Source organism: Paenibacillus sp. Paensp38 (assembly GCF_059491915.1).
Map to the genome: position 1 here is coordinate 5155343 of NZ_CP168516.1, position 461373 is coordinate 5616715.

The following is a 461373-nucleotide window of genomic DNA, read 5'->3' on the forward strand; positions in this document are numbered from 1 at the left end:
CAGAAGATCATTCACCTTCGCAAACATGTAGGTGTTACTCGCTTTATGTTGTATGTTCCGTTAAGCACGATGCCGCATGCCGAAGTGATGAGAGCCATTGAGCTGCTAGGAACAGAGGTAGCACCCCGAGTTCGGAAGGAAATAGCCAAGTGGGAAGCGGAGACGGAGAAAAGATTGTAAAAACCAAACATAGGAGTGATTTGCATGGATTTTGAAAATCGTTTATTACCAGAATTAAGGGCAGTAATCGCACAATTTTCTGGTTTTCAACTGGAAGAGAATTTAGAGCTGAGCAGAAGCTATTTGTCTAGTCCTCCTATTGAGCAGTCGGAGCACGTACGCACGACAAGCCGGATGATTCCGAGTGTAGCAGGCGAGATATTAGTCAAAATCTACGAACCTGCTCAGCGAACTGACGTTAGGCTTCCGGCCATGCTGTGGATTCACGGGGGAGGCTATGTGATGGGCCATCCTGATATGGACGATGCTTTGTGCGAACGCTTCGTGCAGGCGGCCAAATGCGTCGTCGTATCGGTCGATTACCGACTTGCTCCTGAGCATCCCTACCCGGCTGCCATCGATGACTGTTATGCCGCTTTGACGTGGATGACCGACGAAGCGGAGCTGCTGGGCATTGACTTAGATCGGGTCGCCATTGCAGGAGCAAGTGGGGGCGGCGGGCTGACCGCAGCACTTGCTTTAATGGCTCGTGACAAAGGTGGGCCAGCCCTCATTTTCCAAATGCCGCTGTATCCGATGATCGATGACCGCAGTATTACGGCGTCAAGTCATGAAATTACGGCCGATAACGCACCATGGAACCGGAAGAACAACTTGGCGGCCTGGAACATGTACTTAGGCAATCGTACCGAAGATAGCGAGGTGTCCCCATATGCGGTGCCGTCGAGAGCAGAAAGCTTGGCTGGCCTGCCGCCGGCTTATACGTGCGTAGGCCAGCTCGATCTATTCCGAGATGAGACGATCGAATATGTGGGACGCCTTGCCCAAGCGGGGGTGGACGTCGAATTCCATCTGTATCCCGGCACATTCCACAATTTTGAGGGAATAGTTCCACAAGCAGAAGTAAGCCAACGTGCTAGCCAAAGTTATGTAGACGCAATTGCAAGAGCCCTTAATCCTTAAACTATTAAATAGGCAGTCTCCAAAGTGATATGTTCCCAAAAGAGTAGGCAGGTTAAAACTTGCTACTGTAAGGGGAGCATATCACTTTTTGCATCAACCTTTTTTTGTCATTTCGGAGTTGTTTGGGATAAAGGAGCACCAGGTTTTCAGTCGCCCCGCAATGATGTAAAGTTTTTCGGGTAAAATCTTTACTTTTACATGTAGCAGATAATAACCTTACATTCTTATAATTGGTAATGTAAGCGATTTATTTAAGAGTAGGAATATTAAAAAACTATACGTATGAGGAGGAGATTGTATGTCGAAATTTAAAGTGGGCAAGTTGGTAAGCAGCTTGGCGTTGGCGGGTGTGTTGTTATCATCAGTTCTGATAAACCCGGCTAGTGCCAGTATGGCGAACGGTGGCAAATTCCTGGGGAATGTCATTGCGGGCAGTGTCCCTCCTAGTTACGGGACATACTGGAATCAAGTGACGCCGGAAAACTCGACTAAGTGGGAATCGGTTGAAGGCAACCGTAACAACATGAACTGGTCACAGGCCGATACCGCCTACAATTATGCCCGTAGCAATGGCTTCCCGTTCAAGTTCCATACGTTGGTATGGGGTGCCCAGGAGCCAGGTTGGGTTAGGGGGCTGTCGGCTGCTGATCAGAAAGCGGAAGTGACTCAGTGGATTAAAGCAGCAGGTCAACGCTATCCGAATGCGGAGTTTGTAGATGTGGTGAATGAGCCGCTGCATCAGAAGCCGTCCTATCGCAATGCCATTGGTGGTGACGGGTCGACCGGATGGGATTGGGTCATATGGTCGTTCCAACAGGCCAGACAAGCCTTCCCCAATGCTAAGCTGCTGATCAATGAATATGGAATTATCAATGATCCTTCGTTAACCGACCAATATGTCAATATTATTAATCAGCTCAAGAGCAGAGGCCTGATTGACGGAATTGGTATCCAATGCCACCAGTTTAGCATGGACACTGTTTCAGTTAACACGATGAACACTGTACTGAACAAGCTGGCGGCAACAGGATTGCCAATCTATGTGTCGGAGCTGGATATAACTGGCGACGACAACACCCAGCTTGCCAGATACAAGGAGAAATTTCCGGTATTATGGAAGCATTCTGCGGTGAAGGGAGTTACGCTCTGGGGGTATATCCAGGGACAAACTTGGAAGCCGAACACACATCTGCTGAACTCTAACGGCACGGAACGTCCCGCGCTCCAATGGCTGAGACAATATCTGCAAAGATAAGCTATGGGTGGCACTTAAACCCCAACAGATGCGAACTTTTGCCAAATGTCTGGGCTGGGTAGATGTTTATTTGAAGAAGTCTTGGCTGAAATGTTATACGCCCAAGGCTTCTTTTTATTTAGCTTAAACGAGGAGTGCCCTAATGAAGGGAAGGAACCACTTCATTAGGGCACTGGAGATTTACTACCACTATCGATCACTGCCAGTTTGTATGAAAGGACCCTGCTGCATCACTTCGTTCATAAGTATGGGCACCAAAATAATCCCTTTGTGCTTGCAAAAGGTTAGCATTTGAAATGCCTGTCCGGTAACTATCGAAATAAGTAAGTGAAGCACTTAAACATGGAAACGAAATAGCAGAATTAATACCCTCACAGACTACTTTTCGCAATCCCAATTGATATTCTTTAACTTTTTCAGCAAAATACGGGGCGATTAATAGATTAGCCAAATTCGGTTGTTCTTGATATGTTTCGCTTATTACGTTTAAGAATTCTGCACGAATGATGCAACCACCACGGAAAATAAGGGCAATATCCTGTAAAGGTAAATTCCATCCGTAAAGCTCAGAAGTCATTTTATATTGTATAAATCCTTGCGCGTAGGCACAAATTTTACCCATATAAAAAGCTTGTCTAATGTACTCAATCCACACAGCTTTATCTAAACTTCGCTGATCAATCTCTGGGCCTGTCAGGATATTTCCTGCATAAACTCGTTCTTCTTTTAAAGAGGAGATGTAACGGGCAAACAATGACTCTGTAATAATGGATGATGGGATTCCATGATCAATTGCTTGAATACTTGTCCATTTACCTGTGCCCTTTTGCCCTGTTTTATCCAGAATCACATCGATCAGAGGTAAGCCTGTTATTTCATCTTTTTTTCGTAAAATCTCTGCGGTAATTTCGATTAAATAACTTTTCAGTTCCCCTTGATTCCATGTTTCAAAGATGTCGGCAATTTCATTAACAGATAAACATAGCCTCTTTCTTAAAAATGTATAGACTTCTGCGATTAATTGCATATCTGCATATTCAATTCCGTTATGTACCATTTTTACAAAGTGACCGGATCCTTTTGGACCCATATAAACACAGCAAGGATCTCCGCCCACTTGGTCTGCTATTTTTGTTAGAATAGGAGCTGCTTTTTCATATACGTCTTTATCTCCACCAGGCATGATTGAAGGTCCATGTAAAGCCCCAACTTCGCCGCCGGAAATACCGATTCCTAAATAACCGATTCCTTTTGACTTCAATTCATCATATCTACGTTCCGTATCTTTGTAATGGGAGTTACCACCGTCCATGATCACATCGCCTGCTTCAAGGAAGGGTACTAATGTACCTATTACCGAATCAACCGGTTTGCCCGCTGTTACCATAAGGAAAATTTTCCTTGGAGTTTTTAAGGAGCAGACAAAATCTTGAATTTCGTAGTAGGGATGGATGGAGTGACCTTCACTTTTTTTGACAAGATCGTCCGTTAAATCCCTCGTATAATTATAGACAGCGACTTGCTCGCCTTTACCAGCCATGTTTAAGGCGATATTACGGCCCATTACCCCTAAACCAATGACACCAATTGTGTTGGACATTTTTTCTGCTCCTTTTGTTTGAAATGAATAGGCCGTAGATCCTCACTTATAAACTTAGAAGATTCTAAGAAAAATAAGTGGGGGATCTACCGCCCGGGAATCGTGGTTTATACGAATAAACTTAGTACTAAAATAAATCCTAATCCGGCTACCGAAATGATGGTCTCAAGCAATGTCCATGTTGCAAATGTTTCTTTCATGCTTAAACCAAAATACTCTTTAAACATCCAGAAACCAGCATCGTTAACATGTGAAGCTATTAAACTACCCGCTCCCGTGGCGAGCACAACTAAAGCAAGATTAACGTCGGATTGTCCTAACATCGGTATAACTAAACCAGCGGTTGTTAAAGCTGCAACAGTTGCAGAACCTAAGGAAATACGTAAGATTGCAGCGATGATCCAGGCAAGTAAAATGGGTGATAATGTAGTTCCATTGAATAATTCAGCTACATAGTCGCCTACGCCGCCATTAATCAGTACTTGTTTGAAGGCTCCGCCGCCCCCAATGATTAAGAGCATCATCCCAATATGAGTAATAGCCGTTGTACAAGATGCCATTACATTTTTGATTGGGATTTTTCTTGCTATTCCCATGGTGTAGACAGCTACCAGTAAGGAAATTAACATGGAAGTTGATGCATCACCAATAAAACGGATCGCTGCTAGTAAACTATTATCTTCAAATCCCATTGTTTTTTGAAGCAAAGTTATAATCGTAGCAATAGACATTAAAATGACAGGAAGCATTGCAGTAAATACACTGATTCCAAATCCAGGAGTTTCCTCGGACTTAAATACTTTTTGTTCACCTAAAGAGGCAATATTACCAGTTTTCGTAAATGATGCAGGTACGAGTTTTTTGGCAAGCTTCGTAAATACAGGTCCAGCTAAGATAACGGTTGGAATGGCAATAATGAAACCGTAAAGTAAAACCTCACCAAGGTTCGCGCCATATTCACGGGCAATAACTGTCGGCCCTGGGTGTGGAGGTAAGAAACCGTGTGTTACGGATAAAGCTGCAATCATCGGAATACCGAGATGTAAGATAGAAACCTTTAATTGTTTTGAAATGGCAAATACGATTGGAATTAATAATACTAATCCTACTTCAAAAAATAGCGCTACACCGATAATGAATGAAGCAGCTACGACCGCCCATTGAATATTTTTTTCACCAAATTTGTCTACGAGGGTCATGGCAATTCGTTGAGCACCACCAGAATCAGCGATCAACTTACCTAACATCGCTCCAAGTCCAAAGATTAACGCTAAGTGACCAAGGGTTCCGCCTAATCCGGCTTCGATGGTTTTGACAATTTCCTCTAATGGCATTCCAAGTGCTAGAGCGACACCGAACGATACAATGATTAATGAAATAAAGGTGTTCAATTTGAAGCCCATGATTAAAACGAGTAATGCTAAAATTCCAATCGCTACGATAACTAATGGCATTGTAATTACCCCCTGCTTTTTATCTTTTTAGTGTTTAATTAAGCTTCTTTGATAATTGGAAATCCGTGTATAATCGTCTTCTAATACTCTGGATAGGTTAATGAAAATCGGCAGCAATTTCCTGTATTCCTTGGTTGCTTCTTCTTTTGGTGTATGTTTGTTGGTACTGCCAACCATTTCAGAGACGACTTCAAAGGACTGGATTTTTCCGGTGGCATACAAGCCTAAAATACAAGCTCCTAGACAAGAACTTTCGTAGCTTTCTGGAACGACGACTTCAGATGCGAATATATCGGACATCATTTGCCGCCAAACTTCTGACCTCGCGAAGCCTCCAGTAGCTTGAATTCGGGTCACGGGACCGTCCATGCATTCAGTTAATGCCAAAAATACGGTGTACAAATTGTAAATGACTCCTTCTAGGGCTGCGCGAATCATATGTTCTTTCTTGTGTGACATCGTCAAACCGAAGAATGAGCCACGTACATCTGGATTCCATAATGGCGCACGTTCACCAGCCAGGTATGGATGGAATAACAATCCGTCAGATCCTGGTCTTACACGTTCAGCAATCTTGGTTAGTACATCATATGGATCAATTCCTAGTCTTTTCGCTGTTTCTACTTCTGATGAGGCAAGTTCGTCACGGATCCAGCGAAGGACCATCCCGCCATTGTTCACCGGCCCCCCAATAACCCAGTGCTTTTCTGTTAAGGCATAACAAAATATTCTTCCCTTTTCGTCTGTTTGAGGCTTGTCTATAATGGTTCGAATGGCACCGCTTGTCCCAATTGTGACGGCAACCTCGCCTTTTCGTATCGCATTTACACCTAGATTAGAAAGGACTCCATCGCTAGCTCCAATAACAAACGATGTTTGTGGATCGATCCCCATCTTTTTTGCTAAATCTGAATCACAGTTGGTAAATATCTGGGTTGTTGGCACGAGCTCAGATAATTGAGAAGGGGTTATACCCGCAATTTTTAATGCTTCTTCATCCCAATCTAATTTTTCTAGATTCATCATGCCCATGGCAGAAGCTAGGGAATAATCCACTACATATTGATCAAAGAACTTTTTGAAAATATATTCTTTAATTCCGATATACTTTTTAACCCTGACAGCGGTTTCAGAAAGATCATTCACAATCCAAGCTATTTTTGTTAAGGGTGACATGGGGTGAATGGGTGTTCCTGTTCGTTTATAGACTTCATGGCCATTCAGCTCATCTTTTATTTTATGTGCCCATGCTTCACTTCGATTATCTGCCCAAGTAATACAAGACGTAAGCGGGCGGTCATGTTCATCCATCGCAATGACACTATGCATGGCACTGCTAAATGAAACAAACGATAGCTTTTTTTGTGAGTGATATTTCATGATATTCGAAATGGCCTGTAGGACAGCCTGAAATATCTCTTCTGGATTTTGTTCAGCTGTCGCTATGTCCGGTGTATAAAGCGGGTATCCAATATTCTCTTGTTGGATGACTTCGCCCTTTTCGCTAAATAGAACGGCTTTCGTACTTGTGGTCCCGATATCTACACCCAACATATAGTTAGTCATTTGGTTGCACGACTCCTTTAGATAGCATTTGTTGTGACATCCATAGGTCTTCTACTTTACCTTGAACATCATCAAAGTTTTCATGTAAAGACTTGATCATGAGGTCTCTATCTTTTGCTTTGATTGCTTCAATATAAAGTTCGTGATTGTTTATAATCCGTGTAAAATCTTCATACTTTTCTTTGAAACGCATACGCATCGACAAAAGAATGAGACTTTCCATAACAGGCTTTAGATTATTCCAAATCATCAGAATATGAGAATGATTGACTGCACGAATAATCGTTTCATGGAATAAGACATCTTGATATGAAAACTCATCAGCATCACCATATTTAATGGCGACTTTCATCATTTCGAGTATTTTACTAAGTTCCTTCGCCAAATCATCAGTGTCCATCTTTACAAGACGTTCAAATACGAAGGATTCTATGAGCAGACGGACATCATAAATTTCTTCTATTTCTTTTTCTGATAAACCAATAACAACGGCTCCCATTCTTTCTAATCGAATGATATTTTCGGATGCCAGTATTTTTAACGCTTCACGAATGGGTGAGCGACTTACAGTGAAATCAGCAGCTAGTTTATTTTCAGATAATATGGTACCGCTTTCAATCCCGCCAGAAATAATGCGCATTCTAAGCTCGGAAGTTACGCGATCACCAGCTGAGGCTTTTAAAAGCCATTTGGAGGGATATAGGAATTCTGATTCGACCATCATTTCACCTTCTCAATTAATCAAGTATACTTGTATACAGGTATTATAATCTTAAATTTTAAATTTGCAAGCGTATTCATTAAATTTGTTTTGTAAGCCTGTTCGGACTTTTTTGTGCAAATGCACAATCAATTTCGTCTGTTCTTCAATATTTTTCACATACAGCAATCGATATAATGAAAGCGTAATCAAAAATTGCCCGGGGGGTTAGACAGATGGAAGGATTGACGATCAGTTGGATAGGGGCTCTGGCAGGGCTGGCTATTGCAATTATTCTGATATTAAGAAAGCTGAATCCGGTTTATGCTTTATTTTTGGGAGCTATTGTAGGCGCTTTATTGGGCGGAGCCAATCTGGAGCAGACGATCAGCGTGTTAATAAGCGGTACGCAAAGTGTGATGGGGACGGTCATTCGTGTGCTTGCCGCAGGTGTATTGGCAGGCGTAATGATGGAATCCGGGGCGGCGGAGACGATTGCGCAGGCTATTGTAAAGAAATTTGGCGGTAGTAAAGCGATACTCGCACTAGCCTTAGCGACGATGATTATTACGGCGGTAGGTGTATTTATTCCCGTTGCCGTGCTGATTGTGGCACCTATTGCATTGTCGGTCGGTAACAAAATGGGGATTTCCAAGCTGGCGCTCCTGTTGGCTTTGTCTGGAGGCGGAAAAGCGGGGAACATCATCTCTCCCAATCCTAATACGATTGCGGCGGCGCGCGGATTTAATCTGGATTTAAGCCACGTGATGTTGGCGGGCGTGGTTCCTGCGATATGCGGTTTAATCATGACTGTATTGGTGGCATCTATGTTGAAAACCAAAGGTGTGAAGGTGTCCGACCAGGATATTATGGACAGTGATGTCGATACATCGAAATATCCAGCGTTGGGACGGGCGATTGTAGCCCCGCTGGTAGCTGTTATTTTGCTGATGATTAACCCGATTGGTTCCATCTCCGGCATTGAAGCACTTTCGAGTTTCAAGGTGGATGCGATGTACATTTTGCCGATCGCCGGGATTGTGGGTATGCTGGCCATGGGACAAGGGCGCAATATCCTGAAGTATTCGGCCTCCGGTTTAAATAAAATGACAGCGACTGTGCTGATTTTGATCGGTGCAGGCGGGATTGCCGGTCTGATCTCTGCCTCCAACTTGTCTGCACAGGTGGTTGGCCTGATTGAAGCTTCGGGAGTTTCCGGTACATTTTTGGCACCGCTTGCAGGTATTCTGATGGCAGCCGCCACGGCGTCCACCTCGACGGGAGTTATTTTGGCGACAGGCTCGTTTGGGGAAGCCATTCTGAACATGGGGACGGCCCCGCTCGCCGCAGCTGTGATGGTGCATACAGGAGCTACAGTCATTGATTCCTTGCCGCAGGGCAACTATTTTCACGTCACGGCAGACAGCATGAAAATGAGCATTAAACAACGGATGGGATTGATTCCTTACGAAGCTATTGTGGGTGGGACGATGGCAATTGTAGCGACACTCATGTATGGATTTTTACTTTAATATTTACAATGGGGTGAGAAGATGAGAGAGAAAACATTTGTGCTGGCACCAGATTCTTTTAAAGAAAGCATGACGGCTAAAGAAGTGTGTATCGCGATGGAGAAAGGACTGCGCAAGGTCTATCCAGCAGCGAATTACGTCCACGTACCGATGGCGGACGGCGGTGAAGGAACGGTGCAGTCACTGGTGGATGCGACAGGCGGACAGGTTCGTTATATTGAGGTGACAGGACCACTTGGAGAACCTGTAACTGCTGCATACGGCTTGCTGGGAGACGGCACCACGGCGGCAATCGAGATGGCATCCGCCAGTGGAATCCATCTGGTTAACAAGGATAACAAGAACCCGTTAAAGACAACCACCTACGGTACAGGGGAGTTAATCCGTGAATGTCTGAACCAGGGAATTCGAAAAATTATCATCGGCATTGGCGGAAGCGCGACGAATGATGGCGGTACAGGCATGGCGGAAGCACTGGGCGCCAGATTTCTGGATGCAACAGGCAATACTCTTCCGCGCGGTGGCGGTAGTCTGGGCGAGCTGGCCAGTGTCGATATTTCATCACTGGATGGCCGGTTGCAGCAGGTACAACTGATTGTAGCCTGTGATGTGACAAATCCGCTGTGCGGAGAGCATGGGGCCTCTCAAGTATTCGGGCCACAAAAAGGGGCAACCCCGGAGATGGTGCAGCAATTGGATGCCAATCTTGCCCATTACGCCGATGTGGTGAAGCAGCAACTAGGCAAGGATGTGCGCGATCTCCCAGGCGCAGGCGCAGCAGGTGGATTGGGTGCGGGCTTATTGATTTTCACTCAAGCGGCGCTGCAAAAAGGCATTGAAATTGTGATTGAATACACCGGTTTAAAACAAAAGCTTGCCACGGCCGATATCGTTTTGACGGGGGAAGGCGGTATTGATTTTCAGACTAAATTCGGTAAAACTCCTTATGGAGTAGCTCAGGCGGCCAAACAGTCTGGCAAAAAGGTTATTGCGGTTGCAGGTTATATCGGGGAAGGGATCGACACGTTGTACAAGGAAGGAATAGATGCGGTGTTCGGCATCGTACCGGGAGCCTCGGAGCTCGGTAAGCTGCTGGCCGAAGGGCCGCAAAACGTAGAGCGTACGTGCGAGAATATCGCAAGAGTACTTCAATTCAGCGAGAAGTGAACCGAATAATACGAGCGCTCGCCTGTAATCCCGAGCTTAGCTAAAGCCGGATTGACTGAGAAATTGGGAGTGCGGCGAGCGGATACATGATATTTCTGGCGTATGGTCAGGGGCGTGAAACAGCTGTTCATTGATACAGTGCCAATAAGCCGTGCGTAAGCTCAAAAAGCTGAAGGAGATTCCGGGGATCTTTACCAGTTAAGGTATGGATGCGCTTCAGGCGGTATTGCAGCGTATTTCGGTGAATGTTTAATTCATCTGCCGTAAAGGAGACACTGCCGTTATGGTTAATAAAGCTTCGCAGCGTATCCAGCAAATCCACGGTATCCTCCAGCTTGCTCACCAGATAGATCGTGTTCGTCAGGTTCGTTTGACTCAATTTGACCAGAAATTCGACTTCCGCAAAAGAAATTTTTTGCACAGGCGGGCGCAAAGCCAGTAAAACATTCATAGCTGACTTGGCTTGCATATAAACATCCGCAATGTTGTGCTCTTGTCTGCTGACCGTAATCAGCACATCGGGATGGCTGCGCACAAGTGGCTCTAGCAGTTTGTCTGTCGGTTCCTGATTTTGTATTAGGACGAGATAACAATCTTCCTCCATACGAAAGGAGGGATGCTGCATGAATATATTGGACAACTCGGCTAAATGAGCTGGATCAGCAGGCAGATACTTTACATATACAGCCGAAGTTTTTAGAAGCAAATCAATGTGATATTGAGCTGCTTCTTTTTTTATTTTTTGCGTGTAGGCTCCCTGATGATTCAATAACATTTCCAGCACAGATTTTTTGCGATTGGCTTCATAGGCCAGATGCTCCAATGAGATGCGCTGTTCGATCAGGAGAGATACTGTAGTTTTAACAATATTGCAAAAAGGACGCACTTCATCAGGATTGCCTGAAATACCAATCACGCCAACTAACTCATGATGAATGACAATCGGTTCGTTGGTTCCCTTTTTCTCATAGTGGCCGTCCTGCCACACTTCAATCATTTTCCCGGTTTCGAGCGCCTGAACAGCGCCTTGGTGAATGGTTCCGATTCGTTCACTCTCGCCGCTGCCAATGATGATGCCTCGTTCATTCATTATATTGATATTGTATGGAATATCCTTCATCATTTTGTCTACGATGTCTTGGGCTTGTTTTTCGGAGAGCTGAAACAAATCCGGATTCCTCCTTTATCTATCGTGATATAGTGTACCTTAATGTACTACCTTTATGAAAGGGTTTCCAATTTATTGTGCATCTGAACAATATGATAAGGCAGGTCGCCGAGCATGTCAGTCCATTTTATCATAGATGTGAAGAATCGTTGTACGCAAAAAAACAGGGCTCTAAGGAGCACCTGCTTTTTGTGTCTATCCTTTTTATTGCCAGCCACGCTGACTAATGACGAACCTCGCGGAAGCTATAGATAATGTCGTGCAGTTCTTTCTTTAAACGGCCGTCTTTAGACGCTGGGGCATATCCTAGCACCTGGTAGTAATCCTTTTCGGTCTCTATAATCGCTACGTGGGTGATATATTTATCCACATCTTTTTTACCTTTAATCGCGAACTCAAGGGCAGGATATCCATGAATGGTTGTATTAGAGACAGGTCCTACACTGGACAGGTTCCACTCTTTGGTTAAGTTATTTTCAGCTTTCTTACCATACTGTTGGAGAGTTATATTGCCCAATTGCTTTTTCGAGTGGGATAGTACCACAACGGACTTTTGAATGTACGGATTAAATATCGCAATCTCTGCTTTTCCTTCACGGTCCGGATCTGTTGACCAGTCCAGTGGGGCTGTGATTTGAAATCGTCCATCTTTACTCACATAGCTTTGCTCTTTCTTGCTCACTGGAGCTTCAGGAGGCACGTAACTATTTGCCAGTATAAAAATAGCATTTACAAACGAGGCTCCCAAGATCACTATGGCGGTAAAAAATATAAACAGCGAACGTTTCATTGTCTTTTTGCTAATCGGCTCTAAATCCCGTACCTTTACAACATATGTACCTGCAGCTAAATCACCAATTCGTTGTCTAGATGCAGTTACTAACACGCTGATACCAGCAGGTATCCCACCCATTAGCAACGGATTGGTATCGATTAGCCTGAGCAGCGTACGAATGAGTGATTTAAGAAAACCAGGAGGCTTACCTTCCCCGTTAACCACCTTAATACGAAAGACGAACTTACCCAGCGTATAGCCTGTGTAACCTTCCAAAAGCAAATAATAGCTGAAGAAAGCAATAAGCAGAATACAACGGGATGCAATCGCTAAAGGCCAAAACCATCTATCCGTTATTTGAATGACAGAAATAAAGAAACAAATATACCCAAGATAAAAAAATATGCAATCAAAAACTGTTGCTCCCCACCGTCTAAACAGAGTAGAGTTCCCGTATGTTTTTGATAACGCCGCCATCCTGTTTGGATCTACCCCATAATTTTGACCATGCCGAATGTACATCTGTCTTGAAGATTCCTGCGGGTTGTGTGGTACGTGCTGTTCGTCCAAAAAATACACCTCTTCTTAATAATTAAAAACACACTCCTTATATTAACGGTCATTTTACAATCCATGTTTAGGAAAACATTCTATAAACAAAGAAATTATTATAAATATCCCTTCCTCTCATTTACTCTATAATTGGAAGAAGAAAGTAACGATAGACTCGGGAGGTATGGGTATGCAAGAAGAGCTGGCAAAAGCGAACAAGGCAGCAAGAGGTGAGAATGTGAAAGGTGAGTTTCCGGTTATAACGACCGAACGTCTCGTATTACGAAAAATGGTAGCGACGGACAGCAAGGACATGTTGGAATACTTTTCAGATGAGCAGGTTATGAAGTTTTATGGACTGAGCCCGTTTGAGTCTGAACAGGATGTACTGGATGAGATCAGTTGGTATGATCGGATTTTTGAGACAGATCAGGGAATACGCTGGGCTCTTCAAACGAATGAAGGTAAAATCATCGGTTCTTGCGGGTTTCATAACTGGGACCAACGTCATCACCGGGCAGAAATGGGCTATGAATTGTCCAGAGACTATTGGGGCCAAGGGTTAATGTTGGAGGTACTTGTAGCTGTAATCGACTATGGGTTTAATACCCTCTCATTGAACCGCATTCAGGCGCTAGTAGAGCCAGAGAATGCACAATCCTTGCGTTTGCTCGAAAAAGCAGGCTTTCGGCAGGAAGGGCTCCTCTCCCAATATGAATTTACGTCCGGGAAATATGATGATCTTTACATGTGCGCGTTGGTCAAATCAGAGTATATCAATCGTTCTCAGTAATGATAGATGTAGGTGAATCAAGCAGGGGAGCATGGATAGGAAGAAGGTTGATCATTGTACAACATGATCGACCTTCTTTTTGGATAAAGCAATAAAAAACCCCTTAAAGAAGGGGATTGGTGCTGGGTGTTGTAGGGTTACAATTCGTGTCGCTAAGATCAGGATTGGTAGAGAGGTCGCGATAATGGCTGAGCTTATATTTAATAATTTTTTGGGTCTCCATAAGTCTGGAGATTTCTTGTTGAATCTTCTGATTATGTTTTTCAAGTAAGGAGTGTCTAATCGGAATGGTGCTGTTGCCTTGCATCGAAAGTTCTCGATAATGCTTCATTTCCTCTATGGTCATTCCAGTGGCTTTTAATCGGGTTAGAAAGATAATCCCCAGAATCTGATCTCTACTGTAGAACCTGTGTCCGTTAGCCTTTCGTTCTGCATAAGGCAGCAAGCCAATTCGCTCGTAATAGCGTATGGTATCCTCTGTTAAACCTGTTAGTTCTGCAGCTTGACGAATAGAGGTTATCGTCTCCGGAATTTCCTGCAAAGTACCCCACTCCTTCACTGTAACGATTACCAAGGCACTTCTCCATTCGAGTCGAAAAATCCTCCTGACGGCCCGTCATTATTTAAAGCGGCTAAACGTACAACGACAGCAGCAGCCTGTTGTACCGAACCCGGTCCTGTAAAGCCGTTTAAGTCAGTGGCGGTAAAGCCAGGGTCAGCCGAATTAATTTTGAGAGGTGAGTCTTTGAATTCTTTGGCAAGGGTGACGGTGAACATATTAACCGCTGCTTTGCTGCTATTGTAGGCAAGCAAATTAAATTGTGCATGCTCATGTTCAGGATCGCTATTATAGGTTAATGAACCGAGGCCACTCGACAAGTTAACGATTCTACCGCATGGAGATTCTTGCAATAAAGGCAGCATGGCTTGCGTCACGGCGACCAAACCGAAAAAGTTTGTTTCATACGTTTCTCTTAAATCGTCCAAAGAAAACTGACTTGGAGGAGTGGCTCCTCCCAAAGATATACCGGCATTGTTGATGAGTACATCAAGGGAACCGAATTCTTGTTTGATCTGTTGGACTGCGGAATCAATCGTACTGTGATTCGTCACGTCTAACAAAATCAATCGGGCTTTTACTCCCTCATTAGCCAACTTAGCCACCGCTTCCCGGCCGCTCTGCTCATTCCGTGAGCCAATCAGGATTGTATAACCCATACCCCCCAATTGTCTGGCTGTTTCATACCCGATGCCTTTGTTGGCCCCAGTAATAAGAACTGTTTTTCCAATGGTCATGAGTGATTCCTCTTTTCATTATTCTTGAATTTGGCGGCCACCATGCTTTAAATGTACTACTTGGAGTATACTTAAAGTCAACACAAAACCAGCAAAAATATAGCTCGAAATGCCGTGGACATTCTTTAACTTGGAAGATGGGAGAATGGAATGAATAAAAGGCAAATGGAAATTTTACGCATGTTGTTAACTGAACCGGACCGGTTGTGGTTAGCGCAGGATCTGGCGGATCTGACCGACTGCTCTGAAAAGACGATCCGCAACGATCTGAAAGTAATTGAAGATTATATCGTCAAGCATTCTGATGCCAATCTGGTGAGAAGGCCGGGACGCGGCATTTATCTGGAGATGGGTGAAGCGGATCAGAATGAATTGTTCCATCGACTGTATGCGGACGAGAGTACGGCCCAACATGAGTCGGATGAGGAAAGGGTACTGCATCTCGCCTATCGGCTCTTGATGAATGCCAAGCCTGTGACCATCCAGGATCTAGCTTCACAGTATTATGTGAACAAGACGGTAATTCGTAGAGATATGGAGAAGATTGATGGCTGGCTACACAGCTTTGATCTGGCCTTAATTACCAAGCAGCGCGTAGGCTTGACCATCCTAGGCTCTGAGAAAAATAAGCGCATCGCTTTGGCGCGGATGAACCAGCTGATTGACAGTCCTGAGTTAACAGGACAGTTGATGCGCAAACAGTTTGAATCGCACGAGATTACAACCATAAATCATGAATTAAAAGCATTGCAAAAACGCAATGAGCTCAGCTTTACTGACGAAGCTTTCGAAGCTCTAATGCTGCATATCCTCTTAATGGTCAAACGAACCAAGATGGGACAACCCATTTCCCTCTCCAAGCAGGACATTGCCTTTTTGCAGGAGAGACGCGAATTTACATGGGCTATGTCTTTTTTGCAGCAGTTGCAAAAGTTGTTTGCCGTGCCTTTTTCCAAGGAAGAGACAGCGTATTTAACTCTGCACCTGCTTAGCGGGAAGTTCCGTTACCAGCAGGAGGAAAGAACAGGAAAACAAGGTGAGCTGGCAGATAGCCACCCGCTTTTGCCTGAGTTGATTGAGCAGTTAGTCCGGCGGATGTCCGAGCTGAATATGATTGCCTTTTCCAAGGACAAGATGTTGCTGAAAGGGTTGAATGTCCATTTATATACGACCCTGAACCGTCTTCAATATGGGTTGACCGTGTCCAATCCTATGCTGGCCGAGATCAAGAAGATGTACCCCTACATGTTCGACCGAGTTATTATTACGCTGGAAGAGGTGGGGAGATGGGTCCGGCTATCATTCCCCGAGGAGGAAGCGGCGTATTTAACGCTGCATTTTCAGGCTTCTGTGGAGCGATTGCACCGGAAAGAGAGTCATCCCCAGAGAGCCATTATCGTGTGTCACATGGGCATCGGTATGTCCCAACTGCTGCGCACCAAGGTGGAACGTAAATTTCCGGCTGTACATGTGGAGACCACCCTTTCCAAAGCAGAAGTCCAGGACTATCTGGCAGCCCAGGAGGTGGATCTCGTCATTACCACTGTAGATCTCCCAGAGATGAACATTCCGCACATTCTCGTCTCTCCCTTGCTGGATGCCAAGGACGAACGTCGACTGGAGCAAGTGATCCGACGACTGGATGAGCCGGAACATAGGGCAGCAGAAGAATCGGTATTTTTTAAATATACAACACCTTTTTTGGTCTTTCCCCAGCAGGAAGTGCAGCATCCGGAACAATTGATCTCCAAGCTGGCGCAAATACTGGAGGACAAAGGATATGTGGAGCCCGGTTATGTGGACAGCGTACTGGCGCGTGAGAAAATGTCGGCTACGACGATTGGAGGAGGCATAGCTATCCCGCATGGCGGTTCTGAATGGATAAGGCAGTCCTCTATTGTAATCGCTACCTTGAAGCAGCCGCTTACCTGGGGGACCGAGAAAGTAGAGCTTGTGTTCTTGCTTGCGGTTAAACAGGATGGGCGGGAAGAGATGCGCCAGTTATTCAAGGAATTGTCCCTGATCAGTGAGCAACCTGCTTTAGTTCATGCCTTATCTAAGGAGACCGATGCGATGAGATTATTAGGGAGAATGAAGGGATAAACTAAAATCAAAAAGCTGTGCTCTGGAGCAGGACTTATAGTTAAGTCCTGTTTTTTGTCGGTATAATTCCGTTTTTCCGAAAGTTCCGGTAAAAAGTTCGTCCGATAACAGCAAGATAGGCGTTTATACTATCAATGTAAGCGGAAACAACAGAGAGAAGGGGAATGACTATGAAGATATTAGCGATTACCTCATGTCCTAACGGAATTGCACATACGTATATGGCAGCTGAGAATCTGCAAAAGGCAGCAGCAAAGCTGGGCATCGAAATGAAGGTCGAGACGCAAGGCTCCATTGGAGTTGAAAATCAACTGACCGAGCAGGATATCCGTGAGGCAGATGGCATTATTATTGCAGCGGATAAAACGGTGGTTAAAGACCGCTTCGTCGGTAAGAAACTGCTGGTCGTTGGCGTACAGGATGGCATTCGCCGTCCAGAAGAATTGATCCAGCGGGTGATGAAGGGGAATGTACCTGTGCACCAAGCAGAGTCACGTACTGCCGAAGGTAGCTCACAGGAGAACAAACCGAAACAAAATCCCATCTACCGACACTTGATGAACGGTGTGTCCTATATGGTACCCTTCATCGTCATTGGGGGATTGCTCATTGCCATTGCGTTGACGATTGGCGGTGAGAAGACACCAGGCGGTCTGGTTATACCGGACGGTTCATTTTGGAAGACGGTTCAGGATATCGGCTCAGCTTCGTTTACCTTTATGATACCGATCCTCGCCGGATTTATCGCAATGAGTATTGCGGATAGACCGGGGCTTGCACCGGGTATGGTTGGCGGATTCATTGCTGCGAACGGCAGTTTTTATGGAAGTGAGGCGGGGGCCGGATTTATCGGCGGGATTATCGCTGGTTTTCTGGCGGGTTATGTTGCACTGGGTATTCGGAAAATGAAGGTTGGGCGAGCGTTACAGCCGATCATGCCTATTATTATTATCCCTGTATTGGCATCGTTAATTGTTGGATTAATCTTTGTCTTTGTGATTGGTGCTCCAGTCGCACAATTGTTTGAAGCTTTAACGGGCTGGCTTGCAGGTATGCAAGGTACAAGTTCAATTCTACTAGCATTGATTCTAGGTGCGATGATCTCCTTTGATATGGGCGGCCCTGTGAACAAAGTTGCTTTCTTATTCGGTTCGGCCATGATCGGCGAAGGGAATTATGAAATTATGGGGCCAATCGCCGTTGCGATTTGTATTCCGCCGATTGGGATGGGACTTGCAGCGATGATCAACAAACGTAAATTTGCACCTGCGGAACGCGAGGCCGGGAAGGCAACATTCACGATGGGGTTGTTCGGGATTACCGAAGGTGCGATTCCATTCGCGGCGCAAGATCCACTGCGTGTTATTCCCAGTATTATGGTAGGGTCCATGGTCGGTTCTGTCATCGCCATGTTGGGAAATGTAGGTGATAAGGTAGCTCACGGTGGACCGATTGTAGCTGTACTTGGTGCAGTGGACCATGTGCTTATGTTCTTCATTGCCGTTATTGTCGGCGTAGCCGTATCGGTTGTCCTGGTGAGCTTGCTGAAAAAAGATATTGCAGCAACTGTAACTCCGGATGCTGCTGGGGAAGCGATGCCTGGACATTCTACCGCAGGAGCTGGACAATCTGCGATTACTACAACGGCCGTTGCGGAGTCATCAGTTTCAACAACTGTCACAAGTAACGGGCCAGCCGTGTCTTCGCAAGGCATTCACATTGAGAAACTGACGGATATTGTAACGATGGATCTGATTAATTTGGATCTGGAAGGAACGACACGAGATGCTGTGGTTGATGAAATGATCGGAGCACTTGAGAGAACTGGAGCTGTAAGCTCTGCCAGTGATTTCAAACAGGCGATATTAGCCAGAGAGGAAGAAGGATCAACAGGCATTGGAATGAATATTGCCATTCCTCATGGCAAATCGGAAGCTGTCCTGAAGCCAAGCGTGGTATTTGGCATCAAGCAAGGCGGTGTTGACTGGAATAGTGCAGACGGAAGTGAAGCAAAACTGATCTTTATGATTGCCGTACCGCGCAACAGCAAGGAAAATGCGCATCTGAAAGTGCTGCAAATGTTATCGCGTAAGCTGATGGACGATCATTTCAGAGAGGCGCTTCTGGCAGTTACTACGAAGGAAGAAGCATATCAATTGCTGGATCAGGTGCATTAATTCAATGCGATAAGAACCTAAAATAAAGAAAAGAGGCTCCCGAAGTTTCAGCCGGGAGCCTTTTTTTTGAGAAGGTCTTTGCGTGAGTCAGCGGCGTTCACCGCGTGATATAAGTATGATGCCGAGAAATACAAAGCCTGCACCAGCCAGATGAGCAAATGAGAAGGATTCACGGAGGATGATATAGGACAGCAGCAGTGTGCTGACGGGAATACAACCCGTGTATACAGCTGCTGTACTAGCCGGTACTCTTGATACACCCCTAAACCATAATACGTAGCCTAATGCGGTGACAAAGATACCATAATATAAGACTAGCCCAATCTCCCCTACACCAACGTGGTTAAAGTTGAACTGTTGGGCCTCCACAAAGGAACAAGCCAGGAACATGAGGAATGAAAAGAGTGTTATATACATGGTTCCAAGCAGGGAAGAGACATGGCTGGATAGCATCTTGCGTAACACTGTCAGTGCCGCTTCTCCGAACACAGCAGACAGAACAAGCAGCAGGCCAATGAACGAGGTTGCGTTAGGAGCATTGAACCAGAGCGCCGATATGTGAGGTGCTTGTAGTGCCAAAACACCGAGCAGTGAACAGGCAATCCCTAGTCCGGGGCGGAGCGTAATCTTTTCTCTCAGCAGCACATACGAAAGAAGTACAACAATAGCTGGGGTTAAGCTAGTTAAAATTCCGCTTTCGGAAGCAGAGGCGTAGGCCAGCCCGTACAGCATTAGGACACGGAAGAGAAACATGCCGACCAGTGCTTGAATGAACAGGATTAAGGCATCCCGTTTGCTGATCCTTAATGAATACTTCTTGATGAATACAATGGGTACCAAGAACAGAAGGGCAACAGCCAGACTGGCAGATTGCGATAAAAAAACAGGCAGCTGCATCACGACCAGTTTGCCGACTACCACAGAACTGCCGACAATGGAAGTGGCGATCACTAACTCCATGTAAGTCGAAAAGGTTGGTTTGTTCATTTTATCTCACCTCTTGTACAGATATTGATATATACTGTAGCAATAGAAACTGGGCACTTGTAGATCCAGTTGAAGAGGTTTTCGACAGTACCGCTTGGGGGGTAGCTATGTGGTTATCTATCGATAAGAATGTGACAGTTCCGATGCTGCGTCAGGTATATCAAGCAATACGGGACCGTATTTTAGCTGGAGAACTGAATGCAGGGTATAAACTTCCTTCGACCCGGGTGCTGGCCTTACAGTTGAACGTTTCCCGGAATGTTATCCTCGAAGCTTATGAAATGCTGCTAGCCGAAGGCTTAGCCATTGCGCGCTCAGGTTCAGGAACTTATGTAGCCGAAGGGGCCGTCCTTCCAGGTTATGTATCCGCACCGCCTATCGAGGCGTCTGCGTCTGCAGTGGAATCTGCATATTCAAATGAGATGTCAGTAATTTCCTTCCGGACAGGCCTTCCTGCATTGGAATTATTTCCGCGCAAATCATGGGCTGACTTGCTTCAGAGCGTATGCAAAGAGGCTCCTGATCTGGCACTAGGTTATGGCGATCCTGCTGGAGAGCCTGAGTTACGCAGGGAGCTAGCCGACTATTTGAGTCACACCAGAGGAGTGAAAGTCAGCCCGGAACATATTGTAATCACTAGCGGAGCAGTACAAGCGATTCAGCTTGTCACCCGTCTGTTACTGTCAGCTGGAGATGAAGCCCTGGTAGAGGAACCGACAAATGAAGATTTAAAAAGCATTCTGGCGGCCACAGGAGCCACACTGCGGAGTATGACTGTTGATGATTCGGGAGTTATAACAGCCGATCTGCCGCAAAAGAAACACCCCAAACTGGCATATCTGACACCCTCGCACCAGTTCCCGCTGGGGGGTATCTTGCCGATCCAAAGGCGGATCGAGCTAATTCAGTATGCAGCCCGGACAGGATGTCTTCTGCTCGAAGATGATTATGACAGTGAGTTCCGGTATGACGGGGCGCCCGTCCACTCCTTGCAGAGTCTGGACCCAGAACGGGTGCTATATGTCGGGACGTTTAGCAAAATATTATTCCCCGCGCTGAGGATCGGCTATATTGTTCTTCCCTCGTCACGAGTCGCTGATTTTATCCGTTTAAAGCAACTGGCGGATTACCAGACGGCGAGCCTGGAGCAAATTGTGTTGAGTCGGTTTATCAGGAAGCGACTCCTTCATAAACATGTACATAAGATGAAGAAAGTGTATGCCAAGCGTCGTCAAGTCCTGCTTGATAGCCTTGAGCAGCATTTTACAGGGCAATATCGGGTGTGTGGCCGATCGGCGGGTTTACATTTGGTAGCAGAGTTTCAGTTCCCGTTCCGAGAGGATTTGCCGAAATGTCTCCATAGTCAAAATGTATTTGCGGCACAGCTTGAAGGGAACCGGCTGCTCATGGGCTATGGGCATCTAAAGGAAAATGAAATTCGTGAAGGGGTTCGCAGAATCAGGAACGCACTGCAACGGTAGTAAACGCGAAAGCAGCCTATCCTTAGGTGAGGATAGGCTGCCCTTTTCATAGCAAGATATTGTGTTCCATCATCACTATTCATACGAGGTTTGAGCCACGCGTACTAGCATATGGGCAAGCGCATGCTGCTGCTCCTTGTCCCCCGCTTTCCACAGCTCCTGGAGGAGCTTCTCCTCGCGATTTCGCGGTTCTTCTTTGGCTGCCAGATATCCAGCTATCTTCTCAGCTGCTTTTGCGATCAATTCTTCATTCAAACCAATATTTTGAGCCATTTCAATCTTGTCGCTCAAATAACTTTTGAATGAATCAAAGCTGCCCAGAATGTCATCCTTTTTGCTGTCGTCTATCCGATTTAATACGTCATCTACCTTGTTCAAGGCCACTTCGCCTTCCTTATTCACAGCATGATTATGCTCTGCCATTTCTAACGCCTCCTCAAGATCGTTTTCTAGGATAAGGACTGCTTACGGTACGGTAGTACTTACCCCGGCTAACCAAAATGAAACCGATGAGAAGCGGAGTATTGCGGAGGTAATCGCTACATAAAGTCAAAAAAATAACGGATCACGTGAAAAAAAACGGGCGAGGTGTAGGTCAAGCTATCCACCCGACTTAAGTAGCTTTTTTTCAAAGCATCGAACTTGTCATCATCGCCGATTAATAAATCCCGCTTTAGCACGGAAACCGTTAAGCTGCCGAAGAAACCGCTCAAGCTGATCAGCATGCCGAAAATAATTCCAAATTTCAGGTCAAACGGCGTCAGATAGGGATAGATGAAATAGGAAGCCGCTATAGTTACGGGAAAAGCGAGTGCAAAGCCTTCCCAAGTTATATTGGGATTGGACGTCGGGACGATTTTCCGCTTTCCGAAATAAAGTGATGCAAGATAGTGTACGACATCATTGAGCTGCGTTAGTACCACTAGAAAAAGTACAAGTTTCGCTCCGTATTGCGGCGTAGCAAACTGAAAATAGGCCAGATGACTCAACCCGAAAACCATTAGCATGAGTCCCCACTGGGTCGAGCTGACACTGCGCAGAAATCCAACCGTTCCTTTGTTGATCAATCGTGGGAGCGGTAGCAGTAAGAATACATAGATAGGAATAAAGACAATAAACATTCCGTACCACCCGATATAAATCCAGTAAAATTGTACGGGAATCGCCAAGTACGCCCATAGAAACAATCTGCGATCAGCTTTTCTGGATCTAATCATGGAAAAGTATTCTTTTAGCGCAAAAAAGGTGAGTGCCATCAGGGAAAGCAGTGAAACGATCGGATTGAAAAGAGTTGCCAAGCAAAAGATAAAGAACATACCCCACCATGTCTTGATGCGAAGCCCAATAGCTGCATAGTCTTTGTCTGGCTGTGTTTTGACTACTACTATGTAAATCAGATGGATGACCAATAAGGCTGTAAAAATAAGGATTAACGTAAATAGCGAACTGTCCATTACCACTCACCAACTTATCACGAAATAGGGTTCCATTAGGGTTCCTATGTTATTATGAAGGAATAATTCAAACTTGATAAGGGGAAATTTCGTAAATGGTAGCAGATCAATCCGTCTTTATCTTGCTTACGAATACGGGAACGTTTCTTACGAGAGTCATTAAAAGCTATACGAGAGCGCCATATAATCACGCCTCCATTTCCTTCAACCGGGAACTTTCGGAGTTATACAGCTTCGGGAGAAAGACCCCTAATAACCCTCTGGATGGTGGTTTCGTGAAAGAGGATATTAAGACAGGTACATACAGCAGATTTCCGAATACAACATGTGTTATCTACGAGCTTCAAGTAACCGACCGTGAAGTTGAAAAAATGAAGCGAGTTTTACATGTATTTATCCGAAGTCGTCAAAAATATATGTATAACTTACTGGGTTTGATTGGTATTGCACTCAAAGAACCAGTCGAGTTCAGCAATTCTTATTTTTGTTCGCAATTCGTTGCGGAAATTTTACAGCGATCCGGCATAAAAATATGGAACAAGCTGCCCGCTCTTGTTACGCCAGACGATTTTCGGCAAAGTGATCGATTCCATTTGATCTACGAGGGGAAATTGAGCGAGTATGATCCTCAAGCTTGAGGATCAGCACCGCATAACTTAGACCTATTCCGGCACAATTACCTCAATATGACGCGGTAAAATACCAAGGTCGATAGGCAAAGACGGCCCTTCCTCGCCATCTACATTCGTACTGATCGGTTCTGCGGAGCTGACACTTACATGCTTTGCGGTAAAGTAAATAATATCACTATGATCCTTCAGGTTACCTAAAAATAAGGATATGCTGGCCGTCACGGTGTTCAATATATTAAGGTTTTTGAAAATAAAGCAGTGAAGCAGACCATCGTCAACAGCCGCATCGGGCGCCAGTTTCTCGAAACCGCCGACTGAATTGGTTAAAGCAGCCAAAAAGAGTGGGGATTCACCTTCCCAGGTTTTGTCATCATAGCGGACGATAAGTGAGTGGGCAGGATGGCCGATAAGCTCTTTCATGCCTTCTTTGAAGTAGGCAAATGTGCCAAACATGGACTTATCGTCTGATGATACAGCTGATAGTGATTCAGCAAGCGAACCTGTGGCAACAACATTGGCAAACATTCGGCCGTTTAAGAGGCCCATATCTACGTTTTTCACGCGGGCAGAAGTCAGTATACGGATCGCCAGCTCGGGACTTAGCGGAATTTGCAAGGCACGGGCAAAATCATTGACTGTCCCAAGGGGGATGATCCCCAGTCTTGGGCGATGGTCTTGATCAATGAAACCGTTGATGGTTTCGTGAAGTGTGCCATCCCCGCCGATGGAAACGACTAGGTCACAAGCTTCCTCACACGCATTAACGCAAAAACGGGTGGCGTCCAGTTCCTTTGCCGTTTCTTTAACCGTAACAACGTATCCTTGATCACGTAGAATTTCTTCTACGTTTCTGACATGTTGGAGAGATTCCTCTTTGCCGGAAGAGGGATTTACAATGACCATAGCTTTTTTCATATACATGTTCCTTTCTCTGGGGAGAGTTTGTTGTACCAACTCTTACCCGAAAAGCAGACCTTTAGACTCTAGATTAGACATGCGTTATATTTTAGTTACTATATAAAAGTAAATACAATCTGAATGGAGGATTTCAAATGAAAATCGCATTAACAGGAGCAACGGGGCAATTGGGTTCCATCGTGGTAGATACGTTGCTTACATCTGTCTCCACAAACGATCTTATTGTTAGTGTAAGAAATCCAGAAAAAGCAGAGAACTTACGGTCTCGTGGCGTTGATGTTCGTCATGGCGACTTTGATAAACCGGAGACGCTGGATCAGGCGTTTGCTGGAGTAGACCGATTGCTGATTATATCCGCAGACGGGGATAATGATACTAGAATCCGTCAGCATAAAGCGGCTGTTGATGCTGCTGTACGTGCTGGAGTAGGCTTCATCGCCTATACTAGCGCCGCCAATGCCGCTGACAGTACTCTATTCCTTGCACCCGTACATCGCATCACGGAGGAGTTCATTCGCGAGTCAGGTATTCCTTACTCCTTCTTGCGTAATAATTGGTACCTGGAGAATGAGGCAGGCACGATCCAATCCGTACTCGCGGGGGCTCCTTGGCTTACCTCGGCAGGGACCGGTAAAGTAGGTTGGGCTACCCGCGCAGATTATGCGCAAGCAGCTGCAACCGTTTTGTCTGGCGAAGGGCATGAGAATACAATATATGAGCTCTCCGGTAAGCCGATTACCCAAGAAGAGTTTGCAGCGATACTGGCTGAGGTTCTAGGCAAAGATGTTCCTGTACAGCAGGTGGATGATGCTACGTATGCCGAGGTTATGCTCGGTGCGGGAGTCCCGGAAGGTGCAATCCCTATTGTGGTCGGTATTCAACAAGCGATTCGTGAAGGAGCCTTGGATGTCGTAAGCAGCGATTTTGAAAAGCTGTTGAAACGCTCCCTTACACCGCTTAGCCAAGGAATTAGTGAACTAATCAAGCAAATCCAAGCATAATAAACGTGCCGTAAAACGGATGCTGCCTACCTAGGCAACATCCGTTTTTAGTTATATGTTCACCTATGGACATTTTCAGCAGACAGAACGCTTACATATGAGGTGCAACAATACTCAGATTAGTTTCATCCATGAGTGGAATCGTGACGGATTATCCAATATACTTGTAGGGAACTCCAAGGAAGACTTGGAGCAAGCTTGGTCTATCCAGGGAAGCTTAGCACAGCAGTAGAATTTGAAAATGAATGGAGTACATAATACCATGTCTAATTTACCAAATTGTCCTGAATGTAATTCAGAGTACACTTATGAGGATCGCAGTCTTTTCATTTGTCCGGAATGCGCTCATGAGTGGTCTACCGAGTCAGAAGCGGTAAGCAGTGAAGACATTAAGATCGTCAAAGATGCGAATGGTAACATTCTGCAGGATGGTGACTCTGTAACTGTCATTAAAGACCTTAAAGTGAAGGGAAGCTCATCCGTCTTAAAAATCGGCACCAAAGTAAAAAACATCCGTCTGGTGGATGGCGATCACGATATTGACTGCAAAATTGATGGTTTTGGAGCAATGAAGCTAAAATCGGAGTTTGTAAAAAAGAATTAAAATGTAAGAAAGGAGAAGCCGAGGGCTTCTCCTTTTTTTGTTTATAAGGGCGCTAACCATACGGTGCCTGTTCCCCTGTACACATTTACCAGCCCTTCGCCGGAAGCAGCCGAGCCCATTTTGGTTTTTCCAGATTTTTCGACGGTGAACTGTAAGGTATTGGACCACATGAGGGCAAAGTTACCATCCACCTTCAGCACATCATTTTGCAATTCTATAACGACCGCTTCCTCGGAAGGGATTGGCGCTTGAAGTGCCAGAACTCCTTTTCCGCGGGCGCTTAAATTAAATAACCCTTCTCCACCCAGTGCGGCAGAGGAAAGATTACTACGTGCAACGACGGATATGTCCAGCGTCGTGTCACAAGCCAAAAACAAGCCGTCTTCGATGGCAATATCATCATTGTCGACATCAATAAGCCAAATATATTGGTAGGTAGGCTCCAGCATAATGGTACCCGTGCCTTTATAGTGCGGTTTAATGGCACCTGTCCCTGTTACAGCGCCGGACACCAAGTTTCGCATTAAGCCTCCCACGCCTTTTACACCGGTAGTCATTTCCATGCTACCCACAGTATATTGCATGGCTCCCGCCTTCATCATAATCTCACTATTGTTGATTTCGATCATGAGTTGCTTGCGGCGCATGTTACTTTTGCTCATATAGTAATTGTCTTGCGCAGCCGCAACCGAGGTGCAGCTCAAATCTGTTATGTATTCCAGTACCGTAAATCCGCCTAATTGGTCAGTGATAGCAACATTGCTGTTATCCTTTAAATTATTAATAACAAAAGCCATAAATGTAAGTGCCTCCTTGTTGTATTCATGGTGTGGGGATGGGAAACTTCTTTGTTCCATACAATATTCGACAAAGAGACTTCTTTTCCTGCGGCGAATCTTGACACTTCCCTTGGCTGATTTTCAGACTCAGAAAAGGAGAGCTTGAAAAAGATGCGAAAAAAGTTCAATATAAAGATATCGGTTTTTAAAATGATTGGCTTCGAAAGCAGCCGAATGAGAATGAAACATGAAAATAGGGGGTAGAGCAAGTGGAGATAGGGATAAGCACGTTTGTAGAAACAACGCCGGATCCCCAAACGGGGGAGGTTATCAGTCACGCACAACGAATACGTGAAGTGGTCGAGGAGATTGTGCTTGCAGATCAGGTAGGGCTGGATGTGTACGGCGTCGGGGAGCATCATCGTAAAGATTATGCGGCATCTGCACCTGCTGTTATCCTCGCTGCTGCTGCTGCACAGACCCAGCGGATTCGATTAACCAGTGCAGTTACGGTACTTTCATCGGATGATCCCGTACGTGTGTTTCAGGATTTTGCTACACTGGACGGCATTTCGAATGGACGAGCTGAGATTATGGCAGGCCGGGGCTCTTTTATCGAATCGTTCCCGTTATTTGGGTATGATTTGGATAACTACGATGAGTTATTTGATGAAAAACTGGAGCTGTTATTGAAAATCCGAGAATCCGAGAAAGTCACCTGGAAGGGCGGACATCGGCCTGCAATTCACAATTTGGGCGTGTATCCGCGTCCAGTTCAAAATCCGTTGCCCGTATGGATTGGGAGTGGGGGGAATCAGGAATCTGTGGTTCGTGCAGGATTGCTCGGTTTGCCATTGGTTCTGGCGATTATCGGGGGTAGCCCTGTACAGTTTGCCCCGTTGGTGGAACTATATAAAAAAGCCGCGAGGCATGCCGGTCATGATGCATCGCTGCTTCCGGTTGCATCACACTCACATGGTTTTATCGCAGAGACTACTGAGCTGGCAGCGGATAAGTTCTTCCCTTCCACTCAGCAGAGCATGAATGTGCTTGGGCGTGAACGCGGTTGGGGCCCTTACACTCGCTCCAGCTTCGATGCCGCACGCAGCTTTGAAGGAGCGTTATATGTAGGTGATTCAGACACGGTTGCCAAGAAAATCATTCATCTCCGTAAACAGGTAGGCATTACACGTTTTCTGTTGCACGTGCCCGTCGGTACGATGCCGCATGACGATGTCATGAGAGCTATTGAGCTATTGGGAACAGAGGTAGCACCACGGGTTCGTGAAGAGATATCCAAGTGGGAATCCGAGAGTAAATAGGTGGATTGATCTCAGTAGACAAAGGAGAAAGGGGCAGACCATGAGCGATATGGCCGCTCCTTTCTTAACTCTAAAATAATCTATATATGAGCTGATCAGATCATTTTTTATTTTGTCCGTTTTTTATGCGTGATGCGCTTTTGCAACAGGGTTTTACCTTGTTTTAGTCTCTTAGGTTTAGCAGGGACTCTGCGCAGGATAGGTTTCTCTTGGATTGCCTTGGAAGGCAATGTCATGCGGAGTGTGGATGATGCAGGTTTTCTTTGACTGCTGCTCGTTACAAAGTTGATGGTGTAGTCCAAGACGAACGGACTAACTGCGATTCTCCGCAGTCCCACGCTTCTACAAGTGGTACAGCCTGTATCCCAGCACCAATTGAAGGCATTCTCAGGAACTTGAGTGAAATATGAACCCCGCCATTCGCGTCCAAAATCATCTTCAGCGTAATAAAAGAACGTATTCCCTCCTGCGAAGCCGCTCCAAACCTGAATAGTCTGTCCAGGGTTAACACGGTACCAGCCTGCTTTAGAATAGTTAACAGGAGTACAGCTGAAGTCCGGATAGGCAAAGACCACAAAGATAGCCGCATTGGTACTGTTGCGAAAATTGAGACCCATTTGTCGTCACTTCTTTCCTCATATAGTAATCCTACAGAGTATTCTATGAGAGTTTTGAAAGAAGGGAACGGACACGAGTCTCTTAATCGCTAAAATTGAACCATTTGCTGATGTCTATTTTGTTATGTTCATTTATAGATCTCCATTCGTTTGATTCTGGTTGATAGGTATAATCTTTTTGCCAGGTCACGATGTTTTCCACGATTGCCCGTATGGAAGAGGCGATATAGGAGACTTCCTGATTCGTCATCATGGGATGGAGCGACAGACGCACCCAGCCCGGTTTTCGAGATAAGTCTCCCGCATGGATCAGGTCTGTCATTTGTTTGGATGTTTGTGGGTCAATGCCCAGCAAATAATGTCCGTAGGGGCCTGCACAAGAGCAGCCGCCCCGGACCTGAATGCCAAACCGATCATTCAATAGTTTTACGATCAGGTTATAGTGAATAGGACCGACAACGAAAGAAACGATTCCCATTCGTTCTTGGCTGCTTCCTCCTAAAATGTGTAGTCCTGGTATGGTACTCAAGCTTTTTAGTAATAATGATGTCAGTTCCTTTTTTCGCTCCAACATGCGGTTGTATCCCATTTGTTCTTTCAGCCGAATGCAGAGCGCCGTTCGAACGGCCTGTAGAAAGGCAGGGGTTCCTCCATCCTCACGGGCTTCAGTATTATCCTTATACTCGTATCCACCCCAAGGATTGGTCCAGCTAACTGTACCCCCTCCGGGCTGATCCGGAGCACAACTAAGGCATAGTCTCGAATCCATAATTAAAACGCCGCTTGTACCGGGACCCCCAAGAAATTTGTGGGGTGAAAATACAATCCCGTCCAGTTTCTCGAGAGGATCTGTGGGGTGCATGTTAATCTCGGCATAAGGTGCGCTTGCTGAAAAATCAATGAAACAAACGCCGCCATGTTCGTGCATTTTGCGAGATAGCTGGTAAATCGGTACTTCGAACCCTGTAACATTAGAGCAGGCGGTAAAGGCGCCGATTTTGATAGGGCGATGCCGGAATTGAAGCAGCAGTCGTTCGAGATGAGTTGGATCGACAATCCCGCCGGGACCCGGAGGAAGACATACAACGTCTCCAACGGTTTCTGCCCAGGAAATATGATTGGAATGATGCTCCATATGTGTAACGAAAATAACGGGGCGCTCTTTTTTGGCGATGGGGTAGAGGGGCTTTAATTTTTCATGTATTTTCAATCCTAACAGTCGCTGAAGCTTGTTCACTGCACCTGTCATACCTGACCCGGCGAACAGGATGATATCACGTTCATTGGCATGAACGTGGCTCTTAATGATTTGTTTCGCTTCTTCATAGGCTTGGGTCATCAGAGTTCCTGTCAAATTAGACTCCGTATGCGTATTCGCCACAAAAGGGCCTAATTCATGAGCTATTTTCGACTCGATGGGTCCATACAGACGGCCACTGGCTGCCCAATCCGCATAAATCAGCTTTTTTTGCCCATATGGAGATTCAAAGGTCTGGTGATATCCGATTGTACTTTCGCGATACCTTTGGAAATAAGCCTCGTTAGAAGGCTGATACCTACAATTACTGCTTCCAATTCGAGCCATGAGCATACGGCGCCTCCCAAGTCGTTCTGTCTTCTTAGGGTACGTAAGTAGGTCCGAATGGGTTAAAAAAAATAGGCGAGTGTCATCATTTAGTCACAATAAAAGCCTCATCCAACAGCCGGATAAGGCGCAAGTCTATCCTATATAAACAACTGCATATCGGATTCGAGCGCATCTTTTAGATACGTTTTGGCCTCGATAATTTCCAGTTCAGGTATAAATTCTTCCGGTTTAAAACCCATAATATCCACCGATAGCTTACAGGCATAAAATTTGACGTTTTTCTTCCGGGCACCTTTTAGGAAGTGGATCAGCTTTGGGGCTTCATTGTCTTCCAACATTTCCGTTAGCATCAGTTTTCCCAGACCACTAAAATTCATATGGGACAGCGGTAAGGATTCAGGCCCTTTGGGCGTCATCAAGTCCATGAGTTTCTCGTAAATCGTCTTATCCTCAAGCGTCATCTTCTCGGGATCACGAACCAGTGATAATCCCCAGAACGCAAAAAACATCGTCACATCCACATCCAATTCCCGCGCTGTATTTGCCAGAATCAGTCCAGCCATTGCCTTATCATAATCGCCGCTGAACATAAGCAGATTCATTCTTTTATCCACAATTCCCGCCTCCATTACCAACAAATATATTCAGTATGGATTTGGAAATGAAAACTATGCATGGTTCACATATTGATCACAATTACAGAGAATAAGTTGTAAACATGTGGTAATTAAAAAAATCTTGTTGCTAACTAACCAGCGTTAGTGTGCCCATCTCTCGTCAACAGACGGATGATCTGCGGGAGGAATGAGAATAATTTAAAGGCAACATCGTTTTAAAACCTAAATGACTATAAAGATTTTATTCAATATACAGTCCGACTTTAAAAAAAACAAAAAAAATCATTTCCTTAAGTCCGAATTTCGATTAAAATATAGGTATTCTTCATACCTATGAATCGGAGCGATGGATATGGATAAATTCAAATTTAATTCCGAACACAACAAAATGATTGTTGATGCTATCGTAGATGGATATCGCGATTATATTGAGCATCGTAAAGATCGAAAAGCAAAAATGAAGATCAGTTCAGCATTTGCCTGGACCAAGGGTAACTTTATCGAAAGTAAGATCGCAGAAGAATGCGTTGATTACGGTTTTACATATAAAAAATCGAAAGCTGGATTAACGTGGGACTATCTCCAATTTATCCATGGAGACTCTAAAATTCTTTTTCTTATTAAGAACGCGGCCTATTTCAATGAGAAATGTTTTTCACAGGCAAAGCTACCTAGTAATTACGGAGGGAAAGGTCCACGCCGTACCTATCTTCATGAACTTTCAAAAATTAACAAAGATTTATTGTTTTCTCCTACTCAGCAATCCTCGAAGATAAGGGGGGTACCTGAACAACTTTCTTTTCTAATTTTAGAGAGTCAGGTAAAAGATGAACTCGAAAGCTTTAAATCATCCTACAATGAGTTCCATATACTTACATATGCACTTGATGAGGCATATCAGATATCTGAAATAATGCATTATTTGCCTAATCCTGAGGATAATATTGCTTACCTGATAGAAGACCTCTCAAGTCTTATTTCTGGAGCTGATTTAACGGAGGAAGATCGCGAAGTAGTCGCGCCAGAGATGAGTGAAGATATTATGGACCCAGCAGCTTTCGATATTGGGATCCTGGAAGAAGAGCAACACAACTAGACAAACAAGACGGGTTAGTCCAATAAGGAGGGAGCAGCATGTTCATAGGTGAAAATTTGACCAATCTACGGATCATGCATGGATATTCAAGAAAACAGCTCTCCGAAATGTTAGGTGTTACAGAACAAGCAGTCTGGCAGTACGAGAATGCGTATACATCTCCTAAAATGCAAATCGTGAATGAGTTAAAGCGGATTTTTAACGTGAAAAGTAAATACTTCTATACTAAAGACATGCTTGCACGGAATATGACACCTGCCAACGTAAACGTAATGAACATCGCTTATCGTTCAAAAGTTTTGAATGTTATCTCGAAGACGCAGGCGGAAGCGAAGCATGTTGAATATTTAGATGCTTTTATTAACTATATCACAGCCAGAGTTAGCCTCCCTACCCTCAAAATTATCAGCTTAAGGGATGAAGTTATCGAATATCTAAACCATTCAGATGACGATAGATCCACTCAAATTGATAAAGTTGCTCATTTGGCACGAAAAAGACTGGGACTAGCGCAAGATACAAACGACGATCTTATGTTTCTAGTTGAAAAAAGTGGAGTATTCGCCTTTGAGAAGGCAATGGGCGACGAGATTGATGCTTATAGTCTCTGGACTCGAAACGATCGGCCTTATATCATATTAGGGAATATGAAACGATCAGCCGTTCGGAGAAACTTTGATATAGCACATGAACTGGGACATCTATTGCTTCATTATCGCCTTGAATTTGCCAATCTAGATCGAAAAGAACACAAAATTATTGAAAATGAAGCAAATATGTTTGCGGGAGCATTCTTATTACCTGAAGACGAATTTACACTTGATATGAAAAATGTGGTTCATATCACAAATCCAGATAATTACTTGGATTTGAAAAAGAAATGGAAGACTTCGCTGCAAGTGTTGGGATACAGGGCGGCCCATTTGGGAAATCTTAAACCAAAAGATCATCGGAACTTCTATGCAGCTTTACATCGAAAAGGTTATTTGAAAATTGAACCACTCGATGAATTAATTACAATTCAGAAACCAACAAAAATCAAGACAATCATCGACCTTGTTTCTAAAAAGGGCCTCGTAAACATCCATCAAATGGTTGAGAATGATTGGAAAACAGAAGTATCCTTCTTTTATCATATGACCGGAATTGTCCCTGACTTTTTTAATAAATATTTGGCGAAAAGTCTTGATTTTAGTCTGCAAAATGTCACGGATATATCCAAGCATATCTCTGATGTAGCTAAGCAAGTGTAACTATAACTTTTTAAAACATATATTTAAGGCTTTAAGACTGTCGAGAAACCTACCTTTTTAGATGCAGGTTTCTTTTTGTTTAATTCAAATTTTAGAATTCCATTTTCGCCGTTACCAATGTCATATCTACAAACCGCTCCTATTCTGTATAATTTCAGGGGAATTCAAGACACAAGCCTGAGATCGGGAGGATCATGAGAAAGTGAGTATAGAGAACAAATATAAAGCACTTGAACTGGAAAAGCCGGGCATCTACGAGCTGGAGGGACTGGAAGTCGGGGTCACCTCTAATTGCAACTTCAAGTGTGATTACTGCTGCGCATATCAGCGGAACGATGGGCAATGCATTAGCAGCAAAGAGGTCATTGATATTATTGATGACATTCCAACGTTAAAACGTGTGCGACTGTCCGGGGGAGAAGTGACCCTGAAGTATGAGGATTGTCTGGGCATTGTGGCTCACTGTTCGAGCAAAGGAATCGCTACCCAGCTCAACACCAATGCCAGCTTGCTCAGCCCTGAACGAATTGAGAAACTGCGTGATGCAGGTCTTTCCAACATTCATATCTCCTTCAACTTCACGGATGCTGATAAATATGCAGCATATTATCATGTTCATCCTCGCATGTATGAGAAAATTGTTCAAAATATCCGGTTATGTACCGAGACCAAGCTGGAAACGGTGTTGGAGACGTTGCTGTTTGCGGAGACACAAAACAACATGCCAGCTATTAGCGAAATGGTATATGATCTCGGTGTGCGCATCCATGAAATCCAAAACAGCATTGTGATGGATCATACCAACTGGAACGCTATTTCCACCAAGGAAGCGCTCGTCCGTTCCGTTCATGACCTGATTGCACATAAAAAAGATGATACTGTATTGTATTTCACCTGTATGGACCGTTTCGCAGAAGCACTGGGTTTCAAGGAACAGCCGGGTGTGTATTTTTCCAATTGTGTTGATGGTAAAAAACAGCTCCATCTGCACGGGAACGGGGACATTCTGATCTGTGAGCTATGCCATCCTGTGGTCATCGGCAATATTTATGATGGAACATCCTTAAAGGATATTTACAAAAATAAACCGAAGCAGCTTCAGGAGTTTCTCGACAAACTGCCTTGTCCTGCATATGATGCGCTTTTTCCTGTAGGAAGCAAGTAGACATGATTTGAAATTGTGAAACTAAAGCATCTACCACCCTAACAGTCAGGGTGGTAGATATCCTTCATGTAACTCCATGAATCCTTTATCAATGATTTTAATGAAAGGGTTTACATGTTAAAATATAAAAATATAATTCTCTTATGAAAGAAGGAGTAGATATGAAATATAGAAATGTAGGCAACAGTGGTCTTAAAATTAGTGAAATCGGCTTGGGGAGCTGGTTGACGTACGGTACAGCCGCCGAGCAGGAAGCAACTCATACCTGTATTGCCAAAGCCTTTGAACTCGGGATTAATTTCTTTGATACCGCGAACGCGTATAACCGGGGAGAAGGCGAAAAGGCTATGGGAGCTGCCTTGAAGTCTTATCGAAGAGATAGCTATGTATTATCTACTAAGGTGTACTTCCCTATGGATTCCGGTCCCAATGACAGGGGACTGTCACGCAAGCACATTATGGAGCAATGTGAAGCGAGTCTGAAGCGTCTGGGTACGGATTATATCGACATGTACTTTTGTCATCGTTATGATCCGGACACTCCTTTGGAAGAGACGCTGCGAGCGCTCGATGACCTTCAGGCTCAGGGTAAGATTCTGTACGCTGCTGTCAGCGAATGGAGTGCTGCCCAGCTCATGGATGCTTATGGGATTGGAAAAAGGCTGAATCTGCGCCCGCTGATTGCCAATCAGCCGATCTATAATATGTTCGAACGTTACATCGAGCATGAGGTACTTCCGGTATCCGGGCAGGTAGGCATCGGCCAAATTGTATTTTCGCCTCTGGCCCAAGGGGTCCTCACGGGGAAATACAAGCCTGGACAACCTTTACCGACGGGTAGCCGCGGGGCTGATGCCTCTGTCAATAATGTCATCAGCAGTTACATGAACGATACCGTTCTGAACTGTGTCCAGGAGCTGGATAAGCTGGCGAAGAATTTGGGTGTTACCCTGTCACAGCTCGCGCTTGCTTGGATTCTGAGAGAACCGGGTATCAGCGCTGCACTTATTGGGGCTACTAAACCGGCACAAATTGAGGAAAATGTAAAAGCAGTCGAAGTGACGCTGCAACCGGAGACATGCGCGGAAATTGAGCGGATTCTTAAGCAAGCAGAGGGTTTTGAACCTTTGCGTTAAGCATTCACACGAGCCTCTGTAGAGGCGAACCATTAACTAGCTCCAAGTATGGCATAAATTCCTGAACCCACACTAAATACAATCCCGCTCACTAGAACGAGGATTTGCTTCTTACTGAGATCCAGCGGATCAAAAAAGATGGGTAATAGCCATTTTAGGGTGATGACAGACCATAAGCCCTCCAGTAACCCTAGCATCAACACCTTTTGTCCCCAGTGAAACTTCATTTGCGGTGTTAGCGGACCTGCTAGCATCAAATCACCTGAGGCACGGATATTCCAGAAAACGATAACCATGAATACAACAAGGGTTAACAATGTGGACATAATATAGGCGATATCTTTTTTAGCCTTTTTCGTAAGTTTCGGCGATTTTTTAAACTCAGGCAAGCCAATCAGGAAAAAAACGATTCCCATAAAAATAGCTGCGCCTATAAAGGAACCGAGTATGATATTGGCCACGATGCCGATGCCATTGATGATTAATAATAAAATAAGCTCTCCCCCTTTGGGGTTACGATGATAGTTATTTTATTGTACATGTAGGAACGAAAATGCTCAAATATTTGGAAAAGCCCCAGCACTTTCGCCTGGGGCTTTTTTGCTTTTTGCCGATTATAATGCTGATTTAATGACCTTTTTATAATACAGTATGGATAGTATCCCGAAAATGGAATATAAGGCGGTGTACAGCACCATAACGATAATCATAGGCATCCAAATTTCGGTTCCAAACAAGAACCAGCCGGATTGAACGGCGAAATAGCTGTGTGATAGGCCAATCACTAATGGAATGCCGAAGTTAAAGAGTTGTTTTATTTTAATACCTCGAAGCAGGTCACTTTGGGTGAACCCTAACTTTCTTAACACCGTATAATTGGCTTTTTCATCTTCGCTCTCATCCATTTGCTTAAAGTAAAGGATACAGCCTGATGTAATGAGAAAGGTGAGTCCCAAAAAGCCAACTACAAACATGATCACTCCCATGTTCCGCTTCTGATTGCTGCTCATTTCAAGGCGGGATGTTTGTTGATCATTAAAATTCGCAGCTGCAAAGAGACGATTGGCTTCTTCAATCTGTTCTGCATTTATCATATCAATTCCAATATATAAGGATGATTTCTTTTGAATCTCAGGATTTACATCTTTCTTTAACCGCTCAAAGATGGTTTCGTCTACAATGACAGTGGGTACTCCCCCGGCTGCAAAATAGTAGGGAATGACATAATCCTTTTTTAGACCCACATATTGTTGAGGTATGACTTCTGTTTTCCCCTTCAAATCCAAGGGGCCAAAGTCTTTCAAGGACATGAATTTCTGTAACATATCATTATAGCCCGTTAAAACCGTTTGGCCTGGAGTTACATCCGTACCCTCCACAGATTGGTCGCTTACGACAGGCAGTGTCATGGAATCCGTACCATCATTTAATTGTTCCATAGGAGTCTCCATAATTTGCGCTGTCTTCACACTGACTTGAATCACTTCAATTTTCTTTTCACGATACTTTATATCATGCTCATGAAGTAACGCTTTGAATTTCTCCGCATCCGGTACATTCGTCATGGCAAAATGGGAAGGTACATTGTCCTCAGCTGCTTGATCCGCAGAATAATAGGCGATATAGCTTAAGGATAGTAAACCGATGGCAAGTGCCGATACTGTCGTAATAATGGTCAACAACAAAGCATTGGACTTCATGCGGAACATAATGGACGAGAGGGACAGCACCTCATGGATGTTTAAATATCCGCCTTTACTCTTTCTGATGATATTGGAAATAAAGCGGATAGATCCTTTGTAAAAAAGGAGTGTTCCGATGATGACAGAGCCCAAAATAAACACCATAGCCATAAACAATTCATTTATGGATGTAAAGTCTCCACCAAATAATTTGGAGGAAACATAGTAACCTAAAGCGATGAGAGAGATGCCAATGATCCCGATGATCATCTCAAAGATCGATATTTTCTTGATTTTCCCTTCGGTGGTTGAGGTCACTCTGAACAAGGACAAAATACTTTGTCTTTTGATAAAAGAATAATTCATGAGCATGATCAGCAGGTAGATGACAACAAAAACGATGAGTGTTTGAGTCAGTGCTTGGTTAGAGAAATATAGAGTGGCAATGGCTTCGACGCCCGTCGTCTTAAATAAAATCATAATCACTAATTTGGAAAAGGAGAATCCAACCCCAATCCCAATGAAGAGGGAACTAAAGTATAAAATTAGGTTTTCAGCACTCAGGATGCGAAAAATTTTACTTTTAGTCATTCCGATCAATTGAAATAGGCCAATTTCTTTGCTTCGTCTTTTTATAAAAATATTATTGGCATACATAAGAAAAATGCAGACAATAGCGACCAGTAAAATGGAAGCTGTCCGTATGGAAGCTGCACCTTTAACAGACCCCTTCACTTCGTCCATGGAGGGATCGTACTGTAGTGTGACAAAAGCGAAATAGAGTGCAACACTGAAAATGAGGGCAAAAACATAAAGGTAATAATTTTTCAGGTTTTTTTTCAAATTTTTTAGAATGAGCAGATTAATGTTCATATTGGACCCCGCCTAAGACCCCTTGGGTTTTCATGATATCCTGGAAGAAGCTTTGTCTTTCCTGCTCGCCTTTGTGAAGCTGCGTATACATTTGCCCATCCTTAATAAAAATAACCCGACTGCAATGGCTGGCAGCGACAGGATCATGCGTGACCATAATAATGGTTGCTTTGCGTTTTTGGTTCAACTGGCCCAGCTTGTTTAATAAATCGGAAGCCGACTTGGAATCCAGTGCACCCGTAGGTTCATCGGCAAAAATAATACTGGGCTCATGAATAAACGCTCTGGCCGCTGATGTACGCTGTTTCTGTCCACCCGAAATTTCATTGGGATACTTATCTTTCAACTCATAAATCCCCAATTCTGTAGCCACTTCCTGAAATCTTCGGTTGGCTTCTTTCTTAGGCGTTTTGGTGATGGATAACGGTAAGAGGATGTTCTCCTTCACCGTTAGCGTATCCAGCAGATTATACTCCTGAAAAATAAAGCCTAAATGCTCTTTTCGAAATTCAGCCAGTTGCTTTTCTTTCATTTTCGTCATTTCGATATCATTGATTCTAATGGAACCTTGGCTCACTTTATCAATAGAGGAAAGAACATTCAGCAATGTGGTTTTACCTGAACCGGAGGCTCCCATAATACTGACAAATTCCCCTTCTTCAATAAGGATATCTATTCCCTTCAAAACCTCCTGCATATTGAACTTATTACCGTAGCTTTTACGGATTTTATGAGCTTCTAAAATGTTCACTTCGATGCACTCCTTATTGTTCTTGTAGCCTTATTATAAAAATAGAGCCGATGTTTTTCCTTTGATTGGGCGAACAATACATAAAAGCATGTGACATCTCTGTCACATGCTTACCACACTCACGAAATCATTTCGTTTGGGAAAAATTAAAGTGAAGGTTGTACCTACGTTCGGTTTGGAGTGCACATCTATATGTATGAGCAAGGTTTGTGCTGCCTTTTTCGTTAAATATAACCCCATACCCGTTGAAGTGTGATCAGAATGTTGGGTTGTGGAGGTAAAACCTTTCTCGAAGATACGCGGTATATCCTTCGGATCAATACCGCGTCCAAAGTCTTGAACCTCAAGCTGTATTCGATCCCTTTGTTCATAGCTGTGAATGATAATATCACTGGCATCGCTATATTTGATGGCATTGGTTAAGAGCTGTCTGATGATAAAAGCCAGCCATTTGGCATCACTCAGCACTTCCATGTGCTCAAGTTGGATGTCAAAACCGATCCCCTTTTGGATGCACCATGACTGTAATGCTTTGATCTCTTTAAAAACCAGAGATTTTAAATCCACTTGCTCGACATACAGATCATTTTCAATAAAAGATATTCGTTTGTGATGGAGCTGCTGATCCAGCAGTAAGTGAATTCGTAGCCATTCATAGGTTAACTGAGCTTTTAGGGACTTGTCGTCCAACCGCTCAATCATCAAATGCATGGTGGTCAAAGGTGTTTTTACCTCATGAATCCAGGATAATAGTTCATCTTTTTCATGTTCAAGTGTCAATTGATTTTGCGAGATGATCTGTTGTAACCGTTCGTTCTGGCCCGTGATTTTTTGTTCAATGATTTGCTCAAACGGACTCTCCGGTTCGCCTATACCCGTTAGTTCAAGAGAACTCTCCCATTTTTCTAGTGTGGTATAGAACTTGGTTTCCTTGGGATAACGAATGATTAAAAAAACCAAGAAAATCATCATAGATAAGAAGACGATATAAAGAATCGGCATTAACGGAATTGCTGCATCCACATAAGCAATGAACAGGATCAGGAATTGCTGACACACAAACAGTAGAATCCAGCTCCGCCTCTCTATAAGGTATTTTTTAATCATAGGCAGGTGCCTCTTCTGTAGCCATGTAGCCTTGCCCGACTTTCGTTTCAATGAAACGGCCCAAATCCAGCTCGTCCAATTTTTTGCGCAGGCGGTTCAAGTTGACGGTCAGGGTATTGTCGCTGACAAAACGTTCATCATCCCAGAGGCTTTTAATTAATTCCTCACGTGCAACAATTTTATTTTTTTGTTCGATCAGCAGCTTCAAAATAAAAATCTCGTTCTTGGTTAATTCGATGGAGCCAGTCTCATTGGCTACTACATTTTTTTCATAGTCGACCGTTGCGCCACACCATGTTTTAAGGGAGACAGGTTCTGTATTGTAATTATATACGCGGCGGAGTGTCGCCTGTAATTTGGCAATGAGTACATCAAAATGAAACGGTTTTTGGATAAAATCATCCGCTCCAAGCTGCATCGACATCACCATATCCGTAGGATGATCCCGTGAAGATAAGAAGAGGATGGGGACGTTAGAGTGGGATCGAATCATTCGACACCAATGAAACCCATCAAATTTCGGCAATTGAATATCTATCACGACCAGATCAGGCTTTATCGTTGTGAATTCCTGAATGACTTTATTAAAGTCCTGGATGCCATACACATCATAGTTCCATTGAGTTAACCGATCCTTCATTTCATGGAACAAAGTTTCATCATCTTCAATTAATAAGATTTTGAACAACGAATTCACCACTTTATATTTTTTTCAGGATTTTGCAAATTCCTCTTTTATAAAGTGTATAGCAAAAATTGTGTATATGCTACATGTGTGAATTCCACTTGATATTGCGATAATCTGCTGTTAATAGTTGAGGTTTATAGTGGGATTTAGATTGACTATCTCATATATATATTAAAGGATGGATGCAATGATGGGGATTCACACGTATTTTCGGTCGCTAAATGAGCTGGAAAGAATCATCCGTTGTCCGGGTAAGTTTAAATTCGAGGAACACAGCGTATCGGCACATTCTTGGAAAGTCGTACAATACGCCAAAACGCTGGCTGATATTGAAGAGAGAAATGGTGTCCGTATTGACTGGAAAAAGCTATACGAGATTACGAGCAGTCACGATTACGGGGAGATTTTTATTGGAGACATCAAAACGCCAGTTAAGCACTCCTCTAAGGAACTACGATTATTAATCCAACAGGTCGAAGAGGGTATGATTGAGTATTTTATTGAAGAGAATATTCCCGAGGATTTTAAGGCTATTTTTCGCAAACAGCTAAGGGAAGGTAAAGATGATTCTGTAGAAGGTTTAATCCTTGAAGTTGCGGACAAGATGGATCAGGTATACGAAGCATTTGCAGAACTTCAGCGGGGAAATACGGAAAAAGAATTTATAGTCATGTACCGTAATGCACTTGTAAAAATCAAGAATATTCAATTACACTGCGTTGAGTATTTTTTGGAAAATATCCTGCCCGATATGGTCAAGGAAGAAACGCCTTCATCCATTGATATCAAGAAGATTACGGAAGAGGCTTTAGCTCTGTAAGTGAATCTCCCTACCGTCCAGAAGCTACCGACCGCTTCTGTTCATACATAATAATTCTCGTTTCAAAACGAGACAATGCTTGACTTCAAGTTAACTTTAAGTAGTAACATACGGAATGTGACGTGGTGCTTAGGAAATACGATGACTATTCTGACAATTTAGGAGTGATAGAAATTGAAAAAGAAACAACTGGGTAACAGTGACCTTCAAGTATCTGCACTGGGTCTGGGCTGCATGGGAATGTCCGAATATTACGGTGAGTTGAATGAGCAGGAGTCGATCAAAACACTTCATCGTGCGCTGGAGCTAGGGATAAACTTTTGGGATACTGCCGATGTCTATGGTGTGGGGGAAAATGAAAAACTGATTAGCCAAGTCCTGCGGAGCCGCCGCGACGAAGTCGTATTAGCCACTAAATTTTCCATTATGCGTGGGGAAGATGGCGCATTTATGGGTGTAAGTGGCCGTCCCGAATACGTAAAAGAGGCATGTGATCGCAGCCTGCAAAGACTGGGTGTAGATGTGATTGATCTGTACTACCAGCATCGTGTTGATCCGAATGTGCCTATCGAGGAAACAGTTGGTGCGATGAGTGACTTGGTTCAAGCGGGAAAAGTCCGCTATTTGGGGCTGTCCGAAGCTTCTCCTGGGCTCATTCGACGCGCTCACAAGGTACATCCGATTACAGCGCTGCAAACGGAATACTCCTTATGGAGCCGAGAAGCAGAAGATGAAGTTATACCGGCGTGTAAGGAACTAGGCATCGAGTTTGTGGCCTACAGTCCACTTGGACGCGGCTTTTTGAGCGGACAAATTCAGAAGTTTGATGATTTTGCAGAAGATGATTTCCGTCGCTCTGTGCCACGTTTTCAACCTGAGAATTTCCAGAAAAATCTGGATCTCGTGCAGCATGTTAAGGACCTTGCCGCCCAAAAAGGGGTCAAACCTTCTCAACTGGCGTTGGCATGGCTGCTTGCGCAAGAGGGAATTGTACCGATTCCAGGAACCAAGCGGGTTACGTATTTAGAGGAAAATGCAGGATCCGTCGATGTTGTTTTATCCGCACAGGAAATGGAAGCTATTAACGCAATTATTCCAAAAGGAATGGCAGCGGGTCTTCGTTATCCTGCAGAACGGATGCCGAATTGGCAAGCCGAATAATTAAGATAACATGTTAATCCCAAAAGCCGCCCTTAACGCGTATCGACGTGAAAGGCGGCTTTGTGGGTTTACATATACTGCTAAGGATGTGCTTTTAAAATTCCCAAGGGACGTCCTACGGTCAGGAATGTACGACCGAAGTGAGCGTCCTATCTTTATAAAACAGGGGCTTGCAATGCAGTATTGATATTTTGTAGATCCATCGTAAGCTGCTCTTTTACGTTCCATGGGTGATACCAGCCACGTTCGATCATGTATGTTGAAATCTGCTCATGCATATCAATAGCCTCATCCAGTTGCTTCGTAAGAATTGCCTTAATTTCTGGAGTTCCCGCTTCTGTTACGGCCATAGCGTAATTTCTCACACCGCTTTTGGCCGCGTTCAGAAAATCGGCTGCAATGACTTGGTCCGTTAAGGTATGCAGTCCGGTCAAATGCTCCAACAGTGTATTCATGGCTTAACCTCCTGTGAGATGGCTTGATCTAAGAGGGTACCGAGTTCTTGTAATTGGCGGGTCGATAAGTCAACATCCTGCTGTAATATAGCTTTGAGAGTTGGATCAGAGATTAATGCTTGCATGGTTTTAGACTTGGTAAGACACACTGTTTTGAACGCTGACAATTCATGGACTTCAAGTGTTTCGTGCAGGCCATACACCATATGACGTTTACCTCCAATGCTCCAATATATAGTTAAGGTTTAAGTACAACTTTGATGCAATTGTCCTGTCTGGTATCAAAAATTTCATATCCACGTTTGGCGTCGCTTAACGGAATGACGTGTGTAACAACGTCTCCTGGGTCCACCTTTCCCGTATCAATCAGCTCATACATATATGGCATATAGTGAATAACGGGAGCCTGTCCCGTACGTAAATTAACATTTCGCTGAAAAATGTCTCCCAAAGGAAAACCGTTATATCGTCCGCCGTAGACTCCGGTAACTTGAATGGTGCCACCTTTGCGCACAGCCTGTGTAGCTATGACTAGTCCTCCTAAAGCTCCGCCGTGAAGCTTGAGACCGGAAGCGAGAGATTCCAGCGGAGACATTTTACCGCTCATGCCGGAGCAGTCAATAACTACATCCGCACCTCCTTTGGTCATCTCCTTCAGGTAGTTGCCGATGTTTTCTTGCGATTCCACATTAACAATTTCCACATGATTTGTACGCTTCGCATGTTGCAGACGATAATCCAGGTAGTCTGCCGCAATGACTCGTTTTGCCCCTTTGAACCAGGCGAACTTCTGGGCTAGCAGACCTACCGGTCCACAGCCAATAACAATGACAGTATCCCCCTTCTTTACTCCGGCATTATCGACGCTCCAAAATGCAGTAGTCATGGCATCAGCAATCAGGCAAAGCTTCTCGTCAGGATGTTCACAACTCTCCGGAATTTTGAAGTGAGTGAAGTTGGCAAAAGGCACACGTAAATATTCAGCTTGTCCACCCGGATATCCACCAGTTGTTCCTGAATAGCCGAAAAAACCGCCCATTTCTCCATGCTCATTAGAATGATCACATTGACTTTCCAATTGGTTTTTACAATAAAAGCATTCACCGCACGCTATGTTGAACGGAATGATCACGCGGTCTCCCTTTTTTAAGTTGGTTACGCCGCTGCCAACTTCCTCTACAACCCCCATCGGCTCATGACCAATTACATAATCTTCCTGTAGATTCGGAATCATTCCATGAATGAGATGCAGATCTGAACCACAAATAGCGGTTGTCGTCAGTCTGACAATCGCATCGTCGGCTTTTTGAATACTTGGGTCCGGAACCTCTTTAACCACAACGTTTTTGATACCTTGGTAGGTCACTGCTTTCATGCCTGGTTTCCTCCCATATGTTCGTCCGGCGTGCGATCAAACATACCCTTGCGGGTGGTATCGTCTGGGAACAGTTTCATTTTACTGATGTCCACCGTCTTGTTGGCTGATAGTTGATCCAATTGATACTGCTTTTGCAGATCATAGGGATGAAACCATTTTTTTCGTACCATAAGATCAGTAATTTCCTGATGAAGAGCGATGCCTTGATGCAGTTGATTGCGCAACAGAGTTCTGGCATCTGGAGAGACGGTTTCCGTCAAGGCTACGGCTGTATTTCGAACTCCTTCCTTGACGCGAATCAGAAAATCCATCGCTAAGGTCGTGTCTGCCATTTCTGGCATGTTTAATGAGTTTTTTGGATCCACATAATCCATTTTAGCGGACTGGGTCTGATCTAATGTCACATCATTCACCTCAATTTAAGATTGGTGTTGGTCGGAATTCTGGAACAGGTGCCTGAAACGGTGCTTTAACATACAATGCTTGCAAATCGGCAATAGCTTGTATAGATTGCTGAACATCTTTTTCCATTAAATCCTTTAGCTCTTGATCGAATACCAAGCCCTGCATTAATTTGGACTTGGCTAAGCATAACGTTTTAAAATTAAGCGCTTCGTGGATTTCTAAGGACTCATGCGCCGCTAATGTAGACTGTTGGTTTATCATCGGATCACCTTTCTTTTATGTTTCTCAAAGGTATGTTATCCAGCCTAACTAGGTTTATTCGAAAGGATCGTGCTATTCGGCTTCAACCTTGCCAAGTGCTTTTTTGGCCGGTCCTTCAATGACTTCGCCTTGATATGAAAAGCGAGAGCCATGACAAGGGCAATCCCATGTTCTTTCCGCTTCATTCCACTCGACTTCGCAACCCATATGGGTGCATGTCGTGTCCACTAGGTGCAATGCTCCTTGTGGGTCTCGGTATGCGCCTGCTCTTTTGCCGTTTACCCGGATGACCGACCCTTCGTCGTGTTCCAGTTCTTCGGCTTTTTTGTAGCTGATGTCTAACTTTCCAGCAATCAAATGTTTAGCCACATTTGCATTTTGAGTTACAAATGTTTTAATGTCGGGGTCCATATGAAACCTTGAAGGGGAGAAAAGATCCTGGTAGGGGCTTTCCTCTCTGGTAATCAGATTCGTATTTAATAAGGCTGCCGCTACACTTGTGGTCATCCCCCATTTTCTATAACCCGTAGCAACGAGGATGTTAGAGGTGTTGGATAGTTCCTGCCCAATATAAGGGAGCTTGTCTAGCGTATACAAGTCTTGGGCCGACCAGCGATAAACGATCTCCTTTAATCCAAATGTTTGCTCCGCGAACTTTTGTAAAGCTTCATAGTACTGGAAAGTACAGATTCCTTGTCCTGTTTTGTGACCTTCCCCACCGACGATAACCATTGGTTCTCCGTTTACCATTACGGAGCGAAGTGAACGTTTTGGGGTTTCTGCACTTAGATACATACCACCTGGATAGATTTTATCGGTTTTGACCGCGAGTACATAAGACCGCTCGGCATGCAATCGCGCAAAATAAAGACCGTTGGGATCATTGAATGGAAAATGTGAGGAGGATACGACATGGTTGCAGGTAATTTTCTTTCCGTCGCTGGTTGTAATGATGGCAGGGTTTCCTTTTTCCACATCTACAACGGTGGTTTGCTCATAAATTTCCCCGCCCTGACGGATGACTTGGTTTGCCAAATATCTTAAGAAAGGTACAGGATTAAACTGGGCCTGGTTTTTCATCTTAATAGCTGCTTTAGTTGAAAACGGCAGAGGCGTTTGTTCGACATAACTTCCCGGGATGCCAAGTTGCTCGTAAGCTTTATATTCGTCGTCGATTTTTCCAACGTACGTATCTTCACATGTATAAACGTAGGCATCTTCTTCTGTAAATTGACAATCAATATTAAACTCTTCTACCGTTTGTTTGATAAATTGAAGAGCGTTGTGGTTGGCTTCGTAATAGAGCCGGGTTTTTTCCTTGCCAAAATGGGAAATAAACTCGCTGTAGATCAAATCATGCTGTGCGGTAATTTTGGCGGTAGTATGACCGGTTGTCCCATGAAGTATCCGCCCTGCGTCGACGACGGCGACGTTTAATCCTTTTTTAGAAAGTAAATAAGCAGTGGTAATACCGGTAATCCCCGCACCTACAATGGCAACATCCACCTGAATATCCTCACTAAGTTTGGGGAAGTTAGGGATGTCAGTGGAAGCTAACCAATACGATTCGGGAAATTGCGGAAATGCGATACGAGATTTGCTTTGTGTCATTTTTACAAAAACCCCTTTGAATACAATTTATGTATATTGTTATCATTGTGGGGTTTTATATTCACTAAACGACTCTCTTTAGTATTTTTTTGATACAGGGGGGAGTGATGGAAAGGAAACAAAGCCGTCCTTAACGCGGATCGGCGCGAAAGGAGGCTTTGTGGGTTTAAATATGCAGCTAAGGACGTGGTTTAAAAATGCCGAAAGGACGTCCTACGGGCAGAAATGTTCGGCCAAAATGTGCATTCAGAACGGCAGCTCCTGTACCGTACAGCGAGAGTAGACCAATGCCCATTTCAGCATAAGCGGCGATGGTATGGAACACCTCTGGGGCGATGCCGAATGCATCGAAGCTAAGGCCGAGGAATAGAAAATCAATCAACACGAAAATAAAAAATAGGACCTTGTGCGTCTCCATGGCTCCAATGGTCATGAAGAGCGTGAAGATGAGATAGCCGGCAAAGGCAAAGCCGAGCTGTTTGCCATCTACAGCAGATGCTAGCTCTGAGCCGAATACGCCCATTTTAATCATCCAGCTACTAGCTACGGCTAACCAGAAGAAGGCGTAAGCACCAAATGCCGTCATGCCAAAGGTATTGTTATGCTTTGCATCCTGAATGCAGGCAAACAGCTGTGCAAAGGCACCAAGGAAAATAGCCCAAGGGATAATAAAGCTCAAGCCTTCAGTGAGACCAAGCTTTTGGGATGAAGCTACAAGTGTTACAATAGCCAAGCCAAACAGGCCGATCGCACTCGGATCGGCCGTTATGATTTTTACGTTAGCATGAGATTCATTTTGCATGAAAAAATAGAAGCCTCCAATAATGTTCAAATACGCGTCAATCTGCCGATGCCAGAATCACACTGACATATTGTAACGGAAACCGGCGTGCTCGCATAGTAGGGAATTCATAGATTTCTATCTATTACGGTGCCTGTATTAACGTTATTACGACCATCCTCGATACTGACTGAGGTAAAAGGAATACTTTCAGCTTGCTTTAATCTTGTTTTAAGCTTGACCAGGTACACTCAAGGCAATTTTCCTAGGAAGGATGTATAACAAATGAAGACGAAAAGGGCCGTTTGGATTCCAGCTATGATTGCAGTTACGGTAGCAGTTCTACTCGTCATCTACTATTACTACATGTCATCGCTCTCCGGCGGTGGACCTGGCCCACGGCTATCAGAAGGTGGGTCTACAGGGCCTGTGGGCGTACATCCTCGTGGAGAAGGGCGTGGGGGCAACGGGGAAATATTCAAGACTTTGGGTACGATTTCCGTATTTCTTGGTGCGGCCGCTTTCTCTTGGTTCTGGTTTAAGAAGAAGCTAAGATCGCCATCAATGTTGGTTAGAAGAGCCGGGCGGTTGTTACATTCCCTCCATAAACTTCTGGGTTGGGCGACCTTGATCCTGATTGCCGCTCATGGTATTTATTTTTTGATAACCAAGCTTCAAGATAACAAAACCTATACCGGGATTGCGGGATTTGTCATTCTGCTGGCGATCGCCGGGTATGGCTTCTTCATTAACAAAGTTCGTAACAAGTGGATGCGGACCGTACACCGTTTGCTCGGATTGCTTTGGGTTCCCGTGTTGCTGCTACATGCTGGCGGATCGGCGATTATGGCGGTCATCGCCAGCCTTGCAGTGGGGGTACTTGTCTGGGTACTGGAAAGAATCGTTGAGAAAACGACGAAGCCTGTTCCAGGGGACACTCCCTGATTATCTTGAATGGTGTTACCGCAGGATTTGTGATAATATTTACACCTATATAGAATGAGGAAGTGACATAGTGATTAATATAACAATTCCAACTCCGGATATCACGATTACCAAACAGGTTAACCCTGAGCTCAGCCATATTTACGGGTTTACCGACTTTCACCTGATCCCTAGAGATAAGGCTGGCGTCTTTATGTTCTACAATGCGCAGGAGGAATTGCTGTTCGTTGGTAAAGCGAGAAAGTTAAGACCAAGAATCAAAAAGCATTTTGAAGATAACGTATCGCCGATCAAGGACAAGCGGAATGAAGTTGCGATTATCGAGATTTGTATTGTAGAAGATGCGGTAGAGCGAGAAATTTATGAAACCTACATTATCAATTCACAAAAGGCTAAATATAACGTTGAAAAAGTATTTTTTAAGTAATGGAGTAACTTCCGTATGAAAAAAAGAGCAATAAGTCGCAGTGACTGTACTGCCCTTATTGCTTTTTTGTATTTCTGCATTTTAGATCCTTCCAGAGAGGGGCCATGGTATGAACAAAACAGATCGTTTGCTAGCAATCTTGCTAGAGTTACAGCGTAAGGATATTTTACGAGCCGAGGATTTGGCGGCTATATTCGAAACGAGTGTGAGAACCATCTATCGGGATATTCAGGCTCTAAGCGAATCGGGCGTACCGATTGTAGGAGCACCGGGCATTGGATATTCCTTGATGGAGGGGTATTTCCTGCCCCCAGTGAGCTTTACTGCAGAAGAGGCTGTGGCGTTGCTAATCGGGACGGATTTTATCGAACAAAAGTTTGATACAGACTACGGTATCAAGGCGCAAACCTCCCGCAGGAAGATTGAAGCCATTTTACCAGAGAGCGTCCGCAGGGAAGTTTCCCGGGTGCGTACAACCATGAGATTGCTCGCTGTGGGTGAAGGGGCAAACCATAGAGAGAAAACCTACTTGGAAACGCTGCGTCTTGCTGTATTGGAAAAACGAATGGTACGGTTTGGTTACTCCAAAAGAATGCCAGAGGCTGACGGGAATCGTCAAAGTGTGCGTGTGGTCGCTCCCTATGGTCTGGTATTGCTTCGTGGTTCGTGGGTATTAATCGGGCAATGTGAATTGCGGCAGCAGCTTCGCCATTTCCGTCTGTCACGTATGGACGAGCTTATGGTACTGGAGGACAGGTTTCATTTGCCTGTCGATTTTCATTTGCAGGATTATAAGCAAACCGATGACCGTCATGTGACTGTTCGCATACTAGCACGTTCCGATATCGCAGATAAGGTGAAGGAAGCGAACAACTTTTATATGGAGGCTATAGAGGAGCGTGCAGATGGATTGCATATACTTTTCCGCGTTAGACAGCCGGAGGAATTACTGCAATGGATACTTGGATGGGGCGCGGATATGGTTGTGCTGGAGCCTGAGTCGCTCCGGGAGCTGATACGTGCGGAAGTGGAAAAAATGTTGAAATGCTACTGACATAATGCTGTCAGTAGCATTTTTGTATAGTAAAGCTACTTTAATAGAGAGGGGCAGTCACTAATATATGAATACAACCGAAACATTGCAGCGTTTTGAAGAAACGGCACAACACTATCTTCTTGAATTGGACAGCTTTAGCTTGGAGCAATTGCAGTACACACCGCAGGAGGACCAATGGTCGCTTGGACAAATGTATCTTCATTTGGTGAACTCTGCTCTGTATATGCACCTGAAGAACATTGATGTTTGTCTACAGCCTAATGGGGAGACAGGGGTTAAAACGGAGGCGGGTACGGCCGTTTTTAATCTAGGAGGGTTTCCGCCCATACGTATCCAAGTTCCACCATCTCCGCAGTATACTCCCCCACAACCGACGAGCAAAGAAGAAATTGTGGAGGGTTTAAATGCTGTGATCCGTAAAATGAGAGAGATTGAGCCGATCGTTGGGAAATCAACAGGGCTTTCTACCGTCTCTCATCCCAGATTCGGCGCGTTGAATGCTGGAGAGTGGTTTTCGCTCATCGAGATGCATTATCGTCATCATCTTTTGCAGAAGGAGCGCTTGAAGCACGCAATAGCCGATTAATCGTCTCCCGGCGTAGCCCGATAAACTGGCCGATTTCCTCCTGCGTCAGCACGTCCGTTAACGTGGCGGGTGCGATGTAGGAGTGGAACCAGCGTTGAAGCTTCCGAAGCTTTTCGGCAGGTGACACCTCGGTGAGCTGGTCAATTCGTTGCTGCATCATGCGCAACTTATCCTGTAGCTGTAAAGCGATAGCCCGACATTGAGTCGGGTCTTGCTCCAGCGCCTGATACCATTCTTTTTGTGACAGAACCTCAACCTCAGAGGTTACCAGCGCGACTGCTGTACCATAATAAGGATTGGGGCTGATCAGGGAGTGGTGCGGGATGATTTCATCGGGCACAATCACATTAACTAAAATTTGCGAGCCGTCTTCATGGACTCGGACAATTTTTAACAAGCCGCTCTTGAGGTGATATAAAGGGCCAGATTCTCCTTGTCGAAATAAGGTCTCACCTTTGTGTAACATCATGAACGTAATAACCTCCATTCCATGTATTCCAGCTTTTTAGATGAACCCGCCATTGACGCGGATTGTCTGCCCGGTAACCCACTGTGATTTGGCGCTGACCAGAAACTCAATCACATCAGCGATATCTTCCGGTTCGCCGAGCCGACCCATAGCATTCATTTTTTTCATGCCTTCGATTTGCTGCTCGGTTTTTCCAGCTTGGAAAAGCTCGGTGTTCACAGGACCGGGAGCCACGGCGTTGATCGTAATTTGTTTGCTTCCGAATTCCTTGGCTAGCTGACGGGTAAATTGCTCCACTGCGCCCTTGGTACCTGCGTATACGCTATAGGTCGGGAACATTTGTCCGATCACGGATGTAGACAGGTTCACGATTCTTCCGTAGTTCTCCATATATTTCATGGCTTGCTGACAGGCAAAGAAGGTGCCCTTTACATTCAGTGCGAATTGTTTGTCAAAATCAGCTTCGGTTACCTCAGCCAGAGGTTGGGTGATCATCAGCCCAGCGTTGTTAACCAGAATATCCACTTTACCGAATTCAGCAATCGTATTTGTAAATAATGCTTCAATATCACTCATTTTGCCCAGATCAGCGTGAAGTGCTATGGCTTTGCCGCCTTTTTGAATAATCCTCTCCACGACTTTTTGAGCTTTGTCCGGACTGCTGGCATAATTGATGACTACATTAGCGCCCAGATCAGCCAGTTGCTCGGCAATGGCACGTCCAATTCCTCTAGAGGACCCGGTGATAATTGCTGTTTTTCCGTCCAAATGCTTCATATGTGTTTGGACCTTCCTTCCATATCTATTTTAAGTGATTCCTTTTTCTAAAAGCATCCACACATCCGAAAACTCCCGATTAATCACGGGATTCTTCCATTCGTAAGCATGAGCGGGATGATGAAAACGGGCTGTGGCATAGAAAAGGGTACGCGCCAGTTGGGCTGGCTGATCCGATGTGATGTCTCCGCGTATAATGATATCAGCGAGCTGATCCACAATGTGGGCGATATGCTGATCGATTAAATCAGCCGCTTGCTCGGTGACCCTCGTATACATCTCAAACATTTCCTCGTCGTCGCGGGCATAATACTGCTTAAGTTCGACCAAGGTCTGTATATATCGTTTTAAATGTGGCGTTCCCAGTATAGATGAATTCTGACAGACCTCCGTTAATGGGCCGATAATCTTTTCATTCAGCCATTTTTCGGTCACACCTTCAAGAAGCTCGGCTTTACTTTTAAAGTGTCGGTAAATGGTGCCATGACTTACTCCCAATACTTTGGCAACATCGGTCACGGAGGTTTTGGCTATACCAAAACGCCTAAGTGTGTCTTCTGTAGCGATAAGAATCTGTTCCTTGGTTAGCACATCTGAGGGTTTTTCCATAGGGACACGGTCAAGTGCCGTGTGAGTCACCTCCTTAAAGTCAGGATAACATAAAGGGTATCAAATGACAAATATACGTTTTTGTCATTTGATACCCTTTTTTTAAAGAATCCAAAGAAGTGAACAGAAATACTACAATAACGATTCGATGACGGGATCAATGGCCCAGGGCTCCGTTGTTACTTCAAATCTCCCTTGCACATGGCCATCGCGATCGACCAAGAATTTAGAAAAATTCCACTTGATACCGTCGCCAGCGTATATATCCGGATACTTATCCCGCAGGAAATCCTCCATCCATTGACCGTCTTTGGTCTGGATATCGAAGCCTTGAAACGGTGCCTGTTGGGTCAGATATTGAAATAAAGGATGAAGAGATAAGCCTCTTACATCCGTCTTCTCAAATAGTGGGAAGGTTACTCCATGGTTAATTTGGCAAATTCCCTGAACCTCCGAATTGCTACCCGGCTCTTTTTTATTGAATTGGTTACAAGGAAATGCAAGGATTTCAAAACCTTGTTCCCTCCGTTTTTCGTAGAGCTTTTGCAGATCAGTGAATTGACTGGAGAAGCTACACATGCTGGCAGTGTTTACAATAAGGAGAATCTTACCTCTATAGTCTGAGAGTTCAATCGGTTCCCCATTAATTGAGGTTGCTTGAAAATCATAAATAGACATGTTAACGTTCCTCCTCACGTTATTTTTTAATACATCATATATCCAGAATTGTTATTGGTCTAATATATTATTGGAATCAACCTTATAGGTATTTGCAATAATCTTGTCATGTAAAGACACATTGTCCATCTCTCTCTTGAAACCAAAGAAGACTCGACTTGAGAAAGTGGGAGATTTGCCTCTTCATAGCAAACTGTGGCATTCGCCGTTACCAAGATAGAATATAGATGCATATTCATGTAGTGTGTGCAAAAACCCAACAGAATTGAGGGATATTCGTGCCCATTGGAAAGATGATTCAATACAAGGAAATGCGACAACATCCCATTTTACGTTCTCACTTGCCCGAAACCCGCTGGATCAGTAATGCAAGGACTTTACGGATGCTGGATACCTATCGCACAGTCTTCATCAAGCCTAATTATGGGAGTGGAGGGACTGGCATCATACGTGCGAAAAAGCTGGGGAGGAAATATGAGGTTCGTTGTGGCTCCAGTCGCAGAATCGTTAGATCTCACGCCGTAAGAAGAGCAATTAGAACCTATCGAAGACCTCATCGTCGTTATTTGGTACAGCAAGGACTTAAGTTAGCCAAGTACAAAGGTTCGATTTTTGATGCCAGAGTGTATATGCAGAAGCCGGAATCGGAATGGGTCATTTCAGGAATAACCGGCCGTGTCGCTGCACCTCGAAAAGTCGTTACCAACTATCGGAAGGGAGGACATGCGGCGCCGTTGTCCAAAGTGCTTTTAAGGGTCTTTAAAAATGACAGAACAAAAATGAAAGAGATTCTGGACCAGGTCACCGAGCTTTCTAGAATCATTGCCGACACGATAGATAAAAATCATCCGGTTCGCGAGTTGGGCATCGATCTTGCTATTGAGAAGAGCGGCCAAATTTGGATTATCGAGGCCAATCCGCATCCCGGACATATGTTGTTCAGGCAGCTCCCCAATCACAAGATGATTCGCAACATCTTGAGAAACAAACGTCGTATACATCATTAGGATAAAGTTTGTGAAATCATTCATGGATAAGAAAAGGAGGAGAACGCCCAAGCCAAGGTGCGGGAGCGTTCTCCGTTTTTTTTGGTAAATGACTGACAGATTTAGGACGAAGCTTTTATGTTAAAATGTGTCCGCCATCCACATGAAGGACTGTTCCGGTCACAAACTGATTTTGAATCAAATAAAGTACGCCTCGTGCAACATCCTCCGCAAGTCCAACTCGCTTCACAGGGAGCTTATGCGCGACCGTATCATAGAATTGATTGCGTGTATTTTCAGGCATTTTGCTACGGGAAGGTGTGTCAATAATGCCGGGTGAGACGACATTCACGCGGATGGGAGCAAGCTCTAACGCCAAGGTTTGACCAAGATTCGCAACGGCTGCATTCACAGCACCGAGCGCAGAGGAGCCGATCATCGGCTTGTAAGCCACCACTCCTGAAAATAAGGTAATGGAACCCTCGGCTGAGAGTTGGGAAGCCCCGTATTTAGCTGCATAATACTGTCCCCAAAATTTGTTTTCGAATAGCTTGCGGGCTTGATCTGTCTCCGACTGAAGGAATGACCCACCTGATGTTTCTGCCGCGCTAACGATAAGATGATCATAGGGGCCGACTTTTTCGAAGAAAGATTTTACCTGCTGCTCATCTGACGTGTCCAGCACATGTATTACAGCACGAGGGCCCAGCATTTCCTTGGCCTTGTGCAATTTATCCTCCGAGCGGCTGGCGATTACCACTTCCGCTCCAAGCGAAATGACTTGCTTAGCTGTTTCTAAACCAATACCTGAGCTTCCACCAATAATGACAATCTTTTGGTTTTGCAAATGGATTCCCTCCTAGTATTCATCTGGATTTGTTAATCATGTAATACGGCTTGTAGATGTGTATCAAGATCAGCAATAAATTTGGGTATATTTGGATTTTTAATAACATCGTAGCATGCAAAGCTTTTCAAGGGCTTCATACCGAGAAATGTATGCGCAGAATGCAAATGACGGAGTGCAGCTTCTAGACTAGCCCCATTAAAAAATTGAGTTGGATCATTAAAGGCTTTTTCCGGAGCATTCCAAGTTGTGGAGAACATATATTTCTTGTCGGTTAATAAACCTCCGCTCCCATATTCATGAGCACCCGTGAAGAATATACCGTAAGCATAGACTTCATCCATATAAGTCTTTAATAATCCAGGAACGCTGAACCAGTAGATGGGGGTTTGGTAAATGACTACATCCGCCCATAAAAATTTTTCTTGTTCTTCGCTGAGGGTATAGCCGTCTTGAACAGACGTTATTTTGATTTTGTTCTCTTCACTTAAGAGACGCACCATATTGTCTATCAATGTTTGGTTCAATTTCCCTTCAGACGAATCATATTTTTGATGACCGTTAATGATTAGTATATTTTTCATCTCTTCACCTCCTTGTATTAGAGAAAACGTTAGTTGCTACAGCGATATTGTATATGTAGTAGGTTTATTTAGGGAAGTAGTGATATTTAATTCATATAGTTTCCCTAAAGGAACTATTGTGATATCATTGGATTTAACAGATAATTTTTGGGGGAGTTCCTATGCACGACCAAGAACCTATTGAATTGACCAAAGGAATACCCGGCAAGCCGTGCCCTATTGCCCAAACACTTGATTTGATCGGAACGAAATGGACTTTTTTAATCATCCGTGACCTGCTTATCGAAGGAACACTGAGATTCAGCCAACTTCAGAAGTCCATGAAGGGGATTAGTCCCAAAACGCTTTCCCTACGCCTGAAAGAGCTTGAAGATAACGGTCTGTTAGAGAGAAAGGTATATGCCGAGGTTCCCCCGCGTGTTGAATATTCGTTAACGGAAAAAGGGAAGCGACTTGAAGGTGTTTTTATTGAGCTGAAGAGATTTGGCTTAGATTTAAAAGCAGATCGTTGAGGGATATGAACTGCAACATTCCAAGGTATCGTTGAGCTGAACGATGCCTATTTCTTATATTCTAAAAAAGAAAACGTTTGCCAAAAAGTTCACAGAAAGTTCACTTATGTGGAGGTTTCGACTATTTATATAATTACCAAGGTACACAGAAGGGATGATGGAATTGCCAACGACGAAGAAAGAAGATTTTTACTTTGGTTTCATGATGTGCTTGGGGATGGTCGTATTCATGACATTTTATAATCTATATACAAATGACTTGATTGGCACAATCTCTCTAAAAGTAATGGTTTTTCAATTTATTTTATGTTTTATCATTGCTTTCGTATTGGAACTATTTATTGTCGGTCCATTAGCAAAGAAAATAGCCTTCTCATTACCATACGATAAATCCAAAAAGGTATTTGTGATTCTGTCCCTTTCATGCTGTATGGTCATTGGAATGGTTCTCTGTATGTCACTTTATGGATTGGGGACAGCTTACTTTTTTAATGGTCTTTCGGGAGATTCATTATTTAAAAATTACTTATCTTTAGTTTTTAATAATTTTATTTTTGCTTTCCCTCTGCAGCTCTTAATTGTAGGGCCGCTTGTTCGGTACTTATTTGCTAAATTCGTGAAAGGTACACGAATTGCGGTATCTTTAAGCTAAAACGTAGTTTAACGACGGTATACGATAGCTCAAAAGCCGCCTTCTGTCTGAGAAGGCGGCTTGTTTTTACTCAGAATTCCCAGTATCTTTACAGCGTTTGTCCGCTGTCTACCGTAATAATCTGGCCTGTCATGGCTTCCTGTTCCAAAGCAGAGCAGATCATGCTGGCGATATCTTCGGGCGTGGAAATGCGCTGTAGGAGTAAATGAGGAGCCAATGTTTTCATTTGCTCTTCCCTGCCTGACCACCATCTTGTCGCTACAGCTCCCGGCACGATGCAATTGACGCGAATATCCGGCGCAAGTGCCCGTGCTAAAGATTTGGTCAGCCCGTGGACGGCCGCTTTGGATACCGCATAGGGAAGCGAAGAACCTAGCCCTGTTTGCCCTGCTATACTTCCCAGATTGACGATAGCTCCTTGTTTACTACGCTTCATAAAAGGAGCTACGGCTCTGGCACAGTAAAACATGCCTTTTACATTTACATCAAATAGATCATCCCATACCTCTTCCGTGGCTGCCTCCAGATCATCCATCGGAATGTGATGTGTAATGCTAGCGTTATTCACGAGTATATTAATCGTACCGAATTGCTGGACAATCTGGTCAACCATAGTTCGAACTTCCTGATCTCGGGAAACATCTGCCTGTAATGCGATAGCACGTCCGCCCTTTTCAAGGATCATACGTACAGTTTCCTCTGCATCGTTTTTAGAGCGGGAATAGTTTACGACTACCGTAGCTTTTCGATCTGCCAAGGCCATACACACGGCTCTCCCAATTCCTGTACCTCCACCTGTAACCAATGCTACTTTTTGATGTAAATCCATGTAAATTCGCTCCTTCTCCATCCAGTTCATTTGCGTCTGAAAAATAATAAGATCTGATATGTATCATTGTAGAGGAGGTATTGTATTCTGTATAATTGAATTAAATGAATTTACAATTCAATAAAATTGAATCAATTGTTTATACAGGAGTCTGATAATGGACATTAAAACACTCAAAACATTTCAAATGATTGTGAATTACGGAAGTTTTATGCGTGCAGCGGAAGAGTTGAATTATGCACAATCTACCGTGACGATGCAAATACAGAAGCTGGAGTCCGATATGGGAATTCAACTGATCGAACGGGGCAAGAAAATAAAGTTAACTGAAGCGGGCAGGATGTTTTACGAGCAAAGTCTACATATTGTAAAGGATATGGAGCAATTGCAGGAAAATATGGACAATCTGCAAAGAGGGACCGCAGGCGACATTCGTATAGGAGTGACCGAACCGACTGCCAGTTATCGACTACCAGGAATTCTAAAGCGTTTCTTAACCCATTATCCGAACATTCGGGTTTCTGTTGAGTTTGGAAATACCCCTACCTTAAGCGAGCGTATTCTCAAGGGGGATATTGACTTAGCGCTGTGTTCCACACCAGATTTGGGCACAGAGCTATATTTTGAGCCTTTATTTAGGGAGAAATTTGTAGTTTTAATGCCTGAAAATCACTCGCTTGCGGAAAAAGAAAACATTGGGCCGGAGGATTTACAGGGGCAGCGGTTGCTTATTACGTCGGCTACCTGTCCCTATCGTCGCAAACTTGAAATGGTCATGAAGGAATATGGAATAACCACGTTAAATACGATGGAAATTGGCAGCATGACGGCTCTGAAATTTTATGTGGAAAGCGATTTAGGGATTGCACTTGTGCCACAAATTCTGGTCAGTTCTGTCCCGGCAGGAACAACGGTGAGGGAATTAAGCGGCAGCCTGATTGATATGACCTTCGGACTTCTCTGCAAAGCAACAGACTATCCGCTAAAGTCGACAGGTTCAAGGCTATATTCTGTGTTGAAGCAGGAGCTTGGGGGATTGCATGCGACCATTAAGCTAGAGTAACGAGTATCAGGGAATTGTGTTTTCTGTCACCATATGATGTAAATGCAGTACAGCAGAAAACCGACTGCTGTGGGCAATCGGTTCATTGGTTTACTTTTTATTAATCGGAACCCATACCTCGCACCGGTAGTCTTCAGCATGTGAATCTCCCATAGTATACACTTCCAGTTCCGGGCCGCCTGAATGCTCATAATTGCTGGCAGGGAACCATTCTTGGAAAATTCTTTGCCATACCTTTTGGATCGAGTGAGGCATAGGGCCGATGGATGTAAACACTGCCCAGGTTGAAGCCGGAATGGTTCTGGATTCCAGCCCATTCGCGGTCGCTACGTCTTCGCTGCCTTCTGCGGCGATTAAGTAGCTAAGCGTCTCCTCTCCATGTTTCATGTCCAAACATATACCGAGTATATCATCGCCTGTTCCCAAGGCATGAATCCGATCCGATGTACCATCCGCATTTAGTTCGTTCCAGAATTTTGGGATTTCTCGAAGATTATCGCCGTTCTTAGTGGTGACTTGAATGGACTTGCCAATGACCGTAAAGGCCGCTTTCTCTACAATTTTGTAATCCATTTCCTGATCTCCCTTCAACGATAGATGGAAGGTGATGCGTGGAAAGGCTTTCAGGTTCACCCCAGGGCTTCTGGCCTCAGAGGGAGAAATACCGTGTATCTTTCGGAACGCTTTAGAAAAAGATTCGGGGGAATCATATCCGTATTTGAACGCTACATCCAGCACCTTGGCGGAAGAAAGACTCAATTCCTGAGCAGCCAAGGTCAATCGACGTTTGCGCACATATTCTGCTACCGTGAAGCCAGTTAGCATATGAAACATTCGCTGAAAATGAAAAGGAGACGAATAGGCTGCCTTTGCAATTTCATCGATATCGAGTGGCTGCTGCATTCTCTCTTCCATCAGATCCAGTGCGTTCTTGATCCGAAGCAACCATTCCAACCGCATCACCTCCTTGGTTGTAATCATATCATTAGGAGTATCTGTAATCCTGTCTTTGCGTGCTCTTGTTGAACAGGAAAAACAATGTGCCTGCCCCCTTGTGTTCATAATTAAAATTTGGGACAATGAAAGAGGCGTTTAAATAGCGCAGATTGCTTAAACATGCTATGATGCAATGATCGTTGAGACGAGTCGTGATGGCTAGGGTTTATATATAGAAATACGAATTTGATTGTTTTGAAAAGAGGATCGAACATGAAAAAAGAATCCATTTATGGATTAACGCTAGATCAATTGACAGCATGGCTCATCGAGCATGGGCATAAGAAATCCCGGGCATTGCAGGTATGGGACGCATTGTACCGGAAGCGGGTTACTGATTTTGCAGCGATGGCAGAGGTTCATGAGGATTGTACACGCCTGTTGGCAGAGCACTTTTCCATTGAAACACTTGAAGAACACGTGAAGCAACAGTCGGCAGACGGGACGGTCAAGTTCTTGTTCCGGCTTCAGGATGGTAATTTGATTGAGACGGTATTGATGCGGCATAAGTTTGGCTTATCCGTATGTGTGACTACACAGGTAGGATGTAATATTGGATGTAGCTTCTGTGCGAGCGGATTGTTGAAGAAGAGCCGCGACCTATCCAGTGGTGAGATTGTAGAGCAAATTATGAAGGTCCAGCTGTATCTGGATCAGGAACGCCCGGGCGACCAGGTCAGTCATGTTGTTGTGATGGGAATTGGCGAACCGTTTGATAACTTCGTGAACCTGTCCGATTTCATTCGGGTGATTAAGGATCACAAAGGGCTAGCGATTGGGCCGCGGCATATTACCGTTTCCACAAGCGGATTGGCTGATAAAATCATTGAATTTGCAGATTCAGACCTGCATGTCAATCTGGCGATCTCCCTCCACGCCCCGAATAATGAGATTCGTACTCGCATTATGAAGATCAACCGGGCGATTCCGATTGAGAAACTCATGCAGGCGATTGATTATTATTTGGACAAAACAAATCGTCGAATTACGCTGGAGTACATCTTGCTGAAGGATGTTAATGACGGTAAGGAGCATGCGCTCGAACTGGCTGAGCTGGTGGGCCATCGTCGTAATCTGGCCAATGTCAACCTCATTCCGTACAATCCAGTAGATGAGCATAGCCAATACCAGCGGAGTGAGTCGGAGTCGATTACGGGCTTCTATGATGTGCTGAAAAAACAAGGTATTAGCTGTAGTGTTCGGCTGGAGCATGGAGTCGATATTGACGCAGCCTGCGGACAGCTACGCAGCAAACAAATCCGCAAGGATGTCAAGGGTAGCCGCGATGCAGAGCGCGAAGCCATTAGTTAAATACACAAGCGTACTCTCTAACAGGAGTACGCTTTTTTATATCACGAGCCGTAGGGCGAAACGTTACCCAGAAATGTGAAAATAGTCACGTAATAGTTGCTGCTTTTACGTTATAGTGAGTGGTTAGTGGAGGGGTTATATGGCTAACGTAATTTCGAATGTGGCGCTCGTTCCGGGCATTTATGTGATGAAAATAGAGGGAAAGTTTAAAGGGAACATGGGGCAGTTCTACATGCTGCGCAGCGGGACAGGTTACCCACTGCTACCCAGACCCATCAGCATTTATGATATCGGGGAAGAGAGTATTTCCTTTTTGTATCGGGTTGTTGGAGAGGGGACAAATTTGTTTTCCCAATTACAGCCTGGTCAGGAAATTCAGTTAGAAGGACCTTTCGGAAACGGTTTTCCGCAGGTAGAGGGCAGTTTGGCTTTAATCGGCGGTGGCATGGGTACAGCTCCGTTGCTGTTGGCTGCAAAGTATTACCCGCATGCGCATGTTTATCTAGGGTTTGCACAGCAAGCCTTCGGGGTTGAAGCGTTCGAAGCTGTGGCGGCATCTGTACAGGTCAAGGTAGGGGGAAGCATCGTCGAACAGGTCGATCCGACGCTTTATGCAAATATGTTCTCCTGCGGGCCAACTCCGATGTTGCAAGCACTCGCTATAAAAACGGTGGATACGTCGTCCCGTTTATATATTTCAACTGAAAGACACATGGCCTGTGGTATTGGCGCATGTTTGGGCTGTACGATGCGTACCCGTGGAGGCAATCGGAGGGTATGTAAAGAAGGGCCTGTATTCCCGGTGGAGGAGGTGGAGTTCGATGATCTCCATGGCGTGTAATATTGCGGGTGTACCGTTCAAGAACCCGATCATCATGGCTTCCGGTACGTTTGGATTCGGACGGGAGTATGCGGAATTTTATTCTCCTGAATTATTGGGCGGCATCGTCGGCAAGGGACTAACCCTGCATCCGAAGGCTGGTAATACGGGATCACGAATACATGAGACAGCATCCGGCATGCTCAATAGTGTGGGGCTGGAGAATCCGGGTGTTGCCGCCTTTTTGAAGGATGAACTGGATGACATGACTCACTGGAACACGGCTGTTATTGCCAACGTGGGCGGTTCCAATCTGGAGGAATATGTTCAGGCCGTAGCGATGATTACGGAAAATGCACAAAAGCGTCGCACGATGAACCGCAGAGGCGTTGATATGCTGGAATTGAACATTTCATGTCCCAACGTGAAGCAGGGTGGAATGCAATTTGGTATCCAGACGGAGGTAGCGCGGGAGGTTGTGCGTCAGGTGCGCAATGTGACGGCACTTCCGTTGGTTGTCAAGCTGTCTCCCAACGCAGAGAATATCACGCAGATGGCGGTTATGTGCGAGGAAGAAGGCGCAGACGGAGTTTCGTTGATCAATACATTTTCTGCGATGAAAATTGATATACGTCGGCGTCGTAGTGTTTTTGCCAATACGTATGCGGGTCTTTCCGGCCCGGCAATTAAGCCGATTGCTTTGCGTATGGTTCACCAGGTGGCACAGGCGGTGTCGATTCCGGTGATCGGGATGGGCGGGATTAGCTCAGTGGAAGATATTATTGAATTCACCATGGCAGGGGCCGCTGCCATTCAGGTAGGAACGTACAATTTTGTCCATTTACATGCAGGGGCCGAGCTGGTACATGGCCTTGAACAATGGATGCAGCGGGAAAAGGTGCAGTCATTGGATGAGATACGGGGAATTTTGTAAATTTGGAACCATTTTGCATACACTAATTCATATGAGGATTTTGCAAAATCCTGATATAAAGCCGGCTTGTCTTTTAAAGACAAGTCGGTTTTGTTTTTTATTTGACCAAACAGCAAACGCCACTAGTGGTTAATATCGCATTTGTTCAGTATGAACGAAATTTGATTTTCCAGCCGATGAATGGCTTCCTTGGATGCCTGGTCGTTGGCCCCTTGTGCCTGGAGCGCGGCAAGCTCCTGTTTGAGCTGATGAAGGTCTTGTCCTGCGTGAGCGCAGTCGTAATTGCTTTCGAGATTGTCAATCATCCGTGATCCTCCCTTTCGTTAGGTATACGTCCTTATTATGGAGATTTGATCTTTCCTTATTCAGCATAAAGTTTTATTTCAGGTAAAGGATCATGAGGCGCGTAAAGCTTGCAAAATAAGAAGGAAATTGCCAAACAATGTCGAATAAAAAGGAATTATAGGGGAATAGATAGGCTCTTCTTCCCAATGGAGAGCTTGATATAGAAATTGGGTGATGGGGTTGCGGTCAAAAAGTAAGTCGAAACCGAGACGACAATTCAAAGTTTCGCTACAATTCATGATTATTATTTTGGTTGTTTTAGTTATCATTATTTCCTTAATTATATCCTTGCTTCTCATTCGTAATTTTGTGATTAACAAGCATTTTGATAATACGAAGGAAAAACTTTCGGGTGTTGCCAAGATGGTTGCCAGTGACAACGATGTTATTCGTAATGTCGAGCAGGGAATTCCTGTGAAGCAGATTCAAGACTACTCGCTTGGAGTCATGCATAACGTTAATGTGGATTTTGTTGTCATTCTGAACCACGATTTAATTCGGCTATCTCATCCGAATGCAACGATGGTTGGCAAACCGTTCTCTGATTTGAATGATGCCAGAAGAGCGCTATCGGGTCAGGGACATTTTTCTGAGAATATAGGTATTTTGGGCAAAGGTTACCGATATTTTACGCCGATATTTAATCAACAGCATGAGGTCATTGGCATTGTATGTGTAGGGCTGACCATGAGAACCCTAAATCATGATTTGATGCAGGCGCAGTATACCATTTTTGGGGGGCTGATGCTGGGGCTCTTTAGTGGAGTTCTGGGCGCGATCATTCTGGCTCAGAAAATCAAAACCATTTTATTTGGGCTTGAGCCGCAAGAGATAGCAACACGATTGCGCGAAAAAGAAATTATTGAAAATGAGGTCGCTGAAGGAATTATAGCCATTTCGGCTGACAAGAAAATTATGCTTATGAACAAAGAAGCTCAGGCCAAGTATCAACTGGCAAACCAAGAAATGAAGGCCCCGATTGGCGAGCAGCTAGATACCAACTTTTATAACGTGCTTTTCAAGAGAGTGTTCGATGATAAAAGGAAAATCAAGGATCGCTCATTTTATGTGAATGGTATAGAGGTCATTGCGACAGTAACCCCTATATATATTGAAAATGAGTTTTTTGGGGCAGTTGCAACGCTGCGCGACCAATCCGAGATGATCCATCTCAGCAACCAGTTAAGTGGTACAAAATATTATATTAACTCCCTTCGCGGACAGACCCATGAATTTATGAACAAAATGCACGTAATATCCGGGTTGATTGAGATGAGGAAATATGCGGAGGTCAGTCAATATATTCAGCAGCTAAATCACCGGTATCAAGATGAGGTAGGCTTTCTGACTGAGAGAATTAAAGTTCCGGCATTAGCAGGTTTTATTATGGGTAAAATCAACGAAGCACGCGAACAGAATATTTCGGTTCTTCTTGCAGAAAGCTCGGATGTCTCTAATGTGGAGATGCAGGATATCGTTCATGATGTCATACACATCCTGGGCAATTTTTTTGACAACGCCATAGATTCCATCTTACAAAAAAAAGAACCCGGCAAAATTGAACTGAAATTGAACTATGAGAGTGAGGGAAATGTATTCATTTTGGAAGTGAAAGATAATGGGCTGGGGATTGATTTTGAGATGCAAAAGAGAATATTCGAGCATGGTTTTTCAACCAAAGGAGAAGACAGAGGCTACGGCTTGAATCTGGTTAAAACCATGGTGGAAAATCATCAAGGAATCATTGAGCTTGATAGCCAACCGGGTCTGGGAACAAGTATATATGTAGAGTTGCCCTGTACATTGGAGGTGACAAATGAATGAAAGTTCTAATTGTTGAGGATGATCCGATGGTTGCTGAGCTCAATCAACAGTTTATCGAGCGCATGGACAATTTGGATGTTGTATGTAAGGCAGATACCGTCAAGAAAGCACAGGACTGTCTTCAAAAATGGTCACCGGATCTGGTATTACTGGACGTTTATTTACCTGGAAAAAGCGGATTAACTTTATTATCTCATATGCAGGAGCATCAATATCATGCTTCAGTTATTTTAATTACGGCTGCAAAAGATATTCAGACGGTGAAGGAAGCTGTTTTTTATGGTGTTGCAGACTATTTAATTAAACCCTTTACATTCGAACGCTTTAGACTGGCTGTTGAGAAAATCCAGCGTCTGGCCACAGTGATGGAGGAAGGGAACGGAATTAATCAAGCTGTTATTGACCATTATTTTAATAAAGAAGAGCATACGGGTGTGGAAAAGAAAAAACCTGTTGAACATCCACCGCATAATGTATCGAAAAACCTGTCTAAAAATTTGTCCAAACTGACCATGACCACAATACTGAAGAGTATTCAAGAGCTGGACGGACCCTTCTCAGTTGAAACGTTAGCTAGAGAAGTGGACTTGTCCCGTATCACGGTCAAAAAATATATTCAGTTCCTGGTGGACGATGGATTTCTCGTTGAATCGATAGAATACCACAAGGTTGGCAGACCGCTAATGCTCTATCAGTTGAATCCTGATATAAAAGAACCGCCATTTCCATTGTAATCTGGAAATAGCGGTTCTTTTTTTGTTCAACAAGAGTACCGAGCTTCCTAATTATTTCATAGAGAGGACAGGAAGTGGGACCAGGTTATCCGAAGAATGAGTTGTAACGATATCATGGAAGTTGTCGTAGCTAGTTTCAATCATGTTGGATAACGCCGTAACGGTATTCGAGCCAGCATGAGGCGTTACCAAAACTCTTGGATACAGCTCCACAAGCTTCTGGATCGTTGGGTCCGGGAGCATTTGCCATGGTTCAAACGCTTTGAAAAATAGTTCTTCCTCTTTAGGGAAGACATCTGTCCCAAATCCCTCCAAATGATTACTGAGTAAAGCGTCTAGAATGGCTTGATTATCTTGTAATTCTCCACGTGAGGTATTGATGAGGATAGATCCCTTTTTCATTTTTGCTAAAAAGCCAGCATTAATCATTTGGTCGTTCTGTCCCGGCAGATAAGGAACATGCACACTAACAACATCGCTCTCTGCCAGTAGCTCATCCAAGGTTGTGAATGGAATGACTTCCTTGGCTGCGTCGGATTGGTATACATCAAAGCCGATAACAGAAGCTCCTAATCCTTTAAACAATTTAGCCTCTGTCAGACCAATGCGTCCAACCCCGATAATCCCAACTTTACAGTTATGGATCTCTTTGCTGAATGTATGCTCATCCACAATAAAATTTTTGAAAGAGCTTTTGGTAGTCATATAAGCGGTGTGGCGGAACAGCATCATAGCCAAAGTTAAGGAGAGCTCGGCGATGGCATTCGGAGAGTAGGATGGCACGCGTGCCACCTTCATTCCGAATTCGCTGCAGGCATCCAAATCAATGTGGTTGATTCCGACTGTTCTGGTGAAAACATATCGAATGCCGTATTCATTGAATTTTGTGATATTTTCCCGATTGGCAGCACAGTTTCCTCTTAGCAAAACGGCATCGTGATGCTGTGCCAATTCTGCATTGCTGGTGGTTAACAACTCTTCTACCAGCGTTAGTTGGAAGTTATATTTATTGAGATCCTGGAAATAGGGTTTCTCATAAGAACGGACACCATAGCAAATGATTTTTAACATGTTGTTTTCCCCCTGATTTAGAAAATTCCAATTTTATCAATGACATTGAGCGTAACGATCCACACTGGAATCATGACGACAGAAGTAATAGTTGATAGAAGCGATGCATTGGAGGTCAATATGGCTTCCTTATCAAAACTGATGGCATAGGCTGCGGCTACGGTAGCTGTAGGAGTAGCCATCATGATGACAATAGTAGCTAAAGCGACCGAATCGACTGACAGAATATGAGATACAGTCAACAAAGCCAGCAAGACGATGTTAACAATAGGTACAAGCCAAACCTTAACGATGCTGTAATACCAAGAGGTCTTATCCGTAGCTGCCGTCTTGAAGCTGATCTCCCCTAATGTCGAGCCAATCGATAACCAGGCTAACGGAGAAGCTAGTCCAGCAAGGTAGGTCATGGGCTTGAACAGCCAGACAGCGGTTTGATCAATTCTTAGAAAGGCGAACTGCTGAATGGCCCCATCCTCTGTAGCTACACTCATCTGTGGCAAATAACCTTGAAATAACCAAACAAACAGGCCTAGAAACGTGGCGATAACGATGGGATTCATAAACATGGTTTTGAGATTTTTAAGCTCCATTTTTAAGCCGCTCATTTTGATATAGCCGTAGGAGTATAAGAAAATGCGGTACCCTATATTAAAAATGGAACTGTACATCACTCCGGTAGGACCATAAATGGCTCCTACAATTGGAATTCCGAAGAAAGTAGTAGAACCGAAAATGGTTAACACCCGCAAAACATCCTGTTTATCCTTGTTGTAGCTGAGGAAGAACGGTTTAGAAATAAAGATGAGAATAATATAAATTAGAACTCCCCATATTAAAACATTCATTCCTTGTTTTAACATTGTAGGATTAATATCCTGCATGAAAGAATTAAAGGCTAGTGCTGGTAGAGCGACGGTTAGAACAACCTTGGATAACATCTTTCCTACTGCTGCGTTAAAAATCCCCTTTTTGCGGCAAAAGAAACCAAGAAGAATAATAAAAACGGTGGAAGCGATAGAGCTGACAATTTTGTTATCTGTTAAGGTCGCGGTAATCATTTCTAGTAAAGACATAAATAAAACCCTCTCTTGTACCTTTTTTCACATATATGACGATGCAGAATGTGACGATGCAATGCCATGATCTTTTGGCCAAAGTGTTGGTTTGCACCTTTATAGTAAAATGACTTTGTGAAAAAAAGAACAATATCTAATTAATTTAACTTATGAAACTAATTTAAAAAATTTATACGTTACATCAGATAGCAAATGAAACGAGAGGGGGCGTCTTCACTTCACAAAATGATTATTTCTTGGCTTTGTGAATGCTCATCAACATCCGTGCTATAATGTAAATCATTAAACCCTACTTGATTGGTGGGTTAAATAGAAAAGACGAGCAGGAGGGGCCGCATGAATCCGATACAACATATACTGAACGAATTTCAGCTGATCGTGCTGGATGGCGCAATGGCGACCGAGCTGGAGCGTCATGGACATGATCTGAACGATAGCTTATGGTCAGCTAAAATCCTCCATGAGCATCCGGAGTCGATCAAGCGTGTACATAGGGATTATTTTGAGGCTGGGGCAGACTGTGCGATTACTGCGAGCTATCAGGCTACCGTTGAAGGCTATGTTAAACGAGGCTTAAGCGAAGCTGAGGCGCTGGAACTGATTCAATTATCGGTGCGGATTGCTGTGCAGGCACGAGATGAGTTTTGGGCTGACGTGACGGCTACTGCAAGTCAGCGACATCGTCCCAAGCCGCTAGTTGCGGCCTCCGTCGGCCCTTACGGGGCGTTTTTGGCAGATGGATCAGAGTATCGCGGCGATTACAAGCTGAGCGAGGAACAGCTTGTGGAGTTTCACAGGCCGCGTATGAAAGCTCTGATTGAGGCGGGTGCAGATATTTTAGCTTGTGAAACGATACCCTGTCTGGTTGAAGCCAAGGCCATCGCCCGATTGCTGAAGGAATTCCCTGGTACGTATGCCTGGATCAGCTTTAGCGCAAAGGATGGGCAGCATATCAGCAATGGTGAGTCTGCCGCTGCATGTGCTGAGTGGCTGAATGGGCATGAGCAAGTGGCTGCTGTAGGAATCAATTGCACTTTGCCGAAATTCGTTCCATCGCTTATTCACGAAATACGCAGCCACACGGATAAGCCTGTGGTGGTATATCCCAATCTGGGAGAGGAATATGACCCGGTCACCAAGACATGGCACGGTAGCACTTGTACAGAGACGTTCGGACAAAGTGCCCGCCAATGGTATGAAGCGGGAGCTCGTCTGATTGGTGGTTGTTGCCGGACTCAGCCGCAGGATATTGAGGAAATAGCTTCATGGACGAGAGATGTATAAACGGGGATAAGCGTTAAGCGTAGTGTAGGGATAAAGGTTATCTATAAGAGGGTAACTCGATGGTCCGAAAAAACAAGCAGGCTGAACCAAGTTGTGCTCCAGTAATGGAGCAACTTGGTTCAGCCTGCTTCGTTAACTATCTGCGCCGATCTGGTCAGTTTTCTGCCAAACGTTCCAGCAGTGCGTCTCCATTGCGGCTCACCCGAATATGGGCAAAATGTGCGTTCTGTTCTACAGTACGTCCGGTTCCCTCAGGGATGAAATAATTCTCAATACCGTACACAATACGAGAACCATACCACTGTCCATTTAGAATGACCTCATGACTGGCAAGTTTTTCGCCATCTTGATAGAGGCGGTCTGCGACGTATACTCCTTGGTTATCTGGTGTGAGAACGACTTTGACCTTGCCTCGGCTCCATTCTTCCTCCTGAAGAGGGGTCTTGGAAGGAGGGGTAGATATGTCGTAATTCAGTGCCACATAATCGCCTTGTAGCAGGGAGCGCGGGTCTATAGGAGCCAGTTTGAGCTTAATGGAAGCCCCTGTGGCGAGCAGGGTTTCGCTTCTCACCGTCTGATACCCGATGATCCCCAGCTGTAGCACGATGACAATGGCAATGAGTAACGGGCTTAAGCGCATAAAGCTAAAGCTGCGGTGATCGGCATCGAATGCTGCTTTTCCGCTATGGGCCATTCGCCGATCCGCCCACCAGGTAATTCCGAGCGCAATGATCCCCAGTAACGCCAGCGTAAAAGATTTATACAGTAGCGTCCACAATAAATCATAGTATTTGAAGCCGATAAAAATAAACCAGAAGACAACGCCCATGATGGCCTCCGATTTTTGTTTCACACGGGCAAAGGCAAAGACCATCCCGGTAACGATAACAAAATAAAAAATGTTAATGAACATATAAGAGTGTGGAACGACATCCTCGAAAAACGTCGCCCAAAACAGGAACAGCAAGCTGAAAAATAATGAGCTATTCCGCAGATGTTCTTTTAACTCCGTCTTGGATATAAAGTAACTTACCCCATATAACATGGCATTGACGATGAAAAGAGAGAAGATGATGAACTTATAGGTCCAGTTCCAACCATCCCACTCCTGATACTGCTGAAATAAAATGGTCGCCAGATTCAGGTTTACAAAGGTGTAGGCAAAAAACAACTGCCTTTTCCCCTTGGAGCGAAACCATCCAGCGATGGAAACGATCAGAAATAATACCGAAAGCAGCGACTGATCTGACCATAGAATGGCCGCCAAGCCTGTAATATAGCTGATGGTTAGCAGGGTATAACGTATGACTGAATCCAGCTTGGATTCCGGTATGACAATCATCAAAATCATAAGTAGCAACGACACAACCAACAGTACATATTCGGTGTGGTTTACATTCGTGCTAATCATAATCAATCCGATGAGAGATATACTTCCGATCAGCACCCCAACCACTTTGATTACACGGGATACGGTTTTGCTGATCCATTCACTGCCACGTTCCTCGGGAACGATTGTTTCCACATCGGTTTTCGCGATATCCCCGTTTTCCCCATTGAATATCTCCCCTGTTTCCGGCGGTGTTTTCCCCAAACGATTCAAATAACGGAAAAACCACACGTTACCGGTCAGCAGCAGCGCCACAAAAATCAAACCAAAAACAAAAAACAGAGATGAGTAGTAAGCCTCTGCTAGCTCTATAAATTTAAAGACAGCAAACGCTGAGAGCGCCAATGCATTCAAGGTCAGTAGTGTTTTATTCAGCCGTACCTTGATAAATATATAAAATCCTAAAGCAATCACAGCGATATGCGGTATATTCATGACCAGGCCATACCCATCAAATGCAAAAGAGTTGGTCATCGCCAACATCGCTATATGAAAAACAGTAAAGCTCATATATTGTAGTGGAGCAGAATGTATACGATGAAGGAACGCCAATAGGAACAACAACAGATTGACCAGTGCGAACACTCCGGCAATGGACAACGATTCCAGCTCGCTATAAGATGCACTTTGCATCGTAGGGTAAAAATAAAGCCACAAACCGAGGTGAATTAGTACATACGACAGCATATAAAAAGGATTGTAGCGAGTAATCCAGCTAAGCAGTAGAGCTGGCACCGACCAAATGAAAAACAACCCGTAGCTGTCCGCATGGGAATTGTAAATTTGACCGAGCAATGCCACAGAAACGCCAAAGGCTATACAGCCAGCCACCAAAAACATATTTGACAGAAAAGCTTGTTGACCGGGAACAGCACGTATCCGTGCAAATACAAAAGACAAGCCATAGAACAGAACAATAAGCGCAGCAGCCAGTACAATTTTGACTGTCCGATCCAGTCCGCCCCAATTGGAGGCGAAAAAATAAATAATCGCGGCAAGTACCAGTGAGATGCCCAGCAGATAGCCCGTACGTATCGCATTGAATCGCAGCATGGATTTCACGTACCTTTCCTGTTGGTTTGATGCTTATTATAACGTTGAAAGGTCTCAGAACCAAGTACTAATTAGGATCAGGTCATAAAAAAAGAGAGCCACCGTATACGGCGGCTCTCTTGAACGTTACTGGATTCCAGCTAGGCATTGACGGTACGAATCTCTTGCCGGGACTGATGTCGGAAGCGATACTCACGCGGTGGAATCCCTGCTGTTTTCTTAAATGCTTTGGAAAAGGTGGACATATCGGTATAGCCGATGGACTGGGCTATGATCGACAAATTGTAAGTTGTCTGCTCCAGTAATCTTTTGGCTTCGTTAATCTTAAGGTTTTGCAAATACTTGGCGGGAGAGATGAGGAAGGTGGAATGGAACTTACGTGAAAAGTGGGCACGATCCACACCTACATGCTCGGCAATTTGCTCAATCGTAACACGGTCACAATAATGCATTTCAATGTAGTCTTTCCCCTGCTGGAGCCAATAATCAGAGCATACAAAGTTGCGCAGTACGTCAGATGTGTTGCGGGACAACTCCTCGAAGATCTGGTGCAGTATAATCAAGCGGGCCAGATCGCTGCCCTGTCTGTTGTTGTCGTGTACGATGGAAAACAGGTTAGAGATAAGTTCGAGGATTTCCTCGCTCACGGCGTTAGCCATAAATGGCGTAGAGGGATTAATTCCGATCCGCTCCAGCAATGCGAGGGACTTGGGTCCCTCAAAGGCAATCCATACCTTTCGCAACGGGTGCTCCTGATCGGTGTAATATTCATGGGCAAGATGCGGAAAAAAACAGAATAAATCAGACTTTTGGACACGGTACTTCTGTTGCTTATAAATAAACTCAGCCTGACCTTCAAGTACAAAAATCAAATAAAGATAGGGAACAGCCTTGGGACCGACATGGCAGCTTGTTTTCGAAATATCCATACCTAGTCTGACAGGCCAAACGGCGCTGGATTTTTCCAATTCGGTGGCTGTGAAATAGTGGTCTTCCACGATGTCGAAGTGATCTTCATTTTTTGCTCTTTTCATAACTTGTCACCTCTCCTTTGGTGGAGATAAGGGAATTTTGATTTTATTGTATATAAAGGAAAGCACAATTACAAGTTAATTCATTGGAATTGAGGGTTATATAATTAAAACTGCGTATGCCAAAGGCTCCATGGCCGGTTTGAGATGACCCGTGGAGCCTTTTAAGTTCTGTATTATGAGATGGGGATTAGCCTATATTTATACGTTCAAGATTCCTTCTTTTGGAGTAACGTTGAAGGCTTTGGCTAGATCGGCCAATTCCTGATCTGTAATCCGTTGCTGGATATCATGGTGAGCAATGAGCATGTAAATTTGCGCCGCTTTTTCAATCGTCTCAATGAGACCAAACGCTTCATCAATGGAGCTGCCCGTTCCGAAAATGCCATGATGAGGCCATAATACAGCGTGATGATCCTTCATTTTTTTAGCCGTTTCGCGGCCGATTTCGCTGGAACCCGGTACCATCCAAGGGATTACACCGATACCGTCTGGAAAGACGACAATACATTCGGTACACATTTCCCACAGCGTTTTGGTGAATTGGTTTTCGTCCAGACTATGAATGAAGGTCATGGCAATAACATGGGTGGCATGATTATGAATCACCACACGATGGTTAGGATCGATCTTCAAGCGCTCAATGTGGCTCATAAAATGAGAAGGCAACTCACTGGTAGGCACTGCGCCATGTTTGAGGCCCCACAAGACTTCCAATTGCTCGCCATCCTGGGAGACACGAAGGACCCCTAAGTTTGCTTCTGGATCTGCGATTACGTTTTTAAAATATTTACCTGATCCGGTGACGATAAAATATTTGCCAGCCAGTTCATTCACCGGGAAAGCAGGTTTAATCGTCCGAATGACCTGATGAATATCTATATATTTTGCAACCTCAGCTTCATCCAGAATATAGCTTACATTACCTCCATTGCGTTCATCCCAGCCGAATTTCCACATGTTTTGTGTAATTTCCGCCATCTCGCGGACAAATGGGATATCCAGTCCCGATTTGCGTTCTTTTTGATTCCCCAGTACAGTAGTCATGGATAATCTCTCCCTTTGGATGATATGAATATAAGCATTATCAGTGCAGTAGTTACCGTTTCAGCAGTTATCGTTTCAACAGTACTTGTTGTTCATAGTTTTTTACTTCGGCCAGCCATTCCTCACGAACGGGAACGCTGTTTTGAGCGCAATAGTAATCCCATATCGCACCAAACGGATACGATTTGAATTCTTCGACTAGAGCAAGACGAGTGGTGAAGTCCCGATCCTCTTCCGCCTGCCTTAATGCTTCAATCGGTTCGAGCATAGCGCGAAGCAGCGCTTTAATCGTGTTGCGTGTTCCGATGACCCATGCTGCCACATGGTTGATACTGCCATCAAAGAAATCAAGACCGATATGGGTTCGGGAAAGCAATTCACCGCGAACCAGCTCACGGGCAATGTCCAGCAATTCGTCGTCCATTGTCACGACATGATCACTGTCCCAGCGAACCGGTCTGCTGACATGGAGCAATAATTGGTCGATGAACATCAGCACAGAGGACAGTTTGTTCGAAATGACTTCGGTTGGATGGAAGTGACCCGCATCGAGACAGATAGATTTACCGCGTGTCAGGGCGTAACCCATATAGAATTCATGTGAGCCCACGACATAGCTTTCCGAGCCAATGCCAAACAGCTTGCTTTCAACCGCATCGATGTTGTATTCCTCGCTGATTTCCTCGCTGAAAATGTCGTCCAGCGCATCACGCAGACGTTCTCTTGGAGCCAACCGATCAACCGGAGTATCTTTATAGCCGTCTGGCATCCAGTGGTTTGTGACACAGGGCTGACCGAGTTCTTTGCCAAAATACTCGGCAATCCTACGTGATTTTTTGCAGTGTGTGATCCAGAAATCACGGATTTCCGAATCCTTGTGACTCAGTGTGAAGCCGTCTTCCGCTTTAGGATGGGAGAACAGAGTTGGATTAAAATCAAGCCCGAGCCCTTGCTGTTTGGCCCAGTCTACCCAATTCTGAAAATGGCGTGGCTCCAGTTGATCGAGATCCACTTGTTCAGTGGTGTCCGCATAGATGGCGTGCAGATTGACCTTGTGTTTACCCGGAATGAGTGATAGAGCTTTTTCTAAATCCTGACGTAACTCATGCGGCGTGCCGGCTCTGCCCGGGTAGCTGCCCGTTACGGCAATCCCCCCGCTAAGCTGTTTGTCTTTGAACAGGAATCCCTGAACATCATCTCCCTGCCAGCAGTGCAGTGATATTTTGATTTGTGAAAGCTTCCGTAAAATGTCGTCAACTTGAATACCGTGGCGGGCATACAGCTTTTTCGCTTCGTTATAACTGGCTTCAATGGCTTCGTTCATGGCTTTACTCCTTTATTGAGATATGTGAATAGAGGATGTTGCTTGTATCTTAAGCTGCTCCCAGCGATCCAAAAGTTCTTGCACGCCTTCCACCGATTGTGGCTCATATAGCCGAGTCGGAAAGGAGCGGGCGATGGTTCGGCCCGCAGCCTTGAGATTCTCAAGAACACCAGAGCTAATTAATTGCACGACAATATTGCCGATGGCCGTAGATTCGGAAGGACCTGCCTGAACCTCAATTCCCAAGAGATCGGCGGTTAGCTGACATAGTAATTCGTTGTTAGCGCCTCCGCCGACAATGTGCAATCTGGTAATCGTTTCGTCTGTTAGACGTTGCAGTTCGTGTAAGGCATCGTGGTAGCTTAAGGCCAGACTGTCAAAAATACAGCGGGCGAGTGAGCCCGGCGTCCTGGGGATGGGCTGGCCTGTTTCTTCACAGAATCGCTGGATTTCAAGGGTCATACTATCCGGGTTTAAGAAGGATGAATGGTTACAGAGGACAAGACTGACAAACGGTGCCTCTGCTGAGGCCAGTTGGGCCAATTCGGCAAAGCTATGTGCACAGCCCCCTTCTCTTCTGACCTCCTGAATCATCCACAATCCCATAATATTTTTCAGAAAACGGTACGTACCGTAAGCGCCCCACTCATTGGTGTAGTTCGCCTGCATGGCTGCCTTGGTATTCAAGGCTTCGGATCGTTCCATTCCCAGTAGTGACCACGTGCCGCTGCTAATATAAGCCCAAGATTCTTCCCGCTGTGACGGAACACCTGCAACGGCCGATGCAGTATCGTGAGTAGGCGCAAGGATGATCTGACAGTCCGGAAGATCGTATTTTTGAACAAGCTCCGGCAAAAGAGAACCCAGAACCCGCCCAGGCTCGGCAAGCTCTGAAAACTGATTGCGCCGCAGTTGGAGCAGGGACAGTAGGTCTTCATCAAACTCTCGGGTGTTCACGTTGAGAAGCTGCATCGTGGACGCATTCGTGATTTCATTGATCATGATGCCTGTCAGGCGATAGTACAGATAATCAGGGACCATCAATATTTTATCCGCCTGGGCAAGCTGTTCCCGATCATGGACGAACAGCTGATACAGGGTATTAAAGTTTAGTTCCTGAATGCCTGTTTTCTCATACACAGCCTCTCGACTGATGAGCTGGTGCAGCCTGTCAGGCGCATGGAGGGTACGTGCATCCCGGTAAGCGTATACCTCATGAATGCGGTTACCTTTCTTATTAAGTAACACGTAATCTACAGCCCATGTATCAATGCCGAGCGTACAGGATTCAATTCCATTTTGCTTAGCCTTTTGCAGTCCTTGAATGATCTCATCAAATAAATTGTCTATGTTCCAGTAATTGTGCCCGTGCCTCTCAGTAAAGGAGTTGTTGAAACGGTGAAGCTCTTGCAAGTGAATTTGTTCACCTTGTAGAGTTGCACTCACGAGTCTTCCGCTTGAAGCTCCAATATCAACAGCAAGATAGTTGTTCATATCTAATCTCCTTGCATGGTGAAGTCCTGGCAGCCCCAAAGTCTGCCTTTTGTTTCTTAACTAATTCCATACTACTTCCGTTTGTCTGTGCAGTCAACATAAACGGAAGTGAAATTTGTGGATTTATTTTTGTTTTTTAAAACTATAATTAAAATTGAATGTTGTTTTGTATGTATTTTTGTTTTTTAACATCTGTTTTCTACTATATATATACCTTCAACAAAGGTCGATTTGATTTTACAATATTCCAATTGTGGAAGGTTCTCCAAATGCTGCTGTCTGTATGAAAAATAGTCTTGAAACCGCCCGCCAGAGGGTGTAGTATACAAGATATCAATTTCATATGACTCGTATAATATTGGGGATATGGCCCAAAAGTTTCTACCGGACGACCACTGTAATCGTCCGACTATGAGTGATAGCGCATCGGCTTTGGATGAATGCGGGCATTTATTTGTGCGCTAATCCGTCAGGGATTACAACCCCAAGGACAGGCTTCACTTGAGAAACAACTCAAGGGAGCCTGTCCTTTTTTGGTTTTGGCAGGTTTTACTGTTCAGGATTTTGCAAAATCCTCACTATTTTAAAGTACAGAAGGAGCGATACTCGCATAATGAAAGTTTTGGAAGAACGTATTCGTCAAGAGGGACAAATTTTATCTGACACCGTATTAAAGGTAGATTCATTTTTGAATCATCAGGTAGATACAGCATTAGCATTAGAGATTGGTAAGGAGTTTGCACGCCTGTTCGGCAGTGCTCCGATCACCAAGGTGCTTACCATTGAAGCTAGTGGTATTCAATTTGCAATGGCTACTGCTATTGCCTTGGGGGTCCCGTTCATTTATGCGAAGAAAAAGAAGGCCATCACGCTGAATGAGCAGGTATACTTCGCAGAGGTTCATTCGTTCACTCGGCAGGAAACCTATCAGGTGAGTATCTCCCAAAAATACCTTGATGCCAGCGACCATGTGCTGATCGTAGATGATTTTTTGGCAACTGGTGCAGCATTGGTCGGACTTACGGATATTGTAAAGGAAGCAGGAGCGGAGCTGGCCGGGGTTGGCTGTGTGATTGAGAAGAGCTTCCAGGAAGGCCGTGGACTGTTGGAGCAAAGAGGCATCGCCGTACGTTCGCTTGCGCGTATCGCTTCCATGGCACCAGGCGAGGTCGATTTTATAGAGGAAGCTGGCGTAGTAATTGCTCCTGTTAAGGAGAATGTGGGATGTTAAGTAAACAAAAGTTATTCGCACTGGGCTTCCAGCATGTCATGGCGATGTACGCTGGAGCCATTGCTGTACCTCTAATTGTAGGGGGAGCATTGCACCTGACTCCAGCCCAGATGGCTTATTTGGTGGCTGCCGATCTGTTCACTTGCGGGATTGCTACGTTATTACAAATTATGGGCACACGCTTTTTCGGTAGTAGACTGCCTGTCATTTTAGGCTGTACGTTTACGGCAGTAGGGCCTATCATCGCGATTGCTTCGACCTCAAATTTGGCGACAGCGTACGGTGCCATTATTTTGTCTGGTATATTCGTGGTGCTTGCGGCACCGCTGTATGGCAAGCTGCTACGCTTTTTCCCGACGGTCGTTACGGGTTCGGTCGTTACAATTATCGGTCTATCCCTTATTCCGGTGGCGATGAACAATGTAGCAGGGGGCCAGGGCAGCGCGGATTTTGGACAGCCGCGTAATTTGCTGCTGGCGCTGGTTACATTATTGGTTATTCTGCTTGTGAATCGGTTGGCAAAGGGCTTTATGCGCTCGATTTCCGTGCTCATCGGTCTGTTTGCAGGCACGGTGGTTGCTTATGCGATGGGAATGGTGCATTTTGCTCCCGTGGCAGATGCGTCATGGGTGAGTGTTGCGCAGCCATTTTATTTTGGTAAGCCAGAGTTTAGCATTATGGCAGTTTGTACGATGATTATCGTCAATATTGTCAGCATGGTCGAGTCTACGGGTGTTTATCTGGCAGTAGGCAAGGCGATTGATCAAAAGGTAGAGCAAAAGCAGATCGTCAATGGACTCCGTTCGGAAGGACTTGCGATTATGCTTGGGGGTATTTTTAACGCGTTTCCTTATACAGCCTTCTCGCAAAATGTGGGTCTGATCTCGCTCACACGCGTCAAATCGCGGAACGTTATTTTTGCTGCGGGCGGTATCATGGTTGTTCTCGGTTTGCTGCCTAAGCTGGCTGCTTTAACGACAGTGATTCCTAACGCTGTGCTGGGCGGGGCGATGATCGTCATGTTTGGCTCGGTCGCTGCATCAGGCATGTCTATTTTGTCAGAAGTGGATCTGCGAAAGGAAAGCAATCTGCTGATCGCAGCATGCAGTATTGCTGTGGGCCTAGGTTCTGCCGTTCTGCCACAAATGTTCGACCAGCTGCCGAGCTTTGCCAAAATGTTGTTGCAAAATGGTATTGTTTCGGGCTCGATTACAGCGATTGTCTTGAACATCGTCTTGACGAGAAAACAAGGGGAATCGGTCAAAAGCGTGACGATTCAGGAGGTTCCACAGAAGGTTTAAGGATTGGAATCAGATAAAGAAAGCCGGAGAGAAAGCGTAAGCTTCTTTCCGGCTTTTTGGCATGGAGTTACCCAGAATGGGTTATTTATTAAGCAGCATGAAGTTATTGATGAAACCCTCTTCCTGTATAAAGATCGGGGTTTGGATTTTCGAAGTAAAGTCATAATAGTACACGCCGCGTCCTTCCTCCTGATTTTTCTGAGAGGCGCTGCCTAAATAGTAGATCCCCTTGCCGTCTGGGGACATATAGATAAAGCTGCGGGATGAAATGGGTAGCTCTAATTTGGTGCGTTTTCCAGTCGCAATATCAACAAGGCTATACTCGGGGTTGCCGTGATTAATGAAACGGGCAGTTACTAGGAGCAACTGATCATTACTGCTGGACATTGATAAGATTTGTTCGTTCTTTAGTGTAATGACAGACCGCTCTTGTTTAGTGGCGTTGTTGATCTCTGTAACCTTGTAGCTTGCTGGCATAGTAAAAGTATTGTTTTTTGACGCAATATCTGACCGTTTATCTTGCTCTTTCTCTGAAAACTGTGTAGTATAAATTGTTTTTTTTGCCGGATTATAGGCTATAGACCAGGTGTGTTTATCTTGGTTTTCATCATGTAAGAACTGCATTGTATGAGTCGATTTATTGTAGAAAATTGTTTTAAGTGTACGCTCTCCTTTTTTGACTGCAGCTAGTATAAGTGGACCTTCTGGAGTAGTTGGCACTATACGATTAATGGCAAATAAATTATCGGATAATTGTTCAGTTTTTTTTGAATTTAAGTCGTACGAAAATAGTTGGTCTCCCTTATCATCCACATCGGCAGAGTAATAAATTTTGTGATCAGGTAAGGACACCAGGGAAAGCGGGTATTGAGAGGTATAAGGAACATCGGCCAGTTTGGTCATTTTTTTACTGCTTAAGTCATATGTCATGACTCGCATAACCATACCTTTATCTGTATTTTTCCCATTCACATATTCTGTATAGGTCATGGATAGATATTGGCCTTGTTCTGAAGGAACTGTTTTTTTTCCTGATAGAACTTCTTTATATGGGACTGATTGCGTTGATGGAGCAGAAGATGGTGAGCAGGCAGACAATAGAGTTGGAACGAGCAAGTAAATTATAATGAAGCGAAAGCTGCTTGTTTTCAAAAGCGAACATCCTTTCTAAAGATGAGAAATTTACTAAATCGATTATGTTAAGAAAAAAGGGAAAAGGACAGGGTGTAGGCCCTATCCTTGTTTCACATGAAGAAATTAGAACGTATAAAAATATCGCCCCGAAAATGAGAGAGACGAACTCCATGTCAAGCCCAAATCCTGTACACCTGTTTTCCAAATATCAACAACAGCATCTGGCAGACTCCCATTGTCAGCCTTAGTGAAATCATGGACATTATTGTTGTCAATATTTCTTACGGAGATTTTTGTTCCAAACTCAGGGTTATCAATAGCCCCTTTTGTTGCACAGTCGCCTCTTTTTAGTGAATTGGAATTCTCACCAGTTGAGTCCGTAAAATTTGTCCCTCTACCTGTGCCTTGAACCTTGCCATTCGAAGTTCCGGTAATGACAATTTCATTATTATGCGCTCCGTATGTATAAGTCCCAGGTGCTTTGCGTGTACCGCGTGGTAATGCCTGAAGTGAAACACTATTAGTTGTAATCGCATTTTCCTTTTGATCAGGTAAGATAATATCTTTGATGTAACCTTCACCATCATAAATTACTTTTAAACCAGGCTGAGGTTCAGGGTTGTCAATATGATATACCGGCAGTGATTTGGCTTCTTCTTTGATTTCCTTAATTAGTGCCTCTTCTTTTTGTAGCTCAATTTGTTGTTCAGCAGTAAGTGGAGCAACAGCAGCTAGAGATTTTTGTGGTTCAGGTACAGGAGTTCCTTTTTCCAATACAACCATGTTATTGTTCTCGTCATATTGGATGATTGTACCCGCCAACATTTGGTCAGGGATTTTTTCCCCTTTCTCAGCATGAGAGATTGCTGGACTGACGACTCCCCAAGAAATGAGTAGCGTTACAGCTAGAAAAGCTTGTGGTAGATACTTTACTTTCATACAAAGCGCCTCCTTGAAAAATTTGTAAATCCATAGATAGCATAAATGAGCTCACATACTATGTCAACCTTTTAATGGAATATATGAATATATTTATCTATATTTTTATAAGCAAGAGTTCATTAACCTGACATATACGACATTTAATGACAGTTTTATAACAGCAGATTTGATAGTCCAGTAGGAGTAAGAAGCTAAAGGAGTTCTCCAAATGAACATTAGGAGCTTATTAATCTACTAGAACAATTTGCTAGAGTGATGGGTGATATCATGGTATAATTTACCTTATGGATTTTGAATAGTGGTGGATGTTTTCGGACCACGGTGCAGCTTCCCGAAAGGGGGTGAAGCCGATGGTCAACCTTGTGTCGTGCTACGATGTGTTGCGTTGGATGGTTACGTTACTAAGCCTGGCGTTTAGTATTCGTAAACTTTATCGCTGGCTACGTCGAAAATTTCGGAACAAGCGAAAACCCACCGCGTAATTAGGTTGGCCCCTAACGGTGGGTTTCGTTTGCATTGACATTTAGTTATGCAGCGCGCCGTGGTGGTGATCCACAGCCTTTCAAGTCCTAAGAGTCTTTGCCGTTGGCGCGGCGAAGACTCTTTTTAGTATACGGACACGGTGGTTTACTCTATACCTAATTTTAACACTTCAATTGCGTGCACGCAATTGGAGGTTATGTCTTGTTTCTACCTTATCGTTCAAATTTAAATTATTGTGCAGCCTTTATTGACAAGCCTGTGACAACAAAATAAGATCGTAATGAAAAGAAATAAAGGAAGAAAACAGGTGTGAGCCGGACAACTCTATGTATGGGGTTTCGTAGAGACGATGTACATAGTTGTTGAGCATGTTCACTTAAAAGGGAAGTTCGGTTGATTCCGACACGGGCCCGCCACTGTATACAGGCATCAGCAGGATACTGCTGGAGCTTTCAGAACAGCCACTGGAATTGTGAAGAACCGGGAAGGCCTGAAAGATACGCCTGGAGTCAGGAGACCTGCCTGTTTTGACATCACTGTCAGACCCACGGGATGCTGGGGAGGTGGTTAGGCGTGCTGCATACGGAATGTCTGAAACCGATCTGATCCCTTCTATGTTTTTGGAGTTGGCTTCGAGGTGAGTTCTGACATTTTATATTGAAGGCATTTCTGACTGCTAATTAAGTGGTCTGGAATGCTTTTTTCGCGTTTTGCGTTAGGTTTATGCGATTTTACAAGATAGAGGGGGATTCATCGAATGATAAGCAGTCGTAGTAGGCGTTCATGGTTGATATGTACAGGGGTGATGCTGCTGCTGGCAGTTATGGCTCTTTCGGGATGTGCCAGCAATAGGACGTCGGATAGCTCCGGCAAGGGTGAAAACGCGTCAGCACAACAAACAGCGACAGATAAAAAGCTGGTAATGGCGTATACATGGAAACCGTCAGGCGTTGACCCGCATGGAGATAATAGCTGGGATGTGATGCGATCCGGTGCAGGTGAGACACTGGTACGTTTGAATGAAAAGCTGGAGCCTGTGGCTTGGCTGGCAAAGGAGTGGAAGCAGGATAGCCCTACAGTTTGGACGTTCAGCTTGCAGGATAAAGTCACTTTTCATAATGGAAAAAGTATGGATGCAGCAAGTGTAAAAGCGTCTTTGTTACGCTCTATTGAGAAAAGCCATCTGGCGAAGGATTTACTGAATGTGAAGTCCATTGATGTAAGCGGCCCGCTGGCCTTGAAGATCACGACAAACCAGCCGAATGCGGCGTTGGTGTCTAATCTAGCTGATCCATCGACGATTGTACTGGATGTGGCATCGATGAAAGATGAACAGAGTTACCCAGCGATGACAGGCGCCTTTAAAATCAAAGCGTTCAACAAGGACCAATCGTTGGTCGTAGAGCGTTATGACGGATACTGGGGCGAGAAGGCACGACTGGCTGAAGCGACGATGAAGTTCATTACGGACGGGAATTCGCGCCTGATGGCACTGCAATCCGGTGAGGTGGACGTAGCGACGGATATTCCGGTTGATAACGCAGAGGTACTGAAAAAGAACGACAGGCTACAAGTGCTGTCGGCTCCGTCCTTGCGCACCCATATGATCGTGTACAATATGGAATCGCCAGTATTCAAGGATGCGGCGAACCGTAAGGTGGTGGACAGCCTGATTCCACGCGCATCGATTGTGAGCGCCGTCATGAGGGGCTTCGGTACGGAGGCAAGCAGCCCGTTCCCGAGCATTCTTCCCTTCGGTAAAGTTGAGCGTAAAGCGCTGGACGGAACGGCAGAGCAACTGTTGACGAAGGATGGCTGGCAGAAGGACGCCCAAGGGACATGGACTAAGCAAGGCAAGCCGTTCGAGGTTACGCTGCTGACTTTCCCTCAGCGTCCGGAGCTCTCTGTGATGTCTGAGGTCATCCAAAGCCAATTGCTGAAAGAGGGAATCCAGGTCAAGATTCGCAAGGTGGAAAATATTGACGAGGCGTTGACCAAAAACGATTGGGATTTTGCTATGTACAGTATGCTTACTGCTCATACAGGAGAGCCGCAATATTTTATGGACATGTTTTATTCTTCGAAAAGCGAAGCCAATGTAAGCCGTTATAGTTCCAAACCGCTAGAGAGTATTCTTAACAGCTTGAAGCTGGCGAAGGATACAGCGCAGCGTAATGCTGTGACACTACAAGCGCTGGATATCATCAATACGGATTTGCCACAGTCGTTCATTGTGCATCCTGATAATGTGTTTGGCGTGAAAAAAGGGGTGGAGGGTTTTACACCCCATCCGATCGAGTATTACTACATTACAGCGCAATCCGATATTGCGGAATAACGAGCTGCGTATCCTATGATTCGTTTTATACTGGAACGTGTGGCGCAGCTGCTCATTATTGTATTCGTTGTATCCACGCTGACTTTTGTACTGATGCGGCTGGCCCCTGGAGACCCTGCTACCATTTTGCTCACCGCGCATAATATCCCTGCCTCTGAGGAGGCGTTGACGACGCTACGAAAGGAACTGGGCTTAAACGAACCGCTTCATATTCAATATGTGAACTGGCTGCGGGATGTGTTCACAGGGCATTGGGGCACTTCGTATGTATCCAAGGAGTCGGTGCTAGCCGAACTGTGGAACAGACTTCCTGCTACTGTGGAGCTAGCTGCTGCGGGCTTCGCCGTCATGACTGTGCTTACGCTGGGGCTGGGGCTGGCTGCCTCGCTAAAAATCAGCGGCCCACTGGATCGTCTGGGCAGGCTGTTCGCCCTGCTGGGATCGTCGATCCCCTCTTTTTGGTTTGGTTTTCTGTTGATCTATCTATTCTCCGTTCGCTTGGGCTGGCTCCCATCCATGGGAAGGGAGGGCTGGACACATCTAGTGCTCCCAGCGCTGACTCTTGGCGCAGGTTTGGGAGCTGTGCAAGCACGCGTACTGCGCGCTCAAATGCTGGAGCTGGGTGACCGGAATTTTGTGAAAGCAGCGAAGGCTCGAGGCTTTTCACGTTTGCATATCCTGTTTTTTGAGATATTTAGGCATGCGGTTCTGCCTATAATTACACTGCTAGGTACCAATCTATCATTTATGCTGGCAGGTAATGTGATTGTAGAGACCATTTTTTCATGGCCGGGGTTGGGCAAGTATTTTATAGATGCGATTACACAGCGAGATTATCCGGTGATTCAGGGGTATGTTATTTTTGCCGTATTTTTAATTGTAGGAGTTCAGTGTTTGGTGGATGTGGTCCAGACGGCGATAGATCCGAGGCTGCGTTTGCGTTAAGGAGGAAGCTGAAAATGAAAAAGATACGGCTTTCCTTTCAAGGGAGTTTGCTGGCAGGAGGCGTACTGTTTGGTCTGATCGTGCTGCTTGGGTTATTGGCTCCATGGGTCGCTCCTCATGATCCTCTCCAAGTGGACCTTTTGAACCGTCTGGCACCACCCAGCCGGAAATATCCTTTCGGTACGGATCATCTGGGCCGGGATGTGCTATCACGGCTAATTTACGGGATTCGGATGAGCGTGCTAATCGCATGTGCGATTACTGTAGCTACGTTGTGCTTCAGTCTGCCTATAGGGTTGCTTATTGGTTATGTGCGCGGACGCGTGGACCAGCTGGTTATGCGAGGAATCGACGGGGTACTGGCTTTTCCTGATATTATTTTAACGGTGGCGATTGTCGGTATTTTGGGTCCGGGTTTTGTTAACATGACCCTTGCCATTATTGCGGTACGGTGGGCGGGCTATGTCCGATATATCCGTAGTCTGGTTCAAAAAGCCTGTCAGGAGGACTACGTTCGGTATGCCCGTTTATCCGGCAATTCACACGTACGTATACTGAGCCGTTATGTATTGCCACAAGCGTTGCCGCAGTTGTTGGTTTATGCGATATGGGATATCGGACGCGTGGTGCTGATGATCGCTGGGCTGTCCTTTCTTGGACTGGGTGTACAGCCGCCCAGGCCAGAATGGGGCGTGATGCTGCATGATGCCACCTCATATTTTCAGGTGGCTCCGCATGTCATAATTTTCCCAGGCTTGGCGATTATGCTATTCGTACTTGCCTGCCAGCTTTTGGGCGACCGTTTTTCGGAAAAGGAGGCGGCCAAATAGTGGAGGATCAAACAGCCCTTGGGGGCAAGGATACGATAGAACAAGTGGCAGGTCGAAAACCGTTGTTACACGTGGAACATTTGGAAATCTGCCGCACAGGCGCAGGAGCAAGCAGAAGTGGGAGCAAACCACTGCTGCGTGATGTGAGCTTTTCCATATATTCAGGGGAGATTGTGGCCCTGACCGGACCGAGCGGATGCGGCAAGAGCCTGACCGCACACGCAATCGCAGGCATGCTGGAGCCAGGTATCGGTGTTACGCATGGGCGTATCTACTATAACGGGGAAGACATTCTCCCGTTCCAGGAACGGCGCTGGCAAAGGCTGCGACGAGAGGATATTGCCCTGCTCATTCAACAATCGCTGAGCGGGTTAAACCCAATCCGGACTGTCCGCGCCCAGCTGATGGATACGCTTAGACTGCACGGGCGGCGTTGGATGCCGCATGACCAGATGGAGCCGGAGCACGCTGGTGCTGCATTATCCCACAATGCACCGCAGCAAGTCCACCCACTGGGCGTGCTGCCACGGATACGGCAGATGCTGAGCCGTGTCTCGGAGATAGCCAGAGGAGGCGCTAATCCAGTGCGGGAGGCCTATTTGCGCTCTCTGCTCTGCAAGGTAGGGTTTGAAGATCCTGAGCATATTTTGTCGTCGTATCCTTTTGAACTAAGCGGAGGCATGTGTCAAAGGGTGCTGCTGGCTGCCATGCTAAGCTCCGGTCCGAGCCTCTTTATTGCCGACGAGCCTACTACGGCGCTGGATGTGATCAACCGCGACAAGGTCTTGGCATTGCTGCGACAGTTGAGAGAAGACTTTGATCTCACCATATTGTTGATCTCACATGATCGCCAGGGTATGAGTCGCATAGCAGATCGAGTGTTGGAGATGAGCCCGGAAGGAAGGATGCACCAGTGATGCTGGAATTGAAGAATGTGACCAAAGCATACCCTGTCCGCAAACGGAGAAAAGGTTGGTTCAGCACGCAAGATAGCGAACAGGCCGTGAAGAAGGTGAGTCTGGAGATACGACAAGGAGAATGTCTTGGACTGGTTGGAGAAAGTGGAAGTGGCAAAAGCACGCTGGCACAATGTATTCTGGGGCTGGAGTCGTTGACCTCAGGAGAGATTTGGCTGGATGAACAGCCCATTCACACCGGAAAGATGAAGGATGTTCAGCTGTACAAGCGAATCCAGTTGGTTGCACAGGATTCGTCCTCCTCGCTACATCCCCGTATGACCATTCGAGATATTTTAATGGAGCCAATCCACAACTATTTCCCTGAGCGAAAAGCGCAGGCGCTGGATATTTGTCTGTCTCTATTGGAATCGGTAGGATTAGAGGCTGACAGTCTGGAAAAATACCCAGCTCAGCTGAGTGGCGGGCAAAAGCAGCGGGTATGTATTGCCCGAGCTTTGGCGGTGGAGCCAAATATTATCTTGTTCGATGAATCGATCGCCAATCTGGATACGACAACGCAGTCTTCTGTACTGGACATGCTCAAGAGAATGCAGGTGGAACGTCAGTTGTCCTACCTATTTATCACTCACGATCTCCCATCTACTCGTCAGTTTTGTGACCGGGTTGCCGTCATGGTTCAGGGGGAGATTGTGGAAATATTTAGGGAATGGGATGAAGACTTGTTACAGCATGAGTACACGCGTACTCTATTTCAAACGTTGGCGAATTAAGCCATAAGTTTAGGATTTTTCAAAATCCTCATTCTACAAATTCAAAAGAAATAAGAGGGTTGCTTGTCGAATAGTGTTGACAAAATTGAGCGTGATACCTATTCTAAATATGATTATGATAATCATTATCACATATATAGAAAAGGGGAAATACATTGATGTCCGTTCGACACCGCAAGACTGCTACCCTTATGTTGGTGGCGCTCCTCTTATTATCTGTTGTTTTGGGCTGCGCAAAGCAGGAGAACACACCTGCTTCCACCTCTACTGACGGAGCTGCCAATGAAAAGTCGATCACGCTATCGTGGCCGCGTGACATTGGCACGATGAATCCTCATGTATACAATCCTTCCCAACTTTTTGCACAATCCATGGTTTATGAGCCGTTAGTCAGCTACAAGCAAGGAGGCAGGCTGGAGCCTGCTTTGGCTGAATCCTGGACTATTTCCAAGGACGGAAAAATATATACGTTTAAGCTGCGCAAAGGTGTGAAATTTTCGGATGGAACGCTATTTAATGCGGCCATTGTCAAAAAGAACTTTGACGCTATCATGAAAAATGAGAAAACACACAGCTGGCTTGGTATAGTAGGCGTTCTCGACAAAACTGAAGCTGTAGATGACAGCACTTTCCGAATGACGCTCAAAGAGCCATACTACCCAGTGCTTCAGGATTTGTCTGTTGTTCGTCCGTTCCGTTTTCTGGGTGAAGCCGGGTTCCCGGATGATGGAGATACGTCCAAAGGAATCAAGAAACCTGTAGGTACAGGACCTTGGATGCTGGATGAATACAAGCAAGATGAGTATGCAACCTTTAAGCGTAATCCGAACTATTGGGGTACTGCACCGAAGGTGGATAAAATTACGGTAAAAATCATTCCCGATGGCGAAACCCGTGTGATGGCCTTTGAAAAAGGCGACCTGGATCTGATCTATGGAGAGGGTGTCATTAGTCTGGATGCCTTCAAACAGCTTCGTGACACGAATCAGTATGTTACCACGCTGTCCGAGCCTGTCGGAACAAGAAGTCTGTTGCTCAACTCGTCCAATCCCAAGCTGGCAGACCTTCGGGTACGTCTGGCACTCCAGCATGGCTTTAACAAGCAGGCAATGGTGGAAGGTGTGACTTCAGGGCTGGAGGAAAAAGCGGATACGGTTTTATCCAAAAACTATCCGTATACGAATGTAAACCTACAGCCTGTTGGCTATGATGTGGAAAAATCCAAAGCGTTGCTGGATGAGGCTGGCTGGAAGCTGCCCGCAGGCGGTACAGTACGGGAAAAAGACGGACAACAGCTGGATTTTGAGCTGATTTTTGATAAAACCGATCCGATCCAAAAGGCGATGGCTGAAACCATTCAGGCCGAATGGGGAGAACTGGGTGTCAAAGTGAACCTGACTGGACTGGAGCTGACGGTTCAAGTTAAGCGCCTTAGATCCAACCAGTTTGATCTGTACTTCTGGTATAACTACGGTGCGCCTTATGATCCGCATTCCTTTATTAACGTCATTGCCAAGAAGAGCTTCGGAATTTCCGAGACGCTGAGCGCCCTTCCGATGAAGAAAGATCTGGATCAGCAGGTACACGAAGCACTTTCATCGACAGATGAAACCAAGCGTCAAGAGCTGTATGCTTCGATTCTGAAGACCCTTCAGGAGCAATCTGCCATTGTGCCTATTTCGTATATTAAGAAAACGGCAGTGTATCAGAAAAAGATTACGAACTTTGTATTCCCGGCCAATCGGGATGAAAATCCGTTTGGTGGGATTGAAATCGGGAAGTAGTTAAAACCGAAGGGTAACGTTCGTTTACAGGATAGGAGGACAACTCATGATCAGCTATATCGGGAAGCGAATGGTAGCGGTCATTCCTATTGTTCTCTTTGCCACCCTCGTTACCTTTGCACTGATTCATATTTCACCAGTTGATCCGGCCGAGGCCTATTTGACGGCTGCTCATATTTATCCTACTCCAGAGATTCTGGAGCAGAAAAGACATGAGTTCGGGCTGGATCAGCCTTTGCTGACGCAGTATATGCATACACTTCAAGGAATCAGTCAATTGGACTTTGGTACTTCGTATCTGACCAACAAGCCGGTATGGGATGAGGTCAAGGTTCGGCTGCCCGCCACTTTTGAATTGGCTGTGAGCAGTATGGTGCTATCTATTGTGGTGAGTATTCCGCTGGGCGTGCTGGCGGCGATGCGTAAAAATGGCTGGATCGACATGCTTAGTCGAGGGATTTCATATTTTGGGGCGTCTATTCCCCAGTTCTGGCTGGGATATTTGTTAATCTTCTTTTTCTCTGTCCGATTGGATTGGCTCCCTGTAGAGGGGCGAGGAACGTGGCAGCATCTGGTGCTGCCCACGTTGACTCTGTCGCTGGTTCTGATTGCTTTATATACGCGCCTGCTGCGTTCCAGTGTGTTGGAGCAGCTTCAGGAAACGTATGTGCAGTATGCCAGAACTAGAGGAATCCGTGAGCGGGTGATCATGCTCAAGCATGTACTGAAAATTGCCATTGCTCCACTGATAACAAGTATGGGTATGAATCTGGGCAAGCTTCTGACCGGAACAATTATTGTGGAGCAGGTGTTTTCATGGCCCGGGTTTGGCCGGTATTTTGTGGAGGCGATTTTTAACCGGGATATTCCCGTCATACAATGCTATGTGTTTTTGGCGGCATGCCTGTTCATCGTATGCAATTTGCTCGTTGATCTGGTGCATTTGTATATGGACCCCCGAATTTCATCGAAGGGACGAGCAGAGCAGTGATGATAAGGTTGCGTACAATGTTCAAAGGTCAAAAGGTAATCGTGGTCTGCTCTGTCGTACTGGCTGCTCTTTTTATCATTATGGCGCTAGCTCCTTGGCTGGCTCCCCATGATCCGGTTAAAGTCAATTTACTGCACAAGCTGGAGGGACCTTCCAAAGAATACTGGCTGGGAACCGATCATTTGGGTCGGTGCAATTTATCCCGATTGCTGTATGGAGCGCGGATTTCGCTAGGATTTGCAACATTAATTTTCCTGTCCTCGCTTAGCATCGGCGTTGTGGTCGGGTCGCTTGCGGGTTATGTGGGCGGCTGGGTCGATAGTGTGCTGATGCGGTTTTGTGAAGGTATTATGGCGTTTCCGAATTTGGTGCTTGTGCTGGGCATTGTCGGTATTTTTGGACCGGGCCTCATGCAGGTACTGCTTGCCTTGATGATGGTGCAGTGGGTGTATTATGCCAGAATGTGCCGTAATATGGTCGTCAGTCTGAAAGAACGAAATTTTATAGCTGCCGCAAGGATTAGCGGGTCCTCCTCAGGGGCCATTATCCGGCGGCATATTATTCCGAACGTGCTGCGGCCGATTGTGGTCATTGGTACGCTGGAAATGGGCTGGGCGATCATGGATATTTCCGCGTTGTCATTCCTTGGTCTAGGCATTCAGCCGCCGACCCCCGAATGGGGAGCGATGATTCATGAGGGAACGGGATACATCCGCAGTCATCCGGAATTAATGATCTATCCGGGGGTCACGATTCTGGTGGTGGTGATGGCCTTCAATATATTGGGGGAGGCGCTGTCCGACCGATACGGAATTGCCAAACGTCAGTAAAACAGGAGTGAGTTACAACGATGGACGACAGGGCGAAATCCAATGTTCTGGAGGTCAGCGGCTTACAGGTGAAGCTCAAAACCGATGCAGGGACGGTGTCTCTGCTGGAGCCGACTCATTTTGAGCTGAGAAGGGGACAAGTTCTGGGTCTTGTCGGCGAGAGTGGAAGCGGCAAAACCGTGACTTGTAAAGCGTTGCTCCAATTGCTGGATCGCCAGACGATGGATATAGAAGGAAGTGTCCGTCTAAACGGGCGTGAGCTGAACGGAATGGCGGCCGAGGAGATGCGCCGTATTCGAGGCAAGGAAATCGCGTTTATTATGCAAAATCCGATGAGTGCCTTTACGCCAGTGTATACGATTGGAGCTCAGTTTATGGAAACGGTCCGTACGCACACCGGATTAACCAAACGACAGGCCCGTGAACTTGCCATAACGGCTCTGGAAAATATGAATCTGCCCGATCCAGCCAAGCTGATGAAGCGTTATTCGTTTCAGTTGAGCGGCGGGATGCTGCAACGAGTCATGATCGCCATCTCCATGTGTCTGCGGCCAGCAGTGGTTATTGCCGATGAACCAACGACGGCGCTTGATGTCGTTAATCAGCTACAGGTGCTAAGAGAGCTGGATCGCTTGCGTACGGAATACAATACGTCCATTTTGCTGATCTCGCATGATTTGGGCGTCATTTCCCAATTGGCGGATGAAGTGGCTGTCATGCAGCAGGGTCGTATTGTTGAGCAGGCTGAGGTCCATCAGTTGTTCGATCACCCGCAGGATGAATATACGAAAATGCTGCTGCATGTCAGGCCCAAGTTGTCTATTCGGAGCATGAATCAGGTAGGTGGTTAGTCGCTTGTTCGATAGTTACACTTTCAAAAGGGGAGCGAATGCGCATGCTACAAGTGAAGAAAGTAACTCATAGCTATGGAAGGCGCAAATGGCTGGGCCGCTCTGAACCACGCCCCCCTGTGTTGGCTAACGTTTCGCTTACTATAGAGAGTGGGTTTTGCCTAGGCTTACTTGGAACCAGTGGAGCCGGTAAAAGCACGCTGGGCAAGGTTATTCTGGGGTTGGAGAAGCCACAGGAGGGTCAGGTGCTGTTCCAGGGACAGGACATTTATAATGCGAGCCCCCAAGTCCGCAGGGGACTGCGACGGGATATGCAGGTCGTATTTCAGGACTGCTACTCTGCTGTAAACCCCCGAATGACCGCCGGGCAGATTATTGGGGAGCCTTTGGACAATTACGAACGGTTATCGGTGCAGGAACAAAAAAGAACGGTCGAAAGTCTGCTGGAACGGGTTGGTCTCAAGCCAGAGGATCGGATTAAATATCCGCATCAATTCAGCGGGGGACAATTGCAGCGGATTAATATTGCACGGGCGATTGCGCTCAAACCAAAGCTGATCGTGCTGGATGAGTCCGTCAGCAGCCTCGATATGGTTCACCAGATGCACATTTTATCCCTGCTGGGAGAACTGAAATCTTCGTTTGGATTGTCATATCTGTTCATCACGCATGATATTCGGGCGGCATACGCCGTCTGCGATGGCCTTGCTGTGATGGAGCAGGGGAGATTGATCGAGCGCTGTGATGAGAAGGATCATATTTTTGAATCTGATCATCCGGCTGTACGACGGTTGATCTCGTCCATTTTGCCGGAACATCCAGCAGAGCGTTTTTCGCTTCATGGATAACAGTGGACCCGCAAGGGTCCTTTTTTTGTGCAACATATAGCTAAATAATCAATATGAAATTTACTTGTTGTATTATTTGAATAACCCGTTATAATATAAAATCATAGTAAATTACTTGGATATTAAAAAGGGGATGTCATAATATGAAGAAATCTGCTTTGGTAGCAGCGATTAGCCTATCTCTTGTGTTATTAACGGGTGCCTTGAGTGGATGTTCCTCGAAGGATGCGGCATCGGGGGATAAGGTCATCTATGTCGGCACACAAAATGACTACCCGCCGTTTGCTTTTACGAATGATAAAAACGAGCTGACCGGATACGATGTGGAAGTAGTCAAGGAGATCGACAAGAAGCTGGACGGCTATAAGATTGAATTTGTACCTTCGGGCTGGGATGCGATATTCCTTGCACTGGATTCAAATAAAGTTCAGATGATCGCAGATGAAGTTGCCAAAAATCCTGACCGTGAGAAAAAGTATTTGTTCTCGGATGAGTCCTATTTCTCGGCTCAGTCGGTTATTATTGTGAAAAAGGGTAGAACGGATATTCATTCCCTCAAGGATTTGGAAGGCAAGAAGGTAGCAGCCTCGGTAGGCGACTCCTACACACAGTTGCTGGAACAGTATAATGCGGAGAACGGGAATAAAATTATTTTGAAGTACAATGATACAGGTACTTCGTCCGATAACCTTCAAGACGTGCAAAATGGTCGAGTGGACGCTTATGTGAATGATCCAGTTATGGCGGCAGCAACGATCAAGAAGGAAGGCTTGCAGGTGGAAGCTGTGGGCGAGCCGGTGCAAAGCGATAACATTAACCTGGTGTTCAAAAAGGATAAGCAGGGCGAAGAGCTGAAAGCTAAAATCGACCCGATTATTAAAGAGCTGAAAACGGACGGAACACTGAAAAAATTGTCTGAACAGTGGACAGGCGGGGAATTTATTCCTCAGTAATAACAATGTAAAGGATAAAGTGGGGTTCCTATGGAAAAGCTGTTTGATCTTGATTATATGCTGAAAAGCCTTCCCCAGATCGTCGAGTATCTCCCCGTGACCTTATGGATTGCGTTTGTGTCCATGCTGCTGGGTGGGATCATCGGGTTAGCTACGGCCTTAATCCGGATATACAAGGTGCCTGTCTTGGCACCGTTATCTACGTTGTATGTCTCGTACATTCGGGGAACACCGCTCATTGTGCAGCTGTTTCTCGTATATTACGGAATACCCAAGTTTTTGTATTATTTTCAGAGCGAATATGGATTCTTACAGCAGTTCAATGTCTATGTCATTCCGCCCGAGCTGTTTGCGTTGCTCTCATTTTCATTGAACCTCGGGGGATACCTGTCGGAGACATTTCGGGCGGCGATTCATTCGGTCGATCGGGGACAATTTGAGGCTGCTAATTCCATTGGTATGAGCCAAACACAAATTATGCTCAAAATTGTACTGCCGCAGGCGTTGACGGTGGCTTTGCCCAATTTGGGAAACACGCTGATCAGTACGGTGAAGGATACGTCTTTTATTTTTATGATTGGTGTCGTCGATATGATGGGACAGGCTAAAATTATGGGCGCGCGGGCGTTGGCTTTTTTTGAGGTATATGTTGCGGTGTCTCTGATTTACTGGTTGGTGTGTATTATTATTGAGCGCGGGCTTGTCGTGCTGGAGAAGCGTATTCGAATTTACGAAAGAAGTGAGTAAGGGTATGATTCAACTTCATCAAATTCATAAGCATTTTGGACAGCATCACGTGTTGAAGGGCATAGACCTAACGGTAGGCAAGGGAGAAGTCGTGGTGATCCTGGGCCCAAGCGGATCGGGGAAGTCCACGCTGCTGCGCAGCATTAATTTTTTGGAACAGCCGACCAGTGGTGTCATTGAAATCGACGGTGTAAAGGTAGACGCGGCCAAGGCGGGAAAAAAGGACATTCTCGGACTACGGATGGCAACGGCCATGGTATTTCAGCAATATCAGTTGTTTAAAAATTTGAATGCACTCCACAATGTGATGATTGGTCTGACCAGTGTGAAAAAGCTGGATCGTAAGCAGGCGAGGGAGATCAGTGAAGGCATTCTGGAAAAGGTCGGGTTAAAGGATCGTATGACTTACTATCCTGCCCAGCTTTCGGGTGGACAGCAGCAGCGAGTTGCGATTGCCCGTGCTTTGGCACTAAATCCGCAGGTGTTGTTGTTCGATGAACCGACATCTTCACTTGATCCTGAACTGGTGGATGAAGTGCTGTCCGTGATTCAAAAGGTGGCGAGTGAAGGCAATACGATGATTATTGTCACGCATGAGCTTGGTTTTGCGAGAGATGTAGCGGATCGGGTTGTGCTGATGGAGCATGGCGTGATCGTGGAGCAGGGACCCGTGGAGCAGTTTTTCACCAATCCGAAGGAAGAACGGACACGGCAGTTTCTGGGCAAAGCGTTGGTACAGAGAGCGCCACAGGAGCAGCCTGTATCCCCATAAGAAGTACGTGGATGGCTTATAGGTATGTGCAGCGGCGCTGTAGACTTATTGCACCTATGTAAAAAGCACGTTAGACAAGTCGCAGGAGGAAGGAAAGCCCGCGCTTGTTTGTCGTGCTTTTTTGGCCCCTCATATCTCCAATTATTTTCCATTGCAAAGTAGCTTATCACACTTATTCATGATAAATTCTAAGAACAATACAGTGAAGATGTAATCGGGAAGGAACATTGGATATGAAAAAGGTTTTGTTCATTAATACCGGAGGGACCATTTCTTCCTCCTATCAGGAAAACGGCCTGACACCGACCCAATCGGCTGAAAATATTTTGGCGGAAATTCCGGAACTGAAGGAGATTTGCGAGATTGATGCCCATAATCTGATGAGCATTGATAGCACAAATACACAACCTGAGGATTGGGCTTCCATCGCCCGGATGGTACATCGTTCGCTCGATCAATACGACGGTATTGTCATTGCACACGGCACGGACACGATGGCTTATACAGCATCAGCCTTGAGCTTCATGTTGGGAACTGTAGACAAACCCGTCGTCGTGACAGGTTCGCAGGTTTCTATTTTGGCGGAGCACAGCGATTCCAAAAAGAATGTAATCGACTCATTCCTGACCGCATGTGGCGAGGTGGCCGGGGTTTTTGTCGTGTTTAACGGCAAAATTATCAACGGTAGCCGCAGTTCAAAAATCAGAACACGCAGCTATAATGCTTTTGAGAGTATTAACTATCCGTATATCGGACTCGTGGAGAACGGTAAGGTGATCTATACGGAGGGCGTATTTGCAAATCGCGGTACCGCTCGTCACCCATACAACGACGGGTATGCTTCGGAGGTATTTCTGCTCAGGCTGATTCCGGGTACGAATCCGGCGATCTTCGATGCCATTCAGGGCTTGGGCTATAAAGGTATCGTCATTGAGGGCTTTGGTATGGGCGGCGTTCCTTTTAAAGAAAGAAGCCTGATCAGCAAAATAGAGGAGCTGATGAAGGACGGTATGAGTATTGTCGTGACTACTCAATGTCCTTATGAGGGCGGGGATTTGACGATTTACGAAGTGGGGCAAAAGGTACTGGAGAAGGGTGTTATTCCAGGGTATGACATGACAACGGAAGCGCTGGTGACGAAAATGATGTGGGCGTTGGGGCAGACGGACGACCCGGCAGGGGTAGCCAAGATTATGGCAACGAACTACGCGGACGAAGTTTCCTTGCCTGCGGATACAGCTTCCTTATAGGAAGCTGATTTCCGTAGATGAGGATTTTGCAAAAATACCGGGTTAACGCTGGGCTTGCCCCAGTCTGCTTTTAATCTCAATAGCCACTTTCAGCGCTTGTACAGCTGACTCCAGTGGAATCAGGCTTTCCGGATGTCCACCAAAGCATTCAAGTGCATGGTCCAAACTTTTTTCGTATGGATTGGCAGATTCGAGGTTGATTTTTTGCTGTCCTGATGCGGTATATTCATATAATGCGGTAGGTATAAGATCGTTTTCGTCGCTTTCATGAAATACCAGCTTGGCCTTTTCAAAATAAGCCTCATAGGCCACTGTGAATGGGTAGCTTCCCGGCAAGTGGGATGAGGCCATGACTTCTGTGAATGTATCCCGATGCTGAAAGTAAGCCCGAATCTGTGCTTGTTCAGGATGAGTAACTTCTGTACCCCAGACTGTACAAGGATCACAGGGGCCTAATAGCCAGGTCAATAAATCCAGTTCATGAATCATGAACTGAGTAGGAATGGAGCTTAGTCCAAGATCCCCCCACAGAGGAGGCGTTTCTCTTTTCAAAGATAAGGAGATGAGCTTCCCGTATTTCTGTTGGCGGTATGCCTCATACAGATAGGTATAGGCGGGATCAAACTTAATGAACTGGTTGACCAGAATCTTTTTGCCATATTGCTTCTCAGCCTGTTGCATAAGGAGAGCGTCTTCGAGATTAAAGCAAACCGGCGTTTCACAAAATACATGCTTACCGTGCTTCAGCGAATCCACCGCATATGACCTATGTAGGTGGGAAGGTAGGCATAGATCGACGATATCCACATCTGGATCCAGCAGAATATCCTCTATATTTTGTGTGACTTCTACGTTTAGCTCCTCTTTCAGCTTTTGCAGCTTGGTTTCGTTCCTTCCAAATACCATGATTCTGTTTACCTTGGGATGGTTGTTTAACAGTGAGGCATGATACGCGCCGAATCCCGTCCCCAATATTCCAATATTCATCATCCATCACACCCCTTTACTTCTATGATACACACCTATTACTGCCAACAGGGTGTCAACAATCTTTGCATTATCTTTTCAATTCGGGTTAACCATCTATTGTGGAGGTATGATTGTGAGACTGCATCGTTTAATCGCGATTTTATTATGTATCGAATCTAGAGGGAGAATGAAAGCCAAGGAATTGGCGTTGGCACTGGAAACCTCTGTACGCTCCATCTACAGGGATATCGACCTCCTGGCTGAAGCCGGCGTTCCGATTGTTACCGCTTCCGGCCCGAAGGGCGGAATTTATTTAATGGAGGGTTATACGGCGAACCTGAAACAGTTGAATGGCGGGGATGTCATTCAGTTGTATTTAACAGGGATGGGCATTTATACAGGCGGGCCCACGGAATCGGGTTTGAAGTTAAAGAATGCTCTGCTCAAACTGGAACAGACGATGCCAGACTCGTATCAGTCCGATATTAAGAAAGCCAAAGCGCGGTTTTATTTTGATGATACGCCGTGGTGGACGGAACGTATAGCCATTCCTTGTCTTGAGTCCGTAAGAGCTGCGGTGTGGGGGGCCCATAAAATAAACATTCAATATGAAAAAGCTGACGGAATCTGTTCTTCCCGTCATGTGCATCCCTACGGACTTGTGGTGAAAAAAGGAGATTGGTACCTCATTGCCTTCTGTGAAGTTGGGCGGGAGGTTCGGACCTTTAAGTGTGAGCGAATCAAGGAGGTTCAGCCGTCTGCGGAAGTCTTTGAGGTTCCGGAGGATTTTTCGCTGGAGCATCATTGGATGAGACAAGAAACCGCGTTTAAGCAGCTTTGTGCAGAGAAAGAATACTATCCCGTTCTGATCCGAACGAATAAGAAGCAAGCGGAAATCATAGCGAAAAGGATGGAAATCATCCAGTCTGTACAGGAAGGCACTCATTTCATTCTAACGGTCAACATGTATAGTTATGAAGCGGCCTGCCGCGATGCTATGGATTGGATTGGCAGGGTTGAAGTTGTGGAGCCTGTAATACTCCGACAGTTTGTGAAGGAAGAAATTAACCGACTTCAGAGGATATATGGATAAATCATTAAAAAAGCACCTGCCTAGGGCAGATGCTTTTGCTTGTTAAGTCCAGGCCCAGAGAAATCCGTCACGATCCCAGGCGATTCTGCCACCATGAAGCTTGCGAAATGCTTTTTTGATTTCTTTTTCCAGAGATACATGACCATGCTCGCTTATAAACACATACTGCTCTCCATACTTAGAGCGTACATATGCAATTGCATCTTCTTGTTTCAGGGTGCCCACTTCACGGATCTGCGCGACCATCCATTGTGCAATTTCTTGTTCTGCTGTAGGGGTGTTGTCCATTTGTCGTATCCTTTCCTGCGTACCGATTGGGTGTAGCTGCTCGGCTCACCTCCCCGTAGTATACGGCAATTCGGAGAATTATTGAATTTTTTGATATAAATTTACTGGAGCGGTTGGCTAAGCGAGCTTTCTTTTGTATAATTAAGGGAATATTCACGGGAATTTTCTTTTTTTGTATTGTAATCATGCAAGTAATCCCTGGGGGTGCCTGGTTTGAAGGAAACAACCACAATTCGCGCAGAGCTGGAACAGTACATCAGACGAGAAGGAATTACGATTAGTAAGTTTGGGGAGAACACAGGTATTAATGCAGGAACGATCAGTGCCATTATTAACGGTAATCGTCCGATTGCGATGCTGCTGTTGGATAGGATTGGTGCAGGCATGGGGCTTGAAGAAGGGAGCCTCTATGAGTTATACATTGATGAATTTATACGGAATACGGCACCGAATTGGCGACGGGTTCGTCCCTTTTTGCATCGCTGTGCAGAGCTGAACAAACTGGATTGTATTAAGCAAGTCGTGGAGTTTATGATGGACTATCTCATATACGCCCCAGCTTTGTTTGAGACAGCAGAAGAATTATTCAGCGAAGGTAAGCTCGAGGCTGCTGCAATTATTTATAAAAATGTTTCGGAAAGTGAGAAGTACCAACATTCAGAGCGTCTGGCGCTCTGCCAATACCGTTTATTTACGATTGCCGTTGGTGATGACCAGGACGAAAATTTATGGGCAGCCACACATTTCGAAAGCTTTGTGGACCGACTGGGTGAAGCAGACCAACTGGATGCCTTAAGAGACTTGGCTAATACCTATGCCTCCTTGCGGCGTTGGGATAAAGTAGAATGGTATGCTGAAAAAATGGCTCAAAAAGCCAAGGTACAATACGAGCAAAAATACGGAAATACCAGAAGACCGGAGCGTGGCAAGGAACCTAAGGGTCCTTTGTTTATGTATATTGTATATTCTTACGTGCTGCGTGCCGGGGTGTGGGATGAGCGCGGGGATTATCAGAAGGCACTGGAATTTGTATCCCTATACTCTGATTTGAGCTGGGTGCAAGAGGATACGGAAGAAGCTCGGCGTTTGAAGGCCCTTTGTAGCAACTGGGCTGAGGCCAACGGGTATTTATACCAGTTGATGTCCGGCAGTCTGGATGTGATTCCACAGTATGTAGATTATTTGGAAAAAAACGAAGGCGAAATTCTCGTGGGGTTACATAAAATTATGGTAGCGGCCAACCGTTATGATTTTAATGTAGACCATGTACTGCAACGTTTTGAAAAACAAATTGAGGCATTTGCAGATCAGCATGTTAAGGTAGGCACTTATACGGAGCAAATGTCAGCAGATCTCTATGCACGATTTTTGGCAGAGATGGCTTGTTATGATCTCAACAAACACCGTTATACCAAAGGTATGAAATTCTTGCTTGAGAGCCTTTCTTATTCCGTCGTGCTGAATGGTAATCCTGTCACCATCAAATGTGTAGGATTATTTGAAAAGTATCGGCATACTGCCACTTCTCAGGACAAAGAGGAATATAAAAACTTACTTGGAGAGGTAGAGTACATCCATGATAAAAAAGATCGTTTTTTCTCTGCTCGCATTTAATGTTTTTATCCTGTTGAATTTTCCACCCGTTACCCCTCCTATGGAAGATCCTAGCGATGTCCACAGTCATGGGTTGGGGGGATGGGCGCTTTCATCCCTTGAACCATCTACTTGAAAAGGTCTGGATTGTCGTAACCCAAAAGGTATCCTCTTGTGAAAAGAGGATACCTTTTTTTGGTCATCCGATGCGCTTGAATGGACCGCTTGGCTCAAGGCTTGGATGATGGAGGTACAGCAGGTGGAAACCAGACATGACGCAGATCCACCCAGCCCTGACTGTTAAAAGATACGCCGCGCACAGAAGGGAGATAGGCCGTCTGAACGGGTTTTTCATATAAAATATGCAGCTGGTGCTCATCCATGAGCCGAGTTTCGATATGTTCAAATTGCTGCGCCCTAACAGTGTGATCGGCCTCCCGTGCAATTTCACGCAGCAGTCTTTCGATATCCACACGGCTATGAGGCTCAACATGTCCGGATACATTCAGATACAAGTCAAACAGGCGTAATTGCTCATCACGGTCACGAAAGAGAGAAAAGATGATTAAGTCTGACTCCATACGGATAGATGAGCTTTTGAATTCATTCATAGATGCGGCCACGATGTTACAGGTATACCCACAGGATTCGAGCTGAGCCGCAACCCGGTCTGCGTCCGCTTTATACTCGGGAATGGTAGCAATTTGCAGTGCCGCCAGTGGTTCAAAAGAATCGTTAGATGAATTTACTGCTGGAGGAAGGGAGCGATGATCCAGACATGCTACAATGCGGGCACGTATTTCTGGGTTACGCAGCGGTCCATCCTTGTGTGTATTACATGTGATAAATTTGCGTACCGAAGCCGCTGAGTGAATCTGGCTCCATGCGGTATCCGTATCTCCCGCCGATACGGGATTATGGATAATGTGAAAAGAAGAAGCGGTGTCTTCCGTATCCGGCGATTCCAGCTTAGTCGCCCACGGGAGTTGGACAATTTCCACTCGGTCCAGATGAGCTCGGCCTTGAAAATAAGGTGCGAAAGCCTCCAGTGTACACAGGCTCTCGTTCATTTCCGTGACTTTGAATGCCCCTGTACCGACAGGGTGGATGCCAAAGGCGGCTTCACCCACCTGATTAAGCTCACGCGGCACAATCGCAGCCCGGCTGGTACACAGGAAGGATAGAAATAGCTCGTTTGGCTCCTTTAGTACGAAACGTACCATCGTCGGACTTAACGCCTGGACGTGCTGAATTTGCCGGACGATAAAATGGTAAAGTCTCCTTCCCGGGGCCCGACTCAGTCGCTCAAAGGTATAGACGACGTCTTCAGCGGTGAGTATTTTTCCGTTATGAAACAGCACTTCTTTACGCAGGAAAAAAGTCCACTGTGTACGAGTGGTGTCCACCTCCCAAGCGTGCGCCAATCCCGGCAAAATCTCGCCGCTTTCGTTCGCCCGACGGGCCAGGCCATCAAAGACGTGGCTGGATACGAAGGACTCGGCAAGCCAGTTCAAGTACAACGGGTCCAGCGTATAAAGTTGCTGGCGAATAGGCAGACGCAGCGTGTCGATCTGCTGCTGATCACTGCGCACCTCCGCGTGGTGCCCAAAATAATTTAGCAGCCAGCCTTGCAAATGCTCTTGCATGGTGGAGGAGCGCGAATGAACTCGGATCTCATCCAGCGCGCGTTTGATATCATGGCGGTCTATGGCTTGCATCATGGATTGCACGGCAATGTCTTCCGGCTGAATAAGGAAGCGCAGACTGGAGCGGCGGCCTCTGCCTCGGCGGGGAGTCCATTGTATCCAGTCATGCTGCTCCATTTTCTGAATGATCATCAAGGCGTTGCGGTGAGTACAGTCAAAAATAGCTGCTAGCTCATCCAGCGTCGTCTCTATAGTATGGTTTTCGTCCTTGTCGTCAGCTGCGTGTGAGTGAAGTCGTAAAAATTGGGCATGGAGTTTCATTCAAGGTTGCTCCGTTTCCCCTATATTTGATTAAAAGCGTAGCCACTTTTATAAAATAGGAAATTTTGTTTGAATTAATTTCTCTTTATCTTCTTATTTTATCATCTACAATAAGGGTTATAAAGCATATTTGCGGAGGTATTTATCATGCATGACAAGATGAATGGAACGTCTTTGCCGAAAACGTCGTTTCTGTCCGCCTTTGCTGGCGCAATTGTGTTGGCGCTGGTTCATCAATATCTGTTCTTCGGACATGGGCTGGGCGTGTCTATGCCCATTTTTGTTATTGGGTTTTACGCCTATATGTATGCCTTTAATCGAGATCGTTGCCAGCCCATTTCATGGATAGGACGTCTGTTGTTTGTGGTCATTATGATGCTGGCACTGACATACGTGCTGTTCAATAATCCGATCCTATATGTGTTAAATGCGCTGGCGATACCTGCTCTGATTAGCGTACATATGGTGCTGCTGTTCGGGGAGAAAAGGCATGGCTGGTCAGAACCCGGTATTATCGGTCAGGCGCTAAGCCATTGGTTTTATCAAAATTTTCGCCATATCGTGACTCCGTTTCGAATGTTTAAGACGGCAGCCTTTCGGAATGTAAAGGATGAGCGTAAGCGTGTATTGGGTAAAGTGGTAATCGGTCTACTTATTGCCTTGCCGTTGCTACTCATTATTATATCTCTGCTGGCTTCGGCAGACGGGATGTTCGAAAAGTTGTTATCTGGCATACCCGAATGGATTGGCACATTGACCTTTGGGAGTGGTTTGCCGCGGCTGATCTGGACCTGCTTTTTCACCTTCTGTTTCTTCTGTTACTTGTGGGGATTTGTACAGCCTGCTCCGCGTAATACGCAGAGAGAAACTCAGTCATCAACAGTACCTTACCACGAGCCGGTGGCGATCAAGTTTGATCCTGTAATTACCGCTACGGTGCTGATTGTCATGAATTTGGTGTATGTTGTGTTCGTCGTGTTGCAGTTCGGATATTTGTTTGGTGCATGGGAAGGTGCTCTGCCCGAAGGAACCTCGTATGCCGAATATGCGAGAAGAGGATTCGGGGAGCTGGTTATGGTAACAGGTATCAACTTTGTGCTGATGATCAGTGTATTGAAGTGGACTGAATTTGGCTCAGGTATAGTGCAAAAAATGAACAGCGGCCTGCTGTACATACTCGTGGGTTGTTCGGGTGTGATGCTGTATTCGGGATATACCCGGCTGGTTATGTACGAAGAAGCATACGGCTATACGTACACCCGCTATTTGGTACACGCGTTTATGATTTTTCTGGGCTTGCTACTGCTTATTGCAGCAATGCGCATTCATTTCCGTCAACTGCCGTTGGCGAAATATTATATTGTACTCGCTCTGGTCGCCTATGTCGTCGTGAACTATGTGGGCATTGATATACGGATTGCTGAAAATAATCTCGAACGGTATCGCACGACATCGGTGATAGATAAGGAATATTTGAGTGAGCTATCGGCGGACGCGATTCCGCTGCTGATTGACTTTAGCCGTAAGGAACATGGAGCGCTGGATGAGTTTTTACAAGCCCGTTTGACGAGCATGACGAGAGAAGAATCGGCTTGGTCTGAATTCAATTGGGCAAAGTATCGAGCGCAACGAGAATTGCACAACTATATTTTGGAATGAGAGGTGTTTGGGAATGATCGGAACAGATACAGTGGAGGGTATGGTATTGGAGCTACAGGATGAGATGTCACAGTATCAGCATCAATTTGGTGTAAGACGAAACCATTTTCTTGCGGAGGCGATGTCCTACGGAATGAGTGAGGAGGAAGCTCGGTCTTATGCTATCCAGAGTATCGGTCCGGTCGTTCCCGTCGCCTATATGCCTACGTTGGCCCCGGGTAAAACCCGACCGCTCAGTCCGATGCTGGCAGCGCGGTACCGATATGCGGGGGATTGGAAGGACATCGACGAGCACCTGCTCCTGCCGGATGAGGTGCTGCGGATCGCAGGTACAGAGCAGTTTCGCAGCTGGATCAGCGATATGCGGAATTACTGGGTGGAATCGGCTCCATACCGATTCGGGGATGATCGTCTTTCGCTGCTGTCGGTTGCAAGCGAGGAAGAGGGTCACTTTTCCATGCTCGTCTGGAAGGAACCCGGTGAAGAGCCGGAAGTATGGACGTATGCTTTGCAGCATGAATACCGATTTAGTCATCTGCTCCATTGGTTCAAGTGGCTGAACGGGCGGAGTGAAGAATGAGAGGTACAGATGATGAAAAAGAATCGTAATTGGATCGTGCTATTTATCGGCATCGCTCTGATGGTGGGGGCAGCAGACTATTTAACACAAGCTAAGACTACGACTACTCCCGAGCTTATCGTTCCAACCGTAATCAGTGAAGAAAGCCTTCAGTTAAGTGAAGATTAACGGGAAAGGCGTTTTATTTTCTCAACCTAATGGATCAGAAGGCCGGGCCATCACTGTAGATGGAATTTAAATAGAAAAATAAAAATAAGTTAATTTTTCCGTGGTATTGCGTTGTTAAAGTAAGCCGGAAATCACCCTAATAGTTGAGAGGGAATGGAGGCCAACATCAATTGAATGTGGAGCCATTCAGATGTTCAAGCGACTCCGTTCATTTCCTCTACAACTTATATTCAGGGGGAATTTCAATGGCTAGAAGTGCAAGTACTTACGCATCTGTAATTGACGGTTTTAAGGTAGAAACGAACAAGAAGTATTCGCCAGTAGGTGGAACGAAATGTAATATTTTCGCTCAAGACGTGATGTCTGCGATGTCAGCACCCTTGCCAAGCGGCTTAGCCAATCAAATGGCTGATGCTTTACTGAATAAAAAAGCGCCGGGCTGGTACTCTGTAACCTTTCAGGATGCTCAAAAAAGAGCTAATCTCGGGTATCCTACGATCGGGATCAAAAAAGAGGATGGACATGGTCATGTAGTCGTTGTCAGACCGAAGGGTTCATCGATTACGATTTTGAAAGAAGTACAGGTTGCTCAGGCGGGGACCAAGAATTATAACAGTAACACCATTAACTATTCGTGGGTGGCAGCAGATCTGCCTGGAGTGAAATTCTACACACACGACTAATTATATTCGATATATTGGAAATTTAATGACCCCGGAAGCAGATCCACTCGATCTGTTTCCGGGGTCGTCTTTTTTATTTTGAAACGGAATGTTTAGATACAATGAAAGCTTTGCCTGGCTTGATAAAAGCAACAGCATAGCCATTGGAGAAGGAGGAGGATTCCGCTCTGTACTCAAGTTTAGTCAGCAGTTGCCCTTGACGATTGATGTAGCCAAATTTGCCGTCTGAGACGGATGATTGTGTTTGTTTACCGACTAAAGCAAAGCCTTCTTTGAACGGAGAGGTAACATCATATTTAAGTTGATATTTAATGACCAGCGTTCCGTTTTTATCAATAAATCCGATTTCGTTTTTTGCATTTTTCACACTCGCCAGGCCTTCACTAAAATTCTGAGCATCCGTAAATTTAAAGGGAATCACGACTTTCCCCTGTTTATTGATGAATCCCCATTTCCCCTTGGTATTTTGCACCGGGGCCAATCCCTCCGAGAAGTCTCCGCCAGATTTATATTGAAGAGGAATGACTTCTTTCCCTGCTGTATTGATATACCCGTAGAGCTCTTTGCTATTTTGAACAATAGCCAAGCCATCCGAGAAACCACGACTGTATTTGTATTTATAAGGAATCGCTAGTTGACCAGAGGCATTCACAAAACCGATCTTGCCAGTGTTGGGGGCGTAGGCAAGAGCCAGACCGTCCGTAAATATATATTCTGAATCCACATTTTCTTTAAAATGAGAAAGGATTTTTCCCGTTCGATCTATAATTGCATTTTCTTTGGTGTCTGCTATGGTGACCTTGGCTTTTCCTTCCGAAAAGAAATTGGCTTCGGTATATTGGCAAGGGATGACTAGTGTTCCTTTGGTGTTCATGTACCCATAGAGATTCGTTTTTGTATTTTTGACGACGGCTCGCTGCTCATGAAAATCGCCAACGGGTTTAAGCTCGGCGGGAAGTGAGAAAGCTTTTGCTCCTTTGGTATTGTAATACACAAGGTTTCCAGCGGATGTTTCAGCGGCCAATAAGCCATCATGAAAAGCACCATCGCTCAGCGGGCGAGCAATGTTGTAATCCAGAGCAGTTTTAGAAACTTCAATGGTTGTTGTGCTGGATGCGGCCCAGCCTGTTCCAATAACGGAGAGGCTAGTAACCAGAATCAATGCAGCTAATCCTAACTTTTTTAACATGCATAAGCTCCTTTATGAGTTGATTTTTTAACTTTGGGCTTCGGAAAATCTTACCCCCATACGTAAGGTCTTCCATAATATAGACGATAAAAATGTAGGAATGTTTCTTGATATTCTAAATTTTTCTAATTTTCAGCTATTACTGAGAGATTAAAGATAAGAGATCACGTTCATTTTCAAGAAAAAAAGTGGAGAAGTCGTGTCATTTTAAAAAAAGTCTATACATATAACCTAAATGTATAGACAAATCAAAAGACTGGATTTATAATTACGCTGTAAACGTTTTCTAGTACTTAACATCCAATAATACCTTGAAGGGAAGGAATAATCATGAAAAAAATTTTACTGGCGTGCAGCTCAGGTATGTCTACAAGTTTGCTGGTTACTAAGATGCAGGAATATGCTAAGTCCATTGGGGACGAGGCTGAAATTTGGGCAGTAGGTCAAGATCAGGCGGCAGAAGACATGGCTAAGGCTGACGCGGTATTGATTGGACCACAAATGAGTTTTCTGAAAGGACAACTGGAAAAGGAAGCAGCTCCATATGGTATTCACGTAGAAGTGATCGACATGATGGCCTACGGAATGGTTGACGGTAAGAAAGCCTATGAACAGGCCGTGAAGCTGGTGGAACGCAAAAATGGATAAAGTCAATATAGCTGAACTGACGGAAGAACAGATTAGTTTCCAACTTATTCTTCATAGTGGAAGCGCTCGCAGTAAAGTAATTCAGGCGCTGACCGAATACCGAAATGAGAATGTAGAAGGTGCGGACGAACTGCTCAAACAAGCCAAGCAGGATTTACGTGCTGCACATGATATCCATTTTCAAATGGTTAAGAAGGAAGCGGGAGGTACCCAAACTCCCTTCTCGCTCCTTCTGATGCATGCCGAGGATCATCTGATGTCCACGGTTACCATGAAAGACCTGGTTCTAGAATTGCTGGAGCTGTTCAAATCCAGAAATTTATAGCGAAACATATAAGTATGTGAAATTTAGGACATAAAAAGCTTGCAACCCTATTGATGCAAGTCACTTCGCGGGGAGGAATAGGCTTTGTTTGAGAAATTAAGCCGGATACTGATACCTATTGCCGGTAAACTGAACAACAACCGCTATCTTACTGTACTACGTGATGCATTTATGTTGTCATTTCCATTAACAGTTTTTGGCTCCATCATCGTCGTTATTATCAATCTGCCGTTTCTAAAAGGGTGGATGGGCGACGGCAATTATACAACTTTTAACAGTCTGCTGAACATTGCGCCGAGTGCCACACTGAACATCATGACCTTATTCGTGGTTGTCGGGATCGGCTATTATTTATCCCGAAGTTATAAGGTCGAGCCCATATTCGGCGGCATGATCGCGTTGGTCAGCTTCTTGATGCTCACCCCGTTTGTGCTGACACAAGAAAGCGGTGCCACGATTGCTGGTGTCATTCCGTTGGATCGGATTGGGGCCAAAGGCATGTTCCTTGGCATGATCGTTGCTTTTATAGCTGGTGAAATTTACCGAAGAGTGACACAGCGGAACATTATTATCAAAATGCCTCCAGGCGTTCCGCCGGCAGTTGCCAAGTCATTTGCCGCTTTGCTTCCGGCATGTATTACATTGGGCATATTTTTGATCATTAATGTTGTAGTTACACTGACCCTTCATAATAACCTGCATGATCTGATTTATCATGCCGTACAGGCACCGCTGGTACATTTGGGCAGTGGCATTATCCCTACATTGATTGCTATTTTCTTTGTTCAGCTTTTATGGTTCTTTGGTCTTCATGGTCAAATCATTATCAACTCGGTTATGGAGCCGATCTGGAATACGCTGGCACTTGAAAACTATGAAGCATACTCCAAAGGAGCGGAACTGCCGCATATTATCACCAAGCAGTTTGTGGATATTTATACCGTAGGTATCGGTGGTACAGGTATGACACTGGCAGTCGTGCTCACGATTCTGATCTTCCTGAAGAGCAAGCAATTGAAGCAGGTCAGTAAGTTGGCCATTGGACCAGGTCTGTTCAATGTCAATGAACCCGTCATTTTCGGTTTGCCGATTGTGATGAATCCGCTTATTTTTGTCCCATGGGTCATTGCTCCAATGATCGTTACGCTGATTACTTACTTCGCGATGTCCACCGGGCTTGTACCACCGCCTAACGGAATACAGGTCCCTTGGACGATGCCGTTGTTCTTTAGTGGAATGATGGCTACGGGATCTCTAATGGGAGGCGTACTGCAGTTGTTTAATATGGCTGTCGTTTTTGTCATTTGGTTCCCATTCCTGAAATTTATTGATCGGATGAACGTTCGTAAAGAGCAGGAAGAGGAGCTTAACCAAGCAGCCATTGCAGGTAAGGATCAAACTGTTGGAATGTAATGTGAATAAGCTGCTGGATTAGCAGCTTATTCATGCAAAAGAGAGAGGAGTAGAGCTGTGAATCATACCGAAATGAAAGATACCGAGCAGCAAACCATTCAATACCGTTTTCCATCCGACTTCTGGTGGGGCTCATCGGCCTCGGCTACCCAGACAGAAGGAACCATGGAGGGAGACGGCAAAGGACCGAACATTTGGGATTATTGGTTTGAGCAGGAGCCGAACCGTTTTTATGACGGGGTTGGACCTGGCGAAACGTCCCGTTTCTATACCCGTTACAAAGAAGATATTGCACTCATGAAAGAGCTTGGTCACAACTCCTTCCGGTTCTCTATTTCCTGGTCGCGTCTGTTTCCAGCGGGAAGGGGTGCGATGAACCAGAAGGCGGTTGATTTCTATAATGCCGTCATTGCAGAGTTGCATCAGGCGGGGATTGAGCCATTTGTGAGTTTGTATCATTTTGATTTGCCGATGGCTTTACAGGAAAAAGGAGGATGGGTGAACCGGGAGACGGTCGAAGCTTACGTAGATTACGCTAACACTTGCTTTGGGCTATTCGGAGATCGTGTGGCCAAATGGTTTACGCATAATGAGCCGATTGTCCCAGTGGAAGGCGGCTATCTGTACGATTTCCATTATCCGAATGAAGTGGATTTCGGTAAAGCTGTACAGGTGGGATACCATACCCTGTTATCGAGCGCGAGTGCCATTAAGGCATACAAAGAGGGAGGCTACAAGGGCAAAATCGGAATTATTTTGAACCTGACGCCGACCTATCCGCGTAGTCAGCACCCGGCAGACGTGCAGGCTGCTGAAATATGCGATGCGTTCTTTAACCGTTCCTTTTTAGACCCATCTGTGACGGGAGAATTTAACCCTTTGCTCGTGGAACTGTTGCGCCAAGAGGGCTTTGTACCGCTGATGGAAGACGGGGACCGGGAGATTATACGTCAAGGCACGGTGGGCCTGCTGGGGATTAACTATTATCAGCCTCGCAGAGTCAAGGCTCGCGAAAGTCTGCCGAATCCAGATGCGCCTTTTGTGCCGGAACGATTCTTCGATTATTACGCTATGCCTGGCCGTAAGATGAATGAGATGCGGGGCTGGGAGATTTATGAGAAGGGCATTTACGACATTCTGACCAATGTCAGACTGAATTACGGCAACATTGAATGCTTCATTTCAGAAAATGGGATGGGTGTTCAAGGCGAGGAAAAATTCAGGAATGAGCACGGCATGATCCATGATGACTATCGCATTGATTTTATCCGTGAGCATCTCAAATGGGTTCAACGGGCCATCTTGGAGGGCTCCAATGTGAAAGGCTATCACTTATGGACGTTTATGGACAACTGGTCCTGGACGAATGCTTATAAGAATCGCTATGGTTTTGTGTCTGTCGATCTTCAGGACGGCGGCAAAAGATCCGTTAAACAGAGTGGGCACTGGTTCAAACAAGTGATCGAAAATAACGGATTCTAAGGTGGTGGGTGGTCCTCTGGACCGCCTTTTTTTTATCACCGTGCCAAGTTACTCTGTATACTGCTGGTGAGAAAGTATATTGTTCGGTATACTTACTTATACCGTAATACCTCGATGTCCCCGCCTGCAGAACCAAAAGAACCAGCGCTACCGATTTTTTTGGTAAAATGCTGACATAAAACAAATTTTAGTACAGGTGGTAGACAGATGAATAAATACGAACGGATTGCACAAGAGGTCAAGAAGCGTATTATAGATAAGACCTATAGCAGTGATGATCCGATTCCCGATGAAATTTCACTGGCCAGTGAGTTCCGGGTAAGTCGGATGACGATTAAGCGGGCATTGGATACGTTGGTGTCGGAAGGGCTGTTGAATCGTAAAAGAGGACACGGAACCTTTATCGTCAAATCGGTCTACAATGTCCCGGTTAATGTCGTTGTGAATGAAATGCTGGGGCTGACAAACGTACTGCGCGGGAAAGAAATCAAAAGTAAAATCATAGCGTTTGACGTTCAATTTCCATCTGAAGAGGTAGCGGCGCATCTATTTATTGATGCCAATTCTCCTGTGTATCATGTCGTCCGTCTGCGTATTGTAGAGGGCGAGCCCTATGTGATAGAGCGCACATACATGCCTACCAAGCTGATCAGCGGTATTACCGAGCAGGTGTTGCACGGCTCAGTGTACAAACATATTAAGGAGGAGCTGGGCCTTAATATTGTCAGTTCACATCGTACCATCCGCGCGTCCAAGTCGACTGAGCTAGATTGGGAGTATTTGGACTGTGGTGTGGATGATCCGGTTTTAGAAATTGAGCAGGTAGGTTATCTGGATACGGGTATACCGTTTGAATACTCATTCTCACGGCATCGGTATGATAAATTTGTGTTTACCACAGTAAATCGGATACGTTGAGCGAATGAGTACGAAACAGGTGGTAAAGCAAGCATGGCAGAAGAAGCCTATTTGATATGGGATTCTCCTGTCATGTTCTTTTTAATGAAGCAAGTTAATTGCCAAGCAATCTGACTTCATGCACTGTCGGGGTATACCAGTTGTTCGGATTATTGAATAGCACTGCATTTACAAGGTTGATTCGCACGTAGCGAGCTTGAAAATTGACTTTGTCACAGGTAAAACCATATGTGGTATTACCTGTGCGATCAATCGTGGAGTAGTTGACTCCATCCATGCTGTATTCAATTTTGTATTTGTAATACGCTTCAGATCCTTTGTACATAAACCATGAAATACCCACTTCGCGGATGGTCTTGGAACTGCCCAAATCGACCTGCCACCATGCAGGCCAGGATGCGGAAGTAGCCTTCCACGAGGTTTGGGCGTTGCCATCGTTCGCCAGTGAAGCTGGAGAACCGGATGCGGCTGAGCTAGCAGTCGCTGTTTTGCCCTGTGCATGATTCACAAGGGACGGTAGAATTACTGCGCCTGTCGCAGCATCCAGATCCCAGCTACTGTACCAGTTCAGGGTTGCTGTTTTGTTGGCGTCATTCAGAGTTAGTGGCAACCAGATGAATTTGTGGTCGCTCAGATTGAGCGGGTTCCAGCGGTCGCCCATATAGATGTAGCTGGTTCCCGCGCTACCCGTAACCGTGGCGATGGAGTGGATTTGCGATCCATAAGCCGCCGGATCACCGAAGGGCGATAGAGCAGACCAGCTTCCCGTCATGGAACTGGCGGTTGCGTAAGCGCCCTGATTCGGATACCAGCCGGATGCCTGCGAGGTGAACAGGTAGTAGGTGTTGTTCTTTTTCACAACAGCAGGAGCTTCGCGATAGCCATTTTCAAAAATCCAGCCAACAAACGACTGCACGCCCGTATAATCAGCTGTCAGCTTGAAGATCGCCATCGTATCGTTGGCGCCGCCATTTTTACGGGAAGCTGTAATAAGGTAGCCGCTACCGTCAGTATCCGTGAACACCGTCATATCACGAGATTCGTAATTCAGCGGGCGAAAGCTGCCTTGGTAGGCAAAATTTCCGTCGGGTGTATCGCTGGTAGCGACGGCTACACGACCTAGGGAGTAGTCCGTGCCATTTTCATAGTGCGCCCATAATACATATTTTCCGGTGGTTTTGTTGTAGATGACTTTGGGACGCTCGATTTTGCTCGAATTTAGCTCAGGGGCGGAATCCTTGGTGAGAATAGTGCTGCGGAAGGACCAATTTTTCAAATCGGTTGAGGTATACACGTTCACTTTTTCAAATTTCCAGTTTTCGGCGTGCTCGCCGTACCAATAATAAGTGGAACCTACTTTTAGGATATTACCGCTGTTCGCCTGAATGGGGTTACCTGCGGTGTCTTTCCAATCCGTTCCGTTCGTAATGGCCGTGCTTGCTGTTGCGCTCAGGGATAGTTCGGCATTGGCGACGTCCAAACCATTCAGCGCCTGGTTCACTTCGGTCCCGTAGGTTGCTTGCGTAACTCCTGTTGTATGGGCATGGGCTGCGTCGGGTTGAAGACCCGCACTGGCCACTGCGAATAGGATACAAATCCATGCGGCTAACCATTTGCTGCTGTGGATCCACTTCACGATATCATCTGCCTCCTTTAACACGGATAGGATGGGCCGGAACGGCTTGTCCGGCACCTCATCTTCGATTTTATCCCAATTGGAAGCGTTTACAAGTGGAATAAATTGAAGTCTTTAGAATGGTGAAACTGTTGTTAGGGGAAAGTACGTTAGTTATATCGGAATTGTTTTTAAATGTGCGTTTTGTCATTGACATTTTCGGATAATTCAAATTTAAAGTGACTAGAATCACATAAACGGTTACTTTAGTTGGGTATACTTGCTTTAAATTGAGGATTAACAAATGGGGCATATGTTGATACATCCTTTGTTGATCTTATTTTGGAGAGAAGAGGGATACAAAGATGCTAAGTGAGCAAACCATTGCAACGATCAAATCGACTGTACCTGTTTTGGAGGTACATGGAACTACAATCACCAAGCGTTTTTACCAGATGATGTTTGAGGCCCATCCCGAGCTTCTCAATATATTCAATCACGCGAATCAGAAGCAAGGACGTCAACAAGGGGCGCTGGCCAATGCTGTATACGCAGCTGCACAGCACATTGACCGTCTGGAGGAAATTATTCCGGTGGTACGTCAGATTGCACATAAGCATCGCAGTTTGGGAATTAAGCCCGAGCATTATCCAATTGTCGGAAAATATCTGCTCGCTGCGATCAAAGACGTACTGGGAGATGCGGCTACAGACGAGATCATTGCCGCATGGGCTGAGGCCTATGGTGTGATCGCTAATGTATTTATAGACATGGAAGCTGAAATGTACAAGGAGGCTGGACAGCAGCAGGGAGGCTGGTCAGACTTTAAGAGCTTTGTTGTGCAGAAAAAGGTTAAGGAAAGCGACCAAATTACGTCCTTTTATTTGGTGCCGCAGGATGGACAGGTGCTGCCTGAATTCGAGCCTGGGCAATATATCAGCTTAAAAATGGAAATTCCGGGCGAACATAATACCCATATTCGTCAATACAGCCTTTCGGATGCACCGGGCCAATCCCACTACCGGATATCTGTAAAGCGCGAGGATGCCGTAGAGTCACGTCCGGCAGGTAAAGTATCCGTATATCTGCATGAGCAGGTACAAGAGGGCGATGTGCTTCAGGTATCTGCACCGGCGGGTGATTTTACGCTGGATCGGGCAGATCGCAGACCTGTCGTGCTGATCAGCGGCGGGGTCGGGCTAACCCCAATGGTCAGTATGCTGGCTTCCTTGGTGAAATCTGCTCCGCATCGGCCTGTCACCTTTGTCCACGCAGCAGTCAACGGAGATAACCATGCTCTGCGCAATGAGGTGGAAAAGCTGGTCGCCACACATGCACAGGCTGCAGTTCGTTGGTGTTACAGCAGACCAACGGAGCAAGATCGGCTGGCACAGGCTTTTCACAAGGAAGGTCGTTTGGATCTGGCCTGGTTGCAATCCGTGATACCGGAACGTAACGCACAATATTACTTTTGCGGCCCTGAGGGATTCATGCAATCGGTATACGGCCTGTTGAAGGAGTGGAATATCCCTGCTTCGGATATCCACTATGAATTCTTTGGCCCTGCCAGCGCTTGGGAAGCAGAAGCACAATGACACAATGAAACATCAAAAAGACGAAGGATATTTGTCCTTCGTCTTTTTTGCGATGATACAATGGGAAATCCTGCTCATGGGGTACTACTTTTCAAAGTGCACTCCTGTTTTCATAACAAGGGAGTACGCAAAAATTCCATACCTCGCGGCATATATGGACGTAAAGCCTCCGGAATACGGATCGAACCGTCCTCTTGCTGGTGATGCTCCAGCAACGGAATCAAAATCCGGGGCGAAGCAACCGCTGTGTTGTTGAGCGTGTAACAATATCGCAGCTTGCCGTCCGCATTACGGTAGCGGATGTTGGAACGACGCGCCTGAAAATCAAGCAGTTGCGACGACGAATGTGTCTCGCCGTAAGCTTGACGGCTAGGCATCCATGTCTCAATGTCCACCTGCTTGTAGGTTTTTTGCGCCATGTCGCCTGTACAGACAGCCATCTTACGGTAGGGCAGTTCCAGCAGTTGAAGCAGGTCCTCCGCATTGCGCGTAATCTCCTGAAACATCTGCTCTGAAGCGTCCAGGCTGGCTTCACAGATGATGACCTGCTCGACCTTGGCAAACTGGTGCACACGATACAGTCCGTGCACATCTCTTCCGGCCGAGCCGACCTCATTGCGGAAGCATACGGACACGGCTGCCAGCCGAATCGGGTCCGTAACATCCACGATCTCACCGCTGTAATACGAGACCAGCGGCACTTCCGAAGTGCCTACAAGCCACTGATCCTCTCCTGTGATGCGGTACGTCTGATCCAGTCCGAGCGGGAAGAAACCAGTGCTGCGCATCGCCTCTGCACGTACCATCAGTGGAACGTCCAGCAACTGGAATCCGCGTTCAGTCAGCAGATCCACCGCAAGCTGCTGCACAGCCCGATGCAATGCAACCCCTGCTCCCGTCAGATAGTAGTTACGGGTACCGGCTGTTTTGACACCCCGAGGGACGTCGATAAGCTTGTGAAGCTCACCAAGCGCCATGTGATCCTTTGGCTCAAATCCGAAGTTCGGAACCGTTCCAACCCTCTCCAGCTCTACATTATCCTCATCTGATCTCCCCCGTGGTGTATCTGGCGATACGATATTAGGCATCAGAAGCAAAAGCTGTTGAAACTGTTCCTCTACTTCCTGTTGCGGGGCTTCCAGAAGATCTAGCTGTCCGTTAATTTCTTTGACCTGATGCTTTGCTCCTTCGGCCTGCTCACTCTTACCAGCATGGATTAGCGCACCGATATCCTGACTACACTGATTTCGCTTCTGGCGAAGCTGTTCCACTTCCTGAAGCAGCTGTTTTCTCCGCTCATCCAGAGTCAACAGCTCTGCGACCGATACTTGTATTCCTTTGCCGTCTGCTGCCGTCTGAACCTGTTCTTGATGCTCTTTGATCCATTTGATATCCAACATGACACCGCACTCCTTTTCGGATAAAAATACAAAAAGCGCCCTCATCCATAAGGGACGAGGAGCGCTTTGATCTCGCGGTGCCACCCAAATTGACCGGACAGCATGACAGATGTCATGACTCTCCAATCCACTTTGCTCCGCTGTAACGGGCGGGTCCGGTTTACTTAGGTACATATCGCCATATCCTACGCTAACGTATGGTCCTTGGCGTAAACGCCTCCGAGTTGGATGCTCTTCACAGGCATAATATCGTTTGCTTTTTTGTTAGTATACTGATTTTCGGCAGGGTAATCAAGGGCATGACTCTGCAACACATCCATGCGGGTTTCATGTTTGCGAAGGGAAAAGGTAGGCTTTATTTCTTATGTATATCCGTCCTGCTTTTTCTGTGATGATGAAACTGGAAGAAAATTCAAGTAAAAGCCCCAATTTAACGCTCAAAATAGGCTATAGTCTCTATAATGCCTTTTTAATTTCATGTAAAATGTAATGATTACCAAAATGGACAGCGATGGAGGAGAACATGGAGGATTTTAAAGATCGTTTACATACGATCCGCCAAGAACAGAACAAGCTGCTCAAGGAGTATCAAACATTAATCGCAGACTATGAAGCCTCAGATATCATTTTGGAGAATGAGGTTCTGCGAAAAAAGTTCGAGGATTATCAGGCTCGCTGCATTCACTTGGAAGAGCGAGTACGACATATTGAGCAGGAAAATGGAAAATTGCGCACTGCGCTGACGGAGCAAATGCTGAGCGAAAAGGCGAATATGATTCGCATTTCGCGTGAAAAGCTGGAGACCTATTTTGCTTCCAGAACCACAGAAGGGGAAAATCGGCTGACATCCTTTGAATATGGGGCTAAAAACCGAGTGGACCAGCTTATTCAGCAAACTACGCATGAGCTTAAAGAAGATCAGGACGAGATCGTCGCCCGATTACGACTGTTCTCAGAGGAGATTCGAGACCGAATCATGGAGCAACGCAGGCGGTTTCAGGAGGCCGAGCGCAAATTGCTTCATCAGACGGCAAGCGAGTTCCAGCAGTTCGGAGAAGAAGAGATCAGCGAAGAAACGATGCAGAAGCGCATGAAGCAAAATCAGTTTGAAATGAAGTTAGGCTTGAACTGGATCAACAAGCTGGGGATTTTGCTCATTATATTGGGTGTGGGAGCCGCATTTAAATACTCATACTCGAACTGGTTTACAGGAAATATGAAGGGCGTTGCCTTCTTTCTGCTAGGAGCGCTGATGCTGGGCGGCGGCGAATGGCTGTACCGCAAGCAGAAGCAGACCTTTGCGCTCGGTATTTTGGGCGGCGGTATTTCTGTACTGTACGGATCGATTTTTTACAGCTACTTTTTGTTAGAAATCATAGGAATGTATACAGGCATAGGCTTGTCCGTACTCGTTACAGTGACCGCTGTGCTACTGTCATTAAGGTATGAATCCCGAACGATATGCTCTTTTGGTTTAGTAGGGGGATATCTTCCGCTCTTTTCCTATATGGCAGCGAACGGGCTGGAAGGGAACGCCGTGTATATCGCCATGGGCTATTTGTTCCTGTTAAACTTGCTGATTCTGCTTGTATCCTTCCGCAAACGGTGGGTCGTCGTGCAATATATCAGCTTTTTGCTTAATACGCCCTTGATGATTGTGCTGGCGTGGTTATCGGAAAGCGCCGTAGCGAGCATGCTGTATGCAGTCATTACATTTGCGATGTACCTCGGGATGACACTGTGGGTGCCGTTCCGTTTAAAAACAAAACTGTCATGGCTGGATTTCTCCCTATTGGCTCTGAATACAGTCGTGAGCTGTTCCGTTCTGTATTCTCTGTTCGGTGATGCAGGCCTGGATGATTATAAAGGCTTGTTGGCTCTCGTCTTTTGCTTGGTGTACGGGGGTCTGGGACAATGGGTCCGTCGATATATTCCAGAGGAGAAACAAACCAAAATATTATTTTATGCGACTTCGTTGACCTTTGCCATCCTTATGATTCCGTTCCAGTTTGGAGTTAGATGGTTATCCATGGGGTGGTTGATTGAAGCGGTTCTTCTTACATTATATGGCCACCGTTACCGGTTGAAGGAATTGGAACGAGCTGGCTGGGGCATTTTATTACTGTGTCTGGGCGCATTCTTTTTCGTCGATTTCCCTATATATCTGTTGTCAGGATTTGAGACGGATTATTTTGGACTCAAATATACGCTCATTACACTGGGAATGTTGGTCGTTACCGTCTTCTATGCGATTGAATTTAGCCGTCCGAATGCTTTCAAAAACAATCGGTTGTACGAAATGCATATCATGCAAGGATTTAAATATGTAGCTTTGGTGAACGTGTATTTCTACCTTTTGTATGAAGCCGGGCATTGGTATAACATCGTTGTATCCGACGAGTTTGCCCATTACACCTTGTACAAAGTATTGTTGTACACCTGCGTATCGCTGGTATTGGCTTATTTCCTGCCTAAAGTGAAGCTGCTGTACGATCGGGTGATTAAATACTACAGCTTGGCGTTGTACGTCATAGGCTATGCGCTGGCACTGGTGGCCACCGTAGCGATTCCAACTTTGCATGAAAATTATGCGCAAAATACGGCTGCTGATTATGTGGCGTTGGTGGTACTTGCAGCCTTTAATGTGCTGGTATTCTTCAGCAGTAGGGATTTCCTGAACGCACTGATGACCCGACATTATAGAAGTAATGAGCTGTATCCGGTCATTATGGGTGTATATTTGCTGGGCATCATAACCGCCTTCCTCGGAGTTCAGTTCCGCCTGGGGGATGCTGGTCTTGTGTTCAGTCTGGTGTATTTACTGCTGGCCATTTTGTATATTGTATACGGCTTCCTCAAGCGAGTGGTCTACATTCGCAGATTTGGATTGGGCTTGACCTTGCTGTCGACAGGTAAGCTGCTGTTGTATGATCTGCATCTATTAACGACAGGAAGTACGATTGTAGCCTACTTCTCTTTTGGTGTTGTACTGTTGGCGATTTCGTATATTTATCAAAAAGTATCTAATCGCATGGGAGAGACCATAATAAAGAAGGATGTTGAAGAAAATATGTAGTTTTCTGTTGTATTTTGTAGATACCGAACATTATGAAAATAAATCCGGTAATAGTGAAAAATTATGCATGACCTTACATCCTACTTACGCTATAATGAGTAAAAATTATTTATGTACGCATGCTCATGTTTATGCGTAAGTAGAGAGAATGAGGGGGATATAATGAATTTGAGCAAGGGGCAGAATAGCCTGTCTGATAAAAATGAACGCTTCTCGTCAGCTGGATTTATATTGGCGGCGATCGGAAGTGCGGCAGGACTAGGTAATATTTGGAAATTTCCGTATATTACAGGACAATATGGCGGAGCTGCATTTTTCTTATTGTTTATTGTCTGCCTGTTGCTTGTTGGTTTGCCTGTACTTTTAGCAGAGCTTGCGCTTGGTCGTGCAGGTCGAGGAAGTGCTGCTTCTGCAATGGTAAAAGTAGGCGGTCATCCGATTTGGGGCAAGATGAGCATCATGTTTGTTATCGTGCCGTTTGTTATCTTGTCGTTCTATGCCATTGTAGGAGGCTGGACACTGCATTATGCCGTAGAGGCATTTAGCGGAAATCTGTTTTCAAATAATGATTTTGCTGGACAGTTCGCTTCTTTTTCCTCCGGCTATGCGCCGTTGGTTTGGCTGTTAGTTGTTTTTGCATTTACAGCAGTCGTGGTTACGCTTGGGGTATCGAACGGGATTGAAAAGTTTAATAAAATTTTGATTCCTGCCAAGGTCATCCTGCTGCTCGTGTTGATGATTAACGCTCTTATGCTGCCAGGCTCTGGTGCGGGCGTATCCTTCTTTCTGAATCCTGACTTCTCTAAGCTAAGTATAGAGTCTGCATTGGTTGCTTTGGGACATGCCTTCTTCTCACTCTCACTGGGGATGGGGATTATGATCACGTACGGTGCATATGTGGATCGCCGTCAATCCCTGGGTGGAGCCATGCTGGCCGTTGGTGGTGGAGATTTAATCTATGCGTTTATCGCAGGTATGATTATTTTCCCTACAACCTTCTCCTTCGGAATTAATCCAGCTCAAGGACCATCGCTGGTTTTCATTGCTTTACCGGCTGCATTCTCGGCAATGCCTTTTGGTGCATTCTTCGGCGGTTTGTTCTTCGTACTGCTGGCGGTTGCTGCGTTAGGTTCTATGGTATCCTTGCTGGAAGTTCCAGTAGCCTATGTCATGGAGCGTATGCGTTGGAGCCGGGTTCGCTCCGTTATCGTCGTATCGGTCCTGTGCTTGATGCTGGGCGTCCCTTCTGCATTGTCCATGGGGCTGGTGCCAGAGTTAAAAGTGGGGGATAAATCATTCTTTGATTTCGTAGATTTCACTGCGTCCAACATCTTCTTACCGTTAGGCGGTTTGTTGATTGTTATATTCACAGGTTACTACTGGAAGACTGCGGCTGAGCATGCGAACATCAAACCCTTCTGGTTCAATGTTTGGTTATTCGGTCTTCGGTATGTTGCACCGATCCTGATGTTGTTGGTCTTCCTTCATACCTCAGGTATCATCAAATTTTAAGAGAATAGAATCCGAATAAAGAGGCATTTTCTTCCTAAGGGAAGAGATGCCTTTTTTTGTATATCTATCAGTGGTTACCTAACTGTGGAAAGGAATGATATAATAAAAACATTGTCATTAATTTTAACTTCAATGAAATCATTACGATTATGAAGTTTTATATAATGAATGAAAAGGCTACAAGGCATCGCACAGACGATGTGCAGGAGAGGGAAAGGGCAGAAGAGCATTGAAACAGACAGGGAGCTTGAATTTGCAAGAAGGACGGCGGCTGAAATGAAGTCTAATCGGTTGTCGTCACAACGTCGTTATATGCCAGGTTTGGATGGTTTAAGAGCGCTGGCGGTCATCGCAGTCATTGTGTATCATCTGAATCCGGATTGGTTGCCGGGTGGTTTGTTGGGTGTAGGCGTGTTTTTTACGTTGTCGGGGTATCTGATTACAGATATTTTGGTTAGTCAGTGGGATACATATCATAGTTTTAAAATGAAAGATTTCTGGCTGCGTCGTGCCAGAAGGTTGCTGCCTGCCATGTTGACGGTTGTGGCTGTCATCGTCCTGTGCTCGTTGCTCTTCGATCCGTCACGGCTAACGGCCTTGCGCGGAGATGTTCCTGCCGCATTGGTGTATATGAGTAATTGGTGGTTTATTTTCCATCAGGTTTCGTATTTTGAAAGTTTCGGCCCCCCTTCTCCGCTTGGGCATCTGTGGTCACTGGCGGTGGAGGAGCAGTTTTATATCCTGTGGCCTTTACTGCTGGCGCTCGGGCTAAAATTCATGCCCAAGCGTATTGTGCTTGCAGGCTGGGTGACTTGTCTGGCGTTAATATCTGCGCTCCTGATGGCCGTGATTTACGTACCGGGAAGCGACCCGAGCCGGGTGTATTACGGCACGGATACGCGTGGATTTGCTTTACTAATTGGTGCAGCGCTGGCCTTGGTGTGGCCAAGCGGCAAGCTGAAAGAGCAAGCTTCTGCTAAGGCGCGTATGCTTCTGGACAGCATCGGTGCGATAAGCTTGCTACTGCTTTGTCACTGGGCGTGGGCCTCGAATGAATACGACCCATCTCTGTACCGGGGCGGCCTGCTGGGCATAGCCTTGGTCACTGCTATTGTGGTCGCAGCGTTGGCTCATCCGGTAAGCCACCTTGGTCGTCTCCTTGGAATCAAGCCGCTACGCTGGATTGGAGCCCGTTCCTACGGTCTGTATCTGTGGCATTTTCCGGTTATTACGCTAACGACGCCTCAAGTAGATACCGATGGCGTACATGTGACGCGTATCATTTTACAATTGCTAGCTACCGTATTGCTGGCGTCTCTCTCGTTTAAATATATCGAGGAGCCCATTCGCCATGGAGGATTCCGCCACTGGATTACAGAAATCCGTTCAGCGGTTCGTAGACAGGCGCGGTGGAGATGGATGCCTACAACTACAGCGGCTGTGCTTTTTGCGGGTATTCTCATGGGTACCGTCCACCTGTACGTTGCTTCTCCTGATGCAACGATTCAGGCGGCATCAAGTGATGAGAAGCCAGTCGCAAAGGCAAAGGCGATGCCGCCACTTCACAGAACGGTATCCGTGGCTTCCAAGGAGCCCCAAGCCACCAAGCTGCAAGGATCCGAGGGCAGCAAGGCGCAGACCCCAGCCCTGTCTCAAGCCCAGACGCCTAAAAACACGGCGGTCCAGGTGGGTACTACGGATGATGTTACGAAACCGTCGGAACCTTCGGACAAACCCAAAGAAGATACGCCTATGACAGGTGATGGGTCGAGTGTGACCGCCATTGGAGACTCTGTCATGTTAGATGTACAGTCGTACCTTCAGGAATCCTTCCCGGGAGCTGTTGTAGATGGGCGGATCGGTCGTCAGATGGCCGAAGCGCCTGCCGTACTGGAGCAGCTAAGACAGAACGGACAGCTAGGTAAGACAGTTATCATTGAGCTGGGCACGAACGGCGCTTTCACCAAGGATCAGTTGGCGAATTTGCTCGCCAGTCTGAAGGATACGAAGCGTATTATACTCGTGAATACCCGTGTGCCTCGGCCATGGGAGAGTATTGTGAACAAGCATCTTGCCGAAGCTGCATCCCAAGACCCACGAATTACAATGATTGACTGGTATGCAGCAAGCTCTGGTAAAAATTCATATTTCGAGCATGACGGAGTACATTTAAAACCTAAAGGTGCTAAAGCTTATGCGTCCTTGTTAGCTCAGGTCCTAACGAAACAATCGTAATAAACTGCAATGATACTCGTAATTATGCAAATGCAAGACAAGAAAGCCACCGGGAGTAGGTTGTCCTCTGGTTGAAGTGCATCCCTAAATTTTCACCGGCTTAAACCTAAGGGTTTTTCCAATGTCCATTCTAAGGTGTGTACATCCACCCTGATCCGGTGGTTTTTCTTATTTTAGTGTGGAGGTACATAAGCTAATGGAAAAGGGCTATTCACATAGTAGAACAAGTGAGCACCGCTTGAAGAGGAACAGAAGAAGGCTGATACTGATTGCTATTATATTATTTGTGGCAGGTTGCATTACTTTCATTGCGATAAAGGTTTCGGATAGTAAGCCACACGCGCCAACCCAGGAGCTTGCTAAAAAAATGGATTCCGGATCATCAAACGTTAAATCCAGCGCAGGGGCAAAGGGTAAAGCGGCCTCTCCAAAAAACGATCCCGATGTAGAAGACGGTGCCTTTGTTGAAAAATATTTAAATCAGCAAATGCTAGGACAAATGCCCGATGGAGCTGATGGTAAAAAAGTGGCCTACTTATCCTTTGATGACGGACCATCCGTGACGGTCACACCTCAGATATTGGATATTCTGAAAAAGCAGAAGGTCAAGGCAACTTTTTTTATTGTAGGTAAAGAAGCCAATGAAAATGAGCATACCAGGAACCTTATCAAAAGGATTGTTAAAGAGGGTCACGCGATAGGAAACCATACGTACTCACATAATTATAAATATTTATATCCGAACAGACGAGTAAATACGGATCATGTTATGCAGGAGATCGAGAAGAACAATCAGGTTCTAAAAAGTATTCTGGGGCCAGAATTCTCCACCAGAATGATCCGCTTCCCTGGGGGGCACATGACATGGAACAGAAGAGATCCACAGGGAATGGCTGCTCTGGATAAGGTTTTGCGTCAAAAGGATTACCATCAGGTGGACTGGAATGTATTAACGAAGGATGCAGAGGGAAGATCCAAGAAAGCACCGGCACTAATCAACCAGTTTATAAGGTCAGTCAAAGGTCGAGAAAAAGCAATTATACTCATGCATGACACCTATGGTAAAGAAGAAACAGCCAAAGCATTGCCGCAAATCATAGAATATCTGAAGAAACAGGGATATGAATTTAAAGTTATGAAGTAAGTAAGATAGGCATAAATGAGGAAAGGACGGGGCTGATGGCCACCGTCCTTTTTGCTATTAAGGTATATCGTTCGCGTATTTTAGATGCGTTCTGCTTCACCCATCGCCTGAATGAAAGCTCCGATACCTTTGGGGTCGTTGGTTATAATCGGCTCACTGATATAGTAAGCGAAGGTACCGTCCCGACGATCTTTACCACCCAAACCGCTTACTTGCACCGTTTTGTTCAGATTCACGAGTCCTTCTTCAGTGATCGTGATAAATTCATCGATAATACCCTTACGGATGATTTCTGCCTCTTGACGATATTGCTCTGGCAGATAGCCTTTGCGAACGCCCTTGGCAATAGCATAGAGAATCATGCAGGAAGCTGAAGCCTCCAGATAGTTGCCTTTCACATGGCCCAGGTTGAGCACTTGATAAAAGACTCCACTTTCTTTATCACGCACTTTCAGCAGGGCTTCCAGTGTTTCCGTCAGCATATCGATCAGGACAGGACGGTCTGCATGATCCTCTGGAATATAGTCCAGCACGTCAACGAGTGCCATAACGAACCAACCCATCGAGCGTCCCCAGAAATTTTTGGAACAGCCTGTTTCCGGGTTGCACCAATGCTGCTCACCCTTCTCATCCCAAGCATGGTAGAGCAGACCCGTTTCAGGATCACGCGTATGCTTGTAGCAAAGCTTGAATTGTAGGGTCACATCGTCAAACTCTGACGGATCTCCGAATTCGCGGATAAATTCAGCGTAGAACGGGGCACCCATGTACAAGCCGTCGAGCCAAATTTGATACGGATAAATTTGCTTATGCCAGAATGCGCCCTCGCTTGTGCGTGGGTGTTTTTCCAACTGACTGCGTAATTGGTAGGCTGCCTTTTTGTATCGTTCATCTCCTGTGGCACGATACAGCGAGAAGAGCAGCTTGCCGTTATTCACGTGGTCAATATTGTACTCATCTACTTTATAGCGCTGAATTACGCCATTATCGTCAACAAAATGATCCATATGTTTTTTTATAAATTCCATGTACTTGGGATCGCCTGTCAGTTCGCCAACCCATTCCAGACCTCTGTAAATCACGCCATGGTCATATTCCCATTTTTCGTAAAATTCCGGGCTCCGTTGTAGAACGGAATCGCTCATACGTACAGCCCAAGAATCTGTTTTTGTAGGGCTGGGGGTTGGTTGTGATGTTGGATTTGCCATGATACAGTCACCTCTTTAGTAAATGTTTAATCTGTAATTGTTATTGTTGTTACATAGATGGAGTGTGTGTCTTAGGGTCAACGGGTTTGTTCTTGAAGCCCACATTATTGTTACCCCAGCACCGATCGTAATGGAAACCTGTCAGTTCCTCGAATACCTTCCGGGCTTCCGGTTTAGCTGATTTCATGGAACCACCGTTTTTGAGGCGGTCAATTTCGGCGATTAGCTTCTTGTGGCTGTCAATATCCAGCTTCATCACGACAGAAGCAATCATACCGATGATCGCGAGAACGATGGTACCGACCACGAGTACATAAAAGATGGCGTGCTGAGCAGCGACGGGCTGACTATCAGCCCCGGATACAAAGCCAAAGTGCTGTAACACCCAGCCGAGAATGAAGACGACAACGGCCCGCACCATTTTTCCGGCAAAAGTCATCATACCTGCATAAATTCCTTCCCGTCGACGGCCAGTCAACGCTTCATCCACATCGGCAAGGAACGTATATTGATTCCAAGGGATATAGTAGACGCCCCCTGTACCAAGTCCCATGAACAGTGTGATGACATATAGCCATACCATCGTATTAGAGGCTCCCGTTATATAGAGCAGGCCATAGCCTGCTACGCTAAAGCAAACGACAACGAGTGCAGCGATGAATGGCATACGGAATCCTTTACGCACACAGAATTGGATGAAGAAATAGGTAGAAATCAATTGAATGACAGAGTTAAAGCTATTCAGATTGGACACCATCTCCGAGCTTTGAAACAAGGAGAAGACAATAAAGTACGTAAAAGCAGAAGTAAACAGCCACTCAGCTGAAAAGCCGCCCAGGTACATCCCGAGATGATGACGGAACGTCTTGACCCGGAAGGTAGAGGAAATGTCGATAAACAACTTTTTCATCGAATCTATAAAGGAAAGCGGAGCTTCACCTTCCAGTTCCTTTTGCAGTTCCTCACTTGGACGTTCCCAGGAGTTTTTGTACAAGAATGCCATCGCAATCAGCAAAATAGCTGCAAAAACGAGACCGGTATAAAAGAAAGGCAATGGAGAGTCTTTGCCATACTCGGCAATAAAGCGACCAGGGATAAAAGCGGCGGCAAAATTGGCAATTTTGCCAAACATGGCCTTCCATCCAGTTAATCTGGAGCGTGCGCCGAAGTCGCGGGTCATCTCTGACGCTAGTGCTTCATACGGCACCATGACTGAGGTATACACCAGTTCAAACAGCACGTACGTACTCAGGTAATACCAGAAGCCCAACCCATCTACCCAAAGCATCGGATACACGAGCATCAGCGGGATACCCATCATGATGAAAAAGCGTCGTCTGCCGAATTTACGGCCCAAGCGGGTCCGGTGAAAGTTATCGCTGATAAAGCCCATGACCGGATTGCTGACTGCATCTATGATGCTAGCAACAGAGAAAATGGCCGCGGCCTGAACGGGAGACAGTCCGCAAAAGGTTGTATAAAAGTACATTAACCATGCACCGCTAATCGCAAGTGCGCCACTTCCCAGCATGTTACCGCTTCCATAGGCGAGTGTATGTTTCAGTGTGATTCTTCGTTCCATGATCTGTTCACCTCATATTTTGTCTGGTTATGAGGACAATCACCGGTCGCTATATTATGCAGAATTGTCTAAGTTGGTAGATGGGCCAGGGCGTCCTGATTAAGCTGGGCTTTTAACGTGCCCCTATATTTTTTCCGCTCGGAGTACCCGAGCCGATCAGATCGCTCCCTTTGGCCAGCTTAAGGAAATCACCTAGCTGGATGGAACCGTCTGCACCTCGAGTGATAGAAGGCGTGAGACTAACAAAGTCGTCTGCACTGACTACCAGACCTTTGGCATTCGTCGATTTTTTGTTTTTCCACCAAACGCTAGAGTTGTCTTGATCTGTACCGCTTGTTTTGTCACTGGCGCTTCCCTCAAAGGAAAGATTGTTAATGAACACGTGATCACCCTTGTCAAAAGCAAAATTACTTTGTCCATTGTCCCACGAGGTATTATTGGTCAACGTAATGCTGCCGGGGTTGCTATTGTAGGTGAAGCCGTGTTTTTTGTTCTGGAAAGCAATACTGTTTTTCACAATATGGTTGACTTTGATTTTGTCTCCACCCAGCTTAAAGCCATTGCCGTCGCTGTTCGCGGTAGACGTTCCATCTGCGGTCTGCCCGTTGTGGTGGGCCACACTGTTCAGGATGGTTACCTCACCGATAGGGCCTGTTTCTGTTTTGCTATACAAATCCCAACCATCGTCTACGTTGTACGCAGCCAAGCAGTTATCAAACACATTGCCTGATCCTACAGTCAATTTGGCCGCGAAGCCATCGGCATCCTCACCATTATCGGGATCAGCGTTATCATGAGAGTAAGAATTCAAAATCAAATTATTCGAAGGCCACTCACTAGTGGAAGCGTTAGGAGAGTAACGCCCAAGCTGAAGTCCAGTATCCCGGTTGTGGTGGGTTTCCACGTTTTCGATTCGGTTATTGCTACCGCCGATATAGATACCATTATCTCCGGCACCCTTTACTTCAAGGCCCTTTACCAGCCAAAAGTCTCCGTTAAGCTGAAGTCCACGATTGGCTGAACCAAAGGCTTGAGCAGAGAAATCAAGTACCGGCTTTTCACTACCGTAAGCGACCAACCCTTTGAGTGAGCCGTTATTGCCGCTATTTTCACGCTGAATTGTAATCGTTGAGGAGTAGGTGTAGTTGCCACCGCGCAGGTAAATGGTTTTACCAGGAGCAATTTGTGTAAGAGCTGCTTCGAGTGTGGTAGGACTAGATATGGTGCCCGGATTGGACACGTTACCATTTGGCGCCACATACAAATCTCCTGCCGCTAACGTTGTGGAGACGGTGGTTGAGTCAGTTGTACTAACTGCCTCTTCTGTGAGTGCGGAAGAAGGGGTGTCGTTGGGTAACGTATCTGCGTAAGCGGTTCCAATAATACAAGAAGAGGCGAAAACAAAAGAAACACTGAGTCTTAGAGCGTTAAATCCGTTTTTTGGACGATCATTCCGTTTAAACATGTAAATTCCTCCTCATTTGAGTTCTTATTTTAAAAGAAGATAGCATATATAAAAGTGGCTCATGCTGTCTTACCAGTAAAAACAGGACACCTCCTGGGGTGACAGATTGATCTAACCTATGTCTAATACGCTCTATGAAGTATATGCACAGTGTAATATATGTTAACGTTTGCATCAACAGTTTTTTACTGTTTTTTTAATGTTGTGAAAAAAAGTTCACACTTTTGTTTCAACTAAAAATGCACTTTTGTCAGACTGGGAAAATTTGATTATACTTAAACATTATACATATAATAGGAATGAAGACTGTGGGAAAGGGTGGTTTTAGCGCATGGAGAGTGGAAATCATTTGACAGATTCAACTGTCGAACAATTGCAGGAAAAGCAGCCAAGAGTGAAAAAGGAGATGATCGATTGGCTTAAGGCCATTATTGTAGCCATTGTGCTCGTGTTCATTATACGTTGGCTATTATTTGCGCCATTTATTGTTGAGGGAGCGTCCATGGAACCGAATTTCAAGACAGATGAACGAGTAGTCGTGAACAAGGTGATTTACGATTTTCGTGATCCCAAGCCGAGTGAGGTTGTTGTATTCCATGTGAGAAAGGAACAAAGAGACTTTATTAAGCGTGTTATTGGGGTGGCTGGCGATACGATTCGGTATCAAGGCGACAATCTTTATGTGAACGGTAAGAAAGTAGAGGAGTCATACATTCAGGGAGCTATTCAGGATGCGCACGCCAAGGGAGAACTATATAACAATGTGGACTTTCCAAATGGAACCATAACCGATTCCAAGGTACCTGAGGGGTATATTTTTGTGATGGGCGACCACCGCAATAATAGTAGGGATAGTCGTGCTATTGGCTTTGTTTCTATTAAAGATATTGTTGGCCGTGCGGATGTGATTTTTTGGCCGGTGGATAGCGCGCAATGGGTTAAGCATAAATAAGGCCAGAGTACAGGCATGGACATCACGAAGACAAGAGGACTTGCGTAAAGTTTACGCAAGTCCTCTTTGGGTCATCTGTAAGGGTGTAGTTGAATCAGCCTTTGACGGCTCCGGCAACAACGCCTTTGACAATGTATTTTTGCAGAAAAATAAATACGATAATCGAAGGCAGCACAGCCATTACCATCGCGGTCATGGCGTATTGCCAGTCGGATGTGTACTGTCCGACGAAGGTATAGGCGGCCAGCGTCAGTGTCTTAGTGCTGGGCGAGCCGTTAACCATGAGTAACGGAAGCAGAAAATCGTTCCAAATCCACATCACGTCGATAATGACAATGGTGGCGGTGACTGATTTCAGCAAGGGGAAAATTACGGAAAAGAAAAGCCGGAAGCCCGAGGCCCCATCGATTTTGGCGCTTTCGTCAATCTCGACCGGAATGCCCTTCACAAAGCCGTGATAGATAAACACGGCCAGCGGAGCGCCGAAGCCCCAATACAGCAAGCCAAGTCCCCAAGTGCTGTCTGCCAGATTTAAGTCTTTCGCTAGTCGCAAGACAGTGAGCATGATGGACTGAAACGGGATCAGCATCGGCATAATGCACAGCATGTAAATCACGGAGCTCCATTTGCTCTTGGTTCTTGCCAGCTTGTAGGCCGCGATGGAAGATATCAGTACGATACCTGCCAGTCCGACGACGGTAATAATGGTGTTATTCAGAAATAGGCGTGGATAGTCAATGAATTTCCATACATATACGTAATTATCCAGCGAAAGCTGCTTAGGCAGGGCAATGACGTCGGTCATGACCTCAGCGAAGCTTTTGAACGAATTGTTAATGGCGAGAAACAGCGGGTACAAAAATAACAGTGATAATACAATCATGCCCGCTTCTAGCAAAATACGTCCTGTACGGCTGCGTTGCATCAGGCTTCAACCTCCCTGCGTTTGAAAATAGACAATTGAATAATCGTAATGATCAGGACTGCAACGAATAAAATCAATGCTTTGGCTGTTCCGTAGCCATACAGATTGTTCTGGAACGTGTCCCGGTAAATATCATACGCAATGCTGTATGTCGTACCTCCCGGCCCACCGCCGGTCAGAGATAAAATGACGTCAAACACTTTGATTGAGTTGGTCAGTGCCATGAAGACTGAGATCGTAATGGAAGGTGCAAGCATCGGTAGAATAATACTGAAAAATCTCCGAATCGGCCCCGCGCCATCGACAATGGCAGCTTCTTTTAGATCCTCTGGCACAGATTGCAAGCCTGCAATATAAATGACCATGTAAAAGCCAATGGATTGCCAGATCGATACCGCCAAAATGGAAACAAACGCGAGCCCTTCCTCACCTAGCCAACTGAGCTGGAAGATGCCCCAGCCTGTACTGTGTCCCAATGACTCAAAGCCTTGCATGAAGATGAATTTCCATATGAAGCCAACAATCACGAGACTGAGGATATAAGGGATAAAGAAGGCCGCTCGCAACCAAGCCGAGCTTTTCAGTTTCATATCGAGAACGAGCGCCAGCAAAATGGCCAGCACATTCACCAATACAATGTACAAAATGGCATACTTGACGGTAAACCAGGCTGCATGTGCAAAATTGGCGTCTCCAAGCAAGATTTGCTTGAAGTTATCCAGACCTACAAATTTCGGATGTTTGGATATGCCGTTCCACTTGGTCAGGGAATAGCGTATCGTCATCAAAAACGGAATATAAAATGCAATCGTAATGCACAAGATTACGGGCAGTGTGAATAAACCGAATTCCAGTTTACTGCCCTTGTCGCCCCGGGTTCCCCTTTTTTTCAGCATAACGCACCTCTTTTTCTCAACATTTTCCGCTCTTACGTTCCAAGCTGTTTAAGATATAATGAAAGTATAGGATAGCTCTAGGGCCGGACCAATGGATTTAAGAAAACAGTTGAGGGTAAAAATGTGTACGCTTTCAAAAGGGGCGATTATCATGATGTCAGAGCGTGTAAGAACGTTTCTTCGCTCTATGTGGAGGAGAATCACGCAAAAATTAGTGAACAAGCTCATTCTACTTTTTACCTCGGTGATTATTCTGGTGGTGGGCTCACTCACAATTATTTCCTATCAGATGATTGAAAAGGAGTCGGTTAACCATAGCATCGCCAGCACGACCAATAATCTGCTGCTGGTCAATCAGAATTTGGAGGATTACTTGGAGGGAATGCAGCAGTTGGCTCTTCCGCAGCTACGTTACAACGATATCATGAACGCGATTGCCAATGAGAACCGGGACTATGCTTCGAGAATGGTCATTGAGAATTACTTGCGCAGCATGTTTTATTCGCGTACCGATCTGGAAGCGATCTATCTGTACGTGGCGGACCGACATCAATACTATGTGGTGACCAGGGAGACGTATAACATTACGGTGCGCAAAGGAATAAACACGGATATTCCCAAGCTTCCTTGGTATAAAGAGGCGATGGCTAGTACCACGAACGAATCATTTCAATCCTTTGTGGGGTCCCGCTCTGATATGGGCTATGTGGCGCCACAAGCCAGCTTTATGGCATACCATCGAGTGTTGAGGTCGATTGCATCCCGTCACCCGCAGGCGGTGCTGTCCTTTTATTACAATACGAGCACCGTGGATGAAATCATGCAGAACATTCCACTGGGCAAAGGGGACCAATTGATGCTAATGAGCCCTAAAGGGGTTCCCTTTTATGTGAACAGCTTTCCGCTATATGAGCGGATGCATGATTCCGGAGTGTTGGCACAGATCGGCAAGGGAGGAAGCGGGCGAGTAACGTGGTCTGATCGCAGTGGCAATCAGGAGTATTTGGTCGTCTATGATGCTGGCGAAAAGGATGGGTGGCAGCTCATTAAGCCCATCCCATACCGCCAGATTTATGAAGCAGCTACGACAACACGAAACTGGAGCTATGCCATTGGGGCTTTATTTTTAGGTGTGTCTATTATATTAGTGACACTGACCTCGAACGCCATTACCCGACCTTTACATAAGCTGTCCACCCAGATGAAGCGGTTTAGCACCGGAGATTTTGGAGCAACAGCTCCTGTGAAGGGACATGACGAGATTGCATATTTGTCGCTGCATTTTAACGAAATGGTCCAAAGAACCGAAGAACTTATTAATGAGCGCTATCGCATGAAGCTGGTCGAAAAGAACGCCATACTCAAGGCGTTGGAGGCTGAAATTAATCCTCATTTTCTGTACAATGCCCTGCAAGCCATATCCACACAGGCATTAAAGCGGGAGATGTTCGATATGGCGGATATGGTGGATGCGTTGGCCCAAACGTTACGGTATTCCATCAACGGCAAGGATATCGTAGCTGCCCGCGAGGAGCTCAAGCATATTGAACGATATATAGGTCTGCAAAAAGCAAGATTCGGGGCGAGACTGCGGGTCGAAGTGGTATGGGAGGAAATGCTGATGGAGCTGCCGATTCCAAGGTTATCTGTGCAGACGTTGGTGGAAAACGCTATCAAGCATGCGTTGGAAAAAGTATCAAGCGATATTCTGATCGTCATTTCAGCCGATTCGAGTTCTACAGATGCAAATGCCACAATTGCAGTCAGGGACAACGGGCCTGGATTTTCAGAGGACAAGCTGAGACTGGTGCTGGATTCATTCCATGAAAAATGGGAAGAACGGGAGAGTGAGCATATTGGTTTGAAAAATCTGAACACACGGTTGAAGCTTTTGTATGGAGATCAGGCAGGATTATTCATCCTTACGGATGAAACGGGAACGGAAATGAGAATGCAAATTCCCCGGGGAGGAAGTAGTCATGTATAACGTATTGATTATTGACGATGAAGAGCCGTTGCGCGAAGCCATTCGTATTATCGGGGACTGGGACCGTCTGGGGATCGAACATATTTATGAAGCGACGAATGGAAGATTGGGACTGGAGCTGCTGGGTCAGCACCCTATAGATGTGGTGATGGTCGATATGAAAATGCCTGAGCTGAACGGTATCGAATTTCTCCGTGCCATCGAGAAGGCATATCCCCATCTGTTGACGATTGTCATTAGCGGCTACAACGACTTTGAATTTACACGGCAGGCGATTCAATCCCGGGTGGTGGATTATCTGCTCAAGCCTATCAATCGTCAGGATCTGAACCAGGCACTGCGCAAAGCAGTGGACATTCTGGAAAGCCGAGAGCAAAGCAAAAACAAGTCCATTAGCCAGAACATTACGCTGAATATGTCACTGCCGAAGCTGAAAGAGAAGCTGTATTTGTCCATTTTGGACGGTAGCTTTAAAAAGCAGGCCAATACGGCGTTGCTCCCATTAATCGGAGCGGATCAGCCGGGGAATCGCTTTGGGGTGATCGTGCTGCGGCTGCTCAACAGGGATGTGATCCGCAGGACACGTTTTCATGGCGATGTCGATCTGATGGATTTTGCTGTAACGAATGTATTAGCGCAGACATCAGATGAACGGTTGAGTTGTTTTAGCTTCCCCCATCCGCGACGGGAGCGCGAGGTCATTTCGATCTGTACCCTGGCCCCAGGACATGAAGAACATATGTCCCTCCTACTGGCACAAGTGGCACAGAAGGCGGTTGTGAACCTGCATGGGCTGTTCAGTATGGTAGTAGCGGCCGGAGTGGGCAAGCTCTGTACAGACGTAGTGGAGCTGGCTTCTGCCTATAGGGATGCCAAAACGCTCATTCACAGCACGGATGTATTGAAGCTGGAAGGGGAATCTATTCTCCATACGGTGCCCCGGCAAATGGCTGCGTCAGAGGAAATGTCATGGACGGAGCAACTGTTGTCGATCCAAAAGGATGCTCAGACAGGTCAGGCAAACCGGGCAAAGGTACTGCTGGGTGATCTGCTGAAACAATTGGCAACAGGTCCTGTTTTCCGTTTACAAGATGCTGATCGATTGATGCGGGAGTTCCATTTTCTACTGAAAGAGGCAGCGATTGAGTTGGGTGCGTCTACATCAGCGTTGAATCAAGATGGAGCTTTGGAAGAACCGGAGCACATGGGGGAAAGCGATTTGTCTGCTGATTTTACGAGCTTTGTTCACTACGGTCAGAGATTGAATCGGATGCTGGAGCTTTACATTGCTGGGGTCCAACATGCTCAAGCGGGGAACCAGCCCTTTGACATAACAGACATCAAAAGGCACATCGACCGTTATTATTTTGAGGATATTAAAATTTCGTTCTTTGCTGAAACCTTTTTTTTGAGTCGGGAATACTTGATGAAGCTGTTTAAGCAGCAGTTTGGTTACGGTATTCACGAATATGTACAGAAGGTTAGGATGGACAAGGCGAAGGAGCTGCTGGGCGATTCCAGCCTGAAAATACAGGAAATTTCGGATATGCTCGGCTACAAGGATAAAAATTATTTCAGTAAGGCTTTTCGTAATTATTATCAGGTGTCACCGTCTGAGTATCGTGTGAGCTTGCAATAAACCACTTTTTTACCCTTAATGCTTCACTAATCTGCCTTTTTAAATTGGAGTATATTTTTTAGAATGATCGCATGGACGTTGATCACAAACAAATGGGGGAGTATCCATGTTAAAGAAGATGATGGCGTTATCCGGCAGTTTGCTTTTGACGGTCGGTTTGTTGAGCGGATGTGGAAGCAGCGGCGGCACGGATGCGTCGAAAGAAAGTGCTGGCGGCAAAAAAGATTTGAAAACGGTTACAATAAATATGTTCACAGCCTCACCGGAGTATACCGATGCCTTTAACGCGTATATCGAGGAGTATAAGAAGGTCAAACCTAACGTGAAGATCAATTTGGAGATCATGCAGGCAGACTACAACACGATTCTGAAGTCGAAAATAGCTTCAGGTAGTACACCGGATGTATTCCAAACGACGGCAGGAGGCGACATCGACACGTATGCGGATTATAGCGCCGATCTGACCAATGAGCCGCTAGCAGCAGCCATGACGGATGCTGTTCGAGCGAATATGAGTTCCAGTGACGGCAAAGTGCTCGGACTCCCGGTGAAGGGGAACCTGTTTTCGTTGATTTACAACAAAGATTTGCTTACCAAAGCTGGGATAACCTCCCCGCCAAAGACGATTGCAGAAATGCAGGACGCGGTCACCAAGCTGGAGGCGAAGGGCATTACTCCATTTGCCAACGCATATAAAGAGTGGTGGGTATGGAAGCACATCTTCATGCACTATGTAGATGCTGCTGCACAGGATGCAGGCGTGGAGTCGAAGCAGCTCGTTAGTGATTTTATCGCAGGTAAAGCAAAAATCAAGGACTACCCAGTGCTGTACAACAACTTCTTTAGCTTCATTGATTTGACGGTGAAACATGGCACAGATAAGCCGCTGGAACGGGACAGCAATGCGGGAGTAAGTGATTTTGCATCTGGAAAAGCTGCATTTATGACGGGTAAAGGTGCGTGGGATGAGGAAGCGATCAAGAAAATTAACCCTGATCTCAAGATTGGCATCATGGGATATCCGGTGAGTGACAAAGCGGATCAATCGGTCATCATTACCGGTGCAGATCAGGCGCTGCGTATCAATAAGGATTCCGAAGTATCGAAGGAAACAATTGAATTCTTCAACTGGCTGTACACTTCGGAATACGGTAAGAACTGGTTCTCCCAGGTAGCGAAGGTGATTCCTCCAATTAAGGATGCACCGCTTCCTGATCTGGAAATGCCTAAGGAAATGGAAAGCATTTTGAAAACGTCGAAGTCCGGTGATCTGTCTGTTAACTACTCCTTGGATACATTCCATCAAAAATTTGGCGAGCTGATGCAGGCTTATATCAGTGGTAACATGAACAAGGATCAGGCGGTTGCAGAGATTGAGAAGGCATGGGTGCAATTAGGTTCAGCACAATAAAACTGGTTTCGCAGAGGCGTCCGTAAGGGCGTCTTTTTGTGTTAGAGTTAGGAGGTCGAGAGAGTGTGAACAAAAAAATATTTAATAATATTTAAATATTTACTTGCAAAAAGTTATTAGGTTGTGGATAATAGATTGTGTGCAATACATCTACAACCTTACGATATACATAATGACTGCACGGTGCAAATACGAGGGAGGCCCCGGTTGGGGAATCTCTTTATTTCGTTTGGACTGTGCCGATTGTGCTTATAATAGACCGTGTAATTTGGAACGCATTTTTAGTTATGTGGTAGAGATGAAAAAGGAGATGAGCGTTTTGAAGACTTCGTTGTTTACACCGTATACAATCAAAAATTTGGAGTTAAAGAATCGTGTGGTCATGGCACCGATGTGCCAATACTCGGTCACAGCCAAGGATGGGATTCCGAATGATTGGCATCATGTTCACTACCTAAGCCGAGCAATTGGAGGCACGGGGCTGATTATTATAGAAATGACGGACGTGGAACCGGATGGACGAATTACCGATTATGATCTGGGCCTTTGGTCAGATGAACATATTCCGGCTTATAAGAAGCTGGTTGACGGTATTCATGCGCACGGGTCCAAGGTAGGCATTCAGATTGCTCACGCGGGCCGTAAAGCTGAGGATGCAGCAGAGCCGGTCGCTCCCTCGGCCATCGCATACCCGGATGCGAGTTATAAGCAGCCGCGCGCACTGACCACAGAGGAAGTCCGTGGCATGGTACAAAAATTCGCAGACGCCGCCCGGCGTGCGGTTCAAGCGGGCGTGGATACGATTGAGCTTCACGGTGCACATGGTTACTTGATTCACCAATTCCATTCGCCGGTTACAAACAAGCGTGATGACGTGTATGGTCAGGAGCTATCCCTTTTCGGCGTTGAAGTCATTCAGGCTGTGCGCAAGGAAATGCCTGCGGGTATGCCGTTAATCTTCCGCATCAGCGCGGTGGAATATGTAGATGGTGGATACGATGTGGATCATGCTATTGAGCTGAGCCGAGCATATCAGGCTGCAGGCGTAGACGTGATCCATGTCAGCTCGGGCGGAGAAGGACCGGCAGGCGCCAGAAAGCCAGGCAACTATCCGGGCTATCAAGTGCCGTTTGCTCGCCAAATCCGCGAGGCGCTGAACATCCCAGTCATCGCCGTTGGCGCACTGGATGAACCGGCCTTGGCGCAGTCTGTTATCGGCAATGAGGATGCCGATCTGGTCGCTGTGGGACGCGGATTGCTGCGTGATCCATATTGGGCTACTCATGCAGCGGTGGCACTGCGCGGCGAGAAGCCTTCCATACCTGAACAATATCAACGTGGCTACTGAGGCCTAAGTAATCCCACGTTGTTTATATATAAACAAGGCACCTGCAACGAAGTGTACGCTTCGTCAGGTGCCTGTTTTGTTTTTATCGGGATAATGATTGGCAAATGAATAAATGTGATGGTTTTTACATTTTGTGGATGATTCAATCTGTATAATAATTATATTTGGTGTGTATAGGAGGATGAAAGAAATGCAGTATGTTATTGAAACGAAGGGCCTCCGCAAACAGTTCGGGATGTCGGTAGCTGTAGACGATATTTCCTTACACGTGGAGCGTGGCAGTATCTACGGTTTCCTCGGTGAGAATGGGGCTGGCAAAACAACGACCATCCGCATGCTGATGAGGCTGATTGAGCCTACAAGTGGGGAGGTTTTTTTATTTGGCGAGCGGTTGGAGTCGAATTATCCATCTATCTTTTCCAAAATTGGAACGATTATTGAAACACCAGGTTTATACGAAAACCTGAGTGCGCGTGATAATCTGAGAATATGCTGTAAGTACATGGGAATGAAGGATGATGGAAGAATAGAACGTACCTTAACCACGGTAGGTTTAGAGCATACCGGTAAAAAGAAGTTCAAAGATTATTCCCTAGGGATGAAGCAAAGATTGGGGATTGCGAGGGCGCTTGTTCATGACCCTGAGTTGCTCATATTGGATGAGCCAACAAACGGACTGGACCCATCTGGAATTAAGGAAATTCGTCAGCTATTGAAGCGGTTGTGCGAGGAAGACGGGAAAACAATTCTTATTTCCAGCCACATCTTGAGCGAAATTCAGCAGTTAGCTACACACATCGGGATTATACATAATGGAAAACTGTTAGCGGAAGATCGTTTGAGCCGGTTAGAGGAAGGCTTTGAGCAATATACAGATGTAAAGGTAGACGATGCAGAAGCAGTGCAAGCATTTCTGCAAGAGCACATGAAGCAGCTTCAATCTAATGTGATATCCCCACAACAACTAAGAATTCATAGTCCGATTGAAAATACATCTGCGTTAAATAAACAGTTAATAGATCATCAGTTTTCAGTTTATGAGATACACACCACAAAGCAGACGCTAGAGGAGTACTTTTTGACTCTCATTTCAGGAGAGGGTGGGCGACGTGATTAGAGCAGAGCTCATTAAGCTTAAAGGCTCTAAAGCCTTCTTGTTGAGTTTTATAATATTGCTGGCTGTTGTGTTGCTGATGTTTGGATTGAGCGCTATTTTTTACAGATATTCAATTGATAATCTGGGTTGGGACTACTATTTTACAAATATTGTTTCCTTGGTCAATATTGCAGCGGGATTTATCAGCTATTACATTTTAACGGGTCATATTTTTGCAAGAGAGTATCAGGAAAACACGCATCTATTTATGTTTACCACGCCTGTCACCAGGGTTAAATTTTATTTTAGTAAATTGATCCTTATTTATGGATTTATAATGGTGTCCTTATTTCTCGTTCTGTTTTTGTCTGCCTTATTAGGCATGTCCATTACAAATCGACCTTTAACGATGGCTATCTGGGTATATCAGATCCAAGTATTTGCCAAAATGTGTGCAATGCATGCGATGTTGATCCCGATTGCCTCTTTTTTTGCTATACGCTGGAAGAGTATCATGGTGGTTGTGCTCGTAGTTTGTACTGCTATATTTTTGAATTTTATATACAAAAGTGAATGGTATCCTTGGATTGTGCCCTATCTCTTATCTCCTAATGAAAGAAATGCGACTATACCTACCAATGTTTCAATAGCATGGTTCAGCTTATCCGTGACCTTTCTTCTTGGATTGTTTTTATCCATATGGACATATCAAAGAAAAGACTAAATGGAGAGTTTTTGAGAGGAGGGTTACTATGCTTGACCTGGTTAAAGCAGAGTGCTTGAAGCTGAAAGGAACTAAAATTCTATTTCTAAGTGTGTTTATTTTAATAGCAACCGTATTTTTGACTTTTAGTACTTACGCCATAAATCCTAAACTTTCCTTGGATCGTGACGGGTGGAATGAATACTTTATGGATTTTGTATCCTCCGTTAATTTAATAACTGGGTATATGAGTTACTACATTTTGACCTGCTATATCTATGCGAGAGAGTATCAAGAGAACACCCATATTGCCCTGTTGACAAACCCGGTTCAACGAACTCGGATTTACTTCAGTAAGTTGCTCGTTATTTATATGTATATCGCTGTTAGCCTACTGATGGCATTTGTGCTATCTACAGTATTGGGTACGTTTATTACGACCAGACCGCTAACCTTTGAAATTGTTATGTATCAGCTTGGGGTATTTGCTAAGATGATTCTTATGCACGCTATGCTTATCCCGATCATCACGTTCTTTGCTATTCGCTGGAAAAAATTTGTACCCTCCATTATTGGGATGTGTACGGTTATGTGCTTAAATTTTGTTTTGATTAATACACCGGGGAATACCTTTTATCCATGGACAGTGCCGTTATTGTTTTCTCCCCATGTACAAATGGGCAGAACATTCACGTATGTCCCTGGAGGGGTCATCAGTATATGCTTCATTTTTGCGCTTGGGCTTTTTTTAGCGTTGAGAAGCTATACCCATATAGAGACACAGTAGAATGTGTAAGCAGCAAAGGACGATGAGTGTCCATATAAGATTGGCTGGATGAATCTGTAAAATGTTGTCGCTTAAGGACGGATTTACGTGCTATAATTCCAGTAACAACAGAATGGCTTAGGTGGGCGGTCGGCTAATCTCCCGGAAGGGAGGTGATGCCTGTGGAGGTTAAGGATGCTCTGACATTAATGATGATGTTCGGCACGCTATTAATAGCGTTGATCGGATTAATCGTTACGATTGTTATTGCGTTGAACCAAAACAAAAAGAAATAGACCGCCCTGCTCAAGGGGAAAACGGTCTATTTCTGTAGATCGCCTTTGAACAGCCGACCGCTCTTCAAAGCGGCTGTTGCCAAGAGTGGGGATGTTACCAGCATCCTTGCTCTTTTTTTAGTATATCCTTCTATAACTCATTTTAGCACATCTGAATAACCAATGTAACCGAATGGGACCGTTACTTGGTGAAAATTTTAACTTCCTTTGGAGCAAGAGTCACGGTAACCGAACCGTTGTTAATCTGAACGGAATCGTTGCCTAATTGGTTGGTCAGGCGAGTTCCGTTGGACAGATTATCGAAGTTGCCAATCGTGCGGGTTTGACTATTCCAGGAGTTGTTGATAAATACAATGGCCTCGTCGCCATTTTTAGAGCGCTGAAAACTGTAAAAGGAGTCGTCCACCCATTTTTCCTTTTGGCTGCCGTTTTGCAGAGCAGGGTGGTTGTTGCGCACATTGTTCAGCTTAGCGATGTACTGATACAGGTCATGGTTGGAGTTGAAAGCCATATTCTCCCGATTGCCGGGATCATCTCCGCCATTAAAGCCTTGCTCAGTACCTTGGTAGATGATTGGAATTCCGCGTGATGTCAGAGTAAAGCCCAAAGCAGTTTTGAGCTGTGGCCATTTGTCATAGTTAGCACCCGGCTTGCCGGAGGCGTCATTCAGGAAACGTTTTACATCATGATTGTCAATAAATACACCGTTGGTCTGGGCATCGCGATAGTAACGATCATCGGAGTAGCGTTCCTTGATTTTTCTCATGGATTGATCGTGTCCGAACACATCCTTGATTGTATAATACATCGGAAAATCCAATGCGGCATCGAGATATCGGGTGTAATCCCCCACATAAGCAGGGTCGCCATGGAAAATTTCACCCATGGTGAAGGTATTGGCGGCTTGGTCAAAATCCTTTAGAAAACCCTTCGGTACATGCTTGGCAGTATCCAACCGCAGTCCGTCGATGCCTGTCTCATTCAGCAGCCATTTGACCCAGTTTTTAAGCTCATTTGCAGTAGCGGGGTTTTCATGATTTAGGTCATCCAGTCCAGCCACATCACCGTTTTCAATTTTCCATTGGTTGTTAGAGTTGTAGTCCCCCTCTGTAATTTCACCATTATGATGATACCAATCTGTTTTATCAAAAGGGGCCTTGGCGATGCCGTTCCCCGGTTGGAAATCACCTGTGTGATTCACGACGACGTCCAGCATCACAGCGATATTTTTGTCATGTGCCTTACCAACCAGCTCTTTGAACTTGTCCATTGTACCGAGATGCCCGTCTACCGCATAAAAATCATACGTATGATAGCCGTGGTAAGCGTATTCACTCTTTTGCATCGTTACCGGGGTAATCCAGATCGCGGTAAACCCCATATTTTTAATGTAGTCGAGTTTGTTAATAATACCTTGAAAATCGCCACCATGCCACTTGCGTTGATCGCTGTTGTTGGAATTGAAGCCACCGTAGTTATCGTTGGACGGATCTCCGTTGCTGAAACGGTCTGTCATGATAAAATAAATACTTTGTTTGCTCCAGTCTGTGCCAAGGGGAGTGGGCTTGGAGAGGGTACCCGGATCTATAGGAGTGAAGGCGCCTAAAGGCGCCTCCGTTTGAGCAGTTACTTCAACTCCGTTAGAGTTGGGTGCATAGGTAGAAGTACTTACGTTTAAGGATACACCCGAAAGTTTTTCTGTTGGGATAGCTCCTGCCACTTCGTTGAGGTCGGTTGCGTAGGTAGAAGCCCCTACGCTGAGGACGCCCCCCGAAGGTGCCCCCGTTCGGATAGATCCTGCAGCCCCGTTCAAGCCGGGTGTGTAGGTAGAAGTTCCAGTGCTGAAAAGGTAGTTCTTCGAGTTATTGCTGTCCCAACTGTTATTGCCGTCATTAAAAGCAGCTTCCAATTGGGAGGCAGAACCGATATCGACGGTAATTTTGGCATAGCCGCTAATCTCGGCATCCTGCATTTTCACACCGGGTACGGCAGTCCAGTTTCCGTTAGCTGGGCGGTAGTGAATATAAGGCGAGTTAAAGCCTTTTTTGTAGTATACCGTTACCTTGTTAGTTGTACCGCCGCCATCCCCGGGAATCGTACCCGCTGGAGCGCCAGATGTGATCGTTCCCGCATTGCCGCTGTTACCGGGCGTGTACGTAGAAGTGCCCGTGCTGAAGGAGTAGTTTTTGGTGTTGTTGCTGTCCCAGTTGTTATTGCCGTCATTAAAAGCGGCTTCCAATTGGGAGGCAGAACCGATATCGACGGTAATTTTAGCATAGCCGCTAATTTCGGCATCCTGCATTTTCACACCTGGCGCTGCAGTCCAGCTTCCGCCAGCCGGACGGTAGTGAATGTAAGGTGAGTTAAAGCCTTTTTTGTAGTATATCGTTACTTTGTTGCCTGTACCGCCATTATTGTCAGGCTTGGCTTTGCTGATGATATATTGTTTGAATCCACTCAACTCACCGGTTGGTGAGCCATCATTGTTGACGAGATTGTTGAGGCGTAAAAGTGTAAAGCCGTTATAACCGAACTTCGTGATTTTCTCCTCGATTTTTTGGAAGCCGCTGCCGCCTGTTGGAAGTGCATTTTCACCATTCAGGCGAACACCCTTGGCATTCGCGATGGAGGAGACGGTATCAACCAGGGTGGACGGCAACGAATAATTCGGTGCTGAGCCACTATCAGTCATCTCCAGGCAAGTGAATGTCAGGTCTAGATCGGCATCCTTGAATTTCTGAATGAGACGGTTGTAATCATAATATCCACCTGCTTGTTCTGTGCTGTGCGGCATAGCAGGATTGTTCATTTGCCAGTGCAGACCGGAAACTTTGGCCCCGATCCGGACACCAAACACAGAATCGAAGTTTTTGTGGGCCGCTGCTCCGATGACACCTAAATGCTTCTCAAGTACACTTTGGTACCACGACAGAAAATCCTTTCCATACGTGGAATTATATCCGCCATTCGTGTAAAATCCATCCCCATCGGTCGGTGGATTGATTTGGCTAAGGCTGGTAAGCTTGGTGCCCCAAGCAGCATTAAGCTTGTCCAATGATCCGTACTTGTCATTCATAGCTGTGCGGAATGCATTTTTGGCTGTTTCAGTATAAGCTTGGAACTTGCCTCGTCCCGGGTAGCTCCACCCTGCTGCTGGATAGTAGGACGGATAGCGCAATTCCCCGGAAGGACCGCCACTCAAATAAATTTTGGGAATGATACTTTTATACCCGGCAAAGTTTTCAGCGAATGAGGCATACAGCTCATCATATTGTTTACCGGTTCCGCTCCACAATGGGGAAAGGGCTTCACTATTGGCATAGCCGCTTTCGTCCTTGAACTGCATTTCATCTGCACTGCCTTTGCTCGACAGCCAGCTTGGTAGTGGGATGTTGCAGTCATCTCCTACATTTCCTCCACACTTATGCGTTGAGATGATAGGAACCCACTTCAGTCCCGCTTCTTTCACGGCATTTGCATAGGTTTTGTAGTAACTCCAATCGAACTGGTTATCTCCTGCGCTCTCCACATAGCCCCACCAGACGTCGGTAGTGATGGCATATACGCCATTGTTTTTCAACGTTTGTAGCTGCTTTTTAAAGGAACCCCAGTCATTGATTTTCGCCAGCGGTCCCATAACGGAAGCTTGAAAATCATCTGCAACCGCAGCGCTCGCCGTATTAGAGGGTGAGCCAATGAAGGCGGTCAGAGACAGCACAAGGCTTAGTAGAAGCATACACCCTTTTTTCCATAGACTTCGATACAAGGTCAAACCGATCATCCTCCCCAAAGCATATTCTAATTCGACAACATTTTGTAAACGTCTACAAAAATAGTATAAAGCAAGCGGTTGCACAAAAAGAAGAATTTATTGCGCACTCAAGGTGGACAAATATGACATTTTACGTAAGCAACCGTGTGCCTAAAAGTCTACAGGCAAAAAAATAAGGCATAGGTCTGAGGAGACGCATGCCCTTTAGTGATGTGCGGATAGCCAAGCCAGTATAGGAGAAAATGAACCTAAGCGTATAAAAGTCTTGTTCCAGTCTGTATGGAAAGTATTGCCGAGACAGCCTGCTTAATAAATAGAGCGATCCTTCTGGTCGGCAATGCCGCTTTTACGGTAGAAATACGTATTGATCCGATCCCGCCATTCTTTGGCATGCTCAGCCTGATGCTCCAGCCGCTCCAGCACCTGCTCATACATGGTATCATTCAGCTGCCCTCGTAGACTAACCCATGTGTCTCGAAGATGGGCCGCACGTTCTGCACCTTCAAAATGGGTATCATAAATGTGCTGTATGATAGTTTGGCCGGAATGGAGCAAGTGTGTATAAGGAACATGGTGAAAGAATAAGAGCAGCTCATCCGGACAGGTGTCCGTAGATTCATAGATATCGGCATGGGGAGCAAAATATTGTCCTGCATAGCCGGTCCCGGTTGCGGTCGTGCGATCTACTCCAATCCCTCGGCAATCAGCAAAATGGTAGGTTCCCCACTTGGAATATTCGTACCCGTCTACATCCGGCCCATAGTGGTGATCGGGACTGACCATCCAGCCGACCCCCAGAGGGGCGGTGTAGGATTCGTAGATATTCCATGAATCGAGCAGCATCTGCTTAATGGTAGAAATTAAATCTGTGTCGCCTTCGCTATTCCCTTGTCTGCCAAACGTCAGCCGAACCCACTCATCAGCGATTTCCTCCGCAGACAGCTCCGGGTCCCATGCCAGTCGACCATAGCCATAAAGATTGGACTGGGCGAGCAAATGTCCGGTCCAATTGGTGTCTGCACCAATATTGGATACAGCGGCTATTCCATAGTTGGTAGGTTTGGGAGAATGCAGGGCGCCACTCACAATACGCTTGATGGTGGAGCCTTTTCCTTGGGCGTAGGTATCAAAATCCAATACTTCCTTCCATTGCGGAACAAGGTAACATAGATGCTTCTGTTGGCCGGTGTACTCTTGCGCAATCTGAAATTCCAGCAGCACCTGAGTGGATTCCAGCCCACCGAACAGGGGGGAGACAGGCTCCCGCACCTGAAAATCCATGGGGCCATTTTTGATCTGTAAAATGACATTCTCCCGAAACAGCCCATCCAGTGGTTTAAAATGGTCAAAGGCTGCGCGGGCCCGATCCGTCTTGCGATCGCGCCAGTCCTGCTTGCAATTGTAGACAAAGCAGCGCCAAATCACACGTCCGCCATAGGGCTGCAACGCATCTGCCAGCATATTGGCTCCATCGGCGTGATGGCGCCCGTAGCTGAACGGTCCGGGCCGATTTTCGGAATCGGCTTTGACCACAAAACCACCCAGATCAGGAACGGCGGCGTAAACTTCCTGGGCTTTGGTCTGCCACCATTCAGCTACAGCTGGTTCCAAGGGATCGGCTGTAGTTAACCCGCCGAGCTGAATAGGACTGGCATAGTTAATGCTCAAGTAGATCTGTATGCCATAGGCGCGGAATACCGCAGCTACTTTGGCCACATCCGGTAGGAATTTATCTGTAATCAGCTCGGTTTCTACCTGATGGACATTCACATTGTTAATGGATAGCGCTTGAATGCCTACAGAAGCGAGTAGACGGGCATAGTCTCGCAGGCGCTCCATATTTGCAGTAAAGGCATTATTGTCGTAGAAAATGGACCCACCCGCATACCCGCGTTCAATACTACCATCCATGTTATCCCAGTGGTTGATCATACGGATGGGATTAGCTGGATTAGACAATAGGTCTAGAAGGGGAGCGTGCAATGATTCCTCGGCGGCGGGTTTCAGTTTGCCGTCTAATCCTCCTTGAAGGTAGCGCAGCAGATGAAAGACTCCATACAATACGCCTTTGGAGGTCTGCCCCGCGACTATAACGTACGGTCCTTTGAACTCATCGTTACTGTGCAAAGCTGAATATGCCGGATCTGGCATCTCTAGCCCGCGAATTCGGTAGCCTTCCGCGCCCACTTCTGCCTGTTCCGTCGCACTGAATCGTTCTGCGACCAAAGGATGCGTTGGGAACGTACCCAGCGCAATGAATGGCGCATTTACAGGAACGGTACTGATTTTCGGCTGCTGTCCAAACATGGAGGTCAATCCGTGCTGAAGCTCACTCGCAGCCGATTGAAGCACTTCATCTGTCTCATGGACCACGATGACCCTGCACCAGGCGGGCAGCTTTTGTACCTTACTATTGCGGCTGTAATGCAGCCAAGCCGCATAGCCGCTTTCTTTTGGCATATCCATAAGCTTGCTCATATTGGAGCCTCCTTTTGGGCAGGTGAAGATGATCCTCAGACATGCTGTTTCTGATCCTGACTCATATGCTCTGGGAGAGTCAGACGGTTGCCGTTGCCTTCATACAGCCACAAAATAGCGGTAACTCCGCGCGGATAATATTTACTGCCATGGGCAATACCGGAGAGTATCTGATCGCTCCAGCACCAATAGGATTCTTCAGGGTGAAGAAGCCATGAGACGTGGGCAGCGTCTGCGGCCTGCCCAGCTTCTTCCCAAGGCAGTTCCAGCAGCTCGCGGGCAATAAACTGTGACAGATAGATTTTGCTCAGCCAGGAGTTGTTACTGGTCGAGGACAGCTTCCAGCCTCCGTCTTCAAACAGACAAACTCCCGGTACCAGTACAGTTTCCAAATGGCGCCGCAGTGCTTGGATATATCCACCGAACCGTCCATCAGGCTTAAGCGCAGCCTCACATCCTGTAAAGTAAGGGAAGATCAGTCCCTCAATGGCAGGAATAATCTGCGAGTCATTACCTTCCTGAATAACTGCTGGAATATAGCCCTTGTCTGTCATATGTGCTGTGATCGCTGCTGCGCATTTGTCTGCCTGTAAGCCAGCCTCCTGTGAAAGGGAGTTAAGCCCTTTTGAGGCAAATATCTTTTCCAGAGCAACATATACCGCCCAGCATTTGCTGCCCAGATAGATGTTGTTGCGGGACTGACCCAGAGATACGTCCAGACTGTCGTAGGTCGTAATTTCCGCGCCTCCCCGGGTTCTAGAGCTGTCCAAGCCCATCAAGCCGTTTCGTTGTGCCGGGTCGGGGTGATCCCGTCGTAGCATGCTTTCGAAGCAGTCACACAAAACAGGTAGCATACGTGTCGTAAATGACTGATCCTGTGTCTGCTCGATATATACCGTGGCGCAGCAAAGCCAGTTCACCAGTTCCTCGTGGCTCATGTAAGAGAAGCAGTCGTCAATCCCTGCCAGCTCATAACAGGAGTATCCCTGCCGGGAGAACACGTTGGCTACGCCCATATCATGGGTAAACGTGATACCACCGGGATAGGTCTGTTCCTCTCCCGGAAAGCGTACCTCATCCCGATAGCTGTACCTTTGGACAAACCACTCCAACTCGTTGCGTACCGTCCATGGATTCAAAATCAATTCATAATAAAGCTGATCCGCCGTCAGATCGAGGGTATTCATCATCCGATACTCGCCTTCGTTCACAATCCAGATCGGTTCTCCGTCCGCTTGGTGACTCAGCAGTTGAGTACTGCCGTAGTAGCTGTGGATCGCCTGAGCGAGCATAAATTTCTGGTCCGGGCTCAGGTCTGCCGACTCCATCCAGCGATTAGCCTGAACACAGGCTGCAGTCAGGTCTGTAAAATGCTTCAACGCATAGTTTCCCACGTCCTCAATATCCTTGAACAGCTGGGTATAGTAATACGACGCTTCGATGCCTGTTGTCACAATGCCGCCGCGATAGAAGCATATGGTGAAGGCATATGTGCGCTTCTCACCTGCGGGAACGTCCATCAGGAGCGCACCCGTCGTGCCCAGGCCAAAGGATAAATTCTCGGCCATGGTCTCCCCAAGCAGCTTCTCCATTGCAAATCCGCTGGCAGGTACTGCTTCGCTGCTGTTGGTCACAATGGCTGTACTGCGCCCTTGGCCGATGCCTGTGAGTCTTTCCTCCAATGGGGTAGAATCCGTAGTGTCCCTGCGCGGATCTTCTCCTATAATGCGTATGCCGCTATACGGATCACTGCCCTGATAGCCGAAAAAAGCTCTTCGCGCTGCAGTCCCCTGCGTGTTATCGACGGTTAGCTCGGCGAATACCGCCGGAACCAACGCTGCTCGCAGCTCATCCATACCTGCGGTTCCCGGCTCGGGTACCGGGCGAACAGGAGAGTACAGCCGGAACGTCAAATCGCCGGCCTGCCATGTATCCGTTCCTACTTTTAGCTCACGGGTAATGTCGGAATCAGCAAAGGCCATAAGCTGCGGTTCCGTTCGTTTACCCTTTTTCTCCACGTCGTAGCGGGCACTTTCATCCTGTGTGGATGCAAAGAAGGGAAGCGCCTCGTATGATTCGCCATCTCTGGATTGCAGCCCGATATATACATTTTCGTCGGCAGGCTTGCCCAGCTCCAAACCAAGTCCGCCGCGATTACCCTTAAACCCAAGTGTAAAGCTGGAAAAAGAACCGATAGGTGCATGCTGTGTGTTATAAAATATATTTTTCGACATATAATGAAACCCCTTTCATGATAAAGTTCAACTTTGATTAACTTCACTTAGAGCCTAGCATGTCATGTGGTGGGGAACCATTGTCAAATCGCTCAACTATTTATCCAAATCGCGCTGAAGGCGATATACTGGGGTATATCCATGTAAGTAAGCCAGGAGGGAAAACATGTCGTCACCACGTTTACCGAAGCGTCCCCATCATCCGGACCTTACAGCTGCCGGAGAGGAATTCTTTTTTCCCGATGTGCGGACCACAGTCAATCTGTTTGCCATTCATACACGAAGTGTGGGAAGAGACTGGAGCTATCCGCCACACGAGCATCCTCAATATGAAATTAACATCGTGCTTGCGGGAGAACAGATCATGGTTGTGGATGGTCGTAGCTATACCCAGCGACAGGGTGATCTGGTGCTGCTGCGTCCGGGGATTGTTCACTCCAGTCATAGTAACGGAGAGGGATTTACGTATTTTTGTATGCATTTCGACATTGATGATAAGCTGTTTCTCTCGCTGCTGAGTCGTCTGGAGCAGGTGCTGTTTCCAGCTGAAGGCACAGTGGCAGGGCAGATGGGACCAGCGCTGGGCAAGTTGCTCGATCTTTCAACGCCGGAAGACATAGGAATTGGTAGTGATTCGGTGGCAAAGCGAATGCGGATTCAATCTGCTGTGTTTGAACTGTTCGCAACGTTGTGGGAGGCTGTATCCAGCGAAGCCGCTCATCTGCCGGGGCGTGGATATGTGCAGGCAGAGCTTGCCCATCAGATTGCCAGTCGTCTTCAGGGCAGAGTGAATCAGCCCTATGGGCAGGCTGGCTCGGTGGAAAAACAGGATGGGATCGAGGGGATTTCATCCGAGCTAGGTATTAGCGTATCCCATTGTAATCGTGTATTCCGTAGTGTTTTCGGCGTTTCTCCCCGTGTATATCTATCCGGGCTTGTGCTGCATGAGGCCAAGTTGCTGTTGGCTGATCCGCAATGGTCGGTGCAACAAATTGCCGATATGCTCGGCTATGGGGATATTGCGCATTTTAGCAGACAGTTCAAGCGCTGGTCGGGCCAATCGCCGACATCCTATCGCAAAAGCTCGGTGCAGGAAAGCCCATCTGAATAAAAATAAGTATTCCTTTAAAATAGTTATGATATGATCCCCATAGAGTAGCTGAGAATAATACGAATTTACATAATCAACGTGCTTAATAATCAAATAGAGGAAGAGGTTTAGGCGTTTTTTGAAAAAGTCGGAGCATTCGGCCATCTGTTTACACCGGGGTGGGGTATAATGAGGAAATTGCACATACTGTGTTGTATCTGATGGCGAACAAGCTTACCACCGGAAGCGTGCTGTTCCCGGATGGTGGTTATACGTTGATTTAATTCGCAACGAAGTGCATGTTTCATTCTAATCCAATCCGACAGGCAGGAATAAATCATTAAACAAAAACCGGTTCAACACCATACAAAGTGTTGACCGGTTTTTTTTATGATAACAGGCTTGGCCCTCTTGCAACTCTTTAGTTTTGCACATCTAACCTTTTATATTTTCGAAAAATACGTGGATAAATTACTTTAGTCCCGATACATACCATCGCCAGCATGGCGAACAGCAAACCGCTCCACAGCGTCCCCTGGATACCGGCTCTGGCAATAAACCATCCCCCTGCCAGCGAGCCCAGCGAAACCCCTAGGTTAATAAACGAGATGTAAAGACTGTTGGCAAACGCGGGAGCTTCTTTGGCCTCATCAATCACCCAAATCTGGGCGACAATCAGTCCGCTGGTATGAACGGCCCCCCACACAATAATGATGAAGAGGGTAGGGATAAATGAAGAACTGATCCCGTACAGCAGCAAATAGGTGCCCCCCAAGACTACTGGATGAAAAAGAGCGGTGCGTACCTTATGCAAGCCCATGAGCTTGCCAGCCAATAGATTGCCGAGCATTCCGCCGATGCCGAAAATAATAAGCAGAAAACTGATAACATTGCTGCTCATCCCTGTGTTTTGTCCCAAATATTCGGCAGAATAGCTATACACCGAGAACATGGCTGCAAAAATAAAAGTAGCTGCCCCGATATTGAGCCACAGCGGTATTTTACGCAAAATGCCAAGCTGCTTCCGATAGGAGAACATTTCGGCTTGTGGTGTATCCGGCAGCATGAATAAAATACCAATCCCTGCAATCCCATTCGCTACCGCAGTAAACCAGAAGGAGGCCTCGTATGAAATTTGATTGGCGATATAGGCCGTAATTGGAATACCGAGTACCATTCCCATGCTCGTGCCGAGAAAGGCTTTGGCGGAAGCTTGCGTTGCCTTTTCCGGGGGATATAACGCAGTAGCGGCGACAAAGGCAAGCGAGAAGTACACCGGGTGAAACAGAGCCGGAATGATACGTAAAATCACTAGTAGATAAAAGTTGGATGTATAGGCTGACAGCAAGCTTGTTATGGCAAAAACAAACAACGATATTGTCATGATTCGCTTGCGGTTAAACCTGGACATCAATAGCACCATGAAGGGACCGAACAGCGCGATGATCAATGCAAATGAACTGACAAGAAACCCGGCCTGAGCTGCCGTAATATGAAAACGTTCAATGATGACCGGCAAAATGCCAACCACACCGAACTCAATCGTGTATACACCAAATAGGCCAAGTGCGATGAAAAGCAGAGGCTTACTATATTTCATTAGTTTCATTCCCTCTCCATGTCCTCCTACTTTACGTCCTTGATTTTGCATGCTAATATTTCATTAAATCATAAAATAATAAGTCAATACTCGAAATAACACACAATAATAATTGTATTTTTACAATATTGCCTTGAACTTAAGGAGATGGATTTGATGGACCAAGTGGATCATAAAATTTTGTTGTGTCTACAAAACCAGGCGCGTATCTCCATGACCGAGCTGGGTAAGGAGGTTGGACTTTCCCAGCCTGCCGTAACGGAAAGAGTACGGCGCATGGAGGATAAAGGTATTATCACCGGATATCGTGCCACAGTTTCACATGAGAAAGTTGGAAAACCGATCATGGCTCACGTGCTCGTGCACACGAATCAATGCAATTCATTTGTTGAGTTTTGCCAATCTGCACCTGAAGTCATTGAGTGCCATAGAATCAGCGGCGAGCAAAATTACTTACTGAAAGTCATGGTTGAGTCTATGCTCAAGCTGGAGCAGTTCGGGGATGAGTGTGGAAAGCATGGGCACTCTACCACGTTAATTGTCCTGTCCTCGCCTGTAGACCATAAACATGTAACCCCCACTTTATTAGACCCTATTTGAGCTACCGTAAATGGCTTGGCAAAGCTCAGTTGTAAACGGACCTGACATCCCTTCAAACGCTGTATTGGTAAAGGCGACCACACTGAGTCTTAGTGCGGGATCAACGAACCACGAATGACCATAAGCTCCTCCGAGACGCCACGTTCCGGGTGATTCTGCTGTTCCGCTTTCATCGGGATTTTGGAGTACGGTGAATCCTAATCCAAAACCCCGTCCCGGCCAGCCTGCCAAGGGAAGGTTCCCGGTCTGGATGGTGCCCATTTCGCGGACCCATTCCTCTGAAAGTAACGGATTGCCGCCGTTTCGCAGTGTTTCCAACAGTCGCATGAAATCTTTTGCGCTGCCAATCATACCAGAGCCACCAGAGTGGAAAGCCGTGGGATCAAAGGCTCGCGCGGGCTGAAAACGAAGTCCTGCCGTGCCCTCAAAAACCTGTGCAACCTCAAGCTCACGCATTCGCCGAGGTTCTGATATATCGTTGACATAAGGAGCCGCAAGCCGTCCGGCATCCGCGACCGCGAAACTGGTGTCGTGCATACCGAGAGGTTCGGTAACGAGCTTTTTAACAGCTGCATCAAGGGTTGTGCCACATACACGGCTAATGATAGCGCCGAGCACATCAGTAGCAATCGAATATCCCCATGCTTTACCCGGTGTATATAACAGAGGCACAGAAGCCAAACGTTGCAAGTTCTCCTCCAGCGTAAGATTTGAAAAATCCATGCCATCTGATACGCCTGCACGATGATAGGGACCCCCGCCTTCTTCCTCTAAAAAGCCATAGGTCAACCCGGCAGTATGTGTCAGCAATTGGCGTACTGTAATGGAGGGCTGCTCACCACTGATTAATCGGGGGCGAAAATCGGGCAACCAGCGTTCAATAGATTCATCGAGCTTAATCAATCCTTGGGCTGCCAAAACCAAAGCCGCAGTAGATACAATCGGTTTGGATACAGAAGAAAGCCGAAATAAAGCATCCTCATGCATAGGACGTTGTTCTTCTCGATCAGCCAGCCCCGCCGCTCGGACATACACGGGTGAACCATCCATATATATCATGACGACTGTGCCGATCAGACGCTTTTCGGCAAGGGTTTGATCTATAACTGCATTTACACGTCCGTCCAGACCAGCTTGTATCGCAAAAACTCTATTTTCCAAACTCATAAATATCTCATCCTCTCTATGATCCAGCGGTTACCGCTTGATGGAACTTAGTTTACAGGATGGGAAGACGACATTACATAAGGTAACAAAGGTATTCAGTGAGAATTTACGTTAAAATAAAATTATATTGAAGAGATGGCCTTAGATTTAAATGAATGGGGTTTTACAAGAAGTTATGCTGCGTTTTATAGCATCTTTTTAAGTTGAGATACGTTGAAAATAGGTGGTAAAATTTACAACAAAGAGGGTTTTGTTTATTGAGGCTTGTATCGCGTAATAAGTTGGCTTGCTTGGTTGCCCTAGGAGGGGGTTTGACCGTAATTGTTACGGCTTTTGGAGGGGATAAGGAACCTTATAAACTTCCCGATAAGCCCAAAGAGACTGCTGTATCGACATTTTCAGAATATATGAACGCTTCAATGAGTCGCGATTACGATAAGATGCTTTCACTGTCTGATTATTATCGCTTTAAAACAGAACGGTCGAGTTTGAGCCTGACAAAGTAGACGACAATTTAGAAGATAATTTCAAGTGATTTTAATTTTTTGATTTTCTAATCAAACGGTCCAAAGCGTATCCAATGAGATACCAGAAAACTAGTGTAGTGAAGTAAACAATGGTTATGGGGATGTCTGCTTCTCGCACAAATCGAAATGATTCATACATCCAAACCAACGGGCTAACGATAGCCAATAGCATATTATAGTCGTCGTTCCCCGTAATATTTACAGTAATAACTAGACACGAGATTAGGACTAGCCAAAAACGAAAGATTTCATTGCCTATACCTCCAAACCAATATTGTATCAATTTATTACCACGTACCAGCTTAGATTCTGGTCTTTATTAATGTAAGAGGAAAAGAACGCATGCAAAGTCAATTCGATCATTTTTGTTCATCAGGGATATCAAAAAAGAAATTTGTTGGATCAACTGGTTTTTGCCCTGGGTTTATCTCTTTCCCAGTATTGTCAATGAGATTGTAACTGATTTCTCCAACAGCGGCCATGAAATTAAAATGGGTTATTCGCCCTTGAATTGTAGGTTTCTGGCCGTCTTGTTCCACTAATTTATAAGGCAAAAAGGATAGACCACTGCTCTCCCTTTTGGTTGAGTCAAAACGTGCTGTCCATATTAATACACTACAATCGTTGCTGATTTTATAGTATGAAATAACATCCATCTCCTGAATAAAAAACGAATTTGATTTGCCTTCAGGAAAATAATAGTCTGTGTTCAGATTTTCATACCCTTTGGGTGTATATTCTTTTAAATTGCTAACTTTGGGAAGTTTGATTGCTGCTCCTCTGGATACATTAAGCTTATCCGAAGTATATTTGTTTTTTATTTCATTGTTTGCTTTCGCTACATAGGCCGTCTGTGATTTTGGATTCCAGGAGACATACGCATTGGATGAATCAGCAATGAATCGGAGAGGGACCATAATCCGTCCGTTTTTCAATGTAGTGACAACAGGCAAGGTTATACTTTTTGAACCAAGCGTTGCACTTTTCTGCCCAACTTTTAATAGTGTTTTTTCACCGTTACGATCTATTGTGACTGTCTTGGTGCTATTATTCCATGTGATGGATACACCAGGTAAACTTTGAACAGCGTTTAATGGGACCATGGTAATCCCATGAGATTGGTAAGTTTCATCAGAGGATACAATTGAATTATTAACGATAATATGTGTCGAAGAAGCTTGTGCTGCTCCCGCACCTAAAGTAAGACCTAAAATAGATATGCAGGCTATTTTTGAGACAGATCTCATATTCTATACCTCCACAATTGTATTTGTTGTTATAGACGAATAAAAAAGCTGAAAGCAGCTTTTATTCCAAATTTATTTAATAAAATGTATTAAAAAGAACGATATTTAAATCACTGATAGTTACTTGCAAAATAAAAATGCTGATCAAGAATAAACCGACAACTGTATGATTCAGTGAATCGGTTTATTCTGTATTTACATCGGATTGTGTCCACAATGTCAATTCGATGTGTATTGCACCTCAAAACGGAACCCGTCAGTAATAAACTGTTATTATTTTTCAACAGGCTTTAGCAAGACGATGAACAGCATCCTGATCGTAGCGGCTTCTTCGGATTCTTTTTCTCTACACTTTTTTTACTGGACGTAACACTGCGTATCCGTATCCTTCTGGGAAATGCCGCTGATAATCTTGCTTTGTTTCCTCATCCCATTCATACCCCAGGCTGCTAGGGTCAAAGTTCCAAGCTTTCTCCTCCACCATTCTCATAACGTCTCCATTGTTTTTTAAATAATTGAAGGGTGGGTGGAAAAACACCAGGTAATCTGATTCGGGGATGTCCCGGCACCTCATTCCTGCGGGAATCTCTCCGGCGTAGTCAGCGGCAACCGGTATTCCATAGAGATATCCCTTCTGACCATCCTGATAGAACCAGCCCGCAGTTTGGCCCAATTGTTCGGGAAGCTTGAGATGAGACATGCTTTCCAATGTTCCGCAAATTTCATCACAATTGTGACCGTTTCTCCAGAAATCACCGTAGTTTCGAGAAGAGGTATCCCAGATTCCAATAAATTTGTGTGCTGGTATATGCTCGATTTTGACTTCAGCTTCTTGCAAATGATCCTTAACCATCTTATCCCGCTCCTTCAAATGGTAATGATAAGGAGAGAACACCTCAACGCGAATGGCTAACGGAATAGGTCGGGGCTCCTTCTGGTATACAGCCGGAGTTACCTCGAATGCTTTTACAAATGCCCGTGTAAAAGCCTCCTGTGAAGAAAACCCATACTTTATTGCAACATCGAGGATGCGGACATTGCCATCTCGGAGTTCTAGCGCGGCACGGCTAATCCGGCGCATCCACACATAATCCCTTAACGTTATTCCTGTAAGGGAATGAAACTGTTTTGTACAGTAGTAAGGGGAGTAGCCTAACTGATTGGACATTCTCAACAACGAAGGTGCTGAAGTAAGATTATTATCAATCCAATCGATCATAAGCTGAACCATTTCGTTCCATTCATACACGAGCGTTCCCTCCTTTCGACTCCATCTTAACAGCCGGAATGCAGGAATATTTGACTTGAGTTGCATGTGTTTTTTTCTCTTGTTCTGCTTTACTCCTCTACATAGCGGATATATGGGTGTTGAAAGTACCTTTGATCAGACACGAAATAATATTGTTTGCCTATAACCAGAGGAGGGATCGCGGACTTTGAGGAAATATATAATTCTTTATATCCACCTCCGTTAAAAGTATCTCTCTGTATGACCAAGTAATCATCTGTAGTTTTAACTAGCTTAGCGATTTCTGTCGAGTGATGACCTGAATAATAATAAATCCAGCTGAAAATTAGTGAAAAAAATATAATTTTTAAAATAGTTGCAGCCGTTTTATTTTTTGTAATCAACATTCGCACCAACCTCCCATAATCCATTCTTTCATTTGTAATAAAATATGTATGATTGGTTATTTATCCTGTTTATGTATATTGTAAGGTGTATGATCCGATGTTGAAAGTAACTTTTACACAAAAAGCCTATCTGCCATTCTTCCGGCAGATAGGCTTTTATAACATAAACGTCAACTTACTTTCTGTTTATACGCAGTCTGTGCCTCTTCATAGGATTGCACCGACGGCATAGCTTTATTGTCAATTATTTTTACGTTGGCGTGCGCGAGCCTCGCCGCCTTTGCGGCCTGCTTCTTCCCTACTCATTTTCCCGTCGCTATCACTTTGGTCTGAATTGCCACGGGCTTCGCCGCCCTTGCGTCCGATTTCCTGATAGAATTCCTTGTCATGGTTTTTGGAAGTGGCTTCGCCGCCTTTTTCACCAATTTCCTGGTAGAAGTCCTTGCCATGATTTTTGGAAGTGGCCTCGCCACCTTTTTCGCCAATCTCTTGGTAAAATTCTTTGTCGTGATTTTTAGCAGTAGCTTCTCCACCTAGACGTCCTGCTTCTTCGCGACTCATTTTGCCATTTTGGTTGTTGTTAGCCATGTTCAATCACTCCTCATCGAATTTTAGTAAAGCGGGTACGTGTATCTATTAACCTTTGTGTCAGGAATTAAACATGTCCCTTTTATTTTTCCAAATAGCAGATAACTGGGGATATTCACCTGATTAGTGTTCCCATGCTTCGGTGTGCAGTTGTTGCTGGCGGTTAAATAATGCCGGATAAATGAACAGGCTGAGCAGCACGCTGGTCAAAATAGCAGAGGTCATGGTGGTAAATACGATGAGCAATTGCAAACGCACAGCGGCAATCGGATTGGCACCTGCGATGATTTGTCCGGTCATCATGCCGGGAAGCTGGACAAGCCCCAGCGTTTTCTGCCCCTCAATGGTTGGAATCATACTGGAACGTATGCAATCCTTGAGTATAGGGAAGATGGCTTGTCTAGGCGTGCCGCCTAGTGCCAGAATGAGCATGATTTCAGGCTTGCGCAGCAGGACTTCCGACTTGAGCCGGGATACCAGCAGACTGGACAAAATCATGGAGCTGCCAATGATCATACCGCTAATCGGAATCATATATCGGGCTGTCGCCGGAATAATATGCAGGCCAATGAGGAATGTCTGTGTAACGATTTCCACACACAGCAAAGTCAGGAATGACTTCCACATGAGACCGGGGATAAATCGTCCTTTGCGCGCAACATTTTGTGAGGCTACGGTAATCATGAGCAGAATGAATAATACGATAAATCCGTAGCTTTGCATCCCAAAAATCAAATGCAATACATATCCAATCGCCAGCAGTTGAACGGACGCTCTGATCGTGGCGATGATCATGTCTCGGTCCAGACCGAGTTTGAAGGATTTGGACATGACAATGGCGATAAATACAAAACCGAGAGAGAGAATCAAGGCAACAATCGTCATACCCATTCTCCTGCTACAAACTTGCGGGTCTCACTATGCTGCGGAGCATTAAAAAACGTTTCCGTATCCGCTTGTTCTATCAGTCTTCCGTCGATCATCAGCCATGTTTCGTGGCCTATCCGGCGGGCTTGTTCCATATGATGCGTAATCCAGATCATCGTTGTTCCCTCTTCTTTGTTCATTTGTAGCAGCAGTTCCTCAACCTCTTTGACCGAGGCAGGGTCCAGTGCAGAAGTAATCTCATCCAGCAGTAAAATATCCGGGCGGTTCGCAAGCGTCCGCGCCAAGGCCAAGCGTTGTCTTTGTCCGCCAGACAGTTCCTGCGCCTTCTGTTCCAACAGGTCGCGGGTGAGCCCTACGCGTTCCAACAGGCTGGCAGGATCATCCAGAACTGTACCGTGCAGCCGTTCTACGGTTTGGAGATTGTACAGGACAGTTCCCTGAAGCATGGGGGCATCCTGAAAAACCAATGCGACTTTCCGTCTCAGTTCAGGGATCTCCCACTCCGATATAGGTTTGCCGAGGACACGGATTTCCCCTTCATCCGGTGTCATTAGGAGGTTACACAGTGAAAGCAACGTGCTTTTACCAGACCCCGATGGACCGACCAACGTGGTGATTTTGCCGGGGGAAACTTTTGCGGTAATCCCGTTCAGAACCGCACGTTGTTGTCCAGACCCGGTGAAATATTTGATGATGTGGTTAAATTCAATAGCTGGAAGTGGTTTGGGTTCCATAGATATAGCTAGCTCCTTTGTAGGGGATCGAGAAAGGTATCAGATCCGTTCTATGATCTTATTTTTTATTATATCAGTAATGACTGCTATGCTCTTCTGTAAAGATTCGATGCAGGTTGGCTGCGGTAAACGGCATTTTCTTTGTATAAACTAACAGGATTAGTTAAAATAGAATCTGGATCGATTCTGTATATGTATAAGGAACCGAATTACATAGAAATTCGATGAAAGGAGGCTGGATGATGTCGCCTAGAAACGGAGTAAAGCTGCAAGATATTCTGCGGGCTGCCGAGGACATTGCCAATGAACAAGGGATGGGGGATGTCACGCTCACCACGCTGGCGCAAAAGTTGCACATTCGCCCTCCGTCCTTGTATAACCACGTGGACGGATTGAACGGACTGCGCCAAGTACTGGCATTGCACAGTCTCGAACAGTTGGAGGAAGCTTTGATGAGCGCAGCAGTTGGTAGAGCGGGCGCAGATGCGCTAACCGCTATGGGGAAGGCGTATATGCGGTATGCTCGCGAGCGACCCGGTTTGTATGAAGCGATGCAGTATGCAACTGATCGAAATGATACCGAAATGAGGCAGGCTGCGGATCGCGTGGCCGAGCTGGTCATTACCGTCCTGTCCAGTGGTTATGGCTTTAAGGAAGAAGATTGCATTCATGCAGCGAGGGGATTCCGTAGCCTGCTTCATGGATTTGCCTCGCTTGAACAAAAGGGCGGGTTTGGTTTGCCTGTGGAGGTGGACCGGAGCATAGAGGTGATGATGGCTACCTTTTTGGCAGGTCTACGTGTGCAGCAAGAACGAGATGGTGAGCTGACCAAAGAAGTCTGATTTCAACCTGATGCAGCTAACATGATTGCGTCGCAGACCCGAAGGGTAAAATACATCTGTATAATGTAGATGAGAGACTCTGAATACAGGGGGGATATGAGTGAACGTACTGGTGATTGGCGCAAATGGAAAAGTAGGCAGACATCTTGTTCGTCTACTGGGGCAAAATAAATCGCATCGTGTAAAGGCGTTGATCCGCCATTCGGATCAGGCTGAAGCGCTTGAACGTTTGGGAGCAGAAACGGTGGTAGCTGACCTCGAAGGGACGGTTGGTGAAATTGCCGAAGCTATAAAAGGTAGCGATGCTATCGTATTCACGGCAGGCTCCGGTGGAAAAACAGGAGCGGATAAAACGCTGCTCATCGACCTGGATGGAGCAGTCAAGGCGATGGAAGCCGCCGAACAAGCAGGTATCCAACGCTTCGTTATGGTCAGCGCCCTACATGCGGAGAAACGGGAGCAGTGGCCCGAATCCATTAAACCGTATTATGTGGCGAAGCATTACGCTGACCGCCTGTTAGAAGCGAGCAACCTGGACTACACGATTCTTCGTCCGGGTGGCCTGACGGATGATGTGGGCACCGGCAAAGTTGCTACCGGTGAGGATTTCACCAGCCACACCATTTCCCGTGAAGATGTGGCGGCAGTGGTCATAGCAGTGCTGGAGGAACAGCAGACGTATCATCGTTCAATTAATCTGGTGTCTGGCAGTACGCCTATTGCTGAGGCAATCCGGCTGTAATTACGGATGAAGTTGTTGGATCCATTTCTTTTGGGAATGTTTCTTCAAAGCTGTCTTTTTTCTCGTATAAGTTGTACCAAGTTTCTGCAATGATATCTGGATCTCCTGACATCTCGATATCACCATTCCCAAGACTGGGCAAAGGGAGCGTGCAGGAAGATTCGTATCTAAGACTAATTTTTGCTTTGAGAGGCATCCACGGAGGCAGAGTTCCGGGGATGCTTTTTTGCTGTTTTTCTCAGTGTGATCGTCCCCGTAGTAGTCCCAAGCTCCAACTCCGGCTGAATAGCAGCAAAAACAGTTGCTTAAAACTAATTATATTAATTATAATACTAATATGATTAGTTTGTGATGAAGACAAGGAGATGAGCTGAAATGCGTATTGTTCAGGTACAGCATCTGTATCAATTGACGTTTATGCCCCGGCTGTTCCCGGTGAACTGTTATTTGGTGGAGGAGAAAGAGGGGCTCACCTTAGTAGATGCCGGATTGCCATACAGTACCCGTGGTATAGAGCAGGCTGCGGCGCGGATCGGGCAGCCGATTATTCGAATTGTACTTACCCATGCCCATGGGGATCATGTGGGTGCGTTGGATAAGCTGAAGGCAAGGTATCCTGACGCGCAAGTATTCATTTCAAGGCGTGACGCACCGCTGCTACAGGGCGATGTATCGTTGGAGGCAGGGGAACCGGATACTCTAATTCGGGGCGATGTACCGAAGCATATCCTTACCCAGCCTGACGTTTTACTGGAGGATGGGGATCATGTAGGTTCGCTGTTGGCGATCAGCGCACCAGGACATACGCCGGGTTCGATGGCATTTTTGGATACTCGTACCCGAGCGTTAATTGCAGGCGACGCCATTCAGACCCGAGGAGGTATAGCGGTATCGGGAAGGCTTAAACCGCTGTTTCCTTTTCCGGCACTGGCTACCTGGAACAAGGAAATTTCGCTGAAAAGCGCCAAAAAGCTGGCGAGTTTCGATCCATCTTTATTAGCTGTCGGTCACGGCAACATGCTGAAGCATCCACAATCTCAGCTGGAAAGGGCGATTATGGAGATGGAACGACAATCTTCAGTGTGATGATTCCGTATTCAGCCAACATTCAGCCAGAACTCACAAAGTCCTAAGCTAAGGCAGATACAATATGGGAAAATAGAAACAGAGAGAGGTGCATCGGATTTGAACGTTTGGAAAGCGAACGGTCTGAAATATATACTTCTATTTAGTCTCATATTGTGTGCTGTCGTTAGTGTCGTTTCGTTATGGAGTTATTCAGGTAGCTCCGCGTCCCAGTCTGCGGCTGTTAGACAGGGCCCATCCGGCGGGTTTGGGGGAGGAGGCGGACCTGGCGGAGGTATGAGGGGGCTGGATTCGGTGAATAGCGCTGACAGCAAGGACCAGGGGACGACAGGCCAAACTACCGACTTCTCCACTGAGGGGACATCAACATCGGGTGACCAAGGTACAATGGCTGGAACGGATACGTCTGCATCGGACAGCAGTGGTGCCGCCAGAGACGGTCAGCACAGAGGCCCCGGAGGCATGTCTGGTAACGGATCTGGCATGGGCGGTCCTGGCGGTGGTATGAGTGGTGGAAGAAGTGGGAATTCTTCATTTGCTTATGCTACTCCGCTGGCGATTTTCGCCGCTTTGTTCTTCGGTGCGTTCGTGTTTATCGCGTACCGGTTTCGGGCTCGTGTATGGAAGCTCGGGGAACGTAATCGAGGACTGATGCTGTGGACTGTGCTGGGTGTGGGTTTCTTTTTAAGAATGGCGATCGCCCCATGGATTTCGGGTCACATGGATTTAATGCTATTCCAGAACTGGGCTACGACAGCAGCGGATAGCTTATCGGGCTTTTACACGAACGGATCAAGTGATTATCCTCCGTTCTATATTTATATTTTATATGTGATCGGTCAAATCGGCTCTACGGATGCTTTCGGTCCCTACATGTCCGTACTGCTGCGGCTTCCCAATATATTAGCCGATATCGTGACAGCGTACATGCTGTACCGGTTGGCAAGCAAACGGGTCGGCTATGGAATAAGCCTTGGATTAGCTATATTTTACGTGTTTAACCCAGCTGTATTTATCAATTCGACCTTCTGGGGGCAGGTAGATTCTTTCTTTACTATGCTGATTGTGGGCATGATTGTGCTGCTTGTGGAAAACCGAGTCGGCTGGTCAGCCGTATTGTTTACGGTAGCCGTATTGATGAAGCCGCAGGGAATTATTTATGGGCCTGTTCTGTTTTTTGAGCTGCTGAGACAACGTAAAATACAGCCTTGGCTGTTGTCCATTGGTGGTGCTGTTGTGACGACCATTCTGGTCATATTGCCATTTTCGTGGGGGCAGGAGCCGTTATGGCTACTTGACCTATACAAGGGAACGGTCGGCGAGTATCCGTATGCTTCGGTGAACGCGTATAATTTCTTTGCACTGATTGGTGGCAATTATACGCAGGACACTACAACGTTGTTCCTGTTAAGTTACCATACGTGGGGTATGATCTGCATTGTGTTGGTGACTCTATTTACGTGGTGGATGTATATCCGCAGTCGCAAACCACAATTTGCAGCGGCAGCTGCACTGGTACTCATTGCAGGTGTATTTACCTTCGCTTCCAGCATGCATGAACGGTACTTGTTCCCTGCGGCGGCGTTAGCTGTACTGGCGTATCTGTATTTGCGAGACCGCAGATTTTTATGGCTTGCAGGTGGATTCAGTCTTACGATTTTCCTGAATACCTTTGATATCTTCTATAGCTCCAATTCTCGGGATCAATACGGTATTATTTTGTGTGTGACATCATTGTTGAATGTGTTGTTGTTTGGGTATTTGGTCAAAGTAGTGTGGGATTGCTCCCAATCGACCACGATTGAGACTGCTCCTTCCACAGACAGAGTTTCGCCAGAAGTTCCTTCAGCGCGGCCTGCATGGGGAGCGTCTTCCCAAGGCGTGAACACGACAATTGATCGTTAGTGGAGTATAAAATATGGTAAAAACCGCCTTTTAACGAAATGGAAGTGGTTGATAGATCAACTGCAATCCATAAGTTAAAGAAGCGGTTTTTTGTTGTTCTCATGCCAGAGTAACCTGGTATATATATGTCTCAATCCATATATTCGTTCAGTTTTTGTACATCGCAGATGGTAATCTCTCGTGTACCCTTGCTATGAATAATCCCCAGCTGTTCAAATTTTCCAAATTTACGGCTGATGGTTTCGCGGGTGACACCCACATAATTAGCCATTTCTTCGCGTGAAAGGGGGAGATTTATTTTAATATTGGAGCCATCCGGCTTGCCGTATTTATGTCCAAGCTCAAGAATCATATAGGCGATACGGATTTCCGGGTCTTTGGTAGCTAGGCTTTGAGCCAGATTTTCGGTATGTGCCAAGCGTTTAGTAATGGTTTTGAGCAGCTTCAAAGAGATATCGGGATTGTTGCGGATCAACTGCTCCATATCATCCTTGGTGAGCATACAAATATCAGTATCTTTTAAGGCATACGCACTAAAGTTACTCAGCTCATCGCTGTTAAATATGTTCAACTCGCCAAAAAAATCGCCAGTTGTTAGAATGTGCAGGATTTGCTCCTTACCCTGAGGCGTCATCTTCAGCAGCTTGACATGCCCGCTTTTAATAATGTACAGCGTATCGGATGCTTGTTCCTCGATAATTAGGGCCTCACCCTTCTGATATTTTCGGTGTCGGATCATGGAGCTGACCTTACACAAATCTTCGCAGGACAAAGAGGAAAAGATAGGTACTTTGCGGGCACAGGGCTCCTTTTCGCACTGGCAGGGGCAGGACATCTCATTCACATTCATTCACTCCATTCATAAACCGGAAACTACAGGTTATAGTGCATGGTTGTTATTCTGTATCATCTATTGGGGCAAAATGACTTTGATCCTCACCGCAGACTGGACAAACCCAGTCTTCTGGAAGATCCTCAAACGCTGTACCGGGCATAACGTCTTCATCGGGGTCGCCGATAGCAGGATCATAAATGTATCCACAGGGCTGACATACATATTTTTTCATCTCTAGTTCTCCTTGTCATTTAAAATTTTTGTGAGCTCTGGTGCATCCGGTTTGAGTCCCTGCATGATGGCTGTTTTGTATGGTAGTGAAGCAAGGGCATCCCCAAAGCCAATCACGCCGCAGATAGAGCCGTCTTGTATGAACATACGTGTATAAGAAGCTTGACTTTTAGTAATCAGGCTGGTGTCGCAGACTCGTTCATCTACTAGACCGATGGAAAAGAGAGGGGATTCGTAGCAGTTCGACAGGGTTACAGGGAGGGGACGCTGATAGCTGACGGATGCGCCCGCCATATTGGCGCCTGCTATTTTTCCTTGCTCCATTGCGCTTTCCCATAACCCATCTACTCTACCCTGAAATTCGGCTGCATCACCTGCTGCATAGATATTGGTGGCGCTGGTCTCCATCTGCGCATTCACCAGAATGCCTTGTCCAATACCAAGGTCGATTTGGCGAGCAAGCTCCGTATTAGGTACAATTCCGATAGAGTACACGACATGCTCGCAGGGGATAACAGAGCCGTCCTGTAGTTCCACACCTTCTACGTGATCTGTGCCTTTAATACGTTGTACGCCTTGCCCAAGGTGTACCTGAGTACCCCGTTCGGTTATACGATCGGTCAAAATAGCAGAGGCTTTTTCATCTAGCTGGCGGGGCATAAGCCGATGCGAAGCTTCCAGTATGATTACAGAATACCCTGCTTGCTGGAAGGACCAGGCGGTTTCCACGCCTTGAATACCGCCGCCGATGATGCATATCCGGTCTCCCTGTCGCAATTCCGCTTTAAGGCTATCTGCATCTTGTCGAAAACGGATATTGTGAACGTTCCTTAGAGAAGCCCCCTCTAGCACAAGCTTACGGTTGTGAGCTCCTGTACACAGTAGCAGCTTGTCATAAGCAACGGTTTGTCCATTTATGGTTTGGATAGTACGATCCTCAGGCTGTATCTCGGTTATCTTGATGCCGGAATACACATGAATTCGTTGATTGGCAAACCATTTTTCCTTTTTGATCAGGATTTTGTCGCTGTGCAAATCAGTGAACAGTCCCTTGGAAAGTTTGACTCTGTTGTACGGAAAGGATGCTTCCTCTCCATAAATAGATATTTCAGCCAGCTCATCATGATCTCTAATCGCCTTTGCTGCGTTGACGGCGGCGACACTGCCTCCGATAATAACGTAATGTTGGTTACCCATTCAGTATCTCTCCTATTCGCTATATGCTACTGTGTTTTAAATAACACTAAGCAGTAGATCTGAGACAAATTCAGCGGCATTTTTAATTTTTTTCACTTTTTCAACATCTGTAGGAGAGAAACGAATACGTACCGGGAATTCCACATGGGTCATACCTGTTGATTTGATTACATCTGAAGTACTTTGGACCTTCATATTGGTACCGTTCAAGTAATCTTGTACGACTTCAATGGCTTCCCCGCTCCAGCCGTAGGAACCAAAAGCAGCAGCCAGCTTACCTTCCAGATTCATCTTTTGCATTTGTTGCAATAGGTCTTCCAATTTGCCCGTCATATCAGCATATTTGGTAGAGCTACCGACGAAAACAGCATCCGCTGAGGCAATACTATTCAATATTTCCGTTTCATCGGCTTTATCCACGTCCCATAGCTCCACCTTGATTTGGTTCTCTAAAAAGCAGTCTTTCAGAATGTTTGCCATTTTTTTAGTATTATTTTTTAGGGTGGCATAGACAATCGCTACTTTTTTATCCTCCTTGGTTTCTGTACTCATAGAGGCGTACAAATCGATAAACTTGGCAATATCATGCCGGATTGCGAAGCCGTGGGAAGGTGCAATCATCTCAATATCCAGATCGGCAACAGCTTCGATTAATGTGCGCACATATCTGCGATGTGGATGAATAATAGCCTGATAGTATCCGACAAAGTCCTCGGTGATATCAAAACCAGCCTCGTCGGCAAATAGATGCTCTACAGCCACGTGTGTACTGAAAATATCGCAAGGGAACAAGATTTTATCTTCTATGCAGTACGTAATCATGGTTTCTTCCGTATGCAGGTAAGGTGTTTCTTTGAACAGCAGCGTTTTGCCTCCAATGTCCAGTTGATCTCCATCCTTGATGACGAGGAAGTTGCGATGCTGAAGCTTGTACATTTGTTGAATTTCCGGAACGGCAATCTCAGTGCAGACGATCGTAGCGTTTGTTGCCTTGGAGGCGAGTGCCGCCAATCCACCCGAGTGATCTGGTTCCGTGTGATTGACGATAATATATTGAATATCCAATGGATCGATCAATTCGGCAACAGCCTCTGCAAATTCTCTACCGAACGCCATATCTACGGTATCTACAATGGTCGGTTTTCCGGTTTTCAATAGATATGCATTATAGGTTGTGCCCTTAGATAGTAGAAGACGATGAAAGGGAACCTCACGATTATCAATTTTTCCTACCCAATAAATATCCTTTGCCAGTTGGAATCCTGGTTTCATAGGAACAACCTCCTGCTTGTTTTTGTTTGTCTAACACAATTCGATTCTAGTTGGATGTGTCGATGAAAAAGATGATTGAAATCAAATTTTTAAATATTTCAAAAGTATTTTTGACTTTAGGATTTTGCAAAATTCGATTCCAGTCGCCCCAAAGTACAATATATAGACGAACTAGACCATTTCGATCTATATATTTTGTTCATTGAAAGTCGCTTATTGGATTTTTGCAAAATCCTCCTTAAATTTAGTTTTGTGATTGCAATCACAAGGCGAGCGAAATAATCCAATACAATAAAGGTATAAATCCATCTTAAGCAATTTAATTCCAAACAGGAGCGTGAACCAATATGAAAAAATCAAACCTCATTCAATTTCAGGAATATAAGGAAGCAGCCTTTACAAAACGAATTGTGCATAAGGAAGCCGACAATGTAATTTTTATTCTCAACTTTACTCCTAATGCCGAGCTGCCAACACATAATCACCCGGGAGCGAATGTATATTTGCTTGTTCTTGAAGGCAGCGGTACTGTAACTGTGAACGGCGAAGCAACGGAAGTTGTCCAAGGGGATATCATTCATGTTACGGGCGATGAGCACTTTTCCTATCGTAGCGGTGCAGAGACGAATTCCAGTCTGCATGTAGTGTTGACCCAAACGCCAAGTGAAAGCTATGCGCAGAACATATAAAAGAAGACATAGCAGCAACATGCTCATATAAAAAAAAGAAAATGGTTATTTTTTTTACACTCGTATTGATAATGAATATCATTATCGTATTTTAAAAAGAGGTGTTAATGGCCAATGCAGACAGTAGATTACAATCAGGTGCCAGGGCACTGGGTATTAGCAAGTCTCGGTAAGCGCGTGCTTAGGCCCGGAGGGTTAAAAACGACACGTTGGATGATAGAGGGACTTGACGTAACCGGGCAGGATGAGGTCATTGAGTTTGCCCCCGGATTGGGTATAACTGCCCAAATCACACTACAGCTTAATCCCCGCCGTTATATTGCGATTGAACAGAATGAGAAGGCGGCCTCTATCGTAAAAACGTATGCAAGCGGAGCAAACCGGGAAGTCATTATTGCCGATGCTGAACAAGTTCCGTTGCCGGATGCCTCTGCGACGGTGGTATATGGGGAAGCCATGCTGACGATGCACACAAGGGCCAAGAAAGCGCAGATTATTTCGGAAGCCAGGCGGCTTTTGAAAGTAGGCGGGAAGTTTGCTATCCATGAGATGTGCCTTGCTCCTAGCCATATTGAGCCTGCGCTCAGAAAGCAAATTTACAAGGACTTGGCTGTAGCCATGCGAGTTAACGCGACACCGTTGACGGTGTCAGAGTGGGAACAGTTGCTGAAAGAGGAAGGCTTTAAGGTCGTTAAAATCTATACGGTTCCCATGCACTTATTGCATCTGCCACGTATCATTCAGGACGAGGGCTGGTTGAGACTTGGAAAAATCACCTTTAACCTTATGCGTAACCATGCTGCCCGGACAAGGGTTATGGGTATGCGCAAGCAGTTTGTAAAGTACGCCGACCATCTGCAAGCGGTCAGTATCATCGCTGAGCGATAGCCTGAATTCACGAATAAGAGAATAATAAAGCTTTTTACGCAATAGCAAAAAAAGGAGACGACCCCCCATTCAGGGATTCGTCTCCTTTTTGTATATTTGCTGCTTGGCTTGGCTGCTGGTGTGCGCATGCTTTGCACCCCTCTATTTGTCATATCATAGGTGTGGTGAAAATTTCCAATCCCTGATGTTTTTACATTATCATAGTGACTAAGATCGTTGGAATAGTTAACTAAAATAATAAAATAGGCGTACATCAAAAGGAGGAAGCGTGTTATGAAGCTGCATCGAGCCATTGTGGTAGATGATGAAACCTTTACTCGTAAAGGGCTGCTTCAACTCATGGATTGGCAAGCCTGTGGTTTTGAAATCGTAGGAGAAGCTGATAACGGTGAGGATGCGCTGGAGCTAATCAGCCGTATTCACCCGGACCTGGTCATTACCGATATTCGTATGCCTGTGCTCGACGGATTAGAGCTGATTCGATCTGTGCTCGAACAGAGTACAGAACATCCCGCGTTTATTATCTTAAGCGGCTATAGTGATTTCGCTTATGCGCAGCAGGCAATCCGCTATGGGGTTCATGATTTTATGCTTAAGCCGATTGATGAGGGTGACTTTTCGGCTACATTGCGCAAGCTGAGTGAGAGACTGCATCGTGAACAACAGAATGCGCAACGATATCAGAATCACCATGCAGGTGGGTTGTTAGAGACTGTGATGATGAACCCAGTGGATGATGTAGTGGTGACACAGTGGGAGCAGCAACTACGGCTTGAGGAGGCCACTTCTATGTACTATGTACTCGTCGAGCTGAATGACCAACATCCCTGGCGCTCTGGTGACAATAATATTATGCTATCGCTTTTCCAATTCAGGGAGCTTATAGAGCAAGCACTTCATCGTTTAATGGATGGCAAGTACCCTCTCTATGTCCATGAGCATCGCAACCGAATTGGTCTTATCGTACCGGACTTCTTTTTGAACTATTTTCAAGGCAAGGTCGAAGTCTTTATGAAAGCGCTACAACAGGAGATAGAGGGGATGAAGTCACTAAAAGACCAGCTGGGAAGTCGGGTTTTCATTTATGCAGGAAAGCCTGTGAATCGGTTGCAGGATATCCAGCAGTCCTATGCCTGTGCGAAGGAAGCAGTGCTCCATAAATACATTTATGACCATAGCGGTATTGTTGTATATCTACAGGAGGGAATGCCACCACTCCACTATAAGACCATACATCAGGACGTACTGGATCGCATGACGGAACAAGTCGAGGAACTGCGGTTGGAGGAGCTGCGTGTGGCCGTGGATAATTTATTTAGCAGCTTTCGGGAGGAGTGTTATGCACCTGAGGCTGTGAAAATGAGTTTGCATCAATGCGTACTTAGTATCGTTCGGGTCATTCAAAACATGCAGGGAGATGAGCGCTCACTTCGGTCACTAGAACCGATGATGAACTGGCAGGACATGAACCTGTCCCTGGGTGAACTACAGCGATTGTTTACAGCTTTTGCAGAGGAAAGTGGAAGGTATATTGGGGTTCTGCGCAAGGATTGTCAGCAGGGAGGCATCCAGCACATCCGTGCTTACATTGAGCAGCATGCCGCCGAGAATATAAGCCTGAAAAGTATTGCGGCTCGCTTTTACATGAACCCGGTGTACCTCGGTCAATTGTTCAGAAAAACGTATGGTGTGTACTTTAACGAATTCTTGCTGAAATTGCGCGTTCAGGAGGCAAAACGTTTGTTGCGGCAGACGGATCTGCGGATTTATGAAATTGCGGAGCGCGTGGGCTTTGGCAGTTCAGACTATTTTGTTACCCAGTTTGAAAAGACGGCGCACGCCACGCCTAGTGAATACCGCAACAGCCTGAGTATTGGCGACGAGCCAGAGAGGGCCGGCGAATGAAGATGCTGAGGACGACTCTTGATCATGTGCGATTGCGGGATAAAATGCTGCTGCTTTATTTTCTGTGTGTTTTCGCGCCTGTAGTGTTGACCAATCTGGTTTTTTACCATGTTACCTCACAAAATGTGAAAGAACAGCGTATTCAGGATATTTCGCGTGCACTGGAACAGATTAAAATTGAATTTTACCGTGAATTTGAAGATGCGATGGAAATCTCGTCTATCTTTTATACCGATCATCAGCTCAATGAGGTGTTGGAACAAACATATCCCCACCCTGCTGATTATATTGCTGCCTATGACTCTTATTTACGTCGTATCTTGAACAATAATTACAGTCCTGTATACCATTCCGTAGGTGGAATTACGATCTACACCGATAATTCAACGCTGCTGGATTCCGGGGGAGTCAGTTTTATAGATGAGAGGGTCAGAAGCTTGCCCTGGTATACCAAAATCCCGCCTGGACGCCAGTCCAAGCCTATATTTGTACGTACCGATGACAGTACAGGCGAACAGCTGCACCCTTTCAGCCTGATTCGGCGGATGAACTACTTTTATTCCCAAAATGGTCGTGAAAAAATACTGAAAATAGAACTGCGAATGTCGTCCATTCGTGAGATTTTCAACAACCTGAATTTGCAGGGAAGTCTCTTTCTGCTGAACGAACGAGGGGAAATCGAATATACAACGGATCCCAAAGTTGCTATAAACCACAAAAGTGTGGCCTATAGCACCCTCAAGCTGCCCGAGGACACGATGGAGTTCAAGACGAATTATGTGCTTACGAGCAATCTGAACGGCTGGAGCATTGTGGCAGCGGTATCCAGAGATGAAATGCTGTATGAAATGCAGGAATCCCGCAACTTTGTGCTCTTGTTAACCTGTGTAAATATGCTGTTACCTACATTAATTATTATCTGGATTACACGTTCGCTGAACGTGAGGATTCATCGTATTTTAAAGCACATGAAAAAGGTGAAAAACCAGCATTTTGAGCTGATTCCCGGTACAGAGTCGCGAGATGAAATCGGGCAATTAACAGGTGAGTTTAACCGGATGACGCTGAAAATAAAGCGACTGATTAACGATGTGTATATGGCTGATATTCAACGAAAAAATCTGGAAATTCAGCGCAGACATGCCCAGTTGAATGCACTTCACAGCCAGATCAACCCCCATTTCCTGTTCAATGCGCTGGAGACGATTCGCATGAGGAGCTTGATGAAGCATGAGGATGAGACAGCGCACATTATTCATAACATGGCACGGATATTCCGCAATTCGCTGGTGTGGAACAAGGATCGGGTTACTTTGCGGGAGGAGCTGGAGCTGATCCGTTGTTTTCTGGAAATCCAGCAATATCGCTTTGGTGAGCGAATACAGTACGAAGTGCAGGCGCGCTCTGAAGACTTGGACAATCTGCTTCCCAAAATGGTCGCGCTGACACTGGTTGAAAATGCAAGTATCCACGGCATTGAGCCGCTAAAGCATGGGGGACGCATTGAGATTCATTTTGAGCATGAGGAAGGACAACTGATTCTAACGGTTCGAGATGATGGGGTGGGCATGTCTGAGGAACAGGTACAACGTTTATATGGTTACATGCAAAGGCAGGAAGAAATGGGTGAGCGTATAGGTCTGCAAAATGTCATCTATCGTCTTAAACTTTACTACGGGAGCCGCTTTGAGCTTGCCATACGCAGTGCCCCCGGCGTGGGTACGGAGATACGAATTAGGATTCCTGCGGATCGGGAGTGAGGTGGAGAGCGGTACCTATTTTGCTTTGAAGGACCTTTACCTATAGTTTCCTAAGTAACACCTTTAGATTGGCAGGTGAACGAAATGGACGGCATTTTATAAAATGAAAGTGCTTACAATTTAGGGTGTGCGGGATTCCCAGTGCTTGCGGTACGTCCGCACGATATTCACACACAATCGACAAAAGAGGGCGAAAGGGGAAGGTCTGGCATGACAAGCAAAAGGTTCGGAATCATCGGTCTGGTAATGGTTATGATGGCATCTATGATCACTGCTTGCTCAGGGAGCTCGGGCAAGGAGCCAGCGTCAGGAGATAGCAAGGAGAAAGTCACATTCACGTATTTTAATGCCACTGCGGGCAGGGACATTAATACCAATGAAACGCGGATCGGCAAGATCCTGGAGGATCAGACGGGGGTAAACTGGAAGCTGGAGCATTTGGTGGGTGATTCCAATACGAAGATCGGTACATTTATTGCCAGTAACGATTTCCCGGATGTGATAGTACCGGATGGCACGATCGATAAGCTGCTGGATGCCGGGGCTTTTATTCCCCTGAATGATTTGATCGACAAATACGGACCGAATATTAAGCGTGTATATGGACCGTACTACAACTTGATGAAGGCGGAGGATGGGAACATTTATTTTCTTCCGCTCAGTGCGGTGGTAGGCGATTATTTACCTGCGCCTAACTTGGAGCAAGGAGCCTTTTGGGTGCAACGCAGGGTATTAAAAGAAGCGGGATTTCCAAAAATCAAAACACTTGACGAGTATTTAGCCCTGATTCGTAACTATGCGAAAAAACATGCAGATGAGGGCTTGACTGGGTACCTGGCGTTAACCACGCAGGATAGGTTTTATGCTCTTACGAACGCGCCGATGCATCTGGCAGGCTATCCGAATGATGGCGGCACGATTATTGATATGAAGACACACCGGGCCACGGATTATGGAGATATGGAAATCACAAAGCGGTATCTGAAAGAGCTAAATCAGCTCAATGTAGAGGGCCTATTTGATAAATCGTCCTTTGTGGACAATTACGATCAATATTTGGCGAAGCTGACTTCGGGTAAGGTGCTGGGCTTTTTTGACTACCGCTGGCAGGCGGGGCAGGCCCTGAATAATCTGCAAGAGGCTGCCAAGCAATCGGGCAATGATGATATGGAGTATATAGGGCTGCCTATTGTATACGACCAGAATATAAAGGATCAGTACATTGATCCGTCGTCATTCGTTAATAACCGAGGCATAGGAATTACGGTCAGTGCCAAGGACCCGGTACGTATCATCAAATTTTTTGACAACCTGCTGACGGACGAAAACCAGATATTATCCAACTGGGGAATCAAGGGGGAAACCTATGATGTAGATAAAAAAGGACGCTTTTACCGGACTGAGGAGCAAATTAAGCAGACTGGTCAGGACGCGTTCCGCGAATCATTCGGGTTCAAATATTTTGAATATAGTTGGCCGCGATACGGTAGCGGTTCTACCCTGCCTGACGGTAACTCGGTTGGCCCCGGACGGCAGCCTGAGGTTGCGCGTATGTCCTACACCGAGGGAGATAAAAAGCTACTAAAAGTCTATGGTGTAGAGTCCTTCTCGCAAATGTTTTCCGCACCTGACGAGCGCCCATGGTATCCGGCCTGGAGTATTCCGATTGCTCAAGGCTCAACTGCGCAGCTCTTCCAGCAAAAGAAGGGGGACCTACAGCGCAAATATTTCCCGCGTTTGGTGCTGTCTGCACCGGAACAGTTTGATGCGATTTGGAATGAATACACTACTGAATTCAACAAGCTGGATGTAAAGGCGTATGAGGAGTTGATCACGAAGGAGGTTGCCAAAAAAATCGAAAATCCCGGTAAAAAATAAAGGAGGAAGCAGCTATGGGCCACTCGTCACCACCACCTGTCACGATCTCCCCGGATCATTTTCCGCCCTCGCGGCGAACCGGCTTTAGGGGATTTATGCACAAGCTGAATCAGCAACGGGCACTAGTATGGATGTCCGTCCCTTTTTTAATCTGGCTGTTCATCTTCAAGTATTTGCCCATCTGGGGCTGGACGATTGCCTTTCAGGATTTTAAGCCTGCCCGCAAGTTGCTCGATCAGCAATGGGTTGGATTAAAGCATTTCCATTTTCTGTTTCAGGATGAACACTTTCTGCGGGTCATGCGCAATACGCTGGCGATGAGCTTTATTAATTTGGTGTTGGGCTTTGTCACCGCTATAACACTAGCAATTTTGCTGAATGAGCTTCGTCAGCTCGTATTTAAGCGGGTGGTACAGACGATCAGCTATCTACCGCATTTTATTTCGTGGGTGGTCGCGGCCAGCATCATTAGTACGGCGCTATCTGCGGATGGCGGCATCATCAATGAGGTGCTGATGTGGCTGGGATTGATTAAGGAGCCTATTCTGTGGCTGGGCGAAGGAAGCTATTTCTGGGGCATTCTCGGTGCATCGGAGGTATGGAAAAATGTCGGCTGGAATACCATCATTTATTTGGCCGCGATGACGATGATTGATCCCTCGCAGTATGAAGCGGCTGAGATGGATGGAGCAGGGCGTTTTCAGCGGATTTGGCATGTGACATTACCCGGATTGAAGCCTGTATTTATCATCCTGCTCATTATGAACATCGGCAATCTGCTGGAATCCGGCTTTGAGCCGCAATACTTACTGGGCAACGGTATGAACGTGGATTACTCGGAGAATCTGGATATTTTTGTGCTGAAATATGGTATCCAGATGGGTAATTTCTCGCTTTCCATTGCTGCCGGGATGTTCAAAACGGTGGTCAGCTTCATCTTACTGTTTAGCGCCAATCATATTGCGAAGCGGTTAGGGGAGGAGAGATTGTTCTAAAAAAAGAGTGAGTTTCTGGGGAGGGCTCGTTGTCGCTTCGCGTGCGGATTGTTCTTCCGATCGCTGTTATCCCCGTATTTTCTTATTGGAATAAAGATTATAGGTTAAAATCCGGGGATAAAGGCGAACGCTCCGCTTCTTCAGAACAATTCCGCCCGCTCCGCTGCTACCCGCCGTAAAGTCACTTTTTTGAGAACTGAGGGTAGTGGCAAGGGGAGAACTTAGGGAAGGCGCGTGACTCGCGCTTCCATGGGTAAATGCGCCATGATGGTTGGCTCAGCTTCGCTTTCGCTTGTTTTTAGGACTGCTAGTGGTGGTGATAACAGAAGGTGCGAGCTCATCCATACTACGGGTGCAGGTCAGTGGATTTTTAACAGGTCGCTTCGCTGACCTTATCAGTCAGATGATTAGGCTATTTTTTAGAAAGGAGCGGAAGTCATGGGTAAAGGGAAGGCTGTACACGGGCGATTTCGGGCCCCCTCGGATCGGATTTTTGATGCGTGCAATATTCTGTTTATGCTCTGCCTGATGGTGTTCACGCTGTATCCGTTCTTGAATACGCTGGCGGTTTCGTTGAATGAAGCGAATGATTCGATACGGGGCGGGATTTATTTGTGGCCACGTGAATTCACGTGGAGTAATTATGAATTTGTGTTCAAGGAAGCGACGATTTTTCATGCTACGCTGATTTCTGTATTACGTACGGTTGCGGGCACGGTGACTTCGGTGTTTTGCTGCGCGATGGTGGCGTACACGATCAGCCGGCCGGAATATGTGCTGCGTAAATTTGTTTCGATTGCTTTTATTTTAACGATGTATTTTAGCGGTGGACTGATTCCGAACTTTCTCCTGATTCGTGAGCTTGGGATGCTGGGGACTTTCTGGGTGTATGTTGTGCCGGGATTGATTGGGGTGTTTAATGTGATTGTTATTCGCTCCTTTATTGAGGGATTGCCGGAAGGGATTTTGGAGTCGGCGCGTATTGACGGGGCTGGGGAGTTTTCCACTTTTATGCGCATCGTTTTACCGCTGTGTGTTCCCGTGCTAGCGACGGTGTCGCTGTTTACAGCAGTCGCGCAATGGAATTCCTGGTTCGATGTGTTTTTGTACAATTCGTCATATGAACAATGGAGCACTCTTCAATATGAGTTGATGAAAATACTGCAAAATTCCAACACGTCTGTTAACACTCAGGACTATGCGAGCCAATTCGCTGGTTCGGAAAATCTAGCGAAGTCGGTCACGCCTACCTCAATTCGGGCCACGATGACGATTGTCGCTTCAGTGCCTATTATTTTAGTTTATCCCTTTTTGCAAAAATACTTTGTGAAGGGTATGACCTTGGGCGGTGTCAAAGGATAGTAAATGAAAACCAATGGTGCCAAATACCAATTCCAAAAAATCGGAGTACGGGAGGGATTGCTTTGCGGTCATGTTGGGTTAAGCCTTTTTGTCTGGTACTGGCTGGAGCGCTGTTGTTATCGCCTGTCGGTTGGTGGGGGGCGTCTGTACTAAAGGCAGCTCCGTCTATAGAACATTCCCCGCCCGTTTCGGATACGGTGCTGTCAGCGGGTAATATCCATAAGACCATTGGAACGTATGGATTTGAGCAAGGAAACAGCGACGGCTGGAAACCCCGGGGAACTTATACCCAAATTGCATCCGTCACGGAAGCAGCATATGGCGGCACGCACAGTCTGAAGGCAACCGCCCGCACAGCGGCTTGGAACGGGGCGGAGCTGGATGTGAAGTCGCTATTGCAGCCGGATGTAGAGTATGAAATTAGTGGCTATGTGAAGCTAGATGGTCATTCTGCGGTTCCGAGCATGGTTAAACTTACAGTGGAGCAGCAGCCGACAGACGGGACTACGACATGGAAGACGGTAGCGCAGACGGAGACGGCGGATACATCGTGGATTAAACTTCAGGGGAAATATACTTTTACCGGGGGGATGGATGCATTGAAGCTGTATGTGGAAAGCTCGAATCCCGCGCAGGCCTACTATGTGGATGAGGTAGAAATAACACAGGTATCGAAGACGCCAACGGAGCCGGCCCATGGTATCGTATCCGGGTTTGAAGAGGGTACGGCTCAAGGATGGGTGTCCCGTATGGGAGCCGAGACCGTGCAGGTTTCGGATGCCGATGCACGAAGCGGCTCATACAGTCTGCTGACAACAGGCAGACAAAAGACATATGCCGGACCGAAGCTGGATGTGACTGCTACGATGCAAAAGGGCAGCCGATATACGGTCAGTGCCTGGGTGAAGCTGGCGCCGGGTGAGCAGCCTGCCAAGGTGAGGCTCAGCGTGCAGCGTGATCACCAAGGGAATAGTTCGTATGAAACTGTTGTAGGCGACACGGCTACTACGACAGGGGGATGGATGCATTTATCTGGTACGTATACGCTCGCGCATGATGCAGACACTGTTTCTATGTATTTGGAAACGGCAGAAGGAACGTCTTCCTTTTATATGGATGATTTCGAACTGTCACTTGTACCACCACTGGCTATTGAAAAGGACATTCCTTCTTTGCATGGATTATATGGGGGACAGTTCAGCATCGGCACGGCGATTGAAGCTTTTCAGACCGAAGGGGCTTACGGAGAGTTGGTACAGAAGCATTTTAACAGCGTCGTTGCAGGGAATGCGATGAAGCCAATCTCCTTACAACCGTCCGAGGGACAGTTCCATTGGGAGGAAGCAGACCAAATTGTGCAGTTTGCTAGACAGCACGGACTAGAGATTCGCTTCCATACCTTGGTGTGGCATAACCAAACTGGGGATTGGATGTTCAAGGATAAGAATGGACAGCCGATGACACCGACTGCTGAAAATAAAAAGCTTTTGCTGGATCGGCTGGAGACGCATATTCGCGCTGTTGCAGCGCGGTATAAAAATGTCATCACCGATTGGGATGTGGTGAATGAGGTCATTGATCCTGATCAGCCGGATGGCATGCGCCGCAGCAAGTGGTATCAGATTACCGGTACGGATTATATTGAAAAAGCATTCCGTGTCACGAGGGAAGCGGCGGGCCCGAACGCACGACTATTCATTAACGATTACAACACGCATGAGCCGAAGAAACGGGATTTTCTGTACAATTTGGTACGTGATCTGCTCGCTAAAGGTGTACCGATTGACGGGGTAGGCCACCAATCGCATATCCGCCTAGAGTTTCCCGCTATTAGCGAGATTGAGCAGTCCATCGAAAAGTTTGCTTCGCTTGGTCTGGATAATCAGATTACCGAGCTGGATATGGGTCTTTATTCCAATGACACAGATCGCTATGAAACGATTCCAGAATCTATGCTGATCCGGCAGGCTCACCGCTATCGGGCGCTGTTCGATATGTTTTCAAGGCAGCAGGATCATATCAGCAATGTGACGATTTGGGGTACGGATGATGGAAATACGTGGCTCAGCACGTTTCCAATAGCCCGGCTGGATAAGCCGCTATTATTCGACGAACAGTTAAAGGCCAAATATGCCTATTGGGCACTTGCTGATTCGTCCAAAGTCCCGCCGTTGCCAGCAGGGAATAACGAATAAATGGTTTGAATACATGCCGGCCTTTGTTATCTCACCTGAACGCAATGGCGGTTTTACGGAAGTATGGATTGGCATGTATGCTGTATCGAACGTCCGCTTATACAAGCATAAAAGCAGGCTGTCCTTTACATTTCACATGTGAAGGACAGCCTGCTTTGTTATCGTAAAGGAATCGCGGTTTATTCCAAGTTAGCGTGTTGGCCAAACATAGATTCGGAGGTCAGCTTGCGCAGCTCCATCGTTCTGAGTACCAGTGCATCACCGTACAACAGCAGGGTTTGCTCAAACAATGAGCCCATAGGCTGAATCGTCTGGTAATCCTTGTTGGAAGGATCCTTGGGTGCACCGGGCAGCTTGACGATGATATTGGCCAGTTTGCCGATGGTAGACTCGGGGGACGTGGTTAGAAGCGCCAGAGAGGCCCCGAGTTTCTTTGCTTTTTCTGCCATGGAGGTCAGGCTTTTGGTTTCGCCAGAGCCTGAACCAATAATGAGCAGGTCGCCCTCGCCCAAGCCGGGAGTTACGGTTTCACCCACCACGTAAGCTTGAATTTCCATGTGCATCAGTCGCATCGCCAGCGAGCGAATCATGAACCCTGAGCGGCCCGCACCTGCCACGAATACCTTATTCGCAGCGTTGATGGAGTGGATCAGCTGTTCCGATTCCGCATTGCTGATCAACTGTGGAACCCATTGTAGCTCGTTGAGTACCTCAGATAAATATTGAGAGGTTTCCATTGGGGTTAACCTTGTTTGATGAGCTGTTGCATTTGGGAAGCTACAGCCTTTTTGTCGTCCTCGCCAGTGATACCACCGCCGACGATAACCAGATCCGGTTGAGCCTTCACGACTTCAGCCAATGTGCTCAGCTTAATACCGCCAGCCACGGCAGTTTTGGAGTTTTTCACGACTTGTTTGACGGTTTGCAGTGCTTCGAACGGGCTTTGTCCTTCAGCTTGTAGATCGTAGCCTGTATGCACACAGATGTAGTCAACGCCCAGAGCGTCAATTTCTTTCGCGCGTTGCTCCAGGTTTTTAACACCGATCATATCCACCAGGATTTTTTTGCCGCCTTGTTTTTTCGCTTCTTCTACTGCACCTTTGATTGTTGCATCTTCAGCTACAGCCAAAATCGTAACGATATCTGCACCAGCCTCGGAAGCTTTTAGCACTTCATAGCCCCCTGCATCCATAACCTTCAGGTCAGCCAGCACTTTCAGATTCGGGAATGCTTCTTTCATTGCTTTTACTGCATGAAGTCCTTCATTGATGACAATCGGCGTACCGATTTCTACGATGTCAATATACGACTCTACTTCTTTTACCAATGCAATCCCTTGCGGGATATCTACTAAGTCTAAAGCCAATTGAAGTTCCATGGTATTAACTTCACTCCTTAAGTGAATTTGTATTTTGATGAACAGGTACATGCTCTGTTGAGTATTACTCTATACTTTAATATCATGCACAGGTTTGATTGTAAGGCCCAGCTATCCGGTTGAAAAGTACGCACTAATTCGTAACGTAGTTACCCCCACGATACTATAGCATCATAAAAACCATCCATGAGAGAGCCTATACTTTGTCTTTTTTAGTATTATTTCTATAAGGAGAGTCAACTATTCGTAACCGAGGATTTTGCAAAAATCCCATAAGCGACTTCCAATGAACAAGATATAGATCGAAATGGTTTGGTTCGTCTATATCTTGCACTTCGAAGCGACTGGAATCGAATTTTGCAAAATCCATAACCGTACACAGCAATGTAAGGTTGCAAAAAAAAGAAGATAGCGATGATTGAATTGACTTCAAGTTAGGTTTTGACTATATTTGCAATATACGGTATGCAAAAATGGAGGCTAGCAGCATAACTGCCCTGAAAAATAGCCATTGGGCTAGGGGTAACCGCAATTTTCAGGCTAGGGAGGCGGGGTCTAATGGAAGAGGTCTTGAACCAAAGGGAAGCCATTTATTTGTTGTCGGACAGTCACGAACTCGATAAAGCTTGTGAGTTGTTTAGACTCAGCTACACACATAATGATTGGGATGAAGCGAACAAAGTAGCAGACTTTCTGCATACGTTGGCTGAAAACCTGTATCACACCCAACTGAGAAATGCTGCAGACGGCAAGTATGAGACATTGGACACCAAACACCCGCTAGTGTTTTATTATGCTTACAGTTATCTGGCGAAGTCTATTTACTATCAGAATATGGGCAAGTATGAGGAAGCTAGAAACTATATTATGAAGTATAGCGAAATGGGCTGGTTTATGGGGCTGGATCAGAGCGGTCACGAAGAAGTAGAGAGATTCCGTTTCCTCGCCAAGGCCAATTTATTTACGATTGAGTTACTTTCGGGGAGAAGGGAACTTTTGCCTGAGTACGTTCAATTTCTTCATGACAATGAAGAGGAGTTACTTCCAGGATTGGTTGGTATTGCGGAAGCGGCTAACTTGAATAATTGGAATATAGACGACCTGCTGAACGATTTTGCTGATGATATTAAAATATTTGAAGGTTATGAAGATAGAGCAAACCGCGTATATTATCTAAAACTGGTCAACCAATTGGCCATTTACCATTTCAAGAAGAAGCAGTACTCCGTTGCCTTAAATTATGTTCTTGATTCTCTGCAATTCTCTGCCAATGTAGAAGTGGATGCCAATTTCAGGACATTGGTTGCTCTGTTTGAGACTTATCGAGATTGGGCAACACCATCACAGCAAGAGCAATACCAAACCATTTTATTAAGGGGGCTTCATAATGAAAAAGGCATTAATCTCGGTAACTATGGCCTTGGCGTCTCTTAGTATTGCTCTTCCGGTGGGAAATATTTGGGGAGGGTTAGACCCCGTGATTCCTTCAAATCATGGCGTTTTTTCTTATCCTGCTTGAGTTTCAGATTTAGATCCTTAAGCCCGATAGGCCTTTTGTACATAAAGGGAGCACACTTTTACGCATTTTGCGATCCGTGTGCTCCCTTTTTTATGCCAAAATTTATTTTACGACATACGAAGTCAGGCTATTGGCCAGATGTTGCATCGTTTCACTCGCCTTTTGCATACGGTCCATCACTTCAGTGAAAGAGCCTACCAGAGTCGCCTGCTCTTGAGAAGAAGAAACAATTTGCTCAATTTCCTGCTCCATTTGATGAATGGAGTTCTGTACATCCTTAAGGGCCCCTTCAATATCGACCGTCGCCTTTTTGGATTCTACGGATAGCTTGCGCACCTCTTGAGCGACGACACCAAAGCCTGCTCCTGCTTCTCCGACACGCGCGGCCTCAATCGCTGCATTCAATCCAAGCAGGTTGGTTTGATCGGAAATTTCCTTGATGAACACAGCTACCTGATTGATTTTACCCGAGTTTTGCACAGCGATTTGGGTGTTTTTCAAAATTTGTTCACTGGTTGCCTGAAGTTCCTCGGAATGAGCTGCTACATGCTGTACCATATCAATGAGCTGCTCGGTGATGGAGCGGTTCTCGGATACGAATTGATCCAGTTGATTTTTGTTAGTCAAATTATAAGAGGCCGCAAATGCTGCAATGACTTCACCTTTCTCGTCCAATACAGGAATACTGATCATATCCAGAGGAAAACCTAGAATTTCAGCAGGAATGTGGGTCAGGCTGGTCTCACGTCCATTTTTAAGCATGGCAAAATTCTTATAGTCCTCGAGTAGCTCCGAGCCTGTTTCAAAGCCGAGGTCCATACCCTCCGATTGGGTATACATAAGGACATGAGTTCGGTCGAAGAGAGCAAGGGTCACTTTCTCACGCATGATCTGTTGTATGTAGGGAATGGCTGCAATTAATGCATCTATTGTATTCAAATAGATAACCTACCTTTCTTTACTAGGTATATTTTTTATAGTCTCGTATATAGTTGTCGGTCTAAAGATGGATAAAAGTTATAAAGATATTGAATCTTTAAGGAAGTGAAAGCATCAGAAAAAAAGGCATACCATTTCCATTACGAAACGATATGCCTTCTATTTAATCTGAACGTGTCAGTGCTGCGTATAGGTAGTTCACTTGCCGCGTTGCTCGAACAGTTGTGCGATTTCCACAATAACCTTGGTAGCGAGCACCATGTTGTCCACCGACACATATTCAAACTTACCGTGGTAGTTCTCCCCACCTGTAAAAATATTCGGTGTAGGCAGTCCCATGTAGGATAGCTGTGAACCGTCTGTACCGCCACGGATCGGCTTGATAATGGGTTCGATATTCAGCTTTGTCATTGCTTCATAAGCGACATCGACGATATGCTTGACTGGCTCTATTTTCTCTTTCATGTTGTAATATTGATCTCTCAGCTCCAGCGCAATACGGTTTTCTCCATATGCGGCCTGCAGCTCTTTGACTACATTTGTTAAATAAGCTTTCCGGTTTTCAAAGCTCTCGCGGTCAAAATCACGGATAATATAGTACAGTTTAGCTTGTTCTGCGGTGCCTGTAGAATCCAAGAGATGATAGAAGCCATCATATCCGTCTGTATATTCCGGGGCTTCGTTTGCAGGTAACCGACTGTGCAGCTCCATAGCGATTTTGGCAGCGTGAATCATTTTGTTTTTAGCCGTACCAGGATGCACATTCACACCGTGAATGGTAATATGGGCGGCTGCGGCGTTAAAGCTCTCATACTCCAGTTCTCCGAGCGGTCCGCCGTCTACCGTATAGGCATATTCAGCGCCAAAAGCGGCTACATCAAAGCGTTCCGGTCCTCTCCCAATCTCTTCGTCCGGTGTAAAAGCAACGCGAATTTTGCCATGTTGAATTTCTGGATGGTCAATCAGGTAGTGGATAGCTGTCATGATTTCTGCGATCCCGGCTTTGTTGTCTGCACCGAGCAGGGTGGTACCATCTGTTGTGATCAGGGTGTGGCCTTTATATTGAGTCAGTTCGGGAAACTCACGTGGAGAAAGAACCACACCAAGCGAAGCATTCAGCGTGATATCGCCCCCATCATAGTTTTCCGTCAATTGCGGCTTTACCCCTGCACCAGTCAGCTCGGTAGCCGTATCGAGGTGAGCGAGAAAACCGATGACGGGAACCTCTTTATCCGTATTGGAAGGAAGGGTCGCCATCACATAACCATGATCATCAATAGTTACGTCTGTCATACCAATGGCTTTCAATTCGCCCACCAAGAGGTTGCCCAATGTGAGCTGTCCGGGTGTAGTGGGGCAAGTGTGACTGCTTTCATCAGATTGGGTATCTACCTGAACATAGGTAGTCAGGCGGTCAATCAGTTCCTGTTTCATGTGTGTATCCTCCTTGGTGTCATTTCTATTATGGTACGTATTTTATCATGATTAGGCTTATAATATGAAAAAAATGGTTGAACCTTTTAGGGATAATAGTAAAATAAAAGTAAAAATAGAGTAAAACGATTAAAGGAGTCTGCAATGCCTACGTTAAAAGATATCGCCCAGGAGGCAGAGGTTTCGATATCCACGGTCTCCCGAGTGCTGAATTATGATGAAACACTGTCTGTATCAGAGGAAACGCGGCGTAAAATTTTTGAGGTTGCCGAGCGTATGAAGTATACGACTGTTAAACGTAAAAATGGCGGTATTGGTCGTCAGCCCCGCAAGAAGGCAGATGGACCCATTCGGTTGGGCATGGTGCACTGGTTTAGTACGTACGAGGAACTGGAAGACCCTTATTATCTGTCTATCCGGTTTGGCGTGGAAAAAGAGTGCCGCCAAAGCGGGGCACAGCTGGAGCGTATTTTCAGAAGAGAGGACCTGACTGCGCTGAAGGCGTCATCCGAAGGGCTGCATGGGCTGATCGTGCTGGGGCATTTTAGCAGCGAAGAGGTAGAACGTATGCTGGAACTGCCCATTCCTTGCGTTTTTCTGGATCATTCGGTAGAGCGCACAGGGGCAGACTATGTGGTCATTGACCTTGCTCGCGCTACAGCTGATGCACTGGATTATTTGATGGGCGCAGGCCATCGTCACATCGGATATGTAGGTATGGGCAAGGATGAGCAGTCCCATGATTTCGAACGAGCGGATCTAGATGCTCGCTATGAGACATTTTTGCGGTATCAGGAACAGCACAGGCTGTGCACGTCGGATGATATTCATGTGTGCGGCGGAACGGCGGCAGACGGCTTCCGTGCGATGGAAGCGGCTATTCTGGCAGGACCCGAAAATCTGCCTACAGCTTTCTTTGTTGCGAGCGATTCGGTGGCTATTGGGGTGTTAAAGGCACTGGAGCGGCATCACCTTGCGGTGCCGGAACGGATCTCCATTGTTGGCTTCAATGATATTCCGACAGCGGAATATTTGACCCCATCTCTGTCAACGGTCAAAACACATACCGAACTGATGGGAGAAACGGGTGTTCAGTTCTTGCTGCATACGGTACGCAACGGTCCCAACGAGGTAGGGCGCAAGGTCACCATTCCGACCGAGCTAATGATTCGCAACAGCAGTGCGCCGCTACATACCGATGCCCAATAAAATCAACGTTATGGATTTGGACAGCCCTGCCTTCCGGGGCTGTTTTTTTGATTGTAAAAAGATACAAAAATGGATTGACAATTGTCTTGTAAATGCTTACATTTAACATATATTTATTTTACTAAGTTTTACTCATTATTTTTACTCAAATATTTTACTATGGTATAAGAGTGAAAAATAAAAGGTTGAGGTGACTGCCCATGCGTACCATTTTGCCGTTGAATGACCAATGGTTTTACCTTCCTGAATATGTCGAGAGCGAAGTAAGCGCAGGCATTGATGCGAGTCGGTATGAGCCAGTTCAGCTGCCGCACACGAATGTAGAGCTGCCGTACAATTATTTTGACGACAAGGCATTTCAGTTTATTTCTACGTATAAAAGAGAGCTGGACATTCCGGCAGATGCCAAAGGTAAGCGAGTGTACGTTGATTTTGAAGGAGTCATGACCTATGCCCAGGTATATCTAAACGGGGTAAAAGCGGGTGAGCATAAAGGTGGATATACACCGTTCAGCGTTGAATTGACCGAAGTTGCCGAGTATGGCGGCTCCAATGTGCTCACGGTCATCGTCGATTCCACGGAACGGGACGACATCCCTCCCTTTGGGGCAGTCATCGACTATCTGACCTACGGCGGTATTTACCGCGAAGTGCAGCTGCGAATAGTGGAGCCTGTACACCTCGGAACGGTATTCGTCCAAACGCCGGAGCCGCTTGCAGCAAGTAAGACGGTACGCGTCGTCGTGGAGCTGGAGGGCGCCAGCGATCAGCAGGACGACTTGACGGTCGCGCTGCAACTGCTGGACAGAGCGAGCGTGAAGGCGGAGACCGAGCTGGCAGTGGTGACGGCGGCGGAAGTGACGCTGGAACTAGGCGAATTGAACGGCCTGCAGCTTTGGGATATAGATGATCCCAAGCTGTATGAAGTGAAGCTGACGCTGCTACGAGGCGGAGAAGCGTTGGATCAGGTGACCGTGCGCTTTGGCTTCCGCGAGGCCAAATTTCAGCCGGACGGTTTTTACTTGAACGGGCGGAAGATCAAGCTGCTTGGCTTGAACCGTCACCAGTCCTATCCGTACGTTGGCTATGCTATGCCCAAAAGAGCGCAGCGTCGTGATGCAGATGTGCTCAAGGAGGAGCTGGGGCTGAATATGGTACGGACATCCCACTACCCTCAGTCCCGTCATTTTCTAGACCGCTGTGATGAGATCGGATTGCTCGTTTTCGAAGAGATTCCGGGTTGGCAGCATATTGGCGGTGAAGCGTGGAAGGACCAGGCGGTGAGGGACGTAGAGGACATGATTATCCGTGATCGTAATCATCCCTCCATCGTCATCTGGGGCGTACGAATTAATGAGTCGCAGGATGACCATGATCTGTACACGCGTACCAATGAGCTGGCACGAAAGCTAGATCCGACCCGTGCTACGGGTGGTGTGCGTTATATTGTAGGCAGTGAGCTGCTGGAAGACGTATATACGATAAATGATTTTGTTCATGATGGTGGGCACAAAAAATATTTGGCGAAGGAAATCCGCAATTTTGATACGTATGACGATACAGAAGGCGTAGATGGCGAAACGACAGGCTTGCGCCAGCCGTCTTTCGTTACAAAGCTGGATCATCCGGTCCCTTATCTGGTAACGGAATATAACGGGCATATGTACCCGACCAAGCGTTTTGACCAGGAGGAACGGGTAATGGAGCATGCACTGCGCCATACGCGGGTCCAAAATGCTTCCTATGCCGATGAGGGCATTGCCGGAGCGATTGGCTGGTGTGCTTTTGACTATAACACGCATGCTGATTTTGGTTCCGGTGATAAAATCTGCTACCACGGTGTCATGGATATGTTCCGCCTGCCTAAATTTGCAGCGAGCGTGTACCGGAGCCAGAAGAACGTCGAACAGGAAGTCGTTATGGAGCCGGTCACTTACTGGTCGCGTGGCGAGCGGAATATCGGAGGCATCGTGCCGCTGGTCGTGTTCACCAATTGCGATGAGGTGGAGTTCATCTACGGTCATGAGCGCAAAGGTGTTTATCGTCCGAACCAAGAAAAGTACCCAGCGCTTCCTCACCCCCCTGTCGTGATCGACGAGTTGACAGGCCACTGGGGCATGAAGTGGGAAGACGCTGTATTCATTGGGTACGTAAATGGGCAAGAAGTAATACGTAGATACTATTCACGTAATCCGGTGCCGACAGAGCTGCGCGTAGCTGCAGACGATACAGTGCTGGAAGCCGGCGATTGGGATGTCACTCGAGTGGTAGTCGATGCTCTGGACGAATACGGCAATGTATTGCCGTTCTATGCAGATCCCGTTTCGGTGGAGGTCGAGGGAGTGGGTGAATTGATCGGTCCTTCGAGCTTATCTCTGATTGGAGGACGTATTGCATTCTGGATTCGGTCGAAGGGGGAGGCTGGACAAATTCGTGTGAAGGTTTCTGCGCCTTCCCGTTTCGGTCCGCAGGAATTGAACCTTCACGTGCAATAATGAAGCAAAGGCAACATACAATCCTACTAGCCACTTTTTATAACGTTTGAGCCTTCCATTATTTAAAAAAGGAGTTGTCCGCAGATTCTGTAAAGGATCTGAGAGGGCAACTCCTTTTTACATATATAGGGTACGTTAATCTATGAGTCTTTTAAATTGTGTCTTATTACTGAGTCACTTAACGTTACGTTCATAGATTGGAAGCATAGAATACACTATCAAAAGCAAGGGAGGTGAAAACTATGGCGATTCTTTTACCTTCGCAATTCTACAATCTTGCTGCTGGTGTGGGTAAGTCCTTTTTTGAAAACCTGAGAGGCGGTAATAATGCTACAATTACCGTGAATAATACGGGTGCCAATCCGGTTGATCTTGTGGTTACCCGTGTCAATGCTCCTGTGATCACTTATGTTATCCCGGCGGGCAACAGTCTAACGTTAGAAGTTGCTTTGCTGCTGGTAGCTGCTCTTCAGGCGACTCCAGTTGGAGCAGTAACAGGTACAATCCAAATTGCTACATCTGATTTCTAACTTGTAACGACCTGACTCTCTAACTCTAGCTTTGCCGAAAGGCAAGGTTAGAGCTTTTTTTGTTTGAAATTTTCTGAAACTTTTTTCATATTGTGCCGATATATACATATAGCATAGCAAACAACAACATCGAAAAGGAGTACCCTGTATGAGCTTTAGCAATCCGGTTTTACGTGATGACATCTTTTTGCGCGAAGATGAAAGAGAAGCTAGTGAACAACGCATGACCATTGGAGGAACGGTGAACAAAACGTTGCTTCTGCTGGTTCTGCTCATCGTCTCTGGCAGTATTACCTGGTACATGACCTATGAAGGAACTGTAGAGGTGCTATCTTTGCTGACGGCAGGATTTATTGGTATGGCAGGCGTAGCACTTGCGATATCCTTTTTTCCCAAGACGGCTCCGTTACTCTCTCCTGTATATGCGATTCTGAGTGGTTTTGCTTTGGGTGGCGTTTCAGCCTTTATGGAGTATGAGTACCCGGGAATTGTGGCTAATGCCATTTTGCTGACCGTGGGTATTTTGTTCTTGATGCTCTTTATGTATACACAGCGAATCATCAAGGTGACACGCGGCTTTATCTCATTCGTGGTCCTGTGTACGATGGCGATTTTTCTGGTGACACTGGTTGATTTTATTTTGAATTTTTTCGGTATGAATGTTCCGTATATCCATGAAACGGGTTGGCTGGGCATCGGCATCAGTTTATTTATCGTGATTATTGCGGCATTGAATCTGCTGGTTGATTTTAATTTTATTGAAGAGCAAGCAGATCAAGGCGCACCCAAATATATGGAATGGTATGGTGCTTTTGCATTGCTGGTGACTCTGGTATGGCTGTATGTACGGATTTTGGACCTGTTGGCCAAGTTCAGTAAGAGGGACTAAGTGCAGGGTGAGAAGAAAGGGATGGCTGAATGCCGTCCTTTTTTGTATTTTAAATAGACGGTTTAAAAATTGCATTTTACGTTAAATACATAGAAGTTGGGTAAAACATTAAGACAGACAGGAGAGGAGTGAGTACATGTATCAAGTAGTGCTGGTTAGGCATGGAGAAAGCGTGTATAACCGACAAAACCTGTTTACGGGCTGGACGGACGTGGACCTGACTGAACAAGGGACTCATGAGGCCATTGAGGCGGGACGTATTCTCAAGGAGGCTGGTTATACGTTTGATTTGGCATTTGCCTCTGTGCTAAAACGATCTATCCGCACGTTGTATCACATCTTGGATGAACTGGATCATCTGTGGATACCTGTGCAGAAGTCATGGAAGCTGAATGAACGCCATTACGGTGCTCTTCAGGGGCTTAGCAAGCTGGATTCTGCCGTTGAATACGGCGAGGAGCAGGTTCATATCTGGCGGCGTAGCCTGACAGTGCGGCCCCCCATGCTGGATGAGAAAGACGAGCGGAGTCCGCATCGGGAAGAGCGTTATCGCAATATTAAGCCAGAAGAGCTGCCGCTTGGGGAAAGTCTGGAGGACACAGTGCATCGGGTCGGCGAGTTTTGGAAGCAGCGGATTGTACCTTTGATTCTCAAAAAGGATCGAGTTATCATTTCTGCACATGGTAACACTTTGCGGGCTTTAATCAAGTATATGGAGAATCTGGACGAAACCGCATTGCTGGATTTGAATATTCCGACAGGTATTCCGCTGGTGTATGAGCTGGATGAGCATATAGATCCCATCCGGCGCTTTTATCTCGGTGATCCGAGTCATGTAGAGGCTAAGAAGCAGGCTGTGGCCAACCAAAGCAAGGTAACGGAGTGAGTTTTCATACACAAAGAGGACAGGGCGCTTCCTCGCATCCTGTCCTCTTTGTGTTGGGTATAGATTAAGCGTTTGCTTCTTCTTCTGATTCCTGGCTGTCTTCCTCTGCGGGAAGTGCCCACACCGACACACTGCCGGCACGAACGGGAAATATGCCGTAGCCATCCTGCCCGATCTTTACGATATGATCGTGATGCCCGGTCAAATCTATCCATTCTTCCCCTGCACGTTGTTTACCTACGAACATGCGCTTTTCCCCGTCATTTGCGTTGGTGATCACCACAGCACATCCGGAGCCTTCCAGCTCAGGCACGCCTTGACGAACCCATCCAATCGTATGGGGATCATCGAAATAATCTTTTTGCTCACCATAAGCTTTATGGTACCGGGCATATAGTAGCGGGTCTAGCTCAGCTTGCTTGCCTTTCACGGGCGTTTGCCCCTGAATACCGTAGTAATCGCCGTAGAACACGCAGGGATAACCGTCCTTGCGCAGCAAGATAAGTGCATAGGCGCTGGGCTTAAACCAGTCCTCCACCCAGGATTCGAGCGCTTCGTGCGGCTGGGAATCATGATTATCGACAAAAGTAACCGAGTTCAGGGGATGGGTATGAACCAGCGTATCCTCGAAAATGGTGCTTAGATCGAAATCCTTGCCACCCAAGGAAGCGCTATGTAGTTTGTAGTGGAGGGATACGTCAAACAGGTCGATTTTATAATCAATGGTATCCAGGAACTTTTGACATGATTCCAGATCCGGTTTCCAAAACTCGCCTACCATATAAAAATCCTGCCCGCGTTTTTTAATCATTTCTGTAGCAAACTCTCGTACAAATTCATGATTAATATGCTTGATTGCATCCAGACGGAATCCGTTGCATTGCAGAGTGTCCACCAGCCATTTGCCCCAGCGGATCATCTCTTTGCGCACATCCTGATGATTATAGTCAATATTGGCGAACATTAAATAATCATAATTGCCGAATTCATCATCTACATTTTCGCTCCAGCTTTTATTTTTACCTAAAATACGATAGATTCCTGTCCGGTCCTGGCTCGCATCGTAATCGGTTCCGTTAAAATGTTCAAAGTTCCATTGAAATGTGGAATACTTCCCTTGTCGGCCGGGGAATGTAAATTTAGTCCAGCCTTCGATATCAAAGGGCTCGGAAATGACCTCATTGCGGTTATCCGGGTTAACCTCGACGACCTTGAATACTTCGGTTTCATCCGCGCCAGCTTTATGGTTCATGACCAGATCGACATAGACGGCCACACCGTGACGAACGCAGGCAGCAACAGCTTCCAGCAGGTCTTCCCTGGTTCCGTATTTGGTGCGTACCGCGCCTTTTTGGTCAAATTCGCCCAGATCGTAAAGGTCATAGACGCCGTATCCCGTATCCTCGGGCGACTGGCCTTTGGTGACAGGTGGAATCCATATCGCGTCAATTCCTTTGGCCTTCAGTTCCGGTGCCAGGCGGGCAAGCTTCTTCCAGTGAGAACCGTCAGCTTCGACATTCCACTCGAAAAATTGCATCATCGTATGGTTCCTTTTCATGTGCGTCCCTCCTTTATATATAACAAGTTACCCACCAAGTGAGGGGGGCTAAACGTCAGACGGTCAATATGATGCTGAATGAAGAACAAGGATCGCTGTATAACGTATGCTAAATCATTAAAATTTGTTATACCTGAGTGTTCATAATGGCTCAATAGCTAGAAAAGGGAACGTGAAAACGGTAAAATGAATCTAACTTAACAATAGTTCGGGTTTTGGGCAAACCGTGGAGCGCAGGCAATAGAAGAAAGGAGGGGTGGACGTGACAGAACCGCAGCAGAATAAGGATGAAACGAGCAAACCGGTGATAAAAAAATGTACGTACTGTCAGAAGATGAAGCCTCTAACGGACTTTCAGCGCAGAACGGGTCGCCGGGCGGGTCCTTATTCCCGGCGTGGTCCTTGCCGTTCCTGCCGGGGGTTGGCCCCGCAAGAACGTGCGGCTACGTCCGCTCCTTCCGGCGAGGAAGCGAACCTCTCGGCTGCTCCCGTGACGCAACATAGCCTTGAAGCAAATACGGCTGTGCACAGCCTGGAGGCGTCACTACCTATGGAGGCACAGCGCCCCCGCAGGAAGCCGGTCACGGATAAAGCACGCGAGCGCCATCGGCAACGGGTTCGGCATCTGCTTAGCAGGCTGAAGCCTGCGGATACTCGGGCGTTGCGGCTCAATCGTAATGGCATGATTCGGCTAAGAGGTAAAACCGATCAGGGGAGACGCTGGCATCAAGAGATTGAGCTTGATCTGGCCATGACCCTGGTCAGAGAGCGTATGGCGGTGATTGTTAATCCTTACACCGTGCGTAGACTGTATAGCAACAAGGAGTTTCGCCAATATGTGCTTAAGCGTGACCGCTATACTTGTTTCTTTTGTGGAGGCTACGGTGACACGATTGATCATTTACTGCCTCGGGCAAAAGGGGGTCATACGACGCCCGTCAATTGTGTATGTGCTTGCAATGAATGCAATCAAGTTAAGGCTGCCCGCGATGTAGAGGAGTTCATTGAGTCTGGTGTGCCACAGCCGTCTTCTGATGATTTCAAAGCACCTGATATTCCTGATGCTTCTGAAGACACCCTACGTAGGTAGGGCGATTCTGCCAATGCAGCTTGTCCGCCCGCCCCACTAGTGGTGATGATCGGGCATCCGTATGAATATATTTTGAGTTATTTTCATATTATCGAACTGAAACGTACGCTCTCTATTACCCTCCTCTAGCCTAAAACGACCCTTTTTCAAGGGAAACTTGGACAAAAATCGAGCTTATTCTAATTTTTATCTAAAATAACAATAAAAAATTTGCAGAAATTTGTGCAAATTTAAAATTTCTTCGACGATTGTGTTGTGAAAGGTGTAATATAGAGGTATAGGGTTCCGTTTCGGCCTGTTGTAGTCACGAAGGAACGCTTCGTGGGATATTCCGCAGCAGTAACAACAGAATAACGTCTGAGCAATATACAATTGGCATCTGCGATAAATCAGTCTTGCCCTTTAGGGTATAGGCCGGTTTAAGCTGTGCTTCTTGCATGTTTAAGGGCGTGAATTCAATGAACGTTTTATTGCTAGAGTTTATGGATACAGGTTACGAGAGAGGATGGACTTCTATTTTCACAGTAAAGGAGGACGTTCACGCATGTCTGAAAACCAACAAGAGGTGGCAGTAACACAAGAAGCTACCAAAGAGTCTCGGGATGTACTGGACCAATTGATGAAACCGGAGGTTCAGCAATCGCTGACCGTACTGGTAGAGAATCTGCCAAAGTTGACTGAGATGGTTACTTTGATGACCGACGCTTATGATGTAGCTCGCAGTCTGGCAACTGACCCTGTCTTTATCGGAGATATGAAAAACTCCATGGGAGAGTTTGTGAAGCCTGTAACAGAATCGGCTAAAGGATTGGCTTCTGCTGCGATTGAAGCAAATGACCGCGTACAAACTACGGACGGCAGTGTAGGTCTGTTCGGCCTGCTCAAAATGCTTAAAGATCCGAATGTACAAAAAACGCTGCGTTTCAGCCAGGCTTTCCTGGATATTCTGAATGAGCGCCAACGCGAAAGCAAATAATTACCTGATCGAGAACGGAGGATGGACATGTCGAAGCAAATTTTGATCTTGGGCGGCGGATACGGCGGATTGCTGGCCGCTCTTACAGCACGCCAGCATATGGACGCTAGTCAAGCAACCATTACAGTGGTTAACCGCTTTGCGTCACACCAAATTATTACGGAACTGCACCGTTTAGCGGCAGGTACAATTGCCGAAAAAGCTGTGGCGCTTCCTTTGGAAAAACTGCTGCGTAACAAAGATATTATCCTAAAAGTGGATACGGTTTCGGAAATCAAACCGGACGATAAAAAAGTAACCCTGGCAAGTGGTGCTACATTGAGCTATGACGCTCTCGTTATTTCCCTCGGCAGTGAAACGGCTTACTTCGGTATTCCAGGACTGCAAGAGCATAGCTTCACGCTGAAATCCGTGGCAGAAGCCAATCGCATTCGCGCACATGTGGAAGCTCGTCTGGATGCTTACAAGCAATCCGGTAACCAAGCAGATGCTACAATCGTTATCGGTGGTGGCGGTCTGACAGGCGTTGAGCTGGTGGGCGAATATGCTGACAAATTGCCTGCAATTTGTCGCGAAAAAGGTATTAACTACGAAGATATCAACTTGTATTGCGTAGAAGCTGGACCATCTATTTTGGCAGGCTTCCCTCAACCACTGGTTGATCGTGCAGTAACAAGCCTTGAAAAACGTGGCGTTCAAATCGTAGCGGGTGTTCCGATTACAGAAATGAAAGCTGACGAAGTTCTCCTGAAAGACGGACGTTCGATCAAAACGAACACACTGATCTGGACAGGCGGCGTACAAGGTAATGCACTGGTTGGCGCATCTGGTATCGAAGTAAACCGTGGTCGCGCAACTGTGAATAGTGCACTGCAATCGACTTCTCACGAAGACATCTTCCTCGCTGGCGACAGCGCAGTGGTGTTCCCGGCTGAAGGCGAGCGTCCATACCCTCCAACGGCACAGTTGGCTTGGCAAATGGGCGAATTAGTTGGTTACAACATCTTCGCTTATTTCAACGGGGCGAAAATGGAAAGCTTTACACCAGTATTCTCCGGTACACTGGGCAGCTTGGGTAGAACAGACGCGATCGGTACTGTAGGCGCGAATGGCACCCAACTGAAAGGCGCTGTAGCCACCTTGATGAAGGAAGGCAGTAACATCCGTTACTTGTCCCATATCAAAGGACTTTTTGCATTGGCCTATTAATATTTCTTACTTTTATATGCTTTATCCAAAGAGAGTGCAATTCTGTGCTCTCTTTTTGTTTTGCAGTTTAACCCATTATAAACCAGTATATGTAAAATGTCATGTGTATTTCTGGATATATGTTGTAAATTATGGTTGAAATGATATTTTTGTGACGATACACTGGTAACGAACAATAACGAGGAGGGTATTATGATTATGAAAATTAGGTTACTAATCTGTCTTATGATTGTATTGAGTTTGGGTGCTACAAACACGAATTGGGCATCAGCTCAAGCTCAAGGCCAAACACCGATACACCTCAAGGTCAATGAACATTACGTCCTATATACCTACCCTGCATCACCTTTTGTGGATAAGAAGGGGAGACTGCTTATACCGCTCCAAGCGGCTGAGGATATACTGGGCGGCAAAGTAAGTTATAATGCAGCGAACAAGACGGCTGCTGTTGATCTGTTGGGGCGTAATGTAACGGCTACGATCGGTTCACCCGAAATATCGGTTAACGGCGAACCGGTGACAATGGATACAGTCCCTATCATGCTGAGTAATGCAATGTTTTTACCGGTATCCATATTGTTGAAGGATACAGATGCGAAGATGGAGTGGGATCCCCAACGTGGCTTATTGAAGCTAAGACATGATAGCTTTACGGAAAGTCCAGTTCTTATGAGGTTTAAGGGACAAGACTTGGCCCAAGTCATTGATGCGAATGCGTTTGACCTTATTTCCTTTGACTGGGATAAAAAGAAGGATGTATTGAATATTCATGCTACTTATAAGAGCGACTTATCGCCCGCCTTCAAGCAAATTGACTTTAATCCTATGATTGTTTATAGCAAAGGGACCTATAGTGTAAATCCTTATTCTAGACCCAGTATGTTTTACAAAGTGAAAACCACCACTCCTGGTAATTTGGTTTATACGAGAAATATCGATACAACCGATGCGGATAAAGACTATATAAAATATATTACTTCTGTAGGCAGGTTGATTCAATAATTGTTTAGCTATCGAAGGTTGCAGTTATGAAAAAAGAAGACAGGGGAAATAGCCTTCCTGTCTTCTTAAGCTGTCGAGAAAGTCTCGACAGCTCCTTTTATGTTGATTTACATATATAGACTTCTCCTTAATTCATGAGAAGTAAGCATGCTGTATTGTGCGGACAACGGGCGTCCTGCCATTGGTTCTACCATGCTGTTTAAAATGGTCTCTCTTGGTTAATGTAAAGAAAAAGAAACCCACGTCCCAAAAAGACGGGGTTTCTCAACCATTTGAGAGCGCATAAGCGCTCTCTTTTTGCTATTTAATTAAATCTTCTATACATCATTATATGTAAAAACAAACACTCTTTATTTGGTCATTTACTATAAATTTTGGTTGTGATTATATGCATGTGGGAGTACACTACTTACGAGAAAAATAACTAGGAGGTTTGTGTATGTTTAGGAAAATTCTTGGTATGGGATTGGCAACCATTCTCATGTGCTCCACACTCTCTGGAAGTCTCGCCTATGCGGAATCGAAATCCAGTACGTACGATGCTTCATTTTTTGAAAATCTCAAACAGCGGGCCATAGTCCATGAGCTTCAAGAACACAAGATCGCTGTTAATCCGAAAGCATCTATTGCTGAACTACTCAATACAGTGGATAGTACATCACTAAAGAGTAAAAATAATAGTGATCTAAAACAAAATCTGGAAAATCTTAATAAATCGGAATACATATATCTTACGCTCGATGGAGAAGTATACAGCTCAGAAAAAGGTTATGTAGGCATGGCGGATAAAGTTGAACCAAAAGAGGATAGTGTAACGGATGCTACTTATATGGAAACAAGCTCTTTGAGTGAATCAAGAAACAAACATGATGTTTCTATATCAAGTAAAAGAAACCCCAATCCATGGGAAGTGAGTGGAGGGACAACGGGGGCTTTTTCAAGGGTTCAATTGGATTATGATGGTTTTGATGGGGTTAATGCAAGTGTGCTTCTGCCAAGGGCTGAGGACCTAGGAGCAAACGAACAGCCATGGATGTATTATGGTTTTGATGCAAAGAATGGACGGAAAATCGAAGGGGGATTTTCCTTTCAAACGGGTCAACAAAGATACAAAGGCTACATTAAAAATGGAGATTATAAATATACTACAGAGACGTGGGTAAATGCGGAGGGGTTTAACTCAGTTAAATTTTATATTGATAATAGTACCTATAACGCTTATCTGTTAGCCTACTACAATCAAATCGTCGTTATGCAAACCTCTTTTGACTCTTCTGACCTATCAACCATGTCTGTTAAGAGAGTGACGGCAATAGCGAAAAAAAACTTTGATGGCGGCAATATCTATGGAAGTGCTATCAATGGGGAATTTTCAGAAGTAGTAGTCTCAAAATTCAATTCAGATTATTATTATCCGTGGGATAACTATCGGGATTACTCTTTTTGGGATGGAAGTCAGTGGTTCGGTACGATTGATTGGCCCACCGATTATATAACTCATTTTGGTCCAAGTGTGTGGATCAGAAATCCAAATCGATAAGAAGAATTAGTCAAACGATGGTCAATCTAAAATATACTGGATAGCATCTGTCATTTCCTTTGTTGTTGGGGGGACTAACAACAATGTGGTTTGGCAGATGTTTTTCCATGTTAAGCATACTCAACTGAACTGCTCCATCGTAATTTTGACTTTGAGCCTAAAGGGTGTATTGGATATTCATGCTGCGTATGAGAGCGGTTTATCGCCCGCATTCAAGTAAATCGACTTTAATACTATGATTGTTTATAGTAAAGGAACCTATAGCGTATATCCTTATTCTAAACCCAGTATGTTTTACAAAGTCAAAATAACCAGCCCCGGTAATTTGATGTATACAAGAAATATAGGCGTGACCGATGCGGATAGTGATTAGTAAAATACATTACTTCTGCAGGCAGGTTGATTCAATAATCGCTCGGACTATAAGGGTTACAATTATGATAAGAAGACAGGGAGGATACCTTCCCTGTCTTCAGCTTGTCGAGAAACTGTCTTTTTCAAAGACTAAGATTCCTTTTTTGATTATATTCTATACAAATTAGGGAATTAACGTTTTCCAGACGGATCGCTACAGCCACCTATATTTTCATAATATTAATGCAGCGTCGTATTAAATGAATTGAATGTAAAAAAGACTAGCGAGAAAGTTTCGACAGTCAAAAGAGGGAGTCCATTTTGGACTCCCTCTTATTTCTAGTATTTATTCACTTAGTAGTTAAAGGTCGCCAGTGTGCTGTTGTTTTCGTTTGAATGAACAACACCTTTTACACGTGATACATTTTTATTTCTAATGTCTGAAATAATATCTTCTTGGATTCTATTTTTTTGGTAGTAAGTTAGACTGTTCCAATCATCGGCTTTTACATAGGCATCCACAGTGACTTCACTGGAGTCGCCCTTTACACTAAAATCGATGGAAACATTATTGTATTTACGATCAAAGTCGCTGAGCAAAACTCTTTTGATCTCACTGAGATCAATCTTTGTAGACAGTTTCTCCAGATCCACGTTTCCTTTGCTATCGGATTCAAAGGTTGCAAGTTTGTTTCCATTATTGGAGTTTTTAACGGTTCCTTCAATATCAGCATCTTTAAAGGTTTTCAAAATATCTTCCGAAATATCTTCAAGATAAGATTTTTGTCTGCTACTGGAAATATCGTTCCATCTACTTTCTGTCAACTCAATGGTCACAGTAATATCGTTTTTATCACCTTTCAGGGTGATGTCTGCATTGGCGTTATTTGTATCGCGATAGTCTCTATTCAGTTGACGCTCAAGGTCCTTCAAAGTATCGGTGCTACTTTTACTGGCTGTATCTTTTAGCGTCTGGTTGTCTTTTTGCAATTGAGCAATGGTAGCGTCTTTCGTCGTGTTTGCTGCTTTCGCTGTGTTGAGCTCTTGAGTCAGCGTCGTAATCTGGTTGTTCAGCGCCGTAACTGTAGATTGATCAATAGGAACGCCGTTGTCAGCAATGACTACGCGTTTGTTTGTTCCATCCCATGTTACTTTTTTATCCAAAGCTGTACCTGCCAGCTTCAGTGGGATATACGTTACGCCATCCAGCAGGAACGGTTCTGTTTTGGCATCAGTAGGAACCTCGGTTCCGTTGTAGATAATTTTGATATTGTTATATACTGCTTGGATCGGCTTAGTCACTTGTGCGGCATATGTGGATTGGCTGAAAAGAGCCCCGGATATGGCCAAGGCGGATACGGCAGTGATGATGACAGGTTTTTTGATAGATTTCAGTGATTTCATTCGTTGGTCTACCCCTTTATTTAAGAATTATAGCCTGGTTCATAGACTAGAGTAACATTAATGCCTACAAAATCCAACAGCTTGGAGAGTCATTATAGGTTGTGCTTATATTGGTTAGACGCAACAGCAACCATAAAAGTTGCCCTGTTTGCGCAAAAGTTTTTCCAAAAGTATCCGAACAACACAAAACAAGCCCGCTGCACAAGACAGCGAGACTTGTAGGTAAAACAGTGCGCCGAAGTTATCCATTCAGGATTATTTGCCGTCCTTCAGTTTGCCTGCTGTTTCCTGAAGATGGCCTTTGGCCTTATCCAGTTTACCTTCGGCTTGAAGGGATTTATTATCGGTAGCGTTTCCGATTTGGTCCTTGATTTCACCTTTGGCTTTGTTCACATTACCTTTGATTTTATCGCTAATTCCGTTATCCTTCATGTTGAAGCCCTCCTTATGTGATCGAACTTTCATTCAGCATGCTGTAGTTAGTCATTACCCGAGCAAGGGTAATACGAAACCAGAGGCTGTATATCACAGACGGGGGTATAATGTTGGATACGGGTTAAATCAGAACGTGAAGTGGGGAGTGAGCGCATGCTCAAAATTTTATTATTTATTCTCGTTATTCAAATTATTTACGTATCGGCGTATACACTGCGCATGATTCTGACGCTGAAAGGACAGAAGTACATTGCTGCGCTCATTAGCACCGTAGAAGTTACGGTCTATGTATTGGGCTTGAATGTTGTGCTTAAGTATCTGGATCAAGTGGCAAGTCTTGCGGTATACGCCATTGGCTATGCATTGGGTATTCTGATTGGAGCATGGATTGAGGAAAAAATAGCGCTTGGTTATGTCACTGTTAAGGTGATCAGCAATGAGATTAATGGAGGAATTGCCAATGCGCTGCGGGACAAAGGATACGGCGTTACAGCCTGGCTGGGCAGTGGGCGTGATGGAGAGCGCCTGGTGATGGAAATTTTGGCTAAACGGAAAAACCAGAATAGGCTGTATCAGTCCATTCTGGAGCTGGACCCTAAGGCTTTTGTCATTACGGTAGAGCCGAAGCAATTTCATGGCGGCTTCTGGACCAAGGCTATCCGTAAATAAACATTTTGGTAAATTGCGCATATTTTTTGGAGCTTGGAGCATATTAATACCCGCACAGGTTGGAATTAACAGTAAGCCGACAGGGGATATGACCCTATAAAAAACCGAGGGGGGATATAGATGTACAGACGCCAGGCCCCGGAAATCATTCCAGAGGAAAATACGGCTATTTGGTCGTGTACAAATGAGGGTTGCAATGGCTGGATGCGAACGGATTTCACCTTTTTGAACGAGCCAGCTTGTCCATTTTGCCAAGCCTCGATGGGGCAGGAAATGCGGATGTTGCCGATTCTCAATCGGGCGGGCAATTCCTTTGTCGCCCAGCGCTCCTAATCCAGGATTCTGCAAGATCCACAATGGAAAGTGAGTACGATGATCACACTGCAATACTTATGAACGTCAAAAGCCGCTCCAGCGACATGCTGAGCGGCTTTTGGTTGTGGAATATTTGATGATCATGGCCTCTCGATGGGCTGCACGGAGTCACGATATACAATATGACCCTGCACCAGGACCCGACCAAAGCGACTGCCGGGATGGCTTATTTTTTTCATCATCGAATCAATTGCGGTACGTGCCATCTGCTCGATGTCTACTCCGACTGTGGTCAGTTGCGGAACAATAAGAGTGGCGTATACATCATTGTCAAAGCCGACCACAGAGCAGTCTTCAGGCACGCGGTATCCCAGAGCAATGAGCTTGTGCACCAGATTGTGAGCGACCTGATCGCAATTACATACAAAAGCAGTCGGCAGCGGCTGAGGAAGCTCCATTTCAACATAAGAGCCTTCGTCGTCCCGGTCACTGAGCACCCACTCGTTACGGAGAGGCAACCTGTGCTCCAGCAAGGATTTATAGTAGCCGAGGAAACGATCCTGAATACTACTGGTGGAATAGAGGTTGCCCACATATGCAATATCCCGGTGTCCCTGGGCGATCAAATAGTTGGTCAGCTCGTAGGCCCCGTAAAAATTATCCGTCACCACGGAGTCGATATCGGCATGCTCATCATAAAAATCGAGAAACATTTTGGGCAGTTCCATGGTTTGTACAAGCTCAATATATGGCTTGCTCACTTGGCCCAGGAGAATGAAGCCGTCCACCTTACGGTCGTAATAGATACGTGGCAGATTAAGCTGTTCCTCGTCTTCGCGATGGAGGATGTGAAGGATGCCGTAGTAGCCGTATGGCTCCAGTGCCCGTGAAATTTGCTGGTAGATGTGCAGATAAAACGATTGGCCAGGGCCGGTAAAACGTTCGGGAATGACAACACCAATGTTATAGGTGAGGCCCTCCTTCATGGACTTGGCAACGGTATTGAAACGATAACCCATTTCGCCCGCGAGCGTCTTAATACGCTCTTTTAGCTCCTCGCTAACCCCATCCTTGTCATTGAGCGCCTTCGACACGGTCACGCTGCTTACTCCCAGCTTATCTGCAATATCCCGCATCGTTACGTTGCTCTTCATTCCTGTTCCGCCTTCCAATTTTAAAAAGATAAGCATCTTGCCTAAATCCAAAGAATGGATGCAAAATGCTGGGGGAATATATTAGTAGCTTAGCTGCCTGTAAAGATACAAAGACTGGCAGCGTAGCTGCCCATAGAACAACAATTAGCCTGCGGGTAACAGTTGTTCTATGGATAGTATACATGGTTCCGCAAGCAGGATAAAGCCTGCGGCTTATGTCTGCTGAGAAGGACGGGAGTGCGCTTTCAATAGCGCTTCATTGTGATGAATCAGATCACGGCGAACAGCGGCGCTGCTGAGAGAGCGCAGCGGGTCGGATGGTGTATTGAAGGTGTAGTCCTCCAGTCGAGCGATGGTGGTTGTCGCTACGTGGATACGGGTGTCACTGGAAGCGTAGTAGATAAAAACTTCATCTTGTTCATTAACGACTGCACCGTTGCAAAAAATAACATTCGAAACGTCGCCCACGCGTTCCTCATCATAAGGAGCTAGAAAGTGCCCGCCGGGCTTAGCAATGACGCGCGTAGGGTCTTCCAGACTGGTGGCAAAGGTATACAGCACATACCGCAGCCCGGCGGCCGTATTGCGTACCCCGTGAGCGATATGAATCCAGCCGCGGCTGGTCTTAATCGGGGCGGGACCCTGCCCGTTCTTGGCTTCGTACACCGTATGATAGCAGCGCTCATCAATGACGTTTTCGTGTTCAATTACGGGCTGTGTAATATCTTTGCACAGGCCGAAGGCGATGCCACCGCCCGAGCCGGTGGAAATAAACCCGTCCTGAGGACGAGTATAGAAGGCGTATTGACCGTCCACAAATTCAGGGTGCAGAACAACGTTGCGCTGCTGTGGGGACTGGGTAGTAATGTTGGGAAGCCGGGTCCATGTACGAAGATCACGAGTACGGACCAGTCCGGCCTGAGCGACAGCACTGGAGGTATCGTGAGGTGGCACGTCAGGATCCTTTTTTTCAGAGCAATAAATACCGTAAATCCAGCCGTCCTCATGCTTCACCAGCCGCATATCGTACATATTTGTCTCTTCTGGGTCGATATCCTCCCATACTAGGGGGGCGTCAATGAATCGAAATTGATCAATGCCGTTATCGCTTTCTGCCAAAGCGAAAAATGATTTTCGATCCAGTCCTTCGGTACGCGAAACAAGAATGTATTTTCCTTCATGATAGATCGCCCCTGGATTCAATGCCGCATTTACACCCAGCCGCTCCATGAAAAAGGGATTAGTTTGCGCATCCAGATCGAACCGCCAGTGAAGTGGAACATGATGGCGTGTGAGCACTGGATAGAGGTAGCGCTCGTAGATACCATTGTAAAAGGTAGTTTTAACCTCATTAGGGCGTGTAATCAGTTCCTCTTGCTGCAATAGCAGCTCATCGTATTTGCTATGAATCATTGGTTTTCCATCCTTTCTAGCATTTCTATGCAAAATCGGCTGTTGTGATAAGGGCACTTCCAAGGGCCTGCAATCTCTCTCGCATCAGGCTTACCATCCGCTTGAACTGACCAGAACCATTCGCCTCCGGGGCGCGGATCTATGATATATTGCCGAGTATAGGCCCACAGATTACGCACAATTTGCAGAAATCGTTCGTCATTTGTACGTTGAAACGCATTGTAAAAACCAACCATCCCCTCGGCCTGTACCCACCAAATACGTGAGGTGTCTACCCGCTCTCCTTCCCGCTCGTTGATGAGCGATCCGTCTGGCTGAACAGCGCGCTCTGCTACCGCATTGGCAATATCCATCACCATATCCACGTATTCTGACGGGTAATAACCCAGCACATTCATAGCGTCCTCAATCAACCAGCTGGCTTCGATGTCGTGACCATATGAGGTCAGGTCAAGCAGAGAGCGCCATTCACGATCGAAGAATACCCCCAATCGTCGGGCAGAAGCATCGTAAACACGACGATATAAAATATCCAGTACGTTCGTCAGTGCATCTCGAACCTCTTCATTTGGCCAGACGCGCAGCAATTGGGTATACGCTTCCAAAACATGAATATGCGTATTCATGGTGATATGCGCGGTAACTCCATTTTCGCTGAGCAGCTCATTAGGCTGCGTGTTCCACAAGCGGTCATACTGTTCGCCGTATGCCTGCCGGGCGGGATCATATCCTTTTTGCTCCAGCAGGTGGAACAGCTCCATAGCTAGTGGCAATGCATTCGGGTCGTCTGTAGCACGTGCATACTCTGCTAGCGCATAGATCGCGAATGCCTGCGCGTATACATGCTTGCACGTGTCCACGGGTTGCCCGGTGTAGTCCACCATCCAATACATTCCTCCATGTAATGGATCAAGCAGGTGATCTCGCAGGAATGTGAATGCATCTCGTGCGGCTTCTGCATAGGTATCTTCCCCTGTTACACGAGCAGCCGCCGAGAAGGACCAGAGTAACCGTGCAGTGGCAATCCCGCCTTTGTCGGCTTGGTTATGAGTGTGCAGATCCACATCCACCTCGCCGTAAAACCCACCGTGTGTCTCATCCTTCAGTCCAAGCCAGAATGGGAGTATGTGTTCCTTCCATTCCTGTCTAATTTCGTCCAGTAGTGTTGCCAAGAGACAAAGCCTCCTTCGGGAAAAATATTAGGTTATCGTTAACTTTACAGAATTATCATATCTAGCTGTTTGTAAACTGTCAACCATGCTAAATTGGTGTTTTTTCATAAGGTGTGACCGATTCCACTTCACAAAAAAAGAATATTGCAATTGACATAGTAAGCGCTAACATAATAAAATGATTTTGTTACTTTAACGATAACCTTATTAAAAAACAACAGGAGGAGTCGTCTCATGAAGTTGTCCAAGGTTTTGATGTCATTACTATCTGTGGTTTTGTTAGCTGGGCTGTTTACTGGCTGTACCTCAAAGAAGGATGAGCCAGCTGCCAGCTCTGATCCAAAGGCCGTGGAAGGTGAAATTACGGTTATCACACAGCGGACAGATATTGTGGATACGGTATTTCAGGACTACGCTAAGGAATTTAACAAGCTTTATCCGAACGTGAAGGTCAATTTCCAGGCATTGGCCGATTATGATGGTCAAATTAAAATTCGGATGGGGACCAGGGATTACGGGGATGTTTTGCTGATCCCTGGCAGTATTCCAGTTGAAGAGCTGCCCAATTTTTTCGAACCACTGGGTACTTATGAGGAGATGAAAAACAAGTATACCGGCATTGAAGAACGTACGGTGGATCATAACAGCTACGGTATTCCGATTGCGATGGTTTACTCTGGTGTGATTTATAACAAAAAGGTGTTCAAGGACGCAGGAATCACGCAGCTTCCCAAAACACCGGACCAATTCCTGACAGCGTTACAGCAGATTAAGGACAAAACCAAGGCAGTGCCGCTGTTTACGAACTATGCCTCTGGTTGGGCACTGACCCAGTGGGAGTCTAGTCTGGCAACATTGGCGGGTACAAAGGAATACGTGAATGTCACACAACCGAATACAGATGACAATTTCACAAAGGGCCAGCCTCACTATGAACTGTATAAGGTCCTATACGATGCAGCTAAAAAAGGCCTGATTGAAAAAGATCCAACGACTACGGATTGGGAGACCTCCAAGGCAGATCTTGCTCAAGGCAAAATCGGTACGATGGTGCTTGGCTCTTGGGCAATTGACCAGATCAAAAGCACAGCTCCTAACAAGGATGATATCGGTTTTATGCCATTCCCGACGAATGCCTCCAAGGTACTTGTACCGCTAGCTGGTGATTTTAATCTCGGTATTAACGTAAACAGTGAAAATAAAGTGGCGGCCCGTGCCTGGATGGACTGGTTTACCGAAAAGTCCAACTATGCTGTAGAGCAGGCAGGCAGTATTAGTCCGCTGAAGGGTGCTCCAATGCCTAGCATTTTGAAGCAATACGAAGATCAGGGGGTCGTTTTTGAAACACTTACTCCATCTCCAAAAGGACAGGAAGGAATTGTTGATAAAATAGATAAAATGGGAGAAATTGGTCTATGGCAGCCTGATTTCAAGAAACGCATTATTGAGGCAGCGGTGGGTAACCGCCCGGAATCGTATGACGCCATTATGAAGGATCTGAACGATGCATGGGTGAAGGCGCGTGCTGAAGTGGCTGCTAAGGAAGCAAAATAGCCATCTGAACTGACGAAAAGAAAGGATCGACGTAGCAGTCGATGGACGGATAGCCAGGAGGTGCAGCATGTTAAAATTTTCGAATCTCAGCTACTCCAAACAAAGATTGGCGATTATTGTTGCCTTTTCATTTATTCCGCTAGCGCTGCTGATCACTTTTGCGTACTTGCCAGTGATCAATATGTTTAAGTACAGCTTTTCGGACTGGAACGGCTATAGTAAGCGTCTGGAATATGTGGGTTTTGAAAACTATATCAAAATCTTTACCGATCCCGAGTATTTCTCGGTGTTTAAGGTCAGTCTGTATTACTTTGTAGCCACGTTTGTACAGATGGGTCTAGCCCTTTATTTTGCAAGCATTCTCAGCTTTCAGACATGGTTTAAAAATTTCTTTAAAGGCGTTTTGTTTTTTCCTTCTCTGATGAACGGGGTGGCCATTGGTTTTATTTTTCTATTCTTTTTTAAGCCAGATGGCACGCTCGATACACTGCTTCAGGCAGTAGGGCTGGGTTCGTATGTCAAGCTGTGGCTGGGCAACCCGGAGATTATCAATATTTCACTGGCGGGCACGTCGATCTGGAGATACATGGGCTTTAACTTTATTGTATTTCTAGGTGCGATTTCTTCCATATCCAGTGATCTGTATGAAGCAGCCGATATCGATGGGGCCAACCGCTGGCATCAGTTCCGCTCAATTATTTTGCCGAGCATCAAGCGGATTTTGCAGTTGAACCTCATCTTGGCCATTAGCGGTGCGGTCAGTGCATTCGATATTCCGTATATTATGACCGGTGGCTCCAATGGTAGCGAAACATTCGTCATTCAAACGCTTGATGTGGCATTCAAATACAGCAAGGTCGGTTTGGCCTCGGCGATGGCGGTTATTCTGCTGCTGATCGTAATCGCTGTTACGCTGCTTCAACGGTTGCTAATTCGGGGAGAGGAGGACTAATCATGTATAAGCTGAAAAGAATACTGGCTAGCAGCATCAAGTATGCGGCGCTACTACTAGGTGCGTTCATTGCACTGCTACCGATTGTCGTAATTTTGTTTGCATCTTTGAAGACGAAGACTGAATATGCGGCAACCAGTCCTCTGACTCCCCCCGTGAACTGGCTGAATTGGGCTAACTATACCAAAGCCTTTATTAACGGAAATATGCTGACCGGATTTGTGAACACAGCTTTTATCCTGTTGATTTCGATCATCGGAGCCACGTTAACGGGTTCCATGATCGCGTATATTTTGAACCGTTTTAAATTTAAGGGCAAAAGTCTTATGCTAGGTGCGTTCCTGCTCGCGACCCTCATTCCGGGGGTAACGACACAGGTATCAACATTTCAAATTATCAACAAGCTGGAGCTGTTTAACACGCCTTGGGCGGCGATCTTGCTGTATTTGGGAACGGATATTATTGCGGTGTATATTTTTCTGCAATTTCTGGATTCCATTGCGGTGGCGCTGGATGAATCGGCCATGCTAGATGGGGCCTCCTATCTGACGATCTACTGGCGGATTATCTTGCCCCTGCTGAAGCCTGCCATTGTGACGGTGATCATTATCAAGGGCGTTAATATTTACAACGACTTTTACACCCCGTTCCTGTATATGCCCAAAACAAGCCTTCAGGTCATATCGACGGCGCTGTTCAAGTTTAAAGGCCCCTATGGATCACAATGGGAAGTCATTAGCGCGGGCATTATCATTGCCATTATTCCGACGTTGATTGCCTTTTTATCCTTACAAAAATATATCTATAACGGATTCGCTCAGGGTTCGGTGAAATAGAATAACGACGAAATAAAAAAAGATGAGATCAAGTATCTCGGTGAGAGGAGAATATACGTATGAATAAATTGAATGTGGATTTGGGAGTAAATAGCGTGCGAATCTTGGGAGACAGTCTGCCGGAAATGCCGTGGCAGGATAAGCCAGAGGGCAGTGAGGCTCCGGTATGGAGACATACTGAGAATCCGGTCATTGGGCGGAATCCGGTGCCGGGCATTGCCCGTATTTTCAACAGTGCAGTAGCTCCGTATGAGGGACGGTTTGTAGGGGTATTCCGGGCTGAAACAATTAACGGACGTCCGCATTTGCATCTAGGCTGGAGTGACGACGGGTTGGCTTGGGACATTGAGACAGAACGGTTGCATTTGGTTGATGAGGAAGGGAACGATTACCAACCTAATTATGCTTACGATCCGCGTCTGGTCCGCGTGGAGGATACGTATTATATCATCTGGTGTACAGATTTTTACGGTGCAGCGTTGGGGATAGCCCAAACAAAGGATTTTAAAAGTTTTGTACGATTGGAAAATCCATTCTTGCCGTTTAATCGTAATGGTGTGCTGTTGCCCCGCAAGCTAAACGGAAACTTTATGTTGCTATCCCGTCCGAGTGACAGTGGACATACACCGTTTGGCGACATTTTTCTGAGTGAAAGTCCTGACTTGGTCTATTGGGGCAAGCACCGTCATGTCATGAGTAAGGGCGGACAGGGCTGGTGGCAATCGGTAAAAATTGGCGGCGGACCGGCACCGATTGAGACGACCGAGGGCTGGCTGATGTTCTACCACGGGGTGACAGGCACGTGCAATGGGCTGGTATACAGCATGGGGGTAGCCGTTCTTGATCTGGATGATCCATCTAAGGTTAAATATCGTTCCTCCAACTTCGTGCTGACCCCGGAGGAATGGTACGAGGAGCGGGGCTTTGTGCCGAATGTGGTGTTCCCGTGTGCTACGCTGCATGATGCGGACACTGGAAGAATCGCAATTTATTATGGAGCCGCTGATACGTATGTAGGTATCGCATACACGACAGTATCCGACATTATGAAGTATGTCATCGCAACGGATGAAGTGGTCGGAGACGACCGTGAGTCGGGCCGGATGTAGCATGTAGGAGGGAACGTGAATGCCGGAGGATATGTCTTTACAGCAATTGCAGTCGTACATGGGGAGCAGCCCAAAGCCCCCTGATTTTGACACATACTGGGAACGGGCGCTACTGGAGCTGGAGCAGCAGCCACTGGAATATACACTGGAGCCTGCTGATTTTGTCTCTCCGCTGGTGGAGTGTTACCATCTATATTTTACCGGAGTGGGCGGAGCAAGGGTTCATGGGAAGCTGGCTCGTCCCAAGCATCTTACGGAACAAGGTCCAGCTTTGGCCATGTTTCATGGATATTCCTGCGACAGTGGTGATTGGTTCGACAAGGTAAGCTACGCGGCACACGGATTCACCGTGCTGGCTATGGATTGCCGGGGGCAAGGAGGGCTGTCCGAGGACAATTTGCAGGTTCAAGGAACGACGGTGCGCGGCCATATCATTCGAGGGATTGACGACCCGGACCCGGATCGGTTGTATTACCGCAATGTATTTTTGGATACGGTACAGGCGGTGCGCATTCTAATGTCTATGGAGCAGGTCGACCCTGAACGGATCGGTGCATTTGGCTGCTCTCAGGGAGGGGCCTTAACGGTTGCCTGCGCTGCATTGGAGCCGCGTGTCCGTGTGGCGGTCCCGGTATATCCGTTCCTGTCGGACTATAAAAGAGCTTGGGCGCTGGATGCTACTACATCTGCATATGAAGAACTGGTTTATTATTTTCGTTGGTTTGATCCGAACCATCTGCGCGAGGAGGAACTATTTCACCGACTAGGCTACATCGATATTCAACATTTGGCAGACCGTATTCGTAGTCGTGTGTTGTTTGTGACAGGGCTGTCGGATATCATTTGTCCACCCTCCACGCAGTTTGCGGTGTACAATAAAATCGTATCAGGCAAGGAAATACTCCTGTATCACGAATACGGTCATGAGTATCTACCTTATCTGTCGGATCGTGCCATGAGTGAATTTTTGCGGCTGTAGGGGGTTGAACTTAGCCACAGGCTCCTTTATAGTAATAGCTATAACCTTCGTGAATGCGTAATAAATGAATGCCCCATTTGTATAACCTCAATAATATGGTTTGAGGGTCTCTACCAGGAACCGATAAATCCTGATTACAAAAAGTGTACGTCTTGTACATTTCTTGTGGTCAGGATTTTTTTGCGTAATACGAGGGAATTTACATGACAGCAAAGGAGCTAATGTAATGAACTTCAAAGTAGTTATTTTAACGATTGCGACCTTTACGGTGGGGTTGGTGGAGCTGATTATCGGTGGCGTGCTGCCCCAAATTGCACAGGATTTGAATGTCTCCGTAAGTACGGCAGGACAGCTTATCATGATCTATGCGCTCGTGTACGCTATTGCTGGGCCAACTTTGTTGGCGTTGACCGCCAAAATCGAACGAAAACGACTGTACCTGTGGTCGATGTTTATCTTTATTCTGGGAAGTCTGCTGGCCTTCTGGAGTCCGAATTATGCAGTCTTGTTTGTATCCCGTATCATTACCGCTGCAAGCGGGTCGCTGATCGTGACATTGTCACTGACCATTGCAGTCAAAGTGGTGTCCAAGGCTTATCAGGCCCGTGTCCTCGGTGTCATCTCCATGGGGGTTAGCTCCTCCATCGTGCTTGGTATTCCAGCCGGGGTGCTGATTGGAAATGCGTTTGGCTGGCGGGTGCTTTTCCTGATTATTGCCTTGTTGACGGTCGTTGTTATGATCGTTATCAACTTGTTTATGGAACGGATTCCGACGGAACATGTTGTGCCTATGCGTGATCAATTGAAATCCTTAAAAAATGTTAAAGTCATCAGTGCTCATCTGGTGACCACGCTGACACTGGCGGGCCACTACACGCTATATGCGTATTTCACTCCGTTTTTAGAAAATATGATGGGTTTAAATGCTTCGTGGGTTAGTGTGGCCTATTTTGTCTTTGGGCTGGCGGCAGTGAGCGGTGGTTTTATTGGCGGTTCTTTGGCAGATAGGTTCGGGACAGCGAAAAGTATTCTAGTCGTCGTAGGCGTGTTTATCGCCGTGATGTTCCTGCTGCCACTCTCAATCCACTCGGTTTATGTATTTGCGCCATTATTGATCATCTGGGGCATACTGAGTTGGGCCTTGTCGCCCCCGATGCAAAGCTATCTTATTGAAAATGCGCCCGAATCGGGTAGTATTCAGCAAAGCTTTAATTTCTCCGCACTCCAGGTCGGGATCGCTCTGGGTTCTGCCCTGGGAGGCGTAGTAATTGAGAATAGTGAATCTGTTGCCACGAACGCTTGGGTGGGTGGGGCATTTGTGATTGTTGCTTTTGTCTGCGGCGTATTTTCGATTACCAGAGTCGGGACATCGCAGGCTGTCAGAGGGCACCACTCTGTTTCATAGTTCGCTGAACCATCGCCCTCTTTTATAATACGAGCAAACATGATATACTACACACAATTATGAAGAAGGAGGTGAGGTAGGTGAATCACGAGATGCTGAACAACCGTATTAGCCAGCTGCCGATTGCTATGGCTGGCATTGTTCATGCTTTTCCATACAACGGGAGAAGTCTGTCCAATTTTAATCATATGGTTGTAAACATCGCGAGAAGACGCCTACCTTAACTCGAACGGATTGCTGTATCTTCCGAAGAGTCGCGGGGTTGCACCTGCGGCTCTTTTTGTGTTACCCGGGTAAGGGTCTTCCTAAATAAAGGAGAGCCTGAACATGTATATAGTTAACGGTCAACAATTGAAAAAATACCACGCTGCCAATCTGATTTTGGATGGTGCATCGTTTGAAATCCATATGGGAGAAAAGGTGGGACTCATCGGCCGCAACGGAAGCGGTAAAACCACCCTATTACGCCTGATCGCACGTTTGTCCCGCCCGGATGAAGGGCAGCTCGTCATCGCCAAGGATGCGAAAATCGGCTATTTACCGCAAATTCCGGCGGAGTTTGAGAGCTTCACCGTGTACGAAACGCTGGCTTACGCCTATCGTGAGCTGAAGGATTGCCGCAATCAGATGAGCACACTGGAACGGGAAATGTCAGATCCGATTGTGGTAGCGGATACGGGTCTTCTGGAGAAGCTGCTGCAATCGTATGCTTCCCTACAGGAACGGTTTGAGCGCAACGGCGGCTATGAAATGGATGCAAATATTGATCAGGTAGCGGATGGTCTGCGTATTCCCAAAGGAATGTATACGCGCAGCTTCGGCTCGCTGTCTGGTGGAGAGAAAACAAAAATAGCGCTGGCATCACAGCTCATCGGACGACCGGATTTGCTGCTGCTGGATGAGCCGACCAACCATCTGGATTTGAAAGGGCTGGAATGGCTGGAGCAATTTTTGCAGGGCTACACAGGCGCGTGTGTGGTTGTATCTCATGATCGTTATTTTCTGGATCGGGTTGCCGTTAAAATGATTGAGCTTGAGGATGGCGAGGCGTTTACGTATTATACGAACTACAGCGGCTACGTTAAGGAAAAGGAAGAACGATTGCTACTGCAATTTGAAGATTATAAGGAACAGCAAAAGCGAATCAAAAAGATGAAAGAGGCCATTCGGCGTTTTGAAGAGTGGGGTCGCAACGGTGATAACGAAAAGTTTTTCAAAAAAGCAGCATCCATTCGTAAAGCACTGGAGCGTATGGAGCTGGTGAAGCGGCCTGTACTGGACCCGCAGGGGGCAGAATTTCACTTAAAACTGGAGGATCGTTCCGGTCGCCGAGTGCTACAGTTTGAAGATATTGTTAAAGCTTATGGAGAGCGTCAGATATTAAGCGGGGCAACGGGCAGCCTGGAATTCGGTGAAAAGGTAGCCTTGTTGGGCGATAACGGCGCAGGTAAAACGACGCTGCTCAAGCTGTTGCTTGGTCAGGAAAGCGTAGATGCAGGCACGGTCCAATGGGGCACGCGCGTAGAGTACGGATATTTGGCGCAGCAAGAGAGAGAACGGAATAGCCGGGCGACTGTGCTTGCTTACTTCAAGGAAGAAGCAGGGGTGGAAGAAGGCGAGGCACGCGGATTGCTAGCGAAGTATTTATTTTACGGTGCCGATGTGTTTAAACCCGTGAGCATGCTGTCCGGTGGCGAATGGTCCCGCTTGCGGCTGGCGTTGCTGGTCATGAAAAAGCCAAATTTGTTGGTGCTGGATGAGCCGACGAACCACCTGGACATTGACTCACGCGAGGCGCTGGAAGAAGCGCTGGACACCTACACGGGAACGGTGCTGGCGATTTCGCATGACCGCTACTTTGTGAACAAGCTGGCAGGGCGCGTGTGGGAGCTGGAGGCTGGAAAGCTGACCTTTTATCTAGGTAGCTTTGATGAGTACCGAGCGAAGAAGCGTGAGCTGGAGAACGCTCGTTTACAGAGCGACGGAGATGCCGGGGCACGCTCGGCATCTGCAGGTAGAGCCGCATCGGGTGGCGGCTCAGGCTCGGGCACAGCTGCGCATTCTAGCGCAGCGAGCAATGGCGCGGGGACGGCTGCGCGGGCAGGTGCGACCAGCGGAGCCGATGCGAGCCGTGCTCGCTCCGGGTCGGCTGGTCGCTTGGGGGCACCCGATGCCCGGGGTGGGGCACGCGGAGCGAAGGCCGCGAAGCTAACCCGCTCGCCCGCTATGTCCAGCGAGCGCTTGGAGCGAGCGATTGCCGCCAAGGAAGCTGCATTGGCGGCGACAGATGCCGAGCTGGAGATGCTCGGCACAAGCGGCGACACGATGCACATGGCGGAGCTGTGGGACGCGCGTGAGCAGCTGCAAGCCGAGCTGGACATGTTGCTCGGCGAGTGGGTTGAGCTGGAGTAGGTGACAGGCTGGTTGCTGAAGATAGGCAACGTATATTTTATAAAGGGATAGCCCTGAGGTAGCGCTGCTGAGGGGCTATTTTTATATGGTAAAGACTAATGAGAGCGTGGGAACGGAATAACCATACATTAAAATAAATTGGTGTTAATTATTTTTTGTTATGTATGTTTACATATAAAGTAATAGATTTACATTTTGAAACATGTGATATTGTTTTATTTGTAAGAAGGAAATAATCACTGTTAGATAAATTTTTATAATGTCAACTAAGATCATACATAAGATTTTCCGTATTGTCATATATGGAAATTACTTGAATAACGATCTGGTCAGGGTGTGGTTCTAAAACTTATTTGATCTGGACGTTCAAGTGAATGAAATTTAAGGCTCATTTGAGCTTCAAGACCGCGACCGAGCGAGTACTCGGTATGAAATGATTTCGTCCATCAAGAAAGGATCCATCTACAATAGGTATTTATAATCCCTTACTAGACTTGCTTGTTGCCAGGTTGTAAAGCGGACTTCGCTATATCTTACTCCCAAAGTCGTTTTCGTGTACTTTTAGGACACGCATCAAAGTTGGATCAAGGCCTTTTATGCATCTTGAATATTGAAGTATATCTTCCAATCTTGAATTCATAAAAAATTAGTTACCAAATAGGTTTTAAATAATACATAATTTAACTATATATAATTATGTATTAGTATATATATTTCTTTTTACTCGATACAAGGAGTTTTGATTAGTCATTTGCAGGATTTTTTTCGGCATAATGCCTGAATAAAGTGTCTAACCATATAAAGAAAATGTCATATGGGGATGCTTCAATAGGTGACGATCTGTTGAGATATCTTTCATATAAATTAGCTTCCTAGATTACACAAAATTATTGTATTTATTATTAAAGATGAATATCGAGAGGAGTTTGGGAAAAATGGAAAACAATATTTTTGATTTGGATGTACAAATTAACAAGTCTAAAGGTTCAGTAGAACCTCAAGTAACAAGTTTGGCGTGGCAATGCACCGGAATGTGCGGCGGAACAGCCAACACTTGTGCTGAAACAGCAGGTGTAAAATGTTTTTCTAATATTGGAGCATTGTGTTGAACAGTGTAACCATGGAATTTGAACTCGAATCCTAATCGAATTAGAGTGAAAAATGGAAGGAAGGGGTCTTTTTAGTCCCATCCTTCCCCTCAATTATGATAGATTTGGAAGGAGAAAAAGAATGCCTAATGTTGTTATGGAGGTTCAGCAAATCACTAAAGTGATTGGGAAGCGTCAAGTAACTCACGATTCTTCCTTTCAGCTTGACAAAGGAAAGATATATGGTTTTATTGGTCCGAATGGAGTAGGGAAAACGACGTTGATGCGCATGATGATAGGGTTGATGCATCCTACAAGCGGGCATGAATGCTAGAGAAGTAGAACATCTTTCCGCCAAACGGTAAATAGGTGATGTCCGTAACGAGCTTTTGCAGGGGCGCCTCTGCAAGGAATTGCCGCTTCAGCAGATTTTCTGCTGGATAAGCAGGCTGCAGGCTGCCCAGTGACCTTTCGTTTCTTCATTCTCACGCGGCACTGTAGCCCCTCACGCTGCATCATCCGCTGAACTCGTTTGTGATTCATTCTTTGCTCTGCCCGAAGGAGTGCGGTGATTTTCCGGTAACCATACCGAAACTTATGATGGATGCAAAGCTCCCGGATTTTCTCCACCGTAGCATCTGTGCGCTTTGTCTCCATAGTTGCTTTCCAGCGGTAGTAGGTCGCTCTTGCGATCCCGAGCCATGTACAAGCCTCAGACACCGTCACTTCGTCTCGAATGGATTCGATCCAGGCCACGGCGACTTCTGGTTCCACCTCCTTTCCAGTTCCTTGTACTTTTTTAGCAGGTCCAATTGCTGCTTCAGGAACCGATTCTCCTTTACTTTTTCAAGCTCCGAAGAGTGTTCCGGACCTTTTCTGTAGCTGTATTGTTTACCTACAGGCTGCTCCAGACGATGCACTTCGCCTTTTCGATACCACCTCATCCATGTTTCTAGCTGTGTCTTATTCCGTATTCCCAGTTGCTTCATAACCCCTCTTACCGGAACTCTTGCCAATCTCATTTCAATCGCTTTCATCTTTATTTCTAAGGGATAACTCACTCTCGTTGCCAACGTAAAAACACCTCCAAGGTTATCTCCATATCTTACGACATGGCTTGATTCTCTTGAAGGTGTCTTGATGTGTCTCACGTTATGGGATCAGTCCCCTTTTTTGTATGGTAAAGAGAATGAGAGAGTGGAAATAGAATAACCATATATTAAAATAAATTGGTATTAATGATTTTTTGTTATGTATGTTTACATATAAAGTAATAGATTTACATTTTGCAACATGTGATATTCTTTTATTTGTAAGGAAGATATAAATCATTGTTAGATGAAGTGTTTGTTATCAACAAAGATCATACATACGGTTGTCTACGTGATATATGGCAATATTTCGAGTAGGTGACGATCTGGTCGGGGTGTTGTTCATATAAAATCCTTCTCTTCTATTGCGAGAAGGAAGGCTTTGGCGGGGTAAACATGAACCTCGCTGAAGGCTGATGGTATATCTAAATGAAAGGGGGGAATGCAATGGCTGAAAACTTATTTGATCTGGACGTTCAAGTAAACAAATCTCAAGGTTCTGTAGAGCCTAAAATTTGGAGTATTTGGAATTGCTCTATCGGCTGTGGTGGCGGTAATACATCCCAAACTTGTGTTGAGACATGTTCACCTTGCTTCAGTAATTTAGGAACACTTTGTTAATAAATTTTAGTTGTTTTGCAACTTGCAAAACCTTTATATTGGATAACTATTTAATTTAGCAAAGGAGGAGGGACATTGAAGTCCCTTCTTCTTCTTTGAGAAAACCTTTGGTTTCCTGGTTGTGAATATCAGAGGCATCCTTATATTTGGATTTAGTAATGGAGGGAAAGTGTAATGTCGGATGTCTTATTGAAAGTTGAAAAAGTATCCAAAAAAATGGGGAAACGGGCTTTATTAAGTGACATTTCCTTCGAGCTTGAAAAGGGGAAAATATATGGTTTCATTGGACCGAATGGAGCCGGGAAAACAACAATGATGCGGATCATGACGGGGTTAATGCATTCAACCAGTGGCTCTGTAAGAATAGCTTCATATGACGTACAGGCGGATCGGGAAAAGGCGCTCTCCAAAGTAGGCGCTATCATTGAGTCCCCGGTCTTTTTTGATTATATGACGGGTAAACAGGTGCTGCGTAATTTGTCTCGGTTGCATCCGAATATTAAATCTTCCGATCGGGAAAAGCATATAGAGGAATTGTTAGAAAGAGTAGGCCTGGATTTGCGTGGAGACGACAGGGTGAAAACTTATTCTTTGGGCATGAAGCAACGCTTGGGCATTGCCCAATCTATGCTGGGTAACCCGGAGCTACTGCTGCTCGATGAGCCTTCCAATGGTCTCGATCCTATGGGAATGAGGGAGTTGAGAGATATTATCCTTCGTTTGCGAAATTCAGAAAATTATGCATTTTTTATCTCCAGCCATCTGCTGGATGAGTTGCAGCAAATGTGTGACGAATTAATTGTGATTAAAGAAGGAACGCTAGTTTGGAAGGGACCCGCAGATCAATTGGTTGAGGAAGGTCAACGGCTAGAGGATGCTTTTATGGAGCTAATGGGATTATGAAGACACTCATTTACAGTGAGTTCGAGAGATTGTATAGCAGAAAATGGTTCTGGCTTCTGATTTTATGTACCCCTGTACTCGCTTATTCCACAGCCAGCTATTTTTTGTATCTCAAGACTTCGGTAGAAGTGTTGTCCAAAGTCTTTGTCATTATAGGCCTGCAAGAAAATTTGTTTTTAATATGCAATATTGCTGTAGCTGCATTAGTAGCGACTCTATATACGGAGCAATTTCGGGGTGGACAGTTGCGTCTAATCTTCATGCGGCGTTTTACTCGGGGACAGATTTTCTGGAGCAAGCTATTGGTTTTACAGGTTTCTGTTCTATTACTCTTACTTATATTGGGTCTGTCTCTTTGGGGTGTCGGAGTATGGCGATTTCCCTATTCTGAAGGCGAAACAAGGCAATATGGAGAGCTTATAATGTATGTATTTCAATATTATGCAAAGGCTTTTGTCTCACTTATGGCTATTGGCTGTCTGTATTCCTATATTGCCATGTGTAGCAAGAGTGTAACCCATGCAATTGGTATTTGTACGACCTATAATCTGTTCTCCTTGCTGTTCGATGGCTTATATCTTAAATTAGCATCTCTATTTTCTCATATTCCCTACATACATGATCTTATAGTCTTTTTATTTATTCCTTATATGCAGTATAGAGGATTGAAGACATCCTTATCCGGAAACCTGTCTGCAAATGGGGCGATTGCCACCGTTGTTATTTTATATCTAATCCTTTTTACATGGGGAGCATATCGTCGTTTTACCAAGGATGATTATTTGTATTAGGAGGATTTTTCTTATGCTAGGAATTTGGCGAAGTGAAATGGAACGAATATGGAATCGAAGATCTACTCTTTTATTATATACAATTTTTCTATTGATGGTTATTGCGAATATTGTCAGTCTTAAAATTAGTGGAACAATGAAATTCCGCTTTGGCGAAGGGATTGCCACTGTTAATAATCTGAACTTGCCGTGGCTTATGATGAGTGAAATTTCCCTATTTCTGATCCTGGCATTGTTGCCTATTTTGTATGTGGATCAGTTAAGCGGGGATATTCACTCCGGGGCGTATCGTTTATATGTACTGCGTCCATACCGTCGCTTTCAATTTTGGCTTGGAAAACTGTTCGCATTATCGGTCACGACGATCGTTTTTACGGGTACAGCCTTGCTCATAGGCATACTGGCTGGTTGGACTATTTTTCCCCGCAGCTTAACCTTTTTTAAATACGGCTCAGCAGAGGCTTCCACCTCATTAGATGCTATGTCATATACACTTGTGTTTTATTTGGTATTAACGTTGGTTTGCCTGGCAAAGCTCATGCTAAGTAGTGCAGTGTGTTTGTTCATATCCAGACCTTTATTCTCGTTTATTTCTATTTTATTTATATCTATGTTTATCTACCCATTTTACAAGCCACTTGTGATGTTAATAGATCCTTTCCAGCAAATTATGCTTGCTTTAAGAGTAGATGGATCTACCAGATTTTGGATGTGTCTAATCGTGATTATATTGATTTGTTCGACTATTAGCTTTGTTCGTTGGCAAAAGAAAACAATTTAAACGTTTGGCTTAGAACGGAGGTTTAATGGGAATGGAAGAGCATCTTTATAAAACCTTGGATTTTTTTATGCTTCGTACTCCTGTGCTACCTATGGAAGAGTTCGGAAAATGCTTTCTAACCAATGTCGGAGAGACTGAAGGAATCAGACAAGTTGCAATAAATCGTCTTACGGAATTATCTCGTAATCCATTTATTCGTGAAGCGTTAGCTGCCTCCAGCCCTACTCTGCTTGAATCTTTAGTACATATCAGCGATCAGGACAATCCGCGCAAACAGGAACAAGTTATCAAATCCTTTATGCGTTATATCACTAGAATGGCTACACGACCTACGCCGTTCGGATTGTTATCTGGAGTCACTTACGGGAAATTCGGAGAGCAGTCTCAGCTCATTTTACAAGAGCCAGATATGTATCGAAAGCGTGCAAGACCGGACATGGAATGGCTAATGAAAGCCGTTGAAATGGTCACAAGCAGTAAGGAGGTTGTCCGCCAGCTGCGGGTTCAGCGTAATACATTAATTTATCGTCAGGGTAACCGGGCTAAAATCCCCTACACGACAAGATGCGGCAGTATAGTCGGTGGAGAAGATCAGAGTGTGTCCGTTCGTGCGACTCAGGTATTTGATTGTGTGATGGAAGCAAGTTCGACCCTCATACCTTATCAGGAACTGGTCAACCATCTACATAAGACATTTGAAAGAGCTGATATAGAGACAATTGACCGTTATGTATGGCAGCTATTTGAGCAAGAGTTTTTGATATCTGAGCTTATTCCTCCTACCACTACTACCGAACCGCTGGACCATATACGATCCGTCTTGAAATTAGTAACGGGTATTGATGAGTTAAAAGAGAATTTTAATAACATCGCGGATACTATTAATAAATATAATCGTCTCCCTATAGGCCAAGGGGAAGATTCGTTGGAGCATTTAAGACGAAAGATGGGCAAAATGTTCAGTGCAAAATCAAGCTTGCAAATCGACCTTTCCCTGGAGGATCGAGGAGTTGTTCTTCCCCAATGTATCCGTAAGGATGTTGAATGTGTTGCCGAATTACTAACTAAGCTTTCGTCGCGAGAGAATAGACCTTTGGATGAATTTTGTGTGGAATTTTTGGAGAAGTATGGTCCATATCGGGAGGTCCCTTTGCTGGAGCTTCTTGATGAGGATACAGGGATGGGTGCTCCGGCAGGCTACAAACATCCATTGAGTAACCGAACACGGCTTCAAAACATGTCACCGTCCCAGTCGAGATCACATCAGGAGAAGCTTTTATTTCAATGGTTCGTATCTTGCATCCATGAAGGAAAACATGAAGTGGTACTTACAGATGCCATGATAGACGCAATGTTAAAAGGGCAGAAATCAGGCAAATGGTTGGCAGCACCTTCTATGGAATTGTTTTTTCAGTTGGTCGCCCCTGATCAGCAGGCTGTAGATCGTGGCGAGTATACTTTACTTCTGGCACCTAATCAGGGGTCAGACGGGGCGGGAAAGACGTTCGGGAGATTTCTGGATTTGTTTGACGAGCCTTTTACTGATATGTTCTCCAGCATTCAATCGGAAGAGCAACGGTTACAGCCTGAAAAGCTGTTAGCCGAAATATCGTATTTACCCAGTTCGGGAAGATCGGCAAACGTAGTATTAACGAAGCAGACTCGCCCCTATGAAATCGCAATAGGAACCAATCATACCCTGCCAAAGGAACAACAGATACATGTTTCAGACCTTGCTGTTGGGGTACGTAATGATCATTTTTATTTGAAGTCGATAAGTCGCAATCGTGAGGTCATTGCTAGGGCTGGACATATGCTCAATGCTGAATTGACTCCTAACATACATCGTTTTCTTTTGGAGGTCAGTGAGGATGGTTATCGCCATTGGTCATCTATGGAGTGGGGATTCGCCACCCATGCTCCTTTTACCCCACGTCTAAGATATAAGCATGTCATTCTCAATCCGGCTACATGGAGAATGACATGGGATGCGGCAACTAGCCCATCCAAGAATATGATTGATTTGGAAAATTCAGTGTATAAATTCCAAAAAGAATGGAATCTGCCACGTTATGTATATATGATTGAATTAGATAATCGAATCCTGTTGGATATGAATCATCCATTGCATGTTGAACAGGTTTGTAGAGATCTTCAATCCAAAGGAAAAGTTACTTTAATCGAACACATAGGTGAAGTCGGTGAAACGCCAGTCTCTCGTAACAGTGGACGCTTGGCGGCTGAATTTGTATTTCCATTTATACGTAAACAGGCTGTAGCAACGAACCATTTTGAGGAGGAAGTTGCTGCCACACTAGATAGAAGGCATGAGGATACAAGTCGCCTTTCCTCAGAGGCAACCTGTACTTATCTTCCTGGTGGTCCTTGGTTCTATGCCAAATTATATGGTATGAACAGTCGCCAAGATGAGTTTATTGGTGGTTATTGGGATGAATTTGTGCGGAAGCATCAAGAGGACGGTAACATCCTTCAGGGGTACTTTATCCGATACGCTGATCCAGATAAACATATTCGTGTCCGGTTTAAGCTACCGGAGTTTCAGGAGGGAAACTTGTTTCTTCCCGTGTTTCATCAATGGACAGAGATGCTTTTAAATGAAGGCATGATATCCAGAGTTGTAATCGATACCTATGAGCCAGAAGTAGAGCGTTACGGTGGAAAGAAGCTCATGATGTGGGCAGAACGAATGTTTTCTTGTGACAGTGAAGTGACAGCCAAATTGGTACGTCTCATTAGATTCAACCAGACTTCTTTACAGAAGGACGTTATAGCTATTTTAAGTGTGATCAATCTTCTCTACCAGTTTGGTTACTATGAGGAAAGTGCGTTTCAATTCTTAAATCGTCAATTTGACCTCAAAGACTATTTGAAAGACTTTCGCAGGGAACGGAAGTTCTTTTTACAATGGATGGGATCGGATCAGGAAATGACAGCTTCGACTGCATCCAGTCGCGAATCCATAGAAAATATTTTTTATGCAAGAAAAGAAGCAGTAGAGCAATATAATTATATACTCCATGAGCAGGAACGGGAGGGGGGGGCTACCAATACAAGAGAGGATATTATATACAGTGTGATCCATATGCATTTGAACCGATTAATTGGAATTGACAGGGATCGGGAGCGCAAAATAATGATCATGGCCAGACATGCTATGAACAGCCTGGTTCAATATCGGGGGAATCGCTAATGAGTAGCGTACAAAAAAGTACAGATCGGAGGACTTCTTCCATATGGAAGTCTGTACGTCAAGGGCTTAAGCTTTTTGCCTTAGTATTTAACATGAATAAGGTCTATATGCTTTCTAGCATTTTTTTGCATATCATTCAAGGTGTGATGCCCGTACTTACTTTGGTTATCATGCAAAATTTACTTAATAGTATTGTTTCTTCTAGTCCTCATGATATCTCTATAATTATGCTACAATTTGGTCTCTTTATATTTATTCACGTTTTAAAAAGTCTAGTTACGATGAGTCAGAGTTATGTAGAGGGCGTCCTTGAATCTGTGCTGTCCAAGTCATTAAATATCATGATTGGAGAAAAATCAGGCTACTTGGGACTGGCGGATTATGAAAATTCTCAAATCAACGACCAGCTAAAGCGGGCTTCCCAAGAAGCTTCCTATCGACCTTACCAATTATATACACAAATGGCTGGTATTTTATCTAGTCTAGTTACCATGCTGTCTTCGGCAGTTTTACTTTTCTTATGGAAATGGTGGGTTGTGGTTATTCTATTTGTGATTTCACTGGTGTCGGTTTACTCGATTTTTAAGTTAAACAAAGAACAGTTTGAAATCTATATGAATCGTACCCCGTTATATCGACAGTCATGGTATATGACCTATTTGCTTACAAATGATCGTGCGGTCAAAGAAGTGAAGATTTTTAATTTGGGTCCTTATTTACTAAAAAGATATGAGAATTTACTGCAAAGATTTTTTGTAGAAGACAGGCGTATATTGGGCAAAAGAGTTAGAATTACTTTCCTGTACAGTTTGCTTGAACTTTCTGTTCTGTTATGGATAGTATGGATGGCAATCCAGGAAACCTTTGTGAAAAAAATATTAATAGGGAACTTATATGGTTATATTCAAGCGATTATGCTAACCCAAAGTCAAATGCAGGCACTAATCCAAGGTATTGTTCAATTTTCACAAAATAATTTGTATATGGAGCAGTTATTTGTATTTCTACAGTTGCCTACATCGGACCCCATTCGGCGTCAAAAGGAACAGGCACTTCTGGATCACCCAAAGAGCAGCACCGGATTTTGCATTGAACAAATTTCAATTGAAGGGGTTTCCTTTACGTACCCGGGTCAATCGAAGGCTTCTATTCAGGACATGCATTTAACAATGACTAAAGGACAAACGATAGCCATTGTAGGGAAAAATGGATCAGGAAAATCGACGCTTATGAAGATCCTGATGCAGCTTTATTCTGATTATAGTGGCGTCATTAAAATTAACGACCGTCCCGTTCAGGATTATGATCTGCAGCAGGTTCAAGACAAAATTGGAGTCGTGTTTCAAGATTTCATGCATTATGAAATGTCAGCACGTCATAACATTGGGTTTGGATCATTAGGGCTTATGAAGCAGGATGAGGAGCTCATCCATGCAGCCCAGTGCGCAGCTATAGACCAGATTATAGCCAAACTTCCACAAGGTTTGGACACACAGCTTGGTAAATGGTTTGAGGATGGCTACCAACTCTCAGGAGGCCAATGGCAGCGAATAGCAATCGCACGGGCTTTCCTGCGTAAAGCAGATGTGTATATTTTGGATGAGCCAAGTTCCTTCTTGGATCCTGTGGCAGAACAGGATTTGTTGGTATTATTTTTGGAGTTGATGAAGGATAGCATTGGTATTTTTATTACTCATCGGATTTCATCAGCACGTCTGGCACATAAAATTGTGGTAATGGACAATGGTTTAATTGTGGAGCAGGGAACACATAAGGAGCTGATGTTACTCAATGGGCTATACGCAGAGATGTACAACATTCAGGCCAGCTCATTCGATGAAGAAGCTTCCTTAATTGAAAGCGGAGGGAGGGTGCTAGGATGACGACGACTTCATATATTTGTGATAAATGGATACCCATTAATTTGGATATGAAGGATAAAGTAACTGTAATCTTACAAGAGATTTCCAATCGTTACAAAGACCCCGATCAAGTGCGTATGTATATGAAAAAAACGCCCCCGATAGAGGCTGATGGGATGAAGATGGACCGTTGGTCAGATGGAAGTTTGGGAAGTGGGTTCACGGGCATCTGTTTGTTAATGGGTCAGTTGGATCGACTATACCCTGAGGATGGTTGGGATATTGTAGGACACCAATATTTAGAGCGAATTCGTATGATCGTGGAGCAAAAGGGTGTCCATGACTTATCCCTGTATAGTGGATTATCAGGTATTTTGCTGGCTATTTACTCTTTATCCAGGAAGGGCACACGTTATCAAGGAATGCTTGATTCCCTTGCCTCCTGGTTCGAAGAGGCTGCTTTACATAGCTTGGCCCTATGTCGGGAGGAATGGGGAAGAGGACAATTACAAATGAGCCAGTATGACGCCATATCAGGCTTTACAGGGATCGGACGCATCGCCATGTTATTTTCTGACCGCCCGACTATGCATACCATATGGAACCAGACGATTGAATTGTTTCAGATAATGTGCAGCGACCGTACTTGGAATGGACATCCTGTACCTGGATGGTATATTACCACGGAGAATCAATTTCAAGAGAATGAAAAGAAACAATATCCGCAGGGAAATTTTAATTTAGGGCTTTCGCATGGTATCGCGGGTCCATTAGCTTTTCTGAGCCTGTCTGCTCTTAATGGAGCCGACTCCCTCCCTTTAGTGGGCGATATCAACAGACTGTCACAATTTATACATCATTGGCGTGTTCAGGATACTGAGGGCGTGATTTGGCCTGGGCGTGTTTCCCTTGAGGAATGGGTGGATAACCGTCTGCAGCCTGAAAGCACGCAGTATTATCGTGATTCCTGGTGTTATGGCGTACCAGGCATTGCACGTTCGATCTGGCTGGCGGGACAAGCTCTTCAAAATAAAGATTGGATCGAAACGGGACTACGTGCATACTTGGATATAGAAAAAAGGCTCTATCGTAAAGGAGGACTATCTTCTGCGACATTGTGTCATGGTATTGGGGGATTGTTGCATCTGATCCAGCGTATGTATTCAGATACGGGCCATGAGCAGTTAGGTATGATGCGAGACAGGCTACTAGAAGAAGTGCTGGATATGTTCGATACTAATTCGGCGTTTGGCTTTTATGATCATAGCCTATTGGATGGGAGACTAGCAGAAGTAGATGAGGCTGGCTTTCTGAATGGAAGTGCTGGAGTTGCCTTGGTGTTGGCTTCATTGATAGGAAATGAAAATCCGGATTGGGACGCTGCTCTTCTAATTCGCTAAGATATGTCATGTTATTCCCTAACCTGAACATAATAAAAGTAAGAAAAGATCCAATCGACCGTTTGAAGGCCGGTTGGATCTTTTTTAACATACTAATTCCTCCTGAGACTCAAGGTATTTTCATTAGCATCCTTCAAGCTGGTTCCGCTTACATGGAATCCCAAGGCAGTATATGTTGTACTCCCATTCAATAACCCAATACCTGAACAAAACAGAAAAACAAGAGCGAAGATGAGTACCCTTTTACTATATAACCGCCAAACACGGTGTATCGTTTCTTTTCCATAAGGGACGGGTATTAATTGTTTAGTCCTGCATAGATTGACATAGGGGAAAAGGAGGTATGAGCATGTGGAGTTGGGCCAAAAAGCTGTCTACACTGGCGGCGATCCTTTTGTTGGCTGTTTTTGTGAGCGCATGCAACAAGGGCGATGATTCAGGTAAGGTGAAAATTGAATTCTTTCAAAACAAGCCGGAGGCCAAGGGTTCATTCGATAAGCTAATCTCTCAATTCAATCAGGAACATCCCGGTATTGAAGTGACACAGGTCAACCCGCCAGAGGCAGAGACCGTGTTATTGACACGGGTTGTCAAAAACGATGTACCTGACATTGTGGGGCTTGGGGCCACCGATACCTACTCCATTTTGGCACAAAGCGGTATTTTTACGGATCTGGCGAATACAGAATTGCCACGTACGATTGATCCGATTTACCTCAAGATGCTTAAGGATGTGACCGGGGTCGATCCTGTGTATGGAATTCCTTATGCTGCGAATGCGAATGGTGTGATGTATAACAAAACGCTTTTTAAAGAAATGGGATTACAGGTGCCCAAAACGTGGGATGAGCTGATTGCAACAGCGCAAAAGATCAAGGCTGCTGGCAAAATTCCTTTCTATTTTACATATAAAGATGATTGGCAAACGAACCTCCCCTTTAATGCGCTGGGCCCGAATCTGGTGGGCATTGATTTTTTTCTGCAACGGCGTGAAAATCAGGTCACCTTTCAGGACAAGTATCGCGAGGTTGCTGAAAAGCAGCTGGAGCTATTGAAATACGGGCATAATGATAATTTTGGCAAAAACTATGCCGACGGCAATCGTGCCTTCGCTAACGGGCAGGGATTGATGTACATTCAGGGCTCGTGGGCCATTTCTGAGATTCGCAAAGCCAACCCGAAAGTGGAGCTTGGTTTTTTCCCATTACCGACAGGGAATGACGCAAAGGCGGTCAAGCTGGTGTCTGGTATAGATACGCTATTAGCCGTATCGGAGAGCACTCCGCATAAAAAGGAGGCCGAGGAGTTCATTGCCTTTTTGTTGAAGCCAGAGAATAGCAAGCAATACATTACAGAGCAAACGCTGTTTTCGGCGGTGAAGGGAGTCACGCAGGATGATCCAAGTGTGGCGGAGCTATTGCCGTATTTTAAATCAGGCCGTGTCATTGATTTTGCCGATCATTATATTCCCAAAGCGGTCCAATTGAATTCTATTGTGCAGGCTTTCCTGCAAAACGGAGACATCGATGCCTATCTAGCCAAGCTCGACCGGGAGTGGAATAAGGTAGCTAACCGCCGATAAGAGAGGAGGAGGAGACATGAATAAGCGACTAACGACTTTTTACTGGATGACGGTGCCGGCGGAGCTATTGTTTTTTGTATTTTTGACCTTGCCTGCTTTGCAGGGATTTTATTATTCACTCACGAACTGGAACGGCTTTGGTCATCAGTACCACTTTGTCGGGTTTAAGAACTATATTAATTTGTTTCAAGACGACAATGTGGGCAATGCTTACTGGTTTACTTTCAAATTTGCGATTGTGGTTACCATTGCGATTAATATTCTCAGCTTGCTGATTGCCATGGGGCTGAACGCTAAAATACGTTTCCGTAATTTCTTTCGCGGGATTTATTTCTTACCTAATATTTTGAGCGTGTTGATCGTAGGTTACATATTCAATTACCTGTTCTCGAATGTATTTACGATCTGGGGACAGAACTTAGGCATCAGTTCATTATCGACAAACATCTTAGGCAGTGAGCAGTTGGCTTGGGTAGGAGTGGTCATCGTAGCCGTATGGCAGGGGATTGCCTTTAATACGATTCTCTATCTGGCTGGGCTGCAAACCATTCCGACAAGTCTGTATGAGGCGTCCAATTTGGACGGTGCGGGTAAATGGCGCGAATTCTGGAGCATTACCTTTCCATTAATTGCACCGTTTTTTACGATCAATATGGTATTGGCGATGAAAAATTCCCTGATGGTGTTCGATCAGATCGTGGCTTTGACGAATGGTGGGCCGGGACGGGCCACGCAGTCGATATCCCACCTGATATACACCGGGGGCTTCAGAGGCGGAGAATTTGCTTATCAGTCGGCTAACTCTGTTATTTACTTTATTGTGATCGCGATCATTTCCATCTTACAGCTGCGATTCCTCCAGAGAAGGGAGATGGATAACTGATGAAAACAAGCAGACGTACGAACTGGCCTGTACTGCTTCTGGTAGCATTGGGGACAATATTTATTCTGTTTCCTCTCTATATGACGGTGACGATAGCCCTTAAAAATCCCGAGCAGATGGCACATTCTGCCTTTGCCTTTCCGACCGAACTGCATTGGGAAAATTTTAGTCGTGCAGTGGAAATGACCAATTTCTTCAGCGCTTTTCAGAACAGTGTGATGGTCACGACATCGACGGTCATACTCACTTTGCTAACCAATTCGATGGTCGCTTATGCGATTGCCCGTAATATGCAGCGACGCTTTTTTAAGGGATTATATTTTTATTTTGTGAGCGCCATGTTTATACCGTTCCCCATCATCATGTTGCCGATTGTAAAACTGGCCTCGGGCCTTCATATGACTAATCTGTTGGGTCTCATTGTGCTGCATACGGTGTATGGTTTGGCGTTTAATGTCTTCGTGTATGTCGGTTATATTCGCTCCATACCGGTGGCATTGGAAGAGGCAGCTACGGTAGATGGTGCGACGACATGGGGGACATTTTGGCGCATTATATTCCCGCTGATGGCGCCGATTAGTGCTACGGTGGGGATTCTCACTTGTCTGTCCACCTATAACGACTTCCTGCTGCCGCTCATTATTATTAGCGATGCGGAGCAGTATACGCTACCGCTCGTCCAGTATGTATTTCAGGGGCAGTTCAATACCGACTTTAATTTGGCCTTTGCCTCGTATCTGATGGCCTTGCTGCCGATGATTATCGTCTATCTGATTGCACAAAAATGGATTATCAATGGCGTTACGCAAGGTTCTGTGAAGTAGGGTAGGAGTCAATCGTTCCAGGCAGACTGTGCCTTACTAGGAAAATAAAGAGGGGTCCCTATACCACGGTTCACACAGGTATAGAGGGCCCTCTTTTTATAGCATTGCTATTTAGATGCTTCACTGTTGCTTGTCATGGGCTGCAAGGGTACGGTTGTCTCTGCTTCCGGGTCGTCCGTTGTATAGTAGAACATATAGATAGAAGCTTCCTTCCCTTTGAAATTCTTGTAGACATCCACTGCCTTGTTATTGCCGTCTCCGGCAAAATTGGCTGTGATCGGCTTGCCAATGATCCGTTCTTTACCCAGGCCAATATGCGTCTGGTTAATCCCTCCAAACCGAGCATCTTCGCTCTCTGTTTCCACAAACAAATCTGCCCCTTGTTTGTAGTAAGTCCACTTCACAGGATAGCCACCTATTTGCGTGGTTAGTGTCTGCTTCTGGTCAGATATATCAGTTAAAAGCTGTGGTGTTTTGTCATCCGAATGGATCGTGACTTTATATTTGCCTGTAAAAGTAATAGGAGTGTCCTTGGTAATCACAAGATGGGACGGTCGTTCAAAACGGATCGTATTCAGATCGTGCTCCTGATCAGGTGAAGACCAACGGCTACCCTCTAACGTTGTGCCGTTCACAGAAAGAAAGTACTTTTGATAAGGTAACATGGCGAATTTCTTTTCGCTTCTGATCGTGACACGGATTTGTGTAGGTGTGACAATCATTTGTTCTAATGTAAAATTCGGATTGCCGTTCTCCAACGGGGTATTCAGCACACTTTTAATCGTCCCGCTTTCCATTTTCTTCTTGCTTAGCTGTAGATCAAAGTTTATGGGTTCATGTGTACTTTTCTCAGTTTGCGCATATTGCAGTTTGAAAGCAGTCTGTCCTTCTGGTATATCTGCTTTAGAAAAATACTGCTGTGCTGTATACTCCCCGTTATCTCCGGGTTTGCCAAAAGTCCCCCCAGGCTGCGACATCACAGGCTTGTTGCCTTTGTAAGCAACGATTTGCGGATTATCCCATCTCTTGGGTATCGATGAATCGAAGGTGATTGCCGAGGACAGCATCAGCTTATCCTTCCCTTGTTGAAATACCTGTACCTTCATATCTTGTAAGCCGTTACGATCCAGCTTGAATGTCTGCATCTGAGGCGATGTGATATCGAGCGGCAATTCCAGTTCCTGAACGCTGGTGAGCTCCATATGATCTACGGTCAGCCGCACGTTCTCTGTTTCTTGCTGCGGTGTCCAGTCACTTTCAAAGTACCCGTTGTACCGTTGATTTTTCGGGTCCCATTGCTGAAAGTTATATTCCCCTGCACTGCTTTCCCCCGCAGCACCTTTTAGCGATACGCCTTTGACATTCCAAAACTCGTTCTCTGCCCGTTTTCCGACCTCCAAGCTGTACAGAATCACGGTCCGGTTCTCATCGACAATAGCGGTATGCAGCGTCAGCTTCACTCCGTCTCTGGTTACGGATTGCTCCAAGGGCTGTCCAAGGTCTTGATTTAGTGCCGTCTGAATGCCGCTTCTTCCGTGCAGCAGATTGCCCCAATTATAATGGATGGCGGCATAGACGGGAACGGCAACGAGAAGCGCACTCAGAGAGGCGGCGATAGCTATTTTGCGCCAATTTCTATGTCGGTGCGGAGTGAATGAATCGAAAGTGTCGGTTAGCGTAGGGGCAGTATGCCCTGTCTGTTCCATCCGGTTCCACATCTCATCGAAGTCAGGATAGGCCATTTCCGAATCATTATTTAACTTGCGCTTCAATGCCTTTTCTACGTTGTTCATAGTTCTCTCCTTCCATCTCGGGAATTTCTACACCTGCATCCCGCAGTATTTGCTCCAATAACTTTAGCCCTTTATGAGTCCTCGATTTGACGGTTCCCAGCGGAATTTCCAGCAGTTTTGATATTTCTGCCAGTGTGAAATCATGCATATAGCGGAGGGTCAGCACAGCGCGGATTTTGGCTGGAAGGCGATTCATATAAACGATCCATTCTTCTGTCGATTCGCGTTCTTCCACCAGCTTGTCTACAGGCTTACCTTCCGCCCCGCTAAATAAATAGGGATTAGCCGATACTTTCAAATGCAGGCTTTTCCGGCGTTTAAGGTAATTCAGACAATGATTGACCGTAATTTTCATAATCCAGGCTTTTAGTTGTTCGATCTGTTCACGATTGCTGCGAAACAGGGTGATAAACACTTCCTGCGTTAAATCCTCTGCATCCGATGCGTTATGTACCATGTAGTAGCAGGTTCGGTATACATCTCGTTGATACAAATCAAACAACTCTCGATTACTCTCCAATGATGTGCTCTCCTTTCTTGTGCAGTTTATCTATATAACAACTGAGGCCCTCATAAGGTTCATTTGGTTGCGAAAAGTAAACCGTCTGATTCGATATATTTTGTTTTTCTTCAAATGTATCACACGAAAAAAGAAGCCTGTAAATCTCAAAAGTTCAGATTTACAAGCTTCTTATGTTTTGCAAAGCTAGACCCTACGGAATGAATATTTCCTCACGCAAAACCAGGTTAACAGATAGATTGCCGATATCTTTCTGCTTAGTCAGCCAGTCGTACAAGCGTTCTTCCTTGCGAGCGGGCTGCAAGGATGTCTTCGAGCGCGCTGGGCAGGTCGGCCAATCCGACTTCGCGCTCAACGAGCTGCTCTAGCTGTTCCGGCTTCCATTCGCTGCCAAGTCGCTTCCAGATCGCTACACGGGTGTCGTATGGGCAGAAGACAGAGTCTATGCCCAGCAGACTTACGCCGCGCAAAATAAACGGCAGCACCGTCGTAGGCAGCTTGGTTCCTGCCGTCAGGCCGCTCACGGCAACGGAGCCGTTGTAGGCGATCTGGCTGAGCAGCGAAGCGAGCGGCTTTCCCCCTACAGGATCAACAGCCGCTTGCCAAAGCTGCTTGCTCAGCGGGCGGATGCTCTCCGCGCCGTCGTAGACCTCCTCGCGAGAAATAACCTCGGCTGCTCCGAGCGCCTTGAGGTAATCATGCGCATCGGCCTTGCCACTGCTGGCTACGACATGATAGCCTCTCTTGTTCAGCAAGGCAATAGCTGCCCCGCCTACGCCGCCCGTCGCTCCGGTGACAAGTACCTTCCCCTGCTCCGGAGTAACGCCGTTTTGCTCCAGCCGATATAACGACAGGGCCGCGGTGAATCCGGCTGTCCCGAAAATCATCGCCTCTCTCGGCGTGAGTCCGTCTGGAAGTGGAACCACCCAGTCCGCAGGCACGCGTGCATATTGGCTGAATCCTCCGAATTGAGACACACCCAGCCCGTATCCGGAAACGAGCACCGCTTGTCCTTCGCTAAAGCGGCTATCCTCCGAAGAGACGACGGTTCCCGAGCAATCTATGCCTGGTACGAACGGATAGGATTTGACGATATTGCCATCCTTGCGGGCAGCAAGCCCATCTTTATAGTTGATGCTGGAATAAGCGACACGAATCAATACTTCTCCAGCAGGTAAACTGCTAGCTTCCAGAGAACGCACCTCTGCTTGAACTTCACCGTCCTGCGTCTGATCGACGACAAGGGCTTGAAATGATTGAGTCATCTGTAAAAGCCTCCTTTATTACCTTTTAACCCTATGAATGTCCTATATATTCCCTCTTTAATTCGTGAATTATGCTTAGGAAGCGTACAACAATTTTCACAACCTGTCAGCGGCAATGCTCACAGGCTCGTATTCTATTATACTCTTTAGCTCATAATTGCGTCGATAAGCCCAGATTTGCCGGTATATTCTTGTAATATCCTGTTTCAATAAAGTTCGATAATCAATTATAAAGAGGGTGATAAATGAATTCTTACGCATTTTGCAAACCATTTTACGTAAACGGGATGTATTTTCAGAATGACTATGCTAACATACCTTTTGATCGTTAAATAAATCTATGAAGAAAGGTGAATGAATGACAACCAGAGCACTAAAAAATGGTTCGGTATTGTCCGAAGCCAAGGAACTGAATTTGTTCCGTTTGACATGGCCTATTTTCCTTGAATTATTCCTGTTTATGTTAATGGGAAGCGTCGATACATTCATGCTCAGCTCTGTATCTGATAATGCAGTGTCGGGTGTGGGCGCGTCCAACCAAATTATTTCAATCGCTATCCTTGTACTGGAGGTTATCGGCAACGGCGCTGCTATCGTCGTAGCTCAATATATCGGTTCTAAGAAACTAGTCGAAGCGGCCCAGGTTACAGGTACGGCCATTACGTTGAATTTGATGGTAGGTCTTTTGCTAAGCGTAATTTTTCTTGTGTTTGGTACGCATATGTTGCAATGGTTGAATGTCCAGGGGGACATTCTTACGTATGCGGAATCCTATATGAGCATCGTCGGGGGGGCTATTTTCCTTCAGGCATTGATTAACGCGCTGGCGGCGACCATTCGTACGCACGGTTTTACCAAAGAAACGATGTATGTATCGGTTTTTATGAACGTGATCCACGTGGTCGGCAACTATGTTTTGATTTTGGGGCATTGGGGAATGCCAGCACTCGGTGTAGAAGGTGCTGCTATTTCTACAGTAGGTAGCCGCTTTATTTGTCTCTTGATCTTCTTCTGGCTGATGTACCGGGTCACTGAGGTTCGTGTCGAGTGGAAATATTACGTTCACTTGTCCAAAAAGTTTATCTCTAAAATATTGCGTATTGGTGTACCATCCGCGCTGGAGTCTATCATGTATCAGTCGTGTCAGCTCATATTCACACTGTATGTGACCTATCTGGGCGCAGAAGCGATGGCGACACGTCAATATGCCAATAATATTTCGAGCTATATTTATTTGTTCAGTATGGCCGTTGGTATGGGAACGGCTATCGTAGTGGGAAGGCTCGTGGGAGCCAGAGAGAAGGATACGGCTTATAAACGTGTATTGAACAGTGTGAAATGGGCGCTACTCGTGACTGTGATTATTGATGCGGTGGTTATCTTTTTCCGTGTACCTTTGCTCGGTTTATTTACAGAGAACCCTGAAATTATCCGCTTAGGAGCGCAAGTCATTTTACTTAGCATTCTGCTAGAAACTGGCCGGACGACGAATATCGTCATTATTAACTCGTTGCGTGCTGCTGGAGATGCCAAGTTCCCGGTTTTTATGGGACTAATCTCTATGGTCTGCATGAGCTTGCCGCTGGGTTATCTGCTGGTGTTCAAGCTGGATATGGGGCTCGCCGGTGTGTGGCTGGCGATTGCTGCTGATGAATGGACTCGTGCTGTCATCATGTATGCCCGCTGGAAAAGCCGGTTATGGGAAAAGCATGCGCTGATCGAGCACGATACACCAGATCAGTCTGCAACGCCTGTTCCAGCACACTGATCCGAGTAGTATTTAGGGCCAACTGGAACCTAGCTTTTCGATAGAGTTGTATACGTGGAGGCAGTTCAAGAGAACATCTTGAACTGCCTCTTTTGCTGCCGGGAGAACCATCCTTTTATACAGTGGCACGATAGGCAATTTTGAAGTTCAACTTATATCATAATGGCTTTCATAAATAGAAGTCTGGTAAATTTACTAAAAAAAAGATATACTTTTGTTGCACTAACGCAGTACATGAAAGACAAGGAGTGTACCGATGAAGAAGCCGACGATTGAAGATGTTGCCCAGAAGGCAGGAGTGTCTAAAAGCACTGTCTCGCAATTTCTGAACAAACGATATAAATATATGAGCGACCAGACAAGGGACCGGATTGCCGAAGTTATTCAAGAGCTGAATTATCAGCCTAACGGGCTGGCCCGCAGCTTGAAGCAGAACCGGACATTTATGGTGGGAGTCATTGTAGCCAACATTGATTATACGCTGTCGATCCAGTCTATCCGTGCGATTGAGGAGGAATTGCAGCTTTTCGGCATTCAGGTGATCATTTGCAACGCCGATGAAAACCCCGACAAGGAAGGCCAGTATATTGAGATGCTCAAGGCCCGTCAAGTGGACGGCTTAATTATCTTCCCGACAGGCAAGCATGCAGACATTTACAACCAGCTCATTCGTGAAAAGTATCCATTGGTGTTTTTGGACCGCTTGGTGGACGGTGTCAATACACGTAGCCTGCTGTTGGATAACGAAATGGCGATTAAGCTGGCGATTCAGGAACTTGTGGCTCACAAGCATGAGCGAATTGCGCTGATTACCTTGCCCCTTGGCTTGAATCGGATTACTCCACGAGTGGAGCGGCTCAGCGGATACAAGAAGGCATTGGAAGAGCATGGCATGCCATTTCGAGAAGAATATATGCACAGCGTGCCGAGAGAAGAAATCCAGCAGACGCTGAAGGAGCTTTTCCAACTGCCTGAGCCGCCGACTGCGCTGTTGGCCGGGAATGATATCGTGTTGGCTGAGGTGTTGAAGTATGTGAATGCCCGCCGTATACGCATTCCGGCAGAGCTGTCCATTATCGGAATTGACGATGCGGAGTTTGCCCATATTTACAATCCGCCGATTACGACCATTACGCAACCGATTGCGGATATGGGGAAGCAGGCGGCAAAAACGCTGCTGTCCAGTATTGAGGAAGGCGGCGAATCGGTTCCGATTATTTACCGATTTGTGCCGGATATCAATCGGGGAGAATCCGTCAAAACGCTGTAGACGAGCATCATGTCTTATATTATAAAATAGCCCGTATTCCTTTGTACGACCTGAGTATGCGTATGCTGCTCAGGTCACACAAATGCGAATACGGGCTATTGGAAGTTAAGCCGACTTTGGATGCGGCCTTTGTTGAGCTTGCGCTCATAGCAGTGAAGGTTACGCGGGGGATGATCCCGGACTAATTTGTGCTGGCGCTGAGCAAAAAAGATTCCAGTTCGGCTCGCGTCGGATAGCCATCCATGTCTCCGGCTGACATGACAGCCAGCGCACCAAGTGCATTACCGCGTTTGACTGCCTCTGCCAGGGGCAAGCCTTCCAGTAGCGCGCTGATAACACCTGCGGCAAATCCGTCACCCGCACCGACGGTATCCACGACTTGATCTACGCGGAAGCGTTTGACATATCCCTCAGCATCTGCGGATTTGTAATATGCGCCTTCGGTTCCCAGCTTGATGATGACCAGTGAGGTACCACGGTCAAGGTAGAACGAAGCAATATCCTCGGGCGAAGTATAGCCCGTCAATATTTTACCTTCATGAATCCCCGGTAGAAGCCAGTCGCACCCCTCAGATGCTTCGTTAATCGCCTCCACCATCGTTTGTGTGTCAGGCCATAATTTGGGTCTGAGGTTAGGATCGAAGGATACGGTTTTGCCTGCCTTCTTCATGAATTGCCGCGCATGTCGTGCGAATTCGCGGCATTCAGCGGAGAGGGCAACGGAAATACCTGTAAAATGCAGATGGCGAGCCCCGGCAAAGTAAGCTTCGTTAAAATCAGCGATGCTCAGTGTGGAAGCGGCGGAATGCTTGCGGAAGTATTCCACCTCGGGGTCCCCACTTATAACTTTGGATTTAATCAGCATCCCGGTAGAGTGGTCTTTGGTAAACATGACATTCTGGGTGTCGATTCCTTCCTGACGTAGCGCATCGGCAATGAACTTGCCGAACGTATCCTCGCCGAGTTTGGTTACGAGTCCGGCTCGTAGCCCCAAACGCGACAAACCTGCCGAAACATTCGTCTCTGCCCCGGCCAACGCTTTGGTGAATGAACGCACCTCATCCAGAGAGCCTGCTTCATTGGCGTAAAACATGGCCATCGGTTCTCCGAAGGTAACAGCATCCAATGTTGCGGTCATTTGAATTCCTCCTTGTGTTTAGTAAACTTAATCTGTAAGCGCATGCACCAACTGAATAAATTGAAATTATCACATAAATCGGTTTTTCACAATGATGAAGTTGATATATTTGCTAAAAACTTTTTGGGTAATATAGATAAAAAAATGTGGTTTTGTTTATCAAAAGGTAAAAAACGTGTGAAACTTCGTGTGTATTAAGGGTTTTTCTAGGAAAATCGAAGTTTTAGGTTGACACCCCCTTAGATAATTATTACAATTCTAGCTAAGAAGTAGAGTTAGAAACCGCTTTTATAACAATTCCGTTGATAAAAAAGTTTATCTAAACAGGAGGAATGTTTTTATGGAAATGCGTTATTCAACTCATCCCGAACATGCCAAACATTTTACGACTGAAGAGTTGCGTCAGCACTATCTAATCCAGGAACTGTTTGTACCTGAGGAGGTAAAGCTGGTCTATACGCATGAAGATCGTGTCATTATCGGGGGCATTTATCCCGTGAATAAATCTGTTGCACTGGAAGGTAACGATCAAATCAAAGCGGAAACTTTCCTGGAGCGCCGCGAACTGGGCATTTTTAATGTTGGGGGTAGCGGTACGGTCAAGGTGGACGGTGAAACTTACGAGCTGGCCACAAAAGACTGTCTCTACGTAGGTAAAGGTGGCAAGGAGTTGATCTTTGAAAGCGATTCCAGTGGAAAGCCTGCGAAATTTTATATCGTTTCGGCCCTGGCTCATACCACGTATCCGACGACGAAACAGTCTTTTGCCGATGTACCGTCTGAAAGTCTGGGTTCGCAGGAAACAGCTAACAACCGTACGTTGCGTCGCTTTATCCATGATGAAGGCATTCAAAGTTGCCAATTGGTTATGGGGATGACGACGTTGGAAAACGGCAGTGTATGGAACTCTATGCCGACACATGTTCATGACCGTCGGATGGAAGTATATTTCTACTTTGAACTGGATGAGAACGCAAGAATGTTCCACCTGATGGGTGAACCGAACGAAACGCGTCATCTGGTAATGAAAAATGATGAAGCCGTTATTTCTCCACCTTGGTCTATCCACTGTGGTGCGGCTACGGGCAGCTATACCTTCATTTGGGGCATGGCCGGTGAAAATAAAACATACAAAGACATGGATCAGGTTGCCATGAGCGAGTTGCGTTAATCCGATTAGTGTATTGGAGCGTAAACCTGCAAGCGGCTGAGGTACATGGTCATCCCATTCGTGGAAAGGATCAGGAACATGACGAAAAAGAAAGTTTTGGAACATATCACTTCGGTAGGTGTCGTCGCAGTCATTCGGGGAAACACAGCGGAGGAAGCGTATCTCATGTCTAAAGCCTGCATTGAAGGCGGCTTGGATAATATTGAGCTTACATTTACGACGCCGGATGCGGATCAGGTCATTCGAAGATTGAAAGACGAATTTAAGGATCGGGCAGTGATTGGTGCAGGAACGGTACTGGAGTCACTGACGGCGAGAATTGCTATTCTGGCCGGAGCAGAGTTTGTCGTGAGTCCTTCTTTTGAAGAAGAAACAGCGAAGCTATGCAATTTGTACGCGATTCCTTATATGCCTGGCTGTATGACGCTGAATGAGATCAAGGAAGCCATGAAATTGGGTAGCGATGTCGTGAAGTTGTTCCCAGGCAGTGCAATGGGGGCGGACTTTGTGAAGGCCGTCAGAGGTCCAATGCCTCATGTGCAGATTATGCCAACGGGTGGCGTTGATCTGGATAATATGGAAACCTGGCTGCGTAACGGATGTGTAGCTGTGGGAATTGGGGGTAATTTGACGGCTCCAGCCAAGGAAGGTCGCTACGACTTGATCACAGAAAATGCAGCACGTTATGTAGCTAAATATAAAGAAGTACGCGCAGCGCTGTAGGCTTCAGGAAATATAGGTTTTTATACTAATTTGTGATGGAGGCGTAGACATGGGTCTGGACCATTTTTCATTGGATTTTTTCAGTCTAAAAGGTAAAACGGCGATTGTAACAGGAGGCAACACTGGTTTGGGTCAAGGGTATTCCGTAGCTTTGGCCAAAGCGGGTGCAGACCTGTTCATTGTAGCTAACAATGATGAGTATGAAGAAACAAGACGTTTGCTGGAGCCAACGGGTGTGAAGGTTGCCTTTTATCAGGCAGATCTGACAGAGAAAGAATCCATTAAAAAAATTGTAGAAGAATGCGTCAATGAATTCGGTAAAATTGATATCCTTGTAAACAATGCAGGTACGATTCGTCGCGCCCCTCTGCTGGAGTATAAAGATGAGGATTGGGACGCTGTCATGGAGATTAACCTGAATGCCGTATATCATCTGAGCCAGGAAGTGGCAAAGGTGATGGTAGAGCAAAAAAGCGGGAAGATTATCAATGTCGCTTCTATGCTTGCTTTTCAGGGCGGCAAATTCGTTCCGCCGTATACAGCGAGCAAGCATGCGGTAGCTGGTTTGACCAAGGCATTTGCGAACGAGCTGGCAGTTCATAACGTTCAGATTAATGCGATTGCGCCGGGTTATATTGCTACGGCAAATACAGCTCCAATCCGTGCGGATGAAAATCGCAATCAAGAAATCCTGTCGCGTATTCCTGCGGGTCGTTGGGGCGATCCGTCTGATTTGATGGGAGTTGTGGTTTTCCTCGCCAGTCAGGGTTCCGACTATATGAACGGTCATATCTTGGCGGTGGACGGCGGCTGGCTGGTACGTTAAGCAGCGCTGGTCGCATCGAAGTTTATGAACTGGAAGCTGCCTCAAAAGGAAACGATCCTTTCAGGCAGCTTTTATTTTTTCAATGAAGCTATATGCTGAACTTGAAGACTTGGGGCGCTGTGTCGATCCGTCCTATGCATATGGCACGAATGCCTTTATAATTTAATGAGATAAAAATTGCTAGGCTCCAGCCGTACACTTGGTTGGAGCCTTTGAGCATAACACAGATAGATTGGAGAATGGAGAGATGAGTTCACAGCAACACCAACGAGCTTTGGTATACAAATCTTTGTGGCATGCCGGTCCTTGGGTGCTTGCCGTAGGGATCATTCTGGTAGGTGCCAATCTGCGCGCCTCGATTACCTCGGTAGGACCTCTTATCGGTTTGATTAAGGATTCTTTGCATATTTCGAATACACTGAGTGGCCTATTAACGACATTGCCGCTGCTGGCTTTTGCCCTGTTGTCGCCTTTTGTAGCCAAACTGTCGCGCCGCTTCGGATCGCCTCTTATTATTTTTGCAGCTTTGCTGCTGTTGACCGCAGGTATTGTAGTGCGCTCAACGTTAGGGGTTACTGCATTATTTGTCGGGACCGCCATGCTGGGACTGGCTATTGCCGTGTGTAATGTGTTGCTGCCCAGCTTGATCAAAGAGGAGTTTCCTCGCAACAGCGGACTGATGACCGGCGTATACTCAGTATCCATGAATGTGGTCGCTGCAACAGCATCCGGGCTGAGTATACCGCTGGCTCTGAACGGAGGTATGGGCTGGCGAGGTGCTTTGGGAATATGGGGGATTGTAGGTGTCGTAGGGATTTTACTCTGGGTGCCACAACTCCTTAAGGCAGGAAAAACGGCTAATAAAGCGGCGGTGTCTGCCCGAACCGTGAATGTATATACATCGTCTTTGGCTTGGAAGGTGACGCTGTTTATGGGGCTGCAATCTGCCTTGTTCTATGTTCCTGCCGCTTGGTTTCCCGAAATGATGAGCGGACAGGGAATGGATTCAGAGACTGCGGGATGGATGCTGTCCGTGCTGCAGTTTTCGCAAATGCCATTTACTTTTATTGTGCCTATTTGGGCGGCGCGGGTGAAGGATCAGCGGGTATTGGTTTTGATTATGGCTGCGCTATATTTTATCGGTCTGGGTGGATTTCTGCTTGGAGCTACACAGTGGAGTGTGATTTGGGTCATTTGTATCGGTATAGCGGGTGGTTTTGCTTTCCCGTTAGTGATGATGTTCTTCAATTTGCGGACGCGGACACCGCAGCAGGCAGCAGAGTTGTCGGGTATGGCGCAATCCTTTGGGTATTTGCTGGCAGCGACCGGGCCGACACTGTTCGGTTATTTGCATGATGCGACACAAGGCTGGACCATTCCGCTGTTGCTGCTTTTGTGCCTGAGTGTTCTGCTTATGTTTATAGGGCTGGGTGCAGCCAAGAAACGATATGTCGGAGGCGAGGTGGATGATCAGGCTACAATTTGATGCAGATGGCTACAGTGTGGTTTGTAATGCAGATCGTGTTATGTTGTTGGCTAAAGAATTTGCGCTGTTGCGCTTTCTGTACGATAACCGGAACCAGGTGTTCACCCGGGAACAACTGCTGGATCGGGTGTGGCCGCTGGAGTATCCGGTGGAGCGTACGGTAGATGATCATATCTACAGATTGCGCAAAAAACTTAAGTCATGGGATGGTCTCCGTATTCATACGGTCAGAGGGTATGGCTACAGCTTGACCTTGACTGACGTGCAGCCACAGAATCATCCGTCCTTGCACGATCAGGAGGTGCAAGACGCCGTACATGGACTATTCCGCAAATACCAGCTGTTGGGGCAGGGAAATTCCATCGTAGCGCTGGCTGCCCAGCAGGAGCAGATGGGTTTTGAATTGTCTGTCTTTTATCAAATGTATACCCGTTTTGTACAGGCGGATGTGCCTTGGTTCTTGGAACGGGAGGACTTTGCTCCCGCAGATCGATTGTATTGGATGCTACTGCTATATATGTGCACAGCAGGGGTGACGGATGAGGGGCTTGTCCTATGTGAGCGTGCGCTTTCCAGTGGATTGCTATCTGAAGCGCAGGAGCGGGAATTGCGTATTCTCAACATTCTGGAGGCTTATGTAGAGAACGGACAACCTGAACACGCCCAGGAAGGTCTGCCACTGACCATGATGGTCATGGAACGGGATAATCTCGATAATTTTGTGATGCCTGTTGCGCTGATGGAGATGTATATGCATCTGGTTGCCAATCATATGGAAAAGGCTGCCGAACTGTCTGATCGTCTGGAATGCATGCTGTCGGAGGCCCCGTTTTTGCGCGAGCTGGGCCGTTATCGCATGATGCGCGGGCTTATGCTGTTGCGTACTGGAGATGTGGATAACGCCGAGCGGCTGATGGATGAGGGATTGGATACCCTTGATATGGCTAAACAGGAATTACTAAAAATCAAAGCGGTATGTCAAATTCGCTCGTTCCTGAAGCTTTGCGGTTCCTATCCAGCGCTGGAAGAGAAGTATGCCGCTCAATATGATCAGCTTGACCGGGACAACAGTTTAACACTGCATCGTTCGGCGCTAAGGCGCTGGCTGGAGCAGACAATCTCAATGGCCTGATTTTTTAGCTGTCTGACTTTCCTCTGATATAGACCCGCTAGAATGTTCTTATTGCTAAAAAAAGCTGAAAATGAGAGCAGGGTGAGTAGATAATGAAGGAAAAGAAAGAACTGCAATCCGCGCCTAGCATTTGGCGCAATGGCCGTTTTCGGCGGATGTTTGCGGCACACACGGCTGCTTCCTTTGGCGATTGGTTTGATGCTATCGCCATTCAGGTGCTTGTTGCTTATCGCTGGGAAGCCGACCCTATGCTGATTGCGCTGATTCCGGTAGTGATGGCGCTACCGGGTCTGCTGCTGGGTTCCATCGCGGGCACGTTAGCTGACCGGGTACACAAGGCCCGGCTGATGATCGTCTGCGATGCAGCTATTGCCTTATTGACGCTGGCCATTCTCGCCGTACCGGGTCCGGTATGGCTGCTGCCTTTGCTCGGTCTACGCGCGGCGGCTGGCGTATTTCAAATGCCTTCACAGCAAGGCTTGACCCGTACGGTAGTCGCCAGCGACGACCTGTTTCGGGCGACCTCGCTGAATGGGTTGGTCAATCAGGCCTCCAAAGTGGCAGGGCCGCTACTGGGCGCTATGACCTTGACTGTGTTGTCTCCCCAGGCATGCATTATTCTCAATGCATTGCTGCGCCTCTGTTCCGGCCTGCTGCTGTGGCCGCTTCGCGGAATCGGTCCGGCGCTGGTCAGCCCAGACCAACAAGCTGTTGCAGCCGAGCAGCATGGAAAGTCTGCTACGCATACAGCGCCTGAGGCTGATGAAGTCCAAATGCGGGAGGAGCATGTCCGCGCATCTCGCTTTTTCAACCAATGGCGTGAGGGCTGGGCGTTCTTATGGCGCAGTCGAATGCTTTTGCATACGCTCATATTCGGACTTTTCGGCTTAATCGCCATTCTCATGATCGACTACCAGTTCCCTACGCTGCTGCGAGTGCTCGCTCCGGGTAATGAGTCACTGCTTGGCTGGCTGGTTTCAGCCATTGGTGCTGGCGCCGTCGGCTGCATGCTTGTGCTTAATCGCTTGAATCGCATAAGTGCAGGCTGGGGGCTTGGTGGTGGGTATGTACTGGTTGGCGGAGCTATTGCTGCTTTAGGCTGGGCGCAACCCGGAACAGGATGGCCCGTACTGCTTATGATCGGGGCTGTGCTGGGCGTGGGCAACGGCCTGTACATTATCACCCAGAACTATATATTACAAGCCAAAACCCCTGCTGATATGGTAGGACGCGTCTTCGGTATCCAAAGTACCGTGATTGGAGCAATCATGGTCGTTTCGCCGCTTGCCGGGGGAGTATTGATCCGAATAGCAGGGGCGGGAACGGCTTTTGTCTGGATCGGAATGACTGTTGGAATTCTGGGTTTGGCAGGACTACTGCTTCAATCCGTAATTTGGCGCGAGTCCCTCGCTGATTCTAGCCTGACTACGGAGCAAAATGCAGACCTTGCGTAGTCAAACTTGCGCAATAATTTACTTCGATTTTCGTCATTTATATTTTTAGCATGGGAGAGATCATGATGACTCAACAAACTTCAGCCTCAGAGCCTGTGGCACGGTTACTTGAAGGATCTCGGGTGTACTTGCGTCCCGTTAACGTGGAGGACACCGAGCTATACTATAATACATTGTTCCATCAGGATGTGCGGAGGCTGACAGGCACACAACGCAGCTTTACCAAGGATCAAATTGCCCGTTATATTGAAGCTAAAGGACAGGATTCCTCAAGCCTGCTGCTCTTGATTGCGCTTCGCGAAGATGATCGTGTCATCGGAGATATAGCTCTGCAGGATATGGACAGCCTGAATCGCAGTGCCAACATCCGTATTGCGATCAATGAGCAGGGAAATCAGGGGAAGGGCTACGGCACCGGAGCGCTTGTGCTCATGCTGGGTTACGGATTCGGTATCTGTAACCTGCATCGGATTGAGCTGAATGTATTTGATTTTAATGAACGTGCCATTCGTTGCTATGAAAAAGTAGGCTTTCAGCGCGAAGGTGTACAACGGGATGCTTTATTCTACAATTATGAATACCATGATTCGATTCTGATGAGTATGCTGGACCACGAATACCGCGACCGCTACGTGAAAAAAGTAGAAAATTGATTCAGCACGTTTACACGGGTTAACAGAAGAGATATAATTAAAAGATAAAGTTGCTTGTTTGCGCCAGTATGACCGACAACATCAAATGAAGATATGAATTACCGGAGGAGCCTGTCACCAAGGCTCCTTTATGTCTTTTTAGGGGAACCTGTGCTGTATTTCGGGTTCCCCTTTTTATTTTGCGAGCTGTCCGTTAAGGTCAGACACATATTTTGCACGTTTGTTTTACATTTTATGATTAGGATTTGCAAAATTCGATTCCAGTCGCTCCGATCTATATCTTGTTCATTGGAAGTCGCTTATGGGATTTTTGCAAATAAGTTCAAGGATTAAACAAAAGGAGGTTATCAGCCTATGCAATTTATATTGTATCTTCTGCTGATTCTGTTGTTCACAAAAGTCGCGGGTCATGTGTCTGTCAGGCTCGGTCAACCAGCAGTGCTAGGAAAGCTGATCGCAGGAATTGTGCTGGGCCCAGCGGTATTAGGATGGGTTGAGAATGATTCGCTGATTCATGATATGTCTGAAATCGGCGTGCTGTTGCTGATGTTCATTGCTGGACTGGAGACGGATCTGGATCAACTTCGACGTAATTGGAAGCCTGCGGTAGCTGTGGCGGTTGGAGGTATTATTTTACCGCTAATTTGTGGTTTTGGTGTAGGGGAAGCCTTTGGATTCTCGGTGCATGAAGGCTGGTTTCTAGGGATCATTCTGAGTGCTACCTCGGTAAGTATTACCGTACAGGTGCTCAAGGATATGAACAAGCTGAATACCCGAGAGGGCTCGACCATTTTGGGTGCGGCGGTGCTGGACGATGTGCTTGTTGTGGTACTGCTAGCGGTAGTAATGAGTATATTCGGTATGGGTGGAGAGACTTCGCTGGGACTTCTTGTTGGCAAAAAGCTAGTTTTCTTCGTCGTAGCTATTCTGGGGGGCTGGTTCGTTGTTCCGTGGATTATGAAAATACTCGCTCCACTCAAGGTGACTGAAGCAGTCATCACGACTGCGTTGATTATTTGCTTTGGGTTTGCGTATTTTGCAGATATGTTGGGGATGGCGGGCATTATCGGGGCTTTTGCTGCCGGGATTGCCATTGCACAAACAAGCTTTAAGCACGTCGTAGAAGAAAAGGTGGAACCCATCGCTTATTCCATCTTTGTTCCTGTTTTTTTTGTCAGCATTGGATTAAATGTTTCCTTTGAGGGAGTAGGGCAGCAGCTCGGATTTGTTGTTGTTTTGACACTGATTGCGCTGGTGACGAAGTTAGTGGGAGGAGGCCTCGGCGCGCGGCTGACGGGCTTCAATAACCGTTCTTCTCTTGCGATTGGCTCCGGTATGATATCACGTGGCGAGGTCGCACTTATTATTGCAGCTACCGGTCTACAGTCGGGTCTGTTGGCACAGCAATATTTTACATCCGTGATCATTGCCGTCATTTTGACAACGTTGGCTGCACCTCCAATTCTCAAGCTGTGTTTTAGCGATAAGAGGGAGACTTCCGCTCACGATACAGAAAAGAAGGCCAGCATTGATAAGTTGTAATGAGAGTATCAACAGGTCATAACAAAAAGACCCTTCGGGTTCAGTTTCTCATAGTGTGCATGGAAAGTCCGATTTTAGAGTAGAGCGGACTTTCCATGCAGCATGAGAACATGGGCGAAGGGTCTTTTTTATGCTAAATGTGCTGCAAGAATAGAGAAATTAGGACTCGGACACCACTGTGAAGCGTTGGTTCAGATGTTGTGGTTTTTCGATTTCGTCCACTACGGCAACTGCATAATCTTCGTAACTGACATAGCTTGCACCTTTGGAATTAACCAACAGTGTGTCTTTTCCTACTTGGTAAGAGCCTGTACGTTTACCCAGTGCAAATTCCGCAGAAGGGCTAATAAAGGTCCAGTTCAGGTCGCTGGTACCACGCAAAATTTCCAGGTTTTTTCCTTGGTTGTTGGCTGTTGGATATACGAAATCAGGGAAGCCAGGAGCGTCTTTTACCAAAAGTGTTTGGGATTCATCAGTGAACAAGCTGCCTGCACCACCTACGACAATCAGGCGAGTACCGGATACATTACGCAGGGCTTCGATCAGTACGTTACCTGCATCGACATGCAGATGCTCTTGTCCGAGTGGAGCGGCAAATGCATTAACAACTACGTCAAAACCTTTCAGATCATCTGTTTTCAGATCAAAAACGTCTTTTTGTACCACAGTAGCACGACTTTCTGTTACTTTGGACGAGTCACGGACGATGGCGGTTACTTCATGCCCTCTGTCTAATGCTTCTTTTACGATATTATTTCCTGCTTTACCGGTTGCACCAATAACTGCAATTTTCATAATAGATAGCCTCCTATAAATATGATGTGGATGATTCATTCGTTTGATCGTAAGTGTACTCAGTGCATTTACGAACTTTAATATGTAACTATTATAGTTACAATATAAAATAAAAGTCAAGCTCTTCTGTTGGGCAAACTAAAGTCCTCCGATTGGAAAGAGAGGAACTCGTTTAAATATATAAGGTAAAACTGAATGAGCAAACTTAAGCCAAAATGGATATATGTAGACCACAGAAAAGAAAGGAAGAGTGAATCGATATGAGTAAAAAAGTACAGCTTGAACCCGCAGCACAGAAATTTGCAGACGATAATGCCAAGCCTCCGTTTCTATATGATTTGGGTCCTGAAAAAGGACGTGAAACGGTCAATGAGGTTCAATCCGGCCCAGCAGACAAACCTGCCGCAGATGTAGAAGATCTAACTATTCCAGGCGGGCCTGGCGGTGAGGTGAAGGTCAGAATTGTTCGCCCACAACAGGTGACAAGCGATCTCCCGGTCATTGTATATATTCACGGAGCAGGCTGGGTATTCGGTAATGCTCATACGCATGATCGCCTGATTCGTGAATTGGCAGTCGGCTCACAGGCAGCAGTTGTATTTCCAGAATACAGCTTGTCCCCTGAAGCTAAATATCCGACGGCGATTGAGGAAATTTACGCGGTCGTTCAATGGGTGGCACAGCACGGACGCGAGCATGGGCTGAAGCCCGATACGCTGACGGTAGCCGGAGACAGTGTGGGCGGTAATATGACGGCGGCCGTAACGCTGCTGGCCAAAGAACGTAGCGGCCCTACCATTCGCCAGCAGTTGCTGTTCTATCCAGTGACGGATGCTTCCTTTGACACAGAATCATATCATGAGTTCGCCACAGGATATTTCCTGAGCCGCGAAGGAATGCAATGGTTTTGGGATCAATATACGACGGATCCCAACGAACGAGCGCAGATCACGGCGTCCCCATTACGTGCCACCACAGAACAGCTCGAAGGGCTACCACGTGCGCTGGTCATTACAGGTGAGGCCGATGTGCTGCGCGATGAAGGCGAGGCCTATGCGGACAAGCTACGTGAAGCGGGGGTGGATGTGACCGCTGCACGCTTTCAGGGCATCATCCACGACTTTGTGATGCTGAACCCATTGTCTGAAACCGCGGCCAAGCGCGGTGCGATCATGCTCGCTACCTCATGGCTGCGCCAAGGGTTTGAGGGCTAGTACACTATAGAGCATTTTAAGGGTGTCGTCGTGTGATTTGATCCAGTTCTTTGAATGATTAGGCTGTCTTCTTCCTGCTGACATCTATTGCAGGGAAGGCAGCCTTTATACATATCTGCAATGAAACCGCTTCACGTTCGTCGAACAGAGTGATAATATAAAATTTGAACGAGTTTGACCGACATTCAGCCTAAGGGGGATATCCATGCCATTTCAGGGACAACGCATTTTACCTGCAGCTAAGCATATGAAGCAGCTGGAGGGTATTTTGGACAGTTCTTATGAGTATGCGGTTTTTCTGGATACGCATGTAGCGCAGCTGCGTAGCCTGTACCAGATGGCTAGAAGTCGCAGCAAGCAAATGCTCCTGCATGCCGATCTGGTGCAAGGCTTGAAGAATGACGAGTATGCGGCTGAATATTTGTGTCAGGAAATTAAGCCATTTGGGATTATTTCGACCCGGTCCGGGGTGATCGCAACTGCTAAAAAGAAAGGAATTCTTGCTGTACAGCGGGTGTTCCTGCTCGATACGATTGCACTGGAAAAAAGCTACGCGCTGGTAGAAAAAACGCGTCCGGATTATATTGAGGTGCTGCCCGGTGTTGTTCCACCGATGATTAAGGAGGTCAGCGAACGCACTGGCATTCCTATTTTGGCAGGCGGACTTATTCGCACCCCTGAGGATGTGGAAGCAGCGTTGGCCGCGGGAGCTACAGCAGTTACGACCTCCAATAAACAGCTGTTCGAACACTATAAGCAATAGCTTTTATTTGTATCAAGTGGGTAACCATACATAATAAGCAAGGAGGCTGGGAAACGATGGAGCAATACATTCTTGCCTTAGATCAGGGCACAACCAGTTCGCGGGCCATCTTGTTTGATCGGCAGGGAACAGTGGTATACAAGGCACAACGGGAGTTCCCACAGTATTTTCCCCAGCCCGGGTGGGTAGAGCAAAACGCCAATGAAATATGGAGCTCTATTTTGGCCGTCATCGCCTCCTGCTTGTCAGAATCAGGTGTGAAAGCCAGCCAAATTGCCGGGATTGGTATTACGAATCAACGGGAAACCGTAGTAGTGTGGGATAAACATACGGGTCTGCCTGTATATCATGCACTGGTATGGCAGTCACGGCAAACAGCCGGGATCTGCGAGGAATTGAAAAGCCGTGGATTTGATCATATTTTTCATAGCAAAACGGGACTACTCATTGATCCCTACTTTTCTGGCACCAAGGTCAAATGGATACTCGACAACGTCGAAGGGGCACGAGCTCAAGCGGAGCGTGGGGATTTGCTGTTTGGTACGATTGATACCTGGCTAATCTGGAGATTGTCTGGTGGTAAAGCACATGTAACAGACTACTCCAATGCGGCCCGCACACTCATGTACAACATTTATGAGCTAAAATGGGATGAGGAGCTGCTGGATATTCTCGGCGTTCCTGCGTCTATGCTACCAGAGGTGAAATCATCTTCTGAGATATATGCGCATACGGTGGATTATCACTTTTTCGGACAGGAAATCCCTATTGCCGGAGCGGCAGGCGATCAACAAGCAGCTCTGTTCGGTCAGGGATGCTTTGACAAAGGTATGATTAAAAATACATACGGTACGGGATGCTTTATGCTGATGAATACCGGAGATGAACCCTGTGACTCGGAACATGGACTGATTACGACCATTGCATGGGGGCTGAATGGTCAGGTGAAGTATGCGCTGGAGGGCAGCATTTTTGTAGCCGGATCTGCTATTCAGTGGCTGCGTGATGGGTTGCGTATGTTCCGCGAAGCCAAAGATAGTGAAGCGTATGCGGCGCGTGTGACCTCCACAGAAGGGGTATATTTTGTCCCGGCCTTTGTGGGTCTGGGCAGCCCGTATTGGGATAGTGACGTGCGCGGTGCGACATTTGGTTTGACGCGGGGAACGACCAAGGAGCACTTTATACGAGCGGTACTGGAATCGCTGGCCTACCAGACTAAAGATGTCCTAACTGCCATGGCGAGCGATTCGGGTGTACCTGTGCGTTCATTGCGTGTAGATGGAGGTGCAGTGATGAACGAGTTCCTGATGCAGTTCCAGAGCGATATTCTCGATCTGCCAGTAGAACGACCTGCTGTGAACGAGACAACTGCACTCGGTGCGGCGTATTTAGCAGGACTGGCAGTTGGGTTCTGGAGCAGTTTGGATGAGGTCCGGGGGTATGCGCAAAGTGATCATACCTTTACTCCGTCCATGAGTGAAGACGTGCGGGCTGATCTTTATGGTGGCTGGAAAAAGGCAGTTCATGCCGCAATGGCGTTCAAGTAGCAGGCAGATTTCCCTTTTCATAGCGTATCGTGTGTGCTACGATATAGATAAGTTAATACTCGTCAGGAGACTTGGAGAGACCATGAACCGCTCGGCATCCGCCGCAGCGATGTTCGTGGTCTTTTTTTGTACCTTATGATGAGTCGGTTGGCAGATTGCATCGTGAATATATACAAAGCTGGAGGGATACATGATGGGAGAACAGGGATTTGCTGCGCAGGAGAGAACCGCTGTCTTGGAACGTATGGGACATGAGCATTTTGATATATTAATCATTGGCGGCGGCATTACAGGGGCGGGTATTGCGCTGGATGCGGCGGATCGTGGTTTGAAGACAGCATTGGTGGAGATGCAGGATTTTGCAGCAGGTACGTCCAGCCGCTCGACCAAGCTAGTGCATGGGGGTCTTCGTTATTTGAAGCAGTTGGAAGTTAAGATGGTAGCTGAGGTGGGGAAGGAGCGGGCAATTGTATTCGAAAATGGTCCACATGTGACCATACCGGAGCGTATGTTGCTTCCTTTTCACAAGGGCGGCACGTTTAACGCATTTACCACCTCTATCGGGCTGCTGGTATATGATTTCCTTGCTGGTGTTAAGCGTAGTGAGCGCCGTCGTATGCTGGACATCCAGGCTACACTAGAGCGCGAGCCTTTGCTGAAGCGTGATGGACTGAAGGGAAGCGGCAGCTATGTGGAGTATCGTACAGATGACGCTCGCCTGACGATTGAGGTCATGAAGGAAGCTGTTACACGAGGGGCGCTGGCGGTGAACTATGCCAAGGCTGACAAGCTGCTGTATGACAAAGGACGAATAAGCGGTGCAAGCGTAACGGACCGGGTAACGGGAAAACCATACGAAATTCGAGCTTCGCTGGTTATTAATGCAGCTGGACCATGGGTAGACACGCTGCGGGAAATGGATCGCTCCAAGGAGGGTAAGGTGCTACGCCTGACGAAAGGTATTCACCTAGTGTTCGATGCTGAGCGCTTTCCGCTCAAACAGGCAGTGTACTTCGATACACCGGATGGACGCATGGTATTTGCCATCCCGCGTGATGGAAAAACTTATGCAGGTACGACTGACACGGTGTATGAGGGGGATACGGCGCATCCCCGGATGACCGTCGAAGATCGGGCGTATGTGCTTCAAGCGATCAACGGAATGTTCCCGGATGTGAAGCTGACTGTTACGGATGTAGAATCCAGTTGGGCAGGGGTACGGCCGCTCATTTATGAAGACGGTAAAAGCCCTTCAGAAATTTCACGTAAGGACGAAATTTGGGAATCCCGTTCAGGTCTGATCACGATTGCAGGCGGCAAGCTGACGGGCTACCGGAAAATGTCCGAACTCGTCGTGGATCGTGCGGTACGGGAGCTGGGGCGCTTGCATGGGCAGAGCTTCCGGGCATGCCGCACCAGACACATCCCGATTTCGGGTGGCAGCGTAGGCGGCTCGGCGGGCTGGGACGCGTACGTAGGTAAGCAAACCGCAGCAGGTGTTGCACTCGGCCTGTCGCCTGAAACGGCTAGAGCATGGGCAATCCGCTATGGCTCCAACACAGAGCGGCTGTTTGCGATAGCGGCACGCAGCATGAAGGAGACTACCGAGAAGGAAGCGGCACTGCCTGTGGAAGTGCGTGTCCCGCTCCTGTATGCGATGGAACAGGAAATGACGGTGACACCGTCTGATTTTTTCATACGGCGAACGGGAGCACTTTTCTTCCAGATTGACGAGGTGAAGCGCTGGAAACAGCCCGCCATCGCATGGATGTCTGAACATGCAGGCTGGAGCGCCGCGCAAGAACGACAATATACGGCTGAGCTGGATGCTTACCTGTATGAAGCTGTAACGCCTTTAGAGGTACAGGTGAAACAAGGTGACGTTAAAGCCATCTAATAGGAACGAGGATGCGTATCCTTTACCGCTCCGCTTCTCTACCATCGTTTCGTTCTCACCGCTGCTTTATGCGGAAAAGGGGCCTACAAAACAAAAGCAGCGATTCTCTATTTTTAAGAGAATCGCTGCTTTTGTTGTATGCAGATTGTTTACAGCATCAAGTGGAACAGGAACGGGGCGGCTGCCAAGGTAAAGAGAGCGGCGAGCACCATCGAGATGCTGGATATCGTCCCCGTCAGCAAACTGAACTCGAATGCTTTGGAAGTGCCCGTACCATGAGCACCGGTACCGAGCAGTACCCCACGGGAGACTTCATTTTCGATACGGAACAGTTTTACAATCACTGGACCGATAATAAGACCGCTCAATCCGGTCAGAATAACGAATACAGCTGTGACCGTCGGATTGCCGCCAATCGTTTGCGATACATTCATCGCAATGGGTGTCGTAATGGAGCGAGGAATCAGGCTGCTCAGCAGCGAAGAATTCAGGTGCATCCACTTGGCAAGTGCCATGGAGGACAACACGGCTACAACAGATCCAGACAGCACGCTAAGCACGATTTGGGTTGCGTGTTTTTTTAACACTGGGAAATATCGGTATAAAGGGACAGCAAATGCAATCGTAGCTGGTTGTAGCAGCATGGACAGCAAGTGAGCGCCCGAATTATAAGAACGGTAATTCACACCCGTCAGCGTCAAAATCAAAATGATAACAACAGGTGTAATGAGCAATGGAGACAAATACACCTTGGGCAGTGTGCGGTACATGCGTTTGGCCATCCAGTAAATAGCGAGTGTCAATACAATACATAGAAGACCGATCATGATGATTTATGCTCCTTTCGTTTACCAAGCAGACTGGCGACCATACCTGTGCAGGCCATCACCAGAAAGGTGCCGAGCAACACGACCAGCATAATGCTCATACCATCGTGTTCCAGCATCGGCCAATAATTCATGACGCCGACAGCGGAGGGAATAAAGAATAATAGCAGCTCGGCCAGCAACCAGTTTGCGCCAACTTCAATCCAGCTTAGCCGGACCAAGCCGGTTTGCAGCAGAATAAAAAGGATTAGCATACCAATGATACTACCGGGTATAGGCAGGTGGAGCCAGGAGACTACCGCGTTCAGGATGAGCGAAAAGGCCATCAGGACGGCGATCTGGAGGACACCGCGTATGAAGCTTTTCATATATAATGACTCCTATCTTTGTGATCGGTTATTTTCAAACTGTAATGAAATTTTACATCACAAGCTTTCATGAGTAAAATGCATATAAAGAATATAATCTATTCCGTTTATCTATGGGAGAAGGTGTAGCTTTGGATATCCGACATTTACAATATTTTTTGGAAGTCGCGCGGTTGCGTAGCTTTACAAAGGCAGCCCAGAGCATGTTTATTACCCAGCCGACGATCAGTAAGACGATTAAAAGTCTAGAAGATGAACTGGGGGTCGCTTTGTTCGACCGAATTGGCAAAAGAATCGAACTGACAGACGCGGGCAAGGTCATTGAGCTCCAAGCACAAGCGATTGTAAAGTCCTTTCAGAGTCTGTCCTCGGAGCTGAGTGATTTGATGAACCTGAAAAAGGGACATATCCGTATTGGCCTGCCCCCTATGGTCGGATCGAGCTTTTTTCCGCGTGTCATTGGAGAATTCCATAAGGCATATCCTGATGTGACCATTCAATTATTTGAGGACGGGGCGAAGAAAGTGGAACGGGACGTAGAAGCCGGGGCATTGGATATCGGGGTGATCGTGCTGCCCGCAGTTGGAGATATGTTTGAGACATTTCTGTTTGTGGAGGAAAAGCTGAATTTGCTCGTTCATCCTACGCATGCATTGGCAGAGTGCAAGGAGGTACCGTTATCTGCGTTGGCGGAGGAGGCGTTTGTACTGTTCCGTGAGGATTTTACGCTGCATGACCGTATCATTGCGGAATGTGTTCGTGCCGGCTTTCAGCCGCGTGTAGTGTACGAAAGCTCACAATGGGATCTGATTAGCGAAATGGTTGCTGCAAACCTGGGAGTAGCTCTGTTGCCGGAGGCCATTTGCCGAGATCTGGATTCTGAGCGCTTGCGTGTTCTTCCATTGGTAGACCCCGTCATTCCTTGGCATTTGGGGATGATTTGGCGGAACGATCGCTACCTGTCCTTTGCCGCCAGAGAATGGATATCGTTCACACAGCAATTGTTGCGGACGGAATAGGGCGGGAAGTAGTCAGTCCGCGAGAAGGTGAGTACGATGCAGAATAAAAAAGCTGCCCTGAGGGGCAGCGATGTAGCTTGCTTCTATGAGTGTGTTTGGTTTATTGCACGCTTGGTGTGAAGGTACTTGTCCATAATACGGTCAAGTCTGGAGGATTTGTCCAATACACGTTCATCTTTTAATCCGTGTAAGTCAGCCATGCGATTCAGTTCACGGCGTTCTTTTTCCATGAGTTTTTCCAATTGTTCGAGGTTCACAAAGCCCACCCCCCATGTCGATTGTAAGGCATGTCTCCACTAGCGGCAGAAGTTTTTTTGATAACGATGTTATTTCCATTTTACCACTTTTTATTAACAATAATCCAGCTTTCCTGACATTTAGCGACTAATATCTATGGTTTTGCCAGTTCTACCCGATTGCGTCCTGATCGTTTAGCTTCATACAATGCCTCGTCTGCTTTTTCCAATAAACGCCTCGATGCAATAACAGGAGAGCTGCCTGCCCCGATGGATACGGTTAAGGAGAGTATGGTTCCGTCATTCAAGAGAAAACATTCATTTTCCACAGCTTTTCGAATCTTCTCGGCAAAGTTTGCCGCCTTTTCGGTATCACAGTCTCCGAGTAGAATTGCGAATTCCTCTCCGCCCTTACGGGAGGGATATGCTCTTGTTGTAGATTCCCGATTTAACAAAATTCCCAGTTGGCTTAAGACTGCGTCTCCGTTCAAATGGCCGTACGTATCATTGATTTTTTTAAAGTGGTCAATATCTAGCATCACAAGTCCAAAGGGTTTTTTTGTAGTCTTGGAAGCATGAAGTACCTCTTCGAACTGTATAGCCCGGTTAAATGATCGCGGTTCGCAGCCTCTTCCAGCAGGTGAATAGCCCGTTCTGTTTTTTTGATATGGGACATCATAAAATAAGTGAACAAGCCGCCAAGAATCTTCACGGTTGTGATCATTATTATAGATTCTAAGTTGGGTGGATCATCCACAAAAAAAGCAGATAACAGCGACACAACAACAGCCCCAAGCACGGCTGACATCCATTTGCCGAGGGCTAGCTTTTTTTCTCGAATAAAGATAAGTGAAAGGACTAGTGTCATGAAGCAATTAACCGTAACAGTCAGAGTAATATCCGTCCATCCCCCTGTGATGTAAATACGATACAGGATGACGATCAGGGTGGTCAGCAGACCGGATACCGATCCTCCTATATAAACAGATATGATAATCGCCAATTGGCGGAGATCAACCACAAAGTGCCCACGGATCCATAAACCGGTCATCATTAACAGAATGCTAAACACGCCCAGCATTAAACCGTTTAATATCTGATGAATGAGTGCATGATTTGTCAGGTAACGTTCATATTTCCGGGAAAATAAATTTCCGAAGAATAAGAAGCTCGTTAATAACGCAAAATTGTTAATTAATTCTTTTAACATATCCCTATCCTTTATGCTGTAATGAGAGTTGTAGTATCGTGGGGAATAAAGCAAAAGGCCTCGTTTCTATATTTCGGTAAAAAGTAGGCGTGAGTGAATACCAATCGACCATTAAACGATTCTTCTGTCCCTTACGTTTCGTTTATCTACGTGGTACAGTGAAAGGACTATGACCGGAACGGGTGATCGTATGAAGGAACCAATTCACATATCGGTGCGTCCACTTGTGGAATATGTGCATCGGAGCGGCAGCATTCATAGCGGCTTTCGATCGAATAGCAGTATGCTCGAAGGAACTCGCGTGCATCAGGTTATCCAGAAAGGTTACAAGGAGCATGACCGCAAAGAGGTACATTTACGTACAGAAATTCAGTATAAGGACGAATTGTTTATCATTGAAGGCCGCTGTGACGGACTGATTGAGCTGGATGGCGTATGGACGGTCGATGAAATTAAATCGATCTCTTTGCCTCTCGAAGATATTCAGGGTGACGGTCAACCCGTACACTGGGCGCAAGCATTTCTGTATGCCTATATGATTGCTCGTGAGGAACAACATCATTCCATGCAGGTCCAGCTTACTTATGTGCAGGCACACAGTGAAGACATTCGCCGATTTAGGCGCGAGCTATCCTTTACTGAGATGGAAGCTTTCGCGCAGGAGATGATTGCTGGTTATGCACCGTATGCATTCCTGCTGAGAGCACATGCGGAAAAGCGGGATGCCAGCATTGCTATGTTGAATTTTCCCTTTGACACGTATCGTTCGGGTCAGCGAACGCTCGCGGGTTCGGTGTACAAGACGATTGCCGAAGGGGTTAACCTGTTTGCCAAAGCGCCTACGGGTATCGGTAAAACGGTATCCACTTTGTTTCCCGCGATCAAGGCGATCGGTGAGGGGCAGGTTAGGCGAGTATATTATGTAACGGCTCGTACCACCACTCGGGCAGCAGCCGAAGAAGCTTATGCCAGAATGCAGGCCCAAGGGCTGCACATGCATGTGGTGACTTTGACTGCGAAGGATAAAATTTGCTTTAAGGATGAAAATGATTGTGACGCTGGATCATGCAGCATGTGCGAGGGCTACTACGACCGGATCAACGGTGCGGTATCCGATATTTTGGCGAATGAGACGTTAATGACCCGGGCGGTGATTGAGCGTTATGCGCGCAAGCATAAGGTTTGTCCCTTTGAATTTTCGCTGGATGTGGCGTATGCCTCGGATGGTATAATCAGTGATTATAATTATGTTTTCGATCCACGGATTTCTCTGAAAAGATTGCTGGAGGAGCACAAGCGAAAAGGTGTCGTACTGGTGGATGAGGCGCATAATCTGGTAGAACGCGGCCGGGACATGTTTTCGGCGGAAATTTTGAAATCTTCTTTTTTGGAACTGAAACGAGAATTTAAGCTGCTAAGTCCAGAGATTGCTGCGACTGCGAGTGCAGTGAACGCACATATGATTACGCTGCGCAAGCAATATGCAGACACAGGAAAAGCAGTGGAGACAGTAGCGCCGCAAGAGGTGCTGGAGCTGCTGGTGCCTTTTGTGGAAGCTGCTGAACGTGAACTGGTAACGGGGAGTAGTACAAGTCGCGCAAGCAGTGAAAGTACGGCCTACGCATTGCTTCTGGATACGTATTTTACTGCTCAGAATATGCTGCGGATTGCTGCTTTATATGATGAACGGTACGTTACTTATGTGGAAGCAGGGCGCAGTGAAGTGAGGGTCAAGCTGTTCTGCCTCGATCCTTCTCACTTGCTGGGACAAGCTATTAAGGGCTACCGCTCAGCCATTTATTTTTCCGCGACGTTGACACCGCTTGCTTATTATCGGGACATGCTCGGAGCAAACGAGGAAGATTATACGTTACAGGTTCCTTCCCCTTTCCATCAGGAGCAATGGGATGTACGTCTGCTGCCGCTCTCCATCCGTTATCGGGATCGCGAGCGTTCCAAAGGGGCGATTGCGGATATGCTGGCTGCATTGGTTGTGGAACGGAAAGGAAATATGCTTGTGTTTTTCCCGTCCTATCCATACCTGCGTGAGGTATATGAGGAGTTCATGCTTCGGGACGTGTCCGCAAATACGTTGGTACAAAGTCCGGGGATGACCGAACCAGAGCGGGATCGATTCCTAGAGGCCTTCCAGCCTGGGCAAGAGCACACCTTGCTTGGCTTTGCCGTATTGGGTGGTGTGTTTGCTGAAGGTGTTGATTTACCCGGGGATCGCTTAAATGGGGTAGTCGTCGTCGGCGTTGGCTTGCCGCAAATTGGAGCAGAGCGAGATGTGCTGCGGGATTACTTTTCGGAACAGGGACGGAATGGTTTCAACTATGCGTATGTATATCCAGGGATGAACAAGGTTCTTCAGGCAGGTGGCAGGCTTATCCGCACAGAGCACGACGAAGGATTGTTGGTCCTGGTAGATGATCGTTTTGCCAAGGAACCGTATGCTTCTTTGCTGCCAGATGAATGGAAAAGCTACCGTCTGACGGAACAAGCGGGATTAAGGAAGGAATGGATAGACTATGAACTTTAATTTTCATAATGACTCCATACGCGGGGTGCTGCGTAGCTTTGGACATGAGGATGCCGAAGTAGATAATATAGAGACTTTTGTGACATTTGCGCGCTTGGCTAACGGTATTTTCAGAGAAATGGATACAGATTTGACCAAGTTGGGGGCTTCTCAGGGTCGGATTATCGTGCTTAGCCTGTTGCATTGCCACTCGCCGCATCGCATGACACCATCGGAGTTAGCGGAAAAAGCGGATGTCACGCGTGGGACCATGACGGGACTGATCGACGGATTAGAGCGAGATGGCATGATTGAACGTGTGGCTCATGAGAGTGACGGACGGATGGTGACTGTCGGATTAAAAGAGGCAGGACGAGAGCTATTAAGTAAGATAGTCCCTTATTATACGAAGCTGATTCGGTCGTGTATGTCTGAGTTTACGCCGCAGGATCATCAGATGATGAAGGGTTTGCTGGGGAAAATGAAAGGCGGTTTTGAGCGGTCCTTGCCGAAATGCTGAATTCCTGATATAGGGAATAAGGAATAGGAGAGAGAACATGTTCTTTTATACAGATGAGGTCTATGAAGACCGTGATTTTGGATCAATGGATGCCAGAGAAGGTGAGTGGAAAAATTGCGAGTTTACCCGATGTCGCTTTCGGGGTGTGGAGATGAATGAGTCCCTTGTGGAAGGCTGTACTTTTGTGGACTGTGATTTTACCGGGGCCATTCTGAATGCATCTCACTACAAGGAGTCGGCTTTTACCAATTGTTTGTTCACCAGCGCCAATCTGTTTGTAGTCCGGTTTGATAACTGCAAGCTGGTAGGTTCAGATTTTGCGGGGGCGAATATGGATGGTATCACAATTACGGGCGGAGATTGGTCTTATACGAATTTGCGTCATGCAGATTTAAGAAAACAAGATTTGCGAAAAATACGATTCAAGGAAGCCGACTTATCCGAATGCAATTTGGAAAAAGCAGATTTGCGAGAGGCTGATCTTAGCCGGGTAAGACTGCACAAAGCCCATCTTCAAGGAACAGACCTGCGCGGTGCGAAGATGGATGGCGTGAATTTTAAAGATCTGGACATCACCGGAGCCAAGTTGGATATCGAGCAGGCAGTAGCGGTGGCTCGCTCCTATGGAGCCAAGGTAGAAGGCTAAAAAGCACGGGATACCGATGCTGGTTTTGATCTGGAGTACCCCGTGCGGGTGAAATGGACGGTTGATTCGAAATTGAAGGACTTAATCTTTAGTGGATGCCGGCAGTAGTGGAATTGCTGCTTCCGGGTTCTGGTTTGGCAAATGATCAATTCCCACAGGCTCTAGAGGCTGCTGTGGAACCGTCCAGTTGCGCGCGATATCTACGGCAGTTCGCTGTTCCAGCAAGCGTTTGGCTACTTCATAACATTGATCGACATGCCGATTGCCAATGGTTCGCATAGCAGTAAAGCCAATTGCCGCGGCTAGCCCTTGCCCCAGAAGGGGAACAAACTTGCTAACCTGCTTGGTAGCGATCCGAATGCCCATCTTTTGCAAAATCTGCACGATAACTTCACGGGTGATGAGTCGCCCAATCAGCTTGCTGCCAATCGAAGTGATAAAACCATACACCATGGATTTGGTTTCTGCGTCCAGACCTTCCAGCTGCTTCTCAGATAATCCGAACTTTCCATTAATGGCTGGCAGTAGCTGCATCAAAATGCCAACATCAGCAAGAACGTCAGCCCCTGGAACTGGAACTAATACCGCTCCACCCGAAGCCGCAGCTCTTTTTGTCACCATGGATTTACACTCTTTACGGATCTGCTCCAACTCTTCTATTGTTTGGGCTGTCATATGCATCTCTCCTTCATACGCTTCCGATTAGGACCCATGATTCTACCCTGTTATTACACACATTTCTACCTATCTTAAGCATGGCGCAAGCAAAAAATCCCTGATTCACGCACTATCGCACATTTACTCCTGTGAAGCGATCAGGCATAATGAAGGGTGGTTGCCGATAAGAACAAGCCTGCTTACGGGGATAAAGGAAGGAAGAGACAGATGAGTCAGACAAACGTTTATTTTAATCATGATGGTGGAGTGGATGATCTAGTATCCCTTTTTATGCTGCTTCAGATGGAGCAGGTTCATTTGACCGGAGTATCGGTGATTCCAGCAGATGGTTATCTGGAGCCTGCGACGGATGCCAGCCGTAAAATTATTGATCGTTTTGGACAAAATAAAGGGCCTGTGGAAGTCGCAAAGTCTAATTCACGCGGTAAAAATCCGTTTCCTGCCGCTTGGCGTTTACATTCCTTCTATGTGGATGCATTACCCGTACTGAATGAATCGGGGCGTATGGAAGCACCGCTTTCATCCCTGCCAGCTCATCAGCATCTGATCGAAAAGGTACGCGGAGCTGAAGGTAAGACGCTGTTGCTATTCACTGGACCGCTAACCGATCTGGCGCGAGCGCTGGATGAAGCACCGGATATTGAAGCAAAGATTGAAAAGCTGGTATGGATGGGCGGCACCTTTGAAAAAGGGAATGTGGAAGAGCCGGAGCATGACGGCACAGCAGAGTGGAATGTATTCTGGGACCCAGAAGCGGCATATCGGGTGTGGCAAAGCGGCATCACGATTGATCTGGTAGCGCTGGAAAGCACAAGCAAAGTACCATTAACTCCAGCAGTACGCAATCGTTGGGCTGCCGAGCGCCGATATGAGGGCGTGGATTTCCTAGGCAACTGCTACGCGGGATGTCCGCCGCTCGTCTATAGCGAAACGAACTCAACCTACTACTTGTGGGATGTACTGACCACTGCATCCGTAGGACGCCCGGACATTGTCAAGAAAAAGACGGTGCATTGCAGCGTGATCGCAGAAGGGCCAAGTCAGGGCAGAACGGTGGAACAGGCGGATGGACGTCCTGTGAATCTGGTGTATGATACAGACCCGGAAGCCTTCTTTACGTATATGGCGGATTTGGCCAAGCTGGCTGCTCCCAAACGTTACTAAGTCTGGAAATGTACAGACGTGCGGCATAGGGCGATAATACTGCCTAGTGAGACGTACCCATAACATAAAGCCCGTGAACGTTATGCGTCACGGGCTTCTATTACATGATATACCATATCATCACTAGCTAATTTCAGTTTTAGGCTGACTCCTGGTATGTTTTCAGGGTGAATTGGAGCGTTATCTCCGTCCCGCTACCAGGTTCACTCCTCCCTGTCATCTTACCCTTCATTCGTTTTAATAGATGTTTGGTAATCTGCCAACCCAAGCCTGGATTACCATATGAGGGGGAGTACCCACGGTCATGTTCAAGCCACAATTTCAATTTATTCGGAGATATACCGATTCCAGTATCCTTCACCTTTAATTCCAGTTCAACCTCAGGTGCATCGGTCACAGATCGGGTGTTTGCAGATAAAGTGACGGTTCCTGTGTTTGTAAACTTCACTGCATTATCTACCAAATTAATCAACATACGGCGAATTTTAGCCTCATCCCCGATAAAAATAGGCGAGCTGGTGAGATTCCAGTCAAGCTTCAACTCTAGATTCCGCTGTGCGGCTACCTCTGTATACAGACTCAATACATTTTCCATCATCGTTCTCAGATCAAACGGATCTTCAATATCATCGATCTGCCTGGACTCTATATTGCTGTAATCCAAAATATTACTCAACAACGTCATAAGCGAGCGACTGCTCGACTCCATGATGCTCATATATTGCTGTTGTTCCTCTGTTAACTCTGTCGTCAGCATGAGGTCGGTGGCTCCCCATATTTCGGTTAGCGAAAACCGAATTTTATTACTCAGGGAAGAGATCAAATCCAGCTTGCTCAGGGCAGAGATCTCAGCATCTATCTTTTCTTTCTCCAGTTCCACCACATAACCCAGAAATACAGCCATAGCCTGTAGGGCCTTCAGTTCGGATTCTGTCAAATGTACAGATGGTGCGTCCAAGATACAAATGGTTCCGTAAGCCTGACCATTTTTCATGCGAATAGGGATTCCTGTAAATGAGTGGTTTCCGATAGTTTTAGTCACATCTAAGTCGCATGTGTGCGGGTGAATAGTCGTTTCTGAAATCGTGAGGTGATCCGCAGGATGATCCAACACCAGACTGCAATAGCTAAGCTCAAAAGGGAGCACATCCCCTTTCTTAACGAGTATCTCTTCCCGGTTAAATGAATCAACGATTACATTCGTAATCCCATCATTAGCGGTAATAAAAATGGTGTTTACATGTAAAATATCACTCAACACATCAATGACGTGCGCGGTAGCCTCTTGAATACTATTATAAAAACCTGTAGGTGAAGTAGTCATGTATCTCCAATCCTGATGCAAAGTGGTGGTTATCCAAAAACTTTAGCAGTTTGTGTATCCCATTCTCGATCCTCTGAATGTGCTTTTGGAGCGTATTGTTAATTATACATGATTATTTCATTATAAACCGATCTTTCTACTTCCATTTACCTATTCGCTTGCGCAAACCTTCATTTTTTAGGTCTAATGCTAGCCTTTCTGGGAAGGTTTTTGTTTGTATTATTACACATTCACGAAAATATATGATTATTTTCATTCTATTTTCATAAATTCATATGTAATCTCATGATATGAAAATTGTGTAATAAAATAGGAGGATAGAACCAGTAATATCATGTAAATATTCTATATAATAGGTTCAGAGGTGGAATTATGAATAGACAAGAAGCCCTAGAACACTTCCTTAAGACCTATGCAGAAGATGTATTGAACCAGAAATTACATCAGGCAGCGTCTTTGTATGAACAAAGAAAAGATGAGCTCATCTCTTCTTTTATTCAATCCTTTCAATCGATCTGCCTGCAAGCCCATTCTTCAGAAGTGGCCAAGACAAGGATCGGATACATTACTTATTCTATGAGGCGCACGTATCTGGTGGATCGCAACTATAACTATGTCGTCGAAGCCTATGATAAAAATTGGTTCTTTGATCCTCAACCTTGTTATGGAATCTATGATGCAGGCTGGGCATTCAGCTTTTTAGCAGAATTGGAGGATGAATTGAATCAGCTTCGAAAACCTTATATGAACAAGATTTTTCAGCCTGATGTGGAGCGATTTGTACTCCAGGCTGCAGGGGAATTTCATCAATATATTCTGAAATTAGCGAAAGATGCTATTCAGCAGGTTGTACATTTACCTGAATTCAAGGCCTTGAAATGTGAGGACGATTTGGAAGTAAGAATAGGGGAGTATAAAGGAATCAGTGAGGTGGTGTATTCAAGAGCTTATGGAGTACTACATGATTCAACAGGATAATCGTATTACGGAGTATATGTATCCAGTAGGGACGAATCGCCGGCAGTTATTGGAATGGGCAGAAAGCTCATCATGTGCCGATGAAGAATCTATTTTACAATTTTATGTATCAGGTGATGCGGACTATATTGATTTTATAGAGCATCCGTTACCCATCGTTTCGGAACAACTAAAGGAAATCTTTGATATATATCAAGCCGGATTAAGCTGGAAGTTAGTTGTTTTTGCCGATATGCAGCGAATGCAGCAAACAAGGTATTGGCTGGCAAATCCGCCTAGCCTGATGTGTTTATCACCACGCAGTGAATATCATAGGGACGGTACACTGAAGAAAATCATTTTAGATGAATATGCAGTCGAGAATCATAAAATATTCAGGGTTCAGGGTGCCAATCATCATATCATTGTAGACCTCGATGTGGCTGAATGTATTTTGAAGTTCAATCTGGCAGGCTTGAAATTACAAAAGGTCGATACAGAGGGGCCATCTATACAAAGGAGAGTCTAAGAATGAGTGAGAGCTATGTAGTGGATGGGGCACAGATACATTGCAGCTATGGAAGTCATACAGGAAGATTTAGTGTTTCAGCTAACAGGGGAATTAGTATTGGTGACAAACTACAAGGGAATATTCAGGATTTTCACCCGCAGACGCATATCCCTTCTTTCGGAATGTGTCGTAGTATGCATAATCCTGCAGTCTCTTCTGCTAACAAAGGGAATTCCGGGAAAATCATTCCGCAGTCCTGCAAACCGAGCGTTTCTATGCCTTGGTTGAATGGAAAAAAGGATGTATACGTAGATCAATCTCCGGCTCTGATGAGCTGCTCCACGAACTTATGCATGTGGTGTGGAAAAATCTCGTTCACCACAGACGGGCAGGAATAGTTAACAGATTGTAGGATTTGCATCACATGAAAAGCAACCGGGGGGAGTAAGATGGGACTGGCAGGAACTGTGCTGACTTATGGAAATATTAAAGTAAATGCACCGTATGAGATTATCAGGCTGCTTGATTTTGAATTGACACAGAAGATAAATGAGCACGGCAAGGTGTACATTACTGCTCTCATACCGGATGAGGACCATGCGAAGTATGACGGTTTAGCACATGATGAGGATGTGCTAGAGGTATATGAGATGGATGAAGACCGAGGGACAGTTAGCATCTTTAAAGGAATCGTCACCAATATTAGAATTGCATTCAAAAATGGCGTATATCACATGTACATCGAGGCTGCCTCTTTTACATATCTGATGGATCAACAAAGGAAAAACCGTTCGTTTCAAAACGGCAAATTGACATATTATCAACTATTCCGCGAACTCATAGATGCCTATCCACATGGGGATTTTATTGACCTGACGGACAGCAATCAAAAGTTAGATGGCTTTACTATTCAGTATGGGGAGAGTGACTGGGAGTTTCTGAAAAGAATGGCTTCTCATCTACAAACTGGACTGATTGCCGAGATTACGTCCGTGTTCCCGAGACTATGGTTAGGTGCCTCAAAAGAACAGGTGAAAGGTGAACTGCGCAGCATTAACTTTTCCCTCCAAAAAACAAAGTCAGGCCCCCGGTATACATATGCTGAAGTGGAGGATACGAAGCGTTTTGAACTTGGAGATGTCGTCGTGTTTCGACGAAAGCATTGGGTTATTGATCAAATTCATGCAGAGATGAAGCAAGGTATTATGACATATGACTATGTTCTCGTTCCTGAAGAGGGTATTCCGAGGGAGGTCATACATAATCAGTTTATTAAAGGTACCTCTATTGAAGGGAAAGTTATTGATTTAAATAGTGAAAACGAATCCGTTAAACTTCATCTGTCCGTGGATTCCATGCAGTCCAAAGTTGAAGGGTGCTGGTTTTCTTACCCCACTATGTATACCGGAGATGGGATCGGTTGGCATTGCATGCCTGAGCTGGGGGATCATGTCCATTTGTATTTTCCATCTAACAAAGAAAAGGAGGCTCGTGTAGTTCAATCCCTGCGTAAGAGAGACTACAAAGGAGATGAAATCAGTCAACCGTCAAGAAAGCTATTTCATACCAAAACACAAAAAGTGGCGAGATTCGATGATAAGGAATTAGCCCTCTCCACCCAGAAAGATAAGATACTGGTACGCTTAAACCCTGCATCTGGTATTCATGTGTACAGCCATCACGATCTCACCTTTCACGCCGATACAGACCTAGTGCTGCATGGCAAAAAGGTACAGATGACCGCTACTCGCGAAATATCTCTGACGTGCAAAACTAGCTATATCCGAACCGATGGAGCACTTCATATCAAGGCTAGTAAGTTCATGAAAAATCAGGTACCTGATGCCGAACTGAAAGCTTATAAATCCCTGATTCAAGAATTGAAGGGAAAAGGGTATCCGCAATGGGTGCAGAATTTGCTGCTTCAATTTAAAACGGACTACTACAAAGCCGTGGCAGCCGGGGACAAAAAGGGGGCCAAGGAAGCAGCGGCCAAGGCCAAGCAATTGCGTCAGCAGGTGGCAGAAATAGATCGTATGCCTGCCTGGGCCAGAGCGCAAATGCATGAATACACGTCCCAGTGGTGGGAAGCGCATGGAGCCAACGACAAAGCCAAGCAAAAGCAGATGCATCTTCTCGCGAACCAACTGCGTGACAACGTGCTAATCAACGAGCTGATTCGTGGTCATTCAGCCAAATCCTATCTGGATGCGAATCGGCTGGAGGAGCTGTCCGGACAATACGCAGATGCGGCCCATAAGCTGACCATCGCCGATCAAAGGGCTATTGCTAAGGAAGCGGCTGCCCTGCGTAGTAAGTATGGCGTGAACAGCCTGCTTGCCAGAGATAATTTGAACAAGCTTGCCAAGAAGTATCCAGACAGCTTCTCGTACAAGCTACCAACTACAGGCGATTGGGATAAGGAGCTCAACGCCGCTTTGCATGATTTTGCGAAAAAATACGGCCTGGAAAATAAGGGATATGGTCGTGATGTGCTCGCAGTGTACCTGCATCAAGTAGCCAATGGCATTCTTCCATGGCCTAAGGTTAATAAGGCTGCAACGCCAACAGTTCCAGCAACGACAACAACGAAAACGGAACCGGGCAAGAAGCCGCCGACTACTCCTGAAAAGCCAACGCAGGAGGAACCAAAGCCTACTCCATCCAACAGTTCTGCCGAGGAAAAAAGGAAAGCAATTGTAGAATTCGCTAAGAAGTTTTTAGGCAAGATTCCTTACTGTATGGATACTAAAATTACAACGATGAAGCTGGACCCCAACAATCCACCTATTTATATGGACTGTTCTGATTTTAGTTCCTCGGTGTACTTTACCATATTAAATGTGCGTATAGGCGGTACTACAAGCGATCAAATCCATCGGGGAACAGAGGTTGACTACAAAGCTTTACGATCCAGTGGGGATTATAAAAATTTGAAGTTAGGTGATTTAATCTTATTTGATTGGGGGAGTGGGGGGAAAACCAAATTCAAAGTAGATCATGTAGGAATATATGTGGGAGATGGAAAGTTCATTCACGAGCATGGTAATGCACAAACTCTTGCTGAAATGAAAAAGGACCTCAAGCCATCTCATAATGTAACAATAGATAAATTAAACACAAATTGGGGAAAAGGTTATGGTCTTATATATTCAAACGTTATCGCAATTAGACGTATTATACAAGATGATGGCTCAATAATTAACAAATAAGAAAATAAGAAAATAAGTAGTAGCTTAAAACATCATAATAATATTTGATTCCAAGGTATTCTCAGGAGAAAATAGTGCTGCCCCGTTTAGCAAGGTAGGCTTTATTGAGAACGGAATAGGGAGTGGTAAGAAAGTGAATTTTATAAAAATCATATTGATTGTTACTTTTGTAGCCATTATATCGGCATGTAGTGGGTTTAAAGGAGAGGAAGCTTTCTCGTCTCCTCACCCCCAAGAAATATCATCACACAGGGTCACACAAGATAATAGAAATGTTACTGAAAAAGAAGCACGGTGGCTTTTAAATGGAGAAGAAGACCCATATCCGACTCAATTTTTGACCAATTTAGATGATCCTACAGGGAAGACCTATATACGAATCGATGACTTGGTAGATGCGATGCAAACTAAAGAAGAGCGAATAAAATATCGCGGCTCCCAAGTAACTGTCAGTAGAGTATCAAATGATGGAAGTCGAATGGCGATCGTAAGGACAATCTCTGATGTGGAAGAAGGGGGCGAAAAACACATTCTTGAGGTATATGATCTGAACTCAGGAAAAAAAGAGTCCGAGTTTGAACTGCCTTCAACGTCTTACCCTGTAGTCTCTCCTGATTTAAGTAAATATCTTTATGAGTTGAATGGGCAAGTGTATTTATATGATGCAGTAAAGAGGAAAACGACAAAAATAGACATTGGGAAACGTAAAATAGATTTAGGTATCATTAGTTCAGGATTATTTTCTCCAGATGGCACTAGATTCTGTTTTGAGGAAAATGACCAACCAGGCATCATTATGCTGAATCTGTCCGGTATTAGTGGAGTAAAACGTTTACTTACAGGGTCTATGGTTTCGCTTTTGCAATGGGATCAAGAAGATAAATTAATTTATACAATTTCTGAAGAGGACGACAATTACACAAAAGATGTCTATTCATTTGATATAGAGAGCGGAGAAAAAAGGTGGATAACTAAAAGTACGGCACCATTTATACTATCCCCTGATCAAAAATTGGCGCTGTCCGCAGAATACGAAGCATCAAAAATGTATCTGGTTCATCTGAGCGATGGAAGAAAGGAGGATATATCCTCTTTTACTAAAAACCAAGGAATACGCACGGCTCCAATACAGTGGATCGAAGCAAAAACCAATTATATGAAGTATAGCAACAAGGTTAAAGTGAAAAGAATTACTGCCTCTTCTACGCTACCTGATCAGGGTATTCGTTCTTTTAATGTGGACAATTTAACGGATGGAAATTATTCAACCTCTTGGTGTGAAGGAACCAAGGGGGGCGGAGTAGGGGAAACGGTAACTATAGATTTGGGTTCAACTCAAGAGATGAGAGGTATAGATATAACCGATAACTTCATGTGGGTTAATAATAAGTATTTAGACGTAAGTAAAATCAAAAAAATGAAACTTGATTTTTCGAATGGGCAATCTGAAGTGTTTGAGGGCAGTGGGGCACGTTTCAAATTTGATGAACCTATACGGACTTCTTTCGTTAAGATTACCATCCTGGAAGTGAAAAAAGGCGCGGACTTCCCAAATACATGTATAGGTGAGCTGAAGTTATTGTGATGAACAGTAGAAAACGGAAAAAAACTGCAGTATGGATAAGTAAAATTACGTTATTGGTCATGATCTTTTCCATGCTATGCGGGTGTATACAATCGAATGAGGGGCAAAAAGTAGGACAGGAGCGGAATGAAACTTATGCTTCTGTCTCTCAGTCCAAGAAACCTCCTCCAACAAAAAGGGCTGTAAATTGGTTGCTCTTTGAAGCGGAAAATGAAAACATGCCTGTGGACTATCTCGTTGATATGGATGATCCTACAGGCAATACGTTTATTGATACAACTGATATTATTGATCGGTTGTACGCAAGTGAGAAAGAGGATTTCCCTAGAAGTGAGCTGGAAATAATGCGATTTTCTAGTGACGGCAAGACTATAGCACTGAGCAGATATACACATATGATAGATTACAGTGCCATTTTTATTTATGACTTATCCACATATAAAAAGTTGTATAAATTTAATATACCTGATAGGGAATACGTCGTAATATCACCGGATTTAAGTAAATGTGTGTACACCAATAATGGAGATTTTTTTCAATACAATATTCAGGGACGAGTCACTCAAAAACTATCTATTTCCAACTATACTGGTTCGGAAGAATCTATTGGATATAGTGTGTTTTCTCCTAATAGTTCAAAATTATGTATTGAAGATAATGGTACTCTATATATTTTTGATCTGATGGCGAATAAAGAGGTTCAACGAATCACAGTGACCAAGGCAATGCAGGTTTATCAGTGGCTTTATAATAATAAGATAGTTTACCGTTCCTATGATGACGAAAAGTGGTACATGTTGAATTTAGATGACGGAAAGAAGAGGATGTTGGCAGAATTCTCTGAGAACCCTGTTTTAACTTTAGATAACCACAGGGTTGCTTATGTGAATTCGAAGGGTGAAATGCAACAACGAAACATCCAAACAGGTTTGCCTATAAAATACTCCAATCTATTTCACAGGATAGGCTATAACGTGTCCCCTACACAATGGATACAAACAACAACGGATTTAATGAAATATCGAAAAAGTATCCCGGCACGGAAAATCATTGCCTCTTCTACACTTCCAGACCAAGCAGGAAATTCCTATGCTGACCAAAACATCATGGACGGAGATGCGAGTACAGCCTGGTGTGAAGGAGTTAAAGGAGACGGGATCGGGGAGTGGATCAAAATTGATTTCGGCTCTATGCAAGAACTGAAGGGGTTTGAGCTTATTAATGGTTTAGCTAAGTCATCCAAAGCTTTCCAAGCAAATAATAGAGTTAAACGAATGAAACTAGAGTTTTCAAACGGGCAGACCATGATGATAGATAATGATTTTATAAGCAACGAATTTCTTGATAACCCCATTCATACCTCTTTCGTGAAAATAACGATTGAGGCCGTAGAGCGAGGAAGCAAATATAACGATACCTGTATGTCAGAGATACGATTCTTTTAGTATTCGTTAAAAAGGAGAAGACATATGAAATGGAAAGAGCCAACGTTTGGTGCAACCCCTATGTTGAGGGCTTTAACAACTGCTAATGCACACAGGAAAGCACAGGCATTTGATCTTGCAGCAGAACAGAAAAAACAAAAACTAAATTACCCAGACTGGGCCCAGACCTGGATGCGTAAATACAAAGAAGATTGGTATATTGCTCAAGTCAATGGTGACGAGGTAGGTATGCGTAAAGCGCAAAAACTGGCAGAAGGACTTCGAAGCAAATTACGCGAAATGGCCACATTCCCCAAGTGGGCTCAAGAGCAAATGCAAAAAGAAACCGTTGGTTGGATGACTGCGGAGGCAAGTGGAGATATCAGGGAAAAGCTGGCTGCCGAGAAGGCGGGACGAGCTATACGCGAGAAGCTAGGTCTGATTGATACGAGTACTAAAGCACCACCAGAAGTACCCGTTACCACCGAATCGAAAGATGAACCTACAAAAACGAACGTAAAGACTCCGGCTGGAAAATGGATACCTGCTGAATTCCAGTATAACGGTAGTTCTGAAGCTGAGAAATATTTCAAAAAGCGTTCAAAAAAATTTATTAAACAAAAATGGAATCAGGAAAAGCTGCACAGTTTGTGGGAAGCTACAAAAAGCATACAAGAAACGTATCATATTCAGATTGATCCACGTCTTTTGTTAGCTATTATTATTCAGGAAGGGACGGGAAGCTTTAATACGAGTAGTACAAATCGAGCAGCCGATGGTCAGCATGGTGTCGAGACTAATTATGCAAAGGATTTGGTGAAGGCACATAATTTAATATTTGGTAAAATGTTGGGATACATTTACTATGGTGAGGAATTTAGACAAGTTGTAGTTAAAAACAACAACTTGGAGGGGATTAAAGGTAAAGGTGATATATATCAATACTGCAATTGGATAACTCCGATTGTAAGAATGAATTCGAAGAGAGTAGATTGTGGGCCGTATGCTGGTCATGGTACATGGGGTGAAGATGTAAAATCCATTTATAACAAACTAAGTAATAAAGAGGCCGATAATTATGACTTATATCTATCAAATATTAGTAAAGACACAGCTCAAAATATTGCTAGCTCAGAAGGTATAAAACTTCCTGCTATTACCTTCAAGGCACTCCGAAATGCTCAAGATAGTGGTGGTAATGAGATTAAAAAGTGGACGGTAACGGGCGAACGATAAGCTAAAATTCGAAAAGAGGAAAAGAAGTGTACAAGCCAAGTTACGGTTATTTTATTATATTGACTTTTTTGGCTTTAGGAGTAACCGCATGTAGTCTTTCAGATATCAATACTTATGACAATGGGAAAACAGCTACTGCTAAAGCTAAGCAAGAAAGCTCTAGCTACTATCCAGAGAAAGGAACAGACAAAGCCAAAAATGTTGTATCTGCCGATCCAAAGCCCCTTCAGGATGAGGACTTCACAATATCATATCGGTCGCACAAAATTGATAGGAATACGGATATTAAAGAACTTATCCATAAGTGGGGTTACAGTGAGGGATACGATAGCTTCAATCGAGGATATATTAGTGGGAATGGAACCTACCGAAGATGGAACTTATCTTATCCTAACTATGAAGATTCAGAAATTCGATTTGTAGTTCTATCTAAGATCGAATTTGAAGGGGAGGAACCGGTTGATGGTGAAAGTTATCTAGTAGCCGTGAGCTTGGAAAATCCCAAGTTTAAAACCAAAAGAGGATTGAAGATTGGTGATACCCTTGGTAAAGTGCTACAACTTTACGGTCAACCAAGTACCATAACAAATAGAAGTCTGGTTTACTCCAAAAATGGCCTACATTTGAGTATTAATTGGGATACTAAAACAGAGAAAGTAAATAATATTTTTATTGAATATAACATGGAGAAATCCGTAAAGCAGCAACGTAGTGCTGATTATGTAGAAGAGGATGCTCAGCCCGACCCTGATCTGGAACCTTATACTATTCAAAGGGAACAATCATTTACCACCACTCTTAATGGATGGGGAGAAGTAAAGTTTATATCCACTTTAAAAGATGAGGATACGAATGATCTGATTCAAGCAAAGTTTTTTTTGGAAGTTAACAGTGACAAAAATGTGGAAAACAAGATCCTGTACGAATTCCCCGAATTTTATGGTAACAACGGTAAAATGATTGATAGGATCAAAGCAGTAAGTTTTAAGGATTTGAATCAGGATGGACGTACGGATATTGTTATTATTGCTGATTATATCACCGGAGTTAATGCACACGGAATAGAGACACTGCCTGTCGCAGAGGTTTACTTTCAGAAAAAAGATAACACATACACTACCCTGCCTGAATTGGATAAGAGTATCAATCAAACTGGACATAACCGAACACTTCAAAATGTCATTCAATACGTAAGCAAACAACGAATAAACGTACAGTGATTAATACAAAAAGGGAGTTTTTTGAAATCAACTTTATAAAACAAAATACAATACTATTTTTAATATTGTTATTTAGTCTGCTATTAAATGGATGTTCCGTAAAATCTACGAATGAGAAGCAGCAAGCAGTTGAACCCATCAAACCTAGCACTCAAATGATAGAGAAAAAAGCTGTGACTGAACCAGAGTCTGCTGCTCAAAAACAAGATCGGAATAGCAATATTGTGAATCCGATTAATAAAAGAAATGAAAATTACGCCATAGATTCTAACACATTAGATCAGTTTATAAAGAAAATCCAGCCCCCAAATGAGCAGCTTCAGAAAATATTAAAAGAAGATTTGGACCTTGATGGAAAGCCGGAATACGTGCTTGCTTTTGGGTTAGAAAAAGGGGTGATTGACAACGTATTTGTAGTCCGAGAGGATGCTGGCTATCACATCATTGGTAAATTAGAGGACCCAATTATAGTTGCACATCTTAATACAGACATGAAGATCATGAAGCTGGATCAAACAGAACAAAAGTTTATCGTAGTATATTCCACTAGCGAAGTGGATGAGGCCGAAGGATTCTCTATATTTACTTTAGGCCATAACCGAATTAGCAACCTGAATTACAATTATCCAGAAGCAACAGGGCAAGGAATCAGGAAGCTAGAGGACATTAATAAAGATGGTGTTTTTGAGGATGTGAGTTACTATCGTTTTCAGGATACTCAACAACATACAATCATGACATATCAGAAATTCGATAGCAGCGGACCCGAAAAAACAAAAGTTCTATATGAAAATAAGAATAAAAAATTTGTAAACCCTACGGTTCCTAAAGATATTATCCAAAATTATTTGGAAGATCATTATCTTATGAATCGCTTCTTGATACACTTGCCTGAAATGGCGGAATTCACTGCGTTGTCAGCAAGTCCGAAAAATCATTTTGAAGATATCATAGATTTTTCCGCTATGGACTATACAGGATTAGACTTGAATGTAAAAGAGATTGCTTATGAGGCTAATCAGCGGGTGTTTTTGGTAAAGAGTAGCTCAGAAGAAGAGGAATCAAACAAAGGACTTCTATTTACATTAGAAAAAAAGTCAGGCAAGTGGAAGATTATGAGTATAGAGATGAACGATAAATCGTAGAAAGTGTGATATCCAGCATGAATTACTTGAAGTACGGGCGAGCTTCTTGCGTCCTATTACTACTCATTTCCTGTGTAGCGCTGAATGGATGCATGAAGGAACAAAATTCTCCAGCAACTAAAACAAATCATGCGCTTTCTCTCCAAAATGAAGATAAAACGATTTCCTTTTCGAAAAAGCTGGACACGTTAGTGAAAAAACTTCATATAGTCAACGATGAAAATAAGGATTATGATACCAGACAAAATAAGCTTGAGGAGTTCACACAGGAATTTAATTTGTTGTTAATCGAGCCAAAAAGTGTAGAGATGAAGGATGGAGAATTAGTAGAAAAGTTCGATAACAATCTCACTATCTTAACAAAACCATTTCAGTTAAAAAGTGGGCAGCTAAACGTTAGGGTTATGAATTATAGAGCACCTAAAACGGTGACAGGTACGATCGGAGATAAATACACATTTATTCAGTGGTGGAGTTCGAAGCAACTTGTACATGCTCAGATGATTGAGAATGGCGGGCCAGAATTGACTACAGACTTCGTGGTCCGAGATTCAGACCAAGGAATACAGTTGTGGTTAGGGGGGTATGTCTCCATATATCATCCAGACCCCGTATTTGTTGATCTGTGGGAGTTGTCTGGACAAAAGTGGACGGAGAAAAGCATAAATGTAGGTAAGATGAAGCTTCCGGATGCGTGGGAACTGAACAAGGATATGAATAAGCCCATTATTTTAGAGAGTCGACAACATGATAGCATAGGTATCGAGGTTTTAGACCACGGCGATGGTTTCTTCATAAACAGTGATGATTCTGAACAAAACCTTATCATTGAGTTCTCCAAAAGTGGAGAAGTCCGTATTGATTCCGAATATAGCACTGCCTTGAATACTCATAGTGAACGGCAAAGCTATGAACTCATTCAAGAGGAATATTCAAAAAATGGGATCGTGATTAAATACCCTCAAATTATAAAACTCAAGGATATTGCAAAGCAGAAATCTTTAAACAAAATTCTTAAGGCTGATGCTTTAGAAGGATTACAAAACTATGCGGATTCCAATGCTGGAGTCCATGTCGAAATTGATTATGAGATCAAACGAGAAAGTGAACGATTCTTGAGTGTTCAATATACGGGTATTCATTATGTGAAGGACGCAGCCTATCCTACTCATATGTTTTATACGACGAACCTGGATATGAAGCAGGTTTCAAGAATAAGGTTGAGGGATCTGGTAAAGGTCGAGAAACCTTTTATTGAGCTTATAAAAAGCGGGAAGATTACAGCTGTTCAGCCGGAGCAACAAGGATTAATTGGTGATTTCACAAAAGATGATTTGATTCAATTGTTAACAAATGCGGATGTAACCAAAGGTTCGCTTGCGGAAGTAGAAATGGAATCGTTTAGTTATTTCACAAATGATTCATTGGGGATGAGTGTACCTATGGCACATGTGGTAGGGGACCATGCGGAGTATGAAATTCGTTTTGCACAAATTCCAGAGAATATTAGGCAAAATGAGGAACTATGGAGTGAGTTAAGTTCCGTTGAGGATCAGTCTGTTTCCACAGTTAGCGGTGAAAAGTTGAATACCGACCAATATGAAATTGAAGAGTCGCAGTCTTTTCAAACTACTTTCGAAGGCTTTGGGAAAGTACGGTTTGTATCCACATATGGGTATCCGGAAGGTTTTCGTAAATTCTTTTTCTTCCTATTGGATGACCAAGGACATATTCTGTATCCATTCCCCGATTTCTACGGGAACCGTGAGTGGGTTGCACGTTACGGAGGAGTAGAAGCAGTGGCCTTCAAGGATGTGAATAAGGATGGATTGAAGGATGTTATCATCATTGCCGATGTTGACAACGGGATTCATGGACCTGGTAGAGTTGATGAATTCCCTATAGCGGACATTTATTTTCAGAAAAAAAATAAAACCTTTACCACGCTCTCTGCATTAGATGAGGCTCTTAACGATCAGGAGCATAATCAAACCATTAAAGATGTCATTCAATACGTAAGCAAACAACGGATAAACGTAAACTAACCGACAAAAGGGAGCGGTAACATGGGATATCCAATCATCAAGTATAATGGAACGGTTTTATCTCTTAAAAATCCAAAAGTTAAAGTTGTACAGAAAATGAATGAGCATGTGAAAGTCTTTTTGACAGGTGTGTTAACGGGTACCCAAATGGAAGAGTACACAGGTCATATGGAAGCAGGGGCGAAGTTAGTCGTTTCTTATGTGAATGATGATCAAAAGCAGAGTGTATTATTTAGGGGATTAGTCACGCAGTTCAGAATCAAGTTGGTGTCCAATGTAGCCTATTTGGTCGTCGAGGCCCTCTCCTATACAAGCCAGCTGGATGAAGTGCTTCATAGACAATCCTTTCAAAATGTGAAGATGAAGGTGCAGGCATTACTTGAACATGTACTCAAATCCTATCCCAAAGCCAATTGTACGAGCCGCTTAAAAGATCAGCTTTTACAGGAATTTACGATGCAATTCGACGAAACGGACTGGTCGTTTCTGAAACGTATAGCGTCTCGGCTTGGTTGGGGACTGATACCTGATCCGATTGGAGACAAACCTCAGTTTTATTTTGGATTACCGGATGGTGTCAATCAAGGTGAGCTCAAACAGTATAACTACTCGATGACGAGAAAAACCAAACCAGGAGCTAGCAAGGATGACAACCTTTTATATTATAAAGTGCAAACGACAGGGGCTAGAGATGTCCTGCTGCAAATTGGGGCGGAGGTTAAATTTAAAGGGAAAGCTTTATACGTCCTGCAGTCTGTTGCGTTTATACGACATAGTGCTTTGTGGCATGAATATGTGCTGACTACAGCGGATGGAATGAAACAGGATTTGATTGTAAATGAAAGCATTCGTGGTATCTCGTTAAAATCGAAGGTTATTGGAATCGAGCAGGACCATGTGAAGGTTTTCTTTTATGAAATGGATAAGGTCAAGCCGAATGTCAAGGAAACCTACGCTTTCCCAACGGCTACATTTTATACATCGGAAGGGAATACAGGATGGTACTGCATGCCGGAGCTATTTGATTTTGTAGACATTTACTTTCCGACCGCTAAAGAAAAAGACGCTATTGTGACCCACTCGATCCGAAGGAGATCCAAAGGAGGTGACTTTATTAAGGACCCATCGACGAAAATCTTTATGACCAAGTACCGCAAAGCTATTATTTTTGAGAAAAATGAAATTTTAATCACTGGGAACGACGATGAAGTGGTGATTCGACTGCTGGATGACCATGGCATCGAATTGCGGAGTAAAAAGGACATCCGTGTTAAGGCTGATGGAAATTTGGTATTCAATGCGGGGAACACAATTCAGGTCACCGCGAAGGATGCTATCGGTTTAAAATGTAAAACGAGTCTGGTAGAAATGGATGGTAACATTAAAATGACTGGAGAAAAGATAAAGACGCAGTAAATAAAACTACCAAGAGAAGGGGAAAGCATGGCTAAAGTAACTACAGGAGCAATTGTCAATGAGAAAGCGCCGACCCAGGAAGATATGGTCCAAGAATGGAAACGTAAAATAAGCAAAGGCGAATATCCTTTTATTCATGTAACTCAGCATAGTACCAAAGGTGACGAGCGTTAAATATGTTTAGCAACAAGTAAATAAGGCTCCTAAGGAGCCTTATTTGAGTTTGATGATCTATACCCTTTTAGCACTGTTATGTAGCCGTAAAGGTGAATTTTATTAACTACATTTGTCATTGCATACTCTTTAATAGTAAAAATTAAAAATGGTGTTCATCTGTGCAATTTTCCCCTAACATACAGTTACAAAGACCTATTCTACATAAACTATGTACTGTGACCAGATATACTGTATCCAATGACTTTATACTTATTTTTCCTCCCCGCTATATCGCTCGTAAATAGGATGCACTATAATTATACTACTTCTTAATTTGGGAAAAATTAGACTTTAACATAGATTACAAATATGTTGAAAGTGAAATGCTCGATGAGTATCCCTTCTCAGGAAGAAGGGGTCTTGTATTTGGGGACTTCACTGTCGATAAACCAATCTGGCCCGGAGACGTCGATCACTTCTTTGGTTTTATAATTATAGTAGATGGTAATTTTGTTGTCTTCGTGGCCTTTAATGTACCCATATAGATAGAGCCTGAAGTGGACAGCAGGATCATCCACAGCATAATCCTTTAATATGAAATCGGCATTATAGTGTTCTTTAATAAACTCCACACCGATGGGAGTGGCGACGTCTACTAATTCTTTTTTCTCTTTGTCGGACAAGCTGGAACAACCTCCTAAATACATAATAATTAAAATAAGTGCCAGAATCAGTGGGATTTTTCTGTTCAAGTTACAATTCTCCTTTTCTGGTAATCACCTTTTTTCATAACTCTATAATATATTTACACAATAGACAAGGTGGGAATAACTTGACCTACATTAACGATAAAACATACTGGACCATTGCGGATAGAGTTTATGACCGAGAGTTGACTGCCAAAGATTCTAAAAGCAGAATTCTTCCTGACTGGAAGATTGTTGAGCCTGAAGGAGCTATGCTGCATGATACGAACGGTTCTGGATTCGATGCGACTGTATTCCTTAACGAGAAGACCAATCAGGTGATCATCGGTTATAGGGGTACAGAACCTCCAGATCGCCCCAAATGGAGCGTGGCGATGGACTGGGGAACGGATATCAGCGATGTCGTCGGAGGACGCGCGAAAACGTTGGAAGAAGTCCATCAATATTATGAAAATAATAAGGCAGAGGTGGCTAAACTCCCACCACAAGTGCAAAGCGCATTTCTTCAATATGAGGAGAAGTACCAGAATAATCAATTTACACAAGCTGAGAATCTATATGATGTCGTAAAAAAACAGTATCCCTCTGCTGAAATAACGACCACAGGCCATTCTCTAGGAGGAGCGGAGGCAGAATATGTGGCGGTGCGGAACGGACTGACATCAGTCGCTTATAATCCACCAAGCATTGTGCATCTGTTACCGGATGATCTTCAAAGGAAGGTGGAAAATGGCGATTTTCGAAAGACGAATGTCGCTTATGTCAATCCGAAAGATACTATCGGTTCGGGAGCTAATGATGCACAGCCACATGTGGGTACAACCTACTTTATAGACAATGATTATAAGACAGCTAATAGAGCTAAAATCACTATTCCTGTTTCATTACCAGTCGAAAGAGAAAATAAGTGGGCTAACTTTTTTTTGGGGCCCAAATGGTCTCCCATTGTGTATGTCCCGATTACTTTGCCTATGATGCAGCAAGATCCGATTACAAAGTTCTATAATTCGGTAATGGGAGAAGCGACACATAGCATGGATCATTTCACATTTGATGAAAACGGCAATATAATCAATCCACTGTACACGATGGACGGTCAATTGGTGGAAGGCAATCCACGGGTGCAGGCATACGAGCAGATGCTGGCCGCGCGAGCAGAGCTCAAGGAAGTCATGGGCGATCTGGTTGAACGCTATGGTGGACAAATGGGTGCCTTCGGGCAGTTTGCTGCTAATGCCCTAGGTGTGAATTTGATGGGAGCAGGCCAACAAAATGGCCGCGCTAATAGTGGAGCTTATTTTGTAGGCAACAAAAATGGGGGTACAATTCAATTAACACCTGAGGAGCTAAAGCATGCGGCTAATCAGATGCGTTCTAGCTTGCATGGATTTTCCAGTGATACCCGTGCGTCCATTCAGTTATTTCAGGCTCATATCGGGACAAGTGAAAGTCAGTCTTTGACCCCGCTTGCGCATAGTGCTACGGCGACACTGGATCGGATTAATCGCTGGTATCAGGAATCGATTACAGAGATAGCAGAATATATAGATCGTAAGGGCCAGGAATTTACGATGGTGGATCAATAAGAAAGAGCAGCTGGAAGAACACAACGGGAGGCGAAAGAGATGAGCAGAATATCTTTGAGCCTGGGGGATCTGCGTAGGGCTGTTCAGCAATGCGAGCAGCTAAAGCAAAGACTTCAGCATCAGGAGCAGCAGATGAAAAATATATATGGTAGGCTGCATGAATGGCGGGGAGAATCAGCTGCTGAATTAACACGTAAAATGGAGGTGTTTCTCCAAGGAACCACGGTACGAATACAAGAATTGGACGAGCATAAAGAGCAGTTGAAACGTTATATTCGGAAAATGGAAGAAGCTGATCGGCGTGAGGAGAGACGCAAGCGGGCTGCACAATGGTGATACAGACGGACTGCAATAGTTAGGAGAACATCATGAAAGATCAAAATGCATTTGTCATTTTACTTATATTGAATATCGTTTATGGCTTAACGCTATTTGCCTATCCGGCCATGCTGATGGTGGTCGCATTTTCTTTCGATGCACCAACAGCTGGAGATTATCTCAGCAATTATATTTTTGCCTATGTCATAATGAGCTACCCGATAGGAATATTCATATCATGGAGCTGTTGGTATTTTTATCATCGTTATGCTTTTAAGAAGGCGTATATCATAGCTAACTTTATGCTGCTGTGGCCGGCTACTCTTGTAGTGTCCTCGTGGATTCAATCGGCTTTTTCTTGAAGGGGTTCCCATCTGGCCAGTCAGCTACATAACATAAAAAACCGTACAATCGCTAGGGGACTCCCGCGGGGTACGGTTAAATGCATTTAAGTAAAAGCTACATATATAGTAGAAGGAAAAAAATTTCCTCTGGAATGACGACGATAAAACCCTTGGCCAGAGATTTACCGGAGTCTACTTTAAAATTACCCTGTGGGCGAATATAGCAGCGTTCGGAAGCTTGAAGATGAGTTAAAAAAGGTGTAAAAATGTTGAAAAGCTACAAAGTTCGACATATTGTTCGCTTTTTCGCATCATATGTGTTTGGATTAGGGATTTTTGTTTGCTATTTATCGTATATTTATGTATAATCTATCGTGTTGAAAGATTGATTGTACGTAATATGCTGATGAGGGTGGGTTCATGACGCTGCTCGACAGTAACGAAAGCAAGAAGCGGATGTGCCAGATTTACAATGAAGTTTCAAAGGAACTGTTCGGCTTCGGGACCACGCTGCTGCGGGCCACCGTTGAGAACAACATTGTTACCTTTGTGGCGAAGCACCGGCGTTCTCCACGCTCGGCAGCATTGGAAGTGGAAGCCCCCGGCTTGAAGCTGGAAGTGGATTTCCGAATGTCCATGCTGTACAAGAAGAGACTTCGCGAGAAGCTGATTGAGGATATGGAGCTCGATATAGATGCTTTACTGCGTGATTATGATTCAGCAACGCAGTGGGCTATTACGAACATCATTCTGAAGGAATCCTAATAAAATTGGATATTCGGCTTTTCGCTTCGGATCTATCTGAGGGGAGAACCTGTTATAACGCGCAGCGGGATCAACTTATTCTTTGTTTACGAAGAAAAGTATTCTTGTTTTACAAGAGTACTTTTCTTTTTTGTGTCATAAGGTGTGCATAATAAAAAAATAGGGGGAGTTTCATATGAAGAAATGGTTTAAAGGGTTTATGGCTGTGACCTTGGCATCCGTGGTACTGGCAGGTTGCGGCAGTAATGCTACTGGCGGTCAGACAGATGGAAAAGATGGTTCAGCTGATGGGAAAAAGAAACTAGTTATTTCCACATGGGGCTTTTCCGAGGACTTCTTTAACAAAGAAGTGTACGAGCCTTTTGAAAAAGAACATAACGTTGACATCGTGGTCGAAATTGGAAATAACGCGGAACGGTTGAACAAAATCAGTCAAGGCAGCACAGATGTCGATCTGATTTATCTGTCTGATTATTATGCTCAACAAGGAATTCAACAGGGATTGTTTGAGAAGCTGGATCGTAGCAAGGTGCCGAACCTGAACCAAATTTATGATATTGCCAAAGCACCGCTGGGTGAGGAGTATGGTCCTGCTTATACGGTTGGGCGTCTCGGTATTGCCTATAATCCGGAGCTGGTGAAAAAGAATGTGACCTCTTGGGCTGACCTGTGGGGCAATGAGTTCAAAGGAAACGTGACTCTACCGAACATTACGGCGACTGCCGGACCAATGATGGTAGATGCAGCCTCCAAGGTAGCGGGGAGTAAGGAGTTTAATGAAGAACAAGCCTTTGGAAAACTGAAAGAGCTGAGTCCGAATATCGTTAAGTTTTATAGTAAAACATCTGAATTCGTGAACATGTTTAGTCAGCAGGAAATTGCCGGCGGTCCGATCATGGAAATGTACTTCAAAGATTTGCAGGCGGCTGTGCCAGGAGCGAAATTTGTAGCTCCTAGTGAAGGTGCTTACGCAGTAATGAACACGATTAATGTAGTGAAAGGCTCCGACCAGAAGGAGCTGGCTGAGGAATTTATCAACTGGCAGCTGAGCAAGGAAGTTCAAGAAAAATCCGCCAAGGCAAAGGTTGATTCCCCGGTGAATACGCAGGTGGTACTGTCCGGTGCGGATACAGAGGGAATTACGTACGGTACAGAGGTAGTGAACAAGCTGACCAAGCTGGATATGAAGTTCGTTAACGATCATATCAAGGCATGGACAGATCGCTGGAACCGGGAAGTTGCACAATAATGAAAAAGGTTATATTAGATGTAGATACGGGCATTGATGATGCGTTGGGTATTTTACTAGCCGCCAAAAGTGGTCAGCTGGATATCCAAGCGATTACTACGGTATGCGGTAATGTTTCACTTAAACAAGCAACATTGAACACATGCAAAATCCTCGACCTTTTAGATAGACCGGATATTCCGGTTTATCGGGGGGCGGAGGCTCCCTTAATACGTAAAGGCCTGCACGAGCATCGTGTCCATGGAGAAGACGGCATTGGAGGCGCACTGAGTGGAGTAGTCCCAGCCATGTCAGCGTCCGAAGGTTTTGCACCGGATATCATTATTGATACCGTGATGGCTCACCCGGGGGAAGTGACGCTCATTTGCACGGGGCCACTCACCAATCTGGCACTGGCGCTGCTGAAGTGTCCCGAACTGACGGATCACGTCGATGAAGTCATTTTTATGGGCGGTGTTATTCACGGGTGCGGCAATATTACACCTGTAGCGGAGTACAACATGTATGCTGACCCTGAAGCCGCACGAATCGTATTTCATGCAGGATTTGGTCGGTTGATACAGGTGGGACTGGATGTAACACGGAAGGCTCTGCTGACTGCGGATCATATTGCTCGTCTGACCCGTCCAGCAATTCGTAATTATGTAGCTGAAAGCACGGCCGTTTATACCAAGCGTTATGAAGAACGCAACGGGGTAAAAGCCTGTGCGCTTCATGACCCGCTTGCCGTGGGTGTCGCATTGAATTCGAGGTTAGTCGATACCTCGCTGTTGTATGTCGACGTAGAAACCTCCAGTCGCATATGTGACGGACAAACAGTGGGCGATGTACAGAACCGCCTCAATCATAGCCACAATATGAATGTGTGCGAACAGGTGGACAGCGAAGCTTTTCTGGAGCTATTTATCCAGGTGCTAAACAAGGAATAACATTTTGATAACCGCAAGGAGCTACCCATGAAGAAAACATACTTGTATTGGCTGCTGCTGCCAGGTCTGCTCTTTCTGGCGGTGTTCATGGTCATTCCGATTGTGTTGACGATCGGTTCGACCTTCGTACAGAACAGCTCATTCACCCTAGAAGGCTATCTCCATTTCTTCAAGGACCCTTACTTTCTGAAAATATTGCTGACTACGCTGGAAGTCAGTGTCGTAACGACACTCGTGTGCGTATTACTCGGCTTCCCGACGGCTTATTATATTTCGCAAAAGGCCCCGCGTCGTAAAGGGATTTTGTTAGCGCTGGCTATTTTCCCCTTGTTGACGAGTCCGGTGGTGCGGTCATTCAGCTGGATGGTCATTCTGGGTCGCAAGGGACTGTTAAATAACGTGCTCATCGGTTTAGGACTTGTAGATGAGCCGCTGAATATTTTGTATACTCCGGCAGCGATGATTATTGGCCTGGTTCATTTGTTTTTACCACTGATGATTATTTCACTGATTGGTGTACTCGAAAATATTGACAGTGATCTTGTTCATGCTGCTCAGAGCCTCGGGGCCTCCAGATTCAGCGCATTCCGTAAAATCGTATTTCCGCTGTCTGTGCCGGGCCTGATCATTGGAAGCATTCTCGTTTTCGTGGGCAGCCTGACTGCATATACGACACCAGCACTACTTGGAGGAAAACAGCGGGTTATCGCTACATTTTTGTATCAGAACGCGATGACGCTAAACGACTGGTTTTTAGCTTCTGTTATTGCAACAATTATGATTGTTATTACATTTATCGTGGTCGGTCTCTTAAATAAGGCGGCCCATAAACTCAATCCGAAGGGGTAGGTGGATATGCGGGAGAAACATTACGGACTAGGCTTCTTTAGCCTGCTGGTCTTCATCTTTCTGCTCGGTCCGCTGTTGATCATATCGGTCACTTCTTTCGAGCCGGGCACGGTATTAAAATTCCCTCCGCAGGGCTTTTCCTTGCGCTGGTATGAAAATATTTTTGAAGTGGATTTGTTTATGTCCACGTTCAAAACGTCCATTGTGGTCTCTCTGCTAGGCAACATCTTGGCACTGCTGATTGGTATGCCTGCCGCCTATGCGCTTAGTCGTTTTTCGTTTCGTGGGAAGGATGCGCTGAATGCTTTGTTCCTTTCTCCGTTGCTCATACCGGGTATTGTGCTTGGTTTTACACTGCTGCGCTATTTGATCATAGTTTACCATTTACCAGTATATGCTGGACTATTGATCGGACATACGGTGATTATGTTGCCGTTCATTATTAGAGTCATTGCATCCAGTTTGTCTAACTTTGATTTTGCGATTGAGGAAGCAGCGCTTAGTTTGGGGGCTGGACGGCTGGAAACCTTTTTCAAAGTGGTTCTGCCCAACATCCGCTCAGGCATTATTGCGGCTATCCTGATTGCCTTTCTGGAATCATTCAACAATGTCGACATTTCCGTCTTTATGACAGGACCGGGCTTCAGCACCCTGCCCATTCAAATGCTGACTTACGTCGAAAATTATTTTGACCCGACGATTGCGGCGATTTCGGTTATGCTGATGATTTTAACCGGTATCCTGATGTTCTTGATTGAACGACTGATGGGATTGTCTTACTTCACTAAAAGGTAATGGAGGCTTCAACCTTATGGCACTGCTTACTCTGGATCGCGTATCGGTCGCTTATGACAACCAACTGATCTTGCAGGATTTCGATTTGCAGCTTGAACGGGGGCAATTGCTCTCGTTGCTCGGACCGAGTGGTTGTGGCAAAACGACCACACTTCGTCTCATTGCAGGATTTCTCGAAGCTAAACAAGGAACATTTTTGTTTGGCGATAAGGATTATACTCGGGTTCCGGTGAATAAACGGAACTTCGGCTTTGTATTTCAAAGTTATGCACTCTTTCCGCATTTGTCTGTTTTTGATAATGTTGCCTTTGGTTTGCGGTTACGCAAAGTAAAGGAAGATGATGTAAAGCGCCGCGTTATGACGATGCTGGATACGGTTAGCCTGAGGGGATTTGAAAAACGTTTCCCTGGTGAATTGTCAGGCGGACAGCGTCAACGTGTTGCGATTGCGCGAGCGCTTGTGATTGAACCCGATCTGCTGTTGTTTGATGAACCTCTGAGTAACTTGGATGCTAACCTGCGTGTAAATATGCGTGTGGAAATCCGCCGTATTCAACAGGAACTGGGCATCACTACTGTATACGTATCGCATGATCAGGAGGAATGTTTTTCGATTTCTGACCAGGTTGCGATTATGAATAAGGGGAACATCGAACAATTAGATGCTCCATCGACCATTTTTAAATATCCGACGACCGAATTTGTTGCCCGTTTTATTGGGTTTAATAATTTTCTAAGCTTTGACGAGCGTACTGAAGAAGGAGATCGTATTCGACTTAATACAGGTGATCTTTCGTTCGGCGTAGCGCGTAATCAGGGTACGGCCCAGCCGGGTGCTCGTCAGGGCGCTATTCGCCCGGATGATTTGGTCATTCGAACAGAAGGCAACGAGACAGGAGAAAATGAGCTTCCCGGTATTATTAAGGTAAGTACTTACCTGGGGCGTAGCTATCAGTATGTGGTAGAAACGGCGAAAGGCAACTTTACGGCTAATCAGGAAATGGATACGCCTTACCTGAGTGGTCAGCGGGTTACCCTGCATTTTCCGGCAGATAAAATGGTGCTGGTCCAATAATCAGCGGGTTCGATGAAGGAGATACATCATGCGTGCAGACAAAATGATTTTACAAGTTAAGGTGTATAACAGTTACTACAAGACGTTCGAAGAAGGTAATGTAGCTATACTTGATGGCAAGTTTATGTATATCGGTCAGCGTGGTCTGGAGTCTTTCGAGGCTGCTGAAATTGTCGAAGGGCACGGGAAATATATGATTCCCGGCCTGATCGACATCCATTTGCATATCGAAAGCACAATGGTGACACCGGCAACCTTTTCCTATGGACTGATTCGCAATGGGATAACGACGATTGTACCAGAACCGCACGAAATGGCGAATGTTTTCGGATTGGAAGGCGTCCAGGAAATGATGGAAGCCAGCAAGGATTGCGTGGCTGATATGTTCTACGGCATCCCAAGCTCCGTCCCGGCAACACCGCTCGAAACCTCAGGAGGCGAGATCGGTATTCCCGAGATTGATGCGCTGCTGCAAACCGGTGAAATGATCTGCCTGGGTGAAATTATGAACTATGTGGATGTCATTCGTGATCCGGAGAGCAAGACGAATCGCATCTTACGCCATGTTCGTGAGCACTACCCGGAGCTGATCATTGAAGGTCATACGCCACAGTTGCTTGATCTGGACCTGCATCAGTTGATCTATGCGGGGATAGGCTCAGACCATACTCATCAAAGTATTGAAGGTATGAAGGCGCGGATGGCTGCAGGGATGTTTATTGAAATCCAGGAAAAATCCATGACCCCTGAAGTGATGGACTATCTTATTCAGGAAGATGTGGCACAGCATTTTTGCTTTGTAACGGATGATGTGATGCCAGACTCTTTCGTAGAGCGAGGGCATCTGAACCATATTGTAAGTAAAGCAATCGGAATGGGCATGAAGCCTGAGGATGCCATTTATGCAGCTACGTTTACTCCTGCTGCACGGATGCGTATGCATGACCGCGGAACCATTGCACCGGGAAAAATAGCTGACTTTGTACTGCTGTCGGATCTTGGTCAATTTGATGTGGAGCAAGTCTATAAGGACGGACTCAAGGTATTCGATAAGTTCGAGGAATACCATCAAGCACCAATAAAATCCCGCTTTCCCGCCCACTTTTATCAAAGTGTGAAGCTCAATCCGCTCACGGAGCAGGATTTTACTGTAAAGTTGGATGTAGCTGATGGCACACATCAATGCCGTGTCATGATGGTCAAAGATGGCTCTACTTTTACAAGTGAACGGATTGCACCTGCACAAGTAGAGCAGGGGGAACTGGTATGGGAACATGGTGAACATGGACTGATTGCTACGTTTGAGAGGTATGGAAAGAATGGCAACCGTGCTTACGGTTTGATCGGGGGAGATACGATTAAACGTGGGGCAGTGGCAACCACCTATTCGCACGATAACCATAACTTGCTGGTCGTAGGGCATAACAAGCAAGATATGATACTGGCCGCGAATACGGTTCTTGCCAGCCAAGGTGGTTTTTGCGTAGTTGAAAATGGCAAGGTGCTGTCCCATTTGCCTTTAACCGTAGGCGGGATCTTAACAGAAGGACCGCTGGAAATGGTTGCGGCGCATGTGAAGGAGCTGCGTTCAGCCTTGCTGTCGCTGGGCTACCGCCATTACAATCCAATCATGTCGCTGAGCACGCATTCTTTGCCGGTCAGCCCGGCCTTGAAAATTACCGATCACGGCCTGATTGATGTAAATGCTGGCAAGGTTGTACCTTTAATCGTGGAAACTTCAGAGATGCAAGAATAATAAAAGAGCCGACCCTCTTATGGGCCGGCTCTTTTTTGATGCTTTAGCAGACAAAGTTAACATCTTCTATCCTCCTATTGATGTAACCTATGTATAAAAGATAAACAAGTCTTGATTCTGGGTACCCGATTGCATGTAGAGTTTGCTTTACAATTAGTTCATGTAATCTTCATGATTAAAATCGAATAAGGACTTGAAAAACATCATCACAGTGTTATAATTAAAACAGGATTTAGATTAAGTCTAAATTAATCGATTAAGATTTATTAGATTGACGCATGGAATTTTGAAGAAAATCAGACACTACTGCTAACGAGCATCCAAGCTTTACACCAACTATATTTGAACGAGAGGGGATTTTAAACATGAGTACATTAAATCATACGAACGCACCTACACAAGAGGCTATTCAAGAATTGCACAAGGCATTGAATCGTCAGGTAGCTACCTGGTCTGTATTGTACACGAAACTGCATTATTTCCACTGGTATGTGAAAGGACCTAAATTCTTCACATTGCATGCTAAATTTGAAGAACTTTACAATGAAGCAACAGCTAATCTAGATACGATTGCTGAACGATTGTTGGCTATTGGTGGCCGTCCGGCTGCGACCTTGAAGGAGCATTTGCAACTTTCAGCTATTCAGGAGTCCGCAGGTGAGCAGACAGCTGAGGATATGGTGAAGTCCGTTGTTGCTGATTTTAAAACCATCACCGTTGAGCTGGCTAATGGGATGGAAGCAGCGGAAGCGGCACAGGATAAAGCGACAGAGGATCTTCTTAACGGCTTAAGAGAAGCAATGGATAAACACATCTGGATGCTGAGTGCGTATTTGGGATAACCCATTGGTATAGACTTCCATGTATATGGAGATCAGGTGAACAAGACACACATCCCGTTGGTTCCACTCTGCCACTGGAGTATAATAACGAGAAGGCGTGGAAGACCACAGGCTCTAGAGTCATAGAGCTTCCGGGATGGGGTGTGTGTTATGGAAGTGAAACAACAGCTTTTGCATGAAGCGGAGCAGTTTATATATACATGTTATGAGGAGCTGGGCCGAAGCCGCGATGAAGCGGAGGCCCGGCTTCTTAATATTCGTCACGACATAGAGACTACGGGAATGTATGATCATACGTACGAAGAGCTGGAGCACGGGGCACTCATGGCTTGGCGCAATAGCAATCGTTGCATCGGTCGCTTATTTTGGGACAAGCTTTTGGTCAGGGATGCGCGGGGCGCGTCAGATGCAACGGAAGTGGTTCGCGAGCTCTTGGAGCATATACGCATAGGAACGAATGGCGGTAAAATTAAGCCAACGCTTACTGTATTCCGCGCCTCCAAGCCAGGGCAGCCGAATATCCGCATCTGGAACCATCAACTCATTCGTTACGCTGGATATGAAACCGATCAAGGGGTCATCGGGGACCCGATCTCGGTAGACTTTACCAATACTTGTAAAGACATGGGCTGGCAAGGAGCGATGACTCCTTTTGATATATTGCCACTGGTTGTGGAAGCAGGCGGGCGGCCTCCCGAGCTATATGATATTCCTGAACATTTGGTAATGGAGGTGGCCATTGAGCATCCAGAAATCTCGGGTTTCGCTTCCTTGGGATTACGTTGGTATGCTGTGCCTATGATTTCGGACATGACGCTGGAGATTGGCGGTATCATCTATACAGCGGCTCCCTTTAACGGCTGGTATATGGGAACAGAAATCGGCGCCCGCAATTTTGCGGATACCTTCCGCTATAATATGTTGCCACAGGTGGCTAAGCTGATGGGGCTGGATACGACGAGTGAAACAACGCTTTGGCGTGATCGGGCGCTGGTGGAATTGAATATTGCTGTGCTGCATTCTTTCAAAAAGGCGGGAGTCAGCATTGTCGACCACCATACCGCAGCGGCACAATTCAAGCTGTTTGAGGAACGGGAAGCCAAGGCTGGGCGCGCACTGACAGGCAATTGGACATGGCTGATTCCCCCGCTATCCCCGGCGACAACGCATATTTTTCATAATTCCTACGATAATCGGCTTGTGAAGCCGAATTTCGGAGTTCAAGAGAAGTCGTATATGTCGAGACAGGCTAATACAGTATCAGATACAGTGCTTCAGCAGAAACGCCAAGGCTGTCCTTTTCATTCCGGATAACGATGGGAATGACCTGATTGCTGCATTAGGACTCGAGCTTATCCCATGCAACGATAAATAGGGTAGCCAGTGGTCCTATTAATAGGGAGAGAAAAAACCAATTTAGCCCGCTCCGATTTTTGGATTGTGCCAAGCCGGCATTAATCAAGGCAAGTGTTCCCCAGCCTGCATAATAATCTTCTGACATGGTATTCTCCTTTGTAAAAAGGTATAATATCGTACTGTGTATGGTATGAACACATCCATGATTTCATGAATTTAGAGTAAATATCACTTTATATATTCTGGTTTGAGGAGCGAAGCTAAGTTGGAAAGATATCAGGCAGAGCGCATTGTCGCTGAGCTTTTGGAACGGGCTGCTATAGGTGTGACAGTCAAGCTGGAAAAACGTTTTCCTGGTGGAAGGCTGATTGGGGGCAAATATGCTATGAATGCTCACGCCATTACCATGTATACGGACGTTATCGAAACACAGTGTTTACAGATGTTCGGCAGCATTGATCGAGTTGAGGAGTATTTTACAGTTGTGCTTGCACATGAGATTGGGCACGCCGCCGATACGGAATTAGTGGACCTCTCCGATGCGTTGGAGCAAGAGAGTGGGATAGGGACCCGGCAACGACTTGCGCTGCAAATTGAAGAAAACGCATGGAATTATGCGCTTGGGTTGGTGCCTGAAATAGATGCAACGTTTATTTCTGCCGTAATAGACGAGTCCTTGCTGGCCTATCGGGTCCCGATTATGGAGCAGTCTGACATTGCGTAACAAAGATGATCCGAGAGCCGTCAGGCTCTTTTTTTGTTGATTAAAACAGACGAGATTGGGTCGGTTGATCTAAAGGAGTAGCTTTTTAAGCTGCGACACGCGTCCCTGGGATAGTTCGAGCATTTCGGCTAATTCTTTTTGAGATACATTTGGGTGCTCCTGCATGAGCTGTTTTAGTTTATTCAGGAGATCATTCTGATTTCTGTAACTCCTTCTTTTCTTGGGCTGGACAGGACGTGCTTCACTCAAATGACTAGAAGGATTATCGCTCTTCAGATTTTCAATACAACTTTTACATATCAGATGATCCCTGAAATAGCTCAAATGATCTACGGCACCACAAAAATAGCAAGAAACCCCCGTATACTTGCGAATCATCAGTCCCTCTGGGGTAATAAAAAAATCGAGGGCATCTCCAATATTAATATTCATAGAATTGCGCAGCTCCTTAGGCAGCACAATGCGGCCTAAATGGTCTAATGGCCGTGTCATTCCTGTGTTCTTCATCATTTTTCCCCTTTCCTGAAATGCGCTTATAGTTGTAGGAATTGTATGTATATATGCTGGAAGTACAAAGCGCTTATATTACAGTTTGTTTTGGTATAGCTATGCTGAAAAAAAAGCTCCGGCATGACGAACAATTACGTCTGCCGGAGCATTGTACAGCCAATGAATCTAAGATGTCATGTCGAACTACTGTGGGTTGGTTGTCCAAATACCGGCTACTTTTAATTGAACTCGTGGAGGCAGTTTCAATGTGGCTAATGTCAGATCGGCCAAATCCTGCGGTTGAAGCATGCGATCCTCATCACCAATAGGTAAGCCTGCGTTTGCCGCCAGTTCTGTATTGACAGTGCTTGGAGTCAGCGCGGTGACGCGAATGTTAGATTTGCGAACTTCCTGCATCAGTGCTTCCGTGAAGCCCATCAAAGCAAATTTGGATGCGCAATATGCTGAGCCTGTTGCAAAACCCCGTTCTCCTGCCGTCGAGGAAATATTAATAATGTTTCCGCTCTTTTGCGCCAGCATGCTTGGAAGCGCAGCATGTGTGACATAATAGGTTCCCATCAGGTTTACGCGAATAATACGTTCCCACTCTTCGGGGTCCATCTCCGCGACTGTGCCAAAGGTAGCAATGCCTGCATTGTTGATCAAAATGTCGACAGCGCCTAGCTCATGTTCCAGTGAAGCTACAGCGGCAGCGGCCTGTGAGCGATCCGATATATCTGCAACAGCACTCACCACTTTCACACCGTATGTACTCCCCAGTGAATCCTGCAGCTTTTGCAGGTCAGTCAATGTGCGTGAAATTAATCCCAGGTTAACGCCTTCCTTAGCTAAAGTTTCGGCAATTGCTTTACCGATTCCTTTACTGGCTCCTGTAATAATAGCTGTTTTATTCTTAAGTTCCATCCAGTCTCCTCCTTATTAATCTATAATGTGGTTGTGCATCTGGGCACATGGTTACATTATACAAGGTTAAACTCATTGAACCAAACTTCGCCTCTGATGAGGCATTCATTTAGAGGTCTCTATTTGGAAATATAAATATCCCCTGAAGTGGTTTCGACCTTAATCACGTTCACACTACCGGGAACAGATTCGGGAGTATTGATACTCCCAGAGTCAGAGCGGACATTATAAACACCTTTAAAATCGGGAGCTTGCTTAATCTTCACGTCACCAGAATCAGCATTCACTTCCAAGTTGGCTACGGCACGTTGCGTAATATTTGTCTCCCCTGAGGTTAGGGAAATAAGGCCATTACCGCTATAATCACGAATGGTAACATCACCTGAAGTAAGCTTTAACTCCATATCTGCTGCAAGCTGACTGGCTGTAAAATTGCCGGATGTTAAATTTGCGATCAGGTGGGTACTTTGGAGGTTTGTAATCTCGGCAGTGCCTGAAGTAGCGGTGATGGAAGTATTCTGCACGGAGGCATCCTGAAGTTTTACATTCCCTGAATGTGCATCTACCTGTAGGTCAGTTAGTGTTTCGCCAGAGGGCATCTCTACGGTAATCGTTTGATCCAAATCAGGAGTGATCGAAAAGAATGACAAGGAAGGAGCCGGCTCCGATTGAATCGTAAGCTTACCGTTCTCAATTTGGGCATTATGAATTTGGTCGGCTACCTTTGTCTGAACTTCTCCACTAATGCGTATCGTACCTTGGTCGCCAGAGCCAGGAGTAAACAAAATAGAGACATCATCAGAGCTGTCCACTTTCAGCTTCTGTAGCTGACCACGTGTAAACGTCCATTTTTTGTTAATCGCAGTTGTTTCCTTCATGACTTGTTGACTCCATGGGGCACCGTAGGCCACCATTCCGGCTACACCGATGACAATGCACAGACCTGCTGCAATAAACCACTTTTTATTCATGTTGTTAGTAAGCTCCCCTCAGGGTAGTCTGATTCCATTTCCAGTATCGTACTGTGCCTTTGACCATAAGGAGTAAGAGATAACGTACACCAGGCAGCAGCAATAGACCTATACCCGTCAACGTGATAGAGAAAAAGAATTTGGCCGGGTAAAAGGTGCTGTTTAGCGCATAATCAGTAACAGCGAGAAGGGGGGCTACAATGAAGCTGATCGATACCACAGCCAATGAAGCCCATACTACCCATAGGGTAGCCATAATCGGGATGGAGATCAGCAAGTTAAGAAACAACAGCCCTAGGAAAGTAAAAATATTGCGTGCAAAGCTTCCCTGGCGAAGCGGAGGAGAAGCGTTCCAGGCTGCATTGGGATCATCCAACGCTTCTCGGGCAATATCCTCTGGGTTACCCAGCTCATTGGCAATCTCACTTTCGCTTTTGCCATTAACCAACCCGTAGTCAAAATGCTGGCTCAAATCACTAAGCAGCTCATTGCGTACCTCTGCAGGGAGAGGAGAAAGACGCTGTTCCACCTCTGTAAGAAACTGTTTTCTATTCATCGGAATTTCCTTCCTCCAGTAGGCTTGCGACATTATGGACAAAATCATTCCATTCCCGCGTAAGTATTCTTGTATAATGACTGCCAGTATCGGTCAGCCGATAATATTTGCGAGGAGGCCCCTCGGTCGATTCCTGTAAATACGTTGTGCAGTATCCTTCTGATACCAGACGGCGAAGCAGTGGATATAGGGCTCCCTCGGCTACTTCAATATGACGGGAGACGGCTTGCGCCAACTCGTAGCCATAACGGTCTTTGCGTCCAATTAGAACGAGAACGCACAGTTCCAGTACCCCTTTTTTGAATTGGATGTTCACATTCACGAGCGGTGCTCCCTTCCTGGATGTTATCAATAATTCATAGGTGTCGTTCGGAATAAGGGAAAGAAACGTGTGTTTGTGCGTAATTTGTCACGGGTACTAATTATAGAACAGTAGTCAGGTATAATTTAACATCATGTACTGATTAATGCAAGGTACTAAATTTTTAATAATAAAATATTTGTGTCAAAATGGACAGATTTCCTTCCTTGGAGGCTTTATTGAGTAGCGAATGTTGTAGAAAAAAGTATTTTTATTTGGGAATTCATCGAAATATGGCTGGAAGCACAGATAGGATGCCGCTTTAATTTCATTCATTAAAATGATAGATTGTAAAGTATTCAATACGGTTAAAGATACTTTTTATGAAGAGGTGGGTAAAGGATGGATTGGAAACACTGGTATATGGAACTGGAACAGGATGATGAATCTTGGGATGTATCTGAGGAGATTGTTCTGCGTGGTGTAGTACAACTTAATTTTTGCGGGCAACCCTCGGAAGTAGAAGTCGAATTTATCGTGGGAGCCGACTCCGAAGAACAGGCACAGACGATAGAAGAACCTACACAGTTGCAAAAAAAGACATGGGAGCAGTATATGGAATATTCATCAGCTATTCATCCTCAAGTGTTGGAATCCATACACCATCATTATGCTGGCATCGTGGAAAAGTATCGGAATGCTTACAGTACATGGGGAGAGGACCCGGATGAATATGCGCCTTATGTGGAGCGGCCGGAACAATTGTTGAATCGAATACAGCTTATGTCTATACTGATTTCCGACTCATCGGCAAAGGATGAACTGTATTTGAATTTTAGTTGTTCCTGGGATCGAGAACATGGCTTAGGCGTACATATGAAGCAGATGAAAATGAAGCATATTCAAGGCGCTTATACATTATATGACCTAGAATAAATCCCCTTCCCGGGCTTTTAGCAGAAAGGACCGGAAAGGGGAACAGAATATGTTGAAAATGAAGGCGTGATTCGAAACGATAAAAAATTAGTTGGATACAGCCAATGCAGCCCGGGCTGCTTGAGCCGCTTGTACCATTTGTCGCAAGGCGGCGACAGATTCCTCTTTGGTGCGGGTTTTCAGACCACAATCCGGATTAACCCAGAACAAATCTGATGGCAGTACGCGCAGGGCACGCTGGATCATGCTTAGCATTTCAGATACATCGGGGATGCGCGGACTGTGGATATCGTACACGCCCAGACCGATGCCTTTGTCGTATACCTGATCTTCAAAGCTGACAATCAGTTCTCCGTGGCTTCGCGAAGTTTCAATAGATATAACGTCGGCATCCATGTCAGAGATGGACTGAATCATATGCTGAAATTCAGAATAGCACATATGCGTATGGATTTGGGTCGCAGGCTCAACGGTGGCCGTGGTCACAAGGAAGGCTTGAACCGCCCAATCCAGATAGGCTTGCTGTTGTTCTTTTTTCAGCGGAAGCCCTTCACGAATTGCGGGTTCATCGACCTGAATCATGCCGATGCCCGCTTGTTCCAGTGCCTCTACCTCTGCCCGTAATGCCAGAGCCAACTGTAAAGCGACTTGACTGCGCGGAATATCATTACGTTCAAAAGACCAGTTCAAAATGGTCACAGGGCCTGTAAGCATTCCCTTAACAGGCTTGGAGGTTAACGATTGGGCGAATGCCGTTTCTTCCACAGTCATGGGCTGATCGAAGGAAACGTCTCCGTATATAATCGGTGGTTTGACGCAGCGGGAGCCGTAGGACTGTACCCATCCGTTTTGCGTAAAAGCAAAGCCGTTCAGCTTTTCGCCAAAAAATTCAACCATATCGGTCCGCTCAAATTCCCCGTGTACAAGCACGTCAATGCCAATGTCCTCCTGAATATCAATCCATTCCTTGATTTGCTGTTGGATGAACGTCCGGTATTGCTCGGCAGACCATTCTCCTTTGCGATAGTGCAGGCGGGCCTTGCGGATCTCGGCAGTTTGCGGGAAGCTACCAATAGTCGTCGTAGGCAGCGGAGGCAACTTCAGCTTATTTTGCTGAATCTCACGACGCTCAGCGAAAGGAACGCTGCGTGACAGAGGCTCCTTGGCTAGTAAGTCAGCCAGATCGGCAGCTGTCTGTACGCGTGCCGCTGAGCTGTTGAAACGGGCTACCGCATCTGCACTTTGTCCAAGCTTGGTGAGTGCGGATGGATCGTGTTTGCCAAGTGCAGCCGTCAGGACGGCGATTTCCTCAAGCTTTTCATCGGCAAAGGCCAGCGCTTGGACCAGTTCTCGATCTAGCTTGTGCTCTGCCTCTAGACTAACTGGCACATGCAGGAGACTGCATGATGGCTGAACGATAAGCTGCTCGGCAGTGGTTTGTTCCGCTAACTGGCCCAGCAGGGTAGCCACAGCGTTCAGGTCGCTGCGCCATATATTGCGCCCATCAATGACCCCAGCGCCCAGCGTTTTTCCTTTAGGGAAACCATGCTGCAATATATGCTGAAGATTTTCGCCATCATCATACACAAAATCAAGACCCAGTCCCTGTACCGGAAGTGCGGACAGACGCTCATAATGGTCCAGGCTGCCAAAGTAGGTTTGCAGCATTATATTTAAAGAGGGCGCAGCTTGGGTCAAAGCTTCATAGACTTCCTGAATAATGTCCAGATCCTCTACTGGGAATGAGGTGGTCAGGACAGGTTCATCGATTTGGACCCATTGAACACCTTCTGCTGCTAGTTCAGACAGGACACGGGTGTATAAAGGCAGGAAGGTTCTTATAATAGAAGCAAGTTCCTTACGATCATAGCCTTTGGAAAGGGTAACGAATGAATAGGGGCCGATGAGGACCGGTTTCCCATCAATGCCTAGCTCCTGTTTTGCTTCAAGATAAGCCTGTAAAGGTTTATTTTCAGTGAACACCGGGACTGCGTTTGCCAATTCAGGAACGATGTAGTGATAATTGGTATTCATCCATTTGGTCATTTCACTGGCGGTTGCTCCCTTCTGTCCACGAGCGATCCCGAAATACACGGACAGAGGAACCGGACCTGCGGGACGATGGTTGAACCTTTCGGGTACCAGACCGAACATCACAGATGTATCCAGCATGTGATCATAATAGGAGAAGTCTCCGACAGGAATGCGATCAATCCCCTTGTCACGCTGCTTGCTCAGATGCTCCAACCGTAATCTTTTCATCTCCGTTTGCAGTTCGCTTTCGTTAATACTGCCGTTCCAGAAGCGTTCCAGTGCTTTCTTCCATTCCCGGTTTTCGCCGATACGCGGATATCCCAGATTACTGCTAATTAAGCCGGACAATTCAGGCCATTCAATGACGGACATGTACTTTTCCTCCTAGCGGGTGGCTGTTTTATTTTTACGTACCAAAAAAGGCATTCTTCCCCCCAGAGTTAAAAATAAGTAGGGGAAAGAATGCCTCCGTGATTAAAAAATCAAAAATACGGCGACTGCTCTTAACACCTCCCTATCTTCCGTAGGTACTTGCGATGTTGTTAAAATAGGCAGGTCTCCTGACTTACGGATCATGACTCTCAGCATCCCTTCCCGGTCTGTGGACCAGTGGTTGTATGAACAGCTGAAAGTTCCCCGTTTACAGTGGCGGGACCGTGCCGGATTTGCACCGGCTTCCCTTTTAAGCCTGATCTGAATAGAACAGACACCTATCTCCAAGCTATGCGGTTAAGGTATGACGAATAATTATGCACTCGTATACTTGTTCACCATCATAAGTGAAACTTGCAGGATGCGCAATAGAAACTGCAATGGAATCTGTTAGGGATATGCAAAAAAAAGACAAGCCTCATCCATGATGGAGACTTGTCCTAGATTAGATATACCATATGCCGAGTTTAAGCCAATGAAACGGTATAGCCTGCCTGAATGCTAGCTTTTACATCTACTAGACGCTGGTTGCGACTGCCCCGGAAGGGAAGGGTCAGGTCCTTTTGCTGTTCTACAAAACGACCATCCACAATCACATCGCACAAAAGTGCTAGCTTTTGTCGCTCCTGATCTGTGAGTAGATCTTCATAGACAAAGCCAGTGTAAGCCCACACGGTTCGGTCGGGACAGGCCGCACGGAAGTCACGCACAAATTGCGAGCATTCTGCTGCTGAGAAAAACGGGTCTCCCCCGCAGAGAGTCAGTCCGTCCAACAACGGATTTTCCATGATGTCACGAATGACCTCCTGTTGTCGTTGGGGGGTGAATGGCTCACCTGCACGGAAGCTCCACGACGCTGGATTAAAGCATCCGGGACAGGCATGACGGCAACCGCTAATGAACACGACGGTGCGCAGGCCGTATCCTTCGTTCAGAGATTCCGGAATGTAGCCACACAAATTCACTTATGTTTCACCCGATCTCGAACTTCTGCTTGTTTTGCAGCATTAAAGCGAACGGTATAATCCCCTGTCAGATATCCGGTTACCCGACGTAAGCGCTGAAAGTGTGTGTGCTCCTCATCTGTGCCACATTGGGGGCAGCTTGTCCCGATAATCCCTTCATAACCGCATTCCGTACAACGATCCACCGGATGGTTGATGGAGAAGTAGCCGATATTCTGATGCAGCGCGTATTGAACAATTTTAAGAAACGCATCCGGGTTATTCCGCGCATTACCGTCCAGCTCAATGTATGATATCGCACCAGCGTTGCATAGGTTATGGAACGGAGCTTCCAAGCTGATTTTACGAGCAGCCGGGAGCGTGTAATACACGGGAATATGAAAAGAATTCGTGTAATATTCTCGATCATTCACCTCAGGAATAATCCCGAAATCACGTTGATCCAGCAAGGTGAACTTGCCCGACAGACCTTCGGCAGGCGTAGCGAACAATGTAATATTCAAATTGTGATATTCACTCATTCGATCGCAATACACGCGCATAGAAGTAATGATTCGCTGTGCCTCTCGGTATACGAAATCATCCTCCCCGTGGTGTTTCCCGTATAGTGCCTTCATGCACTCAGCCAGTCCGATGAATCCGATCGAAAGCGTACCGTGTTTTAGTATGCTTCCCACCTTATCATCTGGCTCTAGTTGTTCTCCACCTTCCCATACCCCTTCGCGCATCATAAAGTCCGAGGCTTTGGCCGGCTGGCTGGTCTGGATTTGATAGCGATGGATTAAGCCATCCACCGCAATGCGCATAACTTCTTCTAGTCTCGCATCAAAGCGATCACGGTCAGGTGTCAGGCGTTTGCCTGTGCAAATACCATACTCAATGCCAAGCCGCACCAGATTAATGGTATTGAAAGAGAGATTTCCCTTGCCACTCTGCCGATTTCTACCGAAACGGTCAGAAATGGTGCGGGTACGGCAACCCATTGTCGCTATAATGGTATCCGGGTCATCAGCACGGTAAAAAGGCAGGTTGAAGGTGGCATCCACATTCACAAAATTGGGATACATCCGTCTGCTAGAGCATTCTACCGCCCGTAAGAACAAATCATAATTGACGTCGCCTTCTGCCTGATTGATTCCCTCTTTGCATTGGAAAATATGCTGTGGAAAAATAGGAGTTTCCCCGCTACCCAAGCCGCGAATCGTGGCCTCCAGCAGCGATTGAGTAACAAGCCGTCCCTCAGCAGACGTGCACATTCCGTAATTCAGTGAAGTGAATGGAATCTGTCCACCCGCGCGACTGCTCATGGTGTTCAGGTTATGAATGAGCGATTCAGCAGCCTGTCGGGTTTCCGTCTCCGTCTCTTCGCGAGCGAATGCGTATGAACGAGGGCAGGCTTCTTGCAAATGGGGATTGGCCATATGTAGTTCATCGTCAGTCAGACTAGATTCTATCTCTTCCTCGAACAGCCGAAGTCCCTTGCGCAGATGCTTGCGGAAGGACCGGGCAACGTATGGGGCAAGGTCCCAATCTATTTTATTGGCGGAGACACCTCCGAATTGGCTATTTTGCTGAGACTGGAATATGATGGCAACTAGTGCCATGGCGGACATAATCGTTTGCGGTGTGCGTACAGAGCCATTGCCTGTATTGAATCCGTCTTGTAGTAACCGGCCAAAAGGGATAAAGATACAATTCGTAGTTCCGAGTGCGTATTGGTCCAAATCGTGAACATATACATATCCGTGATCAATCGCGTTCGTCAGTTCGGGCGGAAGTACCCGCAGGCGCGCATACCATTTGGCATACTCGGACCCAAGCTTGCTCATTTTGCCGCTGAACGATTCTCCATTCAAATTTGCATTCTCCCGCAGCATGTCCAGATCTTGTGCCCCAATGACCCGCTCGCCGATGTCGTATAATTGATGTTCCTCCAGCACCTTCATCGTAAAACCCTCCATATAGTAAAATATATATATTTTTCACAAAAACAACATATTGATGATATCTAGTGATAACCAATTGTTTCGATCTATATATTGTATATACGTATACATCGGGAGTATGTGACTATTGTCACATTAGCAAGAGCGGCCGACACGAAAAAGCCAGGTATAGAGTAAGGGGCACATCCGTAGATATGCGCCTTACTCTATACCTGGCAATCGAAGTTGTGACAAAAAAATGAATAGGGTCGTCGGTACATTGTGTATGATTTTGGGATATAGATTTTAGAAGGTTTAGAGTAGCTTTTTCAACTGGGACACCCGGCCTTGGGAGATATCGAGCATTTCTGCATACACTTTTTGTGGCAGGTTCGGGTGATCCTGAATTAGCTTGCGAAGCTTTTTTACCATTTCACCTTGCTGCACTCTGGATTGCTTGGGCTGCCACGTTGTGTTGTTTCGGATCGGCTGGGTATGTTCTTGAGCCTGGATAGCATCATTGCTTGTGGCATGCACATTTTCATCGGTCTTTAATAATTGAATGCAATCAGCGCAGATAAAGCTGTCCCGAAAATAAGTTAAGTGATCCACCGCGCCGCAAAATTTGCAGGAGACACCCGTGTATTTTCTTAATACAAATCCTTCTTCATCTACGAAGAATTCAAGCGAATCACCGATATTGATATCCATTGTGGTGCGCATTTCCTTAGGGAGTACAATTCGCCCCAATTGATCCAGGGGCCTTGTCATTCCGGTATTTTTCATCAGCGCTTCCTCCTTCAATGATATATCCTGATTATACCAAAAAATATTATTTTTAGCTTTGTATATTGAAGGTAAAATGCAACTTTTTTTGTCTTTATGCTGCGACTCTCTTTCATCCAGTATAGGATGTTTTCGGTATTGTTGCCGGGATACTCCTTTTTAGCTATGATATATAAAACGCTTTCATGTATGCCTTTTCATTATATTCTTAAAATGGGATAAGGAGATGACGGATATGAGTCATGAAACAACGGATATCGAATATTTATATCAAGATCCGAAGATTCATCTGGATGAGCGTGTACGGGATCTCGTGTCGCGACTAACCTTGGAGGAAAAGATCGAATCCATGTTGCAATACCAGCCGGCCATTGACCGATTGGGAGTCGCAGCTTACAAGCACGGTACGGAAGCGGCACACGGGATAGCATGGTTGGGTGAGGCGACTTCATTTCCTCAGCCAGTAGGATTGGCATGTACTTGGGATACGGAGTTAATGCGTCAAATCGGATCTGTTATCGCAGATGAGGCGCGTGTCTACTATCGTCGTGATCCTAAATTAAACGGTCTGACCCTGTGGGCACCTACGGTGGATATGGAGCGTGACCCAAGATGGGGACGCAATGAGGAAGCTTACGGCGAAGACCCATATTTGACGGGAGAACTGTCAAAGGAGTTAGTCAAGGGAATACAGGGAGATCATCCGGTATATTTGAAAGCGGTTGCCACTTTAAAACATTTTCTGGGTAACAATAATGAAGTGGATCGGGGAAGCGGCTCCTCCAGTATAGACCCACGGAACCTGCGAGAATATTACCTAAGAGCCTTTGAGAAGCCTTTTATGGAAGGCGGCGCCCAGTCGATGATGACTTCCTACAACCTAATTAATGGAACGCCTGCTACGTTATATCATGGGGTTAACGATATTGTCAGGGACGAATGGGGGATGGACGGCTTTGTCGTAAGTGATGCGGGTGATGTCATGGGGATTGTCAACGATCATCAGTATTACGATTCCCACACGCCAGGTGTGGCCGAATCTATTCGGGCGGGAATTGACAGCATTACAGATGATGCGGAGCTCTCCAAGCGGGCGATTCGAGAAGCTTTGGCACAAGGATCGCTGCAAGAAGAAGACTTGGATCGGGCATTGTTTCATACGTTCCGTGTCCGTTTTCGGTTGGGGGAATTTGATCCGGCTGCAGACAACCCCTATGCCTCGATCGGAGAGGAAGCTCTCATGACAGAGCAAGCCCGTGAATTGTCGTTGCGTGCGGCGAGGGAGCAGATCGTATTGCTTAAAAATGAGCATGAACTCTTGCCATTGGACCCTGCCCAGTGTGGCAAAGTAGCGGTCATTGGTACGCATGGCAATGAGGTGTACCGCGACTGGTATTCCGGTACGCTGCCCTACCGGGTTACACCGCTGGAGGCGATTCGTATCAAGCTGGAAGGTGAGGACGAGAAGGAACGCGTCGTGTACCTTGATGCCAAGGATCGCGTGACCTTGACGGCGGCGAATGACGGATCGAAGCTCGCAGTTGATTCTTCTGGTGAGATGCGCCTATCCCAGGATGGAGACCCAACGGTATTGACCATGACGGATTGGGGCTATGGCAGTGTGACGTTACATGATGAGCATCTGGGTACTTACGTGACGAGTGATGAAATAACGCTTCGTGTGACAGCTGATGAAGCGTATGGCTGGTATGTCAAAGAGGTCTTTGGGCTGACTCCTGTTGGACAAGGAGAGCATCTGTGGACGACATGGAATGGAAAACCAGTCATTGCCGGAACAGAGGGCTCATTAAAGGTAGGGGAGGCTGAAAAATCCGCACTTAACGCTGTAGAGTGTAACGCCTCAACAGCCTCGACAGTTTCAGGACAGAGCCATACAACATTCCAGGTAGAGACGGTGTCAGATGGTTTAGCGGAAGCGATAGCCGCTGCGCAAGCGGCAGATACAGCCATTGTATTTGTTGGAAATCACCCGCTCATCAATGGAAAGGAAGAGAATGATCGCCCAGGTTTGGAACTGGCAGCTTCCCAGCAACGGCTTATCGAGGAAGTGTATCGCGTCAATCCGAATACGATTGTGGTTCTGACGGGTAGCTATCCATTTGCCATCCCTTGGGTTCAGGAGCATATTCCAGCGATCGTATACACGTCTCATGCGGGACAAGAGCATGGTACGGCAATAGCGGATGTGTTATTTGGAGATTACGCGCCAGCGGGGCGTTTGAACATGACCTGGGTTCAGAGCGAGGATCAATTGGGCGACATCAAAGATTACGATATTATTCGCGGTGGTCGTACCTATCAATATTTTGAAGGTGTATCCTTGTATCCATTTGGCCATGGATTGACGTATTCGCCTTTTGAATATAGTGACCTGCGTACAGATGCCCTGAAGGATAGCGTAACATCTATTGCTGCACTGGATGCCATGGATACGCTCCAGGTGTGGGTAGAGGTGACGAATCGGGGCGTAGCTGCTGGTGAAGAGGTTGTGCAACTCTATGTACGGCCTGGTGCCTCACGAGTAAAGCGACCATTGAAGACATTGTGCGGTTTTCAACGTATTCGCTTAGAGGCAGGTGAGACGCGAACGGTTTCCTTTACGATTCGGATGAAGGATTGGGCGATCTGGGATGTTACGCGGGATTGCTATTGCGTTGAATCGGGTGAATATACACTGCTGGCTGGTGCTTCCTCAGCGGATATCCGATTGGAGCACCCTGTGTACGTTCGAGGCGAAGTCATTCCACCACGCCAAGCCGGACGAAGTATCCGCGCTGAAAACTTCGATGATTGCTCCGACATCGTACTAGATGAAAGCAAGGAGCAAAAGGAGGCCTGTGTACGTCCGCGCATACCTCAACGTTCTGGTTGGATTGCCTTTCATGGCGTAGACATGGATACTGTGAGTGTGACCGAGCTTCAGTGCCGCGTGTCGGGCAACAGCAGTGATGCCACAATTGAGCTGTGTTTGGATGCACCCGATAGTGAAGCCGTGGCACGTGTGAACGTGGGCAATACAGGAGGGGCGCAAGCATGGGTTACACTCTCCGAAGCGGTACATTCAGTCTCTGGCATACGTGATGTATATCTGTTGTTGAGCGGGGAAGTGCGGTTAGCTCATTTTATTTTGGGCGATCATGCTACAGAGGATTCCGGCTTTCAGGCTTGAACTTACTTCTGACATCACGTACAATGCATTCAACGAAGTTTCTACAGCTTAGGGGTGTCATCTCATTTGAATAGTGAAAAAAGACTACGCACCGCAACGCCCAGATGGCTTGGGGTGGCGGTAAAGGCGCTTGTCTATTTGGAAAAGCACGGAGAACTCTGTGCCAGCGGTTCTATTGCCCGTTCCATTGACTGCGAAGTCACTTTGGTGCGCAGGGTGCTGACGCGACTTGTACAGGCAGATTTGATTGCAGCACGCGAAGGTCGTGAGGGAGGCTATGTGCTTACCCGTTCGGCCGACCATATTACACTTGCCGATATATACCACGCCATTGAAATATGTGATCCAATTTTCCCGGGTATGATGCATGAACCGGAAACCAATCCTTTTTGTGAGGAGTTGGCGATAGCCGTATCCGAAATTTTAGCCGAGAGCGAACGACGTATGCTGGAAGTATGGGGGGCCCATACGCTGGCTTCGCTTGCCAAGCGTACATCACTCGTGGTGGGGAAATGCAATCATAATGAAGATTCAAAATGATAATAGCCGAACAACTCTCAAAAGAGGGTTGTATCGGCTATTTCTATGAAATGGTCATGCCTCAAATTATATTTCATATGAGCAAACCCGGTTACGTCCTGCATTTTTAGCTTCGTATAGTGCTTTATCTGCCTGCTCCAGCAGGGCTGCCCCGGACATATCTTCCCCGGTACCAGGAAAGGTCGTCACGCCGATGGACACCGTGACTTTAAGAACAAGATCGTCCGCTAAAATAAACTCGTGCTGATTTACTCCACTAAGAATCTGATTAGCTATGCGAAGTGCTTGCCGAAAAGCGCAATTCGGCAAGAGTACGGTGAATTCTTCTCCCCCGCTGCGGGTAACTACATCATTAGGACGACATTTTTCCATTAAAATCTGTCCAAGCTGGCGCAGCACTGCATCTCCTGCGGCATGTCCGTAGGTATCGTTGACTTCCTTGAAGTGATCAATATCCAACACCAGTACGGATAAATGCTCATGACGTTGGCGAGCTTGAGGGAGCTTCTCTTCCAATGAGAACTCAAGCTGCCTTCTGTTGCTTAAATTAGTGAGATGGTCTGTGTAGGAGGTATGCTCCAGACGAAGTAACAGCTCATTGGATGTGTTGATAGATTCAGCAATGAGGTACAGAAGACATCCGCCGACCATGGAAATGAAGAATTGGAGCGGATACACGTGCAGAACATCATCAAGATTTTTCAAATTAATCATAAGGGGACAGAATATAATGCCCAAAGCAAAAACGTTCATAATCATCAGCTTGGGTAAACGTGACCAGGATAGATGTGACAATAAAGCGCACCCCAGGCCAACGAGTATCATAAAAATAGCGCCTACGATGGCTTGATCGTTAATACCAAACAGCAATAATCTACCTATACATATAAACAGAGTAGCCGTGAGCGCTGCTGGGCCGCCGATGTAAGTGGCGGTAGCTACGATGGCCAGATGACGAAGATCGGCAATCGTATTAAATCCTACTGGAATTGAATAGTACATCATGACAATGCCGTAGCACCCAAAAAGGGCGCCTCCAATCCAATGCATCTTACGCTTCAAGGTGTGCAGACGGATTTTATATCTTTGTGATATGAGGCCGGTTATGTACAAAAAGGTGACAAGGATACAGGTATTTACAAAAAACGTACTGAACAAGATGTTAACCCTCCCGAGAGGCATATTTCTTCATTTTATCAAAAAAACTGACATTAAGCTTGCAAATGAAGAATTTATTGAAATTTATTACGCGGGTACGCTTATAACGTTTCGTTCACGTATTTGGTGCATAACTGGGAATAGATTGAGCATACTCCAAAGATACAAGAATAAGGAAAAATGGGCGGTATCTATTGCTGCCTTACTGGAGATGAGGTTTGCTCATGATTCGCTATCCCTATCGCAAACATAATAGAAAATCAGGTGTGGATAAGAAGAATGGAAATTCTCCGCGCTATTTAAAAATCGAAGCTTGTTTGGAAACCAACTTGCAGCAAATTAAGAAATTGACGTCAGATAGCCCAGACTTTCTGATGCGTCGCTTTAAGTTGGGGCTGAGGGCGGATGTTCCCGCCGCTATTGTGTTTCTGGATAGTATGGCTAAAACGGATACGGTGAATGAACTCATCATGAGATCCATGCTTAGCCGCCCATCTGCTGAAGTGGCTGCTGAGGCGGAGAATGCAGAAGCGCTGTACGTAAGAATACAGAGTCATGCGCTTGCACTGGGAGAAGTGAAGGACTGCGATGATTGGAGTTCCATGATGGAACAACTGTTAATGGGGGACACGATCATCTTATTGGAAGGCTGCGAAAAAGCGATTGCGTGCGGCACGCGTGGGGGAGAGACACGCGCAGTCAGCGAGCCAACAACACAGACAGTCGTCAGAGGACCGAAAGAGGGATTTGTAGAATCCCTATTCACGAATATTTCTCTGGTCCGGCGACGGATTAAAAGCTCCGATCTTACACTGGAGATGTTCCAAGTGGGAAGCACGTCTCTCACGAATGTGGCCATGCTGTACATGAAGAACATTGCAAATCCAGGCGTCGTAGATGAGGTTCGTAAACGGATAGAAAACATCAATATTGACGCTATATTTGAGTCCGGCATGGTTGAGGAGATGATACAAGAAAATCATTTCACACCATTCCCAACGATTTTTAACACGGAAAGACCCGACACCATCAGCAGCAATATTATGGAGGGCCGAGTGGCGCTCATCGTAGACGGGACTCCGTTTGTACTGGTGATGCCTACAGTATTTGCCCAATTTTTTCAGAGTTCTTCGGATTATGAAGAGCGTTACGATATGGCGACTGTTGTTCGGCTCATTAGATATATCAGCTTCATTATTCTTATTCTAGGGCCTTCTCTCTACATTGCCTTAACAACATACCATTATGAAATGATACCGACTCCACTACTGATCAGCATATTGGCTCAGCGGGAATCCGTTCCTTTTCCGGCATTTCTAGAGGCGTTTATTTTGGAGATTACCTTTGAGATTTTGCGTGAGGCGGGTATTCGAATGCCGCGTGCGGGTGGTCAAACGGTTTCCGTTATAGGAGCGCTTGTGTTGGGTCAAGCGGCCGTGGAAGCCGGAGTCGTCACCCCGCTGCTCACAATTGTAGTAGCCCTGACGGGAATAGCCAGTTTCGCAATCCCAGCCTATAACATGGCAGTGGCCGGGAGATTGTGCCGGTTTATTTTCATGATACTGTCAGCGTTTATGGGGCTATACGGCATTACATTGGGGTTGATTGCGCTGATTGCTCATATGAACAGTCTGAGTTCTTTCGGGGTGCCCTACATGGCGCCTTTCAGCCCTTTTGTGCTGGAGAGTCAAAAGGATGCCGTATTGCGACTCCCGTTCTGGATGATGAGGAAGCGTCCTAAAAGCATTACATCTAAGAACCAGAAAAGAATGAAGGATGGAAGCGGGATTTCCTCTTCTGATAAAACCACACCGATGCAGGAGGGGGGCAATCAGGGTGTATCAGCGGAAGAGGAATGAACAAAGTGCAGTAACTTTTAAGAGGAGAATAGGGGGGCTGTGTTTGGTTTTACTACTGTTCGCTCCCTTGTTATCCGGTTGCTGGGATTCTGTGGAGTTAAACCAGAGAGCAGTAGTAGCTGGGATAGGAATTGATTTGGTTGGGGAGTCGGATTATGAGGTTTCCCTACAGGTGATCGTAGCAGATGAAATCGCCGGAGCCAAAGCGAGAGGAGATACTCCAGTCGTTTTGTATCGGGAAAAGGGAAAAAATCTGTTTCAAGCGCTCCGCAGAGCCTCACAAAGGGTTCCGCGGATCATTTCTTTGGCGCATACCAAACTGATCGTTATTGGTGAAAAGCTGGCACGGGCTGGAATCGGCGATATGATGGATTCTCTGGAAAGGTCTACAGAAATCCGGCTGCCGGTGAAAATGCTGGTGGCACGCGGTAATACTGGGAAGGATGTACTGGCAATCATGACCGCAATCGGTCGTATTCCCGCCAATGATATTTCAGGAAAGCTGGAAACATCGGAGCGTTTGTATGCCGGGGATTACGCGGTGACTATCGACGATGTGATTCGCAGCATGTCTCATAAGGGTGGCGGTCCTGTGCTGACGGGCATAGGGGTCAATGGGAATTTAGAGCAGGCCTCAAGCAAGAACAATGTGGACAATATTTTACCGAAAGCTATTGTTCATATTAAGGGAATGGGGGTGTTCAAAAAGGATCGGCTTGTCCGCTGGTTGGATGATGATCAGGCCATTGGACTGTCTATGATCAACAACAAGGTGAAAGGTGCCCAAACAACACTGAGCTGCGGTAAGGATAGGGAAACCATTGGCATCGAAACCTTGTTCTCTTCAACCAAGATACACACACGGATGGAGCAAGGGGAGCCTGTTTTTGTGATTAACCTAAAACAGACCGGGGCGGTACAGGAAGCCGAGTGCTCGATTAACTTACAAAGTCCGGAGGCGATGAAAAGACTGCAGGAGAAATGGACAGAGGAGACGAAAAAAGTGATCACTTCAACAGTCAGAGAGGTTCAGCGTACCCGTAGCGATGTAATAGGCTTTGGCCTTGCGCTGGAGAGGAGCTATCCCAAACAATGGAAAAGACTCTCTTCCGAATGGAGCCGTAATTTTGCGGAAAGCACCGTCCGTATTCAAGTGACTTCTGTACTGAAACACACTCAGTCGCGGACTAACCCATACTCCAAGGGGGAATCAGACTAGTGAAAATAGAGCAAGGAGGGAAGGCCATGAAAAAAAAGACACGGATAGGTGCAAAAGAGATGATCTCTCTTATGGTGTTGTTTGAGATGGGCACATCCATGATGTCTATTCCCGGAAGGAATGCGGGCAAGGATGCGTGGATCGCCATCCTCATTTCCACGGTTTTGGGGGCAATGCTTTTTGTATGCTATGGCAGCCTTCACCGACGTTTTCCCGACTTGCTAATGACACAGTACTGCAGAACCCTTTTGGGCAAGAAAGCAGGGAGTGCGCTTGCTTTTTTATATATCGTGTTTTTTCTTTACGGCGGAGCACGGGATCTTCGGGACACGGGGATCCTGATTGCCGACCGGACGCTTCAGCATACGCCGTTGACAGTCATTTGTGCCTTAATGATTGGACTTGTCATGTATGTGGTGTATTTGGGAATCGAGGTTGCAGGCCGGACGGCCATTATCATGTTAATTTTGCTGCTACTGCTGGGCCTGGCTACGAATATATTAATTTTGTTGGCAGGCATTGTAGATGTCGGCAATATATTGCCCATAGCCGAGCATGGCTGGCAGCCGATATGGCAAGTTGTTTATTCGCAAGCCGTGATGCTACCGTACGGCGAGATGGTTACGTTTGCGATGATTCTCCCCACATTAAAAAAAGGCTATCGTGCCAATGGGGTAGGGGTCTCTGCTATATTGCTGGGAGGGCTGCTCCTGTCTATTGTTACACTGTCCAATGTGCTTGCACTGGGGGAAGATGTGTTCAAACGGGCGACTTACCCGCTGCTCTCGATGATCAGCAAGGTCGAAATATCTGATTTTATCGACAGAGTCGATGTCATCGGCGTTATGAGCGTTATTATCTTTGATTTTTTTAAAATTTTCATCTTCTATTATGCCGCGGTTAAAGCCGCAGAGGATGTATTGAGAGTGTCTTACCATAAACTGATCCTGCCATTTGGGATTATCATGTTAGTCTCTTGTGTATTGATGGCACTGAGCTATCAAGATCACCTTCAAACAGGCGAGTTAGTGCTGAAATGGCTGTTTCCGATATTTGCCGTGTTTTTTCCTATCTTGCTGCTAATCGTGTCGTGGCTGAGAAAGACCCGGAATAAAAAAGGAGAGGAAAATGTCTCATGAGTCATCGTCTTGCCGACAAAAAATACATCGGTACCGGTCAAATGCTCATTTTGATGTTCCATTTTATTCTGGGAGATGTGGTCATTATTAATATGGATAGTGAATATGAACGGAATACATGGATTGCCACTTTGAATTTGGACGACTGTCCCTCATCTATATTCATCCATTATTTGTTTGCGTTTTCCCTTGTTTATTCTTTCTGATGGCTCTGTTGCGGAGAATCAGAGGAAGAAGTAGGAACTTTGAGGAAACGTGACCATTGTGAGAACAGGAAGCGAAATGCGTTTCCTCTTGGCTTTTTGCCCACATTTATAAAGAACACTATAAGCATTCCTGCCAGGACGACATATTCTGATGGTCGCATAGTGAAAAAAGCCAATGAAATAGGCTCCCAAGGATGATGAACACCAGAAAGCCATTTTATCGATATACTTGTTCCGAGCATTAGCAGCATAAAGAGCGTGAATATCCACACTATCTTCATAAAATATCCCTCCGATTATAAATAAGCTAAGCATGTACTCCTGTATACATTGTGTTGCAAAGCCGTTCAATTTATCCGATACCATTGACTTGAAATAAATTAAGATTTATACTTATTCTAAATTGATCTTTAATATGATTGTAAGTTTGTAATTAATATAATCTGCGTTGGTTAAGGGAGATGCGGTATGAGAACTTTAAATTTAACTTCGCAGCGCCAAGCGGTATATGATGTGGTTCGTGAAGCTCACGATCATCCTACTGCGGCCGATGTTATGAATCGGTTGATGGAGCGCGGATATAATCTGGCCTATGGAACGGTATATAATTCACTGCGTTATTTGACGGATAAGGAATTAATCCGTGAATTGAAGCTGGGGGAAGCTGCGAGTCGCTATGACGGGCGGATGGACGATCATCAGCATATTATTTGTCAGGTATGCGGCCGAGTAGATGAAGTGATGAGTGAAGTCCCACATGATTGGATTGACACGGTTGCGCATGAAACGGGGTATAATATTGCCCATGCCCATGTCGTATTCGGAGGAGTGTGTAAGGAATGTCAAAGCAAGCGAATCAGATAACAAATCGTTTCAAAGTGGCTGACATGCCTAGACGGGTGAAGGGCAGTTGGACATCGATGTTAGCTGCTCCCTCTACACCTACGGTGCAGACCGTTCCTTCCAATGAGCCCTTGTATTGTCCAACTACACGTCGTATCATTCTGATCAGTTCGGTACCGGGTGTAGTTCACGGGTTGGTGCGTACGCTGTCAGATGCGTGTTTTGATGTGATGGTTTTCCATCGCTGGGAACCTGAAGTGCAGCGTCATCTGGGAAGCGATCTCTTGATTTACGATTTGACCGCTACCGAACCACAGAGTGAATTACTGGATATTCGCAATCGTCTTGAGGTAGAACACATGAAAGACACACCAGTTATGTACGTGGTTCAGGATCGGGTGTCTGTACATGCTCATGAGCTGCTTCCTTCAGAAGAGGTGCTGGTGTGGCCGCTGGCTTCCAATCATATGGTGCATGACATTGAACGGATGATTGTACGCCATCCTGCAACTTCCCGTCAGGCAGCGCAAGCCAGCCGTCGTACGGTGTTCAAGGACATCTGGATTGACCGAGATAAAATGCTGGTATATAAAGAAGAGAGTCAATTGAATCTGACTAAAACAGAATACGATTTGCTGCTGAAGCTGATTGATGCTCAAGGCAAAGTGATCTCCCGCGAGCAAATGATGCACGATATCTGGGAGACGGATTTTGTAGGCGGCAGCAACGTTGTAGATGTGCATGTCAAAAGTTTGCGCAAGAAGCTGGATGATCGGCCTGCAGAACCTGAATATATTGCAACCGTAAGAGGTGTAGGATACAGATTGGCAGATTGAACTGAAAGTTATGAATACCGATGAATTTCCGCCGGATGGAGACATTCGGCGGTTTGTATATGATTCCATGAAGAAACTGACATTAGGTGTGACGGTTGACTTTGTCAGGAGATATACACTACAATCGGTAGTGTGAGGTGCTTCTTATGAAACGACTGAATTTTAAAGCTGGCGAAACCGGGCTTAACCGATTTTTCGGACCTCTGGAAGCCAAAATTATGGATATTTTATGGTCCACTTCGGATCGGAGTATCAAAGAAGTGCAGACCGCGTTGGAGGGGGATCGGGACTTTAACTTCAATACGGTAATGACCGTGATGAACCGTTTAGTGGAAAAGGGAATACTGAGTAAGAGTATACGTGGGAGAACGTCTTTATATCGTCCAGTTTTAAGCAGGGAAGAATTCATGGATGAGCAATCCAAGGGACTGAGTCACGAATTGGTGGACGAATTTGGTCCGCTTGCTGTCAATCATATGATTGATGCTCTGGAGGTGGCCGATCCGAAGTTGATCGAACGTCTGGAACAAAAAATTAAACAATGGAAAAAGGATATGTAGCGATGTGGAAAACACGTTCTAAATTACTGTTTACAGCAGGCGCCTTGATTTCGGGTTTCGCCCTTATACAGATGGGTATGTACGCCGGACAGCATGTTTTCGGCTGGAAATTGAATTATAACGTGTTTCAAATTTGCAGAAGTTTGTTACAGCATTACGGAATCGGCTACATGGTGGATGCGCTCAGCGGGCTGGTTTTCGTTACCTTCGCTATCGCCGGAGGAGAAGCAGTCAGACAGTGTATGGCTACCAGGGCAGCTTTTCGCAGACTGCACCGAATGCGTGACCTGCCGCTGACCGAAGCACTGGGTGAGCGATATGGTGAACTCGGGACCGATCGGATATGGGTCATTGATTATGCCAAGCCAGCCGCCTTCACCATGGGATTATGGAAGCCACGTATTGTATTGTCCTCTGCACTATTGTCTGTACTGGACAAACACGAAGAAGAAGCTGTCATATACCATGAAGCCTATCATATGAAACATTATGATCCGTTGAAGACCTGGTTGCTGCAAGTATGTGCTAAACAGCTGTTTTACTTGCCGGTGCTACGTCACATTACCCATCATTATAAGACGGCCCGTGAAATTTTGGCTGATAACGAAGCGATTCATCGAGCGGGTTCACCAGTTGGGATTGGGAGCGCATTGCTCAAGCTTCTGAGTATGACGCCTGCCAATACTCGCCTGGTAAACTCCGCCGCTTGTTCCTCGTTTGCAGAAACGTCCATTAACTATCGTATCTCACGTATTTTAGACCCTCAGCAAGAACCTGTCATTCAAATGCCTTGGCGTTCGATTATGTTTTCCAGCTATGTGCTAGTGATGTTGACACTTATGTTTGCACTGGCGCTAATCTAAGTTTGGCAAGATGTTTCCTACAGGTGGCGCTTTTTGCGCTACCGATTCTCAATGTGTAGTACACTACAGTGTGTAGTTTATTGCAGAATTTTTATACAATTTAAAAGGAGATGAGCAAATGAATCAAACGCTTATGAATATTGGATTATTGTTGGTACGGATTTTTACAGGGGTTATTTTTATCGTTCACGGTGCACAAAAGTTTCAGGGACTAGACGGAACCTCCGGCTTCTTCCAAAGTATCGGACTCCCTGGCTGGATGGCTCCTGTGGTCGCTGCGGTTGAACTGGTTGGGGGTATTGCACTGGTTCTGGGAATCGGAACACGACTGGCTGGAGCGGCATTGACCATCGTTATGATCGGTGTATTGCTAACGGCTAAAAAAGGACAGCCTTTTGGCTCGATTGAATTTGATCTGCTGATTCTGTTCACCAGCCTTCAGCAAGCGCTTGTCGGTGGACGCTTTCTGGCAGTGGATCAGTTATTTGGCCGTAAAAAGGCTGAAAACATTAACGTACAGGTCTAAATGTTCATATAACCGCGTCCTTAGTCTTATAGGGCGCGTTTTTGTTTTTCCCCTTTGTGAAATTTCATTGTAAATCATTTGCTACTTTCAACCGATATAACTAACACGGAATGTAATTCAAATATATCGTTTTATGAGCAAAGGGGAAAAAACATGGGAACAACGCGAAAGAGAAAAACGATATGGACACTCAGGAACAAGCTAAGTTTAGGCTTTTTACTTGTTTTGCTGATTCCGAGCTTAAGTATTTCCATTGCGACCTATAAATCATCATATAATGCTATGGAAAAACAGCTCCACGGCAGTGCGAATCAGGGGGTAGCGACAGCTAACTCAATTATTGAATACGCAATCGCCAGTAAAATTAAAGATGCGAGTTATTTAGCGGAGCGTCTGGACGGCTCGATGATAGATGGTCGAAACAGCCCTTTGATTCAGCCGAAGCTGATCCAATACAAGGGTTTGCACGAAGATGCCACGGATATTTTTGTTGGTACACCGGAGGGGCTGATGATTCGGGGGGTGCCCAAGGAGGATGAAGGGACTTTTGATCCTCGCACACGCCCATGGTACATCGAAGCGATGAAGCAGCCCGGTAAGGTTGCAATTACGCCTGTTATCATTAATTCATCGGGTATTCCTGTTGTCGTAGTATCTCAGACGCTTTCCGACAAGTCCGGGGTTATCGGGATTTCTCTAAATCTGGAAAGTGTACGTAAACTGGCCTCCATCAAAGTGGGCCAGGAGGGGTATATCATTATTTTGGATCATACGAAGAAATTTGTAGTCCATCCTACGGCTAAACCGGGCTCATCTCCACAGGAGAAAGTGCTTGATACGTTGTATACTGCGCCGAGCGGGAACTTTAAATATATGCATGAAGGTCACGAAAAATATTTGACCTATGTAACGAATACGGATACTGGTTGGAAAATTGCGGGTACCTTCTATCAATCCGAGATTAGCGATGCCACGGCCGCCATGCGTTATGTAACCATTTTTGTGCTGGCTGGCTCATTGGTGATTGCGCTACTCGCGATTTTCCTGATCACCCGTTCTGTTCTGGTACCAATTCGTAAGCTGCAAAAATCAGCAGAACGAATCAGTGAAGGAGATTTGACGGGCGATTTGGAAACCGGAAAAACGGATGAGGTGGGCGAATTGTCTTCTCACTTCCAAACCATGGTCGACAGTTTGCGTACGATGATTCGAAGCGTACACGAAACGACAGATCGGGTAAGTTCTTCAGCGGAGGAGCTGGCTGCGGGTGCAGATCAGACAACCCAAGCGATTGAGCATGTCACCATTGCTATCCAGGAAGTAGCTGTGGGCAGCGAACGTCAGGTGCAGAGCGTTAAGCACGGTTCTGTAAATATGGAGGAGCTTGCTCAGCAAGCAGCGAACGTATCCGAGCGTATGGTGGGCGTATCTGAACATGTGAAGATGAACGCCGAGTCGGCTCAGGAAGGCAGTAAGGCTGCTACGCAGGCTGTACAGAAGATGCATGACATCGACGAGACCGTTAACGATCTCGGACAGGCCATGGACTCTCTCAATGAGCGTTCCGGTGAAATCGTGAATATTATCAGCGTTATATCCGGTATTGCCAAACAGACCAATCTGTTAGCTCTGAATGCGTCCATTGAGGCTGCACGCGCTGGGGATCATGGTAAGGGATTTGCCGTGGTCGCTACGGAGGTGCGTAAGCTGGCTGAGGAATCAGCAAAGTCGGCTACTTTGATCTCGGAGCGCATTGAAGCGATGCAGGTGGATATGAATCATGCTCTGGGCGCTATGCATCAAGCGCGGACACGGGTGACGGAAGGCATTGATTCGGTAACCACGTCTGAGCAATCCTTTGCGGAAATCAGCCAAGCCGTGGAACGAGCTATGGGGCATATCAATGACATTACGGGAGTGACTCAGGAAATGGCACGAGGGACTGTAGGTGTCGTAGATATTATGAGCGATATTGCCCACATTTCGGACGAGGCAGCGAGCAACACCGAGTCGATCTCAGCAGCAGCTGAGCAACAGCTTGCTTCTATTGAGGAAATTGCTTCATCTACAGCGGACCTGAGCCAAATGGCAGAGGAATTGCGCGAACTAGTTGGACGTTTTCAGGTTGAAGGAAAATCCTAAAATGATAAAAAGCGCCCGGATACAGGAGATTGTACTCTGTATCCAGGCGCTTTTTTAATGTTTTTAGCATAATTTTTGGTTTGCAGAGTTAGAAGTTAACGTTGGAAGGACTTGCGGCGGTCCAGACGGAAACGGACATCCCGTGAGTCGGAAGGACGCAGCGAACTTCTCTGAAACATATTGTTCAGAATCAGTGCGAAAATGACTAACACTGTCCCATATAGTTCAAAACGGCTAATGGCATAACCTTGGAAGTACATGAGTACCAGCGTGGTAATCGGTACAAAGTTAATAAATAGAATTCCGTTCAGTGGAGATAGCTTTCGGATTCCGGCATTCCAGCTAAGCAGGGCCGCTAACCCTGGAAGCAGGATCATAAAGCTCATTTCGTATTTAACTGACCACACAGCCTGCCAGTCCGGCACCACAATCCAGTTGAAAGCAGAGGCAAATGTGACGACTACGAAGGAGACGAGAGTTCCGAGCAGGCAGGTTAGGGTTGAATACCGAAGAGTAGACCATCCTGCAAAATGGCTGCCTCCCATGGAATATACGACCCATCCGACGACGCCTACGAAAATAAGCAGCAGCGGTAGCAAATGTTGTCCGGCAAGTGTGAAAAAGGTCCATTTTCCGTTCGTGATCACCAGTAAAGCCCCGGCCAGCGCAATCACCATGCTGATTAGTGTATATCTCGGAGGCATTTTACGGGTCATGACCCACACCATCGCAATAGAAATCATCGGCATTAGCACTTCCATTATAGAGGCAACCAGAGTGCCTGCTGCCCCCATCGCGTGCTGTCCCTGGAAAACGGCCATATTATAAATGGTGAATCCCATGGTCCCGAAGAATAACAACGTCTTGCCCTTGCCCTCAAAGCGAAATGCAGTCCTTCCCTCTTTGAGCCACAATAGTACGACTAAAATGAGTGTAACCGATAAATAGCGCAAAAATGAAAAGTACAGTGGATTGATGTGTTGTAATGCAATGTGCGAAACCGGAAACATCGCCCCCCAGGACATACTGGCGATTAGGCATAATAAAGATCCGGTCATGATTTGTCTGTTCATGGTGTGCAAAAGCTCCTCCTTGCCGGTCTCAGCGGACATATCTTATGGACAACATCATAAAGGATGGGAAGCTGTTGGTAAAATGATTGAAAATAAACATTATGATCATTTAAAATGATAATAAGTGACAAGGCGCGTCAATTTTGATGGCCCCTTACCCTTCACAATAAGGAGGAGCAGTAGTGGATCTGAACGATTTAAACATTTTCCAGACGGTGGCTGCGCATGGCAGTGTCAGCAAGGCCGCAGCCGAGCTTAGTTATGTCCAGTCCAATGTAACGGCCAGAATCAAGCTGCTCGAAAAGGAACTGCAAACACCTTTATTTAATAGACATAAGCGGGGAATGATCCTCAATGCCGAGGGCAAGCGTCTGCTGCAATATACGAAAAGCATTTTATCGCAATTTGAGGAAATGAAACATGCGTTTCAGAATACCTCTGCACCTTCGGGGGTACTGGAGATTGGCATTGTGGAGACTGTCATTGCCCTCCCGGCCATTTTACATGCTTACTATAGCAAGTACCCGGATGTCGAGTTGTCCCTCAAGGCTGGGGTTACAGAGTCTCTGGTGCAGGAGGTTGCAGAAATGCGGCTGGATGGAGCCTTTGTGACCGGGCCGGTCAAGCATCCGCTCATTGAACAGTTTGATGTATTTCAGGAAAAGCTGGTCCTTGTATCCCAAGGAGATGATTTTTCCGTTGAGGATCTCACGACTCGTCCGCTTCTCTTATATAAAAAAGGCTGCGGCTACCGGGGACGGCTGGAAACCTGGCTCAAAATGGAAGGAATTATTCCCAAACAGATTATGGAGTTTGGGACATTTGAGACGATTATCGGCAGTGTGGCGGCTGGTATTGGAATGACCGTATTTCCCGAATCTTCGATCAGCGGGCTGGTGTCTCAAGGCCTTGTGTGCGGTCATGCAATGCCTGAGCCGTACAATGAAGTAACAACGGTGTTTATCCGACGTAAGGAAGCCTTTGTTACCAGTACCTTGCAGTCTTTTATAGATGAGATTATCACTCAGACAGAGGCGTAGCTTTATCGCTTGGGCTCGGGTACAATGAGAGGGATTTGATCTCATTTTTCTTCCTGAAGGAGGGCTATTATGTTTACAATATATCCGGCGGCTTCCCGATTCAGCTTCGATAAGGGCTGGCTGCGGGGGAGTCACAGCTTTTCATTCGCGGAGTATCAGGATGAGAACAATACAGCGTTTGGTCCTATGCGTGTCTGTAATGACGATGTCATCACACCGGGACGGGGCTTTGGGGCGCATCCGCACAGTGATATGGAGATTGTTTCGATTGTGCTGTATGGGGAACTGCGTCATGAAGACAACCGTGGACATGTAGCAGTGACCCGTTTTGGAGGCATTCAGCGAATGTCAGCGGGCCACGGCATCATTCATACGGAGCACAACGCATCACAAACGGAGGATGTCAGTCTGCTGCAATTGTGGTTTAGCCCGCATACGAGAGGACTGAAACCGTCATATGAGGCCACAGCGTTCAATCCTGAGCGTCTGCACGGTCAGCTTCTGCCTGTCGTTGCCGGAAAACGTGTACCGGGCACAGAGGGTGAAATTGCTGCAATCAACCAGGATTTAACGATTTATTTAAGCAAGCTTCAGCCTGGAGAGCAAGTAGAATTCACACAGGCCGAGGGGCGACGCGTGTTCCTGTTCGTCATTGAAGGCTCACTGCGTGTGAACGGTGAACATATTCTGCAAGGGCGCGATTCAGCTCGTATTGAGCAGGAGCCAAAGCTAGCACTGGAAGCAGAGGAGTCTGCTTTTTATATGTTGATTGATTTGCCCTAAAAGGAGGTGCGCACATGGCGCAGCAGGAAACATGGCTGATCAAGCATGCCGTCACGGGACGTAGCTTTGCTGACAGCCGCAAGCAGGTTTTCGATTGCCGTTTGGAATCGGTGGACGGCGTGTTTCGCTTCACGCTTCAAGGGCTGCCGCGTGGGACGGCGGAGGCGATTGTGCGTTATAGCGGGGAGTTGAACGTATTTCGTTTTGTAACGCCGGTAGATGATGGACCCGTGGTGAAGCATTGGTATTACGTCACTCCGGAAAGCGTGGAATATCATGAGCAGACAGATGAGCTTACGTTCAAAGCTGGTTCTGAGATTGAATACCATCCCGAGGAGTATTGGGGAGATTAATCATTCCTTTATCATAAATCTTCAGATATATAATGGATTTTTCGAAGGCCCTGCATCATTGCAGGGTCTTTTTGTTATCCGTTCAACATGTTGAGTTCATTGGATACATAATCCTTTGCAGGCTGGTACATCCTATAGGTCATATTATCTGTTCGGCTCATTCGTAAAGGGGGAATAACGATGAAGAAAGGGCGCTTTCCCAAGTTGCCGAAGCTACCGTGGAGCCGGAGAGCGATTCCAGCCGCAGACCGCAAGACACGAAATTCCAATGTGCCTAAAGGACTGCCTGAGTCTTCGTGGCTGGAACAGCCGCTGCGTAGCAATGTGGAAGACAATTTGATTGCTTTGCGTGACATTTTCAAGGATTGCTCTGATATCGTCTACCGAGAGCTCATGATTTCCCCTGAACGCAAAGGGTTGTTGGCTTATTTTGAAGGTACGGTAAAATCAGAGGATTTGCAGGATCATATCCTGCGGCCTGTCATTCTGGGCATGATGCTCAAGGACCCTGAAGTGAACGGCAAATTGGAGCCGCTGGATGAAACTCGTATCTCGATGTCCCAGACCAAAACGATGGACGAATGGAAGATGGTAGCGGCAGCGATACTGGACGGCAATGCCGCCTTGTTCGTAGATGGTACGCCTCGTGCTTATATTTTTAGCGCCAAGGGTGGTGTCCGCCGTGGCGTAGAGGAACCCCAGACGGAAGCGGTTATTCGTGGGCCGCGTGAGGGCTTCACTGAGACCCTTCGCGTCAATACGGCACTGTTGCGTTTCAAGTTGAAGACCTCCAAGCTCAAGATGTACAGCATGACCATCGGAACAGAAACTCAAACGAGCGTCGTCCTTACCTATATTGAAGGGATCATAGATCCCAAACTGGTGGAGGATGTAAAAAAAAGGCTCAGCGATATTAATATTGATGGTGTTCTGGAGACTGGATATATTGAGGAACTGATTGAGGACCATCCCTTTTCTCCGTTTCCGCAAATGGAATATACTGAACGCCCGGATACCGTCACTGCCCAATTACTGGAAGGACGTTTTGCCATTTTTGTGGACGGAACGCCTTTTGCCCTGATTGGGCCGGTCACGATGTGGCAGATGATGCAAGCAAGCGAGGACTATTACGAACGTTTTTTCATCAGTAATATGGTGCGCTGGATTCGTTTTCTTTTTCTCATCATGGCTCTCTTTCTGCCAGCAATATATGTAGCGGTTACGACCTATCACCATGATATGCTGCCGACGACACTCATATTAAGTATTGCAGCGGCTCGTGAATCTATCCCTTTTCCAGCACTGGTGGAAGCGTTAATGATGGAAATTTCTTTTGAGGCATTACGTGAAGCAGGGATTCGTCTCCCCAAAACGGTCGGTCAGGCCGTTAGTATTCTTGGTGCGCTCGTAATTGGGCAGGCCGCAGTACAGGCAGGGATTGTATCGGCACCCATAGTCATTGTTGTGTCGCTCACAGGTATTGCTTCGTTTACCATTCCACGCTTTAACTTTGCCATCACAGTTCGCCTGCTACGATTTCCAATCATGCTGATGGCGGGTTTATTCGGATTGTTTGGGATCATTATTGCGACAACGCTGATTGCTACGCATCTAACCAAGCTAACATCGTTTGGTGTCCCTTACATGAGCGGATATAGCCCGTACAACCATACGGATCAAAAGGATATCGTCGTCCGTGCACCTTGGTGGAAAATGACTAAACGTCCTTCCTGGATTGGTAAAGACAACAACAAACGAGCGAAGGAAAAGATGAATGGAACGCCTACCACCGAGGAGGGATGGTGATGAAGCCCAAATCGAATACACAAAAAATACGTAAAGCGGCTGTGCTCTGTTGTCTGCTGCTTTGTTCTGTTCTTTTGGGAGGATGCTGGGATCGCCGTGAAGTGAACGATGTGGCCTTTGTGATGGGTACCGGGCTAGACAAGGAAGGCGATCAATACCGGGTAACGATGCAAATTGCTTTGCCTGGACAACTAGGATCTTCGGGCAGCACAGGAGGAGGGGGAGGTACAAGCGGTACGAAGTCCTACTATCTGGAGTCCAAAACAGGTCCAAGCTTTCGAGGAGCAAGTACCGAGGAACAGCGCGGGGTTTCGCGAACACTTAATTACTCCCATCGGCGGGTACTGCTGTTCGGCGAGACGCTGGCACGGGAAGGGATTAGCAAAATGATGGATGTCATTGCACGTATTCCGCAGAACCGTCTGTCTTCCCTGGTTGTTATCACGAAGGGGTCAGCGATGGAAGTGCTTCAGGCAGATGCTCCGATTGAGCAATATCCAGCGGAAATGGTGCGTGAGCTTAACTTTTCCTATATGAAAAAACCTCGTTCCGTTAAACTGCTGATGAATTCCGTCCTGCTGGAAGGCATTGACCCGGTGGTGCCAGTAATGTCTCTGGTGAAGAATGGGCCCGCTAGTCTTAAAGACAAGAAGACGAATATTCAGATCGATGGATTGGCAGTCTTTCGACAAGACAGGTTAACAGGGATTATTGATAACCATCTCAGTCGGTTTCTGCTGTTGGGTATGGAGCAAGCCAAGGAGACAGAGATATTTATCCCCCCTCCCAAGGGTAAAGGTTACATATCTGTGCATCTCATCGAAAATAGAGTCCATATCAAGCCCTTTATTCAGGGGAATGAGATTCGAATGACCGTTCATATGAACTGCAATGGGAATGTGAAGGAAAATGAGACGAATTTCGATATTTCCAACGAGGAAAATTTGAAGTGGCTGGAGCAGCAGACAGCCGAGGAAATCAAGAGGGAGCTGGGAGAGGCTGTCCACGTGATTCAGCAAAAGTATCGTTCAGACGTACTTGGTTTGGGCCGGGCTATTATTACGAGTCACCCGGATGAATGGAAACGGATTAAACCTCAATGGGAGCAACTATATCCCAAGGTGGAGATCACCATAAATCCGGTCGTGCATATTGAGAATATTGGTGCGGTCACCAAACCATTCGGGGTCAAAAAGGAGCAAATCCAGAATGAATAAAGTATTTCTGTTACCTTTGGTGCTGGCTATGCTCTTCATGTATCTGATTGACCGTAAAAATATTAACAATGCACCAGCCATCAATCGTTGGGTCTCTCGAGTATTGTATGTTATTAGCATTGGTATCTGGATTTACGGAACATCAACGAAGAGCACCGTTTATGTGGCTACATGGCTGACCCGTTTTATTGACATGTGGCTCCCCCCTACGTTGTAAATCGTGTATTGGATGCCTGCGGATAAAAGGAGGATGACCTGTATGAAACAGTTCACAACCAGACAAATCGTACTGCTGGGTGTATTGATGGAGGTCGGTATTACCCTTATACATGCTCCGGCGCAGGCAGCGGATCACGCGAATCAGCATGCCTACTGGACCTGTATAATTGCGGCTATCGTGCTATGCTTGCCGATCTGGGCGATGTTGAAACTCAAGCGTCGTTTTCCTGACCAGGATCTAATGCAGGCGATGGTGAGCTCTCATCCTGTGCTGGGACGTATGCTGCTTGCAGTCTACCTTATTTTATTCCTGATCATTTTTGCACGGGATTTGAGAATTATCACAGATTTAGTGGAGGTTGTGCTTTTGCCGCTGACTCCGATTGTGGTCACTTCTCTTATTGTGCTGTTAACTCTGGTATTTATGGCCAAAGGCGGAATAAGCACCATCGTGAATATGGCCGAGATTTTTTTGCCGATGTTGATTTTGACGCTGTTGACCATGCCGCTTTTTTTTGGGCGTAATATGGATTTTTCGATGCTTAGACCCTACTTACATCCAGAGGTAGAGGGAGTGATCAAGGGCAGCTGGCGCATGCTGGGATATATGGCCGATATCCTGATGGTTCCCTTTGTTATTTCTGGAAAGAGTTATAATGGACGTAGTGCGTGGTATGGGCATTTGCTCGGAACCGCTTTTCTGATCATGCTGGTGTTGCAGTCGGAGTTGGTTATTGGTGTTCCTATCTTGTCACGGCTGTTCTATCCATCGTATGAACTGGTGCGTCAATTGCAGCTAACGGACTTTCTGGATCGGTTCGACTTGTTCGTGGCAGCACTGACCGTACCAACCTTTCTTACGAAGATCGGAATTGATCTGTACGTTACCAGTTTGGCGGTAAAGCGTATGTTCTCCCATGCCTGGGGGAGTCTGATGGTTTGGCCCGTAGGTTTGTTAGGTTATGTCTGTTCGTTTATGCTGTTCTCCAACATCGTGCAAGTTTTTGATTTCAGCCGGGAGTGGACCGCGGTGATGATCATTTTTTTTGTACTTATGCCCTTGGTACTATGGATGTTGCTCCGACCCAAATCTAAAGGGAAAGGCGGAGATGATAAGGCATCTAACGGAGAGCGGGATAGCAGTAGTCAGCTAGAAAGCCGGCAGGGAGATAGAACAGGACACACCCACTTATAAGATTACTGTATTCATCGAAAAAGTAATTCTTATTTGTCTTTTACCCCTCTGATTGTATACTTGGTAGAAAGAAATACGACTTCTACTAGGGAGGAAACAGAATGGCACAACGCATGGCAGGTAAGAGAGTCGCTCTTGCTGGTCCCCGTAAAGCAGACGAAATGGCGCTGCTAGTTGTGAAGATGGGAGGGGAGCCAGTACATCGTCCGGCCCAGGGCACTGTTTTTCTAGATGATATCGAGCTGCGCAACGCTGTTGTATCGTGGGTAAAGAACCCTCCGGACTGGTACATCTTCACGACAGGCATGGGGCTGGATGCCCTGTTCGATATGGCAGAGGATATGGGCGTGGCTGAGCAGATTATAGAGTTGCTGCAATCCTCCAACATTGCAGCGCGGGGCTACAAGACGGTCAATGGACTCAAAAAGCGTGGCTTTACGCCAGCAGTACGAGACGAGGACGGAAGTTTGATCGGATTGACAGGAGCTTTCGCCCCATACGATCTGAAGGGGAAGGAAGTGCTGTTGCAACTGCATGGCGATCCAGCCCCACGGTTGGTAAAATGGCTGGACGAGCAGGGGGCAGTGACCCGCCAGGTACTTCCTTATAAGCATATCCCACCTGAGGAAGCAAAATTGCAGGCGTTACTGGAGGATGTTATCCATCGTAATGTTGATGCCGTTACATTCACGAGTGGTCCGCAAATTCGATTTTTGGCCCAATATGCCAGAGAGCAAAATCGAATCGAGGATTTACTGGAAGCTTTTCGTGAGGATGTGATTGCTGTATCCGTAGGGAAGGTGACTGCACAGTCCATTGTGGAAGAAGGGATTGATCGAGTCGTGTTTCCAACCGAAGAGCGCATGGGCGCGATGATGGTGGAGCTGGGCAAATATTTTGAACATAACGATTCGGTGCATGGCTGTGGTCTGAAGATCGTGAATGGTCATTGAAATGAGATCAAAATTATAAATGCAGATGCTAAAAAATGAACTTATATTTCGGGATACAGAGTAAAATAAAGATAAGGGCCTACGAGGTCTTTATCTTTTTTTGTTGGACATGCATCGACAAAGATTTTTGTTATAGCGAAAATGTTTATCTAATATAATGAATAAGTTTCGATGCTACTTAGGACAGGAGCTGAGACGTTAATGAATTCTATTTGCGTATTTGCCGGGTCCAGACCTGGACATTTATCGGTATATGTTGAGGCAGCAGGCAAACTGGGAGAAGCCATGGCTCGCCATCATATCCGTCTGATCTATGGCGGCTCTAGCAGGGGGCTAATGGGAGAGGTGGCAGATGGAATGCTGGCGGGTGACGGTCAGGTCACTGGCATTATGCCCACCCTGTTATTTGATGCAGAGATCATTCATCGGGGAGTTACCGAATTTATTGAGGTAGCAAGCATGCATGAGCGTAAAGCGGCAATGAGCGAGATGGCCGATGCTTTTATTGCCCTTCCGGGTGGTTTGGGAACCTTTGAAGAGCTGTTCGAGGTACTATGCTGGGCGCAAATCGGCATTCATCGCAAGCCCATTGGGCTGCTGAATGTGAATGGATATTTTGACCCGTTAGTAGAAATGGTGCGTCATAGTGTGCAAGAGGGGTTTACCGGGAGTGAGCATCCAGCGCTACTGAGCATCTCCGCAGACCCGGACGAATTGCTACATATGTTAAAAAATAAAGCACAGAACTTGAAATAAAGCTTTTTTCGTGCTTGCACAACTGATTGAGGCAAGGTTATGATAAGACCCATAATCAAATAGCGGACAGACAAGGTGCCTTTGCGGTTGAGCAAAGGGTAACAGGGAATCGGGTGCAAATCCCGAGCGGTCCCGCCACTGTAAGGAAGAGGATTTTTTTAATTGGTCACTCGTGAAAAACGGGGAAGACGAAAGAATCCGTTGATGCCAAGCCAGGAGACCTACCTTGATCTGTATGCACCGTTAACCTTCGCGGAGAGGATGGGTGTACGAAATCAGGAAATCAGGCACACGTTGCTTTTTCCATGTTGGCTAGAGGTTTGCGTGGATATGAACGTGCAGCAGCGTTTGAAGCGTAAACAGACAGATGGAAAACAACGGCAGGCTGGAGGAAGACAAATCGTGTCTTCTTACGCTGTTTGTTCGTCTGATGAGAGATACGTACATAGAAACCCCATCCGGGCAGGATGGGGTTTTTTTAAGTTACACGATGTGCATAAATCATTGAAATAGATAGGATAGCTGCCCTGAAAAGGATGAATAGGAGGAGTACGATGAGCCCATTAGGAAAATTGTTGGTGATTGGATTTGGACCAGGAGATATGGAACATATCACAAAACGGGCGCTGGATGCGCTGGACGAAAGTGAGGTCATTATCGGCTACAATACCTACGTTGATTTGATCCGTCCGCTGTTGAACGGACAGGAGATTGTACGCACAGGGATGACAGAGGAAGTGAGCCGTGCGCAGGAGGCGGTTCGCCAAGCAGAGATGGGCAAGAAGGTAGCTGTCATTTCCAGTGGAGATGCGGGAGTCTATGGTATGGCAGGGCTGGTGTACGAAGTGCTGATGCAAAAAGGCTGGCGACGCGAGGGCGGGGTTGAGGTAGAAGTCGTACCGGGGATCTCGGCTATACAGTCCTGTGCTTCACTGTTGGGGGCGCCAGTGATGCATGATGCGTGCACGATTAGTCTGAGTGATCATCTGACCCCGTGGGAAACGATCGTAAAGCGTGTAGAAGCTGCGGCTTCGGCTGATTTTGTGATTGCATTATACAACCCGCGCAGTGGTCGGCGTACCCGCCAGATTGTGGAGACGCAGTCCATTTTGCTGCGTTACCGTGATCCGCAGACTCCGGTTGGGCTAGTGAAGAGCGCTTATCGTGAACGTCAGCAAGTTATTGTAACGACGCTGGAAGATATGCTGAACCATGACATCGGGATGCTGACGACTGTAATCATCGGCAATTCCTCGACGATGGTGTATGACGGTTTGATCGTGACTCCGCGCGGATATCAGCGCAAATACACGTTGGATGCGACCGAGCAGGCGCTCAAGCCGCATCAGCGTCTCCGCACGGAAGCGGAGCCGTGGTCGCTGGGAGCGCAAGAGGGTACACCGCAGGCAGGAGCAGCCCCGACTACGCCCGCTGGACCCTCCGCGAGCGGCGCTGCGGTTGCGACGCAGGCACGCCCGCAAGCGATGGCTGCTGTGCAGGCAACAACTGCTGTGCAAACCGGCACGGCCCCGGCATCGCTGGCGGCAGAGGCGCTAAGCCGCCTCGCTGTCGGCGGCAAGCTGCCTGGCGAAGCCAACGCTCGCTGGAGCGGGCAAGCGCCTACCGCCAAGAGCACCGCCGGAACGTCGGCGGTGGCCGGAGCAGGGGCCGCGGCCGGGATGGCGACAGGCGGCTTTGGCAAGCCTGCGCTGTTTGAGGTGGGTGTTTCCCCGGGTGTGGGAAACAAGAAATTCACCGCTCGCCAGATGGCGCTGCTCGCCGAGGTAGCGGGTGATGATGGCGAGCTGGAATACACGCCGGATCATCAGATCGTGCTGCGCGTGCCGTGTGCAGACCCCGAGGAACTGGTCGGGCGGCTGCGGGATGAACGATTCATTGTCATGCCGGTTGGCGATGTGTTTAAGGTAAAGGCGTGCGACTTCTGCAATATGGAGAAGGATGACGCTGTGCCTGTGGCTGAGCATTTACAGGTTGTACTTGGTGGATTACAGGCACCCAAGGAAACGAGCATTGCTTTGAACGGATGCGGTATGGCCTGCTATGGAGCCGTACTAGAGGATATCGGAATCGTCTATCGCAAGGGTGGGTACGATCTCTTCCTCGGTGGCAAAAAATTCGGCCGCAATGCTCATGCCGCTCAGCCTGTAGCGGAAGGAATTCCGGGTGATCAAATTACGGACATCGTGGAGAACGTCATCGCTGAATATAAGGAAAAAGGGCATCCGAATGAGCGTTTTCATAAATTTTTTAAGCGTGTAGGTGTCGTTGCGGGGTTCCGGCATGAAGATGCACCAGTAACGGTAGAAGTGAATGCGGTTTGTGGTGATTAATGGACTGAAGGCCTGATGAACGGGATACAAGCATATATATAAAATAGGGCGTCATGCAGGCTATCCCTATTCAAGAGGAGGAAACAACAGCAGTGGATGCAATATTGTTGGTTGGACATGGAAGTCGGGACCCGGAGGGGAACCAGGAACTGCTGGAATTTGCACAGGCAGTGGCAGATCGGGTACCGGATATGTGCGTGGAAACCTGTTTCTTGGAGCTGGCACGTCCCAGCATTGCTGATGGGATGCAAACTTGTGTGGAGAAAGGGGCGACGCGTGTCGTTCTTATTCCGATTATTTTGTTCGCAGCGGTACATGCCAAAATTGATATTCCGATGGCTATTGACCGGGCAAAGGCGAAATATCCGCAGGTGGAATTTGTATACGGACGTCCGATTGGTGTTCACGAGAAAATCGTCAGCATTCTGCAAAGTCGCTTGAAAGAGGCCCGGCCGGTTGCAGTTCCAGCGGGGATGATTAGCGCTGTCGAGGCATCTGTCGAGGTACCTGACGAGGAAACGGCGGTACTTGTATTAGGACGCGGAAGTAGCGATCCAGATGCGAACAGTGACTTTTTCAAAATCACCCGTATGCTGTGGGAGAAGCTTCCTTATACATGGGTAGAGAGCAGTTTTATCGGTGTGACGCAGCCTTCCTTTCCCGATGGATTGGAGCGTTGTGTACGATTGGGGGCCAAAAAGATTATCGTGCTTCCCTATTTTCTGTTCACGGGTGTGCTGATTAAACGCATCGGAGAAATGACCCAGGAATTTGCCGAGGCTCACCCTGCATTACAAGTGGAGATGGGCGGATATTTTGGTTTCCATCCTCAATTGGTTGAACTGGTGCTGGAGCGAGCTAAGGAAGGTTTGTTCGGCAAGGTTACAGCCAATTGTGATAACTGCCAGTTCCGTCTGGAGGCGCAGGAGCACCACCATCATCACCACGATCATGACCACGATCATGACCATGACCACGATCATCATCATGAACATGAACATCACCACCATCATGCACATGAGCACGACCATCATGATCACCATACACACAGCCACGATCACACTCATGAGCATGTCCATGCTCACAGCCATGATGACCATGATCACCATCACGAGCATTCACATACGCCATCTGTAGTGAATGGAAGCGGGCAGGTGAAGGGCTCATGATATTCATGCTATGCGGAACGAGCGATGCTCGGGAATTGGCGCTGCAAATCCGTGACAATGGCTTCAACGTATTGACCTCAGTCGTAACCGAAAGCGCGGCAGCCAGCTTGTCTGAAGCGGGACTAGACGTACGTACAGGCCGAATGACAGCCGATGAAATGGCTGCAATGATTCGGGAGCTTGGAATACAGGCGGTTGTTGATGCCAGTCATCCTTTTGCAGAAGAAGCACATGCGAATGCGATGACAGCCGCTCGCGAGTCCGGGGTTCCTTATATTCGCTATGAGCGGACAGGACTTGTATATGACAATCATCCGTTGCTCCACATCGTGTCTTCCTATGAAGAAGCCGCATTAGAAGCGAAGCAACTCAAAGGTTCTGTAATGCTTACGACGGGCAGTAAGACGCTCGGCACGTTCACCAAGCATTTACTCGGAGACCCGGAGATTCGTCTGGTTATACGCATGCTGCCGCGCCTGGACAATATGGAGAAATGCGGCGAACTGGGCATGGAGCAAAAAAATATTATTGCCATGCAGGGACCCTTTTCCCGCGAGATGAACGAAGCATTGTACAGGCACTATGGCACGACCGTGATGGTCACCAAGGAAAGCGGACGCACGGGAGCGGTGGATGAAAAGGTTCAATCTGCATTGGAGCTGGGGATTCACGTACTTTTGATTTCCAGGCCGGAAGTGGAATTTGGCACAGTATTTGATCATTTCGACGGAGTCATCAACGCACTGCGTACTGCCGAATAGGAGTCCATGCGCTAAGTTATAAATCTATGACTCTATGAAGCTGGTCAATCCCAATCAATCCGATAAATCCAGAGCGATCTCTGGCGTGTATTTAAAATATAGTCATCTTAAAATCAGTTTTTGTTTAGAGGTGTTTATATCTCCTTAACATGATTGTCATTTTCCCTAAGGGACTTGAAAAATGAACATAAAAACGGAGTAGTCGGAATGGTGCTGTACAAGCGGAGCGGTCGCTTTTGTCCCCGGATTTCTACGCTGATCATAGGTTTTATTCAAGAAATCCGGGGGCGGTGGCGATGGGAAGCACCATCCGACTGCGTAGTGGAACAATAGGTAACTTTAACATTCTAAGTTAATTTAATTTTCTAAATTTCCATAAGGGAGTGGTCGATACGATGGATTTTAAAACAGAATTTAAACCGCTAACGGTACAGCCGCAGGAGATTGAAGGCAAAAGCTTCGAGATGATCACAGAAGAATTGGGAGAGCATCCTTTTACAGCAGAGCAATATCCCGTTGTACAGCGTGTCATTCATGCATCTGCTGATTTTGAGCTGGGCCGCAGCATGGTGTTTCATCCAAAAGCGATTGAAGCCGGGATTGCAGCTATTCGCGCAGGCCAGCAGGTAGTGGCAGATGTGCAGATGATTCAAGCGGGGCTGAGTAAGGATCGTATCCGTCAATTTGGCGGGGATGTGCATGTGTACATATCTGACCCTGACGTCATGGAAGAAGCGAAAAGGCTGAATACGACACGCGCCATTATTTCGATGCGCAAAGCGATTCAGGCGAGCGAAGGTGGTATCTATGCGATTGGTAATGCGCCAACAGCGTTGCTGGAGCTGATTCGTCTGGTGAAAGAAGGAGCGGCCAAGCCCGGACTGGTGATTGGCATGCCCGTAGGCTTCGTATCGGCGGCAGAATCCAAGGACGAGCTGCGCAAGCTGGATATTCCGTTCATTACGAATATTGGACGCAAGGGCGGCAGTACAATTGTCGTAGCAGCATTGAATGCGATCTCCTTAATGGCTGTCCGCTAGATGCGGTTGTCCGTTTGCTGTATCATGAAATGAATTGGAACATGATCAGCAGAAGAGGTTAAGGAGGAATTGTCATGGAAAAGGAAGCGGCGTCCGCCGACAAGCCCAAACGGATGAAAAGCGGTGAAGCTCCCGCACCGGACAAGCCAATGCGGTCAGGCTTTACGACAGGAGCTTGTGCGGCTGCAGTAGCCAAAGGAGCGGTACAACTGCTCATCACGGGCATTCCGCCGAAGGAAGCAGTGATATCGCTGCCCGCGGGCTTCGATCAGGCGTTTGAGCTGATTGAGCCTGTGTTGGACGCGGACGAAGCTTCCTGCACGACGATCAAGGACGGTGGCGATGACCCAGATGCCACGCATCAGGCGAGAATTATCGCGTCCGTTAGCTGGCGCGAGGAGCCGGGCATTGAATTGGACGGTGGCATCGGCGTGGGGCGGGTAACGAAGCCCGGTCTGCCTGTGCCTGTCGGAGAAGCAGCGATTAATCCGGTGCCGCGCCGGATGATTACGGAGGCTGTGACAGGTGTGCTTGAGGAGCACGGATCGGCCAAAGGTGTCCGTGTCGTCATCAGCGTACCGGATGGTGAAGAAATTGCCAAGAAAACGCTGAACGGTCGGCTTGGCATTCTTGGCGGTATTTCCATACTAGGCACGCGTGGTGTGGTCGTTCCGTTTTCCACGTCAGCTTATAAAGCCAGTGTCGTGCAGGCCATATCAGTTGCGCAAGCGATGAACTGCCAGGAAATCGTCCTGACCACAGGCGGCAGCAGTGAAAAATACGCCATGCAAATGTATGATCAGCTGACGGAAGAGGCCTTTATTCAGATGGGGGACTTTGTTGGCTTTGCTATAAAGCATGGGAAACGGCTGGGAATGAAAAAGATTATTCTCGTCGGTATGCCCGGTAAGCTGTCCAAGGTTGCCCAAGGTATCATGATGGTTCACTCCAAGAGCGCTCCGGTGGATTTTGGCTTTTTGGCTGAGGTCGCGCGTGAAGCGGGTGTGGATGAGTCGCTTGCAGCGGCAGTGGCAGAGGCGAATACAGCTACGCAGGTGGCGGATATGATGACCGAAGCGAATGCGCTGAGCTTTTTTGAAAAGCTGTGTACCTATGGATGTCAGCATTGTCTGGAGCATGCAGGTGGTGGAATCGTTGTAGAAATGGTACTGATAACGCTGAAAGGGAACGTGCTGGGGAGGGCGAGAGTCGGTGAGTAAAGTGATCCGTGTCATTGGTATCGGTGAAAATGGAGCGGCAGGTCTGTCGCAGGAAACATTGGAGCAAATTGAGCGTGCGGACCTGCTGGTTGGTGGAGAACGCCAGCTAGCCTTTTTCAAGGCATTCGCAGGGGAAAAACGAACATTAAAGAGCGGCTTATCCGCCGTGGTGGAAGAATTGGGACGGTTGCGTGAGGACAAGGATATTGTCGTGCTTGCGTCAGGCGATCCGCTTTTTTTTGGAATTGCAGGTTATTTGTCTGCCAAGCTGGGGGCTGAACATTTGGATATTTTGCCGCATCTCAGCTCGGTTCAGCTGGCGTTTGCACGTCTCGGTGAAAGCTGGCAGGATGCGGTGCTGGAAAGCGTACACGGCCGTCCGATGACCGGACTGGCACAGCGGATTGACGGAAAGAACAAGGTCGCGCTGTTGACGGACGACCGGAATCATCCCGGTGCAGTCGCTGCCTATCTGCTGCATTATGGCATGACGGAATATGATGCCTTCGTCGGCGAGTACTTGGGCGGACCGGATGAGGTGTATCAGCATTATACGCTGGATGAGATGGCGCAGAGAACGTTCCAACCATTGAATGTGGTTATTTTGCGCCGCCGTAAGGGTGAAAACGTGCCTGCAATTCGGCGGGGATTTGGCTTCGAGGATGCGGAATTTCACCAGCGCAAGCCGGAAAAAGGACTAATCACGAAGCGTGAAGTACGCGTATTCAGCTTGTCTGAGCTGCGTCTGACCGAGCGAAGCATCGTATGGGACATCGGTGCAGGCTCCGGCTCTGTAGCGGTAGAATGTGCGCGACTGGCTAAGTATGGGCAAGTATTTGCCATTGAGAAGAACGAAGGCGACCTGGCTAATGTCGAAGCAAACAAGATCAAATTCCGCACCGATTTCCCGGTTATTCATGCCAAAGCGCCTGCCGGATTGGACGAGCTGCCAGACCCGGATGCGGTGTTTATCGGCGGGAGTGGGGGAGAATTGTCCGAGCTGATTCGTCTGTGCGCTTCCCGTCTGCGTAAGGATGGACGAATTGTAGTGAATGCTGCAACGATTGAGACGCTACATGACGGTATGAAGGCGATGCAAACAGCAGGACTCGATACTTCGGTGACGTTACTGCAAACAGCGCGCAGCAAGCCGATTTTGAATATGACGCGTTTTGACGGACTCAATCCGATATATGTCATTACAGGACAGCCGTCGGTAGACGTGGCTGATGAAGTAGCAGGGGAGTAAGCTGGTAATTCAAGAGGGGGAGAGAGACAGCATGAATACGGCGGCAACAGGAACACTTTACGGCGTAGGCGTGGGGCCGGGTGATCCCGAGCTGATTACAGTCAAGGCGTATCGCATGATTCAGGAATGTGCAGTTGTGGCTTATCCGAAGAAACGCCGGGGGGGCAAATCGTATGCTCACGAGATCGTGGAGTTGTACGTCAACCCGGAGGAAAAGGAGATGCTAGGACTCATTTTTCCAATGACCAAGGACCCGGTTGTACTGGAGCGTGAGTGGAACAAAACGGTGGTTGCTTGCTGGGAGGCGCTGCGTGAAGGCAAGGATGTAGCTTTTGTCACAGAGGGAGACCCCAATCTGTACAGTACCTTTATTCACTTGGCACGACTCATGAAGGATCTCCATCCAGAGGTGCCAATTGTATCCATTCCGGGCATTTCGTCTGTGTTGGGCGCGGCGGCAGCGCTGGAATTGCCTTTGGCAGACGGAGATCAGCAGGTCGGTATTATACCGGCTACGGATGATCGGGAAGCGATGAAGCGGGCGATTGAGAATCACGATACGGTCGTGTTTATTAAGGTTGCCAAGGTGTTAGATTTGATTTTGGATGTGCTGGATGAGCTCAATCTTGGGGACCGTGCATCAGTCATTACCAAGGTCACTTCTCCTTATGAAATGGTATGGCGCAACGCACGTGAGCTGCGCGGACAGGAGCTTGAATATTTGAGTTTAATGGTGGTGAGCAAATGACGTTGGAGCCCAAAGTATATATCGTAGGAGCAGGTCCCGGCGATCCGGAGCTGATTACGGTCAAAGGTTCCCGGATTCTACGCACGGCCGATGTGGTATTGTACACGGATTCACTCGTGAACGACGAGTTGATTGCCACGGCCAAACCAGAGGCGCAGGTATTGCAAAGCTCAGGCATGGATCTGGAGCGGCAGGTTGAGATTATGAGCGAGGCTGTGCAGGCTGGACGCAGTGTAGCTCGCGTACATACAGGCGATCCGGCAGTGTACGGAGCTATTTTGGAACAGATGGTGTTGCTGAAGCAGCGCGGATTAGCCTACGAAATCGTACCGGGCGTCAGCTCGGTCTTTGCTTCTGCGGCCGTGCTGGGTGCAGAGCTAACTGTGCCTGATCTGACACAGACCGTCATTCTGACGCGTGCTGAAGGCCGTACACCTGTACCGGATCGGGAAAAGCTGCGTGATCTGGCTTCCCATCACTGCACAGTGGCTTTATTCCTCAGCGCAACGCTGGCGAAGAAGGTGGTCGTTGAGTTTCTGGCGGCAGGCTGGAGCGAGGACACGCCTGTAGCGGTTGTACAGCGTGCGACCTGGCCGGATCAAAAGATCGTGCGCACGACGCTTGCTCAATTACCCGCCGATTTGCGTGCAGCAGGCATAACGATGCATGCCATGATTTTGGCGGGCTGGGCGCTCGACCCAGAGCTGGTGGACAAGGACGCGCATCGTTCCAAGCTGTATGATAAGTCGTTCACCCACGGCTACCGGAAGGGAGTGAAGCCCGGTGAGTAATCCATTTGCCGCTGTGGCGATCACGAAGCATGGAGTGGAAATGGTCCGCAATCTGGGAGCCAGCTTTCCGGGTACGGATGTGTATTACATGTCCAAATTTGAGCGTGGCGACGAGCAGGAGCGTGGCATTCAGTTGTTCGAAGGCTCGGTCAAGCTGATCTTGCCGGATTTATTTAAACAATATAACGGTATTATTTTATTTATATCTCTCGGTGCAGTGGTTCGTATGATTGCACCAATTTTGGTGGATAAAAAGGTAGACCCGGCGGTAGTCGTCATTGATGATCGCGGGGAGCATGTCATTAGCGTGCTGTCCGGTCATTTGGGCGGCGCCAATGAATTGACCCGCCATGTAGCCGCTGTGCTGGGCGCACGTGCGGTAATCACAACTGCATCGGACGTGCAGGGCACAATTCCGGTGGACATGTTGGGTCGAGAATTGGGTTGGGTGGTCGATAGCTTCGACAAGGCCACTCCCGTGAGCGCTGCTGTTGTGAACGAGGAGCCTGTTGCGCTCATACAAGAGACGGGCGAACGGAACTGGTGGCGTTATGACAAGCCTGTACCTGGACATATCAAGGTATATGCTTCGACGGCAGAAGCATTACAAGAACCGTTTAACGCCGCGTTGGTCGTGAGCGACCGTTTATTGGAGCCGGAGGAAGAGGAGCAACTTCTTTCTAATGGCGTGCTGTACCGTCCGAAAAGCTTGGTACTCGGCATTGGCTGCAACCGTGGGACTGCATTAGAGGAGCTGGAAGCGGGTGTGCTGAACACCTTGCAAGAGCTGCGTTTGTCCGTGAAAAGCGTACGGAATATTGCCACCATTGATTTGAAAAAGGACGAAGAGGGCTTACTTGCTCTTTGCGCCAAATACGGTTGGGAACTGGTGACGTATACTCCGTCAGAGCTGAATACGGTGCAGCTTCCCAATCCATCGGAAACCGTCTTTAAATACACTGGCGCATATGGGGTCAGTGAACCATCAGCCTTGTTGTCTTCTGGTGCAGACCATTGGCTACTGGAGAAGAAAAAAAGCGGCAATATGACGTTGTCTGTAGCGCGGGTTTCCTATGACTGACATCATGAAGCAGGCTGTACAGTCTGATCCGTCTGCCGCTACGCGCAGAAGCCGTATTGTTGTTGCCGGAACAGGCAGCGGCGCAGGCAAAACGACTGTTACCCTCGGGCTGATGAAGGCGTTCGCCGACAGCGGCCTGCGAGTGCAGGGGTTTAAATGCGGGCCGGATTATATCGATCCCACCTATCATACGGCCGCGACAGGGACATCTTCCCGTAATCTGGATTCATGGATGACCTCACCGGATACGGTGCGTGAAACCTTTATCCGTGCTTCCGAAGGCGCGGATATTTCCGTGATTGAAGGCGTCATGGGGCTGTATGACGGCAAGGACCCGCTCAGCAATACCGGCTCGACCGCTGAGATCGCCATGCTGACGGACAGCCCTGTATTGCTGGTGATCGACGTGCGCAGTATGGCACGAAGCGCCGCCGCTATTGTGCTCGGCTTTCAGCGATTGGAGCCCAAGCTGCGCATTGTGGGCGTAATTGTGAATCGCTGCGGCAGCCAAGGGCACTATAGCATCGTCAAAAAGGCGATCGAGAAGGAGTGCGGCATCCCTGTGCTCGGCTGGTTAAAGCGTGATGACGGGCTGGATATTCCCGAGCGTCATCTGGGTTTAGTACCCGCTGTGGAACGCGGCGAGCTGGAGCCGCTTTTCCAACGGGCGGCAGAGCTGATCCGCGCGGGTACGGATCTGGATGCACTGCGGGCATTGGCAGATTCGGCTCCGCCGCCCAGCCCGCCCGAGCACCCATTATTTTTCCTGAATCGGCTTTCATCAGCAGGGCATGAAGCTGGTACCGGGGAACGACCCGTCATCGCCGTCGCTAGAGATGCGGCGTTCAATTTTTACTACCTGGAAAATATGGATTTGCTGCGTCAGGCGGGAGCAGAGATTGTCTATTTCAGTCCGCTGGCGGGAGAACGCGTACCTGAGCAGGCAAGCGGCCTATACCTGGGCGGCGGTTTCCCTGAAGAGTTTGCCGCAGATATCGCTGCAAATACGGGTTTTTTGGAAGATATCCGCAACGCGGTGAGCCGGGATATGCCAGTATTCGCCGAATGCGGCGGTTATATGGTACTGGCACGGACACTTACGGATCGTATGGGGAATGCCCATCACATGGCCGGAGTTATTCCGTCGGACGTCCGCATGCAGGAGAAACGGGCCGCACTGGGATACCGTGAAGCAACCGCTTTGCAGGATTGCTTACTGCTGGAGGCTGGAGAGACCATTCGGGGACATGAATTTCATTATTCTGTCATGCACTATGACGAATCATCCGCCCCCTACTCCTACGCCTATCAAACCAAGGGGATGCGTGGTCTTCAGAGCGAAGGCTATACGAAAGGGAATCTTTTGGCAGCCTACACGCATGTTCATCTCGCTTCTCTTCCCAAAGCGGCAGCACGTTGGGTGGAACAATGCCGGGCTTACAGTCCATAGTTTTGCAAACGAGTCCACCATTTCATATAAACAAAAAGAAGCCGATTCCCTGAAAGGGGCCGGCTTTTCTAAATTTCAATAGATTTAAACCTTACATGGTATGGAAGCGTATACATTACTTTTTTGGTGGTACGCTTACATGAGCTTTTTCAGCTGGGAAATCCTTCCCTGACTCACGCCAAGCATGGAGGCGAGTTGTTTTTGTGAAGATGCTGGATGTTCTTCCATAAGCTCTCTCATTTTCTCCAAAATAACGTCTGTGCGCTGATAAATTTTTTTCATATGCATGTTTTGCTTAAGTGGGGGTGAATGGGTTTCAGTCGCTGTGACCGGAACTAAATCTTCCGTTTTCATCGAGGCCGCACATTCATCGCAGATAAACTGATCTTTAAAATAGGTGTTAGTATCAACCGCACCGCAAAATATACAGTTGGTTGATTTGTACTTACGGAGCATGAGTGTCTGGTCTTCAATAAAAAACTCTAATGGATCGCCGATGTCAATCTCCATCGTCATGCGCAACTCTTTAGGAAGCACAATTCGCCCCAAGCTGTCCAAGGGCCGGGTCATTCCAGTCCTTTTCATTCATGCAACCTCCCCGGTTTTTTAAGATGTATAGAATGTATAAGGTTTGAGGCAATTCTTATCAATTCTATAACCGCAAGCATAAATTTCTTACAAAAAGCGGCCCTTTATTGTTAATCAAGCATGGACGCACTTTTTTTCTTACGAGTATACCATAAAGAGGCCGAATCGCCATCGTTCAGATTTATAAATTTTGAATAAGTTTTAATAAGTTTATTCCGAGCGAACATATATGCTATAATCTTCTGCTAAAGGATTTAATAGGCCGTCTGTAGAATTATTTATATATGCCGTAGCTCGGACAATGATGGCGGTGTTATGGGAAATGAATGAGGGCCAAACAGAATTTTCTGAGCGTTTTGACCCCACAAACAAGAATGAATGACACGGACCCCGCCTTTAAAGTCCTTATATACAAGTCAGGCAAGGAGGATTTATCATGGAAAAAAGAAAAGCATTGTTGTTAGGAGATTATTCGTATCCGGAGTTTCACCCGCTGCAAGGGGTGGACGAAGAGATTAGCCATATTTTACAAGATTGGATGACGGTACAATGCAGTGAAAATCGTAAAATGCTGCTCAAGGAAAATCTAGCCTCATTCGATCTATGCATCTCGTATTGTGATAGCCGTAAGGAGGTTCTGTCTCCTCAACAAACAGCAGGACTGCTGTCCTATGTTAGCGGCGGAGGTGGACTGCTTGTGCTGCATAACGGAATCACATTGCAAGGACGTTATGAAATAGCACAGCTCATGGGAGCACGCTTCCTGCGGCATCCGGCAGCGGAGCAGCTTTCCTTCAAGGTAACAGAGCCGGATCATCCGATTATGGAAGGAATCGAACCGTTCGAAATGCAAGAGGAGCCATATCGTTTTGATTTTGATCCATTCACTGAAAAAACACTACTGATGGAATACGAGTATGAAGGTCAGTGGTGGCCGGCTGCATGGTCACTGTCCTATGGCTTGGGTCGGGTCGTCTACCTGATGCCTGGACATAATCAGCCAAGTTTCCAGCACGAGGGATACCGTAAGCTGCTGCTTCAGGCTGCTAAGTGGGCTGGACGCTTTCCGGGTTAAACATAGATCATTCCATTCATTGAGGAAGGGGAGCTGCGAGCTTTATGCGGCTCCCCTTTTCAGGTTATACTAGTAGGTAATCACAGGTAGGGGAGGATATATTATGAGCGATTTGTTCAAAAAAGCCATCTCATTGGGGTGGGGCCTCACCGTTGTCAGCAAAGAAAAGGTGGAGAAAGCCGTCGAGGATCTTGTAAACCGCGGAGAACTTGCGCCTTCGGAATCCAAAGCACTGGTCGATCGTCTGATCGAACGAGGGGCAGAGGAACAGGGACAATTCAAAACAGTGATCCGCGAACAGGTTAGCCGCATTTTGCAGGAGCTGGAAGTACCTACCGAAAATGATGTCACAAGTTTGGAGCAGCGTGTGGCATTGTTGGAAAAACAGGTAGCGGAGCTGGAAAAAGAAAAGGCGGCGCTTACGGGTTCGAGCGACGCTGAAGAAGCGAACCGGCTGGATTAAAATGGCGGTTCGTATGAAGCACGCCGGTCGTTACCGGGAAATTGCCATGGCGCTGGCGCGTCATGGCTTTGGCTATATGGTGGAAGAAATGGGACTGTTCCAGCTACTGTCACTGCCTCGCAAGTGGCTGACGAGAGAAACTCCCGAGTCCAAAACGTTAGGTGAACGGATTCGACTTGTGCTGGAGGATCTGGGGCCTGCATTCATCAAGCTTGGACAGTTGGCAAGCACACGTGCTGACCTGCTGCCGGAGCCTATTATCCGTGAGCTGGTTAAGCTTCAGGATCAGGTACCGCCGTTTTCATCTGAAACGGCGCGTGGCATTCTGGAGCAGGAGCTGGACACGTCATTAGAGGACATACTGGTTCGTTTTGACGATGTTCCGCTGGCCGCTGCTTCGATCGGGCAAGTGCATTTGGGCAAGCTGCACAGCGGCGAAATGGTCGCCATTAAAATCCAGCGTCCTGGCGTTAATCGCATCATTCGGCGAGATTTGGACATTTTGCGGGAACTGACCGCAATGGCAGCCAAGCGCTGGGAATGGGTAGAGCGGTATCAGCTTCGCCAGATGGTAGAGGAGCTGGGGAGATCGCTCATTCAGGAGTTGGATTACAACCACGAAGCCCGTAATACAGAGAAGATTGCGCTCCAATTTGAGCAGGACCCACATATCTATATTCCGAAAATATACTGGGATCATACCTCTTCCCGTATACTGACCATGGAGTTTCTAGACGGAACTCACTTGGGTAGTCGTGAAGAGCTATTACGCCGTGGATATAACTTGAAAGAACTGGCGCAGCGGCTGGTGAACAGCATGTTGCATCAAATTTTTATAGAGGGATTTTTTCATGCCGATCCCCATCCGGGGAATTTACTCGTTCTGAAAAATGGTAGTCTCGCTTATTTGGACTTTGGCATGACGGGAAGGCTGAGCGAAGAGATGAAGAATCATCTCGCTTCCCTCATTATTGCCCTGATGCGCAAAAATACCGATGCCATGGTTCGGTCTATCGCACGTTTGGGGCTGGTCGAACCGGATACCAACCTGAATGCGCTACGTGCCGATCTGGACAAGATACGCGAAGATTACTCAGACGTTCCTTTTTCACAGGTCAGTATTGGTGATGCTTTGAACGACCTGTTTGGCGCAGCGCAGCGCCATCGGATTGGTTTGCCGTCGGACGTCCTGTTGCTAGGCAAGGCGTTGCTGACACTGGAGGGGGTCGTGGAGCATCTGGACCCTGATCTCAGTATTATCGCTTTGGCTGAGCCCTTTGGTAACAGGCTGCTGAAGGAACGCTTCAGCGGTCGTCGTATCCGAGGCAAGCTGCTCGGCGGTGCGACTGAGCTGGTGGAAGCGCTGATGGAACTGCCAGGACAGGCGAGGCATTTAGCCTCGATTATCGGCAAGGGCAAGCTTAAGCTGGAGGTTACTGTGCCGGAGCTGGAAATGCTTCTGCGCAGGCTGGATCAGATCAGCAACCGCCTGTCATTCAGTATCGTGCTGTTAGCGTTCAGCATTATTATGGTCGGACTGATTATCGGTTCATCGCTGAATCATCAGGCGACCATGCTGTGGAATGTACCTGCTATTGAAATCGGCTTTGTTGTCGCTCTCTTAATGGTTGCCTTTTTACTGTATTCCATTTTTAAATCGGGAAGGTTTTAGATACCGACCAGAAAGGAGAGTTATGGATACTCATAAGATGAACACTGCCCTAATGGATGGTCTCCAAATTGCAGAGGTGCCTTGGCACCGCCTGACTACTCCTTATGGTAGAGGCACGGAGTTGCCACAATTGATATCCAATGGGGAGTACGCAGCCATTGCTGATCTGATAGAGCATCAAGGCACACTGTGGCAGGTTACGCCGTGGGTGTTACTCTTCTTATTGCGTAATTTGCATACGAGAAATTCGGATGATATCACGCCGAGTGAGTTGGAACTGTACCATGCGGTTGTTGGAGCATTGGACATGGAAAATGCACAAGAGGATTCACAGAAGTCTGTTGAATCCCTAACCATGCTGCTGGACGAAAAATATCTATGGTCAGCAGACAGCGATCCAGAAGAAGATGAACTGGAATGGGAAGAGGAAGAAGCACGTGGTTATGATCCGGTAGCTTTTTGGAGTTATTATGACTATAGCTATCGATTATTGAAGCAAGCACTGCCTGACTTTGAGAGTTTACTCCAGCACCATGCAGACTCTGAGATTGCTGAAGCCCTATCGGAGCTTGTGCAGGAATTGCGAAAATTTTAAATATAAGAAAACGAATTAAACAAGCTATGAACGGAAACTAATCTTTTGCTAAGGAGTGATTTTAGTGGCAAAAAAATTAACGGATATACATCGAATACGTCTCCTAAGTCTCCTTCGTGATATTGGGTTTGAACCATCAAAAGTTACTATAGAAAATAAACAGGGGGAAACTGAGGTTATTGATTTAGAGTCCCCGTTACCAAAAGGGTTGCAAGCTGTTTTAAATTCTCGAGGCAGTCTAAGCAAGGAGCAATTACTTGAGATCGAAGAGAGTGTTAAACAATCCAGAGAGGATTGGGATTAGATGGGGTATCTATTTGATACGAATGCAGCTATTGCCCTTCATAGACTTGACTCATCTTTGGATAGAGTAATACGACAAGCTGAGAAAGATAAAGAGAATATCTTCTTTTCTGTTATAACTCAGTCCGAGTTTATAGCCGGGTTGCCTACTAATACTGACTTAGATTCGATACCTTTTCTTGGCGGGGAATTTATTGCAGTTAATTCAGAGATCGCAGTTAAAGCGGGGCGTATCAGAAGAGAACAAAAAGATAAGTTTGCAAGAAAGCTCAAGACCCCAGATGCGTTGATTCTTGCGACAGCTATTATAAACCAATTGGTACTGGTTACGGCGGATCAAGATTTACAGTTCGCGGAGTCTGAGTATGAAGTTAAGGTGATCAACTTTAGCAGGTTAGAATCTTAGGAATTGCAAAAAATTTAAATATAAGAAAACGAATAAGATGAAGTAAATGAACGATATTCCAAGGGAATAGATGATTTCTTTCTGTAAACAGCCTTTTAACTCATTCGTCTCTGCGAACCCCTTACGTTATAATGATGGACTGAATGTAACGGACCGGGTCGTTTGAGAGAGACGAACTGAATGATAGGAGAGCCTTGGCGATTGGCAGCTGGACGGATGCCCGAAACCACACGGGTTGCGAGTCAACACGCTACTCTCTGTAAATATAGGAGGCTGGAACGAGACAGTATGAATCTTAGACAACAATGGTTCGGTAATATCCGGGCCGATATACTTGCGGGCATGACCGTGGCGCTAGCACTAATTCCCGAGGCGATTGCCTTCTCGATCATTGCGGGGGTCAATCCCATGGTCGGACTGTACGCCTCCATCTCGATGGCCATTGTCATCTCTTTTGCAGGTGGACGTCCGGCGATGATCTCGGCAGCAACCGGGGCCGTAGCTGTACTGGTCGTTGGTCTGGTGAAGGATCATGGCGTGGAATATCTGTTTGCAGCTACCATTTTGGCAGGAATCATTCAAGTGGTGCTGGGTGTTCTGAAAATAGGTCGCTTTATAAGCTTTATTTCACAGCCAGTCATGACCGGGTTTGTGAATGCGTTGGCGATCCTCGTCTTTATGGCTCAGCTTACTCATTTTCATGGAGCCAATTGGATCATGTACGCGATGGTAGCAGGTACGCTGCTCATTGTGTATATATTACCGAGATTTGTGAAAAGCATCCCCGCTCCATTGACGGCAATCATCATCATGACGATCATTACGTATATATTTGGATTGAATGTGAAAACGGTAGGAGATATCGGGACGCTGACCAGTTCGCTGCCTTCATTCCACTTGCCGCAAATTGAGTGGTCGTGGCATACTTTGCGGATCTTGCTGCCGTATTCCTTTACGATGGCACTGGTTGGACTGCTGGAATCGCTGCTGACAGCCAGCATTTTGGATGAAATGACCGAAACGAAAAGCAATAAAAACCGGGAAGCCCGTGGGCAAGGGATTGCCAACTTTGTAAATGGCTTTTTTGGGGGGATGGGTGGCTGTGCCATGATCGGACAATCCGTCATTAATGTCAGCTCAGGTGGAAGAGGGCGTTTGTCCACTTTTACGGCAGGGGTATTCTTGGCCTTTCTGCTGCTCGTACTTGGTGGAGTTGTGAAGGAAGTACCCATGGGCGCATTAGTGGGAGTTATGTTCATGGTGTGTATTGGAACTGTGGATTGGAAATCGCTGCGAAACATTGCCAAGGTTCCCAAAGCAGATACGTTGATTATGGTGGTCACGGTGATCATCGTGGTGGCTACGCATGATTTGTCCAAGGGCGTAATCGTGGGCGTACTGCTAAGTGCTCTGCATTTTGGCTGGAAAATGGCTAAAATCCGTATCAGTACGACTGAGGATCATGAAGAAAAGGTGTACCATGTCAGGGGGCCGATGTTTTTCGCCTCAACGTCTCATTTTGTTGATCATTTTGAACCTTCGGATGACCCGGACCGCGTTGTAGTGGACTTTAGCCATTCGCATGTTTGGGATCACTCGGCGGTTACTGCTATTGGCAAGGTGCTTCAAAAATACAGAAACTCAGGTAAAACTATTACCCTACAAGGGTTAAATGAGGAAAGCCGTTTAATTGTAGAGAAGCTCGGCGGTCCTGTAGTTACAGAGCCACTCGTGTGATGAATCGTATAGCATAAATCAAAGCTTGAAATGAAATTTATTCATTTCAAGCTTTTTTATTTATTTCTGAAATAAAACAACACTTTTCTTTCCTAAACCATAGATAAATATGACAAATTTTCATCAAAGTATTGACGTAATAATTGGGCAGGAATACAATCATTGTTATTAAGCAAAGCAAATACATAGGAATAATTGAAAATTGAAAGGTATGCACATATGAACTTAGACTGGGACTTTATTGTAGAGAGCTTGCCGCTATATGGAGAAGCCATGTGGCTGACGTTGAAGATCGCCTTTTTTGCTATTCTGTTTTCACTAGTCGTCGGTTTGCTATGCAGTATAGTACTGTATTACAAGGTGAAGGGAATTAGCGGCATCATTGTTGCCTATATTGAGCTTTCCCGAAATACGCCGCTGCTTGTTCAGTTATATTTTCTGTATTACGGGTTTACGAAAATAGGTCTGCATATGAGCGAAATGACGTGTGCCATTGTGGGCATGACCTTTTTGGGCGGGGGTTATATGGCTGAGGCGTTCCGTGGTGGAATCGAAGCCGTAAGTAAAACGCAAACGGAATCCGGGCTGAGTCTCGGACTGTCCAAGATACAACTGGCGAGATATGTTATTTTGCCACAGGCTTTTACCATCAGTGTTCCGTCTCTGGGAGCGAATGCGATTTTTCTACTCAAGGAGACCTCCATTGTTGGCGCCATTGCTTTATTAGATTTGATGAATGTGGCAAAAGACCTAATCGGTATGTACTACAAAACGACAGAATCGCTAATTCTGCTGGTATTGGCATATCTCGTCCTGCTTTTACCTTTGTCGATACTGCTGACTTGGGTGGAAAGGAAGGTGCGATATGCTGAATTCGGGGATTAATGTGCTCTTTGAAGGTTCCAATTTCGAGCGTCTATTAGGGGGATTACTCGTTACGCTGGAGATTGCGTTACTTTCCATTATTATCGGTACTCTATTAGGCATTCTGATGGGATTGCTGCGCACCTTACAATCAAGACCGATTCGGTTTGTGCTGAGATTATATTTGGAGACATTCCGCATTATTCCGATTTTGGTGTGGTTGTATGTTGTATATTTTGGATTTACGCCTTTGTTAAATGTGAATATCAGCGGAGAATTGACAGCAATTATCGTATTCAGCCTGTGGGGAGCAGCCGAGATTGGTGACCTTGTTCGGGGTGCATTGGAATCACTGCCCAAGCATCAGGTGGAATCCGGGCAGGCACTGGGACTGACATATGGGCAGTTATACCGCCATGTACTCATTCCCCAGGCGGTGCGCCGAATGCTTCCCGGTTCTATTAATTTGGCGACACGGATGATCAAAACCACTTCATTAGTAGTGCTGATCGGTGTAGTAGAAGTGGTCAAGGTCGGACAGCAGATTATTGAGCTTGGTGTAATCAAAGCGCCCTCGGCATCCTTTTGGGTGTATGGCTTTATTTTCATATTATATTTTCTCGTATGCTATCCGTTATCCAGACTTTCCAAAAGATTTGAACGCAGATGGCAAAATTAGCAGGATGGGGTGGGTGTCATGGGAGAGGCTGTGGAGGTTTTACTCGAAATTCGAGGGCTGCACAAAAGCTTCGAAGACCGAAAAGTATTACAACAGATTAATCTGGACGTAACGAAAGGGGAAGTCGTGGTCGTTCTCGGTCCTTCGGGATGTGGAAAAAGCACACTCCTCCGATGTCTCAATGGTCTGGAACCAGTTCAGAGCGGAGATATCCGTTATAGAGGGCAAGACCTGACGGACAAGAAAGTGAATTGGCGTGAGGTGCGTCAGCATATCGGAATGGTGTTCCAGAACTACGAGCTGTTTCCGCATATGACGGTCTTAGAAAATATATTGCTCGGCCCGCTTAAAGTTCAGCGGAGAAATAAGCAGGAGGCACTTGAGCAAGCGGAGCAGCTATTGGAGCGAGTGGGTCTGCTGGATCGCAAAGATGCGTATCCGAGACAATTATCAGGTGGGCAAAAGCAACGGATTGCGATTGTGCGCGCCCTGTGTATGAATCCGGAAATTATGCTCTTTGATGAAGTCACCGTATCCTTGGACCCGGAAATGGTCAGAGAGGTGCTGGATGTCATGCGAGAGCTGGCACAGCAGGGCATGACCATGATTATCGTGACGCATGAAATGGGATTTGCCAAGTCGGTAGGAGATCGTATCGTTTTTATGGATCAAGGACAGATATGCGAGATGACTACGCCGCAGCAATTTTTTACCCAACCGGAAACAGAGCGTGCCCAGCACTTTCTGGATATATTTCAGTACGAAACGATATGAGCATTTTGCATCAATTCCATGAGCGACTTCCATCACAATATAGAGATCGACATGTTTCTATTGGTCTCTATATTGCACCCAGAAGCGAAAGAAACCGAATGATGCAAAATGCTGACAAACAGGGGGAGGAATACAGATGAGAAAAGGAATGAAGTTCACGACGTTATTACTGGCTTTGAGCTTGCTGCTTGTTGGTTTGGTGGGATGTGCAGGGGCTGGTAATACCAACGGTAGTTCAGGCTCGGCTAAATTTGCTTCGATTGAGGATATTAAAAAGAATGGCAAGATTCGAATCGGTGTATTTGCAGATAAGCCGCCTTTTGGCTACGTGGATTCGGAAGGGAAAAATCAAGGCTTTGACGTCTATATTGCGAAGCGGTTTGCCAAAGATCTCTTGGGTGACGAGTCCAAGGTGGAATTTGTTCTGGTGGATGCTGCCAGCCGGGTTGCCTATTTGGAATCCAACAAGGTAGATATCATCATGGCTAACTTTACGGTGACCGATGAGCGTAAAGAAAAAGTTGATTTTGCCAATCCGTATATGAAATTATCCTTTGGCATTGTGTCACCTGATAGTGCTCCAATCACCACGATTGACCAATTGAAGGGTTCGGATCAAAAGCTGATTGTCGCAAAAGGAACGACGGCTGAAACCTATTTTACGAAAAATTATCCTGACATCAAGCTGCTCAAATTCGATCAATACACAGAGATTTTCTCAGCCCTCAAAGACAAACGCGGCGTTGCCATTGCCAACGATAATACAGAGCTGATCGCCTGGGCAAAGGCCAACCCCGGCTTTACCGTAACCATCCCGGCCTTTGGTGGTCAAGATACGATTGCACCCGCAGTAGCAAAGGGAAATAAGGAGTTGTTAGACTGGATCAACAATGAGTTGGCAACGTTGGGTAAGGAAAATTTTGTCCATCAAGCCTACAAGGACACACTGACCTCCGTTTATGGAGAAGGCTTTACAGATCAATTGGTCGTAGAGGGCGGCAAAGTGGATTAATCATCATATAAGGTACTTATTAAGCATAAAGAAGCGTTGGGCTTGCTGTCCCAACGCTTCTTTAATATGGGGAAAAGAGGGCTTTAGCAACCTTTTATTTCGTCATGGAAATGCCCTCTTGGCTAATAGTAATCCTCATTCTCATATTATAGTCTCACTGTCTCTCCATTTCATCTTCGGGGATGTATTCTATAATATCAGCAAGAGTAATAGTCCTTGAAAATCTTCGTTGATGGGCAATTCTGTTCAAAGCATCAAGTATATGGACAAGTGTTTCTAATTCAAGTCTTTTGGTTTTGCCATTTACCATATCTATTACAGTAGCCGGACGTATTTTTGCTTCTACGGCTAGTTTATTTCGGGAAATATCAAGTTCTTTCTAAAATATCGCCAAGTTTAAAATGATATCTCTTATGAATATTCATGATGGAAAATACTTCTTTATCAGTATAGATTCTAGTCACACGTACTCTGAAATAATGATAACAATTATGCTAAATAACAAGGGAAAAAATATCCCTGCCAGGGGCAGAGATATAAGATGCAGCGGACTATTTTGTGAATGTATCAGTGTTTCTCTGATTCATTATCAGGTATATATTCGAGAACATCATGTAGTGTTAATGGACGACCAGAGAGCCGAATCAGTGTTTCCATCACGGTATTAAATGTTTTAAATTCGATTCGCTTGGATGTATTGTTACACATCTCATAGATGGTATTAGGTCTGATTTTTGCCTCACGAGCGAGAGCGTTTTTAGTAATCCCGATTTCTCGAAGTAATTCTTCAAGTTTAAAAACAATTCCCATACATACACCTCATTATAGAAATTTAAATAGAAATATCATTAACTATTGAAGTTTATCTTTAAAGGATATAAAATAACCGCAAAGGTTAATCTTGAAAAGTTATAAAATTTACAAATCTAATCTTTAGTAAAGACCGATTTAATAGATGTGAAGGGAGCTAATCTAAATGAACAAAGGTAATTTTGAAAAAGTAAGTGTCATTCTTGGTCCCTGTGATCTTCCGCATATGTATGAGCTTTTTGAGGGCTATCTAATCAAGGACCGTTACGTCATGATGATCGACAATAGCGTGCTTACTCTTCGACATGTAAAAAAGGGAAGACATCATTCACATCTATATGTTGATGGCGATACAGGCAGCATCACTCTTGCCAGATATGTACAACGTGAGGACATAGATGTGATTACCGAGTTAGTCGAACGGTTGCGCAACATGGATGCATTAAGTTTTCTTACAGACGAGTTGTTATGGAACACATGTCGAGAAGATATAGACTTTGATTTAGTTCGGAATAAAGGACTATGAAAAAATGGCGAACATAAATTCAGCCTCGAATTTTTGTTCTCGTCTTATTTATATAATGTAACACAGAAGCGTAAAAGGGTGAAATGAACACCGTTGTAAAAGAGATACATAATGCCCCAAAAGCTCTTGCATGCTCGTAGATTTCATTATATAATTTTAAATGATTATGATTCTCATTATCATTTAAGTCTTTAGGCACAGACTCCCAATATGAGCCTAAGTGAATAGGGTGGGGTATGTACACATGGCGAGAGCAGATGTGGCAACTGCCCGAAGACAGCCCAGCTGTCCTCATAAGGTAACGCGTAAACGAGCTTTGAGAACGCTCAAAGCTGCGAAGCGCGCGAGTTAGAGGTTCCAAGTTAACTGCAAATGGCAATATCAGTGTCAAATTTTTTAGTCTCCTCGTTTTATTTTGCACTTGCTCTCCTGATGGTGGACACAGGAAGGCAGGTGCCTTTTTTTGATGCAATAAATATAGCGCCAGGCGGATTTCGAACCGTTCTGGCGCTTTTATTTTTAGAACTGTATGAGCCAAACTCATATATTCTTTTTATATCATGTGCAATTTGCTATTGAAGTAGTTGGACGAGATTTTTCCTGCGCTTGGCAAGCCGCTCCCGAGGCTTACTCCTGGTAAGCTACATTGATTTTCATTATAGTCGTTCAGCATTAACAGCGACATTTAGTTCCATAATAGACTCCAACGCTCAGGAAGACTGTTCCTGAGCGTTGTTTTGTACTTCGGACTATGTCTCTAGCAAGATCTTTCCTGTCTCAGAAAGGTCATATCCCTGAATGGCTCCCAGTTCCCGCCGGAAGCTGTCCGAATGAAGAATCTGCAATATAAGATCAATCCATTCCTGTCGCTCTGGTGTGCGCAGCATGACGATATCGTACTGCTCCTGAATGAGTGGAATAAACTGCACGGACCCCACAATACTGGCGGCCTTCTCGATTCCGATACCAACATCGGCTTCGCCGGAGGCGACCTTGCCTGCTACAGCCATATGATGCGTCGATTCGTCTTCATATCCGAGCAAGGCAGTGCGGTCTATGTGATGAAGACAAAGCTGCTCGTCGAGCAGGATGCGCGCGCCGGAGCCCTTCTCGCGATTCGCCAAACGCAGCCCCGGAAGCGCCAAGTCCTTCCAGCCCTGCAAACCATAAGGATTCCCTGTCTGGACATACAGCCCTGCTTGCCGGGATAACAGACGGATGACGAGGTACGAGAAGCCGTTCAGAATTTTGCGAATATAAGGCAAATTATACTCACCGCTGTCGCCGTCCCACAGATGCGTACTGACGATGTCTGCTTTGCCCTGGTACATAGAGATGAGACTGTCCAGACTACCCCCATATGAGCGGAGCGGGCGAATGGACGTCTGTTGGCTCTCAAGATGCTTGACGAGAATGTCGAGGCTGATATCCTGGCCAGTAATGACTGCTGTACTGGAATTCTGCGTCGAACCGCCGGATAGCGAATGCGGCGGGATCATCATGGATATGGGTGTGGGTGATGGGTCGTGCTTCAGCAGTTGGCTTTTGGAGCGCTGCTTGTAAGCTTCGAGATCACTGGCATCCACCCGCATTTGCTTACCTACCCGGTACGAGGGGATCTCTCCTTTTTTGATCAGATCATAGACGGTCAGCTTGGATATCTTCAGTAGCTTGGCTATTTCCTCAGTCGTATAGGATACAGGAGAATTCATAGTAGACCTCCATTAATAACAGTATGATTGAAATGTATCAATTTCTGTGATGTATCATGCACAGTGTCTCATATATTGTACACCAAATCATCTGGCATAACAGAGGCTGGCGAAAAGTCAGGAACATCAAGCTTCTAAACAGGCATAAGTGATACTTGCCAACTGCTCTTTGGTGGTTTACAAGGATTACCTTCATAGCTATAATGAGATATGAATTTATACTAGTTATATCTAATTATAACTAAACATGATTGAACGGGGGATGGAATTTGAGAAGAATCAAGTCTACGATTGGAAGTCTAGTAGCTATATGGGCACTAGTGGTGTTAGTTGCTTGCGGTTCCCAGAGTGCTGCGCCCGCAGCTCCTGTAGAGCCGGCGGCAACAGCAGCACAAACAACAACGGAGAATACAGCAGGCACGAAGGCACCGGACCAGCAACAGGTGGAGTTGACGATCTCTGCAGCGGCAAGCCTGACGGACGCCCTGAATGATATTAAGACCGGATATGAGCGGGAGCACCCGAATGTGAAGCTGAACTTTAACTTCGGCGCCTCCGGTGCACTTCAGCGTCAGATTGAGCAAGGAGCGCCCGCAGACGTCTTTATCTCTGCCTCTACCTCCAGCATGAAGGCGCTTGAGGGAAAAGCCCTTGTCAAGAAGAGCAGCACGTTGCTCGCGAATGATCTGGTATTAGTCGTTCCTGCTAAGGATGGAGTGGCGCTCAAGAAACTGGATGACCTGAAGGGACAAGACATCAAGACAGTCGCGATTGGCATTCCTGACAGTGTGCCTGCGGGGAAATATGCACAGGAAGCGTTAACGAATCAAAAGCTGTGGAGTGAATTGGAGCCGAAGCTGGTACAAGCCAAGGATGTGCGACAGGTGCTGCAGTACGTAGCAACAGGTAACGCGGATGCGGGCTTCGTATACAAGACGGATGCACTTTCCACGAAGGATACACGCATTGCGTTAACAGTGGACTCCAAGCTTCATTCTCCGATTACCTATCCGCTCGGTTTGGTAGCTGCCACAAGTCATGAGGAGGATGCACGTCAATTCTACGATTATTTGCAAACCGAGTCTGCGCTCCAGGTGATGGAAAAGTACGGCTTCCGTAAGGCGGAATAGTTGTTGACTGCTGTGAATTGGGCGGAATTTTGGCCTCCGGTACAGCTATCCCTGCAGGTCGCTTCTCTGTCCTGTGTGATCGTGCTGGTCCTAGGAGTACTGGCGGCCCGCTGGATAAGGCGAAGCCGCATACGTGGTAAGCTGGTGCTGGAGACCATTTTCATGCTTCCATTGGTGCTGCCTCCGACGGTAGTCGGGTTCCTGCTCCTGGTCATTCTGGGACGTCGAAGCTGGTTAGGACAATGGATCGAATGGCTGTTCCACGCGTCAGTCATCTTCTCCTGGTGGGCGGCGGTGCTGGCGTCTATCGTGGTGGCATTCCCGCTCGTCTATCAGACAATGAAGACGGCATTCGATGCGGTGGACCGTTCACTGGAGGACTCGGCCAGATCGGCAGGGGCTGGCGAATGGCAGATGTTTCGCTACATTACGCTGCCGCTGTCCTATCCTTCACTGCTGACTGCCGCGATACTGGGCTTCGCACGGTCGCTTGGCGAGTTTGGAGCGACGCTGATGATTGCCGGGAACATTCCGAATAAGACGCAGACGGTACCTACGGCGATCTATGTAGCTGTCGATGCAGGGAATCAGACGATGGCCTGGGCGTGGACGATTGCCATTGTCTTAATTTCATTTATTATGCTGCTTGTTGCGAGAAGGAAGACTTGAGCAAATGAAGCGTAATGATGTGTGTAATGCAGGCAATGAAAGCAGTAAAGTTAATATAGCCTAGAGGAAGTAAAAGAAGCAGAGGTAGTGCCTTAGACTATAAAGCTGTTTGCGCAGGACTGAATACGTATGAACCACCCCACAGGCTAGCGGAATGGATTGAAGAATCGTTGGGATCGTAATAGACTTTTTCATGGAGTCGCCCACCTTTCAGTTGGTTTGTAAGGGTACAAACCAACTGAAAGGTGGGCGACTTTCCTTTTACCATTTAGTGGTTAATCAACAGGCCTGTACATTTATTTCTTTTGTGCAAACAGCCATTCAATCATATCCTGATTTTGCAGAGCCGGTACCCAGGAGAAGTGTCCTGTAGGTTGGATAATCCCTGCTTCGTATTCAGTAAAATGAATGAGGTTTCCGTTTTGTGCTTTAATGGCAGCTACCATTTCTTGCGAGTTTTTAGGACTAACTGTGGTGTCGTCTGCAGCATGGAAGGCCCAAAGCGGAACGTTTTTCAGTACTTCAACGTGTTTAGGATCGACAGGTGCATACATGTTAACGGCTTTTTCATAGTTGGTCAAACCGGCAATGGGTACACCTGCGGCGAACAAGTCAAGATTCTTTTCCAGCAACCTCCACGTGCCCATAGCTCCTTGAGAAATACCAACAATATAGATTCGGTCGGTGTCGATTGGGTATTTTAACGCTGTTTCACGTACCAAATCGGCTACAGCGCTGTTGCGTGGTTCATCCGCCCAAATGAATTTATGTTCCAAGTCAATCGGGCTTTGTGGTGCGATTACGAAGGATGGGTGTTTGGCTTGCTGCTCAGGAGAAGCCCAAGTAACAGCTCCGGCGTTTGCCAGCAAATTTACTCCGTTTCCGTCACCACGTTCGCCGTTTCCGTGCAGGAATACAACCAGAGGGTAGGTTTTGCCGGGCTCAACTTTAGGCTCAAACGTAAAGTAGTTCAGCTTGAAGCCTTCTTTATTTTCAAAGGTGTTTTTTTGGAAATCGTCTACGATCGGTGTAATTTTATCTGTTGCATTTACAGTCTGTGCAGAGGCTGGGATGACTGTTTTCTTTGAAGTTGCAATATCTTTCTTTTGACTAATAATATAATTCAACGTGTTGATGCGGTTAACTGCGCTTATTGCATCGTAAGTAAGGGTACTTGCATTTTTATCTTGCGTATCCAGCTCAATCACAACATATTTACCATGAGTGCTGCGGTTGGTGATGGCTCCAGTATCATTGGTATATACATCGGTCACGGTTCTGTCTGTATATACATCATTGAGTACAGATTGAACCTGAAAGCTAGACGTGGATAAGGATGCACCGTCAATATTGGTGCTGTATTTCAGTACAACAGCAGAAACGACTTCACCCAAAGGCTGTACCTGTGTAAACAGGGTAGCCTGTGGCGCTGGGACATCTGTTGCTGCTGCGGCAGAGCTGGCGGATGGGAAAAAGATCGTTAGCAGGAACACAAAAGATAATAAAACAGGGGCAAAACGTCTTCTTTGCATGAGATTAATCTCCTTTGGTGTCATTTTTTGAAAGCGATTACTACATGTTCGGGATGGTTAACTGTATGCTGTGGAATCCATACAAATCAAAAAAAGGCAAACTCCGGGTACACAAGTGTACTCGGGTTTTGCCTTTTCAGTAACAATCCCACTTGAAGGATAGCACCTTCATTGGAATCTGACAAGTGAAAGCGCTACATTTTTGATGTTTTATTAAAAAAGTTTTACTTTCGCAACGGTAATATTATGGTATATAATCTCCTTAACTTAACACTGTTAACTTATATAACGATGTTAAAAAAAGGGGGATGAAATCATGAACCAATATGATGTTATTGTCATCGGTGCAGGATTGGGTGGCTTATCCTGTGCAGCAAGACTCTCTGCGCTCGGTTACCGAACAGCTGTTTTTGAGAGCCATACTCTGCCTGGCGGTTTCGCAACTGAATTTACAAGAAAGGGATATACCTTTGATGTCTCCTTGCATGGTGTCGGCGGACTCGAGGAAGGAAGCTTTGGTCAGATGCTGAAGGCCTGTAATGCGGACCTGCGAATTGTTCCTCTCCGCAAAAAGCACCCTTACTCCATTCGTTGGGAAGGCCAGAACATTGATATTCCGTCCGATGTTCAGGAGTATGTGCAGCTCCTCAAGAACATGTTTCCTACTGAGGTGAAAGCCATTGACAGTCTATTCGCGGGCATTCGCCGTTTTGAAACAGGCTTTTCTGCTTTTTCTACTCTCACTTCCTGGCGCAAGGCGGTTGGCCTGCTCAAAGCTGGGACCTTTCTCCGCTGGACGCAAATGACCACCTGGGAAGCTGTAAGCCAGTTCGGGTTATCTGACCGCTTCACGGAATTTTTCACCGCGCTGTGGGCCTATTACGGATTGCCTCCAAAGCGACTTGCGGCCCTGTATTTTTTTATTCCCTGGATCGGCTACCACATGGAGGGTACGTATTACATTGAGGGAGGCGCACAGGCTTTATCTAATGCACTGGTTGACGCTATTAAGTCAGCGGGAGGAGAAGTTCACCTGCGCAGTCAGGTATCTGAGATTATACTCGAACATGGTAAAGCTGCTGGTGTCCGTCTGAAAAAAGGGGATGTATATAAAGCCAACTGGATTGTGTCTGGTATCAGTCCCCATCATACCTATGGCCGTCTACTGGAAAACCATGATGCTGCCCGTCGTGAGCTGGAAGCTGTCAGCAGTTTGGAGACTGGCACGTCTCTCACCCAGCTATATCTGGGATTATCATGTGAACCTCATGAGCTTGGCATCACCGAAGAAGACTTAATCCTGCGTAATGAGCCGGATTCGGAGACAGATTATGAAGTAATGATGAGCGGCCAGTACACGAAAGGCAACTGGATGCTCACGAATTATAACGCCATGGACCCTAAGCTCAATGAACCGGGAAAGGGTGTCATCGCAATTACATTTTTGGACAGATTGGAGAACTGGCCTGCCGCACGTCCCGAATACAAAGCCAAAAAAGAAGCCGTGACACAGCAGATATTGGGATGCCTTGAACAGCTGTATCCGGGTTTTAGCAGCAAAGTGATGGTAGCCGAATTGGGCACACCACGCACGATGCAGCGTTATACCGCTAATCCCGACGGGGCTGTTTATGGCTACGCACAAACGGTTCGGCAGTCCGGTATAAAAAGGCTCAAGCACAAATCAGCAGTAAAGCGTCTATCATTGGTAGGGGCCTGGACACAGCCTGGGGGCGGGTTTCAAGGGGTTATGGAATCGGGTATAATGGAAGCTGATCGTATCGCCGCCAAATTGGGGTAGGCAGAAAGGGCAAGTACATCTACTCATGAAACATATCAAACGCCGAGAACGTGAAAGCAATGAGATCCGCCGGAAAATCATTGAGGCCGCCCGATCGCTTTTTCTGAATCAAGGGTATGCTGAAGTCTCCATGCGCAAAATTGCGGATCAGATTGAATATTCACCAACAACTATTTATCATTATTTCGAAAATAAGGAAGCCATTGTAATCGAACTCCTGCTAGAAGGAAATGCCCTGTTTCTGCAGGCTCTTCAGCAACGTGCGGATGAAGCACAGGCAGCGGGATTGAACGCTCTGGACACACTGAAGGCGGTGTCTGATGCGTATGTTCGTTTTGGAACGGCTAACCCGGAATATTACAACATTCTGTTTATCAGCAACCTGGAATCTGTAAGCTTGGTTAGTCTTATAGACAGTGGGAGCCTTAAAGGCTTTGAGCTTCTTGAAGCTGGGCTCAAAGCCGTTATGGAGGAGGGTTCCATCATTCAAGGAGATGAGCGCTTGTTCGCCAGCTCTGTATGGAGTATGCTGCACGGCTTGACTTCTTTGCTCCTGAATTTTGATTTTCCTATGGCACAATCAAATGATGAATTGATTTCATTTACTATAGATACTTTCCTCAAGGGGTTAAGCCGCTGATGCAGCGGCTAACTTTCTTTACCTCACATCACTGTACATGTGAATCCGCATACGACCCTTCCGAAAGATTAACGAAGTTCCAAATCTGAAAGCTGCTTAAGCACGGCTTCAATACGACGTTTATCTTTTTTGAGCATCACGAGCTGCAAAGAAGCAAGAAGCAGATCTGAGATATTGGCCCAAGCGTCTGCTTCCAGAGCGGGCAGAAGATCCCGATGAATCATAATATCTAGCCCCTCCGTTGCAATCTTCTGATGAAGCTCACTACTGGATAGCCATTCAATCACCTGCTCAGCTGTAGGACAAGAGTAGGCGAAAAGTACTGCCCAGCCATCGACCGGATGATTGACCTTATCCCGTATCCAGTTAATGACCTGCGGTGAATGAAAATGCTGTAGCTGTCCATTAGCGGTGTATCCTTCTAATTTGCCATCTGCAACCGAATGCTGTAGCAGGTGATTGCAAACACATACCAAGCCTTCCTGCCCGGGTAGGCAGCGGGCGCTCAGATAGGCGCGTGTGGACGCAAATGCACCCTTAGCATGTAGGGTATTGTTTTGAGCTAAAGATGTCCATACTTGCGCGGTTTCCGGTTCCCACAAGGAGCGGACCCAATCAGCAGCCCCAACCCCTGCGGTCTCCCCTACCCAAACGGCCCATGTAGAGAATGGAACCTGGCTATGTTGAATGTTCTGCCAGTGCTGCTCCCAGGCAAGAAAAATATCCTTTGGATCATAGGCTTGAAAAGCCTGCACCACAGCAGGATGATCTACGCCATGCATGGTGGTGTAATGGATCAGCGTCTCCAACGACTGCGCATCCTCCAGCTTCATCGTACAAAACATGTCCAACCAGCGTTGCCACAGTTGTAGTGGTGGACTGTTTAGCTGAATGCCATGCTCGTCTGACACGTTAGACCAATCCCACAGCCATAGTCCGTGCAAGGTGAGCATGGTTTCTATATAGGCGGGTAGATTTTCTGCGAGCAGCGTAAACTGATCCAACTCATGATCATAACAGAACACCGCTGGCTCTGTTGCGGATGTCGCCATATCAAGCAGTATCGGATCACCCGCACCATTATAATTAAGGATCAGATATCGTTGCTCGTCCGCTGCTGAGTCGGTATCTTCCCCATAAGATGTAAAATAGCCAATATACTCATGATTCCAGCCAAATTCTCCTGTGATATCGTCGAGGATATTCGGTTCTTGTTCAAGGCCATTACTGCTTTCATATGAACAAGCCGGTTCATCGGCTACAATACAGTGTTGAGGGAGGCACCATAGCAAATGTAAGCTGCCACACCGCTTTATCAACTCAGACAGGGAGGCAGGCAAAGGCATCTGCAGCCGTTCCTCCAGCTCAGTTAGTTCACTTGTAGAAATCCCCTTCGACCATTGGTATACCACGTCAGACATCCCACCTTGTCTCAGACGATCGGCGATCTGTCCCAGCTTTTCTAAGGTTCGTTCAAAATGTACTGTCATTCGTATTTGTCCTCCTCTTACTCTACAACCCGGCAATGCTCTTTTTGCAAGTATGCTAGAATTTCATCACGAAGTGCTATCGCTGTGGGTTCATAAATGATCGCCACTTCGCGTCCATATGCATAGTTAAAACGCACATATCCGCCTAGAGTCTGAAGAAAAGCCATGCAGATATGCTCGTTTTCAATCCATAGATGTGAGTCAAAATGCTGTTTAAAACGCTGAGCCAATACCTGTATAGATGCTGGAGCTATTTGCAAGGCTTGATCGTTCGGATGGGCTGAACCGCAAGCTTCCGCCGTCTCGGGTGGATTAAATAGTAGAAATGTTGCTGCTCTATCCAGACTGACAGGTTCGAAATAACGGGGGAATGGCTCTATTCTTCCGAATTCATCCTGTAGTATATGCTCCAGTGTATCTGTAAATGGAACCTGAACATCTAATGGCTTCTTAGTAATGACCTCCGAATGTCGCGGTAGCCAAAGCAAACCTTCGACCTGAGGGTGCACCGCTAGGAAATCCCCATCTATGGAGCTACCGATGACCACGCACTCGCCTAGCTGTTGCACGGTGATCGGACAGTTATCATCATGCCTCCACAGTTCGTAATCCGCATAGGATTGTAATAGTTGAGCATCAGGCGGTTCAATCACCAGCAGTCCGCAAAAGGTACCAGGCCCATAGCGGGTGAGGAATGCTACATAGGGAGGTGGTAAAGTTAATCCATAGGTATGTTCGAAAGTTGTCAGTTCTTCGGCAGCCACCGTCGTATGTTGTGTGGAAACCCAATACATATGAATACACCTGCTTTCCGGCACTCTATCTATAGGGGTAGAGTCCAAAAGTAAATGAGAGATATGCTATAATCAGGAAATAAAATAGTTATAGATTAGTCTATCTTAATTCCGTAGGAACTACAATTTGTGAGGGGACGAAGGAGGAACACATCTTATGACATCAGGGGTACAAGCCTACATCGGTCCAATTTTTGAGGAGATTGACCAGACATACGCTTCTGAGCAAAAGCGCATCGCCGAATTCCAAATCAAAAGCGTCCTTCACGAAGGGATTCATGAATACTTAAAAGTTACTTGTAAGAAGGATGGGCTGTGGGTGGATACCCACGAACCGTTTGATTGGGATCGTCGTAGACCGGATACGGGAAATTCTGGGTTTACAGATGGGGTAACATTGCAGCAGGTGCAGGACGAATGGATGCCTATGTTCAAGGAAAAGATAGAGGCGCTATTTAATTCGGAAGAATTCAGCTCCATGTTCTTTCGTTATCGACTGGATTTTCATCTGGAAGTGGTCTTGGAGAATAAGGCCAATCATTTTACATTCTCACTCCTAAATGAAGATAAACGGCAGCAACTGTTAGCCACTATCCAACAGTTTGTAGAGCAGAAGCTCAACCCTTCCAGTAAAGCTATCCCGAAGGAAGAGGACGATTTCTTCTTAGTGAGACACTTGCTTGATCCTCATTTGTACCCTGTAAACGCCCAGCGGATGAATGAGTTGCTGAATCGAATGGATGCCAAAGTGAAGGTCAGCCGCAAGCGTGAGGAAGCATGGAGGTATCAGCTCAGCAGTGGCTTAAAGCATTGGGCTGAGGATGAATTTCTGCTGAAGTATGCGGATCGGGAAAAAAGCTATGGACTGGATTATAAAGTGAAGCCCGATATTCTCCCTTCGGAAATTCCCGCGCCAGCCATGGAGATGTTCCTGCTTACCGCGATGCGGGTGGGCTCGACCGATGCCGATGCACGGCAGAAGTATTTGGAGATTGCTGCACAGTTGGGTTCGGATCAGGCAGCCCAGTGGCTTAAGAACGGATCAGGAAGCATCCCAGCGTTATATACAAGTGAGCGAGTCATCTGCCAAGCCAATGATATTTTGCAAACGCTGGAGGTTCAGATTCGTTCAGAGGAAGAAGAGAGCTATAGAGAAGCACTCGTATATTTATGCGATATTTTAAGAAAGGGCTTTACCAAGGAATATCGGATGAAGTTCAAAAGCAAGGTGAAAAACTACCTGCCTGTACCCAAGTTGGCTAAATCTACGTTGCATCGTTTCTTCGCCAATGCACTTGAATATCCTGCGCTGCATCCGTTGCTGGCTGAATATGCTGAGGTCGTGATGGAAGAGTTCAAGTGGTATAACGATGTAGAGCCCGGTGAAAAGTCGGCAATGCCGGGAACCTATGCGGTGATGGGACTGGGCCTAAAAGGAAAGAACTATTTCCCATTAGTGAATCGTTATATGAAGCTGGTGGACAGTGAACATCAGTCCGTACAGGACGGTTACGCCGCTGTATTTGCTGACGCACACGGACTGACACCGGACACGATACCCGTTTGGACGAGGGTTCTACTGGCAGGCAACGAGTCTGCCAAACCACTGAAGTCATCCGGAATTGAAACCGTAGAGCAGGCACAGGTACTGGTGGAGGAGCTTAAGAAGCTGGAGAACTACGAACAAGAGGTGCTTGTTTATCGTATATGGGGTGGCGCGAAGAAACTAAAAAACAGCCTGAAGCAGGCTGTCCCTGAGGTAAAAGAGCTGCTGGAAACGCTTATTCCATAAAAGCATCATATTCATGATAATATCGCAGTCCTTGCGCAATGCGTTCAATATCCGGCTCGCTTCCGCTGTGGCGTAACACTTCAATGACATCCTGTACAGTCGCCACCTCCAGCCAAGATTGCACCTGATGGTCTGGCAGAGATGCAGGTATACTTTCATCACGATGATTGGTGACGGTGAGACCGGCATCCTCCAGTTCCCACAATTCTTCCTCGGGAATGATGTAATAGGTAGAATTGAGCGGATTACTTTGAACATGTTTCAGATTGGCAAATACCCATTCATTGATTTCTGTTTGGTCAACGGCATGGACCAGTGCTTCAAGGCTGTCAAAAGTTTGTATGCTCATGTATGGAGGCTCCTCTCTTAGCCGCTGGCTTATGCTGTAGCTTTTGTAATATCTTTAAGATGGACTGGCGATTCTTCGCATCCTTAATGTACCTGGGAATGGAGTGGGAAGCCGTACGCATCATACCGGATGCAGGCTTTTCTCGCAACTCGGCAGAGATATAGGAGAGCAGGTAATTCAGGTGTATCCGGTTAAGAGCCCAGACAGGTTTCCCCCGATAGTAATCTAGGAAGTACAGCTGGAGCTGGAAAATAGGGTCTTTTCCGTTTTGGATCACGTTCGTATGCCATTCGCGTGATTGCACACGATGCACCGGAACCTGATTGCGTGTCTCACAGTGCGGACAGTTTATATTTGTATTTTTATGGAGTTTCGTTCGGTCATCATGGATTTCGATATTAAAATACCGTTCGCAATGGTTGCATACGCCGCGTGCATAGAATGTATAAGATTCGGGCTGCTGATATGTGTAGTAACAATGAGAACATCGAACGACGTAATAACAGTCTTTTTTGGATATGGAAATAAAAGCTTGGCCCTGACAACGGGGGCAGTGAACAGTTACCTGTTCTCCTCTTCTAATCACGGCGCTAAAGTCATATTTGTATCCATATTCATCTTTGAAGCGTTTTTGCTCCATGTTCGTTCCTCCTTTTCGGAAAGATCGTAAAAACGTACTTTTTATATTTCATATGTTATAATATTCCTTAATAACAGAATGGCTTAGATGGGCGGTCGGCTAGTCTCCTGTGAGGGAGGTGAGGCCTGTGGAGGTTAAAGACACCTTAATGTTGATGATTCAATTCGCAACGTTGGTGATTCTGATTCTTTCCTTCCATAAAAAGAAATAGACCGCCCGTGGTAGGAACCGGTCTATTTCGAATACCGTGAACTTGCAGCCACCGCCCTTAAAAGCGGCTGTTGCCAAAGAGTGAGGATGTTGACGCATCTTCACTCTTTTTTAGAATATACATCTTATTCCCATTTTAACACTTGAAAAAGACCTTTTCAATGTGCCTAAGAGCGAAAAGGTGAATAAAGATGCGCGAAAGGAGAGGGCGAGCATGAGCATTTTTACAGGACTACAGCGTCCGCAATTCCAGGCTTACTATGATGAGGCTTTTCTAATAGAGCATCGTTTTGAAAATGGTATGGGCTTTCCGCCTTCTTATATAGATTATGTCAAAACTCTTGGTTACGGGCGACTATGCGGCTTATGGAACATTCATATTCCTCTTGGCGATCACCCGGATTCATGGCTTCATCGTTGTCATAACTGGCGGGCCTGGTTTGATGATGTACTGGAATCAGAAGAGGTTTTACAAGAAGCGGCGCTGGAGCCAGATGGTTTTCCGGAGCTTTTGGAGCATGCGGTCCCTTTCGCTTCCAGTGAAGAGGATGACTTGCTGATCTGGGATATTCAATCGCCTGATGAACGGGGGGAATTCCCAATCTATGCTTTGAATCTGCGCACATGGGGCAATTTTCGGTATGCAGCCTCGGATTTGTATAGCCTCGTCGAAGCGTTGGTGGATGAAGAGCGCGTGAAGTCGGTATTGGGGACAGAGCGTACATCATTCCCATATACGTTTGAACCCTTTTAACAGGTCAAATAACCACCTTGGCATTCAAACTTCAAGGTGGTTATTTGTGCTGCTATTCTTCCTAGCGGTCATCATATTGGGCTAAATATTGCTGTACCAACTCATATCCAGCCACGCCCATTATCGTATATTGATTATATTCTTCCAGTTCCAGATTGCGTATATATTCATCCCCACAGTATAGATGGCCCGCGCAATTAAAATATTTTAGCTGCTGTTGTTCCTCGGAAAGAGGGCGATGATCGATAATGGGCCATACTCCTTTCGTCAGATTTTGGGTGGCGGTGAATATAACTTCAAATCGGCCGCGATAATTTGTAAACGGAAGATATGTCGTTTCACCTCCGTACGCTTGATTCTGGCCTATGGATAGAACCCCGAAGGAGAACGCTTTTTTGAATCTACCATACAGTGCGCAGATCACCTGGCATACCGCAAATCGGCCGTCATGCAGGGGGATAACAAAAATATCGCCTTCCTGATGTTTGATTCTTTTGAACACCATCGTCAGGCCAGCTCTTCCTGAAGGATCTCTGTTTTTAGACCTTTAGCGCTGGTAATCGTAATGCTGATCGCATCATAGCCGTTCCGCTTCGCATCTTCAAAATCGCATCGTTCGCCATTGATCAGCTCTAACTGCCCATTCTCATCTACATCGTCTGCAAACTCGTCATCCCAATCAACATTATAAAAGGCAGTTACGCTTACCTCGAAAGTATCTTCACCATCTTCGTCCAGATAGGGCAGCAGGGGAGTGCGATTGTTCTGCTGCTCCTTGGTATAAACTTCGCATAGCAGAGCATCGTAACCATGGCGGGTTCCGTCAAAAATCACGATCTGTTCACCTGTGACTGCATCTTCTGCAATAATGAGTTGGGGTGCAAATTCAGTACCAGTGATCAGCTCGTCCATAAGTTCTCCGTAATAAAAAATGTGGAATTTCGTATGTCCTGCCTGTGAACGAAGCGTACCTGTCCACTCCTGCTCGACCCATGCCTCGGGGTTTTCGGGTACAACCCAACCCTCCAAATAAGCCGGTCCCTGCTTAGCATTATGTATTTCTGTCATCATTAGGCCTTCCTTTCTGCTCGTTGAGTCGTTCAATTACCTGATTAAAAAACGTTGTAAAGTCTGTTGCCACCAGATACAAATGTCCGCATTCGTCCTGCTCTGCAATATCATAGTTCAGTTTGTCATCATAGGCATGAAGATGTGTGCGGTCCCAGTAGTACACATACGGGGTGTAGTCCTTACATGTCAGAACGTAAAAATTGTCGCCCGCATCTGCACCAATCAACAAAGCGCTCTCGACATGATTGATTTCATCCAGAAATTCATCATTAATCGCTAGAAGGTCATGATTTTTGTTGGATACCTCATATCCGAAAAAACAAGTCAAATCAATGTCTCCGTTATCCACTCGATCGAAGGGCACATTGCAATAAAAAGGGGCGGCTACATAAAATCCGTTATATTGTGAAAGAAAACGTTTATAGCCAGCGGGCAATATATGCTGTATCTGTTCCTCCAATGCTGCGATCTGGGCAGGCAAAAGCCCTGATTCAATTGCGAATGACATCAACAACCAGCCCCCTTGATTCTAGTAAACCATAAATCTCTTTTTTGGAAATGAGACGACGCAGCGGTACATCGTATGTGAAATCATGTCATCGATAGGGTGACGATTTTGTTGTCCTCATCCACATCTACCTTCACATTCACTCCTAGCTTATCCTTAAACAGCTTACTGATATTGATATAGTCATCCTTAACCGGACGGCTTGAATTACCAGTTGTGCGAGTCATCCCAGCGGTGATGATGGAACGGACGTATGTTTTATCGAGCTTGGCTTCGGGATTATAGGTATAAATCATCCGTTCCTGCTGATTATAAAAATGGGTTAATTCCGTGTAGTCGTTAGCATTCTCATACTCCTTTTCCTCACGCACATACTCGGGATGATCCATGGTATAGTGGACTCCTCCGTCCAGAAAAGGATTTTCCTTGGAGGGTCGGAGTTCATATTGTCCATAGGCTAGCTGAAACAGATACTCTAAGCCTGAGCCCTCCGCCTGGTAGTAGAGCTGACGACTGTCCCCTCTTTTATCTATAGCGGCATAGCTACTGATTAAAGGCCAGGCATCATACTTTTTATCCTTTACCTCAATGGCAAGCTTGTAATGTACAAGCACCTTTTCATTTTGAAATAATCCAAAGCTGCTCATAATAAAATACGCAGGCACACATATAATTCCGATAATAAATATGAATATAAATATTCTTACACGCATAAGTAGAGTGATTCTCCTTTGGTTGTCGATTATGTGGAAAGCTCCCGTTTGGCAGATGCACGGAATTCTTCATGCTCAACTAATTGTTTCAGAGCATGTTGTGCGAAAGGCATGCTTTTATGTACGCGAAGCAATGCAAAAGCGGCCCCCTTGACTAAGATATATGTATCACTGCGGATCAACTCTCGTGTCTGTAGTTCGATAAAGCTTCTTCTGGTCCGCCACCCTCCAGCAGTACCATAACCGCATAGGAGATCGTATCAATCCAATCGTCAAGCGTACTAATCTGCTCTACGGTCAGCAGGTGATTTCGCTGCAGCATACCATCAGGATGCAACGCCCATGCCCGTGTATACTGGCAAATCCCCCACAGAGCGGATATAAGCTCCCGTTCTACGGACGGTTTCTCCAACTCATCTGCCAGAACTTCAATGATAGTCATGAGCTCATGAAAATTATCCTCAATCAGTTCGCCTTGAAAGGGGCGAAGCATCCCTAAAAATCCGCTTCGCATTTTGGGATGCTCCAGATCATCGTGAATAAAAGAATGACAGCGTAACAGCTCGCGAGCCTCCTGTTTATTCATTCAGTTCCGTAATCTCTGCGCGGATACCTCTGCACAGAAAGCTGCCTGACAGCCCTGACAAGGCATCGATGTCAACGACCATATCAGCCTCTTCATAACGGAAGTCAAGTTGCAAAATGATATTTTCTGTTTCTACAGGGCTTAATACATGCTCTTTAGTTTCCAGAAATGTAAAAGTCACTGCATAGCGTGGGACGTCTTTTGCTGGAGCTTCAGGGATTACAGGTGCCTCAGTTGAAGGCTCCAGATCCGGTGATTTAGGGACAAGCACGCTAGCGTAGGATAGCTCAATCGTCAGCGTAATCTGGTCTTTCGTCATATTAGCAGCTGTAATTCGGTCATAATGAAAGGGAGGGAAATAGCCAAGCTTTTCGACAATGCTGTCTGCACCTTGAATAGAAACAGTTGGAGAGAAAGCCAGCTCCAGTCCGATGGACCCTGCCAGTTGGTCTTCATATTCCGGATTAATACGGACAAGGGCCTGTTCCGGCTCTACTTTCAAAATCGTGCCTATAAAATACTGTTTGCCATGGATCAGAACAATATCATGCGGAACGAACGGCAACGCTCCCCCGGCTTGATAATGAATGAGATATTCGTTCTCTTTTTTTTCAACCTTTTGAACTTGAATTTGCATAAATTGCAGCCTCCTGGGGTTAATAGTATGACGGATTGTTTAAGTGTGTGGTAAAGGGAACGGAGTCCACGATTGAAAAACATACTTCATATCCGGGGTATCCTGTTCGAGCATAAATGGAAGAATATCCATAATGGCGCGTGCTTTACTGCCAGCATAAAAGTTGCGCGAGCTATGTAACAGTTTGTTTGCCTTTATTAACTGGCTGAGCCGCAGCATAACGTCTTCCACGCTTGTTCGGTCAATACGTTCATAAACGTCCTGACGGATCGAAACAAGCATCCCGCAATTGTTGGGAGATTGACCCATAGGGCCATTGGACAAAAGAATGTACACTTCCGGCGTCGTCCCTTTGTTATAGGATGATTTGATACTAGGCGCCTCTATAACCAGCATCAAAGGAGTCAATTCATCATCGGTCACAATGCGGAGCAGTTCCTGCTTGTCCCAGCGGATCTTACCGTGTTTGGCTTTCTTGGATTGATAGATAGACACATGGGTATTGCGGATTCCTGATATATTCAGGAGCGTTTCAAAACAATCGAACAGGTTAGTAAAGCACTCTTCAGCAAACAAAGTGTGCTTCTCCGACAAGGAACCGGCCATTATAAAATTATAATGCAAGTTGTTAACCACAAGCATCCATCCTTTATTCATGAATTACCAATTCTTATACCATAATATATGACATGAAGATCGAATTCACCTTTTATATAGACTGTGGTCCTGTTCATTAAAATCGTTTGGAAACCAGTTCAACTTCGCGTATACTAGGAAAGTCATATATGGAACGGCCTGAGCCGCCTTGCGGCCGTATGTTGAGTTACATGAACAGATTCAACGATAACGGATATGCTCCCTTCCTGAAAAGGGGAGAATGAGAACCGATACAAAAATGGGAATTCTGAACTATGGAACGATAGATGTCATATGGCACATGAACCTATTTTACGTGACACATATTGAATACAGATAAGGGAAGTGAATACAACTTGAAGAATTTTACAGCATTAGGTGTGGAGCAACATTGGGTAGAAGCCTTGAAAGAGCAGGGCATCTCAGCGCCAACACCTGTACAGCAGGAGTCCATTCCACTGTTGATGGAAGGTCAGGATGTGATTGCCGAGGCACATACGGGGACAGGGAAGACGCTTGCGTTTTTACTGCCGATTTTACAAAAGCTGAATTTGGACAAGCGGCACCCGCAGGCGCTTGTGATTGCACCTACGCGTGAATTGGCACTCCAGATTACAGAGGAAGCTAAATGCTTGGCTGCTGCGGAGCCGAGTTTATCTCTACTAGCTGTTTACGGAGGACAGGACGTGGAGCGTCAGCTTCGTAAACTGAAAGGTGGCGCACAACTGATTATTGGGACACCTGGGCGACTGCTGGATCACCTGAGACGTGGCACGCTGGATCTAGGCGGCATTAAAATGCTGGTCCTGGATGAAGCCGATCAAATGTTACACATGGGCTTTTTGAACGATGTGGAGACGATTCTTCAGGAAGTTCCTTACCGGAGACAGACGATGCTGTTCTCCGCTACGATGCCAGCCGGTATTCGCAAACTGGCTCGTGTATATATGAACGAACCTGTAGATGTCAAAGTGAAATCCGCTTCTTCCGTTCCGGTGAGCCAAATCCGTCAGGTCGTTGTGCAAACAACAGACCGTGGTAAGCAACAGGCATTGGTGGATATGCTGAATACGGATCGTCCGTACTTGGCTGTTATTTTCTGCCGTACGAAGCGCCGGGCTGCCAAACTGAACGAAGAGCTGCAAGAAATGGGCTTTCAGAGCGGTGAGCTTCACGGGGATTTGTCCCAGAACAAGCGGGAGCAAGTGATGAAGGCATTTCGTGAAGCGAAACTCCAATTGCTCGTAGCGACTGATGTAGCTGCACGCGGCCTGGATGTAGAAGGCGTCACGCATGTCTTCAACTACGACATGCCGCAGGATGCCGAAAGCTACATCCACCGCATCGGGCGTACCGGCCGTGCCGGAGGCAAAGGCGTGGCGGTGACGCTCGCTACGCCAAGGGATATTCCAGAGCTTCGGAACATCCAGAAAGTTGCTGGTGTCACATTCACCAGCAGTGAGGGCGGCGGACAGCGTAGACCTGCTTCCGATACGGCTGATCGGCAGGGTCGAGAACGCCGTTCGGGCAGAAACGACCGCCGTTCCTACGGTGGCAACGACTCCGGCGGTGGACGCCGGGGCAGCGGCCGCGAACAGGCGGGCCGTCGTGACAGTGCAGGCGGCGAACGTCGCTCTAGCCGCGGCAGTAACGAGCGCAGCGGATATGACCGCAGCAGCGGTTCCGCACGCGGAGGCCAAGGTCGCTCGGCGGGACAAAGCAGCGAGCGTGGCGGGTATGACCGTAGTAGCGGCGGTTCTGCACGTGGAGGCCAAGGTCGCTCGGCAGGGCAAAGCAGCGAGCGCGGTGGATATGACCGCAGCAGCGGCGGTTCCGCACGAGGAGGCCAAGGTCGCTCGGCAGGACAAAGCAGCGAGCGCGGTGGGTATGACCGCAGCAGCAGTGGTTCTGCGCGCGGAGGCCAAGGTGGCCGCGGTGGACAAGCCAAAGGCGGCCCGCGTGGTGGTCAAGGACAAGGAGGCCGTCGCGGACGGTCCAGATAGATAAAATAGGAGTATTCTCATAGAATGCTCCACTATGGTTATCATAATAGCCCCGGGGAGGCTCATCTTCCGGGGCTATTGTAATCTTCATCCATACCGCTGAAAGAGCAGCGCCATAAGATAAATTCAAAAGATAAATTTGGAGGGGTTATACATCATGCAGGAACAGGATATGGGCAAGCGCGCCATGGTCTCAGCATGGATCAGCCTGATTAGCAACATCCTATTAACCGGCATTAAGATTATTACAGGACTTATGTTCAACAGCAAGGTGCTGGTAGCCGATGGTGTGCATAATGCTGGGGACGTGATTGCCTCTGCAACGGCACTGGGGGCGATGCGCATATCTAGCCAGCCGCCGGATGAGGACCATCCTTATGGTCACGGCAAGGCAGAAGTGATCGGTGCAAGCGTGGTGGCGGTCATATTGTTTGGAGCGGGTATATTCATCGGCTATCATTCGATTGCAGCACTGTTCGAACCGATGCCACAGGAGCATATACTGGCATTGGTGGCCGCCATTATTTCCTTGCTCTGGAAACAGTGGCTGTATATCTACACGATTCGTATCGGGAGAGCGGCCAATAGTCAGGGTCTTATTGCAACGGCAAAAGATCATCTCGCTGATGTGTACGCCTCTGGGGCTGCTGTACTGGGTATCGGATTGGGGCTGATTGGGGAGCACTGGGGCATTTCAATCTTATCTTACGGTGACCCTATTGCGGGATTCGTAGTGGCATTGCTAGTTCTGAAATTGGCGTGGGAAATGGGCCGTGAATCCATAGATGTGCTTATGGAAAAGGCGATTGCAACGGAGGAAATTGAGAGCTACGCCGCAGCCGCACTGAGTGTAGCCGAGGTTCAACGTATTGACCGTATCCGTGCCCGTGAGCACGGCCATTATATTATCGTGGATATCCGCGCTTCAGTGGATGCCTCTTTGACGATTCAGCAGGGACACGATATTATTCGACTGATTAAGGGGGCTGTCATGAAGCGGGAACCGCGGGTTTATGAGGTGCTTGTCCATTTGAATCCATGGTATGCGGACGACCACTAGAACAGACGGCGCGAATTGACAGATAACTTGCAGGAAGGGTATGCTTTTAAAAGCCGAACGATGATGAATAAAAGCGAGGTTACCCGAAAATATGCGAAAATTTTTAAAATGGTTAGGCATTTCTGTGACTGCGGCGGTTCTTTTAGTGGGCGGATATTATACGTATTCTATATATCATTTTACGAATCAAATTTCAGTTGCTTCCGGACAGGATTCGAAATTCAAACCGCAGGCACAAACTCAAACCAATGTACAACCTGTAGAGGTATCGCTCCCACCGGAATGGGATGGGACAGAAAGAGTGAATATTCTGCTGCTAGGCGGCGACTCCCGTGGAGAGGATTCAGGGCGTTCTGACTCCGTTATGGTTGCTTCTATTGATCCGGTTACGAAAAAGGCTACACTGATGTCGATTCTTCGTGATACCTACGTCAATATCCCAGGTCATGGGCAAAGTCGATTGAATGCTGCCTTTTCCTACGGGGGACCGGATTTGACCAGACAGACCGTGAGCGACCTGCTGGGCATACCAATTCAATATTATGTATATACTGATTTCAATGGTTTTATTGCGCTGGTTGATTCTGTGGGTGGTATTGACCTGGATGTCGAAAAAGATATGCATTATACCTCCAAGGCGGATAAACACCAGTTTGATATTGATTTGAAAAAGGGAATGCAGCACATGGACGGTAAAACAGCCTTGCAATATGTACGCTTCCGTCATGATGCGACTTCCGATTTTACGCGTACGGAGCGGCAACGCAAATTCATTACTGAGCTTGGCGGTAAAATTCAGTCAACCTCATCTCTAATCAAACTGCCGAGTATTTTAAATAGCATTTCTCCTTATATTGAAACGAATCTGAGTACTACGGAAATGCTGCAATTGGCTTCATTGGGCTTTAATATCGATGCAACAACAGTAGCGAAGCAGCAAATCCCGCCGAATGAATTGGTGCGCGGGGAAACCATTAAGGGTGCGCAGGTATTGGGTGTAGACGAAAGAAAGCTCAAGCGCTTCATACAGAATCTTTTTGAACAGGAGAACAAACCTGTGACCACGACGGTGGATGCTGCAACCACGATAAATGATACTCCATAACCCTCGAAAGCAAGCGAAGTTCGTACGATGACGTACAACTTTGTTTGCTTTTGTGTTTATTTGGGTATAACCTTGTATATTTTGTTCCAAAAATATATCGTATCTATGAAGAACGTATACTCATTTGTGTAAAGAGAAGGGGAATGTGGTGTGGAAATAACTCCGGCATGGAAAGACCGATTCAAGAAGTTTTTTCTGAACAACAAGTTTGTGTTATTCCTGCTGGTACTGCTGCTGATCGGCTTGAATATCTTGGTTCTTACCAAAATTTCATACATATTCACACCTGTCATAGTGCTGTTAAAAACGATCATTCTCCCTGTTATATTATCCGGCGTGTTGTACTATCTGTTCAACCCGTTGGTTGATGTACTGGAGCGTAACAAGGTGAAACGAGTATACTCCATTGTTGTATTGTTTTTGCTTATTATAGGGGTTATTGCGATTGTGGTTACATCGGTGGTGCCTGTAATCCGCGATCAAATACAGGGGCTTATCCAGAATTTCCCTACCTATAGCGAGCAAGTACAACGACAATTCGAGAAACTGATCGGCAGCGATTTTGTAAACCAGTTCCAGAACACCATTCAAATTAATCCATCTGAGCTGGCCTCCAAAGCTTCTGAAAAGTTATCTAGCTTTATTAATAATGCATGGACGGGCGTGGGCAGCTTCTTGGGCGTGGTTACAGAAACGGTACTTGCGATTGCCACGGTTCCATTTATTCTGTTCTACTTGCTAAAAGATGGACACAAGCTACCACAGTTTATCCTGAAAATGCTCCCGCCTATGTTTCGTAAAGAAACAGACCGCATTATGACCGAGATGAATCATCAGGTCAGTTCCTATATTCGTGGGCAGATTATTGTCAGCTTCTGTATTGGGGCGCTGTTGTATATTGGTTATCTAATCATTGGATTGGACTACTCTCTGACGCTTGCAGTCATTGCGTCCTTTACGAGCGTTGTCCCCTACTTAGGTCCCGTCATTGCCATTACACCTGCGTTAATTGTGGCCTTGGTCACCTCACCGATTATGCTGCTCAAGATGGTTATCGTGTGGACAGTCGTACAGCTCATAGAGGGTAAATTTATTTCTCCACAAATTATGGGTAAATCTCTTCGAGTACATCCGATCACGATTATCTTTGTTATTCTGACGGCAGGCAATTTGTTTGGTGTGGTGGGAATCGTACTGGCGGTTCCGGGGTATGCTGTCTTGAAAGTAATCGTTACACATCTGTATAGTTTCTTTAAAAAGCGTTCACATCTCTATGAGGCGGATAAAGGGAACGCAAGTCTTTACGAAAAATAAACTTTTCCACTATAAAATTGATAGGGGCCCCTCTTGGGTAACTGTGGCTACGCGTGCTATAATTAATGCCTATCCTTATTCCCAAATAGAAAGGTCAGACTTTTATGATAAAACTCAGCATTCTTGACCAATCTCCGGTATCGGAAGGCATGACGCATGCGCAGGCATTACAAAAGACCGCTGAGCTTGCTATAGAGGCGGAACGCTTGGGTTATCATCGCTTTTGGGTATCAGAGCATCATTCTGCAGCAAATCTCGCTGGGTCCAGCCCGGAGGTACTGATTTCACATCTGGCCGCCCGTACTCGGGCCATTCGAGTGGGGTCGGGTGGGGTGATGCTGCCTCATTACAGCGCTTATAAAGTAGCGGAAAACTTTCGTGTGTTGGAGGGATTGTATCCGGGACGCATTGATTTAGGTCTGGGACGGGCGCCTGGAGGAATGCCCATTGCTACCAGAGCCCTGCAAGAAGGCAAAATGCGAGGGGGTGTAGATCTATACCCTGAGCAGTTGGATGACCTGTTAGCTTATTTACATGACAGCACAGGCAATAATCACCGTTTCGGTTCGCTACAGGCGATGCCGCTTATAGAAACTGTACCGGAAATGTGGTTGCTCGGCTCCAGTGGTGATAGCGCAGGTCTGGCAGCCGAGCGTGGCGTGGGCTTTGCGTTTGCGCAGTTCATTAATGGTGAAGGCGGCACAGGGGCTATGAAGGAATACCAGGAAAGCTTCCAGCCTTCCCAGCATAGTGACCAACCACGTTCGCTTGTTGCCGTATTTGCGATCTGTGCGGATACCGAAGAGGAGGCCAATCGCTTGGCTTCCAGCATGGACTTATCTCTTGTACTATTAGAGCAGGGAATGCGCTCCGCTGGAACACCTTCCGTGGAAAAGGCACTGGCGTATCCGTATACGCCGTTTGACCGGATGCGGATACGTGAGAATCGCAAACGTATGGTGGTCGGTTCGCCCGAACAGGTGAAGCGTCAGATTGAGCAATTAAGTAAGGACTATAATGCACAGGAGATCATGGTTGCGAGCATTATTCATGACTTTGATGCCAAAATGAAATCTATACGTCTCATGGCCGAAGCATTTGGACTGTCTTCTGTACAGTCATAATGCAATTCACCGGATTTGAAAGATCACAGCTTCGAGGAGCTGTGATCTTTTTTTGAATTTTTTGAGAAAATATTGGATGATGTGCACTGTATGATATAGGAAATAAACCAGTTAACACTTGATAATGATTATCAATATCTTTATTATATAAAGATAGAATGAAGTTTTGATGAAAGTCGTGCGTTAAGCCCGTGACTATATATATTGGATAAGGGAAAGGGATGATTCCACATGTTTCGTCTGAAAACGGCAAATCTGGATATTGCTTATGAAGATCGATTGATTGTAGAAGATCTGAACGTAGAAATACCGCAAGGGAAAATCACAGCCTTGGTGGGCGCAAATGGTTCTGGCAAGTCCACCATTCTGAAGACGATGGCTCGCATCATGAATCCTAAGGGCGGCAGTGTTCTGCTTGACGGTAAATCCATTCATAAGCAATCCACCCGGGAAGTAGCTAAGCAGCTGGCTATTTTGCCGCAAAATCCGACTGCACCGGAAGGATTAACCGTGACGGAACTGGTATCTTACGGACGTTTTCCTTATCAAAAAGGTTTTGGTTCCATGAAAGCGGAAGATCGCAAAATGGTAGAGTGGGCCATTCAAGTAACGGGAATGAGCGAGTTCCACGATCGTCCGATTGATCAGCTTTCTGGCGGTCAGCGTCAGCGTGCCTGGATTGCTATGGCACTTGCGCAGGATACGGATATTTTATTTCTGGATGAGCCGACGACATTTTTAGATATGGCGCATCAACTGGAAGTGCTGCATTTGCTGGAGTATCTAAATACTTCGGAGGAGCGCACCATTGTTATGGTCGTGCACGATTTGAACCATGCGGCCCGGTATGCTCAGCATATGATTGCAATCAAAAAAGGGAAAGCTGAGGCTGTAGGAACTCCAACTGAGGTTATGTCCCCTGATGTGCTGCGTGAAGTGTTCGGGATTGAGGCTGATATTGTAACAGATCCTCGTACAGGTGTACCGCTCTGTCTTCCGTATGCTTTGGCTGGACAGCCTGCGGTAAGCCAAGCCATAAAAGAAATGAATGTGGAAGATAAGCAACCTGTGGGTTCTGTTGCTGAGCGACGTGATGCTAGAGCACAAGTAGCGGCAAGAGGTTAAAGGGGACATACCATGAAACCACTGGATTACGATCAGCTTGAGCAACTAGCAAACATAGTGAGAGTCACGCCGGAGGATGCTGTATATTCCGGGCCAGTGGCCGAATGGCTTGAACCAGATAAGATCCGCTCTGTGATGGAGTATTATGGCGATCTTCTGCGTGCTGAAGACGATTTAACCGCAGCCGTTTACTTTGCGAACCAGTTGCGTGGCCTCGTGTTTGCGCAGCATTTTATGGTATCACTGTGTGAACGCCGTTGGGACCTGTCCGTTTCTAATCTCAGATTTCATATTTGTTATGAAGGTCAATATCCCTCTATTAGTCTTCAGGTCATCGACTTAACAGAGCTGGACAATACGTGGAACAATGGGGATCACCGTTCTTCCAAACAGGCTCAGCAAGTGTTACGAGACTTTTACAGTTTGCAGATGCGGCCCATGTTGGAAGCAATTGCTACCGTGGGGAGCGCATCTATCGGCCAAATGTGGGGACAGTTTCCGTTGGCATTGCTGTATTTTAAGGATAGAGTACAGCCATCGTTGACTGATCCTCAGGATGTGGAGCGCTTTGAACAAGATTATATGTATGTGACACGTGAACTTGAGGGAGAGATATTCGGGCGTAAAAGAAATCCGTTTACGGTTCGTCTCGTTGAATTGGACAATCCTTACCGCCCTGGTGAAAATACCTACATGAAACCGTCCTGTTGCCAATATTACAAGACAGGTGGAGGTCAGCGGTATTGTTATACTTGCCCCAAAATGTCCGCTTCCGAACGCGAAGAACGCAGACTCGAAGTGGTGGCATCATGGTAAAGTCTCTGTGGATGTTGGCATGTCCGTCACCTTTTGGTTAAAATAGGTTATGTAACCTAAACCAAGTGACACGAAGGAGGATGCTGTATGTCTGTCTATTCACATAATGCCGTAACACCAGCGAATCAGGAGGTTTCTCTGAATACTTACGCTGGTAAGGTGCTGGTTATTGCGAATACCGCCAGTAAATGCGGACTTACCCCGCAATATGGGGATTTGCAAAAGCTTTATGACGAATATAAGGATCGGGGATTAGTTGTATTAGGCTTTCCTTGCAACCAATTTGGCGGTCAGGAGCCGGGCAGCAGCGAGGAAGCGGCTGAATTTTGCCAACTGAATTACGGGGTTAATTTCCCGGTATTCGCCAAAGTGGACGTCAATGGACCGGATACAGCGCCTCTGTTTGAATATTTGAAAAAGCAACAGCCTGGAGAACAGGAAGATGGGACAATTCAGTGGAATTTCACGAAATTCATTGTGAATCGTGAAGGTGTACCTGTGGGTCGTTTTGAACCGAAGGAGTCACCAGAAGCGATGAAAGCAGCCATTGAGCAATTGCTATAGTAGCTTTGCCTTCATTCCAAAATATATGTTTAAAAAGGTCTGATTTCCGGCATGTCTCCGGGAAGCGGACCTTTTTTTGTTCTCTACATGTGCATTTGTCTAAGGTGGGAGCATCATGTGAAAGTCGATTCCATGGGCATAATCAGGCCGCCTACAGGGGAAACTGAATGGAGCAAAAAAACATTTCAGCAAACAGTTGATCTCGTATATCCTTTCTTTTTTAAATGTGGACAAATTGTGAATATCACAAAAAGCTATTGTAATGTGAAAAATATCACACTATAATAAGTGTATGAAGTGAAATAAATCACAAACACTAACGAGCTGTTTACGTGAAACTATTCACAATTATTATACAGTTTATGCCCACACACCAAGGAGGAATTCAACATGAAAGTAGCAGTTATCGGATGTACACACGCAGGCACAGCAGCTATCGTTAACACAGCTAAATGTTATCCAGATGCAGAAATTACCGTTTACGAGCGTAATGATAATATTTCATTTTTATCTTGTGGTATTGCGCTGTACGTAGGTGGTGTCGTCAAAGATCCGCACGGCCTGTTTTATTCGTCTCCAGATCAACTGTCTGACTTGGGTGTAGTGACCAAGATGCTTCATGAGGTAACGAGTGTGGATACGGCTGGCAAGTCGCTGCATGCCCGTAATCTCCAAACAGGTGAGGAATTTACAGACACATTTGATAAACTAATTGTGACCACGGGATCATGGCCCATTATTCCAAAGCTGGAAGGCATTGAACTTGATCATATTTTGCTCTGTAAAAACTATAATCATTCCAATGATATCATTGAGAAAGCCCAGCACGTACAGAACATTACAGTCGTGGGAGCTGGATACATTGGTGTTGAGTTGGTAGAAGCTTTCCAAATGAATGGTAAAAATGTAACGCTGATCGACAGTGCTGATCGTATATTGAATAAGTATTTGGACCATGAGTATACAGACCGGATTGAAAGTTCCCTGAAGGAACATGGCATTAAGCTGGTACTTGGCGAGACGGTGAGTCGCTTTGAGGGTACGAACGGTAAGGTAAGTAAAGTCGTGACCTCTAAAGGAGAATATGAAACAGAGCTTGTTATTCTCTGCATCGGTTTCCGACCTCAAACGGATCTGCTCAAAGGTCAGGTAGATATGTTGCCTAACGGTGCGATCATTGTGGATAACTATATGCAAAGTAGTTGCCCGGACGTGTTTGCAGCAGGCGACAGTTGTGCAATTCGCTATAATCCGACCGGCAAAACGGCTTATATCCCTTTGGCAACCAACGCAGTTCGTATGGGTACGCTGGTGGCACGTAATCTGGTGCAACCAACCATTGCCTACATGGGAACCCAAGGAACTTCGGGTATCAAAATTTACGAAGACAATATCGCAGGAACAGGCATGACGGAAGCTGCGGCAACAGATGAAGGCATGACTGTAGAAGCTGTAACCATTGAGGACAGCTACCGACCTGAATTTATGCCAACCTCCGAAAAAGTGTTACTGAAAGTGGTATATGAACAGGGGACGCGGAGAATTCTGGGTGCTCAAATTATGTCGAAGGTGGATTTGACGCAATCCATTAACACGCTATCCGTAGCCATTCAAAACCATATGACCATTGACCAGTTGGCCTTTGTCGATTTCTTCTTCCAGCCGCACTATAACAAGCCTTGGAATTTCTTGAACGCGGCAGGTTTACAAGCATTGCCTACAATATCTGAACGGAACCCAGTTACTGTATAATTAGATTTGTCTGTGACATTGTTCATAAGTTTGTCAACAATCTGAGGCGTACGGATGAATCCTTATAGTACAATATAGAGTAGCATAAGGATCAGGGGGGAAGTAACTTATGGGTTTGTTTTATATCCTTTTTCTTGTAGTCGTGGCCATGGTAGGCCTTGGTGGAGTTCTTTGGTTCTTAAGAGCAGTTGAAAAGGAAGAATACAATTAAATGTAAAGCGCGTAGTAGCGCAGTAGATGTAATAATACAGAAAAACAGTCCTTTTTTCAGGGGCTGTTTTTTTTATAGTTACGAAAGTGATTTTTTTCACAAACTTAATCACTGATTTTAAATAAAATATGAAAGAAGAATATTTTAGTGAATAGATATTAAAGGAGCGGGGATATATGGCGAGCTATAAACCGGGGCAAATTGCTGAAAAGACGGTGGAAACAGGAGTGGCCAAGGCGAACAACCCGTGGACTGTGGCGGTGGTACTGGGGTTTTTGGCAGGTGCATTTATTGCACTCGGGTTTTTGCTGGATATACGTGTTATTGCAAGTGCGCCTAAAGAATGGGGAAGCATTGCCACCTTTATTGGAGCTGCGGTGTTCCCTATTGGTCTGGTATTAGTTTTGATCGCCGGCGGAGAATTGCTGACCGGCAATATGATGGCGGTCCCTTTGGCGAGATGGGCAGGACGGATTAAGACAGGAGTCATGTTTCGTAATTTGGCGATTATTACGCTCAGTAATTTTGCAGGTGCGTTATTCGTTGCATTTTTCTTTGGGCATGTGCTGGGTTTGACAGAAACGGGCCCTTATCTGGACAAAGTGGTGGATATGGCAGGACATAAGCTACACGAAAGCTTTTTGCAGTCTTTTATATCGGGTATAGGATGTAACTGGCTCGTAGCACTGGCTGTATGGTTGGCATATAGCACAGACTCCATTGGCGGCAAAATTATGGGGATTTGGTTCCCGACCATGGCCTTTGTGGCTATTGGATTTCAGCACGTTGTTGCCAATATGTTTCTCATTCCGGCGGCTATTTTTGCAGGCCACTTTTCATGGGCAGATTATGTTATGAACTTCATTCCGGTCTGGCTGGGGAATTTGGTAGGAGGTAGCCTGTTTGTGGCTGGAGCCTACTGGTTGGCCTATCTGAAAAAGCCTCAAGCCAACGCACATCCAGTGAATGAATCTCCAACTACTTCTTCGGTTGCACATCCAATCCGTTGATTGATCCTACCTAATCACAGTACTTTAAACAGCAATGAACAAAGCAAATCCGCCATGACAGGCCCGGGGGAACGAAACCTGTCATGGCGGATTTTTTTGGGAGTGGTCCATGATTTGGCATGGAGGATGAGTGTGCTCTCGTCCATGATGCCTTGATCTTTTTTACCCTCAGTAAGATATGATGAAACAGGATGTTGAAAAAAATTATAATTCTTAAAAAATCCGTTTTGCTCTATGCAGCAGACGGATTTTTTTAATATTTTGGAGAGCGGCTGTGTGGGAAAATCCTTCTCTTGCCATAGGCCAAAGCTGTGGATATGATAAGATCAGTGTAATTTTTGGAAACGGTAACGGAAAGGAGCATCAACACTATGGATCATCGCAATAGCGCGCCTCGTGAGGCCACGCTTCAACAAGACTTACAAGGGGGACAGCGGATGACGGAGCAGCAGGACGGTATTTTTCCGGCTGTATGCCCGTTAGATTGCCCGGATACGTGTGGGCTCCTGCTTCACAAGGAAAAAGGAAAGATAATCAAGGTGACTGGAAACCCAGATCATCCCATTACCAAAGGGGCTATTTGTAACAAAGTTCGCAATATGACGGAGCGGGTATATGATCCTGATCGGGTGCTCTATCCGTTGAAGCGTATAGGCCCCAAAGGAGAAGGGAAGTTTGAACGAATTAGCTGGGAGGAGGCGGTCAATACCATTACAGGTCGGTTCAAGGAGCTGATCCGTACGGACGGACCGGAATCTATTCTCCCCTACAGCTTTTATGGCAATATGGGCGTATTGAGTGTGGATGGAATGGATCGCCGATTTTTTAATGCGCTGGGTTCAAGCCAACTGGATCAGACGATTTGCAGCGTGGCTGGGAATGAAGGCTGGGCGTCCGTTATGGGTTTTAAGGGCGGCACCAGCCCGGAGGACACGGAGGATGCAGACCTCATTATTGTGTGGGGTGGTAATGTCATTAGCACCAACATGCATCAGGTCGTTTTGGCTGAGAAAGCACGTAAAAAAGGTGCTAAGGTGGTCGTTATTGACGTTCATCGTAACCGGACGGCGCAATGGGGGGATTGGTTCATTCCGTTATATCCGGGGACGGATACAGCGCTCGCGCTGGGTGTTATGAATGTACTGTTCGCTCAAGGACTGACGGACGACGAATTTTTACATCGCTACACAGTAGGTCATGAGGAACTGCACGAGCATGTTAAGACCTATACACCAGAGCGAGTTTCGCGGATTACCGGCGTGCCGGAAGCGGATATTATCCGTTTGGCGGAAATGTACGGAACTGCAAGAGCAGCGTATATCAATATCGGTAATGGGCTTCAGCATCATGATAATGGCGGTATGAACGTACGTGCGGTTACATGCTTGCCTGCGCTCACTGGACAATGGCTGAAGCACGGCGGGGGAGCGTCACGCTCCAACGGCGCTTATGCCAAGATTAACAGCGCCCATCTGGAGCGTCCTGATCTGCGACAGAACCCGGATGCCCGGATGATTAACATGAACCGGATCGGAGAAGCGCTGCTACAGAAGGAACAGCCGATTAAGGCGTTATTCGTATATTGCAGTAATCCGGTAGTTGTAGCCCCCGATTCGGAACGGGTGACTAAAGGATTTGAACGAGAGGATTTGTTCACAGTCGTTCATGACCTATTCCTAACCGATACGGCCCGCTATGCAGATATTGTGCTGCCTGCCGCGTCTTCTTTTGAAGGAACAGATCTATACAAATCGTACTGGCACCACTATATCCAAATGCAGCAGCCCGTCATTGATCCGCTTGGGGAAAGCAAAAGCAATTATGAGCTGTTTAGCCTGCTCGGACGGGCAATGGGCTTTGATGAAGCTGCCTTTACGGAAAGTGAAGAGGAGATGATCGCAGGCGCGCTTGATAATCCAACGAACCCTTATCTCAACGGTGTGACCTTGGAATCCTTAAAGAAGTCACCTTTTGTAAAGCTTGATATGACGCCAAAGGCCACTTATTTGGATCGTTTAACCACGCCTTCAGGCAAGATTGAGCTATATTCGGAAAAAATGAAACAAGCAGGTCTGCCCGCGATGCCTTCTTATGTGCCGCTGATTGAAGGGTACGACGGAGAGCACCGACCGCAAGCGGACGAGCGGTATCCATTAATGTTTATTTCACCGCCAAACCATAATTTTCTGAATTCTACTTTCGCTAACTTGCCCAAGCATCAGCGACTGGAGCGGGAGCCCTTGCTACAAATTCACCCGGAGGATGCTCAGACAAGAGGCATCGCGGACGGGGAGCCGGTTACCGTATGGAATGATCGGGGGACGTATGAGCTGAAAGCCAAAGTCACCGATCTGATGCTGTCCGGTACAGTGATTAGTCAGGGATTATGGTGGGAAGGCAAAGGACGCAGACAGCGTGTCAATGTGTTAACCTCTGATCGGCTGTCGGATATGGGACAGGGGGCTACTTTCTTCTCAACGGTGGTGAATGTGAAGCGCCAATGAGATTATGCCTTTTATGGCGTCAGATGCAAAAGGAGAAACAAAAGATATGAAATGGTTGGAGTCTTATCCGAAAGAAGTGAAAGTGTTTCTCATTGCCAGCCTGATTAATTCTGCTGGAAGTTCCCTGATGTGGCCGTTGGTTAGCATGTATGTGTTTGACGAGCTAAACCGTAGTATGGGAGATGCAGGAATTGCGATTTTAGTGCAGTCTCTGGGCGGAATTTTTGGTCAAGTGTTGGGCGGAGCCCTCTATCACCGTATTGGAGCCAAGAAGCTGATTGTTGGCTCACTCGCGATGAACGCGCTGGGACTTCTCGCGCTTCCATTTACCAGCGGTCATTGGGTGGCGTTTGTCATCATGATGGGCTTTATCGGCTTTTTTAATGTCGTATCTGTGCCTGCGATTCAGGCGTTTGTAGGTTTTCGTTTCGCTGACCGTCGCGGAGAGCTGTTTAATATTATTTATGTCGCTAACAATATTGGGGTTGCAGTGGGTACGGGATTGAGTGGCGTGCTGGCTGACCTTTCCTATCAGCTCAGCTTTGTGATGAACGGAATGACTTCTGCGGTATTTGCCGGATTCTTCTGGTCTTATCTAAGCAGGGTGGATCGGGAAGAGGGAGAAGTACAGCTCAGCAAGTCTGTGAAGAAAAGAGAGGAAATACCAGCTCGTCTGCTGTTTCGTGATACCAGATTGTATCTCTTTGTGGGGTTAGGCTCACTTTTTTTATGGTTCGGCAATTCGATCTGGAATACAGGAGTGTCTCCCCATATTATTGAGCAGGGCTTGCCTAAAACGATGTATGGATTACTATGGACACTGAATGGTATCCTTATTTTTGCCGCACAACCCATTATTTTTTGGATAAAACGACAGTACGCTCATCACGCTTCAACGCAAATGACATGGGCCGGAGGATTTTATTTGGCGGCTTATATTGTCATGCTGGGCACACAGAACTATACTGGAATGATATTCGCTATGGTTCTGGCGACCCTGGGAGAAATGCTGATTGCACCTGCGGTTCCAGCATTCCTGTCTGATCATGGAGGTCGGGGTGCACCCTTTTACATTGGGCTTGTGGGGGGCATTGGCGCAGCCGGACGGGTAATGGGGCCTTATATTATGGGGAAGTTGTATGATGGTGGTGGGTTACCGCCTACACTTTGGCTGGCATCAGGCGTAGCGGTGTTGTCGATCCTGTTTTTCGTCCTGCATAGCTGGTTGAACCGTTACCGGCATCATTCGGATACTTTGAATACTATGACGTCCAAGGCGGATGTTCCCAGTTCTTAAGTCCTAATAAAAATGCAGTATTATGCTGTAATTATGGTACAATAAGTGACGGATGATTGTAGTTATTGCTTCAGGAAAGCCTTCACAGGAAGGATTGAAAGGAATTGTTTACAAGTCAACTCTTGACGATACGTCATTCGGAGATGAAGGATGCTCCTGATCTGATTGCGCTGGATGAATTGGTATGGAATGAACGCACGGCTCCCGCCTCGCTGTCCTGGAAGTCGCGCGGGGAGTTTCTGCGTAATACGCCTCCAGGCTCTCAACTGGTCGCCATCGAACAGGAAGTACTCTGCGGGTATATTGGATTTCGTCCTCCAACGCTGTTGGCTAGTAATTGTCATGTACTCGAAATAAATATAGCTGTACATCCAGCTTATCATCGCAAAGGCATTGGGACGGCACTCATGAACTCCATGAAGGATATTGCAGCTGCGGAGGGCATACGTAAGTTGAGTTTGCGTGTACTCTCATGCAACACGGAAGCCCTTATGTTTTATGAAAAAAGTGGTTTCGCGATTGAAGGACGTTTGCATGAGGAGTTTTACATAGCAGGCCAATTCGTAGATGATGTGTTAATGGCCTATTTCTTAAAATAGGCGGGAGGCTACAGACAGCAATTCGGTTGTATGCCCGGCCTAAACCAACAACGCCGCAGACCTGCTCAGGTCTGCGGCGTTGCTGTACAATACAATATTACCGAAGTTGCTTCCATTCATTTTGGAGCATACCGTACACTGCGTGGTTCATGTAGCCGTCGGGCAGCAATTCCGCTTCGCGTACAATGCCTTCGAGCACAAAGCCCAAACGTTCCGGAATACCGCGGCTACGGCGGTTCGTCGTTGCAGAGCGGATTTCGACCCGATGCAAGTCCAGCTCCATCAAAGCATATTCAACGAATACGCGGCAGGCGCTGGTCATTAGACCTTGTCCTTCGTACCCGTGTCCAAGCCAGTATCCGATGCTAACGGAGCGGTGAGTCCAATTGATCTCATGGTAGCTGATGATGCCAGCAAGCTCGTTGTCTATCCAAATTCCGGCGGTCAGACTACCGTTCTCTGCGGCTTGTTTCAAGGCGTCCTGCACGAACTGCTCTGTGTGGCTGATTTCCGTGGTAGAGTCTACCCATGGAAGCCATTGACGCAGGCGGTCACGGGACATTTCGATCAGCTCAAACAGAGGCTGCACATGCTCCTTGGTGAGCGGCCGAAGGACTGTGCGTTCGTCCAACGCATATGTAAACATGATTGATCCCCTCTTTCACTCGGAAAATCGCTAAACCAGCCAGTCTAGCATTTAATCCCATGCTACCTTATTCTGCGAGAGTCGTCAAAAGGGAGAGGAAGCTTCAAATTCAATAGGTCCCACCCGGAACCGTTCATGCTCGTATACATATCTCAGATCCAAATCCCCTACAAATTCGGTTGGGGATACACTGCCAGATACAGTGGCTTGCAGAGGAAGCTGTTCGGCATCATACATTACGACAGAGCTAAAATCGAGATGCTTTGTAAATTGGGCTGGATCATCGTAAAATACTGATGCTTTAGGGTCCATCGTGTGTGTGACACCGTCAATCGTGACAGCAATATGAACCTGGCGGTTGTGGTCACGTGGCTCCACTGAGCTGTGAACGCGCTGGGACACAGCATCTGCTGCCGATTCGACTGCATATTCTTCCATCGTCCGTGCGTTAACAATATGCAACTCCTGCAATTCGACACCCGTTCCCGAGGCACGCGTGAGGACCACGACGGCTTCACGCACACCATCCCCATTCACATCCCTATAATATAATTGTGGTGCGGTGGAGATATCTGCCGAGCCCGACCATCGGAATGTGTGGCGTTGTTGGCCGATTTCCAATACAGCTGAATGGAATAATCCCTGTGACGGACTAACAGCATATAAGCGGACGGATGAGTCTTCTGAAGCGCTGGCTAGTGGACGAGATTGTACAGTTCCGTTCACCGGGTCCGGTGAAGGATGGCCGGAAGTCATGACGGAAGAGGACAAAAGCATAGACAGCAGGATCACAATGAGCAGCTTAAACACGGGTGGGTCTCCTTTTCCGGGCAAAATAAAAGATATATACACTATAACGAATTTATTTGCCGAAAATGTTAACTCTTTTTCATAACTTGTCACTTTTTTTGCTGAAGAGAGCATAAGGATTTTCATTTTATTGAGTTATGCGGTGTGAAAGGGTATATTTAAGGGAACATGTTTTACACAGATTATACGGAAGAAAGGTTGATTAGCGTGGAGAAGCCGATCACTCCCCCCAATTTTATTAAAAATGTTATTGAAGAGGATCTACGTACGGGTAAGGTAAAGGAGGTTGTTACACGATTTCCGCCTGAACCTAACGGATATTTGCATATTGGACATGCCAAAGCTATCTGGATCAATTTCTCGTTGGGAGATGAATTCGGAGGACGCACCAATCTGCGTTTTGACGACACCAATCCGGCGAAGGAAGACACGGAATACGTGAACTCCATTCAGGAGGACGTGAAGTGGCTCGGTTATGAATGGGAGGAAAAACATTTTGCCTCCAATTATTTCGAAGAAATGTACAAGCGTGCCATCCTGCTGATCCAAAAGGGTAAAGCTTATGTGGATGATCAAAGCGCGGACCAAATCCGTGAAACTCGTGGCACACTGACCGAACCGGGGCAAAATAGTCCTTATCGGGATCGCAGTGTGGAAGATAATCTGAAGCTGTTTGAAGAGATGCGTGCAGGCAAATACCAAAATGGTGAAAAGGTGCTGCGTGCCAAAATTGATATGGCTTCGGGAAACATTAATTTACGTGATCCGATTATTTACCGTATTTCACACACAGCACATCACAATACAGGCGACACATGGTGTATCTATCCAATGTACTCCTATGCTCATCCGCTGGAAGATGCGATTGAGGGAGTAACGCACTCGCTCTGTTCGCTGGAATTCGAAGATCAACGCCCGCTGTATGATTGGGTTGTAGCTGAATGTGAAATGGAAAAGGTACCGCACCAATACGAATTTGGACGGCTGAACCTGGCTCAAACCGTAACCAGCAAACGTAAGCTCAAGCTTCTGGTCGATGAAAAGCACGTAGATGGTTGGGATGATCCTCGTATGCCGACGATTTCCGGTTTACGTCGTCGCGGCTATACACCGGAGGCCATCCGCAGCTTCGTATATGAGACAGGTATTTCCAAAGCCTACGGAGTCATTGATTTGCAGGTGCTGGAGCATTTTGTACGTGAGGATTTGAAGCTTAAGGCACCTCGCACCATGGCAGTCATAGATCCGTTGAAGGTGGTTATCACAAACTATCCTGAAGGACAAGTTGAAATGCTGGAGGCGGAAAATAATGCGGAAAATCCGGAACTCGGTACACGCCAAATTCCGTTTTCCCGGGAAATTTATATCGAGCGTGAGGACTTCATGGAGAATCCGCCGAGCAAATACTTCCGTTTGTTCCCTGGTAATGAAGTACGTCTCAAGCATGCTTACTTCATTAAATGCAACGATGTGATTAAGGACGCAGACGGAAATGTAACGGAAATCCACTGTACCTATGATGTAGAAACCAAGAGCGGATCAGGCTTTACGGGACGTAAAGTGAAAGGCACGATTCACTGGGTAGAGGCTACTCAAGCGGTTCCTGCCGAATTCCGTTTGTATGAGCCTTTGATTAACGCAGAGGACACGGATGAGATTGAAGAGGATGCATCAGAAAAAACATTCCTTGACCAATTGAATCCGAACTCATTGGAAATTGCTCATGGCTATGTCGAGCCGAACATGAAAGAAGCTCAATCACAGGACAAGTTCCAATTTTTCCGACATGGTTATTTCAGTGTCGATCCGAAGCTTTCCAAACCGGGTGAGCCTGTATTTAACCGTGTTGTATCGTTGAAAAGCTCTTTCCAATTGCCTAAGCAATAGGCTGTTGGAAAGTGTGGGAGAGATGGTAGCTTCGTGCGACCAAGTTGAAAAGGAGTCTGCCGTCGGCAGACTCCTTTATTTTACGTCATGCACACTCTTTATACATGATCATTGACTTGACGATACTCTATTGTCTTTGCTAACAAGCCAGAAGGGAAGAGAGGATACCTCATTCCTCTAGTGTTGTTAAGGGACTTCTTCTATTCGTTTGTGCCCGCTGGCAGTCCTGGCTGATAACCGTTCTTGTACAGCATATACCACATGATAGCGAATCCCGCAGATCCAAGTAGGGCGAAGAACACCCCTGCATGGTACATCATTTCTCCACCAAAGTTCTGGAATAGCCAACCTCCCGCAAAACCTGCTACGATACCGGATATACCACTCCAGGTCAAGGTATATACGGCCTGTCCGGATGATCGGTATGCTGCAGGGGTAAATAGGACGGTCAACTGGGTGCCTACATAGAAGTATCCACCGAAGGTGACGCAATGAAGTGCCTGAATAAACACGATCTGAATCGGGTCTGTGGCCAGAGCCATCAGTTCCCAACGTAAGGCAAACAGCAAACTGACGAGTGCCAAACAGCCGACCATTACGGTCATTCTTTTCTTCAAGAAGCGATCAAACAGCAAAAATACAATAATTTCGAATACCGATGACATAAAAACAGCAAAACCAAGCATCTGTTTGGACCCACCCAGCTCGGTGATGTACAGGGACATAAAGGCGCTGTTGATCGAATTCGGGATGGATACAAGGATCCCCAATAAAATAAAGGATATAAAGTATCCGTTCATTAAAACACTGCCAAAGCCACGCAAATGAATGGTTGCTGTCTCCACAGTGCTTTTCAGTGGTGGAATCGACAAGGTGCAGATCAATGCAGCTAGAAGAAGTACCGTAAAGATGGTGGATATGCTGGATATCCCCGTTTGGTCAATTACGATGCCGGCAACTGCTGCTGTCACAGCCCAGCCGAAGGAGCCCCATATACGGAATGCACCAAATTTCCGGTCTGTGCCCTCAATATAGCTGAGAATTAGACTGTTGCTTTGCGCAAATAAAGGGCTTTGGAAAAAATAAAAACCAATCATCGACACATAAATCATGATATACGTATGGACATGAAATAAAGCTTGCAACAATAACAATGTACCTATAATCATAAATAGCAGAATACGTCGGAGGTTACGGCTTCGGTCGCTTGTATAGCCCCAAAAAGGGTTCGCGAATACGGATACAAAAGGTCCGATGGCCATCAGACTCCCGATCTCCAGCTTGTCCATGCCGATATCTTGCAGATACAACGGGAAGAAGCTGGAGAAAATGACCATAGCTCCATATAGAAAAAAATTATACAGTTTTAAGGAATATAGAGGAGTCTCTTGAATTTCTCTCTTTTGCAAGACAAGCCATTCCTTTCTTAGCCCGATAGAGAACTGCGCATCGATGCCGATCTGTGGGAGGTTCTTTATTCCAATGTATCATGTGTTGAAAGGGTTAACAAACCAATTAATTAACAATTATGTAATAATTAAATTTTGTTCAAAAAGTTCATGATGCACATTTGCAATTGTTTTCAGAAAAAAAGGAGGGCATATTTGTGAAAGTGACTGGTATTATCGTCGCAGGAGGACGTTCCAGACGAATGGGACAGGATAAGGCTCTGCTTGAGATTGATGGAGCCACTATGCTTGAACGGATGTATACTACATTGCAGCAGGCGGCCCAGCGGGTTGTAGTAGTCACTCGTGACAACCAAGGATATGGCCTGAGTGGTATGGAAACTGTGTCTGATGTTTTTCGGGGTATGGGGCCCTTGAGTGGTATCCATGCAGGATTATCTGCATCTACTACGGAGTGGGGGATGGTTGTCGCTTGTGATATGCCTTTTGTACAGCCAAAGGTGCTACATGATCTGCTCGCTGTAACTAAGAAGTGGACGGAGTTGCAAGGAACGAGGGAACCAGCATTGCAAGCAGTGATACCTTCTATGAATGGACGTATACACCCGTTGCTGGCTGTATACCATCGGAGCGTGCTACCGTCTGCCGAGGAATGTTTGCGTAGTGGACGGCTTCGTCTCACCGATTGGTTGGACAAGCTGAACGTTCGTTATGCGACAGTAGAAGATTTGCCGGGAGTGAGTGAAGACATGTGGCATAAGGCAGTGTTCAATATGAACAATCCGCAGGACTACCAGCTTGCTATAGAGCAGTTGAAGCATAGTATAAAACAGACCACGCAGAGCGTGAAGAATTTAAAGGAAATGCAAGAGGATTAGGAACGTACAAGCTTCCTGTTCAGGGACTATTTAGGAGAGAAAATACCAGAGAAATATAATGGGTTAAATTTGGGGGAATATATTTATGCTGGAAGCTATTATCCATGCCCTTTTATTGGCGCTGGGTTTGATTTTGCCTTTGGGGGTACAAAATGTATTTGTGTTTAATCAAGGGGCGTGCCAGTCGCGGTTTCGCAATGCATTGCCTGCTGTCATAACAGCGGGTGTCTGTGACACAATCCTGATTACGCTTGCGGTTGGGGGCGTATCTCTTATTTTGCAGCAATTTCTATGGCTCACGAACGTACTCTATGCGGCGGGCTGTTTGTTTCTGCTGTATATGGCCTGGACTTTATGGAGATCGAAGGCAGCTTCCTCGGGAGAAAGTCAGGCGATGCGGCCGAAACAACAGATGATTTTTGCCGCTTCGGTATCGCTATTGAATCCACATGCCATACTGGACACGGTTGGCGTAATTGGAACCAGCTCCCTTCAATATGACGGCGGGGAACGCTGGGCCTTTGGTCTAGCCGCCGTGTCCGTATCTTGGATATGGTTTATCGGTCTGGCAACGGCGGGGCGTCTCGTGGGACGTATGGATTCAGAAGGGAAGTTTGGGACTGTGCTCAACAAAATATCGGCACTGATTATTTTAGGCTTGGCCATTTATATGGCGATAAATTTCATTACCAGTATGTGACCCAATCCTTGTTAGAGGAAATACTTCAATACAGCGAACACCCCGCTCAAAGCAAAGGGAACACCGATCAAAAATAGCATAAAGGCCAGACAGCCTGCACCATTTATACCGCCTGCAATTCGGGCGTCCCGAGGGTTGGATGGATTGTAAATCGGAAAAGCGCATAGTTGGAATATAGAACATTCGGAATCGGAACAACTGTGTTTGTGGTATGAAAATGAGCGAATGTGTAGATGAAATAAAAAAGTGACGCTGAATTACAACAGCGTCACCGTAATGCCTTGCTCCAGACGCTTCACGTCCTGGAGCTCGATCTTCCCGGCCATGGCGTGCAGAGCTGCCGCTGTGCCGCAGGCCGCTCCCTGCCGTAGCATGGCAGGGAGATCCAGCCCCGTCGCCGCGCCGGTGACCAGGCCGGCGACCATGGCGTCACCGCTGCCGAGCGCGCTGACAATGTCCGCGTCTGGCAGGCTCACGCGGTAGCGCGCATTGTGCGTTACCGCCAGCGCCCCGCTCGCGCCGAGCGAGATGACGGCCAGCTGCGCTCCGGCGTCCAGCAGCTTCGCTGCCGCCGCTTCAGCGGCATCCGGACGCGCTGCGTCGATCCCCGCGAAGTGGGCGGCCTCGTCCTCGTTAGGCTTCACGAGGTCGGGCTTTCCGCGCATCCCCAAGCGCAGCGCCTCACCGCTCGCGTCCAGCGCCACCCGCGCGCCGCGCGCCTTCGCTAGCGTGCACAGCTCGGCGTATAGATCGGGCGGGCAGCCGGGTGGCAGGCTGCCGGAGAATACGACCCAAGCCGAATCCTCGGCAAGGGTCTCGATTTTGCGCCGCAGTGCGGCTAATTCAAGCGGCCCAACGGTCGGTCCGCTCTCAATCAGCTCGGTCTGCGTGCGCGCGGACGGGTCGAGCACGGTAATGGCGAGACGGGTCTCCCCATGTGCCGTTTCAATGAAATCGGCGCTTACGCCTTCCGCGCTCAACCCGTCAATGAGCAGCCGTCCGGTGTGTCCGGCAGCAAACCCGGTTGCTCGTACTGGCTCGCCTAGTGTGCGAATGACGCGGGCGGCATTCACGCCCTTGCCGCCCGGTACCGTCAGGCCGCCTTCAATGCGGTGGACGGCATTCAAACCGAAGCCTGCAACTGTGTAGATTTTATCCACAGCCGCGTTAAGCGTTACGGTGGTAATCACAAGGCATCACTCCTTTAAGATCAGCAATTTGCAGCATTTGGTGCCATTCGCTTATGCTAAGATATTAGCTTTAATCCCAATGCTGCGGCAAGAATCATGGCGATGAATAAGACACGCAGTACGCTTTTTTGTTCACCGTACAAGAACATGCCTGTAATCGTGCTACCAACCGTTCCGATGCCTGTCCATACCGCATAGGAAGTCCCCATAGGCAAACTTTTCATGGCATAGCTGAGCAGGGAAAAGCTAAGAACAAAGGATAAGACCATAAGCACTAAGGACTTCCAGCCTTTGCCCACCGTAACTCCCTTCATACCAATGACTCCTAATACTTCCGAGCATCCCGCGATAACCAAAGCAATCCAAGCCATTATGCGCCACTCCCTTCCTGAACATCACGGTCGGTAACTAACTTCAGGCCGACCACACCTGCCAGCAAAAGGGCGATTAACAGCGTTTTGGACCATTGAAACGGTTCCCCGAATAGCAGCATTTCGCCTACGACCGTTCCCCCTGTCCCTAGTCCAGTAAATACAGCATATACCGTGCCTACAGGCAAACGCTTCGCAGCCTTCATGATCAAATAAAAGCTGGCCACCACAGCCAGCACGGTTACAGCCCAGGCGAGTATAGAATCCGCATGCTTCAAACCCGATACCCATACGACCTCAATCAGGCCGCCAACAAAGACGTAAATCCAACTGCGATTCATGATGAATATTCTCCTCAAAAATAAATTTTATAAGTTCGACGGCTTCATGCTTCATGAGGTGAGGTTAACGTAATCCCACGCCAAAAAATAGGCCATGCAGCGTCCAGTCTTCGGTGGTAGTTGACGCTTCCACTGTACAGGAGCTCCACCATGACTCCGTCCACCAGTGTCATAAAGGCTAAAGCCACATCCACTGGCTCCATATGCCCAAAGGGTTCCCGATCCCGTGCATTACGGAGGTGACGAGTTAATTTTCGCTCCATTTTGTCCAGAAAAGGATTAACAATATCCAGCACCTCGTTATACAACGATACAGGCGGAAAGAAGGAAAAGCGAAGCATAAACTTGGCTGAGTCGTTGCTCTCATATTCCTGTCCCATCCAAAACAAGAAGTCATGCAGGGTATGCTTAAGCGGCTGATCTTTACGTTCCGTAAAGTACTCGAAAATACGTAGATTCTGCTCTTGAAAAGCATACCTCGCTACCTGTAGGAACAGATCCTCTTTGCCTTGGAAATGCGCGTATATAGACGGTTTTCGGATACCGACCTCAGCGGCAATACTGCTCAAGGATGCTCCTTCATACCCATTGGTGGCAAATTGAAAAAGAGCGGCCTTTCGAATCTCTTCCATTCCCATTATTGTCACCTACCTAACGTTCGTTAGTTTATTCTTGCACGAAAAAAAGTAAGTGTCAACCCAGCATCATTGTGTTTTGTATAAAGCTTTTCTTTGGATTTTTTTATCAACATTTTAATAAAAAAGTGGGAAGAAATAAGGGGCTCATGTACAATATAATGAAGAATACTTGTCGAATGTAGTCCACTGGAAGTGAGGTTAGTTATGAGGCGAAGCTTACTAGCCGTATTGATCGCGGCTATGGTGTTTATTATTTATTATTTTGGCTTGTTTAATTACATCGGCAAAAATGAAGGAACTGTCATCAGTATTTTTTCCACCCTGACAGTGATCTCCATCAGTCTGATTATTTTTACGGAGAATCGTAATCCCTCCACTACGATGTCCTGGATTTTGCTGCTGGCATTGCTGCCAGTTGTTGGACTTCCTCTCTATTTTCTGTTTGGGCAAAATGTATTCAAGCGTCGCAAGTATGATAAAAAGGCATTGCGTGACCAACAGGCTTACGACCGCATAGAAAAGGATGCTTTGCGAGTCAAACGGGATCTGACCTGCTTTACAGATGAACAGCAGCAGTTGATGCGTTTGGCACGCAGACTGGCCCGCTCCCCGATTTATTTTGCGACCGAAACTCAAATTCTGAACAATGGAGATGAAACCTTCTCCACTTTGCTAGAAGAGCTGCGCAAGGCGCAGCATCATATCCATATGGAATATTACATTTTCCGTTCGGATGATATCGGTACCAGCATTCAGAAAATTTTGATTGAAAAGGCTAAAGCGGGTGTTAAGGTTCGGTTTATGTACGATGCGGTGGGCAGTATTCAGTTGTCAAAGTCATTTTTGAAAGAAATGAGAGATGCAGGAGTAGAGGTTGTTGCGTACGGCGGCGCTCGGATCTTGTTCTTCTCCAGCCGGGTAAACTATCGTAATCACCGTAAAATTGTAGTCATCGACGGTAATATCGGATTAATTGGTGGTCTAAATGTGGGAGATGAGTATCTCAGCCGCAACAAAGCCTACGGCTTTTGGCGTGATACGCATATGATTGTGAAGGGCGAAGCTGTGCGGACGTTGCAGCTTATATTTCTACAGGATTGGCTTCACATGACGGGTGAGTCGGTGCTCGATAGCGAATATCTGTCTCCCAGTATTGAACCCATTACAGACGGAGGCGTGCAGATTATTGCTAGCGGCCCGGATAATGAGCGGAGAGTGCTTAAAAATCTGTTTTTCTCCATGATCACGTCCGCCCGAAAATCAGTCTGGATTGCCACTCCTTATTTTATCCCGGATGAAGATATCCTGACTGCCTTACGGATGGCTGCCTTGTCCGGGTTGGACGTACGTATTCTGTTTCCCGCAAAACCGGATAAATGGCTACCTTTTCTCGCGTCTCATTCGTACTTCCAGTCGTTACTGGAGGTTGGAGTCAAGGTATATGAATATGAAAAAGGGTTCCTCCACTCCAAGCTCCTCATCATTGACGGGGAAGTTGCGACCATCGGGACAGCCAATATGGATATGCGTAGCTTTCATTTGAATTTTGAAGTTAACGCTCTGTTAATTCAAACGCACAGTGTGCAGCAGATGGTAACAGACTACGAACGAGATTTGCATTCTGCCAGTCTGATCGTACGCGAAGAATTCATGAAAAAACGTCTGTTCAAACGTTTGATGGAATCGCTCGCGCGGCTGCTTTCACCGCTGTTGTAGGTCATAAACGAATTCGCTACAGCACTATTCGGTAGTTAAAATGTAGTAAAGCCTAAAATATCCTGTAGACGGTATATAATATCTTTCCAAAATGTTGAATGATCCTCGTAAGCTGCTAGATCCAAGCTGTATTCAGCCCCCTGATTATTCCATAGCTTATCAAAATAGGCCGCAACCTGTCGGGTCAGCTTGCTGTCCGCCGGAGCGGCCACCCACAATTCATTTTCCAGATTCAAATCATCCAGATTACGGGGCGTCAGATTGGTAGAGCCACCCCAAATGATATGCTCTCCTTGCGCCTTGGCGATATAAATCAGTTTGGTATGGAATTGCTCATGGGTGGTATGATACCAGCGAATTTGAATGTTCCCGCCCGATTTATCGGACAACTCTTGGGCGACCGGACGATTGGGGATGCCGATTTTTTCCTGACCAAACGCGTTCTCATTGGGGTCCAGCAGTAATTGGATGTTTACACCGCGCGCAGAGGCATCCAGTAGGCTATTCAATACTTTGCGGTCAGCCAAATAAAACATGCCCATATGAATGCTGTCACCTTTCTTCGTCTGCCCGATGCCATCCAGAACCGAGGTGTACACCTTGCCCTCAGTTAGATATTTGATTCGATAGCTGTCCTTACTCGATGGAACTTTGGGTTCGGCCTGTGGTGTATAGGCAGGAAGCTGCCCACCGCCCGAAAAGTCCAACACCGCCTGTTCCGTTTGTAAAATGTCTCCGATGATGGGCCCCTTCACCTCCAGCGCTACATTGGAGTGGTAGGCGCTCGCGTCGTGCACATTGCCTGTAGAAATGAGCGCTGTCTGTTCGCTGACAACCAATTTTCGGTGATTGGCCTTGACGTTTAACAGCTTAAGATAGGAGCGAGCCGTAACATCCGGTCCGTCACTGGCCATCAGGTTGGGAATCCAGCCTGTGCCTTGCTGCCCGAACCATTGGAAGAAGGTACGCCACACCGCCGAATAGATGGGTGTAGAGTCCCGCAGGGGATCTACATCGGTCTGCACGACCTGAATCCCTGCTCGCTTCATATTTTCCAACAAAGGGTTGGGAGCAGAATTGTAGTTGGTATTGACTTCATCTGTAATGAAAAAGATAGGCATATCAGGATGAGCTTTCTTTTTGGCAATAAGATGATCGGTCATTTGTGCGCTAACTTGGGGGAAGTGCTGACCTTTATGCTTATAGTCGTTGAACAGAAACAGATCGATGACGATAAATTGCTCGGCTTCATCAATGATCCCGAGCATACGCTTCAAAATTTGTCCTTCATGCTGTGCAGTACTACCATCCCCGGTGGGATAGGTCAAATCCGTCCAGAAGTTTACCTCATGGGTTGAATACTCCTGGCTCTCATAAGAGACGAACGGAGGCAAGGGTTTATGGGTCTGATACAGCATGACGGCAATCAGCCAAAGGATAAGTACCAGAATGGCGATTTTAAGGGTACGGCCCTTATGCCTGGATTTTCTTTGATATTCCGGCTTAGAATGCAGCGGATCACGTGTAGTCATATGACGATCAACTCCTCAATTGGATGCTGCATTCCGTTTTACCGTGCCGGAACATGCAGTTTTATGATGGGATACTGTCAAGTTATTAACGCAAGTGTGCAGGATTGACGCGGATACTGAATGAAATGAAGGATGTTTTACTATTCGTTGAGGACATATGTCCTTTATAGAGAGTCTGCCCTATAATTTAATATATAGAAAAGTCATTTACATGGGGAGAATAACGATTTATGAGAGGAATCTTGTTTGCTTTTCTGGGAGGAGCGTGTATTACGCTACAAGGTGTAGCGAATACACGGATTAGTCAGGATATTGGTACATGGCAGGCTGCTGCTGTTACTCAGCTAATAGGGTTTATTTTGGCAGCATTAGTCTGGATGTTTACAAGGGATGGCAATGTGGCTGAAATGAAACAGGTGAAGCCAATGTATCTTTGGGGCGGTGCCTTTGCAGCTATTATTATATTTAGTGAAGTCACGGCGATCCAACATATTGGGGTTACGTTCACGATCTCGGCGTTGTTGATTGCGCAGTTGTGTTTAACCTTTCTGGTAGATATTAAGGGATGGTTCGGTATAGTGAAGCAAAAGATGAAGCTGCCACAATTTATAGGTATTGGTATGATGATCGCGGGTGTAATTATTCTGAAGCTTTAAAATAGAAATTTAACTTGTAAAGAAAGCTTAGAATGTAGAGATTGAAGGTGAGCTTAGGAATGAGAGAAATTCAGGATCAAGAGCAGCTAAAATATTTTTTGCAGCTGCATGAGTTGGAATCCATACTCTACGAGCCACTACATCCTTATTTGTCGTTGCATCGTTTGGAGCAAGGGGAAAAGCTCTGTTTACAGGGGGATCCCATTGAGCATCTATATATACTGGTGCAGGGCAAGGTCAAGATTTATACCAGTTCTACAGAAGGGAAAACCCTGATCCTTTGCTTCAAAACACCGATCGAGGTCATAGGAGATGTTGAATATATTCGGAATAGTCACGTCATCAACACGGTAGAGGCAGTGTCTCCGATCTATGTGATCGGTATTCACCACCAATGGATGAACAAATACGGCAAAGACTATGCTCCTTTGCTGCAATTTCTATTGGATGTTGTCACGCGAAAGTTTTGCCTGGACTCCGACTTTTCCAGTTTTAATCTCATGTATCCGGTGGAAGTCAGACTGGCGAGCTACCTGCTATCGGTTTCTTTTGACGAATCGAATACAGCTTTTCATGAGGAATTACGGGCATCCAGTCTGGTAGATGTGGCGAATTTGATCGGAACCAGCTATAGACATCTCAACCGTGTTATTCGCAAAATGATTGAAGATGGATGGGTTGAACGGACAAAAGGCTATATTGTCATTCGGGACAGAAAAGGTTTGAGTGAACTGGCAGGACATAATATTTATGAATCATTGTAATAGGAGCATGTAGTAAAAAACAGAAGAATATCAAGGATCATCAAGGGAGAGTTAACATATGTTATTAGGAATTGTATTGGCGGTTATCGCAGGTGCCTTGGTCAGTCTGCAAACGATATTCAATAATAAGGTGAATGAACGGACAGGATCGTGGGCCACAACAACATTGGTGCTGGGCACAGGGTTCTTGGCTTCCTTACTCGGGAGTCTTATTTTTGAAGGGAAAAATACATTTGCTTTACAGCATATGCAGCCGTGGTACTGGTTCAGTGGCATGATTGGTGTCGGTGTTGTGTTCTGTCTGGTACAAGGAATGAAGCGACTTGGCCCGACCTATGCGATCTCCATTGTATTGACAGCGCAATTAGGGACCGCCCTGTTGTGGGATTCATTAGGATGGCTAGGATTAGAGAAAATTCCGTTTACCATTAACAAGCTGATCGGTGTATTGGTCATTATCGGTGGTATTCTTGTGTTTAAATTTGGACATTTTGCAGAAAAGCGGCAGCTCAATTAGGGGCGGCTTTTCTGTAAAGTTTCCGAAATAACTGGTTTATTGCGTATTTTGAACATGATCTATGGGGGAGAAAAAATGTTCACGATCGTGTATATATTTTCCCATCCATGATACAATGAGAGTATCTTAAAATAACCACTTTAAGGGCATACGATATTTGTATAAGAGACGATAAATAGATCGGTTACCGTGTTCGGGAACGGTCTTATTTGTGCTTCTTGAACTTGATACAATAAACAGAGTGACTTTGGATGAGGTGGAACATAGATGAGTAGTACAGAGAATAAAAAAGGAGCACCTGACGGCTTTAACAGATCCGGCTCTTTGTTGCCTGCCGCGCGGACAGGCGAACGGAAGATTGAGCACGTCCGCCTTTGTTTGCAAGAAGATGTGGCCGGACAAGGTATCACCAGCGGGCTGGAGCGGTATGTCTTTAAGCACTGCGCTCTGCCGGAGTTGCATTTTGACGAGGTTCGCCTGGATACTACTTTTTTAGGACAGGCTGTACGAACACCGTTGCTTATTAGCTCCATGACAGGCGGCAGCGCCGAGACAGGAGCGATTAATGAGCGATTAGCAGAGACAGCGGAGAGACGCGGCTGGGCATTGGGCATCGGCTCGGTACGGGCTGCGGTGGAAAGGGAAGAATTGGCTCCAACCTTTGCAGTCCGCCGTCTGGCACCCAGTATCCCGATCCTTGCCAATCTGGGTGCGGTGCAGCTGAACTACGGATTTGGCGTGGACGATTGTCGCCGTGCAGTAGACATTGCTGGAGCAGATATGTTGGTGCTGCATTTGAACGGATTACAGGAGATTTTCCAACCCGAAGGGAATTTGGATTTTAGCGGCCTGCTTAATCGTATCGAGGAGTTGTGTCGTCAGCTTTCAGTGCCTGTAGGAGTGAAGGAAGTAGGTTGGGGCATAGATGGCGAGACGGCATCAAGACTGTATGATGCGGGTGCAGCCTTTATTGATGTCGCTGGTGCAGGCGGGACAAGCTGGAGCCAAGTGGAGAAATTTCGTAACCCTGATCCTGTGCGTCGCGCGGCGGCGGAGGCGTTTGCGGACTGGGGCAATTCGACCGCTGATTGTATCGTGGAAGTCAGAGCCGCTCAGCCACATGGTGCTCTGATCGGCAGCGGTGGACTGAGAGACGGTGTCAATGCAGCGAAGGTGCTTGCTTTGGGAGCTGACATGGCAGGCTTCGGGCGTTCTTTGCTCGGTTCTGCGGTTGCCTCTAGTGAAGCGCTGGAGGCACGTTTGGAGCAGGTCGAACTGGAACTCCGCACGGTCATGTTTGGCATTGGGGTAGATGGAATAGAAGGGCTCAAAGATACGACTCGACTAAGAAAGAAGGTAAATGGATGAGCGGACTTATTACATTGGTTCCGATGAATGCGGAGCAATATGATCGATTTGAACAACGCTCGCTTGCCGACTATGCGGATGAGAAAATCCAAGCAGGTACATGGACGGTTGAAGAAGCACCAGAGCGAGCGGCAGAAAGTTTTGCTCAATACCTGCCACAGAGACTAGACACACCTCATGCTCACCTGTATATGTTGATGTTTTCCGATGACGGGGGGCAGAGTCAGGAGGAAGCTGGCTACATCTGGTTCAATATTACGGACGGCGTGCAAGGAGAAGAAGCTTTTCTACTGGATATCCTTGTAGACGATTCATACCAGGGGAGGGGTCTAGGTACGATGGCGATGGAGGCTTTGGAACAGGAGGCTCGCAGGCTGGGAGCTGTCCGCATCGGGTTGCATGTATTTGGGCATAATGAGCGAGCTTTGCATGTATATCGCAAGTCGGGCTATCGGATTACAGATATCCAGATGAGCAAAGAAATCTAAATAGGGATATAGTAAAATCCTGAATTCCATAACCGTATGCTTGCCGCGTGTATAGGTTCTCATATATAATGTGGGTTGGTAAACTAACGGATGGCATAACGCATATTTTATATAAACGGGAGTTGTTCTGATTATGGCTTTAAAAGCGGGGATTGTGGGCTTGCCGAACGTGGGCAAATCAACACTTTTTAACGCAATAACGCAGGCGGGTGCGGAATCCGCAAACTATCCATTTTGTACGATTGACCCCAATGTAGGCGTCGTTGAAGTACCGGACGAGCGGTTGGATAAGTTGACCGAACTGGTTGTGCCGAATAAAACGGTGCCAACGGCTTTTGAATTTGTTGATATTGCAGGACTTGTGCGCGGTGCGAGCAAGGGCGAGGGTCTGGGTAACAAGTTTCTGGCTCATATTCGTGAAGTGGATGCGATTGTACATGTGGTACGTTGCTTTGAAGATGAGAACATTACCCATGTAGACGGCAAAATTGACCCGATCAGCGACATTCAGACCATTAATTTGGAACTGATTCTGGCGGATATCGAAAGTGTAGACAAACGTATTGAACGTTCCCGCAAAAACATGAAGGGTGGCAACAAGCAGTACACCCAAGAAGTTGAAGTGCTGGAGCGGATCAAGGAAACGCTATATGCTGATAAACCTGCGCGTAGCTTAGAATTGTCGGATGAAGAACGGCTGATTGTACGCGATCTTCATTTGCTGACGATGAAGCCTGTACTCTATGCCGCTAATGTTAGCGAAGATGGCGTAACGGAAGCCGACAGCAATCCATATGTGCAAAAGGTACGTGATTTTGCCGTGGCTGAAAATGCAGAAGTGGTGCCGATTAGCGCCAAGGTAGAATCTGAAATTGCTGAGCTGGAAGGCGAAGACAAGGCGATGTTCCTCGAGGAGCTGGGATTGGCTGAATCCGGATTGAACCGTCTGATTAAAGCAGCATATCGCTTGTTGGGCCTGTATACGTATTTCACAGCAGGTGTGCAGGAAGTACGCGCTTGGACGATTCACAAAGGAACGAAGGCACCGGGTGCTGCGGGCGTAATTCATACGGATTTTGAACGCGGATTTATTCGTGCCGAGGTTGTATCCTACAACGATTTGGTCGCTGCTGGTTCGATGAACGGGGCCAAGGAACGGGGTCAGCTTCGTCTGGAAGGTAAGGAATATGTAGTGCAGGACGGAGACGTTATGCATTTCCGTTTTAATGTTTAATATATAATTTCTAGAGTACAATACACGATTCGGATATATAAAAGACGATGTCTCAAGTATGTGTGTTCTGAAATGTGCTAGATTATGCGGTCGCTGCCTATATTAGGGCGGCGACTTTTTTTATTGAATTACATGTCGTGTGGATTTTTGCAAAATCCTAAATTAGTCAGTATTTCTTGTAGCTAATTCATGAATTAGTTGGTATAATAAAGAGCTGTAGCCAGTGAAATTGAAGCTGGCTTCATATTAATTTAACTGAAGAGGTGAATCGCTTGTTGGACCGATTGCAATCATTGGCGGACCGCTACGATAAACTGAGCGAACTGCTCTGCGATCCGGATGTAGCGAACGATAGCAAAAAACTTAGAGATTATTCCAAAGAACAGTCTGATTTACAGCCTGCTTATGAAGCATATACCGAATATAAAAATGTCGTTGAAGAGCTGGAAGCTGCAAAAACCATGCAGGGTGAAAAGCTGGACGACGAGATGCGTGAAATGGTCAAAATGGAGATTGAAGAACTGAGTGTTCGTAAGCGGGAGCTGGATGAAAAAATCCGTATTTTGCTGCTGCCGAAGGACCCGAATGATGATAAGAACGTTATTATTGAGATTCGTGGTGCAGCGGGTGGTGACGAAGCGGCACTATTCGCAGCTGATTTGTACCGGATGTACACCCGTTATGCCGATACCCAAGGCTGGCGTGTAGAGCTGATGGACGCGAACATGAATGATCTCGGGGGCTTTAAAGAGGTTATTTTCATGATTAACGGCCGCGGTGCATACAGCAAAATGAAATTCGAAAGCGGCGCACACCGCGTACAGCGGATTCCGACGACGGAATCAGGTGGACGTATTCATACATCGACATCTACAGTATCCGTTATGCCTGAGGCAGAAGAAGTGGATATTGAAATTTCCGACAAGGATATTCGCGTGGATACGTTCTGTTCCAGCGGTGCGGGCGGACAATCCGTTAATACGACCAAGTCGGCGGTGCGTGTAACGCATATGCCAACAGGTATTATGGCAACCTGTCAGGACGGAAAATCCCAGAACTCCAATAAGGAGAAGGCGCTGCAAGTTTTGCGTGCCCGTATTTCGGATATGTTGCGTCAGGAAGAAGAAGCCAAATATGCAGGCGAGCGTAAGAGCAAAGTAGGTACTGGAGACCGCAGTGAGCGTATCCGTACCTACAACTTCCCGCAAAGCCGTGTAACGGATCATCGTATTGGACTAACTATGCATAAGCTGGACCAGGTGATGAACGGGGAGATCGAAGAAATCGTATCGGCGCTCACGATTGCAGAGCAGGCTGATTTGATGGAACAAGAGGTTTAAGTTTTGGGGAACGAACGCGATTGTGTGTATCGAATGTCGCCGGAACGGAACATAAGTGTCAGAGAAGCCTTGGTTGAGGCTTCTTCTTTTTTAGGAAGCTGTGGCGTTCTGGAGCCCCAGCATAATGCCCGTTTGTTGCTGGAGCATGTGCTCGGATTGGAAGGTACGGCGTTTTACGCCGCTCTGGGTGATCCGTTCCCTTCCACCGCCAAGGAGGCGTGGGAACGGATCATAGCCCGCAAAGCTGCGGGTGAACCGGCGCAGTATATTATCGGACGGCAGGAATTTTATGGCCGCCCGTTCGCGGTTTCGCCGTCGGTGCTGATTCCGCGCCCCGAGACAGAACTGCTCGTCGAGGCGATACTCCAGCACGGCGATCGGCTGTGGCCAAGCGGTGCTCCTCAGGCGCTCGACATCGGCGCGGGCAGCGGTGCGATTGCCGTGACGCTGGCGGCTGAGCGACCGAGCTGGCGCGTAGCGGCAGGGGATATTTCGGCTGCCGCGTTAAAAGTAGCGGCTTATAACGCTGCTGCGAACGGCGCAGCCGTAGAATTCCGCGAGGGCGATCTGCTGGCGCCATTTGCGGGAACGACGGTGGACATTCTCGTGTCCAACCCGCCGTACATCCCGGCTGCTGACATCGCTGGCCTACAGCCGGAGGTCCGCGACCACGAGCCACGGATGGCGTTAGATGGTGGTCCTGACGGGCTCGGCCCGTATCGGGCAATGCTGGAGCAGCTCGGACTCCTTCAGACTCCGCCCCGGCTAATCGGGTTTGAGCTGGGGATGGGACAGGCCAGAGACGTGGCTGGCCTGCTGGAACAGGCAGGTCATTGGAAGAACATTATAATCGTTCCTGACCTTGCAGGGATTGAACGACATGTCCTAGGCGTCTCGGAGTAGTGGTGCATTTTCTTTTTGCGAGTCTTTCCTTTAGAATAAGAGGAGTATGACCGAGAAACGGCTCAGGGGGAAATCATGCTTCAGAAATTGAAAAAAATTGACGGTCCGGTTATCTTTATTCTGGTTTTGCTCATGGCGATTAGTATCATAACGGTATACAGCGCAGGTAGGGGCCCTACGAACTTGGCAGAGCACGGCAACGACTATCAAAAGATGATCGGGTATTATATATTGGGTTTTGTGGCGATCTTGGGTTTAGCGATGGTCGATTTTCGGATATTCATTAAAAAAGCCCTGTACGTATATGGAGGCGGAATATTCCTGTTGGGTCTCGGATTTTTTGGTGGGACGGTTAACAACTCTCAGGGCTTTCTGAAAATTGGTGGCTTGAATCTTCAGCCTGCCGAGGTATTCAAGCTGGTTCTTATCATTTTTCTGACTTATATGCTGATCAAAAAGCGCAAGAGCAGGCTGTATTTCATTCAGGATGTTCTTCCAGTGGCTCTGGTGAGCTTTGTCCCGTTTGCCATGGTTATGGCACAAAATGACTTGGGTAATGCGCTCGGTTACATTGTCATCGTCATTGGTATGCTATGGATTGGTAATGTGAAGGCATCCCATGCGTTAATCGGATTCATCGTATTTGCAGTCGCCGTTGGCGGCGGGATCAAAGCTTATATTTCGTTTCACGATGAGATTGATTCCTTTATGAAGGGGATTGGCCGTAGTCACTGGGTTGAGCGGTTGGACCCTTGGTTGGTACCGGAAGAGGCAACCGCGAAGGCGTCTTATCATACCAAAAATGCCAAGCTGGCGATAGCCTCTGGCGGGATGATGGGCAAGGGCTTTTTGCAAGGAACCTCGGTACAGTCCGGGCGTGTTCCTTATACGTATGCGGATTCTATTTTTGTGGTCGTAGCGGAGGAATTTGGCTTTGTAGGCTCTTCAGTGCTGTTATTGTTATATTTTATTTTGATTCACCGAATGATCCTGATTTCGCTGGAATGCCGGGATCGCGCCGGACCGTATATTATTGTCGGGATTGTGTCCATGTTACTGTACCAGATTTTTGAGAATATTGGTGCGTTTCTGGGCATTATGCCGCTTACGGGGATTACGCTCCCGTTCATAAGTTATGGTGGTACCTCGTTGCTTATTAACATGGCTAGTATCGGCTTGGTTATGAGCATTAAGGTGCACGGCCAAGAGCTGGAGGATGATCTGCCACAGCCTTCCAGATTGAACTTGACGAAGGCGAAAAAAGCCTAGTACAGTTGGATTGTGGCTAGATACTGATTGGTATTTGTGTGTGAGTTGAAACGGTGCAACGCGAGAGTCCAGATTGTGAAATCTGGGCTTTTTTATATTCCTCGGCGAGGGTCTGAAGCTTGGTGTAGCATGATTCGAGGGTGTATTGAAGAAAATCTGTAAAGTGGTTATGAATATTTTACAAGACTTATAGGTTTAGACTCTCCCAAACCGGACAAACTGATAGACATGATAGAGTTTGGGTTTGGGGGGACGAAGATGAGAAGTTGGGTAAAGCAAGCTGCAATGATACTATTTTGTATTTCGATATTAATGATGTCTTGGGAAGGTCAAAAGACGGATGCTGCTATGACCATGGGAACAAGAGGAGCCTTAGCATCAGGAGTGACTACAACAGGGCTGGAGGTGATTCCACACGACTCCATTCGACTGCGTATTTTGGCCAACTCGGATCGCCCGGAGGATCAGCTAGTTAAACGCGAAATACGGGACGCTATTGTGCAGCAGATGAATGCTTGGGTGAGTGAGTTGGAAAACCCGCAAAGCTTAGACCAAGCCAGATCATTGATTGATGCTCATTTACCTGAAATTGATCGTTTGGTAGGTACGGAACTGGCTCGTCGCGGCATTGCGTATGATCATCAGGTGGAACTGGCGAGCGTACCTTTCCCGACGAAAATGTACGGTGGTCTTGTCTACCCGGCAGGGAATTATGAAGCGCTACGGGTTACGCTGGGGCAAGGAAAAGGTCAAAATTGGTGGTGCGTGCTGTTTCCTCCGCTGTGCTTTATTGATGCAGGCAGTGGGGAAGCAGCGGCACAAACGGTATCAGCAAAAACGGATCATGGAGATAGTCGGACGAATACCATTGACAAGGAGCCGGAAGTGCGTTTTTTTCTGTGGGATGCACTTGCGGGACTGTGCAGCTGGGTGAGTGGCTTGTTTGCCTAAACGTTGAGGAGTGTAAGTTTCCCCATATGCTATAATGGAGCTTACGATAGATATACACATGGCAGAGCCAAATAAACTGATCTTTCAAAGTAGCCTTATAGGATCAAGCGAAATCACTGGCCTGTATACGACAATAAGATATGGGATGATCTGATATGAGCGATAAATTGAATCAAATGCAAGACTTGCGCGGAGATTTTGTGCAAAAGGAAAAATCGGAGCAAAAGCTGGACGAACAGGGGAATTGCGAGCTGAAGCAGGCATTGAAGTCTTCCCATACCCAATGGTGGGATGTAAGATGTTTGGTTCCTGTGAACAACACTGACGGGGGTGTTTCTGACGAAACTTCGGCTGAACAGACTCGGATCGCGGCGGAAAAAGGCATACGCGAGGCTGCTGTACTCCTCCAAGCTGGAGAGACGGTAGCCTTTCCTACAGAGACCGTGTACGGACTGGGAGCCGATGCTCGTAGTACAAAAGCGGTGGAGGCGGTATTCGCTGCCAAAGGACGCCCTTCCGATAACCCGCTCATTGTACATGTTTCTGATGCTGATCAATTAGAGGGTATGGTAGCAGAAATAAACGATACAGCCCGGGCGCTGATGAATATGTTCTGGCCGGGACCGCTGACTCTCGTATTGCCAGTGGTACCGCAGGCACTGTCATCGCGTGTAACGGCCGGGCTGGACACGGTTGGTGTGCGCATGCCAGATCATCCGATAGCGCTGCGCTTGATCGCTGAAGCGGGTTGTCCGTTGGCTGCGCCAAGCGCCAATCGTTCGGGAAGACCCAGTCCCACTCTTGCACAGCATGTGCGGGAGGATCTGGAGGGCCGCATCGGCGGCATTTTAGACGGAGGCCCCACAGGTGTGGGGCTGGAGTCCACGGTGGTGCAGGCGGCTGACGACGGAACGGTCACCATCCTGCGCCCCGGCGGCGTGACGGCTGAGCAGCTCGCTGCAGTTGCTCGCGCCGTCGTGCTGGACCCGGCGCTGGCCGCTACGCCCGGGGAGGATGCCGACAGCCCGGCGCCGCGCTCGCCGGGCATGAAGTACACACACTACGCGCCGCGAGGCCGCTTGAGCGTGGTACAAGGCCCGTCGTCCGTTGAGGTGACGGGGTGGATTCGCGCTGCGCTGGCGGAGGCTTCCGCGCGCGGAGAGCGCACGGCAGTGCTCGCGTTCGACGAGCATACCGCCGGCTACGCCGGAGAACGCGTCTACACGCTAGGCAAGCTGGACGCGCTCCATGAGGCAGCGCAACGCCTGTACGGCGTGCTGCGTCGCTGCGACGAGGACGGCGTCACCTACATTTTGGCGGAATCCTGTCCGCCGAAAGGATTGGGCGACGCCGTTATGAACCGCCTGCTTAAAGCGGCAGGTCACCGAATCGTCCGCTTGTAGCTTCTGTCGAATCAGAGCCTCTTATAGTGCGTGTTCAAAAAGTCGGCTTTTCAGGACCGAGAAGGCTGGATGAAGCTAGGGACTGAGTAGCGGAGCGTAGATAGATCTACGTGAGCAACGGAAGGCCCGGCTGAATTCAAGATTCGACGTCGAATCCGCTTCTTGAATAGCTTCGTTATGGAAAGACGACTTTTTGAACAACCTCTTATATTAAATTTTCCTCCCTCCTCTTCTCGGTATGGGGTACTTTCAGTGCATGCTTGTACTGATTTGCCCCTTGTCCGCATAACGTGTACAAGAACAGACGGATAATGGAGGGATGGAGTATGCTGGCAGCCTCTGCCCATGCCGGGCAGGTTGTAACGATTCTGATCATGGCGGTAGCGCTAGGAATGGATGCGTTATCGCTGGGCGTAGGGATCGGCATGAAGGGGATACGCCTGCGAGACGTGCTGCGCATCAGCACTGTTATTGGCTTTTTTCACATTCTGATGCCATTGCTGGGAATTTTCACGGGCCATTATATGAGTTCTTTATTAGGTCATGTGACGACCTACTTCGCAGGGGGGCTACTCATCCTTTTAGGCGGGCATATGGTGTATAATTCCTTCAAAGGGGACGGCGTACAGGTATTGGATCATCGTTCGCCTTTAGGTCTTTTGCTGTTTGCACTTGGGGTGAGCGTGGATTCATTTTCTGTAGGAGTGTCACTGGGGATGTTCCAGAGTGACCTGGTGCTGTCTGTTCTGGCATTTGGTTTTTGCGGGGGAGCAATGGCGATGTTGGGCCTGCTGTTGGGTCGCAAGGTCAGCCGCAATCTAGGAGATTACGGGGAAGCAGTGGGCGGTGCCATTTTGCTGGCATTCGGCTTTATGTTTATGTTTTGATTTTAGCGCAGACAGTGTAAAATAAGTGCAGGGTTAAAGTAAGGGATTAGGATTATAGTAATCCTCTGTTTATATATTTTTTAACATACGGGGGGTGAAAACGTTGAAGAATATCTTATTTGTATGCACAGGGAATACCTGTCGTAGTCCAATGGCTGAAGGGATGCTGCGTAAGTTGGCTGCTGAGCATGGACTAGAACTGGAAGTGCGTTCTGCGGGAGTGGCAGCGATGGAAGGCACGCCGATATCCCGACATGCAGAGGCGGTTCTACGTGATCACGATATATCCGATCAGATCACTTCAACCCCTTTGAGCGACGGGCTTGCCGGGTGGGCACATCTGATCTTAACCTTGACGCAAGGACATAAACAGCACGTAATTCAGCGCTTTCCCCAAACGGCGGGCAAAGTATTTACGCTTAAGGAATATGTGGAGAACCGGGATGCGGTGTTGAATGATGTACAGGAGTTGGACGGTTTATATGCTTCACAGCAGTTGATGGCTTCACTTGGACAAGAGCTATCGGCGCAGGAGCGTGAACGAATGATTGAATTACACCAACGGATTCCGGGCTTTGATATTTCAGATCCGTTTGGCGGTTCGCGAGAAGACTACGATGTCACAGCTGCGGAAATCCGCACGGCGCTGCATAAGCTGCTGGACAAGCTAAAGGCCTCTTCCGAATAAAATCGCTCTTACTCATCTATTTTGTACGGAATCTGTTGATTTTCGACGGTTAATCCGTTAAGATAAGGTGGAAAAATGAGAATCCGATGTAACTGGCGACAAAAGTGGGATTAACCACGATGGAGCATCGGATATACGGCCGGTCGCCTGGGCAAAAGAGCAATTCCACATAGGTGTGGACTGCTCTTTTTTCATATACAAGTTATGCCAGATGTTTAGCTGAGGGTTGATTCCTTCAAAGGTTCTTCCATTTTTTCTGCTCGAAATCTGAAACATCGGCTATAATATAGTGAGATTGTGATCAGGAGAGAGTGTGTTGAACTTGGGGCATGAGACCGTGCCTAGTCTCTGAGAGGCTGTTCAACCAAAGGAGGTTCCAATGGTGGGACAATTGGATCATGAGATTTCGCTAGAAGCACAGACCACTTCTGTTGTGCGGGAAATCGCAGAAGCAGCCAGTCTCAGGGCTGGTCGCCTGCTGGTTATCGGCGTTAGCACAAGTGAAGTGGCTGGAAGTCGAATTGGCACGGCGGGAGCGCTCGATGTGGCTCAACAACTGTTATCTGGAGTAGAGTCCGTTCGCAGGCAGTATGGCTTTGATGTAGCGTTTCAATGCTGTGAGCATTTGAACCGAGCGTTGGTCGTTGAACGGGCTGTACTGGAGCGACTGGGACTGATGGAGGTTGCGGCTGTTCCTGTTCGTACAGCAGGAGGCTCTATGGCTACCGTCGCCTATCGTTCTATGAGCGACGCGTGTTTGGCGGCGAACGTGCAGGCTCATGCCGGGATAGACATCGGCGAAACGCTGATTGGCATGCATCTGCGACCGATTGCTGTTCCGTTTCGCCCAAGCCTTCGCTGGATTGGCGAAGCACGTGTGACAGCGGCGTTCACCCGTCCTCCACTTATTGGCGGACAACGGGCGGTGTACAGTCTGGAGCAAGAAGTCGGCGGAAACTGCGATTAGCATTTGGCATGGCGGCATGTTTGTACTAATCGTTTTTGCAATGATGATGAGGTACCCAACAGAGGAGCAGGCGTTAGCTTGTATACCCAACAATTGACTATGGAGAGGGAGTAATCAATCATGATGGAACACCTGCGTAAAAGTGACCCAGCAGTGATGGAAGCAATGGGACTTGAACTGAAACGACAACGCCACAATATCGAGCTAATCGCATCCGAGAACATTGTCAGTGAAGCAGTAATGGAAGCCATGGGCTCCGTGCTGACGAATAAATATGCTGAAGGTTACCCGAACAAACGCTACTATGGTGGCTGTGAGCATGTAGATATCGTTGAGGATATCGCACGTGACCGAGCAAAAGAACTGTTCGGCGCTGAGCATGCTAACGTGCAGCCTCACTCTGGAGCACAAGCCAACATGGCGGTGTATCTGGCAGCTCTCAAACCTGGAGATACTGTACTGGGTATGAATCTGGCGCATGGTGGCCATTTAACACACGGAAGTCCGGTTAACGCTTCCGGCTTGTTGTATAACTTTGCTGCCTATGGTGTGCGCGAAGACAACTTCCGCATCGACTACGATGAAGTGCGCAAGGCAGCCTTCAAGCACCGCCCTCGTCTGATTGTAGCTGGCGCGAGTGCATATCCGCGTACTATTGATTTTGAAGCTTTTGCTTCCATTGCCAATGATGTAGGTGCTTTGTTCATGGTGGATATGGCACATATCGCAGGTCTTGTGGCAGCGGGAATTCACCCAAGTCCAGTTCCGCATGCCCAATTTGTAACAACAACGACACACAAAACGCTGCGTGGTCCGCGTGGGGGTCTGATTCTGACTCGCAAAGCATGGGCGCAAGCGATTGATAAAGCTATTTTTCCTGGTACTCAAGGGGGGCCACTGATGCATGTGATCGCGTCCAAAGCGGTTGCTTTGGGTGAAGCGCTCCAGCCATCGTTCAAAACCTATGCGCAAAATGTAGTCCGCAACGCACAGGTGCTGGCTGAAACACTGTTGGCTGAGGGGATTAACATTGTATCCGGTGGTACGGATAACCATCTGATGCTGTTGGATACGCGCAATTTGAATATCACAGGTAAAGAAGCGGAGCATGTATTGGATTCCGTGGGCATCACGGTCAATAAAAATGCGATTCCTTTTGATCCGACCAGTCCATTCGTAACAAGCGGGATTCGTATTGGTACACCTGCTGCAACATCTCGTGGGATGGATGAAGAGGCTATGGTCAAAATCGGTAAAATCATTGCTGAAACCCTTAAAAACCCGAAAGATGATACTGTATTGTCCAAAGCAAGCCAAGCGGTTGGCGAGTTAACAGATAAGTTCCCGATTTATCCAGGAACTCAATACTAATTCATCGACAATCATAATCTTTATATTATAGGCTGTTTTCCTTCCGTAAGCCGGAGGAGAACAGCCTTTTTTTGCTTCCAAACGACTCGAAACTTACATTTTTGGGTAATAAGCGATTACAGTAAAGGTTTATGCGCGCTTTCCTTTATATCTACGACAAAGGAGTGATTACATTGAGTCAAAGAAAATCCGCGCAATTATTGCAGCAGCTCGTATTTGTGGGACCGATGGCGTTGTTTTTCGTCTTGATTATGGTCATTCCGTTCCTGCTGGGGCTGTATTATTCCATGACGAACTGGGATGGAGTATCTGAAAATATCCGATGGCTCGGGCTAGGGAATTACGTTCATATATTTAGGGATGATCCAGATTTCCGTAATGCGTTCTGGTTTACAGTTCGGTTTACCGTATGTGGTGTCATTCTGACGAACCTGATTGGCTTTTTCCTAGCCTATGCACTTACCAAACCGTTGCGTACCCGTAATGCACTGCGAACTGTATTTTTTATGCCCAATATGATTGGCGGCTTGCTGCTCGGCTTCATCTGGCAATTTATATTTGTACGCGGCTTTTCTGCGGTAGGGGAGGCAACAGGGCTTTCCTTTTTTAAACTGCCGTGGCTGGGTGATGGGCCAACTGCTTTTTGGGGAACTGTCATTGTGTTTGTATGGCAATATGCAGGTTATCTCATGGTTATTTACATATCTTCGTTAAATAATGTCCCGTCTGCCCTGATTGAATCGGCTCAAATTGACGGCGCGGGCCGAAGACAGATTTTGCGTCATATTGTAGTGCCACTTATTATGCCAGCGGTGACCGTCTGCTTGTTCCTAGCGATATCCTGGTCCTTTAAAGTATTTGAATTGAATTTGGCTCTCACCAAGGGGGGACCTTTCAAGTCGACAGAGTCTGTAGCGTTGGACATATATAATGAAGCGTTTACAAATAATCGACTTGGATTGGGAACTGCCAAGGCTATGATTTTCTTCGTGGTCGTTGCGATCATTACCAGCATTCAGGTGCGTCTCACGAAGAAAAAGGAGGTCGAAATGTAATGGAAAAAACGTCAAACTACCGTTTGGGCACATGGGTTGCTGAAATATTGCTTATTGTGATCGGGTTAATTTTTCTGGTTCCATTCTATTTTTTGCTCGTAAACTCCATTAAATCCTTTGGTGACATTTTGGCCCATTCCGCTTCGTGGCCGACAACCTTCCGTTTTGAAAACTATGCTAACGCCTGGAATAAAATAAGCTTTCCCACAGCACTGGGGAATTCACTGATTGTCACGATCGTCAGTAATGCGCTTTTGCTGCTCATCAGCTCGATGGCCGCTTACCAGATGGTTCGGCATGACACTCCTTTTAATCGGTTTTTATTCGGTTTACTTGTGGCAGCAATGGTAGTTCCCTTTCAATCGATTATGTTGCCGCTTATGGAAGTGTCCAACGTATTGAGCTTAAACAACAGTATACCAGGACTGATCCTATGTTATCTGGGTTTTGGGGCGCCTTTATCCGTTTTTCTTTTTCATGGCTTTATTAAAACGGTACCTATTGAGATTGAGCAGGCGGCAAGGGTGGACGGTTCATCCCGGTACGGGGTGTTCTTTCGCATCGTTTGTCCACTCCTGCTGCCTATGTTCGTAACTGTGCTTATTTTGAATACCTTATGGATATGGAATGACTATCTGTTGCCTTCGCTCATTTTGAATGATCCTGAGCTGCGCACCATTCCGATTGCAACCTATATGTTGTTTGGTCAGTACACCAAGCAATGGGACTTGGCGCTGCCAGCACTGGTGTTGGGGATCACGCCAATTGTTGTGTTTTTTCTGGTGATGCAAAAATACATCGTTTCTGGCATTGCAGCCGGTGCGGTCAAAGGCTGAAGGGAGGGATATCCGATGAAAAGAACAGCGTTGCTTGTCATCTCCTTGATGGTGCTGCTCGCATGTACACTTGCAGGTTGCGGAAATACGAAGGCTCAACAGAGTGAAACGAAAACGATACACATTTATCAATTCAAAGTAGAGATTTCGGAACCGCTAAATAAGCTGAAGGCAGAATATGAAAAAGCGCACCCTGGCATCAAGTTGGATATCCAATCTGTCGGTGGTGGTACGGACTACGGTGCTTCGTTGAAGGCTAAATTCGCATCAGGCGATCAGCCGGACATTTTCACAAATGAGGGCTACCAGGACCGCGATACGTGGTTGGAGTACTTGGAGGATTTGTCGGATCAGCCATGGGTAAAGGATCTGGACGATTTCGCTCGTAAGCCGATGACGGTTAACGGTAAGATTTATGGACAGCCTATGAACCTAGAAGGATTTGGTTTTGTTTATAACAAGGATTTGTTCAAAAAAGCGGGCATAACCAAACTACCTCAGACGATAGATGAACTGGAGGAAGCGGCCAAGCGACTGAAAGCGGCAGGGATTATACCTTTTGCTAACGGGTATGCGGAATGGTGGGTTCTGGGGAACCATTTTATCAATATTCCGTTTGCCAGACAGCCGAACCCGGAAAGTTATGTTGAGGATTTAAACAAAGGAACGGCTCGCATCCCCGGTAACCCGGTGTTCGATCAGTGGGTGAAGTTGCTTGACCTGACTATAAAATATGGGAACCGCAATCCGCTCACGACGGATTACAATACACAAGTGACGCTGTTTTCGACAGGTAAGGCTGCTATGATGCACCAGGGGAACTGGACGCAACCGCAAATAGATGGAATTAATCCTAACTTGAATTTGGGTATTCTGCCTGCGCCTATAGACAATGATCCCTCCACAGGAGGTAGACTCGCGGTGGGAGTAGCCTCGAACTGGGTGGTCAACAAAAATTCGCCTGTGAAGCAGGAGGCAAAAGAATTTCTCAATTGGTTGGTCACATCAGAAACAGGCAAGCATTATATCACCAAGGAGTTTAAGTTTGTTCCCGCCTTCAAAAGTATTACGTCCAGCGACGAGACGACAGGCGATCTAGGTGCAGAAATATCTCGGCATGTGAGGGAAGGCAAGATATGGAGTTGGAACTTCCAACGCTTTCCGAAGGGGCTGAATCAGGATTTAAGCAGCAGTATGCAAGCCTATATTGCAGGGGTTATCACAAAGGATGAAATGCTTCAGCAATTTCAGGGGGCATGGGACAATTTGAAGTATAGATAAAAGAATACCTCTGCATGAGGAGGCAAAGGCTATAGCTCGGGCAGGAAGTATAAAGCCTTCAGGCTTTGGCGGTCAAGGGCCGTCAGAGCCTTTTTGTTGTGTTTTTATGTGACGAAAGTCACACGTAAAGCGGTCCTATTCATTATTTTACATGTCATATCTTTCCCTTGACAAAAGGTTACGGTGGCAGGTGTTAAATCAATCAAGGGAATGTTATAATAAACAGGATTTACAGGCACGCATTGCATCTGTGCTTATTTGGTTTGTACAAATAGGTTACATAGATCCTTTCGACTCAGGATAGTTCGATATGCTGGTGCGAAAGAACGTGACGATAATACCGGAGGGAATATATTATGGCGAAACTGGTGGTTTGCGATCACCCTTTGATCCAACACAAACTTACATTTATCCGCGATGTGCGGACCAACACCAAGGATTTCCGCGAGCTGGTGGATGAAGTAGCAACATTGATGGCTTATGAAATTACACGGGATATCCCGCTGGAAAGCATTACGGTGCAGACACCGGTTGCTGAGACAGAAGGTAAAGTGATTTCAGGACGTATGCTGGGTCTTATTCCGATTCTGCGTGCAGGCTTGGGTATGCTGGATGGCGTAGTAAAGCTGCTGCCTGCAGCAAAGGTAGGCCATGTGGGACTGTTCCGCGATCCTGAGACGCTGCAACCCGTAGAATACTATACGAAGCTGCCTACAGATGTAACTGAGCGCGAATTGATCGTGATTGATCCGATGCTTGCAACGGGTGGCTCGGCAATTGCGGCGATTGATGTGTTGAAAAAGAGAGGCTGCACTCAAATTAAAATGATGAATCTGATTGCTGCTCCTGAAGGAGTCAAAGCTGTGCAGGATGCGCATCCTGATGTGGATATCTATGTCGCTGCACTGGACGAGCGTCTGGATGACCATGGATACATCATTCCAGGTCTTGGTGACGCTGGAGACCGCTTGTACGGAACCAAGTAGACTGCCTTTGGCGGTTCGGCAAAATCTATGGACGTTATGACAGGTCGTTTTTCTGAATAATGGAAGACCTGTGGAGCGGACATTTATTATGAAAAGGGGTTCAACAGAAAATGTCCAAAATCAAAGTGATGACAATTTTTGGTGTGCGTCCGGAAGCGATTAAGATGGCTCCTCTTATTTTGGAGCTTCAGCGCCACCCGGAGCATATCGAGTCCGTGGTATGCGTTACGGCTCAACATCGCCAGATGCTTGATCAGGTTCTGGAAGTTTTCAATATTCACCCTGATTATGATCTGGACGTAATGAAGGATCGCCAGACACTGAATGAAATCTCCATGCGGGTACTTCAAGGTCTGGAACCTGTATTGCGTGAGGCCAAGCCCGATATCGTGTTGGTTCACGGTGATACACTGACGACTTTCCTCGCCAGCTATGCAGCCTTTATGCAGCAGATTGAAGTAGGGCATGTGGAAGCGGGTTTGCGGACGTGGAACAAGCTTTCTCCATATCCTGAAGAAATGAACCGTCAGCTCACAGGCGTGCTGTCTGATCTGCATTTCTCGCCTACTTCTTTATCGGCTGGAAATTTGCGGAAGGAAAACAAGCCTGAATCGCGAATATATGTTACAGGCAATACAGTAACTGACGTATTTCAGTATACGGTTCGCCAGGATTACGAGCACCCTGTACTGGAGTGGGCTCAGGGCAAACGCCTGATTCTTATGACAGCACATCGCCGGGAATCCCAAGGGGAACCGCATCGTCAGATTTTTAATGCGGTTAAGCGAATTGCGGATGAGTTTGAGGATATCGCTATTGTTTATCCGGTTCATCCGAGTCCGGCTGTGAAGGAACCTGCATTTGAGATTTTAGGCAACCATCCGCGTATTAAGCTGATTGATCCGCTGGATGTCGTGGATCTGCACAATTTTTACCCACATACACATCTAATCCTTACGGATTCCGGTGGGCTTCAGGAAGAAGCGCCTTCGTTCGGAGTACCTGTCCTGGTGCTGCGTGATACGACTGAAAGACCGGAAGGAATTGAAGCGGGCACCTTGGAACTGGTGGGTACGAACGAAGAGAACGTGTACAATCGGACCAAGGCACTTTTGACAGATTCCGCGTTGTACGATTCTATGAGTCAGGCAGCGAATCCTTACGGCGATGGAAAAGCATCAGTAAGAATTGTCAATGCGATTTTGCACCATTATGGCGTTCAATCCGAACGTCCTGAAGAATTTCACACAATGTTCACAAAAGGTGTTCGTCCGATATAATTATTCTTTACAAGGCAAGCATACAGTTAAACTGTACGGTTACCAAGGGATACAGCAATTTAAGATGCTTTGTCGTTTGATTTTATACTTTAGGGCGCTAAAATATCTCAATTGACAAAGCATCTTATATTTAAGTAAAATGGACTGGAATTGCAGGGGTGACATGGAAAAGTGGTCAAACCTTCCAAGCAAAACAACAACCGAAATAACACCGGAAATGCCTTCAAGGCAATTGGATTGGTGAGCGCGATCGGCATTGATTTGGCGATATGCACACTGGGTGGTTTCTATGCCGGAAATTGGCTCGATGCCAAACTTGGTGGCTCCGGAATTTGGATTGGCGTAAGCGTTCTCGCAGGCTTGGTTGTAGGCGCATTAAGTATTGCCCTTGTGATCGGAAAGGTATTGAGGGATAACCATGAATGAGATGACCCGTATGCAAAAAATGTTATGGATCGTAGCGCTTGGTATTATGGCTCTGTGTTTCCTGGTCTCCGCCTTCATGCCCCAACATCGTGACATTGCTCACGGAATCATTCTGGGAACGGGAGTAAGCTGTCTAAATGTGCTGTATATGGCCTACAAAATTCGACAGGTTGCGAGTGCGGCCGCCGGTGAAAGAAAGAAGAGAGTGTATGGTATTGGCTTTGGCTTTCGATTAGGGACCTCAATTTTGGCAGTGGTGCTGGCGATAGAATTTCCGGCCTACTTCCATGAGATCGCTGTAATGGCAAGCCTGGTGACTGGGCAATTTCTTCTGTTAATTATAGGCATCATATTCGCGCTTCAGGAAAAATGATAGCTCAACTGAGAAAGGGGTGAGAAAACATGTTGCATGAATCACCGATTATCCAATTGGGCGGGTTTAACATTGACTTGTCCGTCATTATTATGCTTATTGTGACCTGCGCGATTGTATTTGGACTGGCATTTGCTGCAACGCGCAATTTGTCTGTGGACAATCCAAGCAAGCTGCAAAATTTTATGGAATGGGTCGTCGAATTCGTTCAAGGACTGATTACCAGCACAATGGATTTGAAAAAAGGGAAGCCATTCCTCTCTTTGGGGATGACGCTGATCATGTTCATCTTCGTGGGAAATATGCTGGGATTACCGTTCGGGATTGTGACCGAATTCGATAATGTGCAAAGTGCCCAAGTATTTGGACATGAAATCATTCCGGTCAAAGAAGCATTAGAACAAGCACAGGCGTCTCACCCGGGAGAAGCTGCCCATGTAGGCATCAGCTGGTGGAAATCACCTACCGCAGATGCAGGGGTATCCATTGGACTGGCTTTGATGATCTTTGTCCTGGTTCATTTCCTGGGGATTTTCCGTAATACCAAAGCTTACTTCAAGCATTACGTTCAGCCATTTCCATTCTTTTTGCCAATTAACTTGATTGAGCAGTTCTCAAAACTGTTGACACATGGTATGCGTCTATTCGGTAATATTTTTGCCGGCGAAGTTTTGATCAGTGTTCTGCTGAAAATGACAGCACTTGGTGTGGGAGGTATGGTTGCTTCCGTATTGGGACTCGTGGTCTGGCAAGGATTCAGTATTTTTGTCGGCAGTATCCAAGCGTTCGTCTTCACGATTCTGACGTTTGTATATATTTCACAGTCTATTGACACGCATGAAGAAGAGCATTAGACAAGCTCGTTTTCTGGTTTTAAGTTAAGTTCAGGAGTACGCTTCGCTCTTAACTGCAAATACATGTAACACACAAATACACATCACTAAGGAGGATTTTTTAAAATGGGAGTTTGGGCATATATCGCAGCTGCAATCGCAGTAGGTTTGGGCGCTTTGGGCGCTGGTATTGGTAACGGTCTGATCGTAAGTAAAACAGTTGAAGGTATCGCTCGTCAGCCTGAAGCAAAAGCAACGTTGCAAACGGTAATGTTTATCGGTGTAGGTCTGGTCGAAGCCCTGCCAATCATCGGGGTCGTTCTGGCATTCATTTTCTACGCAGGTGCTTAATTGAATGGAAGCAAGGTTTGGCGGGGAAGGCACAGCCATCCGCGCCTTCTTTGTTCGTTTGAACATGAAAGATCCAGAACCGACGTTCACCGGAAAGGAGTGACTTCAATTGAGTTTAAATTGGACAAGTATCGTTTTCACAATCATTGCATTTTTGATCTTGTACTGGTTACTGACGCGTTATGCATTCGGACCTCTCTTTTCCGTTATGGAGAAGCGGCGTCAGCTTGTATTACAGCAAATGAATGAAGCGGCACAGACGCGTGAACAGGCTGCTGCTTATGTTGAGGAGCAAAAGCAGGCTCTCCAGCAGGCACGTAAGGAAGCGTACGACATTATTGAGCAGTCAAAACAAACAGGTAACAAACAAGCGGAGCAAATTATTGTTCAGGCTAAAGACGAAGCTGTCCGCCTGAAAGACGAAGCTGTTCGTGAAATCACAAGCGAGCGTAATAAGGCGGTTGCCGAACTGCGCAGCGAAGTGGGTAAAGCTTCGGTACAAATTGCTTCCAAACTGATTCAAAAGGAAATCAAGGAAGACCAAGTCCAGGGAGAGCTTGTCGACCAATACCTTAAAGAGGTAGGAGGCAAAGCATGAGCCGGGATACGGTAGTAGCCAAACGGTATGCGAAAGCTTTGTTTGAAGTGGCAGAGCAGGAACAGACCATTATGGAAACCGAGCAGGAGCTACGTGCTTTTGTAGAGGCTGTATCGGGGGATGCTGAAATCCGTAAATTCATTAATTCTCCTAACATTACGGAAGCGGTCAAGCTTCAAGTTCTGGCTAACAGTTTTGAAGGCAAGTTGTCTGCCTCGCTAATTAACACGATCAAACTGTTGATTCAGCGTAGTAGAGCAGATTTGTTTGAATCTCTCCTTGCCGGATACCTCGATATTCAGGAATACAAGCTGGGACTTGCTCATGCAAAGGTGTATTCGACTTATGCTTTAAGTGATCAGGAAAAAACAGCGGTAGCCGAGGAATTCGGAGCCCGTGAACATAAAACAATCCGTGTGGAAAATATAGTGGACCCGAGTCTGCTGGGCGGATTAAAAGTGGTTATCGGCGATACATTGTACGACGGCAGTCTGGCCGGCAAGCTGGATCGTCTCGAGAAATCCTTTAACAGACGAGTATAGAAGATAGGGGTGAACACACTTGAGTATCAAACCTGAGGAAATCAGTTCATTGATTAAAAGTCAGATTGAACAATATAAAAATGATATCGAGGTCGTTGAAGTCGGCACTGTTGTTGAAGTCGGCGACGGTATTGCCCGCGTCTACGGACTGGAAAAAGTTATGGCCGGTGAATTGGTTGAATTCGACACTGGCGTATTGGGCTTGGCGCTCAACGTGGAAGAAAGCAATGTCGGTGTTGTTATTTTGGGTCAATTCTCCGACATTCGTGAAGGTGGTCAAGTAAAACGTACAGGCCAGATCATGCAGGTCCCTGTAGGGGAAGCAATGATTGGACGTGTAGTTAACCCATTGGGGCAACCAGTAGACGGTAAAGGACCGATTGCTACAACAGAATTCCGTCCGGTTGAAAGTCAGGCTCCAGGCGTTATGGCCCGTAAATCGGTACATGAGCCTATGCAGACGGGGATTAAAGCTATTGATGCGATGGTTCCAATTGGTCGTGGTCAACGTGAGTTGATCATCGGTGACCGTCAAACAGGTAAAACATCTATCGCAATCGATGCAATTTTGAACCAAAAAGGTAACGGCATGAAATGTATTTATGTCGCTATTGGTCAAAAACAATCCACGGTAGCTCAAGTTGTTGAAACATTGCGTCGTCACGGTGCGCTGGAATATACGATTGTCGTTACGGCATCAGCTTCCGAGCCATCACCATTGCTGTACATTGCTCCTTACTCTGGCTGCGCTATGGGTGAGTATTTCATGTACAAAGGCGAGCATGTCCTTGTTGTTTATGATGACTTGACTAAACAAGCGTCAGCTTACCGGGAATTGTCCCTGTTGCTGCGTCGTCCACCGGGCCGTGAAGCATATCCGGGTGACGTTTTCTATCTTCACTCTCGCTTGCTGGAACGTGCAGCGAAGCTGAATGATGAGTTGGGCGGCGGATCACTTACCGCATTGCCGTTCATCGAGACACAGGCTTCCGACGTTTCTGCATATATTCCAACCAACGTTATCTCCATCACAGATGGACAGATCTTCCTGGAAGCTGACTTGTTCTATGCAGGACAACGTCCGGCGATCAACGTAGGTATTTCCGTATCTCGTGTAGGTGGTTCAGCTCAGATTAAAGCAATGAAAAAGGTAGCAGGTTCCCTGCGTCTGGATCTTGCTCAATATCGTGAGCTTCAAGCGTTCTCCCAATTCGGTTCCGACTTGGATAAATCCACAAAAGCCCGTCTGGATCGCGGCGCACGCATGATGGAAATTCTGAAACAGGGTGTTAACCAACCGCTTGCTGTAGAGCAACAAGTAGTGAGCTTGTATACTGCTGTAAAAGGCTTCCTTGATGATATCCCTGTAGCGGATGTAAAACGTTTTGAAAAAGACTTCCTGTCTTTCATGGTGTCTGACCATCAGGACGTGCTTCAATCTATCCGCGACACGAAAGACTTGGTGGCTGATAACGAAACGGCTTTGAAGGCAGCTATCGAGAAATTCAAAAAATCATTCGCCACGTCGGTATAATACATTGGAATTTGCCTGTTTATGATGAAAGATGTTCTAAGGAAGCGTGCCCTCCGGGTTTTGGCTTCCTTGGCATGTTTTACCCTCAATAACAGGCCCTTTAACATATGCCCGGCTGGATTTGAATCTTACGAAGTTAGCTTTGGCTTTGCCAAAGCTTGAAGGTGGTGAAATCATGGCAAAAGGTATGCGCGAGATTAAACGTCAGATTAAAAGTGTGCAGAGTACGAAGCAGATCACGAAAGCGATGGAAATGGTCGCTGCATCCAAGCTGAGAAAAGCTCAGGAGAAAGCGGAGTCGGCTCGTCCTTACTCGGAAAAGCTTAAGGAAGTTGTGAGTAGCATTGCTTCTGGAGCGAATAACATCAAGCATCCAATGCTGGAAACGCGTCCGGTTAAAAAGACTGCTTATCTCATCATTACATCTGATCGTGGTCTGGCTGGTGGTTATAACGCCAATATTTTACGACAGGTTACGCAGACGATTTCTGAACGTCACCGTTCACAGGATGAATTTGTGATTTTCATCATTGGGCGAAAAGGACGGGATTATTTTAGACGTCGTGAATTTCCTATCGCTGAATCGGTAACAGATCTGTCGGATACACCTGCTTTTGCAGATATCAAAACGATTGCAAGCAAGGCTGTACAAGGCTTTGAACTTAAAGAATTTGATGAGCTTTATCTATGCTATAACCGCTTTGTCAACGCATTGACTCAAATTCCAACAGTTGACCGTCTGTTACCAATGGCGACACCGGATTCAGCTACAGCTTCATCCTCAATTAACTATGAGTATGAGCCTTCACCAGAAGGAGTGCTGGAAGTATTGCTGCCACGTTACGCGGAAACGCTCATTTACGGCGCTTTGCTGGATGGTAAAGCTAGTGAACTGGGAGCGAAGATGACGGCAATGGGATCTGCTACGAAGAATGCTTCCAAGTTAATTGGTGAGCTTTCCTTGACCTATAACCGTGCTCGTCAAGCGGCTATTACCCAGGAAATTACGGAAATCGTTGCAGGAGCAAGTGCTCAGTCTTAATCAGGCTTATAGCGACTGTTTTATAGCAGAGTCTACACTATTATGATAAATTGCGGGCGCAAAACAAATCAGAGTGGTTCGGATTTGCGGCTGTGCAAGCTTGTAGGAGGGAAACCAAAAGATGAACAAAGGACGCGTAGTGAGCATCATGGGTCCGGTTGTCGACGTTGAGTTTGAACGTGGACAACTTCCGGAAATCCTGAATGCCATTCATATTGGGACTGTGCTGGAGAGCGGAGTCAAAATTGACCTGACGCTCGAAGCTTCAAAACATCTAGGTGACAACCGTGTGCGTTGTATTGCCATGTCTTCCACAGATGGTTTGGTTCGTGGAGCTGAAGCCATAGATCTGGGAGCACCTATTTCAGTACCTGTCGGCGAAGCAACTCTTGGACGCGTATTTAACGTACTTGGAACGCCAATTGATAATGGTGCTGATATGAGTGAAACGGCTAGAAACCCAATTCACCGTCAAGCTCCTTCTTTCGATGAGCTGACAACTCAAGCAGAGATGCTCGAAACGGGTATTAAAGTTATCGACTTGCTGGCTCCTTATGCCAAAGGTGGTAAAGTCGGATTGTTTGGTGGTGCTGGTGTAGGTAAAACCGTAACCATTCAAGAATTGATTAACAATATCGCTCAGGAGCATGGTGGTATTTCTGTATTTGCGGGTGTAGGTGAACGCACACGTGAAGGAAATGACTTGTACCATGAAATGAGAGATTCCGGCGTTATCAACAAAACAGCGATGGTGTTCGGACAAATGAACGAGCCTCCGGGTGCACGTTTGCGTGTAGCTCTCACAGGTCTGACGATGGCGGAATACTTCCGTGACCAAGAAGGCCGTGACGTGTTGCTCTTTATTGATAACATTTTCCGCTTTACCCAAGCGGGTTCTGAGGTTTCTGCCCTGTTGGGACGTATGCCTTCAGCAGTAGGTTACCAGCCTACGCTGGCTACTGAGATGGGTCAATTGCAAGAACGGATTACTTCTACTAAAAAAGGTTCCGTTACTTCCATTCAGGCGATCTACGTGCCTGCGGATGACTACACTGACCCTGCTCCTGCTACAACGTTTGCCCATTTGGATGCTACAACGAATCTGGAACGTAAAATTTCCGAAATGGGTATTTACCCGGCGGTTGATCCACTTGCATCAAGCTCCCGGATTTTGGCTCCAGACGTTGTGGGTGAAGAGCATTACAATGTAGCGCAAGGGGTAAAACAAATTTTGGCCCGCTACAATGAGCTTCAGGATATCATTGCCATCCTGGGTATGGATGAGCTGAGTGAAGAAGATAAAATGTTGGTAGCACGTGCACGTAAAATCCAGCGTTTCCTTTCTCAACCTTTCCACGTTGCCGAAACATTTAACGGCTTCCCGGGTAAATATGTGCCGGTTAAAGAAACTGTACGAAGCTTCAAAGAAATTTTGGAAGGCAAGTATGACCACCTTCCAGAAGCGGCCTTCCTTTTTGTAGGAGCCATCGAAGAAGCAGTTGAAAAAGCTAAAACGCTGTAAACATACAGGCAAAGATTAGCCGAGCCTTACGAAGTGAGCTGTCTGCGGACAGCTTCCAGGAGGGATTCAAGTGAGCACGTATTTACTAGAGATTGTGACGCCGGAGCGCCTGGTCTATACAGAACAGGTAAACAGCATCAGTGTTCGCGGCTCGGAAGGCGATCTTGGGATTTTGCCCGGACACCTTCCCTTGGTCACTCCCTTGAAGATTGCACCGATACGCATTAAAATCGGTGGTCAAACTGAAGTGATCGCGGTCAATGGGGGCTTTCTTGAAGTCCGCAAGGATAAAGTGGTCATTTTGGCTGAGAGTGCGGAACGTTCCGAAGAAATTGATGTGGAGCGTGCCCGTGCGGCAAGGGAGCGGGCAGAACTGCGGCTCCAGAGCAAGCAGGAACAGATAGATCATCATCGGGCGGAAGTAGCTCTGCAACGGGCGCTTAACCGTCTAAATGCTACAAGCATCAGAACCAATAAGAATTAATATTGGAGTTTAAGTGGAATTTTAAAAGGGTTCGGCATAGTATACGGATGGAACGACAAGGAGACCAATTCATAACTTCTGCCAGAAAATGTCCGGTAGAGGGTGAGGAGGAACCTTGCTTCCTTCGATCACTGTGATCGGACTCTTTTTTTAGCTGTTATTACCAAATGTACAGTCCTATTTCTTGCCTGGCTGCTAGGTATTTAGTACCTTTTAAATTCACGAAACAGAAGTGATTAATCACATTTTGTCGAAATAAATGTCCTAAAAACAGAAATAGCACTGGCATATTAGGCGTTCGCCGAGTATTATAAAGAAGTCTGTGACGCAGATGGGGGGAATTATGGTTGAACGGGAAACAGCAATTGGCTGAACAGCTAAGTCAATCGGCGAGTATGACCGCGCTGATCTCTATGATCGTATCGCTCCTCTGTATAGCATTAGCTTGGTGGGCTTTACAGAGCTTAAAGCTGGATTTGTTAATCCGACAACCCAAAGGACCGCAGGGCAGATTGCTGCACTTGTTTCTTGCTATTATTTTGGGACAGTTGGTTTCGGGGTTCCTGTTGAGCTACATCTCTTGGAGCCAGATGCTCTAGAATTTGTTTTAACATGAAGTAGGCGGGTTATATGACCTTATGACTGTGTCTCTGCGGGAATTGTCGAATAACATCGCGTCATATTGTTAACAATGGTAAACAAAAGAACCATACATGTATAGCTGGCTGAATCAGTTAGAGTACAATGGTCGTCAAGTACAAAAAAACGCTTGTATACTTGTTTTAATCAGTGGTATGATGGCAGTTAGGGTATTAGTAAAATCTTGTTTTTTTATGTAATGAAAAAGCAAGGCATGAAAATAGCGGAATATGTTCTTTTTTTCCAGAATGGAAAAGAGAAATGACGCGCGGAGGGAACCATAGATGAGCAAATTTATCGTCCGCGGTGGCAACAGATTGACCGGGAGTGTCAAAGTCAGCGGAGCCAAAAACTCAGTTCTGCCGATCATCGCCGCTTCTCTGCTAGGAGAAGAAGGAGAAAGTGTCATTATTGATGCACCTCCTCTAGACGATGTGATGACCATTAACAAAGTGCTGGAGTCCTTAGGAGCAGGCGTTACATACCAAGATGAGGTCATTCGTGTTGACGCGCGGAAGATAATTTCCTGTGAAGCCCCTTACGAGTGGGTTAGGAAAATGCGCGCTTCATTCTTGGTTATGGGACCGTTGCTTACGCGTTTGGGACGTACAAGAATCTCGCTTCCAGGCGGATGCGCAATCGGAACGCGACCCATTGATCAGCATTTGAAGGGTTTTGAGGCATTGGGCGCGGAAATTAGCCTGGGCCAAGGTTTTATTGAAGCTAAAAGTAACGGGCGTCTGCGTGGAGCTAAAGTTTATTTGGATGTAGCCAGCGTAGGGGCAACCGAGAATATTATGATGGCCGCTACTCTTGCTGAGGGCGTAACTACCATCGAGAATGCTGCTAAGGAACCTGAGATTGTTGATCTCGCAAATTTCCTGAATGGAATGGGTGCCAAAGTACGTGGTGCGGGCACGGGCGTTATTCGTATTGAAGGCGTTGAGAAGCTGCATGGTGTAAAACATACCGTCATTCCCGACCGGGTAGAAGCAGGTACTTATATGGTTGCTGCTGCGATCACAGGCGGGAACGTATATGTAGAAGGCGCAATATCCGATCATTTGGGTCCGGTTATTTCCAAGATGGAAGAAATGGGTGTAACCATTCAACCTGATGAGAACGGAATTCGTGTCATTGCAGATAAGCCGTTAAAAGCCGTTGATGTTAAAACGTTGCCTTATCCAGGTTTTCCTACCGATATGCAGTCACAGATGATGGCACTTCAGCTTGCCGCTGAAGGAACGAGCATTATTACGGAAACCGTGTTTGAAAATCGTTTCATGCATGTGGATGAATTTCATCTCATGAATGCGGAGATTAAGGTCGAAGGCCGTTCTGCCATTGTAACGGGTAATGCTAAGCTGACAGGTGCGAAAGTAACCTCTACAGATTTGCGTGCAGGTGCTGCGTTGATTCTGACCGGACTCATTGCAGAAGGTACAACGGAGGTATCCGGCGTACATCACATCGATCGTGGTTACGTTCATTTGGCTGAGAAGCTGACCGGATTGGGAGCGGACATTTACAGAGTGACCGTGGAAGAGTCCAAACTGGATCATTCACCCAGTACAGAGCGCGTAATGCCGGAAGAGGCGTCTGGGAATCTGTTTAAGAAGATTCAGCCTTCCCTCGCCTAAGCTTTAACGCATGTAGCTTCATGTTGCATAAGTATATTCTTAAACAACGAAGAACCAAGTCCGAAAGGACTGGTTCTTTTTATTGTTTATAGCCAGTCTTTTTCATTCTTTCAGTTCTCTTAAAATGGTTCTATCAAAGTGGACGACTTCATATGATTGAAAATATCTGCTGGAGTATATCTATACTTCCAGCCGGACACTTAGCCCTTTGATGGAGGTTTCAGCCTATGAAAGATTCGCAGGTTCGCATCCGTATACCCATTCATCATCCTAAGGAACATCGCCAGGCTTTATTTGCGGAGGAAGACACTGGCTCTATAGCTACCTTGTTACAGAAAAATAAGCTTATGCAACAGCAGCCGGACGCAAGAGGTACATTGCCGACTGGCGTCAAGCCCAATCGGGGTACAACAGCCGTGCCTTCCGCTGTGAACTCTGTTGATACGGCTCTGCCTATCGCTGGAGTAGCGGCCCATGACACACGCGCTGCAAGCCCGCTGCCGCACCTGCGTCCTTCCGCCGGGCGTGCCCCACGCTGGGGCAGCCGCCGCCCATGGCTGCCATTCGCCGCCATGGCAGGGGTGCTGGTGCTTGCCATGGCTGTGCCCGCGCTAATGGCGTGGCCTCGCCAGACGGCGCAGCCGGTGCCGCCAAGCAGCCGCACGGCAGTACCGGCTGCGCCTAGCGTGACGGCAAAGGGTGAGACGCCCGTCACGCGCTTACCGGGCGTCCCGCCGATGCCAGCGGTGCCCGCTGCGCCAACGCGTAGCGTACCGGTGGCGGCAGAGCCAGACGTGCGTGTGTATGTCACGTCCACCGGTCGCACGGAGACGTTACCGCTGGAGCAATACATTGTCGGCGTAGTAGCTGCCGAAATGCCGCCCAGCTTTGAGGGGGAGGCACTGAAAGCGCAGGCCATAGCCGCGCGTACCTTCATTGCCCGGCGCTTGCTGGCTGATGACACTAGCGGTGCCCCTGCGGGAGCAGATGTGACGGATACTGTTAAACATCAGGCTTATATCTCCAAAGCTAAACTTACTAGAGAATGGGGGCATTCTGGTAAATCCGCAGAGCTGGCTAAAATTCAGCAGGCCGTACGAGACACCAAGGATACGATCATGGTATATGAAGGCAAGCCCATTACGGCATCTTTTTTTTCTACTAGCAATGGCTACACCGAAAATTCAGAGGATGTGTGGGCGAAGGCAGTGCCCTATTTACGAAGCGTATCAAGTCCATGGGACAAGCAGTTGGCCCCGCGTTATTCAGAAACCGTCACACTGAGTCGTCAAAGCGTGTTCGATAGATTGGGGTTAAGTCGTACTGCAATTGCCGCCTCTACTGGAGGAGGAAGTATGCCAGAGATTCGTATACTCTCCAAGACAGAAGGACATCGCATCAAGAAGATTGAAGTTGGTGGCTCAATCTTTACGGGACCGGAGATCCGTAACAAACTGGGGTTGCGTTCGGCTGAGTTTACGTGGAAGGCTGAAGGGGACCGGATTGCTATAACAACCTATGGCTATGGTCATGGTGTTGGTATGAGTCAGTGGGGAGCCAATGGAATGGCCAAAGAAGGTCATACTGCCACTCAAATACTCCTTCACTATTATACTGGCATTTCTTTTGCGCAAGCCTCTCGTATTCTAAGTTAGTAAATATTTCGAAACTTTGAAGTATAAAAGAGTTGCACCCGGTAACACTGGTTACTGAGGTGATGAGCAAATGAATGAACAAAATAAAAACCAGAACCAAAACCATGAAGAAACACCCAAAACCTTTCAGGGTGGAAGAGCTTCACGGCCGTCTTCGTGGAAAAAGCTGTTGTCCAAAAGGTGGGCATACCCGGCAGCCTACATTGCCGCAGCAGCCATTATACTAACTTTAGTGTGGGTCTATCAGGATGCCAGCCAGAAGTCTTTCAAACCTGACCCAGCTAGTCCATCGGTACAAAGCACAAGTGCAGTGAATACCGATGTTAACGGACAACAGCCAGAAAGCGTGGAAGTCGTTGCCCAGTCGGAAAATATCGCATGGCCAGTGGCAGATGCTGGCGCAGTACAGGTCGTAAAGCCGTTCTTTGATGAGAACGCGACCGCTGATGAGCAGGCGGCAGCTATGGTAGAGTACGATAAAACATTTACCGCTAACACTGGGATTGATCTTTCCCGGACTGACGATCAGGCGTTTGAAGTAAGAGCCGCCCTGAGTGGCAAAGTATCTCGTGTGGAACAACATCCGCTGGTAGGTAATGTCGTAGAAATTACGCATGATAATAATCTCAAAACGGTGTACCAAAGCTTGAGTGATCTGAAAGTAAAAGAAGGCGATCAAGTGAAACAAAACGATGTGATTGCTTCAGCGGGTCGTAACGAGCTTGAAAAGGATTTGAAAACACATTTGCATTTTGAAGTGTATCAGGATGACAAGCCTGTGAATCCAGCAGGTCTGCTTCCTAAAAAATAAATCTGGTCATGGCTTTGCATGCAAAGCGGGGAATCCATATTCCCTGCTTTTTTCTTGTGTAGTTTTTGTGCATAAGGTAAACATAAGCTGCTTTTGCCAAATAAATAGGCCTTCCGAAGCATGTCTTCCCGCCAAACCGCGAATATATAGGCACGCTCCTCATATAATGTACCAAACTATCCACAGTAGGGAGGCGGGAGCGTGCACGATTACATCAAGGAACGGACCATCAAAATCGGTCGCTGTATCGTGGAAACAAGGAATACGGTCCGTACGATTGCCAAGGAATTTGGTGTCTCCAAGAGCACGGTGCATAAAGATCTGACCGAACGGCTGCCTGAAATCAACCCGGATCTTGCCGATCAGGTGAAGCACATTCTTGAATACCATAAATCCATCCGCCATCTGCGGGGGGGAGAAGCCACGAAAATTAAGTACAAAAAAACGAGTGGCAAACGAAGGGAGATTCTCGTTTCCGGCAAGTCCTAAAAATATATAGTGAATTGGCTGGCAAAGCCATTGAATCAACCCCCTGAAGTATGATATGTTAAAAGATGGTACAAGACGAAAAATGACATGTAACCGTAGGTTTATACATATATTTGCCGCTTCTTGTCGAATCTTAGCTTTTTAAAATATCACTTTGGGGGCCTTTTTAATATGTTCAGTAATGATATCGGTATCGACCTCGGTACGGCCAACGTGCTTATCCACGTCAAAGGGAAGGGGGTTGTTCTTGACGAACCTTCCGTTGTCGCGATAGAAAGCGATACAAAAAGAGTCCTGGCTGTCGGAGAGGAAGCGCGCCGTATGGTGGGACGTACTCCTGGTAATATCATAGCCATCCGTCCATTACGTGATGGTGTCATCGCCGATTTTGAAGTAACAGAAGCGATGTTAAAATATTTTATCAATCGGGTGGGGGGGAAAAGCTGGTACAGCCACCCTCGTATTCTAATTTGTGCGCCAACGAACATTACCTCAGTGGAGCAAAAAGCGATTCGTGAAGCGGCGGAACGTAGCGGGGCCAAGGAAGTATTTTTGGAGGAAGAGCCAAAAGCGGCTGCCATTGGAGCAGGAATGGATATTTTTGAGCCTAGCGGCAACATGGTAGTGGATATTGGTGGCGGAACGACTGACGTTGCAGTCCTCTCTATGGGGGATGTCGTAACAGCTTCTTCCATTAAAATGGCAGGGGACAAATTTGATACAGCCATCATGAAATATGTAAAAACGAAGTACAAGCTTCTGATCGGAGAACGTACGGCTGAAGATATCAAGATTGCTATCGGAACTGTGCATCCGAGTGGACGTCGTGCAGAGATGGACATCCGTGGACGGGATATGGTATCCGGATTGCCCAAAACGTTAAGTATATCTGCAGATGAAGTGCAGGATGCACTTAGAGATCCTGTGTCAGCGATTGTTGCTGCGGCCAAGTTTGTATTGGAGCAGACCCCACCGGAACTGTCAGCTGATATTATTGACCGTGGTGTTATTTTGACTGGTGGCGGTGCCTTGCTTAGCGGATTGGACGAGCTACTTGCTGAAGAACTGCGCGTTCCCGTACTGGTTGCCGAAGATCCGATGCATTGTGTTGTTAAAGGTACAGGAATTATGCTAGATAATTTGGATCATGTGGTTAAGAAAAAGTTCTAATCTGCCGATAGTGACTATAAGAGACTCGTGTGCGGTCAGGCAGGTTGCCTAGCATTTTGGCCTTCGTGCCTCCGCGCGAGCATATGATTTTAGCAGAGTATAGGATTGGGGTGCACGTTACATGTTGAGAGGTTTATATACTGCGGCCGCCGGATTGATGACACAACAACGACGCCATGACACCGTGACGCAAAATATTGCTAATATGAATACGACGGGATACAAACAGGAGAACAGTGTTCAGCGTTCTTTCCCCGAAATGCTTATTTCCATGACGGGTGGTAACCCTGATAACCCGGACCGTACGGTCGGCAAGCTCAATACTGGCGTTTTTGCTGAGGAAAGCCTCTCCCCTTACATTCAGGGAGCATTAAAGGACAGTGGACAAGCGACGGATTTTGCGATACAGTCCAATATTAATGTGAACGACCCAGCTACTGGTCAACCTATGGCTTTTGATCAGGCGGGAAAATTCATCAATGCTAACGGTGAAGTCACCTACCGTCCAGAAGCGTTTTTTTCGGTGCGGGACAGTAATGGTAATGTTCGTTATACACGTGACGGGCATTTTCAAGTAAATGGAGCGGGAGCATTGCTTTCATCGACTGGCTCAGCGGTGCTGGATACGAATGGAAAACCAATTCAATTGACCGGGGCTGTCTCAGCGCTTAAAGTAAATGAGCGGGGCGAATTGGTAGATAGCCAGTCCAACCAGACGTTGGGGACGACGCTCGGTATTAGTGTCATTGATCGTCCGTATCAGCTCGTTCGTGAGGGTAATGGGAATTTCCGCCTGAATGATACTGATGGTGCTACAGCTAGAATGATGACCGCTAATGATGCTGTATCCGTTCGTCAAGGTTACCTGGAGGTATCTAATGTAGATGCTTCACAGTCAATGGTGGATATGATGGCTGCGTTAAGAGCGTACGAAGCGAATCAGAAGGTAATTCAATTTTATGATAAAAGCTTGGACAAGGCCGTTAATGAAGTAGGCCGTGTATAACAGGGGGTAAGTGATGAACAACTCCATGATTGGTGCAATGGTATCTATGGCCAGTGTGCAGCAGCGTTTGGATTTAATTGCCGATAATATTGCCAATGTCAATACAGTTGGTTATAAGAGTAAACAGGGTTCCTTTGAAGATGTATTGGCCAATGTGAAACAACAGCCTTCAACGTATCTCCAAAATGGACGGGCCATGCCGCTCGGTTATAATTTGGGCTACGGAGTTAAAACGGCTGCAATCATGAAAAATATGGAGCAAGGTCCGCTCAAGGAGACGGGACTTCCTACTGATCTGGCGATCCAGGGTAATGCCATGTTTGAAGTTCAGGGAAATGGGCAAAAAGCTTGGACCCGTGATGGTAGCTTTCATTTTATTCCTGATCCGAGTGATAGTGCGACGATGATGTTGACCACTGCTGAAGGCTACTCCGTGCTAGATAACAATGATGTTCCTGTGACTGCTCCAGCGGGTTCCAAGGTGGCTATTAACTCGGATGGCGAATTGCTGATTCGTGCTAATGGAACTGGGATTCCGACAGTTGGTCAGAGAATCAAGCTAATGGATGTACAGCGTCCAGAAGGACTGGAACAGCGGGATGATAACCTGTTCGTGTTGTTGAATGGTGTAACAGAGGCAAATGTATTCGGAGCTGCAGGTGTGGCAGGTGCTGTTCCAGCGGACGTATCTGTGCGTTCCGGTTATCTCGAGGAATCTAATGTGGATTTAGCGGGCGAAATGACGGATATGATGCAAGTTCAGCGGATGTATCAAATGGCGGCACGGGCATTAACTTCTAGCGATACGATGATGAACATGGCCAACAATCTGAGGGCTTAAGGATTTGGTGATGAAAGAAGAACAATCTGATTCCCGTCCGGTGCCTGTAAAGACGAAGTCCCGCTGGCGTACTGCTCGTTATTTCATAGTTCCGTTGCTGCTCCTGTTATCGCTGTTAGGCGGCTTAATTGCAGGATATGTAATTGTAGGTAAGCAAGGGTTGTCAGGCGTATTTGAATGGAGAACCTGGCAGCATGTCATTGATCTTATATTTGCGCCTTAGTTTACTTTAAATGAGTGGTGGGCGAGAAAAGGTCGCTTCACGTGCAGATTGTTCTTCCGATTGCTGTTATCCCCAGATTCATTTGATTTTAAAACATTCGATGTTTGAATCCGGGGATAAAGGCAAACGCTGCGCTTCTTCAGAACAATTCTGCCCGCTCCGCTGGCTACCCGCCATCGGGGCCACTCTTATTAAAATAAGCCACCCGCAATTTGTGTGGGAAGTATAGAATAACAAAACCCTGTGCCAGTGGCGCAGGGTTTTGTTATGTCTGCAACGGCAGGCACGCATGGATTGCGGCCAATGAAGATCATCGTAGAGGCCTTCGGTTTTGTTTCGTCTTTCGCGACAAGCGAGCATTATTGAAGCGAGCTTTCCTTTTGGGCCAAAAGTAACTTGGCGGAGGGGTTTATTTGAATCTGGAGAAGCGATAGCGTTCGCCTTTGCCCCTAAATTTTAACCTTGCAGGTTTTATAAAATGAAAAAATTAAGGGGCAACAGCGATCGGAAGATCAAAAAAATCACGTAGCCCTCCCCCCCCTTGGCTCAAGTCAAACTTCGCTTCACCCCCATAATAGGAGCACCCAATATGGTACTTCCGCGTAATTTTCTTTTTGCATCTGATAACTGTATAATGATGGGGAAGTTTATAACACTGCGGGGTAAAACCAAGCACGGGCAAAAGGGCTTCTTCGCGCCTCAGGTTGCATAACCGGCGGAAAAAGCCCCTTATCTCAACCTCCACTTCTGCAGTAGGTGAAGGATATCTAACATTGTTGCCGCCAAGAGCTGTTTTTATACAGCGTAGGCGGGGTAATATTATGCTTGCAGTAACTCATGATTGATACAGAGTCAGACCTGCAAGCGGGAGGAGTTATTAAGGTAAATGGACAAATTGCAATTGGATGTTAATCAAATTCAGGAGATTATCCCACATCGAGCGCCATTTTTATTGGTGGATCGTATTATTGAGCTGGAGGAAGGGAAAAGAGCAGTAGGCATTAAAAATGTAACGATGAATGAGCCTCATTTCATTGGACATTTTCCGGGGTATCCCGTTATGCCTGGTGTGTTGATTACCGAAGCACTGGCTCAAGTTGGGGCAGTCGCATTACTGCACCTAGAGAGCAATCGTGGCAAAATCGGGTTCTTGGCAGGATTGGATGGTTTCCGTTTCCGAGGACAGGTGGTTCCTGGTGATACGTTAACGCTTGAAGTGGAAATCACTCGTTCCAAAGGCGCATTTGGCAAAGGGAAAGCTACGGCTAAAGTAGGCGATACGGTAGTAGCTGAGGGCGAAATTATGTTTGCTCTATCTGACCCTCCCCAATAAATAAAGCTCTGCCGACATAAGCACGAGGTCTGAACCGAGTGCAAGTGTACATAGAAATCCTGTTTTGATAAACCAAAAATGGAGAGGGGAAATTCCGTATGACGCAGTTGAGTAAAAAAGCATTAGAAGGCATTGAGAGCTGGCTGCAAGACCCTTATATTGATGAAGAAACCAAACAGGAGTTGCGCGCATTGGAAGGCAACGAGCAGGAACTGGAGGATCGCTTTTACAAAGAGCTGGAATTTGGCACAGGCGGTCTGCGTGGAGTGATCGGAGCAGGGAGTAACCGGATGAACCGTTACGTCATTGGACGTGCGACTCAAGGTCTGGCTCGCTATATTTTAGAACAGCATGCTGGTAAAGAAGGCAAACCTTCGGTTGTCATTGCGCATGATTCGCGTCATTTTTCACCAGAGTTTGCACTGGATGCAGCTTTGGTGCTGGCGGGCAATGGTATCGTGGCTAAATTGTTCCCTTCCTTGCGTCCAACGCCACAGCTTTCGTTTAGTGTACGTCATTTGGGAGCCAGTGGAGGGATCGTTGTAACAGCCAGTCACAATCCTCCTGAGTATAATGGATACAAGGTATACAACGATGAAGGGGGTCAGCTTGTTCCTGATCAGGCTGAACAGGTAATTAGTTATATCCGTGAGGTTCCTTCTTTTGCTGACATTCGCAGTCTGACACGTGAGGAAGCAGAGGCACAGGGATTGTTGGTTTGGCTTCGAGAAGAGGAAGATGAAGCGTTTGTAGATACGGTAGCCAGTGTGAGTGTGAACCGTGAGCTGATTGCAGCCGGACCAGGCAAAAATTTCAAAGTTGTGTTTACGCCTCTCCATGGCACTGGAAATGTACCGGTTCGTCGCGTACTGGAGAAAATCGGTTTTGAACAGGTGCATATTGTGCCTGAGCAAGAGCTGCCAGATGCTGAATTTTCGACTGTTAAGTCGCCAAACCCAGAAGAACGCGATGCGTTTAAACTGGCAATTGCGCTGGGTGAGAAAATTGGTGCAGATCTGTTGATCGGAACAGACCCTGATGCTGACCGTATGGGTGCAGTTGTGAAAAACCGTGATGGCGAATATGTAGTATTGTCCGGTAATCAGTCTGGTGCGATCATGGTTTACTACTTGTTGAATCAGCTGAAAGAAACAGGCAAGCTTCCGAATAATGGGGCTGTTATCAAAACCATCGTAACCAGCGAAATGGGTGCAGTCATTGCTGAACATTTTGGAGCAACCGTGTTTAACACGCTAACTGGCTTCAAGTATATTGGCGAGAAAATGAACCAGTTTGACCAAACTGGCGAGTACACCTACTTGTTTGGCTATGAAGAGAGCTATGGTTATTTGGCAGGTAATTATGCTCGCGATAAGGATGCTGTCTTGGCGGCTATGCTGATCGCTGAAGCTGCTGCTTATTACAGCACACAAGGTAAGACGCTCTATGATGTTTTACAAGAGCTGTACGAGCAGTTTGGCTACTTCCTTGAGAAGCTGGAGTCTCGTACTCTTAAGGGTAAGGATGGAGTGGCACAGATTCAGGGCAAAATGACCGATTGGCGTAGCAACGCGCCTCAAGAGATTGCAGGCGTGAAGGTAGATAAGGTACTGGACTACTCACAAGGTCTGGACGGTCTTCCACAGGAAAATGTACTCAAATTCTTACTGGAGGACGGTTCGTGGTTTTGCCTGCGCCCTTCGGGAACAGAGCCGAAAATCAAAGTATACTTTGCGGTACGCGGTTCCTCGCTATCAGACGCGGAGCAAAGAATCAGCCACCTGGTCGATGCTGTTATGTCTCGCGTAGACGCTTGAGAAAAATCCCTTTATAATAGAATAGGTTAAGGTAATTGGATAAGATATAGTAATCGGTGACCTCTCACGGCAAAGGGCAGTACGCCGTGGAGGTCATTTCTGTATTGCAGAATAACCTGGAAGAGGCTTTGGGGAAAATAGGCTTATTCCGGCAGCGGAGGATTTTGCAAAATTCAATGAGTGACCTACCAAAAGGCTGAGTACGACAAGGTGGGCAGCATTGAATTTTGCAAAATCCCGAATATTAAGGAGGTTCTTTGGTGTATCAGAAATGGCAGTATTGGAATACGGCTTCTCGAAAATGGTTATGGATTTTGGTGGCTGTCGGCTTGCTGGCTTCCATTCCAGTCATCGCCGATCGTGTGAAGACAGAATCCTCGAGTAAAAAAGTAGAGATTGTATTCGATTATCGGGATTTGACGGAGGCAGCCTCGTATCAGGCTCATCCGCAGGACTATCTGAATGAGCAGCTTGACCGCTTACAGCAGGCGGGTGTGAACAGCATGGCGATGTATGAAAGTACGTTGGATGATTTTCGTAAAGCGGGCCGTGTCGTAACCTATACGACTCAGAACGTTGCCGATATGGAAAAACGGCTTTCACCTGCAAATGAGAATTTTACGTATATTGTTTTTGCTGACAAAGAAAATGCGGAGGCATTAAAGCCGTTAATTTTACGTACGTTTACAAGCCTGGACATAAATGTAAAACCTTGGACTTATCAGGGACAGGAAGGGTTAGTTGTGGAAACATCTCCAGAGGATGCGTACCTCAAGCCCATGCAGCCTGACCCGATTGCGATGAAGCAGCTTCGGAGCAAAGGATTTTTTATTGTTCCACGGATGAGCGACAGTCTTCCTTACAACCAGGAGTTGACAGAAGAGATGCTTGCTTCCTTTCAGCAGAATGGTGTAAAACGCATTTTGTTTGAAGGTGATTCAGTCAAAGGCTTCACCGATAACGAGAAAGAGCATAGCTTAGCGGCATTTGCTAAATTGCTGAACAAATACGATATTGGCCTAGCTGCTATCGAAAACTTAAAAAAACCGCAAGCAGGCTTCAATAAGCTCGCTTACGATATCCACTATAACGTTGTGCGTTTATACTCATTGAGCGATAAAGATGCAACGCTGGATGTGGAAACGTTGGCCGATCGTTTTGCTCTGGCTACCAAGGATCGTAATATTCGCATGTTGTATCTGAATACCGCGCCTAGCCGTAGTATTGCTGAAGCCAAGGTGAAGGATTCGGTAGATAACCTGATCCACAGCTTGGACAAGCCGGGTAACGCTGTACAACGGATGGAGAAAAAGGGGTTTGAACTCGGACAGGCTGAACCATTCCAAGTAGTCGATTCGTCCATTCAGCGCTATCTGAAAATGATTGTCGTACTAGGTGCACTGGCATTCTTCTCCATTATGGTGTCCTATTTCGTCCCGGCATTGACTTTGCTGGCATTTGCACTCGGTTTGGTAGGTTCAGCAGGACTTTATGTTTTGAACTCCAGCTTGATGGAGCAAGGTCTAGCCCTACTCGCGGCGATTAGCGGACCAACGGTTGCAATGATCATTGCTGTGCACACGATTAGAATTAAACGTGAACAGGGGTCTGAACTTTCTGCAGGTCAGCGTTTGATTCAAACGCTTATACTGTACGTACGGACAGCGATTTTGTCGCTGGCTGCAGTACCATTTGTTATTGCTCTGTTGAATAATATTGCTTACAGCCTTGTGCTGAACCAATTCAGAGGTGTAAGCTTGCTTCACATTCTGCCGATCTTCTTGGCAGCGATATATATTTTCTTTTATCGTGGCGTTTCTATACGAGAGGAAATTTCCAAGCTGCTACGTACGCCGATTACTGTATTGTGGGTGATCGCACTGGCTGTTATCGCAGCCGCAGGTTATTACTATTTGACTCGTACTGGAAATGCGGGCACAGTGTCGAATACGGAGCTGGCATTCCGGAACTTCCTTGAAAATGCGTTTGGTGTACGTCCACGCAATAAGGAATTTTTGATGGCTCACCCACTGTTTATTGCAGGAGCGTTCTTGAGTTTGAAATATCGCAAAGCAATCTATTTGCTGATTATAGCTGCTATTGGTCAAGCCTCTATGGTGGATACCTTTGCTCACATTCACTCTCCAGCGGCACTGTCGCTTAGTCGCGGGCTGTTAGGATTGGGCTTCGGTCTGGTGCTGGGAATCATCGCAATTGTCGTGTGGCAAGTGCTGGAAGGGTGTTGGAAGAAATGGTCACCACAGCTCAAACGATAATCATCTCGGGTTATTACGGCTTTCACAATAGTGGGGATGAGGCGGTGCTCAAGTCGATTTTGACAGCTTTAGAGGAGGAGAGCCGTCAGGCGGGTATCACGGTCAAGCCTGTTGTTCTATCTTCTGACCCTGCTTGGACACAGAAAATGTACGGAGTAGAAGCTGTACCGCGGATGAGTTTGGGGGAAGTTCGTAGAGCGATTAAAAACAGCGATGGGCTAATAAGTGGCGGCGGGAGTCTGCTCCAGGATGCAACAAGCCCTAAAAGTATTCCGTATTATCTGGCGATTCTGAAACTGGCCCAATGGGCTGGAAAGCCGACGTTTGTATATGCTCAGGGCATTGGTCCAGTACAACGGAAGATATTTTATCCTATGATCCGTTCTGTGTTTCAGCGCTGTGAATATGTTTCTGTAAGAGATGAGCAGTCTGCCGCACTACTGGATACTATGAAACTAAAGAACCCGGTTGTCGAAGTTGTTCCTGATCCGGTAATGGGGCTTCCATTACCCCGAGGTTCCGAGCTGCATAAAGCAGCAACTGAGACTGATCAGGATCAACCCCCGATCGTTGGCGTATCTGTACGTTACTGGGATAAGGAACGCCGCGATTTGAAGGCTATCGCGGAGGGCTTAAAAAAATTAGCTGCTGAGCGCCGTGTACACTTACGTTTTTTACCTTTTCATCTGCCTGATGACGAGCAGGCTTCAAGGATGGTAATGGATTTGTTGGGGGATATTAGGGGGACGGGAAGCCTTGTAAGCATGTGTGATCAAGTCACCGATCCTCAACAGATGCTTTTGGAAGTGAGTCGTTGCAGTTTGATGATCGGGATGCGATTACACAGCTTGATCTATGCAGCATCCCATCAGGTGCCTCCGTTGGGGATATCCTATGATCCTAAAATTGATCATTTCCTCAGCCGTGTCGGTAGCCAGCCTGTAGGCACTACAGAGGCACTGGATGGACAAAAACTGGCTAATGAGTCTATGCGGTTGCTGGATCAGCGAAGTCAATGGATCGAGAGCCAGGGAGCGGCCATTGCTTTGTTAAAAAGTGAGGCTCGCTTACCGGCGCAGCATATCGTTAATTACTTGTGTCGCAAAGGATGATGGATACAGTGACAGTTGATAAGGTTACGAATGTGCCTACCGTCCCGATTTTCGGTGTTCCGGTATCAAGGCTTAATATGAAAGATACATTAAATGTATTAATTCAAGCAGTGGAGTCTCGCCGGCCCCATCAAGTGATCACTGCCAATCCGATAATGGTAATGGCAGCATTGGAAGATCCAGTGTACATGAACGTTATGAAACAGGCGGAGCTGATTGTCCCGGATGGGACCGGCGTAGTGTGGGCTGCAAACTATGTAGGACATCCTGTACCTGAGCGTGTAGCGGGCTTTGACTTGTTACATGAATTACTTGCAGCTGGCGAAAACTATCATTGGAAGGTTTATTTACTGGGATCAACATCTGAGGTGATTCAAGCCACCGCAAAGCGGGTACATGAGCTTTATCCCGCAATTACGGTTTGTGGCAAGCGTGATGGTTTTTTTGGACCAAAAGAGGATGAAGCCGTAATTGCAGCTATTCGTGAAGCAAATCCTGATTTATTGTTTGTAGCACGTGGAGCGGACACACAGGAACCCTGGATTGGTAAATATAAGGAAAAGTTGGGTGTACCGGTGATGATGGGGGTTGGCGGCAGCTTCGATGTTATATCAGGCAGAACCAAACGCGCACCTAAATTGTTTCAAAAGCTACGGGCTGAATGGTTATATAGACTCCTCAAAGAGCCAAGCCGTTACAAAAGAATGCTTGCGCTGCCGAAATTCGCCGCGAAAGTGATGCGCGAAAAAGAAAACGTCACAAAAGTGTGATAAATAGCTTGAATCTGCCTCCAAAACCCGCTAATTTGCCAGAATATGAAGCTTGGTATTTATTTTTGATCAGAGTATAATTCAATGCGGTTACATCTGAAAAGGGATTGCTTTAAAATTGGGGGTCGAATGATCAAATGTTATTGATCTATATTATTGGGTTCATCATGGCACTGGGACTTGCGCTGTTACTGACACCGCTCGTCAAGAAATTCGCTGTGAAGGTTGGAGCCGTCGATGTACCGAATGCCCGAAAAGTACATACCCGAATTATGCCGCGTCTTGGCGGACTGGGGATTTTCTTGGCATTTCTGTTGTCCTTATTGGCGGTGTTACCTTTTGTGCCTGACGGAATGCTGTCCTCTCGGGATATTAACTTTATCGCAGCCTTTCTGATTGGCGGTACGCTGATTACACTGATTGGTGCTCTCGATGATCGTTTCGATCTCAATGCAAAATTGAAATTTTTGGCTCAAATTGCCGTTGCGTGTATGGTCGTGTTTGCTTTTGATATTCGTGTAGATTTTGTAAATGTACCTTTTCAGGATGCATACTCATCTTTGGAAAGCTGGATTTCCATTCCACTTACGATTTTTTGGATCGTAGGTGTAACGAATGCCATCAATTTGATTGACGGTCTGGATGGACTGGCTGCAGGTGTCTCAGGCATTGCGATTGGAACTATTTTTGTGATGTCGATATTGATGGGTAATTACATGGTAGCTATGCTTTGTCTTGTGCTGCTGGGCAGTATTATCGGATTCCTATTTTTTAACTTTCATCCTGCAAAAATATTTATGGGTGATACAGGGTCATTATTTTTAGGTTTCTGTCTGGCCATGCTATCCATGCTTGGTTTCAAGCAAATTGCTATCGTATCTTTTATTACGCCATTGATTATTATCGGTGTACCATTGTCAGATACATTCTTTGCTATCATTCGTCGCAAGTTGCAGAAAAAACCGATTTTCTCTCCGGATAAAGGTCATTTGCATCACTGCCTACGCGAACTAGGTTTCAGTCACAGACAGACGGTGTTGATTATCTACGGTATTGCTGCATTTTTCGGTGTATTGGCCGTGATTCAATCGTCTGCTGCGCTTAATGAAGCGAACTGGGTCACCTTTGTCGTGATTTGTATTATGATGTTCTTCCTACAGATCGGTGCAGAGGTTATTGGTCTTGTTGGCAAAACCAAACGCCCAGTTATTAACACACTGATTCGGTTGTTGGCTAAGCCAGATTCCCAGACGCGTTCGAAATTATAATTTTAATTTAAAAGTAAGCCTTCAAGCTTGGCGGTATACCGCGGGTTTGAAGGCTTTTTTGATGTTTGCTGTAAAAAAACTCCCTCCTTTTTTGAGAATTTACTAATTTTTTGTATGTTTACTACCGATAAAAAAAGTATTGAATGATTACGTACCCCAAGGTGCGACAGAATCAAAGGAGGACAATGATTTGAAACGATTGCTATCCATGTTGCTGACGGTTGGTCTCATCATTGGCTTGGTGCCGGCGGCCCTGGTAGGTACGGCTCATGCTGCGACAGGAACTTATTTCATTTTTCCAAATGAGAAGTATGATGCGGATTCGGCCAGATCGGTGAACACCGACCGTATTACAGTTAACGGTACGATTAACGGAGTGAACGGAAGCACGATATCATATAGTGTATTCCAGCTCTCTAAAAATGGAACGACCCTTAATGTGGTGAATAAAAATGAGAGTCAAAAAGGCGGAATTACGGTCAGTGGCTCTACACTTCAAATTACAGACATCAAACTGTTTCCTGGTTTGAACCGAATTACATTCCAAAGTAGCCAAAACTCGGCTGAGATGAAGGATTCTATTTACGTAGAGTACCAGGATGGACCCAAGGTTTATGATCTGTCTGCTACGCTGAATGGTGAAACAGAACAATTAGTAGAGAACCAGACAGCTGTGTTAACAGACGCTCGCAATAGCGGTACGGATGATGTTAAAGTAGTCATTCAAGGTACGGCGCCTAATGCCGACAGTGTAACGCTTACGTCTGCAAAAAGCAGTAATACGTATAATGTATCCTCTTACACTGGCTATAAACTAACAGGTAGTGTTGTACTCAGTCCAGGTAAAAATATAGTGAATATTAAAGTGAATAACGGAACTCAGGCTCTTACAGTTACACGTGAAATTACGATTTATACGGGAAAACCGGAATTCTCTGATTTGACCTTGAACAAGGATGGGAATGTTTCTGCCGATCTGACCACTTCGCCTGACTTTACCGTATCGTCTACAAGTGGTGTGGTTTTAAAAGGTAATGTTTTGGTGCCAGGCGGTCCAACCGATCCAGGAGTTGCCACAATCAATGCGCGTTTTACCGATGTGAGTAACAATGGTAGCGCTGTGGGTAGTGCGACTGGAGTTGATGCCACAATTGATACTGCAAATGTGGTTACATCAAATGGTTATAAAGTATATCCATTTCAGGTGACTGTACCTTCAGAAGCTGTTATTGATCATTTGACCAGGGCATCTCTGGGCATAACCTATACGGATAGCAGTACACCTCCAGCTCCATCGGCTGTCCAATTTACATTGCGCAGCAGCACTCAGCCGTATATTGATGATATTAACTATCTTCCTGATTTTAATAATCAATTGTTGAGCAGAATTAAGGGAAGCGGGTCTGATCAAGCAGCTGCTATAGATGAAGCTCTGAAATTAACTGGAAGCTCTATGAAGAACAAGACTACAGATGCTCCATCTGTTCCTGTTGGTATGGAGTTCATCGTTGTTAACGGTGCACCTTCTTCAATTAGTGAACTTTCTGGTGTGTCAGTTCATACTGTAGGATCACCTCAAGATGTGATTCGGACAATCAATGGTAAGTCAACACAAGTGAAGAAAATCGTTGCTTATGTAGACACTTTGCCTAAAGAAGGACAAAACGTACTGAATTTTTACCTGAATGGCGACTCGACCAAATTAATTAAAGCAACGGTGAATCTGTTGCAGGGTCCGTTCATGAAATACGATACGATTTATGATGGGCAACAAATTCCGTTAAATACATCCAGCTCAAACTTGAATACCTATAAATTGACTCAACTGGGCTACTTTAAAGGTAAATTGCTTGATGTGAGCAACGCAGCGGATATTCATTACACTGGAAGTAACCGAAATGTATTCCTGTATGTTAATAATGTATTGGTTGATCTGGATGGTTCAGGAGCGGACTTCAAGCTTGCTGCTTCCTCAGAGACAGCCGCAGCCAATGCCTTGGCGAACGGGAATAATGAAATCAAGTTTGTGTACAAGCCAGGTATTGAGTACAGCAATACGGTAAAAGTAAACTTTACACAGACGAATATTCCAGTAATTCCTGTTCCAAATACACAAGGAATCATCCCTTTTACACCAGTTAGCGGCTTGAGCAATACACCGAAGTATAGCGAAATTGCTCCGAAATCAAAAGATGCTAATTTCACCAAAGTGGATGATACTAACTACAATACATCTCTGAAAAATATCAATGTATTTGGTACTTTCAGTATTGCCGATTTGGGTAAAGCAGATCAGGTAAATGGTTCGTTAAGTGATATTGCCAATAAAGATCAATATATTTTGGAGATTAAGGGATCGGATGACAGTGAATTCAACTGGACGTTGAGTAACGAGTTTTTCTCAGCAGAAGATGCTAAGACAACATATAATTCCGGTTCTACTACAGATAAATTTACTAATAAAGATTTAAAAGACCTGCTTGTGTACTACCATCCGGACAAAAAGTATTTCAGCTTTGTGTTGAAAAACCAAACTATTTCGCAAGATGGAACACCAGTAGCTTATAACATTACCTTGTACAACAGTGGCAAGAGCGGGCCGTTTGCTACTTTCCGACTGCAAGTATCCGGTCAATCCACATCTTTTGATATCTTGCGTCCGCTTCCTGAAAAACGGATCGTGAATCAAAACTTTGTGCAAGTTGTTGTAAACGCAGGTAACGCAGATAGTGTTATGGTAGGTAAGGAAAAAGCGGTTCAAGAAGGATTTGATTCTGACTATGATGGTACTGTTGATTACCCATCAACTTACAAAGCCATCGTTACAGGTCTAAAAGCTAACAAAGATAATAAAATTGATGTAGTGGTTACAGTAGGCAAGGAAAAACTAAAACAAACCATTACTGTTAAATATGTGCCTACAAATATTCCTGGCGAGCAGTACATGGAAGCGATGAAAACATCGCACAAAGTGTTCGATGGTAATCTTACACTTGCTTTTGCGAAGGGAACGAGTCTAATTCGCCGGGATTACGATCAACCACAGCAATTCAAAAACCAGGTTTTCTCTGGGCATACTTTGTACTTTGCGATAGCAAATAGCGAAGATGGTGTGGTAGACCGTCATGAATTTGAAACTGAAAAAGCATTGTCCGATATGCGGAGCTTGATTGCAGACGGAAGTAGATACTTCAACCGGGATTTCCCAAGTCGTTTTACCAAGTCCAGTCCAGTATTCTGGATTGACCCAGGTACCGCAGATGATATCAAAACGGATGCTTACGATCCAGTGACATATGGTGCTGATCCTTATCAATTGGCTAACAAGTCGCAAAATGACAGCAGCAAGATCAAAAACTTCTACTGGCGTGACCCATCTAACGAGTTAGTACCTTCCAAGCGTGCTACATTGACGCTGACGTATGATAGTAGTATTGCTCAAGATGCAGGGAAACAAATGTCGGTGTTCTATTTTGATTCTGATCTTAAAGACTGGCAGAACATTGGTGGTGTGGTGGATCCGAAAAAACACACCATTAAAGTACCGTTTGATCGTTTCGGTTACTATGTAGTTGCTAAAGTTGGAGAAACGTATAGTGATGTCATTAAGCACAAATACGCCAGAGATTACATCGAAGCCATTTTGGCTAAAGGTGTCATGAACCCAATGGATCCAATTAATAGCTTTGGACCCGACAGCTACATTAAAAGAGGCGAATTTACGTCTATGATCGTCAAAGGTCTGCAAATTCCGCTTAATTTCAGCGGAGCGAAGCATTTTGACGACGTGTCTATTCCAAATACGATATCAGCAGATGCGCTCTATGATTATCGTTATATTGAAACAGCTGCACGCGCTGGTATTGTCAAAGGTTCGCAACCAAGAATCTTTATGCCGGAAGATGTAATCACACGCCAAGATGCAGCAGTCATTATCGCTAAGGCATTGAATTTGAAGCTTGAAACAGATCATGACAAGATCATGAAGAATCTGTCTAAGACCTTTAAAGATGCGGACAAAATTGATTACTATGCACAGGCATCTGTGTTGGCTATTGCCAAGAAAGGCTTTATTACGGGTTCACCTGTTGATGCAAGCGATCTGAAAAAAGGATATATGTTTAATCCTACTTCCCTGACCTTGCGTGGAGATGCAGCCATTATTGTAGCTAAAGTTATGGCTGATAAAAAGCTGCTTCCTAAAATCTAATTAACAAAACACCTGAAATTATTAAACATCCCTCCATGCGAAATGGAAATTCCCTTTCATATACATGAGAGGGATGTTTTTTATAAATCAGCTATTTGACTGGAATTAAGGGCCTATGCCATAATATCAATGAGGTAAGAACTTTGGATTAGCCTTACAACGTTTTTTATTTTGGATTTAGCTTAAACGTCTGTAATTAATTTCTTTTTTTTAAGCTTTTATCTCAAAATGTGTTTATTATTTTTTTATATGTTTTTTTTGCGCATTTATCTGAAACTTTACGCTTATTTCATCGTAGTAGTGGATGTGTGTGCTTAAATATTACATAGAGAAGTGAGTGGGGAGTGATGAGATGTCTCAGTTTTCAATACGCCGTCCTGTAACAGTATTTATGTTAATTATTGCTTTGCTAATCGGGGGCGGTATTTTTTCGTTAAGGCTTCCTGTCGAGCAGATGCCGGATATGAAGTTGCCTATCGCTGTGGTAGCGACCAGTATTCCGAACTCGACACCAACGGAAGTTGAGGAATTGGTGACCAAACCTATTGAAAAGAGTCTGGCTTCTATTGAGAATGTAGATACGATCCAGTCCGAATCTTCAGAAGGATCATCTATGGTCATCATTCAATTTAATTGGGGAGTAGATATCAATCAAGCAACCCTCGACATGCGAGATAAAATTGATGGAGTTCGAGGATCTCTTCCAAAGGCGGCAAATTCGCCGCGCGTACTTAAATTGGATTTTAATGCAACGCCGGTTATTACACTCTCCTTTACAGGGGACCAGGATGTTAACAAGCTGAAGCCTATTGCTAAGGATATTATTCAGCCGCGACTTGAAAGAATTGCGGGAGTAGCTTCAGTCAGCATGTCAGGCGGGCAAGAACGGCTTGTGAAGATTACTGTAGATCAAGCCAAGCTTCAAAGCTATGGTATTACGCTGGATCAAATCAGCCAAGCGCTATCGTCTAATAACGTAGCGGGTTCTGCTGGTTCAGTATACCGAGGCAATACAGAAATCCAACTTCGGGTTCAGGGTGAATATAAAGCTGTTTCAGAAATGGGTGAAACGCCAATTCCAGTAGGGAAGGGGAGCGTTAAGCTAAAGGACATTGCGACAGTTGAAGATTCCTTGGATGATGTTACAACCATTTCTACTTTTAATGGAAAGCCAAGTGTCAATATTTCTGTTACTAAAGCCACAGGGGGGAATACCCTCTCAATCGCCAATTCTGTAAAGGATAGTTTAGATTCGATACGGAAGGAATTGCCTCAGGGAACTCAATTAGAGATGGTAACAGATGCTTCGAAACCGATTAGCGACTCCGTACACTCACTAGTAGAGCATGCTATATTGGGGCTTATTATCGCAGCCATTGTATTACTTTTATTTTTGAACAGTATACGTTCTACCATTATTGCTGCTATCGTTATTCCAATTTCCTTCGTAGCTACGTTTATGATGATGTATTTCACCGGACAAACCATTAATGTTATTTCATTGAGCGGTTTGCTTCTGGGGTTAGGATCGTTTGTCGACTTTGCTGTTGTTATTATTGAGAATATTTTTAGACAACGACATGAAGGGAAAAGCATGCTACAAGGGGCTATTGATGGCTCCAAGCAGGTGGGTAATGCCGTTATGGCATCTGCACTTGCGCAGATCGTAGTATTTTTACCAGTTGTTTTTGTTGATGGAATAGCGGGAGTTCTATTTAAACCGTTGGCGTTAACAGTTATTTTCTCTCACATTGCAGCCTTGGTCGTATCCCTTCTGATTGTGCCGATGCTCGGTTCACGTTGGCTACCTACCATACCAGATGAATCCATATACTCTTCAGGTACTTATAAGGGTGTTAACCCTATTGTGTGGTTTAATATTGGCTTCGAGAAATTTAAGGGTGGGTATCGCCGTATACTGAAGTGGGGAATCAACCATAGAAAATCTGTGTTAATCATTACTTTATTAATGTTCGTGGCAGCTGGGGCTCTAGTTCCTTTCGTTAAGGCTGAATTTATCCCAGCATCCGATACTGGGGAATTCACAGTTAATGTGAAACTTCCTAATGGAACGGTCTTGGAAGAAACGGAAAAGGTTGTTCAAGATATAGAAAAAGAAATATTGAAAGTTCCTGATTTGGATAAAATGACAGTGACAGTTGGGTCTGGTGGCAATTCGGCCTTTTCAGGTGCAACTCCAACCAACTCGGCAGATTTAAGTGTTACGCTCAAGGATGGGCATCAGCCAACAGATGTTGTAGTTGAGGGCCTTCGTAAGAAATTTGATAGTATTCCGGATGCAGAGATTACACTGACGTCCACAACAGGCCTTTCAAGCGGTGCGGCTGTTAACATTAATCTAAAAGGTGACGATATTGACGTCCTGAGAGAACTCTCGGACAATCTCGTTGCGGACGTGAAAAAAATACCGGGTACGGTCAATGTGAAAAGTAGCTTGAGTGCCGTTCGCGAAGAATATGAGATTACCGTTAATCGGGAGCTTGCGAGTCGATATGGCTTATCAGCAACTCAAATCTTATCTGCAGTGAATACTTCTTTTAATGGATCAGTCGCCACAAGCTATCGTACAGGTGAAGATCAGATTGATGTGAAGATATCATTGCCAGAGCAAAATCGCCACGATTTGTCAAATCTACAAGCCTTGCGGATTACCACTCCACAAGGTATTGATGTACCTTTGTCTTCCGTAGTAAGTATTGATAAACGGACTGTACCCGATACTGTTACTCGTGAAGACCAGACACGTCAAGTACAGATTTCTGCTGATATTGATGGATCAGGGGACATTCTAACCGTCAAACAGAAAATAGATGCTCTTTTGAAGAGTACTCACTTCCCAGAAGGCTACAGTGCAGATACGGGTGGTGGGCAAACTGAACAAATGATGGAGTCTTTTATAAACTTAGGGATAGCTATTTTGCTATCTGTCGTGCTCATTTATATGGTTATGGCAGGACAGTTCGAATCGTTGCTCACACCGTTTGTTATTATGTTTTCCGTTCCACCTACGGTAATTGGTGTGCTTATCGGTTTAGCTGTAACCGGGGCGAGTCTCAGCGTTTCAGCTTTGACGGGTTACATCATGCTCGTCGGTTTGGTCGTCAACAATGCCATAGTTATGATTGACTTTATAATTCAGCTCCGAAAAGACGGCCAAGATCGGGATGAAGCTATTATTCATGGAGCGTCTGAGCGGTTGCGTCCGATTTTGATGACCACGCTGGCTACTGTACTAGCTTTGATCCCAATGGCATTCGCTACAGGAGAGGGGAACGAAACACAAGCACCGATGGCAGTTGTTGTTGTATTCGGGTTATCCTTCGCAGCTGTTATTACATTGATTCTTATTCCGGTAGTCTACGTCATCATGGATAATATGATACAAAAACGTAAGAATCGGAAATTAAAAAGACAAGCGAAGAGAGAATTAAAAAAAGAAGCGAAACTACAAAAAAGTGTTCATATATAAGGTGAGGTGGAGAAACATAATGAATAAAAAAAGTGCTCTGATTGCTACAACTTTGCTTTTATCAGTTGCATTAGCGGGTTGCGGTGGGGGAGAGGCCCCTGCCGCACCAACTACGGCGCAGCAAGCCATTCCAGTTCAAGTAGCAAAAGTGGCTAAAGGTAGTATTAACGATTCAACAGGTATTATTGGAAGCTTTGCTCCCAAAGAGACAGCTCAGGTGTCTCCGAAAATTAGTGGTAAAATTCAAAATATTAACCTTACAGTGGGCCAAAAAGTAAATAAAGGCGACACATTGTTTACTATAGACCAAAAGGACTTGCAAGACTCGATTAAGCAATCCCAGGAGTCTTACCAGGTTGCCCTGGCCAATTTAAAACAAGCAGAGTCAGGTGCAGCGCAATCGGTACAGCAGGCAGAATCCAGCGTGGATCAAGCCAAAAGTGCGCTTGTCCAGCAAGACAACACCATCACCCAAGCTCAGACCAGTCTGGTCGATGCTCAGAGTTCCGTGCGTGATGCTCAAAATACGCTCAACCGCAACCAACAGTTGTTTAGTGCGGGTGCTCTATCTCAATCTGAGTTAGAGCAGTCTCAAATAGCGCATAGAAGGGCTTTAACTGCAGTGGAGAATGCACAGATCACACTTCACAATGCACAGACGTCCAAGCAAAGTGCGCAAACAACATATAGCAATGCTCAAAAATCATTACGTCTTGCCCAACAGAAAACAGGCATTGACGTAGCTCGTGCTTCTGTCAATCAAGCTAAGTCCAGTTTAGACACAGCACGTAGCCAACTGGTGGATACTGTGGTCAAAGCTCCGATTTCCGGTACGATATCGGTAGTAACAGGAACCCAGGGGCAAATGGTTAGTGCACAATCCGCGGTTGCTACAATAGCAAATACCAATCCTATTATTGCTAAAGTTAACGTTTCTGAATCTGAGCTTCTCAAGATGCAGGTGGGTTCATCTGTGACTGTAGGCGTGGACTCGTTAAATAAGCGAATTGAGGCCAAAGTATCGGCTGTCAATCCGGTAATGGATAATGATCTGAAGGCATACCCTGTTGAGGTATCAGTTCCTAATGGTTCTGGCGAATTAAAATCAGGGATGGTTGTAACTGTATACATGAAATCAGAAGCTCCTAAAAACATTTTGGTATCGCAGGATGCCATTACGGAGCAGGCAGGGAAAAAGTATGCTTATGTAGTGGAAGGAACAGTGGCTAAGCGGGTAGAGGTGCAGACAGGTCAGGAAAGTGCCAAACAGGTTGAGGTAACCAAGGGGCTTGCTGAAGGACAAAATGTTGTCGTTAAGGGCGTTAGTCTGCTTACGGATGGCGCGAAGATTAATGTAGTGAAGTAATTTGTCGCGGCTATATTTACGGTAAATCACTGTTACTCCGTTATTTCTACTACTTAAAGTGTATTAGAGTATTAGATTTCAAGGGAATCTATAGACTTTATGTACTTTATATATTCTATGGATAATTCTTAACGAATATACTCCATTAAAGGCCGATTTCATGTACGAAAATAACCCTTGTACATTTAAGGTTGAGGAGGTAAAAGTTGTAGGATGACGGAGGAACAGGATCAAGAGTATAATTATGACTGTGGAAAGCGGAATACATAATTCAAAAAAATAAATTTTTTTTTGAAACGGACGCAACTTTTTGAACCCATGCTACGTCTAATTGGGTGAGTATGAAACAAAGGGGTACAAAAGCGTAAAGACAAAATTCGCTAAAAAAAATCTTTACTGCATTGTTATCACATTGTATAATACTGGAGTACGTCATAAATGGACGCTTTCTTTCAACTAGATTCCAAGCTTCTGTGATATTGTCACAGATATCATTTTATAAGGGTTCTCATAAAGCTCGGAAAGGAGGTGTAACGACTGATGAGTGACAAGATCCGACAAAAAGACAAAAATAATATTTCTGGTTATATTCAAGGAGGAGAAAAAAAGGTTATGACAAAGTTTAACAAAAAAATGATTAACGTGCTGGCAACAGCAACATTGGTTGCTGGTGTAGCAGCTCCAATCGCAGCATTGACTGCACCAACTGCAATCCATGCAGCTTCTAGCTTATCGAACCTGAATAATCCTAGTATTGGCTCTAGTGCACAATCCAATGTTGAATTGGGTAGAGCGAAAGTTAGTATTAGCCAAGCTTCCATCAGACCTGGTGCATCGTTTACAGTAACATTGCCAAAAGGTTTTGAATTTTCTGGCCCTGGAAACGGTGTTAGTCGCGTAAGAACTGCTACTGACGCTACTTATGGTTTGGGTGTATATCTTGATGCAAAAGATAACGACGACGCTGAAAACCTTGAGTCTACTGGTTATAAAGATGCAGATGCAGTTGTAGTTACTAAGCTGACTAACAAGTCTGCAAAAGTTGAATTGAATTTCAGTAACTCTGCTGATGCTGCTGATCTTTATCTGAACTTTGGTAAAATCAATGTTACTGGACCTAGCAATGGACCTATCAAAGTTGCTATTGATGCTGCTTCCGCAAGCGGTTTGACTAGTGGCGAAGTAGTGATTGGTAACGTGGTTTCTTCCGGTCAAATTTCTTTGAGTGCAGCTGATACTGTTTCCAGTGAAGAAAACTTTACTGCAACTTTGAAAGTTAAAGAAGAAACAGCTGGTTCATTGGGTAACAACAACATTAAGTTGAAATTGCCTAGCGGTTTCAAATGGGATTCTGCTCCTAAATCCGCAGCTACTATTCTGTTTGGTACTGATATCAAACCTGAAAACGTAAAATATTCTACTGACGGCGATACTTTGACTTTGTCCTTGGATAAAGTAAGTGGTCAGCAAACATCTTTCCAATTGCCTGTAGGATTCTATGTTGATGATGAAAACAGTGCTAAAGAAGGCGACGTAACAGTTAGTATCTCTGGTAATGCAACAACTGATGTTAGCTCCCTCGTAGTAGGTAGCTACGGTCAAATCGGTGGTGGCGTTTCTGTTGCTACTCCATCAACAATCCTTGCTGGTCATGACGAGCAAAAAATTGGTGATGTTACAATTAAAGAAACTGTTGCTGGTTCTTTCGTAAAAGGACGTACTGTAACTTTGCGTCTGCCTGAAGGTGCTCGTTGGCAGTCGACTTTTGAAAGCAATAACCCTGGAAGCAACTTCTCCGGTTCTATGGAGAACACTAACGGTTTGGGTGGAGCAGAGGTTTCCTACACTGACTCTGACAAACGTACTTTGAAATTGACTTTCAACAGTGCTAACAGCACAACTGACGCTGGTACTTTGAAACTGAAAAACGTTGAAGTTGCAACGCAACCAGGTTTCTCCGGCGATCTGAACGTTGATGTTGCTGGTAGCCAAGGTCTGAGCGGTACTGTTAAGGTTGCAACTGTGAAACAAGCAGTTACTCTGGCTGCTGCTTCCAAACCAACCCTGACAATCGGTCTGGGCGATCAACAAGTTGGCGATATCACAATCACTGAAGCTGCTAAAGAAGCTTTCGTTAAGAAAGACGGTAGCCGTGAAGTAATCTTGGAATTGCCAACAGGCGTACGTTTTGCTTCTACTCCAGATGTAAAAGTTACAGCTGGTGACGTTAAAGTGAAGAGTGTATCTACTGATACTTACGGCGAAAGCAACAAAGGCCGTCTGAGCTTCTACATCGATAGCGAAAGTGCTACTCCAAGTACAATCACAATCTCGGCTCCTAAGCTGACTGTTGACCGTACTGTAGCTCAAGGCGACATCGTTGCTAAGCTGAAAGGTAGCGCAGTATCTTACACTGCATACAAAGGCGCAACTGACAACACTCAAAACTGGAAAGATAACAACACTGCAGCTGCTGAAGTAGCAATTGCAACTGTTGGAACTCCAGCTCCAGGTGCTACTAAAACTAAAGCTGTCTTCACATTGGGAAGTACTTCCTACACTGTGAACGGCGAAACTAAAACAGCAGAAGTAGCTGCTTATGCTGAAAACGGACGCACTTACTTGCCAGTACGTTATGCAGCTGAAGCTCTGGGTGTATCCCCACAAAACATCCTGTTTGACAAAGCAACTTCCACAGTTACCCTGATCAAAGGTAGCACTGTTGCTCAAATCAAACTGAACACAAACCTGTTGACTGTTAACGGTTCTGTGATTCGTATGGACGTTAAAGCTGTAACTAACAAAAACCGTACTGTACTGCCAATCGCTTGGGTGAGCAGAGCGCTGGATGCATCCATCACTTATGATGCAACTGCAAAAACAGTTACTGTTGAAAACAAAAACTAATTTAAGAGCAACTCTTTTGAGTTAACTGAATTAGATGAGAAGAGGGTTCCTTTTGGAGCCCTTTTCTTTTATTAGTCTTATTGACAAAGGAGAGAAATTATGAAACGTTTTGGAGTGGCAGTACTGTCCACATTAGTTCTTTCTTCTGCGTTCGCCAATCTTGCAGGAGCTCAACCAGGTGATATAAAGGTTATTATTAACGGTGTAACTCAGCAATATACCCAGTCCCCGGTTGTTAGTCAAAATACAACCTTGGTGCCTCTCCGTGGTGTTTTTGAAAGCTTGGGTGCGAAGGTCGATTGGGACAGCAAAGCTAAAAAAGTGACAGCATCTAAAAATGATGATACGTTAACTTTAAATGTTGGTTCTAAACTTGCTTATAAAAATAGTAATCCTGTACAGCTGGATGCAGCAACTCAAATTCAAAAGGGTCAAGTACTCGTTCCTTTACGTTTTGTGAGCCAATCATTAGGCGCCAAAGTAAATTGGGATCAGGCTACCCGAACAGTGACCATTTCTAATCAAGCTAATGGCAGTACTACGGACGATCAAACCAATAGTTTGTCCAGTAAGCCTCTCGCAACTCCTGTGACCCAAGTTACTTATGATACCTACTATAATGATTCTTTGACCTATAATGATGCAGTTAAACTGGCTATAGCTGATAGTACTACAGTTAAAACAGCAGCAACGAATATCGATCAAGCTGGGAAAATCATGAAAGAAGCTGGCAAGGATATTAACTTTGTTCCAGCAGAAGCAGGTGATGAAGCACAAGACAAAGCTTTCAAAGGTTATGCTCAAACGAATCTAAATTATGAGGCTGCTAAGAAAAACTTGGATATGACCAAAGAAGGTATTGAATATAATGTGAAGGATCTCTATAACAAACTCCTTCAAAAGCAAAATGCCGTTAAACTTGCTGCTTTAAATATTGAAGATGCTGAGCGCAAGCTGAAAGTTTCACAAATTAAAAGAGATAATCAAATGTCGAGTGATTATGAGGTTACACAAGCAACCAATCAGGTGACTCAAAATCAAGCTGCTTTAGAAAAAGCAAAAAAAGATCTAGATAGTGCTTATGTATCTTTGAACCAAGTGATTGGTTACAAACCTGAGCAACGTTATGAATTGAAGGATAAACCTGTCTATTCTGAGTTTAAAGATAATGTGGAAACTAAAGTAAGCCAAGTACTTACTAGCAGCACTGCCATTTGGTTGAGTGAGCAAAAAGTGGATTTAGCTGAATTGAGCTTAAAGCTTTACAACTTCAATACTCCAGGAAATACGCCTTACGAAGCTGAACAACTTAATGTTGAAAAAGCTCAGTATGCTACAGAAGGCACAAAGAGACAACTCGAAGAAGCAGTAAGAACAATCTATAACAACATCAAAGCATTGGAAAGCCAATACTCACAGATCCAAGCTGGTTTGGTGAGTGCAAGAAGTGCGGCCGATATGGCTAAAAAGCAATTTGATGTTGGGTTGGCTACAGAGCTTCAGGTTTATGATGCTAATTTGAAAGTGACTACTGCTGAGCAACAGGCGGAAGATATAGTTTCAAGTATTGATACTTTGAAGCTGGCTTTCAATAAGCCTTGGGCTATGCAAGGTTCCGCTGGAGCAAGCGCGCAATAATTAAAACTTAACTATACTTGCTATAACCTGCTGTAGGAGGACTTCATGAAATCACGCTATAAAGTATCGTTGGCTGCAGCTTTACTTGGGGGAGGAATTGTAGCAGGCTCCTTAATGAACAATTCAGTTAATGGAGCCTCCAGTTCTGGACAACCTGGTACAGCTGATGATCCAGTCGTAACCAAAAGCTATGTTGACCAAAAAATTGCCCAGGCAATCAAAGGTGGAGTGCCCGCAAGTAACACGAGTAGTAAAACCACTAGTTCGACTACTCCAGCGACAAACGCTACCTCTAACACAACGGCGTCAGGAACTTCTAGTGCAGGAAAAACTTCCACACCAGAGCAGACAGAGGTTTTAAAGGTTGTTGATGTAAAGCCTGGTCAAAAACTGATTGCCAAAGCAGGCTCGGAATTTATTTTACGTAATGGTTATGCTGTTGTGTATAGTATGGATGCCAGTGGGGCTATTGATATTACTTCTGGAACGGAAATTGTTCATAATCAGGCTGTCGAAAAAAATCATTTATTATCGTTTCCTAGAGAAGGAAGAGGTATTCAAGTAAAAGAAGGTCAGAAGTTTGGTCTGGTCGTTATGGTACGAGGCGGTTATACTGTTCAGTAAACTGTTTTGTATTTAAGCTGCTTTCGGCGGCTCTTTTTCTTAAATACTGTTTGGGATAGCAAATTGTTCTTGGCTAAGTTGAACCTAATCGCTGCACACTAACCCCATGAAAGACAATACATTTAGTGGAGGGTGTATACGAGATGGCGTCAAGAGGTCAAAGACGATTAATTCCCGAAAGTCGTGTCAGGTTAGATGATTTGAAGTATGAAATCGCTGCTGAGTTTGGGCTACCTGTTTATAATCCCCAATATACACATATACAACCTAAGGCTGACAGTGAATTTGCTGCAGAATTGGGGGAGTTTGCGGGGGGCGGGAATGTAGCATGGCGTGATTTAACTTCAAGACAGAACGGTTCGGTTGGTGGTGAAATTACTAAGCGACTGATACAATCTGCTGAACGTAGCTTATCTGAATATGGTACATTGTAAGTTGCAATAATTTCTACAGTTTTTGAACATATAGTAGCGTAAAATCTGGGGTAATTTACATGTAAATCAAAAATGGTTTGCATGTAGACTTACCCTAATTTCGAATGTTGTCATTGGGTGATACGAATTGACACCTTGTTTTAAATAGGATATCATGGCATTTGAGGCTTGTACGCAACCTTTTCCTACCGGAGAAGGTTCATTTTTTATTAATCAGGTGTAACAAGATACCTCCCGCCATTTGATGGCTTGAAGGTATCTGAATAATGCCATTACCATGTCAGGATTTTTTTATTAAATCCTCATGTATTTTAATTGTGGGAGGTTGAAATTCATGTCTGTAAAAGGCCGTCATTTGTTCACGTCCGAGTCTGTAACAGAAGGCCATCCGGATAAAATCTGTGATCAGATATCCGATGCTGTATTGGATGCCTTTCTGGCTAATGACCCTAATGCACGGGTAGCATGTGAAGTATCGGTAGCTACTGGTCTCGTTCTCGTTATTGGTGAAATCAGTTCCAAATCGGAGTACGTGGATATTCCATCCATTGTACGTAATACGATTAAGGAAATTGGCTATACACGTGCGAAATACGGTTTCGACTATAATACTTGCGCTGTATTGACTTCTTTGAATGAACAGTCGCCGGACATCGCTCAAGGGGTTAATGCTGCCTTGGAAAGCCGTGATCCTGCTGAAGTAGATAAAGAAACGGAAAACATTGGGGCTGGAGATCAAGGATTGATGTTTGGTTTTGCTACGAACGAGACACCGGAGTTGATGCCTTTACCTATCGCTATGTCTCACCGTATTGCACGACGCTTGTCTGAAGTGCGTAAGGATGGAACACTGAATTACCTTCGTCCAGACGGTAAAACCCAAGTAACGGTAGAGTATGAAAATGGTAAACCTGTTCGTATTGATGCTATTGTAGTTTCTACGCAGCATGCGGAGGATACTACTTTGGAGCAAATTCAAGCAGACATCAAAGAAAAGGTTATTTTGCCAGTTGTTCCTGCCGAATTATTGGATGAGCAAACCAAGTATTACATTAATCCGACAGGACGCTTTGTTATCGGTGGTCCTCAAGGAGATGCAGGTCTGACAGGCCGTAAAATTATTGTGGATACGTATGGTGGTTATGCACGTCACGGCGGGGGAGCATTCTCCGGTAAAGATCCGACCAAAGTGGACCGTTCCGCTGCTTATGCTGCTCGTTATGTAGCGAAAAACCTCGTAGCAGCTGGATTGGCAGACAAAGTGGAAATTCAGCTTGCTTATGCCATCGGTGTAGCTACGCCTGTTTCGATTAACGTCGATACATACGGTACGGGTAAAGTGAGTGATGAGAAGCTGGTTGAATTGATCCGAAATAACTTTGATCTGCGCCCAACAGGTATTATTCGCATGTTGGATCTGCGTCGTCCAATTTATAAGCAAACTGCTGCCTACGGTCACTTTGGACGTACAGATTTGGATGTTCCATGGGAGAGCGTAGATAAAGCTGAAATTCTAAAAGAACAAGCGGGGCTGTAATTCCTCGTATGTTATCAAAATAAAAGCAATAACCCAAAAAGACTGTTTCATGCTTTGCATGAACAGTCTTTTTTTTGATGTGTTTCGCTGTTAAGTACGAATTTGTTCTGATGTACCGAATGCTGAGTGACTACTCGGATATCGGAGCATGGTCCAATAAATTTTTAAGTAAACGACAAACCTTTTGCAGTTCCTTGTACTGCTCCAAATACGCAAAAAGGGCTTTCAGGAGGCCTTTCTGAGGGTTCGATTTCAGAGCCTCTTCCTTTAAATGAGCGTAGATTTGCTGACACTCCTGTTTCTCCTCTGAACTCCAAGAAGACAGCAGTATACTGTCTTCCAAAGAGTGGAGAAGGCTGTTAATTTGACGGCCTTGATCAAAAGGATTACTTAGAGCACTTTCGGGTAACCAGCCTTGCTTGCTCCAGAACAAATGTGGAGCTGAATCAGCATTGTTCAGGCTGGTTGCCAAGGAACTGGATAAGAAGATAATAAACTGTGTTAGATGTTCAATCGTTTCATCATTCATGCGATCGGCAAAGAAGCGAATATATTCAAACACAATGCTTTTAAGTACAAAGGTCACGTCCCATGCATGATCTTCAATGCTCGGTCCAAAAATATCAATCAGGCAGTCGCGAACCCATCTGTACAATTTGTATTCATGATTCTCGAATGCGTAATTAAGTTGTTCATTCTGGAAAATAAGCATGGAAGGCTCAGGAAGATCCATCATGAGATACACTTTGTTTTCAACGAGATTTTTCAAGTAAAGTACAATAAAACCGTGCAGTTTATCGTGCTTAGAAAGATCAGGTTTACTGTAGAGAGCCCGGATGTCTTGTTCAATGTTATTTTCCAGAATGATACACATTTCTAGAGGGAGTTCTTCTTTTCCCTGAAAATATTTATAGAAGGATGCCTTCGCCATCCCACTTTCTTTAGCGATTTCTTCAACAGATGTTGAATAATAGCCTTTTCTGGAGAACAGCCGAATGGCGGCCTGTAAAATATCATTTTTTTTACTTTCCATACATACTTCCCCCTAGGGACCGACTAACTCGACAGCATGCGAACTCACTTCATACATCATAAAGATTGATCAGGTGTGATAACTGTGTGCTGCTGTTTTTTGAGTTGACGGCGCATCTTGTATTTGGCCATGATCATATACAAGGACGGCACGACAAACAAGGTTAACAAGGTCGAGAATAACAAACCGAAAATGACGGTAAACGCCAGTGGCTTAAAGAGCAGGCTTCCCAATAGTGCCAACGGAATCATACCTACAATGGCGGCCAAGGATGTCAATAAAATTGGTCTGAAGCGAGCGGCGGCCGCCTGTATTACGGCTTCCTTCAATTCCATTCCTTCATGTCGTGCATCCTCGATAAATTCAATTAACACAATCCCATTCCGCACAACAATGCCCGCGAGTGCAATGATTCCCATGATGCTCATAAAACCGATAGGCATATCGGTTAAGAAAATACCAATAATCCCGCCGGCTGCTGCCAGGTACACGGTCGTCATAATAATAATAGGAATGGAGAGAGAATAAAATTGCATAGTAATCAAGAGTAAAATGAGCAAGACTACAACGATAGCCAGCTGTCCTAAGTCCTTGAATATGGTCGATTGGTCAGAGGTTTCCCCACCAACCTCCCATTTGTAGCCTTCTGGGAACTTCATTTGCGCCAGCTTACTTTCAACATCAACCATCGCTTCGCTTGCAGTTCGTCCGTTCAAATCGGCTTCCACCGTAATCGTCCGCTCCATATTGTAATGCTTGATTTGCTGAATAGCAAATGACGGCTTAATCTGGACAAGCTGGTTTAATGGAATTTGCTTACCAGCTGCATTAACTACACTTAATTGTTGGAAAAGCTTACTTGGCTCCTCGTCGCTGTGATTCAAATACATTTTAATATCTACCAGACTGTTTCCAGTATCAAATTGACTGACTTGGGCTCCTTCTTTTAATAGAAGCAGGGTGCGAGTCAAATCTGTGTAACTTACCAGGTATTGATCCATCGCTTGTTTGTTGACCTCAAGCTCCAGTGCATATCGTTCAATTCCTATATCATCCACGATGCCTGTTGTGCCCTCTACTGTCGCGATCTGCTCCTTTGCCTTTTGGGCAAGAGTTTGCAGTTCATTCAGATCCTGACCTGAGATACGAATAGAAACGGGCTTACCCACTGGAATCCCGAGACGAGGAACATACATCGTAACTGTAACTCCAGGGTAGGATTTCTTAACATGTTGTTCCCAAGCATCAACTGTCGTATTGAGATCGAATACGTTTTCTTTGCCGACGACAGCAATCTGCCCCACCGTTTCGTTATAACTAATATTTCCACCCGAACTATTAATGTCACTAAACAGTTGTGGGGCAGTCCCTCCAGTGCTGTAGACGACCTTGGAAGTTTCAGGTTGCTTTTTCACCCAGCCTGCAAGGTCTTTAACGACCTGGTCCGTTTCCGCAATTGAAGTGCCTACAGGCATTTTTACATTTAGTGCAACATGAGGATCTTCCGACTCAGGAAAAAGTTCAACTGAGGTAAAGGGAACTAATCCATAGGCGGCTGTTCCAAGCATGAGTCCGACCATGGCTGTCAACAAGGGACGCTGAATGACCTTAGGCATCAGTTTTTGTGAATAGAGCTTGTTTAAAGAATGAATCTGCTGGCCGAGCAAGCCTGCTGGTTTAGATTTACCCTGAGGGTGACGAGCCTGTCTGCGCTTCTCATACCATTCTCGAAAAATAGGGATGATGGTGAGCGACATGATCATAGAGGCAAGCATGGTCAGGGAGACAATAGCAGGAATAGGTTTAATAAAGGCACCTACATTTCCAGGAAGAAACAACAATGGCGCGAAAGCTGAGATGGTAGCCAGAGTTGCAACCAAAATAGAAAGCATGACCTCTTTGGTACCTTTTACAGCTGCGACTGAGGGCGATTCTCCTAATTCCGTAAGTCTACGCTCAATATTATCATTTACAACTACGGCATCATCCACGAGTATGCCGAGTACGATGATCAGACCGACAACGGAAATCTGATTTAGAGTGATGCCGAACATAGGCAAAAAGATAATGGCAATCGAAACCGAAATAGGAATGGCCAGTGCAACAAATGCAGAGGTGAGCAAATTCAGCCCCAACATACAAACGAGAATAACGGCCACAATCGCAAGAATCGTTTCACGCTTTAAGTCGTCAAAGATATGGCTTACCTGATCCTTTTGTGCAAAAAGAGTTTGAAAGTGAACACCTGCGGGGAGTGTTTTTTCCAGTTCTTTGAGCTTGGTATTGATCTTTTCGCTCATAGAAGGGATGTCTGTGCCTGTTTCTGCTCCAATACTTAACGTAATGGCCGGTTTACCCTCTACATAGGCAAAGTATTCTGTATTAGGATGGGCCAGCTCCGTTATGCCGATATCTCTCAAATAAACAGGATTACCCTCTTTGGTGCGTGTCAAAAGGACCTGATTCAATTCATCAGCTTTTTCGGTCTCGCGAACAATAAGTTGATAGGTACGTCCGTTGTATTCAATATTACCAGTAGGGACCCGATCAATTTGAGCCTGAATCGCTTGAGCCACTTGTCCCCACGAAAGCTGGTATTGCTGAAGTTTCTGATTGTCAATATGGACACGTACTTCTTGATCAGGGAGACCATTGAATTTGACGCTAGATACGCCAGAAATGGTATTGAGCTGATCTTTCCAAGTCGTTGTTAAATCATTTAGTTTATACAGCGGTGTGGAAGAGTCAGCCGTCAGGGCATAGGAGCCGATAAAAGAGCTGGTTAGTTTGTCATTTACAACAGGTACTTCAACGCCTTGAGGAAGATCAGCTTGTGCATCTTGCACTTTTTTACGCATATCATCCCAAACCGTTTGAGGATCAACTCCGTTTTTGGATTCGATTAAAATAGAGGAGAATCCGTTACCAGAAGTCGAACTAATCGTTTTAACACCTTCAACTTCCTTAATGCGTTTCTCCAGCTCTTTAGTTACGGTTTCTTCTACTTTTTGTGGTGAAGCACCAGGGTAGACTGTTGTTACCATAGCATTCTGTATGGTGACATCCGGCATTTCCTGCTGTGGTAACTGGAAAAAGCCGAAGATTCCGACCAAAATCAGCATGACAAAAAACAGCAATGTAATTTTTCGTTTTTTTACGATGTACTCAATCATGGGCGTCCGCCTTCCTCCGACTGAATCGCATTTCCATCAAACAGGTTTTCTGCCCCTTTAACGATAATACGTTCGCCTTCACGAAGTCCCGATACGATTTGCAACTGATTATCTACAACCTGATTACCAAGCTCCACAGGGGTTTTAACAGCTTTTCCTTGAATGTCTTTGAAAATAAAAGGCTTGCTTCCCGTGTTAATGACTGCTTCGGCAGGAACGAGAATCCCATTCTTGTCGGTCACCTGTTGAGCAGCTTTAATGACCTGACCGGGTAACCAGTCTCGCTGTGGATTGTTTATAACAATCTCTACGTTAACCCTTCCTGTGTCGGTGCTGGTTGAAGGATAGACGTTAGACACCGTACCTTGACGGGTCTCTTCATAGAGCGCCACTTCTACTTGTTGACCCTTTTTCCAATCCTTAATTTCACTGTCTGGTACAGGAAGTAGTACTTTGAGGCGGTCGATGGTGCCTATGCGATAGACGGCTTGCCCTGACGCGACCAAATCACCTGTATTCACGATTTTTTCTAAGATTACACCGTTCACAGGAGAGATTAGACGTGTGCGTGAAAGTGCAAGTTCTGCCTGCCCCTTGGCAACAAGGGCTTTTTCGTAGTTGGCATGGGCTTGTTTTTGGGAAGCCACAGCCTGTTCACTGGCCGCTAGGGCTTTGCTTTTACCTGCAAGCGCATCTTGAAAGGAAGCTTGGGCGGATTGATGATCTTCGGCTGTGGCCCCTTCCAGCAAAAGGGACAGGGATTCCTTGGCTTGTTCCAAGTCTTTCAGGGCTGCGGTAGCATTCAGGTGAGCATTTTCATTATCTGATGCGGTAGCAGCGCCTGCCTCAAACAGCTTCTGTGTGCGCTCGCTATCCGTCTTGGCCTTGTTATAAGCGCTTTGTGCCTTATCTACAGTAGCTTGCGCTTGTTGTTTCTCTTGAGCACGTGCGCCTTTATTGACCTTGTTAACATTCGCGCGAGCTCCTGTAATGCCGGCATCGGCGGATTGAATCGCGGAGGTAGCAGCCTGTAAATTAGCCTGTGCGTTATCTATACCGGCCAAGGCCTCTTGAATAGAGGCTGTCGCCTGTGCAACCTGCAGTCTATAGTCAGCGTCATCTAGACGGGCAATGGTTGTACCTTTCTGTACAGCCGTCCCGGTAGTGATTTCTGCGCTAGCGACGATACCTCCGTTCTGAAAAGCCAGTGTACGTTCTTCATAGGCTTGAAGAGTGCCTGACAAGTTATAGGCAGTATGAAGTG

General features: G+C 46.1%; 425 protein-coding genes, 1 pseudogene and 6 riboswitches (2 of these 432 only partly in view). Of the genes and pseudogenes, 289 read left to right on the top strand and 137 right to left on the bottom strand.

The genetic code is table 11. From position 1 onward, the window contains the following. The 3 genes from ACEN8J_RS22805 to ACEN8J_RS22815 all read left to right on the top strand — a co-directional run. Nucleotides 1–180: the 3' portion of an LLM class flavin-dependent oxidoreductase gene (locus ACEN8J_RS22805; protein WP_029518881.1), read on the top strand. Its footprint begins 882 nt before the window's first position; 180 of the gene's 1062 nt are visible here — the last part of the coding sequence; its start codon lies beyond the left edge, outside the window; its stop codon occupies nt 178–180. A 24-nt stretch (nt 181–204) separates the two neighbouring features. After that, on the top strand, nt 205–1143 hold the full coding sequence (locus ACEN8J_RS22810) for an alpha/beta hydrolase (RefSeq protein WP_029518880.1): 939 nt from the start codon (nt 205–207) through the stop codon (nt 1141–1143). 298 nt (nt 1144–1441) lie between these two features. Next, the gene (locus tag ACEN8J_RS22815) at nt 1442–2398 is read left to right on the top strand and encodes an endo-1,4-beta-xylanase (RefSeq protein WP_342445204.1); all 957 of its coding nucleotides are present in this window, start codon (nt 1442–1444) and stop codon (nt 2396–2398) included. Between the two features lie 196 nt (nt 2399–2594). Here ACEN8J_RS22815 and gnd read toward each other — a convergent pair whose 3' ends face one another. From gnd to ACEN8J_RS22835, 4 genes are all read right to left on the bottom strand, one after another. Next, complete coding sequence (gnd, locus tag ACEN8J_RS22820) at nt 2595–3998, bottom strand: decarboxylating NADP(+)-dependent phosphogluconate dehydrogenase (RefSeq protein WP_029518878.1); 1404 nt, start codon at nt 3996–3998, stop codon at nt 2595–2597. A 107-nt stretch (nt 3999–4105) separates the two neighbouring features. Then, nucleotides 4106–5452: a GntP family permease gene (locus ACEN8J_RS22825; RefSeq protein WP_029518877.1), complete on the bottom strand. Its 1347-nt coding sequence runs from the start codon at nt 5450–5452 to the stop codon at nt 4106–4108. Between the two features lie 27 nt (nt 5453–5479). Beyond that, nucleotides 5480–7018, bottom strand: a complete 1539-nt coding sequence (gene gntK / locus ACEN8J_RS22830; RefSeq protein ID WP_495594000.1) for a gluconokinase — start codon at nt 7016–7018, stop codon at nt 5480–5482. Continuing rightward, the gene (locus ACEN8J_RS22835) at nt 7011–7742 is read right to left on the bottom strand and encodes a GntR family transcriptional regulator (RefSeq protein WP_029518875.1); all 732 of its coding nucleotides are present in this window, start codon (nt 7740–7742) and stop codon (nt 7011–7013) included. The genes gntK and ACEN8J_RS22835 overlap by 8 nt, the downstream gene beginning before the upstream one ends. Before the next feature lie 212 nt (nt 7743–7954). On the opposite strand from ACEN8J_RS22835, the gene ACEN8J_RS22840 reads away from it, so the two are divergent. Next, entirely contained in the window at nt 7955–9250 is a 1296-nt protein-coding gene (locus tag ACEN8J_RS22840) for a GntP family permease (RefSeq protein WP_025719225.1), read from the top strand. Between the two features lie 21 nt (nt 9251–9271). After that, nucleotides 9272–10417 carry a glycerate kinase family protein gene (locus ACEN8J_RS22845; RefSeq protein WP_029518874.1) on the top strand — a complete coding sequence of 382 codons (1146 nt, stop codon included), beginning with the start codon at nt 9272–9274 and terminating at the stop codon, nt 10415–10417. Between the two features lie 127 nt (nt 10418–10544). Here ACEN8J_RS22845 and ACEN8J_RS22850 read toward each other — a convergent pair whose 3' ends face one another. Together ACEN8J_RS22850 and ACEN8J_RS22855 are read right to left on the bottom strand one after the other, a co-directional pair. Beyond that, nucleotides 10545–11585 carry a CdaR family transcriptional regulator gene (locus tag ACEN8J_RS22850; protein WP_029518873.1) on the bottom strand — a complete coding sequence of 347 codons (1041 nt, stop codon included), beginning with the start codon at nt 11583–11585 and terminating at the stop codon, nt 10545–10547. 223 nt (nt 11586–11808) lie between these two features. Beyond that, nucleotides 11809–12930, bottom strand: a complete 1122-nt coding sequence (locus ACEN8J_RS22855) for an RDD family protein (protein ID WP_029518872.1) — start codon at nt 12928–12930, stop codon at nt 11809–11811. Nucleotides 12931–13150: 220 nt separating this feature from the next. On the opposite strand from ACEN8J_RS22855, the gene ACEN8J_RS22860 reads away from it, so the two are divergent. After that, a complete protein-coding gene (locus ACEN8J_RS22860) occupies nt 13151–13705 on the top strand; it encodes a GNAT family N-acetyltransferase (protein ID WP_029518871.1) in 555 nt (184 codons plus the stop codon). A 103-nt stretch (nt 13706–13808) separates the two neighbouring features. On the opposite strand, the gene ACEN8J_RS22865 is transcribed toward ACEN8J_RS22860, so the two are convergent. After that, a complete protein-coding gene (locus ACEN8J_RS22865) occupies nt 13809–14279 on the bottom strand; it encodes a MerR family transcriptional regulator (RefSeq protein WP_239645250.1) in 471 nt (156 codons plus the stop codon). After that, entirely contained in the window at nt 14273–15001 is a 729-nt protein-coding gene (locus tag ACEN8J_RS22870) for an SDR family oxidoreductase (protein WP_029518869.1), read from the bottom strand. The genes ACEN8J_RS22865 and ACEN8J_RS22870 overlap by 7 nt, the downstream gene beginning before the upstream one ends. Before the next feature lie 150 nt (nt 15002–15151). Here ACEN8J_RS22870 and ACEN8J_RS22875 point away from each other — a divergent pair, with 150 nt between their 5' ends. Both ACEN8J_RS22875 and ACEN8J_RS22880 read left to right on the top strand, forming a co-directional pair. Then, nucleotides 15152–17104 (top strand): BglG family transcription antiterminator, encoded by a 1953-nt coding sequence (locus ACEN8J_RS22875; protein WP_029518868.1) that lies wholly within the window; start codon nt 15152–15154, stop codon nt 17102–17104. Between the two features lie 170 nt (nt 17105–17274). Further along, nucleotides 17275–19281 carry a PTS fructose transporter subunit IIABC gene (locus ACEN8J_RS22880; RefSeq protein WP_029518867.1) on the top strand — a complete coding sequence of 669 codons (2007 nt, stop codon included), beginning with the start codon at nt 17275–17277 and terminating at the stop codon, nt 19279–19281. Between the two features lie 87 nt (nt 19282–19368). Here ACEN8J_RS22880 and ACEN8J_RS22885 read toward each other — a convergent pair whose 3' ends face one another. Then, complete coding sequence (locus tag ACEN8J_RS22885) at nt 19369–20268, bottom strand: DMT family transporter (RefSeq protein ID WP_029518866.1); 900 nt, start codon at nt 20266–20268, stop codon at nt 19369–19371. A 107-nt stretch (nt 20269–20375) separates the two neighbouring features. Here ACEN8J_RS22885 and pdxR point away from each other — a divergent pair, with 107 nt between their 5' ends. Next, the gene (gene pdxR, locus ACEN8J_RS22890) at nt 20376–21749 is read left to right on the top strand and encodes a MocR-like pyridoxine biosynthesis transcription factor PdxR (RefSeq protein WP_029518865.1); all 1374 of its coding nucleotides are present in this window, start codon (nt 20376–20378) and stop codon (nt 21747–21749) included. 75 nt (nt 21750–21824) lie between these two features. Here the strand turns inward: pdxR and ACEN8J_RS22895 are convergent, their stop codons facing one another. Beyond that, nucleotides 21825–22172 (bottom strand): DUF3243 domain-containing protein, encoded by a 348-nt coding sequence (locus ACEN8J_RS22895; RefSeq protein ID WP_029518864.1) that lies wholly within the window; start codon nt 22170–22172, stop codon nt 21825–21827. A gap of 116 nt (nt 22173–22288) precedes the next feature. Continuing rightward, entirely contained in the window at nt 22289–23203 is a 915-nt protein-coding gene (locus ACEN8J_RS22900; RefSeq protein ID WP_029518863.1) for a phosphatidate cytidylyltransferase, read from the bottom strand. Nucleotides 23204–23298: 95 nt separating this feature from the next. Here ACEN8J_RS22900 and ACEN8J_RS22905 point away from each other — a divergent pair, with 95 nt between their 5' ends. Beyond that, nucleotides 23299–23841 carry a hypothetical protein gene (locus ACEN8J_RS22905; protein WP_023991046.1) on the top strand — a complete coding sequence of 181 codons (543 nt, stop codon included), beginning with the start codon at nt 23299–23301 and terminating at the stop codon, nt 23839–23841. A 24-nt stretch (nt 23842–23865) separates the two neighbouring features. Here ACEN8J_RS22905 and ACEN8J_RS22910 read toward each other — a convergent pair whose 3' ends face one another. Further along, nucleotides 23866–24750, bottom strand: a complete 885-nt coding sequence (locus ACEN8J_RS22910; RefSeq protein WP_049817066.1) for a diacylglycerol/lipid kinase family protein — start codon at nt 24748–24750, stop codon at nt 23866–23868. Between the two features lie 137 nt (nt 24751–24887). Between ACEN8J_RS22910 and ACEN8J_RS22915 the strand changes: the two genes are divergently transcribed. Both ACEN8J_RS22915 and ACEN8J_RS22920 read left to right on the top strand, forming a co-directional pair. Then, complete coding sequence (locus tag ACEN8J_RS22915) at nt 24888–25754, top strand: SDR family oxidoreductase (protein ID WP_029518862.1); 867 nt, start codon at nt 24888–24890, stop codon at nt 25752–25754. Nucleotides 25755–26016: 262 nt separating this feature from the next. Then, complete coding sequence (locus ACEN8J_RS22920) at nt 26017–26358, top strand: zinc ribbon domain-containing protein YjdM (protein WP_029518861.1); 342 nt, start codon at nt 26017–26019, stop codon at nt 26356–26358. A gap of 41 nt (nt 26359–26399) precedes the next feature. On the opposite strand, the gene ACEN8J_RS22925 is transcribed toward ACEN8J_RS22920, so the two are convergent. Next, nucleotides 26400–27155, bottom strand: a complete 756-nt coding sequence (locus tag ACEN8J_RS22925) for an AIM24 family protein (protein ID WP_029518860.1) — start codon at nt 27153–27155, stop codon at nt 26400–26402. A gap of 251 nt (nt 27156–27406) precedes the next feature. On the opposite strand from ACEN8J_RS22925, the gene ACEN8J_RS22930 reads away from it, so the two are divergent. Then, nucleotides 27407–28459 (top strand): LLM class flavin-dependent oxidoreductase, encoded by a 1053-nt coding sequence (locus tag ACEN8J_RS22930; protein WP_069012299.1) that lies wholly within the window; start codon nt 27407–27409, stop codon nt 28457–28459. Between the two features lie 107 nt (nt 28460–28566). Here ACEN8J_RS22930 and ACEN8J_RS22935 read toward each other — a convergent pair whose 3' ends face one another. The 3 genes from ACEN8J_RS22935 to ACEN8J_RS22945 all read right to left on the bottom strand — a co-directional run bounded on the left by ACEN8J_RS22935 (nt 28567) and on the right by ACEN8J_RS22945 (nt 31278). Continuing rightward, entirely contained in the window at nt 28567–29076 is a 510-nt protein-coding gene (locus ACEN8J_RS22935) for a DUF1036 domain-containing protein (RefSeq protein ID WP_029518858.1), read from the bottom strand. A gap of 82 nt (nt 29077–29158) precedes the next feature. Beyond that, nucleotides 29159–30667 (bottom strand): aminotransferase class V-fold PLP-dependent enzyme, encoded by a 1509-nt coding sequence (locus tag ACEN8J_RS22940; RefSeq protein WP_165145573.1) that lies wholly within the window; start codon nt 30665–30667, stop codon nt 29159–29161. Between the two features lie 134 nt (nt 30668–30801). After that, nucleotides 30802–31278 carry a DsrE/DsrF/DrsH-like family protein gene (locus ACEN8J_RS22945; protein ID WP_029518856.1) on the bottom strand — a complete coding sequence of 159 codons (477 nt, stop codon included), beginning with the start codon at nt 31276–31278 and terminating at the stop codon, nt 30802–30804. A 355-nt stretch (nt 31279–31633) separates the two neighbouring features. Between ACEN8J_RS22945 and ACEN8J_RS22950 the strand changes: the two genes are divergently transcribed. The 4 genes from ACEN8J_RS22950 to ACEN8J_RS22965 all read left to right on the top strand — a co-directional run bounded on the left by ACEN8J_RS22950 (nt 31634) and on the right by ACEN8J_RS22965 (nt 35931). Further along, nucleotides 31634–32377 (top strand): spr1630 family ClpXP-sensitive toxin, encoded by a 744-nt coding sequence (locus tag ACEN8J_RS22950; protein ID WP_274483263.1) that lies wholly within the window; start codon nt 31634–31636, stop codon nt 32375–32377. Nucleotides 32378–32415: 38 nt separating this feature from the next. Further along, nucleotides 32416–33630 (top strand): spr1629 family repressor/antitoxin, encoded by a 1215-nt coding sequence (locus tag ACEN8J_RS22955; protein WP_459761232.1) that lies wholly within the window; start codon nt 32416–32418, stop codon nt 33628–33630. A gap of 202 nt (nt 33631–33832) precedes the next feature. Then, complete coding sequence (locus tag ACEN8J_RS22960) at nt 33833–34795, top strand: radical SAM protein (RefSeq protein ID WP_495594001.1); 963 nt, start codon at nt 33833–33835, stop codon at nt 34793–34795. Between the two features lie 161 nt (nt 34796–34956). Beyond that, nucleotides 34957–35931: an aldo/keto reductase family protein gene (locus ACEN8J_RS22965; protein ID WP_495594002.1), complete on the top strand. Its 975-nt coding sequence runs from the start codon at nt 34957–34959 to the stop codon at nt 35929–35931. Nucleotides 35932–35963: 32 nt separating this feature from the next. Here ACEN8J_RS22965 and ACEN8J_RS22970 read toward each other — a convergent pair whose 3' ends face one another. The 5 genes from ACEN8J_RS22970 to ACEN8J_RS22990 all read right to left on the bottom strand — a co-directional run bounded on the left by ACEN8J_RS22970 (nt 35964) and on the right by ACEN8J_RS22990 (nt 41032). After that, nucleotides 35964–36347 carry a hypothetical protein gene (locus ACEN8J_RS22970; RefSeq protein WP_069012294.1) on the bottom strand — a complete coding sequence of 128 codons (384 nt, stop codon included), beginning with the start codon at nt 36345–36347 and terminating at the stop codon, nt 35964–35966. Between the two features lie 198 nt (nt 36348–36545). After that, on the bottom strand, nt 36546–38486 hold the full coding sequence (locus ACEN8J_RS22975) for an FtsX-like permease family protein (RefSeq protein ID WP_495594003.1): 1941 nt from the start codon (nt 38484–38486) through the stop codon (nt 36546–36548). After that, complete coding sequence (locus ACEN8J_RS22980; RefSeq protein ID WP_069012292.1) at nt 38476–39237, bottom strand: ABC transporter ATP-binding protein; 762 nt, start codon at nt 39235–39237, stop codon at nt 38476–38478. The genes ACEN8J_RS22975 and ACEN8J_RS22980 overlap by 11 nt, the downstream gene beginning before the upstream one ends. A gap of 102 nt (nt 39238–39339) precedes the next feature. Next, nucleotides 39340–40344 (bottom strand): sensor histidine kinase, encoded by a 1005-nt coding sequence (locus ACEN8J_RS22985; protein WP_029518849.1) that lies wholly within the window; start codon nt 40342–40344, stop codon nt 39340–39342. Further along, a complete protein-coding gene (locus tag ACEN8J_RS22990; protein ID WP_029518848.1) occupies nt 40337–41032 on the bottom strand; it encodes a response regulator transcription factor in 696 nt (231 codons plus the stop codon). Before ACEN8J_RS22990 ends, ACEN8J_RS22985 begins: the two co-directional genes overlap by 8 nt. A gap of 190 nt (nt 41033–41222) precedes the next feature. Here ACEN8J_RS22990 and ACEN8J_RS22995 point away from each other — a divergent pair, with 190 nt between their 5' ends. Together ACEN8J_RS22995 and ACEN8J_RS23000 are read left to right on the top strand one after the other, a co-directional pair. After that, entirely contained in the window at nt 41223–41852 is a 630-nt protein-coding gene (locus tag ACEN8J_RS22995; RefSeq protein WP_029518847.1) for a YfbR-like 5'-deoxynucleotidase, read from the top strand. Nucleotides 41853–42026: 174 nt separating this feature from the next. After that, nucleotides 42027–43013 carry an aldo/keto reductase gene (locus tag ACEN8J_RS23000; RefSeq protein WP_029518846.1) on the top strand — a complete coding sequence of 329 codons (987 nt, stop codon included), beginning with the start codon at nt 42027–42029 and terminating at the stop codon, nt 43011–43013. A 155-nt stretch (nt 43014–43168) separates the two neighbouring features. Here the strand turns inward: ACEN8J_RS23000 and ACEN8J_RS23005 are convergent, their stop codons facing one another. The 7 genes from ACEN8J_RS23005 to ACEN8J_RS23035 form a co-directional block, all read right to left on the bottom strand. After that, nucleotides 43169–43468, bottom strand: coding sequence for a spore coat protein (locus ACEN8J_RS23005; RefSeq protein WP_029518845.1), 300 nt, complete (start codon nt 43466–43468; stop codon nt 43169–43171). After that, on the bottom strand, nt 43465–43674 hold the full coding sequence (locus ACEN8J_RS23010; RefSeq protein ID WP_029518844.1) for a hypothetical protein: 210 nt from the start codon (nt 43672–43674) through the stop codon (nt 43465–43467). Before ACEN8J_RS23010 ends, ACEN8J_RS23005 begins: the two co-directional genes overlap by 4 nt. A 32-nt stretch (nt 43675–43706) precedes the next feature. Continuing rightward, nucleotides 43707–44843: a zinc-dependent alcohol dehydrogenase gene (locus ACEN8J_RS23015; RefSeq protein ID WP_165145582.1), complete on the bottom strand. Its 1137-nt coding sequence runs from the start codon at nt 44841–44843 to the stop codon at nt 43707–43709. Continuing rightward, on the bottom strand, nt 44840–45220 hold the full coding sequence (locus tag ACEN8J_RS23020) for a spore coat protein (RefSeq protein ID WP_039272188.1): 381 nt from the start codon (nt 45218–45220) through the stop codon (nt 44840–44842). Before ACEN8J_RS23020 ends, ACEN8J_RS23015 begins: the two co-directional genes overlap by 4 nt. 40 nt (nt 45221–45260) lie before the next feature. Next, nucleotides 45261–45512: a hypothetical protein gene (locus tag ACEN8J_RS23025; protein WP_039271973.1), complete on the bottom strand. Its 252-nt coding sequence runs from the start codon at nt 45510–45512 to the stop codon at nt 45261–45263. Between the two features lie 72 nt (nt 45513–45584). Further along, entirely contained in the window at nt 45585–47123 is a 1539-nt protein-coding gene (locus tag ACEN8J_RS23030) for an FAD-dependent oxidoreductase (RefSeq protein WP_069012291.1), read from the bottom strand. A gap of 178 nt (nt 47124–47301) precedes the next feature. Continuing rightward, nucleotides 47302–47925 carry an acetate uptake transporter gene (locus tag ACEN8J_RS23035; RefSeq protein WP_029518839.1) on the bottom strand — a complete coding sequence of 208 codons (624 nt, stop codon included), beginning with the start codon at nt 47923–47925 and terminating at the stop codon, nt 47302–47304. 264 nt (nt 47926–48189) lie between these two features. Here ACEN8J_RS23035 and ACEN8J_RS23040 point away from each other — a divergent pair, with 264 nt between their 5' ends. The 4 genes from ACEN8J_RS23040 to ACEN8J_RS23055 all read left to right on the top strand — a co-directional run bounded on the left by ACEN8J_RS23040 (nt 48190) and on the right by ACEN8J_RS23055 (nt 50919). Then, nucleotides 48190–48849 (top strand): hypothetical protein, encoded by a 660-nt coding sequence (locus tag ACEN8J_RS23040; protein WP_029518838.1) that lies wholly within the window; start codon nt 48190–48192, stop codon nt 48847–48849. Nucleotides 48850–48919: 70 nt separating this feature from the next. Then, a complete protein-coding gene (locus ACEN8J_RS23045; protein ID WP_029518837.1) occupies nt 48920–49276 on the top strand; it encodes a nucleotide excision repair endonuclease in 357 nt (118 codons plus the stop codon). A 109-nt stretch (nt 49277–49385) separates the two neighbouring features. Continuing rightward, a complete protein-coding gene (locus ACEN8J_RS23050) occupies nt 49386–50330 on the top strand; it encodes a helix-turn-helix transcriptional regulator (RefSeq protein ID WP_340933716.1) in 945 nt (314 codons plus the stop codon). A gap of 67 nt (nt 50331–50397) precedes the next feature. Continuing rightward, nucleotides 50398–50919 carry a DinB family protein gene (locus tag ACEN8J_RS23055; RefSeq protein ID WP_080658672.1) on the top strand — a complete coding sequence of 174 codons (522 nt, stop codon included), beginning with the start codon at nt 50398–50400 and terminating at the stop codon, nt 50917–50919. Here the strand turns inward: ACEN8J_RS23055 and ACEN8J_RS23060 are convergent. The 4 genes from ACEN8J_RS23060 to ACEN8J_RS23075 form a co-directional block, all read right to left on the bottom strand. Further along, the gene (locus tag ACEN8J_RS23060; protein ID WP_029518835.1) at nt 50852–51388 is read right to left on the bottom strand and encodes a Crp/Fnr family transcriptional regulator; all 537 of its coding nucleotides are present in this window, start codon (nt 51386–51388) and stop codon (nt 50852–50854) included. The two genes, ACEN8J_RS23055 and ACEN8J_RS23060, sit on opposite strands and share 68 nt — an antisense overlap. Nucleotides 51389–51424: 36 nt before the next feature. Beyond that, entirely contained in the window at nt 51425–52165 is a 741-nt protein-coding gene (locus tag ACEN8J_RS23065) for an SDR family oxidoreductase (protein ID WP_029518834.1), read from the bottom strand. A gap of 30 nt (nt 52166–52195) precedes the next feature. Beyond that, on the bottom strand, nt 52196–52774 hold the full coding sequence (locus ACEN8J_RS23070) for a TetR/AcrR family transcriptional regulator (protein ID WP_483594774.1): 579 nt from the start codon (nt 52772–52774) through the stop codon (nt 52196–52198). Between the two features lie 132 nt (nt 52775–52906). Beyond that, a complete protein-coding gene (locus tag ACEN8J_RS23075) occupies nt 52907–53452 on the bottom strand; it encodes a glutathione peroxidase (RefSeq protein WP_165145594.1) in 546 nt (181 codons plus the stop codon). 278 nt (nt 53453–53730) lie between these two features. Between ACEN8J_RS23075 and ACEN8J_RS23080 the strand changes: the two genes are divergently transcribed. Beyond that, nucleotides 53731–54459, top strand: a complete 729-nt coding sequence (locus ACEN8J_RS23080) for a YheC/YheD family protein (protein WP_483594772.1) — start codon at nt 53731–53733, stop codon at nt 54457–54459. Nucleotides 54460–54574: 115 nt separating this feature from the next. Here ACEN8J_RS23080 and ACEN8J_RS23085 read toward each other — a convergent pair whose 3' ends face one another. Both ACEN8J_RS23085 and ACEN8J_RS23090 read right to left on the bottom strand, forming a co-directional pair. Next, entirely contained in the window at nt 54575–55285 is a 711-nt protein-coding gene (locus tag ACEN8J_RS23085) for an SDR family oxidoreductase (protein ID WP_340886868.1), read from the bottom strand. A gap of 32 nt (nt 55286–55317) precedes the next feature. After that, nucleotides 55318–55869, bottom strand: a complete 552-nt coding sequence (locus tag ACEN8J_RS23090; protein WP_069012287.1) for an NAD(P)H-dependent oxidoreductase — start codon at nt 55867–55869, stop codon at nt 55318–55320. Nucleotides 55870–56030: 161 nt separating this feature from the next. On the opposite strand from ACEN8J_RS23090, the gene ACEN8J_RS23095 reads away from it, so the two are divergent. After that, nucleotides 56031–56381 carry a winged helix-turn-helix transcriptional regulator gene (locus ACEN8J_RS23095; protein WP_340886866.1) on the top strand — a complete coding sequence of 117 codons (351 nt, stop codon included), beginning with the start codon at nt 56031–56033 and terminating at the stop codon, nt 56379–56381. A gap of 163 nt (nt 56382–56544) precedes the next feature. Then, nucleotides 56545–57033: a DUF2798 domain-containing protein gene (locus ACEN8J_RS23100; protein ID WP_340887124.1), complete on the top strand. Its 489-nt coding sequence runs from the start codon at nt 56545–56547 to the stop codon at nt 57031–57033. 88 nt (nt 57034–57121) lie between these two features. On the opposite strand, the gene ACEN8J_RS23105 is transcribed toward ACEN8J_RS23100, so the two are convergent. Beyond that, entirely contained in the window at nt 57122–57862 is a 741-nt protein-coding gene (locus tag ACEN8J_RS23105; protein ID WP_029518825.1) for an SDR family NAD(P)-dependent oxidoreductase, read from the bottom strand. A 157-nt stretch (nt 57863–58019) separates the two neighbouring features. Here ACEN8J_RS23105 and ACEN8J_RS23110 point away from each other — a divergent pair, with 157 nt between their 5' ends. Continuing rightward, entirely contained in the window at nt 58020–58925 is a 906-nt protein-coding gene (locus ACEN8J_RS23110; protein WP_069012286.1) for a LysR family transcriptional regulator, read from the top strand. Nucleotides 58926–59015: 90 nt separating this feature from the next. Here the strand turns inward: ACEN8J_RS23110 and ACEN8J_RS23115 are convergent, their stop codons facing one another. Next, nucleotides 59016–59885 (bottom strand): AraC family transcriptional regulator, encoded by an 870-nt coding sequence (locus ACEN8J_RS23115; RefSeq protein WP_495594004.1) that lies wholly within the window; start codon nt 59883–59885, stop codon nt 59016–59018. A gap of 249 nt (nt 59886–60134) precedes the next feature. On the opposite strand from ACEN8J_RS23115, the gene rlmN reads away from it, so the two are divergent. The 3 genes from rlmN (at nt 60135) to ACEN8J_RS23130 (ending at nt 62986) form a co-directional block, all read left to right on the top strand. Next, nucleotides 60135–61232, top strand: a complete 1098-nt coding sequence (gene rlmN / locus ACEN8J_RS23120; protein ID WP_165145612.1) for a dual-specificity RNA methyltransferase RlmN — start codon at nt 60135–60137, stop codon at nt 61230–61232. A 139-nt stretch (nt 61233–61371) separates the two neighbouring features. Continuing rightward, the gene (locus tag ACEN8J_RS23125; RefSeq protein ID WP_449291811.1) at nt 61372–62073 is read left to right on the top strand and encodes a dihydroorotate dehydrogenase electron transfer subunit; all 702 of its coding nucleotides are present in this window, start codon (nt 61372–61374) and stop codon (nt 62071–62073) included. Beyond that, nucleotides 62054–62986 carry a dihydroorotate dehydrogenase gene (locus tag ACEN8J_RS23130; protein WP_025719854.1) on the top strand — a complete coding sequence of 311 codons (933 nt, stop codon included), beginning with the start codon at nt 62054–62056 and terminating at the stop codon, nt 62984–62986. The genes ACEN8J_RS23125 and ACEN8J_RS23130 overlap by 20 nt, the downstream gene beginning before the upstream one ends. Before the next feature lie 122 nt (nt 62987–63108). On the opposite strand, the gene ACEN8J_RS23135 is transcribed toward ACEN8J_RS23130, so the two are convergent. Beyond that, entirely contained in the window at nt 63109–63291 is a 183-nt protein-coding gene (locus tag ACEN8J_RS23135) for a hypothetical protein (protein ID WP_063207447.1), read from the bottom strand. Nucleotides 63292–63505: 214 nt separating this feature from the next. On the opposite strand from ACEN8J_RS23135, the gene ACEN8J_RS23140 reads away from it, so the two are divergent. Beyond that, complete coding sequence (locus ACEN8J_RS23140) at nt 63506–65155, top strand: ATP-binding protein (RefSeq protein ID WP_495594005.1); 1650 nt, start codon at nt 63506–63508, stop codon at nt 65153–65155. Then, nucleotides 65152–65889, top strand: a complete 738-nt coding sequence (locus tag ACEN8J_RS23145) for a response regulator (RefSeq protein ID WP_029518819.1) — start codon at nt 65152–65154, stop codon at nt 65887–65889. Before ACEN8J_RS23140 ends, ACEN8J_RS23145 begins: the two co-directional genes overlap by 4 nt. A 51-nt stretch (nt 65890–65940) precedes the next feature. On the opposite strand, the gene ACEN8J_RS23150 is transcribed toward ACEN8J_RS23145, so the two are convergent. Both ACEN8J_RS23150 and ACEN8J_RS23155 read right to left on the bottom strand, forming a co-directional pair. Next, nucleotides 65941–66960 carry a 2-hydroxyacid dehydrogenase gene (locus ACEN8J_RS23150; protein ID WP_029518818.1) on the bottom strand — a complete coding sequence of 340 codons (1020 nt, stop codon included), beginning with the start codon at nt 66958–66960 and terminating at the stop codon, nt 65941–65943. A gap of 17 nt (nt 66961–66977) precedes the next feature. After that, nucleotides 66978–68033, bottom strand: coding sequence for an AEC family transporter (locus ACEN8J_RS23155; RefSeq protein WP_340886856.1), 1056 nt, complete (start codon nt 68031–68033; stop codon nt 66978–66980). Nucleotides 68034–68372: 339 nt separating this feature from the next. Here ACEN8J_RS23155 and mmuM point away from each other — a divergent pair, with 339 nt between their 5' ends. Beyond that, entirely contained in the window at nt 68373–69320 is a 948-nt protein-coding gene (gene mmuM / locus ACEN8J_RS23160) for a homocysteine S-methyltransferase (RefSeq protein WP_029518816.1), read from the top strand. Nucleotides 69321–69474: 154 nt separating this feature from the next. Here the strand turns inward: mmuM and ACEN8J_RS23165 are convergent, their stop codons facing one another. From ACEN8J_RS23165 to rhaB, 5 genes are all read right to left on the bottom strand, one after another. After that, nucleotides 69475–71763 carry a GDYXXLXY domain-containing protein gene (locus ACEN8J_RS23165; protein WP_495594563.1) on the bottom strand — a complete coding sequence of 763 codons (2289 nt, stop codon included), beginning with the start codon at nt 71761–71763 and terminating at the stop codon, nt 69475–69477. A 140-nt stretch (nt 71764–71903) separates the two neighbouring features. Next, on the bottom strand, nt 71904–72797 hold the full coding sequence (locus ACEN8J_RS23170; protein WP_495594007.1) for a helix-turn-helix domain-containing protein: 894 nt from the start codon (nt 72795–72797) through the stop codon (nt 71904–71906). A 198-nt stretch (nt 72798–72995) separates the two neighbouring features. Then, the gene (gene rhaD, locus ACEN8J_RS23175; protein ID WP_495594008.1) at nt 72996–73841 is read right to left on the bottom strand and encodes a rhamnulose-1-phosphate aldolase; all 846 of its coding nucleotides are present in this window, start codon (nt 73839–73841) and stop codon (nt 72996–72998) included. 67 nt (nt 73842–73908) lie between these two features. Then, nucleotides 73909–75165, bottom strand: a complete 1257-nt coding sequence (gene rhaA, locus ACEN8J_RS23180) for an L-rhamnose isomerase (RefSeq protein ID WP_495594009.1) — start codon at nt 75163–75165, stop codon at nt 73909–73911. A gap of 12 nt (nt 75166–75177) precedes the next feature. Beyond that, entirely contained in the window at nt 75178–76659 is a 1482-nt protein-coding gene (gene rhaB, locus ACEN8J_RS23185) for a rhamnulokinase (protein ID WP_495594010.1), read from the bottom strand. Between the two features lie 328 nt (nt 76660–76987). Further along, nucleotides 76988–77091: riboswitch (purine riboswitch) on the top strand. Between the two features lie 181 nt (nt 77092–77272). Here rhaB and ACEN8J_RS23190 point away from each other — a divergent pair. Next, on the top strand, nt 77273–77890 hold the full coding sequence (locus ACEN8J_RS23190) for a xanthine phosphoribosyltransferase (RefSeq protein WP_069012276.1): 618 nt from the start codon (nt 77273–77275) through the stop codon (nt 77888–77890). After that, nucleotides 77884–79191, top strand: coding sequence for a nucleobase:cation symporter-2 family protein (locus ACEN8J_RS23195; protein ID WP_341040320.1), 1308 nt, complete (start codon nt 77884–77886; stop codon nt 79189–79191). The genes ACEN8J_RS23190 and ACEN8J_RS23195 overlap by 7 nt, the downstream gene beginning before the upstream one ends. Before the next feature lie 81 nt (nt 79192–79272). Here ACEN8J_RS23195 and ACEN8J_RS23200 read toward each other — a convergent pair whose 3' ends face one another. Both ACEN8J_RS23200 and ACEN8J_RS23205 read right to left on the bottom strand, forming a co-directional pair. Then, nucleotides 79273–80343, bottom strand: a complete 1071-nt coding sequence (locus ACEN8J_RS23200; protein ID WP_495594011.1) for a hypothetical protein — start codon at nt 80341–80343, stop codon at nt 79273–79275. A 105-nt stretch (nt 80344–80448) separates the two neighbouring features. Then, the gene (locus ACEN8J_RS23205; RefSeq protein WP_342425441.1) at nt 80449–81264 is read right to left on the bottom strand and encodes a hypothetical protein; all 816 of its coding nucleotides are present in this window, start codon (nt 81262–81264) and stop codon (nt 80449–80451) included. An 828-nt stretch (nt 81265–82092) separates the two neighbouring features. After that, a riboswitch (cobalamin riboswitch) is annotated at nt 82093–82290 on the top strand. A 217-nt stretch (nt 82291–82507) separates the two neighbouring features. Between ACEN8J_RS23205 and ACEN8J_RS23210 the strand changes: the two genes are divergently transcribed. The 14 genes from ACEN8J_RS23210 (at nt 82508) to ACEN8J_RS23275 (ending at nt 96579) form a co-directional block, all read left to right on the top strand. Next, nucleotides 82508–84088, top strand: a complete 1581-nt coding sequence (locus ACEN8J_RS23210; RefSeq protein WP_495594012.1) for an ABC transporter substrate-binding protein — start codon at nt 82508–82510, stop codon at nt 84086–84088. 15 nt (nt 84089–84103) lie between these two features. Continuing rightward, nucleotides 84104–85033 (top strand): nickel ABC transporter permease, encoded by a 930-nt coding sequence (gene nikB, locus ACEN8J_RS23215; protein ID WP_209947567.1) that lies wholly within the window; start codon nt 84104–84106, stop codon nt 85031–85033. A 14-nt stretch (nt 85034–85047) separates the two neighbouring features. Then, the gene (locus tag ACEN8J_RS23220) at nt 85048–85863 is read left to right on the top strand and encodes an ABC transporter permease (protein WP_341040315.1); all 816 of its coding nucleotides are present in this window, start codon (nt 85048–85050) and stop codon (nt 85861–85863) included. Further along, nucleotides 85863–86780, top strand: a complete 918-nt coding sequence (locus tag ACEN8J_RS23225) for an ATP-binding cassette domain-containing protein (protein ID WP_495594013.1) — start codon at nt 85863–85865, stop codon at nt 86778–86780. Before ACEN8J_RS23220 ends, ACEN8J_RS23225 begins: the two co-directional genes overlap by 1 nt. After that, nucleotides 86777–87553 (top strand): ABC transporter ATP-binding protein, encoded by a 777-nt coding sequence (locus ACEN8J_RS23230; protein ID WP_318627747.1) that lies wholly within the window; start codon nt 86777–86779, stop codon nt 87551–87553. The genes ACEN8J_RS23225 and ACEN8J_RS23230 overlap by 4 nt, the downstream gene beginning before the upstream one ends. A gap of 158 nt (nt 87554–87711) precedes the next feature. Next, nucleotides 87712–89337 (top strand): nickel ABC transporter substrate-binding protein, encoded by a 1626-nt coding sequence (gene nikA, locus ACEN8J_RS23235; protein WP_495594014.1) that lies wholly within the window; start codon nt 87712–87714, stop codon nt 89335–89337. Nucleotides 89338–89383: 46 nt separating this feature from the next. Next, nucleotides 89384–90328 (top strand): nickel ABC transporter permease subunit NikB, encoded by a 945-nt coding sequence (nikB, locus tag ACEN8J_RS23240; RefSeq protein ID WP_495594015.1) that lies wholly within the window; start codon nt 89384–89386, stop codon nt 90326–90328. After that, nucleotides 90328–91158: a nickel ABC transporter permease subunit NikC gene (gene nikC / locus ACEN8J_RS23245; RefSeq protein WP_495594564.1), complete on the top strand. Its 831-nt coding sequence runs from the start codon at nt 90328–90330 to the stop codon at nt 91156–91158. Before nikB (ACEN8J_RS23240) ends, nikC begins: the two co-directional genes overlap by 1 nt. 20 nt (nt 91159–91178) lie before the next feature. Beyond that, nucleotides 91179–92009, top strand: coding sequence for an ABC transporter ATP-binding protein (locus tag ACEN8J_RS23250; protein WP_495594016.1), 831 nt, complete (start codon nt 91179–91181; stop codon nt 92007–92009). A gap of 38 nt (nt 92010–92047) precedes the next feature. Beyond that, nucleotides 92048–92857: a nickel import ATP-binding protein NikE gene (gene nikE, locus ACEN8J_RS23255; protein WP_495594017.1), complete on the top strand. Its 810-nt coding sequence runs from the start codon at nt 92048–92050 to the stop codon at nt 92855–92857. A gap of 143 nt (nt 92858–93000) precedes the next feature. Continuing rightward, nucleotides 93001–93810 (top strand): transporter substrate-binding domain-containing protein, encoded by an 810-nt coding sequence (locus tag ACEN8J_RS23260; protein WP_495594018.1) that lies wholly within the window; start codon nt 93001–93003, stop codon nt 93808–93810. A 30-nt stretch (nt 93811–93840) separates the two neighbouring features. Further along, nucleotides 93841–94557 (top strand): amino acid ABC transporter permease, encoded by a 717-nt coding sequence (locus ACEN8J_RS23265; RefSeq protein ID WP_013312615.1) that lies wholly within the window; start codon nt 93841–93843, stop codon nt 94555–94557. Nucleotides 94558–94561: 4 nt separating this feature from the next. Next, on the top strand, nt 94562–95329 hold the full coding sequence (locus ACEN8J_RS23270; RefSeq protein ID WP_029518797.1) for an amino acid ABC transporter ATP-binding protein: 768 nt from the start codon (nt 94562–94564) through the stop codon (nt 95327–95329). Nucleotides 95330–95562: 233 nt separating this feature from the next. Beyond that, complete coding sequence (locus ACEN8J_RS23275; RefSeq protein ID WP_165145671.1) at nt 95563–96579, top strand: asparaginase; 1017 nt, start codon at nt 95563–95565, stop codon at nt 96577–96579. A gap of 42 nt (nt 96580–96621) precedes the next feature. On the opposite strand, the gene ACEN8J_RS23280 is transcribed toward ACEN8J_RS23275, so the two are convergent. Further along, a complete protein-coding gene (locus ACEN8J_RS23280; RefSeq protein ID WP_495594019.1) occupies nt 96622–97569 on the bottom strand; it encodes a Gfo/Idh/MocA family protein in 948 nt (315 codons plus the stop codon). A 106-nt stretch (nt 97570–97675) separates the two neighbouring features. Here ACEN8J_RS23280 and ACEN8J_RS23285 point away from each other — a divergent pair, with 106 nt between their 5' ends. Next, the gene (locus tag ACEN8J_RS23285) at nt 97676–98641 is read left to right on the top strand and encodes a helix-turn-helix transcriptional regulator (protein ID WP_495594020.1); all 966 of its coding nucleotides are present in this window, start codon (nt 97676–97678) and stop codon (nt 98639–98641) included. Nucleotides 98642–98683: 42 nt separating this feature from the next. Here ACEN8J_RS23285 and ACEN8J_RS23290 read toward each other — a convergent pair whose 3' ends face one another. After that, nucleotides 98684–98929: a DUF6953 family protein gene (locus ACEN8J_RS23290; RefSeq protein ID WP_340957405.1), complete on the bottom strand. Its 246-nt coding sequence runs from the start codon at nt 98927–98929 to the stop codon at nt 98684–98686. A gap of 213 nt (nt 98930–99142) precedes the next feature. Here ACEN8J_RS23290 and ACEN8J_RS23295 point away from each other — a divergent pair, with 213 nt between their 5' ends. Continuing rightward, a complete protein-coding gene (locus tag ACEN8J_RS23295; RefSeq protein ID WP_069012261.1) occupies nt 99143–100543 on the top strand; it encodes a transcriptional regulator in 1401 nt (466 codons plus the stop codon). A 209-nt stretch (nt 100544–100752) separates the two neighbouring features. Here ACEN8J_RS23295 and ACEN8J_RS23300 read toward each other — a convergent pair whose 3' ends face one another. Then, a complete protein-coding gene (locus ACEN8J_RS23300; RefSeq protein WP_069012260.1) occupies nt 100753–102489 on the bottom strand; it encodes an ABC transporter substrate-binding protein in 1737 nt (578 codons plus the stop codon). 147 nt (nt 102490–102636) lie between these two features. Here ACEN8J_RS23300 and ACEN8J_RS23305 point away from each other — a divergent pair, with 147 nt between their 5' ends. The 4 genes from ACEN8J_RS23305 (at nt 102637) to ACEN8J_RS23320 (ending at nt 105579) form a co-directional block, all read left to right on the top strand. Next, complete coding sequence (locus ACEN8J_RS23305; RefSeq protein WP_495594021.1) at nt 102637–104148, top strand: DUF4153 domain-containing protein; 1512 nt, start codon at nt 102637–102639, stop codon at nt 104146–104148. Nucleotides 104149–104161: 13 nt separating this feature from the next. Continuing rightward, nucleotides 104162–104728: a hypothetical protein gene (locus ACEN8J_RS23310; protein WP_029518788.1), complete on the top strand. Its 567-nt coding sequence runs from the start codon at nt 104162–104164 to the stop codon at nt 104726–104728. 9 nt (nt 104729–104737) lie between these two features. Further along, complete coding sequence (locus ACEN8J_RS23315) at nt 104738–104896, top strand: hypothetical protein (protein WP_495594022.1); 159 nt, start codon at nt 104738–104740, stop codon at nt 104894–104896. 245 nt (nt 104897–105141) lie between these two features. Next, nucleotides 105142–105579 (top strand): hypothetical protein, encoded by a 438-nt coding sequence (locus ACEN8J_RS23320; protein WP_165145680.1) that lies wholly within the window; start codon nt 105142–105144, stop codon nt 105577–105579. 73 nt (nt 105580–105652) lie between these two features. Here the strand turns inward: ACEN8J_RS23320 and ACEN8J_RS23325 are convergent, their stop codons facing one another. Then, entirely contained in the window at nt 105653–106768 is a 1116-nt protein-coding gene (locus ACEN8J_RS23325) for a WG repeat-containing protein (RefSeq protein ID WP_029518774.1), read from the bottom strand. Nucleotides 106769–107098: 330 nt separating this feature from the next. On the opposite strand from ACEN8J_RS23325, the gene ACEN8J_RS23330 reads away from it, so the two are divergent. The 5 genes from ACEN8J_RS23330 (at nt 107099) to ACEN8J_RS23350 (ending at nt 111554) form a co-directional block, all read left to right on the top strand. After that, nucleotides 107099–107416, top strand: coding sequence for a PTS sugar transporter subunit IIB (locus ACEN8J_RS23330; protein ID WP_029518773.1), 318 nt, complete (start codon nt 107099–107101; stop codon nt 107414–107416). Continuing rightward, a complete protein-coding gene (locus ACEN8J_RS23335) occupies nt 107409–107741 on the top strand; it encodes a PTS sugar transporter subunit IIA (RefSeq protein ID WP_013312602.1) in 333 nt (110 codons plus the stop codon). The genes ACEN8J_RS23330 and ACEN8J_RS23335 overlap by 8 nt, the downstream gene beginning before the upstream one ends. Before the next feature lie 84 nt (nt 107742–107825). Further along, the gene (gene celB, locus ACEN8J_RS23340; RefSeq protein ID WP_340886811.1) at nt 107826–109154 is read left to right on the top strand and encodes a PTS cellobiose transporter subunit IIC; all 1329 of its coding nucleotides are present in this window, start codon (nt 107826–107828) and stop codon (nt 109152–109154) included. A 72-nt stretch (nt 109155–109226) separates the two neighbouring features. After that, the gene (locus tag ACEN8J_RS23345) at nt 109227–110636 is read left to right on the top strand and encodes a glycoside hydrolase family 1 protein (RefSeq protein WP_495594565.1); all 1410 of its coding nucleotides are present in this window, start codon (nt 109227–109229) and stop codon (nt 110634–110636) included. A 207-nt stretch (nt 110637–110843) separates the two neighbouring features. Beyond that, nucleotides 110844–111554: a GntR family transcriptional regulator gene (locus ACEN8J_RS23350; RefSeq protein WP_029518770.1), complete on the top strand. Its 711-nt coding sequence runs from the start codon at nt 110844–110846 to the stop codon at nt 111552–111554. A gap of 94 nt (nt 111555–111648) precedes the next feature. On the opposite strand, the gene ACEN8J_RS23355 is transcribed toward ACEN8J_RS23350, so the two are convergent. Then, nucleotides 111649–113190, bottom strand: a complete 1542-nt coding sequence (locus tag ACEN8J_RS23355) for a family 43 glycosylhydrolase (protein WP_029518769.1) — start codon at nt 113188–113190, stop codon at nt 111649–111651. Between the two features lie 344 nt (nt 113191–113534). Between ACEN8J_RS23355 and hmpA the strand changes: the two genes are divergently transcribed. After that, a complete protein-coding gene (gene hmpA / locus ACEN8J_RS23360) occupies nt 113535–114764 on the top strand; it encodes an NO-inducible flavohemoprotein (RefSeq protein ID WP_069012254.1) in 1230 nt (409 codons plus the stop codon). 110 nt (nt 114765–114874) lie between these two features. Here hmpA and serS read toward each other — a convergent pair whose 3' ends face one another. Then, entirely contained in the window at nt 114875–116164 is a 1290-nt protein-coding gene (gene serS, locus ACEN8J_RS23365) for a serine--tRNA ligase (protein WP_495594024.1), read from the bottom strand. A 523-nt stretch (nt 116165–116687) separates the two neighbouring features. Here serS and ACEN8J_RS23370 point away from each other — a divergent pair. From ACEN8J_RS23370 to ACEN8J_RS23385, 4 genes are all read left to right on the top strand, one after another. Further along, nucleotides 116688–119240 (top strand): DUF2339 domain-containing protein, encoded by a 2553-nt coding sequence (locus tag ACEN8J_RS23370; RefSeq protein WP_029518765.1) that lies wholly within the window; start codon nt 116688–116690, stop codon nt 119238–119240. 162 nt (nt 119241–119402) lie between these two features. Then, entirely contained in the window at nt 119403–120752 is a 1350-nt protein-coding gene (locus ACEN8J_RS23375; RefSeq protein ID WP_013312591.1) for a sodium-dependent transporter, read from the top strand. A gap of 276 nt (nt 120753–121028) precedes the next feature. Beyond that, entirely contained in the window at nt 121029–122987 is a 1959-nt protein-coding gene (locus ACEN8J_RS23380) for an acyltransferase family protein (protein WP_495594566.1), read from the top strand. Between the two features lie 196 nt (nt 122988–123183). Then, nucleotides 123184–124131: a polysaccharide deacetylase family protein gene (locus tag ACEN8J_RS23385; protein ID WP_495594026.1), complete on the top strand. Its 948-nt coding sequence runs from the start codon at nt 123184–123186 to the stop codon at nt 124129–124131. A gap of 80 nt (nt 124132–124211) precedes the next feature. Here the strand turns inward: ACEN8J_RS23385 and ACEN8J_RS23390 are convergent, their stop codons facing one another. From ACEN8J_RS23390 to ACEN8J_RS23400, 3 genes are all read right to left on the bottom strand, one after another. Next, nucleotides 124212–125339, bottom strand: coding sequence for a glycoside hydrolase family 88/105 protein (locus ACEN8J_RS23390; protein WP_029518761.1), 1128 nt, complete (start codon nt 125337–125339; stop codon nt 124212–124214). 49 nt (nt 125340–125388) lie between these two features. After that, entirely contained in the window at nt 125389–126921 is a 1533-nt protein-coding gene (locus tag ACEN8J_RS23395) for an MFS transporter (protein ID WP_069012248.1), read from the bottom strand. Between the two features lie 112 nt (nt 126922–127033). Beyond that, nucleotides 127034–128386, bottom strand: a complete 1353-nt coding sequence (locus ACEN8J_RS23400; RefSeq protein WP_165145725.1) for a right-handed parallel beta-helix repeat-containing protein — start codon at nt 128384–128386, stop codon at nt 127034–127036. A gap of 331 nt (nt 128387–128717) precedes the next feature. Between ACEN8J_RS23400 and lepB the strand changes: the two genes are divergently transcribed. Continuing rightward, a complete protein-coding gene (lepB, locus tag ACEN8J_RS23405; protein ID WP_029518758.1) occupies nt 128718–129338 on the top strand; it encodes a signal peptidase I in 621 nt (206 codons plus the stop codon). A 94-nt stretch (nt 129339–129432) separates the two neighbouring features. Here the strand turns inward: lepB and ACEN8J_RS23410 are convergent, their stop codons facing one another. Both ACEN8J_RS23410 and ACEN8J_RS23415 read right to left on the bottom strand, forming a co-directional pair. Continuing rightward, the gene (locus tag ACEN8J_RS23410; RefSeq protein ID WP_039271872.1) at nt 129433–130263 is read right to left on the bottom strand and encodes a carbohydrate ABC transporter permease; all 831 of its coding nucleotides are present in this window, start codon (nt 130261–130263) and stop codon (nt 129433–129435) included. Further along, on the bottom strand, nt 130263–131159 hold the full coding sequence (locus ACEN8J_RS23415) for a carbohydrate ABC transporter permease (RefSeq protein ID WP_029518756.1): 897 nt from the start codon (nt 131157–131159) through the stop codon (nt 130263–130265). Before ACEN8J_RS23415 ends, ACEN8J_RS23410 begins: the two co-directional genes overlap by 1 nt. A 121-nt stretch (nt 131160–131280) precedes the next feature. Between ACEN8J_RS23415 and ACEN8J_RS23420 the strand changes: the two genes are divergently transcribed. The 8 genes from ACEN8J_RS23420 (at nt 131281) to ACEN8J_RS23455 (ending at nt 140405) form a co-directional block, all read left to right on the top strand. Continuing rightward, complete coding sequence (locus tag ACEN8J_RS23420; protein WP_495594567.1) at nt 131281–133146, top strand: cache domain-containing sensor histidine kinase; 1866 nt, start codon at nt 131281–131283, stop codon at nt 133144–133146. Beyond that, the gene (locus ACEN8J_RS23425; RefSeq protein ID WP_342434639.1) at nt 133139–134785 is read left to right on the top strand and encodes a response regulator; all 1647 of its coding nucleotides are present in this window, start codon (nt 133139–133141) and stop codon (nt 134783–134785) included. The genes ACEN8J_RS23420 and ACEN8J_RS23425 overlap by 8 nt, the downstream gene beginning before the upstream one ends. Before the next feature lie 106 nt (nt 134786–134891). Continuing rightward, entirely contained in the window at nt 134892–136196 is a 1305-nt protein-coding gene (locus tag ACEN8J_RS23430) for an ABC transporter substrate-binding protein (RefSeq protein ID WP_029518753.1), read from the top strand. Nucleotides 136197–136515: 319 nt separating this feature from the next. After that, a complete protein-coding gene (locus tag ACEN8J_RS23435; RefSeq protein ID WP_029518752.1) occupies nt 136516–137544 on the top strand; it encodes an NADH:flavin oxidoreductase/NADH oxidase in 1029 nt (342 codons plus the stop codon). A gap of 190 nt (nt 137545–137734) precedes the next feature. Continuing rightward, complete coding sequence (locus tag ACEN8J_RS23440) at nt 137735–138661, top strand: ABC transporter ATP-binding protein (RefSeq protein WP_495594028.1); 927 nt, start codon at nt 137735–137737, stop codon at nt 138659–138661. Beyond that, nucleotides 138654–139364: an ABC transporter permease gene (locus ACEN8J_RS23445; RefSeq protein WP_069012243.1), complete on the top strand. Its 711-nt coding sequence runs from the start codon at nt 138654–138656 to the stop codon at nt 139362–139364. The genes ACEN8J_RS23440 and ACEN8J_RS23445 overlap by 8 nt, the downstream gene beginning before the upstream one ends. A 28-nt stretch (nt 139365–139392) precedes the next feature. Continuing rightward, nucleotides 139393–140130, top strand: a complete 738-nt coding sequence (locus tag ACEN8J_RS23450; RefSeq protein WP_495594029.1) for an ABC transporter permease — start codon at nt 139393–139395, stop codon at nt 140128–140130. Between the two features lie 161 nt (nt 140131–140291). Further along, the gene (locus tag ACEN8J_RS23455) at nt 140292–140405 is read left to right on the top strand and encodes a putative holin-like toxin (RefSeq protein ID WP_016822651.1); all 114 of its coding nucleotides are present in this window, start codon (nt 140292–140294) and stop codon (nt 140403–140405) included. A 181-nt stretch (nt 140406–140586) separates the two neighbouring features. Here the strand turns inward: ACEN8J_RS23455 and ACEN8J_RS23460 are convergent, their stop codons facing one another. The 3 genes from ACEN8J_RS23460 to ACEN8J_RS23470 form a co-directional block, all read right to left on the bottom strand. Next, on the bottom strand, nt 140587–144177 hold the full coding sequence (locus ACEN8J_RS23460) for a family 14 glycosylhydrolase (RefSeq protein WP_495594030.1): 3591 nt from the start codon (nt 144175–144177) through the stop codon (nt 140587–140589). Nucleotides 144178–144483: 306 nt separating this feature from the next. Next, complete coding sequence (locus tag ACEN8J_RS23465) at nt 144484–146655, bottom strand: alpha-glucuronidase family glycosyl hydrolase (RefSeq protein ID WP_341071382.1); 2172 nt, start codon at nt 146653–146655, stop codon at nt 144484–144486. Between the two features lie 35 nt (nt 146656–146690). Next, nucleotides 146691–148889 carry a glycoside hydrolase family 52 protein gene (locus tag ACEN8J_RS23470; RefSeq protein ID WP_495594031.1) on the bottom strand — a complete coding sequence of 733 codons (2199 nt, stop codon included), beginning with the start codon at nt 148887–148889 and terminating at the stop codon, nt 146691–146693. A gap of 166 nt (nt 148890–149055) precedes the next feature. Between ACEN8J_RS23470 and ACEN8J_RS23475 the strand changes: the two genes are divergently transcribed. Continuing rightward, the gene (locus tag ACEN8J_RS23475) at nt 149056–150000 is read left to right on the top strand and encodes a helix-turn-helix domain-containing protein (protein WP_209947625.1); all 945 of its coding nucleotides are present in this window, start codon (nt 149056–149058) and stop codon (nt 149998–150000) included. Nucleotides 150001–150158: 158 nt separating this feature from the next. After that, a pseudogene (locus ACEN8J_RS23480) lies at nt 150159–150263 on the top strand (SDR family oxidoreductase); the annotation flags it as partial. Nucleotides 150264–150400: 137 nt separating this feature from the next. On the opposite strand, the gene ACEN8J_RS23485 reads toward ACEN8J_RS23480, so the two are convergent. Then, on the bottom strand, nt 150401–151588 hold the full coding sequence (locus ACEN8J_RS23485; protein WP_239645246.1) for an MFS transporter: 1188 nt from the start codon (nt 151586–151588) through the stop codon (nt 150401–150403). Between the two features lie 147 nt (nt 151589–151735). Here ACEN8J_RS23485 and ACEN8J_RS23490 point away from each other — a divergent pair, with 147 nt between their 5' ends. Continuing rightward, nucleotides 151736–152179, top strand: coding sequence for an Lrp/AsnC family transcriptional regulator (locus tag ACEN8J_RS23490; protein ID WP_029518733.1), 444 nt, complete (start codon nt 151736–151738; stop codon nt 152177–152179). Here ACEN8J_RS23490 and ACEN8J_RS23495 read toward each other — a convergent pair. Next, complete coding sequence (locus tag ACEN8J_RS23495) at nt 152165–153346, bottom strand: serine hydrolase domain-containing protein (RefSeq protein ID WP_318627729.1); 1182 nt, start codon at nt 153344–153346, stop codon at nt 152165–152167. The genes ACEN8J_RS23490 and ACEN8J_RS23495 overlap by 15 nt on opposite strands. 311 nt (nt 153347–153657) lie before the next feature. Between ACEN8J_RS23495 and ACEN8J_RS23500 the strand changes: the two genes are divergently transcribed. After that, nucleotides 153658–153852, top strand: a complete 195-nt coding sequence (locus ACEN8J_RS23500; protein ID WP_238437815.1) for a hypothetical protein — start codon at nt 153658–153660, stop codon at nt 153850–153852. A gap of 380 nt (nt 153853–154232) precedes the next feature. On the opposite strand, the gene ACEN8J_RS23505 is transcribed toward ACEN8J_RS23500, so the two are convergent. The 6 genes from ACEN8J_RS23505 to ACEN8J_RS23530 form a co-directional block, all read right to left on the bottom strand. Beyond that, entirely contained in the window at nt 154233–155120 is an 888-nt protein-coding gene (locus tag ACEN8J_RS23505; RefSeq protein WP_341040278.1) for a copper amine oxidase N-terminal domain-containing protein, read from the bottom strand. A 346-nt stretch (nt 155121–155466) separates the two neighbouring features. Beyond that, on the bottom strand, nt 155467–156369 hold the full coding sequence (locus ACEN8J_RS23510; protein ID WP_029518728.1) for an AraC family transcriptional regulator: 903 nt from the start codon (nt 156367–156369) through the stop codon (nt 155467–155469). A gap of 89 nt (nt 156370–156458) precedes the next feature. Continuing rightward, nucleotides 156459–156755, bottom strand: a complete 297-nt coding sequence (locus ACEN8J_RS23515) for a hypothetical protein (protein ID WP_029518727.1) — start codon at nt 156753–156755, stop codon at nt 156459–156461. A gap of 240 nt (nt 156756–156995) precedes the next feature. After that, a complete protein-coding gene (locus ACEN8J_RS23520) occupies nt 156996–157343 on the bottom strand; it encodes a KGG domain-containing protein (protein ID WP_029518726.1) in 348 nt (115 codons plus the stop codon). Between the two features lie 123 nt (nt 157344–157466). Then, nucleotides 157467–158228, bottom strand: coding sequence for an ABC transporter permease (locus ACEN8J_RS23525; RefSeq protein ID WP_165145758.1), 762 nt, complete (start codon nt 158226–158228; stop codon nt 157467–157469). Further along, complete coding sequence (locus tag ACEN8J_RS23530; protein WP_165145761.1) at nt 158225–158965, bottom strand: ABC transporter ATP-binding protein; 741 nt, start codon at nt 158963–158965, stop codon at nt 158225–158227. Before ACEN8J_RS23530 ends, ACEN8J_RS23525 begins: the two co-directional genes overlap by 4 nt. A gap of 242 nt (nt 158966–159207) precedes the next feature. On the opposite strand from ACEN8J_RS23530, the gene ACEN8J_RS23535 reads away from it, so the two are divergent. The 4 genes from ACEN8J_RS23535 to ACEN8J_RS23550 all read left to right on the top strand — a co-directional run bounded on the left by ACEN8J_RS23535 (nt 159208) and on the right by ACEN8J_RS23550 (nt 163540). Then, the gene (locus ACEN8J_RS23535; protein ID WP_165145764.1) at nt 159208–159807 is read left to right on the top strand and encodes a TetR/AcrR family transcriptional regulator; all 600 of its coding nucleotides are present in this window, start codon (nt 159208–159210) and stop codon (nt 159805–159807) included. A 100-nt stretch (nt 159808–159907) separates the two neighbouring features. Then, nucleotides 159908–160549, top strand: coding sequence for an SDR family oxidoreductase (locus ACEN8J_RS23540; protein WP_165145767.1), 642 nt, complete (start codon nt 159908–159910; stop codon nt 160547–160549). 375 nt (nt 160550–160924) lie between these two features. After that, nucleotides 160925–161635: an MBL fold metallo-hydrolase gene (locus ACEN8J_RS23545; RefSeq protein ID WP_165145770.1), complete on the top strand. Its 711-nt coding sequence runs from the start codon at nt 160925–160927 to the stop codon at nt 161633–161635. A 99-nt stretch (nt 161636–161734) separates the two neighbouring features. Continuing rightward, nucleotides 161735–163540: a glycosyltransferase 87 family protein gene (locus ACEN8J_RS23550; RefSeq protein WP_495594032.1), complete on the top strand. Its 1806-nt coding sequence runs from the start codon at nt 161735–161737 to the stop codon at nt 163538–163540. A 130-nt stretch (nt 163541–163670) separates the two neighbouring features. On the opposite strand, the gene ACEN8J_RS23555 is transcribed toward ACEN8J_RS23550, so the two are convergent. The 4 genes from ACEN8J_RS23555 to ACEN8J_RS23570 form a co-directional block, all read right to left on the bottom strand. Then, nucleotides 163671–164375 carry a Crp/Fnr family transcriptional regulator gene (locus ACEN8J_RS23555; protein WP_029518719.1) on the bottom strand — a complete coding sequence of 235 codons (705 nt, stop codon included), beginning with the start codon at nt 164373–164375 and terminating at the stop codon, nt 163671–163673. Nucleotides 164376–164436: 61 nt separating this feature from the next. Beyond that, on the bottom strand, nt 164437–164607 hold the full coding sequence (gene rd / locus ACEN8J_RS23560; RefSeq protein ID WP_007432984.1) for a rubredoxin: 171 nt from the start codon (nt 164605–164607) through the stop codon (nt 164437–164439). A gap of 2 nt (nt 164608–164609) precedes the next feature. Continuing rightward, a complete protein-coding gene (locus ACEN8J_RS23565) occupies nt 164610–165803 on the bottom strand; it encodes an NAD(P)/FAD-dependent oxidoreductase (protein ID WP_069012220.1) in 1194 nt (397 codons plus the stop codon). A 36-nt stretch (nt 165804–165839) separates the two neighbouring features. Next, entirely contained in the window at nt 165840–167075 is a 1236-nt protein-coding gene (locus ACEN8J_RS23570; RefSeq protein WP_039271834.1) for an FprA family A-type flavoprotein, read from the bottom strand. A gap of 347 nt (nt 167076–167422) precedes the next feature. Here ACEN8J_RS23570 and ACEN8J_RS23575 point away from each other — a divergent pair, with 347 nt between their 5' ends. From ACEN8J_RS23575 to ACEN8J_RS23610, 8 genes are all read left to right on the top strand, one after another. After that, complete coding sequence (locus tag ACEN8J_RS23575) at nt 167423–167764, top strand: cupin domain-containing protein (protein ID WP_495594034.1); 342 nt, start codon at nt 167423–167425, stop codon at nt 167762–167764. A gap of 114 nt (nt 167765–167878) precedes the next feature. Continuing rightward, complete coding sequence (locus tag ACEN8J_RS23580) at nt 167879–168652, top strand: class I SAM-dependent methyltransferase (RefSeq protein ID WP_029518715.1); 774 nt, start codon at nt 167879–167881, stop codon at nt 168650–168652. Between the two features lie 273 nt (nt 168653–168925). After that, on the top strand, nt 168926–170557 hold the full coding sequence (locus ACEN8J_RS23585) for a response regulator (RefSeq protein WP_029518714.1): 1632 nt from the start codon (nt 168926–168928) through the stop codon (nt 170555–170557). Then, on the top strand, nt 170554–172317 hold the full coding sequence (locus ACEN8J_RS23590; RefSeq protein WP_029518713.1) for a sensor histidine kinase: 1764 nt from the start codon (nt 170554–170556) through the stop codon (nt 172315–172317). The genes ACEN8J_RS23585 and ACEN8J_RS23590 overlap by 4 nt, the downstream gene beginning before the upstream one ends. A gap of 210 nt (nt 172318–172527) precedes the next feature. After that, complete coding sequence (locus ACEN8J_RS23595; protein WP_029518712.1) at nt 172528–174195, top strand: ABC transporter substrate-binding protein; 1668 nt, start codon at nt 172528–172530, stop codon at nt 174193–174195. Nucleotides 174196–174209: 14 nt separating this feature from the next. After that, the gene (locus ACEN8J_RS23600) at nt 174210–175190 is read left to right on the top strand and encodes an ABC transporter permease (protein ID WP_029518711.1); all 981 of its coding nucleotides are present in this window, start codon (nt 174210–174212) and stop codon (nt 175188–175190) included. 438 nt (nt 175191–175628) lie between these two features. Next, complete coding sequence (locus ACEN8J_RS23605) at nt 175629–176552, top strand: carbohydrate ABC transporter permease (RefSeq protein ID WP_029518710.1); 924 nt, start codon at nt 175629–175631, stop codon at nt 176550–176552. Between the two features lie 62 nt (nt 176553–176614). Continuing rightward, on the top strand, nt 176615–178747 hold the full coding sequence (locus ACEN8J_RS23610; protein ID WP_029518709.1) for an endo-1,4-beta-xylanase: 2133 nt from the start codon (nt 176615–176617) through the stop codon (nt 178745–178747). Between the two features lie 179 nt (nt 178748–178926). Here ACEN8J_RS23610 and hxlB read toward each other — a convergent pair whose 3' ends face one another. Together hxlB and hxlA are read right to left on the bottom strand one after the other, a co-directional pair. Next, nucleotides 178927–179484, bottom strand: coding sequence for a 6-phospho-3-hexuloisomerase (hxlB, locus tag ACEN8J_RS23615; RefSeq protein WP_341040269.1), 558 nt, complete (start codon nt 179482–179484; stop codon nt 178927–178929). A 5-nt stretch (nt 179485–179489) separates the two neighbouring features. Further along, nucleotides 179490–180125 (bottom strand): 3-hexulose-6-phosphate synthase, encoded by a 636-nt coding sequence (hxlA, locus tag ACEN8J_RS23620; RefSeq protein WP_029518706.1) that lies wholly within the window; start codon nt 180123–180125, stop codon nt 179490–179492. 558 nt (nt 180126–180683) lie between these two features. Here hxlA and ACEN8J_RS23625 point away from each other — a divergent pair. Beyond that, nucleotides 180684–181559, top strand: a complete 876-nt coding sequence (locus ACEN8J_RS23625; RefSeq protein ID WP_340933623.1) for a DNA-binding protein — start codon at nt 180684–180686, stop codon at nt 181557–181559. Between the two features lie 187 nt (nt 181560–181746). Here ACEN8J_RS23625 and ACEN8J_RS23630 read toward each other — a convergent pair whose 3' ends face one another. Both ACEN8J_RS23630 and pepT read right to left on the bottom strand, forming a co-directional pair. Next, complete coding sequence (locus tag ACEN8J_RS23630; protein WP_069011007.1) at nt 181747–182583, bottom strand: methyl-accepting chemotaxis protein; 837 nt, start codon at nt 182581–182583, stop codon at nt 181747–181749. Nucleotides 182584–182781: 198 nt separating this feature from the next. Continuing rightward, on the bottom strand, nt 182782–184017 hold the full coding sequence (gene pepT / locus ACEN8J_RS23635) for a peptidase T (RefSeq protein ID WP_209947651.1): 1236 nt from the start codon (nt 184015–184017) through the stop codon (nt 182782–182784). Between the two features lie 144 nt (nt 184018–184161). On the opposite strand from pepT, the gene ACEN8J_RS23640 reads away from it, so the two are divergent. The 5 genes from ACEN8J_RS23640 (at nt 184162) to gpmA (ending at nt 190026) form a co-directional block, all read left to right on the top strand. After that, nucleotides 184162–185226, top strand: a complete 1065-nt coding sequence (locus ACEN8J_RS23640) for a LacI family DNA-binding transcriptional regulator (RefSeq protein ID WP_495594035.1) — start codon at nt 184162–184164, stop codon at nt 185224–185226. Between the two features lie 200 nt (nt 185227–185426). Next, entirely contained in the window at nt 185427–187721 is a 2295-nt protein-coding gene (locus ACEN8J_RS23645) for a glycoside hydrolase family 2 protein (protein ID WP_495594036.1), read from the top strand. 242 nt (nt 187722–187963) lie between these two features. Continuing rightward, a complete protein-coding gene (locus ACEN8J_RS23650) occupies nt 187964–188251 on the top strand; it encodes a hypothetical protein (RefSeq protein WP_029518700.1) in 288 nt (95 codons plus the stop codon). Nucleotides 188252–188399: 148 nt separating this feature from the next. Then, nucleotides 188400–189140 (top strand): Bax inhibitor-1/YccA family protein, encoded by a 741-nt coding sequence (locus tag ACEN8J_RS23655; protein WP_023990900.1) that lies wholly within the window; start codon nt 188400–188402, stop codon nt 189138–189140. 136 nt (nt 189141–189276) lie between these two features. Beyond that, nucleotides 189277–190026, top strand: coding sequence for a 2,3-diphosphoglycerate-dependent phosphoglycerate mutase (gpmA, locus tag ACEN8J_RS23660; RefSeq protein ID WP_029518698.1), 750 nt, complete (start codon nt 189277–189279; stop codon nt 190024–190026). A gap of 64 nt (nt 190027–190090) precedes the next feature. Here gpmA and ACEN8J_RS23665 read toward each other — a convergent pair whose 3' ends face one another. Further along, nucleotides 190091–191584: an alpha-amylase gene (locus tag ACEN8J_RS23665; protein ID WP_039271815.1), complete on the bottom strand. Its 1494-nt coding sequence runs from the start codon at nt 191582–191584 to the stop codon at nt 190091–190093. Nucleotides 191585–191846: 262 nt separating this feature from the next. Between ACEN8J_RS23665 and ACEN8J_RS23670 the strand changes: the two genes are divergently transcribed. The 5 genes from ACEN8J_RS23670 to ACEN8J_RS23690 all read left to right on the top strand — a co-directional run bounded on the left by ACEN8J_RS23670 (nt 191847) and on the right by ACEN8J_RS23690 (nt 197401). After that, a complete protein-coding gene (locus tag ACEN8J_RS23670; protein WP_449291796.1) occupies nt 191847–192674 on the top strand; it encodes an HNH endonuclease in 828 nt (275 codons plus the stop codon). 544 nt (nt 192675–193218) lie between these two features. Beyond that, nucleotides 193219–193650, top strand: a complete 432-nt coding sequence (locus ACEN8J_RS23675; protein ID WP_029518696.1) for a DUF1641 domain-containing protein — start codon at nt 193219–193221, stop codon at nt 193648–193650. Nucleotides 193651–193677: 27 nt separating this feature from the next. Beyond that, nucleotides 193678–194859 (top strand): NAD(P)/FAD-dependent oxidoreductase, encoded by a 1182-nt coding sequence (locus ACEN8J_RS23680; RefSeq protein ID WP_013312527.1) that lies wholly within the window; start codon nt 193678–193680, stop codon nt 194857–194859. 198 nt (nt 194860–195057) lie between these two features. Continuing rightward, complete coding sequence (locus tag ACEN8J_RS23685) at nt 195058–195861, top strand: copper amine oxidase N-terminal domain-containing protein (RefSeq protein WP_495594037.1); 804 nt, start codon at nt 195058–195060, stop codon at nt 195859–195861. A gap of 439 nt (nt 195862–196300) precedes the next feature. Further along, on the top strand, nt 196301–197401 hold the full coding sequence (locus tag ACEN8J_RS23690) for a hypothetical protein (protein ID WP_495594038.1): 1101 nt from the start codon (nt 196301–196303) through the stop codon (nt 197399–197401). Between the two features lie 708 nt (nt 197402–198109). Here ACEN8J_RS23690 and ACEN8J_RS23695 read toward each other — a convergent pair. Then, nucleotides 198110–199159 (bottom strand): stalk domain-containing protein, encoded by a 1050-nt coding sequence (locus ACEN8J_RS23695; protein WP_495594039.1) that lies wholly within the window; start codon nt 199157–199159, stop codon nt 198110–198112. 255 nt (nt 199160–199414) lie between these two features. Beyond that, nucleotides 199415–199591: a CsbD family protein gene (locus tag ACEN8J_RS23700; RefSeq protein WP_068939077.1), complete on the bottom strand. Its 177-nt coding sequence runs from the start codon at nt 199589–199591 to the stop codon at nt 199415–199417. Nucleotides 199592–199747: 156 nt separating this feature from the next. Here ACEN8J_RS23700 and ACEN8J_RS23705 point away from each other — a divergent pair, with 156 nt between their 5' ends. Beyond that, the gene (locus ACEN8J_RS23705; protein WP_013312523.1) at nt 199748–200263 is read left to right on the top strand and encodes a DUF2179 domain-containing protein; all 516 of its coding nucleotides are present in this window, start codon (nt 199748–199750) and stop codon (nt 200261–200263) included. A gap of 120 nt (nt 200264–200383) precedes the next feature. Beyond that, nucleotides 200384–200596, top strand: coding sequence for a cold-shock protein (locus ACEN8J_RS23710; RefSeq protein ID WP_025721956.1), 213 nt, complete (start codon nt 200384–200386; stop codon nt 200594–200596). A gap of 122 nt (nt 200597–200718) precedes the next feature. On the opposite strand, the gene ACEN8J_RS23715 is transcribed toward ACEN8J_RS23710, so the two are convergent. The 3 genes from ACEN8J_RS23715 to ACEN8J_RS23725 form a co-directional block, all read right to left on the bottom strand. After that, the gene (locus ACEN8J_RS23715) at nt 200719–201732 is read right to left on the bottom strand and encodes a substrate-binding domain-containing protein (protein ID WP_029518692.1); all 1014 of its coding nucleotides are present in this window, start codon (nt 201730–201732) and stop codon (nt 200719–200721) included. 213 nt (nt 201733–201945) lie between these two features. Next, nucleotides 201946–203145 (bottom strand): glycoside hydrolase family 130 protein, encoded by a 1200-nt coding sequence (locus ACEN8J_RS23720; protein ID WP_029518691.1) that lies wholly within the window; start codon nt 203143–203145, stop codon nt 201946–201948. After that, complete coding sequence (locus ACEN8J_RS23725) at nt 203142–204317, bottom strand: AGE family epimerase/isomerase (protein WP_029518690.1); 1176 nt, start codon at nt 204315–204317, stop codon at nt 203142–203144. Before ACEN8J_RS23725 ends, ACEN8J_RS23720 begins: the two co-directional genes overlap by 4 nt. Before the next feature lie 234 nt (nt 204318–204551). On the opposite strand from ACEN8J_RS23725, the gene ACEN8J_RS23730 reads away from it, so the two are divergent. The 10 genes from ACEN8J_RS23730 to ACEN8J_RS23775 all read left to right on the top strand — a co-directional run bounded on the left by ACEN8J_RS23730 (nt 204552) and on the right by ACEN8J_RS23775 (nt 214986). Beyond that, nucleotides 204552–205871: an ABC transporter substrate-binding protein gene (locus ACEN8J_RS23730; protein ID WP_495594040.1), complete on the top strand. Its 1320-nt coding sequence runs from the start codon at nt 204552–204554 to the stop codon at nt 205869–205871. A gap of 67 nt (nt 205872–205938) precedes the next feature. Next, on the top strand, nt 205939–206823 hold the full coding sequence (locus ACEN8J_RS23735; RefSeq protein ID WP_029518688.1) for a carbohydrate ABC transporter permease: 885 nt from the start codon (nt 205939–205941) through the stop codon (nt 206821–206823). Between the two features lie 2 nt (nt 206824–206825). After that, on the top strand, nt 206826–207659 hold the full coding sequence (locus ACEN8J_RS23740) for a carbohydrate ABC transporter permease (RefSeq protein ID WP_023990883.1): 834 nt from the start codon (nt 206826–206828) through the stop codon (nt 207657–207659). A gap of 59 nt (nt 207660–207718) precedes the next feature. Then, nucleotides 207719–208768: a glycoside hydrolase family 130 protein gene (locus tag ACEN8J_RS23745; RefSeq protein WP_495594041.1), complete on the top strand. Its 1050-nt coding sequence runs from the start codon at nt 207719–207721 to the stop codon at nt 208766–208768. 19 nt (nt 208769–208787) lie between these two features. Further along, nucleotides 208788–209747: an acetylxylan esterase gene (locus ACEN8J_RS23750; RefSeq protein WP_341040260.1), complete on the top strand. Its 960-nt coding sequence runs from the start codon at nt 208788–208790 to the stop codon at nt 209745–209747. A 57-nt stretch (nt 209748–209804) separates the two neighbouring features. Continuing rightward, nucleotides 209805–209904: riboswitch (purine riboswitch) on the top strand. 69 nt (nt 209905–209973) lie between these two features. Further along, nucleotides 209974–211152, top strand: a complete 1179-nt coding sequence (locus ACEN8J_RS23755; protein WP_495594043.1) for an MFS transporter — start codon at nt 209974–209976, stop codon at nt 211150–211152. Nucleotides 211153–211232: 80 nt separating this feature from the next. Next, nucleotides 211233–211376 carry an RAxF-45 family protein gene (locus ACEN8J_RS23760; protein ID WP_165145821.1) on the top strand — a complete coding sequence of 48 codons (144 nt, stop codon included), beginning with the start codon at nt 211233–211235 and terminating at the stop codon, nt 211374–211376. 103 nt (nt 211377–211479) lie between these two features. Further along, complete coding sequence (abc-f, locus tag ACEN8J_RS23765) at nt 211480–213564, top strand: ribosomal protection-like ABC-F family protein (RefSeq protein WP_495594045.1); 2085 nt, start codon at nt 211480–211482, stop codon at nt 213562–213564. A 935-nt stretch (nt 213565–214499) separates the two neighbouring features. Continuing rightward, a complete protein-coding gene (locus tag ACEN8J_RS23770) occupies nt 214500–214673 on the top strand; it encodes a gallidermin family lantibiotic (RefSeq protein ID WP_155271705.1) in 174 nt (57 codons plus the stop codon). 121 nt (nt 214674–214794) lie between these two features. Then, nucleotides 214795–214986: an ATP-binding cassette domain-containing protein gene (locus ACEN8J_RS23775; RefSeq protein WP_165145843.1), complete on the top strand. Its 192-nt coding sequence runs from the start codon at nt 214795–214797 to the stop codon at nt 214984–214986. On the opposite strand, the gene ACEN8J_RS23780 is transcribed toward ACEN8J_RS23775, so the two are convergent. Together ACEN8J_RS23780 and ACEN8J_RS23785 are read right to left on the bottom strand one after the other, a co-directional pair. Continuing rightward, nucleotides 214983–215426: an IS3 family transposase gene (locus ACEN8J_RS23780; protein ID WP_165145846.1), complete on the bottom strand. Its 444-nt coding sequence runs from the start codon at nt 215424–215426 to the stop codon at nt 214983–214985. The genes ACEN8J_RS23775 and ACEN8J_RS23780 overlap by 4 nt on opposite strands. Continuing rightward, on the bottom strand, nt 215375–215725 hold the full coding sequence (locus ACEN8J_RS23785; RefSeq protein WP_165145865.1) for a hypothetical protein: 351 nt from the start codon (nt 215723–215725) through the stop codon (nt 215375–215377). The genes ACEN8J_RS23780 and ACEN8J_RS23785 overlap by 52 nt, the downstream gene beginning before the upstream one ends. A gap of 465 nt (nt 215726–216190) precedes the next feature. Between ACEN8J_RS23785 and ACEN8J_RS23790 the strand changes: the two genes are divergently transcribed. From ACEN8J_RS23790 to ACEN8J_RS23835, 10 genes are all read left to right on the top strand, one after another. Further along, nucleotides 216191–216364, top strand: a complete 174-nt coding sequence (locus tag ACEN8J_RS23790) for a gallidermin family lantibiotic (protein ID WP_194362209.1) — start codon at nt 216191–216193, stop codon at nt 216362–216364. Between the two features lie 174 nt (nt 216365–216538). Continuing rightward, entirely contained in the window at nt 216539–217267 is a 729-nt protein-coding gene (locus tag ACEN8J_RS23795; protein WP_029518680.1) for an ABC transporter ATP-binding protein, read from the top strand. Next, the gene (locus ACEN8J_RS23800; protein WP_029518679.1) at nt 217264–218058 is read left to right on the top strand and encodes a DUF2705 family protein; all 795 of its coding nucleotides are present in this window, start codon (nt 217264–217266) and stop codon (nt 218056–218058) included. The genes ACEN8J_RS23795 and ACEN8J_RS23800 overlap by 4 nt, the downstream gene beginning before the upstream one ends. A 13-nt stretch (nt 218059–218071) precedes the next feature. Next, complete coding sequence (locus tag ACEN8J_RS23805; protein ID WP_165145868.1) at nt 218072–218839, top strand: ABC transporter permease; 768 nt, start codon at nt 218072–218074, stop codon at nt 218837–218839. Between the two features lie 31 nt (nt 218840–218870). Continuing rightward, nucleotides 218871–222050, top strand: coding sequence for a lantibiotic dehydratase (locus tag ACEN8J_RS23810; protein ID WP_495594047.1), 3180 nt, complete (start codon nt 218871–218873; stop codon nt 222048–222050). Between the two features lie 281 nt (nt 222051–222331). Beyond that, a complete protein-coding gene (locus ACEN8J_RS23815) occupies nt 222332–223933 on the top strand; it encodes an ABC transporter ATP-binding protein (RefSeq protein ID WP_165145874.1) in 1602 nt (533 codons plus the stop codon). Further along, on the top strand, nt 223930–225312 hold the full coding sequence (locus ACEN8J_RS23820) for a lanthionine synthetase C family protein (RefSeq protein WP_039271784.1): 1383 nt from the start codon (nt 223930–223932) through the stop codon (nt 225310–225312). The genes ACEN8J_RS23815 and ACEN8J_RS23820 overlap by 4 nt, the downstream gene beginning before the upstream one ends. Before the next feature lie 349 nt (nt 225313–225661). Then, nucleotides 225662–226894 (top strand): ABC transporter substrate-binding protein, encoded by a 1233-nt coding sequence (locus tag ACEN8J_RS23825; protein WP_318627709.1) that lies wholly within the window; start codon nt 225662–225664, stop codon nt 226892–226894. Between the two features lie 16 nt (nt 226895–226910). Beyond that, nucleotides 226911–227777, top strand: a complete 867-nt coding sequence (locus ACEN8J_RS23830) for a carbohydrate ABC transporter permease (protein WP_495594050.1) — start codon at nt 226911–226913, stop codon at nt 227775–227777. Beyond that, on the top strand, nt 227777–228601 hold the full coding sequence (locus ACEN8J_RS23835; protein ID WP_340957276.1) for a carbohydrate ABC transporter permease: 825 nt from the start codon (nt 227777–227779) through the stop codon (nt 228599–228601). Before ACEN8J_RS23830 ends, ACEN8J_RS23835 begins: the two co-directional genes overlap by 1 nt. Before the next feature lie 107 nt (nt 228602–228708). Here ACEN8J_RS23835 and ACEN8J_RS23840 read toward each other — a convergent pair whose 3' ends face one another. The 3 genes from ACEN8J_RS23840 to ACEN8J_RS23850 form a co-directional block, all read right to left on the bottom strand. Next, complete coding sequence (locus tag ACEN8J_RS23840) at nt 228709–230394, bottom strand: DUF4179 domain-containing protein (protein WP_495594052.1); 1686 nt, start codon at nt 230392–230394, stop codon at nt 228709–228711. Continuing rightward, the gene (locus ACEN8J_RS23845; RefSeq protein ID WP_029518671.1) at nt 230354–230914 is read right to left on the bottom strand and encodes an RNA polymerase sigma factor; all 561 of its coding nucleotides are present in this window, start codon (nt 230912–230914) and stop codon (nt 230354–230356) included. Before ACEN8J_RS23845 ends, ACEN8J_RS23840 begins: the two co-directional genes overlap by 41 nt. Before the next feature lie 257 nt (nt 230915–231171). Beyond that, nucleotides 231172–232179: an acrylyl-CoA reductase family protein gene (locus ACEN8J_RS23850; RefSeq protein WP_029518670.1), complete on the bottom strand. Its 1008-nt coding sequence runs from the start codon at nt 232177–232179 to the stop codon at nt 231172–231174. Between the two features lie 358 nt (nt 232180–232537). Between ACEN8J_RS23850 and ACEN8J_RS23855 the strand changes: the two genes are divergently transcribed. Beyond that, nucleotides 232538–233947, top strand: coding sequence for an MATE family efflux transporter (locus ACEN8J_RS23855; protein WP_029518669.1), 1410 nt, complete (start codon nt 232538–232540; stop codon nt 233945–233947). Nucleotides 233948–234203: 256 nt separating this feature from the next. Beyond that, on the top strand, nt 234204–235217 hold the full coding sequence (locus ACEN8J_RS23860; RefSeq protein WP_029518668.1) for a LacI family DNA-binding transcriptional regulator: 1014 nt from the start codon (nt 234204–234206) through the stop codon (nt 235215–235217). A gap of 181 nt (nt 235218–235398) precedes the next feature. On the opposite strand, the gene ACEN8J_RS23865 is transcribed toward ACEN8J_RS23860, so the two are convergent. Further along, nucleotides 235399–236355 carry a sugar kinase gene (locus ACEN8J_RS23865; RefSeq protein ID WP_029518667.1) on the bottom strand — a complete coding sequence of 319 codons (957 nt, stop codon included), beginning with the start codon at nt 236353–236355 and terminating at the stop codon, nt 235399–235401. A gap of 340 nt (nt 236356–236695) precedes the next feature. Between ACEN8J_RS23865 and kduI the strand changes: the two genes are divergently transcribed. The 8 genes from kduI (at nt 236696) to ACEN8J_RS23905 (ending at nt 245342) form a co-directional block, all read left to right on the top strand. Continuing rightward, on the top strand, nt 236696–237526 hold the full coding sequence (kduI, locus tag ACEN8J_RS23870; protein WP_029518666.1) for a 5-dehydro-4-deoxy-D-glucuronate isomerase: 831 nt from the start codon (nt 236696–236698) through the stop codon (nt 237524–237526). Between the two features lie 78 nt (nt 237527–237604). After that, nucleotides 237605–238249, top strand: a complete 645-nt coding sequence (locus ACEN8J_RS23875; protein ID WP_029518665.1) for a bifunctional 2-keto-4-hydroxyglutarate aldolase/2-keto-3-deoxy-6-phosphogluconate aldolase — start codon at nt 237605–237607, stop codon at nt 238247–238249. A gap of 49 nt (nt 238250–238298) precedes the next feature. Then, nucleotides 238299–239075 (top strand): 2-dehydro-3-deoxy-D-gluconate 5-dehydrogenase KduD, encoded by a 777-nt coding sequence (kduD, locus tag ACEN8J_RS23880; RefSeq protein ID WP_069010990.1) that lies wholly within the window; start codon nt 238299–238301, stop codon nt 239073–239075. A 247-nt stretch (nt 239076–239322) separates the two neighbouring features. Beyond that, on the top strand, nt 239323–240561 hold the full coding sequence (locus ACEN8J_RS23885; RefSeq protein ID WP_341071356.1) for a CynX/NimT family MFS transporter: 1239 nt from the start codon (nt 239323–239325) through the stop codon (nt 240559–240561). Continuing rightward, nucleotides 240542–241693, top strand: a complete 1152-nt coding sequence (locus ACEN8J_RS23890) for a winged helix-turn-helix domain-containing protein (RefSeq protein ID WP_165145895.1) — start codon at nt 240542–240544, stop codon at nt 241691–241693. Before ACEN8J_RS23885 ends, ACEN8J_RS23890 begins: the two co-directional genes overlap by 20 nt. 92 nt (nt 241694–241785) lie before the next feature. After that, nucleotides 241786–243147 carry an MFS transporter gene (locus ACEN8J_RS23895; protein WP_340933584.1) on the top strand — a complete coding sequence of 454 codons (1362 nt, stop codon included), beginning with the start codon at nt 241786–241788 and terminating at the stop codon, nt 243145–243147. 62 nt (nt 243148–243209) lie between these two features. After that, nucleotides 243210–243800: a GNAT family N-acetyltransferase gene (locus ACEN8J_RS23900; protein WP_049817039.1), complete on the top strand. Its 591-nt coding sequence runs from the start codon at nt 243210–243212 to the stop codon at nt 243798–243800. Nucleotides 243801–244154: 354 nt separating this feature from the next. Next, complete coding sequence (locus tag ACEN8J_RS23905; RefSeq protein WP_029518659.1) at nt 244155–245342, top strand: cation:proton antiporter; 1188 nt, start codon at nt 244155–244157, stop codon at nt 245340–245342. A gap of 159 nt (nt 245343–245501) precedes the next feature. Here the strand turns inward: ACEN8J_RS23905 and ACEN8J_RS23910 are convergent, their stop codons facing one another. Beyond that, entirely contained in the window at nt 245502–246137 is a 636-nt protein-coding gene (locus ACEN8J_RS23910) for an NAD(P)-dependent oxidoreductase (protein ID WP_029518658.1), read from the bottom strand. A 260-nt stretch (nt 246138–246397) separates the two neighbouring features. Here ACEN8J_RS23910 and ACEN8J_RS23915 point away from each other — a divergent pair, with 260 nt between their 5' ends. The 4 genes from ACEN8J_RS23915 (at nt 246398) to ACEN8J_RS23930 (ending at nt 251558) form a co-directional block, all read left to right on the top strand. After that, nucleotides 246398–247351: an alpha/beta hydrolase gene (locus tag ACEN8J_RS23915; RefSeq protein WP_029518657.1), complete on the top strand. Its 954-nt coding sequence runs from the start codon at nt 246398–246400 to the stop codon at nt 247349–247351. A 205-nt stretch (nt 247352–247556) separates the two neighbouring features. Further along, on the top strand, nt 247557–248114 hold the full coding sequence (locus tag ACEN8J_RS23920; protein WP_029518656.1) for a glycerol-3-phosphate responsive antiterminator: 558 nt from the start codon (nt 247557–247559) through the stop codon (nt 248112–248114). A gap of 56 nt (nt 248115–248170) precedes the next feature. Beyond that, the gene (glpK, locus tag ACEN8J_RS23925; protein WP_495594053.1) at nt 248171–249661 is read left to right on the top strand and encodes a glycerol kinase GlpK; all 1491 of its coding nucleotides are present in this window, start codon (nt 248171–248173) and stop codon (nt 249659–249661) included. 193 nt (nt 249662–249854) lie between these two features. Further along, on the top strand, nt 249855–251558 hold the full coding sequence (locus tag ACEN8J_RS23930) for a glycerol-3-phosphate dehydrogenase/oxidase (protein WP_495594568.1): 1704 nt from the start codon (nt 249855–249857) through the stop codon (nt 251556–251558). 149 nt (nt 251559–251707) lie between these two features. On the opposite strand, the gene ACEN8J_RS23935 is transcribed toward ACEN8J_RS23930, so the two are convergent. Then, nucleotides 251708–252385, bottom strand: coding sequence for a CidB/LrgB family autolysis modulator (locus tag ACEN8J_RS23935; protein ID WP_029518653.1), 678 nt, complete (start codon nt 252383–252385; stop codon nt 251708–251710). Next, on the bottom strand, nt 252382–252753 hold the full coding sequence (locus tag ACEN8J_RS23940; RefSeq protein WP_029518652.1) for a CidA/LrgA family protein: 372 nt from the start codon (nt 252751–252753) through the stop codon (nt 252382–252384). Before ACEN8J_RS23940 ends, ACEN8J_RS23935 begins: the two co-directional genes overlap by 4 nt. Before the next feature lie 131 nt (nt 252754–252884). Here ACEN8J_RS23940 and cidR point away from each other — a divergent pair, with 131 nt between their 5' ends. Beyond that, the gene (cidR, locus tag ACEN8J_RS23945) at nt 252885–253772 is read left to right on the top strand and encodes a cidABC operon transcriptional activator CidR (RefSeq protein WP_328801165.1); all 888 of its coding nucleotides are present in this window, start codon (nt 252885–252887) and stop codon (nt 253770–253772) included. Nucleotides 253773–253855: 83 nt separating this feature from the next. Here cidR and ACEN8J_RS23950 read toward each other — a convergent pair whose 3' ends face one another. The 3 genes from ACEN8J_RS23950 to ACEN8J_RS23960 all read right to left on the bottom strand — a co-directional run bounded on the left by ACEN8J_RS23950 (nt 253856) and on the right by ACEN8J_RS23960 (nt 255218). Continuing rightward, complete coding sequence (locus ACEN8J_RS23950) at nt 253856–254029, bottom strand: aspartyl-phosphate phosphatase Spo0E family protein (RefSeq protein ID WP_013312483.1); 174 nt, start codon at nt 254027–254029, stop codon at nt 253856–253858. Between the two features lie 134 nt (nt 254030–254163). Further along, entirely contained in the window at nt 254164–254547 is a 384-nt protein-coding gene (locus ACEN8J_RS23955) for a GGDEF domain-containing protein (protein WP_495594055.1), read from the bottom strand. Further along, nucleotides 254547–255218, bottom strand: a complete 672-nt coding sequence (locus ACEN8J_RS23960; RefSeq protein WP_495594056.1) for a LytS/YhcK type 5TM receptor domain-containing protein — start codon at nt 255216–255218, stop codon at nt 254547–254549. Before ACEN8J_RS23960 ends, ACEN8J_RS23955 begins: the two co-directional genes overlap by 1 nt. Before the next feature lie 169 nt (nt 255219–255387). Between ACEN8J_RS23960 and ACEN8J_RS23965 the strand changes: the two genes are divergently transcribed. The 3 genes from ACEN8J_RS23965 to ACEN8J_RS23975 are packed head-to-tail and all read left to right on the top strand — an operon-like array spanning nt 255388 to nt 258905. After that, nucleotides 255388–257760 carry an ATP-dependent DNA helicase gene (locus ACEN8J_RS23965; protein ID WP_459761175.1) on the top strand — a complete coding sequence of 791 codons (2373 nt, stop codon included), beginning with the start codon at nt 255388–255390 and terminating at the stop codon, nt 257758–257760. Further along, entirely contained in the window at nt 257750–258259 is a 510-nt protein-coding gene (locus ACEN8J_RS23970; RefSeq protein ID WP_029518649.1) for a MarR family winged helix-turn-helix transcriptional regulator, read from the top strand. Before ACEN8J_RS23965 ends, ACEN8J_RS23970 begins: the two co-directional genes overlap by 11 nt. A 37-nt stretch (nt 258260–258296) precedes the next feature. Next, nucleotides 258297–258905, top strand: coding sequence for a pentapeptide repeat-containing protein (locus tag ACEN8J_RS23975; RefSeq protein WP_029518648.1), 609 nt, complete (start codon nt 258297–258299; stop codon nt 258903–258905). An 81-nt stretch (nt 258906–258986) separates the two neighbouring features. On the opposite strand, the gene ACEN8J_RS23980 is transcribed toward ACEN8J_RS23975, so the two are convergent. Then, nucleotides 258987–259580: a hypothetical protein gene (locus tag ACEN8J_RS23980; protein WP_165145925.1), complete on the bottom strand. Its 594-nt coding sequence runs from the start codon at nt 259578–259580 to the stop codon at nt 258987–258989. 210 nt (nt 259581–259790) lie between these two features. Here ACEN8J_RS23980 and ACEN8J_RS23985 point away from each other — a divergent pair, with 210 nt between their 5' ends. Further along, a complete protein-coding gene (locus tag ACEN8J_RS23985; protein WP_013312477.1) occupies nt 259791–260747 on the top strand; it encodes a nucleoside hydrolase in 957 nt (318 codons plus the stop codon). A 139-nt stretch (nt 260748–260886) separates the two neighbouring features. On the opposite strand, the gene ACEN8J_RS23990 is transcribed toward ACEN8J_RS23985, so the two are convergent. After that, nucleotides 260887–262071, bottom strand: coding sequence for a GAF domain-containing sensor histidine kinase (locus ACEN8J_RS23990; protein WP_029518646.1), 1185 nt, complete (start codon nt 262069–262071; stop codon nt 260887–260889). 372 nt (nt 262072–262443) lie between these two features. Between ACEN8J_RS23990 and ACEN8J_RS23995 the strand changes: the two genes are divergently transcribed. From ACEN8J_RS23995 to ACEN8J_RS24050, 12 genes are all read left to right on the top strand, one after another. Then, nucleotides 262444–263049, top strand: coding sequence for a hypothetical protein (locus tag ACEN8J_RS23995; protein ID WP_029518645.1), 606 nt, complete (start codon nt 262444–262446; stop codon nt 263047–263049). Beyond that, nucleotides 263033–263557, top strand: a complete 525-nt coding sequence (locus ACEN8J_RS24000) for a hypothetical protein (protein ID WP_165145931.1) — start codon at nt 263033–263035, stop codon at nt 263555–263557. Before ACEN8J_RS23995 ends, ACEN8J_RS24000 begins: the two co-directional genes overlap by 17 nt. Nucleotides 263558–263559: 2 nt before the next feature. After that, nucleotides 263560–263937, top strand: a complete 378-nt coding sequence (locus ACEN8J_RS24005) for a DUF4280 domain-containing protein (RefSeq protein WP_029518643.1) — start codon at nt 263560–263562, stop codon at nt 263935–263937. Nucleotides 263938–263988: 51 nt separating this feature from the next. Next, on the top strand, nt 263989–266751 hold the full coding sequence (locus ACEN8J_RS24010; RefSeq protein WP_340886729.1) for an NlpC/P60 family protein: 2763 nt from the start codon (nt 263989–263991) through the stop codon (nt 266749–266751). 133 nt (nt 266752–266884) lie between these two features. After that, a complete protein-coding gene (locus ACEN8J_RS24015; RefSeq protein WP_069010974.1) occupies nt 266885–268336 on the top strand; it encodes an NADase-type glycan-binding domain-containing protein in 1452 nt (483 codons plus the stop codon). Continuing rightward, complete coding sequence (locus ACEN8J_RS24020; RefSeq protein ID WP_495594057.1) at nt 268336–269781, top strand: NADase-type glycan-binding domain-containing protein; 1446 nt, start codon at nt 268336–268338, stop codon at nt 269779–269781. The genes ACEN8J_RS24015 and ACEN8J_RS24020 overlap by 1 nt, the downstream gene beginning before the upstream one ends. Nucleotides 269782–269805: 24 nt before the next feature. Continuing rightward, nucleotides 269806–270996 carry a hypothetical protein gene (locus tag ACEN8J_RS24025; RefSeq protein WP_495594059.1) on the top strand — a complete coding sequence of 397 codons (1191 nt, stop codon included), beginning with the start codon at nt 269806–269808 and terminating at the stop codon, nt 270994–270996. 26 nt (nt 270997–271022) lie between these two features. Beyond that, nucleotides 271023–272216 (top strand): hypothetical protein, encoded by a 1194-nt coding sequence (locus ACEN8J_RS24030; RefSeq protein ID WP_459761172.1) that lies wholly within the window; start codon nt 271023–271025, stop codon nt 272214–272216. Further along, nucleotides 272213–273361: a hypothetical protein gene (locus tag ACEN8J_RS24035; RefSeq protein ID WP_495594061.1), complete on the top strand. Its 1149-nt coding sequence runs from the start codon at nt 272213–272215 to the stop codon at nt 273359–273361. The genes ACEN8J_RS24030 and ACEN8J_RS24035 overlap by 4 nt, the downstream gene beginning before the upstream one ends. 17 nt (nt 273362–273378) lie before the next feature. After that, complete coding sequence (locus ACEN8J_RS24040; protein ID WP_495594063.1) at nt 273379–275406, top strand: polysaccharide deacetylase family protein; 2028 nt, start codon at nt 273379–273381, stop codon at nt 275404–275406. 21 nt (nt 275407–275427) lie between these two features. After that, the gene (locus ACEN8J_RS24045; RefSeq protein WP_495594065.1) at nt 275428–276822 is read left to right on the top strand and encodes a hypothetical protein; all 1395 of its coding nucleotides are present in this window, start codon (nt 275428–275430) and stop codon (nt 276820–276822) included. Nucleotides 276823–276849: 27 nt separating this feature from the next. Beyond that, nucleotides 276850–276996: a hypothetical protein gene (locus ACEN8J_RS24050; protein WP_318627688.1), complete on the top strand. Its 147-nt coding sequence runs from the start codon at nt 276850–276852 to the stop codon at nt 276994–276996. Between the two features lie 386 nt (nt 276997–277382). On the opposite strand, the gene ACEN8J_RS24055 is transcribed toward ACEN8J_RS24050, so the two are convergent. Beyond that, a complete protein-coding gene (locus ACEN8J_RS24055) occupies nt 277383–277730 on the bottom strand; it encodes a hypothetical protein (RefSeq protein WP_342434612.1) in 348 nt (115 codons plus the stop codon). Nucleotides 277731–277810: 80 nt separating this feature from the next. Here ACEN8J_RS24055 and ACEN8J_RS24060 point away from each other — a divergent pair, with 80 nt between their 5' ends. The 12 genes from ACEN8J_RS24060 to ACEN8J_RS24115 all read left to right on the top strand — a co-directional run bounded on the left by ACEN8J_RS24060 (nt 277811) and on the right by ACEN8J_RS24115 (nt 289507). After that, nucleotides 277811–279271: a lipase family protein gene (locus ACEN8J_RS24060; protein WP_495594068.1), complete on the top strand. Its 1461-nt coding sequence runs from the start codon at nt 277811–277813 to the stop codon at nt 279269–279271. A 39-nt stretch (nt 279272–279310) separates the two neighbouring features. Continuing rightward, a complete protein-coding gene (locus ACEN8J_RS24065; protein WP_039271722.1) occupies nt 279311–279607 on the top strand; it encodes a WXG100 family type VII secretion target in 297 nt (98 codons plus the stop codon). A gap of 32 nt (nt 279608–279639) precedes the next feature. Further along, on the top strand, nt 279640–279951 hold the full coding sequence (locus ACEN8J_RS24070; protein ID WP_340933559.1) for a hypothetical protein: 312 nt from the start codon (nt 279640–279642) through the stop codon (nt 279949–279951). Nucleotides 279952–280353: 402 nt separating this feature from the next. Beyond that, nucleotides 280354–280698, top strand: coding sequence for a hypothetical protein (locus tag ACEN8J_RS24075; RefSeq protein ID WP_029518631.1), 345 nt, complete (start codon nt 280354–280356; stop codon nt 280696–280698). 175 nt (nt 280699–280873) lie between these two features. Beyond that, on the top strand, nt 280874–281947 hold the full coding sequence (locus ACEN8J_RS24080; RefSeq protein ID WP_342434609.1) for an ABC transporter substrate-binding protein: 1074 nt from the start codon (nt 280874–280876) through the stop codon (nt 281945–281947). Continuing rightward, nucleotides 281947–282876 (top strand): nucleoside hydrolase, encoded by a 930-nt coding sequence (locus ACEN8J_RS24085; protein WP_307351176.1) that lies wholly within the window; start codon nt 281947–281949, stop codon nt 282874–282876. Before ACEN8J_RS24080 ends, ACEN8J_RS24085 begins: the two co-directional genes overlap by 1 nt. A 27-nt stretch (nt 282877–282903) precedes the next feature. Beyond that, complete coding sequence (locus ACEN8J_RS24090; RefSeq protein WP_495594070.1) at nt 282904–283725, top strand: ABC transporter permease; 822 nt, start codon at nt 282904–282906, stop codon at nt 283723–283725. Between the two features lie 6 nt (nt 283726–283731). After that, complete coding sequence (locus ACEN8J_RS24095) at nt 283732–284520, top strand: ABC transporter permease (RefSeq protein ID WP_013312456.1); 789 nt, start codon at nt 283732–283734, stop codon at nt 284518–284520. 16 nt (nt 284521–284536) lie between these two features. Beyond that, nucleotides 284537–285595, top strand: coding sequence for an ABC transporter ATP-binding protein (locus tag ACEN8J_RS24100; protein WP_250240713.1), 1059 nt, complete (start codon nt 284537–284539; stop codon nt 285593–285595). A gap of 28 nt (nt 285596–285623) precedes the next feature. Then, on the top strand, nt 285624–287351 hold the full coding sequence (locus ACEN8J_RS24105) for an adenine deaminase C-terminal domain-containing protein (protein WP_495594072.1): 1728 nt from the start codon (nt 285624–285626) through the stop codon (nt 287349–287351). A gap of 365 nt (nt 287352–287716) precedes the next feature. After that, nucleotides 287717–288193 (top strand): Dps family protein, encoded by a 477-nt coding sequence (locus ACEN8J_RS24110; protein WP_039271713.1) that lies wholly within the window; start codon nt 287717–287719, stop codon nt 288191–288193. 150 nt (nt 288194–288343) lie between these two features. Next, entirely contained in the window at nt 288344–289507 is a 1164-nt protein-coding gene (locus tag ACEN8J_RS24115; RefSeq protein ID WP_495594073.1) for a nitric oxide synthase oxygenase, read from the top strand. A gap of 25 nt (nt 289508–289532) precedes the next feature. On the opposite strand, the gene ACEN8J_RS24120 is transcribed toward ACEN8J_RS24115, so the two are convergent. Further along, nucleotides 289533–289694, bottom strand: a complete 162-nt coding sequence (locus ACEN8J_RS24120) for a hypothetical protein (RefSeq protein WP_165145977.1) — start codon at nt 289692–289694, stop codon at nt 289533–289535. Between the two features lie 120 nt (nt 289695–289814). Between ACEN8J_RS24120 and ACEN8J_RS24125 the strand changes: the two genes are divergently transcribed. Continuing rightward, a complete protein-coding gene (locus ACEN8J_RS24125; protein WP_029518623.1) occupies nt 289815–290273 on the top strand; it encodes a hypothetical protein in 459 nt (152 codons plus the stop codon). Between the two features lie 69 nt (nt 290274–290342). Here ACEN8J_RS24125 and ACEN8J_RS24130 read toward each other — a convergent pair whose 3' ends face one another. The 5 genes from ACEN8J_RS24130 to ACEN8J_RS24150 form a co-directional block, all read right to left on the bottom strand. After that, on the bottom strand, nt 290343–290780 hold the full coding sequence (locus ACEN8J_RS24130; protein WP_029518622.1) for an AbrB/MazE/SpoVT family DNA-binding domain-containing protein: 438 nt from the start codon (nt 290778–290780) through the stop codon (nt 290343–290345). A gap of 186 nt (nt 290781–290966) precedes the next feature. Next, on the bottom strand, nt 290967–291686 hold the full coding sequence (locus ACEN8J_RS24135; protein ID WP_029518621.1) for a 3-ketoacyl-ACP reductase: 720 nt from the start codon (nt 291684–291686) through the stop codon (nt 290967–290969). Between the two features lie 119 nt (nt 291687–291805). After that, complete coding sequence (locus tag ACEN8J_RS24140; RefSeq protein WP_029518620.1) at nt 291806–292657, bottom strand: DUF4097 family beta strand repeat-containing protein; 852 nt, start codon at nt 292655–292657, stop codon at nt 291806–291808. A 4-nt stretch (nt 292658–292661) separates the two neighbouring features. Then, complete coding sequence (locus tag ACEN8J_RS24145) at nt 292662–293213, bottom strand: DUF1700 domain-containing protein (RefSeq protein WP_029518619.1); 552 nt, start codon at nt 293211–293213, stop codon at nt 292662–292664. Continuing rightward, nucleotides 293206–293535 (bottom strand): PadR family transcriptional regulator, encoded by a 330-nt coding sequence (locus ACEN8J_RS24150; protein WP_029518618.1) that lies wholly within the window; start codon nt 293533–293535, stop codon nt 293206–293208. The genes ACEN8J_RS24145 and ACEN8J_RS24150 overlap by 8 nt, the downstream gene beginning before the upstream one ends. A gap of 381 nt (nt 293536–293916) precedes the next feature. On the opposite strand from ACEN8J_RS24150, the gene ACEN8J_RS24155 reads away from it, so the two are divergent. After that, nucleotides 293917–294450 (top strand): DUF6985 domain-containing protein, encoded by a 534-nt coding sequence (locus ACEN8J_RS24155; protein WP_029518617.1) that lies wholly within the window; start codon nt 293917–293919, stop codon nt 294448–294450. Between the two features lie 87 nt (nt 294451–294537). Here ACEN8J_RS24155 and metE read toward each other — a convergent pair whose 3' ends face one another. From metE to ACEN8J_RS24175, 4 genes are all read right to left on the bottom strand, one after another. Next, nucleotides 294538–296856 carry a 5-methyltetrahydropteroyltriglutamate--homocysteine S-methyltransferase gene (gene metE, locus ACEN8J_RS24160; RefSeq protein ID WP_029518616.1) on the bottom strand — a complete coding sequence of 773 codons (2319 nt, stop codon included), beginning with the start codon at nt 296854–296856 and terminating at the stop codon, nt 294538–294540. A gap of 161 nt (nt 296857–297017) precedes the next feature. Continuing rightward, a riboswitch (cobalamin riboswitch) is annotated at nt 297018–297213 on the bottom strand. Nucleotides 297214–297383: 170 nt separating this feature from the next. Next, nucleotides 297384–297881, bottom strand: a complete 498-nt coding sequence (gene nrdG, locus ACEN8J_RS24165) for an anaerobic ribonucleoside-triphosphate reductase activating protein (RefSeq protein ID WP_029518615.1) — start codon at nt 297879–297881, stop codon at nt 297384–297386. Further along, nucleotides 297878–299827: an anaerobic ribonucleoside triphosphate reductase gene (locus ACEN8J_RS24170; protein WP_029518614.1), complete on the bottom strand. Its 1950-nt coding sequence runs from the start codon at nt 299825–299827 to the stop codon at nt 297878–297880. The genes nrdG and ACEN8J_RS24170 overlap by 4 nt, the downstream gene beginning before the upstream one ends. Nucleotides 299828–300121: 294 nt before the next feature. Beyond that, the gene (locus ACEN8J_RS24175; protein WP_029518613.1) at nt 300122–300592 is read right to left on the bottom strand and encodes an AbrB/MazE/SpoVT family DNA-binding domain-containing protein; all 471 of its coding nucleotides are present in this window, start codon (nt 300590–300592) and stop codon (nt 300122–300124) included. Between the two features lie 235 nt (nt 300593–300827). Here ACEN8J_RS24175 and ACEN8J_RS24180 point away from each other — a divergent pair, with 235 nt between their 5' ends. Together ACEN8J_RS24180 and ACEN8J_RS24185 are read left to right on the top strand one after the other, a co-directional pair. Next, entirely contained in the window at nt 300828–303782 is a 2955-nt protein-coding gene (locus ACEN8J_RS24180) for a glycoside hydrolase family 3 C-terminal domain-containing protein (RefSeq protein WP_495594074.1), read from the top strand. Between the two features lie 66 nt (nt 303783–303848). Then, on the top strand, nt 303849–304322 hold the full coding sequence (locus tag ACEN8J_RS24185; RefSeq protein WP_029518611.1) for an Rrf2 family transcriptional regulator: 474 nt from the start codon (nt 303849–303851) through the stop codon (nt 304320–304322). Between the two features lie 66 nt (nt 304323–304388). Here the strand turns inward: ACEN8J_RS24185 and ACEN8J_RS24190 are convergent, their stop codons facing one another. Next, entirely contained in the window at nt 304389–305480 is a 1092-nt protein-coding gene (locus ACEN8J_RS24190; protein ID WP_340933544.1) for a GGDEF domain-containing protein, read from the bottom strand. 224 nt (nt 305481–305704) lie between these two features. Between ACEN8J_RS24190 and ACEN8J_RS24195 the strand changes: the two genes are divergently transcribed. From ACEN8J_RS24195 to ACEN8J_RS24210, 4 genes are read left to right on the top strand one after another with little or no spacing between them, the layout of a single operon-like run. Continuing rightward, nucleotides 305705–307339, top strand: coding sequence for a spore germination protein (locus ACEN8J_RS24195; protein ID WP_209947724.1), 1635 nt, complete (start codon nt 305705–305707; stop codon nt 307337–307339). 43 nt (nt 307340–307382) lie between these two features. Next, nucleotides 307383–308558 carry a Ger(x)C family spore germination protein gene (locus tag ACEN8J_RS24200; protein WP_029518608.1) on the top strand — a complete coding sequence of 392 codons (1176 nt, stop codon included), beginning with the start codon at nt 307383–307385 and terminating at the stop codon, nt 308556–308558. A 26-nt stretch (nt 308559–308584) separates the two neighbouring features. Next, complete coding sequence (locus ACEN8J_RS24205; protein WP_029518607.1) at nt 308585–309697, top strand: GerAB/ArcD/ProY family transporter; 1113 nt, start codon at nt 308585–308587, stop codon at nt 309695–309697. Further along, a complete protein-coding gene (locus ACEN8J_RS24210) occupies nt 309694–309903 on the top strand; it encodes a hypothetical protein (RefSeq protein ID WP_029518606.1) in 210 nt (69 codons plus the stop codon). The genes ACEN8J_RS24205 and ACEN8J_RS24210 overlap by 4 nt, the downstream gene beginning before the upstream one ends. Here ACEN8J_RS24210 and ACEN8J_RS24215 read toward each other — a convergent pair. Next, nucleotides 309891–310184, bottom strand: coding sequence for a YczF family membrane protein (locus ACEN8J_RS24215; protein WP_049817035.1), 294 nt, complete (start codon nt 310182–310184; stop codon nt 309891–309893). The two genes, ACEN8J_RS24210 and ACEN8J_RS24215, sit on opposite strands and share 13 nt — an antisense overlap. Before the next feature lie 187 nt (nt 310185–310371). Here ACEN8J_RS24215 and ACEN8J_RS24220 point away from each other — a divergent pair, with 187 nt between their 5' ends. The 6 genes from ACEN8J_RS24220 to ACEN8J_RS24245 all read left to right on the top strand — a co-directional run bounded on the left by ACEN8J_RS24220 (nt 310372) and on the right by ACEN8J_RS24245 (nt 315673). Next, nucleotides 310372–310767, top strand: coding sequence for a Fur family transcriptional regulator (locus ACEN8J_RS24220; RefSeq protein WP_023990809.1), 396 nt, complete (start codon nt 310372–310374; stop codon nt 310765–310767). Continuing rightward, nucleotides 310743–311582: a response regulator transcription factor gene (locus tag ACEN8J_RS24225; RefSeq protein ID WP_025720336.1), complete on the top strand. Its 840-nt coding sequence runs from the start codon at nt 310743–310745 to the stop codon at nt 311580–311582. Before ACEN8J_RS24220 ends, ACEN8J_RS24225 begins: the two co-directional genes overlap by 25 nt. 146 nt (nt 311583–311728) lie before the next feature. Beyond that, nucleotides 311729–312142: a BlaI/MecI/CopY family transcriptional regulator gene (locus tag ACEN8J_RS24230; RefSeq protein ID WP_013312429.1), complete on the top strand. Its 414-nt coding sequence runs from the start codon at nt 311729–311731 to the stop codon at nt 312140–312142. A gap of 2 nt (nt 312143–312144) precedes the next feature. Beyond that, nucleotides 312145–313005: a M56 family metallopeptidase gene (locus ACEN8J_RS24235; RefSeq protein ID WP_029518605.1), complete on the top strand. Its 861-nt coding sequence runs from the start codon at nt 312145–312147 to the stop codon at nt 313003–313005. 118 nt (nt 313006–313123) lie between these two features. After that, nucleotides 313124–313531: a DoxX family protein gene (locus ACEN8J_RS24240; RefSeq protein ID WP_029518604.1), complete on the top strand. Its 408-nt coding sequence runs from the start codon at nt 313124–313126 to the stop codon at nt 313529–313531. A 153-nt stretch (nt 313532–313684) separates the two neighbouring features. After that, on the top strand, nt 313685–315673 hold the full coding sequence (locus ACEN8J_RS24245) for a methyl-accepting chemotaxis protein (RefSeq protein WP_318627968.1): 1989 nt from the start codon (nt 313685–313687) through the stop codon (nt 315671–315673). A gap of 95 nt (nt 315674–315768) precedes the next feature. Here ACEN8J_RS24245 and ACEN8J_RS24250 read toward each other — a convergent pair whose 3' ends face one another. Next, nucleotides 315769–316746, bottom strand: a complete 978-nt coding sequence (locus ACEN8J_RS24250) for a DMT family transporter (RefSeq protein ID WP_318627967.1) — start codon at nt 316744–316746, stop codon at nt 315769–315771. 182 nt (nt 316747–316928) lie between these two features. On the opposite strand from ACEN8J_RS24250, the gene ACEN8J_RS24255 reads away from it, so the two are divergent. The 19 genes from ACEN8J_RS24255 (at nt 316929) to ACEN8J_RS24345 (ending at nt 336928) form a co-directional block, all read left to right on the top strand. After that, on the top strand, nt 316929–317786 hold the full coding sequence (locus tag ACEN8J_RS24255) for a LysR family transcriptional regulator (RefSeq protein WP_039271679.1): 858 nt from the start codon (nt 316929–316931) through the stop codon (nt 317784–317786). Between the two features lie 69 nt (nt 317787–317855). Continuing rightward, entirely contained in the window at nt 317856–318569 is a 714-nt protein-coding gene (locus tag ACEN8J_RS24260; protein ID WP_069012100.1) for a pirin family protein, read from the top strand. Between the two features lie 14 nt (nt 318570–318583). Continuing rightward, a complete protein-coding gene (locus ACEN8J_RS24265; RefSeq protein ID WP_449291765.1) occupies nt 318584–318922 on the top strand; it encodes a hypothetical protein in 339 nt (112 codons plus the stop codon). A 180-nt stretch (nt 318923–319102) separates the two neighbouring features. Next, a complete protein-coding gene (locus tag ACEN8J_RS24270; RefSeq protein ID WP_069012104.1) occupies nt 319103–320728 on the top strand; it encodes a spore germination protein in 1626 nt (541 codons plus the stop codon). Further along, nucleotides 320728–321945, top strand: coding sequence for a Ger(x)C family spore germination protein (locus ACEN8J_RS24275; protein WP_069012107.1), 1218 nt, complete (start codon nt 320728–320730; stop codon nt 321943–321945). Before ACEN8J_RS24270 ends, ACEN8J_RS24275 begins: the two co-directional genes overlap by 1 nt. Further along, on the top strand, nt 321938–322162 hold the full coding sequence (locus ACEN8J_RS24280; RefSeq protein ID WP_029518596.1) for a hypothetical protein: 225 nt from the start codon (nt 321938–321940) through the stop codon (nt 322160–322162). The genes ACEN8J_RS24275 and ACEN8J_RS24280 overlap by 8 nt, the downstream gene beginning before the upstream one ends. Nucleotides 322163–322204: 42 nt before the next feature. Then, on the top strand, nt 322205–323359 hold the full coding sequence (locus ACEN8J_RS24285; protein WP_069012109.1) for a GerAB/ArcD/ProY family transporter: 1155 nt from the start codon (nt 322205–322207) through the stop codon (nt 323357–323359). Between the two features lie 101 nt (nt 323360–323460). Then, nucleotides 323461–324312 carry a uroporphyrinogen-III synthase gene (locus tag ACEN8J_RS24290; protein ID WP_029518594.1) on the top strand — a complete coding sequence of 284 codons (852 nt, stop codon included), beginning with the start codon at nt 323461–323463 and terminating at the stop codon, nt 324310–324312. A 201-nt stretch (nt 324313–324513) separates the two neighbouring features. Continuing rightward, nucleotides 324514–325068 carry an LOG family protein gene (locus tag ACEN8J_RS24295; protein WP_029518593.1) on the top strand — a complete coding sequence of 185 codons (555 nt, stop codon included), beginning with the start codon at nt 324514–324516 and terminating at the stop codon, nt 325066–325068. A 57-nt stretch (nt 325069–325125) separates the two neighbouring features. Then, nucleotides 325126–325311, top strand: a riboswitch (cobalamin riboswitch). Nucleotides 325312–325622: 311 nt separating this feature from the next. After that, entirely contained in the window at nt 325623–327419 is a 1797-nt protein-coding gene (gene cobJ / locus ACEN8J_RS24300; protein WP_165146028.1) for a precorrin-3B C(17)-methyltransferase, read from the top strand. Between the two features lie 92 nt (nt 327420–327511). Continuing rightward, a complete protein-coding gene (locus ACEN8J_RS24305) occupies nt 327512–328588 on the top strand; it encodes a sirohydrochlorin chelatase (RefSeq protein WP_342434597.1) in 1077 nt (358 codons plus the stop codon). After that, nucleotides 328585–329349 carry a precorrin-6A reductase gene (cobK, locus tag ACEN8J_RS24310; protein WP_495594076.1) on the top strand — a complete coding sequence of 255 codons (765 nt, stop codon included), beginning with the start codon at nt 328585–328587 and terminating at the stop codon, nt 329347–329349. The genes ACEN8J_RS24305 and cobK overlap by 4 nt, the downstream gene beginning before the upstream one ends. A gap of 395 nt (nt 329350–329744) precedes the next feature. Further along, nucleotides 329745–330389: a precorrin-8X methylmutase gene (locus ACEN8J_RS24315; RefSeq protein WP_069012857.1), complete on the top strand. Its 645-nt coding sequence runs from the start codon at nt 329745–329747 to the stop codon at nt 330387–330389. Nucleotides 330390–330463: 74 nt separating this feature from the next. Then, complete coding sequence (locus ACEN8J_RS24320) at nt 330464–331609, top strand: cobalt-precorrin-5B (C(1))-methyltransferase (RefSeq protein ID WP_165146034.1); 1146 nt, start codon at nt 330464–330466, stop codon at nt 331607–331609. Beyond that, nucleotides 331602–332858 carry a precorrin-6y C5,15-methyltransferase (decarboxylating) subunit CbiE gene (gene cbiE / locus ACEN8J_RS24325; protein WP_318627961.1) on the top strand — a complete coding sequence of 419 codons (1257 nt, stop codon included), beginning with the start codon at nt 331602–331604 and terminating at the stop codon, nt 332856–332858. The genes ACEN8J_RS24320 and cbiE overlap by 8 nt, the downstream gene beginning before the upstream one ends. A 31-nt stretch (nt 332859–332889) precedes the next feature. Continuing rightward, entirely contained in the window at nt 332890–333606 is a 717-nt protein-coding gene (cobI, locus tag ACEN8J_RS24330; protein ID WP_318627960.1) for a precorrin-2 C(20)-methyltransferase, read from the top strand. Beyond that, nucleotides 333603–334397, top strand: a complete 795-nt coding sequence (gene cobM / locus ACEN8J_RS24335) for a precorrin-4 C(11)-methyltransferase (RefSeq protein WP_318627959.1) — start codon at nt 333603–333605, stop codon at nt 334395–334397. The genes cobI and cobM overlap by 4 nt, the downstream gene beginning before the upstream one ends. After that, nucleotides 334390–335478, top strand: a complete 1089-nt coding sequence (locus tag ACEN8J_RS24340) for a cobalt-precorrin 5A hydrolase (protein ID WP_069010063.1) — start codon at nt 334390–334392, stop codon at nt 335476–335478. Before cobM ends, ACEN8J_RS24340 begins: the two co-directional genes overlap by 8 nt. Continuing rightward, on the top strand, nt 335471–336928 hold the full coding sequence (locus tag ACEN8J_RS24345; RefSeq protein ID WP_495594077.1) for a cobyrinic acid a,c-diamide synthase CobB: 1458 nt from the start codon (nt 335471–335473) through the stop codon (nt 336926–336928). Before ACEN8J_RS24340 ends, ACEN8J_RS24345 begins: the two co-directional genes overlap by 8 nt. A gap of 135 nt (nt 336929–337063) precedes the next feature. Here ACEN8J_RS24345 and ACEN8J_RS24350 read toward each other — a convergent pair whose 3' ends face one another. Next, on the bottom strand, nt 337064–337513 hold the full coding sequence (locus ACEN8J_RS24350) for an AbrB/MazE/SpoVT family DNA-binding domain-containing protein (protein ID WP_025721620.1): 450 nt from the start codon (nt 337511–337513) through the stop codon (nt 337064–337066). Between the two features lie 439 nt (nt 337514–337952). On the opposite strand from ACEN8J_RS24350, the gene ACEN8J_RS24355 reads away from it, so the two are divergent. The 11 genes from ACEN8J_RS24355 (at nt 337953) to ACEN8J_RS24405 (ending at nt 347096) form a co-directional block, all read left to right on the top strand. Beyond that, a complete protein-coding gene (locus ACEN8J_RS24355; protein ID WP_165146049.1) occupies nt 337953–338591 on the top strand; it encodes a ThuA domain-containing protein in 639 nt (212 codons plus the stop codon). 103 nt (nt 338592–338694) lie between these two features. Then, nucleotides 338695–339054 (top strand): phasin family protein, encoded by a 360-nt coding sequence (locus ACEN8J_RS24360; protein WP_013312404.1) that lies wholly within the window; start codon nt 338695–338697, stop codon nt 339052–339054. A 1-nt stretch (nt 339055) separates the two neighbouring features. Continuing rightward, nucleotides 339056–340726: an ABC1 kinase family protein gene (locus ACEN8J_RS24365; RefSeq protein ID WP_069010059.1), complete on the top strand. Its 1671-nt coding sequence runs from the start codon at nt 339056–339058 to the stop codon at nt 340724–340726. Nucleotides 340727–340748: 22 nt separating this feature from the next. Next, nucleotides 340749–341321: a hypothetical protein gene (locus tag ACEN8J_RS24370; protein ID WP_029518579.1), complete on the top strand. Its 573-nt coding sequence runs from the start codon at nt 340749–340751 to the stop codon at nt 341319–341321. Nucleotides 341322–341385: 64 nt separating this feature from the next. Further along, the gene (locus ACEN8J_RS24375; RefSeq protein ID WP_016822811.1) at nt 341386–341625 is read left to right on the top strand and encodes a hypothetical protein; all 240 of its coding nucleotides are present in this window, start codon (nt 341386–341388) and stop codon (nt 341623–341625) included. Further along, nucleotides 341626–342030, top strand: a complete 405-nt coding sequence (locus tag ACEN8J_RS24380; RefSeq protein ID WP_029518578.1) for a PIN domain-containing protein — start codon at nt 341626–341628, stop codon at nt 342028–342030. 288 nt (nt 342031–342318) lie between these two features. Next, a complete protein-coding gene (locus ACEN8J_RS24385) occupies nt 342319–343767 on the top strand; it encodes a SulP family inorganic anion transporter (RefSeq protein WP_029518577.1) in 1449 nt (482 codons plus the stop codon). Nucleotides 343768–343986: 219 nt separating this feature from the next. After that, nucleotides 343987–344652: an amino acid ABC transporter permease gene (locus ACEN8J_RS24390; protein WP_029518576.1), complete on the top strand. Its 666-nt coding sequence runs from the start codon at nt 343987–343989 to the stop codon at nt 344650–344652. Then, nucleotides 344633–345310, top strand: coding sequence for an amino acid ABC transporter permease (locus tag ACEN8J_RS24395; RefSeq protein ID WP_029518575.1), 678 nt, complete (start codon nt 344633–344635; stop codon nt 345308–345310). The genes ACEN8J_RS24390 and ACEN8J_RS24395 overlap by 20 nt, the downstream gene beginning before the upstream one ends. Nucleotides 345311–345328: 18 nt before the next feature. Next, nucleotides 345329–346084 carry an amino acid ABC transporter ATP-binding protein gene (locus tag ACEN8J_RS24400; protein WP_495594078.1) on the top strand — a complete coding sequence of 252 codons (756 nt, stop codon included), beginning with the start codon at nt 345329–345331 and terminating at the stop codon, nt 346082–346084. 136 nt (nt 346085–346220) lie between these two features. Then, nucleotides 346221–347096 (top strand): cysteine ABC transporter substrate-binding protein, encoded by an 876-nt coding sequence (locus tag ACEN8J_RS24405; protein ID WP_029518573.1) that lies wholly within the window; start codon nt 346221–346223, stop codon nt 347094–347096. A gap of 154 nt (nt 347097–347250) precedes the next feature. On the opposite strand, the gene ACEN8J_RS24410 is transcribed toward ACEN8J_RS24405, so the two are convergent. Further along, nucleotides 347251–347463, bottom strand: coding sequence for a helix-turn-helix domain-containing protein (locus ACEN8J_RS24410; RefSeq protein ID WP_495594569.1), 213 nt, complete (start codon nt 347461–347463; stop codon nt 347251–347253). A 200-nt stretch (nt 347464–347663) separates the two neighbouring features. Further along, nucleotides 347664–347906, bottom strand: a complete 243-nt coding sequence (locus ACEN8J_RS24415; protein ID WP_341040210.1) for a helix-turn-helix domain-containing protein — start codon at nt 347904–347906, stop codon at nt 347664–347666. 166 nt (nt 347907–348072) lie between these two features. Between ACEN8J_RS24415 and ACEN8J_RS24420 the strand changes: the two genes are divergently transcribed. Both ACEN8J_RS24420 and ACEN8J_RS24425 read left to right on the top strand, forming a co-directional pair. After that, nucleotides 348073–348432, top strand: coding sequence for a hypothetical protein (locus ACEN8J_RS24420; protein ID WP_495594080.1), 360 nt, complete (start codon nt 348073–348075; stop codon nt 348430–348432). Nucleotides 348433–348676: 244 nt separating this feature from the next. Beyond that, nucleotides 348677–348784 (top strand): putative metal homeostasis protein, encoded by a 108-nt coding sequence (locus tag ACEN8J_RS24425; RefSeq protein ID WP_341071314.1) that lies wholly within the window; start codon nt 348677–348679, stop codon nt 348782–348784. 397 nt (nt 348785–349181) lie between these two features. Here the strand turns inward: ACEN8J_RS24425 and ACEN8J_RS24430 are convergent, their stop codons facing one another. Continuing rightward, nucleotides 349182–350144, bottom strand: a complete 963-nt coding sequence (locus ACEN8J_RS24430) for a helix-turn-helix transcriptional regulator (RefSeq protein ID WP_495594081.1) — start codon at nt 350142–350144, stop codon at nt 349182–349184. A gap of 269 nt (nt 350145–350413) precedes the next feature. Here ACEN8J_RS24430 and modA point away from each other — a divergent pair, with 269 nt between their 5' ends. Continuing rightward, nucleotides 350414–351274 (top strand): molybdate ABC transporter substrate-binding protein, encoded by an 861-nt coding sequence (gene modA / locus ACEN8J_RS24435; protein WP_340933503.1) that lies wholly within the window; start codon nt 350414–350416, stop codon nt 351272–351274. Between the two features lie 3 nt (nt 351275–351277). Further along, nucleotides 351278–351943, top strand: coding sequence for a molybdate ABC transporter permease subunit (gene modB, locus ACEN8J_RS24440; protein WP_029518567.1), 666 nt, complete (start codon nt 351278–351280; stop codon nt 351941–351943). Between the two features lie 296 nt (nt 351944–352239). On the opposite strand, the gene ACEN8J_RS24445 is transcribed toward modB, so the two are convergent. Then, a complete protein-coding gene (locus tag ACEN8J_RS24445) occupies nt 352240–353475 on the bottom strand; it encodes a peptidase (RefSeq protein ID WP_495594082.1) in 1236 nt (411 codons plus the stop codon). Between the two features lie 316 nt (nt 353476–353791). On the opposite strand from ACEN8J_RS24445, the gene ACEN8J_RS24450 reads away from it, so the two are divergent. Both ACEN8J_RS24450 and ACEN8J_RS24455 read left to right on the top strand, forming a co-directional pair. Continuing rightward, nucleotides 353792–355276, top strand: a complete 1485-nt coding sequence (locus tag ACEN8J_RS24450) for a phytoene desaturase family protein (RefSeq protein WP_495594083.1) — start codon at nt 353792–353794, stop codon at nt 355274–355276. Nucleotides 355277–355301: 25 nt separating this feature from the next. Further along, nucleotides 355302–355916 carry a TetR/AcrR family transcriptional regulator gene (locus tag ACEN8J_RS24455; protein WP_029518565.1) on the top strand — a complete coding sequence of 205 codons (615 nt, stop codon included), beginning with the start codon at nt 355302–355304 and terminating at the stop codon, nt 355914–355916. A gap of 68 nt (nt 355917–355984) precedes the next feature. Here ACEN8J_RS24455 and ACEN8J_RS24460 read toward each other — a convergent pair whose 3' ends face one another. After that, nucleotides 355985–357406, bottom strand: coding sequence for an SMI1/KNR4 family protein (locus ACEN8J_RS24460; protein WP_340933496.1), 1422 nt, complete (start codon nt 357404–357406; stop codon nt 355985–355987). 17 nt (nt 357407–357423) lie between these two features. After that, nucleotides 357424–358200, bottom strand: a complete 777-nt coding sequence (locus ACEN8J_RS24465) for an SMI1/KNR4 family protein (RefSeq protein ID WP_495594084.1) — start codon at nt 358198–358200, stop codon at nt 357424–357426. Nucleotides 358201–358357: 157 nt separating this feature from the next. Between ACEN8J_RS24465 and ACEN8J_RS24470 the strand changes: the two genes are divergently transcribed. Next, nucleotides 358358–359992 (top strand): DUF6138 family protein, encoded by a 1635-nt coding sequence (locus ACEN8J_RS24470; RefSeq protein WP_495594085.1) that lies wholly within the window; start codon nt 358358–358360, stop codon nt 359990–359992. Here the strand turns inward: ACEN8J_RS24470 and ACEN8J_RS24475 are convergent. Together ACEN8J_RS24475 and ACEN8J_RS24480 are read right to left on the bottom strand one after the other, a co-directional pair. Beyond that, nucleotides 359982–360341, bottom strand: a complete 360-nt coding sequence (locus tag ACEN8J_RS24475) for a DUF7716 domain-containing protein (protein ID WP_176715670.1) — start codon at nt 360339–360341, stop codon at nt 359982–359984. The two genes, ACEN8J_RS24470 and ACEN8J_RS24475, sit on opposite strands and share 11 nt — an antisense overlap. Then, nucleotides 360322–360981, bottom strand: a complete 660-nt coding sequence (locus ACEN8J_RS24480; protein ID WP_029518561.1) for a hypothetical protein — start codon at nt 360979–360981, stop codon at nt 360322–360324. The genes ACEN8J_RS24475 and ACEN8J_RS24480 overlap by 20 nt, the downstream gene beginning before the upstream one ends. A 127-nt stretch (nt 360982–361108) precedes the next feature. On the opposite strand from ACEN8J_RS24480, the gene ACEN8J_RS24485 reads away from it, so the two are divergent. Beyond that, the gene (locus ACEN8J_RS24485; RefSeq protein ID WP_223822146.1) at nt 361109–361192 is read left to right on the top strand and encodes a putative holin-like toxin; all 84 of its coding nucleotides are present in this window, start codon (nt 361109–361111) and stop codon (nt 361190–361192) included. A 213-nt stretch (nt 361193–361405) separates the two neighbouring features. Then, the gene (locus tag ACEN8J_RS24490; RefSeq protein WP_495594086.1) at nt 361406–361945 is read left to right on the top strand and encodes an HAD family hydrolase; all 540 of its coding nucleotides are present in this window, start codon (nt 361406–361408) and stop codon (nt 361943–361945) included. 61 nt (nt 361946–362006) lie between these two features. Here ACEN8J_RS24490 and ACEN8J_RS24495 read toward each other — a convergent pair whose 3' ends face one another. The 7 genes from ACEN8J_RS24495 to ACEN8J_RS24525 all read right to left on the bottom strand — a co-directional run bounded on the left by ACEN8J_RS24495 (nt 362007) and on the right by ACEN8J_RS24525 (nt 366102). Next, the gene (locus tag ACEN8J_RS24495; RefSeq protein WP_495594087.1) at nt 362007–362450 is read right to left on the bottom strand and encodes an immunity 26/phosphotriesterase HocA family protein; all 444 of its coding nucleotides are present in this window, start codon (nt 362448–362450) and stop codon (nt 362007–362009) included. A gap of 2 nt (nt 362451–362452) precedes the next feature. Beyond that, a complete protein-coding gene (locus tag ACEN8J_RS24500; RefSeq protein WP_069010045.1) occupies nt 362453–363013 on the bottom strand; it encodes a hypothetical protein in 561 nt (186 codons plus the stop codon). Further along, nucleotides 362997–363524 (bottom strand): SMI1/KNR4 family protein, encoded by a 528-nt coding sequence (locus tag ACEN8J_RS24505; protein ID WP_340957153.1) that lies wholly within the window; start codon nt 363522–363524, stop codon nt 362997–362999. The genes ACEN8J_RS24500 and ACEN8J_RS24505 overlap by 17 nt, the downstream gene beginning before the upstream one ends. An 83-nt stretch (nt 363525–363607) precedes the next feature. Then, nucleotides 363608–364237, bottom strand: a complete 630-nt coding sequence (locus tag ACEN8J_RS24510; RefSeq protein WP_340957152.1) for a hypothetical protein — start codon at nt 364235–364237, stop codon at nt 363608–363610. Nucleotides 364238–364415: 178 nt separating this feature from the next. Further along, complete coding sequence (locus ACEN8J_RS24515; RefSeq protein ID WP_029518555.1) at nt 364416–364823, bottom strand: hypothetical protein; 408 nt, start codon at nt 364821–364823, stop codon at nt 364416–364418. After that, entirely contained in the window at nt 364816–365460 is a 645-nt protein-coding gene (locus ACEN8J_RS24520) for an immunity 50 family protein (protein WP_165146082.1), read from the bottom strand. The genes ACEN8J_RS24515 and ACEN8J_RS24520 overlap by 8 nt, the downstream gene beginning before the upstream one ends. Before the next feature lie 39 nt (nt 365461–365499). Beyond that, nucleotides 365500–366102, bottom strand: a complete 603-nt coding sequence (locus tag ACEN8J_RS24525) for a hypothetical protein (protein ID WP_495594570.1) — start codon at nt 366100–366102, stop codon at nt 365500–365502. Nucleotides 366103–366452: 350 nt separating this feature from the next. Here ACEN8J_RS24525 and ACEN8J_RS24530 point away from each other — a divergent pair, with 350 nt between their 5' ends. The 13 genes from ACEN8J_RS24530 (at nt 366453) to ACEN8J_RS24590 (ending at nt 382580) form a co-directional block, all read left to right on the top strand. Next, nucleotides 366453–368099, top strand: a complete 1647-nt coding sequence (locus tag ACEN8J_RS24530) for a DEAD/DEAH box helicase (protein WP_318627951.1) — start codon at nt 366453–366455, stop codon at nt 368097–368099. Between the two features lie 157 nt (nt 368100–368256). Next, nucleotides 368257–369159: a cation diffusion facilitator family transporter gene (locus tag ACEN8J_RS24535; protein WP_029518550.1), complete on the top strand. Its 903-nt coding sequence runs from the start codon at nt 368257–368259 to the stop codon at nt 369157–369159. 91 nt (nt 369160–369250) lie between these two features. Beyond that, nucleotides 369251–370264, top strand: coding sequence for an LCP family protein (locus ACEN8J_RS24540; RefSeq protein ID WP_013312376.1), 1014 nt, complete (start codon nt 369251–369253; stop codon nt 370262–370264). A gap of 150 nt (nt 370265–370414) precedes the next feature. After that, the gene (locus tag ACEN8J_RS24545) at nt 370415–371578 is read left to right on the top strand and encodes an AI-2E family transporter (protein WP_495594088.1); all 1164 of its coding nucleotides are present in this window, start codon (nt 370415–370417) and stop codon (nt 371576–371578) included. 104 nt (nt 371579–371682) lie between these two features. Next, the gene (locus tag ACEN8J_RS24550) at nt 371683–372702 is read left to right on the top strand and encodes an LLM class flavin-dependent oxidoreductase (RefSeq protein WP_029518548.1); all 1020 of its coding nucleotides are present in this window, start codon (nt 371683–371685) and stop codon (nt 372700–372702) included. Between the two features lie 231 nt (nt 372703–372933). Next, nucleotides 372934–373827, top strand: coding sequence for an ABC transporter ATP-binding protein (locus tag ACEN8J_RS24555; RefSeq protein ID WP_029518547.1), 894 nt, complete (start codon nt 372934–372936; stop codon nt 373825–373827). Nucleotides 373828–373839: 12 nt separating this feature from the next. Continuing rightward, a complete protein-coding gene (locus ACEN8J_RS24560) occupies nt 373840–374643 on the top strand; it encodes a (2Fe-2S)-binding protein (protein WP_318627950.1) in 804 nt (267 codons plus the stop codon). Between the two features lie 87 nt (nt 374644–374730). Beyond that, entirely contained in the window at nt 374731–375207 is a 477-nt protein-coding gene (locus ACEN8J_RS24565; protein WP_069010036.1) for a glutathione peroxidase, read from the top strand. Between the two features lie 390 nt (nt 375208–375597). Next, nucleotides 375598–376959 (top strand): FAD-dependent oxidoreductase, encoded by a 1362-nt coding sequence (locus tag ACEN8J_RS24570; RefSeq protein WP_069010035.1) that lies wholly within the window; start codon nt 375598–375600, stop codon nt 376957–376959. Nucleotides 376960–377346: 387 nt separating this feature from the next. Continuing rightward, nucleotides 377347–378180, top strand: a complete 834-nt coding sequence (locus ACEN8J_RS24575) for a formate/nitrite transporter family protein (RefSeq protein ID WP_069010034.1) — start codon at nt 377347–377349, stop codon at nt 378178–378180. Between the two features lie 371 nt (nt 378181–378551). Then, nucleotides 378552–380684, top strand: coding sequence for a molybdopterin-containing oxidoreductase family protein (locus tag ACEN8J_RS24580; protein ID WP_495594089.1), 2133 nt, complete (start codon nt 378552–378554; stop codon nt 380682–380684). A gap of 46 nt (nt 380685–380730) precedes the next feature. Continuing rightward, complete coding sequence (locus tag ACEN8J_RS24585; RefSeq protein WP_342434588.1) at nt 380731–381981, top strand: MFS transporter; 1251 nt, start codon at nt 380731–380733, stop codon at nt 381979–381981. 104 nt (nt 381982–382085) lie between these two features. Then, nucleotides 382086–382580 (top strand): GNAT family N-acetyltransferase, encoded by a 495-nt coding sequence (locus ACEN8J_RS24590; RefSeq protein WP_069010031.1) that lies wholly within the window; start codon nt 382086–382088, stop codon nt 382578–382580. A gap of 97 nt (nt 382581–382677) precedes the next feature. On the opposite strand, the gene ACEN8J_RS24595 is transcribed toward ACEN8J_RS24590, so the two are convergent. Both ACEN8J_RS24595 and ACEN8J_RS24600 read right to left on the bottom strand, forming a co-directional pair. Then, nucleotides 382678–383226, bottom strand: coding sequence for a GNAT family N-acetyltransferase (locus ACEN8J_RS24595; RefSeq protein WP_342434587.1), 549 nt, complete (start codon nt 383224–383226; stop codon nt 382678–382680). 84 nt (nt 383227–383310) lie between these two features. Next, nucleotides 383311–384036, bottom strand: coding sequence for a copper amine oxidase (locus ACEN8J_RS24600; RefSeq protein ID WP_069010030.1), 726 nt, complete (start codon nt 384034–384036; stop codon nt 383311–383313). A 168-nt stretch (nt 384037–384204) separates the two neighbouring features. Here ACEN8J_RS24600 and ACEN8J_RS24605 point away from each other — a divergent pair, with 168 nt between their 5' ends. Further along, nucleotides 384205–385923: a glutamine--tRNA ligase/YqeY domain fusion protein gene (locus ACEN8J_RS24605; RefSeq protein WP_495594090.1), complete on the top strand. Its 1719-nt coding sequence runs from the start codon at nt 384205–384207 to the stop codon at nt 385921–385923. A 200-nt stretch (nt 385924–386123) separates the two neighbouring features. Here the strand turns inward: ACEN8J_RS24605 and ACEN8J_RS24610 are convergent, their stop codons facing one another. After that, nucleotides 386124–387332, bottom strand: a complete 1209-nt coding sequence (locus tag ACEN8J_RS24610) for an MFS transporter (RefSeq protein WP_039271596.1) — start codon at nt 387330–387332, stop codon at nt 386124–386126. A 197-nt stretch (nt 387333–387529) separates the two neighbouring features. Here ACEN8J_RS24610 and mobA point away from each other — a divergent pair, with 197 nt between their 5' ends. Both mobA and ACEN8J_RS24620 read left to right on the top strand, forming a co-directional pair. Further along, nucleotides 387530–388210 (top strand): molybdenum cofactor guanylyltransferase, encoded by a 681-nt coding sequence (gene mobA / locus ACEN8J_RS24615; RefSeq protein WP_069010029.1) that lies wholly within the window; start codon nt 387530–387532, stop codon nt 388208–388210. 85 nt (nt 388211–388295) lie between these two features. Next, nucleotides 388296–388910 carry a LysE/ArgO family amino acid transporter gene (locus ACEN8J_RS24620; protein ID WP_069010028.1) on the top strand — a complete coding sequence of 205 codons (615 nt, stop codon included), beginning with the start codon at nt 388296–388298 and terminating at the stop codon, nt 388908–388910. 257 nt (nt 388911–389167) lie between these two features. On the opposite strand, the gene ACEN8J_RS24625 is transcribed toward ACEN8J_RS24620, so the two are convergent. The 4 genes from ACEN8J_RS24625 to ACEN8J_RS24640 are packed head-to-tail and all read right to left on the bottom strand — an operon-like array spanning nt 389168 to nt 391450. Continuing rightward, nucleotides 389168–390100, bottom strand: a complete 933-nt coding sequence (locus ACEN8J_RS24625) for a 1-phosphofructokinase family hexose kinase (protein ID WP_495594091.1) — start codon at nt 390098–390100, stop codon at nt 389168–389170. A gap of 56 nt (nt 390101–390156) precedes the next feature. Continuing rightward, entirely contained in the window at nt 390157–390471 is a 315-nt protein-coding gene (locus ACEN8J_RS24630; protein WP_013312355.1) for a DMT family transporter, read from the bottom strand. Next, nucleotides 390471–390812 carry a DMT family transporter gene (locus tag ACEN8J_RS24635; RefSeq protein WP_013312354.1) on the bottom strand — a complete coding sequence of 114 codons (342 nt, stop codon included), beginning with the start codon at nt 390810–390812 and terminating at the stop codon, nt 390471–390473. Before ACEN8J_RS24635 ends, ACEN8J_RS24630 begins: the two co-directional genes overlap by 1 nt. Before the next feature lie 44 nt (nt 390813–390856). Then, the gene (locus ACEN8J_RS24640) at nt 390857–391450 is read right to left on the bottom strand and encodes a TetR/AcrR family transcriptional regulator (protein WP_069010026.1); all 594 of its coding nucleotides are present in this window, start codon (nt 391448–391450) and stop codon (nt 390857–390859) included. A gap of 204 nt (nt 391451–391654) precedes the next feature. On the opposite strand from ACEN8J_RS24640, the gene cls reads away from it, so the two are divergent. Next, nucleotides 391655–393166 carry a cardiolipin synthase gene (gene cls, locus ACEN8J_RS24645; protein ID WP_029518528.1) on the top strand — a complete coding sequence of 504 codons (1512 nt, stop codon included), beginning with the start codon at nt 391655–391657 and terminating at the stop codon, nt 393164–393166. 35 nt (nt 393167–393201) lie between these two features. Here cls and ACEN8J_RS24650 read toward each other — a convergent pair whose 3' ends face one another. Then, on the bottom strand, nt 393202–394698 hold the full coding sequence (locus tag ACEN8J_RS24650) for a phospholipase D family protein (RefSeq protein ID WP_449291757.1): 1497 nt from the start codon (nt 394696–394698) through the stop codon (nt 393202–393204). A gap of 230 nt (nt 394699–394928) precedes the next feature. Between ACEN8J_RS24650 and ACEN8J_RS24655 the strand changes: the two genes are divergently transcribed. The 53 genes from ACEN8J_RS24655 (at nt 394929) to metK (ending at nt 455903) form a co-directional block, all read left to right on the top strand. Beyond that, the gene (locus ACEN8J_RS24655) at nt 394929–395354 is read left to right on the top strand and encodes a DMT family transporter (protein ID WP_069010024.1); all 426 of its coding nucleotides are present in this window, start codon (nt 394929–394931) and stop codon (nt 395352–395354) included. Between the two features lie 59 nt (nt 395355–395413). Further along, nucleotides 395414–396118, top strand: a complete 705-nt coding sequence (locus tag ACEN8J_RS24660) for a Crp/Fnr family transcriptional regulator (RefSeq protein WP_029518525.1) — start codon at nt 395414–395416, stop codon at nt 396116–396118. A 58-nt stretch (nt 396119–396176) separates the two neighbouring features. After that, on the top strand, nt 396177–396635 hold the full coding sequence (locus ACEN8J_RS24665) for a DMT family transporter (protein WP_029518524.1): 459 nt from the start codon (nt 396177–396179) through the stop codon (nt 396633–396635). 267 nt (nt 396636–396902) lie between these two features. Further along, nucleotides 396903–398003 (top strand): type 2 isopentenyl-diphosphate Delta-isomerase, encoded by a 1101-nt coding sequence (gene fni / locus ACEN8J_RS24670; RefSeq protein WP_029518523.1) that lies wholly within the window; start codon nt 396903–396905, stop codon nt 398001–398003. Then, entirely contained in the window at nt 398000–398491 is a 492-nt protein-coding gene (locus ACEN8J_RS24675) for a GNAT family N-acetyltransferase (protein ID WP_340886634.1), read from the top strand. Before fni ends, ACEN8J_RS24675 begins: the two co-directional genes overlap by 4 nt. A gap of 133 nt (nt 398492–398624) precedes the next feature. After that, nucleotides 398625–399725, top strand: a complete 1101-nt coding sequence (gene ychF / locus ACEN8J_RS24680) for a redox-regulated ATPase YchF (RefSeq protein ID WP_013312345.1) — start codon at nt 398625–398627, stop codon at nt 399723–399725. 272 nt (nt 399726–399997) lie between these two features. Continuing rightward, nucleotides 399998–401065 carry a peptide chain release factor 1 gene (gene prfA, locus ACEN8J_RS24685; RefSeq protein ID WP_013312344.1) on the top strand — a complete coding sequence of 356 codons (1068 nt, stop codon included), beginning with the start codon at nt 399998–400000 and terminating at the stop codon, nt 401063–401065. A 3-nt stretch (nt 401066–401068) separates the two neighbouring features. Further along, nucleotides 401069–401968, top strand: a complete 900-nt coding sequence (gene prmC, locus ACEN8J_RS24690; RefSeq protein ID WP_495594093.1) for a peptide chain release factor N(5)-glutamine methyltransferase — start codon at nt 401069–401071, stop codon at nt 401966–401968. 75 nt (nt 401969–402043) lie between these two features. Further along, nucleotides 402044–403237 (top strand): FtsW/RodA/SpoVE family cell cycle protein, encoded by a 1194-nt coding sequence (locus ACEN8J_RS24695; RefSeq protein ID WP_029518520.1) that lies wholly within the window; start codon nt 402044–402046, stop codon nt 403235–403237. 258 nt (nt 403238–403495) lie between these two features. After that, complete coding sequence (gene spoIIR, locus ACEN8J_RS24700) at nt 403496–404188, top strand: stage II sporulation protein R (protein ID WP_340886630.1); 693 nt, start codon at nt 403496–403498, stop codon at nt 404186–404188. A gap of 155 nt (nt 404189–404343) precedes the next feature. Further along, a complete protein-coding gene (locus tag ACEN8J_RS24705; protein WP_495594094.1) occupies nt 404344–405591 on the top strand; it encodes an L-threonylcarbamoyladenylate synthase in 1248 nt (415 codons plus the stop codon). 326 nt (nt 405592–405917) lie between these two features. After that, the gene (locus ACEN8J_RS24710; RefSeq protein ID WP_029518517.1) at nt 405918–406478 is read left to right on the top strand and encodes a manganese efflux pump MntP; all 561 of its coding nucleotides are present in this window, start codon (nt 405918–405920) and stop codon (nt 406476–406478) included. Nucleotides 406479–406581: 103 nt separating this feature from the next. Next, nucleotides 406582–407166 carry a low molecular weight protein arginine phosphatase gene (locus ACEN8J_RS24715; RefSeq protein ID WP_029518516.1) on the top strand — a complete coding sequence of 195 codons (585 nt, stop codon included), beginning with the start codon at nt 406582–406584 and terminating at the stop codon, nt 407164–407166. Nucleotides 407167–407244: 78 nt separating this feature from the next. After that, nucleotides 407245–407326: riboswitch (ZMP/ZTP riboswitch) on the top strand. 219 nt (nt 407327–407545) lie between these two features. Beyond that, nucleotides 407546–408133 (top strand): TIGR01440 family protein, encoded by a 588-nt coding sequence (locus ACEN8J_RS24720; RefSeq protein ID WP_029518515.1) that lies wholly within the window; start codon nt 407546–407548, stop codon nt 408131–408133. Between the two features lie 120 nt (nt 408134–408253). After that, complete coding sequence (glyA, locus tag ACEN8J_RS24725; RefSeq protein WP_013312336.1) at nt 408254–409504, top strand: serine hydroxymethyltransferase; 1251 nt, start codon at nt 408254–408256, stop codon at nt 409502–409504. A gap of 173 nt (nt 409505–409677) precedes the next feature. Next, nucleotides 409678–410559 carry a carbohydrate ABC transporter permease gene (locus ACEN8J_RS24730; protein WP_029518514.1) on the top strand — a complete coding sequence of 294 codons (882 nt, stop codon included), beginning with the start codon at nt 409678–409680 and terminating at the stop codon, nt 410557–410559. After that, on the top strand, nt 410559–411395 hold the full coding sequence (locus ACEN8J_RS24735; protein WP_029518513.1) for a carbohydrate ABC transporter permease: 837 nt from the start codon (nt 410559–410561) through the stop codon (nt 411393–411395). Before ACEN8J_RS24730 ends, ACEN8J_RS24735 begins: the two co-directional genes overlap by 1 nt. Nucleotides 411396–411410: 15 nt before the next feature. Further along, nucleotides 411411–412676, top strand: a complete 1266-nt coding sequence (locus tag ACEN8J_RS24740) for an ABC transporter substrate-binding protein (protein ID WP_340886625.1) — start codon at nt 411411–411413, stop codon at nt 412674–412676. A gap of 356 nt (nt 412677–413032) precedes the next feature. Further along, nucleotides 413033–413662: a uracil phosphoribosyltransferase gene (gene upp / locus ACEN8J_RS24745; RefSeq protein WP_013312332.1), complete on the top strand. Its 630-nt coding sequence runs from the start codon at nt 413033–413035 to the stop codon at nt 413660–413662. A gap of 110 nt (nt 413663–413772) precedes the next feature. Continuing rightward, complete coding sequence (wecB, locus tag ACEN8J_RS24750) at nt 413773–414942, top strand: non-hydrolyzing UDP-N-acetylglucosamine 2-epimerase (RefSeq protein WP_029518511.1); 1170 nt, start codon at nt 413773–413775, stop codon at nt 414940–414942. 171 nt (nt 414943–415113) lie between these two features. Then, complete coding sequence (locus tag ACEN8J_RS24755; protein ID WP_029518510.1) at nt 415114–415368, top strand: AtpZ/AtpI family protein; 255 nt, start codon at nt 415114–415116, stop codon at nt 415366–415368. Beyond that, on the top strand, nt 415361–415741 hold the full coding sequence (locus ACEN8J_RS24760) for an ATP synthase subunit I (RefSeq protein WP_029518509.1): 381 nt from the start codon (nt 415361–415363) through the stop codon (nt 415739–415741). The genes ACEN8J_RS24755 and ACEN8J_RS24760 overlap by 8 nt, the downstream gene beginning before the upstream one ends. A 29-nt stretch (nt 415742–415770) precedes the next feature. Next, nucleotides 415771–416595: a F0F1 ATP synthase subunit A gene (atpB, locus tag ACEN8J_RS24765; RefSeq protein WP_069290543.1), complete on the top strand. Its 825-nt coding sequence runs from the start codon at nt 415771–415773 to the stop codon at nt 416593–416595. Nucleotides 416596–416700: 105 nt separating this feature from the next. Next, nucleotides 416701–416925, top strand: coding sequence for a F0F1 ATP synthase subunit C (atpE, locus tag ACEN8J_RS24770; RefSeq protein ID WP_007432750.1), 225 nt, complete (start codon nt 416701–416703; stop codon nt 416923–416925). 109 nt (nt 416926–417034) lie between these two features. Further along, on the top strand, nt 417035–417523 hold the full coding sequence (atpF, locus tag ACEN8J_RS24775) for a F0F1 ATP synthase subunit B (protein ID WP_023990709.1): 489 nt from the start codon (nt 417035–417037) through the stop codon (nt 417521–417523). Next, nucleotides 417520–418065 (top strand): F0F1 ATP synthase subunit delta, encoded by a 546-nt coding sequence (locus tag ACEN8J_RS24780; protein WP_029518507.1) that lies wholly within the window; start codon nt 417520–417522, stop codon nt 418063–418065. The genes atpF and ACEN8J_RS24780 overlap by 4 nt, the downstream gene beginning before the upstream one ends. Before the next feature lie 19 nt (nt 418066–418084). Next, a complete protein-coding gene (gene atpA / locus ACEN8J_RS24785; protein WP_029518506.1) occupies nt 418085–419599 on the top strand; it encodes a F0F1 ATP synthase subunit alpha in 1515 nt (504 codons plus the stop codon). A 175-nt stretch (nt 419600–419774) separates the two neighbouring features. Next, a complete protein-coding gene (gene atpG, locus ACEN8J_RS24790) occupies nt 419775–420641 on the top strand; it encodes an ATP synthase F1 subunit gamma (protein ID WP_023990707.1) in 867 nt (288 codons plus the stop codon). 121 nt (nt 420642–420762) lie between these two features. Beyond that, on the top strand, nt 420763–422163 hold the full coding sequence (gene atpD, locus ACEN8J_RS24795; protein ID WP_029518505.1) for a F0F1 ATP synthase subunit beta: 1401 nt from the start codon (nt 420763–420765) through the stop codon (nt 422161–422163). Between the two features lie 70 nt (nt 422164–422233). Further along, a complete protein-coding gene (locus ACEN8J_RS24800) occupies nt 422234–422647 on the top strand; it encodes a F0F1 ATP synthase subunit epsilon (protein ID WP_013312322.1) in 414 nt (137 codons plus the stop codon). 347 nt (nt 422648–422994) lie between these two features. Beyond that, nucleotides 422995–423246 (top strand): DUF1146 family protein, encoded by a 252-nt coding sequence (locus tag ACEN8J_RS24805; RefSeq protein ID WP_039271550.1) that lies wholly within the window; start codon nt 422995–422997, stop codon nt 423244–423246. Between the two features lie 324 nt (nt 423247–423570). Further along, on the top strand, nt 423571–424926 hold the full coding sequence (gene murA / locus ACEN8J_RS24810; protein WP_029518503.1) for a UDP-N-acetylglucosamine 1-carboxyvinyltransferase: 1356 nt from the start codon (nt 423571–423573) through the stop codon (nt 424924–424926). Between the two features lie 227 nt (nt 424927–425153). Further along, nucleotides 425154–426581: a stage II sporulation protein D gene (gene spoIID, locus ACEN8J_RS24815; protein ID WP_241113436.1), complete on the top strand. Its 1428-nt coding sequence runs from the start codon at nt 425154–425156 to the stop codon at nt 426579–426581. A 70-nt stretch (nt 426582–426651) separates the two neighbouring features. Then, nucleotides 426652–427392 carry a M23 family metallopeptidase gene (locus tag ACEN8J_RS24820; protein WP_029514614.1) on the top strand — a complete coding sequence of 247 codons (741 nt, stop codon included), beginning with the start codon at nt 426652–426654 and terminating at the stop codon, nt 427390–427392. Between the two features lie 201 nt (nt 427393–427593). Next, nucleotides 427594–427881: a sporulation transcriptional regulator SpoIIID gene (gene spoIIID / locus ACEN8J_RS24825; RefSeq protein WP_007432737.1), complete on the top strand. Its 288-nt coding sequence runs from the start codon at nt 427594–427596 to the stop codon at nt 427879–427881. Between the two features lie 171 nt (nt 427882–428052). Further along, nucleotides 428053–429051, top strand: a complete 999-nt coding sequence (locus tag ACEN8J_RS24830; protein WP_023990703.1) for a rod shape-determining protein — start codon at nt 428053–428055, stop codon at nt 429049–429051. Between the two features lie 121 nt (nt 429052–429172). After that, nucleotides 429173–430057 carry a flagellar hook-basal body protein gene (locus tag ACEN8J_RS24835; protein WP_069010009.1) on the top strand — a complete coding sequence of 295 codons (885 nt, stop codon included), beginning with the start codon at nt 429173–429175 and terminating at the stop codon, nt 430055–430057. Nucleotides 430058–430070: 13 nt separating this feature from the next. Beyond that, nucleotides 430071–430898 (top strand): flagellar hook-basal body protein, encoded by an 828-nt coding sequence (locus ACEN8J_RS24840; RefSeq protein ID WP_069010008.1) that lies wholly within the window; start codon nt 430071–430073, stop codon nt 430896–430898. Between the two features lie 10 nt (nt 430899–430908). Beyond that, nucleotides 430909–431121: a DNA-directed RNA polymerase subunit beta gene (locus ACEN8J_RS24845; RefSeq protein ID WP_069010007.1), complete on the top strand. Its 213-nt coding sequence runs from the start codon at nt 430909–430911 to the stop codon at nt 431119–431121. 886 nt (nt 431122–432007) lie between these two features. Continuing rightward, nucleotides 432008–432454 carry a 3-hydroxyacyl-ACP dehydratase FabZ gene (gene fabZ, locus ACEN8J_RS24850; RefSeq protein WP_013312312.1) on the top strand — a complete coding sequence of 149 codons (447 nt, stop codon included), beginning with the start codon at nt 432008–432010 and terminating at the stop codon, nt 432452–432454. Nucleotides 432455–432552: 98 nt separating this feature from the next. Beyond that, nucleotides 432553–434271 (top strand): phospho-sugar mutase, encoded by a 1719-nt coding sequence (locus ACEN8J_RS24855; RefSeq protein WP_495594095.1) that lies wholly within the window; start codon nt 432553–432555, stop codon nt 434269–434271. Between the two features lie 260 nt (nt 434272–434531). Then, nucleotides 434532–436547 (top strand): DUF5693 family protein, encoded by a 2016-nt coding sequence (locus tag ACEN8J_RS24860; protein WP_165146184.1) that lies wholly within the window; start codon nt 434532–434534, stop codon nt 436545–436547. Beyond that, nucleotides 436523–437659 carry a polysaccharide pyruvyl transferase CsaB gene (gene csaB, locus ACEN8J_RS24865; RefSeq protein WP_495594096.1) on the top strand — a complete coding sequence of 379 codons (1137 nt, stop codon included), beginning with the start codon at nt 436523–436525 and terminating at the stop codon, nt 437657–437659. The genes ACEN8J_RS24860 and csaB overlap by 25 nt, the downstream gene beginning before the upstream one ends. Before the next feature lie 8 nt (nt 437660–437667). Beyond that, nucleotides 437668–438429 (top strand): WecB/TagA/CpsF family glycosyltransferase, encoded by a 762-nt coding sequence (locus ACEN8J_RS24870; protein ID WP_029514607.1) that lies wholly within the window; start codon nt 437668–437670, stop codon nt 438427–438429. 137 nt (nt 438430–438566) lie between these two features. Further along, nucleotides 438567–439697 (top strand): glycosyltransferase family 4 protein, encoded by a 1131-nt coding sequence (locus ACEN8J_RS24875; RefSeq protein WP_029514606.1) that lies wholly within the window; start codon nt 438567–438569, stop codon nt 439695–439697. A 190-nt stretch (nt 439698–439887) separates the two neighbouring features. Then, the gene (locus tag ACEN8J_RS24880; RefSeq protein WP_165146190.1) at nt 439888–443907 is read left to right on the top strand and encodes an S-layer homology domain-containing protein; all 4020 of its coding nucleotides are present in this window, start codon (nt 439888–439890) and stop codon (nt 443905–443907) included. Between the two features lie 352 nt (nt 443908–444259). Beyond that, a complete protein-coding gene (locus tag ACEN8J_RS24885; RefSeq protein WP_495594097.1) occupies nt 444260–447397 on the top strand; it encodes an efflux RND transporter permease subunit in 3138 nt (1045 codons plus the stop codon). Nucleotides 447398–447416: 19 nt separating this feature from the next. Further along, the gene (locus ACEN8J_RS24890) at nt 447417–448763 is read left to right on the top strand and encodes an efflux RND transporter periplasmic adaptor subunit (RefSeq protein WP_340933434.1); all 1347 of its coding nucleotides are present in this window, start codon (nt 447417–447419) and stop codon (nt 448761–448763) included. Nucleotides 448764–449303: 540 nt separating this feature from the next. Then, nucleotides 449304–451670, top strand: coding sequence for a copper amine oxidase N-terminal domain-containing protein (locus ACEN8J_RS24895; RefSeq protein WP_495594098.1), 2367 nt, complete (start codon nt 449304–449306; stop codon nt 451668–451670). Between the two features lie 99 nt (nt 451671–451769). Beyond that, nucleotides 451770–453308 carry a stalk domain-containing protein gene (locus ACEN8J_RS24900; RefSeq protein ID WP_495594099.1) on the top strand — a complete coding sequence of 513 codons (1539 nt, stop codon included), beginning with the start codon at nt 451770–451772 and terminating at the stop codon, nt 453306–453308. Between the two features lie 45 nt (nt 453309–453353). Continuing rightward, nucleotides 453354–453932 carry a hypothetical protein gene (locus tag ACEN8J_RS24905; RefSeq protein WP_029514600.1) on the top strand — a complete coding sequence of 193 codons (579 nt, stop codon included), beginning with the start codon at nt 453354–453356 and terminating at the stop codon, nt 453930–453932. A 143-nt stretch (nt 453933–454075) separates the two neighbouring features. Continuing rightward, a complete protein-coding gene (locus ACEN8J_RS24910; protein WP_069009997.1) occupies nt 454076–454366 on the top strand; it encodes an alpha/beta-type small acid-soluble spore protein in 291 nt (96 codons plus the stop codon). 334 nt (nt 454367–454700) lie between these two features. Continuing rightward, entirely contained in the window at nt 454701–455903 is a 1203-nt protein-coding gene (gene metK / locus ACEN8J_RS24915) for a methionine adenosyltransferase (protein ID WP_013312298.1), read from the top strand. 130 nt (nt 455904–456033) lie between these two features. Here metK and ACEN8J_RS24920 read toward each other — a convergent pair whose 3' ends face one another. The 3 genes in view from ACEN8J_RS24920 to ACEN8J_RS24930 are tightly spaced (at most 56 nt apart) and all read right to left on the bottom strand, a layout consistent with a single transcriptional unit that may run on beyond the window. Further along, nucleotides 456034–456936, bottom strand: a complete 903-nt coding sequence (locus ACEN8J_RS24920) for a TetR/AcrR family transcriptional regulator (protein ID WP_029514598.1) — start codon at nt 456934–456936, stop codon at nt 456034–456036. A gap of 56 nt (nt 456937–456992) precedes the next feature. Beyond that, nucleotides 456993–460109, bottom strand: a complete 3117-nt coding sequence (locus ACEN8J_RS24925; protein ID WP_495594101.1) for an efflux RND transporter permease subunit — start codon at nt 460107–460109, stop codon at nt 456993–456995. Then, nucleotides 460106–461373, bottom strand: partial view of an efflux RND transporter periplasmic adaptor subunit gene (locus tag ACEN8J_RS24930; RefSeq protein WP_029514596.1) — the 3' portion only. The gene runs 142 nt beyond the window's last position; the window shows 1268 of its 1410 coding nt (coding positions 143–1410); its start codon lies beyond the right edge, outside the window — the gene reads right to left on this strand; its stop codon occupies nt 460106–460108. The genes ACEN8J_RS24925 and ACEN8J_RS24930 overlap by 4 nt, the downstream gene beginning before the upstream one ends.

Coding starts and splice junctions, on each gene's coding strand:
- ACEN8J_RS23420 (WP_495594567.1), top strand. CDS start 131,281: ATGTGTACGCTTTCAAAAGGGGCGATTATCATGATGTCAGAGCGTGTA.
- spoIID (WP_241113436.1), top strand. CDS start 425,154: ATGAAAGATTCGCAGGTTCGCATCCGTATACCCATTCATCATCCTAAG.
- ACEN8J_RS24095 (WP_013312456.1), top strand. CDS start 283,732: ATGCGGGAGAAACATTACGGACTAGGCTTCTTTAGCCTGCTGGTCTTC.
- ACEN8J_RS23605 (WP_029518710.1), top strand. CDS start 175,629: ATGGGTAAAGGGAAGGCTGTACACGGGCGATTTCGGGCCCCCTCGGAT.
- ACEN8J_RS23520 (WP_029518726.1), bottom strand. CDS start 157,343: ATGGCTAACAACAACCAAAATGGCAAAATGAGTCGCGAAGAAGCAGGA.
- ACEN8J_RS24910 (WP_069009997.1), top strand. CDS start 454,076: ATGGCGTCAAGAGGTCAAAGACGATTAATTCCCGAAAGTCGTGTCAGG.
- ACEN8J_RS24740 (WP_340886625.1), top strand. CDS start 411,411: ATGAAAAGAACAGCGTTGCTTGTCATCTCCTTGATGGTGCTGCTCGCA.
- ACEN8J_RS23595 (WP_029518712.1), top strand. CDS start 172,528: ATGACAAGCAAAAGGTTCGGAATCATCGGTCTGGTAATGGTTATGATG.
- ACEN8J_RS22840 (WP_025719225.1), top strand. CDS start 7,955: ATGGAAGGATTGACGATCAGTTGGATAGGGGCTCTGGCAGGGCTGGCT.
- ACEN8J_RS23930 (WP_495594568.1), top strand. CDS start 249,855: ATGGGAGAACAGGGATTTGCTGCGCAGGAGAGAACCGCTGTCTTGGAA.
- nikB (WP_209947567.1), top strand. CDS start 84,104: ATGATTCGTTTTATACTGGAACGTGTGGCGCAGCTGCTCATTATTGTA.
- ACEN8J_RS22845 (WP_029518874.1), top strand. CDS start 9,272: ATGAGAGAGAAAACATTTGTGCTGGCACCAGATTCTTTTAAAGAAAGC.
- ACEN8J_RS23800 (WP_029518679.1), top strand. CDS start 217,264: ATGAAGACACTCATTTACAGTGAGTTCGAGAGATTGTATAGCAGAAAA.
- ACEN8J_RS23095 (WP_340886866.1), top strand. CDS start 56,031: ATGCACGACCAAGAACCTATTGAATTGACCAAAGGAATACCCGGCAAG.
- ACEN8J_RS24540 (WP_013312376.1), top strand. CDS start 369,251: ATGCGAAAATTTTTAAAATGGTTAGGCATTTCTGTGACTGCGGCGGTT.
- ACEN8J_RS23135 (WP_063207447.1), bottom strand. CDS start 63,291: ATGATTGACAATCTCGAAAGCAATTACGACTGCGCTCACGCAGGACAA.
- ACEN8J_RS24195 (WP_209947724.1), top strand. CDS start 305,705: ATGATTCGCTATCCCTATCGCAAACATAATAGAAAATCAGGTGTGGAT.
- cls (WP_029518528.1), top strand. CDS start 391,655: ATGAGGCGAAGCTTACTAGCCGTATTGATCGCGGCTATGGTGTTTATT.
- ACEN8J_RS23495 (WP_318627729.1), bottom strand. CDS start 153,346: ATGAGTTTGGAAAATAGAGTTTTTGCGATACAAGCTGGTCTGGACGGA.
- ACEN8J_RS24655 (WP_069010024.1), top strand. CDS start 394,929: ATGAGAGGAATCTTGTTTGCTTTTCTGGGAGGAGCGTGTATTACGCTA.
- nikC (WP_495594564.1), top strand. CDS start 90,328: ATGATAAGGTTGCGTACAATGTTCAAAGGTCAAAAGGTAATCGTGGTC.
- ACEN8J_RS24265 (WP_449291765.1), top strand. CDS start 318,584: ATGGCGCAGCAGGAAACATGGCTGATCAAGCATGCCGTCACGGGACGT.
- mmuM (WP_029518816.1), top strand. CDS start 68,373: ATGAATCCGATACAACATATACTGAACGAATTTCAGCTGATCGTGCTG.
- ACEN8J_RS24210 (WP_029518606.1), top strand. CDS start 309,694: ATGAGTCATCGTCTTGCCGACAAAAAATACATCGGTACCGGTCAAATG.
- ACEN8J_RS24430 (WP_495594081.1), bottom strand. CDS start 350,144: ATGAATTCTCCTGTATCCTATACGACTGAGGAAATAGCCAAGCTACTG.
- ACEN8J_RS23795 (WP_029518680.1), top strand. CDS start 216,539: ATGTCGGATGTCTTATTGAAAGTTGAAAAAGTATCCAAAAAAATGGGG.
- ACEN8J_RS24510 (WP_340957152.1), bottom strand. CDS start 364,237: ATGCGTGTAAGAATATTTATATTCATATTTATTATCGGAATTATATGT.
- ACEN8J_RS22965 (WP_495594002.1), top strand. CDS start 34,957: ATGAAATATAGAAATGTAGGCAACAGTGGTCTTAAAATTAGTGAAATC.
- ACEN8J_RS24650 (WP_449291757.1), bottom strand. CDS start 394,698: ATGACTACACGTGATCCGCTGCATTCTAAGCCGGAATATCAAAGAAAA.
- ACEN8J_RS23220 (WP_341040315.1), top strand. CDS start 85,048: ATGAAAAAGATACGGCTTTCCTTTCAAGGGAGTTTGCTGGCAGGAGGC.
- ACEN8J_RS24920 (WP_029514598.1), bottom strand. CDS start 456,936: ATGGAAAGTAAAAAAAATGATATTTTACAGGCCGCCATTCGGCTGTTC.
- ACEN8J_RS23485 (WP_239645246.1), bottom strand. CDS start 151,588: ATGAAACTAATGAAATATAGTAAGCCTCTGCTTTTCATCGCACTTGGC.
- ACEN8J_RS23940 (WP_029518652.1), bottom strand. CDS start 252,753: ATGAAAAGCTTCATACGCGGTGTCCTCCAGATCGCCGTCCTGATGGCC.
- ACEN8J_RS23825 (WP_318627709.1), top strand. CDS start 225,662: ATGTGGAGTTGGGCCAAAAAGCTGTCTACACTGGCGGCGATCCTTTTG.
- ACEN8J_RS24830 (WP_023990703.1), top strand. CDS start 428,053: ATGTTCAGTAATGATATCGGTATCGACCTCGGTACGGCCAACGTGCTT.
- ACEN8J_RS22925 (WP_029518860.1), bottom strand. CDS start 27,155: ATGGCTTTTGTTATTAATAATTTAAAGGATAACAGCAATGTTGCTATC.
- ACEN8J_RS24120 (WP_165145977.1), bottom strand. CDS start 289,694: ATGTCAGAAGATTATTATGCAGGCTGGGGAACACTTGCCTTGATTAAT.
- ACEN8J_RS22870 (WP_029518869.1), bottom strand. CDS start 15,001: ATGACCATTGGAAAAACAGTTCTTATTACTGGGGCCAACAAAGGCATC.
- ACEN8J_RS23920 (WP_029518656.1), top strand. CDS start 247,557: ATGCCATTTCAGGGACAACGCATTTTACCTGCAGCTAAGCATATGAAG.
- ACEN8J_RS24045 (WP_495594065.1), top strand. CDS start 275,428: ATGGGATATCCAATCATCAAGTATAATGGAACGGTTTTATCTCTTAAA.
- ACEN8J_RS24170 (WP_029518614.1), bottom strand. CDS start 299,827: ATGAAGGTGCTGGAGGAACATCAATTATACGACATCGGCGAGCGGGTC.
- rhaA (WP_495594009.1), bottom strand. CDS start 75,165: ATGAACGAAGCCATTGAAGCCAGTTATAACGAAGCGAAAAAGCTGTAT.
- ACEN8J_RS23645 (WP_495594036.1), top strand. CDS start 185,427: ATGCGTACCATTTTGCCGTTGAATGACCAATGGTTTTACCTTCCTGAA.
- ACEN8J_RS24635 (WP_013312354.1), bottom strand. CDS start 390,812: ATGAATCGCAGTTGGATTTACGTCTTTGTTGGCGGCCTGATTGAGGTC.
- ACEN8J_RS24455 (WP_029518565.1), top strand. CDS start 355,302: ATGAAACATATCAAACGCCGAGAACGTGAAAGCAATGAGATCCGCCGG.
- ACEN8J_RS22900 (WP_029518863.1), bottom strand. CDS start 23,203: ATGGACAGTTCGCTATTTACGTTAATCCTTATTTTTACAGCCTTATTG.
- ACEN8J_RS23035 (WP_029518839.1), bottom strand. CDS start 47,925: ATGCAAAATGAATCTCATGCTAACGTAAAAATCATAACGGCCGATCCG.
- ACEN8J_RS23590 (WP_029518713.1), top strand. CDS start 170,554: ATGAAGATGCTGAGGACGACTCTTGATCATGTGCGATTGCGGGATAAA.
- ACEN8J_RS24845 (WP_069010007.1), top strand. CDS start 430,909: ATGAAAGAAGAACAATCTGATTCCCGTCCGGTGCCTGTAAAGACGAAG.
- ACEN8J_RS24230 (WP_013312429.1), top strand. CDS start 311,729: ATGAAACGACTGAATTTTAAAGCTGGCGAAACCGGGCTTAACCGATTT.
- cobJ (WP_165146028.1), top strand. CDS start 325,623: ATGAGCCCATTAGGAAAATTGTTGGTGATTGGATTTGGACCAGGAGAT.
- ACEN8J_RS23330 (WP_029518773.1), top strand. CDS start 107,099: ATGAAAAAAATTTTACTGGCGTGCAGCTCAGGTATGTCTACAAGTTTG.
- ACEN8J_RS24280 (WP_029518596.1), top strand. CDS start 321,938: ATGAATAAAGTATTTCTGTTACCTTTGGTGCTGGCTATGCTCTTCATG.
- ACEN8J_RS23395 (WP_069012248.1), bottom strand. CDS start 126,921: ATGGAACGAAGAATCACACTGAAACATACACTCGCCTATGGAAGCGGT.
- ACEN8J_RS24665 (WP_029518524.1), top strand. CDS start 396,177: ATGTTATTAGGAATTGTATTGGCGGTTATCGCAGGTGCCTTGGTCAGT.
- ACEN8J_RS23775 (WP_165145843.1), top strand. CDS start 214,795: ATGCCTAATGTTGTTATGGAGGTTCAGCAAATCACTAAAGTGATTGGG.
- ACEN8J_RS23585 (WP_029518714.1), top strand. CDS start 168,926: ATGAAGCTGCATCGAGCCATTGTGGTAGATGATGAAACCTTTACTCGT.
- ACEN8J_RS23505 (WP_341040278.1), bottom strand. CDS start 155,120: ATGAGATCTGTCTCAAAAATAGCCTGCATATCTATTTTAGGTCTTACT.
- spoIIR (WP_340886630.1), top strand. CDS start 403,496: ATGAGAAGTTGGGTAAAGCAAGCTGCAATGATACTATTTTGTATTTCG.
- ACEN8J_RS23720 (WP_029518691.1), bottom strand. CDS start 203,145: ATGATTCATAGCAAATACGATGAGCTGCTATTGCAGCAAGAGGAACTG.
- ACEN8J_RS23450 (WP_495594029.1), top strand. CDS start 139,393: ATGCTTGACCTGGTTAAAGCAGAGTGCTTGAAGCTGAAAGGAACTAAA.
- gpmA (WP_029518698.1), top strand. CDS start 189,277: ATGTATCAAGTAGTGCTGGTTAGGCATGGAGAAAGCGTGTATAACCGA.
- ACEN8J_RS23960 (WP_495594056.1), bottom strand. CDS start 255,218: ATGTTAAAAGAATTAATTAACAATTTTGCGTTATTAACGAGCTTCTTA.
- ACEN8J_RS23305 (WP_495594021.1), top strand. CDS start 102,637: ATGCATGACAAGATGAATGGAACGTCTTTGCCGAAAACGTCGTTTCTG.
- ACEN8J_RS23750 (WP_341040260.1), top strand. CDS start 208,788: ATGCCGGAGGATATGTCTTTACAGCAATTGCAGTCGTACATGGGGAGC.
- ACEN8J_RS24735 (WP_029518513.1), top strand. CDS start 410,559: ATGGAAAAAACGTCAAACTACCGTTTGGGCACATGGGTTGCTGAAATA.
- ACEN8J_RS24465 (WP_495594084.1), bottom strand. CDS start 358,200: ATGTATTGGGTTTCCACACAACATACGACGGTGGCTGCCGAAGAACTG.
- ACEN8J_RS24380 (WP_029518578.1), top strand. CDS start 341,626: ATGGGGTATCTATTTGATACGAATGCAGCTATTGCCCTTCATAGACTT.
- ACEN8J_RS24220 (WP_023990809.1), top strand. CDS start 310,372: ATGAGAACTTTAAATTTAACTTCGCAGCGCCAAGCGGTATATGATGTG.
- ACEN8J_RS23680 (WP_013312527.1), top strand. CDS start 193,678: ATGTCGAAGCAAATTTTGATCTTGGGCGGCGGATACGGCGGATTGCTG.
- ACEN8J_RS23715 (WP_029518692.1), bottom strand. CDS start 201,732: ATGAAGAGCAACGTAACGATGCGGGATATTGCAGATAAGCTGGGAGTA.
- metE (WP_029518616.1), bottom strand. CDS start 296,856: ATGTCCGTCATTGAATGGCCTGAATTGTCCGGCTTAATTAGCAGTAAT.
- ACEN8J_RS24180 (WP_495594074.1), top strand. CDS start 300,828: ATGAGTCATGAAACAACGGATATCGAATATTTATATCAAGATCCGAAG.
- ACEN8J_RS24855 (WP_495594095.1), top strand. CDS start 432,553: ATGACGCAGTTGAGTAAAAAAGCATTAGAAGGCATTGAGAGCTGGCTG.
- ACEN8J_RS24385 (WP_029518577.1), top strand. CDS start 342,319: ATGAATCTTAGACAACAATGGTTCGGTAATATCCGGGCCGATATACTT.
- ACEN8J_RS22815 (WP_342445204.1), top strand. CDS start 1,442: ATGTCGAAATTTAAAGTGGGCAAGTTGGTAAGCAGCTTGGCGTTGGCG.
- ACEN8J_RS23810 (WP_495594047.1), top strand. CDS start 218,871: ATGGAAGAGCATCTTTATAAAACCTTGGATTTTTTTATGCTTCGTACT.
- ACEN8J_RS24520 (WP_165146082.1), bottom strand. CDS start 365,460: ATGCAAATTCAAGTTCAAAAGGTTGAAAAAAAAGAGAACGAATATCTC.
- ACEN8J_RS23490 (WP_029518733.1), top strand. CDS start 151,736: ATGGACCAAGTGGATCATAAAATTTTGTTGTGTCTACAAAACCAGGCG.
- ACEN8J_RS24290 (WP_029518594.1), top strand. CDS start 323,461: ATGGCACAACGCATGGCAGGTAAGAGAGTCGCTCTTGCTGGTCCCCGT.
- ACEN8J_RS23430 (WP_029518753.1), top strand. CDS start 134,892: ATGTTAAAGAAGATGATGGCGTTATCCGGCAGTTTGCTTTTGACGGTC.
- ACEN8J_RS23280 (WP_495594019.1), bottom strand. CDS start 97,569: ATGATGAATATTGGAATATTGGGGACGGGATTCGGCGCGTATCATGCC.
- ACEN8J_RS24010 (WP_340886729.1), top strand. CDS start 263,989: ATGGGACTGGCAGGAACTGTGCTGACTTATGGAAATATTAAAGTAAAT.
- ACEN8J_RS23015 (WP_165145582.1), bottom strand. CDS start 44,843: ATGAAAGCAGTGACCTACCAAGGTATCAAAAACGTTGTGGTTAAAGAG.
- ACEN8J_RS24155 (WP_029518617.1), top strand. CDS start 293,917: ATGGATTGGAAACACTGGTATATGGAACTGGAACAGGATGATGAATCT.
- ACEN8J_RS24575 (WP_069010034.1), top strand. CDS start 377,347: ATGGCGAGCTATAAACCGGGGCAAATTGCTGAAAAGACGGTGGAAACA.
- ACEN8J_RS24900 (WP_495594099.1), top strand. CDS start 451,770: ATGAAACGTTTTGGAGTGGCAGTACTGTCCACATTAGTTCTTTCTTCT.
- ACEN8J_RS23570 (WP_039271834.1), bottom strand. CDS start 167,075: ATGAAACCAGGATTCCAACTGGCAAAGGATATTTATTGGGTAGGAAAA.
- cobM (WP_318627959.1), top strand. CDS start 333,603: ATGACGTTGGAGCCCAAAGTATATATCGTAGGAGCAGGTCCCGGCGAT.
- ACEN8J_RS23525 (WP_165145758.1), bottom strand. CDS start 158,228: ATGACGATTGTTGCCTTGATTCTCTCTCTCGGTTTTGTATTTATCGCC.
- fabZ (WP_013312312.1), top strand. CDS start 432,008: ATGGACAAATTGCAATTGGATGTTAATCAAATTCAGGAGATTATCCCA.
- ACEN8J_RS23545 (WP_165145770.1), top strand. CDS start 160,925: ATGCGTATTGTTCAGGTACAGCATCTGTATCAATTGACGTTTATGCCC.
- hmpA (WP_069012254.1), top strand. CDS start 113,535: ATGCTAAGTGAGCAAACCATTGCAACGATCAAATCGACTGTACCTGTT.
- ACEN8J_RS23790 (WP_194362209.1), top strand. CDS start 216,191: ATGGCTGAAAACTTATTTGATCTGGACGTTCAAGTAAACAAATCTCAA.
- ACEN8J_RS24705 (WP_495594094.1), top strand. CDS start 404,344: ATGAGCGATAAATTGAATCAAATGCAAGACTTGCGCGGAGATTTTGTG.
- ACEN8J_RS23875 (WP_029518665.1), top strand. CDS start 237,605: ATGACGAAAAAGAAAGTTTTGGAACATATCACTTCGGTAGGTGTCGTC.
- ACEN8J_RS24660 (WP_029518525.1), top strand. CDS start 395,414: ATGAGAGAAATTCAGGATCAAGAGCAGCTAAAATATTTTTTGCAGCTG.
- ACEN8J_RS24345 (WP_495594077.1), top strand. CDS start 335,471: ATGACTGACATCATGAAGCAGGCTGTACAGTCTGATCCGTCTGCCGCT.
- ACEN8J_RS24895 (WP_495594098.1), top strand. CDS start 449,304: ATGAGTGACAAGATCCGACAAAAAGACAAAAATAATATTTCTGGTTAT.
- ACEN8J_RS23755 (WP_495594043.1), top strand. CDS start 209,974: ATGAACTTCAAAGTAGTTATTTTAACGATTGCGACCTTTACGGTGGGG.
- ACEN8J_RS23885 (WP_341071356.1), top strand. CDS start 239,323: ATGAGTTCACAGCAACACCAACGAGCTTTGGTATACAAATCTTTGTGG.
- ACEN8J_RS24580 (WP_495594089.1), top strand. CDS start 378,552: ATGGATCATCGCAATAGCGCGCCTCGTGAGGCCACGCTTCAACAAGAC.
- ACEN8J_RS24370 (WP_029518579.1), top strand. CDS start 340,749: ATGGATACTCATAAGATGAACACTGCCCTAATGGATGGTCTCCAAATT.
- ACEN8J_RS23055 (WP_080658672.1), top strand. CDS start 50,398: ATGAATACAACCGAAACATTGCAGCGTTTTGAAGAAACGGCACAACAC.
- ACEN8J_RS22880 (WP_029518867.1), top strand. CDS start 17,275: ATGAAGATATTAGCGATTACCTCATGTCCTAACGGAATTGCACATACG.
- ACEN8J_RS23025 (WP_039271973.1), bottom strand. CDS start 45,512: ATGATAAACCAACAGTCTACATTAGCGGCGCATGAGTCCTTAGAAATC.
- nikA (WP_495594014.1), top strand. CDS start 87,712: ATGTCCGTTCGACACCGCAAGACTGCTACCCTTATGTTGGTGGCGCTC.
- ACEN8J_RS24145 (WP_029518619.1), bottom strand. CDS start 293,213: ATGAATAGAAAACAGTTTCTTACAGAGGTGGAACAGCGTCTTTCTCCT.
- kduD (WP_069010990.1), top strand. CDS start 238,299: ATGGGTCTGGACCATTTTTCATTGGATTTTTTCAGTCTAAAAGGTAAA.
- ACEN8J_RS23320 (WP_165145680.1), top strand. CDS start 105,142: ATGGCTAGAAGTGCAAGTACTTACGCATCTGTAATTGACGGTTTTAAG.
- ACEN8J_RS23110 (WP_069012286.1), top strand. CDS start 58,020: ATGGACATTAAAACACTCAAAACATTTCAAATGATTGTGAATTACGGA.
- ACEN8J_RS24320 (WP_165146034.1), top strand. CDS start 330,464: ATGGAAAAGGAAGCGGCGTCCGCCGACAAGCCCAAACGGATGAAAAGC.
- ACEN8J_RS24000 (WP_165145931.1), top strand. CDS start 263,033: ATGATTCAACAGGATAATCGTATTACGGAGTATATGTATCCAGTAGGG.
- nikB (WP_495594015.1), top strand. CDS start 89,384: ATGATCAGCTATATCGGGAAGCGAATGGTAGCGGTCATTCCTATTGTT.
- ACEN8J_RS23270 (WP_029518797.1), top strand. CDS start 94,562: ATGATTCAACTTCATCAAATTCATAAGCATTTTGGACAGCATCACGTG.
- ACEN8J_RS24025 (WP_495594059.1), top strand. CDS start 269,806: ATGAAATGGAAAGAGCCAACGTTTGGTGCAACCCCTATGTTGAGGGCT.
- ACEN8J_RS24675 (WP_340886634.1), top strand. CDS start 398,000: ATGAGCGGACTTATTACATTGGTTCCGATGAATGCGGAGCAATATGAT.
- ACEN8J_RS24420 (WP_495594080.1), top strand. CDS start 348,073: ATGAACAAAGGTAATTTTGAAAAAGTAAGTGTCATTCTTGGTCCCTGT.
- ACEN8J_RS24395 (WP_029518575.1), top strand. CDS start 344,633: ATGCTGAATTCGGGGATTAATGTGCTCTTTGAAGGTTCCAATTTCGAG.
- ACEN8J_RS24360 (WP_013312404.1), top strand. CDS start 338,695: ATGAGCGATTTGTTCAAAAAAGCCATCTCATTGGGGTGGGGCCTCACC.
- ACEN8J_RS24450 (WP_495594083.1), top strand. CDS start 353,792: ATGAACCAATATGATGTTATTGTCATCGGTGCAGGATTGGGTGGCTTA.
- cobI (WP_318627960.1), top strand. CDS start 332,890: ATGAATACGGCGGCAACAGGAACACTTTACGGCGTAGGCGTGGGGCCG.
- ACEN8J_RS23905 (WP_029518659.1), top strand. CDS start 244,155: ATGCAATTTATATTGTATCTTCTGCTGATTCTGTTGTTCACAAAAGTC.
- ACEN8J_RS24605 (WP_495594090.1), top strand. CDS start 384,205: ATGTTTTACACAGATTATACGGAAGAAAGGTTGATTAGCGTGGAGAAG.
- ACEN8J_RS23860 (WP_029518668.1), top strand. CDS start 234,204: ATGAAGAAGCCGACGATTGAAGATGTTGCCCAGAAGGCAGGAGTGTCT.
- ACEN8J_RS23325 (WP_029518774.1), bottom strand. CDS start 106,768: ATGTTAAAAAAGTTAGGATTAGCTGCATTGATTCTGGTTACTAGCCTC.
- ACEN8J_RS23915 (WP_029518657.1), top strand. CDS start 246,398: ATGAGTAAAAAAGTACAGCTTGAACCCGCAGCACAGAAATTTGCAGAC.
- ACEN8J_RS23530 (WP_165145761.1), bottom strand. CDS start 158,965: ATGGAACCCAAACCACTTCCAGCTATTGAATTTAACCACATCATCAAA.
- abc-f (WP_495594045.1), top strand. CDS start 211,480: ATGTATATAGTTAACGGTCAACAATTGAAAAAATACCACGCTGCCAAT.
- glyA (WP_013312336.1), top strand. CDS start 408,254: ATGATGGAACACCTGCGTAAAAGTGACCCAGCAGTGATGGAAGCAATG.
- rlmN (WP_165145612.1), top strand. CDS start 60,135: ATGAAAAAAGAATCCATTTATGGATTAACGCTAGATCAATTGACAGCA.
- ACEN8J_RS23995 (WP_029518645.1), top strand. CDS start 262,444: ATGAATAGACAAGAAGCCCTAGAACACTTCCTTAAGACCTATGCAGAA.
- upp (WP_013312332.1), top strand. CDS start 413,033: ATGGCGAAACTGGTGGTTTGCGATCACCCTTTGATCCAACACAAACTT.
- wecB (WP_029518511.1), top strand. CDS start 413,773: ATGTCCAAAATCAAAGTGATGACAATTTTTGGTGTGCGTCCGGAAGCG.
- murA (WP_029518503.1), top strand. CDS start 423,571: ATGAGCAAATTTATCGTCCGCGGTGGCAACAGATTGACCGGGAGTGTC.
- ACEN8J_RS23020 (WP_039272188.1), bottom strand. CDS start 45,220: ATGGATTATGTGGATCCAAAAAACTCATTAAACATGCCAGAAATGGCA.
- ACEN8J_RS24555 (WP_029518547.1), top strand. CDS start 372,934: ATGTTTCGTCTGAAAACGGCAAATCTGGATATTGCTTATGAAGATCGA.
- ACEN8J_RS24070 (WP_340933559.1), top strand. CDS start 279,640: ATGAAAGATCAAAATGCATTTGTCATTTTACTTATATTGAATATCGTT.
- ACEN8J_RS24925 (WP_495594101.1), bottom strand. CDS start 460,109: ATGATTGAGTACATCGTAAAAAAACGAAAAATTACATTGCTGTTTTTT.
- ACEN8J_RS23975 (WP_029518648.1), top strand. CDS start 258,297: ATGTTCTTTTATACAGATGAGGTCTATGAAGACCGTGATTTTGGATCA.
- ACEN8J_RS22975 (WP_495594003.1), bottom strand. CDS start 38,486: ATGAACATTAATCTGCTCATTCTAAAAAATTTGAAAAAAAACCTGAAA.
- ACEN8J_RS24640 (WP_069010026.1), bottom strand. CDS start 391,450: ATGGGAATGGAAGAGATTCGAAAGGCCGCTCTTTTTCAATTTGCCACC.
- ACEN8J_RS23195 (WP_341040320.1), top strand. CDS start 77,884: ATGTTAAGTAAACAAAAGTTATTCGCACTGGGCTTCCAGCATGTCATG.
- ACEN8J_RS23705 (WP_013312523.1), top strand. CDS start 199,748: ATGCTCAAAATTTTATTATTTATTCTCGTTATTCAAATTATTTACGTA.
- ACEN8J_RS24110 (WP_039271713.1), top strand. CDS start 287,717: ATGAGTACATTAAATCATACGAACGCACCTACACAAGAGGCTATTCAA.
- ACEN8J_RS24260 (WP_069012100.1), top strand. CDS start 317,856: ATGTTTACAATATATCCGGCGGCTTCCCGATTCAGCTTCGATAAGGGC.
- ACEN8J_RS23980 (WP_165145925.1), bottom strand. CDS start 259,580: ATGACAGCCCAAACAATAGAAGAGTTGGAGCAGATCCGTAAAGAGTGT.
- ACEN8J_RS24245 (WP_318627968.1), top strand. CDS start 313,685: ATGGGAACAACGCGAAAGAGAAAAACGATATGGACACTCAGGAACAAG.
- ACEN8J_RS23060 (WP_029518835.1), bottom strand. CDS start 51,388: ATGATGTTACACAAAGGTGAGACCTTATTTCGACAAGGAGAATCTGGC.
- ACEN8J_RS24130 (WP_029518622.1), bottom strand. CDS start 290,780: ATGAAGAACACAGGAATGACACGGCCATTAGACCATTTAGGCCGCATT.
- ACEN8J_RS23770 (WP_155271705.1), top strand. CDS start 214,500: ATGGAAAACAATATTTTTGATTTGGATGTACAAATTAACAAGTCTAAA.
- ACEN8J_RS24835 (WP_069010009.1), top strand. CDS start 429,173: ATGTTGAGAGGTTTATATACTGCGGCCGCCGGATTGATGACACAACAA.
- ACEN8J_RS22885 (WP_029518866.1), bottom strand. CDS start 20,268: ATGAACAAACCAACCTTTTCGACTTACATGGAGTTAGTGATCGCCACT.
- ACEN8J_RS22915 (WP_029518862.1), top strand. CDS start 24,888: ATGAAAATCGCATTAACAGGAGCAACGGGGCAATTGGGTTCCATCGTG.
- ACEN8J_RS23745 (WP_495594041.1), top strand. CDS start 207,719: ATGAATAAATTGAATGTGGATTTGGGAGTAAATAGCGTGCGAATCTTG.
- ACEN8J_RS23040 (WP_029518838.1), top strand. CDS start 48,190: ATGAAGACGAAAAGGGCCGTTTGGATTCCAGCTATGATTGCAGTTACG.
- ACEN8J_RS23105 (WP_029518825.1), bottom strand. CDS start 57,862: ATGGATTTACATCAAAAAGTAGCATTGGTTACAGGTGGAGGTACAGGA.
- ACEN8J_RS23310 (WP_029518788.1), top strand. CDS start 104,162: ATGATCGGAACAGATACAGTGGAGGGTATGGTATTGGAGCTACAGGAT.
- ACEN8J_RS24065 (WP_039271722.1), top strand. CDS start 279,311: ATGAGCAGAATATCTTTGAGCCTGGGGGATCTGCGTAGGGCTGTTCAG.
- ACEN8J_RS23030 (WP_069012291.1), bottom strand. CDS start 47,123: ATGACACAAAGCAAATCTCGTATCGCATTTCCGCAATTTCCCGAATCG.
- ACEN8J_RS23815 (WP_165145874.1), top strand. CDS start 222,332: ATGAGTCAGAGTTATGTAGAGGGCGTCCTTGAATCTGTGCTGTCCAAG.
- ACEN8J_RS24695 (WP_029518520.1), top strand. CDS start 402,044: ATGCTTCAGAAATTGAAAAAAATTGACGGTCCGGTTATCTTTATTCTG.
- ACEN8J_RS24250 (WP_318627967.1), bottom strand. CDS start 316,746: ATGAACAGACAAATCATGACCGGATCTTTATTATGCCTAATCGCCAGT.
- ACEN8J_RS23830 (WP_495594050.1), top strand. CDS start 226,911: ATGAATAAGCGACTAACGACTTTTTACTGGATGACGGTGCCGGCGGAG.
- ACEN8J_RS23145 (WP_029518819.1), top strand. CDS start 65,152: ATGAAAGTTCTAATTGTTGAGGATGATCCGATGGTTGCTGAGCTCAAT.
- ACEN8J_RS23650 (WP_029518700.1), top strand. CDS start 187,964: ATGGCGATTCTTTTACCTTCGCAATTCTACAATCTTGCTGCTGGTGTG.
- ACEN8J_RS24875 (WP_029514606.1), top strand. CDS start 438,567: ATGTTATTGATCTATATTATTGGGTTCATCATGGCACTGGGACTTGCG.
- gnd (WP_029518878.1), bottom strand. CDS start 3,998: ATGTCCAACACAATTGGTGTCATTGGTTTAGGGGTAATGGGCCGTAAT.
- ACEN8J_RS23735 (WP_029518688.1), top strand. CDS start 205,939: ATGTTAAAATTTTCGAATCTCAGCTACTCCAAACAAAGATTGGCGATT.
- ACEN8J_RS24285 (WP_069012109.1), top strand. CDS start 322,205: ATGAAACAGTTCACAACCAGACAAATCGTACTGCTGGGTGTATTGATG.
- ACEN8J_RS24355 (WP_165146049.1), top strand. CDS start 337,953: ATGGAAAAAAGAAAAGCATTGTTGTTAGGAGATTATTCGTATCCGGAG.
- ACEN8J_RS23935 (WP_029518653.1), bottom strand. CDS start 252,385: ATGATCGGTCTTCTATGTATTGTATTGACACTCGCTATTTACTGGATG.
- ACEN8J_RS24225 (WP_025720336.1), top strand. CDS start 310,743: ATGTCAAAGCAAGCGAATCAGATAACAAATCGTTTCAAAGTGGCTGAC.
- ACEN8J_RS23535 (WP_165145764.1), top strand. CDS start 159,208: ATGTCGCCTAGAAACGGAGTAAAGCTGCAAGATATTCTGCGGGCTGCC.
- ACEN8J_RS22835 (WP_029518875.1), bottom strand. CDS start 7,742: ATGATGGTCGAATCAGAATTCCTATATCCCTCCAAATGGCTTTTAAAA.
- ACEN8J_RS23565 (WP_069012220.1), bottom strand. CDS start 165,803: ATGGGTAACCAACATTACGTTATTATCGGAGGCAGTGTCGCCGCCGTC.
- ACEN8J_RS23345 (WP_495594565.1), top strand. CDS start 109,227: ATGAAAGATACCGAGCAGCAAACCATTCAATACCGTTTTCCATCCGAC.
- ACEN8J_RS24105 (WP_495594072.1), top strand. CDS start 285,624: ATGCGTGCAGACAAAATGATTTTACAAGTTAAGGTGTATAACAGTTAC.
- ACEN8J_RS22895 (WP_029518864.1), bottom strand. CDS start 22,172: ATGGCAGAGCATAATCATGCTGTGAATAAGGAAGGCGAAGTGGCCTTG.
- ACEN8J_RS22875 (WP_029518868.1), top strand. CDS start 15,152: ATGAATAAAAGGCAAATGGAAATTTTACGCATGTTGTTAACTGAACCG.
- atpB (WP_069290543.1), top strand. CDS start 415,771: ATGTTGCATGAATCACCGATTATCCAATTGGGCGGGTTTAACATTGAC.
- ACEN8J_RS23065 (WP_029518834.1), bottom strand. CDS start 52,165: ATGAAGCATTTGGACGGAAAAACAGCAATTATCACCGGGTCCTCTAGA.
- ACEN8J_RS24630 (WP_013312355.1), bottom strand. CDS start 390,471: ATGGCTTGGATTGCTTTGGTTATCGCGGGATGCTCGGAAGTATTAGGA.
- ACEN8J_RS23130 (WP_025719854.1), top strand. CDS start 62,054: ATGATCTCCATGGCGTGTAATATTGCGGGTGTACCGTTCAAGAACCCG.
- ACEN8J_RS23090 (WP_069012287.1), bottom strand. CDS start 55,869: ATGAAAAATATACTAATCATTAACGGTCATCAAAAATATGATTCGTCT.
- ACEN8J_RS23555 (WP_029518719.1), bottom strand. CDS start 164,375: ATGTCCTGCCCCTGCCAGTGCGAAAAGGAGCCCTGTGCCCGCAAAGTA.
- ACEN8J_RS23390 (WP_029518761.1), bottom strand. CDS start 125,339: ATGGCAAATCCAACATCACAACCAACCCCCAGCCCTACAAAAACAGAT.
- ychF (WP_013312345.1), top strand. CDS start 398,625: ATGGCTTTAAAAGCGGGGATTGTGGGCTTGCCGAACGTGGGCAAATCA.
- ACEN8J_RS22810 (WP_029518880.1), top strand. CDS start 205: ATGGATTTTGAAAATCGTTTATTACCAGAATTAAGGGCAGTAATCGCA.
- ACEN8J_RS23350 (WP_029518770.1), top strand. CDS start 110,844: ATGAATAAATACGAACGGATTGCACAAGAGGTCAAGAAGCGTATTATA.
- ACEN8J_RS24090 (WP_495594070.1), top strand. CDS start 282,904: ATGAAGAAAACATACTTGTATTGGCTGCTGCTGCCAGGTCTGCTCTTT.
- ACEN8J_RS24760 (WP_029518509.1), top strand. CDS start 415,361: ATGAATGAGATGACCCGTATGCAAAAAATGTTATGGATCGTAGCGCTT.
- ACEN8J_RS22970 (WP_069012294.1), bottom strand. CDS start 36,347: ATGGGAATCGTTTTTTTCCTGATTGGCTTGCCTGAGTTTAAAAAATCG.
- ACEN8J_RS24890 (WP_340933434.1), top strand. CDS start 447,417: ATGAATAAAAAAAGTGCTCTGATTGCTACAACTTTGCTTTTATCAGTT.
- ACEN8J_RS24620 (WP_069010028.1), top strand. CDS start 388,296: ATGCTGGAAGCTATTATCCATGCCCTTTTATTGGCGCTGGGTTTGATT.
- ACEN8J_RS23835 (WP_340957276.1), top strand. CDS start 227,777: ATGAAAACAAGCAGACGTACGAACTGGCCTGTACTGCTTCTGGTAGCA.
- ACEN8J_RS23700 (WP_068939077.1), bottom strand. CDS start 199,591: ATGAAGGATAACGGAATTAGCGATAAAATCAAAGGTAATGTGAACAAA.
- ACEN8J_RS24080 (WP_342434609.1), top strand. CDS start 280,874: ATGAAGAAATGGTTTAAAGGGTTTATGGCTGTGACCTTGGCATCCGTG.
- ACEN8J_RS24505 (WP_340957153.1), bottom strand. CDS start 363,524: ATGTCATTCGCAATTGAATCAGGGCTTTTGCCTGCCCAGATCGCAGCA.
- ACEN8J_RS24780 (WP_029518507.1), top strand. CDS start 417,520: ATGAGCCGGGATACGGTAGTAGCCAAACGGTATGCGAAAGCTTTGTTT.
- ACEN8J_RS24425 (WP_341071314.1), top strand. CDS start 348,677: ATGGCGAGAGCAGATGTGGCAACTGCCCGAAGACAGCCCAGCTGTCCT.
- ACEN8J_RS23710 (WP_025721956.1), top strand. CDS start 200,384: ATGTACAGACGCCAGGCCCCGGAAATCATTCCAGAGGAAAATACGGCT.
- ACEN8J_RS23575 (WP_495594034.1), top strand. CDS start 167,423: ATGAAAAAATCAAACCTCATTCAATTTCAGGAATATAAGGAAGCAGCC.
- ACEN8J_RS24240 (WP_029518604.1), top strand. CDS start 313,124: ATGAATCAAACGCTTATGAATATTGGATTATTGTTGGTACGGATTTTT.
- ACEN8J_RS24140 (WP_029518620.1), bottom strand. CDS start 292,657: ATGAATAAAAAGTGGTTTATTGCAGCAGGTCTGTGCATTGTCATCGGT.
- ACEN8J_RS24350 (WP_025721620.1), bottom strand. CDS start 337,513: ATGAAAAGGACTGGAATGACCCGGCCCTTGGACAGCTTGGGGCGAATT.
- ACEN8J_RS24075 (WP_029518631.1), top strand. CDS start 280,354: ATGACGCTGCTCGACAGTAACGAAAGCAAGAAGCGGATGTGCCAGATT.
- ACEN8J_RS23250 (WP_495594016.1), top strand. CDS start 91,179: ATGGACGACAGGGCGAAATCCAATGTTCTGGAGGTCAGCGGCTTACAG.
- pepT (WP_209947651.1), bottom strand. CDS start 184,017: ATGAAACAGGAACTGATTGACCGCCTGACTACCTATGTTCAGGTAGAT.
- ACEN8J_RS23375 (WP_013312591.1), top strand. CDS start 119,403: ATGAATTTGAGCAAGGGGCAGAATAGCCTGTCTGATAAAAATGAACGC.
- ACEN8J_RS24595 (WP_342434587.1), bottom strand. CDS start 383,226: ATGTTTACATATGCGTTGGACGAACGCACAGTCCTTCGGCCGCTCACC.
- fni (WP_029518523.1), top strand. CDS start 396,903: ATGAGTAGTACAGAGAATAAAAAAGGAGCACCTGACGGCTTTAACAGA.
- rd (WP_007432984.1), bottom strand. CDS start 164,607: ATGAAAAAATATGTATGTCAGCCCTGTGGATACATTTATGATCCTGCT.
- ACEN8J_RS23140 (WP_495594005.1), top strand. CDS start 63,506: ATGGGGTTGCGGTCAAAAAGTAAGTCGAAACCGAGACGACAATTCAAA.
- ACEN8J_RS23005 (WP_029518845.1), bottom strand. CDS start 43,468: ATGAATACACTGTTGGAGCATTTGACCGGACTGCATACCTTAACGGAC.
- ACEN8J_RS23205 (WP_342425441.1), bottom strand. CDS start 81,264: ATGAAAGTAAAGTATCTACCACAAGCTTTTCTAGCTGTAACGCTACTC.
- ACEN8J_RS24405 (WP_029518573.1), top strand. CDS start 346,221: ATGAGAAAAGGAATGAAGTTCACGACGTTATTACTGGCTTTGAGCTTG.
- rhaB (WP_495594010.1), bottom strand. CDS start 76,659: ATGAACAACTATCTTGCTGTTGATATTGGAGCTTCAAGCGGAAGACTC.
- ACEN8J_RS23865 (WP_029518667.1), bottom strand. CDS start 236,355: ATGACCGCAACATTGGATGCTGTTACCTTCGGAGAACCGATGGCCATG.
- atpD (WP_029518505.1), top strand. CDS start 420,763: ATGAACAAAGGACGCGTAGTGAGCATCATGGGTCCGGTTGTCGACGTT.
- ACEN8J_RS24175 (WP_029518613.1), bottom strand. CDS start 300,592: ATGAAAAATACCGGAATGACAAGGCCCCTGGATCAATTGGGGCGAATT.
- cobK (WP_495594076.1), top strand. CDS start 328,585: ATGATATTCATGCTATGCGGAACGAGCGATGCTCGGGAATTGGCGCTG.
- ACEN8J_RS23740 (WP_023990883.1), top strand. CDS start 206,826: ATGTATAAGCTGAAAAGAATACTGGCTAGCAGCATCAAGTATGCGGCG.
- ACEN8J_RS24720 (WP_029518515.1), top strand. CDS start 407,546: ATGGTGGGACAATTGGATCATGAGATTTCGCTAGAAGCACAGACCACT.
- ACEN8J_RS24270 (WP_069012104.1), top strand. CDS start 319,103: ATGAAGAAAGGGCGCTTTCCCAAGTTGCCGAAGCTACCGTGGAGCCGG.
- ACEN8J_RS23665 (WP_039271815.1), bottom strand. CDS start 191,584: ATGAAAAGGAACCATACGATGATGCAATTTTTCGAGTGGAATGTCGAA.
- ACEN8J_RS23625 (WP_340933623.1), top strand. CDS start 180,684: ATGGAAGAGGTCTTGAACCAAAGGGAAGCCATTTATTTGTTGTCGGAC.
- ACEN8J_RS24365 (WP_069010059.1), top strand. CDS start 339,056: ATGGCGGTTCGTATGAAGCACGCCGGTCGTTACCGGGAAATTGCCATG.
- ACEN8J_RS23470 (WP_495594031.1), bottom strand. CDS start 148,889: ATGTCGAAAAATATATTTTATAACACACAGCATGCACCTATCGGTTCT.
- ACEN8J_RS23990 (WP_029518646.1), bottom strand. CDS start 262,071: ATGACTACTTCACCTACAGGTTTTTATAATAGTATTCAAGAGGCTACC.
- ACEN8J_RS22935 (WP_029518858.1), bottom strand. CDS start 29,076: ATGGGTCTCAATTTTCGCAACAGTACCAATGCGGCTATCTTTGTGGTC.
- ACEN8J_RS24585 (WP_342434588.1), top strand. CDS start 380,731: ATGAAATGGTTGGAGTCTTATCCGAAAGAAGTGAAAGTGTTTCTCATT.
- ACEN8J_RS23895 (WP_340933584.1), top strand. CDS start 241,786: ATGAAGGAAAAGAAAGAACTGCAATCCGCGCCTAGCATTTGGCGCAAT.
- ACEN8J_RS24820 (WP_029514614.1), top strand. CDS start 426,652: ATGAATGAACAAAATAAAAACCAGAACCAAAACCATGAAGAAACACCC.
- ACEN8J_RS22995 (WP_029518847.1), top strand. CDS start 41,223: ATGGGGATTCACACGTATTTTCGGTCGCTAAATGAGCTGGAAAGAATC.
- ACEN8J_RS23380 (WP_495594566.1), top strand. CDS start 121,029: ATGAAGTCTAATCGGTTGTCGTCACAACGTCGTTATATGCCAGGTTTG.
- ACEN8J_RS23805 (WP_165145868.1), top strand. CDS start 218,072: ATGCTAGGAATTTGGCGAAGTGAAATGGAACGAATATGGAATCGAAGA.
- atpE (WP_007432750.1), top strand. CDS start 416,701: ATGGGAGTTTGGGCATATATCGCAGCTGCAATCGCAGTAGGTTTGGGC.
- ACEN8J_RS22940 (WP_165145573.1), bottom strand. CDS start 30,667: ATGCTCATGGCTCGAATTGGAAGCAGTAATTGTAGGTATCAGCCTTCT.
- ACEN8J_RS23385 (WP_495594026.1), top strand. CDS start 123,184: ATGGAAAAGGGCTATTCACATAGTAGAACAAGTGAGCACCGCTTGAAG.
- ACEN8J_RS23985 (WP_013312477.1), top strand. CDS start 259,791: ATGAGTCAGACAAACGTTTATTTTAATCATGATGGTGGAGTGGATGAT.
- rhaD (WP_495594008.1), bottom strand. CDS start 73,841: ATGACTACTGTACTGGGGAATCAAAAAGAACGCAAATCGGGACTGGAT.
- ACEN8J_RS23410 (WP_039271872.1), bottom strand. CDS start 130,263: ATGCAACGCAGCCGTACAGGACGTATTTTGCTAGAAGCGGGCATGATT.
- ACEN8J_RS23010 (WP_029518844.1), bottom strand. CDS start 43,674: ATGGTGTATGGCCTGCACGAAACACTTGAAGTCCATGAATTGTCAGCG.
- ACEN8J_RS23190 (WP_069012276.1), top strand. CDS start 77,273: ATGAAAGTTTTGGAAGAACGTATTCGTCAAGAGGGACAAATTTTATCT.
- pdxR (WP_029518865.1), top strand. CDS start 20,376: ATGTGGTTATCTATCGATAAGAATGTGACAGTTCCGATGCTGCGTCAG.
- ACEN8J_RS23115 (WP_495594004.1), bottom strand. CDS start 59,885: ATGCGGTTGGAATGGTTGCTTCGGATCAAGAACGCACTGGATCTGATG.
- ACEN8J_RS23370 (WP_029518765.1), top strand. CDS start 116,688: ATGGAGGATTTTAAAGATCGTTTACATACGATCCGCCAAGAACAGAAC.
- ACEN8J_RS23955 (WP_495594055.1), bottom strand. CDS start 254,547: ATGCTAGATATTGACCACTTTAAAAAAATCAATGATACGTACGGCCAT.
- ACEN8J_RS24480 (WP_029518561.1), bottom strand. CDS start 360,981: ATGGAGCAAAAACGCTTCAAAGATGAATATGGATACAAATATGACTTT.
- ACEN8J_RS23850 (WP_029518670.1), bottom strand. CDS start 232,179: ATGACTCAATCATTTCAAGCCCTTGTCGTCGATCAGACGCAGGACGGT.
- ACEN8J_RS23580 (WP_029518715.1), top strand. CDS start 167,879: ATGCAGACAGTAGATTACAATCAGGTGCCAGGGCACTGGGTATTAGCA.
- ACEN8J_RS24445 (WP_495594082.1), bottom strand. CDS start 353,475: ATGCAAAGAAGACGTTTTGCCCCTGTTTTATTATCTTTTGTGTTCCTG.
- ACEN8J_RS24050 (WP_318627688.1), top strand. CDS start 276,850: ATGGCTAAAGTAACTACAGGAGCAATTGTCAATGAGAAAGCGCCGACC.
- ACEN8J_RS23440 (WP_495594028.1), top strand. CDS start 137,735: ATGCAGTATGTTATTGAAACGAAGGGCCTCCGCAAACAGTTCGGGATG.
- ACEN8J_RS24415 (WP_341040210.1), bottom strand. CDS start 347,906: ATGGGAATTGTTTTTAAACTTGAAGAATTACTTCGAGAAATCGGGATT.
- ACEN8J_RS23155 (WP_340886856.1), bottom strand. CDS start 68,033: ATGTCTTTACTAGAAATGATTACCGCGACCTTAACAGATAACAAAATT.
- ACEN8J_RS22910 (WP_049817066.1), bottom strand. CDS start 24,750: ATGAAAAAAGCTATGGTCATTGTAAATCCCTCTTCCGGCAAAGAGGAA.
- ACEN8J_RS24235 (WP_029518605.1), top strand. CDS start 312,145: ATGTGGAAAACACGTTCTAAATTACTGTTTACAGCAGGCGCCTTGATT.
- ACEN8J_RS23695 (WP_495594039.1), bottom strand. CDS start 199,159: ATGAAATCACTGAAATCTATCAAAAAACCTGTCATCATCACTGCCGTA.
- ACEN8J_RS22920 (WP_029518861.1), top strand. CDS start 26,017: ATGTCTAATTTACCAAATTGTCCTGAATGTAATTCAGAGTACACTTAT.
- ACEN8J_RS24565 (WP_069010036.1), top strand. CDS start 374,731: ATGTCTGTCTATTCACATAATGCCGTAACACCAGCGAATCAGGAGGTT.
- ACEN8J_RS23655 (WP_023990900.1), top strand. CDS start 188,400: ATGAGCTTTAGCAATCCGGTTTTACGTGATGACATCTTTTTGCGCGAA.
- gntK (WP_495594000.1), bottom strand. CDS start 7,018: ATGACTAACTATATGTTGGGTGTAGATATCGGGACCACAAGTACGAAA.
- ACEN8J_RS24535 (WP_029518550.1), top strand. CDS start 368,257: ATGCAGGAACAGGATATGGGCAAGCGCGCCATGGTCTCAGCATGGATC.
- ACEN8J_RS22950 (WP_274483263.1), top strand. CDS start 31,634: ATGGATAAATTCAAATTTAATTCCGAACACAACAAAATGATTGTTGAT.
- ACEN8J_RS22985 (WP_029518849.1), bottom strand. CDS start 40,344: ATGATTAAAAAATACCTTATAGAGAGGCGGAGCTGGATTCTACTGTTT.
- ACEN8J_RS24115 (WP_495594073.1), top strand. CDS start 288,344: ATGGAAGTGAAACAACAGCTTTTGCATGAAGCGGAGCAGTTTATATAT.
- ACEN8J_RS23125 (WP_449291811.1), top strand. CDS start 61,372: ATGGCTAACGTAATTTCGAATGTGGCGCTCGTTCCGGGCATTTATGTG.
- ACEN8J_RS24460 (WP_340933496.1), bottom strand. CDS start 357,406: ATGACAGTACATTTTGAACGAACCTTAGAAAAGCTGGGACAGATCGCC.
- ACEN8J_RS23400 (WP_165145725.1), bottom strand. CDS start 128,386: ATGTTTAAACGGAATGATCGTCCAAAAAACGGATTTAACGCTCTAAGA.
- glpK (WP_495594053.1), top strand. CDS start 248,171: ATGGAGCAATACATTCTTGCCTTAGATCAGGGCACAACCAGTTCGCGG.
- ACEN8J_RS24490 (WP_495594086.1), top strand. CDS start 361,406: ATGAGCATTTTTACAGGACTACAGCGTCCGCAATTCCAGGCTTACTAT.
- ACEN8J_RS23840 (WP_495594052.1), bottom strand. CDS start 230,394: ATGAACAACGTAGAAAAGGCATTGAAGCGCAAGTTAAATAATGATTCG.
- hxlB (WP_341040269.1), bottom strand. CDS start 179,484: ATGGAAACCTCTCAATATTTATCTGAGGTACTCAACGAGCTACAATGG.
- ACEN8J_RS24525 (WP_495594570.1), bottom strand. CDS start 366,102: ATGCTTGTGGTTAACAACTTGCATTATAATTTTATAATGGCCGGTTCC.
- ACEN8J_RS24475 (WP_176715670.1), bottom strand. CDS start 360,341: ATGAGCATACAAACTTTTGACAGCCTTGAAGCACTGGTCCATGCCGTT.
- ACEN8J_RS24005 (WP_029518643.1), top strand. CDS start 263,560: ATGAGTGAGAGCTATGTAGTGGATGGGGCACAGATACATTGCAGCTAT.
- ACEN8J_RS23260 (WP_495594018.1), top strand. CDS start 93,001: ATGAAGAAATCTGCTTTGGTAGCAGCGATTAGCCTATCTCTTGTGTTA.
- ACEN8J_RS23855 (WP_029518669.1), top strand. CDS start 232,538: ATGACAACCAGAGCACTAAAAAATGGTTCGGTATTGTCCGAAGCCAAG.
- ACEN8J_RS23265 (WP_013312615.1), top strand. CDS start 93,841: ATGGAAAAGCTGTTTGATCTTGATTATATGCTGAAAAGCCTTCCCCAG.
- ACEN8J_RS24840 (WP_069010008.1), top strand. CDS start 430,071: ATGAACAACTCCATGATTGGTGCAATGGTATCTATGGCCAGTGTGCAG.
- ACEN8J_RS24205 (WP_029518607.1), top strand. CDS start 308,585: ATGAAAAAAAAGACACGGATAGGTGCAAAAGAGATGATCTCTCTTATG.
- metK (WP_013312298.1), top strand. CDS start 454,701: ATGTCTGTAAAAGGCCGTCATTTGTTCACGTCCGAGTCTGTAACAGAA.
- ACEN8J_RS23275 (WP_165145671.1), top strand. CDS start 95,563: ATGAAAAAGGTTTTGTTCATTAATACCGGAGGGACCATTTCTTCCTCC.
- ACEN8J_RS23890 (WP_165145895.1), top strand. CDS start 240,542: ATGATCAGGCTACAATTTGATGCAGATGGCTACAGTGTGGTTTGTAAT.
- ACEN8J_RS23465 (WP_341071382.1), bottom strand. CDS start 146,655: ATGAGCAAGCTTATGGATATGCCAAAAGAAAGCGGCTATGCGGCTTGG.
- ACEN8J_RS24215 (WP_049817035.1), bottom strand. CDS start 310,184: ATGAAGATAGTGTGGATATTCACGCTCTTTATGCTGCTAATGCTCGGA.
- ACEN8J_RS24470 (WP_495594085.1), top strand. CDS start 358,358: ATGACATCAGGGGTACAAGCCTACATCGGTCCAATTTTTGAGGAGATT.
- ACEN8J_RS23290 (WP_340957405.1), bottom strand. CDS start 98,929: ATGGACAACACCCCTACAGCAGAACAAGAAATTGCACAATGGATGGTC.
- ACEN8J_RS23690 (WP_495594038.1), top strand. CDS start 196,301: ATGTTTAGGAAAATTCTTGGTATGGGATTGGCAACCATTCTCATGTGC.
- ACEN8J_RS24135 (WP_029518621.1), bottom strand. CDS start 291,686: ATGGAACTTAAGAATAAAACAGCTATTATTACAGGAGCCAGTAAAGGA.
- ACEN8J_RS23165 (WP_495594563.1), bottom strand. CDS start 71,763: ATGCTGCGATTCAATGCGATACGTACGGGCTATCTGCTGGGCATCTCA.
- ACEN8J_RS24085 (WP_307351176.1), top strand. CDS start 281,947: ATGAAAAAGGTTATATTAGATGTAGATACGGGCATTGATGATGCGTTG.
- serS (WP_495594024.1), bottom strand. CDS start 116,164: ATGTTGGATATCAAATGGATCAAAGAGCATCAAGAACAGGTTCAGACG.
- ACEN8J_RS24275 (WP_069012107.1), top strand. CDS start 320,728: ATGAAGCCCAAATCGAATACACAAAAAATACGTAAAGCGGCTGTGCTC.
- ACEN8J_RS24515 (WP_029518555.1), bottom strand. CDS start 364,823: ATGAATAAACAGGAGGCTCGCGAGCTGTTACGCTGTCATTCTTTTATT.
- ACEN8J_RS23415 (WP_029518756.1), bottom strand. CDS start 131,159: ATGCTGAAAAAAAGGGGAACCCGGGGCGACAAGGGCAGTAAACTGGAA.
- ACEN8J_RS24550 (WP_029518548.1), top strand. CDS start 371,683: ATGATAAAACTCAGCATTCTTGACCAATCTCCGGTATCGGAAGGCATG.
- ACEN8J_RS23150 (WP_029518818.1), bottom strand. CDS start 66,960: ATGTTAAAAATCATTTGCTATGGTGTCCGTTCTTATGAGAAACCCTAT.
- ACEN8J_RS23820 (WP_039271784.1), top strand. CDS start 223,930: ATGACGACGACTTCATATATTTGTGATAAATGGATACCCATTAATTTG.
- ACEN8J_RS24400 (WP_495594078.1), top strand. CDS start 345,329: ATGGGAGAGGCTGTGGAGGTTTTACTCGAAATTCGAGGGCTGCACAAA.
- ACEN8J_RS24710 (WP_029518517.1), top strand. CDS start 405,918: ATGCTGGCAGCCTCTGCCCATGCCGGGCAGGTTGTAACGATTCTGATC.
- ACEN8J_RS23075 (WP_165145594.1), bottom strand. CDS start 53,452: ATGTCTATTTATGATTTTCAAGCAACCTCAATTAATGGGGAACCGATT.
- atpG (WP_023990707.1), top strand. CDS start 419,775: ATGGCAAAAGGTATGCGCGAGATTAAACGTCAGATTAAAAGTGTGCAG.
- nikE (WP_495594017.1), top strand. CDS start 92,048: ATGCGCATGCTACAAGTGAAGAAAGTAACTCATAGCTATGGAAGGCGC.
- ACEN8J_RS22825 (WP_029518877.1), bottom strand. CDS start 5,452: ATGCCATTAGTTATCGTAGCGATTGGAATTTTAGCATTACTCGTTTTA.
- ACEN8J_RS23730 (WP_495594040.1), top strand. CDS start 204,552: ATGAAGTTGTCCAAGGTTTTGATGTCATTACTATCTGTGGTTTTGTTA.
- ACEN8J_RS24020 (WP_495594057.1), top strand. CDS start 268,336: ATGAACAGTAGAAAACGGAAAAAAACTGCAGTATGGATAAGTAAAATT.
- ACEN8J_RS23970 (WP_029518649.1), top strand. CDS start 257,750: ATGAACTTTAATTTTCATAATGACTCCATACGCGGGGTGCTGCGTAGC.
- ACEN8J_RS23475 (WP_209947625.1), top strand. CDS start 149,056: ATGTCGTCACCACGTTTACCGAAGCGTCCCCATCATCCGGACCTTACA.
- ACEN8J_RS24905 (WP_029514600.1), top strand. CDS start 453,354: ATGAAATCACGCTATAAAGTATCGTTGGCTGCAGCTTTACTTGGGGGA.
- ACEN8J_RS23675 (WP_029518696.1), top strand. CDS start 193,219: ATGTCTGAAAACCAACAAGAGGTGGCAGTAACACAAGAAGCTACCAAA.
- ACEN8J_RS24570 (WP_069010035.1), top strand. CDS start 375,598: ATGAAAGTAGCAGTTATCGGATGTACACACGCAGGCACAGCAGCTATC.
- ACEN8J_RS23425 (WP_342434639.1), top strand. CDS start 133,139: ATGTATAACGTATTGATTATTGACGATGAAGAGCCGTTGCGCGAAGCC.
- ACEN8J_RS24295 (WP_029518593.1), top strand. CDS start 324,514: ATGAATTCTATTTGCGTATTTGCCGGGTCCAGACCTGGACATTTATCG.
- ACEN8J_RS23335 (WP_013312602.1), top strand. CDS start 107,409: ATGGATAAAGTCAATATAGCTGAACTGACGGAAGAACAGATTAGTTTC.
- ACEN8J_RS24495 (WP_495594087.1), bottom strand. CDS start 362,450: ATGGTGTTCAAAAGAATCAAACATCAGGAAGGCGATATTTTTGTTATC.
- ACEN8J_RS23910 (WP_029518658.1), bottom strand. CDS start 246,137: ATGAAAATTGCAGTTATTGGTGCAACCGGTAAAGCAGGAAATAATATC.
- lepB (WP_029518758.1), top strand. CDS start 128,718: ATGGAGAGTGGAAATCATTTGACAGATTCAACTGTCGAACAATTGCAG.
- ACEN8J_RS23285 (WP_495594020.1), top strand. CDS start 97,676: ATGATTGTGAGACTGCATCGTTTAATCGCGATTTTATTATGTATCGAA.
- ACEN8J_RS23315 (WP_495594022.1), top strand. CDS start 104,738: ATGATGAAAAAGAATCGTAATTGGATCGTGCTATTTATCGGCATCGCT.
- ACEN8J_RS23685 (WP_495594037.1), top strand. CDS start 195,058: ATGAAAATTAGGTTACTAATCTGTCTTATGATTGTATTGAGTTTGGGT.
- ACEN8J_RS24040 (WP_495594063.1), top strand. CDS start 273,379: ATGAATTACTTGAAGTACGGGCGAGCTTCTTGCGTCCTATTACTACTC.
- ACEN8J_RS23965 (WP_459761175.1), top strand. CDS start 255,388: ATGACCGGAACGGGTGATCGTATGAAGGAACCAATTCACATATCGGTG.
- ACEN8J_RS23515 (WP_029518727.1), bottom strand. CDS start 156,755: ATGTTGATTACAAAAAATAAAACGGCTGCAACTATTTTAAAAATTATA.
- ACEN8J_RS22955 (WP_459761232.1), top strand. CDS start 32,416: ATGTTCATAGGTGAAAATTTGACCAATCTACGGATCATGCATGGATAT.
- ACEN8J_RS22905 (WP_023991046.1), top strand. CDS start 23,299: ATGGTAGCAGATCAATCCGTCTTTATCTTGCTTACGAATACGGGAACG.
- ACEN8J_RS24885 (WP_495594097.1), top strand. CDS start 444,260: ATGTCTCAGTTTTCAATACGCCGTCCTGTAACAGTATTTATGTTAATT.
- ACEN8J_RS23050 (WP_340933716.1), top strand. CDS start 49,386: ATGAACAAAACAGATCGTTTGCTAGCAATCTTGCTAGAGTTACAGCGT.
- ACEN8J_RS23300 (WP_069012260.1), bottom strand. CDS start 102,489: ATGAAACTCCATGCCCAATTTTTACGACTTCACTCACACGCAGCTGAC.
- csaB (WP_495594096.1), top strand. CDS start 436,523: ATGGTCACCACAGCTCAAACGATAATCATCTCGGGTTATTACGGCTTT.
- ACEN8J_RS23170 (WP_495594007.1), bottom strand. CDS start 72,797: ATGAAAAGAGCAAAAAATGAAGATCACTTCGACATCGTGGAAGACCAC.
- ACEN8J_RS23070 (WP_483594774.1), bottom strand. CDS start 52,774: ATGGAAAAACCCTCAGATGTGCTAACCAAGGAACAGATTCTTATCGCT.
- ACEN8J_RS23640 (WP_495594035.1), top strand. CDS start 184,162: ATGCCTACGTTAAAAGATATCGCCCAGGAGGCAGAGGTTTCGATATCC.
- ACEN8J_RS24560 (WP_318627950.1), top strand. CDS start 373,840: ATGAAACCACTGGATTACGATCAGCTTGAGCAACTAGCAAACATAGTG.
- ACEN8J_RS24390 (WP_029518576.1), top strand. CDS start 343,987: ATGAACTTAGACTGGGACTTTATTGTAGAGAGCTTGCCGCTATATGGA.
- hxlA (WP_029518706.1), bottom strand. CDS start 180,125: ATGGAACTTCAATTGGCTTTAGACTTAGTAGATATCCCGCAAGGGATT.
- ACEN8J_RS23600 (WP_029518711.1), top strand. CDS start 174,210: ATGGGCCACTCGTCACCACCACCTGTCACGATCTCCCCGGATCATTTT.
- ACEN8J_RS24100 (WP_250240713.1), top strand. CDS start 284,537: ATGGCACTGCTTACTCTGGATCGCGTATCGGTCGCTTATGACAACCAA.
- ACEN8J_RS24315 (WP_069012857.1), top strand. CDS start 329,745: ATGGATTTTAAAACAGAATTTAAACCGCTAACGGTACAGCCGCAGGAG.
- kduI (WP_029518666.1), top strand. CDS start 236,696: ATGGAAATGCGTTATTCAACTCATCCCGAACATGCCAAACATTTTACG.
- ACEN8J_RS23210 (WP_495594012.1), top strand. CDS start 82,508: ATGATAAGCAGTCGTAGTAGGCGTTCATGGTTGATATGTACAGGGGTG.
- ACEN8J_RS24500 (WP_069010045.1), bottom strand. CDS start 363,013: ATGACAGAAATACATAATGCTAAGCAGGGACCGGCTTATTTGGAGGGT.
- ACEN8J_RS23900 (WP_049817039.1), top strand. CDS start 243,210: ATGATGACTCAACAAACTTCAGCCTCAGAGCCTGTGGCACGGTTACTT.